At 70.7% G+C, this 457,160-nt stretch carries 396 protein-coding genes, 1 tRNA gene, 7 pseudogenes and 2 riboswitches (2 of these 406 only partly in view); of the genes and pseudogenes, 160 read left to right on the plus strand and 244 right to left on the minus strand.

The window, feature by feature from the left end; all coding sequences use genetic code 11:
* From ACIBK3_RS00285 to ACIBK3_RS00295, 3 genes are all read right to left on the minus strand, one after another.
* Nucleotides 1-313 carry the beginning of an enoyl-CoA hydratase/isomerase family protein gene (locus tag ACIBK3_RS00285; RefSeq protein ID WP_399360271.1) on the minus strand. Its footprint begins 500 nt before the window's first position, so only the first 313 of its 813 coding nucleotides appear in the window; it begins with the start codon at nucleotides 311-313; its stop codon lies off the left edge, out of view.
* Between the two features lie 117 nt (nucleotides 314-430).
* Nucleotides 431-652 carry a helix-turn-helix domain-containing protein gene (locus ACIBK3_RS00290; protein WP_004002281.1) on the minus strand — a complete coding sequence of 74 codons (222 nt, stop codon included), beginning with the start codon at nucleotides 650-652 and terminating at the stop codon, nucleotides 431-433.
* 362 nt (nucleotides 653-1,014) lie between these two features.
* Nucleotides 1,015-2,613 (minus strand): ABC-F family ATP-binding cassette domain-containing protein, encoded by a 1,599-nt coding sequence (locus ACIBK3_RS00295; RefSeq protein ID WP_399360273.1) that lies wholly within the window; start codon nucleotides 2,611-2,613, stop codon nucleotides 1,015-1,017.
* Nucleotides 2,614-2,849: 236 nt separating this feature from the next.
* On the opposite strand from ACIBK3_RS00295, the gene ACIBK3_RS00300 reads away from it, so the two are divergent.
* The gene (locus tag ACIBK3_RS00300) at nucleotides 2,850-3,272 is read left to right on the plus strand and encodes a VOC family protein (protein ID WP_399360275.1); all 423 of its coding nucleotides are present in this window, start codon (nucleotides 2,850-2,852) and stop codon (nucleotides 3,270-3,272) included.
* Nucleotides 3,273-3,320: 48 nt separating this feature from the next.
* On the opposite strand, the gene ACIBK3_RS00305 is transcribed toward ACIBK3_RS00300, so the two are convergent.
* The 3 genes from ACIBK3_RS00305 to ACIBK3_RS00315 form a co-directional block, all read right to left on the minus strand.
* Entirely contained in the window at nucleotides 3,321-4,742 is a 1,422-nt protein-coding gene (locus ACIBK3_RS00305) for a hypothetical protein (protein ID WP_399360277.1), read from the minus strand.
* Between the two features lie 179 nt (nucleotides 4,743-4,921).
* Nucleotides 4,922-6,049, minus strand: coding sequence for an alpha/beta hydrolase (locus ACIBK3_RS00310; protein ID WP_399360279.1), 1,128 nt, complete (start codon nucleotides 6,047-6,049; stop codon nucleotides 4,922-4,924).
* Between the two features lie 345 nt (nucleotides 6,050-6,394).
* Entirely contained in the window at nucleotides 6,395-7,147 is a 753-nt protein-coding gene (locus ACIBK3_RS00315) for a class II aldolase/adducin family protein (RefSeq protein WP_399360281.1), read from the minus strand.
* A gap of 197 nt (nucleotides 7,148-7,344) precedes the next feature.
* On the opposite strand from ACIBK3_RS00315, the gene ACIBK3_RS00320 reads away from it, so the two are divergent.
* The 10 genes from ACIBK3_RS00320 to cobI all read left to right on the plus strand — a co-directional run bounded on the left by ACIBK3_RS00320 (nucleotide 7,345) and on the right by cobI (nucleotide 21,110).
* Nucleotides 7,345-8,094 (plus strand): lysozyme, encoded by a 750-nt coding sequence (locus ACIBK3_RS00320; RefSeq protein WP_399360283.1) that lies wholly within the window; start codon nucleotides 7,345-7,347, stop codon nucleotides 8,092-8,094.
* Nucleotides 8,095-8,257: 163 nt separating this feature from the next.
* A complete protein-coding gene (locus tag ACIBK3_RS00325) occupies nucleotides 8,258-9,529 on the plus strand; it encodes an anion permease (protein ID WP_399360285.1) in 1,272 nt (423 codons plus the stop codon).
* Between the two features lie 12 nt (nucleotides 9,530-9,541).
* Entirely contained in the window at nucleotides 9,542-9,763 is a 222-nt protein-coding gene (locus tag ACIBK3_RS00330) for a hypothetical protein (RefSeq protein ID WP_399360287.1), read from the plus strand.
* A gap of 134 nt (nucleotides 9,764-9,897) precedes the next feature.
* A riboswitch (cobalamin riboswitch) is annotated at nucleotides 9,898-10,040 on the plus strand.
* 99 nt (nucleotides 10,041-10,139) lie between these two features.
* Nucleotides 10,140-11,081: a cobalamin biosynthesis protein gene (locus ACIBK3_RS00335; RefSeq protein ID WP_399360289.1), complete on the plus strand. Its 942-nt coding sequence runs from the start codon at nucleotides 10,140-10,142 to the stop codon at nucleotides 11,079-11,081.
* Nucleotides 11,078-12,586: a cobyric acid synthase gene (locus tag ACIBK3_RS00340; RefSeq protein WP_399360291.1), complete on the plus strand. Its 1,509-nt coding sequence runs from the start codon at nucleotides 11,078-11,080 to the stop codon at nucleotides 12,584-12,586. The genes ACIBK3_RS00335 and ACIBK3_RS00340 overlap by 4 nt, the downstream gene beginning before the upstream one ends.
* Complete coding sequence (cobN, locus tag ACIBK3_RS00345; protein WP_399360293.1) at nucleotides 12,583-16,239, plus strand: cobaltochelatase subunit CobN; 3,657 nt, start codon at nucleotides 12,583-12,585, stop codon at nucleotides 16,237-16,239. Before ACIBK3_RS00340 ends, cobN begins: the two co-directional genes overlap by 4 nt.
* Nucleotides 16,236-18,254 (plus strand): putative cobaltochelatase, encoded by a 2,019-nt coding sequence (locus tag ACIBK3_RS00350; protein WP_399360295.1) that lies wholly within the window; start codon nucleotides 16,236-16,238, stop codon nucleotides 18,252-18,254. The genes cobN and ACIBK3_RS00350 overlap by 4 nt, the downstream gene beginning before the upstream one ends.
* Nucleotides 18,254-18,853, plus strand: a complete 600-nt coding sequence (gene cobO, locus ACIBK3_RS00355; protein ID WP_399360297.1) for a cob(I)yrinic acid a,c-diamide adenosyltransferase — start codon at nucleotides 18,254-18,256, stop codon at nucleotides 18,851-18,853. Before ACIBK3_RS00350 ends, cobO begins: the two co-directional genes overlap by 1 nt.
* A complete protein-coding gene (locus tag ACIBK3_RS00360; RefSeq protein WP_399360300.1) occupies nucleotides 18,853-20,361 on the plus strand; it encodes a cobyrinate a,c-diamide synthase in 1,509 nt (502 codons plus the stop codon). The genes cobO and ACIBK3_RS00360 overlap by 1 nt, the downstream gene beginning before the upstream one ends.
* Complete coding sequence (gene cobI, locus ACIBK3_RS00365) at nucleotides 20,358-21,110, plus strand: precorrin-2 C(20)-methyltransferase (protein ID WP_399360302.1); 753 nt, start codon at nucleotides 20,358-20,360, stop codon at nucleotides 21,108-21,110. Before ACIBK3_RS00360 ends, cobI begins: the two co-directional genes overlap by 4 nt.
* Nucleotides 21,111-21,130: 20 nt before the next feature.
* On the opposite strand, the gene ACIBK3_RS00370 is transcribed toward cobI, so the two are convergent.
* Nucleotides 21,131-21,859 carry a ZIP family metal transporter gene (locus ACIBK3_RS00370; protein WP_399360304.1) on the minus strand — a complete coding sequence of 243 codons (729 nt, stop codon included), beginning with the start codon at nucleotides 21,857-21,859 and terminating at the stop codon, nucleotides 21,131-21,133.
* 82 nt (nucleotides 21,860-21,941) lie between these two features.
* Between ACIBK3_RS00370 and cobM the strand changes: the two genes are divergently transcribed.
* Genes cobM through cobC form a run of 6 tightly spaced genes read left to right on the plus strand, consistent with a single transcriptional unit; the run spans nucleotide 21,942 to nucleotide 28,289 of the window.
* On the plus strand, nucleotides 21,942-22,760 hold the full coding sequence (gene cobM / locus ACIBK3_RS00375) for a precorrin-4 C(11)-methyltransferase (protein ID WP_399360306.1): 819 nt from the start codon (nucleotides 21,942-21,944) through the stop codon (nucleotides 22,758-22,760).
* Nucleotides 22,757-23,998, plus strand: coding sequence for a precorrin-6y C5,15-methyltransferase (decarboxylating) subunit CbiE (gene cbiE / locus ACIBK3_RS00380; protein ID WP_399360308.1), 1,242 nt, complete (start codon nucleotides 22,757-22,759; stop codon nucleotides 23,996-23,998). Before cobM ends, cbiE begins: the two co-directional genes overlap by 4 nt.
* Nucleotides 23,995-25,710 carry a precorrin-3B C(17)-methyltransferase gene (gene cobJ, locus ACIBK3_RS00385; RefSeq protein WP_399360310.1) on the plus strand — a complete coding sequence of 572 codons (1,716 nt, stop codon included), beginning with the start codon at nucleotides 23,995-23,997 and terminating at the stop codon, nucleotides 25,708-25,710. Before cbiE ends, cobJ begins: the two co-directional genes overlap by 4 nt.
* 14 nt (nucleotides 25,711-25,724) lie before the next feature.
* Nucleotides 25,725-26,315, plus strand: a complete 591-nt coding sequence (locus tag ACIBK3_RS00390) for a precorrin-8X methylmutase (protein WP_399362022.1) — start codon at nucleotides 25,725-25,727, stop codon at nucleotides 26,313-26,315.
* The gene (locus tag ACIBK3_RS00395) at nucleotides 26,312-27,238 is read left to right on the plus strand and encodes a sirohydrochlorin chelatase (protein ID WP_030679256.1); all 927 of its coding nucleotides are present in this window, start codon (nucleotides 26,312-26,314) and stop codon (nucleotides 27,236-27,238) included. The genes ACIBK3_RS00390 and ACIBK3_RS00395 overlap by 4 nt, the downstream gene beginning before the upstream one ends.
* Nucleotides 27,228-28,289 carry an Rv2231c family pyridoxal phosphate-dependent protein CobC gene (gene cobC / locus ACIBK3_RS00400; RefSeq protein WP_399360312.1) on the plus strand — a complete coding sequence of 354 codons (1,062 nt, stop codon included), beginning with the start codon at nucleotides 27,228-27,230 and terminating at the stop codon, nucleotides 28,287-28,289. The genes ACIBK3_RS00395 and cobC overlap by 11 nt, the downstream gene beginning before the upstream one ends.
* On the opposite strand, the gene ACIBK3_RS00405 is transcribed toward cobC, so the two are convergent.
* The 5 genes from ACIBK3_RS00405 to ACIBK3_RS00425 form a co-directional block, all read right to left on the minus strand.
* Nucleotides 28,237-30,189, minus strand: coding sequence for a DUF2264 domain-containing protein (locus ACIBK3_RS00405; RefSeq protein ID WP_399360314.1), 1,953 nt, complete (start codon nucleotides 30,187-30,189; stop codon nucleotides 28,237-28,239). The genes cobC and ACIBK3_RS00405 overlap by 53 nt on opposite strands.
* Nucleotides 30,190-30,344: 155 nt before the next feature.
* Nucleotides 30,345-31,397: a LacI family DNA-binding transcriptional regulator gene (locus tag ACIBK3_RS00410; protein WP_399362024.1), complete on the minus strand. Its 1,053-nt coding sequence runs from the start codon at nucleotides 31,395-31,397 to the stop codon at nucleotides 30,345-30,347.
* A 61-nt stretch (nucleotides 31,398-31,458) separates the two neighbouring features.
* The gene (locus ACIBK3_RS00415) at nucleotides 31,459-33,111 is read right to left on the minus strand and encodes a sugar ABC transporter substrate-binding protein (protein ID WP_399360316.1); all 1,653 of its coding nucleotides are present in this window, start codon (nucleotides 33,109-33,111) and stop codon (nucleotides 31,459-31,461) included.
* 80 nt (nucleotides 33,112-33,191) lie between these two features.
* Nucleotides 33,192-34,079 carry a carbohydrate ABC transporter permease gene (locus ACIBK3_RS00420; protein ID WP_399360318.1) on the minus strand — a complete coding sequence of 296 codons (888 nt, stop codon included), beginning with the start codon at nucleotides 34,077-34,079 and terminating at the stop codon, nucleotides 33,192-33,194.
* The gene (locus ACIBK3_RS00425; protein WP_399360320.1) at nucleotides 34,076-34,930 is read right to left on the minus strand and encodes an ABC transporter permease; all 855 of its coding nucleotides are present in this window, start codon (nucleotides 34,928-34,930) and stop codon (nucleotides 34,076-34,078) included. The genes ACIBK3_RS00420 and ACIBK3_RS00425 overlap by 4 nt, the downstream gene beginning before the upstream one ends.
* 395 nt (nucleotides 34,931-35,325) lie before the next feature.
* On the opposite strand from ACIBK3_RS00425, the gene ACIBK3_RS00430 reads away from it, so the two are divergent.
* Both ACIBK3_RS00430 and ACIBK3_RS00435 read left to right on the plus strand, forming a co-directional pair.
* A complete protein-coding gene (locus ACIBK3_RS00430; protein WP_399360322.1) occupies nucleotides 35,326-42,405 on the plus strand; it encodes a DddA-like double-stranded DNA deaminase toxin in 7,080 nt (2,359 codons plus the stop codon).
* A gap of 35 nt (nucleotides 42,406-42,440) precedes the next feature.
* Complete coding sequence (locus ACIBK3_RS00435) at nucleotides 42,441-42,986, plus strand: Imm1 family immunity protein (protein ID WP_399360324.1); 546 nt, start codon at nucleotides 42,441-42,443, stop codon at nucleotides 42,984-42,986.
* 1 nt (nucleotide 42,987) lies between these two features.
* On the opposite strand, the gene ACIBK3_RS00440 is transcribed toward ACIBK3_RS00435, so the two are convergent.
* Genes ACIBK3_RS00440 through ACIBK3_RS00455 form a run of 4 tightly spaced genes read right to left on the minus strand, consistent with a single transcriptional unit; the run spans nucleotide 42,988 to nucleotide 46,591 of the window.
* Nucleotides 42,988-44,079, minus strand: a complete 1,092-nt coding sequence (locus ACIBK3_RS00440) for an amidohydrolase family protein (protein ID WP_399360326.1) — start codon at nucleotides 44,077-44,079, stop codon at nucleotides 42,988-42,990.
* A gap of 18 nt (nucleotides 44,080-44,097) precedes the next feature.
* Complete coding sequence (locus tag ACIBK3_RS00445; protein ID WP_399360328.1) at nucleotides 44,098-44,910, minus strand: amino acid ABC transporter ATP-binding protein; 813 nt, start codon at nucleotides 44,908-44,910, stop codon at nucleotides 44,098-44,100.
* On the minus strand, nucleotides 44,907-45,743 hold the full coding sequence (locus tag ACIBK3_RS00450; protein WP_399360330.1) for an amino acid ABC transporter permease: 837 nt from the start codon (nucleotides 45,741-45,743) through the stop codon (nucleotides 44,907-44,909). The genes ACIBK3_RS00445 and ACIBK3_RS00450 overlap by 4 nt, the downstream gene beginning before the upstream one ends.
* Nucleotides 45,740-46,591: a transporter substrate-binding domain-containing protein gene (locus ACIBK3_RS00455; RefSeq protein ID WP_399360332.1), complete on the minus strand. Its 852-nt coding sequence runs from the start codon at nucleotides 46,589-46,591 to the stop codon at nucleotides 45,740-45,742. Before ACIBK3_RS00455 ends, ACIBK3_RS00450 begins: the two co-directional genes overlap by 4 nt.
* Nucleotides 46,592-46,870: 279 nt before the next feature.
* Between ACIBK3_RS00455 and ACIBK3_RS00460 the strand changes: the two genes are divergently transcribed.
* Nucleotides 46,871-47,971, plus strand: coding sequence for a pyridoxal-phosphate-dependent aminotransferase family protein (locus ACIBK3_RS00460; RefSeq protein WP_399360334.1), 1,101 nt, complete (start codon nucleotides 46,871-46,873; stop codon nucleotides 47,969-47,971).
* Between the two features lie 215 nt (nucleotides 47,972-48,186).
* Here ACIBK3_RS00460 and ACIBK3_RS00465 read toward each other — a convergent pair whose 3' ends face one another.
* On the minus strand, nucleotides 48,187-49,065 hold the full coding sequence (locus ACIBK3_RS00465) for an alpha/beta fold hydrolase (protein ID WP_399360336.1): 879 nt from the start codon (nucleotides 49,063-49,065) through the stop codon (nucleotides 48,187-48,189).
* Nucleotides 49,066-49,177: 112 nt separating this feature from the next.
* Here ACIBK3_RS00465 and ACIBK3_RS00470 point away from each other — a divergent pair, with 112 nt between their 5' ends.
* The 5 genes from ACIBK3_RS00470 (at nucleotide 49,178) to thpD (ending at nucleotide 54,749) form a co-directional block, all read left to right on the plus strand.
* Nucleotides 49,178-51,115 carry a BTAD domain-containing putative transcriptional regulator gene (locus ACIBK3_RS00470; protein WP_399360338.1) on the plus strand — a complete coding sequence of 646 codons (1,938 nt, stop codon included), beginning with the start codon at nucleotides 49,178-49,180 and terminating at the stop codon, nucleotides 51,113-51,115.
* A gap of 373 nt (nucleotides 51,116-51,488) precedes the next feature.
* On the plus strand, nucleotides 51,489-52,016 hold the full coding sequence (gene ectA / locus ACIBK3_RS00475) for a diaminobutyrate acetyltransferase (RefSeq protein WP_399360340.1): 528 nt from the start codon (nucleotides 51,489-51,491) through the stop codon (nucleotides 52,014-52,016).
* Nucleotides 52,017-52,085: 69 nt separating this feature from the next.
* Nucleotides 52,086-53,357, plus strand: coding sequence for a diaminobutyrate--2-oxoglutarate transaminase (gene ectB / locus ACIBK3_RS00480; RefSeq protein WP_399360342.1), 1,272 nt, complete (start codon nucleotides 52,086-52,088; stop codon nucleotides 53,355-53,357).
* Nucleotides 53,358-53,419: 62 nt separating this feature from the next.
* On the plus strand, nucleotides 53,420-53,824 hold the full coding sequence (locus ACIBK3_RS00485; RefSeq protein WP_399360344.1) for an ectoine synthase: 405 nt from the start codon (nucleotides 53,420-53,422) through the stop codon (nucleotides 53,822-53,824).
* Nucleotides 53,825-53,831: 7 nt separating this feature from the next.
* Nucleotides 53,832-54,749, plus strand: coding sequence for an ectoine hydroxylase (thpD, locus tag ACIBK3_RS00490; protein ID WP_399360346.1), 918 nt, complete (start codon nucleotides 53,832-53,834; stop codon nucleotides 54,747-54,749).
* Between the two features lie 130 nt (nucleotides 54,750-54,879).
* Here the strand turns inward: thpD and ACIBK3_RS00495 are convergent, their stop codons facing one another.
* From ACIBK3_RS00495 to ACIBK3_RS00505, 3 genes are all read right to left on the minus strand, one after another.
* Complete coding sequence (locus tag ACIBK3_RS00495; RefSeq protein WP_399360348.1) at nucleotides 54,880-55,932, minus strand: aminotransferase class V-fold PLP-dependent enzyme; 1,053 nt, start codon at nucleotides 55,930-55,932, stop codon at nucleotides 54,880-54,882.
* 107 nt (nucleotides 55,933-56,039) lie between these two features.
* Nucleotides 56,040-56,756, minus strand: coding sequence for a DsbA family oxidoreductase (locus tag ACIBK3_RS00500; RefSeq protein WP_399360350.1), 717 nt, complete (start codon nucleotides 56,754-56,756; stop codon nucleotides 56,040-56,042).
* 153 nt (nucleotides 56,757-56,909) lie between these two features.
* Nucleotides 56,910-57,893: a GlxA family transcriptional regulator gene (locus ACIBK3_RS00505; protein WP_399360352.1), complete on the minus strand. Its 984-nt coding sequence runs from the start codon at nucleotides 57,891-57,893 to the stop codon at nucleotides 56,910-56,912.
* Nucleotides 57,894-57,963: 70 nt separating this feature from the next.
* On the opposite strand from ACIBK3_RS00505, the gene ACIBK3_RS00510 reads away from it, so the two are divergent.
* Nucleotides 57,964-59,409 carry an MFS transporter gene (locus ACIBK3_RS00510; protein ID WP_399360354.1) on the plus strand — a complete coding sequence of 482 codons (1,446 nt, stop codon included), beginning with the start codon at nucleotides 57,964-57,966 and terminating at the stop codon, nucleotides 59,407-59,409.
* On the opposite strand, the gene ACIBK3_RS00515 is transcribed toward ACIBK3_RS00510, so the two are convergent.
* Both ACIBK3_RS00515 and ACIBK3_RS00520 read right to left on the minus strand, forming a co-directional pair.
* Nucleotides 59,312-59,920 carry a DUF1349 domain-containing protein gene (locus tag ACIBK3_RS00515; protein ID WP_399360356.1) on the minus strand — a complete coding sequence of 203 codons (609 nt, stop codon included), beginning with the start codon at nucleotides 59,918-59,920 and terminating at the stop codon, nucleotides 59,312-59,314. The two genes, ACIBK3_RS00510 and ACIBK3_RS00515, sit on opposite strands and share 98 nt — an antisense overlap.
* A gap of 127 nt (nucleotides 59,921-60,047) precedes the next feature.
* On the minus strand, nucleotides 60,048-61,577 hold the full coding sequence (locus ACIBK3_RS00520; protein WP_399360358.1) for an aldehyde dehydrogenase (NADP(+)): 1,530 nt from the start codon (nucleotides 61,575-61,577) through the stop codon (nucleotides 60,048-60,050).
* Between the two features lie 154 nt (nucleotides 61,578-61,731).
* On the opposite strand from ACIBK3_RS00520, the gene ACIBK3_RS00525 reads away from it, so the two are divergent.
* The 3 genes from ACIBK3_RS00525 (at nucleotide 61,732) to ACIBK3_RS00535 (ending at nucleotide 64,529) form a co-directional block, all read left to right on the plus strand.
* The gene (locus ACIBK3_RS00525) at nucleotides 61,732-62,505 is read left to right on the plus strand and encodes an IclR family transcriptional regulator (RefSeq protein WP_399360360.1); all 774 of its coding nucleotides are present in this window, start codon (nucleotides 61,732-61,734) and stop codon (nucleotides 62,503-62,505) included.
* A gap of 4 nt (nucleotides 62,506-62,509) precedes the next feature.
* On the plus strand, nucleotides 62,510-62,980 hold the full coding sequence (locus ACIBK3_RS00530; RefSeq protein WP_399360362.1) for a GNAT family N-acetyltransferase: 471 nt from the start codon (nucleotides 62,510-62,512) through the stop codon (nucleotides 62,978-62,980).
* A 97-nt stretch (nucleotides 62,981-63,077) separates the two neighbouring features.
* Nucleotides 63,078-64,529 (plus strand): peptidoglycan D,D-transpeptidase FtsI family protein, encoded by a 1,452-nt coding sequence (locus tag ACIBK3_RS00535; RefSeq protein ID WP_399360364.1) that lies wholly within the window; start codon nucleotides 63,078-63,080, stop codon nucleotides 64,527-64,529.
* Between the two features lie 39 nt (nucleotides 64,530-64,568).
* On the opposite strand, the gene ACIBK3_RS00540 is transcribed toward ACIBK3_RS00535, so the two are convergent.
* Complete coding sequence (locus tag ACIBK3_RS00540; RefSeq protein ID WP_399360366.1) at nucleotides 64,569-66,026, minus strand: NCS2 family permease; 1,458 nt, start codon at nucleotides 66,024-66,026, stop codon at nucleotides 64,569-64,571.
* 293 nt (nucleotides 66,027-66,319) lie between these two features.
* On the opposite strand from ACIBK3_RS00540, the gene ACIBK3_RS00545 reads away from it, so the two are divergent.
* Together ACIBK3_RS00545 and ACIBK3_RS00550 are read left to right on the plus strand one after the other, a co-directional pair.
* Nucleotides 66,320-66,886 carry a SigE family RNA polymerase sigma factor gene (locus ACIBK3_RS00545; RefSeq protein WP_399360368.1) on the plus strand — a complete coding sequence of 189 codons (567 nt, stop codon included), beginning with the start codon at nucleotides 66,320-66,322 and terminating at the stop codon, nucleotides 66,884-66,886.
* Entirely contained in the window at nucleotides 66,883-67,728 is an 846-nt protein-coding gene (locus ACIBK3_RS00550) for a hypothetical protein (protein WP_399360369.1), read from the plus strand. Before ACIBK3_RS00545 ends, ACIBK3_RS00550 begins: the two co-directional genes overlap by 4 nt.
* A gap of 233 nt (nucleotides 67,729-67,961) precedes the next feature.
* Here ACIBK3_RS00550 and ACIBK3_RS00555 read toward each other — a convergent pair whose 3' ends face one another.
* On the minus strand, nucleotides 67,962-69,116 hold the full coding sequence (locus ACIBK3_RS00555; protein WP_399360371.1) for a right-handed parallel beta-helix repeat-containing protein: 1,155 nt from the start codon (nucleotides 69,114-69,116) through the stop codon (nucleotides 67,962-67,964).
* A 208-nt stretch (nucleotides 69,117-69,324) separates the two neighbouring features.
* Here ACIBK3_RS00555 and ACIBK3_RS00560 point away from each other — a divergent pair, with 208 nt between their 5' ends.
* Nucleotides 69,325-71,529, plus strand: coding sequence for a family 43 glycosylhydrolase (locus ACIBK3_RS00560; protein WP_399360373.1), 2,205 nt, complete (start codon nucleotides 69,325-69,327; stop codon nucleotides 71,527-71,529).
* On the opposite strand, the gene ACIBK3_RS00565 is transcribed toward ACIBK3_RS00560, so the two are convergent.
* From ACIBK3_RS00565 to ACIBK3_RS00665, 21 genes and pseudogenes are all read right to left on the minus strand, one after another.
* Complete coding sequence (locus ACIBK3_RS00565; protein WP_399360375.1) at nucleotides 71,522-72,319, minus strand: HAD family acid phosphatase; 798 nt, start codon at nucleotides 72,317-72,319, stop codon at nucleotides 71,522-71,524. The two genes, ACIBK3_RS00560 and ACIBK3_RS00565, sit on opposite strands and share 8 nt — an antisense overlap.
* Before the next feature lie 80 nt (nucleotides 72,320-72,399).
* The gene (locus ACIBK3_RS00570) at nucleotides 72,400-72,555 is read right to left on the minus strand and encodes a hypothetical protein (RefSeq protein ID WP_399360376.1); all 156 of its coding nucleotides are present in this window, start codon (nucleotides 72,553-72,555) and stop codon (nucleotides 72,400-72,402) included.
* Between the two features lie 93 nt (nucleotides 72,556-72,648).
* Entirely contained in the window at nucleotides 72,649-73,926 is a 1,278-nt protein-coding gene (locus ACIBK3_RS00575) for a dienelactone hydrolase family protein (RefSeq protein ID WP_399360378.1), read from the minus strand.
* Nucleotides 73,919-74,074, minus strand: a complete 156-nt coding sequence (locus tag ACIBK3_RS00580; protein WP_399360380.1) for a hypothetical protein — start codon at nucleotides 74,072-74,074, stop codon at nucleotides 73,919-73,921. Before ACIBK3_RS00580 ends, ACIBK3_RS00575 begins: the two co-directional genes overlap by 8 nt.
* Before the next feature lie 18 nt (nucleotides 74,075-74,092).
* Nucleotides 74,093-75,142, minus strand: coding sequence for a pectinesterase family protein (locus ACIBK3_RS00585; protein WP_399360382.1), 1,050 nt, complete (start codon nucleotides 75,140-75,142; stop codon nucleotides 74,093-74,095).
* Between the two features lies 1 nt (nucleotide 75,143).
* The gene (locus ACIBK3_RS00590; protein ID WP_399360384.1) at nucleotides 75,144-76,283 is read right to left on the minus strand and encodes a pectinesterase family protein; all 1,140 of its coding nucleotides are present in this window, start codon (nucleotides 76,281-76,283) and stop codon (nucleotides 75,144-75,146) included.
* Nucleotides 76,284-76,409: 126 nt separating this feature from the next.
* Nucleotides 76,410-77,723, minus strand: a complete 1,314-nt coding sequence (locus ACIBK3_RS00595; protein ID WP_399360386.1) for a polysaccharide lyase family 1 protein — start codon at nucleotides 77,721-77,723, stop codon at nucleotides 76,410-76,412.
* Between the two features lie 31 nt (nucleotides 77,724-77,754).
* Nucleotides 77,755-78,561, minus strand: a complete 807-nt coding sequence (locus ACIBK3_RS00600) for a rhamnogalacturonan acetylesterase (protein ID WP_399360388.1) — start codon at nucleotides 78,559-78,561, stop codon at nucleotides 77,755-77,757.
* Nucleotides 78,562-78,665: 104 nt separating this feature from the next.
* The gene (locus tag ACIBK3_RS00605; protein WP_399360390.1) at nucleotides 78,666-80,015 is read right to left on the minus strand and encodes an ABC transporter substrate-binding protein; all 1,350 of its coding nucleotides are present in this window, start codon (nucleotides 80,013-80,015) and stop codon (nucleotides 78,666-78,668) included.
* A gap of 70 nt (nucleotides 80,016-80,085) precedes the next feature.
* Nucleotides 80,086-82,140 (minus strand): annotated as a pseudogene (locus ACIBK3_RS00610) (pectinesterase family protein).
* A 50-nt stretch (nucleotides 82,141-82,190) separates the two neighbouring features.
* On the minus strand, nucleotides 82,191-83,690 hold the full coding sequence (locus ACIBK3_RS00615) for a family 43 glycosylhydrolase (RefSeq protein WP_399360392.1): 1,500 nt from the start codon (nucleotides 83,688-83,690) through the stop codon (nucleotides 82,191-82,193).
* Nucleotides 83,687-84,532, minus strand: a complete 846-nt coding sequence (locus ACIBK3_RS00620) for a PmoA family protein (protein WP_399360394.1) — start codon at nucleotides 84,530-84,532, stop codon at nucleotides 83,687-83,689. The genes ACIBK3_RS00615 and ACIBK3_RS00620 overlap by 4 nt, the downstream gene beginning before the upstream one ends.
* A complete protein-coding gene (locus tag ACIBK3_RS00625) occupies nucleotides 84,532-85,674 on the minus strand; it encodes a Gfo/Idh/MocA family protein (RefSeq protein ID WP_399362026.1) in 1,143 nt (380 codons plus the stop codon). The genes ACIBK3_RS00620 and ACIBK3_RS00625 overlap by 1 nt, the downstream gene beginning before the upstream one ends.
* Before the next feature lie 5 nt (nucleotides 85,675-85,679).
* A complete protein-coding gene (locus ACIBK3_RS00630; RefSeq protein ID WP_399360396.1) occupies nucleotides 85,680-86,975 on the minus strand; it encodes a polysaccharide lyase family 1 protein in 1,296 nt (431 codons plus the stop codon).
* Between the two features lie 2 nt (nucleotides 86,976-86,977).
* Entirely contained in the window at nucleotides 86,978-87,874 is an 897-nt protein-coding gene (locus ACIBK3_RS00635) for a carbohydrate ABC transporter permease (RefSeq protein ID WP_399360398.1), read from the minus strand.
* Entirely contained in the window at nucleotides 87,871-88,806 is a 936-nt protein-coding gene (locus ACIBK3_RS00640) for a carbohydrate ABC transporter permease (RefSeq protein ID WP_399360400.1), read from the minus strand. The genes ACIBK3_RS00635 and ACIBK3_RS00640 overlap by 4 nt, the downstream gene beginning before the upstream one ends.
* 235 nt (nucleotides 88,807-89,041) lie before the next feature.
* Nucleotides 89,042-90,796, minus strand: coding sequence for an L-arabinonate dehydratase (gene araD, locus ACIBK3_RS00645; protein WP_399360402.1), 1,755 nt, complete (start codon nucleotides 90,794-90,796; stop codon nucleotides 89,042-89,044).
* A complete protein-coding gene (locus tag ACIBK3_RS00650) occupies nucleotides 90,793-91,701 on the minus strand; it encodes a dihydrodipicolinate synthase family protein (protein ID WP_399360404.1) in 909 nt (302 codons plus the stop codon). The genes araD and ACIBK3_RS00650 overlap by 4 nt, the downstream gene beginning before the upstream one ends.
* Complete coding sequence (locus ACIBK3_RS00655; protein WP_399360406.1) at nucleotides 91,698-92,366, minus strand: GntR family transcriptional regulator; 669 nt, start codon at nucleotides 92,364-92,366, stop codon at nucleotides 91,698-91,700. Before ACIBK3_RS00655 ends, ACIBK3_RS00650 begins: the two co-directional genes overlap by 4 nt.
* Nucleotides 92,367-92,510: 144 nt before the next feature.
* Nucleotides 92,511-93,269, minus strand: a complete 759-nt coding sequence (locus ACIBK3_RS00660; protein WP_399360408.1) for an MBL fold metallo-hydrolase — start codon at nucleotides 93,267-93,269, stop codon at nucleotides 92,511-92,513.
* Between the two features lie 128 nt (nucleotides 93,270-93,397).
* A complete protein-coding gene (locus tag ACIBK3_RS00665) occupies nucleotides 93,398-93,988 on the minus strand; it encodes a TIGR03086 family metal-binding protein (protein WP_399360410.1) in 591 nt (196 codons plus the stop codon).
* 389 nt (nucleotides 93,989-94,377) lie between these two features.
* Here ACIBK3_RS00665 and ACIBK3_RS00670 point away from each other — a divergent pair, with 389 nt between their 5' ends.
* From ACIBK3_RS00670 to ACIBK3_RS00680, 3 genes are read left to right on the plus strand one after another with little or no spacing between them, the layout of a single operon-like run.
* Nucleotides 94,378-95,676, plus strand: coding sequence for an NtaA/DmoA family FMN-dependent monooxygenase (locus ACIBK3_RS00670; protein WP_399360412.1), 1,299 nt, complete (start codon nucleotides 94,378-94,380; stop codon nucleotides 95,674-95,676).
* 1 nt (nucleotide 95,677) lies between these two features.
* Nucleotides 95,678-96,988: an NtaA/DmoA family FMN-dependent monooxygenase gene (locus tag ACIBK3_RS00675; RefSeq protein ID WP_399360414.1), complete on the plus strand. Its 1,311-nt coding sequence runs from the start codon at nucleotides 95,678-95,680 to the stop codon at nucleotides 96,986-96,988.
* A 21-nt stretch (nucleotides 96,989-97,009) separates the two neighbouring features.
* Nucleotides 97,010-98,071, plus strand: coding sequence for an MsnO8 family LLM class oxidoreductase (locus ACIBK3_RS00680; protein ID WP_399360416.1), 1,062 nt, complete (start codon nucleotides 97,010-97,012; stop codon nucleotides 98,069-98,071).
* Here the strand turns inward: ACIBK3_RS00680 and ACIBK3_RS00685 are convergent.
* On the minus strand, nucleotides 98,002-98,232 hold the full coding sequence (locus tag ACIBK3_RS00685; RefSeq protein ID WP_399360418.1) for a hypothetical protein: 231 nt from the start codon (nucleotides 98,230-98,232) through the stop codon (nucleotides 98,002-98,004). The genes ACIBK3_RS00680 and ACIBK3_RS00685 overlap by 70 nt on opposite strands.
* A gap of 254 nt (nucleotides 98,233-98,486) precedes the next feature.
* Between ACIBK3_RS00685 and ACIBK3_RS00690 the strand changes: the two genes are divergently transcribed.
* Nucleotides 98,487-99,590 (plus strand): MFS transporter, encoded by a 1,104-nt coding sequence (locus tag ACIBK3_RS00690; RefSeq protein ID WP_399360420.1) that lies wholly within the window; start codon nucleotides 98,487-98,489, stop codon nucleotides 99,588-99,590.
* 314 nt (nucleotides 99,591-99,904) lie between these two features.
* On the opposite strand, the gene ACIBK3_RS00695 is transcribed toward ACIBK3_RS00690, so the two are convergent.
* The 5 genes from ACIBK3_RS00695 to ACIBK3_RS00715 form a co-directional block, all read right to left on the minus strand.
* The gene (locus ACIBK3_RS00695; protein WP_399360422.1) at nucleotides 99,905-101,161 is read right to left on the minus strand and encodes an MFS transporter; all 1,257 of its coding nucleotides are present in this window, start codon (nucleotides 101,159-101,161) and stop codon (nucleotides 99,905-99,907) included.
* A 130-nt stretch (nucleotides 101,162-101,291) separates the two neighbouring features.
* A complete protein-coding gene (locus tag ACIBK3_RS00700) occupies nucleotides 101,292-102,929 on the minus strand; it encodes an ABC transporter substrate-binding protein (RefSeq protein ID WP_399360424.1) in 1,638 nt (545 codons plus the stop codon).
* Between the two features lie 132 nt (nucleotides 102,930-103,061).
* Complete coding sequence (locus ACIBK3_RS00705) at nucleotides 103,062-104,375, minus strand: NtaA/DmoA family FMN-dependent monooxygenase (RefSeq protein ID WP_399360426.1); 1,314 nt, start codon at nucleotides 104,373-104,375, stop codon at nucleotides 103,062-103,064.
* Nucleotides 104,376-104,695: 320 nt separating this feature from the next.
* Nucleotides 104,696-105,859, minus strand: a complete 1,164-nt coding sequence (locus ACIBK3_RS00710) for a hypothetical protein (RefSeq protein ID WP_399360428.1) — start codon at nucleotides 105,857-105,859, stop codon at nucleotides 104,696-104,698.
* Between the two features lie 84 nt (nucleotides 105,860-105,943).
* Nucleotides 105,944-106,885 (minus strand): 5-dehydro-4-deoxyglucarate dehydratase, encoded by a 942-nt coding sequence (locus ACIBK3_RS00715; protein WP_399360430.1) that lies wholly within the window; start codon nucleotides 106,883-106,885, stop codon nucleotides 105,944-105,946.
* A gap of 244 nt (nucleotides 106,886-107,129) precedes the next feature.
* Here ACIBK3_RS00715 and ACIBK3_RS00720 point away from each other — a divergent pair, with 244 nt between their 5' ends.
* From ACIBK3_RS00720 to ACIBK3_RS00745, 6 genes are all read left to right on the plus strand, one after another.
* Nucleotides 107,130-107,939: an NAD-dependent epimerase/dehydratase family protein gene (locus ACIBK3_RS00720; protein ID WP_399360431.1), complete on the plus strand. Its 810-nt coding sequence runs from the start codon at nucleotides 107,130-107,132 to the stop codon at nucleotides 107,937-107,939.
* Nucleotides 107,940-108,227: 288 nt separating this feature from the next.
* Nucleotides 108,228-108,998: a DeoR/GlpR family DNA-binding transcription regulator gene (locus tag ACIBK3_RS00725; RefSeq protein WP_399360433.1), complete on the plus strand. Its 771-nt coding sequence runs from the start codon at nucleotides 108,228-108,230 to the stop codon at nucleotides 108,996-108,998.
* Between the two features lie 77 nt (nucleotides 108,999-109,075).
* A complete protein-coding gene (locus ACIBK3_RS00730; protein ID WP_399360435.1) occupies nucleotides 109,076-110,449 on the plus strand; it encodes an ABC transporter substrate-binding protein in 1,374 nt (457 codons plus the stop codon).
* Entirely contained in the window at nucleotides 110,446-111,384 is a 939-nt protein-coding gene (locus tag ACIBK3_RS00735) for a carbohydrate ABC transporter permease (RefSeq protein WP_399360437.1), read from the plus strand. The genes ACIBK3_RS00730 and ACIBK3_RS00735 overlap by 4 nt, the downstream gene beginning before the upstream one ends.
* Nucleotides 111,381-112,232, plus strand: a complete 852-nt coding sequence (locus ACIBK3_RS00740) for a carbohydrate ABC transporter permease (protein WP_399360439.1) — start codon at nucleotides 111,381-111,383, stop codon at nucleotides 112,230-112,232. The genes ACIBK3_RS00735 and ACIBK3_RS00740 overlap by 4 nt, the downstream gene beginning before the upstream one ends.
* Nucleotides 112,229-113,218, plus strand: a complete 990-nt coding sequence (locus ACIBK3_RS00745; RefSeq protein ID WP_399360441.1) for a zinc-dependent alcohol dehydrogenase family protein — start codon at nucleotides 112,229-112,231, stop codon at nucleotides 113,216-113,218. The genes ACIBK3_RS00740 and ACIBK3_RS00745 overlap by 4 nt, the downstream gene beginning before the upstream one ends.
* Nucleotides 113,219-113,308: 90 nt before the next feature.
* On the opposite strand, the gene ACIBK3_RS00750 is transcribed toward ACIBK3_RS00745, so the two are convergent.
* A complete protein-coding gene (locus ACIBK3_RS00750; RefSeq protein WP_399360443.1) occupies nucleotides 113,309-113,665 on the minus strand; it encodes a hypothetical protein in 357 nt (118 codons plus the stop codon).
* A gap of 90 nt (nucleotides 113,666-113,755) precedes the next feature.
* On the opposite strand from ACIBK3_RS00750, the gene ACIBK3_RS00755 reads away from it, so the two are divergent.
* Nucleotides 113,756-114,988, plus strand: a complete 1,233-nt coding sequence (locus ACIBK3_RS00755) for a TerD family protein (protein WP_399360445.1) — start codon at nucleotides 113,756-113,758, stop codon at nucleotides 114,986-114,988.
* 48 nt (nucleotides 114,989-115,036) lie between these two features.
* On the opposite strand, the gene ACIBK3_RS00760 is transcribed toward ACIBK3_RS00755, so the two are convergent.
* From ACIBK3_RS00760 to ACIBK3_RS00775, 4 genes and pseudogenes are all read right to left on the minus strand, one after another.
* Nucleotides 115,037-115,609 carry a TetR/AcrR family transcriptional regulator gene (locus ACIBK3_RS00760; protein ID WP_399360447.1) on the minus strand — a complete coding sequence of 191 codons (573 nt, stop codon included), beginning with the start codon at nucleotides 115,607-115,609 and terminating at the stop codon, nucleotides 115,037-115,039.
* Between the two features lie 149 nt (nucleotides 115,610-115,758).
* Entirely contained in the window at nucleotides 115,759-116,775 is a 1,017-nt protein-coding gene (locus ACIBK3_RS00765) for a 1-aminocyclopropane-1-carboxylate deaminase (protein WP_399360449.1), read from the minus strand.
* Nucleotides 116,776-116,788: 13 nt separating this feature from the next.
* Nucleotides 116,789-117,427, minus strand: coding sequence for a GntR family transcriptional regulator (locus ACIBK3_RS00770; protein WP_399360451.1), 639 nt, complete (start codon nucleotides 117,425-117,427; stop codon nucleotides 116,789-116,791).
* An 81-nt stretch (nucleotides 117,428-117,508) separates the two neighbouring features.
* Nucleotides 117,509-117,730: pseudogene (locus ACIBK3_RS00775) on the minus strand (TROVE domain-containing protein); the annotation flags it as partial.
* A 291-nt stretch (nucleotides 117,731-118,021) separates the two neighbouring features.
* Between ACIBK3_RS00775 and ACIBK3_RS00780 the strand changes: the two are divergent.
* From ACIBK3_RS00780 to ACIBK3_RS00790, 3 genes are read left to right on the plus strand one after another with little or no spacing between them, the layout of a single operon-like run.
* On the plus strand, nucleotides 118,022-119,314 hold the full coding sequence (locus tag ACIBK3_RS00780; protein ID WP_399360454.1) for an ABC transporter substrate-binding protein: 1,293 nt from the start codon (nucleotides 118,022-118,024) through the stop codon (nucleotides 119,312-119,314).
* Nucleotide 119,315: 1 nt separating this feature from the next.
* On the plus strand, nucleotides 119,316-120,335 hold the full coding sequence (locus ACIBK3_RS00785; RefSeq protein WP_399360455.1) for a carbohydrate ABC transporter permease: 1,020 nt from the start codon (nucleotides 119,316-119,318) through the stop codon (nucleotides 120,333-120,335).
* Nucleotides 120,325-121,197 carry a carbohydrate ABC transporter permease gene (locus ACIBK3_RS00790; RefSeq protein ID WP_399360457.1) on the plus strand — a complete coding sequence of 291 codons (873 nt, stop codon included), beginning with the start codon at nucleotides 120,325-120,327 and terminating at the stop codon, nucleotides 121,195-121,197. Before ACIBK3_RS00785 ends, ACIBK3_RS00790 begins: the two co-directional genes overlap by 11 nt.
* 439 nt (nucleotides 121,198-121,636) lie before the next feature.
* On the opposite strand, the gene ACIBK3_RS00795 is transcribed toward ACIBK3_RS00790, so the two are convergent.
* On the minus strand, nucleotides 121,637-124,597 hold the full coding sequence (locus ACIBK3_RS00795; RefSeq protein ID WP_399360459.1) for a glycoside hydrolase family 2 TIM barrel-domain containing protein: 2,961 nt from the start codon (nucleotides 124,595-124,597) through the stop codon (nucleotides 121,637-121,639).
* A 269-nt stretch (nucleotides 124,598-124,866) separates the two neighbouring features.
* Nucleotides 124,867-125,910: a LacI family DNA-binding transcriptional regulator gene (locus tag ACIBK3_RS00800; RefSeq protein WP_399360461.1), complete on the minus strand. Its 1,044-nt coding sequence runs from the start codon at nucleotides 125,908-125,910 to the stop codon at nucleotides 124,867-124,869.
* A 346-nt stretch (nucleotides 125,911-126,256) separates the two neighbouring features.
* Here ACIBK3_RS00800 and ACIBK3_RS00805 point away from each other — a divergent pair, with 346 nt between their 5' ends.
* Nucleotides 126,257-127,834 carry a GxGYxYP domain-containing protein gene (locus ACIBK3_RS00805; RefSeq protein ID WP_399360463.1) on the plus strand — a complete coding sequence of 526 codons (1,578 nt, stop codon included), beginning with the start codon at nucleotides 126,257-126,259 and terminating at the stop codon, nucleotides 127,832-127,834.
* 163 nt (nucleotides 127,835-127,997) lie between these two features.
* Entirely contained in the window at nucleotides 127,998-131,042 is a 3,045-nt protein-coding gene (locus ACIBK3_RS00810; RefSeq protein WP_399360465.1) for an alpha-mannosidase, read from the plus strand.
* 276 nt (nucleotides 131,043-131,318) lie between these two features.
* Here the strand turns inward: ACIBK3_RS00810 and ACIBK3_RS00815 are convergent, their stop codons facing one another.
* The 3 genes from ACIBK3_RS00815 to ACIBK3_RS00825 form a co-directional block, all read right to left on the minus strand.
* A complete protein-coding gene (locus ACIBK3_RS00815) occupies nucleotides 131,319-131,576 on the minus strand; it encodes an LAGLIDADG family homing endonuclease (protein WP_399360467.1) in 258 nt (85 codons plus the stop codon).
* 227 nt (nucleotides 131,577-131,803) lie between these two features.
* Nucleotides 131,804-133,258: an alkaline phosphatase PhoX gene (locus tag ACIBK3_RS00820; protein ID WP_399360469.1), complete on the minus strand. Its 1,455-nt coding sequence runs from the start codon at nucleotides 133,256-133,258 to the stop codon at nucleotides 131,804-131,806.
* Nucleotides 133,259-133,485: 227 nt separating this feature from the next.
* Entirely contained in the window at nucleotides 133,486-134,913 is a 1,428-nt protein-coding gene (locus tag ACIBK3_RS00825) for a hypothetical protein (protein ID WP_399360472.1), read from the minus strand.
* Between the two features lie 277 nt (nucleotides 134,914-135,190).
* Here ACIBK3_RS00825 and ACIBK3_RS00830 point away from each other — a divergent pair, with 277 nt between their 5' ends.
* On the plus strand, nucleotides 135,191-137,017 hold the full coding sequence (locus ACIBK3_RS00830; protein ID WP_399360474.1) for an endonuclease/exonuclease/phosphatase family protein: 1,827 nt from the start codon (nucleotides 135,191-135,193) through the stop codon (nucleotides 137,015-137,017).
* 19 nt (nucleotides 137,018-137,036) lie between these two features.
* Here ACIBK3_RS00830 and ACIBK3_RS00835 read toward each other — a convergent pair whose 3' ends face one another.
* From ACIBK3_RS00835 to ACIBK3_RS00845, 3 genes are all read right to left on the minus strand, one after another.
* Nucleotides 137,037-137,774 (minus strand): SRPBCC domain-containing protein, encoded by a 738-nt coding sequence (locus ACIBK3_RS00835; RefSeq protein ID WP_399360476.1) that lies wholly within the window; start codon nucleotides 137,772-137,774, stop codon nucleotides 137,037-137,039.
* A 26-nt stretch (nucleotides 137,775-137,800) separates the two neighbouring features.
* A complete protein-coding gene (locus tag ACIBK3_RS00840; protein ID WP_399360477.1) occupies nucleotides 137,801-138,415 on the minus strand; it encodes an ArsR/SmtB family transcription factor in 615 nt (204 codons plus the stop codon).
* An 85-nt stretch (nucleotides 138,416-138,500) separates the two neighbouring features.
* Nucleotides 138,501-139,205, minus strand: coding sequence for an antibiotic biosynthesis monooxygenase (locus tag ACIBK3_RS00845; RefSeq protein ID WP_399360479.1), 705 nt, complete (start codon nucleotides 139,203-139,205; stop codon nucleotides 138,501-138,503).
* A 124-nt stretch (nucleotides 139,206-139,329) separates the two neighbouring features.
* On the opposite strand from ACIBK3_RS00845, the gene ACIBK3_RS00850 reads away from it, so the two are divergent.
* Nucleotides 139,330-140,355 carry a YihY/virulence factor BrkB family protein gene (locus ACIBK3_RS00850; protein WP_399360481.1) on the plus strand — a complete coding sequence of 342 codons (1,026 nt, stop codon included), beginning with the start codon at nucleotides 139,330-139,332 and terminating at the stop codon, nucleotides 140,353-140,355.
* Between the two features lie 338 nt (nucleotides 140,356-140,693).
* On the plus strand, nucleotides 140,694-141,203 hold the full coding sequence (locus ACIBK3_RS00855) for a hypothetical protein (protein WP_399360483.1): 510 nt from the start codon (nucleotides 140,694-140,696) through the stop codon (nucleotides 141,201-141,203).
* A gap of 165 nt (nucleotides 141,204-141,368) precedes the next feature.
* Here the strand turns inward: ACIBK3_RS00855 and ACIBK3_RS00860 are convergent, their stop codons facing one another.
* The 4 genes from ACIBK3_RS00860 to ACIBK3_RS00875 all read right to left on the minus strand — a co-directional run bounded on the left by ACIBK3_RS00860 (nucleotide 141,369) and on the right by ACIBK3_RS00875 (nucleotide 143,185).
* Nucleotides 141,369-141,833, minus strand: a complete 465-nt coding sequence (locus tag ACIBK3_RS00860) for a DUF3618 domain-containing protein (RefSeq protein WP_399362028.1) — start codon at nucleotides 141,831-141,833, stop codon at nucleotides 141,369-141,371.
* Between the two features lie 5 nt (nucleotides 141,834-141,838).
* Nucleotides 141,839-142,258 carry a phage holin family protein gene (locus ACIBK3_RS00865; RefSeq protein ID WP_399360485.1) on the minus strand — a complete coding sequence of 140 codons (420 nt, stop codon included), beginning with the start codon at nucleotides 142,256-142,258 and terminating at the stop codon, nucleotides 141,839-141,841.
* Between the two features lie 73 nt (nucleotides 142,259-142,331).
* Nucleotides 142,332-143,042 carry a hypothetical protein gene (locus ACIBK3_RS00870; protein WP_399360487.1) on the minus strand — a complete coding sequence of 237 codons (711 nt, stop codon included), beginning with the start codon at nucleotides 143,040-143,042 and terminating at the stop codon, nucleotides 142,332-142,334.
* Nucleotides 143,039-143,185, minus strand: a complete 147-nt coding sequence (locus tag ACIBK3_RS00875; RefSeq protein ID WP_399360489.1) for a hypothetical protein — start codon at nucleotides 143,183-143,185, stop codon at nucleotides 143,039-143,041. The genes ACIBK3_RS00870 and ACIBK3_RS00875 overlap by 4 nt, the downstream gene beginning before the upstream one ends.
* 174 nt (nucleotides 143,186-143,359) lie before the next feature.
* Here ACIBK3_RS00875 and dapA point away from each other — a divergent pair, with 174 nt between their 5' ends.
* Nucleotides 143,360-144,250 (plus strand): 4-hydroxy-tetrahydrodipicolinate synthase, encoded by an 891-nt coding sequence (gene dapA / locus ACIBK3_RS00880; protein ID WP_399360491.1) that lies wholly within the window; start codon nucleotides 143,360-143,362, stop codon nucleotides 144,248-144,250.
* Here the strand turns inward: dapA and ACIBK3_RS00885 are convergent, their stop codons facing one another.
* The 5 genes from ACIBK3_RS00885 to ACIBK3_RS00905 all read right to left on the minus strand — a co-directional run bounded on the left by ACIBK3_RS00885 (nucleotide 144,251) and on the right by ACIBK3_RS00905 (nucleotide 148,190).
* Nucleotides 144,251-145,495, minus strand: a complete 1,245-nt coding sequence (locus ACIBK3_RS00885; RefSeq protein WP_399360493.1) for a WD40 repeat domain-containing protein — start codon at nucleotides 145,493-145,495, stop codon at nucleotides 144,251-144,253.
* Complete coding sequence (locus ACIBK3_RS00890; protein WP_399360495.1) at nucleotides 145,492-146,070, minus strand: SigE family RNA polymerase sigma factor; 579 nt, start codon at nucleotides 146,068-146,070, stop codon at nucleotides 145,492-145,494. Before ACIBK3_RS00890 ends, ACIBK3_RS00885 begins: the two co-directional genes overlap by 4 nt.
* Before the next feature lie 178 nt (nucleotides 146,071-146,248).
* Nucleotides 146,249-147,238 carry a 2,3,4,5-tetrahydropyridine-2,6-dicarboxylate N-succinyltransferase gene (gene dapD, locus ACIBK3_RS00895; RefSeq protein ID WP_399360497.1) on the minus strand — a complete coding sequence of 330 codons (990 nt, stop codon included), beginning with the start codon at nucleotides 147,236-147,238 and terminating at the stop codon, nucleotides 146,249-146,251.
* Between the two features lie 107 nt (nucleotides 147,239-147,345).
* The gene (locus ACIBK3_RS00900; protein WP_399360499.1) at nucleotides 147,346-147,897 is read right to left on the minus strand and encodes a TetR/AcrR family transcriptional regulator; all 552 of its coding nucleotides are present in this window, start codon (nucleotides 147,895-147,897) and stop codon (nucleotides 147,346-147,348) included.
* Nucleotides 147,897-148,190 carry a DMT family transporter gene (locus tag ACIBK3_RS00905; RefSeq protein WP_399360501.1) on the minus strand — a complete coding sequence of 98 codons (294 nt, stop codon included), beginning with the start codon at nucleotides 148,188-148,190 and terminating at the stop codon, nucleotides 147,897-147,899. Before ACIBK3_RS00905 ends, ACIBK3_RS00900 begins: the two co-directional genes overlap by 1 nt.
* Nucleotides 148,191-148,387: 197 nt before the next feature.
* On the opposite strand from ACIBK3_RS00905, the gene ACIBK3_RS00910 reads away from it, so the two are divergent.
* The gene (locus tag ACIBK3_RS00910; RefSeq protein WP_399360503.1) at nucleotides 148,388-149,230 is read left to right on the plus strand and encodes an AbfB domain-containing protein; all 843 of its coding nucleotides are present in this window, start codon (nucleotides 148,388-148,390) and stop codon (nucleotides 149,228-149,230) included.
* A gap of 110 nt (nucleotides 149,231-149,340) precedes the next feature.
* On the opposite strand, the gene ACIBK3_RS00915 is transcribed toward ACIBK3_RS00910, so the two are convergent.
* From ACIBK3_RS00915 to ACIBK3_RS00950, 8 genes are read right to left on the minus strand one after another with little or no spacing between them, the layout of a single operon-like run.
* The gene (locus ACIBK3_RS00915) at nucleotides 149,341-149,673 is read right to left on the minus strand and encodes a metal-sulfur cluster assembly factor (protein ID WP_037743875.1); all 333 of its coding nucleotides are present in this window, start codon (nucleotides 149,671-149,673) and stop codon (nucleotides 149,341-149,343) included.
* A complete protein-coding gene (gene sufU / locus ACIBK3_RS00920; RefSeq protein WP_399360505.1) occupies nucleotides 149,670-150,137 on the minus strand; it encodes a Fe-S cluster assembly sulfur transfer protein SufU in 468 nt (155 codons plus the stop codon). The genes ACIBK3_RS00915 and sufU overlap by 4 nt, the downstream gene beginning before the upstream one ends.
* 19 nt (nucleotides 150,138-150,156) lie before the next feature.
* A complete protein-coding gene (locus tag ACIBK3_RS00925) occupies nucleotides 150,157-151,413 on the minus strand; it encodes a cysteine desulfurase (RefSeq protein WP_399360507.1) in 1,257 nt (418 codons plus the stop codon).
* A complete protein-coding gene (gene sufC / locus ACIBK3_RS00930; RefSeq protein WP_399360509.1) occupies nucleotides 151,410-152,174 on the minus strand; it encodes a Fe-S cluster assembly ATPase SufC in 765 nt (254 codons plus the stop codon). The genes ACIBK3_RS00925 and sufC overlap by 4 nt, the downstream gene beginning before the upstream one ends.
* Before the next feature lie 7 nt (nucleotides 152,175-152,181).
* Nucleotides 152,182-152,511 (minus strand): bifunctional 3-phenylpropionate/cinnamic acid dioxygenase ferredoxin subunit, encoded by a 330-nt coding sequence (locus tag ACIBK3_RS00935; RefSeq protein WP_399360511.1) that lies wholly within the window; start codon nucleotides 152,509-152,511, stop codon nucleotides 152,182-152,184.
* The gene (gene sufD / locus ACIBK3_RS00940) at nucleotides 152,511-153,692 is read right to left on the minus strand and encodes a Fe-S cluster assembly protein SufD (protein ID WP_399360513.1); all 1,182 of its coding nucleotides are present in this window, start codon (nucleotides 153,690-153,692) and stop codon (nucleotides 152,511-152,513) included. Before sufD ends, ACIBK3_RS00935 begins: the two co-directional genes overlap by 1 nt.
* 57 nt (nucleotides 153,693-153,749) lie before the next feature.
* Entirely contained in the window at nucleotides 153,750-155,171 is a 1,422-nt protein-coding gene (gene sufB / locus ACIBK3_RS00945; protein WP_030677270.1) for a Fe-S cluster assembly protein SufB, read from the minus strand.
* A complete protein-coding gene (locus ACIBK3_RS00950) occupies nucleotides 155,168-155,944 on the minus strand; it encodes a helix-turn-helix transcriptional regulator (protein WP_399360515.1) in 777 nt (258 codons plus the stop codon). Before ACIBK3_RS00950 ends, sufB begins: the two co-directional genes overlap by 4 nt.
* Before the next feature lie 161 nt (nucleotides 155,945-156,105).
* On the opposite strand from ACIBK3_RS00950, the gene ACIBK3_RS00955 reads away from it, so the two are divergent.
* The 4 genes from ACIBK3_RS00955 (at nucleotide 156,106) to ACIBK3_RS00970 (ending at nucleotide 159,846) form a co-directional block, all read left to right on the plus strand.
* Complete coding sequence (locus ACIBK3_RS00955) at nucleotides 156,106-156,906, plus strand: aminoglycoside N(3)-acetyltransferase (RefSeq protein WP_399360517.1); 801 nt, start codon at nucleotides 156,106-156,108, stop codon at nucleotides 156,904-156,906.
* An 89-nt stretch (nucleotides 156,907-156,995) separates the two neighbouring features.
* Complete coding sequence (locus tag ACIBK3_RS00960) at nucleotides 156,996-157,919, plus strand: ABC transporter ATP-binding protein (protein WP_399360519.1); 924 nt, start codon at nucleotides 156,996-156,998, stop codon at nucleotides 157,917-157,919.
* Nucleotides 157,916-158,692: an ABC transporter permease gene (locus ACIBK3_RS00965; RefSeq protein ID WP_399360521.1), complete on the plus strand. Its 777-nt coding sequence runs from the start codon at nucleotides 157,916-157,918 to the stop codon at nucleotides 158,690-158,692. Before ACIBK3_RS00960 ends, ACIBK3_RS00965 begins: the two co-directional genes overlap by 4 nt.
* A gap of 146 nt (nucleotides 158,693-158,838) precedes the next feature.
* On the plus strand, nucleotides 158,839-159,846 hold the full coding sequence (locus tag ACIBK3_RS00970) for a heme A synthase (RefSeq protein ID WP_399360523.1): 1,008 nt from the start codon (nucleotides 158,839-158,841) through the stop codon (nucleotides 159,844-159,846).
* Between the two features lie 36 nt (nucleotides 159,847-159,882).
* Here ACIBK3_RS00970 and ACIBK3_RS00975 read toward each other — a convergent pair whose 3' ends face one another.
* The 3 genes from ACIBK3_RS00975 to ACIBK3_RS00985 form a co-directional block, all read right to left on the minus strand.
* Nucleotides 159,883-160,989, minus strand: a complete 1,107-nt coding sequence (locus tag ACIBK3_RS00975; RefSeq protein WP_399360525.1) for an amidohydrolase family protein — start codon at nucleotides 160,987-160,989, stop codon at nucleotides 159,883-159,885.
* 81 nt (nucleotides 160,990-161,070) lie between these two features.
* Entirely contained in the window at nucleotides 161,071-161,427 is a 357-nt protein-coding gene (locus tag ACIBK3_RS00980; RefSeq protein ID WP_399360527.1) for a hypothetical protein, read from the minus strand.
* 91 nt (nucleotides 161,428-161,518) lie between these two features.
* On the minus strand, nucleotides 161,519-162,472 hold the full coding sequence (locus ACIBK3_RS00985) for a heme o synthase (protein ID WP_399360529.1): 954 nt from the start codon (nucleotides 162,470-162,472) through the stop codon (nucleotides 161,519-161,521).
* Between the two features lie 369 nt (nucleotides 162,473-162,841).
* Between ACIBK3_RS00985 and tkt the strand changes: the two genes are divergently transcribed.
* The 5 genes from tkt to pgl are packed head-to-tail and all read left to right on the plus strand — an operon-like array spanning nucleotide 162,842 to nucleotide 169,534.
* The gene (gene tkt, locus ACIBK3_RS00990) at nucleotides 162,842-164,929 is read left to right on the plus strand and encodes a transketolase (protein ID WP_399360531.1); all 2,088 of its coding nucleotides are present in this window, start codon (nucleotides 162,842-162,844) and stop codon (nucleotides 164,927-164,929) included.
* A 34-nt stretch (nucleotides 164,930-164,963) separates the two neighbouring features.
* The gene (gene tal, locus ACIBK3_RS00995; RefSeq protein ID WP_399360533.1) at nucleotides 164,964-166,082 is read left to right on the plus strand and encodes a transaldolase; all 1,119 of its coding nucleotides are present in this window, start codon (nucleotides 164,964-164,966) and stop codon (nucleotides 166,080-166,082) included.
* A 13-nt stretch (nucleotides 166,083-166,095) separates the two neighbouring features.
* Entirely contained in the window at nucleotides 166,096-167,625 is a 1,530-nt protein-coding gene (gene zwf, locus ACIBK3_RS01000; RefSeq protein WP_399362030.1) for a glucose-6-phosphate dehydrogenase, read from the plus strand.
* The gene (gene opcA / locus ACIBK3_RS01005) at nucleotides 167,622-168,755 is read left to right on the plus strand and encodes a glucose-6-phosphate dehydrogenase assembly protein OpcA (RefSeq protein ID WP_399360535.1); all 1,134 of its coding nucleotides are present in this window, start codon (nucleotides 167,622-167,624) and stop codon (nucleotides 168,753-168,755) included. Before zwf ends, opcA begins: the two co-directional genes overlap by 4 nt.
* Complete coding sequence (gene pgl / locus ACIBK3_RS01010) at nucleotides 168,752-169,534, plus strand: 6-phosphogluconolactonase (RefSeq protein ID WP_399360537.1); 783 nt, start codon at nucleotides 168,752-168,754, stop codon at nucleotides 169,532-169,534. The genes opcA and pgl overlap by 4 nt, the downstream gene beginning before the upstream one ends.
* A 58-nt stretch (nucleotides 169,535-169,592) precedes the next feature.
* Here the strand turns inward: pgl and ACIBK3_RS01015 are convergent, their stop codons facing one another.
* The 5 genes from ACIBK3_RS01015 to ACIBK3_RS01035 all read right to left on the minus strand — a co-directional run bounded on the left by ACIBK3_RS01015 (nucleotide 169,593) and on the right by ACIBK3_RS01035 (nucleotide 176,210).
* Nucleotides 169,593-170,432 (minus strand): carbohydrate ABC transporter permease, encoded by an 840-nt coding sequence (locus ACIBK3_RS01015; protein WP_399360539.1) that lies wholly within the window; start codon nucleotides 170,430-170,432, stop codon nucleotides 169,593-169,595.
* Complete coding sequence (locus ACIBK3_RS01020) at nucleotides 170,429-171,790, minus strand: ABC transporter permease subunit (protein ID WP_399360541.1); 1,362 nt, start codon at nucleotides 171,788-171,790, stop codon at nucleotides 170,429-170,431. Before ACIBK3_RS01020 ends, ACIBK3_RS01015 begins: the two co-directional genes overlap by 4 nt.
* Before the next feature lie 6 nt (nucleotides 171,791-171,796).
* Nucleotides 171,797-173,122 carry an ABC transporter substrate-binding protein gene (locus ACIBK3_RS01025; RefSeq protein ID WP_399360543.1) on the minus strand — a complete coding sequence of 442 codons (1,326 nt, stop codon included), beginning with the start codon at nucleotides 173,120-173,122 and terminating at the stop codon, nucleotides 171,797-171,799.
* 40 nt (nucleotides 173,123-173,162) lie between these two features.
* Nucleotides 173,163-174,800: a glycoside hydrolase family 13 protein gene (locus ACIBK3_RS01030; RefSeq protein WP_399360545.1), complete on the minus strand. Its 1,638-nt coding sequence runs from the start codon at nucleotides 174,798-174,800 to the stop codon at nucleotides 173,163-173,165.
* A gap of 138 nt (nucleotides 174,801-174,938) precedes the next feature.
* Nucleotides 174,939-176,210 carry an ABC transporter substrate-binding protein gene (locus ACIBK3_RS01035; protein WP_399360547.1) on the minus strand — a complete coding sequence of 424 codons (1,272 nt, stop codon included), beginning with the start codon at nucleotides 176,208-176,210 and terminating at the stop codon, nucleotides 174,939-174,941.
* Nucleotides 176,211-176,332: 122 nt separating this feature from the next.
* On the opposite strand from ACIBK3_RS01035, the gene ACIBK3_RS01040 reads away from it, so the two are divergent.
* From ACIBK3_RS01040 to ACIBK3_RS01055, 4 genes and pseudogenes are all read left to right on the plus strand, one after another.
* On the plus strand, nucleotides 176,333-176,857 hold the full coding sequence (locus ACIBK3_RS01040; protein ID WP_399360549.1) for a PadR family transcriptional regulator: 525 nt from the start codon (nucleotides 176,333-176,335) through the stop codon (nucleotides 176,855-176,857).
* On the plus strand, nucleotides 176,854-177,603 hold the full coding sequence (locus tag ACIBK3_RS01045) for an ABC transporter ATP-binding protein (protein WP_399360551.1): 750 nt from the start codon (nucleotides 176,854-176,856) through the stop codon (nucleotides 177,601-177,603). The genes ACIBK3_RS01040 and ACIBK3_RS01045 overlap by 4 nt, the downstream gene beginning before the upstream one ends.
* A gap of 53 nt (nucleotides 177,604-177,656) precedes the next feature.
* The gene (locus ACIBK3_RS01050) at nucleotides 177,657-179,939 is read left to right on the plus strand and encodes an ABC transporter permease (protein WP_399360553.1); all 2,283 of its coding nucleotides are present in this window, start codon (nucleotides 177,657-177,659) and stop codon (nucleotides 179,937-179,939) included.
* A gap of 415 nt (nucleotides 179,940-180,354) precedes the next feature.
* Nucleotides 180,355-181,059: pseudogene (locus tag ACIBK3_RS01055) on the plus strand (RNA-guided endonuclease InsQ/TnpB family protein); the annotation flags it as partial.
* Nucleotides 181,060-181,164: 105 nt separating this feature from the next.
* Here the strand turns inward: ACIBK3_RS01055 and ACIBK3_RS01060 are convergent.
* From ACIBK3_RS01060 to ACIBK3_RS01115, 12 genes are all read right to left on the minus strand, one after another.
* A complete protein-coding gene (locus ACIBK3_RS01060) occupies nucleotides 181,165-182,430 on the minus strand; it encodes an MFS transporter (RefSeq protein ID WP_399360555.1) in 1,266 nt (421 codons plus the stop codon).
* 133 nt (nucleotides 182,431-182,563) lie between these two features.
* A complete protein-coding gene (locus tag ACIBK3_RS01065) occupies nucleotides 182,564-182,899 on the minus strand; it encodes an RNA polymerase-binding protein RbpA (RefSeq protein WP_078615979.1) in 336 nt (111 codons plus the stop codon).
* 213 nt (nucleotides 182,900-183,112) lie between these two features.
* Nucleotides 183,113-183,343, minus strand: coding sequence for a preprotein translocase subunit SecG (gene secG / locus ACIBK3_RS01070; protein WP_029181151.1), 231 nt, complete (start codon nucleotides 183,341-183,343; stop codon nucleotides 183,113-183,115).
* Nucleotides 183,344-183,444: 101 nt separating this feature from the next.
* A complete protein-coding gene (tpiA, locus tag ACIBK3_RS01075; RefSeq protein WP_399362032.1) occupies nucleotides 183,445-184,200 on the minus strand; it encodes a triose-phosphate isomerase in 756 nt (251 codons plus the stop codon).
* Between the two features lie 41 nt (nucleotides 184,201-184,241).
* Nucleotides 184,242-185,453, minus strand: coding sequence for a phosphoglycerate kinase (locus ACIBK3_RS01080; RefSeq protein WP_399360557.1), 1,212 nt, complete (start codon nucleotides 185,451-185,453; stop codon nucleotides 184,242-184,244).
* Between the two features lie 134 nt (nucleotides 185,454-185,587).
* Nucleotides 185,588-186,598, minus strand: coding sequence for a type I glyceraldehyde-3-phosphate dehydrogenase (gap, locus tag ACIBK3_RS01085; protein ID WP_030677318.1), 1,011 nt, complete (start codon nucleotides 186,596-186,598; stop codon nucleotides 185,588-185,590).
* A 273-nt stretch (nucleotides 186,599-186,871) separates the two neighbouring features.
* Nucleotides 186,872-189,820: a M14 family zinc carboxypeptidase gene (locus ACIBK3_RS01090; RefSeq protein ID WP_399360559.1), complete on the minus strand. Its 2,949-nt coding sequence runs from the start codon at nucleotides 189,818-189,820 to the stop codon at nucleotides 186,872-186,874.
* 169 nt (nucleotides 189,821-189,989) lie between these two features.
* Entirely contained in the window at nucleotides 189,990-190,979 is a 990-nt protein-coding gene (gene whiA, locus ACIBK3_RS01095) for a DNA-binding protein WhiA (RefSeq protein ID WP_399360561.1), read from the minus strand.
* The gene (yvcK, locus tag ACIBK3_RS01100; RefSeq protein WP_399360563.1) at nucleotides 190,970-192,037 is read right to left on the minus strand and encodes a uridine diphosphate-N-acetylglucosamine-binding protein YvcK; all 1,068 of its coding nucleotides are present in this window, start codon (nucleotides 192,035-192,037) and stop codon (nucleotides 190,970-190,972) included. Before yvcK ends, whiA begins: the two co-directional genes overlap by 10 nt.
* Nucleotides 192,034-192,993: an RNase adapter RapZ gene (gene rapZ, locus ACIBK3_RS01105; protein ID WP_399360565.1), complete on the minus strand. Its 960-nt coding sequence runs from the start codon at nucleotides 192,991-192,993 to the stop codon at nucleotides 192,034-192,036. The genes yvcK and rapZ overlap by 4 nt, the downstream gene beginning before the upstream one ends.
* Nucleotides 192,990-195,080: an excinuclease ABC subunit UvrC gene (uvrC, locus tag ACIBK3_RS01110; protein ID WP_399360566.1), complete on the minus strand. Its 2,091-nt coding sequence runs from the start codon at nucleotides 195,078-195,080 to the stop codon at nucleotides 192,990-192,992. Before uvrC ends, rapZ begins: the two co-directional genes overlap by 4 nt.
* 3 nt (nucleotides 195,081-195,083) lie before the next feature.
* Entirely contained in the window at nucleotides 195,084-195,269 is a 186-nt protein-coding gene (locus ACIBK3_RS01115; protein ID WP_399360568.1) for a hypothetical protein, read from the minus strand.
* A 180-nt stretch (nucleotides 195,270-195,449) separates the two neighbouring features.
* Here ACIBK3_RS01115 and ACIBK3_RS01120 point away from each other — a divergent pair, with 180 nt between their 5' ends.
* The 3 genes from ACIBK3_RS01120 to ACIBK3_RS01130 all read left to right on the plus strand — a co-directional run bounded on the left by ACIBK3_RS01120 (nucleotide 195,450) and on the right by ACIBK3_RS01130 (nucleotide 198,700).
* Nucleotides 195,450-196,406, plus strand: a complete 957-nt coding sequence (locus tag ACIBK3_RS01120; RefSeq protein ID WP_399360570.1) for a hypothetical protein — start codon at nucleotides 195,450-195,452, stop codon at nucleotides 196,404-196,406.
* Nucleotides 196,407-196,603: 197 nt separating this feature from the next.
* Nucleotides 196,604-197,701, plus strand: a complete 1,098-nt coding sequence (locus ACIBK3_RS01125) for a LacI family DNA-binding transcriptional regulator (RefSeq protein WP_399360572.1) — start codon at nucleotides 196,604-196,606, stop codon at nucleotides 197,699-197,701.
* A 90-nt stretch (nucleotides 197,702-197,791) separates the two neighbouring features.
* Entirely contained in the window at nucleotides 197,792-198,700 is a 909-nt protein-coding gene (locus ACIBK3_RS01130) for a carbohydrate kinase (RefSeq protein ID WP_399360574.1), read from the plus strand.
* A 145-nt stretch (nucleotides 198,701-198,845) separates the two neighbouring features.
* On the opposite strand, the gene uvrA is transcribed toward ACIBK3_RS01130, so the two are convergent.
* Nucleotides 198,846-201,896 (minus strand): excinuclease ABC subunit UvrA, encoded by a 3,051-nt coding sequence (uvrA, locus tag ACIBK3_RS01135; protein ID WP_399360576.1) that lies wholly within the window; start codon nucleotides 201,894-201,896, stop codon nucleotides 198,846-198,848.
* Nucleotides 201,897-202,119: 223 nt separating this feature from the next.
* Between uvrA and ACIBK3_RS01140 the strand changes: the two genes are divergently transcribed.
* Nucleotides 202,120-202,809, plus strand: coding sequence for a maleylpyruvate isomerase family mycothiol-dependent enzyme (locus tag ACIBK3_RS01140; RefSeq protein ID WP_399360578.1), 690 nt, complete (start codon nucleotides 202,120-202,122; stop codon nucleotides 202,807-202,809).
* 46 nt (nucleotides 202,810-202,855) lie between these two features.
* A complete protein-coding gene (locus ACIBK3_RS01145; RefSeq protein ID WP_399360580.1) occupies nucleotides 202,856-203,509 on the plus strand; it encodes an MBL fold metallo-hydrolase in 654 nt (217 codons plus the stop codon).
* 63 nt (nucleotides 203,510-203,572) lie between these two features.
* On the opposite strand, the gene ACIBK3_RS01150 is transcribed toward ACIBK3_RS01145, so the two are convergent.
* The 3 genes from ACIBK3_RS01150 to ACIBK3_RS01160 all read right to left on the minus strand — a co-directional run bounded on the left by ACIBK3_RS01150 (nucleotide 203,573) and on the right by ACIBK3_RS01160 (nucleotide 206,594).
* Nucleotides 203,573-204,331 (minus strand): hypothetical protein, encoded by a 759-nt coding sequence (locus ACIBK3_RS01150; protein ID WP_399360582.1) that lies wholly within the window; start codon nucleotides 204,329-204,331, stop codon nucleotides 203,573-203,575.
* 365 nt (nucleotides 204,332-204,696) lie between these two features.
* On the minus strand, nucleotides 204,697-205,812 hold the full coding sequence (locus tag ACIBK3_RS01155) for a site-specific integrase (protein ID WP_399360584.1): 1,116 nt from the start codon (nucleotides 205,810-205,812) through the stop codon (nucleotides 204,697-204,699).
* Between the two features lie 188 nt (nucleotides 205,813-206,000).
* Complete coding sequence (locus ACIBK3_RS01160; protein WP_399360586.1) at nucleotides 206,001-206,594, minus strand: hypothetical protein; 594 nt, start codon at nucleotides 206,592-206,594, stop codon at nucleotides 206,001-206,003.
* Between the two features lie 652 nt (nucleotides 206,595-207,246).
* Between ACIBK3_RS01160 and ACIBK3_RS01165 the strand changes: the two are divergent.
* Nucleotides 207,247-207,570: pseudogene (locus ACIBK3_RS01165) on the plus strand (transposase); the annotation flags it as partial.
* Nucleotides 207,571-207,770: 200 nt separating this feature from the next.
* Here the strand turns inward: ACIBK3_RS01165 and ACIBK3_RS01170 are convergent.
* The 4 genes from ACIBK3_RS01170 to ACIBK3_RS01185 form a co-directional block, all read right to left on the minus strand.
* Nucleotides 207,771-208,655: a helix-turn-helix transcriptional regulator gene (locus ACIBK3_RS01170; protein ID WP_399360588.1), complete on the minus strand. Its 885-nt coding sequence runs from the start codon at nucleotides 208,653-208,655 to the stop codon at nucleotides 207,771-207,773.
* 99 nt (nucleotides 208,656-208,754) lie between these two features.
* Entirely contained in the window at nucleotides 208,755-209,699 is a 945-nt protein-coding gene (locus tag ACIBK3_RS01175; protein ID WP_399360590.1) for an alpha/beta hydrolase, read from the minus strand.
* A gap of 61 nt (nucleotides 209,700-209,760) precedes the next feature.
* On the minus strand, nucleotides 209,761-210,228 hold the full coding sequence (locus ACIBK3_RS01180) for a cupin domain-containing protein (RefSeq protein ID WP_069764746.1): 468 nt from the start codon (nucleotides 210,226-210,228) through the stop codon (nucleotides 209,761-209,763).
* Between the two features lie 711 nt (nucleotides 210,229-210,939).
* A complete protein-coding gene (locus ACIBK3_RS01185) occupies nucleotides 210,940-211,824 on the minus strand; it encodes an alpha/beta fold hydrolase (RefSeq protein WP_399360591.1) in 885 nt (294 codons plus the stop codon).
* A gap of 89 nt (nucleotides 211,825-211,913) precedes the next feature.
* Between ACIBK3_RS01185 and ACIBK3_RS01190 the strand changes: the two genes are divergently transcribed.
* Nucleotides 211,914-212,396 (plus strand): MarR family winged helix-turn-helix transcriptional regulator, encoded by a 483-nt coding sequence (locus ACIBK3_RS01190; RefSeq protein ID WP_266395508.1) that lies wholly within the window; start codon nucleotides 211,914-211,916, stop codon nucleotides 212,394-212,396.
* 360 nt (nucleotides 212,397-212,756) lie between these two features.
* On the opposite strand, the gene ACIBK3_RS01195 is transcribed toward ACIBK3_RS01190, so the two are convergent.
* From ACIBK3_RS01195 to ACIBK3_RS01210, 4 genes are all read right to left on the minus strand, one after another.
* Nucleotides 212,757-212,978 carry a helix-turn-helix domain-containing protein gene (locus ACIBK3_RS01195; protein ID WP_399360594.1) on the minus strand — a complete coding sequence of 74 codons (222 nt, stop codon included), beginning with the start codon at nucleotides 212,976-212,978 and terminating at the stop codon, nucleotides 212,757-212,759.
* Nucleotides 212,979-213,148: 170 nt separating this feature from the next.
* Nucleotides 213,149-213,505: an ASCH domain-containing protein gene (locus ACIBK3_RS01200; RefSeq protein WP_399360596.1), complete on the minus strand. Its 357-nt coding sequence runs from the start codon at nucleotides 213,503-213,505 to the stop codon at nucleotides 213,149-213,151.
* Entirely contained in the window at nucleotides 213,502-213,885 is a 384-nt protein-coding gene (locus ACIBK3_RS01205; protein ID WP_399360598.1) for a hypothetical protein, read from the minus strand. The genes ACIBK3_RS01200 and ACIBK3_RS01205 overlap by 4 nt, the downstream gene beginning before the upstream one ends.
* Nucleotides 213,864-215,339, minus strand: a complete 1,476-nt coding sequence (locus ACIBK3_RS01210) for a recombinase family protein (protein ID WP_399360600.1) — start codon at nucleotides 215,337-215,339, stop codon at nucleotides 213,864-213,866. Before ACIBK3_RS01210 ends, ACIBK3_RS01205 begins: the two co-directional genes overlap by 22 nt.
* A 55-nt stretch (nucleotides 215,340-215,394) precedes the next feature.
* On the opposite strand from ACIBK3_RS01210, the pseudogene ACIBK3_RS01215 reads away from it, so the two are divergent.
* From ACIBK3_RS01215 to ACIBK3_RS01230, 4 genes and pseudogenes are all read left to right on the plus strand, one after another.
* Nucleotides 215,395-215,580: pseudogene (locus tag ACIBK3_RS01215) on the plus strand (MBL fold metallo-hydrolase); the annotation flags it as partial.
* Nucleotides 215,581-215,919: 339 nt separating this feature from the next.
* Nucleotides 215,920-216,804, plus strand: coding sequence for an ABC transporter substrate-binding protein (locus tag ACIBK3_RS01220; protein WP_399360602.1), 885 nt, complete (start codon nucleotides 215,920-215,922; stop codon nucleotides 216,802-216,804).
* Nucleotides 216,801-217,718: an amino acid ABC transporter permease gene (locus tag ACIBK3_RS01225; RefSeq protein ID WP_399360604.1), complete on the plus strand. Its 918-nt coding sequence runs from the start codon at nucleotides 216,801-216,803 to the stop codon at nucleotides 217,716-217,718. The genes ACIBK3_RS01220 and ACIBK3_RS01225 overlap by 4 nt, the downstream gene beginning before the upstream one ends.
* A 20-nt stretch (nucleotides 217,719-217,738) precedes the next feature.
* Entirely contained in the window at nucleotides 217,739-218,467 is a 729-nt protein-coding gene (locus ACIBK3_RS01230) for an amino acid ABC transporter ATP-binding protein (RefSeq protein ID WP_399362033.1), read from the plus strand.
* Nucleotides 218,468-218,500: 33 nt separating this feature from the next.
* Here ACIBK3_RS01230 and aroQ read toward each other — a convergent pair whose 3' ends face one another.
* A complete protein-coding gene (gene aroQ, locus ACIBK3_RS01235) occupies nucleotides 218,501-218,974 on the minus strand; it encodes a type II 3-dehydroquinate dehydratase (RefSeq protein WP_399360606.1) in 474 nt (157 codons plus the stop codon).
* A 103-nt stretch (nucleotides 218,975-219,077) separates the two neighbouring features.
* Between aroQ and ACIBK3_RS01240 the strand changes: the two genes are divergently transcribed.
* Nucleotides 219,078-220,124 (plus strand): S66 peptidase family protein, encoded by a 1,047-nt coding sequence (locus ACIBK3_RS01240; protein WP_399360608.1) that lies wholly within the window; start codon nucleotides 219,078-219,080, stop codon nucleotides 220,122-220,124.
* Between the two features lie 60 nt (nucleotides 220,125-220,184).
* On the plus strand, nucleotides 220,185-221,507 hold the full coding sequence (locus ACIBK3_RS01245) for an MFS transporter (protein ID WP_399360610.1): 1,323 nt from the start codon (nucleotides 220,185-220,187) through the stop codon (nucleotides 221,505-221,507).
* A gap of 149 nt (nucleotides 221,508-221,656) precedes the next feature.
* Here the strand turns inward: ACIBK3_RS01245 and ACIBK3_RS01250 are convergent, their stop codons facing one another.
* The 5 genes from ACIBK3_RS01250 to ACIBK3_RS01270 form a co-directional block, all read right to left on the minus strand.
* Nucleotides 221,657-222,655, minus strand: a complete 999-nt coding sequence (locus tag ACIBK3_RS01250) for a TerC/Alx family metal homeostasis membrane protein (RefSeq protein WP_399360612.1) — start codon at nucleotides 222,653-222,655, stop codon at nucleotides 221,657-221,659.
* Between the two features lie 225 nt (nucleotides 222,656-222,880).
* Nucleotides 222,881-224,986: a TerD family protein gene (locus ACIBK3_RS01255; RefSeq protein WP_399360614.1), complete on the minus strand. Its 2,106-nt coding sequence runs from the start codon at nucleotides 224,984-224,986 to the stop codon at nucleotides 222,881-222,883.
* A 57-nt stretch (nucleotides 224,987-225,043) separates the two neighbouring features.
* Nucleotides 225,044-225,610 carry a TerD family protein gene (locus tag ACIBK3_RS01260; protein WP_030677383.1) on the minus strand — a complete coding sequence of 189 codons (567 nt, stop codon included), beginning with the start codon at nucleotides 225,608-225,610 and terminating at the stop codon, nucleotides 225,044-225,046.
* Nucleotides 225,611-225,811: 201 nt separating this feature from the next.
* Entirely contained in the window at nucleotides 225,812-227,950 is a 2,139-nt protein-coding gene (uvrB, locus tag ACIBK3_RS01265) for an excinuclease ABC subunit UvrB (RefSeq protein WP_399360616.1), read from the minus strand.
* Nucleotides 227,951-228,390: 440 nt separating this feature from the next.
* Nucleotides 228,391-229,257: an MHYT domain-containing protein gene (locus ACIBK3_RS01270; protein ID WP_399360618.1), complete on the minus strand. Its 867-nt coding sequence runs from the start codon at nucleotides 229,255-229,257 to the stop codon at nucleotides 228,391-228,393.
* A 278-nt stretch (nucleotides 229,258-229,535) separates the two neighbouring features.
* Here ACIBK3_RS01270 and ACIBK3_RS01275 point away from each other — a divergent pair, with 278 nt between their 5' ends.
* Both ACIBK3_RS01275 and ACIBK3_RS01280 read left to right on the plus strand, forming a co-directional pair.
* Nucleotides 229,536-230,408, plus strand: coding sequence for a glycerophosphodiester phosphodiesterase (locus ACIBK3_RS01275; RefSeq protein WP_399360620.1), 873 nt, complete (start codon nucleotides 229,536-229,538; stop codon nucleotides 230,406-230,408).
* Between the two features lie 70 nt (nucleotides 230,409-230,478).
* Nucleotides 230,479-231,033, plus strand: coding sequence for a methylated-DNA--[protein]-cysteine S-methyltransferase (locus tag ACIBK3_RS01280; RefSeq protein WP_399360622.1), 555 nt, complete (start codon nucleotides 230,479-230,481; stop codon nucleotides 231,031-231,033).
* A 51-nt stretch (nucleotides 231,034-231,084) separates the two neighbouring features.
* Here the strand turns inward: ACIBK3_RS01280 and ACIBK3_RS01285 are convergent, their stop codons facing one another.
* Nucleotides 231,085-231,513, minus strand: a complete 429-nt coding sequence (locus ACIBK3_RS01285; RefSeq protein WP_399360624.1) for a VOC family protein — start codon at nucleotides 231,511-231,513, stop codon at nucleotides 231,085-231,087.
* A 111-nt stretch (nucleotides 231,514-231,624) separates the two neighbouring features.
* Between ACIBK3_RS01285 and ACIBK3_RS01290 the strand changes: the two genes are divergently transcribed.
* Together ACIBK3_RS01290 and ACIBK3_RS01295 are read left to right on the plus strand one after the other, a co-directional pair.
* Nucleotides 231,625-232,530: a pseudouridine-5'-phosphate glycosidase gene (locus ACIBK3_RS01290; protein WP_399362036.1), complete on the plus strand. Its 906-nt coding sequence runs from the start codon at nucleotides 231,625-231,627 to the stop codon at nucleotides 232,528-232,530.
* 86 nt (nucleotides 232,531-232,616) lie between these two features.
* Nucleotides 232,617-233,570 carry a carbohydrate kinase family protein gene (locus ACIBK3_RS01295; protein WP_399362038.1) on the plus strand — a complete coding sequence of 318 codons (954 nt, stop codon included), beginning with the start codon at nucleotides 232,617-232,619 and terminating at the stop codon, nucleotides 233,568-233,570.
* Nucleotides 233,571-233,876: 306 nt separating this feature from the next.
* Here ACIBK3_RS01295 and ACIBK3_RS01300 read toward each other — a convergent pair whose 3' ends face one another.
* Nucleotides 233,877-234,671: a methyltransferase gene (locus tag ACIBK3_RS01300; protein WP_399360626.1), complete on the minus strand. Its 795-nt coding sequence runs from the start codon at nucleotides 234,669-234,671 to the stop codon at nucleotides 233,877-233,879.
* A gap of 234 nt (nucleotides 234,672-234,905) precedes the next feature.
* On the opposite strand from ACIBK3_RS01300, the gene ACIBK3_RS01305 reads away from it, so the two are divergent.
* Nucleotides 234,906-236,033 (plus strand): magnesium and cobalt transport protein CorA, encoded by a 1,128-nt coding sequence (locus ACIBK3_RS01305; RefSeq protein ID WP_399360628.1) that lies wholly within the window; start codon nucleotides 234,906-234,908, stop codon nucleotides 236,031-236,033.
* Nucleotides 236,034-236,086: 53 nt separating this feature from the next.
* Here ACIBK3_RS01305 and ACIBK3_RS01310 read toward each other — a convergent pair whose 3' ends face one another.
* The 4 genes from ACIBK3_RS01310 to ACIBK3_RS01325 form a co-directional block, all read right to left on the minus strand.
* Nucleotides 236,087-236,518 carry a CBS domain-containing protein gene (locus tag ACIBK3_RS01310; RefSeq protein WP_399360630.1) on the minus strand — a complete coding sequence of 144 codons (432 nt, stop codon included), beginning with the start codon at nucleotides 236,516-236,518 and terminating at the stop codon, nucleotides 236,087-236,089.
* 148 nt (nucleotides 236,519-236,666) lie between these two features.
* Nucleotides 236,667-236,822 carry a hypothetical protein gene (locus tag ACIBK3_RS01315; RefSeq protein ID WP_399360632.1) on the minus strand — a complete coding sequence of 52 codons (156 nt, stop codon included), beginning with the start codon at nucleotides 236,820-236,822 and terminating at the stop codon, nucleotides 236,667-236,669.
* Nucleotides 236,823-236,880: 58 nt separating this feature from the next.
* Complete coding sequence (locus tag ACIBK3_RS01320; protein WP_399360634.1) at nucleotides 236,881-237,513, minus strand: uridine kinase; 633 nt, start codon at nucleotides 237,511-237,513, stop codon at nucleotides 236,881-236,883.
* A gap of 25 nt (nucleotides 237,514-237,538) precedes the next feature.
* Complete coding sequence (locus ACIBK3_RS01325; RefSeq protein WP_399360636.1) at nucleotides 237,539-237,934, minus strand: winged helix-turn-helix transcriptional regulator; 396 nt, start codon at nucleotides 237,932-237,934, stop codon at nucleotides 237,539-237,541.
* Nucleotides 237,935-238,254: 320 nt separating this feature from the next.
* On the opposite strand from ACIBK3_RS01325, the gene ACIBK3_RS01330 reads away from it, so the two are divergent.
* The 4 genes from ACIBK3_RS01330 (at nucleotide 238,255) to ACIBK3_RS01345 (ending at nucleotide 242,099) form a co-directional block, all read left to right on the plus strand.
* Nucleotides 238,255-238,848 (plus strand): NAD(P)-dependent oxidoreductase, encoded by a 594-nt coding sequence (locus ACIBK3_RS01330; protein WP_399360638.1) that lies wholly within the window; start codon nucleotides 238,255-238,257, stop codon nucleotides 238,846-238,848.
* Nucleotides 238,849-238,872: 24 nt separating this feature from the next.
* Nucleotides 238,873-239,568, plus strand: a complete 696-nt coding sequence (locus ACIBK3_RS01335; RefSeq protein ID WP_399360641.1) for a DUF2293 domain-containing protein — start codon at nucleotides 238,873-238,875, stop codon at nucleotides 239,566-239,568.
* 270 nt (nucleotides 239,569-239,838) lie between these two features.
* Nucleotides 239,839-240,318 (plus strand): DUF1772 domain-containing protein, encoded by a 480-nt coding sequence (locus tag ACIBK3_RS01340; protein ID WP_399362040.1) that lies wholly within the window; start codon nucleotides 239,839-239,841, stop codon nucleotides 240,316-240,318.
* A gap of 293 nt (nucleotides 240,319-240,611) precedes the next feature.
* Nucleotides 240,612-242,099, plus strand: a complete 1,488-nt coding sequence (locus ACIBK3_RS01345) for a glutamate synthase subunit beta (RefSeq protein ID WP_399360643.1) — start codon at nucleotides 240,612-240,614, stop codon at nucleotides 242,097-242,099.
* A 183-nt stretch (nucleotides 242,100-242,282) separates the two neighbouring features.
* On the opposite strand, the gene ACIBK3_RS01350 is transcribed toward ACIBK3_RS01345, so the two are convergent.
* A complete protein-coding gene (locus ACIBK3_RS01350; RefSeq protein WP_399362042.1) occupies nucleotides 242,283-242,753 on the minus strand; it encodes a carboxymuconolactone decarboxylase family protein in 471 nt (156 codons plus the stop codon).
* 200 nt (nucleotides 242,754-242,953) lie between these two features.
* Here ACIBK3_RS01350 and ACIBK3_RS01355 point away from each other — a divergent pair, with 200 nt between their 5' ends.
* Nucleotides 242,954-244,435, plus strand: coding sequence for a PLP-dependent aminotransferase family protein (locus tag ACIBK3_RS01355; RefSeq protein WP_399360645.1), 1,482 nt, complete (start codon nucleotides 242,954-242,956; stop codon nucleotides 244,433-244,435).
* Here ACIBK3_RS01355 and ACIBK3_RS01360 read toward each other — a convergent pair.
* From ACIBK3_RS01360 to ACIBK3_RS01370, 3 genes are all read right to left on the minus strand, one after another.
* A complete protein-coding gene (locus ACIBK3_RS01360; protein WP_399360647.1) occupies nucleotides 244,398-245,186 on the minus strand; it encodes an SAM-dependent methyltransferase in 789 nt (262 codons plus the stop codon). The genes ACIBK3_RS01355 and ACIBK3_RS01360 overlap by 38 nt on opposite strands.
* A gap of 138 nt (nucleotides 245,187-245,324) precedes the next feature.
* Nucleotides 245,325-245,579: a DUF397 domain-containing protein gene (locus ACIBK3_RS01365; RefSeq protein ID WP_399360649.1), complete on the minus strand. Its 255-nt coding sequence runs from the start codon at nucleotides 245,577-245,579 to the stop codon at nucleotides 245,325-245,327.
* Nucleotides 245,580-246,440 carry a helix-turn-helix transcriptional regulator gene (locus ACIBK3_RS01370; RefSeq protein ID WP_399360651.1) on the minus strand — a complete coding sequence of 287 codons (861 nt, stop codon included), beginning with the start codon at nucleotides 246,438-246,440 and terminating at the stop codon, nucleotides 245,580-245,582.
* A 277-nt stretch (nucleotides 246,441-246,717) separates the two neighbouring features.
* On the opposite strand from ACIBK3_RS01370, the pseudogene ACIBK3_RS01375 reads away from it, so the two are divergent.
* From ACIBK3_RS01375 to ACIBK3_RS01385, 3 genes and pseudogenes are all read left to right on the plus strand, one after another.
* Nucleotides 246,718-247,320: pseudogene (locus tag ACIBK3_RS01375) on the plus strand (ATP-binding protein); the annotation flags it as partial.
* Between the two features lie 491 nt (nucleotides 247,321-247,811).
* Nucleotides 247,812-248,183 carry a hypothetical protein gene (locus tag ACIBK3_RS01380; RefSeq protein ID WP_399362044.1) on the plus strand — a complete coding sequence of 124 codons (372 nt, stop codon included), beginning with the start codon at nucleotides 247,812-247,814 and terminating at the stop codon, nucleotides 248,181-248,183.
* 316 nt (nucleotides 248,184-248,499) lie between these two features.
* Nucleotides 248,500-250,623, plus strand: coding sequence for an ATP-binding cassette domain-containing protein (locus ACIBK3_RS01385; protein WP_399362046.1), 2,124 nt, complete (start codon nucleotides 248,500-248,502; stop codon nucleotides 250,621-250,623).
* A gap of 2 nt (nucleotides 250,624-250,625) precedes the next feature.
* Here the strand turns inward: ACIBK3_RS01385 and ACIBK3_RS01390 are convergent, their stop codons facing one another.
* From ACIBK3_RS01390 to ACIBK3_RS01410, 5 genes and pseudogenes are all read right to left on the minus strand, one after another.
* The gene (locus tag ACIBK3_RS01390) at nucleotides 250,626-250,811 is read right to left on the minus strand and encodes a hypothetical protein (protein ID WP_399360653.1); all 186 of its coding nucleotides are present in this window, start codon (nucleotides 250,809-250,811) and stop codon (nucleotides 250,626-250,628) included.
* A 157-nt stretch (nucleotides 250,812-250,968) separates the two neighbouring features.
* Nucleotides 250,969-251,091 (minus strand): annotated as a pseudogene (locus ACIBK3_RS01395) (DUF899 domain-containing protein); the annotation flags it as partial.
* Nucleotides 251,092-251,165: 74 nt separating this feature from the next.
* Nucleotides 251,166-252,599 (minus strand): amidohydrolase, encoded by a 1,434-nt coding sequence (locus tag ACIBK3_RS01400; RefSeq protein WP_399360655.1) that lies wholly within the window; start codon nucleotides 252,597-252,599, stop codon nucleotides 251,166-251,168.
* Nucleotides 252,600-252,672: 73 nt separating this feature from the next.
* Nucleotides 252,673-254,844: an FUSC family protein gene (locus ACIBK3_RS01405; protein WP_399360657.1), complete on the minus strand. Its 2,172-nt coding sequence runs from the start codon at nucleotides 254,842-254,844 to the stop codon at nucleotides 252,673-252,675.
* Between the two features lie 217 nt (nucleotides 254,845-255,061).
* Entirely contained in the window at nucleotides 255,062-255,892 is an 831-nt protein-coding gene (locus ACIBK3_RS01410; protein WP_399360659.1) for a nucleotidyltransferase domain-containing protein, read from the minus strand.
* 161 nt (nucleotides 255,893-256,053) lie between these two features.
* Between ACIBK3_RS01410 and ACIBK3_RS01415 the strand changes: the two genes are divergently transcribed.
* Together ACIBK3_RS01415 and ACIBK3_RS01420 are read left to right on the plus strand one after the other, a co-directional pair.
* Nucleotides 256,054-256,758 (plus strand): hypothetical protein, encoded by a 705-nt coding sequence (locus ACIBK3_RS01415; protein ID WP_399360661.1) that lies wholly within the window; start codon nucleotides 256,054-256,056, stop codon nucleotides 256,756-256,758.
* 64 nt (nucleotides 256,759-256,822) lie between these two features.
* A complete protein-coding gene (locus ACIBK3_RS01420; RefSeq protein WP_399360663.1) occupies nucleotides 256,823-257,767 on the plus strand; it encodes a GNAT family N-acetyltransferase in 945 nt (314 codons plus the stop codon).
* A gap of 46 nt (nucleotides 257,768-257,813) precedes the next feature.
* Here the strand turns inward: ACIBK3_RS01420 and ACIBK3_RS01425 are convergent, their stop codons facing one another.
* Together ACIBK3_RS01425 and ACIBK3_RS01430 are read right to left on the minus strand one after the other, a co-directional pair.
* Complete coding sequence (locus ACIBK3_RS01425) at nucleotides 257,814-258,542, minus strand: aspartate/glutamate racemase family protein (protein WP_399360665.1); 729 nt, start codon at nucleotides 258,540-258,542, stop codon at nucleotides 257,814-257,816.
* A 5-nt stretch (nucleotides 258,543-258,547) separates the two neighbouring features.
* Nucleotides 258,548-260,062, minus strand: coding sequence for an NCS1 family nucleobase:cation symporter-1 (locus ACIBK3_RS01430; RefSeq protein ID WP_399360667.1), 1,515 nt, complete (start codon nucleotides 260,060-260,062; stop codon nucleotides 258,548-258,550).
* Between the two features lie 294 nt (nucleotides 260,063-260,356).
* Between ACIBK3_RS01430 and ACIBK3_RS01435 the strand changes: the two genes are divergently transcribed.
* Nucleotides 260,357-261,049 (plus strand): GntR family transcriptional regulator, encoded by a 693-nt coding sequence (locus ACIBK3_RS01435; RefSeq protein ID WP_399360669.1) that lies wholly within the window; start codon nucleotides 260,357-260,359, stop codon nucleotides 261,047-261,049.
* Here ACIBK3_RS01435 and pip read toward each other — a convergent pair.
* Both pip and ACIBK3_RS01445 read right to left on the minus strand, forming a co-directional pair.
* A complete protein-coding gene (gene pip, locus ACIBK3_RS01440; protein WP_399360671.1) occupies nucleotides 261,046-262,008 on the minus strand; it encodes a prolyl aminopeptidase in 963 nt (320 codons plus the stop codon). The genes ACIBK3_RS01435 and pip overlap by 4 nt on opposite strands.
* A 37-nt stretch (nucleotides 262,009-262,045) precedes the next feature.
* On the minus strand, nucleotides 262,046-262,795 hold the full coding sequence (locus ACIBK3_RS01445) for a uracil-DNA glycosylase (RefSeq protein WP_399360673.1): 750 nt from the start codon (nucleotides 262,793-262,795) through the stop codon (nucleotides 262,046-262,048).
* 110 nt (nucleotides 262,796-262,905) lie between these two features.
* Between ACIBK3_RS01445 and ACIBK3_RS01450 the strand changes: the two genes are divergently transcribed.
* Complete coding sequence (locus tag ACIBK3_RS01450) at nucleotides 262,906-263,463, plus strand: RNA-binding S4 domain-containing protein (RefSeq protein WP_399360675.1); 558 nt, start codon at nucleotides 262,906-262,908, stop codon at nucleotides 263,461-263,463.
* Nucleotides 263,464-263,674: 211 nt separating this feature from the next.
* Here ACIBK3_RS01450 and ACIBK3_RS01455 read toward each other — a convergent pair whose 3' ends face one another.
* The 3 genes from ACIBK3_RS01455 to ACIBK3_RS01465 form a co-directional block, all read right to left on the minus strand.
* A complete protein-coding gene (locus ACIBK3_RS01455; protein WP_399360677.1) occupies nucleotides 263,675-264,169 on the minus strand; it encodes a DoxX family protein in 495 nt (164 codons plus the stop codon).
* A gap of 65 nt (nucleotides 264,170-264,234) precedes the next feature.
* Nucleotides 264,235-264,912 carry a class I SAM-dependent methyltransferase gene (locus ACIBK3_RS01460; RefSeq protein WP_399360679.1) on the minus strand — a complete coding sequence of 226 codons (678 nt, stop codon included), beginning with the start codon at nucleotides 264,910-264,912 and terminating at the stop codon, nucleotides 264,235-264,237.
* Between the two features lie 114 nt (nucleotides 264,913-265,026).
* A complete protein-coding gene (locus ACIBK3_RS01465; RefSeq protein ID WP_399360682.1) occupies nucleotides 265,027-265,926 on the minus strand; it encodes an acyltransferase domain-containing protein in 900 nt (299 codons plus the stop codon).
* A 77-nt stretch (nucleotides 265,927-266,003) separates the two neighbouring features.
* On the opposite strand from ACIBK3_RS01465, the gene ACIBK3_RS01470 reads away from it, so the two are divergent.
* Complete coding sequence (locus tag ACIBK3_RS01470; RefSeq protein WP_399360684.1) at nucleotides 266,004-266,270, plus strand: DUF6343 family protein; 267 nt, start codon at nucleotides 266,004-266,006, stop codon at nucleotides 266,268-266,270.
* Nucleotides 266,271-266,350: 80 nt separating this feature from the next.
* Here the strand turns inward: ACIBK3_RS01470 and ACIBK3_RS01475 are convergent, their stop codons facing one another.
* From ACIBK3_RS01475 to rpsA, 5 genes are all read right to left on the minus strand, one after another.
* On the minus strand, nucleotides 266,351-266,731 hold the full coding sequence (locus ACIBK3_RS01475; RefSeq protein ID WP_399360686.1) for a tetratricopeptide repeat protein: 381 nt from the start codon (nucleotides 266,729-266,731) through the stop codon (nucleotides 266,351-266,353).
* 50 nt (nucleotides 266,732-266,781) lie between these two features.
* Nucleotides 266,782-267,399: a dephospho-CoA kinase gene (coaE, locus tag ACIBK3_RS01480; protein WP_399360688.1), complete on the minus strand. Its 618-nt coding sequence runs from the start codon at nucleotides 267,397-267,399 to the stop codon at nucleotides 266,782-266,784.
* Between the two features lie 78 nt (nucleotides 267,400-267,477).
* Complete coding sequence (locus ACIBK3_RS01485; RefSeq protein ID WP_399360690.1) at nucleotides 267,478-268,416, minus strand: PAC2 family protein; 939 nt, start codon at nucleotides 268,414-268,416, stop codon at nucleotides 267,478-267,480.
* Between the two features lie 138 nt (nucleotides 268,417-268,554).
* Entirely contained in the window at nucleotides 268,555-270,162 is a 1,608-nt protein-coding gene (locus ACIBK3_RS01490) for a flavin monoamine oxidase family protein (RefSeq protein WP_399360692.1), read from the minus strand.
* A 179-nt stretch (nucleotides 270,163-270,341) separates the two neighbouring features.
* Nucleotides 270,342-271,850 (minus strand): 30S ribosomal protein S1, encoded by a 1,509-nt coding sequence (rpsA, locus tag ACIBK3_RS01495; RefSeq protein ID WP_399360693.1) that lies wholly within the window; start codon nucleotides 271,848-271,850, stop codon nucleotides 270,342-270,344.
* 427 nt (nucleotides 271,851-272,277) lie between these two features.
* Between rpsA and ACIBK3_RS01500 the strand changes: the two genes are divergently transcribed.
* On the plus strand, nucleotides 272,278-273,087 hold the full coding sequence (locus ACIBK3_RS01500; protein ID WP_399362049.1) for a class I SAM-dependent methyltransferase: 810 nt from the start codon (nucleotides 272,278-272,280) through the stop codon (nucleotides 273,085-273,087).
* 128 nt (nucleotides 273,088-273,215) lie between these two features.
* Nucleotides 273,216-275,777 (plus strand): ATP-dependent helicase HrpB, encoded by a 2,562-nt coding sequence (gene hrpB / locus ACIBK3_RS01505; protein WP_399360695.1) that lies wholly within the window; start codon nucleotides 273,216-273,218, stop codon nucleotides 275,775-275,777.
* On the opposite strand, the gene ACIBK3_RS01510 is transcribed toward hrpB, so the two are convergent.
* The 3 genes from ACIBK3_RS01510 to ACIBK3_RS01520 all read right to left on the minus strand — a co-directional run bounded on the left by ACIBK3_RS01510 (nucleotide 275,767) and on the right by ACIBK3_RS01520 (nucleotide 278,855).
* Nucleotides 275,767-276,762, minus strand: coding sequence for a DUF3068 domain-containing protein (locus tag ACIBK3_RS01510; RefSeq protein WP_399360697.1), 996 nt, complete (start codon nucleotides 276,760-276,762; stop codon nucleotides 275,767-275,769). The two genes, hrpB and ACIBK3_RS01510, sit on opposite strands and share 11 nt — an antisense overlap.
* Before the next feature lie 21 nt (nucleotides 276,763-276,783).
* A complete protein-coding gene (locus ACIBK3_RS01515; protein WP_399360699.1) occupies nucleotides 276,784-276,918 on the minus strand; it encodes an SPW_0924 family protein in 135 nt (44 codons plus the stop codon).
* A gap of 170 nt (nucleotides 276,919-277,088) precedes the next feature.
* Nucleotides 277,089-278,855 (minus strand): lytic transglycosylase domain-containing protein, encoded by a 1,767-nt coding sequence (locus ACIBK3_RS01520; RefSeq protein ID WP_399360702.1) that lies wholly within the window; start codon nucleotides 278,853-278,855, stop codon nucleotides 277,089-277,091.
* Between the two features lie 317 nt (nucleotides 278,856-279,172).
* On the opposite strand from ACIBK3_RS01520, the gene ACIBK3_RS01525 reads away from it, so the two are divergent.
* A complete protein-coding gene (locus ACIBK3_RS01525; RefSeq protein ID WP_399360704.1) occupies nucleotides 279,173-280,027 on the plus strand; it encodes a DUF4184 family protein in 855 nt (284 codons plus the stop codon).
* On the opposite strand, the gene ACIBK3_RS01530 is transcribed toward ACIBK3_RS01525, so the two are convergent.
* Complete coding sequence (locus tag ACIBK3_RS01530; RefSeq protein WP_399360706.1) at nucleotides 279,951-280,337, minus strand: hypothetical protein; 387 nt, start codon at nucleotides 280,335-280,337, stop codon at nucleotides 279,951-279,953. The genes ACIBK3_RS01525 and ACIBK3_RS01530 overlap by 77 nt on opposite strands.
* Before the next feature lie 403 nt (nucleotides 280,338-280,740).
* Nucleotides 280,741-283,467 (minus strand): DNA polymerase I, encoded by a 2,727-nt coding sequence (polA, locus tag ACIBK3_RS01535; RefSeq protein WP_399360708.1) that lies wholly within the window; start codon nucleotides 283,465-283,467, stop codon nucleotides 280,741-280,743.
* 498 nt (nucleotides 283,468-283,965) lie between these two features.
* On the opposite strand from polA, the gene ACIBK3_RS01540 reads away from it, so the two are divergent.
* From ACIBK3_RS01540 to ACIBK3_RS01570, 7 genes are all read left to right on the plus strand, one after another.
* Nucleotides 283,966-286,272 carry an FdhF/YdeP family oxidoreductase gene (locus tag ACIBK3_RS01540; protein ID WP_399360710.1) on the plus strand — a complete coding sequence of 769 codons (2,307 nt, stop codon included), beginning with the start codon at nucleotides 283,966-283,968 and terminating at the stop codon, nucleotides 286,270-286,272.
* Between the two features lie 47 nt (nucleotides 286,273-286,319).
* Nucleotides 286,320-286,808: a PaaI family thioesterase gene (locus tag ACIBK3_RS01545; RefSeq protein WP_399360712.1), complete on the plus strand. Its 489-nt coding sequence runs from the start codon at nucleotides 286,320-286,322 to the stop codon at nucleotides 286,806-286,808.
* Between the two features lie 672 nt (nucleotides 286,809-287,480).
* Complete coding sequence (locus ACIBK3_RS01550) at nucleotides 287,481-288,701, plus strand: branched-chain amino acid ABC transporter substrate-binding protein (protein WP_399360714.1); 1,221 nt, start codon at nucleotides 287,481-287,483, stop codon at nucleotides 288,699-288,701.
* Nucleotides 288,702-288,820: 119 nt separating this feature from the next.
* Nucleotides 288,821-289,753 carry a branched-chain amino acid ABC transporter permease gene (locus ACIBK3_RS01555; RefSeq protein ID WP_399360716.1) on the plus strand — a complete coding sequence of 311 codons (933 nt, stop codon included), beginning with the start codon at nucleotides 288,821-288,823 and terminating at the stop codon, nucleotides 289,751-289,753.
* 5 nt (nucleotides 289,754-289,758) lie between these two features.
* A complete protein-coding gene (locus tag ACIBK3_RS01560; RefSeq protein WP_399362051.1) occupies nucleotides 289,759-291,525 on the plus strand; it encodes a branched-chain amino acid ABC transporter permease in 1,767 nt (588 codons plus the stop codon).
* A 5-nt stretch (nucleotides 291,526-291,530) separates the two neighbouring features.
* Entirely contained in the window at nucleotides 291,531-292,403 is an 873-nt protein-coding gene (locus ACIBK3_RS01565; RefSeq protein WP_399360718.1) for an ABC transporter ATP-binding protein, read from the plus strand.
* Nucleotides 292,400-293,116, plus strand: a complete 717-nt coding sequence (locus tag ACIBK3_RS01570; RefSeq protein WP_399360720.1) for an ABC transporter ATP-binding protein — start codon at nucleotides 292,400-292,402, stop codon at nucleotides 293,114-293,116. The genes ACIBK3_RS01565 and ACIBK3_RS01570 overlap by 4 nt, the downstream gene beginning before the upstream one ends.
* 88 nt (nucleotides 293,117-293,204) lie before the next feature.
* On the opposite strand, the gene ACIBK3_RS01575 is transcribed toward ACIBK3_RS01570, so the two are convergent.
* Entirely contained in the window at nucleotides 293,205-293,861 is a 657-nt protein-coding gene (locus ACIBK3_RS01575) for a response regulator (protein WP_030683415.1), read from the minus strand.
* A 97-nt stretch (nucleotides 293,862-293,958) separates the two neighbouring features.
* On the opposite strand from ACIBK3_RS01575, the gene ACIBK3_RS01580 reads away from it, so the two are divergent.
* Nucleotides 293,959-294,042: transfer RNA gene (locus ACIBK3_RS01580), tRNA-Leu, on the plus strand.
* Nucleotides 294,043-294,124: 82 nt separating this feature from the next.
* Entirely contained in the window at nucleotides 294,125-294,913 is a 789-nt protein-coding gene (locus ACIBK3_RS01585; protein ID WP_399360722.1) for a helix-turn-helix domain-containing protein, read from the plus strand.
* A gap of 13 nt (nucleotides 294,914-294,926) precedes the next feature.
* Here ACIBK3_RS01585 and pyk read toward each other — a convergent pair whose 3' ends face one another.
* Entirely contained in the window at nucleotides 294,927-296,357 is a 1,431-nt protein-coding gene (pyk, locus tag ACIBK3_RS01590) for a pyruvate kinase (RefSeq protein ID WP_399360724.1), read from the minus strand.
* A 178-nt stretch (nucleotides 296,358-296,535) separates the two neighbouring features.
* A complete protein-coding gene (locus ACIBK3_RS01595) occupies nucleotides 296,536-297,249 on the minus strand; it encodes an SIMPL domain-containing protein (RefSeq protein WP_399360726.1) in 714 nt (237 codons plus the stop codon).
* Between the two features lie 163 nt (nucleotides 297,250-297,412).
* On the opposite strand from ACIBK3_RS01595, the gene ACIBK3_RS01600 reads away from it, so the two are divergent.
* Nucleotides 297,413-299,218 (plus strand): bifunctional metallophosphatase/5'-nucleotidase, encoded by a 1,806-nt coding sequence (locus ACIBK3_RS01600; RefSeq protein ID WP_399360728.1) that lies wholly within the window; start codon nucleotides 297,413-297,415, stop codon nucleotides 299,216-299,218.
* A 42-nt stretch (nucleotides 299,219-299,260) separates the two neighbouring features.
* On the opposite strand, the gene ACIBK3_RS01605 is transcribed toward ACIBK3_RS01600, so the two are convergent.
* On the minus strand, nucleotides 299,261-300,709 hold the full coding sequence (locus ACIBK3_RS01605; protein WP_399360730.1) for a lysine N(6)-hydroxylase/L-ornithine N(5)-oxygenase family protein: 1,449 nt from the start codon (nucleotides 300,707-300,709) through the stop codon (nucleotides 299,261-299,263).
* Nucleotides 300,706-302,088 (minus strand): pyridoxal phosphate-dependent decarboxylase family protein, encoded by a 1,383-nt coding sequence (locus tag ACIBK3_RS01610; protein WP_399360732.1) that lies wholly within the window; start codon nucleotides 302,086-302,088, stop codon nucleotides 300,706-300,708. Before ACIBK3_RS01610 ends, ACIBK3_RS01605 begins: the two co-directional genes overlap by 4 nt.
* Nucleotides 302,089-302,369: 281 nt before the next feature.
* On the opposite strand from ACIBK3_RS01610, the gene ACIBK3_RS01615 reads away from it, so the two are divergent.
* Nucleotides 302,370-303,560, plus strand: coding sequence for an alginate lyase family protein (locus ACIBK3_RS01615; protein ID WP_399360734.1), 1,191 nt, complete (start codon nucleotides 302,370-302,372; stop codon nucleotides 303,558-303,560).
* Between the two features lie 170 nt (nucleotides 303,561-303,730).
* Here the strand turns inward: ACIBK3_RS01615 and pepN are convergent, their stop codons facing one another.
* The 4 genes from pepN to ACIBK3_RS01635 form a co-directional block, all read right to left on the minus strand.
* Nucleotides 303,731-306,265, minus strand: coding sequence for an aminopeptidase N (gene pepN, locus ACIBK3_RS01620; protein ID WP_399360736.1), 2,535 nt, complete (start codon nucleotides 306,263-306,265; stop codon nucleotides 303,731-303,733).
* Nucleotides 306,266-306,321: 56 nt separating this feature from the next.
* The gene (locus ACIBK3_RS01625) at nucleotides 306,322-306,867 is read right to left on the minus strand and encodes a two-component system response regulator (protein ID WP_399360738.1); all 546 of its coding nucleotides are present in this window, start codon (nucleotides 306,865-306,867) and stop codon (nucleotides 306,322-306,324) included.
* Nucleotides 306,868-307,006: 139 nt separating this feature from the next.
* Nucleotides 307,007-307,351: a chorismate mutase gene (locus ACIBK3_RS01630; RefSeq protein ID WP_399360740.1), complete on the minus strand. Its 345-nt coding sequence runs from the start codon at nucleotides 307,349-307,351 to the stop codon at nucleotides 307,007-307,009.
* An 11-nt stretch (nucleotides 307,352-307,362) separates the two neighbouring features.
* Nucleotides 307,363-308,253, minus strand: coding sequence for a helix-turn-helix domain-containing protein (locus ACIBK3_RS01635; RefSeq protein WP_399360743.1), 891 nt, complete (start codon nucleotides 308,251-308,253; stop codon nucleotides 307,363-307,365).
* 99 nt (nucleotides 308,254-308,352) lie between these two features.
* On the opposite strand from ACIBK3_RS01635, the gene ACIBK3_RS01640 reads away from it, so the two are divergent.
* Together ACIBK3_RS01640 and ACIBK3_RS01645 are read left to right on the plus strand one after the other, a co-directional pair.
* Nucleotides 308,353-310,083, plus strand: a complete 1,731-nt coding sequence (locus ACIBK3_RS01640) for a beta-galactosidase (protein WP_399360745.1) — start codon at nucleotides 308,353-308,355, stop codon at nucleotides 310,081-310,083.
* Between the two features lie 82 nt (nucleotides 310,084-310,165).
* Complete coding sequence (locus ACIBK3_RS01645; RefSeq protein ID WP_399360747.1) at nucleotides 310,166-311,053, plus strand: hypothetical protein; 888 nt, start codon at nucleotides 310,166-310,168, stop codon at nucleotides 311,051-311,053.
* 38 nt (nucleotides 311,054-311,091) lie between these two features.
* On the opposite strand, the gene ACIBK3_RS01650 is transcribed toward ACIBK3_RS01645, so the two are convergent.
* Both ACIBK3_RS01650 and ACIBK3_RS01655 read right to left on the minus strand, forming a co-directional pair.
* Nucleotides 311,092-313,467: an FtsX-like permease family protein gene (locus ACIBK3_RS01650; protein WP_399360749.1), complete on the minus strand. Its 2,376-nt coding sequence runs from the start codon at nucleotides 313,465-313,467 to the stop codon at nucleotides 311,092-311,094.
* A complete protein-coding gene (locus ACIBK3_RS01655) occupies nucleotides 313,464-314,156 on the minus strand; it encodes an ABC transporter ATP-binding protein (protein WP_399360751.1) in 693 nt (230 codons plus the stop codon). The genes ACIBK3_RS01650 and ACIBK3_RS01655 overlap by 4 nt, the downstream gene beginning before the upstream one ends.
* Before the next feature lie 223 nt (nucleotides 314,157-314,379).
* Here ACIBK3_RS01655 and ACIBK3_RS01660 point away from each other — a divergent pair, with 223 nt between their 5' ends.
* Nucleotides 314,380-315,681 (plus strand): sensor histidine kinase, encoded by a 1,302-nt coding sequence (locus ACIBK3_RS01660; protein ID WP_399360753.1) that lies wholly within the window; start codon nucleotides 314,380-314,382, stop codon nucleotides 315,679-315,681.
* Nucleotides 315,666-316,367 (plus strand): response regulator, encoded by a 702-nt coding sequence (locus ACIBK3_RS01665; protein ID WP_399360754.1) that lies wholly within the window; start codon nucleotides 315,666-315,668, stop codon nucleotides 316,365-316,367. Before ACIBK3_RS01660 ends, ACIBK3_RS01665 begins: the two co-directional genes overlap by 16 nt.
* A 15-nt stretch (nucleotides 316,368-316,382) precedes the next feature.
* Here the strand turns inward: ACIBK3_RS01665 and ACIBK3_RS01670 are convergent, their stop codons facing one another.
* Together ACIBK3_RS01670 and ACIBK3_RS01675 are read right to left on the minus strand one after the other, a co-directional pair.
* Nucleotides 316,383-317,303: an SDR family oxidoreductase gene (locus tag ACIBK3_RS01670; protein ID WP_399360755.1), complete on the minus strand. Its 921-nt coding sequence runs from the start codon at nucleotides 317,301-317,303 to the stop codon at nucleotides 316,383-316,385.
* A gap of 22 nt (nucleotides 317,304-317,325) precedes the next feature.
* Complete coding sequence (locus ACIBK3_RS01675; protein ID WP_399360757.1) at nucleotides 317,326-318,105, minus strand: SDR family oxidoreductase; 780 nt, start codon at nucleotides 318,103-318,105, stop codon at nucleotides 317,326-317,328.
* A 54-nt stretch (nucleotides 318,106-318,159) separates the two neighbouring features.
* Between ACIBK3_RS01675 and ACIBK3_RS01680 the strand changes: the two genes are divergently transcribed.
* From ACIBK3_RS01680 to ACIBK3_RS01695, 4 genes are read left to right on the plus strand one after another with little or no spacing between them, the layout of a single operon-like run.
* Nucleotides 318,160-318,993, plus strand: a complete 834-nt coding sequence (locus tag ACIBK3_RS01680; protein ID WP_399360759.1) for an enoyl-CoA hydratase family protein — start codon at nucleotides 318,160-318,162, stop codon at nucleotides 318,991-318,993.
* A complete protein-coding gene (locus tag ACIBK3_RS01685) occupies nucleotides 318,990-319,838 on the plus strand; it encodes a CoA transferase subunit A (RefSeq protein ID WP_399360761.1) in 849 nt (282 codons plus the stop codon). The genes ACIBK3_RS01680 and ACIBK3_RS01685 overlap by 4 nt, the downstream gene beginning before the upstream one ends.
* Nucleotides 319,835-320,578 carry a CoA-transferase subunit beta gene (locus ACIBK3_RS01690; protein ID WP_399360763.1) on the plus strand — a complete coding sequence of 248 codons (744 nt, stop codon included), beginning with the start codon at nucleotides 319,835-319,837 and terminating at the stop codon, nucleotides 320,576-320,578. Before ACIBK3_RS01685 ends, ACIBK3_RS01690 begins: the two co-directional genes overlap by 4 nt.
* Complete coding sequence (locus ACIBK3_RS01695) at nucleotides 320,578-321,627, plus strand: NAD(P)H-dependent flavin oxidoreductase (protein ID WP_399360765.1); 1,050 nt, start codon at nucleotides 320,578-320,580, stop codon at nucleotides 321,625-321,627. The genes ACIBK3_RS01690 and ACIBK3_RS01695 overlap by 1 nt, the downstream gene beginning before the upstream one ends.
* 55 nt (nucleotides 321,628-321,682) lie before the next feature.
* Here the strand turns inward: ACIBK3_RS01695 and ACIBK3_RS01700 are convergent, their stop codons facing one another.
* From ACIBK3_RS01700 to ACIBK3_RS01710, 3 genes are read right to left on the minus strand one after another with little or no spacing between them, the layout of a single operon-like run.
* Nucleotides 321,683-322,840, minus strand: coding sequence for an acetyl-CoA C-acetyltransferase (locus tag ACIBK3_RS01700; protein WP_399360767.1), 1,158 nt, complete (start codon nucleotides 322,838-322,840; stop codon nucleotides 321,683-321,685).
* A 23-nt stretch (nucleotides 322,841-322,863) separates the two neighbouring features.
* A complete protein-coding gene (locus ACIBK3_RS01705) occupies nucleotides 322,864-323,499 on the minus strand; it encodes a TetR/AcrR family transcriptional regulator (RefSeq protein ID WP_399360769.1) in 636 nt (211 codons plus the stop codon).
* A 26-nt stretch (nucleotides 323,500-323,525) separates the two neighbouring features.
* On the minus strand, nucleotides 323,526-324,317 hold the full coding sequence (locus tag ACIBK3_RS01710) for an SDR family oxidoreductase (protein ID WP_399360771.1): 792 nt from the start codon (nucleotides 324,315-324,317) through the stop codon (nucleotides 323,526-323,528).
* 63 nt (nucleotides 324,318-324,380) lie between these two features.
* Here ACIBK3_RS01710 and ACIBK3_RS01715 point away from each other — a divergent pair, with 63 nt between their 5' ends.
* The 3 genes from ACIBK3_RS01715 to ACIBK3_RS01725 all read left to right on the plus strand — a co-directional run bounded on the left by ACIBK3_RS01715 (nucleotide 324,381) and on the right by ACIBK3_RS01725 (nucleotide 327,672).
* Entirely contained in the window at nucleotides 324,381-325,520 is a 1,140-nt protein-coding gene (locus tag ACIBK3_RS01715; protein WP_399362052.1) for an acyl-CoA dehydrogenase family protein, read from the plus strand.
* A complete protein-coding gene (locus ACIBK3_RS01720; protein ID WP_399360773.1) occupies nucleotides 325,520-326,614 on the plus strand; it encodes an acyl-CoA dehydrogenase family protein in 1,095 nt (364 codons plus the stop codon). The genes ACIBK3_RS01715 and ACIBK3_RS01720 overlap by 1 nt, the downstream gene beginning before the upstream one ends.
* A 131-nt stretch (nucleotides 326,615-326,745) precedes the next feature.
* Nucleotides 326,746-327,672, plus strand: coding sequence for a chitosanase (locus ACIBK3_RS01725; RefSeq protein WP_399360775.1), 927 nt, complete (start codon nucleotides 326,746-326,748; stop codon nucleotides 327,670-327,672).
* Between the two features lie 124 nt (nucleotides 327,673-327,796).
* On the opposite strand, the gene ACIBK3_RS01730 is transcribed toward ACIBK3_RS01725, so the two are convergent.
* From ACIBK3_RS01730 to ACIBK3_RS01740, 3 genes are all read right to left on the minus strand, one after another.
* Complete coding sequence (locus ACIBK3_RS01730; RefSeq protein ID WP_399360777.1) at nucleotides 327,797-329,260, minus strand: glutamate synthase subunit beta; 1,464 nt, start codon at nucleotides 329,258-329,260, stop codon at nucleotides 327,797-327,799.
* Nucleotides 329,253-333,857, minus strand: coding sequence for a glutamate synthase large subunit (gene gltB, locus ACIBK3_RS01735; protein WP_399362054.1), 4,605 nt, complete (start codon nucleotides 333,855-333,857; stop codon nucleotides 329,253-329,255). The genes ACIBK3_RS01730 and gltB overlap by 8 nt, the downstream gene beginning before the upstream one ends.
* 398 nt (nucleotides 333,858-334,255) lie before the next feature.
* A complete protein-coding gene (locus ACIBK3_RS01740; protein WP_399360779.1) occupies nucleotides 334,256-334,987 on the minus strand; it encodes a VIT1/CCC1 transporter family protein in 732 nt (243 codons plus the stop codon).
* Nucleotides 334,988-335,270: 283 nt separating this feature from the next.
* Here ACIBK3_RS01740 and ACIBK3_RS01745 point away from each other — a divergent pair, with 283 nt between their 5' ends.
* The 6 genes from ACIBK3_RS01745 (at nucleotide 335,271) to ACIBK3_RS01770 (ending at nucleotide 342,531) form a co-directional block, all read left to right on the plus strand.
* Entirely contained in the window at nucleotides 335,271-336,290 is a 1,020-nt protein-coding gene (locus ACIBK3_RS01745; RefSeq protein ID WP_399360781.1) for an ADP-ribosylglycohydrolase family protein, read from the plus strand.
* A complete protein-coding gene (locus ACIBK3_RS01750; protein ID WP_399360783.1) occupies nucleotides 336,287-337,723 on the plus strand; it encodes an ADP-ribosylglycohydrolase family protein in 1,437 nt (478 codons plus the stop codon). Before ACIBK3_RS01745 ends, ACIBK3_RS01750 begins: the two co-directional genes overlap by 4 nt.
* Nucleotides 337,724-337,785: 62 nt before the next feature.
* Nucleotides 337,786-338,967 carry an ADP-ribosylglycohydrolase family protein gene (locus ACIBK3_RS01755; protein ID WP_399360785.1) on the plus strand — a complete coding sequence of 394 codons (1,182 nt, stop codon included), beginning with the start codon at nucleotides 337,786-337,788 and terminating at the stop codon, nucleotides 338,965-338,967.
* The gene (locus ACIBK3_RS01760; RefSeq protein ID WP_399360787.1) at nucleotides 338,955-340,451 is read left to right on the plus strand and encodes an ADP-ribosylglycohydrolase family protein; all 1,497 of its coding nucleotides are present in this window, start codon (nucleotides 338,955-338,957) and stop codon (nucleotides 340,449-340,451) included. Before ACIBK3_RS01755 ends, ACIBK3_RS01760 begins: the two co-directional genes overlap by 13 nt.
* Nucleotides 340,448-341,656, plus strand: coding sequence for a CaiB/BaiF CoA transferase family protein (locus ACIBK3_RS01765; RefSeq protein ID WP_399360789.1), 1,209 nt, complete (start codon nucleotides 340,448-340,450; stop codon nucleotides 341,654-341,656). The genes ACIBK3_RS01760 and ACIBK3_RS01765 overlap by 4 nt, the downstream gene beginning before the upstream one ends.
* Nucleotides 341,653-342,531, plus strand: a complete 879-nt coding sequence (locus tag ACIBK3_RS01770; protein WP_399360791.1) for an HpcH/HpaI aldolase/citrate lyase family protein — start codon at nucleotides 341,653-341,655, stop codon at nucleotides 342,529-342,531. Before ACIBK3_RS01765 ends, ACIBK3_RS01770 begins: the two co-directional genes overlap by 4 nt.
* 89 nt (nucleotides 342,532-342,620) lie before the next feature.
* Here the strand turns inward: ACIBK3_RS01770 and lgt are convergent, their stop codons facing one another.
* The 11 genes from lgt to hisI form a co-directional block, all read right to left on the minus strand.
* Nucleotides 342,621-343,634 carry a prolipoprotein diacylglyceryl transferase gene (gene lgt / locus ACIBK3_RS01775; RefSeq protein WP_399360793.1) on the minus strand — a complete coding sequence of 338 codons (1,014 nt, stop codon included), beginning with the start codon at nucleotides 343,632-343,634 and terminating at the stop codon, nucleotides 342,621-342,623.
* A gap of 146 nt (nucleotides 343,635-343,780) precedes the next feature.
* Nucleotides 343,781-344,557 (minus strand): DsbA family protein, encoded by a 777-nt coding sequence (locus ACIBK3_RS01780; RefSeq protein WP_399360795.1) that lies wholly within the window; start codon nucleotides 344,555-344,557, stop codon nucleotides 343,781-343,783.
* Nucleotides 344,558-344,647: 90 nt separating this feature from the next.
* Nucleotides 344,648-345,466, minus strand: coding sequence for a tryptophan synthase subunit alpha (gene trpA, locus ACIBK3_RS01785; protein ID WP_399360797.1), 819 nt, complete (start codon nucleotides 345,464-345,466; stop codon nucleotides 344,648-344,650).
* A complete protein-coding gene (gene trpB / locus ACIBK3_RS01790; RefSeq protein WP_399360799.1) occupies nucleotides 345,463-346,749 on the minus strand; it encodes a tryptophan synthase subunit beta in 1,287 nt (428 codons plus the stop codon). The genes trpA and trpB overlap by 4 nt, the downstream gene beginning before the upstream one ends.
* 59 nt (nucleotides 346,750-346,808) lie before the next feature.
* The gene (trpM, locus tag ACIBK3_RS01795; RefSeq protein ID WP_399360801.1) at nucleotides 346,809-347,030 is read right to left on the minus strand and encodes a tryptophan biosynthesis modulator TrpM; all 222 of its coding nucleotides are present in this window, start codon (nucleotides 347,028-347,030) and stop codon (nucleotides 346,809-346,811) included.
* A 22-nt stretch (nucleotides 347,031-347,052) separates the two neighbouring features.
* Nucleotides 347,053-347,862, minus strand: coding sequence for an indole-3-glycerol phosphate synthase TrpC (trpC, locus tag ACIBK3_RS01800; RefSeq protein ID WP_399360803.1), 810 nt, complete (start codon nucleotides 347,860-347,862; stop codon nucleotides 347,053-347,055).
* Between the two features lie 176 nt (nucleotides 347,863-348,038).
* Nucleotides 348,039-348,479, minus strand: a complete 441-nt coding sequence (locus ACIBK3_RS01805; RefSeq protein WP_399360805.1) for a DUF2752 domain-containing protein — start codon at nucleotides 348,477-348,479, stop codon at nucleotides 348,039-348,041.
* A gap of 83 nt (nucleotides 348,480-348,562) precedes the next feature.
* Nucleotides 348,563-348,814: an HGxxPAAW family protein gene (locus tag ACIBK3_RS01810; RefSeq protein WP_399360807.1), complete on the minus strand. Its 252-nt coding sequence runs from the start codon at nucleotides 348,812-348,814 to the stop codon at nucleotides 348,563-348,565.
* A gap of 132 nt (nucleotides 348,815-348,946) precedes the next feature.
* Nucleotides 348,947-349,585 (minus strand): TIGR02234 family membrane protein, encoded by a 639-nt coding sequence (locus ACIBK3_RS01815; RefSeq protein WP_399360809.1) that lies wholly within the window; start codon nucleotides 349,583-349,585, stop codon nucleotides 348,947-348,949.
* Nucleotides 349,586-349,656: 71 nt separating this feature from the next.
* Nucleotides 349,657-351,135: an anthranilate synthase component I gene (locus ACIBK3_RS01820; RefSeq protein WP_399360811.1), complete on the minus strand. Its 1,479-nt coding sequence runs from the start codon at nucleotides 351,133-351,135 to the stop codon at nucleotides 349,657-349,659.
* Between the two features lie 11 nt (nucleotides 351,136-351,146).
* A complete protein-coding gene (hisI, locus tag ACIBK3_RS01825) occupies nucleotides 351,147-351,548 on the minus strand; it encodes a phosphoribosyl-AMP cyclohydrolase (protein ID WP_399360813.1) in 402 nt (133 codons plus the stop codon).
* An 84-nt stretch (nucleotides 351,549-351,632) separates the two neighbouring features.
* On the opposite strand from hisI, the gene ACIBK3_RS01830 reads away from it, so the two are divergent.
* A complete protein-coding gene (locus ACIBK3_RS01830) occupies nucleotides 351,633-352,268 on the plus strand; it encodes a TIGR03085 family metal-binding protein (RefSeq protein WP_399360815.1) in 636 nt (211 codons plus the stop codon).
* A 50-nt stretch (nucleotides 352,269-352,318) separates the two neighbouring features.
* Here the strand turns inward: ACIBK3_RS01830 and ACIBK3_RS01835 are convergent, their stop codons facing one another.
* From ACIBK3_RS01835 to hisD, 10 genes are all read right to left on the minus strand, one after another.
* Nucleotides 352,319-353,575, minus strand: coding sequence for an MFS transporter (locus tag ACIBK3_RS01835; protein WP_399360817.1), 1,257 nt, complete (start codon nucleotides 353,573-353,575; stop codon nucleotides 352,319-352,321).
* Nucleotides 353,576-353,587: 12 nt separating this feature from the next.
* A complete protein-coding gene (locus tag ACIBK3_RS01840; protein ID WP_399360819.1) occupies nucleotides 353,588-354,178 on the minus strand; it encodes an ArsR/SmtB family transcription factor in 591 nt (196 codons plus the stop codon).
* A gap of 122 nt (nucleotides 354,179-354,300) precedes the next feature.
* Entirely contained in the window at nucleotides 354,301-355,056 is a 756-nt protein-coding gene (gene hisF / locus ACIBK3_RS01845) for an imidazole glycerol phosphate synthase subunit HisF (protein WP_399360821.1), read from the minus strand.
* Entirely contained in the window at nucleotides 355,053-355,448 is a 396-nt protein-coding gene (locus ACIBK3_RS01850) for a RidA family protein (protein ID WP_399360823.1), read from the minus strand. The genes hisF and ACIBK3_RS01850 overlap by 4 nt, the downstream gene beginning before the upstream one ends.
* Nucleotides 355,445-356,197, minus strand: a complete 753-nt coding sequence (priA, locus tag ACIBK3_RS01855; protein WP_399360825.1) for a bifunctional 1-(5-phosphoribosyl)-5-((5-phosphoribosylamino)methylideneamino)imidazole-4-carboxamide isomerase/phosphoribosylanthranilate isomerase PriA — start codon at nucleotides 356,195-356,197, stop codon at nucleotides 355,445-355,447. The genes ACIBK3_RS01850 and priA overlap by 4 nt, the downstream gene beginning before the upstream one ends.
* Nucleotides 356,197-356,844, minus strand: a complete 648-nt coding sequence (gene hisH / locus ACIBK3_RS01860) for an imidazole glycerol phosphate synthase subunit HisH (protein ID WP_399360827.1) — start codon at nucleotides 356,842-356,844, stop codon at nucleotides 356,197-356,199. The genes priA and hisH overlap by 1 nt, the downstream gene beginning before the upstream one ends.
* Nucleotides 356,835-356,999: a hypothetical protein gene (locus ACIBK3_RS01865; protein ID WP_358795182.1), complete on the minus strand. Its 165-nt coding sequence runs from the start codon at nucleotides 356,997-356,999 to the stop codon at nucleotides 356,835-356,837. The genes hisH and ACIBK3_RS01865 overlap by 10 nt, the downstream gene beginning before the upstream one ends.
* Before the next feature lie 4 nt (nucleotides 357,000-357,003).
* On the minus strand, nucleotides 357,004-357,597 hold the full coding sequence (hisB, locus tag ACIBK3_RS01870; RefSeq protein ID WP_069763169.1) for an imidazoleglycerol-phosphate dehydratase HisB: 594 nt from the start codon (nucleotides 357,595-357,597) through the stop codon (nucleotides 357,004-357,006).
* Nucleotides 357,594-358,712, minus strand: a complete 1,119-nt coding sequence (locus tag ACIBK3_RS01875) for a histidinol-phosphate transaminase (RefSeq protein ID WP_399360829.1) — start codon at nucleotides 358,710-358,712, stop codon at nucleotides 357,594-357,596. The genes hisB and ACIBK3_RS01875 overlap by 4 nt, the downstream gene beginning before the upstream one ends.
* Nucleotides 358,709-360,034, minus strand: coding sequence for a histidinol dehydrogenase (gene hisD / locus ACIBK3_RS01880; RefSeq protein WP_399360832.1), 1,326 nt, complete (start codon nucleotides 360,032-360,034; stop codon nucleotides 358,709-358,711). The genes ACIBK3_RS01875 and hisD overlap by 4 nt, the downstream gene beginning before the upstream one ends.
* Nucleotides 360,035-360,203: 169 nt before the next feature.
* Here hisD and ACIBK3_RS01885 point away from each other — a divergent pair, with 169 nt between their 5' ends.
* From ACIBK3_RS01885 to ybaK, 4 genes are all read left to right on the plus strand, one after another.
* Nucleotides 360,204-361,781, plus strand: a complete 1,578-nt coding sequence (locus tag ACIBK3_RS01885) for an oxidoreductase (protein WP_399360834.1) — start codon at nucleotides 360,204-360,206, stop codon at nucleotides 361,779-361,781.
* 121 nt (nucleotides 361,782-361,902) lie between these two features.
* Nucleotides 361,903-362,964, plus strand: coding sequence for a hypothetical protein (locus ACIBK3_RS01890; protein WP_399360836.1), 1,062 nt, complete (start codon nucleotides 361,903-361,905; stop codon nucleotides 362,962-362,964).
* A gap of 11 nt (nucleotides 362,965-362,975) precedes the next feature.
* Nucleotides 362,976-363,716: an LON peptidase substrate-binding domain-containing protein gene (locus ACIBK3_RS01895; RefSeq protein ID WP_399360838.1), complete on the plus strand. Its 741-nt coding sequence runs from the start codon at nucleotides 362,976-362,978 to the stop codon at nucleotides 363,714-363,716.
* A gap of 53 nt (nucleotides 363,717-363,769) precedes the next feature.
* Nucleotides 363,770-364,273 (plus strand): Cys-tRNA(Pro) deacylase, encoded by a 504-nt coding sequence (gene ybaK, locus ACIBK3_RS01900; RefSeq protein ID WP_399360840.1) that lies wholly within the window; start codon nucleotides 363,770-363,772, stop codon nucleotides 364,271-364,273.
* Between the two features lie 611 nt (nucleotides 364,274-364,884).
* Here the strand turns inward: ybaK and ACIBK3_RS01905 are convergent.
* The 4 genes from ACIBK3_RS01905 to ACIBK3_RS01920 form a co-directional block, all read right to left on the minus strand.
* On the minus strand, nucleotides 364,885-365,607 hold the full coding sequence (locus tag ACIBK3_RS01905) for an AAA family ATPase (RefSeq protein ID WP_399360842.1): 723 nt from the start codon (nucleotides 365,605-365,607) through the stop codon (nucleotides 364,885-364,887).
* A gap of 34 nt (nucleotides 365,608-365,641) precedes the next feature.
* Nucleotides 365,642-366,463: an ABC transporter permease gene (locus tag ACIBK3_RS01910; protein WP_399360844.1), complete on the minus strand. Its 822-nt coding sequence runs from the start codon at nucleotides 366,461-366,463 to the stop codon at nucleotides 365,642-365,644.
* A 100-nt stretch (nucleotides 366,464-366,563) separates the two neighbouring features.
* Nucleotides 366,564-367,538 (minus strand): ABC transporter ATP-binding protein, encoded by a 975-nt coding sequence (locus tag ACIBK3_RS01915; protein WP_399362056.1) that lies wholly within the window; start codon nucleotides 367,536-367,538, stop codon nucleotides 366,564-366,566.
* A gap of 146 nt (nucleotides 367,539-367,684) precedes the next feature.
* The gene (locus tag ACIBK3_RS01920) at nucleotides 367,685-368,905 is read right to left on the minus strand and encodes an NYN domain-containing protein (protein WP_399360846.1); all 1,221 of its coding nucleotides are present in this window, start codon (nucleotides 368,903-368,905) and stop codon (nucleotides 367,685-367,687) included.
* A 221-nt stretch (nucleotides 368,906-369,126) separates the two neighbouring features.
* Between ACIBK3_RS01920 and ACIBK3_RS01925 the strand changes: the two genes are divergently transcribed.
* Nucleotides 369,127-369,291: a hypothetical protein gene (locus tag ACIBK3_RS01925; RefSeq protein ID WP_399360848.1), complete on the plus strand. Its 165-nt coding sequence runs from the start codon at nucleotides 369,127-369,129 to the stop codon at nucleotides 369,289-369,291.
* Nucleotides 369,292-369,430: 139 nt separating this feature from the next.
* Here the strand turns inward: ACIBK3_RS01925 and dnaE are convergent, their stop codons facing one another.
* Nucleotides 369,431-372,970 carry a DNA polymerase III subunit alpha gene (gene dnaE / locus ACIBK3_RS01930; RefSeq protein WP_399360850.1) on the minus strand — a complete coding sequence of 1,180 codons (3,540 nt, stop codon included), beginning with the start codon at nucleotides 372,968-372,970 and terminating at the stop codon, nucleotides 369,431-369,433.
* 260 nt (nucleotides 372,971-373,230) lie between these two features.
* On the opposite strand from dnaE, the gene ACIBK3_RS01935 reads away from it, so the two are divergent.
* From ACIBK3_RS01935 to ACIBK3_RS01950, 4 genes are all read left to right on the plus strand, one after another.
* Entirely contained in the window at nucleotides 373,231-374,568 is a 1,338-nt protein-coding gene (locus tag ACIBK3_RS01935) for a DUF2252 domain-containing protein (RefSeq protein WP_399360852.1), read from the plus strand.
* Between the two features lie 101 nt (nucleotides 374,569-374,669).
* Entirely contained in the window at nucleotides 374,670-375,377 is a 708-nt protein-coding gene (locus ACIBK3_RS01940) for a hypothetical protein (RefSeq protein WP_399360854.1), read from the plus strand.
* 111 nt (nucleotides 375,378-375,488) lie between these two features.
* Nucleotides 375,489-376,307, plus strand: a complete 819-nt coding sequence (locus ACIBK3_RS01945; RefSeq protein WP_399360856.1) for a thioredoxin domain-containing protein — start codon at nucleotides 375,489-375,491, stop codon at nucleotides 376,305-376,307.
* Nucleotides 376,308-376,418: 111 nt separating this feature from the next.
* On the plus strand, nucleotides 376,419-378,089 hold the full coding sequence (locus ACIBK3_RS01950; protein WP_399360858.1) for an alkaline phosphatase D family protein: 1,671 nt from the start codon (nucleotides 376,419-376,421) through the stop codon (nucleotides 378,087-378,089).
* 7 nt (nucleotides 378,090-378,096) lie between these two features.
* Here the strand turns inward: ACIBK3_RS01950 and ACIBK3_RS01955 are convergent, their stop codons facing one another.
* On the minus strand, nucleotides 378,097-378,666 hold the full coding sequence (locus ACIBK3_RS01955; protein ID WP_399360860.1) for a dienelactone hydrolase family protein: 570 nt from the start codon (nucleotides 378,664-378,666) through the stop codon (nucleotides 378,097-378,099).
* Between the two features lie 119 nt (nucleotides 378,667-378,785).
* Here ACIBK3_RS01955 and ACIBK3_RS01960 point away from each other — a divergent pair, with 119 nt between their 5' ends.
* Complete coding sequence (locus ACIBK3_RS01960) at nucleotides 378,786-379,904, plus strand: mechanosensitive ion channel family protein (protein ID WP_399360862.1); 1,119 nt, start codon at nucleotides 378,786-378,788, stop codon at nucleotides 379,902-379,904.
* Between the two features lie 109 nt (nucleotides 379,905-380,013).
* On the opposite strand, the gene ACIBK3_RS01965 is transcribed toward ACIBK3_RS01960, so the two are convergent.
* The 5 genes from ACIBK3_RS01965 to ACIBK3_RS01985 all read right to left on the minus strand — a co-directional run bounded on the left by ACIBK3_RS01965 (nucleotide 380,014) and on the right by ACIBK3_RS01985 (nucleotide 385,064).
* Nucleotides 380,014-381,600, minus strand: a complete 1,587-nt coding sequence (locus ACIBK3_RS01965) for a Na+/H+ antiporter (RefSeq protein WP_399362058.1) — start codon at nucleotides 381,598-381,600, stop codon at nucleotides 380,014-380,016.
* Nucleotides 381,601-381,812: 212 nt separating this feature from the next.
* Nucleotides 381,813-382,283, minus strand: coding sequence for a GNAT family N-acetyltransferase (locus ACIBK3_RS01970; RefSeq protein ID WP_399360865.1), 471 nt, complete (start codon nucleotides 382,281-382,283; stop codon nucleotides 381,813-381,815).
* Nucleotides 382,280-383,224: an RluA family pseudouridine synthase gene (locus tag ACIBK3_RS01975; protein ID WP_399360867.1), complete on the minus strand. Its 945-nt coding sequence runs from the start codon at nucleotides 383,222-383,224 to the stop codon at nucleotides 382,280-382,282. The genes ACIBK3_RS01970 and ACIBK3_RS01975 overlap by 4 nt, the downstream gene beginning before the upstream one ends.
* Nucleotides 383,225-383,275: 51 nt before the next feature.
* On the minus strand, nucleotides 383,276-383,887 hold the full coding sequence (gene lspA, locus ACIBK3_RS01980) for a signal peptidase II (RefSeq protein WP_399360869.1): 612 nt from the start codon (nucleotides 383,885-383,887) through the stop codon (nucleotides 383,276-383,278).
* Nucleotides 383,888-383,957: 70 nt separating this feature from the next.
* Nucleotides 383,958-385,064, minus strand: coding sequence for a TraR/DksA C4-type zinc finger protein (locus ACIBK3_RS01985; RefSeq protein ID WP_399362060.1), 1,107 nt, complete (start codon nucleotides 385,062-385,064; stop codon nucleotides 383,958-383,960).
* A 1,164-nt stretch (nucleotides 385,065-386,228) separates the two neighbouring features.
* On the opposite strand from ACIBK3_RS01985, the gene ileS reads away from it, so the two are divergent.
* Nucleotides 386,229-389,384: an isoleucine--tRNA ligase gene (gene ileS / locus ACIBK3_RS01990; RefSeq protein ID WP_399360871.1), complete on the plus strand. Its 3,156-nt coding sequence runs from the start codon at nucleotides 386,229-386,231 to the stop codon at nucleotides 389,382-389,384.
* 228 nt (nucleotides 389,385-389,612) lie between these two features.
* Here ileS and ACIBK3_RS01995 read toward each other — a convergent pair whose 3' ends face one another.
* From ACIBK3_RS01995 to rsmH, 16 genes are all read right to left on the minus strand, one after another.
* Nucleotides 389,613-390,803 (minus strand): DivIVA domain-containing protein, encoded by a 1,191-nt coding sequence (locus ACIBK3_RS01995; protein WP_399360873.1) that lies wholly within the window; start codon nucleotides 390,801-390,803, stop codon nucleotides 389,613-389,615.
* A gap of 64 nt (nucleotides 390,804-390,867) precedes the next feature.
* Nucleotides 390,868-391,158 (minus strand): YggT family protein, encoded by a 291-nt coding sequence (locus tag ACIBK3_RS02000; RefSeq protein ID WP_399360876.1) that lies wholly within the window; start codon nucleotides 391,156-391,158, stop codon nucleotides 390,868-390,870.
* A gap of 63 nt (nucleotides 391,159-391,221) precedes the next feature.
* On the minus strand, nucleotides 391,222-391,872 hold the full coding sequence (locus ACIBK3_RS02005; protein ID WP_399360878.1) for a cell division protein SepF: 651 nt from the start codon (nucleotides 391,870-391,872) through the stop codon (nucleotides 391,222-391,224).
* A gap of 128 nt (nucleotides 391,873-392,000) precedes the next feature.
* Nucleotides 392,001-392,720, minus strand: coding sequence for a YggS family pyridoxal phosphate-dependent enzyme (locus ACIBK3_RS02010; RefSeq protein WP_399360880.1), 720 nt, complete (start codon nucleotides 392,718-392,720; stop codon nucleotides 392,001-392,003).
* A 6-nt stretch (nucleotides 392,721-392,726) separates the two neighbouring features.
* Nucleotides 392,727-393,464, minus strand: a complete 738-nt coding sequence (pgeF, locus tag ACIBK3_RS02015) for a peptidoglycan editing factor PgeF (RefSeq protein WP_399360882.1) — start codon at nucleotides 393,462-393,464, stop codon at nucleotides 392,727-392,729.
* Nucleotides 393,461-394,657 (minus strand): cell division protein FtsZ, encoded by a 1,197-nt coding sequence (gene ftsZ / locus ACIBK3_RS02020; RefSeq protein WP_399360884.1) that lies wholly within the window; start codon nucleotides 394,655-394,657, stop codon nucleotides 393,461-393,463. The genes pgeF and ftsZ overlap by 4 nt, the downstream gene beginning before the upstream one ends.
* A 283-nt stretch (nucleotides 394,658-394,940) precedes the next feature.
* Nucleotides 394,941-395,735, minus strand: coding sequence for a cell division protein FtsQ/DivIB (locus ACIBK3_RS02025; RefSeq protein ID WP_399360886.1), 795 nt, complete (start codon nucleotides 395,733-395,735; stop codon nucleotides 394,941-394,943).
* 35 nt (nucleotides 395,736-395,770) lie between these two features.
* Complete coding sequence (gene murG, locus ACIBK3_RS02030) at nucleotides 395,771-396,868, minus strand: undecaprenyldiphospho-muramoylpentapeptide beta-N-acetylglucosaminyltransferase (protein ID WP_399360888.1); 1,098 nt, start codon at nucleotides 396,866-396,868, stop codon at nucleotides 395,771-395,773.
* A gap of 6 nt (nucleotides 396,869-396,874) precedes the next feature.
* Nucleotides 396,875-398,230, minus strand: a complete 1,356-nt coding sequence (gene ftsW, locus ACIBK3_RS02035) for a putative lipid II flippase FtsW (protein ID WP_399360891.1) — start codon at nucleotides 398,228-398,230, stop codon at nucleotides 396,875-396,877.
* A 67-nt stretch (nucleotides 398,231-398,297) separates the two neighbouring features.
* Nucleotides 398,298-399,716 carry a UDP-N-acetylmuramoyl-L-alanine--D-glutamate ligase gene (gene murD, locus ACIBK3_RS02040; protein WP_399360893.1) on the minus strand — a complete coding sequence of 473 codons (1,419 nt, stop codon included), beginning with the start codon at nucleotides 399,714-399,716 and terminating at the stop codon, nucleotides 398,298-398,300.
* Nucleotides 399,698-400,786: a phospho-N-acetylmuramoyl-pentapeptide-transferase gene (mraY, locus tag ACIBK3_RS02045; RefSeq protein WP_399362062.1), complete on the minus strand. Its 1,089-nt coding sequence runs from the start codon at nucleotides 400,784-400,786 to the stop codon at nucleotides 399,698-399,700. The genes murD and mraY overlap by 19 nt, the downstream gene beginning before the upstream one ends.
* Nucleotides 400,786-402,201, minus strand: a complete 1,416-nt coding sequence (gene murF, locus ACIBK3_RS02050) for a UDP-N-acetylmuramoyl-tripeptide--D-alanyl-D-alanine ligase (RefSeq protein WP_399360895.1) — start codon at nucleotides 402,199-402,201, stop codon at nucleotides 400,786-400,788. Before murF ends, mraY begins: the two co-directional genes overlap by 1 nt.
* A gap of 4 nt (nucleotides 402,202-402,205) precedes the next feature.
* Entirely contained in the window at nucleotides 402,206-403,735 is a 1,530-nt protein-coding gene (locus ACIBK3_RS02055; protein WP_399362064.1) for a UDP-N-acetylmuramoyl-L-alanyl-D-glutamate--2,6-diaminopimelate ligase, read from the minus strand.
* Nucleotides 403,736-403,921: 186 nt separating this feature from the next.
* The gene (locus ACIBK3_RS02060) at nucleotides 403,922-405,898 is read right to left on the minus strand and encodes a peptidoglycan D,D-transpeptidase FtsI family protein (RefSeq protein ID WP_399360897.1); all 1,977 of its coding nucleotides are present in this window, start codon (nucleotides 405,896-405,898) and stop codon (nucleotides 403,922-403,924) included.
* A 5-nt stretch (nucleotides 405,899-405,903) separates the two neighbouring features.
* Nucleotides 405,904-406,533 carry a septum formation initiator family protein gene (locus ACIBK3_RS02065; RefSeq protein WP_399360899.1) on the minus strand — a complete coding sequence of 210 codons (630 nt, stop codon included), beginning with the start codon at nucleotides 406,531-406,533 and terminating at the stop codon, nucleotides 405,904-405,906.
* Between the two features lie 52 nt (nucleotides 406,534-406,585).
* Nucleotides 406,586-407,545 carry a 16S rRNA (cytosine(1402)-N(4))-methyltransferase RsmH gene (rsmH, locus tag ACIBK3_RS02070; protein ID WP_399360901.1) on the minus strand — a complete coding sequence of 320 codons (960 nt, stop codon included), beginning with the start codon at nucleotides 407,543-407,545 and terminating at the stop codon, nucleotides 406,586-406,588.
* Between the two features lie 440 nt (nucleotides 407,546-407,985).
* Between rsmH and ACIBK3_RS02075 the strand changes: the two genes are divergently transcribed.
* The 4 genes from ACIBK3_RS02075 (at nucleotide 407,986) to ACIBK3_RS02090 (ending at nucleotide 413,581) form a co-directional block, all read left to right on the plus strand.
* Nucleotides 407,986-408,555 carry a beta-class carbonic anhydrase gene (locus tag ACIBK3_RS02075; protein ID WP_399360903.1) on the plus strand — a complete coding sequence of 190 codons (570 nt, stop codon included), beginning with the start codon at nucleotides 407,986-407,988 and terminating at the stop codon, nucleotides 408,553-408,555.
* Between the two features lie 237 nt (nucleotides 408,556-408,792).
* Nucleotides 408,793-409,830 (plus strand): AAA family ATPase, encoded by a 1,038-nt coding sequence (locus ACIBK3_RS02080; protein WP_399360905.1) that lies wholly within the window; start codon nucleotides 408,793-408,795, stop codon nucleotides 409,828-409,830.
* On the plus strand, nucleotides 409,830-411,194 hold the full coding sequence (locus ACIBK3_RS02085; RefSeq protein WP_399360907.1) for a DUF58 domain-containing protein: 1,365 nt from the start codon (nucleotides 409,830-409,832) through the stop codon (nucleotides 411,192-411,194). Before ACIBK3_RS02080 ends, ACIBK3_RS02085 begins: the two co-directional genes overlap by 1 nt.
* A complete protein-coding gene (locus ACIBK3_RS02090) occupies nucleotides 411,191-413,581 on the plus strand; it encodes a DUF3488 and DUF4129 domain-containing transglutaminase family protein (protein ID WP_399360909.1) in 2,391 nt (796 codons plus the stop codon). Before ACIBK3_RS02085 ends, ACIBK3_RS02090 begins: the two co-directional genes overlap by 4 nt.
* A 686-nt stretch (nucleotides 413,582-414,267) precedes the next feature.
* Here ACIBK3_RS02090 and ACIBK3_RS02095 read toward each other — a convergent pair.
* The 3 genes from ACIBK3_RS02095 to ACIBK3_RS02105 form a co-directional block, all read right to left on the minus strand.
* Nucleotides 414,268-414,657 (minus strand): DUF3040 domain-containing protein, encoded by a 390-nt coding sequence (locus tag ACIBK3_RS02095; protein WP_399360911.1) that lies wholly within the window; start codon nucleotides 414,655-414,657, stop codon nucleotides 414,268-414,270.
* Between the two features lie 289 nt (nucleotides 414,658-414,946).
* On the minus strand, nucleotides 414,947-415,774 hold the full coding sequence (locus ACIBK3_RS02100; protein ID WP_399360913.1) for a methyltransferase: 828 nt from the start codon (nucleotides 415,772-415,774) through the stop codon (nucleotides 414,947-414,949).
* 195 nt (nucleotides 415,775-415,969) lie between these two features.
* Nucleotides 415,970-416,536 (minus strand): SAV_6107 family HEPN domain-containing protein, encoded by a 567-nt coding sequence (locus tag ACIBK3_RS02105; protein WP_399360915.1) that lies wholly within the window; start codon nucleotides 416,534-416,536, stop codon nucleotides 415,970-415,972.
* A 193-nt stretch (nucleotides 416,537-416,729) separates the two neighbouring features.
* On the opposite strand from ACIBK3_RS02105, the gene ACIBK3_RS02110 reads away from it, so the two are divergent.
* The 4 genes from ACIBK3_RS02110 (at nucleotide 416,730) to ACIBK3_RS02125 (ending at nucleotide 422,267) form a co-directional block, all read left to right on the plus strand.
* Nucleotides 416,730-417,467 (plus strand): ATP-binding cassette domain-containing protein, encoded by a 738-nt coding sequence (locus ACIBK3_RS02110; RefSeq protein WP_399360917.1) that lies wholly within the window; start codon nucleotides 416,730-416,732, stop codon nucleotides 417,465-417,467.
* The gene (locus tag ACIBK3_RS02115; RefSeq protein ID WP_399360919.1) at nucleotides 417,439-419,523 is read left to right on the plus strand and encodes a YhgE/Pip family protein; all 2,085 of its coding nucleotides are present in this window, start codon (nucleotides 417,439-417,441) and stop codon (nucleotides 419,521-419,523) included. Before ACIBK3_RS02110 ends, ACIBK3_RS02115 begins: the two co-directional genes overlap by 29 nt.
* A 59-nt stretch (nucleotides 419,524-419,582) precedes the next feature.
* A complete protein-coding gene (locus ACIBK3_RS02120) occupies nucleotides 419,583-420,212 on the plus strand; it encodes a TetR/AcrR family transcriptional regulator (RefSeq protein WP_399360921.1) in 630 nt (209 codons plus the stop codon).
* A gap of 552 nt (nucleotides 420,213-420,764) precedes the next feature.
* Nucleotides 420,765-422,267, plus strand: a complete 1,503-nt coding sequence (locus tag ACIBK3_RS02125; RefSeq protein ID WP_399360923.1) for a phytoene desaturase family protein — start codon at nucleotides 420,765-420,767, stop codon at nucleotides 422,265-422,267.
* A 46-nt stretch (nucleotides 422,268-422,313) separates the two neighbouring features.
* Here the strand turns inward: ACIBK3_RS02125 and ACIBK3_RS02130 are convergent, their stop codons facing one another.
* The 6 genes from ACIBK3_RS02130 to ACIBK3_RS02155 form a co-directional block, all read right to left on the minus strand.
* Nucleotides 422,314-423,279, minus strand: a complete 966-nt coding sequence (locus tag ACIBK3_RS02130; RefSeq protein ID WP_399360925.1) for a hypothetical protein — start codon at nucleotides 423,277-423,279, stop codon at nucleotides 422,314-422,316.
* 56 nt (nucleotides 423,280-423,335) lie between these two features.
* Nucleotides 423,336-424,259 carry a methylenetetrahydrofolate reductase [NAD(P)H] gene (metF, locus tag ACIBK3_RS02135; protein ID WP_399360927.1) on the minus strand — a complete coding sequence of 308 codons (924 nt, stop codon included), beginning with the start codon at nucleotides 424,257-424,259 and terminating at the stop codon, nucleotides 423,336-423,338.
* A 149-nt stretch (nucleotides 424,260-424,408) separates the two neighbouring features.
* Nucleotides 424,409-425,095, minus strand: a complete 687-nt coding sequence (thiE, locus tag ACIBK3_RS02140) for a thiamine phosphate synthase (protein WP_399360929.1) — start codon at nucleotides 425,093-425,095, stop codon at nucleotides 424,409-424,411.
* Between the two features lie 166 nt (nucleotides 425,096-425,261).
* Complete coding sequence (locus tag ACIBK3_RS02145) at nucleotides 425,262-425,627, minus strand: Rv2175c family DNA-binding protein (RefSeq protein WP_399360931.1); 366 nt, start codon at nucleotides 425,625-425,627, stop codon at nucleotides 425,262-425,264.
* 64 nt (nucleotides 425,628-425,691) lie between these two features.
* Nucleotides 425,692-426,933 (minus strand): NAD(P)/FAD-dependent oxidoreductase, encoded by a 1,242-nt coding sequence (locus ACIBK3_RS02150; protein WP_399360933.1) that lies wholly within the window; start codon nucleotides 426,931-426,933, stop codon nucleotides 425,692-425,694.
* Nucleotides 426,934-426,965: 32 nt separating this feature from the next.
* Nucleotides 426,966-427,316: a hypothetical protein gene (locus tag ACIBK3_RS02155; RefSeq protein WP_399360935.1), complete on the minus strand. Its 351-nt coding sequence runs from the start codon at nucleotides 427,314-427,316 to the stop codon at nucleotides 426,966-426,968.
* A gap of 52 nt (nucleotides 427,317-427,368) precedes the next feature.
* Nucleotides 427,369-427,480: riboswitch (TPP riboswitch) on the plus strand.
* On the opposite strand from ACIBK3_RS02155, the gene thiO reads away from it, so the two are divergent.
* From thiO to ACIBK3_RS02180, 5 genes are all read left to right on the plus strand, one after another.
* Nucleotides 427,478-428,641 (plus strand): glycine oxidase ThiO, encoded by a 1,164-nt coding sequence (gene thiO, locus ACIBK3_RS02160; RefSeq protein WP_399360937.1) that lies wholly within the window; start codon nucleotides 427,478-427,480, stop codon nucleotides 428,639-428,641. It overlaps the preceding riboswitch by 3 nt.
* The gene (gene thiS / locus ACIBK3_RS02165; protein ID WP_399360939.1) at nucleotides 428,638-428,838 is read left to right on the plus strand and encodes a sulfur carrier protein ThiS; all 201 of its coding nucleotides are present in this window, start codon (nucleotides 428,638-428,640) and stop codon (nucleotides 428,836-428,838) included. The genes thiO and thiS overlap by 4 nt, the downstream gene beginning before the upstream one ends.
* Before the next feature lie 3 nt (nucleotides 428,839-428,841).
* Nucleotides 428,842-429,636: a thiazole synthase gene (locus ACIBK3_RS02170; protein ID WP_399360941.1), complete on the plus strand. Its 795-nt coding sequence runs from the start codon at nucleotides 428,842-428,844 to the stop codon at nucleotides 429,634-429,636.
* Between the two features lie 151 nt (nucleotides 429,637-429,787).
* Nucleotides 429,788-431,713 (plus strand): Stk1 family PASTA domain-containing Ser/Thr kinase, encoded by a 1,926-nt coding sequence (gene pknB, locus ACIBK3_RS02175; RefSeq protein ID WP_399360943.1) that lies wholly within the window; start codon nucleotides 429,788-429,790, stop codon nucleotides 431,711-431,713.
* 34 nt (nucleotides 431,714-431,747) lie between these two features.
* Nucleotides 431,748-432,626, plus strand: a complete 879-nt coding sequence (locus tag ACIBK3_RS02180; RefSeq protein WP_399360945.1) for a deoxyribonuclease IV — start codon at nucleotides 431,748-431,750, stop codon at nucleotides 432,624-432,626.
* A gap of 60 nt (nucleotides 432,627-432,686) precedes the next feature.
* On the opposite strand, the gene ACIBK3_RS02185 is transcribed toward ACIBK3_RS02180, so the two are convergent.
* Complete coding sequence (locus ACIBK3_RS02185) at nucleotides 432,687-433,319, minus strand: sulfite oxidase-like oxidoreductase (protein WP_399360947.1); 633 nt, start codon at nucleotides 433,317-433,319, stop codon at nucleotides 432,687-432,689.
* Nucleotides 433,320-433,494: 175 nt separating this feature from the next.
* Between ACIBK3_RS02185 and bfr the strand changes: the two genes are divergently transcribed.
* On the plus strand, nucleotides 433,495-433,974 hold the full coding sequence (gene bfr, locus ACIBK3_RS02190) for a bacterioferritin (RefSeq protein WP_399360949.1): 480 nt from the start codon (nucleotides 433,495-433,497) through the stop codon (nucleotides 433,972-433,974).
* On the opposite strand, the gene ACIBK3_RS02195 is transcribed toward bfr, so the two are convergent.
* Entirely contained in the window at nucleotides 433,971-434,213 is a 243-nt protein-coding gene (locus tag ACIBK3_RS02195) for a bacterioferritin-associated ferredoxin (protein WP_399360951.1), read from the minus strand. The two genes, bfr and ACIBK3_RS02195, sit on opposite strands and share 4 nt — an antisense overlap.
* Before the next feature lie 145 nt (nucleotides 434,214-434,358).
* Nucleotides 434,359-435,711 carry a class II 3-deoxy-7-phosphoheptulonate synthase gene (locus tag ACIBK3_RS02200; RefSeq protein WP_030671344.1) on the minus strand — a complete coding sequence of 451 codons (1,353 nt, stop codon included), beginning with the start codon at nucleotides 435,709-435,711 and terminating at the stop codon, nucleotides 434,359-434,361.
* Between the two features lie 96 nt (nucleotides 435,712-435,807).
* On the opposite strand from ACIBK3_RS02200, the gene ACIBK3_RS02205 reads away from it, so the two are divergent.
* Together ACIBK3_RS02205 and ACIBK3_RS02210 are read left to right on the plus strand one after the other, a co-directional pair.
* Nucleotides 435,808-435,864, plus strand: coding sequence for a trp operon leader peptide (locus ACIBK3_RS02205; RefSeq protein WP_073723848.1), 57 nt, complete (start codon nucleotides 435,808-435,810; stop codon nucleotides 435,862-435,864).
* A gap of 98 nt (nucleotides 435,865-435,962) precedes the next feature.
* The gene (locus ACIBK3_RS02210) at nucleotides 435,963-437,843 is read left to right on the plus strand and encodes an anthranilate synthase family protein (RefSeq protein ID WP_399360954.1); all 1,881 of its coding nucleotides are present in this window, start codon (nucleotides 435,963-435,965) and stop codon (nucleotides 437,841-437,843) included.
* A 66-nt stretch (nucleotides 437,844-437,909) separates the two neighbouring features.
* Here the strand turns inward: ACIBK3_RS02210 and ACIBK3_RS02215 are convergent, their stop codons facing one another.
* The 4 genes from ACIBK3_RS02215 to ACIBK3_RS02230 form a co-directional block, all read right to left on the minus strand.
* The gene (locus ACIBK3_RS02215; RefSeq protein ID WP_399360956.1) at nucleotides 437,910-438,938 is read right to left on the minus strand and encodes a 6-phosphofructokinase; all 1,029 of its coding nucleotides are present in this window, start codon (nucleotides 438,936-438,938) and stop codon (nucleotides 437,910-437,912) included.
* Between the two features lie 88 nt (nucleotides 438,939-439,026).
* Nucleotides 439,027-439,719, minus strand: coding sequence for a response regulator (locus ACIBK3_RS02220; RefSeq protein ID WP_399360958.1), 693 nt, complete (start codon nucleotides 439,717-439,719; stop codon nucleotides 439,027-439,029).
* The gene (gene macS / locus ACIBK3_RS02225; protein ID WP_399360960.1) at nucleotides 439,716-440,942 is read right to left on the minus strand and encodes a MacS family sensor histidine kinase; all 1,227 of its coding nucleotides are present in this window, start codon (nucleotides 440,940-440,942) and stop codon (nucleotides 439,716-439,718) included. Before macS ends, ACIBK3_RS02220 begins: the two co-directional genes overlap by 4 nt.
* Before the next feature lie 27 nt (nucleotides 440,943-440,969).
* Nucleotides 440,970-441,791 (minus strand): lysophospholipid acyltransferase family protein, encoded by an 822-nt coding sequence (locus ACIBK3_RS02230; protein WP_399362066.1) that lies wholly within the window; start codon nucleotides 441,789-441,791, stop codon nucleotides 440,970-440,972.
* 160 nt (nucleotides 441,792-441,951) lie between these two features.
* Here ACIBK3_RS02230 and ACIBK3_RS02235 point away from each other — a divergent pair, with 160 nt between their 5' ends.
* A complete protein-coding gene (locus tag ACIBK3_RS02235) occupies nucleotides 441,952-442,731 on the plus strand; it encodes an alpha/beta hydrolase (RefSeq protein ID WP_399362068.1) in 780 nt (259 codons plus the stop codon).
* Entirely contained in the window at nucleotides 442,724-443,350 is a 627-nt protein-coding gene (locus tag ACIBK3_RS02240) for a hypothetical protein (RefSeq protein ID WP_399360962.1), read from the plus strand. The genes ACIBK3_RS02235 and ACIBK3_RS02240 overlap by 8 nt, the downstream gene beginning before the upstream one ends.
* A gap of 56 nt (nucleotides 443,351-443,406) precedes the next feature.
* Here ACIBK3_RS02240 and ACIBK3_RS02245 read toward each other — a convergent pair whose 3' ends face one another.
* The 6 genes from ACIBK3_RS02245 to ACIBK3_RS02270 all read right to left on the minus strand — a co-directional run bounded on the left by ACIBK3_RS02245 (nucleotide 443,407) and on the right by ACIBK3_RS02270 (nucleotide 448,638).
* Nucleotides 443,407-444,153, minus strand: coding sequence for an endonuclease/exonuclease/phosphatase family protein (locus ACIBK3_RS02245; protein ID WP_399360964.1), 747 nt, complete (start codon nucleotides 444,151-444,153; stop codon nucleotides 443,407-443,409).
* A 187-nt stretch (nucleotides 444,154-444,340) separates the two neighbouring features.
* Nucleotides 444,341-445,294 (minus strand): ROK family glucokinase, encoded by a 954-nt coding sequence (locus tag ACIBK3_RS02250; RefSeq protein WP_399360966.1) that lies wholly within the window; start codon nucleotides 445,292-445,294, stop codon nucleotides 444,341-444,343.
* 147 nt (nucleotides 445,295-445,441) lie between these two features.
* Complete coding sequence (locus tag ACIBK3_RS02255; RefSeq protein ID WP_399360968.1) at nucleotides 445,442-445,930, minus strand: DUF5304 domain-containing protein; 489 nt, start codon at nucleotides 445,928-445,930, stop codon at nucleotides 445,442-445,444.
* Nucleotides 445,931-445,987: 57 nt separating this feature from the next.
* On the minus strand, nucleotides 445,988-447,157 hold the full coding sequence (locus tag ACIBK3_RS02260; protein ID WP_399360970.1) for an ArsA family ATPase: 1,170 nt from the start codon (nucleotides 447,155-447,157) through the stop codon (nucleotides 445,988-445,990).
* Nucleotides 447,158-447,272: 115 nt separating this feature from the next.
* Nucleotides 447,273-447,716 carry an SRPBCC family protein gene (locus ACIBK3_RS02265; RefSeq protein ID WP_398656914.1) on the minus strand — a complete coding sequence of 148 codons (444 nt, stop codon included), beginning with the start codon at nucleotides 447,714-447,716 and terminating at the stop codon, nucleotides 447,273-447,275.
* Between the two features lie 124 nt (nucleotides 447,717-447,840).
* A complete protein-coding gene (locus ACIBK3_RS02270) occupies nucleotides 447,841-448,638 on the minus strand; it encodes a metallophosphoesterase (RefSeq protein WP_399360973.1) in 798 nt (265 codons plus the stop codon).
* A 344-nt stretch (nucleotides 448,639-448,982) separates the two neighbouring features.
* On the opposite strand from ACIBK3_RS02270, the gene ACIBK3_RS02275 reads away from it, so the two are divergent.
* On the plus strand, nucleotides 448,983-450,779 hold the full coding sequence (locus ACIBK3_RS02275) for an AMP-dependent synthetase/ligase (protein WP_399360975.1): 1,797 nt from the start codon (nucleotides 448,983-448,985) through the stop codon (nucleotides 450,777-450,779).
* Nucleotides 450,780-450,798: 19 nt separating this feature from the next.
* Here ACIBK3_RS02275 and ACIBK3_RS02280 read toward each other — a convergent pair whose 3' ends face one another.
* Nucleotides 450,799-452,385 (minus strand): GMC oxidoreductase, encoded by a 1,587-nt coding sequence (locus ACIBK3_RS02280; protein ID WP_399362070.1) that lies wholly within the window; start codon nucleotides 452,383-452,385, stop codon nucleotides 450,799-450,801.
* Between the two features lie 127 nt (nucleotides 452,386-452,512).
* Nucleotides 452,513-453,655, minus strand: coding sequence for a glycosyltransferase family 4 protein (locus ACIBK3_RS02285; RefSeq protein WP_399360977.1), 1,143 nt, complete (start codon nucleotides 453,653-453,655; stop codon nucleotides 452,513-452,515).
* Between the two features lie 119 nt (nucleotides 453,656-453,774).
* On the opposite strand from ACIBK3_RS02285, the gene ACIBK3_RS02290 reads away from it, so the two are divergent.
* A complete protein-coding gene (locus ACIBK3_RS02290; RefSeq protein ID WP_399360979.1) occupies nucleotides 453,775-455,010 on the plus strand; it encodes a glycosyltransferase 87 family protein in 1,236 nt (411 codons plus the stop codon).
* 49 nt (nucleotides 455,011-455,059) lie between these two features.
* Here ACIBK3_RS02290 and ACIBK3_RS02295 read toward each other — a convergent pair whose 3' ends face one another.
* Together ACIBK3_RS02295 and ACIBK3_RS02300 are read right to left on the minus strand one after the other, a co-directional pair.
* On the minus strand, nucleotides 455,060-456,253 hold the full coding sequence (locus tag ACIBK3_RS02295) for a hypothetical protein (RefSeq protein ID WP_399360981.1): 1,194 nt from the start codon (nucleotides 456,251-456,253) through the stop codon (nucleotides 455,060-455,062).
* A gap of 32 nt (nucleotides 456,254-456,285) precedes the next feature.
* Nucleotides 456,286-457,160, minus strand: the 3' portion of a protein-coding gene (locus tag ACIBK3_RS02300; protein WP_399360983.1) for an NlpC/P60 family protein. Its footprint extends 148 nt past the window's final position; the window shows 875 of its 1,023 coding nt (coding positions 149-1,023); its start codon lies off the right edge, out of view — the gene reads right to left on this strand; the stop codon is at nucleotides 456,286-456,288.

Genomic DNA, 457,160 nt, shown 5'->3' on the forward strand with positions numbered 1-457,160 from the left:
CCAGCTCGGCGTCGGTGCCCCGTGCGAGGTCGATGAACGACGGTTCGCCGTCGAAGCCCTCGGGGGTGAACGCCTGCCGGTCGAGTCCGGCGGAGAAGGACTTGCCCTCGGCACGCAGCACCACGACCCGGACGGAGCCCGGCAGGAGCCGCCCGGCTTCGGCCAACGCCCGCCACAGAGCGGGATGTTGGGCGTTTCGCTTGGCCGGGTTGGTCAGCGTCACCGTGGCGATCGCGTCGTCGACGGTGAGCCGTACGCCGTCCTGGTCGAGTGCGGGAGCTTCGGGAGCTACGTCCTGGTCGGGCGAAGCCATGGGGCGCCTCCGATGAGTGCGGTCAACAGAGCGATGCTAAGTGACTGCACAGTAACCACCCGGCCGGTCAACCGACCGACCGGGTGGCCACCATCGAAGCCGATGGGCCGCCCGGGTTCAGGACGAAGCGGCCTTCTTGCCCCGCGTCGCCCCGCCACGCCCACGGAGCGTGACACCCGATTCGCTGAGCATCCGGTGTACGAAGCCATACGAGCGGCCGGTTTCCTCGGCCAGTGCTCGGATGCTCGCACCGGAGTCGTACTTCTTCTTCAGGTCTGCCGCGAGCTTGTCGCGCGCGGCGCCGGTTACCCGGCTGCCCTTCTTCAGAGTCTCGGCCACCCGTGCCTCCTCATGGGAAGTGCGCTCTGGTCTCCTCATGATCACCCCTCCGGGCCGACATGGCCACCCATTCGGCAAGGTCCGTGAGACAAGGTTTTGACGACAGGAGCGTGTCCCCACAAGCGGAATACGAAATTCCACGCGGTGTTGTTCGTACCGCCGAACGGGTAATTTCGCTAAGGGCCAGGTCAGAGACGTGCGACGGCCGAGCCCTCGTCGATGAAGGACTCGGCCGCGAAATTGATGTAGGACACACCTCGGTACGAGGAGATCTCACACAGATGGTGGATCACGGATCGGCCGAATGATCCATACGCAGTGGATCACCTCTTCGATCAAGCGGCGTTGACCGCTTCGACCGCTCAGGCCAGGGCCACCAGGTCCGCGTAGTCGGCGCCCCACAGGTCCTCGACGCCGTCGGGCAGCAGGATGATCCGCTCCGGCTGGAGCGCCTCGACGGCGCCCTCGTCGTGGGTGACCAGGACGACCGCGCCCTTGTAGGTGCGCAGCGCGCCGAGGATCTCCTCGCGGCTGGCCGGGTCGAGGTTGTTCGTCGGCTCGTCCAGGAGCAGCACGTTCGCCGAGGACACCACCAGGGTCGCCAGCGCCAGACGGGTCTTCTCGCCGCCGGAGAGGACTCCGGCCGGCTTGTCGACGTCGTCGCCGGAGAAAAGGAACGAGCCGAGCGTCTTGCGGACCTCGACCAGATCCAGGTCGGGGTTGGCGGAGCGCATGTTCTCCAGGACGGTGCGCGCCGGGTCGAGGGTCTCGTGCTCCTGGGCGTAGTACCCGAGCTTGAGGCCGTGGCCCTCGATGACCTGGCCGGTGTCGGGCTTCTCGACCCCGCCGAGCAGCCGCAGCAGGGTGGTCTTGCCGGCGCCGTTCAGGCCGAGGATGACGACCCGGGAGCCCTTGTCGATGGCCAGGTCGACGTCGGTGAAGATCTCCAGGGAGCCGTACGACTTCGACAGTCCCTCCGCCATCAGCGGGGTCTTGCCGCAGGGGGCGGGCTCCGGGAAGCGGAGCTTGGCGACCTTGTCGGACTGGCGGACCGCGTCCAGGCCGGCCAGCAGCCGGTCCGCGCGCCTGGCCATGTTCTGCGCGGCGACCGTCTTGGTGGCCTTGGCGCGCATCTTGTCGGCCTGCGAATGCAGGGCGGCGGCCTTCTTCTCGGCGTTCTGCCGCTCCCGCTTGCGGCGCTTCTCGTCGGCCTCACGCTGCTGCTGGTAGAGCTTCCAGCCCATGTTGTAGACGTCGATCTGGGCGCGGTTGGCGTCCAGGTAGAAGACCTTGTTGACGACCGTCTCGACCAGGTCGACGTCGTGGGAGATCACGATGAAGCCGCCGCGGTAGGTCTTGAGGTAGTCGCGCAGCCAGACGATCGAGTCGGCGTCGAGGTGGTTCGTGGGCTCGTCGAGCAGCAGCGTGTCCGCGTCGGAGAACAGGATGCGGGCCAGCTCGATACGGCGGCGCTGACCACCGGAGAGGGTGTGCAGCGGCTGCCCGAGCACCCGGTCGGGCAGGTTGAGCGCGGCGGCGATGGTGGCGGCCTCGGCCTCGGCGGAGTACCCGCCCTTGGTGAGGAACTCGGTCTCCTGGCGCTCGTACTGCCGCAGCGCCTTCTCGCGGGTGGCGCCCGATCCGTTGGCGATGCGCTGCTCGTTCTCACGCATCTTGCGGATCAGTACGTCGAGCCCGCGCGCGGAGAGGATGCGGTCGCGGGCGAGGACGTCGAGGTCGCCGGTGCGGGGGTCCTGGGGAAGGTAGCCGACCTCACCGGAGCGCGTGATGGTGCCGGCGGCGGGGACGCCCTCGCCGGCCAGGCACTTGGTGAGGGTGGTCTTGCCGGCGCCGTTGCGGCCGACCAGGCCGATGCGGTCGCCCTTGGTGACACGGAAGGTGGCGGACTCGATGAGGACGCGCGCACCGGCGCGCAGCTCGATACCGGAGGCGGAGATCACGGACAGACTCCAGAGCGGATGGGGGGCGGGATGGGCGGCTGAGGACGTTCCCGCCGTCTAGTGCGCGAGGAGAATGGCCATGGGGCCAGTCTAACGGGGCCGTGCAACCACTTTTCCTGTGTGCGGGAGTTCGGGTCCCGGGGTGTCCGGTCGGCGGGCCCGGGCCGTTGTCAGTGGTCGCTGCAAGACTGATGGCAGAGGGAATTCCGGCAGTCGATCACAAGGGAGTGATTCGCATGACAGGCGCGAGCGGCGGGCGTCCGAGCATCTACCCGACCCTGCTCTACAAGGACGCGAAGGCGGCGATCCGGCAGTTGACAGAGGCCTTCGGCTTCACGGAACTGTCGGTGTACGAGAGCGACGAGAACGGTGCCGACGTGGTGATGCACGCCGAACTGGTACAGGGCAACGGTGCGATCATGGTCGGCTCCAAGGGCCGCGGCGGCGTCTTCGACACGGCGATGAAGGACGCGGGCACCACGGGCGTGTACGTCGTGGTGGACGACGTCGACGCACACCACCGGCGTGCCGTGGAGCACGGCGCGGAGATCCTGATGCCCCCGACCGACCAGGACTACGGCTCACGGGACTACATGGCCCGGGACATCGAGGGCAATGTGTGGAGCTTCGGCACGTACACACCCGAAATAGCCGGCTAGTCAGGCCGGCCACGGACGGGCTGACGGCCGGACGGCTCGACTCCCGGCTCAACCCCCGGTGTGCACCTGGAAGGCGGCGCGGCGCACGGCCTTCGCCAGGGCCGGGTCGGGGTGCGCGGCGGCGAGCGCTACCAGCACCTGCACGGTGCGGGGGTGGCCGACGGCGCGCACCTCGTCGAGCAGCGCGGGGACGGTCGGCTGCAGCGCGGACTCCAGATGCCGGACCAGCATCGGGGCCTCGCCGTGGTCGGCGACGGCGGCGGCGGTGTCGACCCACAGCCAGGTGGCCTCTTCCCGGGTCAGGACCTCGTGGGCGTCCTCCGGGTCGATCCCGTCGTGCTCGGCCAGCCACAGCAGGGCGTACGGCCGCAGGGCGGGCTCGTCGGCCACGGAGCGGACGTCGGGCTCGGCGGGGGCGCCGACGACGCGCAGCGCCTCGAAGGCGAGTCCGCGCAGCAGGGCGTCCTCGCCGCGGGCGGCGCCGAGGAGCTCGGTGACAGCGTTGCCGACGGGGCGGGCGGCGAGCCAGGCGCGGTACTCGGCGCGGGCCGCGTTGGGGCGCAGCTGGGCGCAGCCGCGCAGCATGTCCTCGGCCGGCTGCTCGATGTTCCCGGCGGGGCTCTGCGCGGCGACGCAGATCTGCTCCAGCTTGACCCAGACCGCCCAGCTGCCGAGCGGGGTGAGCGTGGCCTGCCCGTCCCCGTAGGTGAGCGCGCCGACGGAGGCGAGGGCACGCAGGGCCCAATCGAGGAGAGGGGTGAGGGGGGTGAGCGAGGGGAGGGAGGCGTCGGCGGTCTGCGGCTCGGAGGGCTCGGCCGGCTCGGTCCGCGGGCCGTAGGGGATTTCACAGCGTTCCGTACGCAGCTCGGTGACGCGCTGCTGAAGGAGATCGAGGAGCTGCTCCACGGGAACGGGGCCGGCGGACAGTTGAAGGAAGGAGAGCACCTGGGGCATGGCGGAGACCACCTCGGCAACAGCGGCCGGCTCGTGGTCGGCGGGCTCCGGACGGGCGAGCGACCAGGCGTCGAAGAGGGCGACCCAACCGCGCAGTACGGCACTGTCGTCGCGGTTCCAGGCGCGCAGCCGCCAGCCGGGGCGAGCGCTGTCGCCGTGCACCTCGATGAGTCCGGCGAGCCGGGCGGTGTCCCAGTCGGCGCGCACCTGAGCCGGGGTCAACCCCAGATCGGCGGCCGCCTGTTCGGCGGTCTCGTCGGCGAGGGTGCCCTTGCCGCCAGGGCTCGCGCCGTTCCGGCCGGGGCGCAGAGCGGCGTCCGCCCAGCGGGCCACGCGGGCGGCGGCGGCGAGACCTGAGCGTGCCATTCTGGCCAGTTCCGCCGGCGCCGGTGTGCCCTCCGGGGGGCGGGGTGCCGGGCGGCTCGGGCGCCGCTGGTTCACAGCTCGGGGGGCGGCGGCCAGGGGTCGCGGGCGGACGAGTCGAAGCCTGGAGTCGCGCGGGATACGGGACGTCACGGGTGCAGTCTTCCGGTTGACGGTCCGAAAACCCAAACGGAATGTCACCCCGGGCTACGGGGATGGCCAACGCCGGGCCCTCACGGGGGGACAGAAGCCGAGATCAGGCCACTGGTACGGCGTTAAACGGAACCTGCGGCACCGGGGCGGGGCGGGGCGGCGACGGCGAGGTGGCGGGCTCACATGAGGGGAGTGAGGAAGCGGCGGAGTGCCTCTTCGTAGGACTTCGGGTCGGCGTTCCACATGGCCGCGTGGGGGGCGTTGCGGACCGTGTGGAGGGCTACGCGGTGGGGGTGGGCGGCGGCGAGACGGCGGGAGTGGTCCCAGGGGGCCACCCGGTCGTCCGGGCCGTGGAAGACCAGGGTCGGTGCCAGGGGAAGGTCGGGGGCGGCGGCGCGGTCGGTGTCGGCGGCGGGCATGCCGGTGCGGCCCTGGGCGGCGCGCACCGCCAGCGGCAGCAGGGCGCCCGGGGTGCGGCGGGCCGCGGCGAGGGCGCGCAGTGTCGTCTCCCAGCTGAGTACCGGGGAGTCGAGGACGAGCCCCGCGATCCGCTCGCGCAGTTCCGAGTTCGCGGCGGCGCGCAACGCCATGGTGGCGCCGGTGGACCAGCCGTGCAGGACCACCCGGCGGGCCCCGTCGGCGACGGCGTGGCGGATGGCGGCGTCCAGGTCGTGCCACTCGGTCTCGCCGAGGTGGTTCAGCCCGTCCGGCGAGCGGGGCGCGCCGAGGTCGCCGCGGTAGGCGAGGGCGAGCACCGGGAAGCGATTGCGGTGCAGGAACTCCATGATGTTCATGGCGTGTTCGCGGGTGGTGCCCAGGCCGTGCACCGCGATCACCCAGGTGTCCCGTACCCCCGGCACGAACCACGCGGGCAGAGCGCCGAGTTCGCCGGCGACGTCGACGTCGGCGTGGTCCAGTCCGAGGGCGCTGCCCGGGTTGCCGACGTAGAGGTTCGGGGTGAGCCAGACCTTGTCGCCGGGCTTGACAGTGCCGTGCGTGACGCGTTCCAGGCGGCGTACCACCGTGTCCGCGGAGTGGGACTCCGTGCCGAGGACGGGGCCGACGACCGCGTGCGAACCGTTGCCGCCGAGGCCGTAGGTGCCGGGGCGCAGCGCGGCCAGGTCGCGGGTGACGGTGATCCGGCCCGCGGCCGTGGCGTGCACGGTGAGCCTGGGTTCGGTGGGCAGGGGGCGTCCCGGCGGCGCCTTGAGCGCGGCGTCGCTGGCGAGACGGCCGGCGGCGACGCTCGCCGCGCCGGCGGCCAGGGCTGCGGTGACGGCGGCGGCCGTTGCTGTGACAGTGCGCACGGGTCCAGTGTCCCGGTGGACCCCGCGCCGGGCCAGCGGGAGGACGGCCCGGAGTGATGTTTCGGATTGGTAGGTACGAGGTGCGTGCCGCGGGGTGTGGTCCCCGGTGGCGTCATGGCAATCGGCACCGCCGGAACGTACGGGCGCTTCCCGGTCCTCGAAGGGCGGCCCTGGATGCCCCGATACCGGCCCGGCCACGGGCCGAGCCACGGGCCGAGCCACGGGCCGAGCCACGGGCCGAGTTGTCGGCAGGGCGCACGGCCCGGCGCCGCGCGATCACTTCGGCGGCCGGACCGGCAGTCGGCTGACGGGTCGAGGCAGGGACGCCGGGCGCGCTTCGAAGCCTCACCCCCGCTGCCCGTACCCCCGCAACCGCTCCCCCGCCTCCGCGAGCTGTGCCTCGGTCAGGAGTGTCGGTGACAGTCCCGGTACCGAGGAGGCGGTCAGCCACAGGCGGCACATCCACTCCAGCTGGGCCGTGCGGTCGTAGGCCTGGTCGAGGGTGGTGCCGTAGGTGAGGGTGCCGTGGTTCTGGAGGAGGCAGCCGGAGCGGTCGGCCAGGGCGTGGAGCATGTTCTCGGCCAACTCGTCGGTGCCGTACGTGGCATACGAGGCAACTCGGACGGGCCCGCCGAGCGCGCCGGCCATGTAGTGGATCACGGGGAGCTCGGGTACGAGGGTCGAGACGGCCGTGGCGTGCACGGCGTGGGTATGGACGACGGCACCGGCGTCGGTGGTGCGGTAGACCGCGAGATGCATGGGCAGTTCACTGGTCGGGGTCAGGGTGCCGAGCACCTGACGGCCGTCGAGGTCCACGCCGGTGATGTCCGTCGGGGTGAGCCGGTCGTAGGGCACGCCCGACGGTGTGACCAGTACGGTGCCCCCGACGCGCACCGAGACGTTGCCGGAGGTGCCGACGACCAGCCCCTCGGACACCGTGCGGCGGGCCGTCGCGACGAGCGTCTCCCAGGCGTGCGCCTCCTCGGGGCGCACGCCCCTCCCCCGCGGCTCCCGCACCACGTCTTCCGCGCCCTCTCGCGCACCTAGCACGCCCCGCGCATCCCACTGTTCCCGCTGTTCCCGCTGTTCCTCGGTCATGCGGCGATCCTTCCAGGACCGGCGTCAACTCAGCGCGAGGCGGGGGCACTTTAGGCCGGAATCCACTACTCCGAAAGGTCGCATACAGGCATATACAGCCTTCTTCGATCACTTGGCCGGAGATCGCCGACAATCCGATGATCTTCCAGTAATCTCGCGGAGATTTGTCGTGCACGTAGCCATTTCCGGGGGGACACATGGCCCGTGATCGCACATCGTTCCACTGTCGCCACCGCGTCGTCGCGGTGTCCGTGGCGGCGCTCACCGCAGGGGGGATCACACTCGCCGAGACGCCCGCCTCGGCGGCGGGCCTGCCGAAGGGGCACGACGTCTCTTCCCACCAGAAGAACGTCGACTGGCAGCAGAGCAAGGCCAGGGGAGCCAGGTTCGTCTACGTCAAGGCGACCGAGTCGCACACGTACCGCAGCCCGTATTTCGGTCAGCAGTACAACGGGGCGCGCAGCGCGGGCATCATCCGCGGGGCGTACCACTTCGCGCTCCCGGACAAGTCGTCGGGCAGAACGCAGGCGGCGTACTTCGTGCGCAACGGCGGCGCCTGGACCGCCGACGGCTGGACGCTGCCGCCCGCCCTGGACATCGAGTACAACCCGTACGACAAGAAGCACAAGTGCTACGGCTTGAGCAAGCCGAAGATGGTCAGCTGGATCAAGTCGTTCAGTGACGAGACGAAGCGCCTCACCGGCCGCCGCCCGGTGATCTACACCACCGCCCACTGGTGGAACACCTGCACCGGAGGCAGTCGCGCATTCGCCGCCAATCACGCGCTGTGGGTGGCCCGTTACAACGCGGCGGACGCGGGGGCGCTGCCCGGGGGGTGGTCGTTCTGGACGATCTGGCAGTACGACAACGGCGGCGGTCTGCCGGGTGACCAGAATCTCTTCAACGGGTCCCTCAGCCGGCTGAGGGCGTTCGCCAGAGGCGTATAGCCAAGGGGCGCCAGGGTCGCACGGGGCCACGGGGACCGGGCTGGGTTCGGCGGTGCGGAAATCAGCATCGCCGGACACCGTGCGGCCTGCTTCAGTTCATCTTCCGTTCATCCAGGTTACCTACGTTCGTCCGGCCAATGACCTCGAACGATTGCCTGGGTAAATGGAAAACTTCTCGCTGATCCTCGCGATCGTGGTGGTAACCGCGCTTGCGTTCGATTTCACGAACGGTTTCCACGACACCGCCAACGCGATGGCCACGACCATCTCGACCGGTGCGCTCAAGCCCAAGGTCGCGGTGGCCATGTCCGCCGTGCTGAACCTTGTGGGTGCCTTCCTCTCCGTGGAGGTCGCCAACACGATCTCCAAAGGTCTCGTCGACGAGACCGGCATACGTCCCGAGGTCATCTTCGCCGCCCTGGTCGGCGCGATCCTCTGGAACCTCGTGACCTGGCTGGTGGGCCTGCCCTCCAGTTCCTCGCACGCCCTGATGGGCGGTCTGATCGGGGCCACCATCGCCTCCGCCGGTATGAGCGCGGTCCATGGTGACGTGCTGGTCACCAAGGTCCTGCTCCCCGCGATCGCGGCACCGGTCGTCGCGGGCGTCGCCGCGATGCTCGCCACCCGCCTGTCCTACACGCTCGGCAAGAAGGCCGACGGCAAGGCGGCGGAGAAGGGCTACCGCGCGGGTCAGATCGCCTCGGCCGGCCTGGTCTCGCTCGCCCACGGCACGAACGACGCCCAGAAGACGATGGGCATCATCACCCTCGCCCTGGTCGCCGGCGGCGTCGTCGCCCCCGACTCCGACCCGCCCACCTGGGTCATCCTCTCCGCGGGTCTCGCCATCGCGCTCGGCACCTACCTCGGCGGCTGGCGCATCATCCGCACCATGGGCAAGGGCCTGACGGACCTTCAGCCGCAGCAGGGCTTCGCCGCCCAGACCAGCGCGGCCACGGTCATCCTGGCCTCCTCCCACCTCGGCTTCTCCCTCTCCACCACGCACTCCGTCTCCGGTTCGGTGATGGGCGCGGGCCTCGGCCGCAAGGGCGGGGTCGTGCGCTGGTCGACTGCCACCCGGATGTTCGTGGCGTGGGGTCTGACCCTGCCGGCCGCGGCCCTGGTCGGCGCGCTCGCCGAGTACGTGACCGGCATCGGGGACGTCGGCACCGCCCTGGTCGCCGTCTTCCTGATCGCCTCCAGCGCGGCCATCTGGAAGCTCTCCCGCCGGGAGGTCGTCGACCACACCAACGTCGTCACCGAGCCCGACGCCCGCGAGACCGCGGAGCCGGCCGGTGTGGTGACCGCCGCGATCGCCGCGGTCACCCCGCCCCCGGCGGGGTCCGTCGCCGAGGACCTCACGGCCACCATCCCGGCGCCCGCCGGAGCCGTCACCACCGCCGACCCCGCGGCCCCGCCGGCCGCGACCACCGTCTAAGGAAGCAACAGGATGAAGATCGACTGGGCGGCACTCGGCTCCGTCTTCGGCGTCAGCCTCGTGGTCACCGTGGCACTCGTGGCCCTGTTCACCCTCGGCATCATGGGCCTGTCCCGCCGGGAGCGGGCCGCGGCCCAGGGCGGCTCCGCCGCCCTCGCGGTCACCGGCGCCTACGCGTGCTTCGCCGCGTGCGCGGCGGCGGTGGCGTACGGGATCTCACTGATCGTCGCCTGACCTGCGGCACCCGGACAACGCGTGGGGTGCGGGACGGATCGCCGTCCCGCACCCCACGTGCGTTGTGACGGTTGTGACCGCTCGCGTGTGGGCCTCAGCACACTCTCCCTTCGCAGGTCAACGGCAAGTTGACGGCCCTTCCAACCCCGTGGTGGACTGCCGGGGCCATGTACGGCGGCAGGAGAGGAAGCCGGTGAGAATCCGGCGCGGTCCCGCCACTGTCACCGGGGTAGAAAGCCCCGGGAGCCAGGAACTCTCACCGCCGGTCTCGTCGAACCAGGGCGTGGACACCCTGAGTGAGGACATATCGCCATGCTCGGCTGCCGTTCGAGGTTGATCAGCTCCTCCCTGTCTGTGACAGCGGTCGGCTGAGTCCATGCGTGCCGATCGCGTTTTCGCGTACGGCGCCGTCGCCGGCCTCCTCGGTGACCTGCTCCTCGGCGATCCCCGCCGTGGACATCCGGTCGCCGTGTTCGGACGTGCCGCGGGTGCCGTGGAGCGGGTGCTGTGGCGTGACCACCGGGGGTGGGGCGCGCTGTACGCCGTTGTGTGCGCCGGTGGGGTCACGGCGCTCGGAGCTTTGACCGCTCGTTCCGTACGTACCTCCCCTGCCGCTTCCGTCGCGCTGACCGGCGCCGCCACCTGGGCCGTCGTCGGCGGGACTTCACTCGCGCGGGAGGCCAGGGCCATCGGGCGCGCGCTGGAGGCGGGGGACGTCGAGGGGGCGCGGGCGCGGCTGCCGCATCTGTGCGGGCGGGATCCGCAGGCGCTGGACGCCGACGGGATCGCGCGGGCCGTCGTGGAGTCCGTCGCCGAGAACACCTCCGACGCGGTGGTCGGGGCGCTGGTGTGGGGGGCCTTGGGCGGTGTGCCCGGGCTGCTCGGGTTCCGGGCCGTCAACACCCTGGACGCCATGGTCGGGCACAGGTCGCACAGGTACCGGCGGTTCGGGTGGGCCTCGGCACGGACGGACGACCTGGTGGGGTGGCCGGGGGCACGGCTGACCGCCGTACTGGCCATGCTGGCGGGTCCGAATCCGCGGGGAGCCGTACGCGCCTGGCGGACCGATGCCGGGAAGCATCCGAGTCCCAACGCCGGGCCTGTGGAGGCGTCGTTCGCCGGGGCGCTCGGGGTGCGGCTCGGCGGGACCCTGTCCTATGCGGGGCGGGTCGAGCATCGGCCCGTGCTCAACGGAGAGGGGCGTGCCGTGGTCGCGCACGACATCGAGCGGGCCGTGCGGCTGTCCCGGCACGTCGGTCTGCTGGCTCTCGGCGTCAGTGTCGCCGGGCGGTTTCTCACCAGGGGGCGTATCCGATGAGTGGTGGTCTTCTGGTCGCCGGTACCACCTCCGACGCCGGCAAGAGTGTCGTCACCGCGGGGATCTGCCGGTGGCTGGTGCGGCAGGGGGTGAAGGTCGCGCCCTTCAAGGCGCAGAACATGTCCCTCAATTCGTTCGTGACGAGGGAAGGGGCCGAGATCGGGCGGGCCCAGGCCATGCAGGCGCAGGCCTGCCGCATCGAGCCGACCGCGCTGATGAACCCCGTGCTGCTCAAGCCGGGCGGTGAGCAGAGCAGTCAGGTCGTGCTGCTCGGGAAGCCGGTCGGGGAGCTCAGTGCGCGCGGCTATCACGGCGGGCGGCAGCAGAAGCTGCTGGGGACCGTGCTCGACTGTCTCGCCGAGTTGCGGGGCACGTATGACGCGGTGATCTGTGAGGGGGCCGGTTCTCCCGCCGAGATCAATCTGCGGCGGACCGACATCGTCAACATGGGCATCGCCCGGAACGCCGGGCTGCCCGTCCTGGTGGTCGGCGACATCGACCGCGGGGGCGTCTTCGCCTCCTTCTTCGGGACCGTCGCACTGCTCTCGCCCGAGGATCAGGCCCTCGTCGCCGGGTTCCTCGTCAACAAGTTCCGCGGGGACGTCTCGCTGCTCGAACCCGGGCTCGACATGCTGCACGCGCTCACCGGGCGGCACACGTACGGCGTCCTGCCCTTCCGACACGGGCTCGGGATCGATGAGGAGGACGGGCTGCGGGTCTCCCTGCGGGGCACGGTCCGGGAGTCGAACGTGGCGCCGCCCGTCGGTGAGGACGTCCTGAGGATCGCCGTCTGCGCGGTCCCCCTGATGTCCAACTTCACCGACGTGGACGCGCTGGCCGCCGAGCCGGGTGTCGTCGTGCGGTTCGTGGACCGGGCGGAGGAGCTGGCGGACGCCGACCTCGTCGTCATCCCGGGGACTCGGGGAACGGTTCGTGCGCTGGAGTGGCTGCGGGAGCGCGGGCTGGCGGAGGCCATCGAACGCAGGGTCGCCGAAGACCGGCCCGTCCTCGGCATCTGCGGTGGCTTCCAGGTCCTCGGCGAGCACATCGAGGACGAGGTCGAGAGCCGGCGGGGCCATGTCGACGGGCTCGGTGTGCTGCCCGTGCGGGTGCGGTTCGCCCGCGAGAAGACCCTGACGAGGCCGGCCGGTGAGGCCCTCGGGGAGCGGGTCGAGGGGTACGAGATCCATCACGGGGTCGCCGAGATCAGCGGTGGGGAACCCTTCCTGGACGGCTGCCGGATCGGCCAGACCTGGGGCACCCACTGGCACGGTTCGCTGGAGTCGGACGGCTTCCGGCGGGCCTTCCTGCGCGAGGTGGCCCTCGCCGCGGGCCGCCGTTTCGTACCGGCGCCCGACACCTCATTCGCCGCGCTGCGCGAGGAGCAGCTCGACCGGCTCGGCGACCTGATCGAACAGCACGCGGACACGGACGCGCTGTGGCGGCTCATCGAGTCCGGCGCGCCGCAAGGACTGCCTTTCATTCCACCGGGAGCGCCCGCATGAGCACAGTGTTGTTGTTGTCGACCGCCGACACGGACCTGCTGGCGGCCCGGGCCGCTACCGGTGCCTCGTACCGGATCGGCAATCCGACCCGGGTGGATGTCACGGAGGAGCTGCCCTCTCTCGTCGAGGGCGCGGACATCGCCGTCGTACGCCTGCTCGGCGGCAAGCGGGCCTGGGAGGACGGGCTGGCCGCCCTGAAGGCGTCGGGGATCCCCACGGTGCTGCTCGGCGGGGAGACCGTGCCCGACGCGGAGTTGATGGCCGAGTCGTCCGTGCCCGCCGGTGTGGTGGCCGAGGCGCTCAGGTACCTCGTCGAGGGCGGCCCGGAGAACCTGACCGAGCTCGCGCGGTTCCTCTCCGACACGGTGCTGCTGACGGGCGAGGGGTTCGTCGAGCCGCAGAAGATGCCCGAGTTCGGCGTGCACGGGGAGCGTCCCTTCGTCGAGGGCCGCCCCACGGTCGGCGTGCTCTTCTACCGGGCTCATGAGCTCAGCGGCAACACCGCCTTCGTGGACACGCTGTGCGACGCCGTCGAGGCGCGGGGCGCCAACGCCCTTCCCGTGTACTGCGGTTCGCTCCGCGGCGCGGACGCGCGACTCTATGAGCTTCTGTCCAGGGCAGACACCCTCGTCGCCACCGTCCTCGCCGCAGGCGGCACCCACGCCTCACAGGCGTCGGCGGGCGGGGACGAGGAGGCCTGGGACATCGGTGCGCTCGCCGACCTCGACGTCCCTGTGCTGCAAGGTCTGTGCCTGACGTCCTCGAAGAGCGCCTGGGAGGGGTCCGACGCCGCCCTCTCCCCCATGGACGCGGCGATGCAGGTCGCGATCCCGGAGTTCGACGGGCGGCTGATCACCGTGCCGTTCTCGTTCAAGGAGCAGGGTCCCGACGATGTTCCGGTGTACGTCGCCGACCCGGAGCGGGCCGCGCGGGTCGCCGGGATCGCCGTACGGCACGCCCGGTTGAAGCACAAGCCGAACGGCGAGAAGAAGCTGGCGCTCGTCTTCACCGCCTATCCGACCAAGCACTCGCGCGTCGGCAACGCGGTCGGCCTGGACACGCCCGTGTCCGCGGTACGGGTGCTGGACGCGCTCCGGGACGCCGGATACGTCGTCGAGGGGCACCCCGACAACGGGGACGAGCTGATCCACCGGCTCATCAACGCCGGTGGCCACGACGTCGAGTGGCTCACCGAGGAGCAGCTGGCGGCGGCGCCCGCCCGGGTGCCGCTCGCCGACTACCGGGCCTGGTTCGACAAGCTCGACCCGGAGCTCAGGGACGGCATGCTGGAGGCGTGGGGCGAACCGCCGGGCTCCCTGTACGTCGACGGGGACGACATCGTGCTGGCCTCCCTGCAGTTCGGGAACGTCGTCGTGATGATCCAGCCGCCGCGCGGCTTCGGCGAGAACCCGATCGCGATCTACCACGACCCGGACATGCCGCCGTCCCACCACTACATGGCGGCGTACCGCTGGCTCGAGAACTCGTTCGGCGCCGACGCGATCGTGCACATGGGCAAGCACGGCACGATGGAGTGGCTCCCCGGCAAGGGCCTCGGGCTCAGCGGGGGCTGCGCTCCCGACGCCGTGCTCGGGGAACTCCCCCTGGTCTACCCGTTCATCGTCAACGACCCCGGCGAGGGCACCCAGGCCAAGCGGCGCGGGCACGCCACCGTCGTCGACCACCTGGTGCCGCCGATGGCCCGCGCCGACACCTACGGCGACCTGGCCAAGCTGGAGCAGCTGCTCGACGAGTACGCGCTCGTCTCCGACCTGGACCCCACCAAGGCCCCGGCGGTGCGGGCGCAGATCTGGACGCTGGTGAAGGCGGCCGAGCTGCACCACGACCTGCATGTCGACGACCAGCCGGACGACGAAGCGTTCGACGAGTTCGTGATGCACATCGACGGGTATCTGTGTGAGATCAAGGACGTGCAGATCCGGGACGGGCTGCACATCCTGGGCGGCGGTCCGGTCGGAGAGCCGCGGGTGAACCTGGTGCTCGCCGTGCTGCGGGCCTCGCAGGTGTGGGGCGGGCAGGCGAACGCCCTGCCGGGACTGCGGGCTTGCCTGGCGGCCCATTTCGGGCTCAGCGAGAAGGAGTTGCTCGCCGAGCCGGGGGCGCCGGTCAAGGTCCCGGTGGAGTTGACGGAGCTGGTGGACGGGCCCGCGCGCTCGGCCGCCGACGCCGTCGATCTGCTGGAGCAGCTGTGCCGGCGGATCGCGGAGGGCATGGAGACGCGGGGGTGGGTGGCGGCCGAGAGCCGCGCGCTCATCAGGGACGTGGTCGGCACCGAACTCCCCGAGGCGGTCGCGGTGCTGGAGTTCGCCTGCGACGAGGTCGTCCCTCGCCTGGAGAAGACCACCGACGAGATCGACCACATCCTCAAGGCGCTGGACGGCGGTTACGTCCCGGCCGGTCCGTCCGGTTCGCCGACGCGTGGTCTCGTCAACGTGCTCCCGACCGGCCGGAACTTCTACTCCGTCGACCCCAAGGCCATCCCCTCCAGGCTGAGCTGGGAGGTCGGGCAGTCGCTCGCCGACTCCCTCGTGCAGCGGTACCTCCAGGACACCGGGGAGTACCCGAAGTCCGTCGGCCTGACGGTGTGGGGGACGTCCGCGATGCGCACGCAGGGCGACGACATCGCCGAGATCCTGGCCCTGCTGGGCTGCCGTCCGGTGTGGGACGACGCCTCGCGCCGGGTGACCGGCTTCGAAGTGGTCCCGTCGGAGGAGCTCGGCCGGCCGCGCATCGATGTCACGGTCCGGATCTCCGGGTTCTTCCGGGACGCCTTCCCGCACGTCGTCGGGCTGATCGACGACGCGGTGCGGGCGGTGGCCGAGCTGGACGAGCCCGGCGACCGGAACTACGTGCGTGCCCACGCCGACGCGGACACCGCCGAGCACGGCGACCGGCGGCGCGCGACGGCCCGTGTCTTCGGCTCGAAGCCGGGGGCTTACGGGGCGGGGCTGCTGCCGCTGATCGACGCGCGGAACTGGCGGTCGGACGCGGACCTCGCCGAGGTGTACGCGGTGTGGGGCGGCTACGCCTACGGGCGCGGGCTCGACGGGCGGGCGGCGCGCGGGGACATGGAGACGGCGTTCAAACGGATCGCCGTCGCTGCGAAGAACGTCGACACACGCGAGCACGATCTCGTCGACGCCGACGACTACTTCCAGTACCACGGCGGCATGGTCGCCATGGTGCGGCACCTGACGGGCGCGAGCCCCGAGGCGTACGTGGGCGACTCGGCGACCCCGGACCAGGTCAAGACCCGCACGCTGGGCGAGGAGACCCACCGCGTCTTCCGCGCCCGGGTGGTCAACCCGCGCTGGATGGCGGCGATGCGGCGGCACGGCTACAAGGGCGCCTTCGAGATGGCGGCCACCGTGGACTACCTCTTCGGGTACGACGCCACGGCCGGCGTGGTCGACGACTGGATGTACGAGAAGCTCAGCGCCGAGTACGTCTTCGACGCGGAGAACCGTGACTTCATGAAGAAGTCCAACCCGTGGGCGCTGCGCGGTATCACGGAACGGCTGTTGGAGGCCGCCGACCGTGGCCTGTGGGCCGAGCCGGAAGCGGACACCCTGGAACGGCTGCGGGCCACCTACCTGGAGCTGGAAGGCGACTTGGAGGGCGACGACAAGTGAGTACCCCGTTCCCGTTCACGGCCGTGGTCGGCCAGGACGACCTGCGGCTCGCGCTGCTGCTGAACGCCGTGTCGCCGGCGGTCGGCGGTGTGCTGGTGCGCGGTGAGAAGGGCACCGCCAAGTCGACGGCCGTGCGCGCGCTGTCGGCGCTCATGCCCGAGGTGCCGGTCGTCCCCGGCTGCCGTTTCTCCTGCGACCCGGCCGCCCCCGACCCCGCCTGCCCGGACGGCCCGCACGAGCCCGGCGCGGGTATCGCGCGGGCCGCGCGGATGGTCGAGTTGCCGGTCGGCGCCTCCGAGGACCGGCTCGTGGGCGCGCTGGACATCGAACGTGCCCTGTCGGAGGGCGTGAAGGCCTTCGAGCCCGGCCTGCTCGCCGACGCGCACCGCGGGATCCTGTACGTCGACGAGGTCAACCTCCTCCACGACCACCTGGTCGACCTGCTGCTGGACGCGGCGGCGATGGGCGCTTCGTACGTCGAACGCGAGGGTGTCTCCGTACGGCACGCCTCGAAGTTCCTGCTCGTGGGGACGATGAACCCCGAAGAGGGCGAGCTGCGGCCGCAGTTGCTGGACCGGTTCGGGCTGACCGTGGAGGTCGCGGCCTCGCGGGAGCCCGACCAGCGGGTCGAGGTCGTACGACGGCGGCTCGCCTACGACGACGATCCAGACGGGTTCGCGGCGAGGTGGGCGGACGAGGAGGCCGCCGTACGGGCGCGGATCGTGGCGGCGCGGGAGCTGTTGCCGTCGGTGCGGCTGGGCGACGGGGCGCTGCGGCAGATCGCGGCGACGTGCGCGGCGTTCGAAGTGGACGGCATGCGGGCCGACATCGTGATGGCGCGGACGGCCACCGCGCTGGCGGCGTGGGCCGGGCGGACGGACGTGCTCGCCGAGGACGTACGGCAGGCGGCGCTGCTCGCGCTGCCGCACCGCAGGCGCCGTAATCCCTTTGACGCGCCGGGGCTGGACGAGGACAGGCTCGACGAGACGTTGGAGGAGTTCGGGGAAGGATCCGACGACGAGGATCCCGATCCCGACGGGCCCGGTGGGGGCGGTCAGCCGCCTTCGGACGGGCCCGACGAGGGGCAGGGGCCGGGTGAGGGGGCCGGTGACAGCGGTGCGCTGCCCGATGCCGGGGAGGGCGGCGAGCCGCAGGCTTCCGGTGGCGGCGCGGGCGAGCAGCAGCCGGCGCGGGCCGCCGAGCCCTTTCGTACCAAGGTGCTGAGTGTGCCGGGGCTCGGTGAGGGTGCCGCCGGGCGGCGTTCGCGGGCGCGGACCGAGCACGGGCGGACGACCGGTGCCCGGCGGCCCCAGGGGGCGCTGACCAAGCTGCACCTGGCGGCGACCGTGCAGGCGGCGGCGCCGCATCAGCGGGCGCGCGGGCGTTTGGGACGTGGGCTGGTGATACGCCGCGACGATCTGCGGCAGGCGACCCGGGAAGGGCGCGAGGGGAACCTCGTGCTGTTCGTGGTCGACGCCTCGGGGTCGATGGCGGCCCGGCAGCGGATGAGCGCGGTGAAGGGTGCCGTGCTGTCGCTGCTGCTCGATGCCTATCAGCGGCGCGACAAGGTGGGGCTGGTGACGTTCCGGGGGTCGGCCGCGGAGGTGGCCCTGCCGCCGACCTCGTCGGTGGACGCGGCGGCCGTGCGGCTGGAGTCGCTGCCGACCGGCGGGCGGACACCGCTCGCGGCCGGGCTGCTCAAGGCGCATGACGTGCTGCGGGTGGAGCGGCTGCGGGATCCCGCGCGGCGGGCGCTGGTCGTCGTGGTGACGGACGGACGGGCGACCGGCGGGCCGGAGCCGGTCGCTCTCGCCGGGCGTGCGGCGCGGCTGTTCGCAGCCGAGCAGGTCGCCTCCGTGGTCGTCGACTGCGAGTCGGGGCCGGTGCGGCTGGGGCTGGCCGGGCAGCTCGCGGGTGAGCTGGGCGGTACGGCGGTGACGTTGGACGAGTTGCGGGCGGACTCCATCGCCGGGCTGGTCAGGGATGTTCAGGGGACTTCGAGGAGGGCCGCGTAATGCCGCAGGGACAGCCGAGTGTCGTACCGGACGACGGGCTGACGACCCGCCAGCGCCGTAACCGGCCGCTCGTCGTCGTCCACACGGGCGTCGGCAAAGGCAAGTCGACCGCCGCGTTCGGGCTCGCGCTGCGGGCCTGGAACCAGGGGTGGCCCATCGGGGTGTTCCAGTTCGTCAAGTCGGCGAAGTGGAAGGTCGGCGAGGAACGGGCGCTGCGGGTGCTCGGGGACTCCGGCGAGGGCGGGACCGTCGCCTGGCACAAGATGGGCGAGGGGTGGTCCTGGGTCCAGCGGGATTCCCAGATGGACAACGAGGAGAAGGCCCGGGAGGGCTGGGAGCAGGTCAAGCGGGACCTGGCCGCCGAGACGTACCAGCTGTACGTGCTGGATGAGTTCGCGTACCCGCTGCACTGGGGCTGGGTCGACGTCGACGAGGTCGTCTCCGTGCTGCGGGACCGGCCCGGAACCCAGCATGTCGTGATCACGGGACGGAACGCGCCCGGGAAGCTGGTGGACTTCGCCGATCTCGTGACCGACATGTCCAAGGTCAAGCATCCGATGGACGCCGGGCAGAAGGGGCAGAGGGGTATCGAGTGGTGATGTCCTCGTCCGTCCCCCGGCTGGTCATCGCCGCGCCGTCGTCCGGCAGCGGCAAGACCACCGTGGCCACGGGGCTGATGGCCGCGTTCGCCGCGCGGGGGCTTGCCGTGTCCCCGCACAAGGTCGGACCGGACTACATCGACCCCGGCTATCACGCGCTCGCCACCGGGCGGGTGGGGCGGAACCTCGACGCGTATCTGTGCGGGCCGGAGTTGGTCGGGCCGTTGTTCCTGCACGGGGCGCGCGGGTGTGACATCGCCGTCGTCGAGGGTGTGATGGGGATGTACGACGGGGCCGCCGGGGAGGGTGAACTGGCGTCCACCGCGCACGTGGCGAAGCTGTTGCGGGCGCCGGTGGTGCTGGTCGTCGACGCGTCGTCGCAGTCCCGGTCTGTCGCGGCGCTGGTGCACGGGTTCGCCTCGTGGGATCCGGAGGTGCGGGTCGGGGGCGTGATCCTCAACAAGGTCGCGTCGGATCGGCATGAGGAGTTGCTGCGGGAGGCGTTGGACTCGGCCGGGGTGCCTGTGCTGGGCGTGTTGCGGCGGGTGGGGAAGGTTTCCACGCCGTCGCGGCATCTCGGGCTGGTGCCGGTCGCCGAGCGGCGTGCTTCGGCGGTGGAGGCTGTGGCGGCGATGGGTGCGCAGGTTGCCGCCGGGTGTGACCTTGAGGCGTTGCTCGGGCTGGCGCGGGGTGCGGGGGCGTTGTCGGGTGCGGCGTGGGATGCGGCTGAGGTCTTGGTTTCTTCGCCCCCTCCGCCCCTACCCGTCCCGACCCTGGGGGCTGCCGCCCCCAGACCCCCGCTGTCGGCCCTGAACGGGCCTCGTCCTCAAGCGCCGGACGGGCTGAATGACGCGGGCCTGCGTTCGAAGGAGCCGGACGGGCTGGATACAGCCGCCCCGGGTCCAAAGGTGCGAGTCGCCATAGCCGGTGGTCCCGCCTTCACCTTCTCCTACGCCGAGCACGCCGAGCTTCTCACCGCCGCCGGGGCGGAAGTCGTTTCCTTCGATCCGCTCCGGGATGAGCAACTACCCGACGGGACACAGGGGTTGGTCATCGGGGGCGGGTTCCCGGAGGTGTACGCGTCCGAGCTGTCCGCCAACGAGCCGCTGCGCAGGTCCATCGCGAGCCTCGCGGAGAGCGGTGGCCCGGTCGCCGCCGAGTGTGCCGGGCTGCTCTATCTCTGCCGGGAACTCGACGGGAAGCCCATGTGCGGCGTGCTCGACGGCGCCGCGCGGATGAGCGAGCGGCTCACGCTCGGGTACCGGGACGCCGTGGCCGTGAGCGACAGTGTGCTGGCCGTCGCGGGGACGCGGATGCGGGGACACGAGTTCCATCGGACCGTGGTGGAGCCCGGGGCGGGGGAGGTCGCCGCCTGGGGGGTGCGTACCCCTCACCGGCGGCTCGAAGGTTTCGTACAGCAGGGTGTGCACGCGAGTTATCTGCACACGCACTGGGCGTCCGAGCCCGGTGTCGCCCGTCGGTTCGTGGAGAGGTGCCGGACGTCATGAGCAGCAGCAGGTTGATCGGGGTCGGGGTCGGGCCCGGGGATCCGGAGCTGGTGACCGTCAAGGGCGTCAACGCGCTGCGGGCCGCCGACGTGGTCGTCGTACCGGTGATGGCTGCGTCTGACGGAAAAGATGGCGGTGAGCGGGGCCGGGCCGAGGCGACCGTGTTGCACTACGTGCCCGAGGACAAGGTCCTGCGGGTCGTGTTCGCGCTCAACGAGCGGTCCGACCGGGGGCGGAGGGAGGCCGCCTGGGACGCGGCGGGTGCGCGGGTCGCCGAGTTGCTGGGGCAGCGCGGGGTAGTTGCCTTCGCGACCATCGGTGATCCGAACGTGTACTCCACCTTCACCTATCTGGCGCAGACCATCGGCGAGCTGGTGCCGGGCGTCGTCGTGGAGACCGTGCCGGGGATCACCGCCATGCAGGATTTGGCGGCGCGCTCGGGGGCCGTGCTCACCGAGGGCACCGAGCCGTTGACGCTGGTGCCCGTGACCGCCGGGGCCGCCGTGCTCAAGGAGGCGCTGAACGGGCCCGGGACCGTCGTCGCCTACAAGTTCGGGCGGCAGGCGGCGGACGTCGTCGAGGCGCTGCGGGAGACCGGGCGGCTCGACGGCGCCGTATGGGGGTCGGCGCTGGGGCTGGAGTCCGAGTCCATCCGGCCGGCCGCCGAACTCGACGGTGCTCCCCTGCCGTATCTGTCCACGCTGATCGCGCCCGCGCGGCGCGACGGCGGCCGGGGCGGAAAGCTGTGAGCCCGTCACGAGGCGCCGGGTCAGCCGGCGACTCCCACCACCAGCCAGATGAACGCCACTCCCGCGATCGTGCACAGCAGGGTCGAGTGGGCGGGGTGGTCGTGGTGGGCCTCGGGAAGGATCTCGGCCGCCGCGAGGTAGAGGAGCGCGCCGCCGAAGAAGCCGAGGTAGCCGCCGAGCAGTTGCTCGGGGATGGTGAACAGCAGGGTGGAGGCGGCGCCCAGCACGGGGGCCGCCGCGTCCGCGAACAGCATCGTCAGGGCCCGGCGGCGGGCGTTCCCGTACAGGCTCGTGATCGTGTAGGTGTTGAAGCCGTCCGCGAAGTCGTGGGCGACGACGGCCAGCGCGACCGCGACGCCCATGCCGCCGCCCACCTCGAAGGCCGCGCCGATCGCCACGCCGTCCATGGCGCTGTGGCCGACCATCGCGGCGGCCGCCGTCAGACCCACCTGGGGCGCCCGGCCGTCACTCTCCTCCGCGCCGTGCGCGGCCTGCCGTACCGCGAGCAGGCGTTCCACCATGTGGGCGAGCAGGAAGCCCGCCACGAACAGGAGCAGGGCGGCGGGTACGCCGAAGACCTCGGCGCCTGCCGCCTCCAGCGACTCCGGCAGCAGGTCGAGGCCGACCACGCCGAGCATCAGGCCGCCGGCCAGGCCCAGCACGAGATGGCGGCGGTCGGTCACGCGCAGTGCCGTCCAGCCGCCGGCCAGCGTCATCAGGAACGCGCCGAGCGCGACGAGGACCGCCATGTGCTCTTGGTATCCGATCAAGCCCCGCTCACGCACATCCGACCCCCGCAGTACTGAACTTCCGTACGAGAGGACCGAACCCATGGCCGATGCCCCCACCGGCAAGGTGACCTTCGTCGGTGCCGGCCCCGGCGCCGCCGACCTGCTGACCTTCCGCGCCGCGCGGGCCATCGCCGAGGCCGATGTCGTGATCTGGGCGGCCAGCCTGGTCCAGGCGGAGGTCCTCGAACACGCCCGGGAGGGTGCCGAGATCCTCGACTCGGCGACCATGTCGCTCGAGGACGTGGTCGCCGTGTACGAGCGGGCCCGGGCCGATGGCCTGCGCGTGGCCCGGATCCACTCCGGTGACCCGGCCCTGTGGGGCGGTACGCAGGAGCAGCTCGACCGGTGCGCCCGGATCGGCATCGAGACGGAGGTCGTCCCCGGTGTGTCCGCGTTCTCCGCCGTGGCCGCGCTGGCGCAGCGCGAGCTGACCGTCCCGGAGGTCGCGCAGTCCGTGGTCCTGACCCGGCTCGGCGGCGGCAAGACGCCGATGCCGCCCGGCGAGGAGGTGCGGGAGTTCGCCAAGCACGGCACCACCATGGCGGTCTTCCTGTCGGCCGCCCGCAGCGGGCAGCTCGTGCGGGAGCTGCTGGAGGGCGGCTATCCGACGACCACCCCGGTCGTCGTCGCCTACCAGGCGACCTGGCCGGAGGAGCTGATCGTGAAGTGCACGATCGGCACGCTGGAGGAGACGGTCAAGGAGCACAAGCTCTGGAAGCACACCCTGTTCCTCGTGGGCCCGGCGCTCGACGCCGAGGGCACGCGCTCGCACCTCTACCACCCCGGTCACTTCCACGGCTACCGCAAGGCCGACCCCGAGGCCCGCAAGGCCCTGCGCTCCCGGGGTGCGAGCACGTGATCACAGTCGTCGGCACCGGGACGGGAGCGCCGCCGCCCGAGGATGTCCTCGCGGGGGCGGACCTGGTCGTGGGCGGGCGGCGGCATCTGGACGCCGTACGCCTGCCCGAGGCGGCCGAGCGGATCGTGCTCGGACCGCTGGCGCCCGCCCTCGACGCCATGGAGGAGTACGTCGACAAGGACGGTCGGGTCGTCGTGCTCGCCTCCGGCGACCCCGGGTTCTTCGGGATCGTGCGGGTGCTGGCGGAGCGGTTCGGTGCCGGGCGGCTCGAGGTGCGGGCCGGGGTCTCCTCCGTCGCCGCCGCCTTCGCGCGGGTCGGGCTGCCCTGGGACGACGCGGTGGTGGTGAGCGCGCACGGGCGGGAACTGCGGACCGCGGTCAACGTGTGCCGGGCCCGGCCGAAGGTCGCCGTGCTGACGGGGCCGGGGGCAGGGCCGGCGGAGCTGGGGGCCGCGCTGACGTCCTCCGCGCGGGTCCTGGTGGTCGCGTCGGCGCTGGGTTCCCGCGACGAACGCGTGGAGCGGGTGACCCCCGCCGAGGCCGCCGCCCGGGACTGGGGTTCGGCGGTGAGCGTGGTGCTGTGCCTGGACGAGGAGCGGGCGCCGGGTGCCGTACGGACGGTCGCCGGGGCGCCCGCGGGGCCCGCCGGATGGGCCCTGGACGAGGGCGACTTCGCCCACCGGGACTCGATGATCACCAAGTTCGAGGTACGGGCACTGGCGCTGGCCCGGCTCGGCCCGCGTCTCGGCGATCTGGTCTGGGACGTCGGCGCGGGCTCGGGCTCCGTGGCCGTGGAGTGCGCGCGGTTCGGCGCGGCCGTGACGGCGGTCGAGAAGACCGCCGACGGTGTCGAGCGGATCCGGGCGAACGCCGTCGCGCACGGGGTGGACGTACGGGTGGTGCACGGCGTGGCGCCGGACGCGCTCGCCGGACTCGACGATCCCGACGCGGTGTTCGTCGGCGGCGGTGGGCGCGAGTTGCCCGCCGTCGTCTCGGCGTGTGCGCGGCGGGCCCGGCGGGCCGTCGTGGTCGCGATGGCCGCGCTCGACCGGGTGCCGGCCGCGCGCGCGGCGCTCACCGGCGCCGGGTTCGACTGCGACGGCGTACTCCTGCAGTCCTCCCGGCTCGCACCGCTGCCGGGCGACGTGACCCGGCTCGCGGCGACCAATCCGGTTTTCCTGCTGTGGGGCGTACGGGCCCCGGCATCCTCTGCTGAAGACGAAGGAGTTGCCCTGTGATCGGCCTCATTTCCGCCACCTCGGCGGGCGCGGCTGCGCGGGACCGGCTGGCCGCGGCGTGGCCGGAGCGGACGCGTGTGTACGACGGTCCCGTGGGGGACGCCGTACGGGCCGCGTTCGCTCAGTGCGAGCAGCTCGTGTGCTTCCTGGCGACGGGGGCCGTGGTGCGGTTGGTCGCGCCGCTGCTGGGGGACAAGGCGAGCGACCCGGGTGTGGTGTGCGTCGACGAGGGCGGGCGGTTCGCCGTGTCGCTGGTGGGCGGGCACGGCGGCGGGGCGAACGAACTCGCTGACGAGGTCGGGGAGTTGCTGGGGGCCGAGCCCGTGGTGACGACGGCCACGGACGCGGTGGGGGTGCCGGGTCTTGACACGCTCGGTTTCCCGGTGGAGGGCGATGTCGCCGGGGTCACGCGGGCCCTGCTGGACGGCGCACCGGTCGCGCTGAAGACCGAGGTGAGCTGGCCGCTGCCCCCTCTTCGGGTCACCACCGAGGGGACGTACTCGATCCGGGTGACGGATCGTGCCGCCACGCCCGCCGACCGCGAGGTGCTCCTTCGGCCGCCCTCTCTCGTCGTCGGCGTCGGCGCCTCCAAGGGTGCCCCCGTCGACGAGGTGCTGGAGCTGGTCGAGGGCGCGTTGCGGGAGGCGGGGCTGTCCGCTCGGAGCGTCGCCGAGCTCGCGACCGTCGACGCGAAGGCCGGTGAGCCCGGGATCGTCGAAGCCGCCGAGCGGCTCGGGGTGCCGCTGGTGACCTACCCCGCCGAGGAGTTGGCCGCCGTCGACGTGCCCAACCCGTCCGACGCGCCCCTCGCGGCCGTCGGTACGCCGTCCGTCGCGGAGGCGGCCGCGCTCGTCCGCGGGGGTGAACTCCTCGTCCCGAAGCGGAAGTCGGCCGCGACTGTCGCCATGGCGACCTGTGCCGTCGTACGGCGTCCCGCGCGCGGGCGCCTCGCGGTGGTCGGGCTCGGGCCGGGCGCCCGGGACCTGCTCACCCCGCGCGCCAAGGCCGAACTGCGGCGCGCCTCCGTGCTCGTGGGGCTCGACCAGTACGTCGACCAGATCCGCGATCTGCTGCGGCCCGGCACCCGGATCCTGGAGTCGGGACTCGGGGCCGAGGAGGAGCGGGCGCGGACGGCCGTGACGGAGGCCCGCAAGGGGCAGGCCGTCGCGCTGATCGGGAGTGGGGACGCCGGCGTCTACGCCATGGCCTCCCCCGCGCTCGCCGAGGCCTCCGACGACATCGACGTGATCGGCGTACCCGGGGTGACCGCCGCTCTCGCGGCCGCCGCGATCCTCGGTGCCCCGCTCGGCCACGACCACGTGTCGATCAGCCTGTCCGACCTGCACACCCCGTGGGAGGTCATCGAGCGGCGGGTGCGGGCGGCGGCCGAGGCGGACATCGTCGTGACGTTCTACAACCCGCGCAGCCGGGGCCGGGACTGGCAGTTGCCGAAGGCGCTGGCGATCCTCGCCGGGCACCGGGAGCCGACGACGCCGGTCGGTGTCGTACGCAACGCGTCACGGCCGGACGAGTCCGCCAGGCTGACGACCCTGGCGGACCTGGACCCGGCGACGGTCGACATGATGACGGTCGTGACCGTGGGCAACACGGCGACCCGGCGGATCGCCGGACGCATGGTGACCCCGCGCGGCTACCGCTGGCAGGCCGCACCGAACAGCGGTTCCGCCGCGGGCCAGGAGGGCGCCGAATGAACGCTGCGCAGGGCGTGGACCGGGTGGTCCATCCGATCGAGCAGGAGTCCTTCCGGCGGCTGCGCGCCCGTCTGGACACCTCGCACTTCCCGCCGCTGACCCGGGCGGTCGTGGAGCGCGTGATCCACTCCGCGGCCGACCTCGACTACGCGAGCGATCTCGTCATGGACGAGGGCCGGTTGGAGAAGGCGCACGCCGCGCTGCACGCCGGGGCGCCGGTGGTCGTCGACGTCGAGATGGTCGCCGCCGGGATCACCCGGCGCGAGACCGTCTGCCGGCTCCGGGACGCCGAGGCCGGGCCCGGACTGACCCGTTCGGCCCATGCCATCCGGCTGGCGTACGAACAGGTCGGGCCCGGCGCCCTGTGGGTGATCGGCAACGCGCCCACCGCCCTGGAGGAGTTGCTGATCCTTGACGTCTCCCCCGCGCTCGTCATCGGTCTGCCCGTCGGCTTCGTCGGGGCGGCCGAGTCCAAGGCCGCGCTGCGCGAGAGCGGGCTGCCCGCTGTCAGCAACGTGTCCGAGAAGGGCGGTTCGGCGGTCGCCGCCGCCGCACTCAACGCCCTGCTGTACCACCCCCTTTCCCCGTCCGAGGAGACATCGTGACCACCCCGCCGCCCGCCCTGCTCATCGCCGGCCATGGCACCCGGGACGATGCCGGAGCCGAGGCGTTCCGCGACTTCGTCCGGGAGCTGGGCGCCCGCCACCCGGAACTGCCCGTCGCGGGCGGCTTCATCGAACTGTCCCCGCCACCGCTGGGGGACGCCGTCACCGAGCTGGTGGAGCGGGGGGTACGCCGGTTCGCCGCCGTCCCGCTGATGCTGGTGTCCGCCGGGCACGCCAAGGGTGACATCCCGGCCGCGCTGGCCCGCGAGAAGGAGCGGCACCCCCAGATCTCCTACAGCTACGGCCGTCCGCTGGGCCCGCATCCCGCGCTGCTGGCCGTGCTGGAGCGGCGGCTGGACGAGGCGCTCGGATCCTCCGCGCGTACCCCCGCGGACCGGGCCGACGTGACCGTGCTGCTGGTCGGGCGCGGCTCCACCGACCCGGACGCCAACGCCGAGGTGCACAAGGCGGCCCGGCTGCTGTGGGAGGGGCGCGGATACGCGGGCGTGGAGACGGCGTTCGTGTCGCTGGCGGCGCCGGACGTGCCGAGCGGCCTGGACCGGTGCGCGAAGCTCGGGGCGCGGCGGATCGTCGTGCTGCCCTACTTCCTGTTCACCGGGATCCTTCCGGACCGGGTGCGGCAGCAGACGGAGGGCTGGGCGGCGGCGCACCCGGAGGTCGAGGTGCGGTCGGCCGACGTGATCGGTCCGGAGCCGGAGCTGCTCGACCTGGTGATGGAGCGGTACGCGGAGGCCGTCCAGGGCGATCTGCGGATGAACTGCGACTCGTGCGTGTACCGGATCGCGCTGCCCGGGTTCGAGGACAAGGTCGGTCTGCCGCAGCAGCCGCACTTCCACCCGGACGACGAGGACCACCACGGGCACCACCACCACGGAGGACACGCACACTCCCATGCGCACTGAGGGGCACGACCTGCGGCACCACGGCGACGCCGAGGTGCGTGACGACGGCTCGGCGCTCGTCGATCTCGCCGTGAACGTCCGCGCGGACACGCCGCCGGCCTGGCTGCGGGAGCGGATCGCCGAGTCGCTGACCGGCCTCGCCGCCTACCCGGACGGACGGGCGGCGCGGGCGGCTGTGGCGGCGCGGCACGGGCTCCCGGTGGAGCGGGTGCTGCTGACGGCGGGCGCCGCGGAGGCGTTCGTGCTGCTCGCGCGCGGCCTGAAGGTACGCCGGCCGGTGGTCGTGCACCCGCAGTTCACCGAACCGGAGGCGGCCCTGCGGGACGCCGGGCACACGGTGGGCCGGGTGCTGTTGCGGGAGGAGGACAGTTTCCGGCTGGATCCGGCGGCCGTACCCAAGGACGCGGACCTGGTGGTGATCGGCAACCCTACGAACCCCACATCCGTCCTGCACCCGGCCGCCGCGATCGCCGAACTGGCCCGCCCCGGGCGGACGTTGGTCGTGGACGAGGCGTTCATGGACGCGGTACCCGGCGAGCGGGAGGCGCTGGCCGGGCGGAGGGACGTGCCCGGTCTTGTGGTGCTGCGCAGCCTGACCAAGACGTGGGGCCTGGCCGGGCTGCGCATCGGCTACGTGCTGGCGGCCCCGGAGACGATCGCGGAACTGGAACGCGCCCAGCCCCTGTGGCCGGTGTCCACCCCCGCCCTCGCGGCGGCCAGGGAGTGCGTCTCGCCGCGGGCGCTGGCGGAGGCCGCCCATGCCGCGCACCGCGTCGCCGCCGACCGGGCCCATCTCGTCGCGGGCCTGGAGGAGTTCGCCGCCGACGGGCTGCGGGTGGCCGGGCCGGCCGAGGGCCCCTTCGTCCTCGTACGACTGCCGAAGGCCGACGCCGTACGCGCGCACCTGCGCGACCTGGGTTTCGCGGTACGGCGCGGGGACACCTTCCCGGGGCTGGGTGAGGAGTGGCTGCGGCTGGCGGTGCGGGACCGGGTGACCGTCAACTCGTTCCTTCTGGCGCTGGACCGGGCGTTGGCTCTGACGCGTCGCTGAGCCCTGGCAGCACCCGCTCCCGGGTGCCGTCCGGGAAGCGGATCTGCACGGTTCCGTCCTCGGCGACCGACGCGGCCGCTCCCGTGCGCAGCGCGTCCGGGCCGGCGCCGAGCACCACGAGGGTGACCAACAGCCGCCCGGCGTCGCCCAGTTCGAGAACGGGGGTCGCCGAGTGGCGGCCGACGGCGTTGGCGTCGAGGGCCGTGACAACGCTGCTCTGGGCTGCGTCCCAGCCGTACAGGCCGGTGATCGCGCTGGTCAGGCCGTCCGCGCGGCGGGCCGATGCCCGGCCGGGGCCGGTCAGGGCGACCGGCGGCGCGGTGTCGTCGGCGACGGCCCAGCCGCCCTCGCGGACCGGGGTTCCGGGCGGGACGTCGAGGTGGTGCACACGCACCTCCCACGGGCCGTGGACCACGCTCACCGTCTCGACGCGGTGTCCCAGCGCCCGGTGCCAGGAGGCGGCACGGTTGCCCGAGGCGCCCAGCGGGTGGATGCGGCCACGCGGGGACGGCGTGCCGTCGGGGCCGAGCAGGGCGAGGTGGTTGTCCGGACCGGTGGCCGGGGCCTGTGCCGTCGGGTCGGGCGTTTCCGGGGCCGTCGCGCTGGAGTAGGCGAACCGGGTGTAGTGCGGGCTTTCCTCGGCGGTCGCCGGCGGGGGCGGGAACCGGTCGCTGCCGTGGTTGACGAGCCGTACGATCCCGTCGGCCGCGGTGGAGTGCAGGAGCCAGCCGGGCGCGGGAAGCGCGAGGCGGACGTCGGCCGTGTCGACGGGGGCGGGTTCCTCGGGTGCCGTCCACACCGGGTGGTCCGCGGGCAGCAGCAGCCCGAGGAAGGCCTTGCTCGCCCAGTACGGGGAGGCGGGGCCCGAGTAGGGCTGGGTGACGGGGCGGAAGGACCGGTACCAGCCGAGGCTGAGCAGCCCCCGCTCGTCGGGCACCCCGCGCTCGGCGAAGTGCTTCAGGGCGCCCGAGGCGAGGCGGCGGGTGCGGCCGGGCGGCAGCGGGGTGGCGTCGGCGAGGGCGCCCGCCCACAGCGGGGCGGTGGTCCCGAAGCGGTAGGTCAGGGAGCGGCCCTGGTGGACGGGGGCGCCGTCGGAGCCGAAGAAGTGCTGGTGGACGGCGAGGAACTCCCGCAGCCGGGTACGGTGCCTGGCCACCGTCTCCGGGTTGGCGCGCGGGCCCGCGATACGCGCCCACAGCACCGGGTACAGGTGCAGGGCCCACGCGTTGTAGTAGTCGAACTTGCGGCCGTCGCCGTCGGTGTACCAGCCGCCGCCCCGGTACCAGTCGTCCAGGCGGGCCAGCCCGGCGTCGATCTCGGCCCGGCGGTGCGGGGCGCCGACGGAGGCCAGGAACTCCTCCGCGATGACCTGGAACAGACGCCAGTTGGAGTCGTTGACGTCGGCGCCGACGAAACCGCCCAGCCAGTCGGTGACGTGCCCGCGTACGCGGTCGTCGAGGTGGTCCCACAGCCAGCGGCGCGACTCGTGCAGGGCGATCGCGATCGACGCGGCCTCGACCATGGGCTGGGCGCGGTCGGTGATGGGCGGCCAGCGTTCGTCGCCGTGCGGGTCGGTACCGGCGGCGAGTCCGGCCGCGTACCGCTCGATGAGAGCGGGGCCGACGCGGCCGTCCGAGCCCGCGATGCGGAAGGCGGCGAGCAGGAAGGAACGGGCGAAGCCCTCCAGTCCGTCCGACCAGGGCCCGGAGTGGCTGGCCGGTCCGGGCAGCCGGTACTGGGCGAGACCCCGGGTGGCGTACGGCAGCAGCCCGTCGAGGAGGCGGTCGGCCATCGCCTCCCAGTGGGCGCGGGTCCAGCCGGTGACGGGAGACGAGAGGTGGTCGGGGGGCGGGAGCAGATGCGTCGGGTCGCCGGGGAGCGACACGTGCGGCGCGGTCATACGGGGTTCGGTCCTCCATCAGTCGGGGGCGGGCATGGCGCCTAAAAGGGGCGCGGGGCTGCATCGATGTGCGGCTCCGCCGCGATGGGGGTCCCCCCGGGTTCGAGCGAAGCCGAGAACTTGGGGGAGCGACCAGCCACGAATCACCCGCAGGTTCAATGCGACCTTTCCGGCGGAGCCCCAACGCTCCGGCGTACGACGATGTGCGTGCCGAGCAGATGGTGGCTGCCGGCGGCGTGCTCGGGATCCCGCAGGGCGATGCGTACCGCGGCGCGCCCGAGTTCCTCGGCGGGGGTACGCACGGTGGTGAGCGGCGGGTTGAAGTCCTCCGCGAGCGGGATGTCGTTGTAGCCGACGACGGAGATGTCGTCGGGGACGGTGAGCCCCGCGTCGGCGATGGCGCGCAGCGCGCCCGCCGCGACCATGTCGTCGCCGGCGAACACGGCGGTGAACTCCCTTGTTTCCTTAAGGAGTTCGGCTGTCGCCCGCAGTCCGGCCGCACGGCCCAGCCCGCAGTCGACGACACGCGCGGCCTCGGCCGGCAAGCCATGCTCGGCGAGCGCCGCCCGGTACCCGGCGACGCGGGCGTCGAGCGCGGTGTTGCCGGGCAGCCCGCCGAGGAAGACGATCCGCCGATGACCGGCGGACAGCAGATGCCCGGTGATCGCCCGCGCCCCCGCCTCGTTGTCGAACTCGACGACCAGCGCGGGGATGTCGGGATCGGGCGCGGGCCGCCCGCACAGCACCAGTCGGGCGCCGGTGGCGTCGAGGGCCTGCGCGTAGTGGGCCACGCGCGAGCGATACGCGTCGTCCTCGACGACCCCGCCGACCAGGATCACCAGCCGCGCGCCCTCCTCCCGCATGAGCTGCACGAACTCCATCTCGCGCTGCGGGTCACCGCCGGTCGCGCCGACCACGCACAGCCAGCCCCGGTCGGCGGCCTCCGCCTCCACGCCCTCGGCGACCTGGGCGTAGAAGGGGCTGGTGACCTGGCGGACGACGACGGCGGCCATTTTGCGGCCGCCGCCGGCCAGGGCGCGGGCGTGCGCGTTGGCGACGTAGTCGAGGTCGCGGGCCGCGCGCAGCACCCTGGCCCGGGTCGCCGCGGGCACCGGGTGGTTGCCGCTCAGGGCGCGGGAGGCGGTGGCCATCGACACGCCCGCCCGCTCGGCGACCTCCCGGATCGTGACCCGCCGCTTGGACTCCATGTCGCTCCCCATCCCCCGCGTCTCCTGTTCCACCCGGCACCCGTCTTCCACCGGCACCCGGTCACGTGTTGGCGTCGTAGTCCTTCGCGAACTCCTCGGCCATTCTGTCGCCACCCCGGGAACGCCACTTCTTCACCGCTCCGTCCCACTCCGAGAGCGGGATGCGACCGGCGACGATGCCGGTGACAGTGTCCTCGAGCAGCGCCTTCAGTGTCGTGCCCTGGGCGTTCTTCGTGCGGGACTGCAGGCCGTAGGAGGCGTTGCGGATGGCGCGCGGCACGCTCTTGAGCTGCCAGGCGTGCAGCGCCCGGACGGCGTCGGGCATGCCCGGCACGAACAGCACCTGGGGGCCTTCGGCGAGGTACTTCAGCGGCAGGTTGGTGTTGTTCTCCACCTCGCCCAGCTTGGTGGGCTGCGGGGAGCCGTCCTTGCCGCGGGTGAAGTGGGTGCCCTCGACGCCGTAGTGGACGAGCTCCCACTCCTTGCTGCCGAAGGGGGCGGCCAGGTAGTCGAGGATGCGCAGCAGCAGCTCGACGCGTTCCTTCTTCGCCTTCTTCAGCACGGTGTAACCGAAGGAGCGGCGGGCGGCGACGATGCCGCCGGGCGTGCCGTCGACGCTGTACGGCAGCGCGGCGGCCGGGCTCATCTTGCCTTTCGACTCACGGTACTTGGGCAGGTAGGCGCCGAAGCCGTCCTGCATGGAGCCGACCGTGCCGTTGTAGTAGAGGGTGGTCAGGTCGATCTGCGAGATGGAGGTGGCGTCCGGGTGGTAGGAGCCCGCCTTGCGCAGTTCGGACTGGAAGGCGACAGCCGCCTTGAAGCGTTCGTCGGCCCAGCCCGGCTGGAAGACGCCGTCCTTGGTGACGGCCCACTCCTGGGGCGCGTTGTGGGCGGCGGAGTGCACGGCGTTGCCGAACATGGAGCCCTGGGCGGCGCCGAGCGCGTACGTCCGTCCGCTGGTCGCCCGCCTGGCGACGGCGGCGAAGTCGTCGGCGGTCCAGCCCTCCTTCATCCCCGCGCCTGCGAACATGTCCTGGTTGAGCCAGAGGGTGGAGCCGGGCAGCGGGCGTTCCAGGGGGATGCCGTAGATCCGGCCGCCGATGCGGCCCATGTCGCGCCAGGCGTGGGTGGGGATGTTCGCGAGGTTGGGGTAGTCGGCGACGGCCTCGCCGGACAGGTACGGCGTGAGGTCCTCGGCGCGGCGCTGCACGAACTCGGCCTCGCGGGGCAGCACGAACCCGGAGAAGAGGTTGATGATGTCCGGCAGGGCGTCGGGGTCGGCGGCCATCACGGTGGCCATCTTCTTCTGGTAGTCGGCCTGGGAGACGATCGTGTATTCGATCTTCACGCCGAGGGCCTTCTCCACCGCTGCCCAGAACCGGTTGGCGGAGGCGGGCTTGGGCGGGGTGCCGAAGGACACCGTCATGACCTTGACGGTGGAGCCGTCGCCGGGGGTGCGGGAGACGGACTTGACCAGGTCGGACGGGTAGGCGGTGTACCCGGCCTGGACACCGGCGTCGGTGGGGGCCAGGTCCGGCTTGGGGGCGGGGGTGGCGGGGCGGTAGGCGGGCCAGGGGGCGAGTTTCTTGCCGGCGTTGGAGACGTCGCTGTCGCCGGAACCGGTGGAGCAGGCGGTCAGCAGGGTGGGGGCACAGACGGCGGCGCCGACCGCGGCCGCGGAACGCAGCAGGGTGCGACGGGAGATGCTGGGCATGAGCGTTGACCTTTCTGAGCACGGCTCTTGACGGTTTGTCAGCTCTCGGTGAGCGGGTCAGCTCGCGGTGACGGACCGGGTCAGCTCTTGATGGCGCCGGTGAGCACGCCCTTGGTGAAGTACTTCTGCAGGAACGGGTAGACGAGCAGGATCGGCACGGTGGCGATCACCAGCACCGCCATCTGCACGGTCTGCGGGGCGGTGACCGTGCCCTCACCGGTCGTCGCGTCGGTGAGTCCGGATCCGGCCACCACGTAGGTCCGCAGCACCTGTTGGAGGGGCCAGTGGTCGCTCTCCAGGTAGAGCGAGGCGTAGAACCAGGAGTTCCAGTACGCCACCGCGTAGAACAGGCCGACCACGGCGAGCGCCGCCTTGGACAACGGCAGGACGATCGAGACCAGCACCCGCCAGTCCCCCGCCCCGTCCAGTCGGGCGGCCTCGTACAGCTCCTCCGGGATGCCCTGGAAGAAGCCGCGCAGGACGACGAGGTTGAACACGTTCACCAGGACGGGCAGCACCAGCGAGGCGTAGTTGTCCAGCAGGCCCAGCTCCTTGACCAGCAGGAAGCCGGGGATCATGCCGGGCGGGAAGAGGAACGTGAACAGGATCAGCAGCAGCGCTGGCCGGGCGCCGAAGACGCCGGGGCGGGACAGCGCGTAGGCGAGGGTCACCGTGCAGGCGAGGCTGAGCAGGGTGCCCACGATCGTGACGCCGGCGCTGACGCCGAGGGCGTGGGTGACGATGCCGCCGTCGAGGATGTCGCGGTAGGCGTCGAGGGTCGGCTCGGTCGGCCACAGCACCCAGCCCCCGTTGTCGACGACTTCGTCGGTGGAGGCCAGCGAGGTCGACACGATGACGAGGAACGGCACGCAGACCAGCAGGACGACGGCGACGAGCGCGAGGGCCTTGGCGGCCTGGGTGAGCGGCTTCGGCTTCTCCAGCCAGCCGGGCCGGGCGTGAGCACTCACTTGTAGACCCCCTGTTCGCCGAGACGGTGGGCGACCTTGTTGGCGGCGTAGACGAGGAGGGCGCCGATGACGCCCTTGAACAGGCCCGCGGCGGCGGCGAATCCGTAGTCGCCGCCGACGATGCCCTGGTAGTAGACGAAGGTGTCGATGATCTCGGAGGTCTCGGGGCCGACCGCGTCGCGCTGGAGCAGCATCTGCTCGAAGCCGACGGAGAGGATGTCGCCGAGCCGCATGATGAGCAGCAGCACGACCACGGGACGGATGGCGGGCAGGGTGACGTGCCAGAAGCGTCGCCAGGGGCCCGCGCCGTCGATCGCGGCGGCCTCGTACTGCTGCTCGTCGACCTGGGCCAGGGCGGCGAGGAAGATGATCGTGCCCCAGCCGGCGTCCTTCCAGATGACCTGGGCGACGACGAGCGGCTTGAAGGCGTCGGGGTTGCCGATGATGTCGACGGTGTGCAACCCCATGCCGTCCAGCGAGGAGTTGAGCAGTCCGGTGTCGCCGAGCACCTGCTGGAAGAGGGCGACGACGATCACCCACGAGATGAAGTGCGGCAGATACGCCACCGACTGCACGAACCGGCGCACCGAGCTCCGGGTGAGGCTGTGCAGGAGCAGGGCGAGGCCGAGCGGCACCGGGAAGTAGAAGACCAGCTGGAGGACGGCGATCCAGACGGTGTTGAGGACGGCGGCCCAGAACTCCCCGTCCTCGAACATCCGCTGGAAGTTGCCCAGGCCGACCCACGGGCTGCCCCAGAGGCCGTCGAAGGGGACGTACTCCTTGAAGGCGATGACGTTGCCGACCAGTGCGCCGTAGTGGAACAGCAGGAAGTAGGCGAGACCGGGCAGCATGAGCAGAAACAGGGCATTCCCGGCGCGCCACTGAAAGCGTTTTCGCTTCGGGTGCGCGCCACCCGTTCGTCGAGGAGTTACGTCAACCTCCTCTGTACCAGCGTGTTCCCGTAGTACAGCGGCCACGGGTCCCCCTCATGTCTTGGAGTTGGAGTGAGGGAAAGTTAAAACGCTTTCATTCCACCGTCAACAGTCCTGACACGCAACGCTGTTGGCAGCCGAGCCCTCTCCCCCGTCGCCGCGAGGAGGGGACGGCGTGCGGGGCCTCGTTCGCAGTCCGGAACTCGCCCCTTCACTTTTGGCATGTCATTGACAGGCCTTTAAGGGGTCTTGGTACACAGGTGTGCCCGCGATTCCTGTGCGACACCTGTGCCCCCGGGGACAAGGAGCCCTCCATGGCAGGCTTAGGCCACACCCGCGCCCGCACCCCTCTCCGCACCCGCATCCGCTTCCGCCGTGTCCGCCTGCGTGCCGCCCTCGTCGGCGCCGTGGCATCGGCGTTGATCATGAGTACCGCGCCGTCGACCCCCGCCCGCCCGGCCGAGGCGAGACCCGCTGCCGCCCCCGGTCCCGGTCCCGACACCAGCGACCCCCGCGAGGGCTGGCGTCCCGCCAGCGAGCGCGCCGAGGACGACGACCGCGGCTTCTGGGACAGCCTCTTCGGCGACGACGACCAGGACGACCAACGCGCCGACGACGACCGGAAACCGCCCCGGATCACCCTCGACCGCAGCCGCGGCGCCGCCTCCCTCACCCACCCGCGCCCCGCGGGCGAGGCGGGAGGCGTCCGCATCAGCGCGCCCCGCACCGTGCACGCCACCGGCGCCGACCTGGCCTGGACGGCGTACGAGGGCAAGGACCTGCGGGAGTACGAGGTCCACCGCTCCACGACGAAGGACTTCACCCCGACCGACGAGACCCTTCTCGCCCCGGTCGACCGTTCCACCCGCACCTTCGCCGACCGCACCGCGCCGCCCGCCGTCGAGGGGGACGGCCGCACCTACCACTACCGGATCGTCGTACGGACCAAGCAGGGCAAGTTGCTGGCCGGCCCGGCGCGCGCGGTCCGCCTGCCCGCCGTCGGCCGTCTCTCGCAGGGCGCGAAGCTGCTCGCCGCCCCCGGGTCCGAGACGTACTTCCTGCCGTTCACGCCCGCCCGGATGATCCCCGGCGAGAGCGCCACCGTCGAGGCCACCCTCACCAACACCACCTCCACGGTGTGGAAGAAGGGCGAGCGGGTCCTGTCGTACCGCTGGACGCTGGACGGCAAGGACGTCACCAACCTGCTCAACAAGGACGCCACCGGGCTGCCGAAGGACGTGGCACCCGGCGAAACCGTCACCTTCGACGCGCAGTTGAAGGCCCCGGTGCTCGTCGACCCGCTCGACAAGCGGCTGACGTTCGGCCTGGAGTGGGACCTGCGGGAGAAGGCCACCGGCAAGTGGCTCTCCGAGACGGACGGCGTGCCCGCGTCGAAGCACCAGGTGACGGCCGAGTACCCGACCTCCGACCAGCTCGGCCTGGAGGAGTTCTACTCGTACGCCGGAAAGAACACCGGCGCCGGTTCGGCACTGATGAGCAATCTTTACGCCGGCAACGCGGTGTGGTCGTACAACGCCTTCTCGAACCCGTCGCTCGGCTTCTCGACGTTCCTGCGGCTGGCCTACAACTCGCAGGACGCGTCCGGCACTCCGGCCGGTCCGGGCTGGTCGTTGCAGGCGTCGTCGCCCACGCGGCTGGGCACCCCCCTGGACTTCCACCCGTCCGCGCTGCTGCCAAAGCAGATCACGCTGACCGACGGCGACGGCACCAGCCATGTCTTCGGCAAGAACAAGAAGGGCGAGTGGGACTCCCCTGCCGGCGTCCACTTCCGGGTCAGGCAGCTGGAGAAGGACTGCCTGCTCAAGCCCCACCAGCGGGAGGCATGGGAGTTCCTGCGCCCGGACCGCACCCGGTTCCTCTTCGACTGCCAGGGCTATCCGAGCGCCCAGGTGGACAAGAACGGCAACCGGATGGAGTTCACGTACGAGGAGCGGCTGCTCGGGCACCCGTCCAAGCTGCTGAAGTACGTCACCGACGCCGAGGGCCGGCGCACACTCACCGTCGACTACTGGGAGAAGGGCGAGGCGTACACGTACGTCGACGAGGACGGGAAGGTCCGTGAGGGCAGGCATCTGCTGAACCCGTTCGTCATCGGCAAGGTCCGGTCCGTCACCGACATATCCGGGCGCCGGGTCGACTTCACGTTCACCGAGAAGGGCCTGCTCGCGCGGCTCACGGACGGCGCCGCCTCGGCGAACGACGATCTTCGGAAGGTCTTCAGGTTCGGCTACGGCAAGGAGTTCGACCACCCGGGCGTGAAGCTGGTCGAGGTCACCGACCCGCGCGGCAACGCGACGGAACTGGACTACGTCGGCCCGCACGACGACAAGGACCAGTTGCACTACCTGGGGTACACCAAGACGGTCACGGACCGGCTCGGCGGCCTGACCCGGTACCGCTACGAGGACGCCGACGACCACGACGGCAAGGCGATCTCGACCGTCGTCACCGACGCCGAGGGCAACCCGGCCACCCAGCTGATGGACGGCTACGGGCGCCCGGTGCGGCTCACCGACGCCAAGAAGCGCACCACCAGGCTCGGTTGGGACGCGGACAACAACGTCACGCGCCTGGAGGAGAACAACGGGGCCGCCCGCACATGGAAGTACGACCCCAAGACGGGCTATCCGCTGGAGTCGAAGGACGCCGAGAGCGTCAAGAACGACCGCCCCGCCGCCACCCTCACCTACGCGACCGGCGAGAACGGCTACATCGCCGACCTGGTGCGCCGGGTCTCCCCCGAGGGCCGCGCCTGGCAGTTCGGCTACGACGCCCGCGGCAACATGACCTCGGTCACCGACCCGAAGGGTGTGGCGAGCGAGCCCGCGGGTGACTACACCTCCACCAACGCCTACGACACCCGGGGCCGGCTCACCGCCGCGACCGACGCCAACGAGCACACCACGACGTTCGAGGACTACGACCCGTCCGGCTACCCCCGGGTCATCGTCGACGCGCTCGGCAACCGCACGGTGACGGCGTACGACGTGCGCGGCAACGTCACCGAGGTCGAGGAGGCCGACGGGGCGACGACCACGCAGACGTACGACGTGTTCGGGCGTCCGCTGGAGAACCGCAGGCCGAAGGACCAGAAGGCCGGTGCCTTCATCGTCACGCCCGCGCCGAAGTACGACGCGAACGACAACACCCTCGTGTTCACCGCCCCGAACGGGGTGGCGAGCACCAGCGAGTTCGACGCGGCCGACCAGCTCGTGAAGTCGACCCAGCCGGGGGACGAGGAGGGCTCACCGAAGCGGGTGTCGACCTTCACCTACGACAAGGTCGGCAACCAGCTCACCTCGACCGAACCGAAGGGCAACCTGACCGAGACGCCCGGCGACTTCACCTCGACGACGAAGTACGACGAGATCTACCAGCCCGTCGAGGCGGTCAACGCGGCCGGCAACCGGGCCACCGCCGTCTACAACGACGTCGGTGACCTGGTGAAGGTCGTCGACGCCCGCAAGAACGAGACCGAGGACCCCGACGACTACACCAGCACGTTCCGCTACGACCTCGACCACCGGCTGCTGGAGACCACCGACGCGGCCGGGAAGTCGACGACCAGCACCTACGACTGGGACGGCCTGACCACCGCGACCACCGACGCGGACGGCAACCGCACCGAACTGGTCCTGGACGCCCGTGCCGCCCTGGTCGAGGCGCGCGTCCCGCACGACAGGGACGGCGACGACACCGTCGTACGCACCACCCGCTTCGAGTACGACGAGGTCGGCAACCAGACCCGGGTCATCACCCCGCGCGGCGTCGAGACCGGCGACGACCCGCGGGACTTCGCCACCGAGACGGTCTACGACGAGCTGAACCGGGTCAAGGAGACGCTGAGTCCCTACGACCCGGACGACGCCCGCTACAACACACCGGACCGGACGACGTACGCGTACGACGCGCTGAGCCGCCTGAAGAAGGTCAGCGCACCGCCGTCCGAGGGCCAGAGCGTCCGCAACGAGACGGAGTACACCTACTTCGACACCGGCTGGATCCGGACGTCCACCGACGCCTACGACATCCGGAACACCTACGAGTACAACGACCTCGGCCAGCAGATCCAGAACACGCTGACCAGCGCGGGCGGTTCGGTGTCGCGGACCCTCGACTCGTCGTTCTACCCGAGCGGCGCCCTGAAGTCCCGCTCGGACAACGGGGTCCCGGTCGGCCTGCAGGTCGCGCTCGTCGACAACTCGGACATCAACAACACGGCGACCCAGGGAACCTGGGAGGAGACGGCCGCCGGAAGCTCGTACGGCTACAACGCACAGACCCACGCGGCAGGTTCGGGCGAGGACCGCTTCGTCTGGCAGCTGACGATTCCGCAGGAGGGCGACTACACGGTCTACGTCCGGTACCCGAAGGTCGACGGGGCGGCGAAAGACGCCACCTACGAGATCAAGCACCGGGGCGGCACGGAGACCAAGACCCTCGACCAGACCGAACTCCCGGGCGAGTGGCGGTCGTTGGGCAGGTACGCCTTCGGGGAGGACACCGGCCAGGCCGTCACCCTCACCGACAAGGCGACCGGCACGGTGGTCGCCGACGCGGTCCGGCTGGTCCGCGACAACTCCGGGGACACCGACAACGAGGCGAAGGACTTCTCCTACCGCTACGACGCCAACGGCAACCAGACCGAGATCATCGACCGCAGCCCCGGCGTCGAGACCGACCGCTACACCCTGGAGTACGACGAGCTCAACCAGCTCGGCAAGGTCGTGGAGCACGACGGGAACGCCGTGCGCAACACGACCGAGCTGACGTACGACGCCAACGGCAACACGCTCACGACCAAGCACGACCTGACGTGGAGCAAGCTGGACTACGACGTCCTGGACCGGGTGGAGCGGATCACCAACGCGGCCTCGCCGACGGCGGGCGACCGCCAGGTCACGTCGCTCGAGTACACGCCCCGGGGCGAACTGGCCGAGCAGACCAAGCCCAACGGCAACGTGCTGTCCATCGACTACTACCTCGACGGTGCGACGAAGAAGACCACTGAGAAGCAGTCGGACGGCACCCTCGTCGCCGAACACGCGCTGAAGTACAACGCCAACGGTCACAAGCTGGAAGACGTCCTGAAGCTGATGGACGCCGACGACCACGGCGACACCATCGACAACACCTACGCCTACACCTACGACCCGCAGGACCGCATCGCCAAGGTCGCCAAGACCGGCGACGACGAGGCGACGGAGGAGTACCGGCACGACGCGGCCGGCAACGTGGTCTGGCAGCAGGTGGACGACACCACCACCACCCACCGCTACGACCGCAACCGGCTCCTCACCTCCACCGCCGACGGCGCGTCCTCGACGTACAACTACGACCCGCTGGGCCGCCTCGACACCGTCTCCTTCGGCGGCGAGACGATCCAGAAGTACCGCTACGACGGCTTCGACCGCCCGGTCTCGATCACGGCGGGCAGCGGTGACGCGGCGAAGACGACGCGCATGACGTACGACGCCTTCGACCGCACGGTGAAGGAGACGGCGGGCAGCGGCGACGACGCGAAGACGACGCTGTTCACCTACCTGGGCATCACGTCGAATTCCCTGCGGGAGCAGGTGACGGACGAAGGTACGACGTCCTTCCAGTACGCCTCCTGGGGCCAGAAGCTGACCCAGATCAAGGACGAGGAGGATGAGGCCCCGGAGACGACGCAGTACACGTACCACCCGCACGGCGACGTCGAGGCGCTGACCGACAAGGACGGCAACACCAAGACGACGTACGGCTACACGGCGTACGGCAAGAACGACCCGGCGCAGTTCACGGGCGCGGACAAACCGGGAGCGGGCGGCGGCGAGTCGGAGGACCCGTACAACTCGTACCGCTTCAACGCGAAGCGCTACGACACGTCCTCGGGCACGTACGACATGGGCTTCCGGACCTACGACCCGGGCCTGAACCGCTTCCTGACCCGGGACATGTACGGCGGCGCACTGGCCGACATGGGCCTGACGACCGACCCCTACACCGGCAACCGGTACGCCTTCGCGGGCGGCAACCCGATCTCGTTCGTCGAGATCGACGGCCACCTGTTCGGCCTGTCCTGGTCCGACATCGGCCACGCCACGCTGGACGTCGTCGGTCTCATCCCGGCCGTGGGCGAGATCGCCGACCTGGCCAACTGCGGCTGGTACGCGGCCGAGGGCAACTACCTGGACGCGGGCCTGTCCTGCGCCTCGGCGATCCCGTTCGCGGGGTACGGGGCGACGGCGGCGAAGGCGGCCCGGTACGGCGACAAGGCCTTGGACGCGATCGACACGGCAAGCGACGCGGCACGCGCCGCGGACAAGGTGGCGGACGCGGGGCGGGCGGCGGAGGCGGGGCGTACGGCGGACAACGCGGCACCGCCGTCGGGCGGCACCCCGGACGCACCGGCCCCGGCCCGCAACCCGGCCCCGGCCGACCCCGCACCCGCGCCCGCTCCGGCCGCGCCGAAGGCCCCGGAAGCGCCCCCTGCCAGCGGCGCGGCGTGCAAGGTCGGCAACAGCTTCGTGCCGGGCACCAAGGTCCTGATGGCCGACGGCACGACGAAGGCGATCGAGGACGTCGAGATCGGCGACAAGGTCGCGGCGTCGGACGTGGAGACGGACGACGCCCAGACCCGCACGGTCACCCGCACGATCACTGGCGACGGCACCAAGCACCTGGTCACGATCACCGTCGACACGGACGGCCTGGCGGGCGGCAAGACGGCCGAGATCACCGCCACCGACGGCCACCCGTTCTGGCTGCCGGACGTGGGCCGCTGGGTGAAGGCCGGCGACCTGGAGCGCGGGCAGTGGCTGAGCACGGGGAGCGGCAGCTGGGTCCGGATCACGGCGGTCGAAACCCGCACCGCTGCGGCGACAGTCCACAATCTCAGCGTCGCGGGCGTGCACACCTACCACGTGCTCGCCGGGTCCACCCCGGTCCTGGTCCACAACTGTGGCTCGTTGGACGATGTCGCCGGCGGTCTGGGCTCGCGCGGTCCCGGTGACCCCACGAGAGGACAGGTCGTCAACATCACCGACAGCGGTGTGACCCGGGTAGGACAGCCCCTCCAGAGCGGCAGGAGCGGTGTCTCCGACGACATCAACGAGTTCCTGATGGGCTCCCCCGACATCGCGAACCCGAGGTCCGGACCCCATGCGTCGGCCACACACGTGGAGACGACGGTGGCGTGGTTCATGCGACAGCGGGGGGTGACGTCCGCAGATCTGGTGATCAACCATGCCGGCGGCCCGTGCACTGGTCCCTTCTCGTGCACCAACGCGGTCGGGGCCATCCTCCCGCAGGGCTCCACGCTGAATGTGTGGTTCCCGAACGGGGCGGGCGGAATGTCACACGTACCGTTGAGGGGCAGGGCCCGATGAGGGCCGCGTCCACACCACCAGGGAGTCGAGCCACCGTGATTCTGAGCGTTGCGTACGGCAGAACCTGGCACCACGCCGAGACCTGGGACGAGATGGCCCACCTCATCACGGAGGTCATGGAGAACCTGGAATCGGAGGGTCGGGTGGGCCAGTGGTACACACCGGGCCAGGACGCATGGTTCAGTCTGTCCGAGGAGCGGCACAGCGACAGTCGTCCGGTGACGGACAACTACCTGCGCGTCGCCGTCAACAGGTCCACGGGGTACGGAGCGTTGGTCTGGGGGGTCGTCGAGGACAGCCCCAGAAGGGGCGGCATCTACGATTCCGTCTGGGTGTCCGACAATCCTCAGCCCCCCGGTTTCGACCCCCGGGTCGTGTCGGATCCCGGCTACCCGCTGTTCCATGATCCGTGCAGCACACTGCCCACCCCGCGAGTGCGTGCAGCCGTTGAGGAGTTCTGCCGCACGGGCACCGGAGACAGACCGCAGTGCGTCCCATGGGTCCCCGGTCACCTTAACGGCCAACGTCTCGACAAGGCCCCCATGGTGGGGCTCGTAGAGAACGCCGACCCGTTCGCGTGACCTAACAGACGACCCGCCCGTTCAGCACCACCCGCAACGGGGCCCCCAGCACGCGTACATCGGTGCGGGGGTCCCGTTCGTACACCACCAGGTCCGCTGCCGCACCCTCCTCCAGGCCGGGGCGGCCCAGCCACTTCCGAGCGGTCCAGGTCGTCGCCGCGAGGGCCTTCACCGGAGGAATCCCGGCCCTCACCAGTTCCGCCACCTCCGCCGCCACCAGGCCGTGCGGCAGGGTGCCGCCGGCGTCCGTGCCGACGTACACCGGTATGCCGGCGTCGTAGGCGTTGCGCACCGTGTCGTAGCGGCGTTCGTGCAGGCGCCGCATGTGCGCCGACCAGCGGGGGAACTTGGACTCGCCGCCCTCGGCCAGTTTCGGGAACGTCGCGATGTTGACCAGCGTCGGAACGATCGCCACCCCCCGCGACGCGAACAGCGGGATCAGGTCCTCCGTCAGCCCCGTCGCGTGCTCGACGCAGTCGATGCCCGACTCCACCAGGTCGCGCAGTGACGACTCCGCGAAGCAGTGGGCCGTCACGCGGGCACCCAGGCGGTGTGCCTCCGCGATCGCGGCCTCGGCCGCCTTCCGGGGCCAGCTGGGCGTCAGGTCGCCCACCTCGCGGTCGATCCAGTCACCCACCAGCTTGACCCAGCCGTCGCCGCGCCGGGCCTCCTGGGCGACGTACGCCACCAGGTCCTCCGGTTCGATCTCGTGCGCGAAGCCACGGATGTAGCGGCGGGTGCGGGCGATGTGGCGGCCCGCGCGGATGATCTTCGGGAGGTCCTCGCGGTCGTCGATCCAGCGGGTGTCGGAGGGTGAACCAGCGTCGCGGATCAGGAGGGTGCCGGCCTCGCGGTCGGTCAGCGCCTGCTTCTCGGCCACCGCCTCGTCCACCGGGCCGTGCGGACCCAGGCCCACGTGACAGTGCGCGTCGACCAGGCCCGGCAGCGCCCAGCCCTCGACGGACCGGACGTCACGGGCTCCGATGGGGCGGTCGTAGGAGATTCGGCCATCGACGACCCACAGCTCGTCGCGGACGTCCTCGGGTCCGACGAGCACCCTGCCCTTCACGTGCAGCACCGCCTGATCGCTCATACCCCGCACCTTAGTGAGCTACCGCCCGGCCTCGCCCACCTGGTCGGACCTCTCCTCCTCCACCTCGGCCATCGCCGGGTCGAGGAGGCGGGAGAGGAAGTGGCGGGTGCGGTCGTGGCGGGGGTTGCCGATGACCTGCTCGGGGGTGCCGTCCTCGACGATCACGCCGCCGTCCATGAAGACGACCCGGTCGGCGACCTCACGCGCGAAGGTCATCTCGTGGGTGACGACCATCATCGTCATGCCCTCGTGCGCGAGCCTGCGCATGACCGCGAGGACGTCGCCCACCAGCTCCGGGTCGAGCGCGGACGTCGGCTCGTCGAACAGCATCACCTCGGGGCCCATGGCGAGCGCGCGGGCGATCGCGACGCGCTGCTGCTGGCCGCCGGAGAGCGAGGCGGGGTACGCGTCCGCCTTCTCGGCGAGACCGACCCGCTCCAGGTTCTCGGCGGCCACCTTCGCGGCCTCGGCCTTGCCGCGCCCGAGCACCCGCCGCTGCGGCAGCGTGAGGTTCTCGGTCACGGTCACGTGCGGGAACAGGTTGAACTGCTGGAAGACCATGCCGATACGGCGGCGTGCGGCGTCGATGTCGACGTCGGGGTCCGTCAACTCGGTGCCGCCGACGAAGACCTGACCCTTGGTGGGCTCCTCCAACAGGTTCACGCACCTGAGCAGGGTGGACTTGCCGGACCCGGACGGGCCGATCACGCACACGACCTCGCCCTGGCCGATCTCCAGGTCGATGCCGCGCAACACCTCGTTGTCGCCGAACGACTTGTGCAGGCCCCGGACCTGGATCTCCGGGTGCGCGCCAGGAGTGTTCTCGCTCATTTCACGGCCTCCTGGGCCTTCGCCTCCATGCGGCGCACGACGAAGCCGAGCGGGATCGTGATCAGCAGATAGCACAGGCCCGCGACCAGGATCGGCGTGGAGTTGGCGGTCGTACTGGCCAGGTCGCGGCCGTACTTGGACAGTTCGCGCTCCTCCAGGGTGACGCCGAGGAACAGCACCAGCGAGGAGTCCTTGAAGAGGAGGACGAGTTCGTTGGTCAGCGGCGGGAGGATGATCCGGAAGGCCTGCGGGATGATGACCGAGATCATCGCGCGGGCGGGTGAGAAGCCGAGGGAACGCGCCGCTTCCATCTGGCCCTTGGGCACCGCCTGGATGCCCGCGCGGATCGTCTCCGCCATGTACGCGGCGGCGACCAGACCGAGCGCGAGGGCGACCTTGCCGTAGGTGCCGCCGATGATCTCCGTGCCGGGGAAGGCGAGGGGGACGGCGACGCCGATGAAGATGAAGATCAACAGGGCGGGCAGGCCGCGGAAGATCTCGATGTAGATCCCGGCGAGCCAGCGGTAGGGCCCCACCGACGACAGCCGCATCAGCGCGATGACCATGCCGAGCGCCAGTCCGACGGCGAAGCCGGACACGGTGAACAGCACGGTGTTCTTCAGCGCCAGCGTGATGACGTCCGGGAACATCTGCTCGGCGATGTCGGCCTGCGCGAACTGGTTCTTCAGCCGCCCCCAGTCCGCCGAGACCGCGAAGGCGATCACGGCGGCGACGAACACGGCGTACTGCGCGCCGCGCGACAGGCGGCGCTTCTGACGCCGGGTCAACCCCTTCTTGCGCGGCTGGACTTCGGCCTTCGCGGTAACGGTCATGAGGCGGACGGCGAGGCCGCGGACGCGTCGTACGGGCCGATCCACTTCTCGTACAGCTTCTTGTACGTGCCGTCGGCCTTGGCGTCCGTGATCGCCTTGTTGATGGCGGCCAGCAGCTTGGTGTTGCCCTTCTTGACCGTGAAGCCGTACTGCTCACCGGTGTTGAGGTTGTCGACGACCTTGAAGGCGTCGGCGTTGGCCTTGGTCTTCAGCCAGCCCTGGACGACCGGGTAGTCGATGACGACCGCCTTGACCTGGCCGGTGCGCAGGCCGCTGAGGACGGCGTCGGAGGACTCGAAGGAGACCGGGTCGAAGCCCTTCTTCTGGACGTACTCCTCGCCGGTGGTCTGCGCCTGGGCGCCGAGCTTGACGCCCTTGGATTTGACGTCGGCGAGTGAGTTGACGCCGCTCCTCTTGTCGACCAGGACGGCCTGGGTGGCGTCGAAGTACGGGTCGGAGAAGTCGACGTTCTTCTTGCGTTCCTCGGTGATGGTCATGCCGGCCGCGGCCAGATCGCACTCACCGGAGTTCAGGAAGGCGCCGGTCTTGAAGTTCTCGAACGGCGTGTCACGGATCACCTGCTTGACGCCCAGGTTCTTGGCGACCAGGTCGATCAGTGAGACGTCGAAGCCCTGAACCTTGCCGTCGATCTCCGACTGGAAGGGCGGGTACGGCAGATGCGTGCAGGTGGTGAGCTGCCCGCCCCTGACGAGTTCGACCCCGCCGGCGGCGGTCTTCGAGCCGCTGCCGCCGTCGTCGGTGGAGGTGCAGGCGGTCACGAGCGCCAGCCCGGCCGTCGCGGTGATGGCGGCCAGGACGCGGGTCCGACGCCCGAGGAGCGTGTTCACGGCGGGCCTTCCTGTGGTGGATCTTGGGGAATTCCGAGTTCCGATTATAAGGAGAAGTTTGAGTGCCTCAAACCAATCCGATGGCTACGGGACTGTCCGACCTAAGAAGTCACCGACCCTCGGACGGTACGAGGAGGCCGGTTACCCTCGTCTCGTCTACCCAGCGAGTGAGACTCGTTACCCCGTGAGTGAAGCTCGTTGTCCGTACCCCGCGAGTGAAGCTCGTTGTCAGTACCCCGTGAGTGAAGCTCGTTGTCCGTGAGTGGAGAGAGCACCCCCGTGACGCACCCGTTCCTGGATCTGGCCCCGTTGACCGCGGCGCGCTTCGCGTCCGTCGAAGACCGTGTGGCGCGGCTGCTGCGCACCGAGCAGGACGTCGTGATCATGCAGGGCGAGGCGCTGCTGCCACTGGAGGGGGCGATCCGCGCGACCGCCGGTCCCGGCACGACGGCGTTGAACGTCATCACCGGCCCCTACGGGCAGACCTTCGGCGACTGGCTGCGGGACTGCGGCGCCACGGTGATCGACCTCGCGGTGCCCTTCCACACGGCGGTCACCGCCGACCAGATCCGGGAGGCCTTCACCGGGCACCCGGAGATCGACTTCGTGTCCCTGGTCCACGCGGAGGCCGCGACCGGCAACACCAACCCCGTCGCGGAGATCGGCGAGGTCGTACGGGAGCGGGGTGCCCTCTTCTACCTGGACGCCGTCGCGTCGGTCGGGGCCGAGCCGGTGCTGCCGGACGCGTGGGGCGTGGACCTGTGTGTGATCGGGGCGCAGAAGGCGATGGGCGGGCCGGCTGGTGTGTCGGCGGTGTCGGTGAGCGAGCGGGCGTGGGCCCGGATGGCGGCGAATCCCAGGGCGCCGCGACGGTCGTACCTCTCGCTGCTGGACTGGAAGGAACGGTGGCTCGACGGCGGCCGCACGGCACTGCCGCACGCACCGGCTCAGCTGGAGATGCTGGCGCTGGAGGCGTGCGTGGAGCGGATCGAGGCGGACGGCCTGGACGCGGTGATGGCCCGGCACCGCCGCGCGGCATCGGCGACCCGCGCGGGTGCCCGGGCGGTGGGCGGGGGCCTGGAGCCGTACGTGTACGAGGACCGGGAGGCGGCCCCGGTCGCGACGACGCTGAGGGCGCCGTCGGGTGTGGTGGCGTCGGAACTGGTGGCCCGGGCGCTGGAGTCGGATCCCGGGGCGCCGCTGGCGGCGGGCGGCGGCGCGCTGGCCAAGGAGATGATCCGGGTCAACCACTACGGGGTGGACGCGACACGGGGGGCTGTGCGGGCAAGCCTGTCGGCGCTGGGCGCCGCGCTGGCCGCGAAGGGGCTGCGGGTGGATGTGGAGGGGGCGTTGCGGGTGGCGGAGGAGGCGTGGCGGTAGGGAGCGGCCGAGGTCACCGGGGGCTGCGCCGCCGGGCGTCGGCCCGACCCTCGCGGGCCCTGGCCGGCCTCCCTACGGCCCTGGGCGGGTCGTTGTACCCCGTGCAGGCCGGGCGGCACCGCTTGGGTACCCAGCGCGAGAAAGAATGCTGATCGCCGAAAAGCCGGCGCTCGCCGACCGACCGCGGCCCAGCCGACGAGTCGAGAGCAGGAGGCTCAGCGGGCCAGCAGGGCCCGGATCGCGGCCGCGATCTCGTCGGGCGCCTCTTCGGCCATGAAGTGCCCGGCGCGGGTCAGCCGGTGGTCCAGGTCCGGCGCCCACGCCTTCCACACCCCGGCAGCGTCGTAGCCGAGCTGCGCGCCCCAGTCCTGCTGAACGACCGTCACGGGCATGGCCAGCTGCGACCCGGCGTCCAGGTCCGCTTGGTCGTGCATGACGTCGATGTCCGAGGAGGCCCGGTAGTCCGCGACGATCGACGTCACCGCCGCGGCGCTCGCGCGCAGGTATTCGGCACGTACATCCTCGGGCATGGTGGTCGGGTCGTTGGCCCAGGCGTCGAGGAACGAGCCGAAGAACGCGTCCGCGCTGCCTGCGATCATCGCCTCCGGCAGGCCCGGCGGCTGCGCCATCAGGAAGAGGTGGTAGCCGACCGCCGCCGAGGCGCCATGCAGGACGTTCCACATGTCGAGCGTCGGCACGACGTCGAGGATGCCCAGGTGCGTGATGGTCTCAGGGTGGTCCAACCCCGCCCGGAAGGCGACCAGGGCGCCTCGGTCGTGGCCGACGAGGGCAAAGCGCTCGTGGCCGAGCGCCGCCGCCAGGGTCACGACGTCGGCGGCCATGGTGCGCTTGGCGTACACATCGGGGTCGGTGGCCGCCGGCTTGTCGCTGGCGCCGTAGCCCCGCAGGTCAGGACAGATCACCGTGTGCTCGTCGGCGAGCCGCTCGGCGACGTGTCGCCACATCAGGTGGGTCTGGGGAAAACCGTGCAACAGCACGACCGGGCTGCCGCTGCCGCCGACAACCGCAGCCAGCTCCACACCGTCCGCACCGGGCAGGCGGATGTGATCGAAGCCGGGAATTGTGAGCGTCATGAGGGACCACCCTTTCGGGTCGGGGACTTGACCGGATCAGCTTGGGCGACGGCGATCAGCAGCCGATCAGTACGGTTGGGCGCAGCCGGCCCCTGGCACGGAGGATGGGGGCATGCGAATCGACGTGCTCGGTGCGGTGCGTGCCCTCCGCGACGACGGCAGTCCGGTTGACCTGGGCGGACCCCGCCATCGTGAGGTACTCGCCCGGCTCGTCGCCGCCGAGGGACGGATGGTCACCACCGACACCCTCGTCGATGACCTGTGGACCGATCCACCTGCCCGCGCCGTTGGCGCTTTGCGTACGTTCGTCGCCGCGCTGCGCCGCGCCCTCGAACCCGACCGACCGCCCCGCAATCCGCCGCGCGTGATCGTCACCGAAGGTCCCGGCTACGCACTGCGCCTGCCGCGTGAGGACGTGGACGTCCATCGGTTCCAGGACACCCTGGCCCGAGCCCGCCGCGACCCCGCCGCGGTGACCGACCTCGGCGAGGCACTCGCGGCCTGGCGCGGACCCGCCTACGCCGATGTGAGCGGCTCCGCATGGGCGCGGCGCCAGCGGACCCGGCTGGAGGAATTGAGGTTGGAGGGGGTGGAACTGCGCGCCCGCATCCTCCTCGACTCCGGGGAAGGGGCCGATCTCGTCGCCGAACTGGGTGCCCATGTCGCCGAACACCCGTGGCGCGAGCCGGCCTGGGAGCTGCTTGCCCGCGCGCTGTACCGCGCGGGCCGCCAGGCCGACGCGCTAGCCACCCTCCGCCGTGCCCGCGCGATGCTCGTTGACCAACTCGGACTCGACCCCGGTGGCGACCTTCAGCGCCTGGAGACGGACATCCTCAACGGGTCCGCGCCCTCCGAAGGAGCACGTACCGCGTGGACCGGCCCTGGTGTCCGGCTCGGCCCGCGCACCACCGTGGATCTGGCCCGCACCCTCGCACTGGCGGGTGGCGACGCCCTCGTCCGCTCGCGGCGCGACCGCCTCGCCGCCATCCGGGCGGCGGAACGCACGGGTGACCTCTCCCTGACCGCCCGGATCATCGGCGCCTACGACGTGCCCGCCATCTGGAGCCGGGCCGACGACCCCGAGCAGTCCCGCGCCGTCGTCGCGGCTGCCGAGCGCACGCTCACCGGGCTCGGCCCGGACGGCCCCGCCGACCTGCGCGCCCGCCTCCTGGCCACGGTCGCCGTCGAGAGCCGCAGCGCCGATCTGTCCGGGACCGAGCTGAAGCACGCGCAGCAGGCGGCGCGTCAGGCCGAGGAGCTGGCACGGGACCTGGCCGATCCCGCCCTGCTGGCCTTCGCCCTCAACGGGGTGTTCCTGCAGTCCTTCAGCAGCCCCGGGCTCGCGGCGGCACGGGACAGGACCGGCGCCGAGATCCTCGACTTGTCCACCCGGCACGGGCTGCCGAACTTCGCCGTACTCGGCCGACTCGTCCGCCTGCAATCCGCCTCGGCCCTCGGCGACCTCGACGCCGCGACCGCGCACGCCGATGCGGCCGACCAGCTCGCCGCCACCACCGAGGCGCCCCTCGTCTCCGTACTCACCGGGTGGTTCAGGGCCCGGGCCACGGCCGCCCGCAGCGCCGAACCCGGCGGACCGACCGCCGCCACGGCGGCAGCGCACTACCGCGCTGCCGAGGAGTCCCTCCGGGCGGCCGGAATGCCCGGGCTGCACCGCGGCCTGTTCCCGCTCGCTCTACTGGGACTGCGCCTGCTGCACGACCGCCCCGCGCCCACCGATCCGCACCTCGACTGGGGCCCGTACAGGCCCTGGACGCGACCCCTCGTGCTGCTCGCCCAGGACCGGGGCGAGCAGGCCCGTACCGCCCTCGCCGCGGTGCCCGAACCACCGCGTGACCACATGCAGGAGGCCATGTGGTGCCTGACCGCCCGCGCCGCCGTACGCCTCGGCGAGCGCGGAATCGCCGCGCACGCTGAGGCCGCCCTGCGTGATGCCTGTGCGGAACACGCCGGCGCCGCCAGCGGAATGCTGACCCTGGGCCCGGTGGCGCGGTACCTGGCAGAGGCGGAGGCATGCGCCGGAGCGGGGTAAGCGACCGCAATCCGCGAACGCCGAGCCAGTCCGCGCTGCGGACATTCTCCGGGAGCGAATCGACGGGGTAACCGGAGCATAATTCCCGGGTAATTATGGGAAACTATTAATGCATAGCTTCCCGTCTTCTTCTGCCCGCTTTTCCGCGACCTAAACGCAAAGATTCTGCGAACGCCAGGCAGGGAAATTCAGGCAGATCTCGTGTAGGTTACATGGCTGTGACGCGTTACACAGCGCGCCCATTTTGCCCTCATATCTCCGGGTCAAACCGGCACATTCGTCCGCACGTGCCTGCGCGATAACACAGTCGGCGTCCGGACGTAACCCCACTCGGCGATGCATTTTTCAATTTCCCTCGGTAAATTCATTTCGCATGACTGCCGCACAAGCAGACCTGCAAATCGACCGTCCGTCGGTGGCGGACGGCGCCGCGCTGTGGCGGATGGCCCGGGACTCGAAGGTCCTCGACCTGAACTCCTCGTACAGCTATCTGCTGTGGTGTCGCGACTTCGCCGCCACGTCGGCGGTCGCACGCGACGAGAGCTCCGAAGCGGGAGAGCCGATCGGCTTCGTCACCGGCTACGTCCGGCCCGAGCGCCCGGACACCCTGCTCATCTGGCAGGTGGCGGTGGACGAGGCGCACCGCGGGCGCGGGCTCGCCGCCGCGCTGCTGGACGGGCTGGTCGCGCGGACCGCCGCCGAGCGCGGGCTGACCACCGTCGAGACCACGATCACCCCGGGCAACGCCGCCTCGGAGCGCCTGTTCACGTCGTTCGCCGAGCGCCACGGCGCCCGGCTGGAGCGCGAGGTGCTGTTCGACGCCGGTCTGTTCCCCGACGGGCCGCACGACCCGGAAGTGCTCTACCGCATCGGGCCGTTGTCCCTCACGCCCGCCGCCTGACCACTCCCTGCGCCTGACCACCCCCTGCCCCTGCCTCTGCATCCCCCCACGCAACGAGGAGCGATTCGCGTGACCATCACCCAGCCCGACCTCAGCGTCTTCGAGACCCTCGAGTCCGAGGTGCGCAGCTACTGCCGCGGCTGGCCAGCCATCTTCGACCGTGCGCAGGGCAGCCGCATGTACGACGAGGACGGCCACGAGTACCTCGACTTCTTCGCCGGCGCCGGCTCACTGAACTACGGCCACAACAACCCCGTCCTGAAACGGGCGTTGATCGACTACCTGGAGCGGGACGGCGTCACGCACGGGCTCGACATGTCGACCACCGCCAAGCGGGCCTTCCTGGAGGCCTTCCAGAACCACGTGCTGCGCCCGCGCGACCTGCCGTACAAGGTCATGTTCCCGGGCCCGACCGGCACCAACGCCGTGGAGGCCGCGCTGAAACTGGCGCGGAAGGTGAAGGGACGCGAGGCGATCGTGTCCTTCACCAACGCCTTCCACGGCATGTCGCTGGGATCCCTGGCCGTGACCGGAAACGCCTTCAAGCGGGCCGGCGCCGGGATTCCGCTGGTGCACGGGACGCCGATGCCCTTCGACAACTACTTCGAGGGCACGGTCCCGGACTTCCTGTGGTTCGAGCGACTGCTCGAGGACCAGGGCTCCGGCCTCAACAAACCCGCCGCGGTGATCGTGGAGACCGTGCAGGGCGAGGGCGGCATCAACGTGGCCCGGCCGGAGTGGCTGCGCGCGCTGAAGGAACTGTGCGAGCGACAGGACATGTTGCTCATCGTCGACGACATCCAGATGGGCTGCGGGCGGACCGGTGCGTTCTTCTCCTTCGAGGAGGCGGGCATCACCCCGGACATCGTCACCGTGTCCAAGTCCATCAGCGGCTACGGCCTGCCCATGTCGCTGTGCCTGTTCACGCCGGAGCTGGACATCTGGGAGCCGGGCGAGCACAACGGCACCTTCCGCGGCAACAACCCCGCCTTCGTGACGGCCACCGCCACGCTGGAGGCGTACTGGGCGGACGGCTCCGCGATGGAGAAGCAGACCCGCAAGCGGGGTGAGCAGGTCGAGCAGGCGTTCATCGCCATCACGGAGGAGAACCTCGCCGACATCAAGGAGTACCGGGGTCGCGGGCTTGTGTGGGGCATGGAGTTCCACGACAAGGAGCGCGCCGGACGCATCGCGAAGCGCGCCTTCGAACTCGGGCTGCTCGTCGAGACGTCCGGGCCCGAGAGCGAGGTCGTCAAGCTCCTCCCGGCGCTCACCATCACACCGGAGGAACTGGACGCGGGGCTGAGCATCCTGGCCCGCGCCGTCCGCGAAACGGTCTGACCAGCAGACCGGCTGACCAGCTGACCGAATCAGCACATCCACCTAGGAGGCATCGCAGCACCGTGATCGTCCGTTCGTTCAAGGACATCGAAGGCACCGACCGGCACGTGAGGTCCGCGTCCGGCACGTGGGAGAGCAAACGCATCGTCCTCGCCAAGGAGCGGGTCGGCTTCTCGCTGCACGAGACGACCCTGTACGCGGGGACGGAGACGTCGATGTGGTACGCGAACCACATCGAGGCCGTCGTGTGCGTCGAGGGCGAGGCCGAGCTCACCGACGACGAGACCGGGCAGAAGTACACCATCACGCCCGGGACCATGTACCTGCTCGACGGCCACGAGCGGCACACGATGCGGATCAAGGAGGACTTCCGCTGCATCTGTGTCTTCAACCCGCCCGTGACCGGTCGGGAGGACCACGACGCGAACGGCGTCTACCCGCTGCTCACCGAACCCGAGGAGGTGTGACATCACCATGACCACCACCACGCCAAGCACCACGCCCAGCACGACCGTCACGGATCTCTACCCCAGCCGCGGCGCCACCGAGGTGGCTGTTCCGCGCCAGGACCCGGTCGTCTGGTCGCCGCCCGGCACCGCCGGACCGGTCTCCGACACCGACCTCCAGGCGTTCGAGCGCGACGGCTTCCTCGCCATCGACCAGCTCGTCGGCCCCGACGAGATCGGCGTGTATCAGAGTGAGCTGGAGCGGCTCGTCACGGACCCGGCGATCCGCGCCGACGAACGCTCCATCGTCGAGCCGAAGTCGCAGGAGATCCGGTCCGTCTTCGAGGTGCACCGGATCAGCGAGGTCTTCGCGCGGCTCGTGCGCGACGAGCGGGTCGTCGGCCGGGCCCGGCAGATCCTCGGCTCGGACGTGTACGTCCACCAGTCGCGGATCAACGTCAAGCCCGGTTTCGGCGCCACCGGCTTCTACTGGCACTCCGACTTCGAGACCTGGCACGCCGAGGACGGTCTGCCGAACATGCGGACCGTGTCCGTGTCGATCGCGCTCACCGAGAACTACGCCACGAACGGCGGCCTCATGATCATGCCGGGGTCGCACCGGACGTTCCTCGGGTGTGCGGGGGCCACGCCGAAGGACAACTACAAGAAGTCCCTTCAGATGCAGGACGCGGGCACGCCCTCCGACGAGGCGCTGACCAAGATGGCGTCCGAGTACGGCATCAAGTTGTTCACCGGCAAGGCCGGTTCGGCGACCTGGTTCGACTGCAACGCCATGCACGGCTCGGGCGACAACATCACGCCGTTCCCGCGCAGCAACGTGTTCATCGTGTTCAACAGCGTGGAGAACGAGGCGGTCGAGCCGTTCTCGGCTCCGGTACGCCGGCCGGAGTTCATCGGGGCAAGGGATTTCACTCCCGTCCGGTAAGTCGGGTACGGGAAAAGGGACTTCACAGCGGTGAAGTGAGCCCCGCGTTCCGAGGAACGGACGGTGCGGGCGGTGTCACAGGCGGGAGCGGCTTCACAGCCACGCCGGTGACGCCGCCCGCGCCGGTGGTTCAGGACGACAGGACATCCAGCAGTCGGTCGACGTCGGCCGGTGTGTTGTACAGGTGGAAGGAAGCTCGCAGGTTGCCCGCGCGGTTGGAGACCTCGATGCCGGCGGCGGCCAGGTCGGGCCGGCGGTGGCCGAGTGCGGGGACGGACACGATCGCCGAGCCGGGGGCTGGGACCGGTTCGTGGCCGAGAGTGGTGAGGCCCGTGCGGAAGCGGTCGGCGAGGGCGAGGTCGTGGGTGTGGATGGCGTCTGTGCCGAGTTCCTCGACGAGTTCGAGGGAGCGGCGCAGGCCGGCCCAGGTGAAGAGGGCGGGAGGCAAGTCGAAGCGGCGGGCGGAGTGGGCGAGTTCGGTCACCGGGCCGTAGCAGCTGTTCCACGGGTTCTCCCCCGCGACCCAGCCGGCCAGGATCGGCGTCAGCCCGCCGAAGTCCTCCGGTACGACGAGGAAGGCCGCCCCGTGCGGTCCGAGCAGCCACTTGTAGCCGACGCAGGCCGTGTAGTCATACGCGTCGCCCTGCGCCGGCAGCCATCCGGCGGACTGGGAGACGTCGACGTACGTACGCGCGCCGTGCTCCCGGGCCGCCTCCCGCAGCGCGGGCAGGTCGGCGATCCGCCCGTCGGCTGACTGCGCGGAACTGACGGCGACCAGGGCGGTGCCCGGGCGGACGGAGTCGGCGAGCCGCTCCAGCGGTACGGCCCGCACCTTGAGGTCACCGCGAGCGTGAAACGGATTCACCACGGAGGTGAAATCGTCCTCAGCGGTGAGGACTTCGGCGCCTGCGGGCAGCGAGGCGGCGACCAGCCCGGTGTAGGCGGCGACCGAGGACCCGGCCGCGACCCGGCCGGCGGGGACACCGGCCAGCCGGGCGAACAAGGCCCGGGCGGTCTCCACGTCGTCGTACAGCGCGTCCAGGGGCCTGCCCTCGGCCCTCATCTGCGCGGCCTCCTGCAGAGCGGTCACAGTTCGGGCGGGGAGCAGCCCGTTGCTCGCGGTGTTCAAATAGGTGTTCTTCGGGGCGAACTCGGTACGGACGAGGCTCTCGAAGGTCTCCATGGATCCACTCTGAGCCCCGGGCAGCCCTCAGTCCATCGCGAACTTCTACACGGCTGGGCCAAGAAACGCTTATACGTCCGCTCCGACCTGCGCAGCACCCGGCGAAGCTAGGCCTGCGGCACCGCGCATCCGTCCGGGCCGCAGGCCTGAGCGTCGCCCTCGTCGATCAGCTTGAGCGCAGGACGCTCGCCCCAGGCCTGCGTCAGCGCCTGGGCGAAGAGCTCGGTGGGCTGGGCGCCGGAGACGCCGTACTTGCGGTCGAGGACGAAGAAGGGCACCCCGTTCGCGCCGAGCTCGGCCGCCTCGCGCTCGTCGGCGCGGACGTCGTCGGCGTACGCGGTCGGGTCGGCGAGAACCGTGCGGGCGGCGTCGGCGTCCAGGCCGGCGGCGACGGCCAGCTCGACCAGGCGCTCGTCGCCCTCGGAGAAGACGGACCGCTCGTCGGCGAAGTTGGCCCGGTAGAGGATCTGGATCAGCTCGTCCTGCCTGCCCTGCTCCTTGGCGAAGTGCAGCAGGCGGTGCATGTCGAAGGTGTTGCCGTGGTCGCGGTCCCGGGTGCGGTACGCGAGGCCCTCTGCGGCGGCCTGCGCGCCCAGATTCTCCTCGCCTGCCTGGGCCTGCGCCTCGCTCATGCCGTACTTCTTGGTGAGCATGCTGATCACGGGCTGGACGTCGCCCTTGGCACGGCCCGGGTCCAGCTCGAACGAGCGGTGCACCACTTCGACCTGGTCGCGGTGCGGGAAGGCCTCCAGCGCCTTGTCGAAGCGTGCCTTTCCGACATAGCACCAGGGGCAGGCGATGTCCGTCCAGATTTCGACGCGCATGGTCTCGGCTCTCCAGGTCGTACGGGTAGGGAGTCTCCCTCCGCCGGCTGGATGAACATCCAAGCAGCTGGATTCATTCCCGGCCGCGGGTGGTGGACGGCCCCCTGGTCACCTGCGCGCCATGGGGGGTGCGGGGCCGACCGGCGGGCGGCTTCACGCGGCGGTGGCTGTACCGGTTCCCAGGCGGGTGAACTGGGTGCGGTAGGCGCTCGGGGTCAGGCCCGTGCGGCGGACCACGTGGGCGCGCAGGGAGTCGGCCGTGCCGAGGCCGCAGGCGCGGGCCACCTGGTCCATGGGGAGGGTGGTGGTTTCCAGGAGTTCCCTCGCCCGTTCGACGCGCTGGTGGAGCAGCCACTGGAGCGGGCTGACCCCGCTCTCGGCGTGGAAGCGGCGGGTGAGGGTGCGGACGGAGACTCCCGCGTGCCGCGCCAGGTCGGTGAGCGTGAGCGGCTTGTCGAGATTGCACATGGCCCAGCCGCGGGTGTCCGCGCAGGCGGTGCCGCGCTCGGGCGGCAGCGGGGTCTGGGTGAACTGGGTCTGGCCGCCCGGGCGCACGGGGGCGACCAGGGCGAGGCGGGCCACCTCGTTGGCGACGGCGGCGCCGTAGTCGGTGCGGATGATGTGCAGGCACAGGTCGATGCCGGCGGCGTAGCCGGACGCCGTCAGATACGGCCCGTCCTGGACGTACAGCACGTCCGCGCACAGGTCGATCCGCGGGTAGCGGCTGCGGAGTTTTTCGGCGTGCGTCCAGTACGTCGTGGCCTTGCGTCCATGGAGCAGGCCCGCCTCGGCCAGTTGGAAGGCTCCGGTGCACAGGGACGCGATCCGCTTGCCGTCGGCCGCCGCCGCCCGGACGGCGGCCACGATCGGCGGGTGCGGTTCGTACGGCGCCCCGGTGCCCGCGACGATCACCGTGTCCGCCTCCCGCACGGCGTCGAGACCGTGCCGTACGTACAGGTCGAGGCCGCCGGTGGTCGGCACCGGTCCCGGCTCGGCCGCGCAGATGACCACCTCGTAGCCCGGTCGCCCGTCCCGCTCGACCTTGCCGAAGAGCATCTCGGGGATGGCGAGGTTGAACATCGCGACGGGTGAGGGCGCGATGACCGCGACGCGGTGCGGGGCGACCGACTGGGGCATGGCCAGAACCTCCGGGCATATGGCATTCCGGCCACTACTGTACGTCGGTGGTGGTCCGCACCATGGAGTCATGTCCATGAAGCAGACCCTCCGGACCGGTCAAATCGCCTCTGCCGAGCGTGAGTCGGGGGCCAAGGGTTCCCCACCCGCGCTCACCCTCACCGCCGCCCTCCTCGGCTTCGCGCTGATCTGCCTCGACGCGTCCGTGGTGAACGTGGCGCTGCCCGCGATCGGCTCCTCCTTGGGCAGCGGCATGTCCGGTCTGCAGTGGGTGGTGGACGCCTACACGCTGGCGTTCGCCTCACTGATGCTGTCCACCGGCGCGTTCTCGGACCGGGCGGGGGCGAGCCGCGCGTACGGGCTCGGCACCGCGGTGTTCACGCTCGCCTCGGTGGCCTGCGGGCTGGCGCCGAACCTGCCGGTCCTGATCGGCGCGCGGGTGGTGCAGGGCGTGGCGGCGGCCGTCGTCCTTCCGGCCTCGCTGGCGCTGGTGCGGCAGGCGTACGCCGATCCGGCCGGGCGGGCCCGCGCGGTGGCCCTGTGGGCGGCCGGGGGTTCGGTGGCGGTGGCCCTGGGACCGGTGGCGGGCGGTGCGCTGACCACCGCGTGGGACTGGCGCGGGATCTTCTTCGTCAACCTGCCGATCGGGGCGGTGATCCTGGTCCTGCTGGTACGGGCCCCGCGCTCGGAGCGCCGGCCGGCGCCGCTGGATCTGCCCGGCCAGGTGATGGCCGTACTGGCCCTGACGGCGCTGGCGTTCGCGGTGATCGAGGGCGGGACGGCGGGCTGGGCGGCGGGAGCCGTGGCCGTCGTCGCCGGTGCCGCGTTCCTGCGGATCGAGGGGCGCCAGGCGCACCCGGTCGTGCCGCTCGCACTTTTCCGCGATCGGACCGTGACCGCGACGGTCGCGGCGGGAGCGGCGGTCAGCGTGGCCTTCTACAGCATGGTGTTCGTCTTCTCGCTCTTCTTCCAGCAGGTGCAGGGCCGTTCCGCCCTGGCCGCCGGGCTGATGTTCCTGCCCATGACCGGGCTGATCGCGGTGACGAACGTGGTGGCGGGCAAGCTCGCCGGCCGCCACGGCCCACGCCTGCCCATGCTGCTGGGGCAGGGGCTGGCCGTGGCGGGACTGCTCGGGCTGCTGTACGTCGACGCCGGCACGCCGACGGGTGTGGTGGCCGCGCTCCTGGTCCCCATGGCGCTGGGCTGCGCCCTGACGGTGCCGCCCCTGACCGCCGCGATGATGGACGCCGTGCCCGCCGAGCGGGCGGGACTCGCGGCCGGGATGCTCAACGCGGCACGTCAGGTGTCCGGCGGCCTGGGGATCGCCGTCTTCGGGGCCCTGGTCTCCGACGGCTTCGTCGAGGGGATGCGGCTGAGCCTGGTCGTCAGCGCGGTCCTGCTCGCGGTGACCTTCGCCCTCAGCTGCCGCCTCGCAGGTCGTCCGGCCAGGCAGGGCGGAACTCGAGGTGGTCGTACGTCACCACGCACCCCTCCCCCATCGGCGACTGCGTCATGAAGCCGACCAGGGCGGCGCCGGTCTCCTTCTCGTCGCCGAGCGTGAAGAGCCGGACGAAGGTCCAGCGCTCGCCGTCCCGGGAGGCGTGGAAGGCGAAGGCCCGCCCGGTCCGGCTCACCCGCAGCCACACCGAACTGCCGTCGACGGTGAAGGAGTTGGCGTCGTCCGAGTGTCCCCGGGTGACCACCGTGCACACGGTGGGCACGTCCGGGGAGTACTCCAGACACAACTTGGCCCAGGCCCGCTCCCCGACATGGACGTACAGGACTCCCGCGTCGAAGGCCCCGGCGAATCCCACCGTGACCCGGGCGATCAGCTGAAAGTCCCCTTCGGGCGCCCCGAGCAGGCGAGGCGCGTCGGAGGCGGGGTCGAGTGCTTCCCCGATGGGCGGAACGAACCGGTCCTGCCGGGGACCCGCCCATCCGGTGAGAACGCCGTCCTCATGGGACCAGTTGCCTTCCGGTCCGTACGTACGCAGGAGGAAGGGCAGTTCGGGAAGTTCGACGTCCATCAACCGATTCTCTCTGGCCCGGTGAAGCACTCAGGGGCGCGGGGCCGCATCACTGTGCGGCCCGGCCGCGTGGGCGCGACCAGCCACGACGAACGCGCGGCCCGCGGACTGCCCGCCCCCTACGGCACTATCGCTCAAGCCGCCCGTCGAACCGACGGGGCAGCCCCAGCGGGTTGTCATCCTTCAGCTCCGGCGGCAGCAGAGCCTCCGGCGCGTTCTGATAAGCGACCGGCCGCAGCCACCGCTCGATGGCCGTACCGCCCACAGAAGTGGACGTCGACGTCGTGGCCGGGTACGGCCCGCCGTGATGCTGAGCCGGCGCCACGGCAACCCCCGTGGGCCACCCGTTCACCAGCACACGCCCGGCGAGCGGGGTCAGCTCCTGAAGGATCTCGGCCCCTCGGCCCTCACCGGCCGCTTCCTCGGAAGAGAGCTGCACCGTCGCCGTCAGGTTCCCCGGCAGCCGCGACAGTACCGACTTCACCTCGGCGTCGTCCTCGTAGCGGGCCACGACGGTGACCGGCCCGAAGCACTCCTCCAGGAGCAGGTCGTACTCGCCCTCCCGCGCCAGCTTGTCGGCCGGCACCGTCAGGAAGCCCGGGCTGACCGTGTGCTCGCCGCCCGCGCCCGGCGTCACCGGGGAGTCCACGTCGGGCAGCTCGGTGCGCTTGGTGACCCCGGCGATGAAGTTGTCCCGCATGCGGTGGTCGAGCAGCACTCCGGCGTCGGTGTCGCTGACCGCGTCCGTGAGGGACTTGACCAGGCCGTCCCCGGCGGCGCCGGCCGGCACCAGCACCAGGCCGGGCTTCACGCAGAACTGTCCGACGCCCAGGGTCATGGACCCGGCGAGCCCGGTGCCGATCTCCGCGGCCCGCTCGGCGGCGGCGGCCTCGGTGACGACGACGGGGTTCAGCGAGCCCAGCTCGCCGTGGAACGGGATCGGCACCGGACGGGCCGCGGCCGCGTCGAACAGTGCCCGCCCGCCGCGGATGGAGCCGGTGAAGCCCGCCGCGGAGACCAGCGGGTGCTTGATCAGCTCGATGCCCGCCTCGAAGCCGTGGACGAGGCCGACGACTCCCTCGGGAATGCCGTGCGCGGCGGCGGCCCGGCGCAGCACGGACGCGACCAGCTCGGACAGGCCCGGGTGGTCGGGGTGGGCCTTGACGACGACCGGGCAGCCCGCGGCCAGCGCGCTGGCGGTGTCGCCGCCGGCGACCGAGAAGGCGAAGGGGAAGTTGGAGGCCGAGTAGACGGCGACGACGCCCAGCGGCACCTTGTAGCGGCGCAGGTCGGGAATGGGCGGGGTCGCGGTGTCGTCCGGGTGGTTGATGACGACGTCGAGGAAGGCGCCCTCGTCGACGATGTCCGCGAAGGCCCGCAGCTGGTAGCAGGTGCGGGCGAGTTCGCCGGTCAGCCGGACCGGACCGAGCGCGGTCTCGGCGTCGGCGGCCTCGACGAGGTGGTCCTTGGACGCCTCCAGCTCGGCGGCGGCGGTGCGCAGGAACGCCGAGCGCACCGTGCGGTCGGCGAGGGAGCCGCGTGCGGCGTGGGCGGCACGGACGGTGGCGTCCACCTCCTCGGCAGTGGCCTCCACCGCAACCTGTTCACGCTGCTTCCCGGTTCGGGGGTCGACACTCCAGACTGGTGCTGCTGCCACCGCGGGTCCCTCCAGGTATGTATTGCCGCTGTTTTGCCGCAGTATCTAGGTCATCCACCAGGGTCGTTCGATATGCTGAACGTTGTCTCTGATGATGAATATGCTGTTGGAGACTATATCTTCAGGTTCCCGTCGAACGAAGGGGTCACAGGCGATGTCGGCAGCCGAGACAGGCGGCGGGGCGCAGGTCAAGTCCGCGGTACGGACGGTTGAACTGCTCGAGTACTTCGCCGGTCGCCCCGGTATGCACTCCTTGGCGGCGGTCCAGGAGGCCGTCGGCTATCCCAAGTCCAGTCTGTACATGCTACTGCGCACGCTCGTGGAGCTGGGCTGGGTGGAGACGGACGCGACGGGCACACGGTACGGGATCGGCGTACGGGCACTCCTGGTGGGGACGTCCTACATCGACGGCGACGAGGTGGTCGCGGCGGCCCGGCCGACGCTGGACCGGCTGTCGGACGACACCACGGAGACCATCCACCTGGCCCGCCTGGACGGCACCAACGTGGTCTACCTCGCCACCCGCCAGTCGCAGCACTACCTGCGCCCCTTCACCCGGGTCGGCCGCCGGCTGCCCGCGCACTCGACCTCCCTCGGCAAGGCGCTGCTGAGCACGTACTCCGACGAGCAGGTGCGCAAGATGCTCCCGGAGACGCTGCCCGCGCTGACCGAGCACACGCTCACCGACCGGGAGAAGCTCATCGAGGAGCTGCACCAGGTCAGGGAGCAGGGCTTCGCCGTCGACCGCGAGGAGAACACGCTGGGGCTGCGCTGCTTCGGTGTGGCGATCCCGTACCGCACGCCCGCGCGCGACGCGATCAGCTGTTCCGTGCCGGTGGCCCGGCTGACTCCCGCCCACGAGCAGATGGTGAAGGACGCCCTGTTCGACGCCCGTGACCGACTCACGCTCGCCACTCGGAGGCTTTGAATCCATGCAGGTCGTACTGCGCGAGGTCCACGACAGCGATCTGCCGGTCTTCTTCCGGCAGATGAACGACCCGGAGGCCGTGCGCATGGCGGCCTTCACCGCGGAGGATCCCGCCGACCGGGACGCCTTCGAGGCCAAGTGGAGTCGCATCCGGTCCTCGGACGTCGTGGCGCGGACGGTCCTGGCCGACGGTGACGTGGTGGGCAGCGCTGCCGTGTACGGGGAGCCGGGCGAGCGTGAGGTGACGTACTGGGTGGACCGCGCCTACTGGGGGCGGGGCGTCGCCACGGCCGCGTTGCGCGGGCTGCTCGAGGAGGTGCCGGAGCGCCCGCTGTACGCCCGCGCCGCCGCCGACAACCAGGGCTCGCTGCGGGTCCTGGAGAAGTGCGGCTTCGAGATCACCGCACAGGCCCGGGGCTTCGCGAACGCGCGGGGCGAGGAGATCGACGAGGTCGTGCTCGCTCTCAAGGGGTGAGGGCGTCCCCCGGACGGCAAGCGTGTTCCTGAACGCCCGATGAGAAATCCGGCGGAAGGGAACGTTCCGCTCTTCCTCATTCGTCTTTCAGGGCGGCATGAACAAGACGATCAGGCGCGCCTCCGTCTTCACACTGCTGCTGGTGTTCGCCCTGCTGGTGCGGGCGACCTGGGTGCAGTTCTACGACGGCCAGGCGCTCGCGGACGACAAGGACAACCGGCGCAACGCGATCGAGACGTACGCGGAGCCGCTCGGGAACATCATCGTGGCCGGAAAGTCGATCACCGGTTCCGCGGCGACGAAGGGAAGCGACCTCAGGTACAAACGCACGTACACGGACGGTCCGCTGTACGCGGCGGTGACGGGCTACGCCTCGCAGGCGTACGCGCCCACCCAGCTGGAGGGCATCTACCAGGACCTCCTCAACGGCACGGACAGCCGGCTGAAAACCGTCATGGACACGGTGACCAACCAGCGGGCAGAGCCGGGCAACGTGGTGACGACGATCGACCCCGCCGTGCAGAAGGCGGCGTACGACGCGCTCGGCGACAAGAAGGGCGCGGCCGTCGCGATCGACCCGGGAACCGGCAGAATCCTCGCGGTCGTGTCGACGCCCTCGTACGACCCGACCTCGCTGACCGACGCCAACACCGCCGGGTCGGCCTGGACGAAGCTCACCGAGGACCCGGACAAACCGCTGACCAACCGGGCGCTGCGGCAGCCGCTGCCGCCGGGCTCGACGTTCAAGCTGGTGGTGGCGGCGGCCGCGCTGGAGGACGGGCTGTACTCGTCGGTGGACCAGAGGACGGCCAGCCCGAACCCGTACAAACTGCCACTGTCGAACAAGGAGCTGGCGAACGAGAATCCGTCGGCGCCCTGTGCGAACGCCACGATCCGGGTGGCGCTCGAGTACTCCTGCAACAACGTCTTCGCGAAGATGGCCGTCGACCTGGGACAGGACAAGGTCCGGGCGATGGCGGAGAAATTCGGCTTCAACGACGCTACGCAGGACGTGCCGGTGCGCGCGTACGAGAGCGTGTACCCGAAGGAGATGGACAAGGCGCAGACGGCCCTGACCGGCATCGGCCAGTTCGACGTCACCGCCACCCCGCTCCAGATGGCCATGGTGTCGGCGGCCATAGCCAACGGCGGCAAGCTGGTCTCGCCGCACATGGTGTCGGAGATCACCAACAGCGGTGACGACGTCCTGGAGAACTACGACGACCGGACGGAGAGTTCGGAGATCGTCAGTTCCTCGACCGCCGAGCAGTTGCAGTCGGCGATGCAGACGGTCGTCGCGGAGGGCACGGGCACCAACGCGCGGATCTCCGGCGTGACGGTGGGCGGCAAGACGGGCACGGCCCAGCACGGCGAGAACAACAGCCAGACGCCGTACGCCTGGTTCACGTCGTACGGCAGGACCGGCAGCGAGGAGGTCGCCGTGGCGGTGGTCGTGGAGCAGTCGAACGCGCAGCGGTCGGAGGTCAGCGGCAACGGGCTGGCGGCGCCGGTCGCGAAGGCCGTGATGCGGGCGGCACTCAAGAAGTAGGGGCCCGGGGACAGCTCCCGAAGGAACTGTCCCCGAACCTCACTTCGCGCCGAGGATCTGCTCGATCGGATCGATCGCGAAGTACACCAGGAACAGCGCGGCCGTCCCCCACAGCAGCCAGTGGATGTCCCTGGCCTTGCCCAGGACCGTCTTGATGACGACGTAGGAGACGAAGCCGGCGCCGATGCCGTTGGTGATGGAGTAGGTGAACGGCATCACGGCGACGGTGAGGAACGCCGGGATGGCGATCTCGTAGCGGTCCCAGTCGATGTGCTTGACCTGGGTCATCATCAGGAAGCCGACGGCGACCAGGGCCGGGGCCGCCGCCTGGAGCGGGACGATGGTGAGCAGCGGCGTCAGGAACAGGGCCAGCGCGAACAGGCCGCCGGTGACCAGGTTGGAGAAGCCGGTGCGGGAGCCCTCGCCGACGCCGGCCGCCGACTCGATGTAGGACGTGGCGGAGGAGGCCGAGGCCGCGCCGCCCGCGACCGCCGCGGCGCCGTCGATGAGCAGCACGCGGCCCAGGTTGGGGACCTTGCCCTCCTCGTCCAGCAGACCGGCCTCGGCGCTGATGCCGACGACCGTGCCCATGGTGTCGAAGAAGTCGGACAGGATCAGCGTGAAGACCAGCAGGACCACGGTGACGACGCCGACCCCGGGTGCGCTGAAGGCGCCGAACAGGCTGAAGTGACCGATCAGTCCGAAGTCGGGGGTGTCGACGACCTTGTCGGGCCACGCGGGGGTGGTCAGCCCCCAGGCCTTGATGTCGGCGATCGAGTTGATGATCATCGCGACGATCGTCATGGTGACGATGCTGATCAGGATGGCGCCCTTGACCTTGCGGGCGAGCAGTCCGATCGTCAGCAGCACGCCGAGGCAGAAGACGAGAATCGGCCACCCGGTGAGGGTGCCCGTGCCGCCGAGCTGGACCGGCACGGTGGTGTTCGCCGCGTCGGGGATCCGGCTGACGAAGCCGGCGTCGACGAAGCCGATGAAGGCGATGAACAGGCCGATACCGACGCTGATCGCCTGCTTGAGCGACTGCGGGATGGCCTGCATGACGGCCTCGCGCAGCCCGGTCACCACCAGCACGCAGATGAGCAGGCCCTCGAGGACGATCAGGCCCATCGCGTCGTCCCAGCTCATCAGCGGGGCGATCTGGAAGGCGACGACGGCGTTCAGCCCGAGGCCGGCGGCGAGCGCGAGGGGCAGGTTGCCGCCGACGCCCATGATGATCGTCATCACCGCGGCCACCAGGGCGGTGGCGGTGGTCAGTTGGACCGCGTCGAGCTGGTGGCCGAACTTGTCCTTGGCGCTGCCGAGGATGATGGGGTTCAGGACGAGGATGTAGGCCATCGTGAAGAAAGTGGCGAAGCCGCCGCGTATCTCCCGGCCGAAGGTGGATCCCCGCTCGGAGACCCTGAAGTACCGGTCGACGCCGTTCGCCGCCGGTGGCGGGCCGGTCGGCCGGTCGGCCACCTTCTGCGTCTCGGACATGGTTGTCGCTCCCTGGTGCCTGAATGATCGGTGTGCGGATGCTGGCTGGATTGTTCCCGCGTTGAACCCCTTTCAGGTTTTCCCCGTGTTACGGAATCAGGGTCGGCCCGAGGGGGTTCAGGGCCGGCCGAGGCGGGCCGACCACACGGTGTTCGAAGACCCGTCCGAACCAAGCGCACGAACGCTGCTACGCTTCCGGATCTCGTCCGGGCCCCTCCGGATGATCACATGTCAGTCACATGACACGCACAGGCGCCCCAGGGTGCCCGAGTCGCCGTGAGGAGAGGTCGCCCGTGGGCACAGCCGTCGACGACGCCGCCTCCGTGGAGTTCCATGCCTTCTTCGAGCGTCACTACGCCGAACTGTCCCGTCTGGCCCATCTGCTGACCGGTGAGGCGGACGCCGCCGACGACCTGGCGGCGGACGCGCTCCTCGCGCTGTGGCACCGCTGGGACCGGGTCCGCGCGGCCGACCATCCCGCGGCGTACGCGCGCGGCGTGGTCGCCAACCTCGCCCGCACCCGGATCCGCAGCGCGGTCCGCGAGCGGCGGCGGGTGGCGCTGTTCTGGTCGCAGCGCGAGGAGAGGACCGAGAACCCGGACGTGGCGGACGTGGTCGACGTGCAGGAGGCCTTGCGTAGACTCCCGTTCCGCAAACGCGCCTGTGTGGTCCTGCGGCACGCCTTCGACCTCTCGGAGAAGGAGACAGCGCTCACCCTGGGCGTCTCGGTCGGTACGGTGAAGAGCCAGACCTCCAAGGGAATGGCCGAATTGCAGCGGTTGCTCGGGACGCAGGCGGCTCCGCGGAAGGTGCATGCGGCGATGGCGCGTACCGGTGAGGCCGGAGGGAGGGACCGATGACCATGCGGCGGGACGTGCACGACGGGCTGCGCGCCCGGCTGCACGAGGCGGCCGGGGCCCACGAGCCCGACCGCTCGCGCATCCTGGCGCGGATCGAGCGCGGTATGACCGAGCAGGACCGCCCCGACCACCGGGCCACCCGCCCGCCGGTGTTCGGCTGGGTGCGGGTGGTCGGCGCCACGGCCGCGGTCGCCTGCCTGGTCGGTGTCGGCGGGTACGCGGTCGCCTCCGCGGTCAGGGACGAGACTCCCGCCGCCCAGCAGACGGTCGAGGTCTCGCAGACCCCCACCCCGTCGCCGGACGCGACGAGCCGCGCGCCCGTCCCGCCGGCGGATCCGACGCCGAGCACTGACCCGGAGACCGGCAGGCCGAGCACGTCGCCCACGCGGTCCCCGAGTGCCACCGTGACGGCGCCGCCGCCCGCCTTGGGCACCGAGGACGGTCCGCTGTGGTCGGACGGTTCGGTGGACGCGCACAGCAACGAATTCTGGGCGCAGAGCGACGTCACCCTCAGGACCGGTGAGAAACTCACCGCCCTCACGGTCGAGTTGAAGGTCAGGCAGACCGGCGGAGTCACCTCGACGGGCGCCTGGCGGTCCCCGCCCGAGGCCGACTTCACCACGACGGTCACCGAGCGGGACGGCTTCCTCGTCTACACCTGGGTGCTCAAGGAGGGCCGTGCGTTGTGGCCGGGCCAGTGGGTGTTCGCGGGCCAGTACAACCACCTCCGCGGCGGCCGGGACGCGAAGGACGACACCTACTCGATCACCGCCCGCACCGGTGCCGATGGGCTGGCCGTGGCGGGCGACTTCGCGGCGCATGACGGCGAGGGCGGCTCGTAGCAGACGGCAGGGCGAGTCGTGGAAAGTTTTCAGGAGGCGGCAACCTTTTCCGCCCCGGTGGCGACGAGGAAGTACGGGAGCCCGCTCGCACACGGGGATCGGGCCCTGAACCGAGACGCCGGTCGGCCGAAGCCCCCCTTGGGCCGACCGGAAGCACTGGTCGACCCCCTTCGACCGGTCACAGAAACGCCCCGCCGGTGACGACCGGCGGGGCGTTTCGTATACCCGTACGGTCACCTCATGGCCGTACCGATGGCGGTCGAGCCCGTCGTCAGGAAGGTCGTCGGGGGCAATGAACCGTCCGCGCCGCGGGCACCGTACGCGGTCGCGGCATCCGTCGACCTGAAGGCCGGGGTGCCGACACCGGGGTCCCAGGTGTTCGCCGCGGACACCGCCGACGCACTCAGCTCGGCCAGGCCGCCCTGGTTGCGCACCGCGAGATTCCTGGCGAGCCGGGCCTTCCCCGCGGCGAAGGAGAAACCGGCACCCCCGTTGGCGTACGCCGTGTTGCGGTTCAGCACGAGCGCTCCGGTGTTGGAGTTGTCGGTGAACCCGTTCGACGTGTTCTCCCAGGACGCGTTGTCGTTGACGACATGCGCGACCGTGGCCCCTCCGCCGCCCAGCTCGAACCCGTTCCCGTCGCCCTCGAACGCGGAGTCCCTCCACCGGTTCTTCCCGTTGCCGAAGGCCCACGTGTGCTCCACGGTGACCGGCGAGGAGAACTGCCACAGGTCGGCCCCGTCGTCCGAGTTGCCGTACAGCCGGGCCCCGGTGATCCGGTTGCCGGTGCCGGAACCGAAACTCACGGCGATGCCGTCGGCGTTCCGCCCGTGCCCGGAGGGGTCGTAGTTGCCGTGACTGTCCAGGTTCTGCACGAGATTGCCGGTCGTTCCGTCGCCGCGCAGGGTGAACCCGGTGTCGCCGTTGTTCGCGGTGACCAGGTTCCGGAAGACACCGCCCACGGAGGAGGTGGCGACGAAACCCTGCGCCGGGGAGTTCTGGAAGGTGAGGTTCTCGACGGTCCAGTAGTCGCCGTGGATCCCGGCGAGCCAGGAGCCGTCGGGCAGCCTGGAGCCGTCGATCCGCACCTTCTCGCTGCCGTACGCCCGCAGGGTGATCCGTGCCGAACGAGTGCCGTCCGCCGCGGACCTGAGGGTGGCCGCCGGAGTGTACGTGCCGCCGCGGACCTGGATGACCGTGCCGGCGACCGCGTTCCGGACGGCCGCCTCCAGCTGCGCGGTGGTGGACACGGTGACCGTCGTCGACGCCGCCTCGGCGCCGCCGCCCGTGAGGCCGAGGTGGACGCCGCCCGCTCCCGCGGCGACGGACACCGCCGCGGCGATCGAGAGGGTCCGTGTCCTGCGGTGCCGTCCGGTGCCACAACGCACGGGGCGCTTCCTTTCCTGGGGGATGCGGGGATGCTGCGGACTCCAGTCGCCGCCCGGGCCGGAAGAAGTTGCCGCGGCCGACGAAAAACGATCGAAAGTTTCGCCGGGCCGCATCCCGCTCTCACCGATTGACGCGCGGATTCCCACTGGTGACACTCCGATGCACAACACCCAACAGAAACCCCCACGCTCCGACAGGATTGCCCCCATGCGCCTACGAGCCGCGCTCCTCGCCTGTCTCGCCCTCCTGCTCTCCCTCCTCGCGATACCCCCCAGCACCGCCCAGTCAGGAGCCCCGCCCGTGAAGCAGTCCCCGTACGCCGGGTATCTCTTCGCCTACTTCACCGGCGAAGGCACCGCCGACGGCGAGCAGATCCGCTACGCCCTCAGCCGCGGCAACGACCCGCTGCACTGGCGTGAGCTCAACGCCGGCAAGCCGGTTCTGACGTCCACCATCGGGGAGAAGGGGTTGCGCGACCCGTTCGTGATCCGCTCCCCCAAGGGCGACAAGTTCTATCTGATCGCGACCGACCTGCGCATGTACCAGAACAGCAGCGGCAGTTGGGACGACGTCCAGCGGCACGGCAGCAAGTCGATCATGGTGTGGGAGTCCACGGACCTGGTCCACTGGACCGACCAGCGGCTGGTGAAGGTCTCCCCGGACAGCGCGGGCAACACCTGGGCCCCGGAGGCCTACTGGGACGACTCACTCGGTGAGTACGTCGTCTTCTGGGCGTCGAAGCTGTACGCCGACGACGACCCCGGCCACACCGGCTCGACGTACAACAAGATGATGTACGCCACGACCAAGGACTTCCGCACCTTCAGCGCGCCGAAGGTCTGGAACGACCCGGGCTACTCGGTCATCGACTCGACGGTGGTGAAGTACAAGGACACCTACTACCGCTACACCAAGGACGAGCGGGACCCCACTTCCAGCTCGCCCTGCGCCAAGTTCATCACCGGGGAGAAGTCGACGAGCCTGACGTCGACGACGTACGACTTCGTCGCGGACTGCATCGGCAGCGGCGCGATGGAGCGGGGCGAGGGCCCGACGGTGTTCAAGTCGAACACCGAGAAGAAGTGGTACCTCTTCATCGACGAGTACGGCGGCCGCGGCTACGTCCCCTTCGAGACGACCGACCTCGACTCGGGCAAGTGGACCCCGTCCGCGAACTACCAGCTGCCGGCCAGCCCCCGGCACGGCACCGTCCTGCCGGTGACGCAGAAGGAGTACGACCGGCTGCTCGCCGCCTATCCCTCCACTCCCACCTCGGTCATGGACGCGACGGCGAAGGGGCAGCAGGGCTACGCGATCGTCACCGACGCCGCGTCCAAGGTCGTGCTGCCGATGGAGCCCGGCGCGGACCTGCGCGGCCTCGCTCCGCGGATCCACGTGGGTGAGGGCGCGACCCTCAGCCCCCGGTCCGGTACCCGCCGGGACTTCCGCACGCCGCAGACGTACTCCGTGACGGCCGCGGACGGCACGAAACGCACCTGGACCATCGAGGCGGCGGTGACCCGAAGTCCGGTCCTGCCCGGTCTCAACGCCGACCCCGACGTGCACTACCTGAACGGCGAGTACTGGATCTATCCGACGACAGACGGCTTCCAGGGCTGGAGCGGTACGCGGTTCAAGGCGTACTCGTCGAAGGACCTGGTCCACTGGAAGGACCACGGGGTCATCCTCGACCTGGGTCCGGACGTGAGCTGGGCGGACAAGAACGCGTGGGCGCCGGCCATCGCCGAGCGGAACGGCAAGTACTACTTCTACTTCTGCGCCGAGCAGCAGATCGGCGTGGCCGTGGCCGACTCCCCCGCCGGCCCCTTCAAGGACGCGCTCGGCAAGCCCCTGGTGGCCAAGGGCGGTTCGCTGAGCGGCCAGATGATCGACCCGGCCGTCTTCACGGACGACGACGGGACCTCGTATCTCTACTGGGGCAACGGGCACGGGTACGTGGTGCCGCTGAACGACGACATGACCTCGTACGACGCCTCGAAGGTGAAGGACATCACCCCGGACAACTTCCGCGAGGGATCCTTCGTGATCAAGCGGAAGGGCACGTACTACTTCATGTGGTCCGAGGACGACACCCGCAGCGAGAACTACCACGTCGCCTACGCGAGTGGACCGTCCCCGCTCGGCCCGTGGACCAAGCGGGGGACGATCCTGTCCAAGCGTCCCGAGTACGGCATCCTCGGAACCGGCCACCACTCCGTGGTGAACGCGCCGGGCACGGACGACTGGTACATCGTCTATCACCGGTTCGCCCTGAACGGCCCCGGCCGGCCGGGCGGCGACGGCATGCACCGCGAAACGACCATCGACCGTATGGAGTTCGCGGGGGACGGCACGATCAAGCCGGTGGTGCCGACGCTGGGGTCGATCAGCCCCGTACGGAAGGTCAGCTGACGAAGTACGTCGGGTTCGGCAGCTTGTACGTCCGGTCGGCGTAACCGCCGTCGAGGTCGGAGTACTGGTCACCGAAGTTGGCGACGACGTCGTACCCGAGGTCCTTCTCGATGTGCCGGCGGGTGCCGGACTTGTACTGCACGGTGGTGCAGGTCCAGGTGCCGGGCGTGGCGCAACCGCTCAGGTACGACGGCGGGTTGGCCTTGTCCTTGAGGAACATGTGATCGGCGTCGAGGTTCACATCGGCGCCGATCTTCTTCAGGTTCTCGACGGCCGCCGAGCGCTGCGCCTCGCTGAGGCCCGAGTTGTAGAAGACCTCGACGCCCTTCGCCTCCGCGTACCGCACCAGCTCGGGGCTGCCGAAGACGGCCGGGCGGTCGGCCTTGTTGACGTAGTCGGCCCACGTGGTGCCGTTGTACGTGTAGTTGTAGCGCTTCTCGTAGTCGAGGCTGAGCAGCAGCGTGTCGTCGATGTCGAAGACGACCGCGGGCTTCTCACCCCTGTGATGGGCCTTGCGGGCCGCCTGGTCGATGTACTTCTTCGCGGCGCTGTCGATCCGCGCGAGGTCCTTGGCGTACGGGCTGTCCGGGGACGCCTGGTACACGCCGTTCGCGTCGGCCGTGGTGCCGTAGTAGGTGTCGATGTCCTTCACCAGGAGCCCGATGTTGTAGGGCTCGTGCGTGGAGTTCGCCGTGGACTGACCGGCGGTGGCCGCACCGGCGCCGTAGAGGGCACCGCCGGCGACGGCACAGGCGGCGGCGATGGCCGCGATACGCAGTGGCTTATGCATGACAGGTTTCTACGCGCGTCACCCCGGTGGGCGCGAGGCCCGTTGCCCGATCGATACCTCTCTCACAGGCAAAAAACGGGTCAAGCGCCCTGAGCGGGACGGTCCGTCGTCAGTTCATCGTCACGCCGATGGTGGTCGACCACGGTCGCGGCCTGGGCCTGGGTGGGGAGCAGAGCGAGGCCGGTGCCGAGGGCGAGGGCCGTGCCGAGGGTGGCGAGAGCCGTACGACGAGACATGGAGTGCGGGTCCATTACGTCGTGGGGGTGGGTGGTGGGGGTCAGTCGTGGGGGTGTGTTGTGGGGGTCAGTCGTGGGTGTGTGTTGTGGGGGTCAGAGGACGCGGTCCAGCCAGGTGAAGACCTCGTCCTGCATGCGGTCGACGAAGACGTGGCCGAGGTCGGGCCAGGTCTTCAGGTGCAACCGCTCCTCGGCGTGGCGCGAGCTCCAGACGGCGCGCAGCTTGTCGTGGGCCACCCGTACGCCGTCGGCGGGGAAGAGGGTGTCCAGCGCGCCGTTGAAGAAGAGCATCGGCCTGGGGGCGGCGATGCTCGCCACGTCGGGGATGTCGAGGTGCCGGGCGAGTCCGGGGTGGAGCATGTAGTACGACGACTGCCCGCGCAGGGTGTTGTTGCCGGGCACCATCATTTCCTTCAGCCCGGTCATCCAGCAGACGGAGGCGGCCGCCGCGATGTCGTCGGTCAGCGTGGCCGTCTGCCAGGCGCGGTAGGCGCCCATGGAGAACCCGACGGCGGCGACCCGGCGTGCGTCCACCCGGTCGAGGCCGGCCAGGAAGGTGGCGGCGCGGGCGTCCTCGCGGGCCATGAGTCCGGCGAGGGAGGAGCCCAGGTTGTAGAAGTTGGAGGCGAGGGCCTGCTGCTGGTCGTAGGTGACGGGCCCGCGGTCGCCCCAGCCGGGCGCGTCCAGGCACAGGACGACGTAGCCGCGCCGGGCGAGTTCGTCGCCCACGAAGCGTCCGCTGAAGTACTTGTCCGCCCAGCCCTGCGCGGAGGCGAGCCTGGTGTCGTCGTACCAGGGGCGGACGAGTTTCTCCTTGCCGATGTCGAACTTGGCCCCGTGGTCGTGGAGGAGCAGTACGGCCGGGAAGGGGCCGGGGCCGTCCGGGGTGAGCAGGGCCCCGCGGACGCGTTCGTAGCGGGTGAGGGAGAGGGTCACCAACTGCCGCGTGTATCCCTCGCCTTGGGGGCCTGCGGTGAACTGCGGCGCGTACGGCGTCCCGTGCTGCCGGTCGACGAGGAGGTGCTCCTCGACGGTGGAACGGGCGGCTCGGCGCCAGGCACGGAAGTCCCGGACTGGTGAGGTGCCCCAGGCGAGGGGGAAGGTCAGCTCGGCCTTCAACGCCGGGTGGAAGTCGGGGAGGTTGCCGCCCACGAGGTCTCCGGCCTCGGAGGAGCGTGCGGATTCGGAGGCGCCTGCGGATTCGGAGGCGCCTGCGGATTCGGAGGCGCCTGCGGATTCGGAGGCGCCTGCGGATTGGGAGTCTCCCGCGGCCGCGGAGCCTCCCGCCGCTTCGGCGCGTCCCGCGGTGCCGGTGAGGAACGCGGCTGCCGCGGCTGACGCGACGAAGGTCCGACGGCCCAACTCAGTCATACTGCCTCCCGGTTCCGGCGTGGCTGAGGACGTACTGCTCGACCGCCGACCGGGACGTGAGCGGCCGGTAGGCGTAGGCGTCGGCGGGGTCCCGGCCGACGGGGGAGCGCCCGGCGGCGGAGGCCGGAGCCGGGCGGAGCAGGCGCACGCCAGGAGAGCGATGACCTCAGGCACGGGGCCGCCAGTCGCCGAGGTAGGTGCGCTTGGTGTGCGACCTGGCTTCGGCGGCGGTCAGTTGAGGCCGGTTCTCCGGGACCGTGATCGCGGCTCCGGGACCGGTGTTGCGGTACTCCCTGAACCGCATGGTCTGCCAGGGGTACGCCTCCCGCATGTTGGTGTACGGCGTCACCGCGTCGATCCCCGGCCCGATCCGCGTCTCGCGCACGACGAGGGACGGCCAGGCGGTCGTCTCGTACGTGGGCACCCACGGCCGGGCCAGCTTGTACGCCCCGTCCTCGGCGCCGGAGGTGATCCGGCAGCGGAGGGCGAGGATGCCGTGCGGGTTGGCGCGGGCCGTGGACGGGGCGAAGACCATGCCCTTGGGCGTGAAGGTCACGTCCCGTCGCAGGGTGTGGAAGTGGCAGTCCTCGAAGACGGCGGTGGCCCGGCCGAAGACGAAGTCGACATCCCCCTCGATGTAGCAGCGGTGGAAGTACTGCCGGTCGAAGACGTCCAGCGCGGTCGTCTCGACGAAGAGGGTGTCCTGGTGGGCCAGCAGCCGCACGTTCTCGAAGTGGGTGCGGTCGCCGTAGGTGTACGCGGCCACCGCCTGGGTTCCGGTGATCTCGGGGTGGTCGGCGCGCAGCCAGTCGTTGGCGAGGGTGAGGTCGCGAACGGTCAGTCGGGGCGCCCCGGAGGTGAAGGTGGCCGAGCCGGCCGTGCCGTACGTTCCCGAACCGTCGGGCTTCTGGCTGCCGTTGGCGTTGTTGTAGACGATGACGGCGTCACGCGGGTCACGGGTGGCGCCGCGCAGGGTCAACTCGGCCGTCGCGGCGGGCACGTTGACGACTTCTCGATAAATCCCCGGGTGCACGACGATCGTCCAGCCGGGCCCGGTCACCGCGTCCACGGCCGCCTGTACGGAGTCGCCCGGGCGGACGTGCAGGACACGGCGGCCGGTGGCGGGAGATGAGCCGGTGGCCAGAGCCGGGCCGGCACCCGCACCGGTCGCCACGAGTCCGGCGGTGATGCCCGTGAGGAGGGTGCGCCTGCGCATCTCAGTGCGCCCCCTTCCAGGGGGTCCAGTCCCCCAGGTAGGCCGCCCGGGTCGCCGACTTCGCCTGTTCGGGCGTGAGTTGGGGGCGGCTCTCCGGGACCGTGATCCGAGCTCCCGGCCCGGTGTCGCGGTACTCGGCGAACCGTTGGTTCTGCCAGGGGAAGGTGTCCGACATGTTGGTGTAGGGCGCGGTCGCGTCGATGCCGGGGCCCATCCAGGTGTCGCGGACGGTCAGCATCGGGCGGGCGGTGGTGTCGGAGCTGGGCACCCAGGGGCGGGCCAGCTTGTAGAAGCCGTCGGGTGCCTCGCTGCTGATCCGGCCCCGGACGACCAGGTAGCCGCGCGGATTGGCGCCCGCCGTCGAGGGCGCGAAGACGAAGCCGTAGGGGGCGGCGGTCAGGTCGGTGCGGTTCAGGGTGCGGAAGTGGCAGTTCTCGTACACGGCGGTCGCCCGGCCGAAGACGAAGTCGACGTCGCCCTCGACGTAGCAGTGGGAGTAGTACTGGCGGGCGAAGGCGGTGAGCGCCGTCGAGTCGGCGTACAGGGTGTCCTGGTGGCCGAGGAAGCGGCAGTGGTGGAAGGCCGAACGGTCGCCCTGGACCTTGATGGCGACGGCCTGGGTGCCGCTGATGCCGGGGTGGTCGGCGCGCAGCCAGTCGTTGGCGAAGGTGATCCAGCGGGCGGTGAAGCCGTCGGCCTGCACGGTCGTGGTGGCCGACCCGGTGGTGCCGTAGGTGCCGCCGCCGGGCTTGGGGGTGCCGGCCGCGTTGTCGTACACGATCACGACGTCCCGGGGGTTCTCCGAGGCGCCGATCCAGGTCGCCTCGGTCCGGGTGACGTCGACGGCGACCGTCTCCCGGTACACGCCCGGGGCGAGGACCAGCGTCCGCCCGCTGCCGGTCGCGGCGGTCACCGCGGCCTGGACGGAGGTGAAGTCGCCGTGGCCGTGCGGGTCGACGTACAGGGTCTGGGGGGTGAGACGGGCGGCGGGTGACCCGTACCGGCCGAAGGGGCGCGGCCGGCCGGAAGCCTGGGCGGACGCCGGGGACCCGACGGCGAGCGCGGCACCGGCACCGAGACCGGCGCTCGCGAGCAGGAACCCCCTTCTGGACAACGGGAGTTGAGAGTGGGGCGAGGACATGCGGGTGCTCCTTGGGGGGTGCGGTTCGAGGGTGGTTCCTCGCGTGGGGGTGCGGGCCGGGGCGGTGGTTCCTCGCGTGGGGGGAGTGGGGGGCGGCCCACCGCCCCGGCCCGGGGCACAGCGGCGTCAGCGCAGTCGGCCGGCGCCCGCGCCGTGATCGACGATCGCCGGGACGTACTTCGTCCGGTCGACCTTGGTACGCAGGGTCGGCGTCCAGCCCGCGCCCGGCTGGAGGGTCTCGGCGGGGATCTCCGCGTTGTGCACGGCGATCAGGTCGACGGGCTTGCCGTTGACCTGGTTGCCGGCGGCGGTGACCGGCGCCTCGCTCCACTTCTTCAGCACCTTCGCCGCGCTGACCGAGGCGGGCAGCGTGAACGCGTTGTGCTCGGCGACGAGTCGGGACTCCTTGCCGATGCCGTAGCTGTAGGAGTAGCCGTCGCCGGCCACGAAGTGGTTGTTGTACGAGTCGACCTGCCCGAAGCGGACCCGGGGCGCGCGCTCGACCAGGTTCGAGAACAGGTTGTGGTGGAAGGTGACCTTGAGGTGGCCCCGGTCGCCCGCCGCCGTGGACTCGCTGTCGCTGTTGCCGATCAGGATCGTCTTGTCGTGCTCGGTGAAGACGTTCCAGGAGGCGGTGACGTAGTCGGCGCCGCGGACGATGTCCAGTTCGCCGTCGTGCTGCTGGTAGAGCATCCCGAAGTACGTCGGTGCCGCGCTGTCGGGGTGGCTGCCGTCGGTGAAGGTGTTGTGGTCCAGCCACACGTGCGTGGAGCCGTAGACGACGGCGGTGTCGTACTCGGAGTTCCAGTTGCCGTTCGTACCGTCGGTGGGGTCCCACTGCGGGAAGCAGTCGATCGGGCTCTCGAAGGCGAGGTTGCGGACGATCACGTTGTCCACGGCCTTGATCTGGAGGCTGGCGCCCTTGAAGCCGGCGTTCCCGCCGACGCCGATGATGGTGGTGTTGGCGGGGATGTTCGCCTTGATGGCCTGGTCCTGAGCGGCGGCCGAGGCCCGTCGCAGCCCCTCGGGACTGTCGTCGGGCTCGGCGCTCAGGTCGGTGTCCAGACCCCACTTCTCGGGTGAGTACTTCTCCAGGTAGGCGTCGAAGTCGTAGCCCGGCGCGGCGAACGCGTCGCAGCCCTCCGAGACGGCGTCGATCGTCCCCTTCACCTTGATGATCTTCGGTGCGCTGCCGCCGGCGGCGAGGGCGGCCTTGAACTCGGCCCAGGTGGTCACGGTGTAGACGTGCTCGGCGTCGGCGGCGGCACCGCCCGTGGTTCCCGTCCCGTACGAGGCCCAGCCGTCGTTCGCGGCGAGGGTCTGCCGGGTCACGTCGCGGGGGTGGGCCTGGGCGGCGGGGCCGACGGCCGTCAGGGCGAGGGCGGTGCAGCCCACCAGGGCGATTCTTGTGGCATGCCCATGCCATTTCTGTGTGTTCATGGTGCGGCTCTCTTTTCGGATCGACGGATGGTTACGCGGCGGCCTGCGGCCAGGTGATCCAGGACTCGGGAATCTCGTCGTGGAGCCGACGGACGTCCCGCGGGGACAGCACCCGCGTACGCAACAGTTCCTGAGCCACCAGCCGGGCCACCGCGATCGCGCCCGGCGGGTTGAAGTGCGTGTTGTCCTGCTCGGTCGCGGTCCAGTTGAAGTACGTCTTCGTCCTCTCGACCCCGAACTCCTGCCACAACGCGAGCGACAGGGCCTGGATGTCGAGCAGCGCGACACCTTCCTCCCGGGCGAGCGCGCGCATCGCCGCCGGATAGTCGCCGTGGGTCGGCACGGCGTTGCCGCTCGCGTCGAACTTCCTGCGCTCGACGGAGGTGGCGAGCACCGGCCGGGCGCCACGGGCCCGCGCGCCCTCGATGTACTGGCGCAGGTGGTCCTGGTACGTCGTCCAGGGCTCCGTGTAACGAGTGGGGTCTTCCGCCTTCTCGTCGTTGTGCCCGAACTGGACGAGAAGGAAGTCACCCGGCCGGATCGCGCCGAGAATGACGTCGAGCCGGCCCTCGTCGATGAAGCTCTTCGAACTCCGGCCGTTCACCGCGTGATTGGCGACGGGCCGGTCCGGCTGCAGAAAGAACGGAAGCGCCATGCCCCAGCCGGTTTCGGGGGCGGCGGCGGCGTACTTCTGGGCGGCGGTGGAGTCACCGGCGATATAGACCGTGCTGACCTTGCGACGCTTTCCCGACGTCGCGAACGCGGGTGCCGTCGAACCGACGGCGAGGGGAACAGCGGCAAGAGCCGCGATGGTGACCTGTCTGCGGGTGAGTGACACGACGGTGTGCCTTTCTCAAGGGTGTGGCGAGATAGGGGTGCCTTTCACATGGGGGGCGACCCCCGCGCCCCCAAAGGGGCGCGTGGGTGTGTTTGACCGGGCTCTCAGCCCTTCTGTTCCTTCCACTCCGCCTGCGCCTTGTTCAACTGGTCGGCAAGCGTGTCCAGGAAGTCCTTCGCGCTCATCTTCCCGAGCAGCACCTTCTGGAAGTTCGGCTCGTTGTCCGACTTGGAAATGGTCCCCCAGTCAGGCAGGTAGTACGGCAGCTGCACGATCGTCGTCGACCCGTCGCTCAACGCGTCCGCCGCGAGCTTCGTGGGCTCCGCCTTGGAGATCCACGCGTCCTTCGCCGCATCGGTGTTCGACGGCACCTGCCCCGCCGACTCGTTGAACTTCGAACTCTCCTCGTGCGAATTGGCGAACTCGATGAACTTCCAGGCAGCCTCCTTGTTCTTGGAGGCCTTGAACAGCCCGAGCCCGTCCACCGGGTTGGACACCTGGACGCGCTTGCCGCCCGGTCCCGTCGGCTGCGGAATACCGCGGAACTTGTCGACGCCGAGCGCCTTCACATGGTCCTGGTAGGAGCCCAGGTTGTGGTTCAGCATTCCGATCGTGCCGGAATCCCACTGGGCGACCATCTTGGTGAAGTCGTTGTTCAGGTCGGCGGCCGGTGTGACCTTCTTGTAGAGGGCCGCGTACTTCTCCAGCCCCGCCACGTTCTTCGGGTCGTTGACGGTGGTCTTCTCACCGCTCGCGTCCCAGAACGACGTGATGCCGGACTGCCCGTAACTCGCGTCCAGCGCCTGGGCGATGGAACCGGCACCGCCGCGGATGGTGTAGCCGAACTCGTTCTTGCCCGTGTTCGTGAGCTTGTCCGCGGCGTCGTAGAACTTTTCCCAGGTGGTCGGCGCGTCCAGGCCGGCCTTCTTGAACAGGTCGGTCCGGTAGTAGAGGACACCGTTGTTGGCGGAGGTCGGGATCGAGAAGAGCGTGTCGTCCCGGCCGCCGGCCGCCTTGAGCGACTTGACCATGTCCTCGTTGAGCTTGCCGTTCAGGGAGGACTTGGACAGCCGGCCGCCCAGCGGCTCGAGCACGTTCTGCGCGGCGATCGACGCGATCATCGAGGCGCCGACACCGCCGACGTCCGGCAGGCCACCGCCCTGGATGGCGGTGTCGACCTTCGACGCGTACTCGGTGGAGGCGATCCCGACGTACTCGACCTTGATGTCCGGGTTCGCCTTCTCGAAGTCGGCGATGATCTCCTTCCAGATGTCGGTGCGTACACCGCCGTTGTTGTCCCAGAAGACGATCTTGCCCTTGCCGCTGCCCTCGGCGCCCTTGTCACCGCCCGTACCGCTGCCGTCGTCACCGCAGGCGGTGGCGGTCAGGGCGAGGACGGAGCCCAGGGCGACGGCTATGGCAGCGCGCCTGCTTCTGCGGATGCTGATCTTCATTGGTCGGCTCTCTTCTTCTGGATCCTGCTGAGCTGTGAAGTTGTGGGGGGTCTGAGGTGTGGCACCGGACTCAGTGGGCGTACGGCGCCCAGTTGTCCGTGCCCTTGAGGTAGTCGGCGACGGTGTGCGATCTCGCCTCCGAAGCGCTCATCTGCGGCCGGTCCGCGGTCACGGCCGCGCCCGGCCCGGAGTTGCGGTACTCGGCGAACCGCGCCTCCTGCCACGAGAAGCCGCCCATGTCGGTCCACGGGGAGGACTTGATCGCGGCGGGCAGTGCGGTGTCCCGGATCAGCACCTGGGCGACGGCCTACGGTTCACCGCCCGGATGCCAGGGCCGGCCGAGGTGGAAGGACCCGGCGGGCGCGTCGCTGACGATCCTCGACCGGGTGATCAGGAACCCGTACGGGTTGCCCGTCCACGTCGAAGCCGCCGTGACGTACCCGTTGTTGGTGGCCGAGCCGCGGTTCAGCGCGCGGATGACGGACCGCTCGATGACGGTGGTCGCCCGTCCGTAGACGAAGTCGACATCGCCCTCGATGTACGAGTCGCGGATGTAGACCCGGCTGATCGCGTCCAGTTCGGGGCTGTCGGTCATCAGCGTGTCCTGGTTGCCCAGGAAGGCGGTGTCCTCGAAGACGATCCGGTCACCGGTCGTCTTCATGGCGAGGGCCTGCTCGCCCTTCAGCTCGACCGCGGCCTCGTCGAAGTCGTTGCTGAAGGTGAGGTTGCGGGCGGTGACGTCGTTCGCCGCGATCCGCACGGTCGCGCTCCCCGTCGAACCGCCGTACTCGGCGGGCGTGTCGTGGACGATGACGGTGTCGGACCGGTCGTGTCCGGTCCCCCGCAGCACGATGTCCGGCTTGGTCGCGGGGATGTAGACCTTCGCGCGGTACGTGCCCGGCGCGACGGCGATCGTCACCGTCTCGGAGTTCTGGTCCGGCACGGCGTCCACGGCGGCCTGCACGGTGGGGTAGGCGGCCGGGACGTGCAGGGTCACCCCGATCCGCTGCTGCGGCCCGGAGAACCGCCGGACCAGCGCCGGGACGGCGGCCGCCGGATCCAGCCGGTAGGCGTAGAAGTCCCGCGGGTCGAAGGCGGTGCCCCACTCGTCGTGCCGGCCGGTCGTGTTCTTCAGGATCGATCCGCGTTGCACCAGCTCCGCGGTGGCGTCGGCCTGGTAAGGGTGCTGGACGTCCTGGTAGTAGCTGTTCTCGATGACCATCTTGGTTCTGCCGCGCGACCAGTTGCCGTACGTCCACACCGGATCGCCGGGGTCGACCTGGGCGGTCAGGTAGTTGTTGTAGAGGTGCGCGTAGGCGGCGTTGTCGACCGAGGGGTTGCGCTGTTTGGTGTGCGCGAACCAGTTGTGGTCGATCGTGATCTGCGTCTTGACGTTGGTCGTCCAACCGAGGCCGAAGGTCTTGTTGTTGTTCTCGAACCGGTTGTACGAGACGGTCACGTAGTCGCTGTCCTTGCGGACGTCCAGCTGCCCGTCGCAGATGTTCGAGAAGCGGTTGTGGTCGACCCACACGTGGTGGACGGTGTCCATCTGGATGCCGTCGAAGTCGGTGTCCTTGCAGTCCCAGTTGCCCGCGATCGCCGAGTCCCGGATCGTCAGATTGCGGATGATCACGTTGTGGGTGCCGGGGTTCAGATGGAGTTCCCCGTGCACGATCTCACCGGTGTCGCCCACGCCGATGACGGTCTTGTCCGAGGCCACGACGATGTCCGAGCCGAACGGCTCGACGGCGATCGAGCCCGCCACCCGGATGACGTACGGCTCCTCGGCCGCCGCGTACCGCGCGAGCGCGGCCTGGTCGGTGACCGTCACGACCTTGCCGCCGGCACCGCCGGTGGTGCCGCCGTCGAGGGAGGCGAAACCGTGCGGCCGGTCGGTCCAGCGGTCCGCGGCCACGGTCGGGGGCTGCTCCGCGGTCACCGTCCGGGGCTGCTCCGCGGTCACCGTCCGGGGCTGCTCCGCGGCCACCGTCCGGGGCTGGAAGGCGGGCGCGGCCCTCGCCTCCCCGATCGCCCCGAGGGCGAGGGCGGCGACCAGGCCCACGACGGTGGCCAGGACTCTGCCGGTACCAAGGCTCGGCAAGCGCTTGCCATGGAGGTGCGTCATTGCGGCTCCCAAAGGCGTACGGGTGTCGTGCGGTGACGGGGGTCGACGGGTCAGAGAGGGGTGATCCGGAACGTCTCGAAGCTCGCCGCGCCGGCGTGGCCCGGTCCGGTGGGGGCGAGGGCGAACAGGCCGAGCAGAGCGCCCACCCAGCGCCAGGGCGTGGCGGCGAAGACGGGACCCGACGGCTTGAAGCCCTCGCCGACGTCGTGGAAGAAGCGGCAGCGTGCTCCCGCGCCGATCTCGATGCGGAGCCGGGCCCGGGCCTCGGGCGCGAGGCGCGGGTGGTCGGCGTCGCGTTCCTTCTCCGCGACGGCTTCGGCGAACCGGTGGACGAGGTGGACCGTGCCGTCGGCGCCGCGCTGGAGTCCGATCCAGCTGAAAGCGTCTCCGAGGACCGCGAGTCCGGCCCGCGCTCCCGGCTCCTCGCCGTGCAGGGTCAGGTCCACCTCGACGGCGGCCGGGGTGCCCGGCAGCCGCTGGGTGAGGACGTTCGGCAGTTTGCGCAGGTCGTGCGCGTCGGCCGAGCGGACGCAGGAGAGCCTGAGGCCGTCACCGGAGTGGTGGGTGGCCCAGCCGTCCTGGGGGTTGGCGGTCCACGACCACTGGCGGCCGAAGCGTCCGCCGGGGAAGTCGTCGTCGGTGGCGGGGGCGGCGGCCGGCTGCGGCGGGAGGTCGGGCTTGTCGTGTACGGCGACGGGGGCGCCGTCGTCGCCGAGCACCGGCCAGCCGTCCGCACCCCAGTACATCGGCTGGAGGTGGACTACACGCCCGTAGGCGCCGCGCTGCTGCAAGTGCAGGAACCAGTCCTCGCCGGACGGGGTGCGCACCCAACCGCCCTGGTGGGGGCCGTTGACGTCGGTGTCCTTCTGTTCCAGGACGATCTTCTCCTCGTACGGCCCGAAGAAACCGCGCGAGCGGAAGGCGCCCTGCCAGCCGGTCTCCACGCTCCCGGCGGGGGCGAAGATCCAGAACCAGCCGTCGTGCCGGTAGAGCTTGGGTCCTTCGAGGGTGAACCAGCCGGGAATGCGGTCCCCGTCGACGATCACCTTGCCCTCGTCGAGAAGTGACGTGCCGTCAGAGTGCATCCGGTGGCCGGTGAGGCGGTTCTTGATGCCGGAGCGGGACTTGGCCCAGGCGTGCACGAGGTAGGCCTCGCCGCTCTCGTCGTCCCACAGGGGGCACGGGTCGATCAGGCCCTTGCCCTCCTTCACCAGGTGCGGGCGGGTCCACGGGCCGCGGACGTCGGGCGCGTTGATCTGGAAGATGCCCTGGTCGGGATCGCCCCAGAAGATCCAGAAGCGGTCGTCGTGATGACGCAGGGAGGGGGCCCAGACTCCGCAGTCATGGCGGGGAGTTCGGAACTCGCTCGCCGGTTCCAGCCGTTCGAGGGCGTGGCCGATCAGGGTCCAGTTGACCAGGTCGCGGGAGTGCAGCAGCGGCAGGCCGGGGGCGCGGCCGAAGCTGGAGGCGGTGAGGTAGAAGTCGTCGCCGACGCGGATCACGTCCGGGTCGGACCAGTCGGCGTCGAGGACCGGATTGCGGTACGTCACTGGCTGACCGCCTTTCTGACCAGGGCCGCCGACGCGTCCCGGTCCAGGCGGCCGTCCGCGACCACGGTGACGATCCGCCGTACGACCGTGTCGCCGGGCGGGATCGGCAGCCGCTCGTCGTACGCCAGCGAGGAGCCGACGCCCGGGTACTCGGCGGTGCGCACGAACCAGGGGTCGCGGCGGGTCCGGTCGGTGGCGCCGGCGAAGACCAGGGTCCAGGTGGAACCGGCCAGGGCGAGCCAGTCGGCGCGGGTGCCGTGGACCTCGGCCTCGCCCTCGGTGCCGGCGGTGAAGACCTGCGGGGTCTCCCGCTCCTTGCGGGCCCGCCAGAAGAAGCCGCCGTAGGCCGCGCCGGGGCGCCCGTTGGTCGCCGGGCTGCCGATGGACAGCGGGTTCGGGGTGACGTTGGTGAGGGAGAAGGTGAAGTCCAACGCCCAGGCCGTGTCGGTGAGTTCGGTGGCCGCGACCGTGCGGCGCTCGCGCAGCAGCTCGGCTCCCGCGGCGACCCAGCGCAGCTCCTCCACGAAGCCGTCGGGGTCGCGCAGCTGGAACGTGGTGTGGCGCTGGGCGCCGTGGTTGTCGAGCTCGGTCGGGCCCTGGTCGCGGACGTAGGTGCGGCCGCCCCAGAAGTTGGTCCCCTCGACGTCGGGAACGGCGACACCGACGCCGAGGTGGTGGGTGTGGTCGGCGGGGCTGAGTTCGGTGACCGCCGTGCCGGCCAGGGTGGTGACGGGGTGCAGGTACGGGCGCGGGGAGAGCCGGGCGGGCAGCTCGGGCCGGGTGACGTACCGGCCGACCGGGCGGCCCGCGACGCGCAGCACCGGGGAGTCGTTCGTGGTCATCAGGTACTCACCTCTTTCGCCGGGGCCCAGGGGGCGCCCAGCTCCGAGTAGAGGGCGAGGGAGTCCGCGGCGGCCGCGACCAGTCCGTCGATGCCGGGCACCACCCGGCGCTGCTCGCCGGGGAGCAGCTGCCAGACGCCTTCCGGCAGCGGTTCCGGGTCGGGGGCCTCGCGGATCGCCTCGACGACCTTCATGAAGGAGCCGGTCGCCTCCGGCGTGACCACCAGTCCGGTGCCGTCGGTGAGGTGGTCGACGAGGTTCTCGAGCAGGTCGGTGCGGCCGTACTCGTACTCCTCGGGGCCGTGGTCGGCGCGCTGGAGCAGGACGCGGTCCTGCTTGTACCAGAAGGTGATCCGGCCGCGGCTGCCGTGGACGACGACGTACGGTTCGTCGGGGTCCTCCGCGCACAGGGTGGCGGCGACGGTCACCGGCAGGCCCTCCGCGGTGGTGACGCGGACGCACGAGGTGTCGTCGGACTCGATGTCGTTGGCGTGCACCAGCTCGGTCTCGATCGTGGTGACGTCCTCGGCACGCGGGGCGCCGGCCAGCGCGAGGGCGGTGGCGACGGCGTGCGCGAGGGGGTTGGTGAGCGCCCCGTCGATCACGTCGACCCCGTTCAGCCGCCGCTTGCCCGCCCAGGGGGCACGCCGGTAGTACGACTCGGGTCGGGCCCAGGCGCCGGCGCCGCCGATCCCGGCGATCTCACCGATGGCGCCCTCGTCGATCAACCGGCGGATCGCGGGCACCGCGTGCGAGCCCAGCGACTGGAAGCCGATCTGGCAGGCCACACCGGCCGCGGCGACCCCGTCGGCCATCCGGCGGTACTCGGCGTACGAGGGCGCGGGCGGCTTCTCCAGCAGCAGGTGCACGCCCTTGGCGGCGGCGGTCAACGCCAGGTCGGTGTGGGTGTGGATCGGGGTGCAGATCACCGCGATCCGGGCGCCGGTGGAGTCGAGGAGGGCGCCGAAGTCGGCGGACTGCTCGGGCGTGCCGAGGCCCTCGGGGATCTCGTCCGCGGTCAGCGGGCTCAGCTCGCAGATCCCCGCCAGCCTGACGATGCCCTTGTCCTGGAGCCTGCGGATGTTGTCGAGGTGCCAGCGGCCGTGGCCACGTGCGCCCGCGAGGACGATCGGAACGTTCATCTCGGTCACGGAATCCTCCCGGCGCCCGCGCCGCGTGCCACCTCTCGGTCGGCCGTGGCGGCGTTGTCGATCTTTGTGTGCAGGGTAGGTGTCCAGCCCACGTCCGCCGTGAGGTCGCGCTCACTGGCCGAGTTGTAGGCGTCGTAGATGGTCAGGAGATCCACCGGATAGCCGTTGAACACGTTGCCGCTCGTGTGCAGGGCGGTGCCGTTCCAGCTCTTGACCAGGTCGGCGGCCTCGACGTACCCGGGGGTGGTGAAGGCGTTGTTCTCGGCGCGGATCGCCGACTCGGTGGACACACCGATGGAGTAGCGGTAGTCGTGGACGTCCTCCGGGACGACGTACCGGTTGTTGTAGACGTGCACCTGGCCGAAGCGGACGCGCGGGGCGCGCTGCACGACGGACTCGAACTCGTTGTGGTGCAGGGTGACCCGGAGCTTGCCGCTGTCGCCGGTGGCCGTGTCGCTGTTGCCGATCAGCATCGCCTTGTCGTGGTCGGCGAACCGGCTCCAGGAGACGGTGACCAGGTCGGAACCGTTGGTGATGTCCAGCAGACCGTCGTGGCGCAGGTAGTTGCGGCCGAAGTAGGTGGGTTCCTTCTCGTCCGGATGGCCCTTGTCGGAGGCCGTGATGTGGTCGACCCAGACGTGGGTGGAGCCGCGCACCCAGAGGGTGTCGTACGCCGTCTTCCAGTCGCCGAGGCCGCCCTTGTTGGGCTGCCAGACCGGGAAGCAGTCGTAGGCGTCGCGCAGTTCGAGGTTGCGGACGATCACGTTGTCCGCGTCGGTGACCTGGAGGCTGCCGCCCTTGAGGACGGCCCTGGAGCCGAGGCCGACGATCGTGGTGTTGGAGCCGACGGGCAGGACGACCCGCTCGGCCTGCCTGGCCGCCGACGCCTGGCGGGCCTCCTCCTGCGGGCCGCTGGGTGGTGCCGAACCCCAGGTGCGGGGGTCGTAGGCGGCCAGGTACTTCTTCAGGCTGTAGCCGCCGGTGGCGTAGTCGGCGCAGTCCAGGCGATCGCCGTCGTCGTCGGTGTTGGCGTCGATGGTCCCGGCGATCTTGATGATCTTCGGGGTGTCGCTGCCGCCGTCGAGAGCGCGGACCAGGCCGGCCCGGTCGGTGACCGTGTACACGTGGGCGTCGTCGGCGGCCGCGCCTCCGGTGGTGCCGGTGCCGTAGGAGGCCCAGCCGTCGTTCGCGGGCAGGGTGTCGCGGCTGATGTCGCGGGTGCCGGCGCCCGCAGGCGTGCTCAGTACGGCCAACAGGCCGCCGGCCGCCGTGAGTTGCAGAACCCTTTTCATCATCACCCCTTCACCGCCCCCGCACTGAAGCCGGTGATCAGCCACTTCTGGATGAAGGCGAACACGATCACGACCGGGACGGCCGCGATGATGCCGCCCGCGGCGAGCGCGCCGAGGTCGACGCTGTCCGCGCTCATCAGGGTGTTCAGGCCGACCGGGATGGTCTGCTTGCTCTGGTTGTTGAGGAACATCAGGGCGAACAGGAAGTGGTTCCAGGAGTGCACGAAGGCGAAGGAACCGACGGCGATCAGACCGGGCCGCAGCAGCGGCAGCACGACGATCCGGAACGCGGTGAACCGGTTGCAGCCGTCGACCCAGGCCGCCTCCTCCAGCGAGTACGGCACGTTCTTGATGAAGTTGCTGATCAGGATGATCGACAGCGGCAGCTGGAAGACCGTCTCCGCGATGATGACGCTGCCCAGCGAGTTGATCATCTGCAGCTTGGCGAAGATCTCGAACAGCGGGACCAGCAGCAGCGCGCCCGGCACGAACTGGGAGCACAGCAGGGCCAGCATGAAGCCCTGCTTGATCTTGAAGTTGAACCGGGCCAGCGCGTAACCGCCGGCGAGCGCCACCAGGGTCGTCATCACCAGGGTGGCGACACCGACGAGCAGGCTGTTCTGGAAGTAGGTGCCGAAGGCACGGTCCGTCCAGACCTTCTCGAAGTGCTCGAAGGTCATCGGCCAGGGCACGAGCGAGGTCGAGCCGGCCGGGCGGAGCGCGAAGAGCAGGATCCAGTAGAACGGGATCACGGTGAAGACGAGGTAGATCGACAGGGGCAGATAGACCTGCCAGCGCGGGACCTCGTCCCAGTTGCGGCCGGCCTTGCGGGGCCGCGGGGGGTCGGGGAGCACCGGCGCGGGGGCGGGTGCCGGCTGGGTTGCCTCCTTGGTGATCACTTGGCCTCTTTTCCGAACTTGCTCAGCCGCAGATAGACCATCGAGCAGAAGAGCAGGATCACGAACGCGACCGTGGTCAGGGCGGACGCGTAGCCGAAGTTGTGGGCGTCGACGCTGGTGTTGGCGATGTAGAGCGGGAGGGTGGTGGTCTCCCCCGCCGGGCCGCCGCCGGTCAGTGTGTAGAGCAGGTCGACGTTGTTGAACTCCCACACCGCGCGCAGCAGCGTGGACAGGATGATCGCGTCCTTCAGATGGGGCAGCGTGATGTGCCAGAACTGCTTGATCCGGCTGGCCCCGTCGACCTCGGCGGCCTCGTACAGGTCCTTCGAGACGGACTGCAGGTCGGCGAGGATGAGGATCGCGAAGAAGGGGACACCGCGCCACAGGTCGGCGACGACCGCCGCCGGGAACACGGTGGAGGTGTCCGACAGCCAGCTGGTGCCGTAGCTGCCGATGCCCATGTCCGCGAGGTAACGGGTGATGCCCGTCTGGGAGTTGTAGAGCAGCACCCAGATCGCGGAGGTCAGCACGCCGGAGACGGCCCACGGGGAGAAGACCATCGCGCGGCCCAGCCCCCGCCCGACGAAGCTCTGGTTGACGATCAGCGCCAGCGCCAGACCGAACAGCAGCTGCAGCCCGACCTCGACGACGACCCACTTGGCGCTGAAGGTCAGCGTGTCCCAGAACACCGGGTCGTCGGTGAAGGCGTGGACGAAGTTGTCGAAGCCTGCGTAGCCGTTCCGCCACGGCTTGGTGGGGTTGTAGTTCTGCAGGCTGTAGTAGAAGACGCTGATCACCGGGTAGGCGATGAAGCCCAGCATGAGCAGGGCCGCCGGGGCGATCAGCAGGTACGGCAGTCTGCGCGGTGTGGCGGAGGCACGGCGCCGCCGGGGTGGCGCGGGCGGTTTCGCCACGGCTGCGGCTTGGGCCATGACTGTTCTCCGTTCTGGTACGGCGTCGTACCGGGTGCTTGCGTCGTGCGGGAAGCGCTTTCTCTCTGTGCGGCAAAGTGCCAGGTCGTGCGGGGGCTGCGGGGTTGTGCACGGTGGTGCGGGGCGTGCGCGGTGGTGCGGGGGCCGCGGTGGTGCGGGGGCCGCGGTGGGGCGGGGTGCGCGGTGGGGCGGGGTGCGCGGTCGTGCGGGCGTGCCGGTTTCGTGCTGCGGCCGATCAGCCGGCGTACGGGTCCTGCACCTTGCCCGGACGGGCCAGGAACTCGAAGTCGCAGCCGGTGTCGGCCTGCGTGATCTGCTCGTTGTAGAGCGCGCCGTAACCGCGCTCGTACCGCACGGGCGGCGGCGTCCACTGGGCCCGGCGCCGCTCCAACTCCTCGTCGTCCACGTGGAGTTGAAGGCTGCGCGCCTCGACGTCGAGGGTGATGCTGTCCCCGGTGCGGACCAGGGCGAGCGGTCCGCCGATGTACGACTCGGGGGCCACGTGCAGCACACAGGCGCCGTAACTCGTGCCGCTCATCCGGGCGTCGGAGATGCGGACCATGTCCCGCACGCCCTGCTTGAGCAGGTGGTCGGGGATGGGCAGCATCCCGTACTCCGGCATGCCCGGGCCGCCCTTGGGTCCGGCGTTGCGCAGCACCAGCACGCTCTCGGCGGTGATGTTCAGCGCCGGGTCGTTGATGGTGCGCTGCATCGTCCGGTAGTCGTCGAAGACGACCGCGGGCCCGGTGTGCTTGAGCAGGTGCGGCTCGGCGGCGATGTGCTTGATGACCGCGCCGTCCGGACAGAGGTTGCCGCGCAGGACGGCCACCCCGCCCTCGCTCGCCACGGGGTTGTCCCGGGGCCGGATGACGTCGTCGTTGTGCACCTGCGCGCCGGTGATCTGCTCACGCATCGTGTCGTACGAGACGGTCGGCCGGTCCAGGTGGAGCAGGTCCGGGATCCGGGAGAGGAACCCGGGCAGACCGCCCGCGAAGTGGAAGTCCTCCATCAGGTACGTCTGTCCGCCGGGCCGTACGTTGGCCAGCACCGGGACCGTGCGGGCGATGCGGTCGAAGTCGTCGAGCGTGAGCCTGACACCCGCCCGGCCCGCCATCGCGATCAGGTGGATCACCGCGTTGGTGGAGCCGCCCAGGCCGAGGACCGTGGTGACGGCGTCCTCGAAGGCGTCCGCGGTGAGGATGCTCGAGAGCTTCCGGTCCTTGTGGACGAGGTCGACGATCGTCAGGCCGGCCTTCGCGGCCATCCGGTCGTGCCCGGAGTCGACGGCCGGGATGCTGGAGGCACCCGGCACAGTCACCCCGAGGGCTTCCGCGGCGGCGGTCAGCGTGGACGCCGTACCCATCGTCATGCAGTGACCGGGCGAACGGGCCAGGCCGCTCTCCAGCTCGGTCATCTCGCAGTCACCGATGAGGCCGGCGCGCTTGTCGTCCCAGTACTTCCACATGTCGGTGCCGGAGCCGAGGACCTCGTTGCGCCAGTGGCCCGGCAGCATGGGCCCGGCGGGCACGAAGACGGCCGGCAGGTCGACGCTCGCGGCCCCCATCAGCAGGGCGGGCGTGGACTTGTCGCAGCCGCCCATCAGCACGGCCCCGTCGACCGGGTACGACCGCAGCAGTTCCTCGGTCTCCATCGCGAGCATGTTGCGGTAGAGCATCGGGGTCGGCTTCTGGAAGGTCTCGCTGAGCGTGGAGACCGGGAACTCGAGAGGGAAGCCCCCGGCCTGCCACACCCCGCGCTTCACGGCCTGCGCACGGTCGCGCAGGTGGACGTGGCAGGGGTTGATGTCCGACCAGGTGTTGAGGATCGCGATGACCGGCTTGCCCAGGTGCTCCTCGGGGAGGTAGCCGAGCTGGCGGGTACGGGCGCGGTGACTGAAGGAACGCAGGCCCTCGGTGCCGTACCACTGATGGCTTCTGAGCTCTTCGGGGCGCTTTCTGATCGGCTCGTTCGTCTCGTTCGTCTCGTTCACATCGACCATCCGGAGGCTATGGCGGCGACTTCGGCCCGCACGTCCTCGGACAGCAGACTGCTCGGCGGGCGGACGTCACGGCGGCACAGGCCGAGGGAGGCGAGGGCCTCCTTGACGACGGTGACGTTGTTCGCGGAGCCATTGGCCGCGCGGAGTTCCTCGAAGCGGCGGATCTGCTCCCAGACCTTCATGGCGGCCGGGTAGTCACCGGATCGAAGCGCTTCGATCATGTTCAGCGAGACGGACGGGGCGACGTTCACCAGTCCCGAGGTGAAGCCGGTGGCGCCCGCGGAGAAGTACGAGGGTGCGTACGGCTCGGCGAGACCGGCGACCCACACGAACCGGTCGAGGCCGGCGTCGCGGGCGAACGCCGCGAACCTGGCCGCGTCGGGGACCGCGTACTTCACGCCGATCACGTTGGGGCAGGCGTCGGCGAGTTCGGCGAGCCGGACGCCGTGCAGCTGCGCGTTGCGGATGTACGGGACGACGCCCAGCTCGGGCACCGCCTCGGCGATGGCCCGGTGGTAGTCGACCCAGCCGCTCTGCGAGACGTACGGGTGGACCGGCTGGTGCACCATGACCATCTGCGCCCCGAGGTCGCGGGCGTGCCGCGCGGAGGCGATCGCGGTGGGGATGTCATGGCCGACGCCGACCAGGACGACGGCCCGCTCCCCCGCCTCTTCGACGGTCAGCTCCGTGACGAGCTGCCGCTCCTGGGGTGTCAGGGCGTAGAACTCGCCGGTGTTGCCGTTCGGGGTCAGGGTCCTGACCCCGCCGTCGAGCAGACGACGCAGCAGGGCCCGGTGGGTGTCCCGGTCGACGGAGCCGTCCTCGGTGAAGGGTGTCACCGGGATCGCCACCACGTCGGCCAGGGCCGCCCGCTGGGTCTCGAACGTCGTTGTCATGCCTGACCGTCCTCTCCCTGGGCCTCGGACTCCGCTTGCGGGAAGGCCCGTTCGACGAAGGACGCGATGTGCGCGTGCAGGGCTCGTCCGGCTCCGTCGGCGTCACCGGCCAGGGCGAGCCGCAGGATCTCCCGGTGCTCACCGGCCTCGCGCTCCCAGGACGGCGAGGCCGCCCAGGCGACGGCGGAGACCAGGGCCGCCTGGTCGCGGACCTCGTCGAGCATCCGGCCGAGCAGCGGGTTGCCGCACGGCAGGTACAGGGCGCGGTGGAACTCCCGGTTGGCGAGGGAGCGTTCGGCGGTGTCCGTGGCGTCGTCGGCCCGGGTCAGCGCGTCGCGCGCGGCGTCGAGGGAGGCCCCTCGCCGCACCGCCCGCTTCAGCGCCTCGGGCTCCAGGAGCAGCCGCACGTCGTAGACCTCGCGCGCCATGTCCGCGTCCACCATGCGCACCGTGACGCCCTTGTACTGGTTCATCACGACGAGCCCGGTACCGGCCAGCGTCTTGAGCGCCTCGCGCACCGGGGTCTTGGACACCCCGAACTGTGCGGCGAGTTCGGTCTCGACGAGGGCCTGACCTGGCGTCAACTGCCCGGTGAGGATGCGGTGTTTGATCCCTTCCAGCACGTACTGCGTGCGGGAGGGGATCGGCGTGGGCACAGAGGTCATGCGCGCCTCTCGGATCTCGTGGATCGGATCTCACATATCGCGTCTCATATATGACGTACGAAGTACGACCCGTTGAAGGTAGGAGGGACACCGTGTTTCGTCAATGCTTCCGACAACGGAAGGTGGGGTTTCGGCAAAGAGCGCTCAGACGACGGTGGTCGCGCCCACGCGCGCGGCGGCCGTCTCCCCGCCGAAGACGGCGGCGGCCCGGGCGGTGGCCGCCACCGGGGTGAGCGTGGGCCCGACGTGTGTGACCAGCAGCCGCCGCACACCGGCCGCCCGGGCCGCCTCTCCGGCGTCCTCGGGGGTCAGATGAACCTGTTCGCCTTCGCGATGCGCATCGATGTCGGCCTCGCACAGGAACAGGTCGGCGTCCTCGGCGAGGGCGGTGAGCGCGGCGCAGGGCCCGCTGTCCCCGGAGTACGCGAGGACCCTCCCGCCGGTCTCGGCCCGCAGTCCGTAGGCCTCGACGTCGTGCCTGACCGCGCGGGCGGTGAGGGTGAGGTCACCGCGCCGGACGGTGTGGCCGTCGTACAGGGAGCGGAAGTCGAGGACGTCGCCGAGGAAGTCGGTCTCGGTCCGCCCGAAGAACCCGGCCAGGCGCTGGGCGCAGTCGGCCGGGGCGTAGACCGGGAGGGGGGCGGGCGGGGTGAGGCCACCGTAGGCGAGCGCGTACACGGCCGAGAGAAGATCGGCGATGTGATCGGCGTGCAGGTGCGAGATCCAGACCGCGCTCAGCCTCGCCGGATCCGTGTGCCGCTGCAACTCCGCGAAGCTCCCGGGGCCGGCGTCCACCCATACCTCGGCGCCTTGGCCGCGCACCAGATAACCGGAGCAGGGCTGGTCCGGCCCGGGGTGCGGGGAAGCGGTGCCGAGGACGGTGAGGGTGAGGGCGGGAGGCATCCGGAGAGCGTACGGTCGCGCCCGGCCGCACGCCTCCGGATTACGGCGTCGCCATCCGGCAACGGCCTCGTCACCTGACTAAGGGGTCCTTTCACTGTGCCCGCCCGGTCGCTCGGGTGAGAGGACCCCTAAGGCCTCGCCGACCAGCCCGGGTCCCGCCCGCTCAGTCCCACCGCCCGGTCCAGCAGCGGGGCGTCGGCCGGGACGGGGACGACGGGGCCGAAGATGGCGCTGCGGCTCGGGTCCTCGGCTGCCGCGAGCAGGAAGCCGTACGACGTCCGCAGTGCGTCCGGGTCGGGGGCGTACGGCCGGCCGGTGGCCCGGGCCAGGTCCCAGCCGTGGATGACCAGCTCGTCGGTCGCGACGGCGGCGGCCACCGCACCCGGCAGGTCGACGCCGCCCGCGCGGGTCATGCCGGTCCACGCGGCGGGGTCGCGCCAGGCGTCGGCGAGCTCGTCGAGCGCCTTGGGGAGTTCCTCGCGCCAGCCGGGCCCGATGTCCGGCACGGCGGCGGTCGGGCTGGTGTCCGTCGTGGCGCCCAGGTTCTTGCGGCCGGCGTCGCGGAAGGCGACGGCCAGGCCGACGAGGTGCCCGAGCAGGGCGCGCACCGCGTAGTCCGGGCAGGGCGTCGTGTCCGCGAGCTGCTCGTCGCTCACGCCGTCCGCGAGCCGCGCCACGATCCGGGCCTGCGGTCCGAGGTCGAGGGTCTTGTCAGTCATCCGGTAGTCCTTTCTGCTTCTCACACGTCCGTCACTGCTTCTCACACGTCCCGTCGTGAGATGGGACCGGCCGCGACAGCGAAACTCATCGAACGGACGGTGACAGCGGCGACCCGGCTCTTTTCGGGGCACCTGCCCCTGGCGGCCCTGGAAGCGGCGGAACCGAGAGCCCTGCCCCCTCGGCCCTCGCCTGCCGCCCGCGTGCCGCCGGCACCGAGGCCACCGCCACGGCGACCCGCTCGCCCGCAGGTGGGACGCCCTCGCGCGGGCCGGCCACCGGTGGCCCGGGATGGCCGCGGCAGCGCAATGCCGGGGGTACCCGGGCAGACATTCCGAGGTAACGGCCCGCTGCTTCTCTCGACAGGAGACCGTCGAGAGGAAGGCCAGGCATGGCAGGCAAGTTTCATCTGGGATGGTTCCTGAACTTCGTCGCGGACGAATGGAACGGGAACTGGGGCGACGGCGGACGGGACTTCACCGGTGACTTCTACGTCGAGATGGCCAGGGATCTGGAGCGGGCCAAGTTCGACTATGTGCTGATCGAGGACAAGCTGATGGTGTCGACGGCTTTCGGCGGCACGATGGAGCACGACCTCAAGCACGGGGTGAACCCCAAGCACGACCCGGTTCCGCTCGCCCTGCTGATGGGCAATGCCACAAGCCGGCTGGGTGTCATCCCGACGATGTCGACCAGCTTCTACCCCCCGTTCCTGCTGGCCCGGCTGTCCAGCACCATCGACCACATCACCAAGGGACGGTTCGGCTGGAACGTCGTGACGTCGGGCGAGGACCGGGCCGCGCAGAACTTCGGCCTCGACAAGCTCTACGAGCACGACGAGCGCTACGTCCGCGCCAGCGAGTACCTCGAGCTCGTCAGCAGGCTCTGGGAGTCGTGGGAGCCGGACGCGATCGTGCGCGACTACGCGACCGGTACGTACGCCGACCACACCAAGGTCCACACGATCGACTTCGAAGGCAAGTACTTCAGGTCGCGCGGGCCGCTGAACACCGCGCCGTCCCCGCAGCACCGCCCCTCGATCGCCCAGGCCGGCGCGTCACCGCCCGGACGCGAGCTCGCGGCGCAGCACGCCGACACGATCGTCGCCCCGTCGGACGGCGTCGAGGCGATGAAGGCGTACCGCGACGACATCCACGCCCGGATGCGCGCCAACGGCCGCGACCCCGCGCACTGCAAGGTCCTCTACATCGTCGCCCCGATCGTCGCCGACACGACTCAGGAGGCACTCGCGAAGCGGGAGCGGTGGTTCAACGACCCGCGCTACATCGAGTACATGCTGGCCGAGATCTCGTCCATCACCGAGATCGACTTCGCCCAGTTCGACCTCGACAAGCCGCTGCCGGAAGTGTGGACGAACGGCGAACGCGGCGCGCTGAACAGCTTTGTCTCCCGCGGCAAGGACAAGACGCTGCGCGAGCTGGTCACCGGCAGCGGCCTGAGCGGCAACGTCCAGTTCACCGGCACGCCCGCCGATGTCGCCGCGGAGATGGCCGCGGTGATGGACGAGGTCGGCGGCGACGGGTTCCTCATCACCAGCCCGGTGATGCGGCTCAACCGCCGCTACGTCACCGAGATCACCGACGGCCTGATACCCGAACTGCAGAAACTGGGCCGCACCCGGCAGGAGTACACGACCACCATGCTGCGCGATCACCTGCGGGAGTTCTGACATGGCCGGCAAGCAGTTCCACATGGGCTGGTTCATGAACTTCACGACGAACGAGTGGAACACGCCGTTCGGCAACGACGGCATGCCGTGGAACGGGAAGTTCTACATCGAGATGGCCCAGGCGATGGAGCGGGCCTGCTTCGACTACATCATGATCGAGGACACGCTCATGGTGTCCGAGGCGTACGGTGGCACCTCCGAGGCGTACCTGAAGTACGCCAGCATGGCGCCCAAGGGCGACCCGGCGCCGCTGGCCGCGATCATGTCGGCGGCCACCAGCAGGATGGGCGTGGTCGCGACGATGTCGACGACCTTCTACCCGCCCTTCATGCTCGCCCGGCTCTGCTCGACGCTGGACAGCATCGCCGAGGGGCGCTTCGGCTGGAACATCGTCACCTCGGGCGAGGACGGCTCGGCGCAGAACTTCGGCATGGACAAGCTCACCGAGCACGACCTGCGCTACGACAAGGCGGACGAGTACGTCGACCTGGTGTGCAAGCTCTGGGACTCGTGGGAGCCGGACGCGGTGGTCCGCGACCGGGAGACCAACACGTACGCGGACTTCAAGAAGGTCCGCCCGATCAATTTCTCGGGCAAGTACTACAAGTCCCGCGGTCCGCTGAACACGGTGCGCTCCCCGCAGGGCCGTCCTGTCTTCGTCCAGGCGGGCGGGTCGCCGCGCGGCAGGCAGTTCGCCGCCAAGTCCGCCGACTCGATCATCGCCGTGGCCAACGGGGTGGAGGGGATGAAGGCCTACCGGGACGACGTAAGGGCCCGGGCCGCGGCGCAAGGTCGCAATCCCGACGACATCAAGGTGCTGTTCGTGATCGGCCCCGTCCTCGGCGAGACCGAGGAGGAAGCGCGTGCGAAGAAGCAGCGCATGGACTCCGATCCCGACGCGATCATGCAGTCGCTGGCCGGCCTGTCGTCCGTCACCGACATCGACTTCTCCCAGTTCGACCTCGACAAGCCGCTCCCCCGTCTGGAGACCAACGGTGAGCGGGGCTCGCTGGACAAGTTCGCCCAGTGGGGCAGCAACAAGACGCTGCGCCAGCTCGTCATGGACAACGGCGGGACATCGGACAGCATCGAGCTGGTCGGCACGCCCGATCAGGTCGCCGAGCAGATGGGGGAGGCCAACGAGGCGATGGGCGGCGGAGACGGCTTCCTGATCAGCGCCCCGTACATGCGGGTCAGCAAGCAGTACATCACCGAGATCTGCGAAGGACTCATTCCCGCGCTGCAGCGTCGCGGGCTCACCCGCACGCAGTACACGACGTCGCACCTGCGCGACACCTTGCGCGAGTTCTGATTGCGTTACTCGATCCTGGACATGTCGCCCGTCCCGCCCGGCGGGACGGGCACGGACGCCTTCCGGCAGAGCGCGGCGCTGATCTCGGTCGCGGAGCGAGCGGGGTACGAACGGTACTGGGTCGCCGAGCACCACGGCATCGGCCACCGCAACGCGGGGTCGGCACCCGAGGTGCTGGTCGCGCACCTGGCCACGCTGACCTCGCGGATCCGCGTCGGCTCGGGGGCGGTGCTGATCGACAAGTACCGTCCCTACAAAGTGGCCGACACCTTCCGCGTGCTGCACTCCCTGTTCCCCGGCCGCATCGACCTGGGAGTGGGGCGGGGCAGCAGCCCGCCGCCGGTGGAGGCGGCCCTGGGTGGCGCGGACGACTACGACGACGACCCCATGTTCGCCCCGCTGGCCGCGGCGACCGCGCTGATGGCGTACCGGGAGCAGTTGGCCGAGCTGCTGGCGTGGCTCTCGCACGACTTCCCGCCGGAGCACCCCTATGCCGCGTATCCGCTCTCCCCGGGCGTCGCGGGCGGGCCACAGCCATGGCTGCTCGGGTCCAGTGCCGAGAGCGCCGTCCTGGCCGGTCAACTCGGCATGCGGTACTGCTTCGCCGCGTTCCTCAATCCGCGGGACGCGCCGTCGGTGCTGTCGGTCTACCGCGCGGCGTTCCGCCCGTCCTCCGACGGGGCGGTGCCGTACACGATGCTCGCCGTCAGCGCCGTCTGCGCGCCGACCGACGAAGAGGCCGACCTGCTGCGCGCGGGAGCCGAACTGCACGCCCGGCGTGTCGCGGACCGCGACCGGGCCGTCGACCTGCCACTGCCGACCCCCGCGCAGGCGCTCGCCCAGCTCGGCCACGTCCCGGCACCGGTGACCGCCGAACCGGGTCACTGGCCGCGCCACCTGTCCGGGTCACCGGAGCGGGTACACGAGCAGCTCGCGCTGATCTCCGCCGAGAGCGGGGCTCAGGAGCTGATGATCTGCGACTTCGTAGGCGATCACACCGCCCGCCTGCGGTCCTACGAACTGCTCGCCCGGCGGCCCGCTGAGCAGACGCGCGGGGTGCCGCACCGGTACGGGTCGTCGTAGCGGGTGCGGGACAGGCCCTGGGCCTGGAGTTCGGGAACCAGCCCGTCGGCGATCTCCGCGGTGGTGCGGCGGTCGAGAGGGGTGACGTTGAGGTACAGCCCCCCGCCACCGGCCTCCACCATGAGATGTTTCGCCGTGTGTCGGAAGCCGGCACTGGTCATTACGCCGGTGTCCGGCTCACTCCCACCGCGACGCGCCCGCGCAATACCTCCAGAACCGGAACGAATCGCCGGGGTCATGTCGGCGCGGTCTCCTGGCGCAGGCGGATCTCTGGGGCGTCGAACCGTCGGTGCACCCACTGCCCAACGTCGGGAGGTGGCCGGTGGGACTATCGACGGAGTACGCCGAACGTGGTGCCGTATGGACGCGTCGGGCGCGATGGTTTCTGCCCTTGATGGCGGCCGGCGGAGTGACGATGAGCCTCACCGCTCCGCTGGAGGTGTTGTTCGGCCGCGAGCTCTCGGGGAGCAGCGTGTACATCGGCGTCTTCATGCTGACCTCGGCCGTGGGCGTCATCCTCATCGACGTGTTCGGCACCAGGCTGGTCCCCGGCCTGGACGCCAGGGTCGCCCTCACCATCGGGCTGTCCCTGTTCGGCATGTCGTCCGTCGGGATGGGACTGGCGCACGACGACGTGCTGTTGATGTCGTCCCGGGTCGTGCAGGGCTTCGGCGGCGGGATGATGCTCGGCGCCGGCCTGCAGGCGGCCGTACGAGTGCGCCCGGCAGCCGGGGACACCGCCCGCGCCGTGGGGCGGTTCAACGCCGCGTTCCTCTTCGGCGGTGCGGTCGGATCGCCCGGCGGGCTGCTGCTCGCCGGGCTGATCAGCGGCGAAGCCGGCTATCGGATCGCGTTCGTCGTCACCGGGGGCTGCGCGCTGGCGGTCGCCGCCGCGCTCGCCTCCGCGCTGCCGAGCCTGGCACCGCCGCCCGGCATGCCCCGACCGCGGCTCGGCCTGCCCCGGTTCGGCAGGTCGACCGGCGGCGCCGCTCTCGTGCTCGCCATGAACGGTGAATTCCTCCGCGGCGGCGTGCTGTTCACCGCTCTCCCGCTCGCGGGCGCGGCACGCCAGTACTCCACCGTCACGATCGCGCTCGCGATCGCGCTCATGTCCGGTTCCGAGATCGCCGTCCTCACCGTGGCCTACCGCCTCATCCGGCGCGTCGGAGTCGTCACCGTGCTCATCACCGCGTTCGCGCTGGGCGCGGTATGCGCGACCGTGCTCGCCGTCACCTCCGATCTGACGGTCTACCTTGCGATGTCAGTGCTGTTCGGCGTCAGCCTCGCCGGGGCCACCGCGAGCCTTCCCGTGCTGGTGGTCGCGCAGGTCGGCGACTCCTCGGCCGGCCTGGCGAAATTCCGCATCTCGGCCGGCATCGGCGTCCTCGCCGGGACCGTCGGCTGCGCCGTGCTGGGCATGCGGATCGGGATGGCGGGGCTCTTCGGACTCATCGCCGTCGTCCTGCTGGCCAGTGTGCGGCTCGCCCACCACGTCGGGCGTCGTACGGCGATCGCGTGATGCGCGGGCATCGGCGACGCTGTCGCCGTCCGTGAGTGACGACATCGTCCGTTCCCTGCCGACCAGTTGACCCCGCGCCGTGGGGTTTCGACGCCGGCGTCGGCGAGGACGGTCCGCGATCCGTGCGGCAGCCGCCCGGACGCGCGGTGCCGATGACCCGAGGCTCTCCGCGGCGGGACGACGTGCGCCTGGGATTCCACGTCACCGACATGGCGCTCGATGGGGAGCGGTCCGCCGGACTCCCTGTGAGGAGCGGTCCGCCGGACTCCATCCAGATAACGGGCCGCCGGACTCGATCGGGACGGGCCCGACGGTCAAGCGTCCGGACTCACCGTCTCCGGAGTTGCCGTGGCCGGCCTGGCCTCCGTGGGCGGCCGCATCAGCTGCCGGTTGCCCAGCAGCGTTGTCGTGAGCGCCGCAAGCCCCACCAGGGCCGACACGAGCATCGCCGGCCGGGTACCGAGCAGGCTGGCCGAAACGCCGAGGATCACCATGCCGGACGGCAACGCGATGCCGATCGTGGTGCTCAGCAGGCCGAGCGCCGCGGTGCGTTCCTGCGGGTCGACGGCGCCCACCGACAGGGTCGCCTGCATCGTGCCGAAGAAGGCCTGACCGACCCCTGCCACGCCGAGAACGAGCAGGGCCACCGACACCGCCGGGGCGTAGGACAACAAACCCAGGCAGCACAGGCAGAGCGCCACGGCGAGCGCGTAGGCGGCGCCCGGCCGCCGGGCCGGCCGGACGACCAGCGCCGCCGCCGTCACCAGCTGGACCGTTCCGGCGGCCGAGCCGAGCACCCCGGCCATCGTCGCCCCCGCGCCCAGGCCTTTCGCGATGACCGGGACCAGGGGCAGGAACGCGAAGTAGCAGAGGTTGCAGATCACCGTCACCGCGAGGATCACCCTGAGCGCCGGCGAGCGCCGCAGCAGCTGCCAACCCGTCCGGACCGGCGCGGCGGCAGGCGCGGAGCCCGGCCCGCCCGTCGTGGGCGCGTCGGCCGGCATCCCACGGGTAGCGCGCCACAGCAGCGCGGCGGAGCAGGCCAGCAGGACGGTGGGAACAGCGAACGCGGCGCCGAGGCCGAACACTCCGATGGTGACGCCGCCGATCAGCGGGCCGAGCATCGTCGCGCTCGCCAGGCCCGCCATCTCCGCGCTGAGCGCACGATGGGAGCGCTTGGGCCCGGCGATGCGGAACAGCAGCTCTCGCTGCGCGGTCATGTTCACCATGCCGCCGAACCCGTAGAGGAGTTCGAACGGGTACACCATCCAGATCCGGTCGGCGCCGGTGCTCACGACCGCGATCATCACCGCCGAGATCGGCAGCAACGCGAGTTCGGTGAACAGCACCAGCCGGCGCGGGTCCACGTCGCGTCGCGTTCTGGACGCGACGTAGGCCCCGAGCACCATGGGCGAGAACATCGCGAACCCGGCAAGCTGGTTGGCGATCGGACGCCCGCCCAGGTGAGTCACCAGGTACGTTCCGAGAAAAAGCCCGTCCCACCGCGTCAGATGCCACATCCACGAGCTGATCAACACCTCGGGAAGGGATCCGCGCCGGTCTCCACGCATAGCAATGTCCACCCGGCCTACGTAAGGACACTGCCGTCACCTGGGAGAGTCCGTCCGATTGTCAGCCGATTGCGCTGGCGTTTCGAGGGGCGGTCCCCGGTCAGGTCCGCACGACCTGACCGGGGTGTGGTCAGACCCGCTTCAAGGCCTGTGGCCAGAAGATCGCCGGGTAGAAGGAGTTGTCCTCGATCCCGGTCACGTAGGCGTGCGCGACCGTGGAGTTCGGCGTGATGCACAGCGGGATCCAGACCGCCTCGTCGAGGATGATCTTGCTGCAGGCCGCATAGACCGCTTCCATCGTCCCGGTCGTCGGCTGCTTGATCGCCACATCCATCAGCTTGTCGAGTTTCGGGTTCGAGTACTGGAAGAAGTTCAGCGGCTTGGCACCGGTGCGCAGCAGGATCCGCAGGGTGGTGTCGAGGTGCAGCGCGTCCCCGCCGAGGAAGGAGACCAGGATGTCCGGGCGCTTGCCCGGCGGCTGGTTGGGCAGGTCGAACTCCTCCGACGTCGGCATCTCGCGGACGGTGACGTCGAGGCCCAGCGCGGCCAGCTGGGTCTGGACGAGCTCGGCCATCTGCTGCCGCGGCGCGCCGCCGTCGGCACCCCAGGCCAGATCGATCTTCTTCCCCTTCAGGCTCGGTGCCAGCGCCTTGAGCGGGGCGGTGTCCACCTCGGCCGGGAACGGCGCCAGCCTCGAGGAGAGCGTGCGCTCCGGGAACAGCCCCTTCTGGACAGTGGTGAGGCCGCTCCACGCCGTGTCGACGATCGTCTTGCGGTCCAGGGCGGTGAGCACGGCCCTGCGCAGTGCCTTGTCGGCGAAGACACCGGACGTCGGGTTCAGCCAGATCGCCTCCCCCACACCGCCGAAGGAGTTGACGACTCTGAACTGCGCGTTCTTCTCGTACTGCAGCACGTCCCGGACCGCGAAGCCCTTGGTCACCATGTCGAACGCACCCGCGTCGAGCTGCAGTTTCTGAGTCGCGATGCTCGGCGTGATCGCTATATGAATGGTCTTGAACGCGGGCTTCTCACCCCAGTAGCCCGGAAATGCCTCAAGCGTGTAATGGCTGCCCGGCACGAACTCCTTGAAGATGTACGGCCCGGTGCCCGCGTCATGCGTCTTCAGCCACCCCTGCGCGAGGTCGCCGCCGACGGCGTGCTTCGTCACCGCGGTGGGACTCGTCGCCAGCGGTTGCCACGGGCAGGCCAGGTAGTGCAGGAACGCGTTGTTCGGCGACTTCAGCGTCACCACGAACGTGGTGGGGTCGGGCGCCGCGGTCCTGGCCACTCCCGCGACCATGTAGGCGGGGCCCTGGGCGATCTTGGCGCGCCGCTCGAAGGTCTTCTGCCACGACTTCGCGTCCGCGGGGGTGCCGTCGTGGAACTTCACGTCGGGCTGCAGCTTGAAGGTGTACGTCAGCTGGTCCGGCGAGAGCGTCCATGACTTCGCCAGCCCCGGAAGGAACTCCGAGGTGCCCGGCTTGTAGCGGACAAGTCCCTCGTAGGCGGATTCCATGACCTGGACGCCTTCGCCCTCGTACATGATGTCCGGGTCGGGAACCTGCATGTCGGCCAGGAACGGAATGCGCAGGGTGAGCTTCGAACCGCCCGACCCACCGCCGCCGCTGCCCTCGGGTCCGCACGCGGCGATCAGCGACGCGAGGCTGATACCGCCGATGGCGAGACCGCCGGCCTTCAGGAATCCGCGGCGGTCCAATCCGGCCGGAAAGTCCGCCGATCTCTGCTGTCGGGGTTCCGTGATATCCACCAATGCCTCCTGCTCTGGGCCCACTGTCGACCTGAAAGCACGGCATTCGCTGGCGTGCCTCCACTCTTCCGAGCAGTAAAAGTGCGTCCGGTGACGCACTCGCGTCGCATCAGTACCTCTCGGATTGCGCCGTCAGAACTCGAGGAGGTTCTCGCGGAACGTGCTGTGGTTGTAGCCGTCCCTGATGAGGCCGCGCTTGCGCAGGGCGGGCGCCAGGCCGTCCGCGATCTCCGCGATGTTGCGTCGCGTGACGGTCGGCGACAACAGGAAGCCGTCGCCGCCGATCTCCTCCATCGCCTCGCCCATCTTCGACGCCACGGTGTCGGGTGAGCCGACGAACGCGAGGCCCGCGTGGGTGTCGACGGTGGCGATGGCCTCGCGCAGCGTCTTGCCGCGGGCGCCTTCGATGAACGTACGCAGGGTGCTCGTCTCGCCGTTGCCCCAGACGTCGGGGACCTCCTTGTCGAGATCGAACGTGGAGAAGTCGAATTCCCCGCCGGAGGTGTAGCTCAGCCCCCACAGCCCCCGCTCGATCGCCTGGTCGCTCCAGCGGGCGGCCCGCATGTCCTCCACGCGCGCCTGTGCGACGCGATCGGTGTCACCGAGTACCGGGTCGATGAGGAAGAGGATCTTCAGCGTGCTCGGGTCGCGACCGTAGTCCCTCAGGCGGCGGTGCATGTCCTGCCGGAACGCCTTCATCTGCTCGATGCTGGTGCCGTGCGCCAGCATCGACTCGGCGTACTTGGCGGCCAGGTCACGACCTGCGGGCGAGGCTCCGGCCTGCACGATGACCGGACGGCGCTGCGGCCCGGGGATGGTGTTGAGCGGTCCGCGGGTCTTGAAGTACTTCCCCTCGAAATCGACCGGGTGCACCTTCGTGTGGTCGGCGTAGCGCGGTGTCTCCTGGTCGACGAGGACGGCACCCTCCTCCCACGAGTCCCACAACGCCCCGACGGCCTCCATCCACTCCTTGGCCATCTCGTACCGCTCGCTGTGCTTCATCAGCGTGTCGTACCCGTACTGCTGCGCCGCGCGCGACGAGCTACCGGTGACCACGTTCAGTCCGACCCGCCCCTCGGTGAGGTGGTCGAGGGTGGTCATCGTCCGGGCCGCCATGAAGGGGTGGTAGAAGCTCGTCGACAAGGTCACCGCGATGCCGATGTGCTTCGTCCGCTGCGCCAGCAGCGGGATCAGCGGGACGGGGTCGCTCTTCGGCGCCAGCAGACCGTACTTGAGCGTCGTCTCCATCGAGCGCCCGTAGGCATCCTCGATCATGCTCGTGTCCTCGACCAGCAGATAGTCGAAGCGAGCCCGCTCCAGCGCCGCTGCCAGGTCGACGAAGAGGTCACCCTTCATCCAGTCGTGGCCGGTGTTACCCGCCCACGGGTCCATCGCCCACGTCTGAACGCTGAAGCCACTGCCCATGAACCAGCCCAAATGAAACATGCCCCCAATCTGGCTGGCCCGTGTTTCCGCCCACCGAGCCACGCGGTTGCGCCCGCATTGCGCCGCGACGCCTCCCGTCACCAGGCAGGACGTGTCCCGTCACCAGGCAGGACGTGTGCCGTCACCAGACAGGACGTGTCCCGTCGCCGGGCAGGACGACAACGCGGACACGTACGGGGCAGCCGTCCACGACGGGGCCGTGGGCGCAGATCGCCGAGGGTGCCGCCATCTCCGGGAGCCGTGCTGGTGGGACTCCTCGACCAGCGGGCCCTGTCGGCGGTCCTGGGTCTGGTGTGGCCGCTGGCCGCGCTGCCGCTGCCTCAGAAGCCGGCGAGCGCCTCCCGCACCGCCTCCAGGTCCCCGTCCGACGCCAACCCGGCGTGATACAGCCGCAGTTCCGTGGCCCCCAGCTCCCGGGCGTGCCCCGCGTCCGCCGCGAGCGTGCCGGGGCTGCCGCCCATGCCGGAGACGACACCGAAGTTGGCGGCGACCACGGCACCCGCCCGCCGCTGCTCCGCGAACGGTGTCAGCAGGCCGGGGCCGCCCGCGCACGGGACGACGACGCCGTCCGCGACCGCCAGGATGTGCGCGGGGTCGACGCCCGGGTTGGCGCCGACGTGGTAGGTCACGGGGTCGGCGTGCAACAGGACCTGGAAGCCCTCGGGAGCGGCGGCGCGGACCGCGGCGACGGCCTCCTCCTGGAGGGTGCGGGCCGTTTCGTCGCGCCACGCGCGCGTGGCGGCCGCGTTCGTCTCGCCGAGCAGCTTCTCGACCCCCGCCCAGCCCCCGTCGTCGGGCGCGCCCCGCCACAGCGGCTCCAGTGCCTCGCGTACGGCGGCCGCCAGCTCGTCGGCGTCCAGGCCCTGCCTGCCGTACCCCTCCCGGCAGGCCGGGCAGAAGCAGAGCGCCATGAGGTACATCCCGGCGTCGCCGAGCGCGACCCCGCCGGTCTTGTCGTGGGCGTGCAGGTGCTGGAGGCCGTACCAGCCGAGGGACTCCAGTTCGGTGCCGCGCGCGCCGGGGCGGACGGCGGCCTCGGCGGCCAGATCGACGAGGTACGCGCGCGTGGCGGGCTGTGCGACGCACGGGGCCCACGGGTAGCGGTCGCCGTAGGCGTTGACGACCGAGGTGTCCGGGTGCTCGGCGCCCAGGCGGGAGTTGTGCGCGAGGACGACCCAGGTGTGCACCTCGAGACCGGCGTCCACGAGCGCGGCGGCGGCCTCGCCGAAGGCGTCCCCGGGGGCCCAGTCGCCGGCCGCGTAAGGGCGCAGCTCCCGACCCGCCCAACGGTCGTCCGTGGGGTACAGCACGGACGCGTGCTCGGCGGTGACGACGCGGTGGCGGGGGTGGCGGGGGGTCAGGGCCCGGGTGGAGTGGTAGGCGGAGGCGAGGGTCACCTGCCGCACGCCGAGCGCGGCGATGCGTCCCGCGGCCTCCGGGTCCCCGTTGACATCCCAGGGGTAGACGAACGTCGACGCCTTCACTTGCCCTCCGCCTTCACGTGCTTGTTCTCCGGCTTCACGTGCTGCTCGTCCTCCGCGTTCACTTGCCGTCGCACGACTCGAGGTTCACTTGCCCTCGTCCAGCAGCGCGTACCCACGTTCGATGATCTGCGCGAGCTGCTTGACATGGTCCTCGCTCGGCTCGTGCAGCGGGGGCCGCACCTCCCCCACATCGAGCCCGCGAAGCCGTACGCCGGCCTTGACGAGGGCGACGGCGTAGCCGCGGCCCTGGGCGCGCAGTTCGACGAAGGGGCGGTAGAAGCCGTCGAGGAGGCGGTGGGCGGTGGTGTCGTCGCCGGTCTTGTGGGCCTCGTAGAAGGCCAGGGCGATCTCGGGGGCGAAGCAGAACACCGCGGACGAGTAGAGCGTGACGCCGAGGCCGCGGTAGGCGAGCTGGGTCTGTTCGGCGGTCGGCAGGCCGTTGAAGTAGAGGAAGTCGCCCGGGGCCTCGGTGCGGACGGCGCTGACGATCCGCTGCAACAGGTCGAGGTCGCCGAGGCCGTCCTTGAAGCCGATGATCCCGTCGGTGCGGGCCAGCTCCACGACGGTCTCGGGGGTGAACACGGCGTTGTCGCGCTGGTAGACGATGACGGGCAGATCGGTCGCCGCGGCCACCTCCCGGTAGTGCCGCAGCAGTCCCTCCTGGCCGGCGACGACGAGGTAGGGCGGCATGGCGAGCAGGCCGTCGGCCCCGGCCGCCTCGGCCAGGCGTGCGTACCGCACGGCGAGCGCGGTGCCGTATCCGGCGCCGGCGACGACCGGTACCCGGCCCGCCGTCTCCTCGACGGCCGCCCGGACGCAGTCCTCGAACTCCTCGGGCGCGAGCGCGTGGAACTCCCCCGTGCCGCAGCAGGCGAAGACGGCGGCGGCGCCGGCTTCCACCCCGCGGCGCACATGGGCGCGGTAGGCGTCGAGGTCGACGGAGCCGTCGGGGCCGTAGGCGGTGACGGGGAAGAACAGCGGCCCGCCGGGAATGCCGAGTCGAGCGGCGAGGGGGGCTGACGTCACGGGCTCTCCCTAGTTCAGGCGCTCATGTCACTGACTCGCTCATGTTTCTGACTTGCATCCATATTCATGAACGTCACCACCCTAAGGAGCCCCTTCGGGGCCGGTCAAGCGAACAATCCGCCATCAGGCGAGCGGATTTTCCCGGCCCACGCCACACTTGACGAAGAACGTCCACGATCCCTAGCGTGTCCACGCATGTGAATGGGATCCACGCATGCGGCCGCCGACTCAAGGAGACCCGAGGATGCCCGCTCCCCGCACCGTTCTGCTCACCGGCGCCGCCGGCGGGCTCGGCACCCTGATGCGGAACCTGCTCCCGGCCTTCGGTTACGAACTGCGCCTGCTCGACGTGCGCCCGATCGAGGGCGACCCGGACGCCGTCACCGCGGACCTCGCCGACCGGGACGCCCTGCGGGAGGCCGTGCGGGGCGTCGACGCGATCATCCATCTGGCGGGCATCTCCCTGGAGGCCCCCTTCGAGAAGATCCTCAAGGCCAACATCGAGGGCACGTACAACCTGTACGAGGCCGCCCGCGAGGAGGGCGTACGGCGCATCGTCTTCGCCTCCTCCAACCACGCGGTCGGCTTCACCCCGCGTCCTCAGGGCGAGGACCCCCTCATCCCCATCGACACCCCGCGCCGCCCGGACACCTTCTACGGCCTGTCCAAGTCCTTCGGCGAGGACCTGGCCCAGCTCTACTGGGACAAGCACGGCCTGGAGACCGTCTCCGTGCGCATCGGCTCCTGCTTCCCCCAGCCGACCAGCGTGCGCATGCTCTCGGTGTGGATGAGCCCCGCCGACGGCGCCCGCCTCTTCCACGCGGCCCTGACCGCCGAGGACGTCAAGCACACCGTCGTCTACGGCTCCTCCGCCAACACCCGGCTGTGGTGGGACCTGTCCACCGCGCGGGCCCTCGGCTACGAGCCGCAGGACGACTCCGAGGAGTTCGCCGAGAAGCTCATCGCCGAGCAGGGCGAGCTGGACCCGGAGAACGTGGCGCACGCCTACCTGGGCGGCCACTTCGTCAGCGACCCGCCGATCTGGCCGTACTGATACGGGCCGATCCGGCCATACCGATACGTACGCGAGCGCACTTGTGGGGCGGGCGGGCACCGAACGGGCCCGCCCGCCGCCGCATTCGGGCATCCGCGCTGCCCGATCTCACGCGTCCGCATACAGCCGCCCAGGTCCAAGACGGTCACACCCCGCCGTGAACGGGCACATGCGGGCAGCATCGGGCCGACAACAGGCCTGGTCAGTGTCGCTTCCCCCCTGTAGAACTTCCCCCATGGGCCGAACCGGGCCCGAACGGGCAAGGAAGCGCGGAGGCAGGTGTCGGCCATGCACATCAAGTCGGCAGAGGAACGCCAGCGGGAGATCGTACGGGTCGCCCGCGCCACCGGCTCGGTCGACGTCAGCGCCCTCGCCACCGAGCTGGGCGTGGCCAAGGAGACCGTACGGCGGGACCTGCGCGCCCTGGAGGACCACGGCCTGGTCCGCCGCACCCACGGCGGGGCCTATCCGGTGGAGAGCGCCGGCTTCGAGACGACGCTCGCCTTCCGCGCCACCAGCCACGTTCCCGAGAAGCGCCGGATCGCGGCCGCCGCGGCCGAGCTGCTCGGGGACGCCGAGACGGTCTTCGTCGACGAGGGCTTCACCCCGCAGCTCATCGCCGAGGCGCTGCCCAGGGACCGGCCGCTGACCGTGGTCACCGCGTCCCTGCCGGTCGCGGGCGCGCTCGCCGAGACCGAGAACACCTCCGTCCTGCTGCTGGGCGGCCGGGTCCGCTCCGGCACCCTCGCCACGGTCGACCACTGGACCACCAAGATGCTGTCCGGCTTCGTCGTCGACCTCGCCTACATCGGCGCCAACGGCATCTCCCGCGAACACGGCCTGACCACCCCCGACCCCGCGGTCAGCGAGGTCAAGGCACAGGCCGTGCGGGCCGCGCGCCGCACGGTGTTCGCGGGCGTCCACACCAAGTTCGGAGCGGTCAGCTTCTGCCGGTTCGCCGAGATCGGCGTCCTGGAGGCCATCGTCACGAGCACCCTCCTGCCCACGGCCGAGGCCCACCGCTACTCACTGCTGGGACCGCAGGTCATCCGCGTCTGAACAACCGCCGGACCAGCCAGACGGGCATACCTCACCCCGTGTTGCCCTTTATCTCCCCATACGTCCAGGAGCGATCCATGCGAACCCAGAGCCGACGACGGCCCCCGCGAGCCACGCTCGCCATGGCCGCCGCAGGGACGCTGCTCGCCCCGCTGCTCTCCGGCTGCTGGGTCGGAGCGGGCGGGGCCGGATCGGGCGGAAACTCGATCAACGTCCTCATGGTCAACAACCCGCAGATGGTCGAGCTGCAGAAGCTCACCGCCGCCCACTTCACCAAAGAGACCGGCATCAAGGTCAACTTCACCGTCCTGCCCGAGAACGACGTCCGCGACAAGATCAGCCAGGACTTCGCCAACCAGGCGGGCCAGTACGACGTGGCCACCCTGTCCAACTACGAGATCCCGATCTACGCCCGCAACGGCTGGCTGCACGAGATGAACACCTACGTCTCCAAGGACAAGGCGTACGACGAGCAGGACGTCCTCAAGCCGATGCGCCAGTCCCTGAGCGGCGACGACGGCAAGCTCTACGGGCAGCCCTTCTACGGCGAGTCGTCCTTCCTGATGTACCGCAAGGACGTCTTCGACAAGAAGGGCCTGACGATGCCCGCGCACCCGACCTGGACCCAGGTCGCCGACCTGGCCGCCAAGGTCGACGGGGCCGAACCGGGCATGAAGGGCATCTGTCTGCGCGGCCTGCCCGGCTGGGGCGAGGTGATGGCACCGCTCACCACCGTCGTGAACACCTTCGGCGGCACCTGGTTCGACAAGGACTGGAAGGCACGGCTCGACTCCCCCGGGTTCGAGAAGGCGACGAAGTTCTATGTCGACCTGGTCCGGGGACACGGCGAGTCCGGCGCCGCCCAGTCCGGCTTCGCCGAGTGCCTGAACAACATGACCCAGGGCAAGGTCGCCATGTGGTACGACGCCACCTCCGCCGCCGGATCCCTGGAGGCCGCCAACTCCCCCGTCAAGGGCAAGCTCGGCTACGCCCCCGCCCCGGTCGAGAAGACGAAGTCCGCCGGCTGGCTCTACACCTGGGCCTGGGGCATCCAGGACGCCTCCCGCAACCCCGACAAGGCGTGGAAGTTCGTCTCCTGGGCGTCCAGCAAGCAGTACGAGCAGCTGGTCGGCGACCAGATCGGCTGGTCCAACGTCCCGGCCGGCAAGCGCGCCTCGACGTACACGAACCCCGCCTACGTCAAGGAGGCCGCCGCCTTCCAGGAGATGACCAAGCAGGCCATCGAGGGCGCCCGCCCGAGCGACCCCGGCGTGCAGCCGCGCCCCGCGCCCGGCATCCAGTTCGTCGGCATCCCCGAGTTCACCGATCTCGGCACCAAGGTCTCCCAGGAGATCAGCGCGGCCATCGCCGGACGCCAGTCCGTCGAGTCGGCCCTGAAGAAGTCCCAGCAGCTCGCCGAGCGGATCTCCGAGGAGTACGAGGGACGATGACCGCGACGACAACAGCTCCCATCGCCGGTACCCCGGTGCGCACCGCACCGCAGCCGTCGGCCCGCCTGCGGGCCTGGGCCACCAGGGCCCCCCTGCTCCCCGCCCTGATCTTCATGATCGCGGTCACCCAGCTCCCGTTCGTGGCCACGCTGGTGATCTCCTTCTTCGACTGGAACGCCCTCTATCCCAAGGCCCGCCACTTCACCGGCTTCGACAACTACCAGCAGGTCCTGAGCGACGCCGACCTGCGCCACTCCGTGTGGACGACAGTCCTGCTGACGGTCGCGGTGGTGGTGGCCAGCCTGATCCTCGGCCTGGTCCTGGCGCTGCTCCTCGACCGTAGGTTCCGGGGCCGGGGCGTGGTCCGCACGCTCCTCATCGCCCCCTTCCTGGTGGTCCCGGTGGCCGCCGCCCTGCTCTGGAAGCATGTGCTCTACAACCCTGAATACGGCCTGTTCAATGGGCTGTTGCACTATGTGGGCGGCCCACAGCCCGACTGGATCTCCAGCACCCCGCTGCTCGCGGTCGAGGCGTCCCTGGTCTGGCAGTGGACCCCGTTCATGATGCTGATCCTGCTGGCCGGCCTGCAGAGCCGCGATCAGCAGCAGATGGAGGCCGCGCGGGTCGACGGCGCGAGCGACTGGCAGATCTTCCGGTATCTGACGCTCCCGCACCTGCGCCGCTACCTCGAACTCGGCGCCCTGCTCGGCTCGATCTACATCGTCCAGAACTTCGACGCCGTCTTCACGATCACCTCCGGCGGTCTGGGCACCGCCAACCTCCCCTACACCGTCTACCAGAGCTTCTACCAGGCCCACGAGAACGGCCTCGCCTCGGCCGCCGGCGTCCTGGTGGTCATCGGCTCGATCATCATCGCGACCTTCGCCCTGCGCGTGGTGTCGTCCCTGTTCCGAGAGGAGGCGGGCCGGGCATGAGCACCGTCGCCGTACGACCGCGCAGTGACCGCCGCAAGGGCGCGGGGCTCGGCCTGGTGGCCTGGCTCCTGGGCATCCTGTTCTTCCTGCCCATCGCCTGGATGGCGCTGACGTCCTTCCATTCCGAGCAGGACGCCGCCACCAACCCCCCCTCCTTCGGGGCGGCCCTGACGCTCGACGGGTACCGCGAGTTCTTCGGCACGGGCGGCGGCGCGAGCCCCTGGCCGGCGCTGATCAACTCCACCGTGGCGTCGGTGGCGTCGACGCTGTTCGTCCTTCTGCTGGCCTTCCCGGCGGCCTACGCGCTGTCGATCCGCCCGGTGAAGAAGTGGACCGACGTCCTGTTCTTCTTCCTGTCGACGAAGATGCTCCCTGCCGTGGCGGGCCTGCTGCCGATCTACCTGTTCGCGAAGAACACCGGGATGCTCGACAACATCTGGCTGCTGGTCATCCTCTACACCTCGATGAACCTGCCGATCGCGGTGTGGATGATGCAGTCCTTCCTCGCCGAGGTGCCGGTCGCGGTGATCGAGGCGGCGAAGGTGGACGGGGCCCGACTGCCGACGATCCTCGCGCGCGTCGTCGCCCCGATCGCCCTGCCCGGTATCGCCGCGACGGCCCTGATCTGCTTCATCTTCAGCTGGAACGAGCTGCTCTTCGCCCGTGTGCTGACCGGCGTGGTGGCCGAGACCGCCCCCGTCTTCCTGACCGGCTTCATCACCAGCCAGGGCCTGTTCCTGGCGAAGGTGTGCGCCGCGTCGCTCGTCATCTCCCTGCCGGTGCTCGCCGCGGGGTTCGCCGCCCAGGACAAACTGGTCCAGGGCCTGTCGCTTGGAGCCGTGAAATGAAGGCCGCCGTCATCGAGTCCGTGGGCCGTGCCGTCGTCACCGAGGTCCCGGACCCGACGCCGGGACCCCGCGAGGTCGTCGTCGAGGTCGCCGCCTGCGGCCTGTGCGGCACCGACCTGCACATCCTGCAGGGCGAGTTCGCACCCAAGCTGCCCATCGTCCCCGGGCACGAGTTCGCGGGCGAGGTCGTCGGGGTGGGCAACCAGGTCACGGAGGTCGCGGTCGGCGACCGGGTCGCGGTGGACCCGTCCCTGTACTGCTACGAGTGCCGCTACTGCCGTACCGGCCACAACAACCTCTGCGAGCGGTGGGCCGCGATCGGGGTCACCACGGCCGGGGGCGCGGCGCAGTTCGCGGTGGCCCCGGTGGCCAACTGCGTGAAGCTGCCCGAGCATGTGCGCACCCAGGACGCGGCCCTGGTGGAGCCGCTCTCCTGCGCGGTCCGCGGCTACGACGTCCTGCAGTCCCGCCTCGGCGCCCACGTCCTGATCTACGGCTCCGGCACGATGGGTCTGATGATGCTGGAGCTCGCCAAGCGGACGGGGGCGGCCAGTGTGGACATGGTGGACATCAACACCCAGCGCCTGGCCACGGCCCAGCAGCTCGGGGTGTCGTCCTCGGCGACCAGCGCCGACGAACTCGACCGACCGCAGGGCTGGGACGTCGTGGTCGACGCGACCGGAAACGCGGCCGCGATCCAGGACGGCCTGGGGCGGGTCGCGAAAGCCGGGACGTTCCTCCAGTTCGGCGTCGCCGACTACGCGACCCGCGTGACGATCGACCCGTACCGCATCTACAACCAGGAGATCACCATCACCGGCTCGATGGCGGTCCTGCACAGCTTCGAACGAGCGGCGGAACTGTTCGCGAACGGTGTCCTGGACCCGGAGGTCTTCATCAGCGACCGCATTCCGCTGGAGCAGTACCCGCAGGCACTGGAGCAGTTCGCGGCCGGGGTGGGCCGGAAGATCGTCGTGGTGCCGTAGCGGCTGATGCCGCAACAGCCGGTGCCGGGCCTGCCCGACGGTACGGCCGTCGGGCAGGCGGTCATATGCGTACGTCCGTCGGACGGGCTGTCATATCGGCAGCGCGCCGTACAGCGCGGCACCCGCGGCGGCGAAGACCGGACCGGCCCACCGGGGCAGGGAGCGGTCGCGCCGTCCCGCCACGTAGGCGAGGGCCGATGCCGCCGTCGCCGGCCACAGGAAGGCGAAAGCGGCGTCCGGAAGGGAGAACTCGCCACGGACGGCGGCGGCGACCGCGTATCCGGCGAACGCCGCCGACGCGACGACGGGGAAGTCCGTGCCGAAGGGGTTCCAGCCGGCGGACGCCCGCTCCCGGCGCCTGGTGAGCACGATCGACGCGATCACCGCGACACCGGCGACACCGGTCCACAGCGCCGCGGGGACGACCAGGACGGGGCTGGGGCTCATGGGATCCCTTCACTCTCGGAAACTGACCCGATTGGCCTTCGGTAAGGGAACGGTAAAACGCCCCCGCTCGTTCAACCGAGCATGACAGCTATGACCCCCGGCTCGAACATCCCTCTCCCCGCCGCCCGCGTGACGGTGGACGTCGCCGCCCCGGTGCGGCTCGACGTATCGGGCCTGCTGCTCACGGGCGACGGCAAGGTGCGCTCCGACGACGACTTCATCTTCTACAACCAGCCCTCGGGCCCGGGCGTGACGTACCGCTCCGGCGGCGGCACCGCCCCCGACGCGATCACGGTCGACACCGGCGCCGTCCCGCCGGGCATCGAGAAGATCGTCGTCACCGCGAGCCCGGACGCCGCCGGCCAGACCTTCCAGGGCATCGAACCGACGGCCACCATCCGCAACGCGGACGACAACAGCGTCCTGGCCACGTTCACACCCCCGCAGCTCGGCACCGAGACGGCCCTGGTGATCGTGGAGATCTACCTCCGCAACGGCGCCTGGAAGGCCCGCGCGGTCGGCCAGGGCTACGCCAACGGCCTGGCGGGCATCGCCACCGACTTCGGCGTCAGCGTGGAGGAGCCGGCCCCGGCCGCCGCCGCTCCCGCCGCCCGGCCGGTGGCTCCTCCCCAGCCGGCCGTGCAGCCCCCCGCGGCGCCGCCTGCCCCGCCGCTGGACCCGCGGGTCGCCGCACCCCCGGCGCCCGCCGCGCCCCCGGTCCCGCCCGCTCCCGTCCCGGGTGCCGGGAAGATCAACCTCGACAAGGGCCGGGTCAGCCTCCAGAAGAACCAGACCGTCTCCCTGGTCAAGGGCGGCCGCCCGCTGCTGTCCCAGGTCAAGATGGGCCTCGGCTGGGAGCCGGCGTACCGCGGCAAGGACATCGACCTCGACGCCTCGGTCATCGCCTACGGCCCGCAGCGCAACCACATCGACAGCTGCTACTTCGGCAAGCTGTCCATCGTCGGCGGCGCGATCAAGCACTCCGGCGACAATCTCACGGGTGAGGGCGGCGGTGACGACGAGGTGATCGTGGTCGACCTCGGCCGTCTCCCGCAGGAGGTCACCGGCCTGGTCTTCACGGTGAACTCGTTCTCCGGCCAGAAGTTCACCGAGGTCGCGAAGGCCTACTGCCGCCTCCTGGACGCCGCGACCGGCGAGGAACTCGTCCGCTTCGACCTCACCAGCGCCGAGGCTCAGACGGGCGTGCTGATGGCCAAGATGATCAAGCAGTTCTCCGGCGAGTGGGAGATGACGGCCATCGGCGACTTCGTCAAGGCCCGCACGGTCCGGAACATGGTCAAGCCGGGGGCCCAGGCGCTGTAGCCACCCGTACGGCTCCGGGGGCGCCCCGCGCCGGGGCGCCCGCCGCCCTCACGTCCCCGCTCGCAGCCCCTCCATCAGCAGCGACAGGTACCGCCGGATCGCCTTCCCCTGCGCGTCCGCCAGCTCCGCCGCCGCGGCGACCCCATGCGCGAGGCGCAGTACGTCCATCGGGTCGACGTCCCCGCGCAGTGTGCCCTCCCGCTGAGCAGCCTCCACCAGCCGGGTCGCCGCCGTCTTCATCGTCGTGGCGCACACCGTCGCCGCGGCCGAGTCGACGTCCGTCACCGCCGAGCTCAGCAGCGCCCTCAGCCCTCGGACCTGAATCATCCCCACGCCGAGTTCGTTCAGCCACTCCGCCAGCGCCTCGCCCGGCGGCAGCGACCCCGCGATCTCGTCCGCGTGCGCCGCGATGGCCTCGACGCGGTCGACGTACGCCGCCTCCAGCAACGCCTGACGCGTGGGGAAGTGCCGGTACAGCGTGCCGGTCCCGACCCCGGCCCGCTTGGCGATGTCGTCGAGGGACGCGCCTTCCCCGTGCTCGGCGAAGGCCTCCGCCGCCACCGTCAGCAACCGCTCGTAATTGCGCCGGGCGTCCGCGCGCATGGGCCTGACCCGCGCCATCCAGAAACTCCTCGCACCCCGGGGACCCTGCGCGCACCCTACGAGCAAGGGCCCCGTACGAACAGCGCCGGTGGGGCCCTCACATCTTCGTCGCCCCCGCCGCCAGGTCCTGCGGGAAGCTGGAAACCGGACCTCGACCTGGACTGGACCTAGAACAACGCGCTGTACGCGTTCAGCGCGGGCTGGCCGCCAAGGTGGGCGTACAGGACGGTGGCGTCCCGGTCGATCTCCCCGCGCCGGACCAGGTCGATCATCCCGGCCATCGACTTGCCCTCGTAGACGGGGTCGGTGACCATCCCCTCGGTCCGCGCGGCGAGCCGCATCGCCTCCAGGGTGACCTCGTCCGGGATGCCGTACGTCCCCGCGTGGTACCGCTCGTCCAGCTCCACGTCCGCCTCCGTCAACTCCTTCTGTACGCCGATGAGTTGCCCGGTACGCTGGGCGATCCGCGCGATCTGCTCCCGGGTGCGGGCGGGTGCCGCCGACGCGTCGACACCGAGCACGCGTCGTGGCCGCCCTCCCGCCTCCTCCAGCGCACGGAACCCGGCGACCATGCCTGCCTGGGTGGACCCGGTCACCGAGCACACCACCACGGTGTCGAAGAAGACCCCCGACTCCCGCTCCTGCTCGGCCACTTCGTACGCCCACCCGGCGAACCCGAGACCGCCGAGCGGATGGTCCGAGGCCCCGGCGGGAATGGCGTACGGCTTCCCGCCGCCCTCCTCGACCTCCCGCAGCGCCTGCTCCCAGCTCTCCTTGAACCCGATGCCGAAGCCGGCCCGCACCAGCCGGACGTCGGCTCCGGCGAGTCTGCTGATCAGGATGTTGCCGACCTTGTCGTACACGGAGTCCGGCCACTCGACCCAGCTCTCCTGCACCAGCACGCACTTGAGCCCGGCGCGGGCGGCGCAGGCGGCGACCTGGCGGGTGTGGTTCGACTGCACGCCGCCGATGGAGACGAGGGTGTCGCAGCCCTGGGCGAGGGCGTCGGCGACCAGGTACTCCAGCTTGCGGGTCTTGTTGCCGCCGTACGCGACACCGGAGTTGCAGTCCTCCCGCTTGGCCCACAGGGAGGCGCCGCCGAGGTGCTCCGTCAGCCGCTGGAGCGGGTGCACCGGCGAGGGGCCGAAGAGCAGCGGGTAACGCTCGTACGAGGAAAGGGACATGGGTCCTCCGGTGTCAGTCGCTGTCGGCGAGCTCGGCCAGCCCTCGCCAGATCTCCACCGTGACGTGGACCGCGCCGTCCACGTCACCGGCCGCGCACGCCCGGATGAGCTGGTCGTGCAGCCCGGCCGAACGGCAACTGCCGCCCTCACCGAAGCGCCGTCGCTCCAGCCGGCGGATGAGGGGGGTGTAGCGGGCGACGGTGGCGGCGGCCGCCCGGTTGCCGCTGACGCGGACGAGGACGTCGTGCAGGTCGTCGTCGGCCCGCAGGGCGGCGTCCACCTCTTTGGCCCGTACGGCCGCCGCGAACCGCTCGTTGGCCGCGCGCATCGCCTCGACGTCCGCGGCGAACAGCCGGGGCACCGCGACCCGGGTGACCAGTTCGTGCATGGCCCCCACCACGGCCGCCGCGTCCCGCACGTCGGCGGCCACGACGGGAGTCACCCGGGTGTAGCTCTGCGGCTTGCTCTCCAGCAGCCCCTCGTCGACGAGCCGCGCGAACGCCTCCCGCACCGGCGCCCGCGACAGCCCCAGCCGCTCGGCGAGCTCCGCGTCCCGCACCACGGCACCGGGGTCGATCTCCCCGGTCACGATGGCGTCCCTGATCGCTGTGTAGGCGCGGTCCCTGAGCAGGGTGCGCGGAACGGGTTCCATGAGCTGAAATGTTAGATGTCAATCTCCCGGAAGAGAAGAGGGGCCCGCCCCGAAGTGCGGGCCCCCGATCGTGGCAGCCGGTCAGGCAGCCCACGTCCAGTCGGCGTCCCGAGCGGCCTCGAGCAGCGCGACCATCCGGAAGGCCGCGTCCGACAGGCCTCTGAAGGTGTGCCGGTTACCCTGGCCCGACAGGCCGTGGCCCGCCCGGTAACCGGCCAGGTTCCAGGTGCAGACCGGCACGTTGACCGGAGCCTGCTCGGTCGGCCCGCCGTGACGACCGGCGGCGTACTGCTCATCGGGAACACGTCTTCCCCTGCGTCGTCCTCTCCTCGTCTGTCTGACCGTTGCTTTCTGACAACGCGTCGGTTACGTCCTCCTTGTTGACACTCACTTCGAGGCGCGCGCATACTCCTCGGCAACGTTCACGTGAACGTTCACGGACAGCATCCACGAAAGCACAGTGGGGCCCTGCGGCGGCCCTGCCGACCCCTCCCCGTCCTCACCTTCGCAGGGCCCGGCCACAGGCAACCGACCCCCCGATCGGCACCGCGTGGCCGAGGCGCGCCTGCCCCGGAACGAAGTGAGTGTTCGAACATGGAGCCATCTCTGTCGAGGAGACGTCTTCTCGCAGCTTCGCTGGGCGGCACGGGTGCCGCCCTGCTGGGTCTCACGGGCTGCGGCGCCTCCTCCGGTTCGGTGTCCGCCGGCACCGGCCACCTCAGCGTCTGGTACTGGTCGGGAGCATTGAGCACCCGGCTGCTGGCCGTCTCCCGCAAGGGGGTACCGGGGGTCCCCGGCCTGAAGGTGGAAGGCGCCGAGATAGGTGACACCTACGGCAAGCTGCTCACCGGCCTGGCAGCCCGCGCCTACGTCCCGGACATCACGGCCCTCAACTCCGACGTCGCCAGCTTCTTCCCGCACGAGGACCAGTTCCTCGATCTGAACAGCCTCGGCGCGGACAGCCTCAAGAGTCAGTACCTCGACTGGAAGTGGCAGGGCGGCATCGCCCCGTCCGGTCGGATGATCGCCTTCCCCATCGACTGCGGTCCTTCGGCGCTGTACTACCGCAAGGACATCTTCGACAAGGCCGGACTCCCCTCCGCCCCTGAGGAACTTGCGCAGGCCGCCTCCAGTTGGGAGGACTACTTCGCAGTCGGCAGGAAACTGAGGTCCGCGCAGTCCGGCACCTTCCTCGTCGGCAACATCGCGAGCGTTTTCCGCATGTCCCTGCTGCAGAGCCGGAAGCAGTTCGTCGACCAGGACAACCGCTTCATAGGAGACCAGGCACACGTCAAACGCTGCTGGGACCTGGCGGTGGAATCGCTCCGGCAGAAGCTCAGCGCCAAGATCAACGACGGGACACCCGACTCCAACGCGGCCTACGCGCAGGGACGTATCGCCTCCGCCTGCACCGCCGTCTGGTGGATGGGCGGGGTCAAGCAGACGGCCGCCAAGACGTCCGGTGCCTGGCGAGTGACCAGGATGCCCGGTGGGGCGGCCAACTACGGCGGCTCCTACCTCGCCATCACCAAGTACTGCAGGGACCCGAAGGGCGCTTTCGAGTTCGTCAAATGGCTGCTGGGGCCGGCCAACCAACTGGCGGCCTACCAGGAGATGGGTCTGTTCCCGACCACTCCCGTCGTCTACGACAAGCCGGCGATGCGGGAGCCCGACAAGTTCTTCGGCGGTCAGCGCCCCATCGACGTCTTCGGACCGGCCGCCCAGCAGGCGCCTGTCGTCTACTTCAGCCCCTACGAGGGCAACGCTTCCACCCCCGTCTACCAGGAGCTGACCAACGTGGAGCTGCTCGGAAAGAACCCCGACAAGGCGTGGCGGGATGCCATGGCCGCTGCGGAGAAGACCCTCTCGCAGAAGGGGGTGCGATGAGATGGCCCTTGCCGGAGCCACCGGTGCGCCCAGCACCAAGCCGAGTGTGACGGCGAGGAAGGAGCGCGGGTCCGCGACGGCCGGGCGGCTGGGCAGCCCGGTGCGGCGCAATCTGCCGGTCTATCTCGCCATCTCGCCGTTCTACGTGCTGTTCGCCGTGTTCGGCGTGTTCCCCGTCGTCTTCTCGCTCTACCTGTCCTTCCAGGACTGGGACGGCATCGGGACCATGCGCTTCGTCGGCTGGCAGCAGTACGACTGGCTGCTGCACGACAGCGTCTTCTGGAAGTCCATCCTCAACACCTTCGAGATCTGGTTCCTGTCCACGGTGCCGATGCTGTTCCTGGCGCTGGTCATCGCGTTCCTGCTGAACTCGCAGATCCGGTACAGCATGGCGTACCGGGTGGCCTACTTCATCCCCAACGTCACCTCGATGGTCGCGATGACCATCGTGTTCGGGTCGGTCTTCGCGCAGGCGGGGCTCGGCAACTCACTGCTGAAGGCCGTCGGCCTCGGCGAGTTCGGCTGGATGACGTCTGCCTGGGGCGTCAAAGTGTCCCTCGCCATCATGATCATATGGCGGTGGACCGGTTACAACGCCCTCATCTTCCTCGCCGGGCTGCAGGCCATTCCCGCCGAGCTCTACGAGGCCGCCCGGGTCGACGGGGCGAGCAGTCGGCAGACCCTCTTCCGGGTCATTCTCCCGCAGCTGCGGCCGGTGGTGCTCTTCACCGTCATCACCTCCAGCATCAACGGGCTGCAGATCTTCACCGAGTCCCAGGTGCTCTTCCAGTCCAGTAACGGCTACTCCACCGGAGGCCCGGGCCAGGAGGGCATGACGATCGTGCTCTACCTGTGGCAGAAGGCCTTCGGCGACCACCAGTTCGGCTACGGCGCGGCCATCGGATGGGCCCTGTTCGTCATCGTCGCGGTATTCGCCGCCATCAACTGGCGGCTGGTCGCCAGGTTCGGCGAGGACCGTCCGGCCACTTCGAGGCGCGGGAGGTTCAACCGTGCGCGCTGACACCAGAACGGCCGGCAGCGCCGGCGTCGCCATCGGCTCCGGCAGCAGGGTCAAGAGGCTCGCGGTTCACGCCGTGCTGCTGGCGGGCCTGCTCGTCTCCGTCTTCCCGTTCTACTGGCTGATCGTGATGGCCTCTCGCACCACCGGGGAGATCTTCCGGTACCCGCCCCTCCTCGTCCCCGGCAGCCACCTGCTGGAGAACATGCGGACGGTGCTGGACCGCGTCGCCTTCTTCTCATCCCTGGCCAACACCCTTGTGGTCGCGCTCGTCGGCACCGCCCTGGTGTTGTTCTTCGACTCGCTGGCCGCGTTCGCCTTCGCCAAGTACCAGTTTCCCGGCAAGAGGTTCCTGTTCGTCATCCTGCTCTCCACCTACATGATCCCGGCGCAACTGTCCTTGGTGCCGCAGTTCGTCACCATGGCCCATCTGGGATGGGTGGGTTCCCTCACGGCCCTGATCGTCCCGGGGGCGGCCAACGCCTTCGGTATCTTCTGGATGCGGCAGTACGCCGAGAACTCGCTGCCCGACGAACTGCTGGACGCCGGACGGATCGACGGCGCCGGGTTCTTCCGTCTGTACTGGACCATCGCGGTGCCGCTCTTCCGGCCCGCGCTGGCGTTCCTCGGCATCTTCACCTTCATCGGCGCGTGGAACGACTACATCTGGCCCCTCGTCGTCATGATCGACCCGGACCGGCTCACCCTTCAGGTGGCGTTGGCCCAGCTCAACACCGTCTACGGGCCTGACTACGCGGTCGTCATGGCCGGCGCGCTGATGAGCGTGGTTCCGCTGATCATCGTTTTCGTCATCGGTGCCCGGCACTTCCTGCGGGACCTGGCCGCCGGAGCCATGAAGATGTGAGTGGGCCCCGGACCGCCGCCGTCGGAGCCGCCGTGAGCCATGGCGGTGTTCATTGACTCGGGGAGGGCTCGTCCCGGCCCCGCCGAGCTTCGGCTCGGCGGGGCCGAGTGCTGCGAAGTGGCCGGCTGCTGCGGGGCGAGTCCTGGGCGCACCGGTGCCGATGCTCGCCCGCACCGCCTCCGCAGCCTCCGCCTCCTTCGCCTCCTTCGCCTCCTCCGCAGCCTCCGCCTCCTCCGCGACCGCCGCCTGCTGAACGGTGAGCGCCTCCACGGACCGAGACACCCGCACCAGCACCAGCCGGCCCGCGCCACCCGCGCCGTCTCGCCGGGATCACGACCGGCCACTTCGGCTGCCGCGGCATCGACCCACCCCGCACAACGACGTCGGTCTCCAAGACCACAACCAGGTCTTGGAGACCGACGTCGGGCGAGCCTGAGAATCAACCGACGGTGTCGACCCGCACGCCGGGGCTCAGCCGCAGCGACCAGGTGAACGGTGCCGCCTCCAGGCGGTGGGCGGGCAACACGCCAGGACCGCACGAAGCGGAGCCGAGACCGTACTGCGCGGCGTCCAGGTGGAGGAAGATCCGGTCGGAAGGAGCAAGGTCGGTCGTGTGCCGGGCCGACTCCAGGTCCCCCGTGGTCCAGCGGCGAGCGGTGAGGGAGAAGCGCGGGAGCCCCACTGACTCCATGCGCAGTGCGGGGCCGTCACCGCCGCTCAGCTCCGCCCATCTGACGTCCGCCCGGGCTCCGTTCTCCTGCGGCACCACGTACGGGGTCTGCAGAGCGTCCACTGTCGACGAGAAGCGGCCGACCCGCGCCGCCGACCGGCTGTCCGGGTACGCCTCGCCCGGCCCGAGGCCGAACCACCGGACCCGACCCAGCCGGCCCGGCACCGCCATGCGTACGCCGAGCCTGGGCAGACCACCGGGCCAGTCGCCCGCCGGCTCGACGCGGACGGTGAGTACCAGGCCCGATTCGTCGGCGGCCCACCGGTACTCGACCGTCATCCCGGACGCCTGGGCCGCCGCCGCCACCCGCGTACGCACCAGTATTCCGTCCGGACCGTCCGCCACCTCGTCCACGCGGTGCAGCAACCGGTCCAGACCCGCCCGGCGCCACCGCCGCACCGCCGAGTCGTCCGCCGGCCCCCACAAGGAGGCCGAGCGGTCGTTGTCGGTCGGTGCCCGCCACAGATCCAGCACCGGACCGTCGACGTCCATCGCCCCCAGACGGACCAGGCGCCCGGAGCGGCCGTCGAACTCGCCGGAACCGAGCACCAGACGGCCGTCGGAACGTCGCCGCGGAACAGCGGCGAGCCGCGGGCCGGCGCCGCTGCGTGACGGCTGTTCGGCCTCCGTCAGGGGCAACTGCGTCCAGGCGACCTCGTGGCCCGCCGGAGCCCAGGGCTGGTCCTCGGCCAGCACCGCGCTGATCGTGATCCAGCCCTCGCCGTCCACTGCCGGAAGGGCCGGCAGTTCGATCTCGGCGGTCTCACCCGCGGCGACGGGGGGCACCTGGAGGGGTTCGGCCAGTACCGGCTGTCCGTCCGAGGAGAGCGCCAGCTCGAAGCGGAGGTGGCAGAGGTCGCTGAAGTCGTACTGGTTGGTGATCCGTACCCGGCGACCGCGCCGGTCCTCGCGGCCCTCGGCGGCGTGGATGGTGACCGGCTCGACGGTCTTCTTCAGCTCCACGAGCCCGGGCGACGGCGTGCGGTCGGGGAAGAGCAGACCGTCGATGACGAACGTGCCGTCGTGGAACGGCTCACCGAAGTCGCCACCGTATGCGAAATACTCGCGCCCGTCCGGCGTCCGTCGCCGCAGCCCGTGGTCGATCCACTCCCACACGAAACCGCCCTGCAGTCGGGGATAGCGCTCGAAGAGCCGCTGGTACTCGGCCAGCCCGCCAGGACCGTTGCCCATCGCGTGGGCGTACTCGCACAGGATGAACGGCAGCGAGCGCCGCCTGGCATCCGCGTCGGGATCGTCCAACGGGGGCTCGGCGTGCCTGCCGATCGCCTCGACCTCGTCGTGCGGCAGGTACATCCGGCTGTACACGTCGCTGTGCCGGCACTCGTGATCGCCCTCGTCGTGCACGGGCCGCCCCGGATCACGCCCGCGCACCCACGCCGCCATCGCGTCCAGGTTGCGCCCGCTGCCGGACTCGTTGCCCAGCGACCACATCACGACGGACGGGTGGTTCTTGTCTCGCTCCACCGTGCGGCGTATCCGGTCCAGGCACGCTTCGGTCCATTCCGGGGCGTCGGCGGGGTTGCCGCGCCAATCGGCCGCGGAGAAGCCATGGGTCTCCAGATCGCACTCCACCACCACCCACAGGCCCAACTCGTCACATAGGTCCAGGAACCGCGGATGGGGCGGGTAGTGGCTGGTACGGACGGCGTTGATGTTGTGCCGCTTCATCAGGAGCACGTCTTCGCGGTCCACCTCGGCGGGCAGCGCGCGGCCGTGGTCCGGATGATGCTCGTGGCGGTTCACGCCACGCAGCAGCAGCGGGCGCCCGTTGACCCTGAGCTGCCCGTCCTCGACGGCAACGGTACGGAAGCCGATGCGCAACGTCACCCGCTCGGTGCCGGTGGCCAGGACCCCCTCGTAGAGGCGGGGCGTCTCCGCCGTCCACGGCGCCACGCCCTCCACCGTGATGCCGTGCCCCGCGGGCAGGTCGTCGACACCCAGCTCCGGGACGCTGAGCCGGGCCTCGGCGCCGTCCCGGGTCACAGCGTCCACGCGGAGCGCTCCGCGACCCGTCGAGGTGTCGTAGCCGGCGTGGACGAAGACGTCCTCGACGCCGCCCGGCGGACGCCGGATCAGCGTCACCTCGCGGAAGATGCCCGGCAGCCACCACATGTCCTGGTCCTCCAGGTAACTGCCGGAGGACCACTGGTGCACGCGCACCGCGAGGACGTTCCGTCCGGCCCGCAGATGCGGTCCGGCGGCGAACTCGACCGGCAGGCGGCTGCCACGGGTGACGCCCAGCTCCTGCCCGTTCAGCCAGACCCGGGCGCAGGAGTCCACCCCCTCGAACCGCACCACCGCCGGCTCCTTGGTCCATGACTCGTCCAGTTCGAAGACGAGCCGGTGGTCGCCGGTGGGATTCTCGTCGGGCACCCGCGGCGGGTCGAGCGGGAAGGGATAGCCGATGTTCGTGTAGACGGGGAACCCGTGCCCGTGCAGCGGCCAGTGGGAAGGCACCGGCAGCACGCTCCAGGAGCTGTCGTCGAAGTCGTCCGCCCAGAACCCGTCGGGGGCCAGGTCCGCGGCGGGGGCGAGGTGGAAGCGCCACCCGCCGCCGAGGCCGACGGTGGCCGCGTCGGTCCTCAGGGCGGCCCGCGCCGGCCTGGCTCCGTATCCGGGGGACGTGGCTTCGTAGTACGGCTTCGACATGAACGATTCCTGGTGTCGAGGGCGAGCGAAGGACGGGGAGTCCCGCCGGGCGGCCAAGGCGGTCATGACTCGGCACGTCCACGTGAACTCGGTGTCGGGGAGCGAGCGGGGACGGGGAGTAGCGCCGCGCGGACAGGGCGGCCACAGTTCGTGAACGTTCACGTGAACGATAACGAAGAATCTGCCGTGTACCCGACCGTGTGTCAACAGGGCAGACGGCAGGGATGAGGCCTGATACCGGCGTCAGGCGCGCGCGATCGGACCGGAGGTCACGCCGAAGCCCGCAGGACGAGCTCGGGCCGCACCCGTGCGTCGCCCTCCGCCGGAGGCTTCTCGTCTCCGCTCAGCTGGGCCGCCACCTGCTCGACCGCCAGCCGTCCCAGCTCTCTCTTGTCGATGCTCAGGGTGGTCAGAGGCGGTTCCACCAGCTCCCCCAGCGCGAGGCCGTCGAAGCCCAGGACCGCGACATCGTCCGGCACGCGCAGTCCCCGGCGACGGGCGGTCCGGATGGCGCCGACCGCGATCAGGTCGTTGAAGCCGACCACGGCCGTCACATCCGGATGCGCGTCCAGGAGGGCGTCCATCCCCCGCTCACCGGCACCCACATTGTGCCGGTCGCAGGAGACGACCCAGTCGGCCCCCACCGGCAGGCCGTACATCCCCGCCTGCGCCAGGAAGTGCTCCCGTCGGGCGCTGGGCCGGTCGTCCGGCGACCCGTCGAGCATGCCGATGCGGTGGTGCCCGGCGCCCGTCAGATGGGCGAACGCCTGCCGCATGCCGGCCTCCGCGTCGATGCCCACCGACCCGAAACGCGTCTGGTCCGCGCCGCGCTCCAGCAGCACCAGCGGCATCCCCGGCGCATGCCGGGCCAGTACGTCGTCGGGGCCGGCGCAGTGGCCGATGATCGCGTCGGCCTGCCGGGAGAGCACGTCGAGCGCCTCCCGCTCTTTCCCCTCGTCGTTGCGCGAGTCGCACACGATCACATGCCAGCCGCGCTCCCCGGCCACCTCCAGTACCGCGACAGCGACCTCGGCGAAGTACGGATTGCTCAGGTCCGAGATGATCAGACCGAGGGTGACCGAGTCCTGCCGCCGCATCCCTTGCGCGAACCGGCTCGGTCGGTACCCCAGGGTGCGTGTCGCCTGCAGGACCCGCTCCTTCGTCGCGGGATCGATCTCTCCCTTGTCGTTGATCGCGCGGGAAACGGTCTGCCGGGACACTCCGGCCAGCTTCGCCACGTCGTCGATCGTCGTCCGCCGCTTGGCGGCCCGGGGGGAACCGAGCTTTTGCCGCTCGTCATGCTTGCCCGGCACTGCGCTATACCCGCCCTCTGTGTGGGTCCTGTGGTGCAGGAACCTTAACCGGGCCGCCTCCCGCCGCGCCGTTGGTTTCCGGCCGGTCCGGGATGTTGACAACGCCCCGCGGTCCCCCGCAGCATACTGCCGTTCACTCTTTCCGTGAACGTTCACGTGAGCGTTATCGGGACTCCGGTGGCAGTCCGCTGCCGCAGCGGACCACCTCACCGCCTGGCGCATGAACGGGACCCCGGCTCCCACCGAGCGCTCAGGCACATCCCCGCCGGGCCTGTTTCCCGGTACGGCTGCCGGGCCTCCTGAGAGAAATCGGTGAGCACCTGTGATCAGTAGGAGAACCTTCGGCTTGACAGCGCTGGCCGCCGCCGCCCCGCTGGCCGTCCCGCGGAGCGCGGCCGCCGCGGTGCCCGGTGCGGGTGGCGCCGCCGACGCGAGCGCGGTGAGCGCCGCGCGCGGCATCGCCCTGCCCAAGGGCACGACCCTGCGCAGGCTCGACGTCATTCCGTCCGGCAACCTCACCAGCGACGCGGACCGGGTGCTGGTGGCCGCGCTCCAGGGCCTGGTCGCCAGGACCTCTTCGGAACACATCTTCATCGACGAGGGCGGACCGGGAGCCGTCTGGAAGGACTTCCTGCACACCGAGTACGGCGTCCTGCTCGACGACAGCCTCCCCACCTGGCCCGCCCTGCTGAAGCGCTTCCGGCAGAACCTCGCGGGCTACGTCCTCTACGACCTGGCCGGCAATCCGCCGTCCGTCAACGTGGCCTCGTCGCTGAGCGGGCCGTTGCGAGCCCTCCCCGTCGACGTCTCCCAGGAGGCCCAGGTCCGGGCCCTGGGCCTGGGACGCCAAGTCCTCGACGTCACCGGCCGGACGGAGAAGTGGGCCTATGACAGCCACAGCCGGCTGTTCTCGCGGACGACGGCCGCGGAGCTGAACCCGTCCATCCTCTACCACCAGCGCGACTACATAGCCATGACGGACGCGTTCACCTTCTACGACGGCGTGACCGACTGGCGTGCGCAGGTCCTCGGCGCCCTGAAGCCGGGTGCCGCACTGATGGGATACGGCAACAGCGAGTACGACATGGTCGCGCAGGCATCACAGTGCGGCGTCACGTCCATCCCGTCGGACCTGGCACCCAACCTCTCGGCGCTGAGCGCCGTCCACGGCAACGAGGGACTCACCCAGAAGCCACTGGCCGCTCCTGAGACCCGGAACAAGCACTATGTGTCGTTCGTCATCAGCGACGGCGACAACGTCGCCTGGAACTTGTGGGGACTTCAGCAGTACTTCAGCAACCCCGACCGCGGCCGCTTCGACATCGGCTACGGCATCAGCCCGTCCCTGGTCGATCTGGCTCCGGCGGCGATGCGCTGGTACTACGAGAACGCCTCACGCGGCGCGGGAAGCGATTGCTTCATCGCGGGGCCGAGCGGCTCCGGATACGTCTTCCCGGCCAAGATGCCGCCCGACGACCTCGCTCTCTTCACCGACCGGCTGAACGCGTACATGGCCGCCGGAGACATGCGTATCTCCGAGATCCTCGACGACCAGGACAGCTTCGACCGCACCGACGTGTGGTCGGCCTACCTCCGACAGCCGAACATCGACGCCCTGTTCTTCTTCGGATACGGCGACACCGACCGGATCAGCGGCCGGATCAGCTGGGTGAACGGCAAACCGGTGATCGCCCAGCGGGACGTGCTGTGGGCCGGTCTCACCGAGGAACAGGACCTGATCCGGAACATCAACTCCAGGCCGGCCGCACCGACCAGCGCCGACGGCTACACGCTCGTCCTGGTGCACTGCTGGACCAAGACCCTGTCCGACATCAGGACAGTGGTGGACGGGCTCGGTCCCGATGTCGAGGTGGTGACACCGCGGGCGTTCACCGACCTCATCGTCCGCAACCGCGCCCGCTGAGGACGGATCGACGCAGCGGGCCCCTTGTCCTCTCGCTCACCGCGTCTCGTCGTCCCCGACCGCGACCGCGACCGCGACCGCGAGATTCCACCGGATCCGTTCCACCGGCGTTCCACAGGTTCGGTCCCACAGGTTTGTCCCCCTCGAACGCAAGGAGTGTTTCATGCACGACGACCGGAAGCTGGTGGAGGACCGTCTCGACCGTGTGCTGCGGGAGCGGATCCGCCCCGCCGTCCACCGGCTGCGCGTACCGCTGGAGGTCGAGGTGTGGCACGCACCGGGAGAGCCGGTGCCGGTGACCGAGGGATTGGCCGCGCCGTACGGGCCCGCCCGGGTGGGTGACATCTGGGGCCGGCCGTGGGGCACCAGTTGGTTCCGGCTGACCGGGGCTGTGCCCAAGGAGTGGGCGGGCAGGCAGGTCGAGGCGGTGGTCGATCTCGGCTTCGGCTCCGACACCCCCGGCTTCTCCGCGGAGGGTCTGGTGTACCGGCCGGACGGCACGGCCGTGAAAGGGCTGCACCCGCGCAGCACCGCGGTGCGGATCGCCGCGCCGGCGGACGGCGGCGAGTCCGTGACCTTGTACGTCGAGGCCGCGGCCAATCCGCTGATCGCAGGTCCCGTGACGTTGCTCGGCGACCACGAGACCGCCCCGCCGGAGCCGCTCTACCGGCTGCGGCGGGCGGATCTCGCGGTCCTCGACCAGGTCGTCTGGGAACTGGCGCAGGATCTGGACGTGCTGGGCCAGCTCATGCGTGAACTACCGCTGGACACCACGCGCCGCTGGGACCTGCTGCGCGCGGTCGGACGCTCCCTGGACGCCCTCGATCTGGACGACATCGCGGGCAGCGCGGCCGCGGCACGGGAGCGGCTGGCTCCCGCGCTGACCGCCCCGGCCGCGGCGTCGGCCCACCGGGTGTCCGGGGTGGGCCACGCGCACATCGACTCCGCGTGGCTGTGGCCGCTGCGGGAGACGGTGCGGAAGGTGGCGCGTACCTGTACCAACGTGGCCGCGCTGATGGACGACCACCCGGAGTTCGTCTTCGCCATGTCGCAGGCACAGCAGCTCGCCTGGATGAAGGAGCACCGCCCGGAGATCTTCGCCCGGGTGAAGGAGAAGGTGGCGGCCGGACAGTTGGTACCGGTCGGCGGGATGTGGGTGGAGTCGGACACCAACATGCCCGGTGGGGAGGCGCTGGCTCGGCAGTTCACACACGGCAAGCGGTTCTTCCTCGAGGAATTCGGCATCGAGACCGAGGAGGTGTGGCTGCCCGACTCGTTCGGCTACACCGCCGCACTGCCCCAGCTGGTGAAGCTGTCCGGGTCGAAGTGGTTCCTGACCCAGAAGATCTCCTGGAGTCAGACCAACTCCTTCCCGCATCACACCTTCTGGTGGGAAGGGCTGGACGGCAGCCGGGTGTTCACGCATTTCCCACCGGTGGACACGTACAACTCCGAGTTCTCCGGGCAGGAGATGGCCCACCTGGTACGCAACTTCCGGGACAAGGGCTCGGCCAACCGCTCGCTGGTGCCGTTCGGTTACGGCGACGGCGGAGGCGGCCCGACCCGGGAGATGCTCGCCCGGGCGCGACGGCTGCGGGACCTGGAGGGCGCACCGCGGGTCGAGATCGAGAAGCCCGCGCAGTTCTTCGCCAAGGCCCAGGCGGAGTACCCGAACGCGCCGGTGTGGGTGGGCGAGCTGTATCTGGAGCTGCACCGTGGCACCTACACCTCGCAGGCGAAGATGAAGCAGGGCAACCGGCGCAGCGAGGCACTGCTCCGAGAGGCGGAGCTGTGGGCCGCGACGGCGGCCGTGCGGACCGGTTTCGCGTACCCGTACCGGACGTTGGACCGGATCTGGAAGACGGTGCTGCTGCACCAGTTCCACGACATCCTGCCGGGCTCGTCGATCGCCTGGGTGCACCGTGAGGCCCGCCGGACGTATGCCCGGGTGGCCGAGGAACTGGAGGCGGTGATCGATGCCGCGCAGCGGGCGCTGGCGGGGGGAGCCGGCCCGGACGCGGGCGGCACGGTAGTGTTCAACGCGGCCCCGCACGAGCGGGGCGGTGTCCCGGCCATGGGCGGCGCACCGGCGGCGCACCGGCCCGCCGGCCAGGCGGTTTCCGCCGCTGAGCGGCCGGGAGGCGGTTTCGTCCTCGACAACGGCCTGCTGCGGGTGACGGTGGACCAGCGCGGTCTGGTCACCTCGGTGTACGACGTCGCCGCCATGCGTGAGGCGGTCGCGCCGGGCAGCGCGGCCAACCTGCTCCAGGTCCACCCGGACCTGCCCAACGACTCGGACGCCTGGGACGTGGACGCGTTCTACCGCAACACCGTCACGGACCTGACAGAGGCCGACGAGATTCAGCTCACCCACAAGGACGATCCGACGCAGGCGGCTGTACGAGTGGTCCGTTCCTTCGGCTCCTCGCGCGTGGAGCAGTCGCTGGTGCTGCGGACCGGCGCCAAGCGGCTGGACATCGACACGGAGGTGGACTGGCACGAGCGGGAAAAGCTGCTCAAGGCCTCCTTCCCCGTGGACGTGCACGCGGACCGGTCGGCCGCCGAGACGCAGTTCGGGCACGTGTTCCGCCCCACGCACACCAACACCAGCTGGGACGCGGCCAAGTTCGAGATCTGCGCCCACCGCTTCCTGCACGTGGGCGAGCGGGACTGGGGGGCGGCGGTGGTGAACGACTCGACGTACGGGCACGACGTCACCCGCACGGTGCGCGAGGACGGCGGGACGACGACGACCGTACGGCTGTCCCTGCTGCGCGCGCCGCGCTTCCCCGACCCGGACACCGACCAGGGCGTACACCGGTTCCGGTACGCCTTCGTCCCTGGTGCGGGTGTCGCGGAGGCGGTGCGGGAGGGGTACCGGATCAACCTGCCGGAGCGTTCGGTGCCGGGTGCGGCGGTGGTGGCGCCACTGGTCGCGGTGGACTGCGACTCGGTGGTCGTGGAGTCGGTGAAGCTCGCCGACGACCAGTCGGGTGCGGTGGTCGTGCGGTTGTACGAGGCGCTGGGACAGCGGGCACGGCTCTGCCTGGCCGCCGGGTTCCCGGTTGCCTCGGCCGTGGCCGTCGACCTGCTGGAGCGCCCGTTGGCGGAGACCTCCGCGGCGTACGAGGTGGTCGGGGAGCAGCGGGTCGAACTCTCGCTGCGTCCCTTCCAGATCTTCACGCTGCGGCTGAACCCGCTGGTGTAGGTACGCGCGGACCGCCCCACGCTTCGGGGTGTGCCGACCAGGAGAGCATCCGGCGCGTCCGGTGGAACAGCGCGCTGTACGCGTTGACTCCACATGCCCTACGCGAGCCACGAGCTCCGCGAGCCGATCAGCCTTGTACCCGATTCGAAGCTTCAGCAGACCACTCAACCTCACGACGGCCGTCGCCCGACTCACCTCGACTTCATACAAGGTCCGCCGACTCACGAATTGATAGCCGGCACGGGAAAAACGACCTTCTGCGTTTACGCGCGGAGCTCACTCCCGGATCAGACTGGTCACCCCAAGCCTCAAGAGCATGTCAGACACTTGCTCGGCGAGTCGCCTGGATACAGTCGCGAATTCCACCGACCCCTGCAAGGTTCCGCGGGGATTGACTCGCAGTCGAACGCATCCATCCGTGTACACGACGTCATACCACCGTCGCCGAGCATGGCACCAACGAAGTAACCCAGTGATCTCGTGGCCCCTGGTTGGGCCCGTACCGCACCGGCCTGGTGTCCCACTGCTTGTCATAGGAGAGCACTGAACACCGCTGAGCTGCCACCTGTCCGATGGGTATCGCCGATCCGTCGACCCTTCAGACAAGACTCGTCTCGGTTATCCCGCCGAGGAATTGGCCTGCCAACACAGCCTCCCGCCCACAACCAGAACAGGTGTACCTCGTGGGCACGTTATTTTCTGGCAGCACGACGGGAGACCGCTTCATTGATGAGATCCCTCGAAAGTGGTCCCGCGCAAGGTTATCCGCGCTTCTGCCGCTTCCAGGGACCCGTGATCGCCAGCATGATGCCCGGCGTCTGGATGTTGGCGTACAGGGTGCGGCCGTCGGGCGAGAAGGTGACGCCGGTGAACTCGCTGTATTCCGGCTCTTCTTCGGTGCCGATGTTGAGTTCGTTGCGGGCGATGGGGTACGTGCGGCCGCTGTCGGTGGCGCCGAACAGGTGCTGGACGCCCTCGCCGTCCTCGGCGATGACCAGGCCGCCGTAGGGGGAGACGGTGATGTTGTCGGGGCCGTCGAAGGCGCCGTCCGCCGACGGGTCGGGGTTGACGCCGAGGAGGACCTTCAGGGTGAGGGTGCGGCGCTTGGGGTCGTAGAACCAGACCTGGCCGTCGTGCTGGACGGGGCTCTCCTCACGGGCGTACGAGGAGACGACGTACGCGCCGCCGTCGCCCCACCACATGCCCTCCAGCTTGCGGGCGCGGGTGACCTGGCCGTCGGTGAACTGCTTGCGGACGGAGACCGTCTTGGCGTCGCGGTCGGGAACGTCGACCCAGTCGACGCCGTACACCGTACCGATCCTGGTGGCGCGGGAGAGGTCGTCGACGAACTTGCCGCCCGAGTCGAAGCACTTGAAGGCCTGCAGGACACCCGCGTCGTCGGCGAGGGTACGCAGCTTGCCGCGGCCGTGGTGGAAGCCCTCCGGCGGGGTCCAGCGGAAGAGCAGGCCGTTGGGGCCGGAGGCGTCCTCCGTGAGGTAGGCGTGGCCGCGCTTGGGGTCGATGACGACCGCCTCGTGGGCGTACCGGCCGAACGCCTTGACGGGCTTGGGGTCCCGGTTGGCGCGGCGGTCCTCGGGGTCGACCTCGAAGATGTAGCCGTGGTCCTTGGTCATGCCGTTCTGGCCGGCCTTGTCCTCGGTCTCCTCGCCGGTGAGCCAGGTGCCCCAAGGGGTGGTGCCGCCCGCGCAGTTGGTGGAGGTGCCGGCGATGCCGACCCACTCGGCGACATGCTCGTGGCGGACCTCGACGACCGTGCAGCCACCGGAGGCGGCGGGGTCGTAGACGAGGCCCTCGGTCAGCGGCACCGGGTACTTCCAGCCGGCGCGCGGCCCCTTGAGCTCGTGGTTGTTGACCAGGAGGGTCGCGCCGCGCGGACCGCAGAAGGTGGCCGTGCCGTCGTGGTTGGACGGGGTGATCTCGCCGGACTCCAGTTTGGTCTTACCGCTGTAGGTGATGACGCGGTACTTGAACCCGGCGGGCAGCGCGAGCAGGCCCTTGGGGTCGGGGAGCAGGGGTCCGTACCCGACACCGCCGTGCGCGGCCGATTCCCCCGCGGCGGCCTCGGTCTCCGCGGCGGTCTCCGTGGACGCGAGGGCGTTGGGTGCGGTGGCGAGGGCTCCGACGCTGCCCGCCAGCGCGACACCGGCACCGGTGATCGCGGAGTTTCTGGCAAAGTCCCTGCGGGTGAGCGACATGGTGTCTCCTGTGACGGTGGATGTGCCGTGGAGGGTGGCGGACCTCGGTCCGCGCCACCGTCCCGCCCACGCCTGAACGCCGGTTGAACACCGGGCGACGTCACGGGACCCTCTTCCATGAACCCGTACGCACAGTCCCAAGAGAACCAAACGGGTTCGCCTCGCCCGGACAAAGCAACCCAGCGGCAGCAGGGGGCCGCACGCGCCGCGCTGGGCCCCCCTGCCCCTCAACCCCCTTGCTGAGACCGCGCCTTGAACGCGGCCTTCCTGGCCTCCTTGGCGATCCGCTTGTCCGGATGCAGCCGTCCCATCGCCTCCAGTACGTCCGCCGTGGCCGGGTGGTCGACCCGCCAGGCCGCCGCGAAGAAGCCGCCGTGCTGCTGGGCCAGGCCCGCCACGAGGTCCCTCAGCTCGTCGGAGTTGCCCTCGGCGGCCAGTTGGGCGGCGACCGTGTCGACGGTCAGCCAGAAGACCAGGTCCTCGGAGGGCGCGGGGACGTCCGGGGCGCCGCGCTCGGTGAGCCAGACGCGGGCCAGCCCGCCCAGTTCGGGGTCGTCGAGGACTTCCCGCAGGGCCGGTTCGGCCTCGGTGCCCACCAGGGACAGCGCCTGCTGGCACAGCAGTCGCCGCAGCGGGCCGCCCGCGTCCAGGCCGCGCGCCGCCGCCAGCAACTCCCGTGCCGCGGCGAGGGGTTCGCGGCGGGCCAGCCACTGTTCCGTCTCGGCCTGGGCCGCCGTCGGCGGGAAGGTCGCCGTGCCGTCGAGCAGGGCGTCGGCGCCCTTGTCCGCGAGGTCGCCGACCGCGGGCGCCTCGAAGCCGGCCTCCAGCAGTCGTGCCCGCAGTCCGTACAGGCCGAGCGGGGTCAGACTGACCATGCCGTAGCGGGCGACGTCGGTCTCGTCGAGGGGGGCCGGGGGCTCCGCCTCGGTGTCCGCCATCAGCGCCTCGTCGACGGGCTGGTACGCCACGAGTCCGGCCGGTTCCAGGAGGCGGAACTGGTCGTCCAGCCGCATCATCGCGTCGGAGACCTGCTCCAGCACGTCGTTGGTGGGCTCCCCCATGTCGCTGGGCACGATCATCGAGGCCGCCAGCGCCGGCAGCGGCACGGGACTGTCGCCGGTCCCGTCGCCGGAGGCGGTGAGCAGGTACAGGTTGGCGAGCACGCCCTCCAGGAACTCCGCCTCGGCCTCGGGGTCCCAGTCCAGGGCGGAGAAGTCGACCTCGCCGCCGGAGTCCATCGCGTCGACCAGGTCGTCCAGGTCCGGCACGCTCGCGTCGGCCAGGACGGTCTCCAGCGCCCCGAGCCATACGCTGAGCACGTCGTGCGGGGAGCCCTCGGTGAGCAGGGTCAGGTCCTCGCCGGTCGCGACGGTGCCGGCCTCCTCGTCGACGACCCCGACGAGCCCGGTGTCGACGGCGACCCGCCAGGCCTCGCTCGCGTAACCCGCCGCCTCGTCCCCGCTCAGCCCGAGGACCTCGGCCGCGGCGGGCAGCTGCTCGTCGACGAGCCCGCCCCCGGCGTCGACGCGGGTGTCCGGGCCGGCCCAGCGGGCGAGCCGCGCGGCCCGCGACAGCAGTGGCGTGGACAGCGCGTCCCGCGCCAGCTCCGCTTCGGGGTGCAGCCGTACCGGCGGCAAGGGGGAGCTGTCTGACATCGGCTGGTTCTCCTAGGGACGCGTCCTACCACTCAGCCACTCAGCCTAGACGGATTTCCACCCATGCCGCCCGGTTCATCTGCCGGCCGGCGCCCGTACATGGCCGAAACCTTGACAACTGACGTGACCTGGCAGGAGATTGACGCGCGTAGAAGTCTGCTGGACGCCTGTTCACTGTGTTTTCTACGCGCGTCGCCACCGCCCCACCGGTCGCGCTCCCGCCGTTCCACGCACCACCCTCGTCCCGGCGCCCACGTACGTCCCCGGAGGGATCCCGTTGCCGAGCAAGTCTTCCGCGCGTCTCGCCGCGCTCACCGTCGCCGCCGTCTGTTCCGCGGCCTCGACCGTCGTCCTCACCTCCCCCGCGCACGCCGACTCCGTGCGCATCCACGACATCCAGGGCAGCACCCGGATATCGCCGTACGCCGGCCGGCAGGTCACCGACGTGACCGGCATCGTCACCGGCGTGCGCACGTACGGCTCCTCCAAGGGCTTCTGGATGCAGGACCCGGACCCGGACGCCGACCCGGCCACCAGCGAAGGCGTCTTCGTCTTCACCGGCTCCACGCCGAAGGTCGCGGTCGGTGACGCGGTGACCGTCTCCGGCACGGTCTCGGAGTACGTCCCCGGCGGCACCTCCTCCGGCAGCCAGTCGCTGACCGAGATCACCAAGCCGACGGTCACCGTCGTCTCCAGCGGCAACGCGGTCCCGGCCGCCACCGTCGTCTCCGCGAGGTCGGTGCCGAGCGCCTACGCCCCGGCGGGCGACGCGGCCGCGAACGGCTCGGTCAACGCGCTGCCGCTGCGGCCGTCGACGTACGCCCTGGACTACTACGAGTCCCTGGAGGGCATGAACGTCCAGGTCGCCGACGCCCGCGTGGTCACCGCGACCGACCCGTACACCGAGCTGTGGGTCACGGTGAAGTCGTACGAGAACCGCGACCGCCGCGGTGGCACGGTCTACGGCTCCTACGATTCCCAGAACACGGGCCGGCTGCAGATCCAGTCGCTGGGCTCGACGGCCGCCTTCCCGGTCGCGAACGTCGGTGACACCCTCACCGGCACGACCACGGGCCCGCTGGACTACAACCAGTTCGGCGGCTACACCCTGGTCGCGAACCAGATCGGCACGCTGAGGAGCGCCGGTCTGGAGCGCGAGAGCACCGAGAAGCAGAAGAGGGGCGAGCTGGCGGTCGCGACGTACAACGTCGAGAACCTCGACCCGGCCGACGCCACCTTCGAGGAGCACGCCTCCGCGATCGTGAACAACCTGAAGTCGCCCGACATCGTGTCGCTGGAGGAGATCCAGGACAACAACGGCGCGCAGAACGACGGCACGGTCGCCGCCGACCGGACGGTGACCAAGCTGATCGACGCGATCGTCGCCGCGGGCGGCCCCAGGTACGAGTCCCGCTCCATCGACCCGGTGAACAACGCGGACGGCGGCGAACCGGGCGGCAACATCCGCCAGGTGTTCCTGTTCAACCCGGAGCGGGTGTCCTTCACGGACCGCGCGGGCGGCGACGCCACGACCGCCGTCGGCGTCACCACGGACCACGGCAAGGCCGCGCTGACCGTCTCCCCCGGCCGGATCGACCCGGCGAACGCCGCCTGGGCCAGCAGCCGCAAGCCGCTGGCCGGTGAGTTCGTCTTCCGCGGCCGGACGGTCTTCGTGATCGCCAACCACTTCAACTCCAAGGGCGGTGACCAGGGACTGACCGCGCAGTACCAGCCGCCGGTGCGCAGCTCCGAGACCCAGCGCCACCAGCAGGCGGCGCTGGTGAACGGGTTCGTCAAGGACATCCTGGCCAAGCAGAAGAACGCGGACGTCATCGCCCTCGGCGACATCAACGACTTCGAGTTCTCCGGCACCGTCAGGATCCTCGAGGGCGACGGCGAACTGTGGTCGGCGATCAAGTCGCTGCCGAAGAGCGAGCGGTACACCTACGACTACCAGGGCAACAGCCAGGTCCTGGACCAGATCCTGGTGAGTCCGTCGATCCGGCGCGGCTGCGACTTCGAGTACGACAGCGTGCACATCAACTCGGAGTTCCACGACCAGATCAGCGACCACGACCCGCAGGTGCTGCGGTTCCAGCCGTAACCCGTTCCGGCGAGGCGCCTCAGGGCCGGCTGAACACCCCGTCCATCCAGCCCTGCCAGGCGAGTTCGTTCGCCTTGGCGTCGGCGTCCGGGGCGAAGTCGTGGACGCTGACGCCGACCGGGGCACCCCAGTGGTTGCGCCCGAAGAAGCGGATGAGCGCGTGGTCGGTGCGCAGCCCGATGAAGTACGGGTCCCGGTAGTCGAGTACGGCGTCCAGCGCCCGCCCGTCGGGCCCCTGGGCGCGTACCCGCTCCCCCGCGGCGGTGCCGTCGGCCAGGCCCAGCGCGCGGCCGACGGCGGCGAAGGCGTCGGCGGCGGTGGACTTCTCCGGGCCGTTCAGCGTCGCGAACGCCACGGGCCGGGGCGCGAAGTGGGTCAGGTACTCGCGCAGGGTGTGCAGGTAGAAGTCGGTGTGCTTGCTCGCGCCGTCGTACTGGTTGTCCCAGTCGTCGGTGAAGATCCCGCTGTGCACGTAACGCACCCAGGCGCGGCGGCCGCCGTCGCGGGCCTCGATGGTGTGCTCGAGCTGGTTGAGGCTCTGGACGGAGAAGCCGACGTCCTCGCTGCGGATGGTGAGGTGGTGCGGCGGGTCCCAGGCGGTGACCGTGGACCCGAAGGCCGCCGCGCCGCCCACGCGGGGCTCCGGGGCCTCCATCGGCCACAGATAACCACCGGTGCCGTGGGTGACCGCCTCCCAGACCTCCTCCGGCGTGGCGTCGACCTCAAACTCGCGGACGATCTCGAATTCCTTGGACATGGCGGACTCCTGCTTACGGTGAGTGCTTACTCTGCGTCGATTTCCGGGGCGGGCTGCTGGTCCTTGACCGTGGGATGGACGGCCACGACGATCCGGTGGTCGCGGCCGCCCTCACTGTCCGGGGCGTCGTACTTGCGGATCAGCGCGCTCACGCCGGCCGTCAGCTCCTGGACGAACGCGGCCCGGTCGGCGGCCGAGGCGAAGCGCACCTCGCCGTCCAGCGCGAACGTCGCCAGTCGCTTGCGGGCCTTGGTGGCGCCGGTGATCAGCGAGCCGACGTCCCGCACCAGGCGGGCGCCGACCGCGAGCATCCAGCGCGCGGACAGCTGGTCCCGGAAGCGGTCCGGGTCCGGCTGCACGGAGGCGAGGGCGAGCGGCGAGATGACGTACGACGCGGCGGTCGCGCGCATCAGCCGCTCGGTGACGTTGCCCTTGCGGCGCTCCCCGGCCAGCTCGACCAGGCCGTGCCGCTCCAGCGCCTTGAGGTGGTAGTTCACCTTCTGCCGGGGCAGTCCGACCTTGCCGGCCAGCATGGCGGCCGACGCGGGTCCGGCGGCCAGCTCGGCGAGCAGCCGCCCCCTTATGGGGTCCAGTGAGACGGCTGCGGCCTCGGGGTCCTCGATCACGGTCACGTCCAGCATGGGACCACCGTCTCACCGAAAACTTTTTTTGTCCAGACGGTCGGAGTTGTCGGTTGCCGGCGGGTCGCCGGACTGTCGGCGGTGATCAGTCCGGTATCAGCCCGAGGGCATGCTCGTACCGGCTGACCGTGCTGCTCTTCAGCCCCGGCCAGCTCTGGACGCGCTGCCACAGGGCCGTGGCCGAGCCGATCCCGTCGCCGGGTGCGGCGAGGGCGTCGATGTGCGCCTGGGCGCTCTCCCACTCGGCGTAGTTGAGGACCCTGGTGCCGTCGGTGCTGAGGTGGAAGTGGCCGGAGATACCGCCGGGATGCTGGTTCGGCTCGCTCTCCAGCGCCTCGAAGACGGCGTCGACCCAGGCACGCTGCCGTTCGGCATCGGGCCCGTCGAACTCGACGTCGACGATCACCACGCATCCCGGCACCCGGGCGGGCCCGTCCTCGCGGACGCCACTGCGGTAGCGCCGGTACCGGCCCAGCCCCACCCGCTCGATCCCCGGCACCGCCGTGTCGATCTCGTCCACCCGCTCCTGCCGGTGGACTTTGACGAAGGCCTCGAACTCCTGCTCACTGGCCCACTGGGAGTGGTGCAGCAGGGTGGTGCCGTCATGCCCGGTGTACACGTGGTAGCCGAGCAGACCGGCGGTGGGCCAGGGCCGGCGCTCCCAGGTGCGGGCGATGGCCTCGACGGTCTGCCGTTGCCGCTCGGGCGTGCCCACCCGCCAGGTGCTGAAGAAGGGGGCGCCGACGTCGGGACGGGTGAGGTCGGGGTGGGTGTCGGTGCGGCGGGTCATGGTGGCCTCCGTCGATCGGTACGGGAACGGGAGCACGGTGTGTGCACCGACCACCCTTCAACCTCAACCGAGATTGAGGTCAACTCCCCGATTCGGGCGGCGAATTCGGGAGACTCGCCAGGTCATGGAGGAGAAGGCCGCGCAGGCCGGAAAGACCGTGAAGACCGAGAAAGCCCAGAAGGCCGACAAGGACAGCCCTTCGGCGTTGCCCGCGCCGTCGTGGTGGGCGGTGTTGCGGCGCACGTCGAAGGAGTTGCTCGACGACGAACTCTCCGACCGTGCGGCCGCGTTGACGTACTACAGCGTCCTGTCGCTGTTCCCGGCACTGCTGTTGCTGGTGTCCCTGCTGGGAGTGGTGGGACAGCGCGCGACGGACAAGATCCTCGACAACATCGGCGACCTCGCGCCGGGGCCCGCCCGGGACATCCTGCGGGACGCGGTGGTCCAGCTCGGCGACAGCGGCGGCACGGGCAGTGTGCTGGCCGTCCTCGGTCTGCTGTTCGCACTGTGGTCGGCCTCCGGGTACGTCGCCGCGTTCATCCGCACGTCCAACGCGGTGTACGACCTCCCGGAGGGCCGCCCGGTGTGGAAACTGACGCCATTGAGGCTGGCGTTGACCGTGGCACTGATGCTGATGCTGGCGGCGAGCGCGGTGATCGTGGTGTTCACGGGGCCGCTGGCGGAGCGGGCGGGCAGGACGATCGGGTTCGGCGCCGAGGCGATCGCGGTGTGGGGCGTCGCGAAGTGGCCGGTGCTGCTGCTGTTGGTGATCATCATGATCGGCCTGCTGTACTGGGCGGCCCCCAACGTCCGTGGCCGAGGCTTTCGCTGGATCAGCCCGGGCAGTGTCCTCGCCACCCTCATCTGGCTCGCAGCGTCGGCCGGCTTCGCCCTCTACGCCGCCAACTTCGGGACGTACAACAAGACATACGGCACCCTCGCCGGCGCGATCGTCTTCCTCGTCTGGCTCTGGCTGAGCAACCTGGCGATCCTGCTGGGCCTGGAGTTCGACGCGGAACTGGCCCGCGAACGCGCGATCATCCGAGAGGGCCTGCCCCCGACGGAAGAGCCGTACGTGGAACCCAGGGACACCCGCACGTGGCCGGCCCGGCTGCGGGCGGCGCGGGGGAAGCAGCCGAAGGTGTCCTAGGGGCCACCGCCCGGAGAGGTCAGCGACGCGGCCGGCGGGTGGCTGCCCCTTCAGCGGGGTGTGTCCGGGCGGTGTGGAGGGCGGTGCACGACACGACCGGCCGGCTGGGATTCCCTGTCGGTCCCGACGCGCTCCGCCTCGCCCAGGCGAAGTGATCAGCCGGCAGGCATGATGACGCCGCACTACGGCCGACCCCTCCAGCCGGCCGCCGAGCAGTTCCGGGGGGGGATCGAAGAAGTTATGCCGGCGCCGGCGCGTAGTGCCGCACGCAGCCGTATGATCCTGAGATACGTCTCATACCGGGACCACTGGTCCCCGACGTCTCACAAGGGGGCGTCATGTACAGCCGCCATCGCTTCATCGCCGTCTCCGCGAGCGCACTGCTCCTGGCCGGCACCGCGGCGTCGACCTCTGCCGCCACCGCATCCCCGGCACCGTCCACGAGTCTGGTGGTCAACGCCAGGATCGCCGCTCACTGCACCTTCGACCGGGTCGTCGTCGACGTCAAGGGCAAACTGCCGCCGACCACCGTCCAGCGTGTCAAGGAACTCCGCTACGACAGCTCGGGGAAGAAGGTCCCGCTGGCCGGGAAGCACTTCCTGGAGATCAAGCTCTCCCCAGCCGCCGCCCACAACGACGCGGGCAAGAACGTCTACAAGGGCCCGCGCCTGGTCAAGCCGGATCTGCCGAAGCTCAAGGGCTTCGCACTGACTGGTGACTTCGAGGGTGTCGTCACCTTCGGGGCCGCGTTCCACAGCAAGCCCTCCTACACGACGAAGCAACTGCACCACCCCGAACGCTTCGTCCTCGACGTCGCCCACCGCGACATCTGCCGTTCCTCGCACTGAGGTGCTCTGACAGGTGCTGAGGCCGCGCGTCGCCTCACACGATGCGCGGCACCGGGTGGAAATCGTCAGCAACCCGGCTTTGGTCCGGCCTCGCCACGGTCGTCCGGAGGAGGCGAGCGGCGCCGGCGTCACCCCTCAGGGCAACCCCGGCGCCGCTCTCCGCGGTCACCGCCCGTGACGCCGCCGCAGCACCTCCACCGCCACGACCGCGCCCACGCCCGCGGCCACCCCGGCGACCAGCACCGGCCGCGGATGCCGTCGGCCCGCCTCGACGGCGTTGCGGACCGGGTCGGGGAGGTTGCGTTCCACGGTGTGGGCCCTGTGCTGGAGGGTGTGCTCCACGGCGTGGGCCTTGTCCTGGACCGTATGGGCCTTGTCCTGGACCGTGTGACCGGCCTGCGCCGCGGTGCTGCGGAGCTGGACCGTCATCGCACCGGCCCTGTCGCGCAGGTCCGCGGCCCGTGCCCGGGCACGGCCCTTGACGTCGGCCTTTCCGGCCAGCTCCTCGACGGTGTCGCCGAGTTCGCCCCGGGTCCGCTCTATCTGGCGGCGCAGTTCGTCGGGCCCCTTGGCGCCGACCTCCTGCGGGGCCTCGCCGCCCGGCTCGTGCTCGTGTGCCGTCCCGTCCATGTCCGTCATCGGTGCGCCCTCTCCCTGATCTCGTCCACGTCGGCCTTCACGCTGTTCAGAGCTTCCTCGGGGGTGGGCGGGGTGGCCCGGCGCAGCTGGGCGCGGCCGGTCACCGCGAGCACCCCCGCCAGTGCGAACAGCACGCCCGTCACGATCAGTGCCGCCGCCCACACGGGCAGCACCAGCGAGAGCGCGGCGGCGACCGTGGCGGCCAGCGCGAGCAGCCCGGCGTAGCCGACGGCGCCCGCGGCTCCCAGCAGCCCGCCCCCGCGGCCCGCCCGGCGGCCCTTCTCGGCCAGTTCCTCCTTGGCGAGCGCGACTTCCTGTCGTACGAGCCGGGAGAGCTGTTCGGTGGCCTGTCCGACGAGCTCGCCCACCGAATGGTGTTCGTCGTGTGCCGGCCTTTGGGCCGTGGTCCCGGTCACGGTTCCGCCTCCTCTCGGTATCGGAACCTCCGGGTACCCTGACCTGCCCTCGATACCCCTGCGAGGGCGCGCCCTACCCCTGCGGCCCGGCCCCGCCGCCGCGCTCGCCGAGCCGGGCCAGCTGGGCCTGGAACCAGTCGAGCCGTGCCTGCAACAGGGCCGCCTCCGCGGCGAGTTCGGGCACCCCGAGGCCACCGGGGCCACCGGGGCCTTCGTGCGGGCCGATGTCGCCCGCGGGCAGGAGCGCCCCGCTCCCGGCCACCACCCGCAGGCCCTCTCCGGCCAGCCGGGCGAATCCGGCGAGCGAGACGGACGTACGGCCGCGCAGGCAGCCCGCGCAGGAGGGGGCCAGCGCCCGCCGGCCGGGGCGGCCCCAGCCGGCGTCGGCCAGGGCGGCGGCGGCCGCGCCGCAGGCGCAGGGGCCCACGGTCGCCGTGCGGACGCGCTGGCGGGCGTACCGGAAGCCGCGCTCGAAGCGGAGGTAACGGCCGAGCACGGACACCTCCAGCAGGACCGCCGTGCGATGCTCGGCCGTGCACAGCAGCGCCTCGGCCACCGTGCGGTCGTGCACACAATGGAAGCCGCAGTCGCAGCGGCGGTGCGGTGCCCGGTGCCGCAGGCCGTACACGCAGGACGCGTCGGCCAGGACTCCGTACGGCAGCGCGCCGCCCAGCGACACACCGGTGAACCCGGCCCGGGCGCCGTCCTGGGACACCACCGGGTGGGCGATCTTGTATCCGGTCGGCGGCTCCGTCGGGCGTTCCTCGGGGAGCCGCAGCCTCATCGGGCGGCCGGGACCTCTTCGGGTGCCTGCGGTTCCTTGATCTCTTCAGGAAGTTCGAGGCCGAGTTCGAGTTCGGGTTCTTCCACGGTGGCCTGCGGTCGCTCTTCCGCGACTCCGGTGGCGAGTGCCTTGCCGAGCTTCATTCCGCCTCCATGACCAGGGGCCGGTGACCGTCCTGGCCATGGTGACCCATGAGGGGCCGACTTGGACATAGGGCCTGCCGCCCGGACACGACGGGCTATTCTTCAGCATTCCTTACGCAGATGTCGTAGGAAAATTAAGTGGAGCTTCGCCGATGAGGTGCCGACACTGACCCCATGACGACACCTCGCCCTTTCGGCCGCGCCCTCTGCGCCATGATCACGCCCTTCACCGACGCCGGCGCGCTCGATCTCGACGGCGCTCAGGTGCTGGCCGACCGGCTGGTGAGGGGTGGCTGTGACGGGCTGGTCCTGTCCGGCACGACGGGCGAGTCGCCGACCACGACGGACGCCGAGAAGGCCGCGTTGATCACGGCCGTGCGCGAGGCGGTGGACGGGCGGGCCTCCATCGTCGCGGGGGTGGGCACCTTCGACACCCGGCACACCGTCGAGCTGGCCCTGGCGGCCGAAAAGGCCGGGGCGGACGGCCTGTTGGTGGTCAGTCCGTACTACAGCAGGCCTCCGCAGGACGCGTTGGAGGCTCACTTCCGGGAGATCGCCGACGCGTCCGGGCTGCCGATCGTCCTCTACGACATCCCGGCCCGCACCGGCACCCGCATCGAGCCCGACACCCTGATCCGCCTGGCCGGCCACCCGGGCATCGTGGCGGTGAAGGACTGCTCCTACGACTTCCTCGGCGCCCAAAGCGTGCTGTCGCGCACCGAGTTGGCGTACTACGCGGGCTGCGACGAGCACAACCTCGCCCTGTACGCGGTAGGCGGCGCGGGCTACGTCAGCACAGTCGCGAACGTGGTCCCGGGCCGACTCCGCGCGGTCCTGGACGCGTTCGACGAGGGAGACACGGCCCGCGCCGCCCTCCTCCAGCAACGCGCCACGCGGCTCATCGAGTTGACGATGGCGTCCGGCCTGCCCGGCGCGGTCACCGTCAAGGGGCTCCTCAACGCCCTGGGCCTGCCCGCGGGACCGGTCCGCGCACCGCTGCGGCCCGCCGGCCGTGAGACGGTCGACGGGCTGCTGGCGGCGTACGAGTCGCTCACCGCGAGCTGATCAGCGGCGGGCGAAGACGGGCTCCCATCCCTGCCGGTCGAGGTTCTTGTCCGGCTCACGGACCCCGCTCAGCGGTACGGCCTTGTCGCTGCCGAGGGTGACCAGCACGAGCCGGGGCCGATACGGCTCCTCCAGGCTCGTCACCCGCTCCCATGCGATGAGCCGCTTGTCGTCGGCCCAGGCGAGCAGCTCGGCTCCGCGGATCTTGGTGATCTCCTTGCCCGTACGGGGATCACGGATCGAGGAGTACGACCTGCCGGGGGTGCCGCCGACCTCCTTCGTCAGGCCGAGGGCGGCGAGCCTGCTGTTCGGGGACAGTCGCGCACCGACGTCCGAGCGCAGGTACCGCTCGTCCGCGGGGGCGGCGGCCTTGTCGCCCTTGAGGTCGTAGAACTGCTGCAGACCGTCCCGGCCGCCGAGGACCTGCGTGTACACCTGGTCACCGGTCCGGCTGAAGGCGAAGTCCTGGCGGGCGTTGATGTCACGCCCGGACGTGACCGGGCTCCATGAGGCTTTGCCGGAGGCCAGGTCGATGACGGAGAACCCGGTCCGGGTCGAGGGCCGCGCGGGCGCCCACATCCAGCGTTCGACGGTCTTCCCGTGTTCGAGGGTGGAGGCCGTCTGCTTGCGCCGCAGGTCGGGGTTCTCGCCGTACGTCGTCGCGACGAGCCTGTCGCCGCCGTACGAGAAGGCGACCGCGCCGACGCCGTATGCGACCGGGATCCACCGCTCGACCTCCCCCGTCGCCAGGTCGAGCAGGCCGATCCTGCGGGCGGGCAGCTGCCGCTCCAGGACGGCGGCAGTCTTCAGCCCGGGGGCCACAGCGACGTAGGACCAGCGGGTGTCCTTCCCGTACCGTCCGGTGTCCGGGTCGAGGAGCGTGTACGTGCGCTCGTAGACGGCACGGGTGTCGCTCTTCACGACGGTGTGCGCCGTGTAGTACGCGGCCAGCACCGCGTCCCCGGCCGCGATCAGGTCGCGCGGCGGCGACTGGTCCGGCTGGGCGTGGGTCCCGCCCCGCTGGACGATTCCGGCGGGACGTACGTCGTCCTTGCCGGAGTCCAGCAGCGGCACGGCCACCCCGACGGCGACCACGGCGGCCACGGCCGCGGCGACGGTCGCGAGCGTGCGGGTGCGGCGGCGCCGGCGCACCGACAGCACCCGGTCGGCGAACCCCGGTCGCGCCGGGGCCTGTTCGGCGGCCTGTTCGCGCATCGCGTCCCGCATGAGTTCCTCGACGTTCATGGGCGCACCTCCACGGGTGAGAAGTCACGGGACGGCCGCCCCTCGGCGTCCGCCTGGCCCAGGGCGGCCAGTTCGGGCGCGAGGGAGCGCAGCCGGGCGAGGGAGCGGTGGGTGGTGGACCGTACGGTGCCGACGGAGCAGCCCAGCAGCCGGGCTACGTCGGCCTCCGGCAGGTCCTCGAAGTAGCGCAGGACCAGCATGGTGCGCTGGCGGGCGGTGAGCCGGGACAGCGCCTCGCGCATGACGACCCGCAGTTCGGCCGCGGCTGCCGCGTCGGTGCCGCCCGCGGCCGCCCCGCCCGCATGTCCCGTCTCGGGCGGCTCGGCGACGGTTACCTCCCGGCCGCGCCATTTCAGCCGCCAGCGGCTGACCTGCTGGCGGTAGAGGATCCGTCGCACGTAGGCCTCGGGCTCCTCGATCCGCCGCCACTTGCCGGCCGCCCTGGCCAGCGCGTTCTGCAGCAGATCCTCACCGGCGTGCCGGTCTCCCCCGCACAGCAGCACCGCCGTCTTCAGCAGCGCCGACGATCTGTTGTCCACGAACTCCCGGAAACTCTCCAGCTCCGCGGCATCCATCGTCACCTTCTCTTCCCCGGCGGCATCTGTGCCCCGCCCCTGTGCCCCTGGTGACGCGTGCGGCGGCCCGTCGCTATGCCACCCTCCGGAAAGTTTTCCGGCTCGACGCGCCGGGGCCCGTACCGCACCGGTGTGCGCTACGGGCCCCGGCGACGCCGACCAGCCTGCGGTGACGTCCTCAGTTGTGGCTGTGCAGGACCTCGTTCAGGCCGCCCCACACCGCGTTGTTCGGGCGGGCCTCGACCGTTCCGGTGACCGAGTTGCGGCGGAAGAGGATGTTGGAGGCGCCGGACAGATCACGGGCCTTGACGATCTGCCCGTCGGGCATGGTCACGCGGGTCCCGGCGGTGATGTACAGCCCGGCCTCGACCACGCACTCGTCGCCCAGCGCGATACCGACGCCCGCCTCCGCGCCGATCAGGCAGCGCTCGCCGACGGAGATGATCACATTGCCGCCGCCGGACAGCGTGCCCATGGTCGAGGCACCGCCACCGATGTCGGAGCCGTCGCCGATCACGACACCCGCGGAGATCCGGCCCTCGACCATCGAGGTCCCGAGGGTGCCCGCGTTGAAGTTGACGAAGCCCTCGTGCATGACGGTGGTGCCCTCGGCGAGATGGGCGCCGAGCCGTACCCGGTCGGCGTCGGCGATCCGTACGCCCTTCGGGGCGACGTAGTCCGTCATCCTCGGGAACTTGTCGATGCTCGTCACCTGGAGGTGCAGCCCCTCGGCACGGGCGTTCAGCCGCACCTTCTCGATGTCGTCGACGGCGACCGGGCCGAGGGAGGTCCAGGCGACGTTGGCGAGGAAGCCGAAGATGCCGTCCAGGCTCTGCCCGTGCGGCTTGACCAGCCGGTGCGAGAGCAGGTGCAGCCGCAGGTACACGTCGTGCGCGTCGCCCGGCTTCTCGTCCAGCGAGGAGATGACCGTACGGACCGCGACCACCTCGACGCCCCGACGGGCGTCCGGCCCGACCGCCGCGGTCGCGCCGCCGCCGAGCAGCTGCGCGGTCTGCTCGGCGGTCAGCCGTTCCGTACCGGAGGGGCCGGGCTCCACCGCCAGTTCGGGAGCGGGGAACCAGGTGTCGAGAACAGTGCCGTCGGCGGCGATGGTGGCAAGCCCGGCGGCAACAGCGCCGGTGGAACGAGGAGCAGTCGTGTCGGTCATGAGGGCAACCTAACCGGCGGGCGGTCACGGAGGCCAACCAGGGAAGGGAGCGTCTCAGGTGCCGGGCGGTGTCCGGGATCTCCGGCGGCGCGGGCGGCCCGACCGGCTCACGCCGGTTGCCGACGGGCGACCACCCGCGCCAGCACCTCCCGCGCGTACTCCTCGTCGTACGGCGTGTCCGTCAGCAGTACCTGGAGGCAGATGCCGTCCATCAGCGCGACGAGCGCCCGTGCGGTGACCGGGTCGGTGTGGTGGCCGAGCCGGCCGGCGAGGTCGTCGGCCCATTCGGCGGCGACCGGGCGCAGGGCGGGGCGGCGCAGCGCCGCGAGGTAGAGCTCGTACTCCAGTTCCACGCCGGTACGGTCGCCGGCCAGCCACTCGCCCAGCAGCGCGGCGAGTTCGGCGGCCAGGTCGGCGCCGGGTCCGGCGGGACCGCAGCGCGCGGCGACCACCTTCGCGAAGCCCTCGTTCGCCTGTCGCAGCGCGGCCACCATCAGCTCGTCGAGCGTTGCGAAGTGGTACGTCGTGGAGCCGAGCGGCACATCGGCCTCGGCGGCGACGGTGCGGTGGCTCAGCCCGGCGAGGCCGGTGCGCCCGACGACCCGGATCGCCGCGTCGATGATCCGCTGCCGACGCTCGGGGTCGTACCGCCGGGCCATCAGTGCGCGCCGCCCAGGCTGAGCACCACCACACCGACGATGATCAGCGCGATACCGACGGCCTTGGCGAGGGTCATCCCGGCGATGGCCGCCGTGCCGAAACCGGACCAGATCGCGTACGCGGTGCCGACGGACACGGTCTTGAGCGTCTGCGCGAGCAGCACGAAGGAGACGAGGTAGCCGAGGAGGGTCAGCAGCGACGGCACCAGCCTGCTGAACCCGTCGCTGTACTTCATGGCCGTCGTCCCGGCGACCTCCGCGGAGATGGCGGCGGCGAGCAGCAGGTATCCCATGTGTACGAGCGTACATAACGGCCGCCGCTCAGTTTCCCCCGCACACCGGGGGGCTGAAACCGGCCACCCCGGGGGCTGGAAAACGCTCGCCTCAAACGGCTGCCGTGAACTCACCGGCTCCACTAGTGTTTCACCGTTCATCAACTTCCCCATCACGGCCGCAGCCGTCGCCCCGGGCGCCGCTGGAGGAACCGCGCATGCCAGTAAGAAAGTCCCGATCCCCCCAGAACGAGCCATGGGAGAGCGGTTGGGATCCGGACAACACCCGGGTACCGGGAACCCGTCGACTGTGGCTGGCCGGAGCGCTGGCCATCGCCACCGTCGTCACCTGTGTGACAGTGATCGCCCAGACGGACCAGCAGGCTGACACCACGTCAACCGCGAAGAACGGGAGGCAGACCGCGGATCCGACCGGCCCCGGCCTGATCTCCTACGCCAGCGCCTCGACCAGCGGCGCGGCGACACCGGGCAGTCCGAGTCCGGGCAGGAAGAGCGGTACGCCGTCGGCCCGCCCCACCGCCACGACCGCCCCGCAGCCGCACGGCTCGGCCTCCGCTCCCCCGGCCCGTGCCACCGAGTCCCCGGCGCCGCGCCCCAGTTCGTCGGCGGCCAAGCCCTCGTCTCCCTGGCGTTCGGTCCGCTCGGTCAACTACCCGGACCGCTACTGGCACCTCAGCGGCGGCCAGGTGAAGCTGGATCCGGTCCGCGGCTCGGAATCCCGCGAGGACTCCACCTTCGAACTGGTCCGGGGCCTCGCCGACGGCTCCTGCTACTCCTTCGCCACGAGCGACGGCAGCTACCTCCGCCACCGCGACTTCGTCCTGCGTGCGGACCGGAACGACGGCTCGTCCCTCTTCAAGCAGGACGCCACGTTCTGCGCCCGCACCTCGTCGGTGTCCGGTGCGATCATGCTGGAGTCCGTCAACTACCCGGGCCGCTTCCTGCGCCACGAGGACTTCACCATTCGCCTCGATCCGTACCAGTACAGCGGCCTGTATCAATCGGACTCGGCCTTCCGGCTGGTGGGCGGGCTGGCGTGAGCCGGCGGACCTGAGCTGACGGGCCCGAGCCGGCAGAAGGTCCTACGCCCCGTACACGACGAACGGCGACGCCCCCCGCGGGCGTCGCCGTTCGTTCCGATCAGTGGGGCTCAGACGTTGAACCCGAGCGCCCGAAGCTGCTCGCGCCCGTCGTCGGTGATCTTGTCGGGGCCCCACGGCGGCATCCAGACCCAGTTGATGCGCAGTTCGTTGACGAGGCCGTCCGTGGCGGACTTGGCCTGGTCCTCGATGACATCCGTCAGCGGACAGGCCGCCGAGGTCAGGGTCATGTCGATCGTGGCGATGTTCGCGTCGTCGATGTGGATGCCGTAGATCAGGCCGAGGTTGACGACGTCGATGCCCAGTTCGGGGTCGACGACGTCGTACAGGGCCTCGCGGAGTTCTTCCTCCGAGGCCGGCTTCATCTCAACGGTCTCGCTCATGCCGTCTTCCTTTCGGCGTCGGCTCCGCCCAGGGCCTGGGCCGTCGCGTCCTTCCACGCCATCCAGCTCAGGAGAGCGCACTTCACCCGTGCCGGGTACTTGGAGACACCGGCGAACGCGACCGCGTCCTCCAGCACCTCCTCCATCTCGTCGTCCGGCTCGATCCGGCCCTTGGACTGCATCAGCTCCAGGAAGGTCTCCTGGATCTTCTGCGCGTCGGCCAGGTCCTTGCCGACGAGGAGGTCGTTCAGCACGGAGGCCGAGGCCTGGCTGATCGAGCAGCCCTGCCCCTCGTAGGAGACGTCGCTGATCGTCGTGCCGTCGTACTTCACGCGCAGCGTGATCTCGTCGCCGCACGTCGGGTTGACGTGGTGCACCTCGGCGTCGCCATCCCTGAGACCACGCCCGTGCGGGTGCTTGTAGTGGTCCAGGATGACTTCCTGGTACATCGAATCCAGCTTCATCCGCTCGCTCGCCAACCCCTCAGCCGAAGAAGTTCCGTACGTGCTCCAGGCCGTCGACCAGAGCGTCGATCTCGGCCGGCGTGGAGTACAGATAGAACGACGCTCGCGTGGTCGCAGGAATTCCGTACCGCAGGCAGACCGGCCGTGCGCAGTGGTGACCCACCCGCACCGCGATGCCCTCCTCGTCGAGGACCTGGCCCACGTCGTGCGGATGGATGTCACCGAGGGTGAAGGAGATCGCCGCACCCCGGTCCTCGGCCGTTGTCGGGCCGATGATCCGCAGACCGGGGACCTCGCCGAGCTTCTTCACCGCGTAATCGGTGAGCGCGTGCTCATGGGCGAGGATCTTGTCCATGCCGATCGAGGACAGATAGTCGATCGCCGCGCCCAGTCCGACCGCCTGCGCGATCGGCGGGGTGCCCGCCTCGAACTTGTGGGGCGCCGGGGCGTACGTCGACGAGTGCATCGACACCGTCTCGATCATCTCGCCGCCGCCGAGGAACGGAGGCAGGTCCTCCAGCAGCTCCTGACGGCCCCACAGGACGCCGATGCCGGTCGGGCCGCACATCTTGTGGCCGGTGAAGGCCACGAAGTCGGCCTGCAGTGCCTGCACGTCCAGCGGCATGTGCGGAGCGGCCTGCGAGGCGTCGATGCACACCAGTGCGCCGACCTCCTGCGCGCGGCGCACTATCGCCTCGACCGGGTTGACCGTGCCCAGGATGTTGGACACCAGCACGAAGGAGACGATCTTCGTCTTCTCCGTGATGATCTCGTCGATGTTGGACAGGTCGAGCCGGCCGTCGTCCGTGAGACCGAACCACTTCAGCTTCGCGCCCGTACGCTGCGCCAGCAGCTGCCACGGCACGATGTTGGAGTGGTGCTCCATCTCCGTGATGACGATCTCGGTCTCGTGGTCCACGCGGTAGGGCTCGTCGGCCCAGCCGAGCATGTTGGCCACGAGGTTGAGCGACTCGGAGGCGTTCTTGGTGAAGATCACCTCGTCGCGGCTCGGCGCGTTGATGAAGGCGGCGACCTTGTCGCGCGCGCCCTCGTACAGCGCCGTGGCCTCCTCGGCGAGCACATGCACACCGCGGTGGACGTTGGCGTTGTAGCGCTCGTAGTACTCGCTCAGGGCGTCGAGCACCTGGCGCGGCTTCTGCGAGGTCGCCGCGTTGTCCAGGTACACGAGCTTCTTACCGTCGTGGACCTGGCGGTCCAGGATGGGGAAGTCCTTGCGGAGCGCCTCGGTGTCGAGAAGGCCCGGCAGCTGCGTCACGCTGATACTCCACCCTTCGTGTATGCCTCGTAGCCCTCTTCCTCCAGCTTGTCGGCCAGTTCGGCGCCGCCGGACTCGACGATCCGGCCCGCGGAGAAGACGTGGACGAAGTCGGGCTTGATGTAGCGCAGGATGCGCGTGTAGTGCGTGATCAGCAGGGTGCCGACCTCGCCGGTCTCGCGGACGCGGTTGACGCCCTCGGAGACGACCCGCAGGGCGTCGACGTCCAGACCGGAGTCCGTCTCGTCGAGGATGGCGACCTTCGGCTTCAGCAGCTCCAGCTGGAGGATCTCGTGGCGCTTCTTCTCACCGCCGGAGAAGCCCTCGTTGACGTTGCGCTCGGCGAAGGCCGGGTCCATGTGGAGACGCTCCATGGTCTCCTTGACCTCCTTCACCCAGGTGCGCAGCTTGGGGGCCTCGCCGCGGATGGCGGTGGCGGACGTACGGAGGAAGTTGGAGACCGAGACGCCGGGGACCTCGACCGGGTACTGCATCGCCAGGAACAGGCCCGCGCGGGCGCGCTCGTCGACGGACATCTCCAGGACGTCCTCGCCGTCGAGGGTGACGGTGCCGCCGGTGATCGTGTACTTCGGGTGCCCCGCGAGCGAGTAGGCGAGGGTCGACTTGCCGGAGCCGTTGGGGCCCATGATGGCGTGCGTCTCGCCCTGCTTCACGGTGAGGTCGACGCCCTTGAGGATCTCCTTCGTGGCGTTGTCGGCCTCGACGGTGACGTGCAGGTCTCGGATTTCAAGCGTTGCCATGGGTGTCTCAGGACTCCTGGGTGAGGGAGACGAGAACGTCGTCCCCTTCGATCTTGACGGGGTATACGGGGACGGGGCGCGTCGCGGGCAGGCCGGAAGGCTTGCCGGTGCGGAGGTCGAAGCTGGAGCCGTGCAGCCAGCACTCGATCTGGCAGTCCTCCACCTCGCCCTCGGAGAGCGAGACGTTCGCGTGGGAGCAGATGTCGTTGATGGCGAACACCTCCCCCTCGGTCCGGACGACCGAGACCGGCGTGCCGTCGAGTTCCACCCGCTTCGGGGTGTTCTCCTCCAGCTCGCTCAGCCCGCAGGCGCGCACGAAAGTCGACGGGGCAGTCATCAGACCGACGCCTCCAGCTCCTCGTCGATCTTCACGAGAAGCCGTTCCTCGATGTCGTCGACGCCGATCTGCTGGACCAGTTCGGCGAAGAAGCCGCGCACCACCAGACGGCGGGCCTCTTCGGCCGGGATGCCGCGGGCCATCAGGTAGAAGAGCTGCTCGTCGTCGAAGCGGCCGGTGGCGCTCGCGTGGCCGGCGCCGACGATCTCGCCGGTCTCGATCTCCAGGTTCGGCACCGAGTCGACCCGGGCGCCGTCGGTCAGAACCAGGTTGCGGTTCATCTCGTACGTGTCCGTGCCCTCGGCCTTGGCCTCGATGAGGACGTCGCCGATCCACACCGCGTGGGCGCCGTCGCCCTGGAGCGCACCCTTGTAGGCCACGTTCGACTTGCAGTGCGGGGTGTTGTGGTCGACCAGGAGGCGGTGCTCCTGGTGCTGGCCGGCGTCGGTGAAGTACAGGCCGAAGAGCTCGGCCTCGCCGCCGGTGCCGGCGTAGGACACGCGCGGGTGCAGGCGGACGAGGTCGCCGCCGAAGGTGACCACGAACGACTTGAAGGTGGCGTCCCGGCCGATCAGCGCGTTGTGCTGACCCACGTGCACGGCCTTGTCGTCCCAGTCCTGGACGGAGACGACGGTCAGCTTGGCGCCGTCACCGAGGACGTAGTCGACGTTGGCGGCGAGCACGGCGTCACCGGTGTGGTCGATGACGACGACGGCCTCGGCGAAGGCTCCCAGTTCGATCACCTGGTGGGCGTAGGCGGTCCCGCCCTCGCCGTGCACGGCGATCCGGATCGGCTCGGTGAGCACGGTCTCCTTGGGGACGGTGACCACGCCGGCCTTCTCGAACGCCGAGTACGCCTGGGCGGCGACGCGGTCCACCGGGGTGCCGGCCCTGCCGATCCGGGCGTCGTCACGGCCGACGGTCTCGATCACGACGCCCTCGGGGGCGTCGATGTCGACCTTCAGGCCGTCGCCGGTGGCGACCGCGGTGCCGTCGTGCAGCCCGCGCAGCCGCTCCAGCGGCGTGAACCGCCACTCCTCCTCGCGGCCGTGGGGGACCGGGAAGTCCGCCACGTCGAAGGACGGGGGCGCGCTCATGCGCGTGGCGACGGTCGACTCGGCGGCCACCGCGATCTGGCCGGCGGTGGTGGACCCCACCGGGATGTTCTGAGCCTCAGCCATGGCTGTCGGTCTGCTCGCTTTCTTACGTGAGTGACTTGATGGGACGGCGGCAGGGGCTTAGCCGACCGCGCCTTCCATCTGGAGCTCGATCAGCCGGTTGAGTTCCAGCGCGTACTCCATGGGCAGCTCCTTCGCGATGGGCTCGACGAAGCCGCGCACGATCATGGCCATCGCCTCGAACTCGCTCAGACCACGGCTCATCAGGTAGAAGAGCTGGTCCTCGGAGACCTTGGAGACGGTCGCCTCGTGGCCCATGGACACGTCGTCCTCGCGGACGTCCACGTAGGGGTACGTGTCGGAGCGGGAGATGGTGTCGACGAGCAGCGCGTCGCACAGCACGTTGGACTTGGAGCCGTGGGCGCCCTCGCCGATCTCGACGAGACCGCGGTAGGACGTACGGCCGCCACCACGCGCCACGGACTTCGACACGATGTTGGAGGACGTGTTCGGCGCCATGTGGACCATTTTGGAGCCGGCGTCCTGGTGCTGGCCCTCGCCCGCGAAGGCGATGGAGAGGGTCTCGCCCTTGGCGTGCTCTCCCATCAGGTAGACGGCCGGGTACTTCATCGTCACCTTGGAGCCGATGTTGCCGTCGATCCACTCCATGGTCGCGCCCTCGTACGCCACGGCGCGCTTGGTGACCAGGTTGTAGACGTTGTTCGACCAGTTCTGGATGGTCGTGTAACGGCAGCGGGCGTTCTTCTTGACGATGATCTCGACCACGGCGCTGTGCAGCGAGTCCGACTTGTAGATCGGGGCCGTACAACCCTCGACGTAGTGCACGTAGGCACCCTCGTCGACGATGATCAGGGTCCGCTCGAACTGGCCCATGTTCTCCGTGTTGATACGGAAGTAGGCCTGCAGCGGGATCTCGACGTGCACGCCCTTCGGCACGTAGATGAAGGAGCCGCCGGACCACACCGCGGTGTTCAGCGACGCGAACTTGTTGTCACCGACCGGGATGACGGTCCCGAAGTACTCCTTGAAGAGCTCCGGGTGCTCCTTCAGCGCGGTGTCGGTGTCCAGGAAGATGACGCCCTGCTCCTCCAGGTCCTCGCGGATCTGGTGGTAGACGACCTCGGACTCGTACTGGGCCGCGACACCGGCGACGAGGCGCTGCTTCTCAGCCTCGGGGATGCCGAGCTTGTCGTACGTGTTCTTGATGTCCTCGGGCAGGTCCTCCCAGGACTCCGCCTGCTTCTCCGTGGAGCGCACGAAGTACTTGATGTTGTCGAAGTCGATGCCCGACAGGTCCGAGCCCCAGTTCGGCATGGGCTTCTTCTCGAAGAGGCGCAGGCCCTTGAGGCGGAGCTTGGTCATCCACTCCGGCTCGTTCTTCTTCGCCGAGATGTCGCGGACGACGTCCTCGTTGATGCCGCGCTTGGCAGAGGCGCCGGCCGTGTCGGAGTCGGCCCAGCCGTACTCGTACTTGCCCAGGCCCTCGAGCTCGGGGTGGGCAGTCTCCGTGGGGAGAGTCATGCGGGGTTCCTCCCGGCCGTGCTTGCAGATGCGTTGCTTGCAGATGCGTTGTGGTCGTGCTGGTGCGGCTTGGAAATCTTGGGGATGAACGTCGTGCAGACGCCGTCGCCGTGCGCGATGGTCGCCAGTCGCTGGACGTGCGTGCCGAGCAGCTGGGAGAAGATCTCGGTCTCCGCCTCGCAGAGCTGCGGGAACTTTTCCGCGACGTGGGCCACCGGGCAGTGGTGCTGGCACAGCTGCTCGCCGACCGGTGCGCTGCGCGCCGTAGCAGCGTACCCGTCCGCACTCAGGGCCCTGGCCAGGGCTTCGGTGCGGTCCTCGGGGGCGGCGGCCTCGATCGCCCTGCGGTAGGCGGCGGCCTGCTCGGCGATCCTGGCGCGGGCGAAGGCGACGACCGCCTCGTCCCCGCCGAAACGCTCCTGGATCCAGCGCAGGGCGTCCGCGGCGAGCTGGTCGTAGGACTGGTCGAAGGCGTCCCGGCCGCAGTCGGTCAGCGCGAAGACCTTCGCGGGGCGACCGCGGCCGCGCGTGCCGTAGACCCGCTGCTCGCGTGCCTCCACGACGTCGTCGGCGACCAGTGCGTCCAGATGCCGGCGTACGGCCGCCGGGGTGAGCCCCAGGCGTCCGGCCAGCTCGGTCACGGTCGACGGCCCGTGGTCCAGGATGGACCGCGCGACCCGGTTGCGCGTCGAGCGATCCGAGCGCATACCGGCCGCGAGCTCCTCCTGAGGGGCCCCCATGGGGGTCTCCCGAGCCTCGTCGACGTTTTTCACAACGCCATTGTTGCGTAATTCCTCTGAGGCAGGCAAGCCGCGCCCTGACCGGCGGATGGTGCCCTGCATCACTTAGGTAAACCTAATCCGACCTGCGGGAACGATCACCGGCCGAACAAACCGGTGGCGCCGCCGGGCCTCGTCGGGGACACTCCCGAACCATGTCCACACCCCCTCCGACCGGCCCCCTTGTCACTCGGGCCGCTCTCGCCGAGCAGCTGCGAGAGCTCGGTGTCCGGCCCGGCGACATCCTGCTGGTGCACACCTCCCTGAGCTCCCTCGGATGGGTGAGCGGAGGAGCCGTCGCGGTGGTCCGGGCCCTGCTCGACGCGCTCGGCCGGCAGGGCACGCTGGTGGTCCCCACCCAGACCGGCGGCCTCTCCGACCCGGCCGTGTGGAGAAACCCTCCGGTGCCCGAGGAGTGGTGGGAGACGCTCCGGGCCACGATGCCCGCGTACGACCCCCTCGTCTCGCCCACTCTCGGCGTGGGCGTGCTCCCGGAGACCGTACGGACCTGGCCGGGCGCCCTGCGCAGCGCGCATCCGCAGACCTCGTTCGCGGCCGTCGGTCCGCGCGCGGCTCAGATCGTCGAGGGGCACGCGCCGGACTGCCGGCTGGGTGAGCGCAGCCCGCTGGCCCGGCTGGAGGAGCTCGGCGCCCGGGTGCTGCTGCTCGGCGCCGGTTACGACGCCTGCACCAGCTTCCACCTCGCCGAGTACCGCATACCGTCGCCGCTGGTGAAGGTGGGCCGGCCGGGCCCGGCGGGCTGGGAGGTGGTCACCGAGGTGTCGATCAGCTCGGACCGGTTCGACGAGCTGGGCCACGACTTCGAGCGGGACGTGCCCGTCGTCGTACGGGGGAAGGTGGGCGGGGCCGACGTACGGCTGTTCCCGGTGGCGGACGCGGTGGCGTACGCGCAGCGGTGGCTGGCGCTGCACCGGTCACGTCAGGACGAGATCTGAGGGTCCGGCCCCGCCCGGCGTGAGCGGCGGGGGTGAGATCCCGTACCCGCCGGTCTGGGCCGCCGTCGGCGAACCTAGACTCTGGACCCATGCGAAGTGAGCCCGTGGTCCAGATCCAGGCCCTGGTGAAGCGGTACGGCCGAAAGACCGCGGTGGACGGCCTCGACCTGGTGGCCCGGGCGGGTGTGACCGCCGTCCTCGGTCCCAACGGGGCGGGCAAGACGACCACGGTCGAGACCTGCGAGGGGTACCGCGAGCCCGACTCGGGCACGGTGCGCGTCCTGGGCCTCGACCCCGCGCGACAGGCCCGCGAACTGCACCCCAGGATCGGCGTGATGCTGCAGTCCGGGGGCGTGTACTCGGGCGCGCGAGCCGACGAGATGCTCCGGCACGTGGCCACACTGCATGCCCATCCGCTCGACGTGCCCGCGCTCATCGAGCGGCTCGGACTGGGCAGTTGCGGCCGGACCACGTACCGACGGCTGTCCGGTGGCCAGCAGCAGCGGCTCGCGCTCGCCATGGCGGTCGTCGGCCGCCCGGAGCTGGTGTTCCTGGACGAGCCGACCGCGGGCCTGGACCCGCAGGCCCGCCGCGCCACCTGGGACCTGATCCGCGACCTGCGCGCGGACGGAGTCTCGGTGATCCTCACCACTCACTACATGGACGAGGCCGAGCAGCTGGCCGACGACGTCGCGATCATCGACGCGGGCCGGGTCATAGCCCAGGGCACCCCCGAGGAGCTGTGCCGAGGCGGCGCCGAGAACACGCTCCGCTTCTCCGGCCGCCCGGGACTGGACGTGGGCTCCCTGCTCAAGGCGCTGCCCGCCGACTGCACGGCCGCGGAGCTGACCCCGGGCTCGTACCGGGTCGGCGGCAAGGTCGACCCGCAGCTGCTCGCGACGGTCACCTCCTGGTGCGCGCAGCACGGGGTGATGCCGGAGAAGATCTCGGTGGAACGGCACACACTCGAAGACGTCTTTTTGGAGCTGACCGGCAAGGAGTTGCGCTCATGACCGCCGCAGCCACGGGTACGTACGCCCCGAAGCCGGGTGCGGCGCCGCTGTCCCGCATGATCCGGGCGCAGGCGGCGCTGGAGACGAAGATGCTGCTGCGCAACGGTGAGCAGCTGCTGCTGACGGTCGTGATCCCGACGCTGCTGCTGCTCCTGTTCAGCTCGGTGGACATCGTGGACACGGGCGCCGGCGAGGCGGTGGACTTCCTCGCCCCCGGCGTCCTGGCGCTCGCCGTGATGTCCACGGCGTTCACCGGCCAGGCCATCGCGACGGGCTTCGAGCGCCGCTACGGCGTGCTGAAGCGGCTCGCCTCCTCTCCGTTGCCCCGCTGGGGCCTGATGACCGCGAAGACGCTCTCCGTGCTGGTCACCGAGGTCCTCCAGGTGATCCTGCTGACGGCGATCGCCTTCGCCCTGGGCTGGTCCCCGCACGGCAACCCCCTGGCCGTCCTGCTCCTGCTGGTGCTGGGCACGGCCGCGTTCTCCGGGCTCGGCCTGCTGATGGCGGGCACCCTGAAGGCGGAGGCGACCCTGGCCGCCGCCAACCTGGTGTTCCTGCTGCTGCTCGTGGGCGGCGGTGTGATCGTGCCGCTGGACAAGTTCCCGTCCGGCGCCCAGGACGTCCTCGCCCTGCTGCCGATCTCGGCCCTGTCGGACGGTCTGCGCGACGTACTCCAGCACGGTGCCGGCATGCCCTGGGGCGACCTGGGAATTCTGGCCGGCTGGGCGGTCGTGGGGCTGGCGGTCGCCGGGCGGTTCTTCCGCTGGGAGTAGGCGGAGCAGGCCGGCGACGGATCCTCGGGAGGACAGCCCTTCCGCTGCCGGCAGGTCTCCGACGGGACCCCCTGACGAGGGCCCTTCCGCTGCCGGCAGACCGCCGACGGACCCTCGTGAAAGCGTGCACAAGCGGGCCCCCTACGATGGAACGCGTGCCAAACGTGACCCGCGCCGACGCCGTAGCGGCCGTCCGCAACCCCCTCGCCTTCATCGCCGAACGCTGGACCCCGACTCCTCGGACGGTTCAGCGGGCGGCCCTCGCCGCGCTCGTGATGGCGGTGGTCATCGTGGTCACCGGCGGTGCGGTCCGGCTCACCGGGTCCGGGCTGGGCTGCCCGACCTGGCCCAAGTGCACCGACACCTCGCTGACCACCACCAGCGCGATGGGCTTCCACGGTGCCATCGAGTTCGGCAACCGCATGCTGACGTACGTGCTGTGCGCCGCGGTCGGCTGGGCGATCATCGCCGCACGTTCCCAGAAGCCCTACCGGCGCAGCCTGACCCGGCTGGGCTGGGCCCAGTTCTGGGTCGTGATGAGCAACGCGATCCTCGGCGGCATCGTGGTCCTGGTGGGCCTCAACCCGTACACGGTCGCGGCGCACTTCGTGGCCACGTCGGCCTTGATCACGATCGCCGCGGTGATGTGGCAGCGCACCCGGGAGAGCGACGGGCCGTCCCGTCCGCTGGTCGGCGCGGCCGTGCGGCAACTGGTGTGGTGCCTGCTCGCTGCGTCCGCGCTGCTGATCCTGGTGGGCACGGTGGTCACCGGCGCGGGACCGCACGCGGGCGACTCCAGCGAGGTCGAACGGATGCCGATCGACTGGGAGACCGTGGCGAAGGCGCACGCGGTGCTGGCCTGGATCGTGGTGTCCCTGACGTTCGCCCTGTGGTTCGTCCTCAAGGCGGTCGACTCCCCCAAGGCCCCTCTGGACCGCACCCGCGACCTCTTCCTGATCCTGCTCGCCCAGGGCGTCATCGGCTACGTCCAGTACTTCACGGAGCTTCCCGAGGCCCTGGTCGGCCTGCACATGCTCGGCTCGGCCCTGGTGTGGATCGCGGTCCTGCGCGTGCTGCTGGCCCTGCGGGAGCGGCCGGGGCCTCAGGCGGACATCCCGGGCCCGTCGAGCGAGGCGACGCTGACCCGGGCGTGAGTCCCCAGGGCCCTCGGAGCCGCTCCCAGCCGTAGGTCACGTCAGCCCGTACACCCGCCGAGCGTTCCCCGCCGCGATCAGCCCCGCCACCCGTTGGGCGTCCGCCAGGGACCACGCGCCCTCGGCGACCCACGTCCCGAGGACCCTGGACAGGGCCTCCCGGAACAGTCGCGCCCCCACGACATGCAGTTCGGGCAGGCCCTGGGCGCCGCTGGAGAAGAGGATCTTGCCGAAGGGGGCCAGCTCCAGGATCTCCGCGAGGACGGTCGCGGCCCGGGCGCCCGTGCGCACCAGGGCGGCGCCCGAGTCGGCGTACACGTGCGGGAAGACCCCGGCGAGATGGGCGGCCTGCCGGTGGTACGGGTAGCTGTGCAGCAGGACGAGGTCGGTGCCCAGGCCGGCCGTGGCCCGCACGAAGTCGGTCAGCAGGACGGGGTCGGCGCGGTCGATGCGCAGGCCTGGCTCGCCGAGCCCGGCGTGCAGTTGGAGGGGCCGGCCGGAGGCGACCGCGATCCACAGCAGGTGTCGCAGCAGCACCGGGTCGCTCAGCTCCCCGCCCACCCGGCGCCCGGCGAGCCAGCGCCCCGCCGCGCCCCGTACCTCCCCCGGCCCCGGCGGTTCCGGAGCGAGCGCCAGCCCGTGCCGTACGCCCGCCGCGGAGGAGAAGGCGACCGCGTCGGCGGCGGCCCCGTGCACCGACTCGGCGAGGTTGGCGAGGAAGGACTCGACCGTGCCGGAGGTGTCGGCCACCTGTTCGGCGAGAAGCTCCAGCCGTACGATCTCGCGGGCCTCGGCGCCCGCCGCGGAGGCCATCTCGCCGGGCCCGGTGAGGTCGCCGGGCAGCCCGGCGTCCACCAGATACGTCGTGATGCCGCTGCCGCGCAGCAGACGGCGGCCCGACTCCAGTACGCCGAGTTCACGGCGCCGGGCGAGATAACGGGCGGGCGCACAGTGCGGTTCCAGGCCGAGCAGCGGGGGGCACCAGCGGCGTACCGCGAAGCCGGTCTGGGTGTCGAAGAGCGTCGTGCCCGGCGCGGGCGGGCCCTCGGTGCGGGCCAGCTGGGCCTCGAAGGTGCCGAGGCCCAGCTCCGTTCTCAGTACGCCGTGGCAGTACTGGTCCACGAGGGACGGCGTTTCGATCATCCGGGCTCCCCGTGACTGGACCACGTCCCAGGACCGTGTTCTCCTACGGTCCCCCACGGGGCCTAACGGGTGAACCCGGCGTCAGGTGTTGCTCGGACCGCCCACCTGGATTCCGGCCATGCGCGTCCATTCGTACGGGCCTGTCCTCACCTTGGCCGCGAACTCCCCGTCGAACGCCTCGTGCACGGTGATCCCGGCCTTCTCGACGGCCTTCTCGGCGATGTCGTACGACGGGGCCACCAGGTCGCCCCAGCCGCCGTCCTCGCCGACGAGCACGATCCGCGCGCCGCGCTGTCCGAGGTAGGCCACCTGGCCCTCGGCGCCGCCGTGTGCCCTGGAGAAGGCGCCGATCTGCTTGGCCAGCCGGGCCACCCTGCGCGCGGCCCGTGCGGCCTGCTTGGCGTCGGTGCCCTCGTCAACCTGCTGCGTGTCTGCCATGGCCAGATGCTACCGACGGGTAGAGCGAACGGCGACGGGCGGGGTGCGTGGCCTTGACCACGCACCCCGCCCGTCGTACGTCACACCGGCGTCAGCGGAGGAAGGGATCCACCGCGACCGCCACGAACAGGAGCGAGACGTAGGTGATCGACCAGTGGAACAGCCGCATCTCCTTGAGCTTCGCGCCGGTCACCTCGGCCTTGGCCCGGTTCTGCAGACCGTGCGCCTCCCACAGCCAGAAGCCGCCGGCCAGCAGCGCGACCGTCGTGTAGAACCAGCCGGTGTAGCCCAGCGGGGTCAGCAGCAGCGACACCGCGACCATCACCCAGCTGTAGAGCACGATCTGCCGGGCGACCACCTTGTTGGAGGCGACGACCGGCAGCATCGGCACGCCCACGCGCGCGTAGTCCTCCCTGACCTTCATGGACAACGGCCAGTAGTGCGGCGGCGTCCAGAAGAACATGACGAGGAAGAGGATGACCGGCGCCCACGACATGGAGTTGGTGACGGACGACCAGCCGATGAGGACGGGCAGGCATCCGGCGATACCGCCCCACACGATGTTCTGCGAGGTGCGGCGCTTGAGGATCATCGTGTAGACGACCACGTAGAAGAGGAGCGCGCCGAGCGACAGCCAGGCCGACAGCCAGTTGACGGCCAGGCCGAACAGCAGCGTCGAGACGACCGCGAGGGAGATACCGAAGACCAGGCACTCGCGCGGGCTGACCATGCCGGTGACCAGCGGACGCTGCGAGGTGCGGTCCATCAGCGCGTCGATGTCGCGGTCGATGTACATGTTCAGCGCGTTGGCGCCGCCCGCGGAGAGGTAGCCGCCGACACAGGTGAGCAGGACCAGCTCGAGGTCGGGCACACCCTGCTGTGCCAGGAACATCACCGGGACGGTGGTGATCAGCAGCAGTTCGATGATCCGAGGCTTGGTCAGAGCTACGAACGCCTTGACACGGGCCCCGAACGGCCGGTGGCTCTGGCTCTGGCTCGCACCGAGCACCCCCGCTGGACGGGATTCGACGGCCGTCACGCACACCCCTACAGAGACATCCCAGCGAGCCCAGCCGTGTGAAGTCCCGGTAAAGCTCGCGCGTACCACGCCACTGTAGACGTTGCCCATACCCCGACATTCGCGGGGGTGGGGTCGTGTTGGTCAGCGCGCTGGGAAGAGCCCCACGGCACTCGATTGAGCACTCCGATGAGCGGCTCCGTATTCACCTGCCGAATGGGGAACGGGCCAGTCGGCAGGCGGATCCCGATGAGTCCCGGCAGTCTGGAATGACTCGAAAAAACGCATGTACGGACGGGGGTAGGCTCGACATCGGCCGGGGCGCCCAGTGCACCGGCATTGGACATGCGTGACGTTTCGACATGCGTGACATGTGGAGAGGAGCCCTGACCCAGGGTGAGCACCAAGCCGACCACCACAGACCTCGAGTGGACCGAGCTGGACCAGCGGGCCGTGGACACCGCCCGCGTCCTGGCCGCCGATGCCGTACAGAAGGTCGGCAACGGCCATCCCGGTACGGCGATGAGCCTGGCGCCTGCCGCATACACCCTCTTCCAGAAGGTGATGCGCCACGACCCCGCGGACCCCGACTGGGTCGGCCGCGACCGCTTCGTGCTGTCCGCGGGCCACTCGTCCCTGACCCTCTACACCCAGCTGTACCTGGCCGGTTTCGGTCTTGAGCTGGACGACCTGAAGGCGTTCCGGACGTGGGGTTCGAAGACCCCGGGTCACCCGGAGTACGGCCACACCACCGGCGTGGAGACCACCACCGGTCCGCTGGGCCAGGGTGTCGCCAACGCGGTGGGCATGGCGATGGCCGCCCGTTACGAGCGCGGCCTGTTCGACCCGGACGCCCCCGCCGGCGAGTCCCCCTTCGACCACTTCGTCTTCGCGATCGCCGGTGACGGCTGTCTCCAGGAGGGCATCTCCGCGGAGGCGTCCTCGCTGGCCGGCCATCAGAAGCTCGGCAACCTCGTCCTGCTGTGGGACGACAACCACATCTCCATCGAGGGCGACACGGAGACGGCCGTCTCCGAGGACACCGTCAAGCGGTACGAGGCGTACGGCTGGCACGTCCAGCGCGTGGCCCCGAAGCCGGACGGCGACCTCGACCCGCACGCCCTCTACAACGCGATCGAGGCGGCGAAGGCGGTCACCGACCGGCCGTCGTTCATCGCGATGCGCTCGATCATCGCCTGGCCGGCGCCGAACGCCCAGAACACCGAGGCCGCGCACGGCTCGGCGCTGGGCGACGACGAGGTCGCGGCCACCAAGCGCGTCCTCGGCTTCGACCCGGCCAAGACCTTCGAGGTCGCCGACGAGGTCCTCGCGCACACCCGGGCGCTGGGTGAGCGGGGCCGGCAGGCCAAGGCGGAGTGGGAGAAGTCGTTCCAGGAGTGGCGCAGCAACAAGCCGGAGCGCGCGGCCGAGTTCGACCGTGTCGCCGCCGGTGAACTGCCCACCGGCTGGGAGGAGAAGATCCCGGTCTTCGAGGCGGGCAAGGGCGTCGCCACGCGTGCCGCGTCCGGCAAGGTGCTGCAGGCGCTGGGCGCGGTCGTCCCGGAGCTGTGGGGCGGCTCGGCCGACCTGGCCGGCTCGAACAACACCACCATCGACAAGACGAGTTCGTTCCTGCCGGCGGACAACCCGCTGCCGGAGGCGAGCCCGTACGGCCGCACGATCCACTTCGGCATCCGCGAGCACTCCATGGCCGCGGAGATGAACGGCATCGCCCTGCACGGCAACACCCGTATCTACGGCGGCACGTTCCTGGTGTTCTCCGACTACATGCGCAACGCCGTGCGCCTGTCGGCCCTGATGCACCTGCCGGTGACGTACGTGTGGACGCACGACTCCATCGGCCTGGGCGAGGACGGCCCGACCCACCAGCCCGTCGAGCACCTGGCCTCGCTGCGCGCCATCCCGGGTCTGAACGTGGTCCGCCCGGCCGACGCCAACGAGACCGCGATCGCCTGGCGCGAGATCCTCAAGCGCTACACCAAGGTCTTCGGCAAGGGCGCCCCGCACGGTCTGGTGCTGACCCGCCAGGGCGTGCCGACGTACGAGCCCGACGAGAACGCGGCGAAGGGCGGTTACGTCCTGTTCGAGGCCTCCGCCGGGACTCCCGAGGTGATCCTGATCGCCACCGGTTCCGAGGTGCACGTCGCCGCTCAGGCGCGCGAGCAGCTCGAAGCCGACGGCGTGCCGACCCGAGTCGTGTCCATGCCGTCCGTGGAGTGGTTCGAGGAGCAGGACCAGGGGTACCGGGACAGCGTCCTGCCGCCGGCGGTGAAGGCACGCGTCGCGGTCGAGGCCGGTATCGGTCTCACCTGGCACAAGTACGTGGGCGACTGCGGTCGCATCGTTTCCCTGGAGCACTTCGGGGCTTCGGCCGACGGCAAGGTGCTCTTCCGCGAGTTCGGCTTCACTGCCGAGAACGTGGCTGCCAAGGCCCGGGAATCCATCGCCGCCGCCCAGCGCTGACGCTCATATACGACACGTAGGAGATGCAATTTCCATGACAGACGCACTCAAGCGCCTCTCCGAGGAAGGCGTGGCGATCTGGCTGGACGACCTGTCGCGCAAGCGGATCACGTCCGGCAACCTCGCCGAGCTGATCGACCAGCAGCACGTCGTGGGCGTCACCACGAACCCGTCCATCTTCCAGAAGGCGATCTCCGAAGGCGACGGCTACGACCTGCAGGTCTCCGACCTCGCCTTCCGCAAGGTCACCGTCGAAGAGGCGATCCGCATGATCACGACGGCGGACGTCCGTGACGCCGCCGACATCCTGCGCCCGGTCTTCGACGCCACCGGCGGCCAGGACGGCCGCGTGTCGATCGAGGTCGACCCGCGCCTGGCCCACAACACCAAGGCGACGGTCGCCGAGGCCAAGCAGCTCGCCTGGCTGGTGGACCGCCCCAACACCCTCATCAAGATCCCGGCCACCCGCGCCGGCATCCCGGCGATCACCGAGGTCATCGGCCTCGGCATCAGCGTCAACGTCACGCTGATCTTCTCGCTGGAGCGCTACCGCGAGGTCATGGACGCGTTCCTCGCGGGCCTGGAGAAGGCCAAGGAGCGCGGCCTGGACCTGTCGAAGATCCACTCCGTGGCGTCCTTCTTCGTGTCCCGCGTGGACACCGAGATCGACAAGCGGATCGACGCGCTCGGCACCGACGAGGCCAAGGCCGCCCGCGGCAAGGCCGGCGTCGCCAACGCGCGCCTGGCGTACCAGGCGTACGAGGAGGTCTTCTCCTCGGGCCGCTGGGACACGCTGGAGAGCGCCGGCGCCAACAAGCAGCGTCCGCTGTGGGCGTCGACCGGCGTCAAGGACCCGGCGTACAAGAAGACCATGTACGTCGAGGAACTGGTCGCGCCCAACACGGTGAACACCATGCCGGAGGCGACCCTGTTCGCCACCGAGGAGCAGGGCGAGATCCGCGGCGACGCCGTCTCGGGTACCTACGAGCAGGCGCGCGCCGACATCGACGCGCTCGAGAAGCTCGGGATCTCGTACGACGAGGTGGTCGAGCTCCTGGAGAAGGAGGGCGTCGAGAAGTTCGAGGCGTCCTGGAACGACCTGCTCAAGTCGACCGAGGCGGAGCTTCAGCGTCTCGCCCCCTCGGAGGGCTGATCCCTTGGCGCCTATCTCCGGTTCCGGAGCGAACCCGCTCCGTGACCCCGCCGACCGACGGCTCCCGCGTATCGCGGGGCCGTCGGGCCTGGTCATCTTCGGCGTCACGGGCGATTTGTCACGAAAGAAGCTCATGCCCGCCGTGTACGACCTCGCGAACCGGGGTCTGCTGCCGCCGGGCTTCTCGCTGGTCGGTTTCGCCCGGCGGGAGTGGCAGAACGAGGACTTCGCGCAGGAGGTCCACGACGCCGTCAAGGAGCACGCGCGGACGCCGTTCCGTGAGGAGGTCTGGCAGCAGCTCATCCAGGGGATGCGCTTCGTCCAGGGCACCTTCGACGACGACGACGCGTTCGAGCGGCTGCGCGGCACCATCGAGGAACTGGACAAGGCGCAGGGCACGGGCGGCAACTTCGCCTTCTACCTGTCCGTGCCGCCGTCCGCCTTCCCGGTGGTCATCCAGCAGCTCAAGAAGCACGGCCTGGCCGACCAGTCGGGCGGCTCCTGGCGGCGCGCGGTCATCGAGAAGCCCTTCGGCCACGACCTGAAGTCGGCCGAGGAGCTCAACACGACGGTCGAGGAGGTCTTCGCCCCCGACCAGGTCTTCCGCATCGACCACTACCTCGGCAAGGAGACCGTCCAGAACATCCTGGCGCTCCGCTTCGCCAACACGATGTTCGAGCCGATCTGGAACCGGTCCTTCGTGGACCACGTGCAGATCACCATGGCCGAGGACATCGGCATCGGCGGCCGCGCCGGGTACTACGACGGCATCGGCGCCGCCCGTGACGTCATCCAGAACCACCTGCTCCAGCTGATGGCGCTGACCGCCATGGAGGAGCCGTCCTCGTTCGACGCGGACGCGCTCGCCGCCGAGAAGACCAAGGTGCTCGGCGCGGTGAGACTGCCGAAGGACCTCGGCGCGGACACCGTCCGCGGGCAGTACGCGGCAGGCTGGCAGGGCGGCGAGAAGGTCATCGGCTACCTCGAAGAGGACGGCATCGACCGCAGGTCGAAGACCGACACGTACGCCGCGATCAAGGTGGAGATCGACAACCGCCGCTGGGCGGGCGTTCCCTTCTACCTGCGCACCGGCAAGCGGCTGGGCCGACGGGTCACCGAGATCGCGGTCGTCTTCCAGCGGGCCCCGCACTCCCCCTTCGACCACACGGCGACGGAGGAGCTCGGCAAGAACGCGATCGTCATCCGCGTCCAGCCCGACGAGGGTGTCACGGTCCGCTTCGGCTCCAAGGTGCCCGGCACCTCGATGGAGATCCGGGACGTCTCCATGGACTTCGCGTACGGCGAGTCGTTCACGGAGTCCAGCCCGGAGGCGTACGAGCGGCTCATCCTCGACGTGCTGCTCGGCGACTCGAACCTCTTCCCGCGCACGGAGGAGGTCGAGCTGTCCTGGAAGATCCTCGACCCGATCGAGGAGTACTGGGACAAGCACGGCACGCCCGCCCAGTACGCGTCGGGTACCTGGGGCCCCGTCGAGGCGGACGAGATGCTCGCACGAGACGGACGGAGCTGGCGCCGGCCATGAAGATAGACCTCACGGACACCACGGCCAGCAAGATCAACAAGGCGCTGGTGCAGGGCCGCCGGGCCATCGGCACACCGGCCGTCGGCATGGTGCTCACGCTGGTCATCGTCACGGACGAGGAGAACGCGTACGACGCCCTGAAGGCCGCCGACGACGCCTCGCACGAGCACCCCTCGCGCACGCTCGTGGTCGTCAAGCGCGTCTCGCGTTCGCCCCGCGACCGTACGCAGTCCCGGCTGGACGCCGAGGTGCGGGTCGGCGCGGACGCCGGCACCGGCGAGACGGTCGTCCTGCGGCTGTACGGCGATGTCGTCAGCCACGCCCAGTCGGTCGTCCTGCCGCTGCTGCTGCCGGACGCACCGGTGGTGGTCTGGTGGCCGGTCAACGCGCCGCTCGACCCGGCGAAGGACCCACTGGGCGCCCTCGCCCAGCGCCGGGTCACCGACACCTACGCCTCCGAGCAGCCGGTACGGGAACTCGGCGCCCGCGCCGACGCCTACACCCCCGGCGACACCGACCTGTCCTGGACCAGGATCACGCCCTGGCGTTCGATGCTGGCGGCGGCTCTGGACCAGGTGACCTGCCGGGTCGCGGCCGTCGAGGTGGAGGGCGAGGAGTTCAACCCGAGCTGCGAACTGCTGGCGATGTGGCTCGCGGACCGGCTGGACGTCCCGGTGAAGCGTTCGCTGTCGTCGGGCCCCGGCCTGACGGCGGTGCGCATGAACACCGACTGCGGCCCGATCGTCCTCGACCGCGCCGACGGCGCTCTCGCCACCCTCTCCATCCAGGGCCAGCCCGACCGCGCGGTGGCGCTCAAGCGCCGCGACACGGCCGAGCTGATCGCGGAGGAGCTGCGGCGGCTGGACCCGGACGACACGTACGCGTCCGCGCTGCGGTTCGGGGTGGAGCGGCTGAGCACCTCGGACGGGGCGCACCGGTCGAACGGGTCGCGGGGCAAGGGTGCCGAGGCGCCCGGTCCGGAGCGGACCGCCGACGCCGAGGAGCCGACGGCGCAAGCAGCCAAAGGAGAAGGGGCCGAAGCGGTCCCTACTCCCCTTGAAGCGGCTGCGAAAGCACCCGCGAAGGAAGCGGCGGCGCAGGCCCCGGTGAAGAAGGCGGCGGCGAAGTGAGCACTCCGCAGCTGGTCGTGCACCACGACAAGGAGCTGATGGCGCAGGCCGCCGCGGCCCGCCTGATCACGAAGGTCGTGGACGCGCAGGCCTCGCGCGGTGCGGCGTCCGTGGTCCTCACGGGCGGCCGCAACGGCAACGGTCTGCTCGCCGCTCTGGCCGCCGCGCCGGCCCGGGACGCCATCGACTGGGGCCGCCTCGACCTGTGGTGGGGCGACGAACGGTTCCTCCCCGAGGGCGACCCGGAGCGCAATGTCACGCAGGCTCGCGAGGCCCTGCTGGACTCGGTTCCGCTTGACCCGAAGCGCGTGCACGCCATGCCCGCGTCGGACGGCCCGTACGGCTCGGACGCGGACGCCGCGGCGGCGGGGTACGCCGAGGAGCTGGCCCGCGCCACCGGCCCGGAGAACCATGCTGCCGTCCCGACCTTCGACGTCCTGATGCTGGGCGTGGGCCCGGACACCCATGTGGCGTCCCTGTTCCCCGAGCTCCCGGCAGTCCGGGAGACCGAGCGCACGGTCGTCGGCGTCCACGGCGCCCCGAAGCCCCCGCCGACCCGTGTCACCCTCACCCTCCCGGCGATCCGCGCCGCCCGCGAGGTCTGGCTCCTGGCAGCCGGCGAGGACAAGGCCGAGGCCGTGGCGATCGGCCTCTCGGGCGCGGGCGAGATCCAGGCACCGGTGGCGGGCGCCCAGGGCAGACAGCGCACCCTGTGGCTGCTGGACTCCGCGGCGGCCTCGCAGCTGCCGCGGTCGCTGTATCCGCCGGCGTTGTCGTGAGCTGAGGGCGGCGGAGGCGTTGTCGTCTCCGCCGCCCTCAGCCGCGCGAGTCGGCGGCCTACTTCACCGACCCCGCCATCACCCCCTGCACGAAGTGCCGCTGGAAGGCGAAGAACACCGCCACCGGCACCACCAGGGACAGGAACGCCCCCGGCGCCAGCACGTCGATGTTGCTGCCGAACTGCCGTATCTGGGACTGGAGTTCCACGGTCAGCGGCTGGGCGGAGCCGTCCGCGAAGAGCAGGGCCACCAGCATGTCGTTCCACACCCACAGGAACTGGAAGATGGCGAGGCTCGCGATCGCCGGCCGGCCCACCGGCAGGACCAGCCGGGTGAAGATCCGCCACTCGCTGCCGCCGTCCATCCGGGCCGCCTCCAGCATCTCCTTCGGCATCTCGGCGAAGTAGTTCCGCAGCAGGAACACCGCGAACGGCAGCCCGTACGCCACGTGGAAGAGGACGACACCGGGGATCGTGCCGAACAGGCCCAGCCGGCCGAAGAGTTTGGCGACCGGGAGCAGTCCGATCTGCACCGGCACCACCAACAGCGCCACCACGACCAGGAAGACGTTCTCCCGCCCGGGGAAGTCCAGCCAGGCGAACGCGTATCCGGCGAGTGCCGCGAGAACCACGACCAGGACGGTCGTCGGCACCGATATCAGTACCGTGTTCCAGAACGCCCGGGTCATCCCGGAGTTCTTCAGCAGCGCGGAGTAGTTGTCGAAGGACAGCTGCCCGGGGCTGGCGAAGACGGTCCACCAGCCGCCTGTGGCGGTGTCCTCGGAGGACCGCAGCGAGGAGAGGAACAGACCTGCGAGCGGGGTCACCCAGACCAGGCCGATCACCACCAGGAAGGCCTGCACGGCACCGTTGCCCAGGCCGCGTCGCACCGCGTTCATCGCTGACTCCTTCGGAAACGGCGGAGGTTGAAGACCATGGCCGGGATCACCAGCAGCAGGAGCAGCACACCGAGCGCGCTGCCCAGACCCTGGTTGTTGCCGCCGCCGAACGACACCAGCCACATCTGTGTCGCGAGGACGGTCGCGTCCTCCTGTACCGGCCCGGGCGCGATGATGTAGACGAGGTCGAAGACCTTCATCACGTTGATCACCAGGGTCACGAAGACCACGGTGAGCACGGGTGCCAGCAGCGGCACCGTGATCCGCCGGAAGATCTGCCACTCGTTCGCCCCGTCCATCCGCGCCGCCTCCAGCGCGTCCCGGGGCAGCGCCGCGAGGCCGGCGCCGATCAGCACCATCGCGAAGCCGGTCCAGATCCACAGGTACGCCCCGATGATCGCCGGCGTGACGAGCGCGGGTCCGAGCCAGGAGACGCCTCCGTACGGCTGCGCGAAGTTCGAGGCGGGCAACCTCACCGTGTACGAGCCGGAGTCGAGGCCGGTGAAGCGGAAGGAGCCGTCGGAGGCCGTCGTCGTCCGCGCGACCGTCTTCCCGTCGCCGCCGACCGCCTCGACCTCGGCCTGAGGCAGCCCGCTCTCCCGCCGGTCGACCTTGCCCAGTTCCCCTCCCCCGCCAGGGGTGAAGTCCAGGTAGACCACCCCGCGCAGTTCGTCCGGCGCCGCCCTGCTTGCGGCGGCCGGGTACGCGGGCTCGGCCCCGGCGGGCAGCTCCTTCGGCGGGACGCCGACCAGGCCGAGCGTCACCGAGTCACCCGGGGAGACGGTCGCGGTCGTCCGGTACGAGCCGTCCGGCTCCCCCGTCAGTCCGTGGCCGTCGCGGGCCCGGGCCGTCGGGTACGGCGAGGTGCCCGTGAAGGCGTCGTGCACCGAGACGACGGCCGCGTTCAGCACGCCCTTGTCCGGGTCCTCGTCGTAGGCCAGCCGGAAGATGATGCCGGCGGCGAGGAAGGACACCGCCATCGGCATGAACAGCAGCAGCTTGAAGGCGGTCGCCCAGCGGACCTTCTCCACCAGCACGGCCAGGACCAGACCGAGTCCGGTCAGCAGGGCGGGCGCCACCACCACCCAGACGGCCGTGTTCCGGACGGCCGTGAGGGTCGCCGGGTCGCGGAACATCTCGGTGTAGTTCTCGCCGCCCACGAAGCGGGTGCCGGACGCGTCGAAGAAGCTGCGGCCGACGGAGAACAGGACCGGATAGACGACGAGCGCGCCGAGCAGCAGCAGGGCGGGGAACGCGAACAGGACGGCGATGATCCGTCCCCGCCGCCGCGTGCGCCGGGCACGGGCGGCGGGACCGACGGGCGCAGCGCCCGCCTCTTTCACAAGGGTCGCGGTCATGGCCGGTCAGCCCTTGTACGCCTTGGCGGCCGCGGCTTCCAGCTGCGCCGCGGTGCCCTTCGGGTCGGACGGGTCACGCAGGAAGTCCTGCAGCAGCTTCCACTCACCGGCGCCCTTGGTGCCGCCGAAGGCCGCCGGGGCCTGGTCGGACATGTCGAATCGGACCGAATCCCCGGCTTGGACAAGGGACTTGGCGGTGGCGCGCGTCACGTCGTCGCCGTACGAGGCGAGGTCGAGCTTCTTGTTCGGGGACAGGAAGCCGCCCGCCTGTGCCCACACGGCCGCGGCCTCGGGGGTGGCCAGGTACTCCAGGAGCCGCATGCCGGCCTTGGCGTTCTTGCCGTCCTTCAGCACCACGGCCGCGTCACCGCCGCTGACCACCGGGGCCTTGCCGCCGTCGACCGCGGGGAACGGGAAGAAGTTCGCGTCCTGGCCGATCGCCTTGCCGAACTGGTCCTTGGCGACACCCGCGACGAAGTCGCCCTCGTAGACCATGCCGGCCTCGGGCTTGGGCCCGAACACCTTCTCCACCGAGCCCGGGAAGTCGGTGTTGAGGGCCCCCTGCTGGCCGCCCGCCAGCAGTTGCTTGTCCTTGAAGAGTTTGCCGAGGGTCGTGAGCGCCTCGACCACCGAGGCGTCGGTCCACTTCAGCTTGTGGGCGGCGAGGGCGTCGTACTTCCCGGGTCCGGCCTGGGAGAGGTAGATGTTCTCGAACCAGTCGGTGAGGGTCCAGCCGTCCTGGCCGGCCACCGAGAAGGCGGCGAGACCGGAGTCGGAGACGGTGCGCCCGGCCTGCAGCATCGCGTCGTACGTGGCCGGCGGCTTGACCCCGGCCTGGTCGAGAGCGTCGGGGCTGTACCAGACCGTCGACTTGTGGGCGGCCTTGAAGTAGAGGCCGTAGAGGGTGCCGTCGACGCTGCCGTACTTCTTCCAGACCGGTGCGTAACCCGCGTCCACGGACTGCTCGGTGGCCTTCGACAGCGGCGTGAGCCAGTCCTGCTTCGCGAACTGCTGCAGGACTCCCACCTGCGGGACCATCACCACGTCGGGCGCGTTGCCGCCTTCGATCTTGCTGCCGACGACGGTGGAGACGTTGTCCCCGGTGGACACGAACTGCGTCTTGGCGCCGGTCTTCTCCCCGAACGCGTCCAGCACCTTCTGGAAGTTCTTCTGCTCGCTGCCGGACCAGACTCCGGCCACGGTGACCGTCTGACCGTCGAGGGCCTTGTCACCGCCGCCCGCCGAGACCGGGCCGCCGCCTCCGCAGGCGGTGACTCCGAGTCCCAGGGCGAGGGCGGTGCAGCTCGCGAGCAGGGTCGTACGTCGCATCATCGTTGATGTCCCTTCGAGGGGTGGGGAGTTGACGGGCGGATCAGAGATCGTTGATCCACCAGGCGGCCGTCGAACCGGGGAGCACCCCGGCCTGGCAGGGGCCGCTGGACAGCAGGGGGGTGCCGGGGACCGGCGCGGGCGTGGGCGCCGTACCGAAGTTGACGGCGCAGACGAAGTCGTCACCGTCCTCGCCGCGGGCGAAGCCGAGGACGCCCGGCGGGGTGTCCAGCCAGCGCAACGGGCCTTCGCCCAACTGGGGCAGTGCGCCACGTAGTTGGAGGCCGTCGCGGTACAGGTGCCAGAAGGAGCGGGTGTCGGCGAGGGCACGGTCGGTGGCGTACTCGGCGAAGTACTCGGGCTGCGGCAGCCAGGGCCTGGCGCTCTCGGCGCCGGAGGTGAAGCCGAACGGGGACGCCTGCCCGGACCACGGCAGCGGCACCCGGCAGCCGTCGCGGATGCGGGCCCGGCTGCCGGTGCGGTGGAAGATCGGGTCGGTGAGCACGTCGTCGGGCAGGTCGACGACCTCGGGCAGGCCCAGCTCCTCGCCCTGGTAGATGTATGCGGCTCCGGGCAGCGCCAGCATCAGCAGCGCGGCGGCGCGGGCGCGGGCGGCGCCGAGGCCGCTGCCCTCTGTCGCGGGTTCGCCGTAGCGGGTGACGGAGCGGACCTGGTCGTGGTTGTTCAGGACCCAGGTGACCGTGGAACCGGTGCCGGCGATGTCCTGCATGGCCTCGGAGATGACCTTGCGGAAGGCACCGGCGTCCCAGGGGGCGCTGAGCAGATCGAAGAAGAAGGCCTGGTGGAGCTCGTCCGGGCGGACGTACCGGGCGTGTTCGCGGGCGGTCGGGACCGAGACCTCTCCGACCAGGAGCCGCTCACGGCCGTCGCGCGACGCGTAGGCGTCGCAGACCGCACGCCAGTGCCGCCATACGTCGTGCACCTCGGGCTGGTTCCAGGCGAGCGGGTTGACCGAGTCGCGGGTGCGGGCGTCGGCCTCCGGGTCCGGGGAGTCGGGCAGGTCCGGGTGCTTGAAGAGACCGGCGGCCACGTCGATGCGGAAGCCGTCGACGCCCCGGTCGAGCCAGAAGCGGAGCGTCCGGTCGAACTCGTCGGCGACCTCGGGGTTGCGCCAGTTCCAGTCCGGCTGTTCGGGCGTGAACATGTGCAGGTACCACTGGCCGGGCCGGCCGTCCGCCTCGGTGACCCGGGTCCAGGCCGGGCCGCCGAACATGGCGTGCCAGTTGTTGGGCGGCTCACCGCCGTCCGGGCCGCGGCCGTCGGCGAAGTGGAAGCGGGCACGGGCCGCGCTGCCGGGTGTCGCGGCCAGCGCCTTACGGAACCACGGGTGTTCGCTGGAACAGTGGTTGGGGACGATGTCGAGCAGCACCTTGATCCCGAGCCGCCGGGCAGCCGCCATCAGCAGGCCGAACTCGGCGAGGTCACCGAAGGTCGGGTCGACGTCGCAGTAGTCGGCCACGTCGTAGCCGTGGTCGTGCTGCGGCGAGGGGTAGAAGGGGCTCAGCCAGATCCCGTCGACGCCGAGCTTCTTCAGGTACGGCAGTCCGGCTCTGACCCCGGCCAGATCGCCGATGCCGTCGCCGGTGCTGTCCAGGAAGCTGCGGACGTACACCTGGTAGATCACTGCGTCGCGCCACCAGCGGCGGTACTTGCTCGACATGCATGCATGTTAGGTAGGCGGGTCCTGGGGGTGTCAATGAATGGAACGGAAGCTACTACCCAGTTGCCTCGACAAAAGCACACCTAAAGGGGCATTCGGAAGGCAGATGAGATGTCGACGTTACTTAACAAGTAACTACTAGCGGTCGGACACAGCCGCTAGTTCTCCCGCCAGCCGCCGCACCGCCGCCGCCGGCGTCTCGCGCCCGGTCATCGCGTCGTGCACGACCGCCTGCACCACCAGGCTGACCTGGTCGTAGCGGGGGCTCTTCGGCCGCGGGGCGGCCCCGCGGATGCTCGCGCGCAGGGTCGGCAGGTACGGGAACTCCCGCACCAGTTCGGGATCTTCGTACAGCGCGGCGCGCACGGGCGGCAGCGCGCCCCGCGTGAGGACCTGGCGCTGGACGGACTCGCCGGTGAGGTACGCGATCAGACGCGCGGCCGAGTCGGGGTGCCGCGCGCGCGTGCTGACGGCCAGGTTGGAGCCGCCGAGGACGCTCCTGCCCGGCCCGTCGGGTCCGGGCAGTGGCACGGCGCCGATCTTCCCGGCGACCGGCGAACCCTTGGCCGACGCGACGACATAGGCGTACGGCCAGTTACGGAGGAAGAGCAGCCGTCCGTCCTGGAAAGCCTGCTTGGACTCCTCCTCCTTGTACGTCAGCGCCTGCTTCGGGATCCAGCCCTCGCGTACGCCCCGGGCGAGGAAGCCGATGCCCTGGCGAGCGGCGGCGGAGTTCACGGTGACCCGTTCGCCCTCGTCGCCGAGGATCGTGCCGCCCGCCGAGTAGACGGCCTCGGCGGCATTGACGGTGAGGCCCTCGTAGGGAAGGAACTGGCCGGCGTAGCCGTCGAGTCCGTACTTCGGGGCGATCGTCTTCGCGTCCCGCTCCAGTTCGGTCCAGGTGCGCGGCGGCCGGACGCCCTCCTTCGCCAGGATGTCCTTCCGGTACAGCAGCAGTCCCGCGTTGGTGACGTAGGGGACGGCGTACAGCTGTCCGTCGTAGGTCGCGGTGTCCACGACCGGCTTCAGGAAGGACTTCAGCGGGAAGCGGTCGCGCGGGAGCGGACGTATCCAGCCGGCGGCGGCGAACTCCGAGGTCCAGTTGACGTCGATGTTGAGGACGTCGAACCGGCTGCGGTCGCCGTCGCGCAGGTCTGTGGCCATCTGCGCGTGCGTCTCGTCGGCGGAGTCCGGGAGCTCGACGAGGGTGGCCCTCTCGTCGGGGTGGGTACGGTTCCAGCCCTCCAACAAGGGGCCGAGATAGCCGGTGAGGTCTCCCCCGGTGGCCACGGTGAGCGGCCCGCGGCCGCCCCCGGCCCCGTCCTCGGCGTGCGCGCCGGAGACGACGTACCCGGTCAGGACCACCGCGAGAACGAGAAGGCCCCTACCGGCGGCGTGTATCCACCGCATAGGTTCCTCCCTGTACACCTGGCGCCGGGCCCCTTCGCCCGGAGTCAGAGGCCATGTATACCTGTTAGGTATGCGCGATACTAGGGCCTGGAGCACATTACACAGACAGGAGGACTGCACGAGTGCGCCTGCCCCTCCTGGCTCTCCTCGCGCGCGGACCGGCCCACGGCTACGAGCTCAAGCAGGACCTTGAGCAACTGCTGGGGTCCGCGTACCCTCAGCCGAACGTCGGCCAGATCTACGTCACCCTCGGCCGCCTCGAGAAGACGGGACTGATCGAGGGCGAAGAGGTCGAGCAGTCGAGCCGGCCCAACAAGAAGATCTACCACCTCACCGATGCCGGGCGGGAAGAGCTGCGCGCCTGGTACGAGGAGACCGCCGACGAGCCGCGGGTGCGGGACGAGTTCTTCATGAAACTGGCCCTCGCACCGCAGACCGGTCTCGCCGACCGGATCGCCCTCATCAACAAACAGCGGCGCCAGTACCTCAACACCATGCGGACTCTGTCGAAACTGGCCGCCACCGAGAACCGGGACAACCGCGTCGCCCATCTGCTGATCGAGGGCGCGATGCTGCACCTGCAGGCCGACCTCGACTGGCTGGAGCGGTGTCAGGAAGAACTGGAAGAGCTGGAGGAGCCGGAGTGAGCGACCGTCCCGCTCCCGTGCTGCGCGCCGAGGGCCTGGTCAAGACGCACCACGGCGAGGGCACGCCGACCCATGCCGTGCGCGGGGTCGATCTGTCGGTACGGCAGGGTGAGTTCGTGGCGATCACCGGCCCGTCCGGAGCCGGCAAGTCGACACTGCTGCACCTGCTGGGCGGCCTGCAACGGCCGGACCGCGGGAGCCTGTGGCTGGACGGCGCGGGTACGGACGCGTGGAGCGAGGCCCGGTGGGCCGTGGAACGCCGCAAGCGCATCGGGTTCGTCTTCCAGTTCTTCAACCTGGTGTCCAACCTGCCCGTCGCCGACAACGTGGAGCTGCCGGCCCTGCTCGCCGGCGCCTCCCCCAGGCAGGCCCGCGCCGAACGGGAGGGACTGCTGGCCGAGCTGGGACTCGCGGGCAAGGAGCGGAGCATGCCCGGCGAGCTGTCCGGCGGTGAGCAGCAGCGGGTCGCGCTCGCCCGGGCCCTGGTCAACCATCCGCCACTGCTGCTGGCCGACGAGCCCGCGGGCAGCCTGGACAGCAGGGGAACCCGCGAGGTGATGCGGCTGCTGACCCGCTTCCACCAGCGCGGCCAGACCATCGTGCTGGTCACCCATGACGCCCGGCTGGCGAGCGCCGCGGACCGGGTGATCAGCTTCTATGACGGGCGGATCGCCGACGACGCGCACCTGGACGGCGCGCCGTCGCGCGGCACCGGCATATCCGGCGTGCTGGAGCTCAGGGACTGACATGCGGGTGTACGACGGCGCCGTCGCGTGGCGCGAGAGAAGAGGCTGAGCCCGTGCGAGCCACCTTGCGCTGGGCGCACTCCGATCTGCGCACGCACCGCGGCGAGGCGCTGTTCCTCGTGCTCGCCACCGCCGGCATCGTCGTCTCGCTGCTGCTGGCCACGGCGCTGTTCGGCTACGCCACCAACCCCTGGCAGCGGGTCTTCACCCAGGCTCGCGGCGCCCATGTCTGGCTGCACACCGGCCCGTCGGCGGACGCGCGCAAGCTGGCGGTGATGGACGGTGTGGAGTCGGTCTCCGGCCCCTACCCGACCGAGTCCGCCACCCTCGTCTCCCGGGGCGCCCGGGCCTCCGTCGAACTGCGCGGCACGCCCGGGCGGCCCCGCGTCGGCCGCCCGCTGGTCACCTCCGGTCACTGGCTGGAGCCCGGCACCCCCGACGGTGTCGTCCTGGAGAGCCGTCTCGCCCGCGCCCTGCTGGCCGAGCCGGGCGACACCCTCACCCTGCCGGGCACGGCCCGGAAACTGACCGTCCTGGGCATCGCCGACAGCGCCGAGCCGCGCTACCGGCCGGGCGAGCAGCCGGGGCTCGTCTGGACACTCCCGTCCGCCGTGCGCGACCCGGGCGGCCAGGTGACCGGGCTGCGCCTGACGGACCCCGACGACACGGACTACACCGTCCAGCGCGCCGTCACCGTCCTCGGCGCCGGGGCCGTCAGCGAGGTCTCCACCTGGCGGCAGGCGCGCGCCGAGGCCCAGGGCGACAACCGGCTGCTGGGGCAGGTGCTGGGCCTGTTCGGGCTCGGCGCGCTGGTCGCCGCCGGGCTCGCCGTGCACGGGGCGATCGCCACCCGGATCCGCGGCCACCTGCGGGACATCTCCGTCCTGAAGGCGATCGGGTTCACGCCGGGGCAGGTCGTCCGCGTCTTCCTGTTCCAGCACATCGCCTACGCCCTGCTCGGCGCCCTGGCCGCGGCGGCGCTCACCCAGGCGCTGGGCAGCCGCATTCCCGGACGCCTCGGGGACGCGGTCGGCGTGTGGCAGGGGCTGCCCGGGCACACGCCGGCGCTGTTCGCCCTCCCGGTGGCGGCGGTGCTGTTCATCGGCGCGACCACCGGTCTCGCGGCCTGGCAGGCGGGACGGGTACCGCCGGTCCCGGTGCCACGGCCCGCGGCGCCGGTCGGCGGGCGGCTCTCGGGTGTGGCGCGCCTGGCGCTCGGGCTGCGGCTGCCGCCCGCGCTGGTCCTCGGCTGCCACAAGGCGTTCACCCGGCGACCGCGGTCCCTGGCCACGGTGGCCCGGCTCGCGCTGCCGCTGCTGCTGATCGTGGTCGCGATGAGCGCCTGGACCACCATGGACCGCTTCCACAGCAGGCCCGAGCAGATCGGCGTCCCGGCCGCGCTCACCGTCCGCACGGACTCCGGTCTCGGCGAGGGGGACACCCGCGCCCTGCTGGAGCGCGACCCGCAGGTCGCCGCCGTCTACCCGGGCGTGGAGGTCGCGGCGCTGGTACCGGGCCAGACGGCCACCATCGCACTGCGCGGCCTCGGCACCCACCGGGAGCCGTACCCGTACGCCCTGGCGCAGGGCCGCCCGGCGCGCGGCCCCGACGAGGCGGTGGCCGGGCAGGGGCTGCTCGACCTGCTCGACGTGCGCGTGGGCGACTGGGTGCGGATGACGGTGGGCGACCAGCCGCAGATCCTGCACATCGTGGGCCGCAGTATCGAACCGGCGAACGCCGGCCGGGTCATCTCCACCTCTGTGGACACTCTCCGCGAGAACGACCCGGGTCTCGGCCCCGGCCTCTACCAGCTCCGGCTGCGCCCCGGCGCCGAGCCGCGGGAGGTCGCCGCGCGGCTGACCACCGCCGGGCGCGGTCACCTGGACGTGCACGCCGTGACGAACCCGGCCGAGGGGCTCTCGCCGCTGCGCGGTGTCGTGGTCGGACTGATCGCCGTCCTCGCCCTCATCGGACTGATCGAGCTGCTCACCGCGATCGGCGGAACCGTGCGCGAGGGCGAGCGGGATCTGCTGGCGCTCAAGGCCATCGGCCTGTCCCCGCGGCAGATCACCGCCGTCACCGTCACGTCCACCGGCTGCACAGTCCTGGCCGCCGTCGTCGTCGGTACGGCCCTGGGCGCGCCCCTGGCCCGCTGGCTGATCAACGCCCAGGGAAGGTCGAGCGGCATCGGTGCCGGGATCGCCCAGGGGCCGTCTCCGGCTCTGCTGGCCCTGTTCGGCGCGGCCGCGGTGCTGGGCGCGACCGTCCTCACCGCACTGCCGGCGTCCCGCGCGGCCCGGCGCCGACTCGCGGACACCCTGAGCGTGGTGGCCTAGGGGCTCTCTCTTGGCTCCGCGTCGACTCCCGCCTCCGCCTTCCAGGCGCACGCACCAGACCCCGCTCGACTCGGCCAAGAAACACTGCGCCTCACAGCCCGGCTGAACCGAACGACAGCACCTGGTGGACGCGATGGCGCAGCGCCCGCGACCGGGCGGTGGAACTCCGCCCTGGCGCGCCCCCGCACGCTCGCCCAACAGGCCCAGCAGCAACGATCTGATTCCTCCGTGGATACCCCCGCCTTCAGGCAGGGAAGGAAACGGACTCCTGCGAAGCAGGGCATGGGGCTGCGATTCGCCGCCAGGGCGGATCGCAGTGCCCTGACCAGCAGATTCGATCTTCACATGTGGACACACCAGTTTGTGAGCGTGACCGCGAATCATGCGAAGAGGGCGTTCAAGTACCGCTTCTGTCCGAGTGAACTACAACGCCACGTCGGCCATGCTGACCGCGTGGAAGAAGACCGAGGAACTGGCGTTTCTGGGCGATGTCTCCTCGGTGCCGTTGCAGCAGACGCTGCGGCACTTGCAGACGGCGTTCACCCACTTCTTCGCCAAGCGGGCCAAGTACCCGCGGTTCAAGTCGCGGAAGAAATCCCGGAAGTCCGAGTACACAACCAGCGGTTTCCGCTTCCGGGACGGCAGGCTGACCCTGGCGAAGATGGCGGACCCGCTGGACATCGTGCGGTCCCGGCCGCCGCCCGATGGTGCCAAGCCGTCCACCGTGACCGTGTCGCAGGACGCGGCGGGCCGATGGTTCGTGTCCCTGCTGTGCGAGGACCCGTCCGTCCAGCCCCTGCCCGCCACGTGGGCCGAGTTCCGCGGCCTGCTGGAGTACAAGGCCGCCTGGTACGGGCGGGAAGTGATCGCCGTGGACCGGTTCTTCCCCTCGTCCAAGCTGTGCTCCGCCTGCGGCACCCTGCAAGAGAAGATGCCGCTCAACGTCCGCGTCTGGACGTGCGGCTGCGGCACCACGCACGACCGCGACACCAACGCGGCACGCAACCTTCTGGCCGCCGGACCGGCGGTGTCGGCCTGTGGAGCCGGTGTAAGACCTCAACGGAGCACTCCGGACGGGCAGTCGGCGATGAAGCAGGAAACCCCACGGCGCGAGCCGTAGGAATCCCCCTCGTCCACGAGGGGAGGAAGCCAAGTCCGGAGTTCAGCCTTCTTTCTCGTACGTCTGCCTGTACCTGCGCCCCGCCGCCGTTCCCAACCTAGTTGATCAGTGCGGGGTGGAAGCTGTCGTGGCGTCGCCGGGCGCGACAAGAGATACGTTCGCCTTGAGCGCGGGTATCAGCGAAGCGACGGACAGGACGAAGAAGGCGGCCGCGAGCAGGGGCGGGCTGTTCAGCCCCCAGGCGGTGGCCACCGCGCCGCCGAGCAGCGCCCCGAGGGGGGCTCCCGCGACCGCCAGGGTGCGGAAGGCCGCGCTGACCCGGCCCAGCATCTCGGCGGGGGCGCGCTCCTGCATCAGCGTTCTGGTGTTGACGTTCCACACCATGCCCATGAACCCGAAGACGGCCATGGCCCCGGCCAGCGCGACCAGGCTGCGCACCGACCCCATGACCAGCAGCGCGCCGATCTGCACCGTCCCAGCGAGCAGCACGGCGCGCACCCGCCCGAGCCGGGCGACGAGCCGGCCGCTCGCCGCTCCCCCGGTCAGCCCGCCGATCGTGTACGCGGTCAGGGCCGCCGCGTATCCCGCCGTACCGGCGTCCAGCCAGCCGGTCACCAGGAGCACCATGCCGGCGATGAGGGCGCCCACGCCGATGTTGCACAGCGCGGTGGCGGCGCACAGTCCGCGCAGGGCCCTGTCCCGTCCCAGGGCGCGCAGTCCCTCGGCGATCTCGCGGCGCAGGGTGCTGCCGGCCGGTCTGGGTTTCCGCTCGGGCAGGGTGGTGCGCAGTGAGGCGACCAGGGCGGCGGCGACCAGGAAGGTGATCGCGTCCGCCGCGAAGGGCGTTGCGGCGCCGCCCCACAGCAGCAGCGGCACCAGGGGTGCGCCCAACAGGCCGCCCGCGATCTGCTGGCCGGTCATGAGCCGGGCGTTCGCACTGCCGAGCGCCGTGCGTTTCACCAGGGTGGGCAGCAGGGCGGTGGAGGCGTTGTCGAAGAGGGTCTGCAGGGTGGTCAGGGCGAAAGCCAGCGCGATCAGCAACCCGATCGAGGCGTGTCCGAGGGCGACGGCCACGGCGAAACAGGCGACCAGCAGCCCTCGTACCGCATCCACCGTCCACATCGCGCGCCGCTGGTCCACGCGGTCCGCGACGGCGCCGCCGAGCAGCCCGAAGACGAGCCAGGGCAGATAGCCGCAGGCGGTGACCGCGGCGACCAGCAGGGGCCGGTCCGTCAGCGTCGCGGCGAGCAGGGGCAGCGCGGAGTTCCGCAGCGCGTCACCGAAGCTGGAGAGCACGGCGGCGCTCCACAGCCGCCCGAATCCCCCCTGCCAGGCGGGCGCACGCCCGCCCACCGCGTCGACTGTCGCCACAACTCCCCCTCACGGTTCGTCCGATGCACAAACCGTAGAGGGCACCACTGACAATCGGTCCGCGGCCGGACGGCCGTCGGGTACGAAACAGCCCCGGCCGGGCATCCTCGGATACCCGGCCGGTTCTCAACTCCTAGATCTCGCCCCGCAGTTTGGCGAGCGCCTCGGCGAGGATCGCCTCGCCGTCCGCGTCGCTGCGCCGCTCCCGCACATAGGCGAGGTGCGTCTTGTAGGGCTCGGTGCGCGGCGGGTCCGGGGGGTTGTCCCGGTCCTGGCCTGCTGGAAAGCCGCAGCGCGGGCAGTCCCAGGTTTCGGGGACCTGCGCGTCGCTGGCGAAGCTGGGCACCGTTTCGTGCCCGTTGGAGCACCAGAAGGAGATGCGCAGCCGGGGCGCGGACTCGCCCCGCTCGGCCTCGCCCATCGGCCCCGCCCCGACCCGGCTTCCTCGGATCGCGTTGCCACTTGCCACGGTCGTAACTCCCTGCGTGATGGTGCCGCAAAGCGAGTCGGCGTTTCGCTTCGCTGCGAGCGCCTCAGTCTACGTAAGGCCCAACGCGCGTCCAGTGGTTGGAGTTACCACCCCCATACACAGACGCAAGCCCCATGATAGGCCGCGCTCAGCTGCGCGTACCGAACATGGGGCGTTACGTGCGGAATGGACGTCCCGCGTGTGCGGCGCTGATCAGTTGTTCACCTTCATCAGGATGCCGAGCACGACAATGCACGCGAACCACAGCAGACCGACCACGACGGTGATGCGGTCCAGGTTGCGCTCGGCGACCGAGGAGCCACCGACGGACGACTGCATGCCGCCACCGAACATGTCGGAGAGGCCGCCGCCCTTGCCCTTGTGCATCAGCACCAGCAGCATCATCAGCAGGCTGAAGACGATCAGGGCGATCGAGAACCCCATAACCACGGCTGGACCAACTTCCTCGGATTCTGATGGACTGCGGGGTCCAGCGAAGACTGCTGGACCCCGCAAGAGTACGACGTATCGCCGCTACCGCATACTCACTGGTCGCGGAACCGCACGATCTTGACGAACTCGTCGGCGTCCAGCGACGCGCCGCCGACCAGGGCGCCGTCGATGTCGGCCTTCGCCATGATCTCGGCGACGTTGCCGGCCTTCACGGAGCCGCCGTACTGGATGCGGACCTGGTCGGCCAGTTCCTGCGTGTACAGCTCGGCGACCTTGCCGCGGATGGCCGCGCAGACCTCCTGGGCGTCGTCGGCGCCGCACACCTTGCCGGTGCCGATGGCCCACACGGGCTCGTAGGCGATCACGATCGTCTCGGCCTGCTCGGCCGGGAGGTCCTTGAGACCGCCTTCGACCTGGGCGAGGGTGTGGGTGACGTGGTTGCCCGCCTCGCGGACGTCCAGTTCCTCGCCGACGCACAGGATCGGGGTCAGGCCGTGCTTGTAGGCGGCCTTGACCTTCGCGTTGATCAGCTCGTCGGTCTCGTTGTGGTACTGCCGGCGCTCGGAGTGGCCGATCGCCACGTACGTGCACTTCAGCTTGGCCAGCATCGAACCGGAGATCTCGCCGGTGTAGGCACCGCCGTCGTGCGCCGAGATGTCCTGGGCGCCGTACTTGATCTTGAGCTTGTCGCCGTCGACCAGGGTCTGCACGGAGCGCAGGTCGGTGAAGGGCGGCAGGACGGCGACCTCTACGGCGTCGTAGTCCTTGTCGGCGAGGGCGAATGCGAGCTTCTGGACGTGGGCGATGGCCTCGAGGTGGTTGAGGTTCATCTTCCAGTTGCCCGCCATCAGCGGCGTGCGCCCCGATGAGGTGGATGGAGCCATTGAGGTCAGTCCTCCAGTGCGGCGAGGCCGGGGAGCGTCTTGCCCTCGAGGTATTCGAGGGAGGCGCCGCCGCCGGTCGAGATGTGGCCGAATGCGTTCTCGTCGAAGCCCAGGATGCGGACGGCCGCGGCGGAGTCGCCGCCGCCGACGACCGTGAAGCCCGGGGAGTCGAGGAGGGCCTGGGCGACCGCCTTGGTGCCCTCGGCGTAGTCGGGGTGCTCGAAGACTCCCATGGGGCCGTTCCAGAAGACGGTGGCGGCGTCGGCGAGCTTCGAGGCGTACTGCTTGCGGGACTCAGGACCGATGTCCAGGCCCATCTGGTCGGCCGGGATCGCGTCCGCGGCGACGGCGGTGGGGTTCGCGGGGGCCTTGGTCTTCAGGTCGGGGAACTCGGGACCGACCAGCGCGTCGACGGGCAGCACCAGCTCCACGCCGGTCTTCTCGGCGCGCTCGACGTACTCCAGGACCGCCGGGATCTGGTCCTCCTGAAGGAGGGACTTGCCGATCTCGTAACCCTTGGCCTTGAGGAACGTGTAGGCCATGCCGCCGCCGATCAGGATGCGGTCGGCCTTGCCGAGCAGCTGGTCGATGACGGCGAGCTTGTCGGAGACCTTGGCGCCGCCGAGGGCGACGACGTAGGGGCGCTTGACGTCCTCGGTGAGCTTCTTCAGGACGGCGACCTCGGTGGCGATGAGGTAGCCGGCGGCGTGCGGCAGGCGGGCCGGGAGGTCGAACACGGAGGCGTGCTTGCGGTGGACGGCGCCGAAGCCGTCGCCCACGTACAGGTCGGCGAGCTCGGCGAGCCGGTCGGCGAAGGCGCCGCGCTCGGCGTCGTCCTTGCTGGTCTCACCGGCGTTGAAGCGCAGGTTCTCGATGACGGCGACCTGGCCGTCGGCCAGTCCCGCGACCGTCGACCTGGCGGACTCGCCGACCGTGTCGGTCGCGAAGGCCACGCCGGTGCCGAGGAGTTCACCGAGGCGGGAGGCGGCCGAGGCGAGCGAGAAGGCCGGGTCCGGGGCCCCCTTGGGGCGGCCCAGGTGCGAGGCGACGACCACCCGGGCGCCCGCCTCGGCGAGGGCCTTGACGGTGGGCAGCACGGCACGGATGCGGCCGTCGTCGGTGATGGTGCCGCTGTCCAGCGGCACGTTCAGGTCGGCGCGGACGAAGACCCGCTTGCCGCCCACGCCTTCGGCGAGAAGTTCGTCGATCGTCTTCATGGAGGGAACTCCTGGAGAGGGCTGGTGATGCTCGTGATCGTAAGAGGGCTGATCTGCACGTGAGTCAGGGCTCGGGCAGCGCGTTGCCGCGCGGCCCGAGCCCTGTCCTCACACCGAAGTGCCTGCTCTGTTGATCAGAGCTGGTTGCCGACGAAGACCGTCAGGTCGACGAGGCGGTTGGAGTAGCCCCACTCGTTGTCGTACCAGCCGAGGATCTTCACCGAGTTGCCCTCCTGGACCATGGTCAGGGAGGAGTCGAAGGTGCAGGAGGCCGGGTCGCCGACGATGTCCGAGGAGACGATCGGGTCCTCGGTGTAGGACAGGTAACCCTTCAGGTCGCCGTCGTCGGCGGCCTTCTTGAACGCGGCGTTGACCTCGTCCTTGGTGACCTCGCGCTGCAGCGTCACGACCAGGTCGGTGGCCGAGCCGGTCGGGACCGGGACGCGCATCGCGATGCCGTCCAGCTTGCCCTTGAGCTGCGGGAGGACCAGCGCGGTGGCCTTGGCGGCACCCGTGGTGGTCGGGATGATGTTCTCGGCGGCGGCACGGGCGCGGCGCAGGTCCGAATGCGGGAAGTCCAGGATGCGCTGGTCGTTCGTGTACGCGTGCACCGTCGTCATCAGACCCTTGACGATGCCGAAGTTCTCGTCGAGCACCTTCGCCATCGGCGCCACACAGTTGGTGGTGCAGGAGGCGTTGGAGATGACGTGGTGGTTCGCCGGGTCGTACTTGTCCTGGTTGACGCCCATCACGATGGTGATGTCCTCTTCCTTGGCCGGAGCCGAGATGAGGACCTTCTTCGCGCCGCCGGCGATGTGCTTCTCGGCGTCGGCCTTCTTCGTGAAGATGCCGGTCGACTCGATGACGATGTCGACGCCCAGCTCGCCCCACGGGATGTCGGCGGGGTTGCGCTCGGACAGCACCTTGATGGTGTGGCCGTCGACGGTGATCGTGTCGGCGGTGTGCGACACCTCGGCCTTGAGGCGGCCCAGGATGGTGTCGTACTTCAGCAGGTGAGCGGTGGTCGCGGTGTCACCCAGGTCGTTGACAGCCACGATCTCGATGTCTGCACCCTGCTCCAGCAGCGCGCGGAAGTAGTTACGACCGATGCGGCCAAAGCCGTTGATGCCTACGCGGATCGTCACGAAACCGATCTCCTCGTTGGTACGCCGGGTTCGAATCCGGCGAGCTGTATGGGATGTCCCCGACCGCCTACGACCCTACCTCCCTGCGGCTCGCGTGGTGACATCGAGATGCCTCATACACGGCGAGGCGGCCCGTACCCGCCAGTAGGGGTACGGACCGCCCGGGGCCGAAGGCCTGATCACCCGATTTCATTACGAGGAGTCACGCTTGGTTGACCGGGGATGTCGCCCTTCGCTCACCCTTCGCTCACTGAGTCTTCGATCACTCGTCGATCACCCGTCGAGCGCCGCGAGCGCCTTCTTCAGGAGAGCCGTCCGGTCGGCCGCCGAGGCGACGTGCTCCAGGCCGAAGCCCAGCAGCACGGTGTCGTCCGTGGTGATCGCTCCGTACGTCTGGAACAGGGTGCCGGTGCGCGTCCAGTCCTTGAGGACGGCAGGGCTGCCCGGGGGCGGTCCGGCGACCTTCCAGGCGCCCAGCGACGTCTCGAAGCCCTCGGTCTCGGTGGCCGTGCCGCCGACGACCAGCGAGGTGTCGTCCGCGAGGACTCCGTGGCCGCCGCTGCCGGGGTCAGTGACGTAGCTGATCGAGATCTCGACCGACTTGCCGGCGTAGGCGCTCAGGTCGAAGTTCACCTGCTGCCAGCCGTTGGAGGCGCCGGTCAGAGCGTTCCACGCACCGGTGGTGCCGGTGGCGGCGCATCCCGTGGCCGACACGGTCAGATAGTGCTCGAGCTGTGGGTGCTCACCCACGTAGTACCCGGCGGAGCAGTCCTCCGGCACGGTGGTGCGGGTCGCGCCACCCGCCTCGGGGAGCGTGGTCCAGTCCTCGGCACCGGTGGTGTGGGCCTCGACGATCGCGTGGTCGTAACCCGGCTCGGTGTCCCACAGCAGCCGGGTGCGCAGGCCGGGCTTGTCGGCCGCGCTCACACCCGTGAGGTCCACGGTGCGGGTGAGCCGCTTGTAGGCGTCGTCGGTGTGCACGGCGGCCGCCATGAAGGAGCCCGCGTAGGGCCCGTACGGGTTGACGGTGCCGGCGAACTGCCCAGCGCCCGCACTGGCGAACTGGGGGTACGTGTCGGCGGGCAGTTCGTCGGAGGTCACGCCGAAGGTTCCGGCCCGGTCCAGCGGGTTGCCGGCCGCGGCACCGAGTGCGCCCGTGAAGCCGGTGAGCTTGCCGGAGCCGGTGAAGCCGGTGGCCCCCGGGGTCGACGTACGGGAGTAGGCGCCCAGGTAGTACTGGCTGAAGTCGTTCGACGGGGTTCCGTCGGCGAGGGCCACGCTGCCGCCGGCCTGCTCCCCGGCCTCCAGCAGCTTGCCGCCCTCGTTGAGGAAGGCGCGCAGCTCCAGCTGGGTGGCGATGCCGGGGACGCTCGCCCCGGTGTAGTGGACGACGGTCTCGAAGTGGTTCAGCACGCCGAGCGCGTCGGGCGCGCCCTGGGCGGCGACGTCCCAGACGACCGCCTTGCGGCCGGCTGCCTTCAGCGCGTCGACGTAGGTCTGCGCCTGCGTGGCGGCAGCGCCCTCCTCCGCGACGACGAGGACGTCCGCGCGGGGCCGTTCGGCGATGGTGTAGGTGAAGTGCTCGCTGGAGACCTTCTTCCCGCTCTTCGTCCTGCCGGTGAACCACACCTCGACCTTGTCGCCCGGTTCGCCGCCCGGGACCTTGGCGCGGTACTCGTCGAAGTAGAGGTTGTCCTCACCGCCGTAGGTCTCGCCGCCCTTCCAGGGACGCAGTGTCCGGTCGTGCGTACGGCCGCTGACGCGGTACTTGAGCTCCTTGTCGCGCAGCGCCTTCCGTGCGACGACGGAGACCTCCTGGTCGGCGCCGCGCGAGTACGACGTCGAGAACGGGGCCGTGGTGAAGTCGGCGGCGCTGCGGCCGACCGAGGACTTCGGCTGGTCGGGGCGAGCGGCGCTCTCGGCGACGGAGAGCGCGAACGGGATGTTCTTCTGGAACTCCTGCTGGATCAACTTCTCGTCGTCCGGGAAGTTGAACACCGACTGGCAGTCGGCCGCGTTCCAGGCGTCATCGGGGTCGAGGTTCGACGCGGTCTCACATGTCGACATCTCGGGGGTGAACATCGCCGTGCCGTTGACGTTGGCCGCGTGGCCGTCCGCCTCGCCGTTGGTGGTGTACAGCTCCGAGGAGACCTGCGGGTGGTAGCCGGGGATCGCGGAGTTGTCGGGGGTGCCGGCGAGCGCCTTGTAGGCCACGTCGTCGGGCGTGTCGGTGGCCACCTGCCAGCCGACCCCGTAGAGGAGGAGTTCGGCGGCTGAGTGGTAGTTGATGCCGTACGTGAACCCGATCCGCTTCTCGAAGGCGTCCAGCGCCTTGGTCTCGGGCTCGGAGCCGGGGGCGGCGCCGCGGTAGGTCTGGCTGGTGGGGTTGGGGGACGAACCCTCGTCGTCGTAGCCCCACTTGTAGGGGAAGTTGCGGTTGAGGTCCACGCCGTCGCCGGTGCTGATGGCCCCGTCGCCGTTGACGTCCCGCAGGTTCTTGCGCCACAGGCGGGTGTCGGCGTTCTGGAAGGTGTAGTCGTAGCCGTCGGGGTTGGCCGACAGCACGAACCACAGCTCGGTCGAGTCGACGAGCTTCTTGATGCGCTTGTCCGTCTTGTAGTTGTCCACGTAGTGGTGCATCAGCCGGCGGGTCATCTCCGGCGTGATCCACTCGCGCGCGTGCTGGTTGGACATGTACAGGACAGAGGGCTTGGAGCCGTCCTTGGACTTCTTCGCGCCCTTGGTCAGCTTGAGCGCGAGGATGTCCTGGCCGCCCACCGTCCTGCCGATGGAGACGACCTTGGTGAGGTCGGGGTTCTTCCGCGCGGTCCTGAGGATCTCCTCCTTCAGGCCGCCGCTTCCGCTGTACGGGCGGAACACGCCTTCGGCCGCGGCCTCGACGCGGTTCTCGGCCTTGGCGGACAGTTTGTGCTCGGTGAGGTCGACGCCCTGGTCCTGGAGCTTGTCGGCCTGCTGGTCGGTGAGGTAGACCTCGACCGTGGCCTCGCCCTTCTCGGGCACCTGCGCACCGAGCTCGTGGCCGTCCTGACCGGCTGCCAGCAGCAGGGGTACCTGCTGCTGGGTCACCTCGGCCCGGAAGACCTTGACCTCGTCCGGGTCGGGAGAGCCGGGGCTTTCCGCGGCCTGCGCGAGCGGTGCGATACCCGCACCGGCCAGCACAAGCGCGCCAACAGCGAGGATCGGTCTCGCTTTTCGTCTCATGAACCCCCCTAGCGTGGGTCCGCCACAGCAGCGAACTGATGCCAGGCTCATGACAGTTCATGATCGAGTCAAGGCCGCCACAACGACACGCAAAAGCCGGTGCCGTTCACCCAAGTGGGCGTCGGCACCGGCATGCTGAGGGGCCTTCAGATGCTCCGGCCCATCCGGCTCATCCCACAAGGTTGTCGGCCAGCTCCTCGCTGAGGTTGGCGTCCGTGCCCGGGATGCCGAGGTCCAAGGCGCGCTTGTCGGCCATCGCCAGCAGTCGGCGGATACGGCCGGCCACCGCGTCCTTGGTCAGCGGCGGGTCGGCGAGCGCGCCCAGCTCCTCCAGGGAGGCCTGCTTGTGGTCCATGCGCAGCCGGCCGGCGGCGGCGAGGTGCTCGGGCACGTCGTCGCCGAGGATCTCCAGGGCGCGCTGCACCCGGGCGCCGGCGGCGACGGCCGCGCGCGCGGAACGGCGCAGGTTGGCGTCGTCGAAGTTGGCGAGACGGTTCGCCGTGGCGCGCACCTCGCGGCGCATCCGGCGCTCCTCCCAGGCCAGCACCGACTCGTGGGCGCCGAGGCGGGTCAGCAGGGCGCCGATCGCGTCACCGTCACGGACGACCACACGGTCGACCCCGCGCACCTCGCGGGCCTTCGCCGCGATCGACAGCCGCCGGGCGGCGCCGACCAGGGCGAGCGCCGCCTCGGGGCCCGGGCAGGTCACCTCCAGGGAGGAGGAACGGCCGGGCTCGGTGAGCGAGCCGTGCGCCAGGAAGGCCCCGCGCCAGGCCGCCTCCGCGTCGCAGGTGGCCCCCGAGACCACCTGCGGCGGCAGACCCCGGATCGGGCGGCCCCGGCCGTCCACCAGGCCGGTCTGGCGTGCCAGCTGGTCACCGCCGGCGACGACCCGGACCACGTAACGCGAGCCGCGGCGCAGTCCGCCGGGAGCCATCACGATCAGTTCGGAACTGTGGCCGAAGATCTCCAGGATGTCCCGCTTGAGACGGCGGGCCGCCATCGCGGTGTCCAGCTCCGCCTCGATCACGATGCGCCCGCTCACCAGGTGGAGGCCGCCGGCGAACCGCAGAAGGGCGGAGACCTCCGCCTTCCTGCAGCAGGTCCGGGTGACGGGGAGCCGGGAGATCTCGTCCTTCACCGCTGCCGTCATCGCCATGGGCCGATCCTTCCATGCATCCGAAAAATACGGTCGTACGCGGCGGCCAGCAGCTCCGGGTCATGCCTTGGGCTCCCGTCCGTCCGGGCCACCGGGGCCAGCTCGACCGCGGCACCGAGCCGCTTGGCGGCCTCGGTGAGCACATCGCGATCGGGCACGGCGGCCTCGTCGGCCAGCACCACGTCCAGGGCGAGTTTAGGGGCGTGTCGTCCCAAAACCTCCACATGACGCTGCGGGGAGAAGCCCTCGGTTTCTCCGGGTTGCGGCGCGAGGTTCAGGGAGAGTACCCGGCGGGCCTTCGTCTGCGTGAGCGCGTCCAGGAGCTCGGGTACCAGCAGGTGCGGGATGACCGAGGAGAACCAGGAGCCGGGGCCCAGGACCACCCAGTCCGCGTCGAGGACGGCCTCCACCGCCTCCGGGACCGCGGGCGGGTCGTGCGGAACGAGGTGCACCGACTGCACTTCGCCGGGGGTGAGGGCGACGGTGGCCTGCCCCCGTACGGTGTCGACCGCGTCGGGCCGGTCCGGGTCGTGGCCCTTGACGAGGGCCTGCAGCTCCAGCGGTACGGCGGACATGGGCAGCACCCGCCCGTGTGCGCCGAGCAGCCTGCCGACCAGGTCGAGGGCCTGGACATGGTCGCCCAGCTGCTCCCACAGGGCGACGATCAGCAGGTTGCCGACCGCGTGTTCGTGCAGATCGCCCTGGGACTGGAAGCGGTGCTGGATGACGCGGGCCCAGGTCTGGCCCCAGTCGTCGTCGCCGCACAGCGCGGCCAGGGCCTTGCGCAGGTCGCCGGGCGGCAGCACCCCCAGCTCGTCGCGCAGGCGCCCGCTGGAGCCGCCGTCGTCGGCCACGGTGACGACGGCGGTGAGGTCGCCGGTGATCCGGCGCAGTGCGGCGAGTGAGGCGGACAGGCCCATGCCGCCGCCGAGTGCGACCACCTTGGGCTGGGCGCCCCGGCGCCGCGGCCTGGCGCCGCGCGCCTCGACGGGCCTGCTCGCCCTGCCCTCCGGGACGGCCCGGCGCAGCCTGCTCAGCCGGGGAGTACGTGCCGTCATTCCCGTCCCATGTCCCGGTGCACGACCACCGTCTCGACGCCCTCGGCCGCGAGTCGCGCGGCGAGCTTCTCCGAAGTGGCGACCGAGCGGTGCTTGCCGCCCGTGCAGCCGATGGCGATCGTCACGTACCGCTTGCCCTCACGGCGGTAGCCGGCCGCGATGAGCCGGAGCAGTTCGGCGTAGCGGTCGAGGAACTCCTTGGCGCCGGGCTGGTTGAAGACGTACGCCGACACCTCCTCGTTGAGGCCGGTGAAGGGGCGCAGTTCCGGGACCCAGTGCGGGTTGGGGAGGAAGCGCATGTCCGCGACCAGGTCGGCGTCGACCGGGAGGCCGTACTTGAAGCCGAAGGACATGACGGTGGCCCGCAGCTCGGGCTCCTCCTCGCCTGCGAACTGGGCGTCCATCTTGGCGCGCAGTTCGTGCACGTTGAGGCTGGAGGTGTCGATCACCAGGTCGGCGTCGCCACGCAGCTCGCGCAGCAGTTCGCGCTCGGCGGCGATGCCGTCGACGATGCGGCCGTCGCCCTGGAGGGGGTGCGGACGGCGCACCGACTCGAAGCGGCGCACCAGTGCCTCGTCCGAGGACTCCAGGAAGACGATCCGCCGGGTGACGTTCCTGCCGTCGAGGTCGGCGAGGGACTCGCGGAGGTTGTCGAAGAAGCGGCGGCCGCGGACGTCGACGACGACCGCGATCCGTGCCACGTTGCCCTGGGAGCGGGCGCCGAGCTCGACCATGGTGGGGATCAGCGCGGGCGGCAGGTTGTCGACGACGAACCAGCCGAGGTCCTCCAGACACTTGGCGGCCGTCGAGCGCCCGGCCCCGGACATCCCGGAGATGATCACCAGCTCGGGGATGGCCGCGTCCGGGACCGCGGCCGTCTCGTTGGGCGTGCCCGTACTCACCTGTGCTCCGTCTCCGGCCTGGCCTTGTTGCCCGTCGTGCTCGTTCACATTCATGTCTCCTGCCCCCGTCGTTCGTCCGGGGCGCCCATCGTCACGGGCTCCCCACTGGAACCCATGGTGCCGGGTTCCTCTTCCATGATCTCTCCAGTCGCCGTGTTCACGGCCGGCGTGGCGGGAGCCGACTGGGCGAGGGCGACGGCGATCGTCTCGGCCGTCTTGCGGCCTATGCCGGGGACCTCGCAGATCTGGTCGATGGTGGCGGACCGAAGTTTCTTCAGCGAACCGAAATGTTTCAGCAGTGCCTGCTTGCGCGTGTCCCCGAGCCCCGGGACGTCGTCCAGCGGGCTCGACCGGAAACGCTTGGCCCTCTTGGCGCGCTGGTAGGTGATCGCGAAGCGGTGGGCCTCGTCACGGACGCGTTGCAGCAGGTAGAGGCCCTCGCTGGTGCGGGGCAGGACCACCGGGTCGTCCTCGTCGGGCAGCCAGACCTCCTCCAGGCGCTTGGCGAGGCCGCAGACGGCGATGTCGTCGATGCCGAGCTCGTCGAGGGCCTTCTTGGCGGCTGCCACCTGCGGCTGGCCACCGTCGACGACGACGAGCTGGGGCGGGTAGGCGAAGCGCTTGGGGCGTCCGTCGTCGTCCTTGAGTCCGTTGGTGAGACCGTCGGTGAGGTCACCGGTGGAGCCGTCGGCGGGACCTCCAGTGGGGCCGTCCTCGCCGTTGGTCCACTCGCCGGTCTTCTCCTTCTCGGCGAGGTAGCGCCGGAAGCGGCGAGTGATCACCTCGTGCATGGAGCGGACGTCGTCCTGGCCCTCGAAGCCCTTGATCTGGAAGCGGCGGTACTCGCTCTTGCGCTGCAGGCCGTCCTCGAAGACGACCATGGAGGCCACGACGTCGTCGCCCTGGAGGTGCGAGATGTCGTAGCACTCGATGCGCAGGGGGGCGCTGTCCAGGTCGAGGGCCTCGGCGATCTCCTCCAGGGCGCGTGAGCGCGTGGTGAGGTCGGAGGCGCGCTTCGTCTTGTGCAGGGCGAGCGCCTGGAGGGCGTTGCGCTGCACGGTCTCCATGAGGGCCTTCTTGTCGCCGCGCTGCGGTATGCGCAGCGAGACGTTCGACCCGCGGCGCTCGGTGAGCCACTCCTGGACGGGCTCCACCGGGTCGGGCAGGGCCGGGACGAGGACCTCCTTGGGGACCGCGTCGCCCTTCTCCTCGCCGTAGAGCTGCTGAAGGGCGTGTTCGACGAGGGCGCCGGTGGTGATCTCCTCGACCTTGTCGGTGACCCAGCCGCGCTGGCCGCGCACGCGACCGCCGCGGACATGGAAGATCTGCACGGCCGCTTCCAGCTCGTCCTCGGCGACCGCGATCAGATCGGCGTCGGTCGCGTCGGCGAGCACGACCGCGTTCTTCTCCATGGCCCTCTTCAGGGCCTCGATGTCGTCGCGCAGGCGAGCGGCCCGCTCGTACTCCATCTCCTCGGCCGCCTCCATCATCTGCTTCTCCAGGCGGCGCAGATAGGTGCCGGTGCGGCCGGCCACGAAGTCGCAGAACTCCTCGGCGAGTTCGCGGTGCTCCTCGGCGGAGACCCGCTCGACGCAGGGTGCGGAACACTTGCCGATGTAACCGAGCAGGCAGGGGCGGCCGGTGCGGGCGGCGTTCTTGAAGACGCCGGCCGAGCAGGTGCGCACGGGGAAGACGCGCAGGAGGAGGTCGACGGTGTCGCGGATCGCCCAGGCGTGTCCGTACGGCCCGAAGTAGCGCACGCCCTTCTTCTTCTGACCGCGCATCACCTGAACGCGGGGGAACTCCTCGTTCATCGTCACCGCGAGGTACGGGTAGCTCTTGTCGTCGCGGTACTTGACGTTGAAGCGGGGGTCGAACTCCTTGATCCAGGAGTACTCCAGCTGCAGCGCCTCGACTTCCGTGGACACCACCGTCCACTCCACGGACGCGGCCGTGGTGACCATGGTGCGGGTGCGGGGGTGCAGACCCGCCAGGTCCTGGAAGTAGTTCGCCAGGCGCTGGCGCAGGCTTTTCGCCTTTCCGACGTAGATCACCCGGCGGTGCTCGTCTCGGAACCTGTAGACCCCGGGAGAGTCCGGGATCTGTCCCGGCCGGGGGCGGTAGCTGGAGGGATCGGCCATGTCTCACACCCTACTGGCGGGGACGGACAGTGCGGCGTCCGCGAGTTCGTGGCTGCGCTGCGTGAACGAGAAGGTTCGTTCCGCGACGGGGCCGTCGCGGATTCCGGCCGGCCGTACCGCACCGGCGGTCCTCGCCCCGACGCACTCCAACGACCACGGCGCCTTCCGAGTGAGCTCGAAGTCGGCCATGAGCCCACCGGGGATCGACATCAGGTGTTGTCGGGACTTGGTCAACACGCTTCAATGCGGGGGAACTGCGGGCCCTGAACGACGGCGTACGGATGTGAAGACCCCCGTCGGCACAGCGGTACCGGCACTTCCACGCACGGTCTGACCAGCCGTCGTGCCCCTTCACAGAAAGGCCTCTGCATGCCGCACGCCACACAGCACGCGGACGTCGCCGGCGTCGTCACCGCGGAACTGGACTCGGCCCTGCGTGGCGGCCCCTTCCACGTCGCGCTGCGCGCCGCGATCGCCGCCCGCGGACTGCCGCTGCAACGGGTGCAGCACCACCTGTCACGCCACGGGGTGAAGGTCGGCGTCACCAGCCTGAGTTACTGGCAGCAAGGTGCCCGGCGCCCCCAGCGTCCGGAGTCGCTGCGGGCCGTCCGGGCACTCGAGGAGATCCTCCAGCTGCCGGAGGAGTCGCTGATCCGGCTGCTCGCCCGGCCCGACGAGGGCCCCGCCGCGCAGCGGCCCGCGGCCCGTTCCTACCGCTCGCTGGTGGCCGCCTCGGACGTGCTGGAGCAACTGCTGGCCGACCTGGATGTGCCGCTGGACGACGGGCTGCACACCCTCGGGCACCACGAACGGGTCCGCGTCGGGGCGCGCCGCGAGCTCGCGGCGCGGGAGTCGCACCACATCGTCCGCGCCCACCGGGACGGCGTCGACCGTTTCGTGGCCGTCCACCACGGCGACCCCGGGTGCACACCCGAGCGCATGACCGTACATGCCCTGGACAACTGCCGCACCGGACGGGTGCGTTCACACCGAGACACCGGTGTTCTGGTGGCCGAGCTGCTCTTCGACACCCGGCTGCGGGCCGGCGACACGTTCCTGTTCCGCTACGGCGTCGAGGACGGCACGGCGGGGGTGTCCCGGGAGTACGTCCGCGGCCTGGGGCCCGCGGGCGGGCAGTACGCGCTCCAGGTGCGGTTCGACGAGAAGGCCCTGCCCGTGCGCTGCCACCGGTTCACCCAGCACTCGGCGGCGGCACCACGCGGCGGCCGCCAGGAACTGGCGCTCACCAGGAGACACCACTCGGTGCACCTGGTCGAGCCGCGGGTGCGGTCGGGGATCGTGGGGATCGCCTGGGACTGGGAGTGAGCCGGGCGCCTGGACCGTGGGCGAGTGCCCTGGGCTGTGTGTGAATCTCCCGGACCCTGGTGAGCGCACTGCAACGTGACTCGGACGGTGCCTCGGACGGTGACTGGGCGTAAACGTTTGCGCAAGCGTTTACGTGCGCCGTCGAATCGGATACGTTCCCGTCCGGAAGGCCCGCCCGGGCCCGGGAGGAGAACTCGATGCCGACCATGGCCGATGTCGCACGCAGCGCCGGAGTGTCGGTGGCGACCGTCTCGCACGTCCTCAACGACACCCGGCCGGTGCTGCCCCACACCCGCCGGGCTGTACTGGACGCCATCGAGGAGCTCGGCTACACGCCCAACACTCTCGCCCGCTCCCTGGTGACCTCGCGCACGAGGTCCATCGGCCTCGCGGTGTCGGCGATCAGCAACCCGTACTTCACGGAGATCCTCCAGGGCGTCGAGGCCGGCGCCCTGGAGCACGGCTACAGCCTGCTCATCGCCGATCCGCACGACGATCCCGAGCACGAACGCAAGGTCGTCCAGCTGCTGCACGAGCGGCGGGTGGACGGCATGATCGTCGCGCCCTCCGCTCAGCCGCGCGAGTTGGTCTCCTACCTGAGCCGTCATGGCGTGCCGGCCGTGTTCCTGGACCGGGTGGTCGACTCCCCTGAGGACGGCACTCCGCGCTTCGACCAGGTCTGCGCCGACAGCGCCGAGCCGACAGCCGAACTGGTCACCCATCTCGCCGGTCTCGGCCACCGCCGGATCGCCCTGGTCGCGGGCCGGCCCGGGCTGAGCACGACCGGCGAGCGGATCACCGGCTACCGCCACGGCCTCTCCGCTGCCGGACTCCCCTTCGACGAACGTCTGGTGGTCCACGGCGACTCCCAGTCGACCGGCGGACAACGCGCCACGGCTGCCCTGCTCTCCCTCGCCGCGCCGCCCACCGCGCTCGTCACCGCCAACAACGCGATGACGCTCGGTGCCCTGCGCGCGCTGCGCGAGCGGGGCCTGTCCGTGCCCGGCGACATCGCGCTGTGCTGCTTCGACGACTTCGCGTGGGCCGACCTGTTCACCCCCCGGCTCACCGCGATCGCCCAGCCCAGCAAGGAGATCGGCACCCAGGCGGTCCGGGTGCTCCTGGAACGTCTCGCCGCACCGGAGCGGCCCGCCCGGACCGTACGGCTGGCCTGCACCTTCGTCCATCGCACGTCGTGCGGTTGCGTCGGTGAGCCGGAGCGGCAGGCGCAGCGCAGACGACCTCTGCGGGCCGGGGGAGCCGCACAGGCCCCGCAGTCCCCGCAGTCCCGGTAAGCCCTGCCCTCCGCGCAGCCCCAGCCCAGCCCCAGCCCTAAATCCAGCCCCAGCCCCAGCACCCTCGCAACCCGAGAGAGGAACCGTCTCGTGATCGTCGTCGCCGGTGAGGCCCTGATCGACCTGGTACCGCAGGGCACAGGCGCCCTGGCGAGTCTGCAGCCGGCGCTCGGCGGCGGCCCCTACAACACGGCCGTGGCCCTCGGCCGGCTCGGCTCCCCCACGGCCTTCTGCTCCCGCGTGTCCCAGGACGCCTTCGGGGAAGCCCTGCTCGACGGTCTGCGCCGGGCGGGGGTGGACGTGTCGGACGTACAGCGCGGCATTGAGCCGACCACCCTCGCCGTCGCCACGATCGACGCGCACGGGTCGGCCGCTTACTCCTTCTATGTCGACGGCACCGCCGACCGGTTGTTCACCGCGCCCGCGGGGCTGCCCGAGGGAACGCGGGCGGTGTCCTTCGGTACCTGCTCCCTGGTCCTGGAGCCCGGGGCGAGCGCGTATGAGGAGCTGATGCGGACAGCGGCCGCACAGGGTGTGTTCACCACGCTCGATCCGAACATCCGGGCCGGACTGATTCCCGACGCGGACGCCTACCGAGCCCGGTTCAAGAGCTGGCTGCCGTCGGTGTCGCTGCTCAAGCTCTCCGAGGAGGACGCCCTGTGGCTGGGCGGCACCCCGCGGGAGTGGCTGGCCTCCGGGCCCTCGGCCGTCGTCATCACCCAGGGCGGCGACGGACTGACCGCCTTCACCCGCGACGGTGCGGTGCACTCCGTGCCGGGTGAGAAGGTCGACGTCGTGGACACGATCGGCGCGGGCGACACCGTGAACGCGGCCCTGCTGCACGGTCTCCTGGCCCGGGACGCCCTGTCCCCGCAGGCCCTCGTCGCCCTGGGCCCCGGCGGCTGGACCCAGCTGCTCGGATTCGCTGCCCGGGCAGCGGCGATCACCTGCTCCCGAGCCGGGGCGGAGCCGCCGTACGCCCACGAGTTGGAGGGCTGAGAGGGCTGACAGGGCTGAGAGACGGCAGCGGAAACGGGCGGCGCCCCGCGGGGAGTTCCCGCGGGGCGCCGCTCAGACTGGTCCTGTCCGGACGTGCCGTGCACCGACCGGCGCTGACAGGGCGCCGGCCTCGTGTCCGCTCCGCTCAGGCCTTGGCGGCCCGCGTCGTCTTCTTCGCGGCCGTCTTGGTGGCCGCCGTCTTCGTGGCGGCGGTCTTCGTGGCGGCGGTCTTCTTGGCAACCGTGTTGTCGACCGTCTTGGTGGCGGTCTTCCTGGCGGTGGTCTTGGCAGCCACGGTGGTCTTCCTGGCGGTGGCCTTCTTGCGTGCCGCAGGTACGGACGCGTCGCTGATCCGGTCGGCTCCGAGGACCTCCCTCAGGAACTTGCCGGTGTGGCTGGCCGGAACCCCGGCGATCTGCTCCGGGGTGCCCTCGGCGACGACGAGACCGCCGCCGGCGCCGCCCTCGGGGCCCATGTCGACGACCCAGTCGGCCGTCTTGATGACGTCCAGGTTGTGCTCGATGACGATGACCGTGTTGCCCTTGTCGACCAGGCCGGAGAGGACCGTCAGCAGCTTGCTGATGTCCTCGAAGTGCAGACCGGTGGTCGGCTCGTCCAGGACGTAGACCGTGCGTCCGGTGGAGCGGCGCTGCAGCTCGCTGGCGAGCTTGACGCGCTGGGCCTCACCGCCGGACAGGGTGGTCGCGGACTGGCCGAGCCGGACGTAGCCGAGACCGACGTCCTTGAGGGTGTTGAGGTGGCGGGCGATCGAGGGGACGGCCTCGAAGAACTCCGTCGCCTCCTCGATCGGCATGTTCAGGACCTCGGCGATGGACTTGCCCTTGTAGTGGACCTCCAGGGTCTCCCGGTTGTACCGGGCGCCGTGGCAGACCTCGCACGGGACGTACACGTCCGGGAGGAAGTTCATCTCGATCTTGATGGTGCCGTCGCCCGCGCAGTTCTCGCAGCGGCCGCCCTTGACGTTGAAGGAGAAGCGGCCGGGCAGGTAGCCGCGGACCTTCGCCTCGGTCGTCTCCGCGAACAGCTTGCGGATGTGGTCGAAGACGCCGGTGTACGTCGCCGGGTTCGAGCGCGGGGTCCGGCCGATGGGCGACTGGTCGACGTGGACGACCTTGTCGACGAGGTCGTCGCCGTCCACGCGCGTGTGCCGCCCCGGTACGTTCCGGGCGCCGTTGAGCTCGCGCGCCAGGTGCGTGTACAGGATGTCGTTGACCAGCGTCGACTTGCCGGAGCCGGACACGCCGGTGACCGCGGTGAACACGCCGAGCGGGAAGGAGACGTCGATGTCCTGGAGGTTGTTCTCGCGGGCGCCGTGCACCGTGAGCTGCCGGGACGGGTCCAGCGGACGCCGGATGTCGGGCAGCGGGATGGACTTCTTGCCCGACAGGTACTGCCCGGTCTGCGACTCGGCGTTGGCCAGCAGTTCCTTCAGGTGGCCGCTGTGCACCACCTTGCCGCCGTGCTCACCCGCGCCGGGGCCGATGTCGACGATCCAGTCGGCGACCTTGATGGTGTCCTCGTCGTGCTCGACGACGATCAGCGTGTTGCCCATGTCGCGCAGCCGGACCAGGGTCTCGATGAGGCGGTGGTTGTCGCGCTGGTGCAGACCGATGGACGGTTCGTCGAGCACGTACAGCACGCCGACCAGACCGGAGCCGATCTGGGTCGCCAGGCGGATGCGCTGGGCCTCGCCGCCGGAGAGTGTGCCGGCCGCGCGGTTGAGCGAGAGGTAGTCGAGGCCGACGTCGACGAGGAACCGCAGCCGCTCGTTGACCTCCTTCAGGACTCGCTCGGCGATCTTCTTGTCGCGGGCGTTGAGCTTCAGCTCACCCAGGAAGTCCGCACAGTCGCTGATGGACATCGCGGAGACCTCGGCGATGGACTTCCCCATGACCGTGACCGCGAGGACGAGCGGCTTGAGGCGCGTGCCCTCACAGGTGGGGCAGGGCACCTCGCGCATATAGCCCTCGAAGCGCTCACGGCTGGCGTCGCTCTCGGCCTCGCCGTGCCGGCGCTTGACGAAGGGGACGGCACCTTCGAAGGGTGTCGTGTAGACCCGCTCGCGGCCGTACCGGTTGCGGTAGCGGACCTCGATCTGGGTCTTGTGGCCGTACAGCAGGGCCTTCCTGGCGCGCTGCGGCAGGCCCGCGAAGGGGATGTCCGTGCGGAAGCCGAGGGCGTCCGCGAGGGCGCCGATCAGGCGGCCGAAGTAGTCCTTGGTGTGGCCGTGCGACCAGGGGTGGATGGCACCCTCGTCGAGGGACTTGTCCTCGTCCGGCACGATCAGCTCGGGGTCGACCTCCATGCGCGTGCCGATGCCGCTGCACTCGGGGCAGGCGCCGAAGGGCGAGTTGAACGAGAAGGAGCGGGGCTCCAGTTCCTCGAAGGACAGGTCGTCGTACGGGCAGTACAGGTGCTCCGAGAACATGCGCTCGCGCTCGGGGTCGTCCTCGGGAAGGTCGACGAAGTCGAGCACGACCATGCCGCCGGACAGGCCGAGGGCGGTCTCGACGGAGTCGGTGAGGCGGCGCTTGGCGGAGTCCTTCACCGTGAGGCGGTCGACGACCACCTCGATGGTGTGCTTCTCCTGCTTCTTCAGCGTGGGCGGGGTGGAGAGCTGGACGGTTTCGCCGTCCACCCGGGCGCGGGAGTAGCCCTTGGTCTGGAGGTCGGCGAAGAGGTCGACGAACTCGCCCTTGCGCTCGCGCACCAGCGGCGACAGCACCTGGAAGCGGCTCCCCTCCGGCAGCTCCAGGACCCGGTCGACGATGGCCTGCGGCGACTGGCGCGAGATCGGGCGGCCGCACTCGGGACAGTGCGGCTTGCCGATGCGGGCGAAGAGCAGCCGCAGATAGTCGTAGACCTCGGTGATGGTGCCGACCGTCGAGCGCGGATTGCGCGAGGTCGACTTCTGGTCGATGGAGACCGCGGGCGACAGGCCCTCGATGAAGTCGACGTCCGGCTTGTCCATCTGGCCGAGGAACTGGCGGGCGTACGAGGAGAGGGACTCCACGTAGCGCCGCTGGCCCTCGGCGAAGATGGTGTCGAAGGCCAGGGAGGACTTGCCCGACCCGGACAGGCCCGTGAAGACGATGAGCGAGTCGCGAGGCAGGTCGAGCGAGACGTTCTTCAGGTTGTGCTCGCGCGCGCCACGGACGATGAGACGGTCGGCCACGCCGGTCCGCACCTTTCTTGAGAGAAGTGACAGGGGCGAGGCCCCCGTGTTTTCTCAGACTAGGGGGAGCCACTGACAACGCCGGTCGGATTCCCGGATGCATAACAATCCCGGGCTCTCCAGCATGCCCGACGCCACGCCCGACCCTATAGCACGCACATTCGATTTACGGCTCTCGTTCACCACCTTCACCCAAAGGTGTGGCGCGGCTAATGTCAGCCGCATGATGGATCACGCTCATGACCTGGCGTCTGTACGCGACGCGACCGAGCGGCTGCTCACCGCAGTCGCTCAACTGGACAACGCGTCGCTGGCCGAACCGTCACGACTCCCCGGCTGGACCCGGGGCCACGTCCTGGCCCACCTCTCCCGCAACGCCGACGCCCTCGTGAACGCCCTGGAGGGGCGTCCGATGTACGCCTCGCCCGAGGCCCGGGACGGCGACATCGAGCGGGACGCCCACCGTCCCCTCGACGTACAGCTCGCCGACCTGCGGAACAGCGCGGCCCGCTTCCAGGAGGCCGGGGCCGTTCCGGCGGACTGGTCGCGCACGGTCGAGCTGCGGGGCGGGGTCACCGACGCGGCGTCCCGGGTGCCGTTCCGGCGCTGGATCGAGATGGAGCTGCACCACGTGGACCTCGGCATCGGATACGAGCTGGAGGATCTTCCGGACGACTTCACCCAGCGCGAGATCGAGTTCCTCACCGAGCGGTTCACCGGCCACCCTGATGTACCCCCGACGCATCTGACGGACGGCACGCGCGCGTGGAGCACGGGTCGCCGGGAGACGAGCACGCCCGAAGTCACCGTCACCGGTCCCGCGCCCGAGCTGCTCGGCTGGCTCTGCGGCCGCCGCGACGGCTCCGGTCTGACCGTGACCGGCGGCCCGCTGCCGGCGCTCCCTCCGCTGTAGCACTCGGCCGGGCCCGGGGCCGCTCCCCCGCTATAGGCTGGCCGTCATGACGTACAGCGGACAGGTGACGGTCGGCGGCCCGGCGGACGTGCACGAGCTCAAGGACCTGATGATCACGAAGATCGCGGTCGGCCCGATGGACAACAACGCCTATCTGCTGCGCTGCCGGGCCACGGACGAGCAACTGCTGATCGACGCGGCCAACGACGCGCACACGCTGCTCGGCACGATCGGTGACGACGGCATCGCCTCCGTCGTCACCACGCACCAGCACGGCGACCACTGGCAGGCGCTCGCCGAGGTCGTCGCGGTCACCCGCGCGCGTACGTACGCCGGTCGGGCGGACGCCGAGGGCATCCCCGTACCGACGGACGTGCCGGTCGACGACGGCGACGTCATCCGCGTGGGGCGCGTGGAGCTCACCGCGCGCCATCTCGTCGGGCACACGCCGGGTTCGATCGCCCTCGTCTACGACGACCCGCACGGCCATCCCCATGCGTTCACCGGCGACTGCCTCTTCCCGGGCGGTCCTGGTCGGACAACACGTCCCGAAGAGTTCAACTCCCTGATGGGCGGCCTGGAGACCAAGCTCTTCGACGTACTGCCCGACGAGACGTGGATCTACCCCGGTCACGGCAACGACACCACCATCGGCACGGAGCGGCCCCACCTCGCAGAGTGGCGCGCACGAGGCTGGTAGCCGTCCAACGACCACCGCCTCGGACCGCCAGATGGTGCGGTAAGCCTATGCCGGGTGGAGACGTCAGTCGCTTGGTGGTGTTGCCTCCCTGTCGGCCTGGATGGTGCGCCGGGACAAGAGGTCCCACATGGAGCGGAATTGAGCACGCATGGTGGTTGGTGCGGCCGTGTTCCCCTGTTTGTTGCTGAGCTCAGCGGTGATGTACTCCTCGAACTTGGGAGACTTCACGACGTCGGTCACGATTGCTTGCACTAGGACGTCGTTGGCCTGCCGGGCCATGGAGAGGCCGCGATAGATGAGAAACGCCATGGGGAGGCAGAGGAGGGCCCACCACGGATCCATCACGCTGGCCGCCACGCAGTTCAGGGCGATAGCCGCTCCTCCGACATTGACCTTGAGATCGGCCTCTGCGGCTAGACGGTCGTAGTCGCCGTAGAGATCCTTATTTGCTGCGTACAGACGTGTACGTAGCTGCGGAAGATCCCGAAGGAGAGGGCTGAATCCCCTGGCCAAGTCCGCGGTTGTTGTCCCTTTGGACTGGCCGGTTCTGTCCGCAACATAGGCCGCAAGCGTGTCTACAGCTGGCTTGGTCAGCTCCGCCTCAGCGGCCATCATTTGCAAGAAGGCGTCGTTTCGGGGCCTGCCTGCTGCTCCGGTGGCATTTCGGATCCGGCGTCTCTCAGACCGCTTCTGCAGCCATCCAAAGTATCTTGAGCGGGCTTTCCGCAGGCCACGGCTAACGGTTGTGGCATGTACCTCAAGCACGCTGCCCAATAGGTAGGCGACGAAGGTGCTGGCCGCAAGGGCTGTCGGTTTTCCCATCCACCCCACGACGTCATACAGCAACTTCAGGGGGCGTGGGCTTTGGCCTTCGTGGGAATCTTGTTACCCACGAGGAGGAACAGCAACAGCAGGTACAGGTAGCCAGTCGCTAGTGGGGTGCGAAGTTCCCGGAGGCCGGGCAGCAGGGATGCGAGCACACGATCATGGTTGTCCTATGTGCGCCTCCAGAAGCTGAGGACACGCGGCGACCCTCCAGCGAGCCTTACCGCACGATCTGACGTCTGTGTTCGTCAGGCCCGGTTCGGACCCGTGCTCACCGCACGCAAAACTGACCATCGATCCTGAGCGGAGACGCTCAGCCAAGGTCGCGTTGTGGGTTTTGGCCTCACCTTGCCTGGACTCCGCTACAGCCCGATCCCCACAAGCGGGGAGTTCTTCACGCGGTCGACGTCATCCATGTACCGGGCGAGGACGCGGGAGCCGTCTACCCATCCGCCCGCGCGGGCGATCTCCAGCGGGTCGTGTCCGGCGGCCCGGGCGGCGGTGGCGAAGCCACGGCGCAGGGAGTGCCCGGACCAGTCGCCGGAAAAGCCGGCGGCGGCGGCCAGGCGCTCGATCACCTCGGCGGCGGCCTCCGCCGTCATCCGCCCGGCCGGGTCCCCGATGATGCGGCCGTGCCGGGTCATCGGCGGGGCGATGCGGTCCCACCGGTCGACGCGGACGAACAGCGGGCCATCCGTGCGCCCGGCGGCCGCGAGGGCGGCGAGGTAGGCGCGCAGGGCCCGTACGGGGCAGGTGGCCGCGTCGCTGCCGTACAGGATCGGGTTCGGGGTGTGCTTGCGGACCTTCTTCCGGTACAGCGTCACGTCGTAGCCGTGCTCCGCCTCCTTCACAGTGGCGACGTCCAGGGCGACCAGCTCGGAGACGCGGGCCGCCGTAGCGAATCCGAGCAGCACCAGGGCGGCGTTCCGCTTCCCGGCGAGGGTGGAACGGTCGACCCCGGCGAGCATGGCGCGGATCTGCGGGGGGAGAGCCGCGGTCGCCTGCCGCGCCTGTGCGGCCTCCTCCTTCGCCTCGGCAAGCCGGTCCTTGTAGGCGTTGAGGACGGCCCGGGCGCCGCGCATGTTCGGCTTGGGCCGCCCCTGCTCCTCGTGCCAGGACGTCACGGCGGACATGGCGCGCTCGATGGTCGACGGCCCGGCCGGTCGGTTCGTCCGGGGGCGGGGCATCACGGTCAGGTGGCGCACCCACTCCGCCATGGTCTCGGCCGACGCCGGGACAGTCGTCCGGCCCTCCGTCGCGCACCAGGCCGTGAACGCCTCACGGTCCGTGCCGTACGCGCGGCGGGTGGAGTCGGCGACGCTCGCCTCGATGGCGGCGACGGTCTCGGGCGAGAGGTGCCGGTCCCGGTCCGCGTGGACGACGACGGAGGCGCCGGCCGTCTCCTCGTCCACCAGCTCCGCGTCCACGGCGTCGGCGGCCGCCGTGATGACGGCCAACTGACGGGCCGTTCGGCCCATGTGGTCCTCCCTCAGTTCTGGCTCTAGAGAAGGAACATTGTCAAGAGCCAGAACCGCAATGGATCAAAACACACGGCAACAGACCGAAGCGGATCGCAACATCACCCCGGGGTCGTTTCCGTGCGTTCGAGGCCACGTCCCTTATGGGGTGCCGGTAAGAACCCTGTCACCAGCCGCAAACTCGCGTGTCAGGTGTCCGGGTCGGTGGCCGCTAGGCCAAGTGCCTGGATGACCTCTTGGGGGGAGGTCGCCAGCTGCGGCCGGTGGTCCAGGCGGGCTTGCTGGGCGGCGGTCAGATGGAAGACGTTGACGGTCCACTCCACTTTGACGATCAGCAGTGCGCCGACGCGCAGAACGGCATCCTTCGTCGAGTCGAGCGAGGCAAGCACCGGCCCCAGGTTCTGAAGCAGGGTCGCCGTGATGGTGGCGTCCTGGGCAAGGATCAGGCGGGAGTCAGCAACGTGTGCGGCCGTCAGGGCACCCTCGCGTACTGCCTCTGAGCGCATCGCTCGGCCGAGGCCGACCCAGATCCGGCGGAACCAGGACCCGATGACTGGGTCCTCACGGGCTTCGATGACCAGGCCGGCATTTTCCAGAAGGTCCTCGACGGCCGACTGGACGCCCGCGTGAGACGTCTCGTCCGAGAGATAGATCGTGACCGGGGCATAGCTGCTTTCGAGCTTTTCCCTGACGGCCTCGATCAGCTGACTCCTGCCCATCCGCCTGATGCGGTCATGACCCAGCAGATTCTCTGCGAGGGCCCGGAGCCTGACGCTCGGCATGTCGTTGAGGCCATCACCGCTGCGCCCCAGCTGGATGTGTCTGAAGGCGGGAGGGGGCGCAGACAGGGGAAAGGGAGCGTCCTGGAATTCCTGGCCGGAACCAATCCCTGAGGAGCTGTCTTCGGAGGGGCCCGAACTCATGTGACCTCGCATGCCAGTGCCGATTGCCAGTCGTCGGCAGGACCGTGGAGCGGCCTGTCGGAGTGCCCCACGGTACGGGCGACGTCGGGGCCTGAGGTCCCATCTGATGAAGTCTTGAGGATGCACGGATGCGTCAAGGGGGCTGGCGCCGACGTAGCCGCAGATTGCACGACGGACACGGATGGGAGGGCGATAGGCCGTACACCTCCGGCTAGTTGCGGCTGGTGACACGGTTCTTACCGGCACGTCGGCCGTGGGTTCAGGGTGACTGAGGTGCTTTCACCGGGAACCCCCGGCGTTTTCGGCAGGCAGGCATGAAAGTGCGGTGGGTCCGTTGCCGCTGATTCGGCAGGTCCTTCACCACTGGGCTCACTCGGCGCGCTGGCCGACACGGAGGACGCTCAGGTAACGGCGTGATGCCCGGTCGCCCATCCGCGTGCGGATGCGCTCGGCGATTGGGTCGAGCAGGGGCTCACGGACGTCGCGGTCGAGCTTCCGGTATGACGCCCAAGGCTCCCTGGTCGCGCGGGAGTTACTGTTCCGCCTCGCGCTGATGCACCCGGAGATCGCCATCGTCTGGGCCGACTCCGCCTACGCCAAGAACGGACTCATCCCCTGGGCGAAGAAGTACCTCGGCATCACCGTCAAGACAGTCCGCCGCCCGCCGGACACCAAGGGCTTCATCGTTCTGCCGCGCCGCTGGGCAGTTGAACGATCCTGGTCGTGGATCATGAGAGCCCGCCGCCACTGCCGCGACCACGAACGCCTCCCCGAGATGAGCGAAGCACTCATCACCTGGGTCTGCATCACGCTCATGAGCCGCCGCTTGACCCGCCAGAAGGCCCGCCCCGCCGAACGCCGCGACATCGCCCACGGCTACGTGCTGCCACAAGCCGCCTGACCAGCGCGGCAGATCCCGACGACCCTCTGTCACTCGGGCACGTTCACGCCTCAAGCGACAGCTCTCGTCGATCAGCTGCCAGGCGGGCCGTCCGCGCCAGCTCTGCGGCGCACTCCGTCGCAGCATCAAGCCGCTCACGCAACGATCCCCACCGGGCTCCCACTCGGTAACGGACAGGCAGCGCGCAGCGCGTCCAGTTTCTCCGCGTCGGTCGTCTCGGCCGCCGCCGTGTACGTGACGATCCTGAGGTCGGTGCCGGCGGCCAGCAGGACATCGAGGTCGAGCGCGATGTCTCCCATTCGGGGATGCTCGACGGTCTTGCGGTCGCCGACGTGGGTGCGGGCGCTGCCGTTGAACCACAGGCGGGCGAAGCGCGGGTTGCTGCGCAGCAGGCGGTCGACGAAGGCCGCCAGTCGCGCGTCCTCGGGATGGGCGGCCGCTGTCACGCGCAGGTCGGCGACGAGGTCCTCCTCCTCGACCTCGTCGCCCTCCCATGACCGAACGGGCCAGCCCGCGATCGGTTCCCGCCCTCGTCCGACCCTCGACCGGAACATCCCGTCGACGAGATTGCGCGCCTCCCAACCGTACGTGCGGGGATCGCCGACCGTGGCGGACCACATCGCGTTCCAGCCGATGAGCGTCCAGTCGGCCGCGAAGACCGCGGTGGGGTTCCCTCCCAACCGGCTCACCAGCCGCTGCACCCGCACGGGCACGTGACGGGAGACGTTCCCGGCGGAGGGCGGCGCGAGGTTGGCGCAGCGAAACAGGTGGTCACGCTCGGACGTGTCGAGGCGCAGCGCTCTGGCCAGCGCGGTGACCACCTGGGCCGAGGGGTGCCGAGCGCGGCCCTGTTCCAGCCGGACCACGTAGTCGACCGACAAGCCCGCCAGCCGGGCGAGTTCCTCCCGGCGCAGTCCGGGGATACGCCGGTCCCCGTCCGCCTCCAGCCCGGTGTCCCGCGGTGACACACGCTCACGCCAGCCCCGCAGCGCGACGCCGAAGTGGTTCGTCGTTGCCATGCAGCTCATCGTCGTCCAGATGTCCTGGACCGCAGGGTGCTTCCGCTGCCGTACAACGGAGTCTTTACTCGACCGTTCCTCGTGCCCGCCTGTGGTGGGTCACGACCTCGCCCCGGCCCGCAGGGCCTCACCGGACGTGTCGGTGGTGGCGCCGGTGGACCAGTGCGCGCGGGTGAACGCGGCGGCGGCGTCGAGTGCGGCATCGGCTTCGTCGAGCATCGGGGCGAATGCCTGGAAGACGTGCGGCACTTGGGGCCAGACCTGCAGTTCCACGTGGACGTCGTGCTCGGCGGCGCGGGCTGTCAGCCGTACGGCGTCGTCCAGCAGGATCTCGTGCGAGCCGACCTGGATGAGCAGGGGCGCCAGGCCGGTCAGGTCGGCGAAGACGGGGCTGGCCCGGGGCGCGGTGGGATCGGTGTCGCGCAGGTAGTCGCGGGCGCGTGTGCGCAGGCCTTCCGGGGTCAGCGCGGGATCGACGGCCGCTTTGCCGACCGCGCTGTCGCCGGACACGCTCAGGTCGGCCCACGGGGAGAAGACCGCGGCCGACGAGGGCTGGGGCAATCCCGCGTCCTTGGCGGCGAGCAGGGTCGCGACGGCGAGACCGCCGCCCGCCGATTCACCGACGAAAGCGATCGTGGAGCTGGGGATGCCATCGTCCAGCAGGGCGCGGTAGACGTCCAGGGCGTCGTCGACGGCGGCGGGGAAGGGGTGTTCGGGAGCCAGCCGGTAGTCGACACAGACGGCGCGTGCGGCGGTGCGGCGGGCGACATCGCCGGCCAGCCCAGCTGCGTCGGCCGCCGAACCAATGGCGTAGGCGCCGCCGTGCAGGTACAGCACGACGGTCGCCGGGTCGTTGTCCGGAGTCGCCACGGTGACGACGGGTACACCGCCCAACTCGCCTTCCTTGGTGGAGACGTCGGGGGGCAGCGGTATGGACGTCATCATGCCGTGGAAGACGGCACGCGCTTCGGCGACATCGCCTCCGAGGTCGAGCGGTCCGTGCCGCAGGAGTTCGTCGAGGGCCTGGCGCTGTTGCCGGGACATGGTGGTGCCTTTCGTCGTTCCGATGGGGGCGGTAGGGGGACCGCTGTGGACCCGCCGACGGTCAGCGCGGCGGCCCGACGATGATCTGGCCGTACATGTCGGCCGCTTCGGCCATGAGGTCCCGTGAGATCTCGAAGCCTTCGGGACGCGGGGTCGACAGGTCCCGTCCGGCGTGGCGGAACATGCCTTCGATGCCGGCGGGGGTGGCGATCATCAGCAGGTCGGCGGTGTCGGAGGTGATCCGGTAGCCGTGGGGGACGTTGCGGGGAAGGAACACGATGCCTCCCTCCGACAGTTCCATCTCCTGGTCGTCGCACCACAGGAGCGCACTGCCCTTGATCAGCATGAAGACCTCGTCCTCACGGGTGTGCGTGTGGTACGGCGGTGCCTCCCCCTTGCTGACGGAGAACCGTCCGACGGTCAACTGGCCGGCGGTGGCCGCACTGTCCAAAAGGACGGCGAACTGCCCGCCGTCCAGCCATTCGAGCTTCTGCTGCTCCTCGGGTTGTGCGAGGTAGGCCATGGTCATGACGGTGTCCGTTCTGCGCGATCGGAGCCGGCTTTCGAGGCGAACACGAGATGCGCGGCGAAAGCGCGGGAGCCATCGCCGCACGTCAAGCGCTGAACGTCAGATGCCCACGGTCGACGATCCCGCCGCGTCCCCCGCTGATCCGATCATCCCCTCGGCAGTACACCGGCCGCCAGCCGCACGGGTAGGAACGGCAGTACCACTCCCCCGTCCCGGCCGCTGCGCCACCGGCTCTCAGAAGCTGTGTCACATCCTCTTTCCGCAGGTCACGGTGTAATTGGATGGGTGGGTAACTGGCTTTCCGTTCGGTTCAGCGTCCACTGACGCTGAACCGAACGGACGTGGTCCTCACCATTCGTCCTCGTCAAACGGTTCTGGGTGCACATCGCACCGGACTCGGTCGACGGAGACGTCCTCGGTCTCGCCCCATGCCCACCGAATCCGGACCTTGCCCGGCGAGTAGTACCCAGTGCCGTCGTCTCCCCAGGGCGGTTCCGTCATTTCGATGAAGGTCACCCCGTAGTTGTTGTCCACCTTCAGGGGTTCGCCGGGACGACTTCACTGCCGTCGCGTCGGATCAACTTGGCCACGGCACCACCATTCACCTGATCGTGAAGCAGGGGGAAGGGGAAGAGTGGCTAGGGCGGCGTTCAGCGGCCCCACCTCGGGTCTTGCGGTGCCAGGGTGGATGTGATCGTGGGCCGGCCCGCGTTACTCCAGGTTGTCGAGTTTCTCGTAGAAGGACAGGAGGCCGTCTGCGAGCCTGTTGGGGGCTTCCATCGCCGCGTAGTGGCCGATCCCGTCGAGGGAGAGGGCGCTGACGTCCTCGGCGACCTGGCGCAGGGTCGCCGGGGTGAACTCTCCCGATCTGCCGCCGACGGCGAGCACGGGCGTGGTGAGTTTCCGGGATGCCAGTTGGCGGATTTCGTCGCCTTCGCGGAGCATCGATCGATACAGTCCGGCCGCGCCGTTGAACGCGGCGGGTCGTGCGTAGGAGCGGACGAGTTCGTCGATGTCGTCGTCGGTGAACGCGTCAGGGGCCACGCAGAGCGACGGGATCGCGTACTGCGCGAGGAATGCCCGTTCTCGGCCGGCGAGCAGCATTTCGGGGATGCCCGGGGCGGCGAGCACGCCGATGTGCCAGGCACCGCCGTGGGCGACGTCCGCGAGCCTTTCGACACCGAACCCGGGCAGCCCGGTCTCGATCGCTGCATAGCTTCGCACGAGGTCGGGGCGTGTGGCGGTGACGCGGAACGTGGTGGGACCGCTGATGTCCTGGCCCGTGAGGTGGACGGGGCCCGCGTCGAGCCGCGCGATCAGTTCGCTCAGGTCCTGGGCCGCGGTCACACTGTCGTGCGCTGTGGTCGCGGTGGCGGAGTCGCCGAAGCCGCGAAGGTCGGGGGCGAATACGCGGTGGTGCTCGCTGAGCAGGGGAATCAGCTTGCGGAAGACCCACCAGGTCTCGGGGAAGCCGTGGACCAGCATGACGGGAGAGCCGACGGTCCCGGCCGATATGTAGTGCAGTTCGGTCCCGTTCACGCTGACCTGGTGGTGTTCGACGCCCGGGATGGTGGCGCCGCCGGTCATGGGGTCCATCGTTCTCCTGGATTCGATCGACAACATAGTTGTCAATCTACGGGTCGACAACGTGATTGTCGACCTTCATTTCTCGTATGCTTCGTCGCATGGCACGTTCACCGGGCGCTGAACTCGCGCTGCTGCTTCTCGGCGGCTTCCAGTCGATGGTGGACGACGTGCACGGCGAACTGGCGCACCGCGGGCACCCGGGCGTGCGCGCATCGCATGAGTTCGCCCTGCGCGCCATCGACGAGGGAGCGGACACGGCCTCGGCGCTCGGCCGTCGGCTCTCGGTCTCCAAACAGGGCGCCGCCAGGACGATCGCCGCACTGGAGAGGCTCGGATACGTCGAACGGGAGCCCGACCCGAGCGACGGCCGCCTCAAACGGCTCCAGGTCACCGACCGCGGCCACGACATGATGACGCTCGGCGCCTCGCTCTTCGACGAGGTGCGCGAACGCTGGGCGGCGCATATGGGGCCCGAGCAACTTGAGGCTCTTGAAGCACACCTGGCCCGGCTTGTCGCGAGCCGGCCGTCGAGCGTCGAAGCCGCGGCACGGCTCAATGAAGATCTCGGCGAGGTCACCTGAGGACGCCCTCGCAGCCGTCACCACGTCCCCACTTCCACCGTCCAAGTGGTCCCAGCTCAAATCGCCCTACGATGCCACTTCGCGGATCTGTCAGCGATCACGGGGAGTCGCGGCGCAACGCCATCGCCGCAAGGACGGGCGGCATGGCGGCCTCCCACTCGCGAGCGAGGAGCCCGAGGTAGGTGGCCGGGACGGGGCCGGCGGACTGTCGGGGATGAGGTCGACGGCAGGCATGGGCGCCTCCGTGCTCGTGGGTTTCGTCCGGCCCTCAACCAGCGACGTGCGAGGCAGCGCGGTGGCCGGCCTCGGGGTGATGCAGCGCGCCCGGGCCCATAACCACGCAGGCGCGTTCGGCGACGGTCAGACGGTCGCCGTGGTGTCCCCAATTGGGGACGTCTCGGAGCGGCGGCGCTCCAGCTCGGTGCGGTGGATACGGACGCGGTGCCCGTTGGGGCCCAGGCGCTTCGCGCGCATGTCCGGATCGGCGGCGATCCAGCGGGAGACGGTGCCCACGTGGACTTGGAGGGCAGCGGCGAACTGCGCCCGGGTCAGCCACTCCGGGCCGTCGTCGGCGGTGCCCATACGGGCCTCCTTCGGTCGGTCAATGACGTACGCAACGGACCGCAATGAAGTGCAACGGACCGAAGCAGCGGGGCAGTGTGCCACAACGCGGCGACGTGCGCAGACGCACGAAAAAGGCCCCCGGCCGCGCCCCTCGTCGGAGGGGGCGGCCGGGGGCCTCTTCTCTGGGGTCAGTCGACCAGCTCAATACCGATGGCCAGGCACCCCAGCCTCTCCTTGTCCGGCGGGTAGATGCGCCGGATGTTGGCCAGTTGCTCCTCACGGGTCGCGTCGGGGTTCACCTGGGAGGGCCCTTCGGCGTCCAGGAGTTCCTCGAACGAGGCGTACTCGGCGACCCGCGTCACCCGCGTCAGGCATGACCGGTCGGTGTTCTTCACGGCGAACCGGATCAGATCACCGACCGCCAGGCCGTCGAACTTCGGGTACTTCACCCGGACTTCCCGGGTCTTGCGGCCGGCGGCCACGAGGTCGAAGTACTGGGGGTACAGGTTCAGCTCGATGACGCGGGCTGAGGTGGTGCGACTCATGTGGTCGGGCTCCCTGTGGGTACGGACATCAGCCGCGCCAGTTCCGCGGCCGAGTACGAGCGGAAGAAGTGCCGGGGGTGGGACAGCAGCAGTCCCGCCAAGTTCAGCAGGCGGTCCGCGAACTCCCCCACGGTGCCGGGCCACTTCCGGGTGTCGAGCATCCAGGGTTCGGCGCCTGCGGGCAACGCCGCCTCCCCGGAGCGGATGAGGCTCTTGGAGAGCTTGGCGCCCGTCTCGGCGACGACCATCGGGCAGAACAGCCGCGCGGGCAGTTGGCCCTGGGGCAGGCCGACCTCGGCCGGAACGACGACGTGGCCCCCGAGACACCGGGGGCCACGCCCGTACGGCAGCCGCGCGCTCAGTCGCCCGTCCGCGCCCACTGGAGCTCAACGGTGCTCTGGTCGAACCCGGGCCCCCGCCACGCCACCGGGCGCACCCGCAACCGAAGGCCCAGGCCGTCCAGGACCCGCCGCTGCTGCGGCACCTCGAGCGCTTCCCACGTCTCCGCCGACCGAGGCCCCACAAGGCCGTCGAAAGCGTCGAGGTCGAAGGCCGGCCGCAGCCGCCGGGCTTCGTTCTGCGCGTCCGTGATCTGCTTCGCCAGCTTCGCCGTGATACGCCGCAACTGCTCACGGGTGATGATCCCGTCCGCGTAGTCGTCCGCCGCCGCCTCCTGGCGCGCCTTCAGCCCCTCCGCCCGCTCCAGGGCCGCCAGGGCCGCCGAGTCGTCTCCGCGGAACACCTCGGCCGCCTCAGGCCGCGACAGCACACCCACAACCACCTGCCCCACGTACCGGTCGAGCGCTTCCTCATTCCGGCCGACGCAGCCTCCCGCGTCGCAGACGTACGTCGGCTGCTTCCTGCCCCGCTTCGCGTTCCCCTTCAGCGCAACCCGGAACACCGACCCGCACGGCCCGCACGTGGCGACCTCGCCCCACGTCAGCAGGTGCTTCCGCGCCCCCGGCAGCTCCCGCACCACCGCCCGCTCCGCGAACATGGTCCGCAGCTGCGCGTACTGCTCGTCCGTGATGAGCGCCGGCCATGCCGCCTTGTACTCCACACCCTGGTGCACGCGGAGACCCACGTTCGCCGGCCGCAGCGCGAGCTTCTTCACGCTGGTTTTGTTCCACAGCGACCCGTCCGCGTTCTGCCCGACAGCTCGCCGCTTCAGCCGCATCCCGGCACCGGGCGACGGCACACCACGCTCGTTCAGGTCAGCCGTGATGCCGATGAGACTGCCGCCAGCCAGCAGGCGGGTGACGATCTCCCGGACAATCCCGGCCTGTACCGGGTCCTCGACGTCATGGAATCCGCTCACCTGGCCTCGCGCGTCGTACTCGTACTGACGCCTCCACCCGTACGCCACGGCGCCGTTCGCCCGGCCCTCCTGGGCGCGCTCGAGGGCGCCCCGAGCCACCCGCTCACTCTTCACCTCGGACTCGGCGGTATCGGACTCGCCGAGGTTGGCGAGCTGCGACCGGTCCGACGCCTTCGCCATGTTGAACAGACCGCCCGACTCGAACGCGACCCAGCACCCCGCGTGCCGCAAGTCCTCGATCGCCTGTGCGCGCTCAACACGGCGCCGCCACACGCGCGACGGGTGGTAGCCCGCGACGATGACCCGGACACCGGGTTCGCGGGCGGCCTCGATGGCGTCGGCCATCAGCCGGTCGTACTCGGGGCGTTCCTCGCCCGAGTGGGCGGAGACGTCGTTCTCGATGTACTCGCCGCCGACCTCCCAGCCGTTCTCCTCGGAGAACGTTCGCAGGTCGCTCATCTGCCGATTGACGCCCCGTCGGCGGTCGCGGGGGTCCTCGGAGATCCGCGCGTACAAGAAGACGAGGGTACGGCGCGGGAGCGTCTTAGTGTTCGGGAGAGGACCCTAGGACTTCTCCGGCGGTGTGGGCAACACCCGCAAGAACCCGAAGGCGTTCGCCAGCCTGATCCACGACGTCGAGACGAAGATCTTCGACGTGCTCCCGGACGAGACCTGGGTCTACCCCGGACACGACAACGACACGACCCTGGGTGCTGAGCGCCCGCATCTGCCGGAGTGGCACGCGCGCGGGTGGTGAGCGCGGCGTTGAGCCGGCCGTAGGCGCGAGGCAGTGCGTGCGGGCCTCGGCCCGTAAAGCGCACGCCCCGCGCACGCGCCCCGTGTGAACCGTTCACACGCGCCGGTGTCACGCGCGCGCTCCCCGCGCACCTGGTCGCGCAGTCAACTGGAGGCAGCCCCGCGCAGGATGACGGCTCCTGCGCGGTACGGGCCGCCGGTCTTTCGATCCCCGCCCTCGACCGGCGGCCCCGGCGTGTCTCCTGCCACGTGTTCACAAGACCGCAACACGGTTCCCAGTATGCGGACAATTCCCGCTGTGACCTCGACAAACGGGATGGTCGGCTGTCAATCTCCCGCCATGCATCTTGCCCCGCGCGTGCTCCACCGCGCCGTCGCCGCCGCGACCATAGCCCTGCTCGCCACCGCCGTCGGCTGTGCTCCGCAGCCGGAGGAGAAGGCCACCGGCGCCGCCTCGGGTTCGGCCGGGGCCACCTGCGCCAAGGGCAAGCTGGCCACCAAGTCCTCCGGGAAGCTGACCGTCGCCACCGACGAGCCTGCGTATGAGCCGTGGTTCAAGGACGACAAGCCGGCCAACGGCGAGGGCTTCGAGTCGGCGGTCGCGTACGCCGTGGCGAAGCAGCTCGGCTACGACAAGAGCGCCGTCGTCTGGCAGAGCGTCCCCTTCAACAAGGCCTTCGCGCCCGGTGAGAAGACGTTCGACTTCGACATCAACCAGGTGTCGATCAGCGCGGAGCGCAAGAAGGCCGTCGACTTCTCGGCCGGCTACTACGACGTGCGCCAGGCGGTCATCGCGCTCAAGGGCACCAAGGCCGCGAAGGCGACGGGCATCGCGGACCTGAAGGGCCTCAAGCTGGGCGCCCAGGTCGGCACGACCAGCCTCGACTACATCGACGACGTGGTGAAGCCGACGCGGCAGGCCGCCGTGTACGCCAAGAACGACCAGGCCAAGTCCGCGCTGAAGAACGGCCAGGTCGACGCCATCGTCACCGACCTGCCGACCGCGTTCTACATCACCGCGGCCGAGGTGACGGACGCGAAGATCGTGGGCCAGTTCGAGAACCAGGGCGGTACTCCGGAGCAGTTCGGGCTCGTGCTCGACAAGGGCAGCGCGCTCACCTCGTGCGTGACGGACGCCGTGGACGCCCTGCGCAAGGACGGCACCCTGGCGAAGCTGGAGAAGCAGTGGCTGTCCGACGCCGTCGACGCCCCGGTGCTCAAGTGACGCTCGCCAAGGAGGAGTCCGGCCAGGAGGGCGCGGACGACAAGGGTGACGTGACGGCCGGCGGCGACGGATACACCCCGTCGCAGCGTCGGATCGAACGCGAGGCCTACCAACGCGCCCGCTCCCGCCGCGCCACGGCCATCGCCGCGCTCTCCACCCTGGCCACCGGTGCCGTCCTCTATCTGGTCGTCGTCAACGCGCCCGGCTGGCAGCGCACCAAGGAGACGTTCTTCAACGGGCAGTACGCGCGCGAGGCATTGCCCAAGGTCCTCGACGGGCTGTGGCTCAATGTCCGGCTGCTGCTGGTCTGCGGCGTCGCCGTGCTGGTCCTCGGGATGCTCATCGCCATCGCCCGCACCCTGCGCGGCCCGGTCTTCTTCCCCCTGCGGGTTCTCGCCGCCGCCTACACCGACTTCTTCCGGGGACTGCCGCTCATCATCAACCTGATGATCGTGGTCCTCGGTGTCCCCGCGCTGCGGCTGCAGGGCGTGACCGTCGACCCGGTGCTGCTGGGCGGCACGGCGCTCACGCTCACGTACTCGGCCTACGTCGCCGAGGTGTTCCGCGCCGGCATCGAGTCCGTGCATCCCTCCCAGCGCGCCGCGGCCCGCTCGCTCGGCCTCAACAACCGGCAGGCGCTGCGGTACGTCGTCCTGCCGCAGGCCGTGCGCCGTCAGGTGCCGCCCCTGCTGAACGACTTGGTGTCGCTGCAGAAGGACACCGGGCTCGTGTCGATCGGCGGCGCGATCGACGCCGTACGGGCCGCTGACATCATCGTGGGCCGCAGCCTCAACTACACGCCGTACATCGTCGCGGGCCTGGTCTTCGTGGCGTTGACGATCCCGATGACACGGTTCACGGACTGGGTGACGGCCCGGATGGACCGGCGCCGGGCCCAGGGAGGAACGCTGTGAGCGAGACACCCGTGCTGCGCATGCGGTCCGTCCGCAAGACCTTCGGCGACTCGGTCGTGCTGCGGGACGTCGATCTGGAGGTCGCCCCGCACACCGTGACCGCGCTGATCGGTGCGTCCGGGTCCGGCAAGTCCACGCTGCTCAGGTGCGCGAACCTCCTGGAGGAGATCGACGACGGCGCGATCTGGCTGGACGACGAGGAGATCACCCACCCGCGCGCGGACCAGGACGCGGTACGCCGCCGTATCGGCGTGGTCTTCCAGGCGTACAACCTCTTCCCGCACATGACGGTGCTGGACAACATCACGCTCGCTCCGCGCCGTGTGCACGGGGTCTCCCGCGCGGAGGCCGAGGCACGCGCGCGTGAGCTGCTGGAGCGGCTCGGGCTGGGCGGCAGGGCGGGCGAGTACCCGGACCGGCTCAGCGGCGGTCAGCAGCAGCGCGTGGCGATCGTGCGCGCCCTGGCCGCACGCCCCCGGCTGCTGCTGCTCGACGAGATCACGGCCGCGCTCGACCCGGAGCTCGTGGGTGAGGTCCTCGCCGTCGTCCGCGATCTGAAAGCCGACGGCATGACCATGGTGCTGGCCACGCACGAGATGGGCTTCGCCCGCGATGTCGCCGACCAGGTGTGCTTCCTGGACTCGGGGGTGGTGCTGGAGCGCGGCACCGCCGAGCAGATCTTCGGCGACCCGCGGCACGAACGGACGCAGCGCTTCCTGCGGCGGATCGTGGAGGCGGGGCGGTTGTGAGGAGCCGCTCACCGCGTCCGGGGACGTAAACGCTTACGCGTTCGCCTGCCCCGCCCCCGCCAGCGCAGCGACCCGCTCCACCCCGAACGCGTACCCCTGCACCCCGCAGCCGGCGATGACGCCGTCGGCGCGCAGCGAGACGTACGAGTGGTGCCTGAAGGACTCGCGCTGGTGGATGTTGGAGATGTGGACCTCCAGCACCGGAAGTCCGTCACAGGTGTTGAGCGCGTCCAGGATCGCGACCGAGGTGTGCGAGTAGGCGCCGGGGTTGATCACGATGCCGCAGTGGTGGAGCCGCGCCTCGTGGATCCAGTCGACCAACTCGCCCTCGTGGTTTGACTGCCGGAAGTCCACCGTGCCGCCGTGCGCGGCCGCCGTCTTGGCGCACAGGGCCTCGACGTCGGCGAGAGTGTCGGAGCCGTAGATCTCCGGCTGGCGCTGGCCGAGCAGGTTCAGGTTGGGGCCGTTGAGGATCATGATCGGGGCGTTGGCCAGGGTGCGGGGCACGGTTCCTCCGGTCCGTTCGGGGTGGGGCGATCCCTGGGGGACCGCTGCTCGGACCCGGTTTATCACGGTGCGCGCGCGGGGCGACGGCTCGTACGCTCGCGGGATGACGACACCCGTCTGTCCCGCCAAGCCCTCCCCCGGCGACCGCGTCGCCGTCGTCTCACCGTCCGCCGGCCTGCCCGGGCTTTTCCCGCGCCCCTACGAGCTCGGCCTTGAGCGGCTGCGCAAGGAGTACGGACTCGAACCCGTCGAGTACCCGGCGACCCGCACGATGGGCTCGACACCGCGGGAGCGGGCCGACGACCTCCACGCGGCCTTCGCCGACCCGGACATCAAGGCGGTCGTCGCGTCGATCGGCGGCGACGACCAGATCACCGTACTTCCCTTGCTGGACCGGGATTTGATCCGGGCGAACCCGAAGCCCTTCTTCGGGATGAGCGACGACACCAACCTGCTCGCGTACCTGTACAACACCGGGATCGTCGGCTGCTACGGCGCCGCCGTGATGGTCGAGCTGGGCCGTCCCGGTGCCATGCACCCGCAGACCGCCGAGTCCCTGCGGGCGGCGCTCTTCACCACGGGCGCTCACGAGTTGAAGCCGGCCGAGCACTGGACCGACGTCCACCGCGACTGGGCGGACCCCGCGACCTTCGACGGTGAACCGGAGACCCGCCCAGGCACCGGATGGACCTGGCTGAACGCCGACCGCGTGGTCGAGGGACGCAGTTGGGGCGGCTGCCTGGAGACCGTCGGCGGACTGCTGATGGCGGACCGGGAGATCTCCCACGACCTGTCGGTGTACGACGGCGGAGTGCTGTTCCTGGAGACCTCGGAGGAACTGCCGAGCGGCCGGGAGGTCTTCCGCACGCTGCGCGCCATGGGCGAGCGCGGGCTGCTCCAGCGCTTCTCCGCCCTCCTGATGGGCCGCCCGAAGGCCTGGTCCTTCGAACACCCCAACAGCCCTGCGGAGGCCGCGCGTTACGCCGCCGACCAGCGTGAGGCCGTACTGCGTGCCACGCGCGCGTACACTCCCGGCACCACGATCGTCTTCGACGTCGACTTCGGCCACACCGATCCACAACTCGTCCTCCCCTACGGCGGCACGGTGCGCGTCGACGGTCCCGCCCGGCGCATCACCGTCACCTACTGACGCGGGCCGCGACCCCGTGCGCCCCCGTAACCGGCGATCACCGTGGGTAGTTGAAGCAGCATGCACGACGTACGCTCCGTAAGGGCACCCTCCATGCTGCGGCTCGCGGCCGCCTCGCTCGCCGGGACGGCCGTCGAGTTCTACGACTTCTTCGTCTACGGGACCGCGGCGGCGCTGATCCTGGGGCCGCTGTTCTTCCCGACGTTCTCGCCGGCGGCGGGGACTCTGGCCGCCTTCGGGACCTTCGGCGTGGGGTTCGTCGCGCGCCCGCTCGGTTCGGTGCTGTTCGGGCACATCGGGGACCGGCACGGGCGTCGGCCGGTCCTGGTCGCCTCGCTGCTGTTGACGGGCACCTCCACGGTGGCGGTCGGCTGTGTCCCGACGTACGACACGATCGGCGTGACCGCGCCGGTGCTGCTGCTGGTGCTGCGTTTTCTGCAGGGGCTGGGGCTGGGCGGGGAATGGGGCGGGGCCGTGCTGCTGACCGCGGAGCACGCACCCGCCGAGCGGCGCGGCCTGTGGTCGAGCTTCCCGCAGGTGGGCCCTGCGCTGGGCTTCCTGCTCGCCAACGGTGTGGTGCTGGCGCTGTCGTCGACGCTGTCCGAGGCAGAGTTCGCCCAGTGGGGCTGGCGGGTTCCGTTCTGGGCGGCCGGGGTGCTGGCCGTGGTCGGGCTGTGGCTGCGGTCGTCGCTCACCGAGAGTCCCGGATTCCTCGACATCGACGACCACGCGCGCGTACCGCTCGTCGAGGTGGTGCGCGGCCACTGGCGACTCGTCCTGCTGACGGCCGGCGCACTCTCGGTCGGATACGCGATCTTCTACGCTGTCACGACCTGGTCCCTCTCCTACGCGACCGAACGCCTCGGCGTCAGCCGTGTCGTCACGCTGACCTGCATCATGGCCGCGGTGCTGGTGAAGGGCTCGCTCACGCCGGTGGCGGCGCTGCTCGGCGACCGGTACGGGCGGCGGCCGCTGTGCCTGGCCGGCTGCGCGGCGGCCGCCGTGTGGATGTTCCCGATGGTCGCGCTCCTCGCGACCGGTGAGCCGTTGCCGATGTTCCTGGGTTTCCTGGGAGCGATGCTCGCGTTCATCACGATGTTCGCCGTGATCGCCGCGTATCTGCCGGAGTTGTACGAGCCCCGGGTGCGCTGCACGGGCGCCGCGGTCGGCTACAACCTCGGCGGGGTGGTCGGCGGCGCGCTCACGCCGATCGTGGCGACGGCGCTGGTCGAGCAGGGCGGCCGGGTGCCGTGGGGCGTGGGGGCGTATCTGACGGGGATCGCCCTGCTGAGTCTGGGGTGCTTCGCGCTGCTGCCGGAGACACGGCCGGTACCGGCGACGTCACAACCGGCACAACCGGCACCCGAGCCGGCCACGGACTGAGCGCGAGCGCGTAAGCGATTGCGCACGCGTTTGCGCACTTGGACGAGATTGCCGGAGAGCCTGGCGGGTGACCGGGCCCGAACCAGGAGCGGTGCTCGGCAATGCGCCGCGCACCGCTCCCGGGGTGGCTGTTCGTACGTCCTACGTGGTCAAGCCTCGATGCTGTCCTTCGGAGCGTCGTCGCTGTGCGCCTGCGCCGCCTCGGCCGCCTGCTTCTTGGACGCCCTCAGGCTGGTGATCGTGGTGACGATCAGGACGGAGCAGATCACGCCGAGGGAGACCGGAATGCTGATCTCCGGCACATGGACCCCGGACTCGTGCAGTGCGTGCAGGACCAGCTTGACGCCGATGAAGCCCAGGATGATCGACAGACCGTAACTGAGGTGGACCAGTTTCCTCAGCAGGCCGCCGATGAGGAAGTACAGCTGCCGCAGGCCCATCAGAGCGAAGGCGTTGGCGGTGAAGACGATGTACGGGTCCTGGGTCAGGCCGAAGATCGCGGGAATCGAGTCGAGCGCGAAGAGCACGTCGGTGGTGCCGATCGCGAGCATGACGACCAGCATCGGGGTCATGACCCGCTTGCCGTTCTCCTGGATCCACAGCTTGGTGCCGTGGTACCGGTCGGCCACACCGAAGCGCTGCTCCACCGCTTTCAGCAGCTTGTTCTCCTCGAACTCCTCGTCCTCCTCGTCGGCCCGGGCCTCCTGGATGAGTTTCCAGGCGGTCCAGATCAGGAAGGCGCCGAAGAGATAGAACACCCACGAGAAACTGGCGAGGATGGCGGCACCCGCGGCGATGAAGATCGCCCGCAGGACCAGGGCTATGAGGACGCCGATGAGGAGCACCCGCTGCTGGTACTGCGAGGGCACCGCGAACTTCGCCATGATCAGGACGAAGACGAAGAGGTTGTCGACGCTCAGCGACTTCTCGGTGATGAAGCCCGCGAAGAACTCACCGGACGGCTGTCCGCCGCCGAAGATCAGCAGGCCGAGCCCGAAGAGACCGGCCAGGGCGATCCAGACGACGGTCCAGATTCCCGCTTCCTTTATGGACACGTCGTGCGGCTTGCGGCCGATGAAGAAGTCGACCGCGATGAGGGCGGCAAGGCCCACGATCGTCAGGACCCACAGGGTCAGGGAAACATTCACTGCGCCTCCGGCAATACGTAACGGCAAGAAACCAGCGTCGTCGCGCTGCCGGAGGTCTCTTCCACCCAGGGTGGGCCGACGCCCCGGGATCTTCCCAGATCCGTATTGACGGGTACGCCGCAGTCGACAGGGAGTACTCCCCTCCGTGAGGAAAACGATACCCAATCACCAAGTAAAGGTAAAGTGATTGGCAAAAGAAGGGTCAAAATCGCTGATCAGAAGGCTTTACGTGCGCTTGGTGCGGGCCCTCGCGACCTCGGACAGCACCCGTTGGAGCACCTGACTTCCGGGCGGGACGAGGGCCGGTTCGTACGTCCAGGCGTGTCCCACCCAGGGGTCGGCGAGGTGGTCGTCCGGCACCGGAGTGAGGCGCAGCAGGGAGCGCCACAGCGGGTCCAGCAACGGGCCGTAACCGGTGGCCTCCTCCCGGTCCGCGACCATCATCAGGTGGACGCCGACAGCGGGACCCTCGTCGGCGAGGTAGCGCAGCTGGTTCACGGCACGGTCGTCGAAGCCGTGCGGGAAGTCGTTGACGATCAGCAGTTGCTCGGCGGTGTCGAGGTCGGACGGGAGCGAATCGGCGACGCCGCCGCGTATCGCCATCTGCACCAGGTCGACGCGCTGGGTCAGCCGGGTCAGGGTGTCAGCGACGCCCGCCGCACCGATCGCGGGCGGCGTCGCGAGGACACCGGCCCGCACCAGCGGGACGAGTGCCTGCGCGCCGGCCCCCGCGGGGTCGATGACGTGCACGGTGAACTCGTCCGCGGGGTAGACCGCGAGCAGCCGGACCGCGTGCGCCACCGCGGTCTCCATCGCGAGGCGTCGCAGGTCGTAGGTGTCGGTGAACGAGCCGTCGGGCGATCCGGCGGCTCCGCTGTCGAGCCACAGGCCCCGTTCCAGGGGCAGCCGGACCAGCATCGGTATCCGCAGTTGGGCGGCCTCGGGGAGACGGAGGTCGCCGACGCGCAGCGCCATGGGGATCTCCATCGGCACGCGATAGGCGTGCCACACGGGGTTGTCCCAGCGCGCGTAGGCCGGCGGCAGTGCGGGCTCGACGACCCCGGCCTCGGCCGAGAGTTGGGCGAGGTCCCGGTCCAGGGCCGCCCTGGCCTGGTCGACGAGCTGGGCCTGCCTGGCACGGGCAGCCTCGCGCGCGGCGTCGCCATGCCCGCCGATCCGACTGCGCGGGTCGGACAGGACCTGGTCGAGCTCCTTCTCCATGCGCGCGTCGGCGAAGTCGACCGCGCTGCGGTAGGCGGCCGTGGTCCGGGCCAGGTCCTCGAACATGCCCCACACCTGGTTGTAGAGCCGCTCCTCCATCGACCAGCCGGTCGCGTCGCCCGCGACCGGCGTCGCGGGCCGCCCGGGCTGAGCCGCGGGCGCGGCCGGCGGGGGTGGTGGCGGGGCCGTGTTCTGCCGACGCGGGTGGCTGTAGTCGATCGGGCCGCCGGAGCTGGGGCCCGAGGGCTGGGGGGCAGAGGAGGGGTCGTGGGCCCGGGTGAGGGCTGACAGGTCGTCGGGGGCGTGCCCGTCGTAGGGGGAGGCGGGCTGTTGCGGTGTACCGGACGCCGGTGTTCCCGGTGGGCCGTAGGGAGAGTTGGGTTGCTGCGGCGTGCCGGAGGCCGGGCCGGCGTACGGCGGCGTCGGCTGTGGTGCTACGGGGCCGGGGGTGCCCTGGGGTGCCGGGTCGCCCTGGTCGGGGCCGGTTGTCGATGCGGTCGTCCGGCGGGAGCGGTCGGCGTCCGCCGGGCGGGGCAGGGCCTGGACCGAGCGGGCCAGGCCCTGGGCGACCGCTTCGTTGATGCCGCTCGCGAGGGGGTATGCCTGGGCCAGACCCTGGTCGGTGAGGAGTTCGGCGAGGCCGCCCGCGTATCCCTGGCCGACGGCCCGCACCTTCCAGGCGCCCTGCCGGCGGTAGAGCTCCAGGGCGACGACGGCCGACTCGGCGTCCAGACCCGTGATCGTGTAGCTGGCGATCTCGGTGCCGTCGAGGCCGGTGACCGCGACGAACGGAGCGGCGACGGCGCCGAAGCGGACGGGGCCCCCGGTGCCCGGTGCGGGCAGGGCGAGCAGCACGCTGACCCGGTGCACGGCTTCGGGCATGGCGCCGAGATCGACGGCAAGGCGATGGTCGGCGGCCGCCTGCCGGGAGACCTCCAGCCCCGGCAGCGTGGGGGCTCCCGGGTGGGCGACCCACTCCACGCCGGGCACCTTGCCGCGCTCGTCGCCGATCGTGGCTCCCGCCACGACCGGCGTACCGGCCGAGACCCGGATCTCCAGACGGACCTGGGAGAGCGGGTGGTTCTGCCCCCGCACCAACTCGGCCGTCATCGCCTTCGTCCCCCCTGCATGTCGTTGTGTCGTGTCGGGCGGGCGCCGCTCGGGGGCCTACAGGTGCGGCAGGATCGCCGGCATCAGGTCCTGGAAGGTGCGGCCGTTGGCCGGGGTGCCGAGGGCCGTCATCGTCCAGCCCGAGCCCGTGCGGTGCACCTTGGCCATGATCTGGGCCGTGTACGCGCCACCGCCCGCGAGCGTGTACCGGGCGAGTTCCTGGCCGTTGGTCTCGTCGACCAGGCGGCAGAACGCGTTCTGCACTTCCTGGAAGGTCTGGCCCGTGAACGAGTTCACGGTGAAGACGATCTGGTCGATGTGGACCGGCACCCGCGACAGGTCGACGAGGATCGACTCGTCGTCGCCGCCCTGACCGACACCGCCGACGAGGTTGTCGCCGGTGTGGCGCACCGACCCGTCGTCGCTCACCAGATGGCGGAAGAAGACGACGTCGAGCGGTTGCTTGTCCGCGAACAGGACCGCTGAGGCGTCCAGGTCGATCTCCCGGGTGCGGGAGCCGAAGAGGCCACGCCGGGGAGCCGCCTGCCAGCCGAGCCCCATGCGCACCGCGGTGAGGCTGCCCCCGTCGTTCTTCTGCAGGCTGATGGCCTGACCCTTGGTCAGATTCACGCCGCCGCCGGGCGCGCCGCCCTTGGATACGTCCACCACGCGCTGGTCCCCTCTCGTGTTCCCCTGTTGCCGCGGGATCCGCGGATGTCCAGAACCCTACGCAGGGCCGCTGACAGTGACGCACCCTTGTCCGCACTTTGTGTCGGTCTTGCAACACAGCCCGTACGCACAGCTGGCGCGGCCCCCGTGGGACGGTCAGGCCAGTCCGGCCTCCCTCATCTGGCGCAACTCCTTCTTCATTTCGTGGACCTCGTCGCGCAGTCGGGCGGCGATCTCGAACTGGAGGTCGGCGGCCGCGGCGCGCATGCGCTCGGTCATCTCCTCGATCTGCTCGGCGAGTTCGGCCGCGGGACGGTCGGTCGGGACCGTGGCCGTGGTCTTGCCCTTGGCGGCCTTCGCGCCCTTGGCCGCCTTGTTGCCGAGGGCGGGCACGGGGGCCTTGGCGCCCTTGCCGTCCTTCAGCTTGCGGTAGCCGGAGCCGAGCAGCTGCTCCGTGTCGACGTCCTCGCGGGCGATCTGGGCCACGATGTCGTTGATCTTCTTGCGGAGCGGCTGGGGGTCGAGGCCCCGCTCCGTGTTGTACGCGACCTGCTTCTCCCGGCGGCGGTTGGTCTCCTCGATGGCCTTCTCCATCGCCGGGGTGATCTTGTCGGCGTACATGTGGACCTGGCCGGAGACGTTGCGCGCCGCGCGGCCGATGGTCTGGATGAGGGAGGTGCCGGAGCGCAGGAAGCCCTCCTTGTCGGCGTCGAGGATCGCCACCAGGGAGACCTCGGGCAGGTCGAGGCCCTCCCGGAGGAGGTTGATGCCGACGAGGACGTCGAACTCGCCGGAGCGCAGCTCGCGCAGCAGCTCCACACGGCGCAAGGTGTCGACGTCGCTGTGCAGATAGCGCACCTGGATACCGAGTTCCAGGAAGTAGTCGGTGAGGTCCTCGGCCATCTTCTTGGTGAGCGTGGTGACCAGGACCCGCTCGTCCTTCTCGGTGCGCTTGCGGATCTCGTGCACCAGGTCGTCGATCTGGCCCTCGGTGGGCTTGACGACGACCTCCGGGTCGATGAGGCCGGTGGGGCGGATGATCTGCTCGACGACGCCGTCGCCGCGGGAGAGCTCGTACTTGCCGGGGGTGGCCGACAGGTAGACGGTCTGCCCGATGCGCTCTGTGAACTCCTCCCACTTCAGGGGGCGGTTGTCCAGGGCGGAGGGCAGGCGGAAGCCGTGGTCGACGAGGGTGCGTTTGCGGGAGGCGTCGCCCTCGTACATCGCGCCGATCTGCGGGACGGTGACATGGGACTCGTCGATGACGAGCAGGAAATCGTCAGGGAAGTAGTCCAGCAGGGTGTTCGGCGGTGAGCCGGGCAGGCGGCCGTCGAAGTGCATGGAGTAGTTCTCCACGCCGGAGCAGGAGCCGATCTGGCGGAGCATCTCGATGTCGTACGTCGTACGCATCCGCAGGCGCTGGGCCTCCAGGAGCTTGCCCTGCTTCTCCAGCTCGGCGAGGCGCTCCCCCAGTTCCTTCTCGATGTCGTTGACGGCCCGTTCCATGCGCTCGGGGCCCGCGACGTAGTGGGAGGCCGGGAAGATGTACAGCTGCTGGTCGTCGCTGATGATCTCGCCGGTGACCGGGTGGAGGGTGGACAGCGCCTCGATCTCGTCGCCGAACATCTCGATGCGGACGGCGAGCTCCTCGTAGACCGGGAAGATCTCGATGGTGTCGCCGCGCACGCGGAAGGTGCCACGGGTGAAGGCGAGGTCGTTGCGGGTGTACTGGATGTCGACGAAGCGGCGCAGCAACTGGTCCCGGTCGAGTTCGTCACCGACTCTGAGGGGAACCATCCGATCCACGTACTCCTGCGGCGTACCGAGGCCGTAGATGCAGGAGACCGAGGCGACCACCACGACGTCACGGCGGGTGAGCAGCGAGTTGGTCGCTGAGTGGCGCAGCCGCTCGACCTCCTCGTTGATCGACGAATCCTTCTCGATGTAGGTGTCCGACTGCGGGACGTACGCCTCGGGCTGGTAGTAGTCGTAGTACGAGACGAAGTATTCGACGGCGTTGTTCGGCAGCAGCTCGCGGAACTCGTTCGCCAGCTGCGCCGCCAGCGTCTTGTTCGGTGCCATCACCAGGGTGGGACGCTGGAGCTTCTCGATCATCCACGCGGTGGTGGCGGACTTGCCGGTGCCGGTCGCGCCGAGCAGTACGACGTCCTTCTCACCGGCCCTGATGCGTTGGGCCAGCTCGGCGATGGCCGCCGGCTGGTCACCGCTGGGCTGGTAGGAGCTGACGACCTCGAAAGGCGCCACCGTACGTTCGATGTGGGAAACGGGCCGCATGTCATCCACCGTACGACTCCCCACTGACAACGCGGCCCGATCAGCGGTTTTGGGGAGGGCGCGGGGCCTCTGGGGGTCGCTCGAGGCCGGATGAGTCTGCTCGGGCGGGTGAGGCGGGTCTTTGCGGTGCGGGTCCGGGGCGGCGGTGCGGGCCCGGGGCGGCGAGGCGGGTCCGGGGCGGCGAGCCGAGGCAGGTCCGAGCCCGATCCGGATGCGGCGAGGTGGGCGACCCGAAACGTGCTGCAGCGGGACAAGGCGGACCTGAGGGAGTCGAAGTGAGGCCGGACCGCCGGCAGCCGGAGTCTGGGCGGCCGCAGGCCACAAGCCGCAAGCCGGTTGGGAAGGATCGCAAGGCTTGCGAGGTTCGGCGCTGGAGCGCGGGACGGACTTCTGAGGCGGGGTGGCTTTTCCGGGGCCTCGGAAAAGGTGCGGGGGGTGCGTCAGTGGTTTTGAGGGGTGTGCGAGCTGTGTTCCGCGTGGCGGCGGGGGCGGAGGGTGGGGCGGCGGGAGGTGGCGTGGGAGACGAGTTCGCGCGCGGGGACCCCCGGCTTGTGCTCGGCGGGGGTCCAGGCGGGCTTGCCCATGACCATCAGCGGATCGAACAGCACGACGACCCCCGCGAGCAGCAGGAAGGCGAGCGGGCCGATCATCATGGGCGCCAGCAGGGAGGCGGGGGAGTCCCCCGAGGACGGAGACGCCGTGCTGTGGAGATGGACGCTGAGGGCGGCCATGCCCGTGTAGTGCATGCCGGTGACGGCGAGCCCCATGATCAGGCTCGCGCCCACGCTCCACAGGAACCCTCTGACCTGCCCCGCGGCCCACAGCGCGGCGGTGGCGGCGGCGACGGCTATGACCACGGAGACGGCCACGGTGACCGTGTTGTACTCCAGCTTGCCGTTGAAGCGCATGCCGGCCATGCCCAGGTAGTGCATGGAGGCGATCCCCAGGCCGGTGATGGCGCCTCCCGTCATCAGGGCCGTTCCGCGCGCCCCCTTGTAGCCGACGATGAAGATCCCGATGCCCACCATGACGATGGCGACGCCCAGGCTGGCGAAGGTGATGGCCTTGTCGTAGTGGATCGGCGCCTGCTTGACCTTGAAGCCCATCATCGCGATGAAGTGCATGGTCCATATGCCGGAGCCGATCGCGGCCGAGCCCAGGGCGAGCCAGCCCGGTCGCCAGGAGTTGCTGACGAGCATGGACCGGGTGGTGCAGCGCAGCCCCAGCGCGCCGCCCAGGCAGGCCATGAGGTAGGCCACCACCGGTGTGACGAGTCCGTAGCTGAATCCGTCGACCGTGCCTTGCATGCGCGGCTGCCCTTCCGCCTTCTTATGTCCCGGAATTTCCCATGTGCAACCCTTCCCAGGACCGCCCGGGCGGTCAGGGCTGAGGCAGAGAGTATGACTCCCACCGGAATGGTCGAACGATTCTCCAGCAAAGAAACACGTCCTTGCCCCACTTGTGCTGCAACAGTGCGCGGCCTTGGTGCAACGCCGTTCAAGTTGTGGTGATTCTGCGCCGCCCGCCGTTGACCCTCTGCTGTCACAGTTGAGCTGTCCGTGAGAGCTAGACGCGAGGAGTACGCATGTACGCGCGCGCAGTTGCCGCCACGACCACCGCGCTCCTGGGCACCACCGCCCTCCTGCTGCCGCCCTCCGACGTCCGGGCCGACGACGGGAGGCGTCCCACGGTCATCGCCCACCGGGGCGCCTCCGCGCAGGCCCCGGAGAACACCCTGGCCGCCGTCGACAAGGCGGCCGAGCTGGGCGTCACCTGGGTCGAGAACGACGTCCAGCGCACCCGGGACGGCGAGCTGGTCGTCCTGCACGACGACACCCTGCAGCGCACCACCGACGTCGAGGAGGTCTTCCCCGGGCGGGCACCCTGGAAGGTGAAGGACTTCACGGCGGCGGAGATCGCGCGGCTGGATGCCGGAAGCTGGTTCAGTCCCGCGTACGCGGGCGTTCGCGTGCCGACGCTCCGGCAGTTCGTTCACCGCGTAGAACGCCACCACCGGAAACTGCTCCTGGAGATCAAGGACCCGGAACTGTATCCGGGCGTCGAGAAGCAGACCCTCGAGCTCCTCAGCAACGAGGGCTGGCTCGACCGGCGACACCTCCGGGACCGACTGATCGTGCAGAGCTTCAGCGCGGACAGTGTGCGCACCGTCCACGAACTCGATCCCGGCGTCAAGACCGGTTTCCTCGGTACGCCGTCCGTGGCGGACCTGCCCGCGTACGCCGCCTTCACCGACCAGATCAACCCCTCGTACGGCTCTGTCTCCGCGGGGTACGTCTCCACCGTGCAGGCCTTCACAGGGCCGCACTGCAGGCCGCTGGAGGTCTTCACGTGGACCGTCGACGACGCGAACACCGCCCGCCGGGTCTCCGGCTACGGCGTCGACGGCATCATCACCAACCAGCCCGACGTGGTGCGCGACGCACTGCCGGCCGTCTGAGTCCCGTCGGGGCGGGGCCGCGTTCACCTCTCCCCGGGCGTTGTCAGTGGTGGGCCCTACGGTGGGTCACATGAACAGCGATGGGCAGTACGAGCAGCAGGTCGTGTGGACCGTCGTCGCCACCGACATCGGTCCGCTGCTGCTGGCCGCGACCGGCGACGGCCTGGTCAACGTCGTCTTCCACGCCACGGACGCGGTGCGCGACACTGCGCTCGGCCGGCTCCGGTCCCGCCTGGGCCGTGAGCCGGTCGAGGCACCCGACTCCCCGCTGCTGGCCGAGGCAATACGCCAGGTGAAGGCGTATTTCGCGGGTGAGCGGCACGCCTTCGAGCTGCCCCTGGACTGGTCGCTGATCTCCGGTTTCAACCGGCAGGTGCTGCGCGAGCTCGCCGCCGGCGTGCCGTACGGCTCGGTCGTCGGGTACGGCGATCTGGCCGGCCGGGTCGGCCAGCCAGGTGCCGCTCAGGCGGTCGGAGTGGCGATGGGCTCCAACCCGCTGCCGGTCGTCGTGCCCTGCCATCGAGTCGTCGAGAGCGACGGCGGCATCGGGGGCTTCGGCGGCGGCCTGGAGACCAAGCGGAGGCTGCTCGCTCTGGAGGGGGTCCTGCCCGAGCCGCTGTTCTGAGCCCTCGAACACCGCCTCCAGGGCCCGGGTGCGTGGCACCCCCCTCGCGCGCTAGTCGTAGTGCCGGGCCTCGAAGACGTTGCCGTCCGGGTCGCGGAAGTAGAAGCTGCGGCGGGCCATTCCGCGGGCGCCGAAGGAGTCGTGGGAGATGTCCGAGACGGGGACCGACTGTTCCTCCAGGCGGTCGCGCAGAGCCTGGAAGTCGTGGCCGGGCATGGCCAGGCAGACGTGGTTGACCGGGTGGCCGGCGCTCTCGGCTGCGCCGGGGACCATCGTCATGCGCTCCGCCGTGGAGAGCGGCATGAGGTCGAGGATGGTCTCGTCGTTGAGCCGTACGGAGGGGAACGGGGCCGACCCCGCGGCGAAGTCGGTGAGCCGCACGGATTCCATACCGACCGTCTTCTCGTAGAAGTCGGTCGAGGCCAGCGGGTCCCGCACCCAGAGGACGACATGGTCGAGACGTGTCGTGTTGTCCGTCATGCGGCCCAGGTTGGTGGCGTCTTCCACCACCCGCAAGTGTTTGACCGGACCTACCGCCCGCCAGAGATGCCAGTGATGAGGGAAGACCGACCGACAGGAGGCAGGCTCGTGGTGCTGGTGCTGTCCGAAGAAGTGCGGGACGCGATCGACGCGCGTCGACCCGTGGTGGCTCTGGAGTCCACGATCATCGCGCACGGGCTGCCGCGCCCGAGGAATCTCCAGGTGGCGCTGGAGCTGGAGGACGTCGTACGGCGGGAGGGTGCCGTCCCCGCCACGATCGCCGTACTGGACGGCAAGCCCCATGTCGGTCTGGACAAGCAGCAGTTGGAGCGGGTCGCGAACGAGGACGGCATCCGCAAGCTGGGCCATCGGGACCTGCCGCTCGCGGTGGCCTCCGGCGCGAGCGGCGCGACCACGGTGTCGGCGACCGCGCTGCTGGCGGCTCTGGCGGGTGTGCGGGTGTTCGCGACGGGCGGGCTCGGCGGGGTGCACCGGGAGTGGACGGTGACTCAGGACGAGTCGGCCGACCTCGGGCTGCTTGCGCGCACGCGGATCACCGTGGTGTGCGCGGGCGTGAAGTCCATCCTGGACGTGCCGGCGACGCTGCAGCGCCTGGAGACCCTGGGCGTCGCGGTGGCCGGATACGGCACGGACCGCTTCCCCGGCTTCTATCTGTCCGACTCGGGACACCCGGTGGAGTGGACACTGGACTCCCCAGGGCAGGTGGCGGACGCCATGAGGGCCCAGGACGCGCTCGACGGGCCCGGATCAGCCTTGATCGTCGCGAACCCCGTACCCGAGGCCGAGCAACTCGATCCCGAGCTGCACGCGCGCGTGCTCGCCGACGCGCTGCACGCGTGCGAGGCGGAGGGGATCTCCGGTCAGGCGGTCACCCCGTTCCTGCTCGACTACCTGGTCCGGCACACCGACGGAGCATCGCTGAGCGCCAATCTTTCGGCGGTGCGCGGCAACGTACGGCTGGCGGGGCGGATCGCGGCGGCCTGGGCCGGGGCGTGACCACGGAGCGGCCCGGGCCGAGTGCGGCCGACGCGGCGGATCGGGGGCGAGCGGAGAGGGGGCGAACCCGCGGATCAGACGGTGCGCTGCTCGTCGTCGGGGACGTCATCACGGACGTCGTCGCCCGGCACCGGGGGCCGCTCGCCGCGGGCACGGACACCGCCGCGACGATCCGGACGGTGCCGGGCGGGGCAGGGGCCAACGTGGCCTGCTGGGCCGCTCACAGCGGCCGCGTGGAAGTGCGGCTGCTGGGGCGGGTCGGCGCGGACTCGGCCGCCTGGCACGAGCGTGAGCTGGTCGCCTGTGGCGTACGGCCCCGGCTCGTCGTCGATCCACAGGCGTCGACAGGGACGGTGATCTGCCTCGTCGACACGGGAGCGGCGGCCGAGCGGACGTTCCTCACGGACAGTGGGGCGTCGTTGCGGCTGGCACCCGAAGACTGGTCGGACACGTTGCTCGACGGGATCGCGCGACTGCATCTGTCCGGCTACCTGCTGTTCTCCGAACCGAGCCGCGCGTTCCTGACGGTGGCACTGGAGGCGGCACGCGCGCGCGGGGTGCCGGTGAGCCTGGATCCGGCGTCGGCCGGGTTCCTGGCGGCATTGGGGGCGGACCGATTCCTGTCGCTCGTCCAGGGCGTGGACGTGCTGCTGCCCAGCCGGGACGAGGCGTGTCTGCTCACGGGGTTGACCGACTCGGCGGACGCGGCGGCCGAACTGAGCCGCCGTGTTCCCCTGGTGGTCGCCAAGCAGGGCGCCGAGGGTGCGCTGGTGGCCCGGTCCGGCACCGTGATCGCCCGCGTCCCCGCCGTACCGGCGACACCCCGGGACACCACCGGCGCCGGCGACGCCTTCACGGGCGCCTTCCTCGCAGCCCTGCTCACCGGTGCCCCACCCGCGGACGCGGCGGCGGAGGGGTGCCGGGCGGGGGCGTCGGCGGTGGAGCGGGTGGGGGGCCGTCCGCGAAGAGCCGGCTCTCGAACGCCGACGAAGGCACCTGCGGCCGGCGGAGGAGGGCCGGCGACGGCACACCGGGCGTGAGCGGCCCGGGTCGGTCCCGGGGGGGCCGGGGGCAGACCTGCGGCCGGCGGAGGAGGACCGGCGGCGGCACACCGGGCGTGAGCGGCCGCGGGGTCGGTCCCGGGGTCCCGGGGGCAGTCCGCGGCGGCTCACGCCCGCTCACGCCGACTGGGCGCGCGCAGGCCGGGCGTGCGTCGGCCGTCACCTGCGCGTCCGGCGTACCCGTCGGTCCCGCCCCCGGGACCGGTTCGCCTACCGCCGAAGGCCACGCCGCCACATCGCCGCCTGCCACCGGCACCTGACGACCCGCCTCACTCTCCCGCCCGCTTACGCCTTCCGACCCCACGCAGAGATCATCGGGGCCGTGGCGAGATCCATGCCGCCGGCGGCGACGTTCGCGAGGTGGCGGTCGATGTCCTGGTCCGTGGCGTAGCCCTCGGCGACCAGTTGGTCGCGGATCTGGCGGATCGTGGCGGACTCCAGGGCGGCGCCGGCGGGTGAGCTGACCGGGAAGTACGCGTCGGCCTCCACCCTGTGCAGACCGGCCTCACGGAGCAGACGGGGCAGCCTGCGCCCGTAGGAGAGGTCCGCGCCCCGCTCGGCGAGCAGGCGGCGGAAGCCCTTGCGCAGCCGGTTCGCGAGCTGCTGCTCGGGACCGTGCTCGTCGGGGCACAGCAGCGGCTGGAGGGCGGGGTCGGCGTCCTCGACCAGGAGGCGTCCGCCGGGGCGCAGGGCCTTGACCATGGACCGCAGCGCCCTGTCCCGGTCCGGCACATGAACGAGCACGAGCCGGGCGTGCACCAGGTCGAACCCCTCCCCCGGCGGCTCCTCGGCACCGACGTCGTGTACCCGCACCTCCACCGGAGGCCGGGCGGCCGCGGCGACCCGTGAGGTGTCGATGTCGGTGGCGAGGACCCGTCCGGTCGGGCCGACCTTCTTGGCCAGCCAGGACACGACGGAGGTGCCGCCGGCTCCGACCTCCCAGCAACGCCAGCCGGGTCCGATGCCGAATCCGTCCAGATGCCGGAAGGTCGTGGGGTCGAAGAGGGAGGCGAAGGCGTCGAAACGTTCTCCCGCCTCGGTCTGGCGGTTGTCGAGGAGATACCGGTCGGATCGCGTCATGCCGCGATCATCCCAGTTGCCTGGCTTGTCCGGAGGGGTCGACGCGACGGCCACGACGAGATGGAGGCGATGACCGACGCCTGCCCCGGCGGGCGACGAAGCCGTTGTCCACAGCCGGGAACCAAGCGGAACGCGCTGTTCCCACAGGCTTACCCGCCGCTCACGTCGAGCTGGCAAACTGACCGGCCAAGGCGCGGGAATACGGCGCGAGGGGGATCAGGCGAGGAGATCCAGATGTCGATGGCAGGGAATCTGCGGAAAGTCACCAGCTTCGGCAGGGCGGGCGGCCTGCGCAAGGTGGCTCGGCTGGCCCGGCGGCGTCCGCGCGTCGATCTGAGCCATCCGGCCCGGTCTCCCCTGGGCTCCTCGGTGGTCAACTGCGTGGCGTACAAGGAGGGTTCGCGGGTCCCGGCCGGCAGTGACGTGGTCGACGCGCTGGAGCGGGTGCGCAAGAGCCGTGACGGTTTCGTCTGGCTCGGCCTGCACGAGCCGACGGACCGGGAGTTCGCGGGCATCGCCGAGCTCTTCGACCTGCACCCGCTGGCGGTCGAGGACGCGGTCGAGGCCCATCAGCGCCCAAAGCTGGAGCGTTACGGCGAGACGCTCTTCGCGGTGTTCAAGACCGTCTGCTACGTCGAGCACGAGGAGCTCACAGCGACCAGCGAGGTGGTCGACACCGGCGAGATCATGGTGTTCGTCGGCCAGGACTTCGTCATCACGGTCCGCCATGGACGGCACGGCTCGCTGGGGCCGTTGCGTGAGGAGCTGGAGTCCGCTCCCCAGCAACTGGCCAAGGGCCCGGCCGCGGTGCTGCACGCGATCGCGGACCATGTGGTCGACGACTACCTGATCGTCACCGACGCGATGCAGGAGGACATCGACCAGGTCGAGACGGCGGTCTTCGCGGACAACGGCGCGCGGATCGACCCCGGACGCATCTATCAGCTCAAGCGCGAGCTCCTGGAGCTGAAGCGGGCCGTCGTTCCGCTCGGGCGTCCGCTCGAGGAGCTCGCCACCCGGCCGATCCGCGTGGTCGATCCGGAGATACAGGCCTACTTCCGCGATGTCTCCGACCATCTGCTGCGCGCCAAGGAGCAGATCGCCGCCTTCGACGAACTGCTGAACTCCATTCTCCAGGCGCACCTCGCACAGGTGACGGTCGCGCAGAACGAGGACATGCGGAAGATCACGGCCTGGGCCGCGGTGATCGCCGTACCGACCATGGTGTGCGGGGTGTACGGCATGAACTTCGACCACATGCCGGAGTTGCACTGGCGATACGGTTACGGCCTGATCATCGGGGTGATATCCGTGGCCTGCCTGGTGCTGTACCGCGGCTTCCGGCGCAACGGCTGGCTCTGACGGTTCCCGACTCGCGGCGCTGAAGACCGGGAGTCGGTGCCGGAGGCCGATGCTCAGTGGTGCTCGGGTGTCCGGGCGTAGACGCTCTCGGCCCAGCTCGCGATCTGGTCGTCGGCCAGGTGCCGGGCCAGGTCGGCCTCGCTGATCATGCCGACGAGGCGCTTGTTCTCGATGACGGGCAGCCTGCGGATCTGGTGCTCCTCCATCTCGTGCAGCACCTCGCTGACATCGGCGTCGGCGTCTATCCAGCGCGGGGTGCCGTGGGCCATCTCGCCCGCGGTGACCTTGGCCGGGTCGTGGCCCATGGCGACACAGCCGATGACGATGTCACGGTCGGTGAGTATCCCGCAGAGCCGTTCGTTCTCGTCGCTGATGGGCAGGGCCCCGACGTTCAGGTCGCGCATCAGCTGGGCGGCACGGTCCAGGGTTTCGTGGGCGGGGATCCACTGGGCGCCACGGTGCATGATGTCCGCTGCGGTGGTCATGGTTGCCTCCCGGTGCCGGGTGGCCGGCGCGGAGCGGGTCGCCCCGCATGTACCGGCGCCCTACATTCTCGCGGCGCCGCCGGGCCGACGCACCCGGAGCGCGCTCAGGCCGAGAAGCCCACGATCTTCCGCGGGACGACGCGGAAGATCACACGGACTCGTCGTCCTGCCCGGCGGGCGGGTCGACGCCGAGGTACCTGTGCGAGAGGTCGTACGGGAGCCGCTCGGCCTCGTCCGGAAGGATCTCGGCGGTGCCGCGGATCTCGACCGAGGTGCAGGGGTTGGCGAGATCGAAGACCGACACGCTGATACGGGGGCGCGGCGGAGGTTGCGTACCTTCTGGCGTCTGTCGGTGGAGGAGATCAGCCGTTCCACGCCGGGTGACGGGGATCGTCGGCACGTACCAGGACGTCGGCCGTGCCGGCCGGGTCGGTCTCGTCCTCGTAGCGCTCGAACGCGGGGAGGGTCCAGTGCTCGGACTCGGGGGTACGACGGCGCAGGGCACCCGGTGAGAGGAGGACATGGACGGTCAGGTCGAAGGGGAACCAGTGGCGAAGCAGGAGGGGGCCGTGCAGCAACAGGAAACCGCCTGGCGGGAGTTGGACGTAGGGGCTGCGGGTGGCGCGGTCGGTGGCCGGGTCCCACAGGTCGGGCAGGACGCGACCGTCGCCGCCCGGTTCGAGGGGACCGAACACCTCGCGCCACAGGGCGCCGGTGTCGAACCAGCCGTCGTAGTAGGCGTCCAGGTCCTGGTGGCCGTACTCCAGGCGGAGGGAGGCGGGACGCAGGAAGCCATGCGTCCCGACGACGAGCGAGGGCCGGCCGCGTATGCGCAGGGCCTCCGAGACGCGTTCGGCGAGGTCTCCAGGACGGGCGGCCGGGGCACCGTCGAAGGCGATGCGGGGCCAGGGGCTGCCGTCGGCCGGTTTCAGGTCGAGGAGTCGTTCGGCGAGGAGGTCGCCGAGCCGGTCCCAGGTGATCGCTTCGAGTCGCACACGGCCATGATGCGTCAGTCAGCGGTCAGGACGGGCCGCGATCATGGGCCCGGCGGGCGGCGACCAGGCGTGGCAGATGGCGTTCACTCCAGGTGCGGGCGGCGTCGAGGAGGGGGATCAGGGTGCGGCCGAGAGGGGTGAGGGCGTATTCGACCCGGGGCGGGTTCTCGTCGTACGCGGTACGGGTGAGCAGGCCGTCGCGTTCCATCGCCCGCAGGGTCTCGCTGAGGACCTTGGGGGTGACGGACCTGAGCGGGGCACGGAGTTCGGTGAAGCGTCGCGGGCCGCCCTCCAGACACCGGATCACCATGCCCGTCCATTTGTCACCCACACGGAAGGGCATCACCGAGGAGGGACAGACCGGATCGAACATGTCGGGGTCCAGGGGGCCGGGCCGGGGGCCGTCCGTGAGGTCGGTCATCGGTCGAGGGTAGCGCCGATACCGTTGAAGTAACCGGGCCTTCGACACCTAACGTCCAGGTCGAGCCGTGAAGACGGTCCTGGACAAGGAGGTCGGGCATGGGTGGCACGGGTCGCGTCGTCGTCTTCGGAGCCGGTGGGCGGGCCGGGCGCGCGGTGACGGCGGAGGCGGGCGGCCGGGGGCTCGGGGTGACAGCCGTGGTGCGGGACCCGGGGCGATACCCGGATCTCGGAACGACCGGCGTGACTGGCGTAACTGATGTGGCTGATGTGGCTGGCGTGACCGGTGCGGGTGTGACTGGTGTTTCAGGCGTGGCCGGGGTGACGGTTGTGCGGGGTGACGTCGTCGATCGCGCGTCGGTCGCCGAGGTCGCCGCCGGGGCGGTGGCGGCGGTGCACGCCGTCTCTCCGTTCAGTGGGCCCGAGCAGGGATTCGACGCGCTCGACCCGGACTTCTTCGTCAGGGCGGCGGACGCGCTGCTGGGCGGGCTCGCCGACGCGGGAGTGGGACGCCTCGTCGCCATCGGGCTGTTCGCGAACCTGCTCGGGTCGGACGGGCGGCCGGTGATGGACGACGCCGAGGCGTTCCCCCCGGAGATCCGGCCCTTCGCCCTGGCGCACACGGCAGGTCTGCGACGCCTGCGGGAGGCGGGTGACGGTCCGGTCGACTGGGTGATGCTCACACCGGGCGGTGGGCTGGAACAGCACGCTGCGCGTACCGGGCGCTACCGGTTCGGCGGCGAGCACGTGCCCGACAGTGCCGGTACGGCCGGGCCGCCCGGGTTGTCGTATGCCGATCTCGCGGTGGCTGTGGTCGACGAGATCGAGAGACCGACCCGGCATCGGGCACGGGTGTCGGTGTTCGTTCCCGGCGTGGCCGATGCCAGGACGGGAACGGACACTGTGCGGGAATGAAGCCTGTGCGGGAATGAAGCCTCTATGGCGCGCCTCGCAACTACCCCGTTCCAGAACGGACATCTTGTCATCCAGCCTGTGCGGAGACGGCATTGCGCGGAGTGCCGGGGTGGGCCGCTGTCGATGATCGTCGTCGAGGACGGGGGGCCTCGGTGCCTCGACTGTGTCGATCTGGGACACCTGGTGTTCCTGCCGCGTGGCGACACCGCGTTGACACGCCGGTCGCGGGAGGAGAGCGCGTTGTCGGCGGTGGTCGTGCGGTTCAACCGGCGCAAGGGGCGGTACGAGCGGCAGGGCGTCCTCGTCGAGGAGGCGGGGCTCGCGCGGGCCGAGGCGCGGTGTCTGGCCGATGCGGAGGCTCGGCGGCGACGCCGGGTGCGGGACGCCGCGCGGCGGGCGGCGGAGGATCTGCGGTTCACGGATGCCTTCGCGGCGGAGATACGGCGGCTGTTTCCCGGCTGCCCCGAGGCGCGGGCCCGGGACATCGCCGCGCATGCCTCGGTGCGGAGCAGTGGGCGGGTCGGGCGGAGTGCGGCGGGGCGCGCGTTGTCCGAGGGCGCGGTGACGTCGGCGGTCGTGGCGTCCGTACGGCATGTGGACACGCCCTACGACCAGTTGTTGATGAGTGGGGTGGCCCGGCAGGAGGCGCGGCGGCGGATCGCGGAAGCTGTGGGGACGGTGCTGAGGGGATGGCGGGAGGAGGGGGTGGAGGTGGAGTAGCCCACGTTGGTCAGGGTGGGCTACGCCCGTGAGGAGGGGGCGTGGGGTCCGGGTCCGAGTCCCGGTTCAGGTCCGGGTCCGCGTTCGGGTCCCGGTTCGGGTCCGGGTCCGGGTCCGGGTTCAGGTGAGCGTGGGTTGCCGGCCGGCTGGACGCTCGGTCATGGGAGTGCGGGGCTCGGCCATGGTGGGAGGTGCGTGTCCGGGGGTTCACTGGTGGGGACGGTGGATGCCGGGCTGGGGGCTCGGCTCGTTGTGGGAGTGGGTGGCAATGTGATCGAGGGGCCCTACTTTGTGCTGGCCGTGGTGGGTGTGGTGGGGACCGGGCTGGTGGCCGGGGCGTTCTGCGCCTTTTCGACCTTCGTGATGCGAGCGCTCGCCGCGCTGCCGCCCGCGCAGGGGGTCGCCGCGATGAACTCGATCAATGTGTACGCGGTGCGGCCGGCGTTCATGCTCGTGTTCACCGGGTCGGCCGTGGTGTGCGTGGTGATCGCGGTGGTGACGTTGATGGTGCGGCCGAACGACGGGACGGTCGAGCTGCTGGTGGGCAGCGCGCTGTATCTGTTCGGCGTGTTCGGACTGACCCTGGTGGCCAACGTGCCGCGCAACAACGCGCTGGGCAGGCTGGACCCCGGCACCCGGGAAGCGGCCACGTACTGGCCGACGTACGTGCGCGAGTGGTCCCGGTGGAACCACGTCCGCGGGGTCGCCTCGGCCGCGGCGACCGTGGCTTTCGTGCTGGCCCTGACCTGAGCGCGGGCCGACGGCCGCTGAGCGCGGTCCGCCCCAGCCTGCGAGAAAGCGCTGTCGGACGTCTTCACACGTGACCGATGGGACGTATCGTGGCCGAAAGAAGCACCACGCGAAGTACCGGAAGTAGTGCTGACATAAGTGCAGACATAAGTGCTGACATAAGTGCCGACATAGGTCCTGACAGAAGCACCGCAGCTGACAGAAGTGACCAAAAAGTGCCGGAACATGCCGCCCGATGACGCACGGCCACGTCGGACGCGCAAGCGTCGCACGCGTAAGCAAGGAAGACGTCCATGGCCGACCCCAAGGGATTCATGACCACGCCCCGCCAGGACTGGCCGCGTCGGCCGGTCGAGGAGCGGGTCCGGGACTGGGACGAGGTGTACGTCCCCGGGGCACTGCTGCCCATCATCAGCAAGCAGGCCGACCGCTGCATGGACTGCGGTGTCCCCTTCTGTCACGACGCCTGTCCGCTCGGCAATCTGATCCCCGAGTGGAACGACCTGGTCTCCCGGGAGGACTGGCGGGCGGCGGCCGACCGGCTGCACGCCACCAACAACTTCCCCGAGTTCACCGGGCGGTTGTGCCCGGCGCCCTGCGAGGCGGGGTGTGTGCTCGCGATCAACCAGCCGGCGGTCACCATCAAGAACGTCGAGGTGGCCGTCGCCGACCGTGCCTGGGAGCTCGGGTTCACGCCGCCGCGGCCGCCGGAGCGGTTGTCGGGGCGAACGGTCGCGGTGATCGGCTCGGGGCCCACCGGCCTTGCCGCGGCACAGCAGTTGACCCGGGCGGGGCACACGGTCGCGGTGTACGAGAAGGACGACCGTCTCGGCGGGCTGATGCGGTACGGCATCCCCGAGTTCAAGATGGAGAAGCACCATCTGGAGCGGCGAATCGAGCAGATGCGAGCGGAGGGGACGAAGTTCCGTACGTCAACCGCCGTCGGGCGGGACATCGACGCCACGGATCTGCGTTCGCGTTACGACGCCGTGGTGATCGCCACCGGAGCGACGGCCTGGCGTGAACTGGACGTGCCCGGGCGTGAGTTGACCGGCATCCACCAGGCGATGCAGTATCTGCCGCTCGCCAACCGGGTGCGCGAGGGCGACCTGGAGGTCTCGCCACTGTCCGCGGCCGGGAAACATGTCGTCATCGTCGGCGGCGGTGACACGGGCGCCGACTGTCTGGGAACGGCGGTGCGCGAAGGGGCTGCGTCCGTCACCCAGTTGGACATCTACGCCCAGCCCGGCGTTGAGCGCGACGAGGATGTCGAGCCGTGGCCGACGTATCCGAAGATCTACCGGATGTCGGCCGCGCACGAGGAGGCACGCGACCTGCGGACGGCGCCGGCGGCGAACGCGGACGCGCGGTTGTTCGCGGCGTCCACGCTCCGCTTCACCGGGGACAGCGGCGGGCGGGTGAGGTCACTGCATCTGGTCGAGGTGGACACACGGCGACAGCCGGTGTCGGACAGCGTACGCAGCCTGCCCGCCGACCTCGTGCTGCTCGCGCTCGGTTTCTCGGGCCCGGACAAGGAGGACGGGCTGATCGGGCAGTTGGGGCTGGAGTTGGAGCCGCGTGGAACGATCACGCGGGACGCGGGCTTCGCCACGAATGTGCCTGGCGTGTTCGCGGCGGGGGACGCGGCGCGAGGACAGTCGCTGATCGTATGGGCGATCGCGGAGGGGCGGGCGGTGGCGGCGGCCGTCGACCGCCATCTGACGGGCAGTTCGCACCTGCCGGCCCCGATAGGACCGTACGACCGGCCCATGGCCGTGTGATCCGACCGATCCATGGCCGAGTAGACCGACCCATGGCCGAGTAGACCGACCCATGACCGAGTAGACCGCACGACGGCCCGGTCCGGCCGCGAGTTCGGCACCGCCGGGACGCGCCCCCGCCGCGGCGAGGCGAAGGACGACGGCGGAAGAAGGAGCGGCCGCCGCACGGCAACCGGCCTTGGGCTAGCGGCGTTCGTCCGTCCCCGCCACCTTCGCCGTCGACAGTGCCACCCGGTTCCACGTGTTGATGGTGAGGATCAGGGCCAGCACGTGGGCCAGTTCCTCTTCGTCGAAGACAGCGGCCGCGTCGGCGTGGACGTCGTCGGGGACGCCGGCGTCGGCGACCCGGGTCACCGCTTCCGTGAGGGCGAGGGCCGCCTGCTCCTTCTCGGTGAAGAAGTGGCGGGCCTCGCGCCAGACGGCGACCATGTGGAGCCGGTCCTCGCTCTCGCCGGCCTTGCGGGCGTCGTTGGTGTGCATGTGCAGGCAGTACGCACAGTGGTTGAGGAGCGAGGCCCGGATCTGGATCAGTTCGACGAGTGCCGGGTCGAGGCCCTCCCGGGCGGCGGCGTCGAAGCCGATCAGGGCGCGGAAGACCTTCGGGGCGGACTTCGCGAAGTCCAGGCGGCGGCTCCGCTCAGCGGCCGGCTCCATGTGCGTCGTCGCCGGCGTCACGCGCGGTGTGTGCGCCGTCGTAGGCGCCGTGTGCGTCCCTGCAGGCGCCGTGTGCGTCGTCATGGGCGCCGTGCGCGCCATGTGCGCCGTGGGCGTCGTGCGCTCCGTAGGCGTCGTCGTGTACGTCGTCATGTGCATCAACCTACGATCCCGAAAGACCATCGGTAGGGTGCATTTCCATGGATGAATCGTGGGTCAATTCCGCGGAGCGGATCGGCGCGGACCTGCATCTGGAGCTGTCCGGTCCGCGGGTTGGACGCGCCGCGCTGATCCGGGCGCTGCGTGACGCCGTGCGCAGCGGACGGCTCGCCCCCGGGACCCGGCTGCCGCCGTACCGTTCGCTCGCCGCCGACCTCGGGGTCGCCCGCAACACGGTGGCCGACGCCTACGCGGAGCTCGTCGCGGAGGGCTGGCTGGCCGCCCGGCAGGGGTCGGGCACCCGGGTCGCGATGGGGGTACCGCCCACGCCCTTGAGGCAGTGGGGCAGCTCCGAGGCGCCGCGACACGCCGGACGAGTGCCTCGTACGGGACCCCCACGCGCGCGTGGACCGCGGCACGATCTGCGGCAGGGCACTCCGGACGCGTCGGCGTTCCCGCGCTCGGCCTGGCTCACCTCCTACCGGCGTGCCCTCCAGCAGGCGCCCAACGAGGTGTTCGGGCCGGGTGACCCGGCCGGGCGCGTCGAGTTGAGGGAGGCACTCACGGAGTACCTGGCACGCGCGCGTGGGGTGCACACCGAGCCGTGCCGGATCGTCGTCTGCTCCGGTTTCGCACATGCGCTGCGGCTGCTCTTCGGAGGGGGAGTGCTGCGCGGTCCGCTGGCCGTGGAGGCGTACGGGCTGGGCTTCCACCGGGAACTGCTGCGCGCCGCCGGCGTACGGACCGTGCCGCTCCCTCTCGACGAACACGGGGCCTGTGTCGACCGGCTGGGGCGCGAGCGGGCCGTACTGCTCACGCCCGCGCACCAGTTCCCGACCGGCGGGCCGCTGGCTGCCGGGCGGCGGTCCGCGGTCGTCGACTGGGCACGCGCGCGTGGGGCGGTTGTCCTGGAGGACGACTACGACGGGGAGTTCCGTTACGACCGCAAACCGGTCGGTGCCGTGCAGGGCCTCGATCCCGAACGTGTGATCTTCATGGGTTCGGTCAGCAAGAGTCTGTCGCCGGCGGTGCGGTTGGGCTGGATGGTGCTACCGGAGCGGTACGTCGACGATGTACTCGCGGCCAAGGGAGAGCGCGAGGCCTGGGCGAGCGTGCTGGACCAGTTGAGTCTCGCGGACTTCCTCTCCTCCGGGTCCTACGACCGTCATGTACGGCGCATGCGGCAGCGGTACCGCGGCCGCAGGAACCGGCTCGTCGCGGCGCTCGCCACGCACGCGCCGCATGTCGAGGTCAGCGGGGTGGCCGCCGGGCTGCACGCGGTGCTCAGGCTGCCGCCGGGCACCGAGCGGTCCACGGTCAAGGCCGCCGCCTGGCAGGGCGTCGCCCTGGACGGCCTCGCCGAGTTCCGGCACCCGGAGACCGACATGCCGGCGGGCGAGGGCCTGGTCGTGGGATACGCGACACCCCCGGAGCACGCCTACGGGGCCGCGCTGGACGCCCTGTGCGGGGTGCTCCCGCCACAGGTCACCGCTTGCGCCCCACAGCCCCGTAGCCCGGAATGACCCCTTCGTCCTGGCCGGGGACCGGCGCGCCCAGCTCGGGGTGCCACAACTGCGGGACCTCGACGCCGGGTTCGACGAGTTCCAGGCCGTCGAAGAAGCGGGCGAACTCATCGCGGGAGCGCAGCGCGAGGGTGACGCCGACCGCCTTGAGCTTGTCGGTGGCCGCCTGTGACTCCGCGGGCGTGAAGTCGGCCGTGGCGTGGCTGACCACCAGGTAGCTGCCGGAGGGCAGTTCGGACAGCAGCCGTCCGACCAGTTCGTGCGCCCCGTCCTCGTCGGAGATGAAGTGCAGCAGCGCGATGAGCGAGAGCGCGACGGGCCGGTCGAAGTCCAGGACCTTCCGGGCACCTTCGAGGATGGCGTCCGGGTCCCGCACGTCGGCCTGCAGGTACTCGGTGACTCCCTCGTCCGTGCCGTGCAGCAGGGCCTCGGCGTGAGCGAGGACGATCGGGTCGTTGTCGCAGTAGACGACCCGCGCGTCGGGGGCGACCTGCTGGGCGACCTGGTGGAGGTTGGGTTCGGTGGGGATGCCGGTGCCGATGTCCAGGAACTGGCGGATGCCGTGTTCGGCGAGCCAGCGTGTGGCCCGGTGCATGAACGCCCGGTTGACCCTGGCCATCACCGGCACCCTCGGGTCGAGGGCCAGCATCTGCCGGCCCATGGCCTCGTCGACCGGGTAGTTGTCCTTGCCGCCGAGGTACCAGTCGTACATCCGGGCGGGGTGGGGCTTGCTGGTGTCGATCTCAACCATTGATCCAGTACCCATCAATATCCATTAATTCAGCACCGACAGAAAGCAGTTGAGTGAAGGTCAGACAATACGAGAGTCGTCGGACGGACGAGAGTCAGACAGCAGGGGCCACGGCAGCAAGGGACACGACAGCAAGGATCACGACAGCAGGAAGTCAGCCTCCCCCGCCTTCGCTCCCTCGATGAACGCGGTCATCTCGTCCGTGGTGTAGATCAGCGCCGGTCCGTCCGGGTCGGTGGACTGGCGGACGGCGATCCGGCCGTCAGCGAGCTTCATCGCCTCCAGGCAGTTGCCGCCGTTGCCGCCGCTCCAGGGCTTGTGCCAGCCCTCGCTTCCCAACTCCCGCGCGGGCATGCCGTTGTAGACCCGTTTGCGCGGCCTGATGCGATCCATTCACAGCTCCTTGCGGAGATCCCGGAGGATCTCCTTCGTGCGATGTGCAGTAGCGGCCTGCGCCGCCATGCGGTCCATGACCTCGAGGTGGGTCGCCACCTCTTGCCGCGCGTCCAGGTAGACGGCGCCGGTCAGGTACTCGCTGTAGACCATGTCCGGGAGTTCCGGCACGGCGAATCGGAAGAGTACGAAGGGGCCGTACGTGCCCGGGTGCGGCCCGTTCGCGAACGGGGCGACCTGCAGGGTTACGTTGGGCAGCTTCGTCGAGTCGAGCAGTTTGTCGATCTGCGCACGCATCACCTCCGGGCCGCCGACGGGGCGGCGCAGCACGGTCTCGTCCATCACGACCCACAACCGGGGTGCTTCCTGACGGGTGAGCAGATCCTGGCGTTGCATGCGCAGGGCGACATGAGCGTCGATGTCGTCGGGGCTCGTCTGCCCGATGGCGCCGGACTTCAGGACGCCACGCGCGTAGTCCTCGGTCTGCAGCAGACCGGGCACGAAGTGCGGCTCGTACTGCCGGATGAGGGCGGCCGCCCCCTCCAGGCTGACGTGCATCGAGAACCAGCCGGGCAGAACGTCGTGGAACCGCTGCCACCAGCCGGGTCTGTTGGCCTCCTCGGCCAGTTGCACGAAGGCCTCGGCCTCGTGGTCGGTGATTCCGTAGGCCTTCAGCAGCAGTTGGAGGTACGGGATCTTGAGTGCGACCTCGGCCATCTCCATACGACGGACCGTGGCGGGGGCGACGCGGAGGATGCGGGCGGCCTCCTCGCGTTTGAGTCCCGCACGTTCCCGCAGGTCCAGAAGGCGCCGCCCGAGGACTACCTGACCGACCGTCGGCGCGGATCGCGGTTCACTCACCGTCCACCTCCACAAAGTCCCTGATCCGACGGCCGCGAGGGCTCCGGCCGGTCCACCGAAGCGGGCTGACTGGGCATGTCCGAACACGCTGACAGCCCTGCGGCGCCACGCGAAGACCTATTCGAAGGTCTGTACGGATACGTACGGATCTTCACTGATCTCAACTGGCGCCGCTCGACGTGCTGTTGCGAGCAGTGTGCCACGGCCCTTCACCGCGTCACACAGCACTCTGCATTTTTCAGAGTGATACTTGCCAAGTGTTCACGGCGGGGCGATAGTGGCAAGCGTGATTCCGTCCGCGCCCTTAGGAACAGACGCTGCCGCAGGCCGCCCCCTCGGTCTCGGTGCCGGTGGGGTTCCCCCGGCTCGAGCTCGTTCGAGAGTGGGGGAAGGGGTGCGCCCTGACACGGCCACCGCGGAGCGCCGGTTCCGTTTCGAGCTGGCAGCCCATCCGGGTTCTCCCGCGCAGGCCAGACGCCTCACACGGGCACGGCTGACCGGTTGGTCGGTCTGCGAGGACACCTGTGACTCGGCGGCCCTGGTGATCTCCGAGCTGGTCACCAACGCCATCGTGCACACCGCGAGCCGCCGTGTCGTCTGCGAGCTGCACGACGGTGAGGACCTGGTGCGGATAGCCGTACGGGACGAAGGATGCGCGCCGGGCGAGCCCCAGCCGTCGCCGCAGGGGCCCGAGGAGGAGCACGGGCGGGGGCTGATTCTCGTCGACGCCCTCTGCCACGCCTGGGGAGCCCACGAGCACGGCCCCGGCCTGCTGGTCTGGGCGGAACTGCCCCGCAAGGCCGACACCCCTCACGACGACAACGCCCTCCGCAACGACCTGGGCTGGGGGGCCCGCCCGAAACCGGGACCGTCCACCGGCTCGGCGAGCGCGACGGCGCGGACGCACGCCTCCGGCGCGGGAGCCGCGACACACCCCAGCACGAGCACCGGAATGCAGCCCGGCACGAGAACGGGGATACGCCCCGGCACGGGAACAACGGGGATACATCCCGGCACGGGAACGGTGATACACCCCGGCGCAGACACCGAGACGCGCTTCGGCGCAAGGACCGAGGCCCGGCCCCCTCACGGGACCGCGGCCTCGACCGGTTTCGGCGTAGAACCATGGCACGGCGCCACACCGGGTACCGGTACCGACACCAGTACCGACGCCGAGGGTGCGGCGGGGGCCCGGCATCGCGGGACGAGGCCTGGATGGGCGTAGACGGGGATCGGACGGGCACAGACCGGGGCCGGACGGGCACAGACCGGGGCCGGACGGGCGTAGACGGGGACCGGACGGGCGTAGGGGCCGGGTCCGGCGGCGGTCTGGTGCTGAGCCTGGACACTTTGGTCCGCCTCGGACGCGGGCTGCGTGCGCCGGGTGCAACCCGGCGGCTGTCCGTCCCCGAGGGCATGACCGCCCCGCTGGGCTACGACGCGGTGGCGGTGCCCGCACGGTTCGGTCCCCTGTTGATGCCGCGGCTGCCGCGGGTCGGGTGCGTCTACGCCGATGAGGCGCACTGGTGGTGGATCGTTCCGTCAGACTCCGACTACGCCCTGGAGTGGCCCGCCCCGGCGCAGTACGCCGGCGGAGCGGTCGTCCCGGACGCTCCGGACGTCCCGGATCTGATCCACCGGCCGGAGGGGACGATTCCCTACACCCCGCCGATACCGCTGTACCTGGCCCTGTGCCGGCTGACGGGGACGACGCCGACGTGGTCGAGGCCGGTCAGCGCGTAGGCCCCCACGACGCTCGGTGCGCCGCCGACGACCGCTCGGTGCGCCGCCCCGACACCGGCGCGTATCCCCGCCCCGTGACGCCACCCTCCACCGCCGACCATGGTGCCCGTGCATCCCCAGGAGCGCGCCCGCGCGCTCCGAGCGCCATGGCATGCGCCCTGCCCCCGAGGAGTCGGCCCCGCGATAGTGGCCGTTCGTCCGGGATCGGGGGAGGCCGACGGTGGGAAAGAGGCGCGACGCGGAGCGGGACGGCACCGGCGAACCAGAGGTGTCCGAGTCGGAGCGGCTGCTCTTCGGCGGCCCACTGCGCTACGACATGGGCTGGAACTCGCACGCGGACGCGTTCCTGGAGCTGAACTTCCGGGCCATGGTGGCCCGTCTCCCGTCGCTGCTCACAGCCAGTTTCCAGCTCGCCTGGCAGGCCGACCGCAGGGCCGCCCGCACCGTCCTGGCCGCCGAGGTGGGCCGGGGTCTGGCCCAGGCGGTGAGCCTCCTCGCCGTCAACAGCGTGCTGGGCCGGCTGATCGGCGGCGGCATCCTGGAGGACCGGTTGCGGGGCGCCGTGCCCGCCCTGGTCGTGATGGCCGCGGTGATGCTGGTCGGGGCGCTCCTGCGGGCCGCGTCGACGTATGCCACCGGGCGACTGGAACCAAAGGTGGAGCGGGTGGCGACCGAGCGCTATCTGGAGCGGGCGGCGGCCGTTGAGCTGGCCGCGATCGAGGACCACGCCTTCCACAAACTGCTGGACACCGCGCAGTACGGCGCCGCGTCCGCCCGACGGATGATCTCGTACGCGGCACGTGTGGTGAACGCGATGATCTCGCTGATCGCGGCGGCGGGTGTGCTGACCGTGCTGCACCCGGCACTGCTGCCGCTCCTGGTGACGATGACCCTGCCGAGCGCCTGGAGCGCGCTGACGACAGCGCGGCGCCGCTACGAGTCGTTCCACGCCTGGGTGCAGCACGCGCGCGCGGGGCGGCTGCTCGGTGCCCTGCTGATCGAGCCGGAGGCGGCCCCGGAGATCCGGGTGCACGGGGTGGGTCCGTTTCTGCTGCGGCACTTCCGCGCGATGTCGGAGACGGCGGAGGCGGAGCAGGCCCGGCTGGCCCGGCTGGCGGCCCGTACGGGGCTGATCGCGGCGGGCTGGACGGGCCTGGCGACGGTGGCGACGTACGCGACACTGGGCGGTCTGCTGCTCGCGGGCGCGATGGCGCTGTCGGTGGCGGGAACGGCCGTGATCGCCATCCGTACCGGTTCGCAGAGCCTCGACACGCTGGTGGTGGAGGTGAACGCGTTGCATGAGGAGGCACTGTTCGTCGGCGACCTCCAACGGCTGTACGTCGAGGCGGCCGAACGGGCGATCCCGGTGGGCGGGGCCACCCTGCCGGACGACCCGCGCGAGATCCGGTTCGAGAACGTCTCCTTCACCTACCCGGGTGACGCGACGCGCCCCGCGCTCGACGACGTGACGCTCACCGTCCCGCTCGGCAAGATCGTCGCGCTGGTCGGGGAGAACGGCTCCGGCAAGACGACGCTGGTGAAACTGCTGGCCGGGCTCTACGGGCCCGATCGGGGCCGGATCCTGTGGGACGGCGTCGACGCGGCCACCGCGGACCGGCAGCTGCTGGCCGAGCGGGTCGCGATGGTCGCCCAGGACTTCAAGCGGTGGCCTTTCACCGCCCGTGTGAACGTGGCGGTCGGCCGTTCCTCGGATCCGCTCACCGACGAGCGGATCACGGAGGCGGTCGCGGAGTCGGGGGCCGAGGAGGTGGTCGGGGATCTGCCGCGCGGTCTGGACACCCTGCTGGCCCGCAACTTCAGCGGCGGGCACGAGCTGTCCGGCGGCCAGTGGCAGCGGCTGGGGATCGCCCGGGCCGCGTACCGGCGCGGGCGGATCCTGATCGTGGACGAGCCGACGGCTGCCCTGGACGCCCGGGCCGAGCTGGAGGTCTTCGAGAAGATCCGCGCCCTGGCCGGTACGGGTCAGACGGTGATCCTCATCACCCATCGGCTGGCGTCCGTCCGCCACGCGGACCTGGTGCATGTCCTGGACCAGGGCCGGCTTGTGGAGTCCGGCACACCGGACGAACTGCTGGCGACGGGCGGGTTGTACGCGGAGCTGTACTCACTCCAGGCGGAGCAGTTCACGACGGGGGTTCAGGCCGGAGCTCGTACGGAGGTCGAGGCAGAGGCTCAGGACGGGGCTGCGACAGAGATCCGGGCCGGGGTTCAGGCCGGGGGCCGGACAGCCGTCGAGGCCGAGGTCCGGACAGAGGTCGAGGCCGGGGTCCGGACAGAGGTCGAGGCCGAGGTCCGGACAGAGGTCGAGGCCGGGGTTCAGGCCGAGGTCCGGACAGACGTTCAAGCGGAGGTTCCGAAGGGGATTCCCACGCGGGCACCCGCCCCGAGGGCGCAGGTGCCCGCCCCGAAGGGAGGCTGACCTCAGGCGACAGCGTCGGCCGCCGCCTCTCCACTGCGCACGATCACCAGGAACGTGTCCGTCGCGAGGTCCATCACGACCTCGGCCGGCAGTCCTTCAAGACGCCGCGCGTGCGCGAACTCCTCCGCCGGCCACGAGCCTCGCGGCCCACCTGCGGGAAAGCGTTCGAGCACTGTTCGCCCGTTCACCACCCTGCACCTCCAGAAAGCGTCGTACTTGTAGGAGTTAACGCCTTCCGGAGGCCGATCGCCTCGTTCAGTTGCGGGACTGAGACCTAGTCGACACGGATTCAGCGCGGAGTGTGAGGATTCGGTTACCCAACGGTCACTTTGGCTACTGGTCGTGTCATTCATCGTACTCATCGTGATACCGAATGCGCTCGCTGCCCGTCGGCGCGCAGAAGGCCGACGCGCGTCCCCTGGGTTCCTCCCAGTCCTCCTGGCGCCCCGGTGCGGCGGGACCGAGCAGACAGCCTCGGCGCCTGCCCCCCTTCCTCGGCACCTGCCTCCGCACCTCCCTCCCTCCGCACCTTCCTCCGCCCTTCAGGTGTCGTAGTCCTGGATGCGCCTGCCGTGGCCGCGGTCGGCGAGCGCGGGCAGCCGCTCCCCCAGCTCCGCGACCACCGCGGGGACGTCGATCGTCAGCAGCTCGCGGTCGCGCATCAGGATCCGCCCGTCGACGATCGTGGTCCGCACGTCGGAGGAGCGGGCGCTGTGCACCAGGGTCGCGGCGAGGTCGTGCACGGGCTGGGTGTGCGGGCCGGTGAGGTCGACGAGGACGACGTCGGCCTTCCGTCCCGCCGTGATGCTGCCGACGACGTCACCGAGTCCGACCGCCCGGGCACTTTGCGATGTGGCGTGGTGGAGGGCTTGGCGGGAGGTCAGCCAGCGCGGGTCGCCGGTCGTGGACTTCTGGATCAGGGCGGTGAGCGCCATGGACTCCCACACGTCGAGGGAGTTGTTGGAGGCGGCGCCGTCCGTGGCGAGTCCGACGGGGATGCCGATGTCGTGCAGGGCGCGGATCGGGGTGGTGGCGGGCCAGGCGAACTTGAGGTAGCCGCGGGGTGCGCTGGCGACGGCGGTACGGCCACTGGCGCCCGCCAGGACGGACAGGTCCCGCTCGATGATGCCGGTGCCGTGCGCGAGGAGGACGTCCGTGTCGAGGATCCCGGTGCGTTTGAGGATCTCGATCGGGGTGACGCCGTGCCGGGCGAGGCTGGTGTCGGTCTGATCGCGGTTCTCGGAGGCGTGGATGTGCACGGGAAGGCCGTGGGCATGGGCGAGTTCGGCGGTGGCGGCGAGGTCGGGGCCGTCCACGGTGTACGGGGCGTGCGGGGCGAGGGCGGTGGTGATGCGACCGCCGGCGCCGCCGCGGTGCCGGAGCGCGAACTCCAGGGACTTCTCCCGCCCTCCGGGCCCTTGCGAGGAGAAGTAGGCCTCCCCCAGGTGGGCGCGGATCCCGCACTCGGTGACGACAGCTGCCACCGCGTCCATGGCGAAGTAGTGGTCGGCGAAGCAGGTGACGCCGCCGCGGATCATCTCGGCGCAGGCGAGCCGCGCCCCCAACTCCACGTCCTTCTCGGTGAGGTTGGACTCCATGGGCCAGACGACGTCGTTGAACCACTCCTCGGTGGGCAGGTCCTCGGCGAGCCCGCGCAGGGCGACCATCGGGGCGTGGGTGTGGCAGTTGACCAGCCCCGGCAGGGCGACCTGGCCGCGCGCGTCCAGCCGTTCGGCAGCGGGGTGGTCCTCGACGGCCGCGGCGGTCGTCACGGACACGACGACTCCGTCCCGTACGACGATCGCGGCGTCCTCCTGGAACCCGATGCGCTCCTGCTCGTCGTGTACGAGGACGGTGCAGCCGGTGATGATGAGATCGGCGGCGCCTTCGGCCTGCGCTGCGGGGCTCTCTGCTCCGTGCTCTTCGACGTGCTCTTCGACGTGCTCTTCGGCGTTCTCTGCGGGAGAAGGCGTCATGGCGCCAACGTACGACGCCGTGTCCGGAGCGCGTAACCGGACCGCCCATCCGGACCGCGCATCCCGTTGGGGCTCACACGGCAAGGTGGATGTCGGGCGACCGCGGTCCGACCAGTTCCCGGTGCCCGGCGAGTTCGTCGAGCAGGGCGGCCAGGCGCTCGGCGTGCTCCGGCGTGAGCCGCCCCGTGTCGTCGAGTTGCACGGCACAGGCGGTGGTGGTGTCGACGAGCTGTTCCAGGGTGTCGGCCGCCTGGTCCGCGCCCTCGGCGTGCCGGGCGAGCGCGGGGAGTTCGGCGGCGGCGAGGGCGATGGCGGTTCGGGCCTCGGCGAGCGTGCGGTAGGCCTCCCGGCGGAGGGTCCAGCGGAGGGCACGGCTGTCGGCACCGGTGACGGATGCACCACGGGCGGCGGTGGCGCGGGTGTCGGCGGTGGTGGCGGCGCGCAGGACGTGAGGGCCGGATGCGCGCAGGACGTGAGGGCCGGATGCGCGCGGGTGAGAGCCGGATGCGGTCGGGAGACGGGGACCGGACCGCCGTAGGCCGCGGGCGTCGAGATCCCGCACGGTGGAGCCATCGAAGCGCCGCACGGTGCGGCGATCGAAGCCCCGCACGGTGCGGTCGTCGAAGCCCCGTGCGGCGTGGCCTTCAAAGCCCCGTACTGTCTGGCCGTCGAGTTCCCCCACGGCATGCGCGTCGGACTCCCGCAGGACGTGCGCGAGGTAGGCCTGCGCGGCGCTGCCCGCCGCCGCGAGCCGTGCCCGCACCCCGCCAGCCCGTTGTCCCGGCATCGGCAGATGCCCCACGACCAGCACGATCGCGCAGGCCAGCAGCGTCTCCCCGATCCGGCCGGCGGAGGCCTGCGGTTCCCCGCCCACCATGACCAGCGCGAGGACGAGCACGGTGACGACGGCGGTCTGCGCCGCGAAGTGCCGCGTGGCGACGGGGATCAGGGCTCCGCTGACGGCGACCAGCGCGATGAGCCCCTCCGGACGGGGCAGCACCGCGGCGAACCCGGCGAAGACGAGAGCCCCCAGGACTGTCCCGGCGGCGCGGCACAGGACGCGTGAGGCGAGCGGTCCCAGGTCGGGCTTGACGAGGAAGACCGCGGTGGCGGGCAGCCAGTACCAGTGCTCGTGCTCCCCGTACCAGCGCGCCTGGTGCAGGGCCTGGGCGACACCGACGCCGGCCCCGAAGCACAGGGCGACCCGCAGCCCGTACTCCCGTCCGCCGGCCCCGAACACCGTGCGGAGCAACGACCTGGGGGTACGCCTGCGCGTGTGCAGGTCGGCGCCCTTGGCCCGGTCGAAGGCCTCGGCGGCGTGCAGCAGGGCGTCGTCGAGGGCGCGCAGGCCGGGTGCCGAGCGAGAGGGCGCGGGCAGCGGCCCGGTGTGGGTGTTGTCGCGTACGGCGGCGGCGAGGCGCCGGGGGCCTTGGGAGGCCCGCCCGGAGACGTTCTCCCCGGCCCAGGCGAGCGCGGTCGCGGCCTCCGCGAGCGGCAGCGCGGCGGCGTACTGGGCGTGCAGCCGCCGTTCGGCCCCGGAACTGGCGTACCGGCGCAGGCGGGGCCCGGCGAGCGCGTCCTGGGCGTGGTCGAGGGCGGCGGTGAGCGCGGCGCGCCGGGCGGTGGCCTCCGGCGTGCCCGCGGCGTCGAGCAGCTCCGCCACGGCGTCGTAGACCGCGGCGATGGCCGCCCGCTCCCCGTCGAACCGGAAGTCCCCGGCGAGGGAGCCGGGCGTGGGCAGGACCAGCCGCAGTCCGAGCAGCCATCCGGCCCCCACGAGGAAGGCGAGCGCCCGCTGCCATCCCGGCTCGGGCAACGGCATCCCGGCCCCGATGGCGGAGGCGACCAGCAACTGCGTCCCGGCCCCGGAGGCCACGGGCCCCACGGCACTCACACCCCCGGCCACCAGCCCGACGAGGGTGAGCAGCACGGTCAGGACCACGGCGCCCACATGCGCCCCGGCGTACGTCCCGACGAGCAGTCCCACCGCCCCCGCGAGCGCGGGCACCCCGATCCTGCGCACTGAGGCCCGCCGGCTGCCGGGCCGGTCGTTGATCCCGGCCAGCATGGCCGCGATGGCCGCGACGACCCCCAGAGACGTACGCCCGGCCAGCACGGCCACGAGCAGCACCGGCCCGGCGGACAACGCCCCTCGCCCGACCGCGTTCCAGGGCACGGGCCCGCGCTGGGCACGCAGGGCATGGGCGAGCCAGGGCGGAGGCGTCAGAGCAGCGGGTCGCGACACGGGGCTCCTGTCGTCGGACGAGGCGGGGGTGAGCCTTCGGGCGACGGTGGCCGGGCTGTGGACTGCGGGCCGGATGGGTGCGGCCCGTGTGCTCTCCACGGTAGGTCTCGATCTTGGAGGGGATGGAACAGCGACGTTTCGACGGTGTGACGGTTGGCGGGAGACCGGACTTCCTTATGAACGCAATCCCCTGGACCTCTTTGCGCACATGGCTTCCCTACCCGCGCAATCCCTGGGCGGGATGCGTTCGGAGCCGCCCGCAGAGGTCCATTGCCTTCTCCAATGCCCTCGCCGCAGGAACCCGATCGCCGTTGCCGAGTTCCGCGATGATGTCGTCGACTCCCCGCAGCCCGGCCCGCTCCAGCAGCCTCTTCTCGTTCGTCACCCACTCCCCCCGCCCCGCCAGGACACCGTGACCCGCCTGCATGGCGGCCGTGGCGATGGCGCCGGCCACCTCCGTGATACGGCCCGCGGGGGCGTGGTGGGACGTGGCGTAGGTGAGGGTGGCGCGAGCCGTGTCGTGCCAGCGCTCGCTCGCCGTAAGACGGAGCTTGTGCGGATAGCCGTCCGGGCGCGGGAGTTCGCCTCGCAGTACCCGATTGACCGCCAGCTCCGCCACCACCAGGTAGCTCGGGATCCCCGCGAGATGGAACAGCAGCGGCTCCACCCGGAAACGGCCCTCCTCGGCCTCCGCGAGCTCGTGCTCGATCACGTCGAGATCGCGGTAGTGCACGTCCACGCGGCGGCCGTCGATGGTCAGCCACGCTCCCCCGTTGAACACCCCGCCGCCCCAGCCGCCGACCTCTGAGACCTCGCCCTCCCAGCCGAGGGCACGCAGGTGGGCGGGGTCGAAGGAGCCGCGGTAGTAGACGGCCAGGTCCCAGTCGCTGTCGGGTGTCTGGGTGCCCTGCACGCGGGAACCGCCGAGGGCCACGGCCCGGACGGTGGGGAGGGCGGCGAGGCGGTCGGCGGTGGTGTCGAGGAAGGCGGCGTCGGAGAGCGAGGAGAAGTGGGACAAGGAGTCGGGGGTTGGGTCGGAGGTCGGCATGGGCGCAGGGTAAAGAGGTGTGCCCCGTACTTCCACGGATTTACGTTGCCGGGGGCGCCTGCTGCGTCTGCGGGCAGCGGCTGCTTCGCTGACGCCGGCCTGATTGTCAGTGGTACGCGTTATCAATGAACTCGTCACGCAGTGTAACGACGGGGGTAGTGATGACGGCGTATGAGACGAGCGATGAGTCCACGTACGGCAGGGATCAGGAGGGCGACGCCGGTGGTCCACCGCCGCGTACCCACCTCTCGACAGCCGGACTCCGGGCCCGGGGCTGGTCGGCCGGGATGGTGCGGCAGTTGCTCGGTGAGCCCGATCTGCTGCGCGCCAACCCGTACTTCCGGTCGGCGCCGCAGATCCGGCTCTATCTCGTCGAGCGGGTCGAGGCGGCCGAGCGGGGCGAGGAGTTCCGGGCCGCCGCGGCGGCTGCCGCACGGCGGTCGACGGCGGCGAAGGCGGCCGACCGGCGCAGGCGGCGGGAGGTGCTGGCACGGATCGCGGCTGAGCCCGTCGATGTCCCACTGCTGGCACCGGACAAGCTGGCGGCTCTGGCGGTCGAGCACCGCGACCATCGGGACGCCGATCGGACGTACGAGCAAGGGGAGCATGTGCCGGTGCCGGATGGTGCCACGGTGCGGTATGCCGTACCCGACGCCCTCGACCGTTGGAAGGTCGCCTACCTCCGCCGTCGCCTGGCCCGCTACGACGAGCTGCTGGGCGGGCTGAACGGCGGTACTGGTCGCGCGGCGGCGGAGGAGTTGTTGCGGCGCAGGGTGTACGCGGCCATCGCCGAGGCGTACCCGGACCTTGCACAGGAGTGCGAACGGCAACTGTATGAACGGGAAGGGGGTCCGCCGGGGGGATGACATGCCCGGACGAAGCTTCGCGGACGCCGGGCCGACGGGCGGACGCGTCCTTACGCTCCGGCGCATGAAGGATGATCAAACCGCCCGCGTACACGAACGTCTGGCCGCCTGCCCCGAGTTGCTTCCCGTCGCCCTCGGCGAGGGCCGTCGCTTCAACCTCTGGGACCTTGCCTCACTCGCCGAGGGCGCCCTCGGCGAGTGCGCCGACCCGGACTCGCTCACCGTCTCGGGCGAACGACGGTTGCGGCTGAGGCTCGGGGCGTCCGGACGCGAGCACACGCACGGCGACGACTACCGCCGACGGTACTGGATCCGTACGCCGGGTGGCGGGAGCGGTCCCCTGGGAACACTGGCCGTCGGCACCTGGCCCGTGGGCACAAGCGCGCTGGGCGTGTCCTCGCTGTACGTCCATCCCGTCGCCCGGCGCCGCGGCATCGCCTCGCTCGCACTGGACACCGTGTACGAGGCCTGCCGTGCGGAAGGACTGCACGGGTTCCGTCTGGAGACCTACTGGAGCTGGCAGCGGACCGTCCGGTTCTACCTCGGCCGCGGGCTGTGGGTCACGTCGTGGAAGCACGCGCTGGGCCTCGGCCGGTTGTCGTATCTGCCTCCGTACGAAGTACGGCACAGCGAAGGTGAGTTCAGGTTTCTCGTAGCCGATCCCGAGGGGGACATGATCCCGCTTCTCGTGGCGGGCAGCGTCGGCGGGCGGCTCCGCCTGAGGGAGACCGAGCAGTACCGGCGCGCACGGAACGAACGCGATGCCGTGGGCCTGTACGCGCGATCGACTCTGGCACTCCATCTGGCCGTGCGGGGGCGGCCGTTGGTACGAGGGGAGGAGGAATGGGCCAAGGCACACCACTGGTGCGACATCGGCGAACCGGAAGGACTCGCGTACAAGATCGGCGTCTTCGAGGAGGTGGCGAGAGACGGTGGCTGGCGGGTGGAGAGTCCCTACGCCGACCTCGCGGCCCTCGGCGTACCGGACGCGGACATTCGGCTGCGGTGACACCCCCTTGCCCCGCCGCCCGGGAGGCCGGGCTGGGCCCGCCCGGTCACCCCGCGGGCGGAGCTGACCGTCCCCAGGTCCGTTTCTTCGGCAACGGCTTCGCGTAGCTCCCCGCCCGGCTCGTCGTCAGGCCCAGCTGGGCCAGGGACTCCGCGAGTTTCACCGCCGCGGCCACCCCGTCGACGACCGGAATGCCGAGCTTGTCGCCCACCGTCCGCTGCAGCCCTGTCATGCCGGCACAGCCGAGCACCAGGACCTCCGCACCGGCCGCGCACGCCCGCTCGGCCGCGGTCAGGAACGCCGCCTGGGTACGGGCCGCGTCCCCGAGGTCGAGGACGCTCAGCCCGGTACCGACGACGGCGGCGCAGTTGCGGCCCACGCCGGCCAGTTCCAGGCTGTCCTCGATCTGGCCGCAGGACCGCTCCAGCGTGGTGACGACGCCGTAGCGGCGTCCGAGCAGGCAGGCAAGGTGTGCGGCGGCCTCGGTGATGTCGACGACCGGGACGTCCACCAGCTCCCGGACGCCCTCACGCCCGTGCTCCCCGAAACCGGCCATGACCACGGCGTCGTACGGCGGGCCCTCGTACGTGCGCAGCAGGTCGATGACCGCCGCCGCCGAGAGGTAGCTGTCGAGCCAGCCCTCCGCGGACTCGGGTCCCCAGTCCGGGGTCAGCCCGGTCACGGTGGTGCCCGGGCCTGCCGCGGCCCGGGCACCTCGTACGATCTCCTCGGTCATCTCCTGCGTGGTGTTGCAGTTGGTGACGACGATCCGCACGTTCCTCAGGCCTCCATCGTCTTGGGCGTGCTCGGGGTGCTCGGAGTGCTCGCGGTCTTGTCTGACATGGCCACCACGTCGGCCGCACGGTCGGCGCGGCACAGCGCCGCGTACAGTCCGGCGGCCAGGGCCGTCCCGATGAACCAGGAGTACGGCGCGACGTCGCTGAAGGTCTTCACCAGAGCGAGCACCGCGGCCACCGCCGCCGACGGCAGGAACGCCCACAGCGCCTTGGGGTTGACGCCCTTGCGGTAGTGGTAGGGGGAACCGGGCTCGGCGTTGAACAGTTGATCCACGTCGACCCGGCCGCGCTTGACCCAGTAGTAGTCGACCATGATCACACCGAACAGTGGGCCGAGGAAGGCACCGAGGCCGCCGAGGAAGTAGTTGACGACGGTGGGGTTGGAGAAGAGGTTCCACGGGGTCACCAGCAGGGCGACGACGGTGCTGATCATGCCGCCGACCTTGAAGGTGATCTTCTGCGGCCAGACGTTGGCCAGGTCGTACGCCGGTGAGACGAAGTTGGCGACGATGTTGACGCCCATCGTGGCGATGGCGAACGTCAGCGCACCCAGCACCAGCACCCACGTGTTGCCGACCTCGGCGACGAGGTAGGCCGGGTCGGTGATCTCCTTGCCGAACACCTCGTAGGCGCCGGCGGTGACGATGACCGACACGATCACGAAGGCCGTCGAATTGACCGGCAGCCCCCAGAAGTTGCCTCGCCGGACCGTCTTGTAGCCGGGCGCGAAGCGGGAGAAGTCGCAGAAGTTGAGCATCAGCGTGCCGTAGGTGGCGAGGATCAGGCCCACCGCGCCGAACCACTGCCGCCACTGCTCGCCCACGGAGACCGGATGCGGGGTACTGGTGAGCGAGATGGTCCAGCCGGCCTTGGCCAGGATCCACACGGCCAGCGCGATCATCACGACCCAGATGGCCGGGCCGCAGAAGTCCTGGAACTTCCGGATGGACTCCATGCCCTGGCTCATGATCGCCGCCTGGACCAGCCACAGCGCCACGAACGACACCCAGCCGAGCGCGTCGAGCCCGAGGAACGAGTGGTGCGTCCAGGACTCCAGGCCGGGCCAGGCCGCCAGCAGCATCACGTTCACGGCCACGGAGGCGAGATAGGTCTGGATGCCGTACCACATGATCGCGATGACGGCCCTGATCAGGGCGGGGATGTTGGCACCCCAGACGCCGAAGGCGATCCGGCTGACGACCGGGAACGGGACGCCGGTGCGCTGCCCGATGCGGCCCATCATGTTCATCCCGATGTAGATGATCACGAAGCCGACGAGCAGGGACGTGAAGATCTGCCAGACGTTCATGCCGAGGAAGAGCAGACCGGCGGCGAACGTGTAGTTGCCGAGGTTGTGGACGTCGGACATCCACATGGCGAAGAGATCGAAGACCTTCCAGTTGCGCTTGCCCGCAGGCGCGAGGTCTTCGTTGGTGAGCCGGGGATCGGGGACGAACGCTGCTGTGCCAGTGGCTTCGGCAGGGTCGGCGAGGGACACGGGGCCTCCATGGGCGAGGGGACGGCGGAGGACTGTGCGGAGGACTGTGCGGAGGACTGTTTTGCGAATGGGTGACTGCTTGCGAGGGGGTGACTGCTTGCGAGGGACTGCTTGCCGGGGGGGAACCCTCGAGGTGGGAGAACGACTTGCGGTGGGAGAGCTGCCGGTCGGAGAACTACCTAGGGACGTTTGGTATACCAAACTTCCGACATGGTCCTCTCGTCAACCGTTCTGTCCGATGTCGCCGTCGTTAACGCTCCGTAAAACACCCCAGGAGTCGGCGAAGATGGGCGCATGAGCTCCATGACGAAGATCGAGCCCCTCGGCGCGGTGCGCGAGCGTGTGCTGGCCACCCTGCGTCAGGAGATCATCGCGGGCCGCCTCGGCCCCGGCGACCGGCTGGTCGAACGGGAGCTCGCCGAACGCTTCGGGGTCTCCCGGGTGCCCGTCCGTGAGGCGATCCGCGCTCTGGTCGCCGAAGGCTTCGTCCACTTCGAGACGCCGCGCCGCGCGGTCGTACGGCGTCTCGCCCCGGCCGACGTCAGGGAACTCTTCGAACTGCGCGAGGCGTTGGAGGTGTACGCGGCCGGGCTCGCCGCGGCCCGGGCGACGCCCCAGGATCTGGCCGAGGTCGAGGAACTCCTCGACCAGGCCACCACCGCGACCGAGGCGGAGGACGCGGAGGCGATCACCGACATCAACAGCCGGCTGCACGACCGCATCGTGGCCATGGCGGGCAACAGCCTGCTCATCGCCTCGCTCGAACCGGTCGCCGGCCGCCTGCGCTGGATGACCCGACGCAACCAGGAATGGCGCCAGCTCCTGGTGGAGCACCGTGAGTTGTACGAGGCGATCGCCTCCGGCGACCCGGAGCGGGCCCGCGCGCACGCGCTGACGCACGTACGGACCAACTACCGGTCGACGGTACGGCAGCTTTTCGGGGAAGCCAGGGAAACCGGGGAAACCGGGGAAGGGGAACTGCCTTAGCGCTGGGCGTACTTGTCGGTCGCCGCCACCAGCGCCTCGGCGACTCCGGGCGCCCCGGCGTCATGCCCGGCCTCGTCGACGACGGTGAGCTCACTGCCGGGCCAGGCGTGGTGGAGCCGCCAGGCGGTGCCGAGGAGGTTGCCGAGGTCGAGGCTGCCCTGAACGAGGGTGCCGGGAATGTCCTTGAGCAGGTGCGCGTCACGCAGGACGACCCCCGCGTCGTCGCCCTCGCCCAGGAAGTGGTCGTTGCCCCAGTAGTGCGTGACGGTCCGCGCGAAGCCCAGGCGGAACTCCGGGTCCTCGAACCGCTGCACGGAACGCGGCGGCGCCGGAATGGTCGCCGTCTCCCAGTCCGTCCAGGCCCGTGCCGCCCGCTCCCGCACCGCCTGATCGGGTGCCTCGAGAAGCCTGTTGTACGCCGCCGCGAGATTGCCGCCGCGCTCGTCCTCGGGCAGCTCGGCGAGGAACCGTGCGAAGGGCTCGGGGAAGATCTTCCCAAGACCTCTGGTCAACAGGGCGACTTCGGCGTTCGATCCGGTGGCGACGCAGGTGAGGACCAGCTCCGACACCACCGCACGACACGTCTGTGCGTACCGCAGCCCCAGCACCGACCCCCACGACCCTCCCCACACCAGCCACCGCTCGATCCCCAGGTGTTGGCGCAGCAGCTCCAGGTCGGCCATGAGATGAGCGGTCGTGTTCACGCTCATGTCGGTGTCGTGCGCACTCGCCCGCGGCGTCGAACGCCCGCACCCACGCTGGTCGAGCAGCACGATCCGGTACGCGGCCGGGTCGAAAAGCCGCCGGAAGTACGGGGTGCAGCCCGACCCCGGGCCGCCGTGCAACACGACCGTGGGCTTGCCGTGCGGATTGCCGCAGGTCTCCCAGTAGACGCGGTTGCCGTCGCCGACGTCGAGCATGCCGTGGTCGTACGGTTCGATCTCCGGGTGAAGAGGCACCCAGGGACCCTAACGTTCGTACGACGACGCCGTCGCCTCATTTACGGAGCCCCGCCGCCTGCGCCGCCGTACCCAGCACCTCCCGCAGCATCTCGGGGGTGAGCCTGCCGGTGAACGTGTTGCGCTGGCTGACGTGGAAGCAACCGAAGAGGTCGAGCCCGTCGAGCGGGACGTGCGCGCCGTGCGCGAAGGCGGGACGTGGCCGGGGCACCGCCCAGCCCGCCTCGGCGAACGCCGGCAGCGCGGCCTGCCAGCCGAAGGCGCCGAGGACGACCACCGACCGCAGGGTCGGCCGCAACAGGTTCAGCTCCTGGACGAGCCAGGGCCGGCAGGTGTCCCGTTCCTCGGGGGTTGGCTTGTTGGCGGGCGGGGCGCAGTGCACGGGTGAGGTGACCCGCACGCCGTACAGCTCCAGACCGTCGTCGGCCGTGACCGCGGTGGGCCGGGACGCGAGGCCCACGTCGTGCAGCGCCTGGTAGAGCACGTCGCCGGAGCGGTCGCCGGTGAACATCCGGCCGGTGCGGTTGCCGCCGTGCGCGGCCGGGGCGAGGCCGACGATCAGCAGCCGGGCGTCCGGCGGACCGAAGCCGGGCACCGGCCGGCCCCAGTACGTCCAGTCGGCGAAGGCCGCGCGCTTGGTACGGGCCACCTCCTCCCGCCAGCCGACCAGCCGAGGACAGGCCCGGCACCCGGCGATCCGCTCGTCCAGCCCGGCGAGTCCCACCTGTCCGCCAGGCTCACCTGACCTGCCTGACGCGCCGGATCCGGCACCGCCGCTGGAGTTCATCCCTCCACCGTACGAAAGAACCGGCATTCCCCGTTCCCCAGGTTCCGCCCTGTGCCCGGCCCGGGGAAACCCGCCCGATCCTCCCGGCGCTGAGTACTAAGGTCGGAGACATGGCTGAGGAACGTGCGGACGACAAGACGGGCGGGAGCGGGACCGGGAGCACCGGCCGGACCGGGAGCACCGGCGGGAGCGGGAGCATCCCGGCGTCCGAGCCCGTGGCCGCCGACCCGAAGGTCGAAGCCGCCGTGGCCGCCGCCGAAGCGGCCGGGCCGAAGGGCGGTGAGACCGTACGCCTCGACAGCTGGATCTGGGCGGTACGGCTGGTCAAGACACGTTCCATGGGAGCCACCGCCTGCCGGGGTGGCCATGTCCGGGTCAACGGCGAGCGCGTGAAGCCCGCCTACTCCGTGCGCGTCGGCGACGAGGTGCGACTGCGGCAGGAGAACTGGGAGCGGATCGTCGTTGTCAAGCGACTGATCCGTAAGCGGGTCGGCGCCCCGGTGGCCGTCCAGTGCTACGTCGACAACAGCCCGCCGCCCCCGCCCCGCGAGGCCGTGGCCCCGGCCGGCATCCGCGACCGCGGCACGGGCCGCCCCACCAAGCGCGACCGCCGCGAGCTGGAACGCCTGCGGGGACTGCTGGAAGACAGCCGTCCCGAGGGCCGCTGACCCCGGGCACCCGGGCACCCACGACAGACCAGCCAACGAACACGACCGTGACGCGACGGCGATGCCCGCGGCGACAGCGGCGATGACGGCACGGTGCTGACGGCGATGACGGTGCCATCCGGGCTCAGAGCCAGGCCCGGACACCACCGCCACCGCCGTCACCACCGCCGTACGGGCTTCGCACGGCCGCGGATCGAGGAGGTCACGCTCCTCACGCCTGCCGCGTCACCAGCCGCAGCAGCGCCAGCAGCCGCGTGTTGCTGTCCCGTCGCGCCCATGCGATGAGGGCGAGCGGCACGATCAGGATCAGCGGTGTCGCCGCGTTCTCCCCGTTGAAGTAGGTGAGCGTGACGACGAAGGCGCCCACCATCAGCCCGCTCAGCGCCATCGCCGCGATCGACTGCAGCACCGGGATCAGCAGGGCGATCCCGCCGGCGAGTTCCAGGGCCCCGATGGTGTACATCCCCGCGCTCCCCCAGCCCATCCTGTCGAAGCCCTCGACGGCCGAGGGGTGTGCGATCAGCTTGGGCAGTGCGCTCGCGATCACGTAGAAGAGGGCCAGCACCACCTGCAGGCCCCGCAGGGCGATCCGGGCACGGCGGCCACGGACGGTCGCGGACTCGGCGACGACGGTGTGGGAGGAATCGCCGGACGAAGCAGCGGAGGAGGCGGGGGCGGTGGTGACGGGGACGGTGGTCTCGGACATGAGATTCTCCTGGGGAAGCGGTCCATGCTGTTGTCGCAGGGGTAGACCGACCCACGCTCCGAAACTCATCGCCGTACGGCACGCACCCAGATCCGGTCCTCCGTCAGGTACTTGTCCACCTCCAGCCCTGCCTCCGCCAGTGCCTCCTCGAACTGTTCCGTCGTCAGCGGGCGGGCCAGGAAGGTCTGGGTCCAGGTCGCGTCCGGGAACTCGTACTCCGCGTGGACCGAGTTGACCCCGTCGCCCACCGGCTGCGACGACACGATCCGCACGGTGATTCCGCTGGGTTCGACCCGTTCGCGGGGCACGTTGGTGTGGTAGTCCTCTCCCTCACGTTGGATGAGCACACAGCCGTCCGGCGTGACATGCCTCGCGCAGGTGCGCAGCAGTTCCTGCCGCACCCGGACGTCTCCGGCGTGCACCAGGAAGGACGCGAGCAGCACCACGTCGAAGGTCTCCCCCAGGTCGAGGTCCTCGATGGGGCTGCATATCGTGCGCGCTCCGCGGACGCGCTCCAGCATCTCGGGGGACTCGTCCACCGCCGTGACCGTGAAGCCCCGCTCCAGCAGCGGGTGGGTCATGCGCCCTACGCCGCAGCCCAGTTCCAGGATGCGTGCGCCCGCGGGCACGGCTGCGGCGATGATGTCCGGCTCGGGTCCCAGCGGCAGCCGTGAGTACAGCTCGACCGCACAGCCGTCCGGGGTGATGGCCCCGGGCCCCGTCCCCTTGTGTCCTGCTCGCATGTTCAGCTCCATGCCCGTCCAACGGCCCACCCCCGCACGCCCGTTCCGCACTCGCACAGGTTCACCCGTGAGAGTGGCGAGTGACGAACGGCGGCCCGGCAGGCCCGTCACGACTCACCAGGGAAACCACCCATGCCCGATGTACCAGTGTCCGCCCGCCCGCAGATGATCACCCACGGCCCGTTCCACGGCCGTACGCCGCGGCAGTGTGTCGATCGGCAGGTCAGGGTTCCCGAACACGAATCGGACCGGTTCCGTGTCCGCGGGCTCCGTGTCCTCGCTGGCGATCCGGAAGCGCTCCTGGAACCGGACGATGCGGGAGTCCTCGGGCAGGTACCGCTTCAGCTGCGGGTCGAGCAGCCAGGAGTGACAGAGCGCGGCCCGGTACTTCTCCTCGGGGTAGTGCCGCGCGAAGAACTCGGCCGCCAGCGCCAGTGAGCGGTCGCAGGCGGCCGGTGACAGCGGACCGAGGAAGCCGGGGATGTGCAGGTTCAGACAGGGCGTGCCCGGCGCCGCGTCCAGCCCGGCGGAGGCCATCATCCGCCCCGTACGCTCCCCGTGCCGGGTCCGCTCGAACTGGAGCCGGCCCAGTTGGTACAGCTCGCCCCGGAAGTGGTGGGTGAGCCAGCGCGGGGCCTGCACGCCCGGCAGGCCGTGCCGCCTGCGGTGCAGGGCCATGTTCCGCCCGAGGTCGGCGAGGGTGCGCCGGGACACGTCGGCGGGGATGCCCCGCTCGCGGTGGTGGGCGCGGGTGTGGGGCAGCGCCGCCACGAAGACGTACGCGGGGAAGCAGCGCTGCAGGGGACCCGACGCCCAGTCGAGCTCGGGCAGGTCGATCCCGGCGCCGGTCTCTCCCATGTCCCGGACGAGTTCCCCGACCGACGCCTCGAGGAAGCGCAGCAGCTCCGGGTCGTCCGTGACTCTTCGGCCCATCCGGACGAGCTCGCTGATGTCCTCGTGCGGTACGGCCAGGTCCAGCAGCACCTCGGCCAGCTCATCGGCGTCCGGAAGCACGCGGTGACCCCCTGTTCCGACCTCGTTGGTGAGCGTCCGTTCCGAAGGGTACTTTGCAGACAGGAGTAGTGATCCGGATGCGCACAGGAAGTGAGCCGACGACCGCGCGCAGTGCCCTGCGGGCGCGGATGTGGCTGAGCGTGTGGGGTGTGGTCTGGACGATCTTCGGTACGGCCGCGTTCGCGCTGGCCGGGCGTACCGGGTGGGCGATCGCCTGCGGGGTTCTGTGGCTGGTGATCACCGTCGACCTGGCCCTGATCCTCCGGCACATCCACCAGGGCCCGCACTACCAGCCGGGCCCGGACGTCCCGCCGTACCGGCCCCCGGAGGACCGCCACCGCTGACGGACCGGCCGTCCGCTCTCATCGACACAGGCCCTCCGGGTCACCCCGGTCGGTCTCACCGCCCTGGCCCCACGCAGGCCTCACGACTCGAAGCGTGCCGCCTTCAGGAACTCCGGCTTCGGGTCGAGCGCCGCCGCCAGCCTGAAGTGGCGCCGGGCCTCGTCGGGCCGGCCCTGACGCTCGTAGGTCCGGGCGAGCGCGAAGTGCGCGAACGCGTTGTCCGGCTCGCGTTCCAGGACGATGGTGAACTCAAGCTCGGCGGGTCTCAGTTGCGCGGCGGCGAAGAAGGACCGCGCGCGCAGCAGCCTGGCCGCGGTGTTCTCGGGGTGCGCGGCGATCACCGAGTCGAGCAGCTTCACCGCGCCCCGCGGGTCCCGTGCGGCGAGCAACTGCTCGGCGGCACGGAAGTCGATGACATGCGTCTCCGGAGTACGTCCGGTCGATCCGCTGGTCTCGGGCACGGCAAAGTCCTTCCCTCACTGCAAGGATTCAACGCCCGGACCGGGAGCCGCTATTCCTGTGGAGTCTGCGACGCGTGTGCTCTGCGTACCAGGTCGGCCCATACCTCGCCCACCCGTTCCCGCAGGTCGTCCAGGGGTACCTGGTTGTCGATGACGATGTCCGCGATCTCCAGGCGCTTCTCGCGCGTCGCCTGGGCGGCCATCCGCGCCCGGGCGTCCTCCTCGGTCATGCCGCGCAGCCGGACGAGGCGGTCGAGCTGGGTCTCCGGGCTCGCGTCGACGACGACCACGACGTCGTACAGCGACGCGAGGCCGTTCTCCGTGAGCAGCGGGACGTCGTGGACGACGACGGCGTCCTCGGCGGCGGCTTGTTCCAGCTCGCGGGAACGGGCGCCCACCAGGGGGTGGACGATCGAGTTCAGGACGGCGAGCTTCTCGGGGTCGGCGAAGACGATCGCGCCGAGTCGGGGCCGGTCCAGGCTGCCGTCCGCGGCGAGCACGTCCGTCCCGAAGGCCTCGACGACCAAGGCCAGGCCGGGCGTCCCCGGCGCGACGACCTCGCGCGCGATACGGTCGGCGTCGATCAGCACGGCACCGCGCTCCACGAGCAGCCGTGACACCTCGCTCTTGCCGGCGCCGATCCCGCCTGTCAGACCCACCTTCAGCATGAGCCGAAGCTTAGGGCCTGCCACTGACATCGCACCCGCCGGGAGCCGAAGCTCCTGGCCGTCCAGCCGCCTTGCCGTCTAGCCGTCGCCCTCCCGCTCCGCCAGGAACTTCTCGAACTCGCGGCCGATCTCGTCCGCCGAGGGGATCTCCACGGGCTCGGCGAGCATGTTGCCGCGGGTCTCGGCGCCCGCGGCGGCGTCGTACTGGTGCTCGAGGCCCTGGACGAGGGCGACGAGTTCGTCGTCGCCCTCCTGGATCTGGCGGTCGATCTCGGTCTGCGTGCGGTGGGCATCCGTGCGCAGGGCGTGCGCGATGCCCGGGAGAACCAGGCCGGTCGCCCCCGTGATGGCCTCCAGGACGGTCAGCGCCGCGTCCGGATACGGGGAGCGGGCGATGTAGTGCGGCACGTGCGCGGCGACGCCCAGGACGTCGTGTCCGGCCTCCATGAGGCGGTACTCGACGAGGGACTCGGCACTGCCGGGCACCTGCGCCTCCTCGAAGGGGCTGCGATGGCCGGGGACGAGCCCCGTGCGGTTGCCGTGCGGGGTGAGGCCCACCGGGCGGGTGTGCGGGACACCCATGGGGATGCCGTGGAAACTCACCGACAGCCGGACGCCCAGCCGCTCCACGATCTGCTGGACGGCCGCGGCGAAGCGTTCCCACTCCACGTCCGGCTCGGGCCCTGACAGCAGCAGGAAGGGCGCCCCGGTGGCGTCCTGGACCAGCCGTACGTCGATGGTGGGCTCCTGGTAATCGGCCCAGCTGTCACGCTTGAACGTCAGCAGCGGGCGCCTGGCGCGGTAGTCCACGAGCCGATCGTGGTCGAAGCGGGCGACGACCTGGTGGGGCAGCGAGTCGAGGAGCCGGTCGACGATCTGGTCGCCGGTCTCGCCCGCGTCGATGTATCCGTCGAAGTGGTAGAGCATGACAAGGCCGGCCGATTCCTGTGCGAGCGCCATGTCGACGACAGCCAGGCCCTTCGGCTCCCATGCGTACAAACCCTGCGGATCAAGCACTGTGACCGCTCCTCCTCGTGTTCGTACTCCACAACGCGCTGCAGGACGTGGGCATTCCCGCCCACGTCCCTGATCAGGCCTCTTTTACCGGCCTTTCATACGCAGCGTTGTGGGCCCTCATCGCGCCGCGGCGGCGTCTCAGGAGGAGAGCACGCGCGCGTGGAGGGCCGTGACCGCCTTGCGGGCCGACGTGAACGCACCGTGCTGCCAGGCGTCGGTGTGGCTGAGCCAGTCGCCGGCGAACCAGACGCGTCCGGTGGGCTCGTTCAGCGGTTTGTAGCGGACGTCGTCGGGACCGCCGGGTGTGTTGTGCCACGCGGCCTCCAGGTGGGGTGTCTGGCGCCAGTGGTGGGAGAAGGAGGAGGCGAGTTCGGTGCGGTACTTCTCGCCGTAGATCTTCACTCCGGCGGCCACCGCCCGCTTCTCGCGCCCCTGGGGGGTGAGCTCGGCGTACGAGTCCGCGTCGTCGCCGTAGTTGTAGTAGCCGATGAGGACGCCGCGCTCGCCCTGATAGCCGTACGACGGATGCCAGATGTGGGTGACGTCCTGGTCGGTCTCGGTGATACCCCCGTAGATGCCGTGATCGAGCTCCCACCAGCGGGACTTGTACTCCAGGCCGATCTTGGCCGCGGACGACGGAGTGATCGCCTCCAGCGCGCTCTGTACGCCGGAGCCGAGGTTGTGCGGCACCTTGGCGAGGATGTTGGGCGGCAGTGCGGCGACGCAGTAGTCGGCCTCGACGACCTTCGTACGGCCGCCCTGGGTGTACGTGACCGAGACGCCGTGCCCGGTGTCGGTGATTCTCGAGACCACCGCGCCGGTCCGCACGCGACGGGCCCCGACGGCCCGGGTGAGCGCCTTGGGTATCTGGTCCATGCCGCCGACCGGCTGGAACATCAGCATGGCCTGGTCGAAGCCGAACTCGAAGGAGAAGTAGCGTCCGACGCCGCTGGCGAGGACCTCGGAGGCGGTGGGGACGTCCCCGAGCAGCACGCCGGGGGTCCCGGCGGCGGCGGGGACGGTGGTGTACCCGCGGCGTTCCCCGCCCGTGTACGTCAGCTTGTCGCCGAGTTCGCCCCAGTCCTCCAGGAAGTCGACGAGGCGCTCCTTGTCGTCGGCCGTCAACTCCCCGTCCAGAGCACCCTTGTTCGTGGCCTTGGCGAGCAACTCGGAGACGTAGCCGTAGACGTCGGCCTTCGCGGTGCGGTACCGCTCGGGCCTGGTCATGCCGGCGGACTCGTTGTAGAGGTACGCGTCCGCGTTGACGTTGGTGAACACCTCCAGGGGGACACCGAGTTCGCGGCAGTAGTCGAGGGTGACCATCCACTGGGGGATGCGCGCGGGACCGGCGTTCATGTAGTGCCCGTCGGCGAAGCGCGCGGTCTGCCTGGTGCCGTGGAGATCGGTCGTGGTGTCGCCGCCGCGCACGGTGAAGTTGCGTCCGCCGGTGCGGTCTCTGGCTTCCAGGACCGTACAGTCGTAGCCCGCCTTGCCGAGTTCGTAGGCGGTGGTGAGCCCGGCGATGCCGCCGCCGACGATGACGACCTTGGCGGCGGCTCGTCCCGTGAGCGTGAAGTCGCCGGCGCTGAGAGGCCGGAAGGACTGTTCGCGCTGGGCGGCCTGGGCGGTGGGTGCCAGGCCGAGGGCTCCCATGGTGGCGAACATGGCGCCGGCGCCACCGGTGAGCCCGACGTTGCGCAGGAACGAACGCCGACTGGTGCCGGGCTCGCTGTGCGTCTGTGCCATGTGTTCGGCTCCCTCTTCGATCATGAATGACCGGGGAAGCCTCCCAATGGCCGGTTACGGCCCATCAGTTGCTCGTGTAACCCACACGTTTCTGCAAAAGGGGCGACGGAGAACGCACTGAGGGCCCGCATCCCAGGGGATGCGGGCCCTCAGTTCAAGAGCTACAGCTCAGTGGGCGTTCAGCTCTGCCCACCCGCCAGCTTCTCGCGCAGCGCGGCAAGCGCCTCGTCCGACGCGAGGGCACCGGAGGTGTCCGCACCCTCGGAGGAGTACGAACCGCCGCCGCCACCACCGGAGGCGGCCGGAGCCGCACCCGCCGTGTCGCCACCCTCGGCGGCAGCCGCAGCGTCCGCCTCGCGGGACTTGATGACCTGCTGCTGGTGCTGCTCGAAGCGGGTCTGCGCCTCGGCGTACTGGCGCTCCCACTCCTCGCGCTGCTTCTCGTACCCCTCGAGCCAGTCGTTGGTCTCGGGGTCGAAGCCCTCGGGGTAGATGTAGTTGCCCTGGTCGTCGTACGACGCGGCCATGCCGTACAGCGTCGGGTCGAACTCGACCGAGGCCGGGTCGGAACCGAAGGACTCGTTGGCCTGCTTCAGGGACAGCGAGATCCGGCGACGCTCGAGGTCGATGTCGATGACCTTGACGAAGATCTCGTCGTTGACCTGGACGACCTGCTCCGGGATCTCCACGTGGCGCTCGGCCAGTTCGGAGATGTGGACCAGACCCTCGATGCCCTCGTCCACGCGGACGAACGCACCGAACGGAACCAGCTTCGTGACCTTGCCGGGCACGACCTGGCCGATCTGGTGGGTGCGGGCGAACTGCTGCCACGGGTCTTCCTGGGTCGCCTTCAGCGACAGGGAGACACGCTCGCGGTCCATGTCGACGTCGAGGACCTCGACCGTGACCTCCTGGCCGACCTCGACCACCTCGGAGGGGTGGTCGATGTGCTTCCAGGACAGCTCGGAGACGTGGACCAGACCGTCGACGCCACCCAGGTCCACGAAGGCACCGAAGTTGACGATCGAGGAGACCACACCGGAACGGACCTGACCCTTCTGGAGGGTCGTGAGGAACGTCTGGCGGACCTCGGACTGGGTCTGCTCCAGCCAGGCACGGCGGGACAGAACCACGTTGTTGCGGTTCTTGTCGAGCTCGATGATCTTGGCCTCGAGCTCCTTGCCCACGTAGGGCTGGAGGTCGCGAACGCGGCGCATCTCGACCAGGGAGGCCGGGAGGAAGCCACGGAGGCCGATGTCGAGGATGAGACCACCCTTGACGACCTCGATGACGGTACCGGTGACGATCCCGTCCTCTTCCTTGATCTTCTCGATGGTGCCCCAGGCACGCTCGTACTGGGCGCGCTTCTTCGAGAGGATCAGGCGGCCTTCCTTGTCCTCCTTCTGGAGAACAAGGGCCTCGATCTCGTCACCGACGGCGACGACCTCGTTCGGGTCGACGTCGTGCTTGATCGAGAGCTCGCGGCTCGGGATCACACCTTCGGTCTTGTAACCGATGTCGAGCAGGACCTCGTCCCGGTCGACCTTCACGATGACGCCGTCGACGATGTCGCCGTCGTTGAAGTACTTGATCGTCTCGTCGATCGCGGCGAGGAAGGCTTCCTCGTTACCGATGTCGTTGACCGCTACCTGCGGGGTGGTGGCGGTGGTCTCGGTGCTGCTCGTCATGTGGGAAAGGGCTCCGGTACGGACATTGAAGTCGTAGGTACTGCTTACGCCGGGAGCCCGTTTCGCTCTGCAGAAGCCGGACAGCCAAGGAAGCGCCCCACCAGAAAACTGGTGATGCGCCTCGACAACCGAGGGGACATACAACAGATGCGAGCGCAGCCTGCTACGTCTGAGGAGCGCAGGCCCGCAGCGCAACTTGTAGCATACGGGGGCAGCCAGGCAGGGTCAATGCGCGAAGGCGCACACCCGGGGCGGATCGCCGCATACCCGGCACAAAACCTGTCTCACGAGGCCACGCGGGGCGGATGACGTCCCACAGGTGCCGCGCCGTCGGCGGGTCCGGACGGCCTCAGGCCGCAGACGGAAGCAGCCGGAAGCCGACAGAAGCCGACAGAAGAGGCCGCAGATCAGTACGAGGGAGCCGATCATCCAAGAGCCCGAAACGACCGAGCCGGTAGCCACCCGGCGCGCGGCCGATGTCACGGAGAGTTCCCGGGCCAACCGGGGCTGGTGGGACCGCAACGCGGACGACTACCAGGTCGAGCACGGCACGTTCCTCGGGGACGACCGTTTCGTGTGGGGCCCCGAGGGTCTCGACGAGGTCGAGGCCGGGCTGCTCGGCCCGCCGGAGGAGCTCAAGGGCAGACAGGTCCTGGAGATCGGTGCCGGCGCGGCCCAGTGCGCGCGCTGGCTGGCCGCGCAGGGGGCTCGTCCGGTCGCCCTGGACATCTCCCACCGCCAGCTCCAGCACGCGCTGCGGATCGGCGGCGCCTTCCCCCTGGTGTGCGCCGACGCGGGCGCGCTGCCCTTCGCGGACGGTTCCTTCGACCTGGCGTGCTCGGCTTACGGGGCGCTGCCGTTCGTCGCCGACCCGGTGCGGGTCCTGAGGGAGATGCACCGGGTGCTGCGTCCCGGCGGCCGTTTCGTCTTCTCGGTGACGCACCCGATCCGCTGGGCCTTTCCGGACGAGCCCGGCCCGGAGGGGCTGTCGGTGGCCGCCTCGTACTTCGACCGCACGCCCTACGTCGAGCAGGACGAGGAGGGCCGCGCGGTCTACGTCGAGCACCACCGCACGATCGGCGACCGGGTACGCGACGTGGTGGCGGGAGGTTTCCGCCTCGTCGACCTGGTCGAGCCGGAGTGGCCGGCCTGGAACACGTCCGAGTGGGGCGGCTGGTCCCCGTTGCGCGGGAACCTCATCCCGGGCACGGCGATCTTCGTGTGCGAGCGGGACTGAGAAGGCCCCGTCTACGCGCGCGTAGCGGGACTGACAAAGCCCCACCTACGCGCGCGTGCGACGGAAAACGGATAAGTGAACGCACGCGCGCGTAGGGGGCTTTTCGCGGGCGTACGACACTAGGGGGCGTGATCCGTTACGACGCCCTGGACGCCCTTCCCGTACGCAGCGCGCTGCCCGCCCTGAGCGACGCCCTGGACGGACACGGCACCGCCGTCCTCGTCGCGCCGCCCGGCACCGGCAAGACGACCCTCGTGCCGCTCGCGCTGGCCGGGCTGCTGGGCGAGGGGCCGGCGCGGCGGGTGGTGGTGGCCGAGCCGCGGCGGATCGCGGCGCGGGCGGCGGCACGGCGGATGGCGTGGCTGCTGGGCGAGAAGGTCGGCGAGAGCGTCGGTTTCACCGTGCGCGGGGAGCGGGTGGTCGGACGCCGGGCGCGCGTGGAGGTCGTCACGACCGGTGTGCTGCTGCAACGGGTGCAGCGGGACCCGGAGCTGGCCGGTGTCGACGTGGTGGTGCTGGACGAGTGCCACGAGCGGCATCTGGACGCGGACACGGCGGCGGCGTTCCTGTGGGACGTGCGCGAGACGCTGCGGCCCGAGCTGCGGCTGGTGGCGGCGTCCGCGACGACCGACGCGGACGGCTGGGCACGGCTGCTGGGCGGGGCGCCGGTGGTCGAGGCGGCGGGGGTGTCGTATCCGGTGGAGGTGGTGTGGGCGCCGCCGGCGCGTACGGTACGGCCGCCGCACGGGATGCGGGTGGATCCGGCGCTGCTCGCGCATGTGGCGGCGGTGGTGCGGCGGGCGCTGGCCGAACGCTCCGGTGACGTGCTGTGCTTCCTGCCCGGCGTGGGCGAGATCGCGCGGGTCGCCGGGCAGCTGGGTGCTCTCGGGGCCTTCGGGGAGGTCGACGTGCTCCAGGTGCACGGGCGGGCGCCGGCGGCCGTGCAGGACGCGGTGCTGGCTCCCGCGCGGCGGCGCCGGGTGGTGCTGGCGACCTCGGTGGCCGAGTCGTCGTTGACGGTTCCCGGGGTGCGGGTGGTCGTCGACTCGGGGCTGGCGCGGGAGCCGCGGGTCGATCACGCGCGCGGGCTGAGCGCGTTGACGACGGTACGGGCGTCGCAGGCGGCCGGGCGGCAGCGGGCGGGCCGTGCCGGGCGGGAGGCGCCGGGGGCGGTGTACCGGTGCTGGGCGGAGGCGGAGGACGCCCGTCTGCCGCGTTTCCCCGCCCCGGAGATCAAGGTGGCCGACCTGACCGCGTTCGCGCTGCAGGCGGCCTGCTGGGGCGATCCGGACGCCTCCGGGCTGGCGCTGCTCGATCCGCCGCCGGGCGGTGCGATGGCGGCGGCGCGGTCGGTGCTTGCGGCGGTGGGGGCTGTGGACTCCGCCGGCCGGGCCACGGAGCGGGGTCTGCGGCTGGCCCGGCTGGGACTGCATCCCCGGCTGGGGCGGGCGCTGGCGGACTCGGCGCCGGTGGTGGGCGCCGAGCGGGCTGCCGAGGTGGTGGCTCTGCTGAGCGAGGAGCCGCCCCGGGAGTACGGGGATGACCTGGCGGCCGCTGTGCGGGCTGCTCGGCGTGGGAGCGACGCCTACGGGGGACGGTGGCGCGCGGAGGTGCGGCGGCTGCGGGCCGACGCGGCCGAGTTCGCGCGCCCGCCCGGTGCCGGCTCTCTTCCAGGGGCTGTCAACGGGCGGTCCGTGCGCACCACGGAGGAAAGCGTCGCCGGTCTCGTCGCCGCTCTCGCCTTCCCCGAGCGGATCGCGAAGCGGGTCACTGAGGCGGACGGCGGTTCCTATCTCATGGTCTCCGGTACGCGCGCCGAGATCGGTCAGGGCACCGGGTTGCGCGGTGCCGCCTGGATCGCGATCGCGGTGGCTGACCGGCCCGTGGGCACGGGGCACGCGCGCGTGCGGCTCGGAGCCGTCGTCGACGAGGAGACCGCCCGGGGCGCGGCCGGCCCGCTGGCCGAGGAGCGGGAGGAGGTCCACTGGGCCGACGGGGACGTGGTGGCGCGGCGCGTGGAGCGGCTGGGGGCCGTCGAGCTGGCGGTCCGGCCGCTCAGGAACGCGGACGCCGCTGTCGTACGGGAGGCGCTCGTCGAAGGACTGCGGCAGGAAGGGCTCGGGTTGCTGCGGTGGTCGCCCGAGGCCGTCGTCCTGCGGCAGCGGCTCGCCTTTCTGCGGCTGCACCGCGGGGAGCCGTGGCCCGATGTGTCGGACGATGCCCTGCACGCGCGCGTGGACGAATGGCTGGAGCCGGAGCTGGGCCGGGCACGGCGGCGCGCCGATCTCGCGCGGATCGATGCCGGGCAGGCGCTCACGCGGCTGCTGCCCTGGGCCTCCGGGGACGCCGCGCGGCTCGACGAGCTCGCCCCGGAGCGGATCGCCGTGCCGAGCGGGTCCCGGATCCGGATCGGCTACGACCGTCCCGAACAGCCCGTGCTGGCCGTGAAGTTGCAGGAGATGTTCGGCCTGCAGGAGTCGCCCCGGGTGGCCGGGGTGCCGCTGCTCGTCCATCTCCTGTCCCCCGCCGGGCGGCCGGCCGCCGTCACCGCCGATCTCGCCTCCTTCTGGAAGGACGGCTACAAGGGCGTGCGGGCGGAGCTGCGGGGCCGGTATCCGAAGCACCCGTGGCCCGAGGACCCGGCGTCCGCCGAGCCGACGCGGTACACCAACGCCCGGCTCAGGCGGTGACCGGTTCCGGTTCCGGTTTCTCGGCCGCGGCCGGGGCGCCCGGGTGGCGGCCGCGGGCCTCCAGGTACAGCGACAGCGCCAGGAGCAGGACGCCGAGGATCAGGAAGCCCCAGGGAAGGTACGAGGTCAGCAGCAGGACCAGGGTGCGGTTGGACTTGACCAGGTCGACGGTGTGCTCGATGTAGTCCTCGCGCATCTTCACGTGACCGGCGAACGCCGTCACCTTCTCCCGGCCGCCGAGCAGGCTGCCGCCGCGCAGCTCCTCGTTGTGGATCTCCTCGCCGTAGACGGGGGCGCCGGTCAGCGGTTCGACCCAGAACTTGCGGACCGTCGTGTACCAGCGGGTGGTCCCGGTCTTGGCGACCGACTCGGGGGTGATGCCGGCGACGGGCATGGCCTTGGGGAAAGCCACCTTGGTCCAGGGGATGGTCTGCTCGAAGTAGTAGACCTCGACGCCCCGGAAGTGCTGGGTGCCCTTGTAGTGGATGGGTGCCGTGACGCGGGCCTGCGCGTCGAAGTACTCGTAGTCCCGTTTCTCCGTCAGGAACGGCCACTTGAACTCGATGCCCTCCCGTTTGACCGGGTCACCGTCGACCGCCTCGCCGGTGGCGTGGACGGGTTCCTGGGTGTGGGCGTCGAAGATGTACCGCTCGGGGATCTTGGAGACCATCGTGCCGTCGGGCCCCTGCACATAGGACAGGCCGTCCCAGACGACGACGTCCCTGCCCGCTGTCTTCTCGATCTGCTCGGAGGCCTCCACGTTGCCCCTGAGGGTCTGCACGATGGTGACCTTGGGGACCTTCTTCGCCTTCATTCCGTCGTTGTAGTCCAGGAGGGTGGCGTCCTTCGCCTCCAGGACCATGTCCTGGTACTGGTTCGCCGGGATCTTCGCGAGGCGCGGGAAGGCGTACCAGCGCAGCAGCGGGGACAGCGCCGCGAAGAACACGGCGAGGGCGAGCAGGATCAGACTGGCCTTGCGGCGCATCTCGGTCTCCCTCCCGAGTCGTTACGGGTGTGCGGGCACCGTCGTCAGCAGCGGTTTCGGGGACGTGGTGCCCGTGGGCGCGCCCATGGCCGTGATCGTGAGGACCATGGCGAACGCGACGGCGAGACCGGTCGCGGCGGCGATCAGAGCACGCATGCCTGCCTCCGGCGAGCTGGAACTGATACATCGTCAGGTCCGGCACCGTAGCAACGGGCGGGTGAGATGAGAACACGTCGCACACACAACGGCGGCGCCCCTCCGAGGAGGAGCGCCGCCGTGGTCGTACGCAGGACCCTGGGCGAAGGACCGCGCGGGGATGCGCGGGACTATGCGCTGGGGCTCGCCGAACCGCTGCCCGACGGGGACGGACTCGGTGACGGCGTGTCGGCCGCCGCGACGGTCAACGGGACGTTGACCGAGGCACCGCCCGCGGTGGTGACACGGAGCATGTACGTACCGGCGGTGTCGTCGGCGTACAGCTTCGGCAGTTTCAGCAGGCCGTTCGCGTCCGTCTGCAGTCCCGTGAGGGTGCGTACGGTCTTGCCGTCCGCGTCCTTGAAGTAGGGGCCCTTGTCGTTCTCGGTCGGGTCCAGCGCCGACTTGATCAGGGTGGCGGTGACCGCGACCTTGTCGGCGACCTCGCCCTGGTAGGTGGCCTTCACCTCGACCTGGTCGGCGAACTCGCCGCCGGGGGTACAGGTCAGCGCGGTGTCGCTGGTGCGGGTGACGGCGTCGGCGGTGCGCTCGGTGACAGTGGCCGTGTAGTCGAGGCTCTTGACCGTGCGGCCGACGACGGTGACGCGGACCGTGAAGTCACCCGTCTTCTCACCCGCCTTCAGCGCGGGCGCGACGGCCACACCGGTGCTGTTGGTGACGATCGTGGCCACGCTCTCGCCGCCGGTGAAGGTGGTGTCGGTGGTGCCGACGATGGTGAAGCGGATCCGGACCCTGGCGACGGCCTCGCCGCTCTTGGTCTCGGCCCGGGCGCTGACCCTCTTGGCGAACGCGTCGCCCGCCTGCGCGGTGAGCTTGGCGGTGCCCGCGTCCTCCAGGTGGTCCACCGTGTCGGTGGAGGTCGGGGGGGTGGCGGGGGGCGTGCTCGGCGGGGTGGTGGACGGCGGGGTCGTCGCGGGCGGCTTGGGGATCTGAGGACTCTGGGGACTCGGGGAGCCGCCGCCGGGTTTGCCGGGCCTGTGCGGCCGTTCCGTGGCCGGGGACGTCGAGTTGGGACTCGTCGTTCCGGCGATGCCGTCGCTGCGGTTGCCGGGGAGGCTGCCCGTGCCGTCGGGGACCTCGTGGGTGCCCTTGCGGTAGTAGTCCAGCCACGTCAGGACCGTGTTCAGGTAGTCCTGCGAGTTGTTGTAGCTGAGGATCGCGCTGCTCAGGCCGGCGTTCGTGGACAGGTCCCAGCTGTTGCGGCACAGGTAGTGGCCGGCCGCGAGCGCTGCGTCGTAGACGTTGTTGGGGTCCTTCACGCCGTCGCTGTTGCCGTCGCGGCCCGCCCACGCCCAGGTCGACGGGATGAACTGCATGGGGCCGACGGCCTGGTCATAGCTGCTGTTGCCGTCGTAGGCCCCGTTGTCGGTGTCCTTGATCAGCGCGAAGCCGTTGCCGTCGAGCTGCGGGCCGAGGATCTTGGAGAGCGTGGTGCCGTTGGCGTCGACCTGGCCGCCGCGGGCCTGGCCCGACTCGACCCTGCCGATGGCGGCGAGGAGTTCCCAGGGCAGGTTGCAACCGGGCTTGGCCGACCGCAGTGCGGCCGCGGCCTTCTTGTAGGCGTCGAGGACGGTCGCGGGAATGCCCGCCTCCGTCTCGCCCTGGGCGGCGGCGGGCGGCCCGACGGTCGGCGAGGGGCTCGGGGTGTTGAGCGGCGGCAGGTCCGTGTAGTACGGCGAGTTGCCGGTCGCACCGCCCCCGTCGGCACCGGCACCGGCACCGGCTTCGGCTGCGGTGTCGGCGCCGCTGGTGACCGGTCTGTTCTCGTCGGCCGTCACCCCCGGAGCCTGAGAGGCGGACAGGGCCGCGACCGCGGCCGCGGCCACGGCGGTGGTTGCCGCCCCTTTGCGCAGCCTCCTGCCGAATTGCGCCGCCATAGAGTGAACTCCTCCCGTGGACGCCCGAGCGCCCGTGTGCCGGTAACCCTCGTCCGTTGTGACGGTCGACCCACCCCGGTGGTTGCCCCCGCGGCGGGCCCCGTTTTCTGTTCGCGTGTTCGACTCCGAGCTCCCTGGCCCGGCGACCCAGGCGACCCTATGACAACTTCCTTGACGGAGACACCCGTTCGTGCCCGATATTCACCGATTGGCCACGCGGGCTTGTGTCCTCGGTCGCCCTGCGTCCCGTCCCGCATATTGTGTTTCCCTGATCAACGGGCCTTTCGGTCCCGCCAACACCTGTTGTGGGAGCCTCGTTGCCGTTCACTTTGAGCCATGCGGCCGCCGTCCTGCCCGCCGTGCGCGCTGACGGGAGCGGCCGGGGCCCGCTGGTTCCGGCGGCGCTCGTGGCGGGTTCCTTCGCCCCCGACATGACCTATTTCGCGGCGAGTGCCGTGTCCGGGGGGATGGAGTTCGGCGCCGTGACCCACTCCTTCGCGGGCGTCTTCACGGTCGACGTGCTGATCGCCTGGGCGCTGGTCGGGCTGTGGCTGCTGGTGCGCGAACCGCTGGTGGCGCTGCTGCCGCCGGCCAGGCAGGTCCGGGTGGCGGCACTCCTGCGCTGCGGGACGCCACGCGCGCGCGTACGGCCGTCCTCCGTGCTGTGGTGGTACGTCTCCGCCGCGCTCGGCGCACTCACCCACGTCGTGTGGGACGCGTTCACCCACCTCGACCGGTGGGGGATGCGGCTGTTTCCCTTCCTGGGCCGGGAGGTGGCGGGCTCCCCCTTGTACTGGTACCTGCAGTACGGCGGTTCGGCGGTCGCCGCGGCCGTCATCGCGGTGTTCGTGGCGCACGCGCTGCGGCGGACACCGGGGACGGTCCCGGTGGTGGGGGTCGCGGTGCTGTCCGTACGGGACCGGTGGTGGGCCCTGGCCGTGATCGGCGGCTGTGCGACGGTCGCGGCGGTGCAGCGGGTGACCCAGTGGTGGGAGTACTGGGGTTCCACCGCGAAGCCCTGGGAACTGATTCCCCCGCTGTGCTTCGGAGCAGGCGCGGGGCTCGTCCTCGGCGTGCTGCTGTACGCCGCCGGGGTCAGGGCGTGGCGTCCCGCCCCGGTGGCCGACGGTACGGCGGCGGCTGGGGATCGGAGCGGCCGGGCCGCCCGATGACGGCGGTGAACACCGTGATCGCGGGCACCGGGCGGGACCGTGGCAGCAGGGTGAGCGCCCGGGCGAGGTAACCGCGGCCCCGCCCGGCCCACAGCCGCCACACGGACGCCTCGCGGCCGTGCCCTACGGCCTCCCGGTCCCGTTCGACGAACCGGTACCGCAGCGCTGCGACGGCGCGACGCAGGGTCTTCGCGAGACGGGCGACGATGCGGGTGGAGCCTTGGGCGAGTCCGGGTCCGGGAGCGGGTCCGGGTCCGCGTCCGGGAGTGTCGGAGCTGCGCGGGTCCGTTGCCGGACTCGGTGCGGTCATCCGGCGCAGGGCTGTCGCCAGGTCGGTGGGGACGCGGGCGGTGCTTGCGGCGGCCGCGACGGCCGGGATCGGTGGCGGCGGCGATGACGAGGCGGATGCGTTGTGCGCCTGTAGCTGTAGCTGTGCCTGCCTCCGCCTCTGGGCCCTCCGGCGGTGAAGCATGCGTATACCCATGCCCGCATCCTGGCGGGAAGCGATACCGGGGGGCGCCCCCGCGGGGGCCACACGGGTGACGGGGCGTGCGGGGGCTGCCTGCTTACGGGGCGGGGCCCGTGTCGCGGCCCGGAGGGCGGGGCCAGAGCCTACGTGCCGCTACCGGCCTCGCCCCGACAGCCACCCCCCGCCGCCTCAGCGGCACGACCGCACGCAAGCCACGGCCGTATCCCCGCCCGACCGCCGGAGGCTAGTGCGCTGCCGACTCCCAGTCCGGTCCCGAGCCCACCGAGACACCCAAGGGGATCCTGAGGTCGACCGCGTTGGACATTTCACGGCGGACCAGTTCCTCCGTGGCCGCGCGTTCGCCGGGGGCGATCTCCAGGACGACTTCGTCGTGGACCTGGAGGAGCATGCGGGACTTGAGGTCCGCCTCGCGCAGGGCCCGGTCCACGTTCAACATGGCGATCTTGACGATGTCCGCGGCCGTGCCCTGGATGGGCGCGTTGAGGGCCATCCGCTCGGCCGCCTCGCGGCGCTGGCGGTTGTCGCTGTTGAGGTCGGGCAGGTAGCGGCGGCGCCCGAAGAGCGTGGCCGTGTAGCCCGTCGCCCGCGCCTCGTCGACCGCGCGGCGCAGATAGTCCCGTACGCCGCCGAACCGCTCGAAGTAGGCGTCCATCAGGGCACGCGCCTCGGCCGCCTCGATGTTCAGCTGCTGGGACAGGCCGAAAGCCGACAGGCCGTACGCGAGGCCGTACGACATCGCCTTGATCTTCCGCCGCATCTCCGCGTCCACCGCGGTCGGCTCCACCGCGAACACCTGCGCGGCGGCCGTCGTGTGCAGGTCCTCGCCGGAGGTGAACGCCTCGATGAGACCGGCGTCCTCGGACAGGTGGGCCATCACGCGCAGTTCGATCTGGCTGTAGTCGGCCGTCATCAGCGACTCGAAGCCCTCGCCGACGACGAAGCCTCGGCGGATGGCCCGGCCCTCGTCCGTGCGGACCGGGATGTTCTGCAGGTTCGGATCGGTGGAGGAGAGCCGGCCGGTCGCGGCGACCGTCTGGTTGAACGTGGTGTGGATACGGCCGTCCGTCGCGACCGTCTTGATCAGGCCCTCGACGGTGACCCGCAGCTTGGCCTGCTCACGGTGCCGGAGCATTATCACCGGCAGTTCGTTGTCCGTCTGGGCGGCCAGCCAGGCGAGCGCGTCGGCGTCGGTGGTGTAGCCGGTCTTGGTGCGCTTGGTCTTGGGCAGGGCCAGCTCGCCGAAGAGGACCTCCTGAAGCTGCTTGGGCGAGCCGAGGTTGAACTCGTGCCCGGCCGCCGCGTGCGCCTCCTTCACGGCCTGCTGGACGGCGCCCGCGAACATCTGCTCCATGGCCTCCAGGTGGGGCCGGTCGGCGGCGATGCCGTGCCGCTCCATCCTGGCCAGCAGGGCGGAGGTGGGCAGTTCCATGTCACGCAGCAGCTCTGCCGCGCCGACCTCCTGGAGACGCGTCCCGAAGGCCTCGCCCAGGTCGAGGACGGCACGGGCCTGGATCATCAAGACCTCGGCCTCGGCACCGTCGTCCGCGCCGAAAGCCAGCTGACCGTCGGCCGCGGCGGCGGGTGCCAGCTCGCGGTGCAGGTACTCCATGGACAGCGCGTCCAGGTCGAAGGAACGGCGGCCCGGCTTGACCAGGTAGGCGGCGAGTGCCGTGTCCATGGTGACGCCGGCGATGCTCCAGCCGTGCTCGGCGAAGACCCGCATCGCGCCCTTGGCGTTGTGGAGGACCTTGGGCCGGCCGGCGTCGGCCAGCCAGGCGGCGAACGCCGTCTCGTCGGCCTCGTCCAGCTGGGACGGGTCGAACCAGGCGGCCGCTCCCCCGGCCGCGGCGAGCGCGATCTCGGCGACCGAGCCGGTGCCGAGCGCCCAGGTGTCGACCGTGGCCATACCGAGGACCTCACCGGCGTGCTCGGAGAGCCAGGGGGCCAGCTCGCCGGTGCCCAGCACGGTGCCGTCCAGCTCCACGCCGTCCGTGAGGACCGGGGTCGACTCGGCCTCCTCGGCGCCGGGGTCGACCGCGAAGAGCCGCTCCCGCAGCGAGGGGTTGCGGATCTCCAGGGTGTCCAGGACCATCGCGACGGTCTTGCGGTCGTACGCCGCCCGCTCCAGGTCGGCGACCGTCTTCGGCAGCTCCACCCGCCGCTCCAGCTCGGTCAGGCGCCGGTTGAGCTTGACGGACTCCAGGTGGTCGCGGAGGTTCTGCCCCGCTTTGCCCTTGACCTCATCGACCCGCTCCACCAGTTCCGCGAACGAGCCGAACTGGTTGATCCACTTCGCGGCCGTCTTCTCACCGACGCCCGGGATGCCCGGCAGGTTGTCGGACGGGTCGCCGCGCAGCGCCGCGAAGTCCGGGTACTGCGCCGGCGTCAAGCCGTACTTCTCGAACACCTTCTCCGGAGTGAACCGGGTCAGCTCGGAGACGCCCTTCGTCGGATACAGCACCGTCGTGTGCTCGCTGACCAGTTGGAAGGAGTCCCGGTCACCGGTGACGATCAGCACCTCGAAGCCCTCGGCCTCGGCCTGCGTGGCCAGGGTGGCGATGATGTCGTCCGCTTCGAAGCCGTCGACGGCGAAGCGCTGCGCGTGCATCGCGTCGAGCAGTTCGCCGATCAGTTCGACCTGGCCCTTGAACTCGTCCGGCGTCTTGGAACGGTTGGCCTTGTACTCCGTGAACTCCTCGGAGCGCCAGGTCTTGCGGGAGACGTCGAAGGCCACCGCGAAGTGCGTGGGCGCCTCGTCGCGCAGGGTGTTGGCCAGCATCGACGCGAAGCCGTAGATCGCGTTCGTCGGCTGGCCGGTCGCGGTCGTGAAGTTCTCCGCGGGCAGCGCGAAGAACGCGCGGTAGGCCAGCGAGTGCCCGTCCATGAGCATCAGGCGGGGACGCGCGCCGTCGGCGGTCTTGTCGGTCTTCTTCGATGCTGTTTCTGCCACGCCCCCGATCCTGCCACGCCCCACTGACAGTCGGGACCGCCCCAGAGCCCACACCCGGCCACCGGCCGGGAACCACCGAGGACCCACACCCCGCCACCGGACCGGAACCACCCACGATCCACACCCCACCACCGGCCCAGGACCGCCCGGGGCCAAGACCCCACCGACAGGTGGAACCACCCAGGACCCGCACCCCACCGACAGCCGGGACCGGCACCCCTGGACCACCCCCGGCGGGACCGCCCCCCGGCACGGCGTGAAGAAGATCGACGGCGGGAAGTCCTCCCGTGCGAACAGTGCCCCCGCCGTTCCCAGCCGTTCCCCCCTGCCCACCTGCCTCCACTGTCCCCCTCTGTCCCCCTTATCCCGCCCTGTCTCCCCCTGTCCCCCCTGCCCCGCCCGCCCACGATCGTTGTCACCGGCGCGTGCGAGGATCTCTGAGGTAGTGCACACGCGTAGGCGCAGCAGTGCGCACGCGTCAGCGAAGGAGAGCGCGCGATGGCAACGAAGCCGCCCAAAGCGGACCCGGTCCAGGACGCACCGCAGGTCGCGGAGCCGAAGCACGCGGCGGCGGGGATCCCGGCCATCGGGCACAGCCTGCGTATCGCACAGCAGCAGATGGGCGTGAAGCGCACCGCGCTGACCCTGCTGCGGGTGAACCAGAAGGACGGCTTCGACTGCCCGGGCTGCGCCTGGCCGGAGCCGGACCACCGGCACGCGGCGGAGTTCTGTGAGAACGGCGCGAAGGCGGTCGCCGAGGAGGCCACCCTGCGCCGGGTCACCCCGGAGTTCTTCGCCGCGCACTCCGTGGCCGACCTCGCCACCCGCAGCGGCTACTGGCTGGGCCAGCAGGGCCGGCTCACCCACCCCATGTACCTCCCCGAGGGGGGCGAGCACTACGAGCCGGTGACCTGGGAGCGCGCGTTCGACATCATCGCCGAGGAGATCCACGCCCTCTCCTCGCCCGACGAGGCCCTCTTCTACACCTCGGGACGCACCAGCAACGAGGCCGCGTTCCTCTACCAGCTCTTCGCTCGTGAACTCGGCACCAACAACCTGCCGGACTGTTCCAACATGTGCCACGAGTCGTCCGGCTCGGCCCTGTCCGAGACGATCGGCATCGGCAAGGGCAGCGTCCTGCTGGAGGACCTCTACAAGGCGGACCTGATCATCGTCGCCGGCCAGAACCCCGGCACCAACCACCCGCGCATGCTCTCCGCCCTGGAGAAGGCGAAGGCGAACGGCGCGAAGATCATCAGCGTGAACCCGCTGCCCGAGGCGGGCCTGGAACGCTTCAAGAACCCGCAGACCCCCAAGGGGCTCACTACCGGCGCCGCGCTCACCGACCTGTTCCTGCAGATCCGCATCGGCGGCGACCAGGCCCTGTTCCGCCTCCTCAACAAGCTGATCCTGGAGACCGACGGCGCGGTCGACGAGGAGTTCGTGAGCGAACACACCCACGGCTACGAGGAGTTCGCTGCCGCCGCCCGCGCGGCCGACTGGGACGAGACGCTCACCGCGACCGGCCTGTCCCAGCAGGAGATCGAGGAAGCCCTCGGGATGGTCCTCGCCTCGCAGCGCACCATCGTCTGCTGGGCGATGGGCCTCACCCAGCACAAGCACTCCGTGCCCACCATCCGCGAGGTCGTCAACTTCCTTCTCCTGCGCGGCAACATCGGCCGCCCCGGCGCGGGCGTGTGCCCCGTGCGCGGCCACTCGAACGTGCAGGGCGACCGCACGATGGGCATCTTCGAACGCCCCGCCCCCGCCTTCCTGGACGCCCTGGAGAGGGAGTTCGGCTTCGCGCCGCCCCGGGAGCACGGATACGACGTCGTGCGGGCCATCCGCGCCCTGCGCGACGGTGAGGCGAAGGTGTTCTTCGCGATGGGCGGCAACTTCGTCTCCGCCTCCCCCGACACCGAGGTCACCGAGGCCGCCATGCGCCGGGCCACACTGACCGTACACGTGTCGACCAAGCTCAACCGCTCGCACGCGATCACGGGCGCGCGTGCCCTGATCCTGCCGACCCTCGGCCGCACGGAACGTGATGTGCAAGTCGGCCCGAACGGGAAAGGCGCCGAGCAGTTCGTGACCGTCGAGGACTCCATGGGCATGGTGCACGCCTCCCGCGGCCGCCTGGAGCCGGCGAGCGCGCACCTGCTGTCCGAGCCGGCGATCGTGTGCCGGATGGCCCGCCGGGTGCTCGGCGAGGACAGCAAGGTGCCCTGGGAGGAGTTCGAGAAGGACTACGCCGCGATCCGTGACCGCATCGCCCGCGTGATCCCCGGCTTCGAGGACTTCAACGCGCGCGTCACTGGTTCCGCCGGCCGCCCTGGCGGCTTCGCCCTCCCGCACGCCCCCCGCGACGAGCGCCGCTTCCCGACCGCCACCGGCAAGGCCAACTTCACCGCCGCGCCGGTCGAGTACCCGAAGCTGCCCGAGGGCCGGCTGCTGCTGCAGACGCTGCGCTCGCACGACCAGTACAACACCACGATCTACGGCCTCGACGACCGCTACCGAGGCATCCGCAACGGGCGCCGGGTGGTGCTGGTGAACCCCGAGGACGCGCGGTCGCTCGGAGTGGCCGACGGGACGTACGTCGATCTCGTGAGCGAGTGGCGGGACGGCGTGGAGCGGCGGGCCGCGGGCTTCCGGGTCGTGCACTACCCGACCGCGCGCGGGTGTGCCGCCGCCTACTACCCCGAGACCAACGTCCTCGTGCCGCTCGACGCCACGGCGGACACCAGTAACACCCCGGCCAGCAAGTCGGTCGTCGTACGTCTGGAACAATCGACGACCGACTGAGCGTTTGCTCAGCCACCAGGTTGGCAAGACGAACGGAGCCGGGTCCCATGGGTGAGCAGCAGCACGTGAAGTTCCCGCAGGAGGTCATCGACGAGTACGCCGCCCTCGGCGTCGACCTGCAGGCCCTGTTCTCCGCAGGACACCTCGGGACCCGGATGGGCGTCCAGATCACTCAGGCGTCGCCGGAGCGCGTTGTCGGGACGATGCCCGTCGAAGGGAACACCCAGCCCTACGGACTGCTGCACGGCGGCGCCTCCGCGGTGCTCGCCGAGACCCTCGGGTCGGTGGGCGCGATGCTGCACGCGGGAAGCTCGAAACTCGCGGTCGGCGTCGACCTGAACTGCACCCATCACCGGGGAGCACGCTCGGGCCTGGTGACCGGCGTGGCCACACCGGTGCACCGGGGGCGGACCACGGCGACGTACGAGATCGTCATCAGCGACGAGGAGAGCCGACGGGTGTGCACCGCGCGGCTGACCTGCCTCCTGCGCGACGTCAACCCGGGAGACGGCGAACACGTACGCGCCGCCCGCTGACCTGCCGGCACCTTGTTCGGCCCCGCACGCCCACAACCACCCTCGCGGCGAGCACGGTCGCATCGGCCGTGGCTGCCGTACGGCTACGGCCCGGAACCGCCCTCGACCGCGCCCCACGAGCCCCCACACACTTGCCGATGCGATGACCGAGTCCCGCTACGCGGGATTCGTCACCGGCGAGACGACGGCGGCAAACACACTCACACCGTGCGGATATCCGTATCCGACTGCTGACGGATCCCCCTCGACGTCAACCCGCCTCCGCTCACGTAACGCTGTGTAACACGCGCGCAATACAGCACCGCAGTTTCATCTTCGGCGGCCCGCACTCCCACGATCTTTCCCCTCTCCTCCCCGCGGGCTGCGACACGGTCGAGTCATGACCCTCACCCACATACAACCGGAAGTGCAGATTCTCAACATGTGGACCAAGAGGAATTCCCGCCAAACCGGCCAAGAACCCTTTCCGTCGAAGTTCAAAACCACCACGGCATAACAAGAACGTCACAAGCCAGCCCACAGCGATGCCGCCACCGGTCAGACAGGTTTAGAGTCACGCCCAGTCACCGCGCCGCCGGGCGCGTCCGCAGCATGGCTTGGTATCACCCAGTACGGCCCGGCGAGTCACACAGCGACCCAACTGGGCCGCTGGCGCCAGGGAGAGGATTCACCTTGCGACACCGTTCTTTGGTCATACTCACCTCCGTGCTCACCACGGGAGCTCTCACGCTGACCGCCTGCGGTTCGCGCGACGACGACAAGGGTGGGGACAGCAGCAGCAAGACCGAGATCATCATTGGCGTCGACGCACCGCTGACCGGTCAGAACTCCGCCACCGGCCTCGGCATCCAGGGCGGCGTCCAGATCGCCGTCGACGACGCCAACAAGAAAAACCTCGTACCCGGCGTGACCTTCAAGGTCCAGGCGCTCGACGACAAGGCGATCCCCGCCAGCGGACAGCAGAACGCCACCCAGTTCGTGAACAACGACAAGGTGCTCGGCGTCGTCGGCCCGCTCAACTCCGGTGTCGCCACCCAGATGCAGCAGGTCTTCGCCACCGCCAACCTGGTCGAGATCTCGCCCTCCAACACCGCGCCCGAGCTCACCCAGGGCAAGAACTGGCAGACCACCAAGTCCCGCCCGTTCAAGACGTACTTCCGCACCGCCACCACCGACGCCCTGCAGGGCGGCTTCGCAGCCGACTACGCGGCCAAGACGCTGAAGAAGAAGAACGTCTTCATCGTCGACGACAAGCAGACCTACGGCGCGGGCCTGGCCAAGCTCTTCAAGGCCGGCTTCACCGGCGCGGGCGGCAAGGTCGCCGGCGAGGACCACGTCAACACCGGCGACACGGACTTCTCGGCCCTCGTCACCAAGATCAAGAACTCCAAGGCGGACCTGGTCTACTACGGCGGCCAGTACGACGAGTCGGAGAAGCTGACCAAGCAGCTCAAGGACGGCGGCGCCAAGATCCCGCTCTTCGGCGGCGACGGCATGTTCTCCGAGACCTACATCCAGACCGCCGGCAAGACCTCCGAGGGCGACCTCGCCACCTCCGTCGGCGCCCCCGTCGACTCCCTCCCCTCCGCCCAGGACTTCATCAAGAAGTACAAGGCAGCCGGCCTCAAGGGCGACTACGGCACCTACGGCGGCTACTCCTACGACGCCGCCACCGCCATCATCAAGGCGATCGCCAACGTCGTGAAGGACGGCAAGGTCCCCGACGACGCACGCGCCCAGATCGTCGCCGAAGTCCAGAAGTCGAACTTCGAGGGCATCGCCGGCCCCGTCTCCTTCGACCAGTACGGCGACACCACCAACAAGCAGCTGACCGTCTACCAGGTCACCGACGGCAAGTGGAAGGCCGTCAAGAGCGGCACCTTCAACGGCTGACCATTCCCAGCCGGAACCGCCGCTAGAACCACCCCGGGCCGCGCGGCCAGACCACCCGTCACCGCGCGGCCCGCTCCACGTCCTGTGCTCCCACTCCAAACCCACATGGAGGCCATGCGGTGAACACTCTGCCGCAGCAGCTGGCCAACGGGCTGTTCCTCGGCTCGATGTACGGGCTGATCGCCATCGGCTACACGATGGTGTACGGCATCGTCCAGCTCATCAACTTCGCCCATGGCGAGATCTTCATGACCGGCGGCTTCGGCGCGCTCACGGTCTACCTCTACGTCCTGCCCAACGGCACATCCATGTGGATAGCCCTCCCGGCGATGCTCATCGGAGGCGGACTCGTCTCCATCCTCATCGCCGTCGGCGCCGAACGCTTCGCCTACCGACCACTGCGCGGCGCACCACGCCTCGCACCACTCATCACCGCCATCGGCCTCTCCCTCGCACTCCAGCAGGCCGTCTTCAACTGGTACCCCGACGCCAAAACGGACCGCAACTTCCCGCAACTGGACTTCGGCCCCTGGCACATCGGCTCCCTCAGCATCCAAAGCGGCTCCGTCTTCGTCATCATCGCCGCCCCCATCTGCATGGCCGCCCTCGCCATCTTCGTCCGACTCTCCCGCACCGGCCGCGCCATGCAGGCCACCGCCCAAGACCCGGACACCGCCCAGCTCATGGGCATCGACACCAACCGCATCATCGTGATCGCGTTCGCCATCGGCGGCTTCTTCGCCGCCGTCGCCGCCGTCGCCTACGGCCTGCGCTACGGACAGATCAAATACGACATGGGCTTCCAGATGGGCCTCAAGGCATTCACCGCGGCCGTGCTCGGCGGCATCGGCAACATCTACGGCGCCATGATCGGCGGCCTGGTCCTCGGCCTCGCCGAAACCATGGCCACCTCCTACATCGACGGCATCCCCGGCATGCAGCAACTCGGCGGCGGCGGCTGGGCCTCCGTATGGGCCTTCGTCCTCCTCATCCTCGTCCTGCTGTTCAGACCACAAGGCCTCGTCGGCGAACGCGTCGCGGACAGGGCGTGAGCACCATGACAACCACCACCGCCAACGCCCCACGCGGCCTCATCGCCCTGCCCCACAGCGCCGCCCGCGCCCTCATCGCCCTCGGCGCCCTCGGCACCATCGCCAGCACCTTCATGTCCTGGACCTGGACCTCCGACTTCCCCGGAGACCTCACCTACTACGGCTCCCCCGCCGGACTCCAGATCCTCGACCTCATCGCCGGCGCACTCACCCTCCTCTACGCGCTCACCCGCTGGAACGTACGCGGCCTGCACTGGCTCAACCCCGCGACCGCCACCGCACCCGTCGTACTCGCGGCCACCTCCGCCTTCGCCGTCAGCTGGTTCAGCGCCATCGCCATCACCGTCGACCTGGGCGGCCTCGTCAACCTCGACCCCGGCGCCTACATCGCCGCCGTCGCCTCCCTCGTCGCCCTCCTCGGCGCCCTCGCACTCCCCAGCCCCGGCGACACCGCCAAAGCCTGGGTCAGCAAGCCCGACAACATCCCCGCCGCAGGCCAACTCCCCGGCTGGGCCGAACGCCTCATCATCACCGCCGCCACCGCCCTCGCCCTGATCGCCTTCGCCTACGGCATCGGCGTCGACCCCGACGCCAGCGAGACCTTCGTCGGCTACCTGCTCCTCGTCGTCTTCGGCGCCTGGGCACTCCTCGCCGCCGGCCTCTTCGACCGGTTCTCCGCACTCAACGCCCGGCACAAAGGTTTCGCCACCACCATGGCGTTCCTCGCCGCAGCGCTCTTCCCCTTCGTCGAGAACAACGAACACAACGCCAACCTCGGCGTGAACATCCTCGTCGTCGGAACCGTCGCCCTCGGCCTCAACATCGTCGTCGGCCTCACCGGACTCCTCGACCTCGGATACGTCGCCTTCCTCGGCGTCGGCGCCTACGCCGCCGCCCTCGTCTCCGGCTCCGAATTCTCCCGGTTCTCCGGCGTCCAGTTCCCGTTCTGGGCCGCCATGCTCACCGGCATGGCCGCATCGCTCGTCTTCGGCGTCCTCATCGGCGCCCCCACCCTGCGACTGCGCGGCGACTACCTCGCCATCGTCACCCTCGGCTTCGGAGAGATCTTCCGCATCACCGTCAACAACCTCGACGGCTCCTCCGGACCGAACCTGACCAACGGCCCCAACGGCATCTCGATGATCCCCGACATGAACATCTTCGGCTTCAACCTCGGGACCCCCCACGACATCGGATCCATCACCGTCGGCCGCTTCGCGAACTACTTCCTGCTGATGCTGATCATCACCGGCATCGTCGTCCTCGTCTTCAACCGAGCCGCGGACTCACGCATCGGCCGCTCCTGGATCGCCATCCGCGAAGACGAGACCGCCGCCACCGCCATGGGCATCAACGGCTTCCGCGTCAAACTCATCGCCTTCGCACTCGGCGCCTCCCTGGCCGGCCTCGCCGGCACCGTCAGCGCCCACGTCGGCTACAGCGTCAACCCCGCCCCCTACCAGTTCGCCGGCTCCGTACCCCCCAACTCAGCCTTCCTGCTGGCCGCAGTGGTACTCGGCGGCATGGGCACCGTCAACGGCCCCATCCTCGGCGCCACGCTGCTCTACCTCCTCCCCGAGAAGCTCGGCTTCCTCAAGGAGTACCAGCTCCTCGCCTTCGGCATCGCCCTCGTGATCCTCATGCGCTTCCGGCCCGAAGGCATCATCCCCAACCGGCGCCGCCAGCTCGAATTCCACGAGACCGACCACATCGACATCCCCGCACAAGGCCTTCCCGACAGCACCGTCGGCGTCACCAAGGCAGGGGCGTGACCCACATGACCACCACCACCGCACCCAGCCCCGTCCTCGAAGCCAGCGGCGTCACCATGCGCTTCGGCGGCCTCACCGCCGTACGCAATGTCGACCTCACCGTCAACAGCGGCGAAATCGTCGGCCTCATCGGCCCCAACGGAGCCGGCAAAACCACCTTCTTCAACTGCCTCACCGGCCTGTACGTGCCCACAGAAGGAACGGTCTCCTACAAAGGCACAGTGCTCCCGCCCAAACCCCACCTCGTCACCAGCGCCGGCATCGCACGCACCTTCCAGAACATCCGGCTCTTCGCCAACATGACCGTCCTGGAAAACGTCCTCGTCGGCCGCCACACCAGAACCAAAGAAGGTCTCTGGTCCGCACTCCTGCGCGGCCCCGGATTCCGCAAAGCAGAAGCCGCCTCCCACAAACGCGCCATGGAACTCCTCGAGTTCATCGGCCTCGCCCACAAGGCCGACCATCTCTCCCGCAACCTGCCCTACGGCGAACAGCGCAAGCTGGAAATCGCCCGGGCACTCGCCAGCGAACCGGGTCTCCTCCTCCTCGACGAACCCACAGCCGGCATGAACCCGCAAGAGACCCGCGCCACCGAAGAACTGGTCTTCGCCATCCGCGACCAGGGCATCGCCGTCCTCGTCATCGAGCACGACATGCGCTTCATCTTCAACCTGTGCGACCGCGTCGCCTGCCTCGTCCAAGGCGAGAAACTCGTCGAAGGAACCTCGGACGTCGTCCAGGGCGACGAACGCGTCGTCGCCGCCTACCTCGGCACCCCCTTCGAAGGCGCCCCCGGCGCCGACGAACTCGCCGAAGTCGAAGCCGCCGAGGCCTCCGGAGCGCAGAGCACCACCAGCACGGAAGGAAAAGCCCAGTGACCGCACTACTGGAGGTCGAGGACCTCAAGGTCGCCTACGGCAAGATCGAAGCCGTCAAGGGCATCTCCTTCAGCGTCGAAGCCGGCCAGATCGTCACCCTCATCGGCACCAACGGCGCCGGCAAGACCACAACCCTGCGCACCCTCTCCGGGCTCCTCAAGCCCACCAGCGGCCGCATCGTCTTCGACGGCAAACCCCTCAAGAGCATCCCCGCCCACAAGATCGTCTCCCTGGGCCTCGCCCACTCCCCCGAAGGCCGGCACATCTTCCCGCGCCTGACGATCACCGAGAACCTCCAGCTCGGCGCCTTCCTCCGCAAGGACAAAACAGGCATCGAAAAGGACATCCAGCGCGCCTACGACCTCTTCCCCATCCTCGGAGAACGCAGGAAACAGGCCGCAGGCACCCTCTCCGGCGGCGAACAGCAGATGCTCGCCATGGGCCGCGCCCTCATGTCCCAGCCGAAACTCCTCATGCTCGACGAACCCTCCATGGGCCTCTCGCCGATCATGATGCAGAAAATCATGGCAACGATCACCGAACTCAAGTCCCAGGGCACGACCATCCTCCTGGTCGAACAGAACGCCCAGGCGGCCCTCTCACTCGCCGACCGAGGACACGTCATGGAGATCGGCAGCATCGTCCTCTCCGGCACCGGACAGGACCTGCTCCACGACGAATCGGTGCGCAAGGCGTACCTCGGCGAGGACTGAACACGCCCCTGCCGTACGACGAGGCCCGCGCCCCTGGGAAAGGGGCGCGGGCCTCGTCGCACGTGCACGTATGGATACGGCCAGGGTGTCAGCCCTTGCCGTTCTTCTTCTCGTCCGCGTCCTGGATGACCGCCTCCGCCACCTGCTGCATCGACATCCGACGATCCATCGACGTCTTCTGAATCCACCGGAACGCGGCCGGCTCCGTCAGCCCGTACTCCGTCTGCAGGATCGACTTCGCCCGGTCCACCAGCTTCCGCGTCTCCAGCCGCTGCGAAAGATCCGCGACCTCGTTCTCCAGCTCCCGCAGCTCCGTGAACCGCGAGACGGCCATCTCGATCGCCGGAACGACATCACTCTTGCTGAACGGCTTCACCAGATACGCCATCGCACCGGCGTCCCTCGCCCGCTCCACCAGGTCACGCTGCGAGAACGCGGTCAGCATCAGCACCGGGGCGATCCGCTCCTCGGCGATCTTCTCCGCCGCCGAGATGCCGTCCAGCTTCGGCATCTTCACGTCCAGGATCACCAGGTCCGGCTTGTGCTCACGGGCGAGCTCGACGGCCTGCTCACCGTCACCGGCCTCGCCGACGACGCTGTAGCCCTCTTCCTCCAGCATCTCCTTGAGATCGAGCCGGATCAGGGCCTCGTCCTCGGCGATGACGACACGGGTCGTCAGCGGAGGCACGTGCGACTTGTCGTCGTCGGGCGCGTCTACGGGCTGGGGCGACTCGGGGGCGGTCACGGGGGCTCCTCGTTCAGGGCGGGGTACTGCTGACAAGAGCCTACCTAGCTGCAGCAACCGGTGGTGAACCGGTACACTTCCAACAGTTCCACGGCCTGCCCGGTTGGAGGAATCTGGTCAGACTCGCGGTGCTCAAACCACCGTGCCTTAGGGCATGTGGGTTCGAATCCCACACCGGGCACCTCTCAAAGCGGAGGCTCACGTTCTCGTGAACCTCCGCTTTTTGCTGCATGTCGTCACGATCAGTGACGCAGAGTGGCCGCATGATCTCTCACGGCACTGACGTTCGACAGAAGGCGCTCACCTTGCTGCGCGACGGCGAGAAGAACGCGGACGTCGCTCGCAGGTTCAACGTCCCACCAGGCACCATCTCCTACTGGAAGCACCTGGACCGGGCGAAGCGGGGCGAGAGCCCAGGAAGGCACGACCCCAAATGCCCCCGATGCGACGGGCGCGAGCTCGATGAGCCCGCGTACAGCTACCTGCTGGGCCTCTATCTCGGTGACGGCCACATCAGCCACTACTCCGAGCATCGGGTGCCGAACCTCATGATTACGTGCACCCAATCATGGCCCGGCCTGATGGACCACTGTGAGCAGGCCATGCGCGCAGTCTTCCCAGACAACTCCGTCTGCCGCGTCCGCCGGACCGGATGCAGCAACGTAAAGGTCTACTCGAAGCACCTGCACTGCCTGTTCCCTCAGCACGGCCCCGGCAAGAAGCACGAACGCCTCATCGTCCTCGAACCTTGGCAGCGAGCCATCGTTGACGCTCACCCCTGGGAATTCATCCGAGGGCTCGTCCACTCCGACGGATGCCGCATCACCAACTGGACCACTCGCCTCGTCGCCGGTGAACGCAAGCGCTACGAATATCCCCGCTACTTCTTCTCCAACAAGTCGGACGACATCAGGAAGCTCTTCACCGACGCCCTTGACCGCGTCGGCGTCGAATGGACCACCCTCGCTCGCGGCAGCGACCCGTTCAACATCTCCATCGCCCGCAAAGCCTCAGTCGCCCTCATGGACACCCACGTAGGCCCCAAACACTGACGCCCTGACCGACCTACCTGTCGTCCACCCCGATGTGATGCACCCGCACCAGGTTGGTCGAGCCGGGGACCCCTGGCGGGGAGCCGGCCGTGATGACCACGACGTCGCCCTGCTCGCAGCGGCCGTACTTGAGCAGGAGCTCGTCCATCTGGTTGATCATCTCGTCCGTGGAGTCGGCCTGGGGGCCGAGGAAGGTCTCCACGCCCCAGGTCAGGCTGAGCTGGGAGCGGGTCGCCGGTTCGGGGGTGAAGGCCAGGAGAGGGATCGGCGAGCGGTAGCGGGACAGGCGGCGGACTGTGTCGCCGGACTGGGTGAAGGCGACGAGGAACTTGGCGCCGAGGAAGTCGCCCATCTCGGCGGCCGCTCGGGCGACCGCGCCGCCCTGGGTGCGGGGTTTGTTGCTTTCGGTGAGCGGGGGGAGGCCCTTGGCCAGGAGGTCTTCCTCGGCCGCTTCGACGATTTTCGCCATCGTGCGGACCGTTTCGACCGGGTACTTTCCGACGCTGGTTTCGCCGGACAGCATCACGGCGTCCGTGCCGTCGATGACCGCGTTGGCGACGTCGCTGGCCTCGGCCCTGGTGGGGCGGGAGTTCTCGATCATGGAGTCGAGCATCTGGGTCGCCACGATGACGGGCTTGGCGTTGCGCTTGGCGAGTTTGATCGCGCGTTTTTGGACGAGGGGGACCTGTTCGAGGGGCATTTCGACGCCGAGGTCGCCGCGGGCGACCATGATGCCGTCGAAGGCGGCGACGATGTCGTCGATGGCGTCGACGGCCTGGGGTTTTTCGACTTTGGCGATGACGGGGAGCCTGCGTCCTTCTTCGTCCATGATGCGGTGGACGTCTTCGATGTCGCGGCCGCTGCGTACGAAGGAGAGGGCGATGACGTCGAAGCCCATGCGCAGCGCCCAGCGGAGGTCCGCTTCGTCTTTCTCCGAGAGTGCGGGGACGGACACCGCGACTCCGGGGAGGTTGAGGCCTTTGTGGTCGGAGATCACGCCGCCTTCGATGACGGTGGTGTGGACGCGGGGGCCGTCGACGGAGGTGACTTCGAGGGAGACCTTGCCGTCGTCGACGAGGATGCGTTCGCCGGGGGTGACGTCGGTGGCGAGGCCTTGGTGGGTGGTGCCGCAGCTGTGGCGGTCTCCTTGGGTGTTTTCTTCGACGGTGATGGTGAAGGTGTCGCCGCGTTCGAGGATTACGGGGCCTTCGGTGAAGCGGCCGAGGCGGATCTTCGGGCCTTGGAGGTCGGCGAGGAGGCCGACGCTGTGGCCGGTTTCGTCGGAGGCCTTGCGTACGCGGTGGTAGCGCTCCTCGTGTTCGGCGTGGGTGCCGTGGCTGAGGTTGAAGCGGGCGACGTCCATTCCGGCGTCGACCAGTGCTTTGAGCTGGTCGTACGAGTCGGTGGCGGGGCCCAGTGTGCAGACGATTTTTGCTCGGCGCATGTTTCGAGCCTATGACCTACTTGCCAGTAGGGAATTGGTCGGGGGTGACGACTCAACAATCTTTGCGTGAATGTCTATTGACAAGGGTTGAATTGTGCGTCGGGGTGCTCCGATGAGCATTCGGCGGACGTATTTGTTTTCGATTGCGTTTTCGTCGGCGTCCTCGGGTCTCTCGGGGTCACAGCTGTGGTGGGGCCATGGTGAACCGTGCGTTGACCTGGGCGTGGACGCGTTGGCGTTGGGGTTCGAGGTCGAGGGGGGCGGCGGTGTCTTCGGTGGCGCCGCGGGCCATGGAGCGCATGCGGCTGCCGGGGGCGGCGGGGTAGGCGGGTGGGGTGTTCTCGGCGCCGAGGTCGGCGAGTTCGACGAGGGCGGCGAGGGTGGTTCCGAGTGCTTCGGCGTATTCCCTGGCGCGCTGTACTGCTTCTCGTACGGCTTGTTGTCGGGCTTGGCGGTGGGCGGGTGAGTCGGGGCGCAGGGTCCACCAGGGGCCGTCGACGCGGGTGAGGTCGAGGTCGGCGAGGCGGGTGGTGAGTTCGCCGAGGGCGGTGAAGTCGGTGAGTTCGGCGGTGATGTGGACGTTGCCGTGGTAGGCGTGGACGCGTTCGCCGCGGCCTTCTTTGAGTTGTGGGGTGATGGAGAAGGCGCCGGTTTCGAGTCGTTCGACGGCGTCGCCGTAGGTCTTGATGAGGTTGAGTGCGGTGGTGTTGCGGCGGGTGAGGTCTTCGAGGGCGGTGCGGCGGTCTTTGCCGCGGGAGGCGACGGTGATGTGGAGGCGGGCGATTTCGGGGTCGACTTCGAGGTGGGCTTCGCCGCGGACGGCGATGCGGGGGGCGTCAGGGGTGCCGTAGGGGACGGCGGGGTGGGGGTCGTCCGGGGGTGGGGTGGTCATGGGTCCCACTGTGTCAGTTCGGGTTGCGTCTGACTGGTTGGGTTCCTGTCTGTCGGCGGTCTTGGTCGGTCATCAGATCGAAACGTGCGGGGTCTGTTGTTGTTCGGCGTGTACGGGTCAGAATCTACGCGCGTCGTTGACTGTTTCCGGAGGAGATCGAGACATGCCGTTGAACCGTCGGAAGTTCCTGAAGAAGTCTGCTGTGACCGGGGCGGGGGTCGCCTTGACCGGTGCGGTGGCGGCTCCGGCGGCGCAGGCCGCGGAGGGGAAGAAGGGGCACGGGCACGTGAAGCGGTACTCGCTGACGGTCATGGGCACGACCGACCTGCACGGTCACGTCTTCAACTGGGACTACTTCAAGGACGCGGAGTACGCGGACGCCCAGGGCAACGCTCAGGGTCTGGCGCGGATCTCGACGTTGGTGAATCAGGTCCGTGAGGAGAAGGGCCGGGGGAACACGTTGTTGTTGGACGCCGGCGACACGATTCAGGGCACGCCGTTGACGTACTACTACGCGAAGGTCGATCCGATCACCGCGAAGGGTGGTCCGGTGCATCCGATGGCGGCGGCGATGAACGCGATCGGGTATGACGCGGTGGCGTTGGGCAATCACGAGTTCAATTACGGGATCGAGACGCTGCGGAAGTTCGAGGAGCAGTGTGACTTTCCGTTGCTGGGTGCGAACGCGCTGGACGCGAAGACATTGAGGCCGGCGTTTCCGCCGTACTTCATGAAGACGTTCCGGGTGCCGGGGGCTCCGCCGGTGAAGGTGGCGGTGCTGGGTTTGACGAATCCGGGTATCGCGATCTGGGACAAGGCTTATGTGCAGGGGAAGTTGACGTTCCCGGGGTTGGAGGAGCAGGCGGCGAAGTGGGTGCCGAGGCTGCGGTCGATGGGTGCGGATGTGGTCGTGGTGTCGGCGCATTCGGGGTCGTCGGGTACGTCGTCGTACGGTGATCAGGTGCCGTATGTCGAGAATGCGGCGGCGCTGGTGGCGCGGCAGGTGCCGGGGATCGACGCGATTCTGGTCGGGCATGCGCATGTGGAGATCCCTCAGTTGCTGGTCACGAACGAGGTGTCGGGGAAGACGGTGGTGCTGTCGGAGCCGCTGGCGTATGCGGAGCGGTTGTCGCTGTTCGACTTCGAGTTGGTGTTCTCGAAGGGGTGTTGGTCGGTGGATTCGGTGACGGCGTCGGTGCGTAATTCGAATGCGGTCGCTGATGATCCGAGGATCACGCGGCTGCTGAAGGCTGACCATGACGTCGTGGTGGCGTATGTGAATCAGGTGGTCGGTACGGCGACGCAGACGCTGACGACCGTCGACGCCCGTTACAAGGATGCGCCGATCATCGATCTGATCACGAGGGTGCAGGAGGATGTGGTCAAGGCGGCGTTGGCGGGGACGGAGTATGCGTCGTTGCCGGTGATCGCGCAGGCGTCGCCGTTTTCGCGGACGTCGGAGATTCCGGCGGGTGAGGTGACGATCCGGGATCTGTCGAGTCTGTATGTGTATGACAACACGTTGGTCGCGAAGGTGATGACGGGGGCGCAGGTCCGGGCGTATCTGGAGTATTCGGCGGAGTATTTCGTGCAGACGGCTGCGGGTGCGGTGGTGGATGTGGAGAGGTTGACGAACGCGGGTGGTCGTCCGGATTACAACTTTGACTATGTGTCGGGGTTGTCGTACGAGATCGACATCGCCCAGGCGGCGGGGTCGCGGATCAGGAATCTCTCCTATGGGGGTGCCGTGCTGGACGATGCTCAGCAGTTCGTGCTGGCGGTGAACAACTACCGTGCCAATGGCGGGGGTGCGTTCCCGTTTGTGGCGTCCGCGAAGGAGTTGTGGTCGGAGTCGACGGAGATCCGGACGCGGATCGCGGAGTGGGTGACGGCGAAGGGTGTGCTGGATCCGAAGGAGTTCGCGTCGGTGGACTGGAGGCTGACGAGGAACGGGACGCCGGTTTTCTAGGGTTTCCCGGTATCGGGCTTCGCCGGCCTGTCTGCCCGGGCTTCATCGTCGGTCGACGAGGGGTGTGAGTGCCTGTGTCTGTGCCTGTGTCTGTGGCTGGCGGGCTGGCGGGATTTCGGGTTGTGGCTGGTGGAGGCCGAAGGTGGTGAAGGCTGTGCGGGCCGGCAGGGGGTAGGGGTTCTTGCCGGTCAGGGTGTTGAGGATGGTGGCGCTGCGCCAGGCGGCGAGGCCGAGGTCGGGGGTGCCGATGCCGTGGGTGTGGTGTTCGGCGTTCTGGACGTAGACGTGGCAGTCGGTGCCGGTGACGGAGGGGTCGAGGACGAGGCGGAACTGTTCGTCGACGCGGGGGCGTTCGCGGCTGTCGCGGCGGAGGTAGGGGTCGAGGCCGGCGAGGATGCGGTCGAGGGGGCGTTCGCGGTAGCCGGTGGCGAGGACGACGGCGTCGGTGGTGAGGCGGGTGCGGGTGTTCTGCTGGGTGTGTTCGAGGTGGAGTTCGATCTTGGTCGTCGCGATCCGGCCGGCGGTGCGGACGCGGACGCCTGGGGTGAGGACGGTGTCGGGCCAGCCGCCGTCGAGGGTACGGCGGTAGAGCTCGTCGTGGATGGCGCCGAGGGTGTCGGCGTCGATGCCTTTGTGGAGTTGCCACTGGGTGGTGACGAGGCGGTCGCGGACGTTTTCGGTGAGGGCGTGGAAGTAGCGGGTGTAGTCGGGGGTGAAGTGTTCGAGGCCGAGTTTTGAGTACTCCATGGGGGCGAAGGCTTCGGTGCGGCCGAGCCAGTGGAGTTTCTCGCGGCCGGCGGGGCGTCGGCGGAGCAGGTCGAGGAAGATTTCGGCGCCGGACTGTCCGGAGCCGATGACGGTGATGTGGCCGGCGGCGAGGAGTGTGTCGCGGTGGTCGAGGTAGTCGGCGGCGTGGATGACGGGGATGCCGGGTGCTTCGACGAGGGGTTTGAGGGGGTCGGGTACGTACGGTTCGGTGCCGATGCCGAGGACGACGTTTCGGGTGTAGGTCCGGCCGTGGGCTTCTGTTTCTTCGTCGGTGTCGAGTTGGGCGTGGTCGACTTCGAAGAGGTCGCGTCGGTGGTTCCAGCGGATGGCGTCGACCCGGTGGCCGAAGTGGAGTGCGGGGAGGTTTTCGGATACCCAGCGGCAGTAGGCGTCGTATTCGGCGCGCTGGATGTGGAAGCGCTCGGCGAAGTAGAAGGGGAAGAGGCGCTCGCGGGTTTTGAGGTAGTTGAGGAAGGTCCAGGGGCTGGCGGGGTCGGCGAGGGTGACCAGGTCGGCGAGGAAGGGGACCTGGATGGTGGCGCCGTCGATGAGCTGGCCGGGGTGCCAGTGGAAGGCGGGGCGTTGTTCGTAGAAGACGGTGTCGAGTTCGGCGAGGGGGTGGGCGAGGGCGGCGAGGGAGAGGTTGAAGGGGCCGATGCCGATGCCGACGAGGTCGCGGGGTGCGTCGGGTTCTGGGTGTCGGGGGTTGGGGGGCGGGGTCATCGGGGGGTGTTTCCTTCCGTGTGGGTGTCGACGAGTTGGAGGAGGCCGGTCAGGTCCTCGGGCCTCAGGTGGGGGTTGAGGAGGGTGGCCTTGAGCCAGAGCCGGCCGTCGAGGCGGGCCCGGCCGAGGACGGCGTGGCCTTCGAGGAGGAGTTGCCGGCGTACGGCGGCGACGGCGTCGTCGGTGGCGTCGCGGGGCCGGAACAGGACCGTGCTGATGGTGGGGTGGTCGTACAGGTCGAGGCCGGGGTGGTCGTGGATGAGGGCGGCGAGGGTGTGGGCGTGTGCGCAGACCTGGTCGACGAGGCTGCCGAGGCCGGTGCGGCCGAGGGTTTTGAGGGTGACGGCGATTTTGAGGATGTCGGGGCGGCGGCTGGTGCGCAGGGAGCGGCTGAGGAGGTCGGGCAGACCGGCTTGGGTGTCGTCGTCGGCGTTGAGGTAGTCGGCGCGCTGGTCGAGGGCGGTGAGGTCGCCGGGGTGGGTGACGGCGAGGAGGCCTGCGGCGATGGGTTGCCAGCCGAGTTTGTGCAGGTCGAGGGTGATGGTGTGGGCGGCGTCGAGGCCGGCGAGTTTGGGGCGGTGGCGGTCGCTGAAGAGGAGGCCTGCGCCGTAGGCGGCGTCGATGTGGAGGCGGGCGCCGTGTGCGTGGCAGCGGGCGGCGATTTCGGGGAGGGGGTCGATGAGTCCGGCGTCGGTGGTGCCGGCGGTGGCGGCGACGAGGAGGGGGCCGGGCAGGGTGGTGAGGGCTTCGTCGAGGGCGGCGGGGTCGAGGGTGCCGGCGGGGGCGGGGACGACGACGGGGTCGGGCAGTCCGAGGAGCCAGGCGGCGCGGGGCAGGGAGTGGTGGGCGTTGGCGCCGTGGAGGAGCCGGATGTCGGTGCCGTGGGTGGTGCGGGCTTTTTCGCGGGCGAGCAGGAGGGCGAGGTGGTTGGCTTCGGTGCCGCCGGTGGTGACGAGGGCGTCGGTGGCTCCGGCCTCGTGGGCGAGGGCTTGTGTGACCAGGGCTTCGAGTGCGGAGGCGGCCGGGGCCTGGTCCCAGGAGTCGAGGGAGGGGTTGAGGGCGGCGGCGGCGAGGTCGGCGGCGGTGGCGACGGCGAGGGGTGGGCAGTGCAGGTGGGCGGCGCAGTGGGGGTGGGCGGGGTCGGCGGATCCTTCGGCGAGGGTGTGGACGAGGCGTCGTAGGGCGTCGGGGTCGCCTTCGTCGGGCAGGACGTCGCCGATCGCGTCCCGTACTCGGGCGGTGATCGTGTGGGGGCCGCCTGCGGGCAGGGGGCCGCCGCGGGCGAGGGTGCCGTCGTGGAGCGCGTCGAGGACGGTGTGCAGCAAGGGGCGCAGGGCGTGGGGGCCTTCGGGGCCGGAGGCGAGGCTCGGTGTGCTCATGGGTGGGTTCTCCGGGCGCTGGGGCAGGGGGAGTTCCAGCTTTACGCGTATGTGTGCTCGCGTCCGGAGAGCCCAACGAGGGAGACCCGAAAGGGGGTACGAGGCGCTGGGTGGGACCTGGGTCACCCCGTTCGAGACCGACTGGGGGGCATCGTGCTACGGGTTCTCCGTGGACCCGCCGCACATGTCTCTTGACATGTACACAAGCCTTCCTTATGGTCCAGGCCAATCATTCCTCATTCGGAACTGCGTTCTCATTCGTGAACAGAAGAGGTCATCGGATGACACGAACCAGAACCGCCCTGCTGAGTGTTCTCGCCCTACTCGCCGGCCTGCTGAGCCTTCAGCTCACCGGCCCGGCCCCACGGGCAACGGCCGCACCGACAACCTTCACCCACCCCGGGGTGCTCGTGAGCCGGGCCCAACTCGACTACGCCCGGTCAAAGGTGCAGGCCGGCCAACAGCCGTGGAAGGCCGCGTACGACAACATGATGGCCAGCTCCTACGCTTCACTGTCGCGTACCGCCAAGCCGCGGGCCGTCGTGGAGTGCGGGTCGTCGTCCAACCCCAACCGCGGCTGCACCGACGAGCGTCAGGACGCCATCGCGGCCTACACCCAAGCGCTCGCGTGGTACTTCACCAGGGACGCCAGGTACGCCGAGAAGTCGATCGAGATCATGGACGCCTGGTCCGCGACCATCAAAGATCACACCAACAGCAACGCCCCGCTGCAGACCGGCTGGGCCGGATCGACCTGGCCGCGCGCCGCCGAGATCATCAAGTACACCTACGACGGCGGCTGGCCGGGCGCGGGCCGCTTCGCGACCATGCTTCGCACCGTCTACCTGCCCGAGGTGATCAACGGCGCAGCGACCAAGAACGGCAACTGGGAACTGGTCATGACCGAGGCGGCGATCGGTATCTCGGTCTTCATCGAGGACCGCGCCGGCTACGACAAGGCGGTCAGCACCTACCTCGCCCGGGTTCCCGCGTACATCTACCTGACCAGTGACGGCGCCCTGCCGAAGCCGCCGGCGGGCAGCAGCATCGACACCAGCGCCGAGATCATCAAGTACTGGCAGGGCCAGAGCACCTTCACCGACGGCCTCTCCCAGGAGACCTGCCGGGACTTCGGGCACACCGGCTGGGGCATCGCTTCCATAGCCGACATCGCGGAGACCAGCCGCATCCAGGGCCAGGACCTCTATCCGAGGATCCAGGACCGGCTGCGCTACGCGCTGGGCTTCCACACCTCCTACGAGAACGGCACCGCCGTACCTTCCTGGTTGTGCGGCGGCTCGGTCAACAAGGGCCTCGATCAGGTCACGGAGGTCGGGTTCAACGCCCTCCAGAACCGCCTCGGGATCAGCATGTCCAACACCCAGAAGTACACCCAGGAACACCGGCCCTCCGGCACGGACAACTACTTCAACGCCTGGACGACCCTCACGCACGCCAACAACCCCAGCTGAGGACCACCGCCGACCCGCCCGGCCCCGCAGGGGCAGAACCTCGGCAGGATCCCTGCCGGCCCCTGCGGGCTGGGCGGTACCGGGCTGATCCCTTCCCTGGCCTTGGCCTTGCCTGCCCCTGCCCCTGCCCCTGCCCCTGCCCCTGCCCCTGCCCCTGCCCCTGCCCCTGCCTAGCCTTCCCTGACCTTCAATGCCCGCCTCAGGTCGTCCAGTTGGTCGGCGATCTTGCGGCGCAGTGCGGGGATCGGGTCGCCGTCGCGCAGGCACTGTTCGCCCAGGTGCAGGGTGGCGGGGTCGACGGCGTGGGCGGGGAAGGCCCAGCGGCCGGCGGCGTCGGCCATGGCGGGGCCGCGGCGGGCGGCGACGGCGATGGCGTCCTGGAAGTAGCGGGGTACGTACTCGCGTACCAGGTCGGCCTGTTCGGGCTGCCAGAAGCCTCGGGCGGTGGCGGTGAAGAGGTAGTTGGAGAGGTCGTCGGTGGTGAACATCGATGCCCAGGCCTTGGCCTTGGTGTCGGCGTCGGGCAGGGCGGCACGGCAGCGGGCGGCGCCTTCCTGGCCGGCTGCGGACGGGTCGCGTTCGAGTTCGGCGGCGATGGCGTTCTCGTCGGTGGCGCCGAGGACGGCGAGGCGGGCCAGGACGCGCCAGCGCAGTTCGGGGTCGAGTTCGGGTCCGCCGGGCACGGTGCCGTCGGCGAGCCAGGCGGCGATGGTGTCGGGGTGGGCGGCGGCGTCGATGTGGTGGCGTACGGCGATCAGGCGCAGGCCGGGGTTGTCGCCGTCCTCGGTGCGGCGCAGGAGGTCGCGGCAGAGGGCGGTGAGGGTGGTCAGGGCGGCGGGCCGCTGGTCGGGGGTGAGGTAGCGGTCTGCGATCTGGGTGGCGGCGAAGGCGAGGACGCCCTGGACGAGGGCGAGGTCCGTCTCGTACGGCAGGTGGGTGCGGGCGGCGTCCAGGTAGGCGGTGGCGGGGAGGTGGCCGTCGCGGACGGCGTCCCTGAGGGCGTTCCAGACGACGGCGCGGGTGAGGGGTTCGGGCAGGCCGGACAGGGCGTTGGTGACGGTCGTGAAGGATTCGGGGTCGAAGCGGATCTTGGCGTAGGTGAGGTCGCCGTCGTTGAGGAGGAGCAGGGCGGGCCGCTTGCCGATGGGGTGGGGCTCACCGGGTCGGGTCTGGGGGATGTCGAGGTCGAGGCGTTCGCGCAGGACGAGGTGGCGTCCTTCGTCGGCGACGTCCTGGTCGTAGAGGCCGACGGCGATGCGGTGGGGGCGGCTGCCGGTGTGGTCGACGGTGAGGGTGCAGGTGCCGCCGTCGGGGGCGATGTGCGGGGTGAGGGTGTCGACGCCGGTGGTGCGCAGCCAGGCGTCGGCCCAGGCGTGGACGTCGCGGTCGGTGTGAGAGGCGAGGGAGTCGATGAAGTCGGCGAGGGTGGCGTTGGCGAAGCGGTGGCGGGCGAAGTGGGTGTTGATGCCGGCGAGGAAGTCCTTCTCGCCGAGCCAGGTCACCAGTTGCCTGAGTGCGGAGGCGCCCTTGGCGTAGGAGATGCCGTCGAAGTTGAGGAGGGCGGAGGCGGTGTCGTCGACGGCTTCGGGGGCGACGGGGTGGGTGGAGGGGCGCTGGTCGGCGTCGTATCCCCAGGCTTTGCGGGAGACGCCGAAGTCGGTCCAGGTGTCGGTGCCCCTCCACCTGGGGGGTTCCACCCCGGACCCCCCGGGGGTGACTTCGTTGAGGGTCTGGTAGCCCATGTACTCGGCGAAGGACTCGTTGAGCCAGATGTCGTCCCACCAGCGCAGGGTGACGAGATCGCCGAACCACATGTGGGCCATCTCGTGGGCGATGACCATGGCGCGGGTCTGGCGTTCGGTGTCGGTGACGGCGGAACGGTAGACGAACTCGTCGCGGAAGGTGACCAGGCCCGGGTTCTCCATGGCGCCGGCGTTGAACTCGGGGACGAAGGCCTGGTCGTAGGAGTCGAAGGGGTAGGGCTCGTCGAACTTCTCGTGGTAGCGGTCGTAGCACTGGCGGGTGATGTCGAGGAGTTCGTCGGCGTCCGCGTCGAGGTGGCGGGCCAGGGAGCGGCGGCAGTGGATGCCGAAGGGCAGGCCGCGGTGTTCGGTGCGTACGGAGTGCCAGGGGCCGGCGGCGACGGCGACGAGGTAGGTGGAGATGAGGGGGGTGGGGGCGGCCTGCCAGCGGCCGTCGCCGAGGTGGTCGGTGATGCTGTTGGCGAGGACGGTCCAGCCTTCGGGGGCGGTCACCGTCAGGTCGAAGACGGCTTTGAGGTCGGGCTGGTCGAAGGCGGCGAAGACGCGCTGGACGTCGTCCATGAAGAGTTGGGTGTAGACGTAGGTTTCGCCGTCGGTGGGGTCGGTGAAGCGGTGCATGCCTTCGCCGGTGCGGGAGTAGCGCATCTCGGCGTGGACGCGTAGTTCGTGTTCGCCGGGGGTGAGGTTCTTCAGCGGCAGCCGGTTCTCGTTCAGGGTGTCCGGGTCGAGGGGTTGTCCGTCGAGGGTGACGGTGCGCAGGGTGGCGGGCTTGACCTCGACGAAGGTGTCAGTGGTGTCCTGGTCCGCGCGTACGGTGAACCTGATGACGGTGCGGGAGTCGAAGGTGTCGTCCCCGGCGGTCAGATCGAGGTCGATCGTGTAGCGGTGGACGTCGAGGAGCCTGGCACGGGTCTGCGCTTCGTCGCGCGTCAGTACGGACATGCGGGTCATGCTGCCTGATGGCGTCGGCACGGCACAGGGGCGGATGGGTACGTGCCCTATGTCCGGTCCTGTTCGAGCTTGCCGTTGTGCGCCCCCTGCGCGCGCTGGAGTGGGACTCGGGTGTCCGGGTGGGGCAGGGCGGGGCGGGGTCCGCCGGATTCGGGGTGGTCCTTGACGAGGGCGTGCAGGGCGCGCACCTCGTGTTCGAGGGCGAGGTGGCGCTGGTGGGCGTCGAACAGGTAGCGGACCTTGGTGCGCAGTGCCCAGGGGTCGATGGGTTTCATGACGAGGTCGGCGACACCGAGGGCGAAGGCGGCGGAGGTGAGGTGGTGGTCCGGGCCGAAGCCGGTGAGGAGGATGACGGGAATGTGCTGGGTCTGTTCCACGCGGCGCATGTAGCGGACGACGTCGAGGCCGCTGACTCCGGGCATGCGTACGTCGAGCAGGAGGAGGCCGACCTGGCCGCGCAGGACCTGTTTGAGGGCTTCGTCGCCGCTGGTGGCGCGGCCCAGCAGGTAGCCCAGTGGGGCCAGGGCGCTCTCCAGCGCGTACAGGGTGTCCTGGTGGTCGTCGACGATGAGGATCCTGGCATCCGATGGCATGGTTCGACGTCCCTCCCTCGTGGACAGCCCAGCTTATGTCCGAAAAGCTGACGGGGAGTGCTCGCCAGCTGACAAGGAGTGCACATCGCAGCATGCCGCTGCGGGGCCGGTGTGTCACGTGTTCGGGCGTCGGGGGAGGTCAGTTCGCCAGGGGTGTCGAGCCGTTGATGGTGTCCTCGGCGATCCGCTCGTGGTGTCTGATCACTTCGGCGATGATGAAGTTGAGGAATTTCTCGGCGAAGGCCGGGTCGAGTTTGGCGTTCTCGGCGAGGGTGCGCAGGCGTTCGATCTGGCGGGCCTCGCGGCCGGGGTCGGCGGGCGGCAGCTGGTGCCGGGCCTTGAGGTGGCCGACCTGCTGGGTGCACTTGAAGCGTTCGGCGAGCATGTGGACGACGGCCGCGTCGATGTTGTCGATGCTGTCGCGCAGGCGGACGAGTTCCTCGCGGACGGCGGGGTCGACTTCTCCGGTGTTGCTGGTGGTCATGGGTGACCACATTACGGGGCGTGCGGGCGTTCGATCATGGGTGGATCGGCGGGGTCGGGGACCTGGTTGCTCCAGCCGCCGTGGACGGTGCGGCCCTGCTGGGCGCGGAAGCGGACGGGGGCCATGCCGACGCGGCGGGTGAACAGTCGGGAGAAGTACGCGGGGTCGTCGTAGCCGACGCGGCGGGCGACGGCGGCGACGGGCAGTTCGGTGGCGGCGAGGAGTTCCTTGGCGCGGCCGAGGCGGATGCCGAGGAGGTAGTCCTTGGGGCTGCAGCCGGCGCCGCGGCGGACGGCGGTGCGCAGTTCGGCGGGGGTCATGCCGTGCCGGGTGGCGTGGTCGGTGACGGACATGGGCAGGCACGCGTCGCGGGCGAGGGCCTTGAGGACCTGGTCGCCGTCGGGGGCGAGGTCGGCTCTGGCGCGGCGCAGGGCGACGAGGAGTTCGTGGACGGCGGCGCCGGTCTCGACTTCCAGGAGCGGGTTGTCGCGGCGGGCGGCGCGGGCGATGCGGGCGATGACGGCGCGCGGGCCGGTGGCGTCGGACAGGGGTACGACGGGCCGGCCGGGTTCGATGTAGCCGAGTTCGGTGTAGGTGGCGGTGGCGGGTCCGGAGAAGTCGACGAAGCCCTCGTCCCAGCCGGCGTCCGGGTCGGGTGCGTAGTGGTGGGGGACGCCGGGGGTGAGCCACAGCAGGGCGGGCGCGGTGACGGTGGTGCGGCGGCCGTCGGGGTTCAGGTACCAGCCGGTGCCGGTGGTGATCACGACGGCGACGTGGTGGTCGAGGGTGCGGGGGCCGACGGTGGGCAGGGCGCCGTACTGGAGGCCGACGCCGAGGCAGACGAGGCCGAGCCGGTGGTGGGCGGGGCCGGGCGTGAAGAACCGCATCCAGGTGTGGTACATCGGCGATTCTCCCTGCGTGTCCGGGCCGCCGCCTGAGTCCAAGCAGGGCCGATCTTTGTCCATGGACGGTGATCGCCGCCAGGGGTGAGGGTGGGGCGCATGAGTGAGTTCAGGGTGGGGGACGCGGACTTTCTGCTGGACGGGCGGCCGGTGCGGCTGCTGTCCGGGGCGCTGCACTACTTCCGGGTGCCCGAGGCGTTGTGGGGGCACCGGCTGGCGATGCTGCGGGCGATGGGCCTCAACTGTGTGGAGACGTACGTGCCGTGGAATCTGCACGAACCGCGTCCGGGCGGCTTCCGGGACGTGGAGGCGTTGGGGCGGTTCCTGGACGCGGCCTGGGAGGCGGGGCTGTGGGCGATCGTGCGGCCGGGGCCGTACATCTGCGCGGAGTGGGAGAACGGGGGTCTTCCGCACTGGTTGCCGGGGCGTCCGCGCACCAGCGACGAGCGTTTTCTGCGGCCCGTGGAGCGCTGGTTCCGGCGGTTGCTGGGGGAGGTCGTACCCCGGCAGATCGACCGGGGCGGGCCGGTGCTGATGGTGCAGGTCGAGAACGAGTACGGCAGTTACGGCTCGGACGCCCGCTATCTGGAGCACCTGGCCGGTCTGCTGCGCGCGGAGGGTGTCGCCGTACCGCTGGTCACCTCGGACGGTGCGGAGGACCACATGCTCACCGGCGGTTCGCTGCCCGGGGTGCTCGCCACGGTGAACTTCGGCTCCCACGCGCGCGGGGCGTTCGAGACGCTGCGCCGGCATCGCGGTACGGGGCCGCTGATGTGCATGGAGTTCTGGTGCGGCTGGTTCGATCACTGGGGCGGCGAGCACACCGTACGGGATGCGCGGGAGGCCGCGGCGGCGCTGCGGGAGATCCTTCAGTGCGGGGCCTCGGTGAACCTGTACATGGCGCACGGGGGGACGGCCTTCGGCGGCTGGGCGGGGGCCAACCGGGGCGGTGAGCTGCATGAGGGGCCGCTGGAGCCGGACGTGACGTCGTACGACTACGGTGCGCCGGTCGACGAGTTCGGTCACCCGACGGAGAAGTTCTGGCGTTTCCGCGAGGTCCTCGCCCAGTACGCCGACGGTCCGCTGCCCGCTCCCCCTGCCCCGCCGCCGGCGTTGGCCGCGCCGGCCGAGGTGGCCCTGACGGGCTGGGCGCCCCTGGCCGCCGTACTCGACGTCCTCGGCGGCCCGCAGGTCTCGGCTCCTGTGCCGCCGACCTTCGAGGAGCTGGACGTCGACCGGGGGGTGGTGCGCTACGAGGTGAGCGTGCCGGGGCCGCGGCGGCCCTATCCGCTGGCGGTGCGCGGGCTGCGGGATCTGGCGGTGGTGTACGTCGACGGGCGGCGGGCGGGGACGCTCACCGAGGTGGACGACCGCTTGGAGGAGCCTGTCGCCGGGCACGCGCGCGTGGAGCTGTGGGTGGAGTCCCTGGGGAGGGTCAACTACGGGCCGCGGACCGGGGAACCGAAGGGGATCACCGGGGGGCTGCTGCACGAGCGGCAGTATCTGCACGGGGTCCGCGCGCGGGGGCTGCGGCTGGACGCGCTGGACGACGTCGCGCCGGTCGCGTTCGGGGCGCTCGCCGGGGACGGCGGCCCGGGTCTGTACCGGGGGACGGTCACGGTCACCGGCGCCGGGGACGCCTGCCTGGAGCTGCCGGGCTGGACGCGCGGCTTCGTGTGGATCAACGGTTTCAACCTGGGCCGCTACTGGTCGGTGGGCCCGCAGAGGTCGTTGTACGTGCCGGGGCCGGTGCTGCGGGAGGGCGTGAACGACGTGTGGGTGCTGGAGTTCGAGGAGGCGGCGCTCGGGCCTCGTCTCAAAGCCCGGTGACGGGACCGGCACGGTCATGTCGGTCATCGCCGCGTCCCCGTAGAGTGGAATCGGGTTCAGGGCGTCTTGGGGGTACACGGGCGTGGCGAACGACGGACCGGTCGAGCACGGCTACCCGCACCTGGAGACGGTACGGGCCGCCATCACCGCGCTGTACAAGCGGTTGTCGTACGACACCGTCCAGACGTTCGCGGCCAGTGTGGCCCCCGTCGACGTGGCGTTCTGCGACACCGACGACCTGTATCTGGGGGCGCAGCGGGTGGCGCGTGAGCTGGTGCGGCACTACCGGCTGCCGGACGCCCGGATGGTGGTGAGTTTCCGCGAGATGACGCACGCGGCGAACGTCGAGCTCACCGCCGGGCCGGAGTACTTCATCGAGCTGAACGACCGGTTCCGCACCCACCGCCGGGACATCGGCGCGGCCCTCGCGCACGAGGTGATGCACGTCTATCTGCACCGTCTGGACCTCGCCTTCCCCGGCACCCGCGAGAACGAGATCCTCACCGACACGGCGACGACCTACCTGGGCGCGGGGTGGCTGCTCCTGGACGCTTACCGGGAGGACGCGGCGTCCTCGCAGAAGCTGGGGTACCTCACCCCGGAGGAGTTCGGGTACGTCCTCGCCAAGCGGGCCCTGGTCTTCGGTGAGGACCCCTCGGTGTGGTTCACCAGCCCGCAGGCCTACACGGCGTATGTGAAGGGCATGGCGCGGGCCCGGGAGGACGAACAGCAGCCTCCGCTGACGGCGGCCGGGTGGGCGGGCCGGCGCCGCTATGCCCGCGACCGCCGGCACGGGGCCGGCCCCGGTCCGCAGCCCGGCGTCCCGTACGCCTTCACCCCCGACGCGGGCGGCCGGCTGCGGGTGTCCTTCCCCTGCCCGACCTGTCATCAGCGGATCAGGGTGCCGGTGCGGGGCCGGGTCCGGGCGCGGTGCGCGCTGTGCCGGACGGTGCTGGAGTGCGACACCTGAGCGGACGGCACACGTCGGGCGGTGTGGGAGGCGGGCGCCTATTCCGTGCGCAGAGCGGTCGCCGTACGCGCCCGGGCCGCCCAGCCCGCCGGCAGCAGCGCGCCCAGCACGGCGATGGCGATGCCGGCCAGCCCCAGCAGCACCAGCCGCGGCATGTCGTACACGTCGAGGACCGACGGCGGCAGTTCGGTGCCGACGGCGTGCCCCATCACCGGGAGCACATAGGCGTGCAGTGCGAATCCGGCCGGGACGCCGACCAGTCCGCCGAGCAGGCCGATCCCGGTCACCGAGGCGAGGACGAGGCTCACGGTCTGCCGCGGTGTCATGCCCAGGGCCTTGCACACGCCCAGGTCGTGGACGCGTTCGCGGGTGTCGAGGACGACGGAGTTGAGCACGCCGAGGCCCGCCACGGACACCAGCATGAGGGTGAGCAGCACGGCCATCGCGTTCAGGACGAGAACGAGATTGCCCTGCTGGGAAGGGGAGTTGGCGATCGCGTCAGCGCCCAGAGGATGAACGGTCGCGTCCAGTTCCCGGGCGTACTCGCCGGCCGGGACGCCCGCTTCCACCTCGACGAGGAACACGGCGGGTTCCACGGTCGGGAAGTCGGCGAGGTTCGCGTGGATCTCCAGTTCGTCGTCCGAGGTGTCGAAGGCCTCGCCCACGATGCGCAGGTTCCGCGGCTGCCCCTGGTAGGTCACCTGGACCGTGTCGCCGATCTCGGTGCCGGTCTTGTCCAGGAAGCGGGAGGGGACGACCACCTGGCCACGACCGGTGATCCAGCGGCCGGAGATCATCTCGTAGCCGCCGGTACGGGAGTCGCCCTGGTAGAGGGTCGCCCGGACGGTGCCGGAGACGCCGCCGACGGTGACATCCGCCTGGGCCTTGCCGTAGGAGGAGGCCGTGCCGTCCTGCGCGGCGATGGCGGCACGCACGCGTGCCGGGTCGGCGGCCGCGCGCTGAGGCGTGCCCGCCGCGGGAGGGGGGCCGTGCGTGGCGTCCGGTCCGGCGCCGGTGACGACGCTGACCGCCGCCCGGTTCTCGGGGTCCTGTGCCTCGCCGACCGCGTTCAGGGACGAGGTCAGGCCCGTCGCGAAGGTGGCCGCGACGGTGCCGAAGGCCACCGCGAGGAGCATCGCGGCCGTACGGACCGGGTGGGCGAAGGGGGTGGCGAGTCCGTAGGTCATCGCGCGGGGCAGCGGCAGCCGGCCCGCCGCCCGGTGCGCCCACTGGCCGCGTCCGGTGCGGGGCGCGCGGCCGACCGCGATGGCCTCGACGGTGCGCAGCCGCCCGGCCCGCAGCGCGGGGACCAGTGCCGCGATCCCCACGACGAGCAGGGCGGCGGCCGGTACGACGACGTCCACCCACCAGGCCACCGTCAGCGAGGCGGTGCCGTACACCTGCTCGGTGTCGTCCAGGAGCGGTACGGCCAGCAGGTTGCCGAGGACGACTCCGAGTGCGATGCCCGCTCCGGCCGGGATCAGGGCCTGGGCCACGTAGGCGCGGACGACTTCGCGCGGGGTGAAGCCGATGGCCTTGAGGATGCCGATCCTGCGCAGGCTGGTGCCGACGGCGCCGCTGACCACACTGCCGACGATGATCACCGACATCGCGATGCCGAGGGCGCCGAACGCCATCAGGAAGGGGATGGTGGGCGCCGCGCCGGCGTCGGCGGAGCGCTTGGTCTCCAGATAGGACCGGGTGCCCAGGAGCGCCCCCTTCGGTACGGCGGCGCTGAGCTTCTCGCGGGCTGCGGCGAGCCGTCCGCCGGTGTCCGCGGAGTCGAAGCGGTAGAGCATCTGGGTGTCGACCGGGGTGTCCTTCGACGCGAGGGCTTTTACCTGTGCGGGAGTTGCCCAGGCGTCGGCCGTCCGGCTGGCCGAGACGGCGAAGCCGACGACGGTCAGGGTCGGGGCGTCGGCGGCGTCCGAGGTTCTGAGCGTGGCGCCGAGCGTGAAGGCGGGGCCGGCGAACTGCTGGGTGAGCACGATCTCGCCGGGCTTCGTCGCCCAGCGGCCGGCGGACAGGTCCAGGTCGTCCACGTCGGCGTGCGGGGCGGAACGCCCGGCCAGGGTGAGGGGCGGCTGCAGGTGACCGCCGCCCGCGTCCACCGCGTGGATCGTGGTGACGGGGTACGGTCCCGCGGTCGCGGTGACGCCGTCCAGCCGGCCGGTGGCGTCGAGTTGTTCCGTGCTCGTCTTCGCCGGGTCGTACTCCGCGGTGAGGTGGGCGCCGTTCTGCCGGGCGAAGGCGCGGTCGAAGGGCGCGTCCGCGGCGACCATCAGCGATCCGGCGACCACGGCCGAGGCCACGGCCATCATGACGGCCACGGCGATCACCAGGGTCTGCACCCGCCGCCGGCCCACTCCGGAGCGGACGACGCGGGCGAGGGCCCCGCCGCCGAAGCCGCTCATCGGACGGCCTCCACCGCGGTGTCGAGGGCGAGGTGACCGTCGACCAGGTGGATCGTGCGGCTCGCGCAGGCCCGGGCCAGCGCGAGGTCGTGGGTGACCAGCACGATGGTCTGGCCGCCGCGGTGCAGATCGACCAGCAGGTCCCGTACGTCCTGGCCGGACGCGGTGTCGAGGGCTCCGGTGGGCTCGTCGGCGAGCAGCAGGGCGGGCCGGTTGACCAGGGCGCGGGCGACCGCGACTCGCTGGCGTTCGCCGCCGGAGAGGCGGCCGGGGTAGGCGCGGGCGTGCCTGTGGATGCCGAGCACCTCCATGAGCTCGCCGGCGCGGGTGGCGGTCCGGCGCCGGGCGGTGCCGGACAGTTGGGCGGGGAGCTGGATGTTGTCGGTGACAGTGAGGTCGTCGAGCAGGTTGAAGAACTGGAAGACCATGCCGATCCGTTCACGGCGGAAGCGGGCCAGCGCGTGCTCGCTCAGCCGGTCGATCCGCTGTCCGTCGACGGTCACCGTGCCCTCGGTCGGCCGGTCCAGGCCGGCGACGAGGTTGAGCAGCGTGGACTTTCCGCTGCCGGAGGGGCCCGTGACGGCGAGGGCCTCGCCCTGTGCGACGGCGAGGTCGAGCGGTCCGAGCGCGGGTGCGCCGGCACCGTCGTAGCGCTTGACCACGCCCGCCAGTTCGATCACATGGGTCATGGGGATTGTCCGTCCTTACGGTCGCTCGTGCCCGGTCGGGTCCCGGCGAACGTAGGGCCGGGCGCTCGCCGGGCGCGTCGGCCGGGGCACCGACATGCGGCCGTCCCTGCGGAGGACGCGGTCGCCGGGTCATCCCCGCGGCGTACGCCCGTGGGACGGTGTGCCGGGCATCCTGGTCGTCCAGGCGGACGCGGCCGGGGCGCATCGGCCACACAATGAGCCGATGGAGACGGAGGAGCGGCCCGGCTGGCGCCGGCACCTGCGGGACGCGCTGCGGCCGGAGGCGAAGGGGGCCCCGCTGCCGCGGCGGGCGGTGCGGGCCGATGTGGTGCTGGCGGTCGTCCTGACCGTGGTGGCGCTGGTGGTGGCGGCGCGGTACCCCGGTGACGGGCCGGTGTTCGTCGTGCCGAGGGACGCGTACGGGGTGCCCATCCCTCCCACTCCCCCGGTGCCGGGTGAGCACGTCGCGGCGGAGCCGGCCTCCGCGCCGCCCTGGCCGCTGGTGCTGCTGTCGGCACTGCCGCTCGCGGCCCGGCGCCGGTATCCGCTGGCCGTGTTCGCGGTGGTGCTGGCCGCGGCGCTGGGCATCGGGGACCGGGCCACCTGGATCACTGTGCTGACCTGTGTCATCGGCGCCTACAGCGCGGTGAAGCACAGCCGGTACCGGGCGCCGGCGATGGCCTGCCTGGTCGTGGCCTCCGTGCTCGCCGGCCTCGCGTTCCGGCGGACGGATCCGGTGCTGCCGGGCTGGTCGAGTCCCGTGGTCGTCCTGCTGGTCGCCGGTGTGCTGGCCGGGACCGTCCGCCACTGGCAGCGGCGCCTGGCGGCCGGCCGGGACCGGTTCGCCGAGTTGCAGCAGGCGCAGGAGGAGGGCATGCGCCGGGCCGTCGAGGAGGAACGGGCCCGGATCGCCGCCGAGTTGCACGACGTGGTGACTCACAATGTGAGCGTGATGGTCATCCAGGCGGGCGCGGCCCGCAAGGTGATGGACGCGGCACCGGAGCGCTCCAAGGAGGCGCTGCTCGCGGTGGAGGCCGGCGGGCGGGCCGCGATGGCCGAACTGCGCCATGTGATGGGCTTGTTGGCGGCCCCGGACCTCGGCCGCGAGAATGGTCCGGCCGACGGGCTGGAGCCGCAGCCGGGTCTCGGACAGCTCGACGCGCTGATCGAGCGGGTGCGTGCCGCGGGGACTCCGGTCGGGGTCGCGGTGTCGCTGCCGCCGCAGCCGCTGCCGCCCGGCGTGGACCTGGCGGCGTACCGCGTGGTGCAGGAGGCACTGACCAACACGATCAAGCACGCGCCCGGCGCGAGGGCCGCCGTGACGATCGGGTACGCCGAGAACCGGCTGGAGATCGAGATCACCGACACCGGCACCACCCGCACCGCCGCGTCCGCCGACGGCAACGGCCGCGGACTGATCGGACTGCGCGAACGGCTCGCGGTCTACGACGGCAGGCTTACGGCCGGCCCGACCCTCACCGGCGGCTACCGCGTCACGGCCCGGGTCCCGTGGCGGACGACGTGAACCGGCCGGAGCTGCGCGCGGTCATCGCCGACGACCAGGCACTCGTACGGACCGGTTTCGGGATGATCCTGGCCGCGGACGGCATCGAGGTGACGGCCGAGGCCGCCGACGGGGCGGAGGCGGTGGCCGCGGTCCGGCGCACCCGGCCCGACGTGGTCCTCATGGACATCCGGATGCCCCACATGGACGGCATCGAGGCCACCCGGCGGATCCTCGCCGACAGCGACCCGGCCGGGCCGCGCGTCATCATCCTGACCACCTACGACCTCGACCACTACGTGTACGCCGCGCTCACCGCCGGGGCCAGCGGTTTCCTGCTCAAGGACGTCACCCCCGAGCACCTGGTGGCCGCCGTACGGCTCGTGCGGTCGGGCGACGCGCTTCTCGCCCCCACGATCACCCGACGCCTGATCGAACGCTTCGCCCACCGCGAGGAGGACCGGCCGGCCGCTCTCCACCGCGACCTGTCCGGCCTGACCCCGCGCGAACTGGAGGTGCTGCGGCTGCTCGCGACGGGCCTGAGCAACGCGGAGCTCGCGGACCGGCTGTTCCTCAGCCCGACCACGGTCAAGACCCACATCGGCCGCATCCTGTCGAAGCTGGACCTGCGGGACCGCGTCCAGGCGGTGGTCCTCGCCTATGAGACGGGACTGGTCGCGCCCGGGGATCCGACGGAACAGGACTGAAAGACGGAACAGGACTCACAAGGACGACTGCCCCGCCCCGTACACCGCCCCCGGGGCCTCCGCCCGCGCCAGCAGCTTCAGTGCCGTCTCCCCCGCCTCGACCGGGCTCCACCGTGCACCCTTGTCGGCGCTCGGGCCCGGCCGCCAGCCCTCCATGACCGTGATCCGGCCGCCCTCCGCCTCGAAGACGCGCCCGGTGACGCCGGCGCTCGCCCCCGAGCCCAGCCAGACCACCAGCGGCGAGACGTTCTCCGGGGCCATCGCGTCGAAGCCGGTGTCGGGGGCGGTCATGGTCTCGGCGAAGGTGCGTTCCGTCATCCGGGTGCGGGCCGCGGGCGCGATCGCGTTGACGTGGACGCCGTAGCGGCGCAGTTCGGCGGCCGCGACCAGGGTCAGAGCGATGATCCCGGCCTTCGCGGCGCTGTAGTTCCCCTGCCCCACCGAGCCCAGCAGGCCCGCGCCGCTGCTGGTGTTGACGATCCGCGCGGCAGGGGTCCGCCCGGCCTTCGTCTCCGCCCGCCAGTGCGCCGCGGCGTGCTTCAGCGGCAGGAAGTGGCCTTTGAGGTGGACGCGGAGGACCGCGTCCCACTCGTCCTCGTCGAGGTTGACGAGCATGCGGTCGCGCAGGAAGCCGGCGTTGTTGACGAGGGTGTCGAGACGGCCGTACGTCTCCACGGCGGTCCGGATCAGGGCGGCGGCGCCCTCACTCGTGGCGATGTCGCCGCCGTGGGCGACCGCCTCGCCGCCCGCCGCGCGGATCTGCGCGGCCACCCGTTCGGCGGGGCTGTCGGCGCCGGGGGTGCCGTCGAGGCCGACGCCGAGGTCGTTGACGACGAGCCGGGCGCCCTCGGCGGCGAACGCGAGGGCGTGGGCGCGGCCGAGTCCGCGGCCCGCGCCGGTGATCACGACGACCCGTCCGTCACAGAGTCCGCTCATGGCCTGCCTCCTTGTCGGCGGTTCAGTCGGTGGTTTTGTCGGTGGTTTTGTCGGCGGTCTCGTTGGTGGTCCTGTTCGCGGTCGCGGCGTCCAGGAACGCGGGCCGCTCGCCGCCGCCGTGGACGAGCAGGCCGGCTCCGGTGATGTAGGCGGCGGCGTCGGAGGCGAGGAAGACCGCCGCGGCGCCGACGTCGGACGGGTCCGCGAGGCGGCCGAGGGGGACGGTGCGGGCGACGGCGGCGATGCCGTCCTCGTCGCCGTAGTGGAGGTGGGAGGACTCCGTGCGGACCATGCCGACGACGAGGGTGTTGACGCGGACCTCGGGCGCCCATTCCACGGCCATCGAGCGGGCGAGGTTCTCCAGGCCCGCCTTGGCCGCCCCGTACGCGGCCGAGCCGGGCGAGGGGCGGCTGCCGCTGACACTGCCGATCATGACGATGGAACCCCGGGTCCGTTTCAGGTGCTCGTACGCGGCGAGCGAGGCGGTCAGCGGGGCGAGGAGATTGAGTTCGACGACCCGGGCGTGGCGTTCGGCGTCCGCGTCGGCGAGGAGCCGGTAGGGGGCGCCGCCCGCGTTGTTGACGAGGACGTCGAGGCGGGGCAGGGCGGCGAAGAAGTCCCGTACGGCGGGCGGGTCGCGCAGGTCGACGGAGACGAACTCGGTTCCCCCGACGGGCTCTTCGGGCGGTCTGCGCGCGCAGACCACGACCTCGGCGCCGGCCGCGACGAAGGCCCGCGCGATGCCGGCGCCGACGCCGCGGGTGCCGCCCGTGACGACCGCGACCTTCCCGTTCAGCTCCATTCGCCGCTACCCTTCACCTAACAAACGTTTGGTGGAAAGGTAGCTGATGCGCCCATGGGTGTCTCCACCTCGTCCCCGGAAAAGGGGATTTCCGTCTCGTCCCCGGCCGACGGGATCCGCGTCGTCACCGTCGACGTCCCGCCGGTGAACGCGCTGCCGGTGCGCGGCTGGTTCGCGCTCGCCGACGCCGTGCGCGCGGCCGGCCGGGACAGTGGGGTGCGCTGTGTGGTGCTGGCCGCCGAGGGGCGGGGGTTCAACGCGGGCGTGGACATCAAGGAGATCCAGACGCGGGGGCGGGGCGCGCTGGTCGGCGCCAACCGCGGCTGCTTCGAGGCCTTCGCGGCGGTGTACGAGTGCGAGGTGCCCGTGGTGGCGGCGGTGCAGGGCTTCTGTCTGGGCGGCGGGATCGGACTGGTGGGCAACGCGGACGCGATCGTCGCGAGCGAGGACGCCGTCTTCGGGCTGCCCGAGCTGGACCGGGGGGCACTGGGCGCCGCCACCCATCTGGCCCGGCTGGTCCCGCAGCATCTGATGCGCACCCTGTACTACACCTCGCGCACGGTCAGCGCGGCCGAGCTGCGGGCGCACGGGTCGGTGTGGCGGGTGGTGCCGCGCCCGGAACTGGAGTCAGCTGCCCTGGAGTTGGCCCGGGATATCGCCGCCAAGGACGGGGAGCTGATCCGGCTGGCCAAGGCCGCCCTCAACGGCATCGACCCGGTGGACGTGCGCCGCAGCTACCGCTTCGAACAGGGCTTCACCTTCGAGGCCAACCTGACCGGGGTGGCCGACCGGGTGCGCGACGACTTCGGCAAGGACGACTTCGACAGGAGCAACCTCGACAGGGACGACTTCCGCAGAGGCGACTTCGGCAAGGAGGCCACCGAGTGAGCGACAAGACCATGTCGGCCGAGGAGGCCGTCGGTCGCCTGGAGAGCGGCATGACCCTCGGCATCGGTGGCTGGGGTTCCCGGCGCAAGCCGATGGCGCTGGTCAGAGCGCTGCTCCGGTCCGACGTCACCGACCTCACGGTCATCTCGTACGGCGGTCCGGACGTCGGCATGCTGGCCGCGGCCGGCCGGATCCGCAAGCTGGTCACCGCGTTCGTCACCCTCGACTCCATCCCCCTGGAACCGCACTACCGGGCGGTCCGCGAGCGCGGCGCCCTCGACCTCATGGAGATCGACGAGGCGATGTTCCTGTGGGGGCTGCGGGCGGCGGCGAACCGGCTGCCGTTCCTGCCGGTGCGGGCCGGGATCGGTTCGGACGTGATGCGGGTCAACCCCGGCCTGCGGACGGTGACATCGCCGTACGAGGACGGGGAGACGTTCGTCGCGATGCCCGCGCTGCGGATGGACGCCGCACTGGTGCACGTCAGCCGCGCGGACCGGCGGGGCAACGGCCAGTACCTGGGCCCGGACCCGTACTTCGACGACCTGTTCTGCGAGGCCGCCGACACCGCGTACGTCTCCTGCGAGCGGATCGTGGACACGCCCGAACTGACCAAGGAGGCCGCCCCGCAAAGCCTGCTGATCAAACGGCACACGGTCACGGGGGTGGTTCAGGCCCCGAACGGCGCCCACTTCACGTCCTGCGCGCCCGACTACGGGCGGGACGAGGCGTTCCAGAAGCGGTACGCGAGCACGCCGTGGGATCAGTTCGCGGCGCGGTTCCTCGACGGGGACGAGCAGGCCTATCAGTCGGCTGTCAGGTCGGCCGCCGGGGAGACGACATGAGTGCCGTCAGCCGCGCCGAGTACTGCGTGATCGCGTGCGCCGAGGCCTGGCGGGACGCGGGTGAGATCCTCGCCAGCCCCATGGGCCTGATCCCGTCCGTCGGCGCCCGCCTGGCCCGTCACACCTTCGCACCGGACCTCCTGCTGACCGACGGCGAGGCGATGCTCGTCGCCCCGGACGGCACCGTCGAGGGCTGGCTGCCCTACCGCCAGCACCTCACCCTGGTCACCGGCGGTCGGCGGCACGTGATGATGGGTGCGAGCCAGATCGACCGGTACGGCAACCAGAACATCTCCTGCATCGGCGACTGGGCGAGGCCGAAACGGCAGTTGCTGGGGGTGCGGGGAGCCTCCGTCAACACCCTCAACAACCCGACCAGTTACTGGATCCCGCGGCATTCCCGGCGGGTCTTCGTCGAACGCGTCGACGTGGTGTGCGGGGTGGGGTACGACCGTGCCGCCGAGCATCCGGGGACGGCCCGCTTCCACCGCGTCCCCCGGGTCGTCTCCGACCTCGGCGTCTTCGACTTCGCCACCCCGGACCACTCGATGCGGCTGGCCTCGCTGCACCCGGGCGTCACCGTGGACCAGGTCAGGGAGGCGACCGGCTTCGAGCTGACCGTGCCGGACGAGGTGCCGTACACCCGTGAACCGACGGAGCGGGAGCTGGAGTTGATCCGCGAGGTGATCGATCCGGGGAGAACCCGGGCCCGTGAGGTGCCGGATCGGGAGGCAGGCTGATGGAGACCCCGCTCACCCGGCTGGCAGGCGTCCGCCACCCGCTCGTGCAGACCGGGATGGGCTGGGTCGCGGGCCCGCGCCTGGTCTCCGCGACGGCGAACGCCGGGGCGCTGGGCATCCTGGCCTCCGCGACGATGACCCTCGGCCAGTTGCGCGAGGCGATCCGCGAGGTGAGGTCCCGTACCAACGCGCCCTTCGGGGTCAACCTGCGGGCCGACGCGGCCGACGCCGGCGACCGGGTGCGGATCATGATCGAGGAGGGGGTGCGGGTGGCGTCCTTCGCCCTCGCGCCCTCCCCCGGCCTGATCGCCGAGCTCAAGGAGGCGGGCGTCGTCGTCATCCCGTCCGTCGGCGCCCGCCGGCACGCCGAGAAGGTCGCCGCGTGGGGCGCGGACGCGGTGATCGTGCAGGGCGGCGAGGGCGGCGGGCACACCGGGGACGTGGCGACGACCGTGCTGTTGCCGCAGGTGGTGGACGCGGTGGACATCCCGGTCGTGGCGGCGGGCGGCTTCTTCGACGGACGGGGCCTGGTCGCCGCGCTGGCCTACGGGGCGGCCGGCGTGGCCATGGGCACGCGGTTCCTGCTCACCTCGGACTCGACGGTCCCGGACGCGGTGAAGGCACGGTATCTGGCGGCGACGGTCAGGGACGTCACGGTGACACGGGCCGTGGACGGTCTGCCGCACCGCATGCTGCGCACGGAACTGGTCGACGTCCTGGAATCCTCCGGCCGTGCCCGAACCCTGCTGCACTCCGTCCGCCGGGCGGCCGGCTTCCGCCGGCTCTCCGGACTCACCTGGCGGCAACTGGTCCGCGACGGCCTCGCCATGAAGCACGGCAAGGACCTGACGTGGAGCCAGGTGCTGCTCGCCGCGAACACGCCGATGCTGCTCAGGTCGGCGATGGTGGACGGCCGTACGGATCTCGGAGTGATGGCCTCCGGGCAGGTCGCCGGGGTGATCGACGACCTGCCGTCGTGCGCGGAGCTGGTGGAACGGATCATGAAGGACGCGGAGGAGACGCGGGCACGGCTGAGCACCGCTCCCTGAGCGTCACAGCCGCGGACTCCGTTGCCGGAGCGCGGCCGACCCCTCGCCCCGCTCCTCACACCCTCTCGATGACCGTCACGTTCGCCTGCCCGCCGCCCTCGCACATCGTTTGCAGCCCGTACCGGCCGCCGGTCCGCTCCAGTTCGTGCAGCAGGGTGGTCATGAGTTTGACGCCGGTCGCTCCCAGCGGATGCCCGAGCGCGATCGCGCCGCCGTTGACGTTGACCTTGTCGGGGTCCGCGCCGGTCTCCTTAAGCCAGGCCAGGACGACCGGGGCGAAGGCCTCGTTGATCTCGACGAGGTCGATGTCGTCGAGGGTGAGCCCGGTCTTCTTCAGGGCGTGGGCGGTGGCCGGTATCGGGGCGGTCAGCATGCGGATGGGGTCCTCACCGCGTACGGAGAGGTGGTGCACGCGCGCGCGGGGCCGCAGCCCGTGTTCGCGCACGGCCCGCTCGGAGACCAGCAGCATGGCCGCCGCCCCGTCGGAGACCTGCGAGGAGCAGGCCGCGGTGACCGTGCCGCCGTCGATGACCGGCTTCAGCCCGGCCATCTTCTCCAGCGAGGTGTCCCGGCGCGGACCCTCGTCGACGGCGACCTGACCGTACGCCACGATCTCCCGCTCGAAGCGTCCCTCGTCGATGGCCCGCAGCGCCCGCCGGTGCGAGCGCAGCGCGAACTCCTCCTGGTCCTGCCTGCTGATGCCCCACTTCCCGGCGATCATCTCGGCGCCGACGAACTGGTTCACCGCCCGGTCCCCGTACCGCGCCCGCCAGCCCTCGCTGCCCGCGAACGGGCCCTGCGTGAAGCCGAGGGGCTCGGCGGCCTGCCGGGTCGCGAAGGCGATCGGGATCTGGGACATGTTCTGCACCCCGCCCGCGACCACCATGTCCTGCGTCCCGGACAGCACGGCCTGCGCGGCGAAGTGCACGGCCTGCTGCGAGGACCCGCACTGCCGGTCCACCGTCACGCCGGGCACCTCCTCGGGCAGCCCGGCCGCCAGCCAGCAGGTCCGCGCGATGTCCCCGGCCTGCGGCCCCACGGCGTCCAGACAGCCGAAGACGACGTCCTCGACGGCGGCCGGATCGACCCCGGCCCGCGCGACCAGCTCCTTCAGCACGTGCGCGCCGAGATCGGCCGGGTGGACGGCGCTCAGTCCTCCCCCGCGCCGCCCGACGGGCGTACGGACCGCTTCGACGATGTAGGCCTCGGCCATGACAACTCCCTCACAGGAAAGGGCTATTCGCGTACGGCGATCCCGTCCAGCACCATCGACAGGTACTGCCGGGCGATCTCCTCCGGGCTGTGCTGTCCGCCGGGCCGGTACCAGGACGCGGCGACCCACACCGTGTCGCGCACGAACCGGTAGGTGAGCCTCACGTCGAGGTCGGACCGGAACACCAAGGCTGCGACCCCGCGCTCCAGCGTGGACAGCCACGCCTTCTCGAACTTGCGCTGCGACTCGGCGAGGAACGCGAACCGTTCCTGCGCGACGAGCTGCTTGCTCTCCTTCTGGTAGATCGCGACGGCGGCGCGGTGCCGGTCGATCTCCCGGAACGACTCGGTGACCAGGGATTCGAGGGTCTCGCGGGGGCCGAGTTCGGCGCCCAGGACGGTGTCGTAGCCGTCCCAGAGCTCGTCGAGGAAGGTCCGCAGGATCTCCTCCAGCATCGATTCCTTGGAGTCGAAGTGGTAGTACAGGCTGCCCGCGAGCATGCCCGCGTGGTCCGCGATCCTGCGTACGGTGGTGGCGTTGTAGCCCTGCTCGGCGAAGACCTCGGCGGCGGTGTCGAGGAGTTCGCGCCGACGATCGCGAGCGGTGGCGGCCGCGGGGGGCTCGGTAGCGTTCACCTGGGGCTTCTTCTTCGTAGGCACGGATCCATTGTCGGCTGCTCCGGTCGTCAGGCGTGCTGGCTGCTGACGGAGACGGTCTCGCCCGTCATGTACGAGGAGTAGCCCGAGGCCAGGAACACGATCACGTTGGCCACCTCCCACGGCTCGGCGTACCGCCCGAAGGCCTCGCGCGCGGTCAGCTCCTCCAGCAGTTCGGGGGAAGTGACCTTCACCAGGTGCGGATGCATGGCAAGGCTCGGCGAGACGGCGTTCACCCGCACCCTGTACCCGGCCGCCTCGATCGCCGCGCACCGGGTCAGCGCCATCACGCCCGCCTTGGCGGCGGCGTAGTGCGCCTGCCCGGCCTGGGCGCGCCAGCCGACGACGGAGGCGTTGTTGACGATCACGCCGCCGTCCGGGCTCGCGCGAAACCATCGCAGCGCCGCGCGCGTGCACCGGAAGGTGCCGTTCAGCGTCACGTCCAGTACCCGGGTCCACTGCTCGTCGGTCATGTCGACGAGTTCCGAAGTCCCGCCCAGACCGGCGTTGTTGACCACGATGTCGAGGCGTCCGTGCTCGCGCACCGCCGTGTCGAACAGTGCCCGCACCTGGCCCTCGTCGGTGACGTCGCACGGCACCGCGCCGACCGCGTCGGTCCCGAACTCCCCGGCCAGCTCGGCCTCGTACTCCTTGAGCCGTCGCGCGTGCGCGTCGCTGATCAGCACGCGCGCGCCCTCCTCCAGGAAGCGGCGGGCGGTCGCCCCGCCGATCCCGGCGCCCGCGGCGGCCGTGACGACCGCGGTACGCCCGCTCAGCAGCCCGTGTCCGGGCACGTACGCCGGACTCTCGACGCCTGTCATAGGGCCACGCTAACCTACCAAACACTTGTTAGGGAAGGATCGCCGCCGATGGACCTGCCGCCGATGGACCTCGACTTCACGCCCGACGAGGAAGCGTTCCGCGCCGAGGCCCGCGCCTGGCTCGAGGCCCATGTGCCGTTCGCTCCGCTGCCCTCCCTGGAGACCGAGGAGGGCTTCGCGGCACACCGCGCGTGGGAGGCCGAACTCGCCGCGGACCGCTGGTCGGTGGTCAACTGGCCGGCCGAGTACGGCGGGCGGGACTCGGGCATCGTCCGCTGGCTGATCTTCGAGGAGGAGTACTACGCGGCGGGCGCGCCGGGCCGCGTCGGCCAGAACGGCGTCAGCCTGCTCGCGCCGACCCTCTTCGAGCACGGCACCGAGGAGCAGCGGGCGCGGGTGCTCCCGCCGATGGCCACCGGCGAGGTGGTCTGGGCGCAGGCCTGGTCGGAGCCGGAGGCGGGCTCGGACCTGGCGTCCCTCAGGTCGCGGGCCGTCCGCGCCGACGGCGGCTGGTTGCTGAGCGGGCAGAAGACGTGGTCCTCGCGGGCCGCGTTCGCCGACCGCGCGTTCGGCCTGTTCCGCAGTGACCTGGACGCGCCGAAACCCCACCAGGGGCTGACCTACCTGATGTTCGACCTGCGCGCGCCCGGGGTCACCGTCCGCCCCATCCCGCGCCTGGACGGCAAGCCCGCCTTCGCGGAGCTGTTCCTGGACGAGGTGTTCGTGCCGGACGAGGACGTGATCGGTGAGCCCGGCCAGGGCTGGCGGGTGGCGATGGCGACGGCCGGCAACGAGCGTGGGCTCACGCTGCGCTCCCCCGGCCGTTTCCTGGCGGGCGCCGACCGGCTGTTCGCGCTCTGGCGGGCGCAGGGCCGCCCGGCCGGTACCCGCGACCGCGTGGCCGACGCCCTGATCGGCGCCCGCGCCTACCAGCTCTTCACCTACGCCGCCGCCTCCCGCCACCTCGACGGAGCCTCGCTCGGCCCGGAATCCAGCCTGAACAAGGTGTTCTGGTCCGAGTACGACATCGCGCTCACCGAGACGGCCCTCGATCTCCTGGGCGAGGAGGGCGAGCTGGCGGACACGGAGTGGGCCGAGCGGTATGTCTTCGCGCTCGCCGGGCCCGTCTACGCCGGCACGAACGAGATCCAGCGCGACATCATCGCCGAGCGCCTGCTGGGCCTGCCGAAGGGACGCCGGTGATGCGGTTCCTTCTCTCCCCGGAGCTGCGGGCGTTCGCCGGCTCGCTGGACGCGATGCTGACGGCCGCCGGCACGCCGTCCGTCGTACGGGACTGGGGCCGCGGCGACCACACGAGCGGACGCGCCCTGTGGTCCCGTATCGCCGGGGCGGGAGTCTTCGCGCTGGCGGTACCGGAGGCCTACGAGGGGATGGGCCCGCGACCCGTCGAACTCGCCGTGGCCTTCGTCGAGTTGGGGCGGCACGCGGTACCGGGCCCGCTGGTGGAGACGGTCGCGGCGGCAACCCTGCTCACGGCACTGGCCGCACAGGACGACACGGGCCCGGCCGAACGCCTGCTGCCCGCACTGGCCTCGGGCACGTCGACGGCGACCGTCGCCCCGGCCCTGACCCCGGCCACGACCCCGGGGCCGTACGCGCTGGACGCGGACGTGGCGGACGTACGACTGGCTGTGTCGGCACCACCGAAGAACCCGGCGGACCCGATCGGCACGCCCGAGCCGGCCCGCGCCACCGAACCGCCCGGCGCCCCCGAGCCGGCCACCGCCACCGAGCTGCGCCTCGCGCCCCCGCCCGGCCTCCCGCGCCCCGGTCTCGACCCCGCCCGCCGCCTCTTCGTCCTCCCGCCCGGCGGCGAACTCCTCGCCACCGGCCCTCATGTCACCGCGGCCGCCGCCCGCGCCCTCACCACCGCCCGCCTGGTCACCGCGGCCCAGGCCCTCGGTGTCGGCCTCGCGCTCCTCGACCGCACCGTCGCCTACGTCAAGCAGCGCACCCAGTTCGGGGTGCCCATAGGCTCCTTCCAGGCCGTCAAGCACCAACTGGCCGACGCCACGCTGGCCCTGGAGTTCGCGCGGCCCCTCGTCCTCGGTGCGGCGGTGACGATGGCCGAGCGGGATGTCGCCGCCGCGAAGGTCACGGCGTGCGAGGCGGCGTACCGCACCGCACGGACCGCCCTCCAACTGCACGGCGCGATCGGCTACACCGCGGAGTACGACCTGTCCCTCTGGCTGACCAGGGCCCGCGCGCTGCGCACCGCCTGGGGCAGCCCCGACACGTGCCGGGCCGCCGTCCTCAGTGGTGGTGATCGCCGCTGACGGTCTCCCGGTGATCCTCCACCCCCGGCTTCCCGATCCGCGTTCCCGGTCCCGGACGTCGGCCACGCACGGATGGACACGGTCACGCGGATCAGCCAACGGTGCGGGCGGGCGACCGTACGCTGGGCGGCATGAAACGCGCCGGTCTGTTCCTGATCGCCGTCGTGCCCGTGGTGGTCGCGGGGAGCGTCTGCGTCTCCACAGCGCCGTCGGACGGCGGGAGGACGGAAGGGAGCGACAAGCCTGCGGCCGGCGCCCCGGCCACGCCCGCCCCCGCTTCCCCCACTCCGCCCAACTCCTCTCCTTCCGCCGCTTCGCCCACTTCCTCCGCTCCCCCCGCTCCGCCCCCGAGCCTGGCCGACCCCGGCAAGAAGGACCTGGCCCAGCAGTTGGTGGCGAGCGCCGAGAACTCCACCCTCGACTGGCGCGGCGCCTACGGCTACATCGAGGACATCGGCGACGGGCAGGGCTACACCGCCGGCATCATCGGATTCTGCACCGGCACCCACGACCTGCTCACCCTCGTGGAGACCTACACCGAGGACCACCCCGGCAACGGCCTGGCCCGCTACCTCCCCGCCCTGCGCGCGGTCGACGGCACGGACTCCCACGCGGGACTGGACCCCGGCTTCACCGCGGCCTGGAAGGCGGAGGCCGAACGTCCCGCGTTCCGCCGGGCCCAGGACGACAAACGCGACCGTGTCTACTTCGACCCGGCGGTGGGCCGCGCCCAGCGCGACGGTCTGGGTGTACTCGGCCAGTTCGTCTACTACGACGCGATGGTCTACCACGGCCCCGGCAGCACACCCACCAGCTTCGGCGGCATCCGCGCCGAGGCCATGAACCGGGCGGCCACCCCCGCGCGGGGCGGCTCCGAGAAGACGTACCTGGAGGCGTTCCTCGACGTCCGCCGCACCGCGATGACCACCATGCACCCCGGCACCGACACCAGCCGCGTCGACACCGCCCAGCGACGCTTCCTGAACGAGGGAAACCTGGACCTCACCACGCCGCTGGAGTGGGAGGTGTACGGGCAGACGTACAGGATCCCCGGATAGCTCGCGGAGATCAGCGGCTCGCGGACATGCGGCGGCGCCTGGCCGTTCGTCCGGTCGGGGACAAGGGCCAGGCGCCACCTGGTGTTCCGTACGCCTTTGTACGGGACGTTTTTCCGAGCAGCCGTCAGACCATCAGCGAGCGGTCCGTCGGCCGGATCGGTGCGTGCAGTTCGCTGCCGCCGGTCAGGAACCGGTCGACGCCCTGGGCGGCCGAGCGGCCCTCCGCGATCGCCCACACGATGAGGGACTGGCCGCGGCCGGCGTCACCGGCGACGAACACGCCCGGCACGTTGGTCTGGAACTCGGCGTCGCGGGCGATGTTGCCGCGCTCGTCGAGGTCCAGGCCGAACTGGTCGACCAGGCCGTTCTCGCGGTCGGTGCCGGTGAAGCCCATGGCCAGGGTGACCAGCTGGGCGGGGATCTTGCGCTCCGTGCCCGGCTTCTGGGTCAGCTTGCCCTCGACGAACTCCACCTCGGTGAGGTGCAGCCACTGGACGTTGCCGTCCTCGTCGCCCTCGAAGTGCGTCGTCGACACCGAGTAGACGCGCTCGCCGCCCTCCTCGTGCGCGGAGGTGACCTTGTAGAGCATCGGGAAGGTCGGCCAGGGCTGGGAGACCGGGTTCCGCTCGTCGTTCGGGCGGGGCATGATCTCCAGCTGCGTGACCGAGGCCGCGCCCTGGCGGTGGGCGGTGCCCACACAGTCGGCGCCGGTGTCGCCGCCGCCGATCACGATGACGTGCTTGCCCTCGGCCGTGATGGGGGGCGCCACGTAGTCGCCCTCCTGCACCTTGTTGGCCAGCGGCAGGTACTCCATGGCCTGGTGGATGCCCTTGAGCTCGCGGCCGGGAACCGGCAGGTCACGGGCGGTCGTGGCACCGGCGGCGATGACGATCGCGTCGTACCGCTTCTTCAGGTCGGACGCCTTGATGTCCTGGCCGATCTCGATGCCGGTACGGAAGCGGGTGCCCTCCGCGCGCATCTGTTCGATACGGCGGTTGATGTGCCGCTTCTCCATCTTGAACTCGGGGATGCCGTACCGCAGGAGGCCTCCGATGCGGTCCGCGCGCTCGTAGACGGCGACGGTGTGACCGGCCCGGGTCAGCTGCTGCGCCGCGGCGAGACCGGCGGGGCCGGACCCGATGACGGCGACCGTCTTGCCGGACAGCCGCTCCGGGATCTGCGGGGCGACGTCACCGGTCTCCCACGCCTTGTCGATGATCGAGACCTCGACGTTCTTGATGGTGACCGGCGGCTGGTTGATGCCCAGCACGCACGCCGACTCGCACGGGGCCGGGCAGAGCCGGCCGGTGAACTCCGGGAAGTTGTTCGTCGCGTGCAGACGCTCGGAGGCGGCCGCCCAGTCCTCGCGGTAGGCGTAGTCGTTCCACTCGGGGATCAGGTTCCCCAGCGGACAGCCGTTGTGGCAGAACGGGATACCGCAGTCCATGCAGCGGCTGGCCTGCTTGCTGATGATCGGCAGCAGGGAGCCGGGAACATAGACCTCGTTCCAGTCCTTGACGCGCTCCTCGACGGGACGGGTCCTGGCGACCTCACGACCGTGGTTCAGGAAGCCCTTCGGGTCAGCCATTGATCGCCGCCTCCATCATCTTCTCGGTGATCTCGGTCTCGGTGAGACCCGCTCGCTCGGCGGCGTCCTTGGCGGCGAGCACTGCCTTGTACGTACTGGGGATGATCTTGCTGAAGCGCTGCACGGCGTCGTCCCACTCGGCGAGCAGCTTCTCGGCGACCGTCGAGCCGGTCTCCTCGGCGTGGCGGCGCACCACGTCGTGCAGCCACTGCTTGTCGGTGTCGTCCAGCGCCTCGATCGCGCCGACGTTGCCGGCGTTGACGTTGTCGCGGTTCAGGTCGATGACGTACGCGATACCGCCGGACATACCGGCCGCGAAGTTACGGCCCGTCTCGCCGAGAACCACCGCGTGACCGCCGGTCATGTACTCGCAGCCGTGGTCGCCCACGCCCTCGGAGACGACCGTGGCACCGGAGTTGCGGACGCAGAACCGCTCACCGGTACGACCGCGCAGGAACAGCTCGCCGCCGGTCGCGCCGTACGCGATGGTGTTGCCCGCGATCGTGGAGAACTCGGCGAGATGGTCGGCGCCCCGGTCGGGACGGACGATGACCCGGCCGCCGGACAGGCCCTTGCCGACGTAGTCGTTGGCGTCGCCCTCCAGGCGCAGCGTGACACCGCGGGGCAGGAAGGCACCGAAGGACTGGCCGGCCGAGCCGGTGAAGGTGATGTCGATGGTGTCGTCGGGCAGGCCCGCGCCGCCGAACTTCTTCGTCACCTCGTGGCCGAGCATGGTGCCGACCGTGCGGTTGATGTTGCGGATCGCGACCTGGGCGCGCACCGGCTGGGCGTCGGTCGCGGAGTTCGCGGCCAGGGCGTCGCCGGCGAGCTTGATCAGCTCGTTGTCGAGGGCCTTCTCCAGGCCGTGGTCCTGCTTGATGACCTGGTGCAGCGGGGCGCCCTCGGGCAGCTCGGGCACGTAGAAGAGCGGGGACAGGTCCAGGCCCTGCGCCTTCCAGTGGTCGACGGCGCGCGTCACGTCGAGGGTCTCGGCGTGGCCGACGGCCTCCTCGATGGAGCGGAAGCCCAGCTCGGCGAGGATCTCGCGGACCTCTTCGGCGATGAACTGGAAGAAGTTCACGACGTACTCGGCCTTGCCGGTGAACCGGTCCCGCAGGACCGGGTTCTGGGTGGCGATGCCGACCGGGCAGGTGTCCAGGTGGCAGACGCGCATCATGACGCAGCCGGAGACGACGAGCGGCGCGGTCGCGAAACCGAACTCCTCGGCGCCCAGCAGCGCGGCGATGACGACGTCCCGGCCGGTCTTGAGCTGGCCGTCGGTCTGTACGACGATCCGGTCGCGCAGGCCGTTGAGCAGCAGGGTCTGCTGGGTCTCGGCGAGCCCGAGCTCCCAGGGACCGCCCGCGTGCTTCAGCGAGGTCAGCGGGGAGGCACCCGTACCGCCGTCGTGGCCGGAGATGAGCACCACGTCCGCGTGCGCCTTGGACACACCGGCCGCGACCGTGCCGACGCCGACCTCGGAGACCAGCTTCACGTGGATCCGCGCCTGCGGGTTCGCGTTCTTCAGGTCGTGGATCAGCTGGGCCAGGTCCTCGATCGAGTAGATGTCGTGGTGCGGCGGCGGGGAGATCAGACCGACACCCGGGGTGGAGTGCCGGGTCTTGGCGACCCACGGGTACACCTTGTGGCCGGGCAGCTGGCCGCCCTCGCCGGGCTTGGCGCCCTGGGCCATCTTGATCTGGATGTCGTCCGCGTTGACCAGGTACTCGGAGGTCACACCGAAGCGGCCGGAGGCGACCTGCTTGATGCTGGAGCGGCGCGCCGGGTCGTACAGGCGGTCCGCGTCCTCGCCGCCCTCACCGGTGTTGGACTTGCCGCCCAGCTGGTTCATGGCGATGGCGAGCGTCTCGTGGGCTTCCTTCGAGATGGAGCCGTACGACATGGCGCCCGTGGAGAACCGCTTGACGATCTCGCTGACCGGCTCGACCTCGTCGATCGGGATCGGCTGCCGGTCCGACGTGAAGCCGAACAGGCCGCGCAGCGTCATCAGACGCTCGGACTGCTCGTTCACCCGCTCGGTGTACTTCTTGAAGATGTCGTAGCGGCCGCTGCGCGTGGAGTGCTGGAGGCGGAAGACCGTCTCCGGGTCGAACAGGTGCGGCTCGCCCTCGCGGCGCCACTGGTACTCGCCGCCTATCTCCAGGGCGCGGTGGGCCGGCGCGATGCCGCTGGCCGGGTAGCCCTTGGCGTGGCGGGCGGCGACCTCCTTGGCGATGACGTCGATGCCGACGCCGCCGATCTTGGTGGCCGTGCCGCTGAAGTACTTGGTGACGAACTGCTCGTCCAGGCCGACCGCTTCGAAGACCTGGGCGCCCCGGTAGGAGGCGACCGTGGAGATGCCCATCTTGGACATGACCTTCAGGACGCCCTTGCCGAGGGCGTAGATCAGGTTGCGGATGGCCTGCTCGGGCTCGACGTCCGACAGGAAGGTGCCGGCGCGGACCAGGTCCTCGACGGACTCCATCGCCAGGTACGGGTTCACAGCGGCGGCGCCGAAGCCGATCAGCAGGGCGACGTGGTGGACCTCGCGGACGTCACCGGCCTCCACCAGCAGGCCCACCTGGGTGCGCTGCTTGGTGCGGATGAGGTGGTGGTGGACGGCCGCGGTGAGCAGCAGCGACGGGATCGGCGCGTGCTCGGCGTCGGAGTGGCGGTCCGACAGGACGATCAACCGGGCGCCGTTCTCTATGGCGGCGTCGGCCTCGGCGCAGATCTCGTCGATGCGGGCGGCGAGGGCGTCACCGCCCCCGGAGACCCGGTACAGACCGGACAGGGTCGCGGCCTTGAAGCCGGGCATGTCGCCGTCGGCGTTGATGTGGATGAGCTTGGCCAGCTCGTCGTTGTCGATGACCGGGAACGGCAGGGTCACGGTCCGGCAGGACGCGGCGGTCGGCTCCAGCAGGTTGCCCTGCGGGCCCAGCGACGAGCGCAGGGAGGTGACCAGTTCCTCGCGGATCGCGTCCAGCGGTGGGTTGGTGACCTGTGCGAACAGCTGGGTGAAGTAGTCGAACAGCAGCCGGGGGCGGGAGGACAGCGCGGCGATCGGCGAGTCCGTGCCCATCGAACCGATCGGCTCGGCACCGGCCTTGGCCATCGGCGCGAGGATGACGCGCAGCTCCTCCTCGGTGTAGCCGAAGGTCTGCTGGCGGCGGGTGACCGAGGCGTGCGTGTGCACGATGTGCTCACGCTCGGGCAGGTCGGACAGCTCGATCTCGCCGGCCTCCAGCCACTCCGCGTACGGCTTCTCGGCGGCGAGCTGGGCCTTGATCTCGTCGTCCTCGATGATGCGGTGCTCGGCGGTGTCGACGAGGAACATGCGGCCGGGCTGCAGGCGGCCCTTGCGGACGACCTTGGCGGGGTCGATGTCGAGGACGCCGACCTCGGAGCCGAGGACGACGAGGCCCTCGTCGGTGACCCAGTAGCGGCCGGGACGCAGGCCGTTGCGGTCGAGGACCGCGCCGACCTGGACGCCGTCGGTGAAGGTGACGCAGGCCGGGCCGTCCCAGGGCTCCATCATCGTGGCGTGGAACTCGTAGAAGGCGCGGCGGGCCGGGTCCATGGAGTCGTGGTTCTCCCACGCCTCCGGGATCATCATCAGCACGGAGTGCGGCAGCGAACGGCCGCCGAGGTGCAGGAGTTCGAGCACCTCGTCGAAGGACGCCGAGTCGGAGGCGTCCGGCGTACAGATCGGGAAGACCCGGTCGATCTTCTCCTGGTCGCCGAACAGATCGGAGACGATCTGCGACTCGCGGGCCGCCATCCAGTTGCGGTTGCCCTTGACGGTGTTGATCTCACCGTTGTGCGCGACGAAGCGGTACGGGTGGGCCAGCGGCCACGACGGGAAGGTGTTCGTGGAGAACCGGGAGTGCACGAGCGCGATCGCGGAGGCGAAGCGGCGGTCGGACAGGTCCGGGAAGAAGGGCTCCAGCTGACCGGTGGTCAGCATGCCCTTGTAGACGATGGTCCGCGCGGACAGCGACGGGAAGTAGACGCCGACCTCGCGCTCGGCGCGCTTGCGCAGCACGAAGGCCTTGCGGTCCAGGTCGATACCCGTGGCGGGCACCGCGGCGCCGTCGGCCACGAAGACCTGTCGGAAGGCGGGCATCGTGGAGCGGGCGGTGGCGCCGAGGAGTTCGGGGGCGACGGGCACCTCGCGCCAGCCGAGGACGGTCAGGCCCTCGTCGGCGGCGATCGTCTCGATCGTCGAGACGGCGTCCTCGATGCCGTCCTCCGGCAGGAAGGCGATACCGACGGCGTAGGCACCGGCCGCGGGCAGTGCGAAGTCGGTCACCTCGCGGAGGAAGGCGTCCGGCACCTGGGACAGGATGCCCGCGCCGTCACCCGAGTCGGGCTCGGAGCCGGTGGCGCCGCGGTGCTCCAGGTTACGCAGAACCGTGAGCGCCTGCTCGACCAGCGCGTGGCTCGCCTCGCCGGTGAGGGTGGCCACGAAGCCGACGCCACAGGCGTCGTGCTCGTTGCGGGGGTCGTACATACCCTGCGCAGCAGGGCGAGCATCCATGAACGACCACTTCTGGCCATTCGTGGAGTGCTGGGACGGCTGGCGCGGCGTACGCATCGGCTCTCCCGTCGTCGTCATCTGGCTGGAGGCACCTCCCAGGCCTTGAGGCTCTGGGGGAGCGGATTGCCGAGGGACGACGCTGGCCCTCTGCGTGAGTGCAAAATTTCGTGCAGGTTACATGATGGAGCGGTTCTCGGGAACCGGATAATCCGTTCCAACATGCGGACGCCACGAGGAGCGGCGGGGGTACCGCGCACGTGGCTTGAAGTATGTGGGACCGAACGGGACAGATCGGTGTCCGTCGGCCCGGAAGCGGGGCAGGCGCCGTCGCCACCCCGCAAATGCGCCGCAGGCTTCCTTACCCACAGCGCTTACGGCTCATGCCCGGTGGTTAACCGTTCGAAACCAGCGAGTAACGGCTACTTATGCGGCCAAGCGCATAACCTGCAGCCGATCTATCCTACGACCGTTCCGAACAAGCTGCCGAGGACGTACGTCACACCGGCCGCCGCACCCCCGAGAGCGAGCTGCCGCAGTCCGCTGAACCACCAGGACCGAGCGGTCACCTTGGCCACGACGGCACCGCATCCGAACAGCCCGAAGAGGGCGAGCAGCAGGGCCGGCCACAGAGCGGTGGCGCCGAGCAGGTACGGCAGGACGGGCAGCAGGGCTCCCAGCGCGAACGCCCCGAACGACGACACGGCGGCGACCAGCGGCGACGGCAGGTCCCCGGGGTCGATCCCGAGCTCCTCACGCGCGTGGATCTCCAGCGCCTGCTCGGGATCCCGGGACAGCTGCCGGGCCACCTCACGCGCCAGTTCCGGCTCCACCCCGCGCCCCTCATACAGGGCGGCCAGCTCAGCCTCCTCGTCCTGAGGGTGCTTTCTCAGCTCCCGCCGCTCCACGTCCAGCTCGGCCTCGACGAGCTCGCGCTGCGAGGCGACGGAGGTGTACTCGCCGGCCGCCATGGAGAAGGCGCCGGCGGCCAGCCCGGCGAGGCCGGTGATGACGATCGTCTGCTGACCGACCGAGCCGCCCGCGACGCCGGTCATCAGGGCCAGGTTGGAGACCAGACCGTCCATCGCGCCGAAGACCGCGGGGCGCAGCCACCCGCCGTTGACGTCGCGGTGGGTGTGGTTGTCGCGGTGCGCCTCATGCAGCGCGGCCTCGGTCTCGATGATCGCCATGCCGGTCCCCCAGGGATGCTCGAACTGCCTCTTTGGACTGATTCCACTTTTCGACAACCCACAACATACGCCTCGGCATTCCCGCCCGCCAGCAAGGAAAGGCTCGGCTAACCTGCGACTTTCCCTCTCCCCGCTCATCCGTAGAGGGGCTCGCACAGATGTCGACCGGGTGACACGAAGGCGCGGACGGCTGCACGGAACACCGCAACGGGGAGAGTTCCGCAAAGGGTTCCGCGCCCCAGGAAACGTCTTCGTGCGGCGCCCCCGAGAGGAGAAGCCGCGTATGGCATCGATCGCCTGCACTCCCTCCGCCCCGGCGCCCCGGAACGCCGCCGAACTCCGTGAGCGGGCCCGCGGCGCACTGCTCGGTCTGGCCGTCGGGGACGCCCTGGGCGCCCCGGCCGAGAACATGAAGCCCTCCGAGATCCGGGCTCGCTGGGGCCGCATCACCGGCTACGTCACCGACACACCCGCCGGCACGGACGACACCGAGTACGCGATCTTCTCCGGCCTCCTGCTGGCCCGCCACGGCTCCGCGCTCACCCCGGCCCATGTGGAGGCGGCCTGGCACGAGTGGATCGCCGACCGCGACGAGGGCCCCTTCCGGGGTGCCGGCTTCAGCGAACGCGGCACGCTGGAGAACCTCCGCCGGGGTCTGGCCGCCCCCATCTCGGCCCAGCACCGCCACGCCTGGAGCGACGGCCTCGCCATGCGCGCGGCCCCCTTCGGCGTCTTCGCGGCGGGCCGCCCGACCGAGGCCGCCCGCCTGGTCGCGATCGACGGATCGGTGAGCCACGACGGCGAGGGCATCTACGGCGGCCAGGCGGTCGCGGCCGGTGTGGCGGCGGCGATGGCGGGCGCCCCGACCGTCGCGGTGGTCGCTTCGGCCCTGGCGGTCGTCCCCGACGACTCCTGGACGGCCCGCTCCCTGCGCCGAGCGGCCGCGGTGGCCCACCGCGGCGAACGCGCGGTCCGCTCCGCCGTCGTCATCGGCGGCTACCCCTGGACCGACCTGGCCCCCGAAGCGGTCGCCCTCGCCTTCGGCGCCTACGCGGCAGCCGACGGCGACTTCGTCCAGGCGGTCCTGACAGCCGTCAACATGGGCCGCGACGCCGACACCACGGCAGCGGTGGCCGGCGCCCTGGCCGGCGCGACCGGCGGAGCCGCCACGATCCCGGCCGCCTGGGTCTCGGCCATCGGCCCGGCCCGCGGCAGCTGCCTCCCCTCCATGGCGGGCCACCACATCCTGGAGGTGGCGGACCTGCTGACGCAGTCCCCCACAGGATCGGCGGTGACCTCATGACGCCGCCGACGCCCCCGACGCCGTGGGACGACGGCATCACGGCCGTCACGACGCCGACGGAACCACCGGCACCGGAGTACCCGACGACGACCGAGCCGGCCGAACCGGAGACCACCACCACAGCGGAACCGCTCGACCCCGAACCCCCGACCACGGGAGAGCTGCTCGCCCCGGAGTCCACCTCCACGGCGGAGCCGCTGGAACCGCCGGTCGCCGACGGCGCGAACCCCCCACAGGGGCCACCCGCACCCGACGACGAAAGCAGCACGGGTGGTGCCGGTGGGAACACCGAGGCCGAGGCCGTTCACCCCGCACAAAAGCACCACCGCGTCGAAGGTCTCCTGCTCGGCCTGGCCGCGGGCGACGCAGCGGGGTGGCCCGCCGCCCGCCACCGAGCCGTAAGGATGCCCGACTGGACCCGCCGCCTCACCCGCGAACTGGACACCTTCGCCGAACAGAACGCGACGACCACCCTCCCCGTCCCCATCGCCCTGAACCAACCCCCGGAACCCCTCTACCTCGGCCCCTCGGACGACGCCGAGTGGGCGACCTTCGCCGCCGAAGCCCTCCTGCGCGCAGGCGACGACGCCGCCCTCGGCGACCTCAGCCGGGAACGCCGTACCCGCGCCGCCATCGACCTGACCTGGAACGCCGTAGCCAGCGAGGTCGCCGCCGCAGCGAACCGCGCCCCCGAGATCGAGTCCGCCGTCCTCCCCCTCCGCGCCCGCATCTCCGTCCGTGCCGGCCTCGGCAACCTCGCCACCGGCCTGCGCCCGCCGGCCACCGGCCACGACAACCCGCACTATTTCGACGACGCGGCCTGCGTACGGGCCTGCGTCCTCGCCGTGGCCCACCCCGGCGATCCCCGAGGCGCCGCCGACCTGGCCGAGTTCGACGCCCGCTACACCCAGGACGGCGACGGCGTGCACGGCGCCCGCGCGATGGCGGCGGCCGTGTCCCTCGCCCTCGCCGGAGCCGACGTACAGACATGCGCGACCGCCGCGCTCGCCGAGCTCCCCGAGTCCACCGAGATCGGCCGCAACGCCCGCCACGCCCTGCGGCTGGCCCACGACGCCGAGAGCGCCTTCGCCCTGGTCCCCCTCCTCGAGCACCAGATCGTCGACCACGTCTACAGCTACGGCATCGCGGCCGCCGAAACCGTCCCGGTCGCCCTCGCCCTGGCCACCGCGGCACGCGGCCGGATCGCGGAGGCGGTACCGGCGGCGGCCTGCCTCTCCCGGGTCGCCGACTCGGCCCCCGCCCTCGCGGGCGCACTCACCGGCGCGTTGGGCGGCGGAGGGGCGATCCCCGCCTCCTGGCGGGAGGCCTGCCGCACTCTCTCCGGCTGCGCGCTCCCCCGCCTCACCGGGACGGACCTGGTGGAACTCGCCGAACTCCTGGAAGCCGCGCAACCAGTCCCGCCAGGGGGATGATTCGGACTATGACCCCCAAAACCGAAGAAATCCGGAGAACGAGCCAGGGAACGAGCCGGGAAATGAGCCGAGGAACAGGCCGGGGAACGAGCCGGGAAGCGAATCTGGACGAGCGCATCACCGGCGCCCTGGTCGGCGCGGCCGTCGGCGACGCCCTGGGCGGCCCGGTCGAGGGCTACTCCCCCGAGCAGATCGCCGAACGCCACGGCGACCGCGTCCAGGGCATCGTCGGCCCCTGGAACGGCGACGCCTGGCGCACCGCCCGCCCCCTCGCGCCGTACCACAAGGGCGACGGGCACGTCACCGACGACACCCTGATGACCCACGCACTCGTGCGGGTCTACGCACAGGTCCACGACCACCTCGACGCGTACGCGATCGCCGACCACCTGGTCCCCGACCTGATGACGACCCCGCGCTGGATCCCGGAGCTGGAGGCCGAGGCACTCCCCCTCCATCGGATCTTCCTCGCGGAGAAGTGGCTGGTGACCCGCCTCCACTACGGCCACATCGACCCCCGCGAGGCCGGCGTCGGCAACATCGTCAACTGCGGCGCCGCGATGTACATGGCCCCGGTCGGCCTGGTCAACGCGGCCAACCCCCAGGCCGCCTACACCGAGGCCCTCGACATCGCGGGCGCCCACCAGTCGTCGTACGGCCGCGAGGCGGCGGCGGTCTTCGCGGCGGCGGTGGCGGCGGCGACCGCACCCGCCGCGACCCCCGACTCCGTCGTGTCCGCCTGCCTCTCCCTGGCGAAGGACGGCACCCGTCAGGCGATCGAGAAGGTCTGCGAAACGGCGTCCCGGCACACGGACTTCGAGTCGGCTCTCATCCCTCTCCGAGAAGCGGTCGCCCCCTACGACACCGTGGGTCCCGACTACCGCGCCCCCTCCCTCGGCGCCCGCCGCCCGTCCCGCCTGCACTCGATCGAGGAACTCCCGGTCGCTCTGGGCATGGCGCTCGTCGCCGACGGCGACTACCGCCACACCGTCCTCGGCGCGGTGAACTACGGCCGCGACTGCGACTCCATCGCGACGATGGCGGGCGCGATCGCCGGCGCCCTCGGCTCCCCGGTACCGGACGACTGGTCGAAGCAGGTGTCCGAGGCGAGCCGCCTGGACCTGTGGGAACCGGCGACGACCCTCGCGGCCGTGGCCCGGGAGATCTTCGAACGGGACGTGGACCGCCGCCGCGCCCATGAAGCGGCGTTCACGGAGATCGCAGGCCCACGATGCTCCGACTGACCTGGGTCCAGCCGGAGGACCTGCTCGGCCACGAACTCCGTCAGGCACGGCAGGACGGCCGGGAGCCCCAGGCGATCGCGGCGAGATGGAAAGCGGCCGGCGGCTCACCGGCCCCCCTGCGAGCGGGCGCATCACCGCAGCCGCCGTCGAGATACCTGCGCCGGCTCGCAGAGGACCTGCTGGACGAACTGGCGGACCTGCCGGGCAAGTTCACGGACAGCGAGCCCACGGACCTCGCGAAGATCAAGGCCAACTGTCCCGCTTGGCCCACTCCGGCCGCGGGCCATCGTGCCGAGGGGACGATGCGGGTCCCCCCGGTCGAGCGGAGCCGGGAACGGGAGGGCCCGGGCGCAGGCGCAGGCGGCGCCCCGTCGGCGCCGGGCTCCGCGACCCGCCCCCGGCCCGCCCCCACTCAGGCCCGTCTGGAAGCGGCCTGGCTGGGCCGAGCCGCAGGCTGCCTCCTGGGCAAACCCGTGGAGAAACTCCCCCTCACCGCCATCCGCCACCTGGCCGAAGCCACCGGCAACTGGCCCCTGAACACGTACTTCACAGCCCGAGGAGTCCCCGACGACCTCCTTGAGGCCCACCCCTGGAACCGTCGCTCGGCGACCACCTCCCTCGCCGAGAACATCGACGGCATGCCCGAGGACGACGACCTCAACTACCCCCTCCTCAACCTCCTCCTGCTCCAACGCCACGGCAAGAACTTCACCACCACGGACGTGGCGACCCTCTGGCTCGAGGAACTCCCCGCCGGCCGCACCTTCACCGCCGAACGCATCGCCTACCGCAACCTCCTCACCGGCCTGGAACCCCCGCACACGGCCCGCCACCGCAACCCCTTCCGCGAATGGATCGGCGCCCTGATCCGCGCCGACGTCCACGGCTGGACCAACCCCGGCGACCCGGCCGCCGCAGCCGAACAGGCCCACCGCGACGCCACCCTCACCCACACCGCCAACGGCGTCTACGCGGCCATGTTCACCGCGGCCACCATCGCCACCATCGCCACCGCCGACCACCCCACCGACATCCACATCGCGCTCCGCACCGGCCTCACCGTCGTCCCCCCGGCCTCCCGGCTCGCCCAGGCCATCCGTCACGCCCTCCAACTGGCCCGAACCCACGACAACTTCGACACGGTCGTCGACGAACTCCACGCCACCCACGGCCACACGCACCACTGGGTCCACGCCATCCCCAACACCGCCCTGATCGCCGCCGCCCTCAGCCACGCGAACGGCGACTTCACCGGCTCCATCTGCCGTGCCGTGTCCGGTGGTTGGGACACCGACTCCAACGGCGCCACGGCCGGCAGCATCGCCGCCCTCCTCGCCGGCTCACCGTCCGCCCTCCCCGACCGCTGGACGGCCCCGCTGAAGAACCGCCTGGCCACCACCATCGGCGACTTCGACGGCACCGGCTTCGACACCCTCGCCCGCCTCACGCACGACCTCGCCCACCTGGAGGCCCCCCTCCCATGACCCACCTGGACCGGAAGTTCCCCGCCCCGCTCACCGGCCTGCGCGTCCTCGACCTCGCCACCCTCTTCGCCGGCCCCCTCGCCGCCACCCTGCTCGGCGACTTCGGCGCGGAGGTCATCAAGGTCGAGCACCCGACGCGACCCGACCCGTCCCGAGGCCACGGCCCGTCGAAGAACGGCGTGGGCCTGTGGTGGAAGGTGCTGGGCCGCAACAAGCGCACGATCACACTGGACCTCTCCACCCCCGGCGGCCGCGACACCCTCCTCCGCCTGGCGGCCACCGCGGACGTCGTCGTCGAGAACTTCCGCCCCGGCACCCTGGAGAAGTGGGACCTCGGCTGGGAGGAACTGTCGGCCGCCAACCCCCGTCTCGTCCTCACCCGCGTCACCGGCTTCGGCCAGTTCGGGCCCTCCGCCCACCGTCCCGGCTTCGGCACGCTCGCCGAGGCGATGAGCGGCTTCGCCGCGATCACCGGCGAACCGGACGGGCCCCCGACGCTCCCGCCCTTCGGCCTCGCCGACTCCATCGCGGGCCTGGCGACGGCGTACGCGGTGATGACGGCCCTCGCCGCCCGCGACCGCACCGGCACGGGCCAGGTCGTCGACATGGCGCTCATCGAGCCGATCCTGACGGTCCTCGGCCCCCAGCCGACCTGGTACGACCAGCTCGGCTACGTGCAGGAACGCACCGGCAACCGTTCCGCCAACAACGCCCCGCGCAACACGTACCGCACGGCGGACGGCACCTGGGTCGCCGTCTCCACCTCCGCCCAGTCGATCGCCGAACGCGTGATGCACCTGGTCGGCCGCCCGGAACTGGTCGACGAACCGTGGTTCGCGACGGGCGCAGGCCGGGCCGCCCACGCCGACGTCCTCGACGAGGCGGTCGGCACCTGGATCGCCGCCCGCACCCGCACCGACGTCCTCGCGGCCTTCGAGAAGGCGGAAGCGGCCATCGCCCCGATCCAGGACGTACGGGAGGTGATGGCCGACCCGCAGTACCAGGCGCTGAACACGGTCACCACGCTCGACGACCCGGAGCTGGGCCCCCTGCGCATGCAGAACGTGCTCTTCCGCCTCTCCTCCACCCCCGGCGAGATCCGCTGGGCGGGCCGCCCGCACGGTGCGGACACGGAGGAGGTCCTCACCGAACTGGGCGTGACCGCGGCCGAACTGACCGCCCTGCGCAAGGCGGGCGCGGTATGACGCAGACCCCTCTGACCTGGCTGTACGCCCCCGGTGACCGCCCGCGCATCGTCACCAAGGCCCTCGCCGCCGGCGCCGACGTCGTGATCGTCGACCTGGAGGACGCCGTCGCCCCCGACCGCAAGGACTACGCCCGCGCGGCCACCGCCGACCTCCTCGCCGCGCCGCAGCCGGTCCCGGTCCATGTCCGTGTGAACGCCATCGGCAGCCCGGCCGCCGACGCGGACCTGAAGGCGGTGGCCGCGCTCCCGGGCGTCCGCGGCCTGCGCCTGCCCAAGGTGACCTCCCCCGAGCAGATCGTCCGCATCGCCGAGAACATCGTCCGGAACAGGGCCGAGACGATCGATCAGAGCATCCCGGAGGCCACGGACCCCGCCGACGGGACCGCGCCCCCGCTGTACGCCCTCCTGGAGACGGCCCTCGGCATCGAACGCGCCCACGCCGTGGCCCGCGCGCACAGCGCCCTGCGCGGCATCGCCCTCGGAGAGGCGGACCTCCGCGCCGACCTGGGCGTACGTGACGACGCGGGCCTCGACTGGTGCCGCTGTCGGGTCATCGTCGCCGCCCGGGCGGCGGGCCTTCCCCCACCGCCCCAGTCCGTCCACCCCGACACCCGTGACCTGAAGGGCCTCGCCGCATCCTGCGCCCACGGCCGCGCGCTGGGCTTCCTCGGCCGGGCCGCCATCCACCCCCGCCAACTCCCGATCATCGAGCGGGCCTACCTTCCCACGGAGCGGGAGATCGAGGAGGCGGAGACGATCATCAAAGCGGCCACGACAGAAAGGGGAGCTCAGGCGCTCCCGGACGGCACCTTCATCGACGCGGCGGTGGTGGCAACGGCCCACCGCACCCTGGCCCTTGCCCGCCGGAACTAAGGCCCCTTTGTCAGGCCCGTTCGTCCCGCCTCCACGCAACGAGGGCGCCCGGAGATCCCGTGGCGCCCTCATCGTCGTACGACCCGACGTCAGCTCTTCTTCGCAGACCCGGCCTCGTCCTTCACGTCGTCCCTCACCGTGTCGTCCTTCGCCACGTCGTCCTTCGCATCCGCGTCGGCCTCCGCGTCGGTCTTCGACTCGGTGTCACTCGGACCGTCGGCCTCATCCGAATCCTTGGCCTTGTCGGAGCCGTCGGCCTCATCCGACTCCTCGGTCTCACCGTCCACGACACCCGGCTCGACCACGGTCTCCCGCCCCGGCCGCTTCTTCGCCGACACCACCATGTACACGACCGCGAGCAGGAACACGACCAGCGCGGTCCAGTTGTTCAGCCGCAGGCCCAGGAGGTGGTGGGCGTCGTCGATGCGCATGTACTCGATCCAGAACCGGCCCACGCAGTACGACGCCACGTACAGCGCGAACGCCCGCCCGTGTCCGAGCGTGAAGCGGCGGTCCGCCCAGATCACCAGGGCCGCGACGCCGAGGCACCACAGCGACTCGTACAGGAACGTCGGGTGGTAGGTGCCCGGCACCCGGCCGTCCGTCGACGAGGTGATCTTCAGCGCCCAGGGGAGATCGGTGGCCTTGCCGTACAGCTCCTGGTTGAACCAGTTGCCCCAGCGGCCGATCGCCTGCGCGACGGCGATACCGGGGGCGAGGGCGTCGGCCCAGGCCGGCAGCGGGATGCCCCGGCGCCGACAGCCGATCCACGCGCCCACCGCGCCGAGCGCGATCGCGCCCCAGATACCGAGGCCGCCCTCCCAGATCTTGAAGGAGTCCACCCAGTCACGGCCCTCGCTGAAGTACAGCTCGTAGTCCGTGATCACGTGGTAGAGCCGGCCGCCGACCAGACCGAACGGCACGGCCCAGACCGCGATGTCGGCCACCGTGCCGGCCCGCCCGCCCCGGGCGAGCCAGCGCTTGTTGCCGAGCCAGACGGCTACGAAGACGCCGATGATGATGCAGAACGCGTAGCCGCGCAGCGGAATGGGGCCGAGGTGCAGCACCCCGCGCGACGGGCTGGGAATGAAGGCAAGTTCCATGGCAGGGTCGACGCTACCCTGCCGGGCCACGCGCACGGCAGGCAGCCCGGCAACGGGTCCATAACAGGCAGGTGTGAAACCCTCCGTACACTTACCCGCTGTCGGCCGTCCCCTGCCGCCACCTCTTGTCGGCTGCTCGTTGCCGGCTACCCCTGGTCCGCCTGCTGGACCAGCTGTTTCAGCTTCGCCGGGGTCATCGTCCGGTCCTGGTAGATGTTCTTGCCGTTGAGGAGCACGGTCGGCGTACCGCTGAAGCCGCCCTTGCGGAAGGCGGCCGCGGACTTGTCGACCCAGCTGTCGTGCGTGCCCTTCTCGACACACGTCCGGAACGCGGGTGTGTCGAGGCCCTTGACCTTGCCCGCCAGCTCGATCAGCTTGCTGTTCTCGGCGTAGGCGTCGTCGCTCTCGACGGGCTGGTTCTCGTAGAGCACGTCGTGGTAGGCGGTGAACTTGCCGGCGTCCTGGGCGCAGGCGGCGGCGTTGGCCGCGTTGCGGGAGCCGGTGCCGCGCAGGTTGCCGTCGATGATCGTGGCCAGGTGGTAGTCCACCTTCAGTGCCCCGGAGCCCGTCAGCTGGTGGACCACCGGCCGGTAGGCCGTCTCGAAGGCCTTGCAGGCCGGGCAGCGGAAGTCCTCCCAGACCGTGAGCGTCGACTTGGCGCTCTCTTTGCCGACCGGGATGGCGAGGCCGTCCTTGCCCTGCGCCCCCGAGGGCACCACCAGCGGGCCCGCGGACTTGCTGCCGTCGTCCTTGCCCGCGTTCGCCGCGACGACACCGATCACCGCCGCGAGCCCCAGGACGCAGACCACGCTCGCGCCCACGATCAGCACCCGGCGCCGCTTGTCCGCCGACCTCTGCTTCTCGCGCTCTTCCGCCAGCCGCTCCCGGGCGGTGCGCTTTCCGTCTCGATTCTTCTCGCTCACATCCCGCAGAACGAACCGGGGAGGCGCACCGCGCCTCCCCGGTCCCAGGTCCACCCCTTCGAGTGACCTGTGTGAAATTGTCCCGCCTTGTTACGCCTGTCCTCGCACGCCCTTCGCGAGTTCACCGGCGAGGGCGCGGACCGCCTCGACACCGGCCGCGTCGTCCGGCGCGTCCAGCATCCGCTTGACGAAGGCGGAGCCGACGATCACGCCGTCGGCGAAGCCGGCCACCTCGGCGGCCTGCCGGGCGTCGGAGACACCGAGCCCGACACAGACCGCCAGGTCGGTTCCGGTGGCCCGGGTGCGCTCGACCAGGTCCTGCGCCTGCGCGCCGACCGACTCGCGGGTGCCGGTGACGCCCATCAGCGAGGCGGCGTAGACGAAGCCGCTGCCCGCCGCGGTGATCTCGGCGAGCCGCGCGTCCTTGCTGCTGGGCGCCACGACGAACACGGTCGCGAGGCCGTGCTTCTCCGCGTGCTCCCTCCACAGCGCCGACTCCTGCACCGGCAGGTCGGGCAGGATGCAGCCCGCCCCGCCCGCTTCCGCCAGCTCGGCGGTGAAGCGCTCGACGCCGTAGCGGTCGATCGGGTTCCAGTACGTCATCACGAGCACCGGCTTCCCGGTCGCCGCGTGGGCCTCGCGGACCGTGCGCATGACGTCGGCGATCCTGACGCCGCCGCGCAGGGCGATGTCGTCGGCGGTCTGGATGACCGGGCCGTCGAGGACGGGGTCGCTGTGCGGCAGACCGACCTCGACGATGTCGGCGCCGCCGTCGAAGACGGCCTTGATCGCCTCGATGCCGCCGTCCACGGTCGGGAACCCGGCCGGGAGGTAGGCGATGAGGGCGGCACGCCCTTCCGCCCCGGCGGCGGCGAGGGTGTCGGTCAGCAGTCGGATGTTGCCGCTCACTTGGCGTCCCCCTCGATCTCGGCGGTGTCGGTGTCCGCGTCGGCCGCGACCTCGGCGTCGGTGTCGTAGAGCCCGAAGTAGCGGGCGGCCGTGTCCATGTCCTTGTCGCCGCGACCGGACAGGTTGATCACGATCAGCCCGTCCTTGCCGAGCTCCTTGCCGACCTCCAGGGCGCCGGCCAGCGCGTGTGCGCTCTCGATGGCCGGGATGATGCCCTCGGTGCGCGACAGCAGGCGCAGGGCCTGCATGGCCGCGTCGTCGGTGACCGCGCGGTACTCGCCGCGTCCGCTGTCCTTGAGGTAGGAGTGCTCAGGACCGATGCCCGGGTAGTCCAGACCGGCCGAGATGGAGTACGGCTCGGTGATCTGGCCCTCCTCGTCCTGAAGGACGTAGGAGCGCGAGCCGTGCAGGATGCCGGGCTCGCCCGCGGTGAGGGTGGCCGCGTGCTCTCCGGTCTCGACGCCGTGCCCGGCGGGCTCGCAGCCGATGAGGCGGACGTCCGCGTCGGGGATGAAGGCGTGGAAGAGGCCGATGGCGTTGGAGCCGCCGCCGACGCAGGCGATGGCCGCGTCGGGGAGGCGTCCGGCGCGCTCCAGGATCTGGCGGCGGGCCTCGACGCCGATCACCCGGTGGAAGTCGCGGACCATCGCCGGGAAGGGGTGCGGCCCGGCGACGGTCCCGAACAGGTAGTGGGTGTGGTCGACGTTGGCGACCCAGTCGCGGAACGCCTCGTTGATGGCGTCCTTCAGCGTGCGGCTGCCGGACTTCACGGCGATGACCTCGGCACCGAGCATGCGCATCCGGGCCACGTTCAGGGCCTGGCGCTGGGTGTCGATCTCGCCCATGTAGATGGTGCACTCGAGGCCGAACAGCGCACAGGCGGTGGCGGTGGCGACCCCGTGCTGGCCGGCGCCGGTCTCGGCGATCACGCGCGTCTTGCCCATGCGCCTGGTCAGCAGTGCCTGGCCGAGAACATTGTTGATCTTGTGCGAGCCGGTGTGGTTGAGGTCCTCGCGCTTGAGGAACACCCGTGCGCCACCGGCGTGTTCGGCGAACCGGGGCACCTCGGTGAGGGAGCTGGGCCGGCCGGTGTAGTGGACGAGCAGGTCGTCGAGCTCGCGGGCGAACTCGGGGTCGTGCTTGGCCTTGTCGTACTCGACGGCGACCTCGTCCACGGCGGCGACGAGGGCCTCCGGGATGAACTTGCCGCCGAACGCGCCGAAGTAGCCTTCGGCGCTGGGGACGTGACCCTCCGGGTCGGGGATGAAGAACTGGCTGGGCATGCTTGAACCTCACGGTGAGTGTTGGAAAAGACACCAATCGCCGTGGGGGCGGGGCTTTGTCAGTCGGCTGCGGGCCGACTGTGGTTGATCGCGCAGTTCCCCGCGCCCCTGAAGGGGCGCTGCCATCGCCGTCCGTTCACCTGGCCGGGCTCGTCTCCGATGACGTATCTCACCCGGCGTCCGTGCACCCGCCTTGCGGGCGCGCGGCAGCCACGGGGGCGGCAGCCGCGCGCGAGGCGGGCGTGCCGGTCCGTGGTTGTCGGGGTGATCGCAGGCGTCATCAGGGCCAAGCCTAGCGGGTGATCAGCCGCGCCCGTGCCGCAGCGCCGGGTGTTCGCCCGCCGCGACCAGGTCGGAGACCGCGGTCTTCGGGTCCTTGCCGGTGACCAGGGACTCGCCGACCAGGACCGCGTCGGCGCCGGCGTTGGCGTAGGCGATGAGGTCGTGCGGGCCGCGGACCCCGGACTCGGCGATCTTGACGAGGTGGGCGGGGATCTCGGGGGCGATGCGCTCGAAGGTGCCGCGGTCGACTTCGAGGGTCTTCAGGTTGCGCGCGTTGACGCCGATGACCTTCGCGCCGGCGTCCACCGCGCGCTCGACCTCGTCCTCGTCGTGCACCTCGACGAGCGGGGTCAGTCCGATGGACACCGCGCGCTCGATGAGGGACTCCAGGGCCGACTGTTCGAGGGCGGCGACGATCAGCAGCGCCAGGTCGGCGCCGTAGGCCCGGGCCTCCCAGAGCTGGTACGAGGTGACGATGAAGTCCTTGCGCAGGACGGGGATGTCCACCCGCGCGCGCACCGCCTCCAGGTCGGCCAGCGAGCCGCCGAAGCGGCGCTGTTCGGTGAGGACGGAGATGACGGCGGCGCCGCCCGCCTCGTAGTCCGCGGCCAGGCCGGCCGGGTCGGCGATCGCGGCCAGCGCGCCCTTGGACGGGCTGGAGCGCTTGACCTCGCAGATCACCTTGACGCCGTCGCCGCGCAGGGCGGCCAGGCCGTCCTTGGCGGCGGGTGCCTTCGCAGCGCGCTCCTTGAGCTCGTCGAGGCTCACGCGCGCCTGCCGCTCCGCGAGGTCGGCACGGACTCCGTCGATGATCTCGTCGAGCACACTCACGCGAGCGGCCCCCTTCCAGACGGTTGACTGTTCAGCGGTTCGGCTTCCGTCCCCGGTCCGCCCCACCGGGCGGGAGCGAGGAGAAAACCGATGGTCACTGCGATGGTATCCGGAGGAGGGCGTAGGCCTCGCATCCGGTTGACGCCGGTCCCACTACCTGGACCTCCGCCGGTTGATCAAGGGTGGAGCCAGCCACCGAACGGTAGGTTCCGGACAACCGTGAAGACCAGCAGCAACGCGACCAGCGTGCGCACCAGCGAAGGGGCGGGATCGATCCGCCACGGACGTCCACGCACCGCGTTCACCACCCAGACGGTCCACACCACGGCGAAGCCCAGATAGCCGACGACGGCCGCGGCGTTGGCGTGCAAGGCGGTGAGAAGGTCCCCGTGGATGAAGGCGTGCGCGCTGCGCAGGCCGCCGCAACCGGGGCAGTACAGGCCGGTGTAGCGCAGCAGCGGGCAGACGGGGTAGTGGCCGGGCTGGTTCGGGTCCACGACTCCCACGTACGCGAAGGCACCGGCGACCGCGGCGAGGATCCCGGCGGGTACGGCCAGCCGTCCCACGACCGTGGTGGGCGGCGTCATCCGCTGGCTGTCGGCGTTCACGTCACGCATTGTGCCCCGCGCGGCGCCCCCGCGCGCGAGGGGCGGCCCCGGGCATACGCGCCGGGCCGCCCCTCCACGAGTTCGTCCGCGTGTCAGCTCTCGGCGTTCACCGGTTCGCGCTTGTCCGTGGTGTGGTGCACCGGGTGGGCGTTCTTCGGCATGCCCAGTCCCATGGCGCTCATGATCCAGCCGACCACGCCTCCGAGGACCACGATCGCCATGCCGGCCCAGAAGCCCACCGGCTGGGCCATCACCATGAAGGCACCCGCCACGCAGAAACCGATGAAGACGATGATGACACCGGTCCAGGCGGCCGGGGTGTGACCGTGGCTGCTGCCCGCCATGACTGCTCCTCGTTGCTGTGTGTTGCTGTGCACGTGTCGTACGTGTCCGAGCCGGACGCTCGTGGTCCATTGTCCCGTACGCGCGCCTGGGTGGTGCCCGGGGGTCGCCCTTCCGGACACCTCGGGGCCGGGCTATGCCCCGGTCGGATCCTCGCCCCGGTCGAGGGCCTTCCACAGCTCCTCGGGCCGGTCGGGGTCGGTGGCGGCCGTGCGGCGGGGGCGGGGGGTGCCCGAGCGTTCGTAGCGGCCGGACATCGCGGGCCACAGGCGGCCGTAGCGCAGGGCGAGCAGTCCGGCGAGGAGGATCAGCAGGCCGCCCGCGGCGGCGGCGTACGGCCACGCGGTGTGGGTCAGCGAGTCCACGGCGGCCGAGGTGTCGCCGGAGGTCTTCGCGGCCTTCTCGTCGAGCGCGGAGCTGTCGGAGGTGCCGAGCAGGGCCGCGGCGATCGTGCCGGCCCCGGAGAGCGCGAGCAGGGCGGCGACGGCGAGGCGGCCGGCCCGGCGCACGGCGAAGACGGCGACGAGCGCGGCGAGGCCCACTATGGCGAGGGCCGCGGGAACGCCGGTGACGTCACTGCCCTTCGCGGTCAGCGGGAAGGCGCCGCCGGCCACCGTCGCGGTGCCCTCCGCCCACTGCTGACGGGTGGCCAGCAGCACCACGGCCGCGCCCAGCGCACCGCACAGCAGGGCTATGGCGAGGCTTCGGCGGCCGGACCGGGCGGGTCCTGCGGCTTCGGAACGGGGGTGAGGAACAGCAGTCACGTACTCCACTATCGCCCGAACCCCGGGCCAGTGGTGACCCGGGGTTGGTATGAGAAGTGTCCTACTGTGCCGAAAGCGCCCTACTTGCCAAGACGGTTGGCCGTGTGGACCGCGCGCAGGACGGCTGCCGCCTTGTTGCGGCATTCCTGGTCCTCGGCGACCGGGTCCGAGTCGGCGACGATGCCGGCGCCCGCCTGGACGTACGCGGTGCCGCCGCGCAGCAGGGCCGTACGGATGGCGATGGCGGTGTCGGAGTCGCCGGCGAAGTCCAGATAGCCCACGCAGCCGCCGTAGAGACCGCGGCGGGAGGGCTCCAGTTCGTCGATGATCTGCATCGCGCGCGGCTTCGGCGCGCCGGAGAGGGTGCCGGCCGGGAAGCAGGCCGTCAGGACGTCGAAGGCGGTACGGCCCGCCGCGATCTTGCCGGTGACCGTCGAGACGATGTGCATGACGTGCGAGTACCGCTCGATGGACATGAAGTCGACGACCTCGACCGAGCCCGGCTCGCAGACCCGGCCCAGGTCGTTGCGGCCCAGGTCGACCAGCATCAGGTGCTCGGCGCGCTCCTTGGGGTCGGCGAGGAGTTCGTCGGCGAGGGCCTGGTCCTCCTGCGGGGTGGCCCCGCGGTGCCGGGTACCGGCGATGGGGTGGACCATGGCCTGCCCGTCCTCGACCTTGACCAGGGCCTCGGGGGACGAGCCCACGACGTCGAAGCCGTCGAAGCGGAACAGGTACATGTACGGGGACGGGTTGGTCGCCCGAAGCACCCGGTACACGTCCAACGCGCTTGCCGTGCACGGTGTTTCGAAGCGCTGGGAGGGGACGACCTGGAAGGCCTCGCCCGCGCGGATGCGCTCCTTGATGTCCTCGACGGCCTCCTGGAAGTCGGGGCCGCCCCACAGGGCCGTGTACGCGGGCAGTTCGGAGGGCGGGAGGGCGGCGGCGGGCTGGGCCACCGCGCGCGCGAGGTCGGCCTCCATGGCGTCGAGGCGGGCCGTCGCGTCGGCGTACGCCTCGTCGACGCCCGTGTCGAGGTCGTTGTGGTTGATCGCGTTGGCGATCAGCAGGACGGAGCCCTCCCAGTGGTCCATCACCGCGAGGTCACTGGTCAGGAGCATGGTCAGCTCGGGCAGCCCCAGGTCGTCGCGCTCGCCGGGGCCGATCTTCTCCAGGCGGCGCACGATGTCGTAGCCGAGGTAGCCGACCATGCCGCCGGTGAAGGGGGGCAGGCCCTCCTGGTGCGGGGTGTGCAGGGCCTCGATGGTGGCGCGCAGGGCGGCGAGGGGGTCGCCGTCGACCGGGACGCCGACGGGCGGGGCGCCGAGCCAGTGGGCCTGACCGTCGCGGGCCGTCAGCGTGGCCGCCGAGCGGACGCCGACGAAGGAGTAGCGGGACCACGAGCGGCCGTTCTCCGCGGACTCCAGCAGGAAGGTGCCGGGGCGCTCGGCGGCGAGCTTGCGGTAGAGCGCGACCGGGGTGTCGCCGTCGGCGAGGAGTTTGCGGGTGACGGGGATGACCCGGCGGTCGGTGGCCAGCTTGCGGAACGTCTCGAGGTCCATGGCGGCTGACCTTACTGATCCGAGGCGGCCGCGCCGGAATCGGCGCCGCCCTCGACGGCCTTGAGGACATCCACGTCGAAGCAGGTGCGGGCGCCGGTGTGACAGGCGGCGCCCACCTGGTCGACCTTGACCAGCACGGTGTCGGCGTCGCAGTCGAGGGCGACGGACTTGACCCACTGGAAGTGGCCCGAGGTGTCGCCCTTGACCCAGTACTCCCGGCGGCTGCGCGACCAGTAGGTGCAGCGGCCGGTGGTGAGGGTGCGGTGCAGCGCCTCGTCGTCCATCCAGCCGAGCATCAGCACCTCACCGGTGTCGTACTGCTGGGCGATGGCGGGCAGGAGCCCGTCGGTGCTGCGCTTGAGGCGCGCGGCGATCTCGGAGTCCAGGTTGCTGGGCGCGGGCATGCTGGTCATGAGGGCCATTGTGCCGCGCGCCACTGACAGTCACCGGGGAGTGTCCACTGTGCGGACGTGCGCCCCGGCCGTAGGCTGGCTGCCATGTCGACTTTCGCCAAGCGTGAACGACTTCTCCTGGCCGATCTGTTGGAAGCCGAGGGTCCCGAGGCCCCGACCCTGTGCGAGGGCTGGACGACCCGTGACCTCGCCGCGCACGTGGTGGTGCGCGAACGCCGCCCGGACGCGGCCGGCGGCATACTGATCAAACAGCTCGCCTCCCGCCTGGACAAGGTGATGGAGGAGTTCGCGGCCAAGCCCTACGAGGAGCTGATCCAGCTGATCCGGACCGGCCCGCCGCGCTTCTCGCCCTTTTCCCTCAAGCAGATCGACGAGGCGTCGAACACCGTCGAGTTCTATATCCACACCGAGGACGTGCGCCGGTCCCGCCCCGACTGGACGCCCCGTGAGCTCGACCCGGTCTTCCAGGACGCCCTGTGGTCCCGGCTGGAGCGCACCGCCCGCCTCATGGGCCGCGGCGCCCCGACCGGCCTGGTGCTGCGCCGCCCGGACGGCCAGACGGCGGTCGCCCACCGCGGCACCCCGGTCGTGACGGTGACCGGCGAGCCCTCGGAGCTGCTGCTGTTCTCGTACGGCCGGCAGAGCGCGGCCCAGGTCGAGCTGGAGGGCGACAAGGAAGCGATCGCCCAGCTGCACGACACGAAGCAGCTCGGTATCTGACGACCCCGGCCCAGCCGGACCTGCCTCCGGCTCCCGCCGAGCCCGGCGGGTCAGCGGGGCAGTTCGGCGCGGCGCAGGTCCCTGGCGCCCAGGGCCACCGTTCCGCCGAGCCCGCAGACCAGCGCGCTGACGACGAAGACCGGGCCGGTGCCCCAGGCGCCGATGGCCGCGGCGGACAGCGGCATGCTGAGCGGGGCGAAGCCGAGGCTGACCAGACTCGCGACGGCGGTGACGCGGCCCAGGTAGGCGGGGTCCGACTGGGTCTGCAGCAGGGCGCCGCACAGGGCGCCGCTGAGCCCGGCCAGCAGTCCGACGAGCAGGGCCACCCCGACCGCCGCGGCGACGTTCGGGGCGTGTGCGAGCGCGCCGATCGCGGCGGAGCCAGCGATGCACGCGTACGCCGTGACGTGCCCGGCGTGCGGCACGCGGCCGCGCACGGTCAGCAGCAGGGAGGCGGCCCCCGCGCCGACGCCGAACCCGGCGAGCACCCAGCCCATCCCGGAGGCGCCCCAGCCGCGCTCGTCGGCGAGCAGGGCCAGACCCACGTTGAGCGGGCCGACGAAACCTAGGTCGCCGAGGGCGATGGCCAGCATCAGCGGGGCGAGGACACGGTGGTGGCGGATGTAGCGCAGGCCGGCCACCAGATCGCGCCAGGCCGTTCCCCCCGCGGTCGCCGCCTTGTCGTCGGCGGGCAGCTCCCGCATCCGTACGGAGACCAGCAGCGGCACCGAGACGGCGATCAGCAGTGCGGCGAGCCCGAAGGCGGCCGCCGCACCGCCCAGCGCCACGCCGAGCCCGCCGAGCGGGCCGCCGACGACGCTCGCGAAGCGGATGCCGAGCCCTCGCATGCCCTGCACGCGCGCGAGCTGGTCGCGGCTCGTCACGCGCGCGGGGAGGGCGCCCACGGCGGGCATGAACACGGCGTCGACGGTGCCGAAGACCACGGCGAGCACCGCCAGCGGCCACAGCCCTGGGCCGGTGGTGAACAGCAGGACGGCCACCGCGAGCACCGCGGCGCAGCGCACGGTGTCGCTGCCGATGACCACCCGGCGCGGCCCGAACCGGTCGGCGATCACTCCGCCGCCGAGCATCAGCAACGCGCGCGGTACGGCGCTCGCCGTCATCACCAGGCCCGCCTGCGCGGGCGTACCGGCCCTCACGGCGGCCCAGGACAGGGCGAGGTAGTAGACGTTGTCGCCGATCATCGAGGCGGTGTAGGCGGCGAGCCAGCGCAGGACGTTGCCGTCGCGGTGGGCGGGGTGCCCGGCGGTGTCCCGCTCGGATCGGACGGGCGCGGTGACGGTCACGGAGGCGGCCTCTCAGACGCGGAACGGGAATCCGTACAGGTGCAGCGCGACGTTCTCGCGCCCTTCCGTGTCGCCGGCCGCGTCGGCGGCCCGGCCCTTCTCCGTGTACTTCTTGAGCAGGGCGTGCACCTGATCGGACAGCTCGGAGAGTTCGGGCGCCGTCAGCCGCACCAGGTACTCCGAGTCCACGGACGCGCTGTTCCATTCGGCGCCCCAGTGAGGGCGCTCGTCGAGGTGGCGCCGGTAGAGCTCGCTGCGCTGCTCGTAGAAGAGCCGGGAGGCCGCCGTGTGCGCGGCCACTTTCTCCGGCGCGTCCTGGAAGTCCTCGTCGTGGATGCTGACGCCCTCCGAGGCGGGCTGCCACCAGCGCTCACGCCCGTCCTCGCTGCGCGGATCCGCCTCCTCGATGAGGCCGTGGTCGGCGAGCTTGCGCAGGTGGTAGCTGACCAGCGAGACGGCCTCGTCCACCTGCTCGGCGAGCTGGGACGCGGTCGCCGTGCGGGCGACGTACAGCAGCCGGTAGAGCTGTGCCCGCAGCGGATGCGCGAGTGCCTTGAGGGTTCCCAGATCGGTGATCCGGCGGTCTCTCTCTTTGCCCGTCATGGCTTCACCGTAGATAGGAAAGAAAAGTTGCACAACAGATTTTGCGCAACTTCCCTTTCCTGTAGTGACCAGGAGAAGCCCCGGCTGCCCTTCCGGGGCCGGGGCTCAAGCCCAGGAAGACGTCACCGCACCGGGTGCCCCGCCTCCCGCAGCGTCTGCTTCACCTGCCCGATCCGCAGATCGCCGAAGTGGAACACCGACGCCGCGAGCACCGCGTCCGCGCCCGCCGCGACGGCCGGCGGGAAATCGGCCAGCTTGCCCGCGCCGCCCGACGCGATCACCGGCACGGTCACATGCTTGCGGACCGCGGCGATCATCTCCAGGTCGTAGCCGTCCTTCGTGCCGTCCGCGTCCATCGAGTTGAGCAGGATCTCCCCGGCGCCCAGCTCGGCCGCCCGGTGGGCCCACTCGACGGCGTCGATGCCGGTGCCCTTGCGGCCGCCGTGGGTGGTCACCTCGAAGGAGCCCGCCGCGGTGCGGCGCGCGTCCACCGAGAGGACCAGCACCTGCCGGCCGAAGCGCTCGGCGATCTCGCGGATGAGGTCCGGACGCGCGATGGCGGCCGTGTTGACGCCCACCTTGTCCGCGCCGGCCCGCAGCAGCTTGTCGACGTCCTCGGCCGTACGGACGCCACCGCCGACCGTGAGCGGGATGAACACCTGCTCGGCGGTGCGGCGCACCACGTCGTACGTCGTCTCGCGGTTGCCCGACGAGGCGGTGATGTCCAGGAACGTCAGCTCGTCGGCGCCCTCGGCGTCGTACACCTTGGCCATCTCGACGGGATCGCCCGCGTCGCGCAGGTTCTGGAAGTTGACGCCCTTGACGACCCGGCCGTTGTCCACGTCCAGGCAGGGGATGACTCGTACGGCCAAGGTCATGCGGACACCCCTCGGAACGCCTCCACCTCGACCTCGACGACGAGACTGGGATCCACGAAGCCGGAGACGATGATCATGGACGCGGCGGGTCGGACGGTGTCGAACAGCTCCTTGTGAGCGCGTCCGACGTCCTCCACGTCCCGGGCGTGCGTGATGTACATGCGCGTGCGCACGACGTCGTCACGGCCCAGCCCCACCTGTTCCAGCGCCGCCAGGGCTACGTTGAAGGCGTTGACAGCCTGCTCGTACGGTCCGCCTCCGGCGATCTCGCCGTCCACTATGGACGTGCAGCCGGACACCAGCACCAGGCCGTTCGGCAGCTCCACCGCGCGGGAGTAGCCGAAGGCCTCCTCCCAGGGCGCACCGGTCGTTACACGCCGTACGTCACTCACCGGGCTACCGCCTCCAAGGCCTCTTCCAAGGTGAACGCCTTCGCGTACAGGGCCTTCCCGACAATGGAGCCCTCGACACCGAGGGGCACCAGTTCGGCGATGGCCCTCAGGTCGTCGAGGGACGACACGCCGCCCGAGGCCACGACCGGGCGATCCGTCGCCGCGCACACATTGCGCAGCAGCTCCAGGTTCGGCCCCTGCAGCGTGCCGTCCTTGGCGATGTCGGTCACCACGTACCGCGCGCAGCCCTCCTTGTCGAGGCGCTCCAGCGTCTCGTAGAGGTCGCCGCCGTCCCGGGTCCAGCCGCGCCCGCGCAGGGTCGTGCCGCGTACGTCGAGACCGACCGCGATCTTGTCGCCGTGCTCGGCGATGACCTTGGCGACCCACTCCGGGGACTCCAGGGCGGCCGTGCCGAGGTTGACCCGCGCGCAGCCGGTGGCCAGGGCGGCGGCGAGCGTGTCGTCGTCGCGGATGCCGCCGGACAGCTCCACCTTGATGTCCATCGCCCCGGTGACCTCGGCGACCAGGGCCCGGTTGTCGCCGGTGCCGAACGCGGCGTCCAGGTCGACCAGGTGCAGCCACTCGGCGCCCGACCGCTGCCAGGCCAGGGCGGCCTCCAGGGGGGAGCCGTACGAGGTCTCCGTGCCGGACTCGCCGTGCACGAGGCGGACGGCCTGGCCGTCACGGACGTCCACGGCGGGCAGGAGTTCGAGCCGTCCCGGGGGGTTCGACGACACCTTCGAAGACATCACAGGGTTCCGATCCAGTTGGTCAACAGCTGCGCTCCGGCGTCGCCGGACTTCTCGGGGTGGAACTGGGTGGCCCACAGGACGCCGTTCTCCACGGCGGCCACGAAGGGCTTGCCGTGCGTCGACCAGGTGACGAGCGGGGCGCGCATCGCGGGGTTCGTGGTCTGAAGGCTCCAGTCGTGGACGGCGTAGGAGTGCACGAAGTAGAAGCGCGCGTCCGAGTCCAGGCCCGCGAACAGCTCGGAGCCGGCCGGCGCGTCCACGGTGTTCCAGCCCATGTGGGGGACGATCTCGGCCTGGAGCGGCTCGACCGCGCCGGGCCACTCGTCGAGGCCCTCGGCCTCGACGCCGTGCTCGATGCCCCGAGCGAAGAGGATCTGCATGCCGACACAGATGCCCATGACCGGGCGTCCGCCGGACAGCCGGCGGTCGATGATCCAGTCGCCCCGGGCCTCGCGCAGGCCCTTCATGCAGGCGGCGAAGGCGCCGACGCCCGGCACCAGGAGGCCGTCCGCGTTCATGGCCTTGTCGAAGTCACGGGTGATCTCGACCTCGGCTCCCGCGCGCGCGAGGGCGCGCTCGGCGGACCTCACGTTGCCGAAGCCGTAGTCGAAGACGACCACTCGGCTGGGAGAGCTCAATTCCACACCTCCAGCCTCATGACGCCGGCGACCAGGCACATCGCGGCGCCGATGGAGAGCAGCACGATGAGGCTCTTCGGCATCTGCTGCTTGACGAAGGAGTAGATACCGCCGGCCAGGAAGAGGCCGACGACGATCAGGAGAGTCGACAGTCCGGTCATGGCTCTACAGCGCGCCCTTCGTGGAGGGGAGAATCCCGGCCGCGCGCGGATCACGCTCGGAGGCGTACCTGAGGGCCCGGGCCAGCGCCTTGAACTGGCACTCCACGATGTGGTGCGCGTTGCGCCCGTAGGGCACGTGCACGTGCAGCGCGATCTGGGCCTGGGCGACGAAGGACTCCAGGATGTGCCGGGTCATCGTCGTGTCGTACGCGCCGATCATCGGCGCCATGTTCTCGGGCTCGGTGTGCACGAGGTAGGGGCGTCCGGAGAGGTCGACGGTGACCTGGGCGAGGGACTCGTCCAGGGGGACCGTGCAGTTGCCGAAGCGGTAGATGCCCACCTTGTCGCCGAGCGCCTGCTTGAAGGCGGCACCCAGCGCGAGGGCGGAGTCCTCGATGGTGTGGTGGGAGTCGATGTGCAGATCGCCCTCGGTCTTCACGGTCAGGTCGAACAGACCGTGCCGGCCCAGCTGGTCGAGCATGTGGTCGTAGAAGCCGACACCCGTCGACACCTCGACCTTGCCGGACCCGTCGAGATCGATCTCGACGAGGACCGAGGTCTCCTTCGTCACCCGCTCCACGCGGCCTACGCGGCTCATGCGCTCTCCTTCTTCAACTCACGGACCGCGTCGAGGAACGCGTCGTTCTCTTCGGGGGTTCCGGCGGTCACCCGCAGCCAGCCGGGCACGCCGTTGTCCCGGACCAGGACGCCCCGGTCGAGGATCTTCCGCCACATCGCGTGGGCGTCGTCGAACCGGCCGAACTGCACGAAGTTGGCGTCCGAGGCGGTGACCTCGTAGCCGATCTCCAGGAGCTCGGCGACCAGGCGGTCCCGCTCCGACTTCAGCTGCTGGACGTACTTGAGCAGCGTCTCGGTGTGTTCCAGGGCGGCCAGGGCGGTCGCCTGCGTGACGGACGACAGGTGGTACGGCAGCCGTACGAGCTGGACCGCGTCCACCACCGCCGGGTGGGCGGCGAGATAGCCGAGGCGCAGACCGGCGGCGCCGAACGCCTTGGACATCGTCCGCGAGACCACGAGCTGCGGCCGGCCCTCGACGAGCGGCAGCAGCGAGCCGCCGTGGCTGAACTCGATGTAGGCCTCGTCGACCACGACGATCGCCCCGGCGGTCGCAGCCTTCGCGGCCTGCGCGGCCTCGTACAGCGCGAGGACCGTCTCCGGGGGGACCGCGGTGCCCGTGGGGTTGTTGGGCGTGGTGATGAAGACGACGTCCGGCCGGTACTCGGCGATGGCCTTCTCCGCGGCGGCGAGGTCGATCGTGAAGTCCTCGTTGCGAGGGCCGGAGATCCAGCCCGTGCCGGTGCCGCGCGCGATGAGGCCGTGCATCGAGTACGACGGTTCGAAGCCGATCGCCGTACGGCCCGGTCCGCCGAAGGTCTGCAGCAGCTGCTGGATGACCTCGTTGGAGCCGTTGGCGGCCCACACGTTGGCGAGACCGATGTCGTGACCGGAGGTGTCCGTCAGGTACTTGGCGAGCTGGGTGCGCAGCTCCACCGCGTCCCGGTCCGGGTAGCGGTTGAGGTTCCGGGCCGCCTCGCGGACCCGCTCGGCGATCCGCTCGACCAGCGGCTCGGGCAGCGGGTACGGGTTCTCGTTGGTGTTCAGCCGTACGGGGACGTCCAACTGGGGCGCGCCGTAGGGAGACTTGCCGCGCAGCTCGTCCCGTACGGGGAGATCGTCGATTCCGAAGCTCACTTGGTCGCCGGTACCTTCCACCCGAACCTCGCCTTGATCGCCGCGCCGTGCGCGGGCAGATCCTCCGCCTCCGCCAGCGTGACCACGTGGTGCGCGACCTCGGCCAGCGCGTCCTTCGTGTAGTCCACGATGTGGATGCCGCGCAGGAAGGACTGGACGGACAGGCCCGAGGAGTGGCAGGCGCAACCGCCGGTCGGCAGGACGTGGTTGGACCCGGCCGCGTAGTCGCCGAGCGACACGGGCGCCCAGGGGCCGATGAAGATCGCGCCGGCGTTCCTGACCCGGTCGGCGACCGCGGCGGCGTCGGCCGTCTGGATCTCCAGGTGTTCGGCGCCGTACGCGTCGACCACCCTGAGGCCCTCGTCGACGCCGTCGACCAGCACGATCGCGGACTGCCGGCCCCGCAGCGCGGGGACGATCCGGTCCTCGATGTGCCGGGTGGCCGCGACCTGCGGTTCCAACTCCTTCTCGACCGCGTCCGCGAGCGCGACGGAGTCGGTCACCAGCACGGCGGCGGCCAGCGGGTCGTGCTCGGCCTGGCTGATCAGGTCGGCGGCGACGTGCACCGGGTCGGCCGTGTCGTCGGCGAGGACCGCGATCTCGGTCGGGCCGGCCTCGGCGTCGATGCCGATCTTGCCGGTGAAGTAGCGCTTGGCGGCGGCGACCCAGATGTTGCCGGGGCCGGTGACCATGTTGGCGGGCGGGCAGGACTCGGTGCCGTACGCGAACATCGCGACGGCGGTCGCGCCGCCGGCCGCGTACACCTCGTCGACACCCAGCAGCGCGCACGCGGCGAGGATCGTCGGGTGCGGCAGCCCGTCGAACTCGGCCTGCGCCGGGGAGGCGAGGGCGATGGACTCGACGCCGGCCTCCTGCGCGGGCACCACATTCATGATCACGGAGGACGGGTAGACGGACCGGCCGCCGGGGGCGTACAGCCCGACCCGGTCGACCGGCAGCCACTTCTCGGTCACCGAGCCACCGGGCACGACCTGGGTCGTGTGGGTGGAGCGCCGTTGCTCGCGGTGGACCAGGCGGGCGCGGCGGATGGACTCCTCCAGGGCCGCGCGCACGGCCGGGTCGAGTTCCTCCAGCGCGCGGGTGAGGGCCTCGGCGGGCACTCGCACCTGGGCGAGCGTGACGCCGTCGAACTTCTCCGTGAAGTCGATCAGCGCCGCGTCGCCCCTGTGATGCACGGCCTCGCAGATCGGACGCACCTTCTCCAGGGCGGCCGAGACGTCGAAGTCGGCTCGGGGCAGCAGGTCGCGCAGGGCGGGACCCTCGGGGAGGGCGTCGCCGCGCAGATCGATTCGGGAGATCACGCGGTCAATTCTCTCAGACCGGGATCGGGCCCTGTTCGCGCGTATCAATGGCTGATACAGATCACGGCAGGAACTCGGAAGATCGCCTTCACGTTCAGTGTTCGGGGTGTCACTCAACGGGCATGAACAGGTGTGCGACCGATGGGCGGATGAGGGGGATGGAAGAGACGTGACCGAAGGGGCCGGCATCAGGGACGGGGACCTGCCGGGGGATCTGAGCGCCGCCGAGGCCGGCATGTGGCAGGCCTTCCGCGACGGCAGTGTGTACGACCTGAGCAGTGGCGACACCGTCGTCGACGATCCGCACGGCGGGCATCCCTGGGGTCCCGAGCGGACCGTGCGCGCGCGGATCGTGTGCTGGCTGCTCCTGGACGGCCCGCCCGCGCTGGCGGGCCGGGTGTCCTCGCTGAAGCTCGCGGGCGTGCAGATCAGCGGCAGCCTGGACCTCGCGGGCGGCACGGTGGTGCCGTACGTCGAGATGCGTGGCTGCCGCTTCGAGCGGGACGTCCTGCTGCCGGAGGCCCACTTCACGACCGTACGGCTGGTGGACTGCTCGGTGCCGCGCCTGGAGGCCGCCCGGGTGCACACGGAGGGTGATCTGCACCTGCCGCGCTGCCGCTTCCACCGCGGTGTCCGGCTGACCGACGCGCAGATAGGCACCGATCTGCTGATGAACCAGGCGATCGTCCACGGCGACCGCAGCGGCCGCTCGATCGCCGGGGACGGCATGACCGTCGGCCAGGACCTCCAGGCCGAGATGCTGGAGTCGCACGGCGAGCTGAGCCTGCGCAGCGCCAAGATCGGCGTCTCGCTGAGTCTGCGCGGCGCCCGGCTGACCAACCCGTACCAGCGGCTCGCCCTGAACGCCCCGCAGCTGACCGTGGAGCGCTCGCTGTACCTGACTCCGGCGGGCGTCGGCAACCTCCTGCTGAGCGGCACGACTCCCGCGCGCGGGACACGCGTCCAGCGGTTCGAGTGCCAGGGCGGGCTGCGCCTCGACGACGGGCGGTTCGGGGACGCGGTCGACCTGGAGCAGGCCCGGTTCACCTTCACCGAAGAGCAGGAACTGTCGCTGCGCCGCGTGCAGACGTCCGAGCTGCGCTTCCTCGGGGAGCGGCCGGCGCGGGGGGCGGTGGTGCTGTCGGGGGCCCGGGTCGTCAACCTGATGGACCGGGCGGACGCCTGGCCGGGCCCGGGCCGGCTGCACATGGGCGGCTTCAGCTACGAGAACCTGGTGCCGCGCGGCCCGTTCCCGCTGAACGAGCGGCTGGACTGGGTCGGCGCGGCGACCGCCGAGTACAACCCGGAGCCGTACGAACGGCTGGCCACCGTGCTGCGGGCCGGCGGCGAGGACGAGGACGCGCGCGAGGTGCTGCTCGCCAAGCAGCGCCGCCGCAGGGAGAGCCTGCCGATCGCCGCCAAGCTGTGGGGGTACGCCCAGGACTGGACGGTCGCCTACGGGTACCGGCCGGGCCGGGCCGCCGTATGGATGGCGGTGCTGTGGGCGGCGGGCACGGTCGCTTTCGCGCACGCCGCCCATCCGCCCCTGAAGAGCGGCGAGCATCCGCCGTGGAACCCCGCGCTGTTCGCCCTGGATCTGCTGCTGCCGGTCATCGACCTGGGCCAGGTCGGGTTCTGGCAGCTGAGCGGCGGCTGGCAGTGGCTGGCCGCCGTGATGATCCTGCTGGGCTGGGTCCTGGCGACGACGGTGGCGGCAGGGGCGACCCGCATGCTGCGGCGCAACTAGTGGAACCGCTGTGACAGGAGTTGTTGAACTTCACCCTTTTTACCGATCCTTGGCCTGTCGGCGTACAACTTTCCACGAGTTGCTCCTTCCCGCTGGCGCAGGGGTGACCTGCGGACTTTCAATGGTCGACACCATGGCTCTGCTGCCCCCCTTCATCCGTACGGCCAGGACGCACCTGATCCACACGCGCCCCGCCCCCGTACTGTCCGCCGGCACCGCGGACACCGCCGGCCCCCCCGACGGTGAGGTGCTCCTCGACGCGCCCGACGACCGGCTCGGCCGCGCGCTGGTCGCGGCTGCCCAGGGCGAGTTCGGCCCCGCCGCCGCGCTGCTCGCCGCCACCCGCGCCCACGCGGACTGGGAGATGCGCGATCGCTACGCGCGAAGACTCGCCGCCTTCGCCCGCTCCCGCGACGAGTGGTACGAGAACTGGCGTACGGCCGCCCCGCAGGACCCGGACGCCCTGCTGATCGGTGCCCAGCTCGCGGTGGAGCAGGCCTGGCCGTCACCGGCACGCGCGGAACTGCTGCGTGAGGTGAGCCCGCTGATCACGGCCGCCGCGCAAGGCGACCTGCGCGACCCGGTGCCGTGGCGGATCGCCCTGGACCACGCGCGCGGCTCGAACGCCGGGCACACGTACTTCGGGGAGCTGTGGGAGGCCGCGGTCCGCCGCGCCCCGCACCACTACGGCTGCCATGTGGCGGCCCTGCGCTACCTCGCCTCCTCCTGGCAGGGCTCCCACCTGGCCTGCTTCGACTTCGCCGAGCGGGCCGCGCAGGACGCCCCGGCCGACTCGCTCGTCCAGGCGTTGCCCGCCCGGGCGACCTTCTCCTGTCTGACCGGCGGTCGCAGCCGGGAGATACCGCGCGTGCGGCTGGACGCGGCCGCCGACCGCGCGATGGCGCTCTCCGCCCGGTTCCCGGCGGCCGATCCCTGGCCCGCCGAGGTCCGCAACAAGCTCATGTACGTCCTCGTACGACTGGAGCGGTGGACGGACGCCGAGGAACAGCTGCGGCTGATCGGGCCGTACGCCACCTCCTTTCCCTGGGACCGGTTCGCGGACGACCCCCTCGCCCGGTTCCTCGAGATCCGCGCCGAGATCCGTCACGAGGTCCGCCGCCGGACCGCCCCCGCCCATCCACGAAGTGAGCACCGCGGGCGTGCCCGCTCCGGAGACCATTAGGCTCTTGCGTCGTGACCACCGTGCGGCTCCCGCTCTTCCCCCTGAACTCGGTGTTGTTCCCGGGGCTCGTGCTGCCTCTGAACATCTTCGAGGAGCGCTATCGCGCCATGATGCGCGAGCTGCTGAAGACCCCTGAGGACGAATCGCGCCGGTTCGGCGTCGTGGCGATCCGCGACGGCCACGAGGTGGCGTCCACCGCGCCGGGCATGCCGGACCAGACGGCCGTGCTCGAGCGCGGTCCCGCGGCCGGCTTCGGCGACGACCCGGTCAAGGCGTTCCACGGCGTCGGCTGCATCGCGGACGCGGCGACCATCCGGGAAGGGGCCGACGGCACCTTCGAGGTCCTGGCGACCGGCACGACGAGGGTGCGCCTGCTGACCGTCGAGGCCTCGGGCCCGTTCCTGACGGCGGAGCTGGAGGAACTGCCGGAGGATCCGGGCGACGGGGCGGGCGCGCTCGCGCAGGGGGTGCTGCGGTCCTTCCGCCAGTACCAGAAGCGCCTCGCGGGCGCCCGCGAGAGGTCCTTGTCGACCGGGGCGGAACTGCCGGACGAACCGACCGTGGTCTCCTATCTGGTGGCCGCCGCGATGATGCTGGACACCCCGACGAAACAGCGTCTGCTCCAAGCCCCGGACACCGCGTCCCGGCTGCGCGACGAACTGAAACTCCTTCGCTCGGAGACCTCGATCATCCGTAACCTGCCGTCGTTGCCCGCGTCGGAACTGACCCGCGGGCCGACGAGTCTCAACTGACGCAGGATCTTCGGGACCTCTGGACCTTCAGGAACGGACGGGATCAGGCCGCGATGGCGAAGAAGGCGAAGAAACAGCAGCAGGCGGGGGGCACCCCGGCGACGGTGGCCCTGACGGCCGCGGGAGTGACGTACACGGTCCACTCCTACGAGCACGACCCCTCCCACCCGTCCTACGGCGAGGAGGCGGCCGAGGCGATGGGGGTCTCGCCGGAACGGGTGTTCAAGACGCTGGTGGCGGATGTCGACGGGGCGCTGACGGTCGCCGTCGTCCCGGTGGCGGGCCAGCTGGACCTCAAGGCGCTGGCGTCGGCGGTGGGCGGCAAACGCGCCACGATGGCCGACCCGGCCCTCGCCGAACGCACCACGGGCTATGTACGCGGCGGCATCTCCCCCCTCGGCCAGCGCAAGAAGCTCCCCACAGTCCTCGACGCCTCAGCCTCCGCCCACCCCACGATCTGCGTCTCCGCGGGCCGCCGCGGCCTGGAGCTCGAACTCTCCCCGGACGACTTGGCCAAGCTCACGGACGCGGTCGTGGCACCGGTCGGGCGGGCCTGACCTCTCTGCCGTTGGGGGGTGCCCCTTCGGGCGCCGGGTGGGCACAGCCGGTCGGACGCCGGGGGCCTGCCGCTCCTTCCGTCAAGCGGGCGCAGGCCGCCGGACCACCAGCCCACCCCTCGCCCGTCAAGCCGGCACAGACCGCCGGACACCACCAACCCGCCCCTTCGCCCGCCAAGCGGGCGCCGGCCCTCAATGCGAGCGCCCCCCGACCTCGGGCAGACGCGCCCCTCGGTCGGACTCGGCCCCCCAGTGTCCGGGGCCAGGTGATCCGCGGGCGGAACCGCGGCGGCCGCGAGCGTGCTGAGAGCGGGCCGCGGGGCCGTGGCCCGACCGTCGGACAGACGCGCCCCTCAACCGTCGGGCAGACGCGTCCCCGACCGCCCGCGCCCCGGCTCATCGCCCATACGTGACTCCCGGTTCATCAGCCTGCGTCCCCCCGGCGATCCCCCTCCCTCGGTCAGCAGAGGAGGCATGTCGAAGAAGACGCGGAAACGCGGGTGGCGGGTCAAGCACGGGCGGCGTTCCGACCACGGCAGTCTCGCCGCCTGGCCGGAGCCGATGTGGCCGGTCAGGAGCCAATACGGCCGGTCAGGAGCCGATGCGGCCGGTCAGGCCAGCGGTGCTCCGTACGGGTCCTTCGGGACGGGGCCCTCCTGATAGGGGCCCTGCTGCTCCGGATCCCGCGGCCCGAACAGTGCCGTCAGCCCCAGATGTACCACCAGCGCCGCCAGCGGCCACGCCAGCAGCGCGCCCTTGGCGCCCAGCTTCAACGGGGCGGAGAAGGTCACGCCCTTGCCCGCGGACTTCGCGTGAGCGATCACGTCCTGGGCGGGACCGAGCCACACCCCCAGCCGCCAGGCCAGCAGCGAGCCCAGCAGGCCGCCCACGCCCAGCGCCACCACCAGCGGCACTCCCCCGCGCCGTCGCACCAGGAAGACCACGAGGGCGCTCACGAAGCCGAAGGCCAGCCCCAGCAGAGTGAACGTTCCGTCGACGCCGACCGCCTGCTCGCCCTCGGTGTCCTTCAGGTAGACGACCCAGCTCTTGTCCACCACGTCGCCCATCAGCGGGACGTGCGGAGCCAGCCACCACCACAGCACGCCCAGCAGAACCCCGGCGACCGCCACCGCCACCAGGGTCACGGCGGCCTCCCGCGCTTCGGTCTTCATCCCGGGCCCATCCTGTCCGTACGAAACGTGCGCACCGTAGGACGCGTCAGGCGCGTCCGGCACGTCCGGCTCAGGAGCCGCGTACCCGGGAGGCGGCCCCTGCCACGCACTGTGGGCGGGCTGTTCGTGGGGCGGCGGAGGAGGAGTCAACGGTGCGGTCACCCCGATATCGTGCCAGGCGTGCCTGTGCGGCGCCTCACCGGACGGCCGCCCGACGGTACGCCCAGGTGGCGGCTGCCAGCGACACCACGCCGACCCCGGCGCAGACGGCGAGATCACCGAGCACGAAGGTCCAGTCGGGGTGCGGCCCGAAGGTGCGGGCGAAGGCTTCCACGCCGTACGTCGACGGCAGCAGGTCCCGTGTGAAGCGCACCGCCTCGGGCATCCGGTCCGCGGGCAGCACCCCCAGCAGCAGCGCCGCCGACATGCCGAGCTGGCCGAGCAGCGTGGCCAGTTCCGGACGCGGCGCCAGCAGCCCGAGCGCGGCCCCGAGCCCGGCGAGCGCGGCGCCCGCGAGCGGGATGACGGCGCCGAGGATCCACAGATGCGTCAGGGGAAGCCCGAACAGCACGGACCCGAACACCGCGGTCACCACGGTTCCCGGCACGGTGAAGGAGGCGTACGCGCCCGCCGCGCCCAGCACCACCGCGGCCGGCGGCACGGGCAGGGTGGCGTAGTGATCGAGCCCGCCGCTGCCCCGCAACTGCCCGAAGTACTGCGCGAGCAGGTTCAGCGCGACGAAGGCGACGACGAGCACCGACGAGCCGGCGACGACCGCCTGCGCCTCGCCGCCGCCGTCCACGACCCCACGCATCAGGATCATGATGCCGACCGACTGGAAGGTCGCCACGAACAGCAGCGGGATGCGCGCGACCCGCGCCCGGGACAACTGCGCCCGGTACACGGCCACCAGCGCGGGCCACAGCCGCGCGCGGGGGCCGAGTTCGGCCGCTTCCCGGGCCGGCTCCTCCGCGGCCAGGGCACTGCCCGGCACAACCTCGGCGGGTACGACACTCACCTCGTGCGGCTCCCCTCTGTCGGTTCTGTCGGTCTCACCGCGGCAGTCGTCCCGTTCGGTACGGATGCGGCGGTCCGGGTACTCAAGCCGTTCACGGTGTTCACGCCTTCACCAGCCCCTGCCGCGCCGCGCCGCCCAGGGCCAGGTACACGTCCTCCAGGCTGGGCGTGGTCAGCGTGAAGTCGTCCAGCGCGGCGAACGCGGCCCCGCCGGTGACGGTGGCGACGACCGCGCGGGCCTCGTCCGGGGCGAGCCTGAGCGTCCAGCGGCGTCCGGCCTCCACAGCCCGGTCGCGCAGCGCGGCCACCTCGGGGACGTGCAGCGGGGCCGTCTCGCGCCACACCAGGTCGACCCGCACCTCGCCCGCGACCTGCTCCTTGAGGCCGGCCGGGGTGTCGCAGGCGATCACCTGGCCCCGGTCGAGGACGGCGACCCGGTCGAGCACGGTCTCGGCCTCGATGACGTTGTGGGTGACGAGCAGCACGGTCGTGCCGTGCTCGGCCCGCCGCCGGTCCACGGCGCCCCACACCGCCCGCCGCGCCACCGGGTCCATGCCGGTGGTCGGCTCGTCGAGCACGAGCAACGGCCGTTGGCCCACCAGCGCGGCGGCGAAGCAGGCGAGGCGGCGCTGACCGCCGGACAGCTTCTTCAAGGGGCGTCCGGCCAGCGGCGTCAGACCGAGTTCGTCCAGTACGGCGTCCCGCTCGGCCCGCGCCCGCGCCGCCTCCAGCCCGCGCAGCCGACCGGTGGTCTCGGCGGCGAGGGAGACGGTGAGCTCGTCGAGGGCGGTGGACTCCTGGCCGAGGTAGGCGAGGATCCGGGCGGCCCGCTCCGGGTGGCGCACGATGTCGTGCCCGAGGATCTTCACGCTCCCGCTGTCGGGCCGCATCAGCCCGGTCAGCTGCCGGACGAGGGTGGTCTTCCCGGCGCCGTTCGGCCCGAGCAGCCCGAAGATCTCACCGCGCCCGATGTCCAGCCGTACGTCGTCGGTGGCCCTCACCTCGGGCGTCGCGGGAACGCCGCGCCGGCCCCGTACCGCGGGATAGGTCTTGGTCAGCCCGCGCACGGCGCACACGACATCACCACCGTGCCGAAGTGCCTGTGCCGCGCGCGTACTCACAAGGGACGAGCCTACGGGGTCGGCGGCCCGGGCCCTCTCCCGGGTGGGCCCATACCGGTACAACCGCCGGTAAAAACGCTGTCAGGCCCAGCGCGCCTGTCTCACTCGCCGACAGGCGCGTGCTCCGCCGCCGTCCGTACGTCGATCTCGCGCCAGAAACCGGCCCTGATCGCGTAGCGGTCGTGCTCGTCGATCTGGTCGTCCTTGTGCGCCAGCAGACCGAACCGGGCGGCGTAGCGCAGCAGCTCGCCGTCGATGCGGTGCGGGATGCGCGGGTACATGGCCGACAGTTTCTGCAGGTGGCTCTGGTCGCCCAGCCGCTCGATCCAGCGCCGGGCGAAGACCTGTCCCACCTCGAAGGGGTCCCCGCCGACCGTGGTGATGTCCTCCTCCCGGTCGGCCCACCGCTGCTCCGCCGTGGTCACCTGCGCCAGCGTCGGCATGGAGGCGGCCTCGGGGGGCTCCGAGGCGACGCCGGGCCGGTCGACCCAGCCCTTGTCGGAGGACCAGCGCAGGGTCGCCGTCGTGGGTGGCTGGGCGTGCTGGACCCCGGGAGCCCGCAGCGCGGCCAGGTCCTTGGGGGTGGGGACGCCCTTCGGCGCGGGCACGCGCTGCTCGCTGCCGTTCTCCGAGGCGGGGGCCGCCGTGGCGTGCTCGCCCTCGTCGGCGGGCCGCTCGGTCCGCGAGGAGAGCGCGGACTCGGGCAGCGGCGCCGACAGGATCGCGGCGATCTCTGGGCGCGGCACGGGCGCCGGCGCGCAGATCCCGCCGAGGTCCTTGGCGCGGACGGCCTTGGTGATCCATGTACGGTCCAGGACGCGCCGCTCGTCGGCCTCGGCGACCAGGTCCTCGGACTGGTTGTAGTCGCCGTCGGCGGCCTGCACGGCCCACAGGTGTACGGCGACCCCGTGCTCCTTGGCGGCCATCATGCCCGGCAGCAGATCCCCGTCGCCGGTGACCAGGACGACGTCGGAGCAGGCGCGGTTGCGGGCCAGCTCGGTCAGCTCGGCGTGCATCGCGGCGTCCACGCCCTTCTGCGCCCAGCGGCCGTCACTGCGGGTCAGGGCGCCGAGCCGGACGGTGACCCGGGGCATCACGCGAAGCCTGCGGTGTTCGGGCTGCGGGACGCGGTCGGGGGCGCCGTCGAACCAGTAGATGCGCAGCAGCGGCCGCTCGGTGTCGGACTCGGCGCGTTCGCGCAGCCCCTGGATGAGGGCGGTGTGATCCACGGTGATACGGGACCGTGAGGGCTCCCCGGCAAGGAGACTCGCGGCGGCCCCCAGCAGATACCCGGCGTCCACCAGGACGATGCAGCGGTCCACACGACTCACCCTCTTCCCGGGAGGTTTGCTTCGGGCTTGCTTCGAGTCTGCCCGACCACGCGGGGGTTAACGGCCCGAACTCGATCTTCGGCGTGGCGTTTCGGGGGTTCGCACGCCGACGAACCCTGTCACAGACGGTAATTATCCGACATGCGCCCTCTGTCAGCTTATGTGAATCTGATCCCGGCCCTGGCCCTTAGATCCCCACAGGAGGCAGCACCATGGCCAAGAACAAGAAGCAGGACCGTAAGCAGTCCCAGTCCCAGCGTGGTCAGCAGGTGACCCAGCCGTCGTCGATGGAGACGCAGGCCGAGGAGCGCGCCACCCAGATGACACCGGGTGACATGGCGCCCAAGGGACGCAAGAAGCGCTTCGGCCACAACTGACGTCTGAGTGACGGGTTGTTGAAGCCCGGGCTCAGCACCGAGGGGCGCATCCGCGTACGGATGCGCCCCTCGCGCACATCAAGTGTCCGGCCGTCGACGGGCGGAAGAGCCCGTCGACGGCCCGGGTAGAGCCCGCGGATCAGCCCGCCAGGCAGGACGGGCCCAGCAGCACCTTCAGGTCGCCGAACAGCGCCGGGTCGGGCTTCACCCGGTGCCGGTCCAGGCGCAGCACGGTCGTCTTGCGCGGCCCTTGGAGCTTGATCCGGACCTCGCTCTCGCCCTTGTGGTGACTGAGGATCTCGCCGAGCCGGCTGACCATGGGCGGGGTGACCCGGGTGGCCGGGATGGTGAGGATCACGGGCGCGTTGGTGCCCGCGTTCGACAGGTCGGGGACCTGGAGTTCCATGGCGACGAGCCGGGGTACGTCCTCGCGCTTGTCGAGGCGGCCCTTGACGAACACCACGGCGTCCTCGACGAGTTGGGTCGACACCAGTTGGTAGGTCGCCGGGAAGAACATGCACTCGATGGAACCGGCCAGGTCCTCCACGGTGGCGATGGCCCACGCGTTGCCCTGCTTGGTCATCTTGCGCTGCAGCCCGGAGATGATCCCGCCGATCGTCACCACCGCGCCGTCGGCGTGCTCGCCTCCGGTGAGCTGGGCGATGCCCGCGTCGGCCTTGTCGGACAGCACGTGCTCCAGGCCGAACAGGGGGTGGTCGGACACGTACAGACCGAGCATCTCCCGCTCCTGGGCGAGCAGATAGGTCTTGTCCCACTCCTCGGTGGTGAACTCCACGTCGAGGCCGAAGCCGGGCTCGCTGGTGTCCTCCTCGCCCATGCCGCCGAAGAGGTCGAACTGCCCCTCGGCCTCCTTGCGCTTGACCGCCACCACGTTGTCGATCATCGGCTCGTACTGCGCGGTGAGGCCCTTGCGGGTGTGCCCCATGCTGTCGAAGGCGCCGGCCTTGATCAGCGATTCCGTCGTCCGCTTGTTGCAGACCACCGCCTCGACCTTGTCGAGGTAGTCGGGGAAGGACGCGTACTTACCCTTGGCCTTGCGGCTGCGGATGATCGACTCGACCACGTTCGTGCCGACGTTGCGGACGGCGGAGAGGCCGAAGAGGATCACGTCGTCGCCCTGCGCGGCGAAGTTCGACTCGGACTCGTTGACGTTGGGCGGCAGCACCCTGATGCCCATGCGGCGGCACTCGTTGAGGTAGACCGCCGACTTGTCCTTGTCGTCCTTGACGGAGGTGAGAAGGGCGGCCATGTACTCGGCGGGGTAGTTCGCCTTCAGGTACGCCGTCCAGTACGAGACCAGTCCGTACGCGGCCGAGTGGGCCTTGTTGAACGCGTATCCGGCGAACGGGACCAGCACGTCCCACAGGGCCTGGATCGCCTCGTCGCTGTAGCCGTTCTTCTTGGCGCCGGCCTGGAAGATGGTGAAGTTCTTCGCCAGTTCCTCGGGCTTCTTCTTGCCCATCACGCGGCGGAGGATGTCGGCCTCGCCGAGCGAGTACCCGGCGATGATCTGGGCGGCCTTCTGGACCTGCTCCTGGTAGACGATCAGGCCGTAGGTGACCGCCAGCACCTCCTCGAGGGGCTCTTCGAGCTCCTTGTGGATCGGCGTGATCTCCTGGCGGCCGTTCTTGCGCTCCGCGTAGTTGATGTGCGAGTTCATGCCCATCGGACCCGGCCGGTAGAGGGCAGAGACGGCGGAGATGTCCTCGAAGTTGTCGGGCTGCATCTGGCGGAGCAGCGAGCGCATCGGCCCGCCGTCGAACTGGAAGACGCCGAGGGTGTCCCCGCGGCAGAGCAGTTCGAAGGTCTTCGGGTCGTCCAGCGGGAGGGAGAGCATCTCCAGGTCGATGCCCTTGTTGGCCTTCACCATCTTGATGGCGTCGTCCATGATCGTGAGGTTGCGCAGGCCCAGGAAGTCCATCTTCAGCAGGCCCAGCGACTCACACTGCGGGTAGTCCCACTGGGTGATCGTCACGCCGTCGGTGTGCCGCACCCAGATCGGGGCGTGGTCGACGATGGGCTCGCTGGACATGATCACGCCGGCCGCGTGCACACCCATCTGCCGCACCAGGCCCTCGACGCCCTTGGCCGTGTCGATGACCTTCTTGACGTCCGGCTCGTTCTCGTACATCGCCCGGATCTCGCCCGCCTCGCTGTAGCGCGGGTGCGAGGGGTCGGTGATGCCGTTGAGGTCGATGCCCTTGCCGAGGACGTCGGCGGGCATCGCCTTGGTGAGGCGGTCACCCATCGCGTACGGATAACCCAGCACGCGCGCGGAGTCCTTGATCGCGTTCTTGGCCTTGATCTTGCCGTACGTGCCGATCATGGCGACCTTGTCGGCGCCGTACTTCTCCGTCACATACCGGATCACCTCGACGCGCCGACGCTCGTCGAAGTCGATGTCGACATCGGGCATCGAGACGCGCTCGGGGTTGAGGAACCGCTCGAAGATCAGACCGTGCGGGATCGGGTCGAGGTCGGTGATGCCCATGGCGTAGGCGACGATCGAGCCGGCCGCGGAGCCTCGGCCGGGGCCGACCGCGATGCCGTTGTTCTTGGCCCACATGATGAAGTCGGCGACGACGAGGAAGTAGCCGGGGAACCCCATCTGGATGATGACGTCCATCTCGTACTCGGCCTGCTTCTGCCGGTCCTCGGGGATGCCGCCGGGGAAACGGCGCTCCATACCCCGGCGGACCTCCTCCTTGAACCAGGTGACCTCGGTGTAGCCCTCCGGGATGTCGAACTTCGGCATCAGGTCACGCTTCTCGAACATGCCCGTGGTGTCGATCTGCTCCGCCACCAGGAGGGTGTTGCGGCAGCCCTCCTGCCAGGCGTCCGAGGAGTCGATGGCGTACATCTCGTCCGTGGACTTCAGGTAGTAGCCGGTGCCGTCGAAGCGGAAGCGGTCCGGATCCGAGAGGTTCTTGCCGGTCTGGATGCACAGCAGCGCGTCGTGGGCGGTCGCCTCGTGCGCGTACGTGTAGTGCGAGTCGTTGGTGACCAGCGGGGGGATGCCGAGCTTCTTGCCGATGTCCAGCAGGCCGTCACGGACCCGGCGTTCGATCTCGATGCCGTGGTCCATCAGCTCGAGGAAGTAGCGGTCCTTGCCGAAGATGTCCTGGTAGTCGGCGGCGGCCTTCAGTGCCTCGTCGTACTGGCCCAGCCGCAGCCGGGTCTGGAGCTCTCCGGAGGGGCAGCCGGTGGACGCGATGAGTCCCTCGGACCACTGGGAGATGGTCTCCTTGTCCATCCGGGGCCACTTCTGCAGCCAGCCCTCGGCGTACGCGTCCGAGGACAGCCGGAACAGGTTGTGCAGGCCGGTCGCGTTCGCCGCCCAGATCGTCTTGTGGGTGTAACCACCCGAACCCGAGACGTCGTCCCGCTTCTGGTGCGGCTGACCCCACTGGATCTTGCGCTTGTTGCGCCGCGACTCGGGCGCCACATACGCCTCGATCCCGATGATCGGGGTGACGCCGGCCTTCTGCGCGGAGTGGAAGAAGTCGTACGCCCCGTGCAGGTTGCCGTGGTCGGACATCGCGATGTGCGTCATGCCCATCTCGTTGCACGCGTTGAACATGTCCTTCAGCCGCGCGGCACCGTCCAGCAGCGAGTACTGGGTGTGGACGTGCAGGTGCGTGAACGGCGGCTTTGACACGGCTGCGGCCTCCAGGGGAAACAATTGTCGACTGGTGTCCCACCGGCTGCGGACAGTCTGGGGGACAGCGTCGAAGTCTATGCCTCGGCACTGACACTCGGCGGGCTGCCCCGCGTACCTTCATGTGAAGAAAACGCGGCACCCCGCTCATCCCTTTCGCGCGAGGTCGCGGGCACTCCCCCGGACCGTCGCGCGTTGGTGTGGGCAAGAGGATCCGCCCCAAAAAGTCACGCACCATCTGCACCAGGAGGCACCCAGCGATGTCGGTCCCGCAGCTCAACGACGAGCACCGCGGCGAGGAGATCCTCGCCGTCTTCGACACCGCCTTCGGCCAGCTCCTGGCCGCCGACCCGGCCGCGTTCCGCGTGAAGTTCCGGAAGATGGCGGCCTCGGCCTTCGCGTTCTACCGGGGCACGGCGTGCCTCTTCTACCACGACCTCACCGCGAACGGATCCGGGGCGAAGCGGGGCGGACCGTATCTGGACGAGCGCACCTCGCGCGTGTGGATCCACGGCGACCTGCACGCCGAGAACTTCGGCACGTACATGGACGCCAACGGCCGGCTGATCTTCAACGTCAACGACTTCGACGAGGCGTACGTCGGCCCCTTCACCTGGGACCTCAAGCGCTTCTCCGCCTCCATCGCCCTCATCGGATACGCCAAGGCGCTCAGCGACGAGCAGATCACCGAGCTGGTGCAGGTGTACGCGGGCGCGTACCGCGAGCGGATCCACGCTCTCGCCACCGGCGCCAAGAGCGACGAGGTGCCCCCGTTCACCCTGGACACAGCGCAGGGCCCACTGCTGGACGCCCTGCGCGACGCCCGCTCACTGACCCGCTTCGGGCTGCTGGACTCGATGACGGAGATCCGTGACTTCGAGCGCCGCTTCGCCCCGGGCGGCGGCTCCATCGAGCTGGACGCGGCGACCCGCTACAAGGTCCTCGCGGCCTTCGACGGCTACCTGGAGACACTGCCGGAGACCTCGCTGGCCCGCCCGGACTCGTACCGCGTGAAGGACGTCGTGGGCCGCCGCGGCATCGGTATCGGCTCGGCCGGTCTGCCCTCGTACAACATCCTTCTCGAGGGCCACAGCGACGCCCTGGAGAACGACGTCGTGATCTACATCAAGCAGGCCCAGACCCCGGCCGTCTCCCGGCACATCACGGACTCGGCGATCCGGGACTACTTCCAGCACGAGGGCCACCGCACGGTGATCTCCCAGCGCGCCCTCCAGGCGCACGCCGACCCGTGGCTGGGCTGGACCGAGCTGGACGGCTCCGGCCAGCTGGTCGCCGAGGTGTCGCCGTACGCCGTGGACCTCGACTGGGGCGACATCGACGACCCGGAGGAGGTCGCGGCGGTCGTCGCCGACCTGGGCCGGGCCACCGCCACCATGCACGCGGCGGCGGACGACCAGTCCGGCGAGTCCCTGGTGCCGTTCTCCACCGAGCGGGCCATCGACGCGGCGATCGCCGCCGACGAGGAGGGTTTCGCGGGCCTGCTGGTCGACTTCGCGCACACCTACGGCGCACGCGCGCGTGCCGACCACCAGACCTTCGTGGACCTGTTCCGCAACGGACGGATTCCGGGTCTGTGACGATCCGCCGTCGGCAGGCGCCCTCGTGGTGGACGCTTTACGTCCTCACAGGGACTCTTTAGGGGTCCCTTACCGACCGGCGTGACACACTCTCCTTCGCTATGGACATATCCGGGACCCAGCTCAGAGCCGTACGCGCGGCACTGTTCACGGCACTCGTCGTGACGCTCAGCAGCGCGTCGCACGTGCTGCTGTCCCGGGTACCCCTGCCGCTCAACACGGTGGCCGTCATCGCGGCCGCCGTGTTCCTCGTCGCCTTCACCCTGGCCGGCCGCGAGCGCGGCTTCGGCCGGATCGCCGCCCTGCTGATCCCGCTGGAGCTGGCCGCCGACACGGTGTTCACCACGGGCCAGCAGGTCTGTTACGGCGCGGCCGGCGGCCCGGTCGCCGGCCCCCTGCGCTCCGTCGGCTTCGACGTGCTGTGCGGCGACGGCAGCGGGGTCGGAGCCCCGCTGACCCGGGTGACCGGCACGGACACCGACCGGCTCGCGGGGCTGCTCGCCCACGCCGGCCCGGCGACCGCCTGGCTGCTGCTCGGCACACACATCGCCATCGGCCTCCTCGCGGCCGCCTGGCTGCGCCGCGGCGAGCGGGCACTGGCCCAGCTGCTGCGGGCAGTGGCCGCGGCTACTTCGACAGCGGTCCGGCCGCTGCTGCTCGCGGTCGCCGCCGTCACCGTCCGGACGGCTCCCGCCGCACGCCGGGTGCGGCGCCCTGTCCGTCGTACCACCACCGCGCGCGAGCGGCTTCTCGTGCACTCCCTGGGACGACGTGGACCGCCGTGCTCTCGCGCGTTCGCCGGAGTCTGAGCGGGCCTCGGCCCCAGCCGGCACCGAACAGCAGCTGAGCACCAGTCAGTCCCCCTTACGTATTCCGCACACGACCCTGTCCTGTGCGCGTCCCCTACGGAGAACATCACCATGAGCACTCGGAACAGCCAGGCAGCGAAGACGGCCGCCCGGGAACGGCTGCGCCAGGAGCGCGAGCGGCAGGCCAAGCGCAACAAGATCAAGCGGCAGGTCGTCGTCGCCGGTTCGGTCGTCGGCGTACTGGCCATCGCGGGCGGCATAGGCTACGCCGTCGTCCAGAACAACAAGCCCAGCTACTGGGAGGGCCTGAAGGACGCCAAGGTCGTCGCCCCGGCCAACACCACGGGCGCCAAGGGCACCACGGTCGTCCTCGGCAAGGACACCGCCAAGAAGACCCTCAAGCTCTACGAGGACCCGCGCTGCCCGGTGTGCGCGCAGTTCGAACAGACCGTCGGGTCCACCGTGAAAAAGGACCTCGACGACGGCAAGTTCAAGATCCAGTACATCGGCGCCACGTTCATCGACAACAAGGACAACGGCCAGGGCTCCAAGAACGCGCTGAGCGCCCTGGGCGCGGCGCTGAACGTCGGCCCCGAGGCCTTCCTCGAGTACAAGACCGCGATGTACTCGACGAAGTGGCACCCGGACGAGACGACCGACAAGTTCAAGGACGACGCCTACCTCATCAAGGTCGCGAACACCGTGCCCGCGCTGAAGGACAACACCAAGTTCCAGAACGCGGTCAAGAACGGCACCTACGACGCCTGGGCACTGGCCATGTCGAAGACCTTCGACACCAACAAGGACGGCGTGAGCGGCACCCCGAGCTTCGTCATGGACGGCAAGAAGCTCACCGCCGACAGCCAGGGCAACCCGCCCATGACGGTGGCCGACTTCAACAGGGTGGTGGGTGCGGCGCTCAAGGGCTGACGATCCTCCGAGATTTCGGCCCCTCCGGGATTTCAGCCTCCGCGTGAAGAGCGGGCGAACTTTTCCCGGTTCGCCCGCTCTCGCCTGTACCGATCAGTAACCTGATCGGCCGTGACCAGTCGACACAGATCATCCGAGAGCACCGACTCCGCCAACGCCCTGTCCCCGCGCCGCCGTTCGGTCGTCAAGGCAGCGGCCGCCACCGCCGTGCTGGCCGGTCCGCTGACGGCCGCCCTGCCGGCGCGGGCCGCCGCCGACGCGCCCGCCTTCCTGCACGGCGTCGCCTCCGGGGACCCACTGCCCGACGGCATCCTGCTGTGGACCCGCGTGACGCCCACCGCCGAGGCGATACCCGGCTCCGGGCTCGGCCCGGACACCCCGGTGGACTGGATCGTCGCCAGGGACAAGGCGCTGACCGACATCGTCGCCAAGGGCACGGTCACCGCCACCGCCGCCTCCGACCACACGGTGAAGGCGGACGTGCGCGGCCTCGAGCCCGCGACCGACTACTGGTTCCGCTTCTCGGCCGGCGGCACCGACTCGCCGCCGGCCCGCACCCGTACCGCGCCGGCGGCGGACGCGAGCGTCTCCGGCCTGCGCTTCGGCGTGGTCTCCTGCGCCAACTGGGAGGCCGGCTACTTCTCCGCGTACCGCCATCTCGCGGCCCGCGGCGACCTGGACGCCTGGCTGCATCTGGGCGACTACATCTACGAGTACGGCACCGGCGCGTACGGCACCCGCGACACCGTCGTACGGCCGCACGCGCCGACCCACGAGATCCTCACGCTCGCCGACTACCGCATCCGGCACGGCCGTTACAAGAGCGACTCTGACCTGCGGGCCCTGCACGCCTCCGCTCCCGTGATCGCCATCTGGGACGACCACGAGTTCGCCAACGACGCCTGGTCGGGCGGGGCGGAGAACCACACCGACGGCGCCGAGGGCACCTGGTCGGCCCGTCAGGCCGCCGCCAAACAGGCCTACTTCGAGTGGATGCCGGTGCGCGCGGCGACAGCGGGAACGACCTACCGCCGCCTGCGCTTCGGCAAGCTCGCCGACCTTTCGCTGCTCGACCTGCGCTCCTTCCGCTCGCAGCAGGTCTCCGTCGGCAACGGCTCGGTCGACGACCCGGACCGGACGATCACCGGTCGCGCCCAGCTCGACTGGCTCAAGGCCGGGCTGAAAGCGTCCGACACCACCTGGCGGCTGGTCGGCAACTCGGTGATGATCTCGCCGTTCGCGATCGGCACGCTCACCGCGGACCTCCTGGGGCCGCTCGCCGAGCTGCTGGGCCTGCCGAAGGAGGGGCTCGCCCTCAACACCGACCAGTGGGACGGATACACGGACGACCGCCGGGAGCTGCTGGCCCACCTGCGCGCGAACGCCATCCGCAACACCGTGTTCCTGACCGGCGACATCCACATGGCGTGGGCCAACGACGTGCCGGTGGACGCCGGTACCTACCCGCTGTCCGCCTCGGCGGCCACGGAGTTCGTGGTCACCTCGGTGACCTCCGACAACCTCGACGACCTCGTCAAGGTGCCCGAGGGCACGATCTCCGCGGTCGCCGCGCCGGTCATCAAGGCCGCCAACCGGCACGTCCACTGGGTCGACACCGACCGCCACGGCTACGGCGTCCTGGACATCACCGCCGACCGCGCGCAGATGGACTACTACGTGCTGTCCGACCGCACCAAGCCGAACGCGACCTCCTCCTGGGCCCGTTCGTACCGCACGCGCTCCGGCACGCAGAAGGTGGAGCGGGCCTACGACCCCGTGTAGCCGCGGGTCACAGGCTGTCGAGGAAGCCGAGCGCCACCCGCCAGGTGGCCTCGGCCGCCTCCTCGTCCCAGTCCGGCAGGTCCGGGTCGGTGTAGAGGTGGCCGGCTCCGGCATACCGGTAGATCTCGACGTCGGCGCCCGTTCTGCCCATCTGGAGATACCAGGCGCTCAGCCAGTCGTCGGTCTCGAAGGGGTCCGGTTCGGCGACATGGAGTTGAACGGGCAGTCCGTCCGCGGTGGCGTTGGCCGCGATGTCCGAGGTGCCATGCAGAAGCAGCAGCCCGCGGGCCTTGGCGTCGCCCAGGGCGAGGGTCTGCGCGACGGAGGCGCCGAGCGAGAACCCGGCGTACACCAGCCCCCGCTCGGAATAGGGCGCGGCGGCCAGCACGGCTCGCTTGAGCAACTCTTCCTTGCCGATCTCCTCGTTGAAGGCCCGGCCGTCCTCGACCCTGTCGAAGGTGCGCCCCCCGAAGAGGTCCGGCGTCCACACCTCGTGCCCGGCGGCGCGCAACCGGTCCGCCGCCGCCCTCACGGCGGGCCTCGGGCCGTAGATCGAGTGGAAAAGCATGATGTTCATGAGGCCATGGTGCCAGCCGGGTACGACAACGCGGATCCCGGCGCGGGACAGCGGCCGTACCCACAACGGATCCGAAGTCACATGTTCATCAGTAGCCGGGGCCGGTTACGTTCGGAGGCATGGAGAATCTGCTCCGCCCACTGATCGTGGTCGGCGGGTCGGTCACGCTCACGCTTCTCATCGGCTGGGCCACCGACCTGCTGCTGCGCAAGGCCGACGAACGACACCACGAGACCCCCATGTGGGGTCTGCTGCGCCGTGGCCGCATTCCCTATCAGCTCGTGCTCTGCGCGGCGATGCTGAGAGGGACGTACGACGAGGCCAAGCTGCTGCAGCCGCACCAGGCCGCGATCGGACGGACCCTCACGCTGGTCCTCATCGGGGCCACCGCCTGGCTGGTGATCCGGATCGCCGCCGCGATAGTGGAGACGTCGTACAGCCGTTACGCGCGCGCCCACCGTGACCCGGCCCGGGTCCGGCGCGTGCGCACCCAGGTGACGCTGATCATGCGCGTGGTCTCCGCGACCGTCGGCGTCGTGGCCGTGGCCACGATGCTGCTGACGTTCCCGGCGTTCCGCGCGGCCGGTGCCTCGCTGCTGGCCTCGGCCGGCATCCTCGGCATCGTCGCCGGTGTCGCCGCGCAGTCGACGCTCAGCAACATGTTCGCGGGACTGCAGATCGCCTTCGGCGACATGGTGCGCATCGGCGACACGGTCGTGGTGGACGGCGAGTGGGGCACGGTCGAGGAGATCACGCTGACCTTCCTGACCGTACGGACCTGGGACGAGCGCCGGCTCACCATGCCCGTGTCGTACTTCACGTCCAAGCCGTTCGAGAACTGGTCGCGCGGCACCCCGCAGATGACCGGCATCGTGTACTGGCACGTCGACCACACGGCCCCGACGGACGCGATGCGCGAGAAGCTCCGCGACATCCTGCGCGAGTGCCCGGCCTGGGACGGCCGCGCCTACGGCCTCGACGTCACCGACACCACCCCGAACACCATGCAGGTACGGGCCCTGGTGACCGCCAAGGACGCGGACGACATCTGGACGGTACGGGTCACCGTCCGCGAGCGCATGATCCGCTGGCTGACCGAGGAGCACCCCTACGCCCTGCCCCGCGTCAACACGGCGGACGCGTTCCTGCCACGCAGCCGCGGCAACGGCGGCCCCTCACGGGACGGCTCGGCCCCCCGCCGCATGCAGCACGAGCCCCCGCGCACGGGCCCCCGCTGACCGGGGGCGGAGGCGACGTGCCGACGAACCGATAACCGCAAACGGGTGCGGCGCGGGTGGGAGACAAAAGTGCGACCCCACCACGGCGCCGCACCGGTTCAAGACCAACTCACCGCAGACTCCGCACATCAAGATGCCGCAGCACCCGGTCCACCACCTCCGGATCCGCCCCGGGTTCACTCCGCGCCGCCAGCACCTCGTGCCGCGCCGCACTCAGCATCTCCCCCTGGATCCGCCGTACCCGCTTGAGCCTGCGCACCCGCTGCTGATGTGCCTCCCGCCGCTCGTCCTCCGCCATGTCCGGACTGATCCGCACCCCGATGTCGAAGGCCCGCCGCAGCATCTGCTCGGACAGCTCCTCCGGCAGCTCCTCCACCGCCTCGATCTCCTTGAGCCGCTGCTTCGCCGCCTTCGCCGCCCGCACGGCCAACGCCTTCTCGAACTCCTTCTCCCGGTCCGTGTCGGCCCGCACCCCCAGCCGCTTCACCAGCCAGGGCAGCGTCAGCCCCTGAAGTACCAGCGTCGCCATGATCACGCCGAACGCGATGAACACGATCTCGTCCCGCCCGGGAAAGGCGGACCCGTCATCGGTCTTCAGGGGAATCGCCAGCGCCAACGCCACCGACGCGACTCCCCGCATCCCCGACCACCACATCACGACGGTCTCCCGCCAACTCGTCGGGATCTCCTCGTCGTAGTCCCTCTTCGCATGCAGTCGCCTGGTCAGCCAGGTCGCCGGCAGCAACCACAGCAACCGCACGAGAACGACCACGCCCACGATCGCCGCCGCCCACCCGAGCATCTCGTCCCACCGCCCGGACGCCGTCCGGATCGCGTTGTGCAGTTCCAGCCCGATCAGTCCGAACGCCACACCCGTCACCAGCGTGTCGACGATGTCCCAGAAGGTGTGCCCGGCCAGCCGGGTCAGCACGTCGTCGGCGTCGGTGGCGTACTCGGCGAGGAACAGCGCGGTGGTGAGTACGGCGAGCACCCCGGACCCGTGGAATTCCTCCGCCAGCACGTAGGAGGCGTACGGCACCAGGAGTGTGAGCCCGATCTGCAGGGTGGCGTCGTCGAGCAGGTCCATCAGCTTGTTGGCGCCCCAGCCCAGCGCCAGACCCACGGCCACCGCGACGACGGCGGAGAGCACCAGGTCGAGCCCGGCCTTCCACGGCGAGAACGTCCCGCTGACGGCCGCGGCGATCGCCACGTGGTACAGCACGATCGCCGTGACGTCGTTGAAGAGGCCCTCGCCCTCCAGGATGGACACGAGCCGGCGCGGCAGCCCGAGTTGTCCGGCGACGGCGGTCGCGGCGACCGGGTCGGGCGGCGCGACCAGCGCGCCGAGCGCCACGGCGGCGGCGACAGGCAGGCCGGGCACGATGGCGCCGGCGACGACGGCCACGCTTGCCATGGTGACGAACACCAGCGCCACGGCCAGCAGGAAGATCGGCCGTTTGTTGGCCGCGAACTGCCGCCAGGACGTGCGTCGTACGGCGGCGTAGAGCAGCGGCGGCAGCAGCGCGGGCAGGATGAGGTCCGGCGGGATGTTGACGTTCGGTACGAAGTCGAGGATCGCCAGGACGATCCCGAGGAGCGTCATCAGCACCGGCGCCGGCAGCCCGAACCGGTCCCCCACCGGGACGCTGATCACAGCCCCGAGCAACAGCACGAACAGCAGGGCCAACTGATCCACGGTCAGCGCTCCGGGCGTCTCGGTGTTCACACAGCAGATGTCAAGCCTGCCACGCCCCCGTGTTCACCGGCTCTTCCAGCACCCTGGCCCCAGAACCCTCACACGACCCCCGCTTACAGAACCCTGCCCGGTCCACGCTGACAGAGCCCATGCCCGGTTCCCGCTTACAGAATGGCGGTCGTCGCCCTGCCGGCGAACTCGCCCGGTTCCCGCTACAGAACCCGCCGCATCGCCCGATGCGGAATCCCCGCGTCCAGGAACTCCGGGCCGTACGCCACGTATCCCAGCCGCTCGTAGAACCCCAGGGCGTGTGTCTGCGCGTGCAGGTCCACCGCTGTCAGCCCAATCGCGCGTGCCGCGTCCTCGATGGCCCCGACGAGCGCCGCCCCGACCCCGAGTCCGCGCGCCGCCTTCGTCACCGCGAGCCGCCCCAGCGACCCCACCGACAGATCGCCGTCGGTCTTCGCGGCGGCCGCCTCGCCGCTCAGCAGCCGCCCGGTCCCGAGCGGCAGGCCGTCTTCCCGGACCGCCAGCACATGCACGGCGCCGGGGTCGTACGCGTCGTACTCGATGTCCTCGGGGACGCCCTGCTCGCCGACGAAGACCTCCTTGCGCACCGCGAAGCAGGCTTCCCGGTCGGCGGGGTCCTCGGCGACGCGCAGCACGTACGGCGCCGGGCTCACGCGTAGGTCTCCTCGCGCACCTGGTCCAGCGCCTGCTGGAGGTCGTCCGGGTAGTCACAGGCGAACTCCACCCACTGCCCGTCCCCAGGGTGCTCGAAGCCGAGCCGGACGGCGTGCAGCCACTGTCGGGTCAGCCGCAGCCGCTTGGCGAGCGTCGGGTCGGCGCCGTAGGTCAGGTCGCCGACGCAGGGGTGGCGGTGGGCGGCCATGTGGACGCGGATCTGGTGGGTGCGGCCGGTCTCCAGCTTCACGTCGAGCAGGGAGGCCGCGCGGAACGCCTCGATGAGGTCGTAGTGGGTGACGGAGGGCTTGCCGTCCGCGGTGACCGCCCACTTGTAGTCGTGCTGGGGGTGGCGGCCGATGGGGGCGTCGATGGTGCCGCTGGTCGGGTCGGGGTGGCCCTGCACCAGCGTGTGGTAGCGCTTGTCGACCGTGCGCTCCTTGAACTGGCGCTTGAGCGAGGTGTACGCGTACTCCGACTTGGCCACCACCATCAGGCCGGACGTGCCCACGTCCAGGCGGTGCACGATGCCCTGGCGCTCGGCGGCGCCCGACGTCGAGATGCGGTACCCGGCGGCGGCGAGCCCGCCGATGACGGTCGGGCCGGTCCAGCCGGGACTGGGGTGCGCGGCGACCCCGACCGGCTTGACGATCACGACCACGTCATCGTCGTCGTGCACGATCTCCATGCCCTCGACCGGCTCCGCGACGATCCGCACGGGCGCGGGCGCCTGCGGCATCTCGACCTCCAGCCAGGCTCCGCCGTGCACGCGCTCGGACTTCCCGACCACCGAGCCGTCGACCGAGACCTTCCCCGCCGCGGCGAGCTCGGCGGCCTTCGTACGGGAGAAGCCGAACATGCGGGAGATGGCGGCGTCGACACGCTCGCCCTCCAGACCGTCGGGCACGGGCAGGGTTCGGATCTCGGGAATGGTGCTCACTCGTCGAGTATGCCGGACGCCTCCGACATCGCCGTACGCCAGTGGGGGCGCTCAGTCCTTGTGGACGGTGCCGTCCGGGTCGAGACCCCTGAACGACAGCAGCACGATCAGGATGCCGCCGCAGACGATCGCCGAGTCGGCCAGGTTGAAGACCGCGAAGTGCTTGGGCGCGATGAAGTCCACGACCGCGCCCTCGAAGACGCCCGGCGAGCGGAAGATCCGGTCGGTCAGGTTGCCGAGCGCACCGCCGAGCAGCAGGCCGAGCGCGATCGCCCAGGGCGTGCTGTACAGCTTGCGGGCGAGCCGGGCGATCACCACGATCACCGTCGCCGCGATCACCGTGAAGATCACCGTGAAGGCCTCGCCGACCCCGAAGGCCGCGCCCGCGTTGCGGATGGCCTCGAACTTCAGCCAGTCCCCGATGAGCTCGATGGGCGCGTGGTGCTCCAGCTTGGCGACCACGATCATCTTGCTGATCAGGTCGAGGGCGTACGCGAAGACCGCGACCGCGAACAGCACGGCGATCCGCCGCCTGCCCCTGGGCCGCTCGCCGGCGCTCTCCTGCCCGTCCGGACCGGAAACCGGACTGGCCGACTGCTCCGGCTCGGCCCCCGCCCCGTCCGGGGTGTCCGGCGTACCGATGATGCGCTCCGCCTCTGCCACGTGAGTCCCTCGACATAGGTACCTGACTGAGGACGAGAGTACGGCACGCCCACCGGCACCCGGGTACTGGTCAGGACCGGCGCTCCTGCTTCTGCTTGCACTCCACGCACAGGGTTGCCCGCGGGAACGCCTGCATGCGTGCCTTGCCGATCGGGTTGCCGCAGTTCTCACACAGGCCGTAGGTGCCCGCGTCGAGCCGGTCCAGGGCGCGCTCGGTCTGGATGAGCATCTCGCGCGCGTTGGCCGCGAGGGCCATCTCGTGCTCACGCGTGATGTTCTTCGTGCCGGTGTCCGCCTGGTCGTCGCCGGCCCCGTCTCCGGAGTCCCGCATCAGACCCACGAGGGACTCCTCGGAGGCGGTGATCTCGTCCCGCAACCGGGTCGCCTCGGACTGCAGTTCGGCGCGGGCCGACTCGACCTCTTCCGGGGTCCAGGGGTCCTCGCCGGGGCGTACCGCGAGCTCGCCGGGCTCCGCTGCGGCGATGCGCGCCTTGGGTACGGCGGTCTGCGCCGCCGTGGCCGTGCCAGGGGTCTTCTTCGCAACCACCGTCGTGGCTCCCGTCTGCTCCGCGGCCTCAGCCGCGCCGGCTTTCTTCGCCATGCTCTTGTCGGCCGCAGTCATGTCGGCTGCGCTCTTCTCGGGTGCGCCCTCGGGGGAGGTGCTCCTTGTGGGGACGCCCTTCGGGGACGCACTTCCCGTGGTGCTCTTCGTGGAGGCGCTCTCCGGACGCGCACTCCGCGTCGCGGCGCGCTTCGAGGACGCACTCGCCGTGGAGGCGCTCTTCGTGGTCCCGCTCTTCGTGGAAGGGCCCTTCAAGGACGTCCTCTCGGTGGTGGCACCCTCAGTGGACACACTCGGGGACACATCCTTCGGGGACGTACGTCCGGCGGAGGCGCTCTTCGTGGACGCTCCCTTCGCAGGCGCTCCCTTCGTGGACGTGGCGGGCACAGGGGCCCGCTCCGCTGCGGCACTCCCCGAGGGGGCTCTCTTCCGAGCAGAGGTCTGCTTCGCAGCCGTCTTCCTCGCAGCCGCCTTTGTCGTGGCCACCACCGCCTTCTTCCCCGAGGCCTTCTCTGGCGGCGCCTTCTTGACGCCCGCCTTCCTGGCACCGGTCTGCTTGGCACCGGTCTGCTTGGCGCCCGCCTTCCTGGCCACCACTTTCTTCCCAGCTGTCATCTCGTTAGGCGCCGCCTCCTTGCCCGCCGGTGTCCCCGCCCCCTCTCCCCCGGCCGCCTTCGCCGAAGGAGCCGCCTTCGAAGCAGCCACCTTCTTCCCAGCCGCCTTCTTCGTGACGGCCTTCTTCGCAGCGGTTTCCTCGCCGGCCCCCTTTTCCACCGGCACCGCCTTCTTACCTACCGCCGCCTTCTTACCTGGCGCCGGCTTCTTGCCGACCGCCCCCCTCTTGCCCACGGTCCCCGCCCCGCCGCCCACCGCCTTCTTCTCAGCGCCCTGCTTGCCCCCCGCCCTCCCACCCGCCTTTCCGCCCGCCCCCGCGCTCTCACCGACCTCTTCCTTCGCCCCCGAACCGGTCTTCTTCCCGACGGCCTTCTTCGCCGCCGACCCCACCGCCTTCACCGCTTTGGCCGCTCTCTTGGCCGCGCCCCCCTGTGCGCTCTTCTTCCCGCCGACGTCCTTGGCCGCACCGCCGGAGGCACCCGTGGACCTGGACGCCGACTGCTGTGCGGCGGTCTTCTTCGCCACCATGGCCGCGGCCCCTTCACATATTGTGATCTTGCTCGCGAATCGTGCTGGGACGATAAATCGACTTGAGTCCCGCGGCAACGGGGCACACCGCCCGATTCGCCCGCCTCGCGGACGGCGCGCGGCAAACCTGCAAGCGTTGTGCCCAGCTCCCCGCCAGGTAATCCGCCAAGTAATTCGCCAGGTGATCCGCCGAACGGACCGTCCGAGGATCCGAACACCCGCACCTCGCCATTCGGGTCACTCCCGCCCGTGCCCGCCCCCTTCGGTCCGGCACCGGAAAACCGGTCGGCCGCTGTCCTCGCGGCGCCGTACACTGGGCGGAGCGAAAAGCGTGGATGGGGACGAGTAGCGGCGTACGCAGCCCAGAGCGACCCGGGGACGGTGGAAGCCCGGGGGTGAGCGCGACGTGAAGATCACCCCGGAGCCGCCGGAAGAAAGCCGCAGCCGAGCAGCAAGCGCGGCAGCAGCGAGTAGACCCGGCATCGCGACCCCAATGAGGGGGCTCACCGGTGCGCACCACGCGCCGGAGGGCCAAGGAGGGTGGTACCGCGGGAGCGCGCCGAAAGCGGCGCAGGAATGACACAGCTCTCGTCCCTCCGGACGGAAGGCAGAAAGTCCGCCGGAGGAAGCTCGCTGATGACAACGCCGACGTACCGCCAGGTGCCCGCACAGGTCGACCTGCCCGCGCTCGAGCACGCGGTGCTCGACTTCTGGCGCGAGCAGAAGATCTTCGCCAAGAGCCTGGAGCAGTCCGAGGGCCGCCCCGAGTGGGTGTTCTACGAGGGCCCGCCCACCGCCAACGGCATGCCGGGTGCCCACCACATCGAGGCGCGCGTCTTCAAGGACGTCTTCCCCCGCTTCCGCACCATGCGCGGCTACCACGTGGCCCGCAAGGCCGGCTGGGACTGCCACGGCCTCCCGGTCGAGATCGCCGTGGAGAAGGAACTCGGCTTCAACGGCAAGAAGGACATCGAGACGTACGGTATCGCCGCGTTCAACGCCAAGTGCCGCGAGTCGGTGACCCGCCACACCGACGCCTTCACCGAGCTCACCAACCGCATGGGCTACTGGGTCGACCTGGACGACGCGTACCGCACGATGGACCCCGAGTACGTGGAGTCCGTCTGGTGGTCGCTGAAGGAGATCTTCAACAAGGGTCTGCTGGTCCAGGACTACCGCGTGGCCCCGTGGTGCCCGCGCGACGAGACGGGTCTGTCGGACCACGAGCTGGCACAGGGCTACGAGACGATCGTCGACCCGTCCGTGTACGTCCGTTTCCCGCTCACCTCCGGTCCGCTCGCCGGCCAGGCGGCGCTCCTGGTGTGGACCACGACCCCCTGGACACTCGTCTCCAACACCGCCGTCGCCGCGCACCCCGACGTCACCTACGTCGTCGCTACGAAGGTCACAGACGGCGCAGACAGCGGGGAGAAGCTCGTCGTCGCCGAACCGCTCGTCGGCAAGGCTCTCGGCGAGGGCTGGGAGGTCACGGGCGAGACCTTCACCGGCGCCGAGATGGAGCGCTGGACCTATCAGCGTCCGTTCGAGCTCGTCGAGTTCCCGGAACCGGCCCACTACGTGGTCAACGCCGAGTACGTGACGACCGAGGACGGTACGGGTCTGGTCCACCAGGCCCCCGCCTTCGGTGAGGACGACCTCAAGGTCTGCCGTGCCTACGGCCTTCCCGTCGTGAACCCCGTCCGCCGGGACGGCACCTTCGAGGAGGACGTCCCGCTCGTAGGCGGCGTCTTCTTCAAGAAAGCCGACGAACAGCTCACCGAGGACCTCCAGCAGCGCGGCCTCCTCTTCAAGCACATCCCGTACGAGCACAGCTACCCGCACTGCTGGCGCTGCCACACCGCGCTCCTCTACTACGCGCAGCCGTCCTGGTACATCCGTACCACCGCCATCAAGGACCGCCTCCTCCAGGAGAACGAGAAGACCAACTGGTTCCCGGAGAACGTCAAGCACGGCCGCTTCGGCGACTGGCTGAACAACAACATCGACTGGGCGCTGTCCCGCAGCCGTTACTGGGGCACCCCGCTGCCGATCTGGCGCTGCGAGGACGACCACCTCACCGTCGTCGGCTCCCGCGCGGAGCTGACCGAACTGACGGGCACGGACCAGTCGAACCTGGACCCGCACCGCCCGTTCATCGACGAGGTCACCTTCGCCTGCCCGCAGTGCGAGAAGACGGCCACCCGCGTGCCGGAGGTCATCGACGCCTGGTACGACTCGGGTTCGATGCCGTTCGCGCAGTGGGGTTACCCGTACAAGAACAAGGAACTGTTCGAGTCCCGCTACCCGGCGCAGTTCATCAGCGAGGCCATCGACCAGACCCGTGGCTGGTTCTACACGCTGATGGCGGTCGGCACCCTGGTCTTCGACAAGACGTCGTACGAGAACGTGGTGTGCCTCGGCCACATCCTCGCCGAGGACGGCCGCAAGATGTCCAAGCACCTGGGCAACATCCTGCAGCCGATCCCTCTCATGGACCAGCACGGCGCCGACGCGGTCCGCTGGTTCATGGCGGCCGGCGGTTCCCCGTGGGCGGCCCGCCGCGTGGGCCACGGCACGATCCAGGAGGTCGTCCGCAAGACCCTCCTGACGTACTGGAACACGGTCGCCTTCCAGGCCCTGTACGCGCGCACGGCGAACTGGGCGCCCAGCGATGCGGACCCGGCCCCGGCCGACCGCCCGCTCCTGGACCGCTGGCTGTTGTCCGAACTGCACGCCCTGACCGACCAGGTCACCCAGTCCCTGGAGGCCTACGACACCCAGCGCGCCGGCAAGCTCCTCTCGGCGTTCGTCGACGACCTCTCCAACTGGTACGTACGCCGGTCCCGGCGCCGCTTCTGGCAGGGCGACAAGGCCGCGCTGCGCACGCTGCACGAGGTCGTGGAGACCGTCACCCGGCTGATGGCCCCGCTGACCCCGTTCATCACCGAGCGGGTCTGGCAGGACCTGGTCGTTCCGGTCACCCCGGGGGCACCGGAGTCGGTGCATCTGACGTCCTGGCCGGAGGCGGACCGCACGGCGATCGACCCCGAGCTGTCGAGGCAGATGCTCCTGGTCCGCCGCCTGGTGGAGCTGGGCCGGGCCACGCGCGCGGAGTCGGGCGTCAAGACCCGGCAGCCGCTGAAGCGGGCGCTGATCGCGGCGACGGGCTTCAACACCCTCAGCCCGGAACTGCACACGCAGATCACCGAGGAGCTGAACGTCGAGGTGCTGGCTTCGCTGAGCGAGGTCGGCGGCAGCCTCGTCGACACCACGGCGAAGGCCAACTTCCGCGCCTTGGGCAAGCGGTTCGGCAAGCGTGTCCAGGACGTGGCGAAGGCGGTCGCCGGCGCCGACGCGGCCGCGCTCTCCCTCGCCCTGCGCGAGGGCACGGCGTCGGTGGAGGTCGACGGCGAGACCATCACCCTCGCTCCGGACGAGGTGATCATCACGGAGACCCCCCGCGAGGGCTGGTCGGTGGCCTCCGACTCGGGTGCGACGGTCGCCCTCGACCTGGAGATCACGGAGGAGCTGCGGCAGGCGGGCCTGGCCCGTGACGCGATCCGACTGATCCAGGAGGCCCGCAAGAACAGCGGCCTGGACGTGGCCGACCGCATCGCGCTGCGCTGGACGTCCACGGACCCGGCGGTCATCGCGGCGCTCAGCGAGCACGCCGAGCTCATCGCCGACGAGGTCCTCGCCACGGACTTCGCCCAGGGCGAGGCGGACGACACGTTCGGCACCCCGTTCACGGACGAGGGCCTGTCCCTGACGTTCCGCCTGCGCAAGGCGTAACCCGCAAAGCGCGCAAGCACAGCCACGACGGCAGGCCCGGGCCCACCAGAAGATCTTGGTGGGCCCGGGCCTTCGGCGTTGCGTCCGCACGTACAGCTGACGCATTTGGCGGGTCGGATTCGAACCGGCGTCCTCCTGGCAGTCAGGCAAAAGGGGCGGGGCCCCGGATCGGAATCCGGGGCCCCGCCCCTTTGAACGCTGCCGACGCCTGAGGCGTACTAATGGCCGTCAGTTGTCGTCCTCGTCGATGAGGAACCCGCGCATCGGCGAGGGAGCCTGGCCCATGGGCGACGGGCCCTGCGGCCGTACCGGCGCCATCGGCTGGGTCATCGCCGGGGACATCTGCTGCTGGCCGCCGTAGGACGGGCCGGCCGGCGAAGGACCGCCGCCCATGCCCTGGTTGCCGCCGTACGACGGCGCGCTCGCACCGGCCGGGGCCATGGAAGGCGCCGGGGACGGCGGCAGCGACGCGGTCGCCGGAGTGCGCGGCGGGGCCAGCGAGTCGTCGGCCTGGGTCTCCAGCTGACGCAGCTGCGACTCCAGGTAGGACTTCAGCCGCGTGCGGTACTCGCGCTCGAAGCCGCGCAGATCCTCGACCTTGCGCTCCAGCGTGGCGCGGGCGGACTCCAGGGAGCCCATCGCGACGCGGTGCTTCTCCTGCGCGTCCCGCTCCAGGGCGTCGGCCTTGGCACGGGCGTCACGCTCGAGACCCTCGGCACGCGAACGCGCCTCGCCGACGATCTTGTTGGCCTCGGAACGAGCCTCGGCGATCGCCTGGTCGGCGGTCTGCTGGGCCAGCGAGAGGACACGGGCGGCGCTGTCGCCACCGGGGCCCTGACCGGGGCCGCCCATCGGACCGCCCATGGGGCCACCCATCGGGCCGCCCATCTGCTGCTGCATGGGGGGCTGACCACCCATGGGGCCCTGGCCCATCGGACCCTGGCCCATCGGACCCTGGCCCATCGGACCCTGACCCATCGGACCCTGACCCATCGGGCCCTGACCCATCGGGCCCTGACCCTGCTGGCCGCCCTGGCCTCCGCCGGAACCGGCGGGCAGCTGCGGGGCACCGCTCGGCAGCTGGGGCGGGCCACCCATGGGGCCACCCATCTGCTGCTGCGGCGGGCCAGATATGCCGGCGGGCACCGGAGCGCCGGGACCTCGCATGCCCTGCTGCGGCATACCCTGCTGCTGATCCTGGGGCGGTTCCGGAGGCTTGCGCATGTTCTGCTGGTTCTGGGCAGCAGCGCGCGTGGCCGCGGCCAGCTTGGCGCGCAGGTCCTCGTTCTCGCGGAGCAGGCGGGTCAGTTCGGCTTCGACCTCATCGAGGAAGGCATCGACCTCGTCCTCGTCATAGCCTTCTCGGAGGCGGACGGTCGTGAACTGCTTGTTCCGCACGTCCTCGGGGGTCAACGGCATTTCTTCACCTCAACGTAGTCGTCGGCGTTCGGCAAGACCAGATCGTTCACATCAACCCCACGGGTTAATCGGGGATCAACGCCACGACGCTGATGAGGACGTAAACGATGATCATCAGTACGAAGAAGGACAGATCGAGTGCCACACCCCCGAGGCGCAGCGGCGGGATGACCCGCCGCAGAAGCTTCAATGGTGGATCGGTGACAGTGTAGGTGGCCTCCAGAACGACCACCATCGCCTTGCCGGGTTGCCACGAGCGGGCAAACTGGAAGACGTAGTCCATGACGAGCCGGAAGATCAGTACGACAAGAAGGGCGTACAGCGCGAACGAGAGCACATCCTTGACCACGCCCATCTCCGCGCTTCCCTCTCCCCTGTCCGCTTCTGGTCGGTTTACCGCTTTGCACGGTAGTTCGTCTCAGCTCTGGTTGAAGAACCCGCCCTCTGCGATGCGGGCCTTGTCCTCCGCCGTGACATCGACGTTAGCAGGCGACAACAGGAACACCTTCTGTGTCACCCGCTCGATGCTGCCGTGAAGACCAAACACCAAACCGGCCGCAAAGTCGACAAGTCGCTTGGCGTCTGTGTCATCCATCTCAGTCAGATTCATGATCACCGGGGTGCCTTCACGGAAGTGTTCCCCGATGGTACGGGCCTCGTTGTAGGTCCGGGGGTGAAGTGTGGTGATCCGGTACGGCTCTCGTTCCGACACGACCTTGGGCATGATCACCGGTGCGTTCTTCTCCAGACTTGCGCGTTCTTGTGTGATGGATGCCACGGGCGCGATGCGCGCCGGACGCCCGGATTCCGCGGCGAGCGAAGCGGATCGGGGTACCGGGTCGCGCGGCACCGAGGGCTGCACTACTCGTACCGATTCATCCCTTTCAGGCTGAAGTGCCTGATGAGATTGGTGCGACTGGTGTGACGGCTCATGCCGTCGACGGTCCCGCTCAGGCTCCGGATCCAGTTCGGGTTCGAAGTCGTCATCGGGGTCAAACCCGCGGCCGTCGTACCCATCGTCCTCCACGAGGCCGAGGTAGACCGCCATCTTGCGCATCGCGCCGGCCATGCTCTGAGTCCTCCGCTCTGTGGTGGATCGACTGACGACTGCCAAGTGCCCGCGATCCACTAGGTCGTTATGCCCGCTTTCGGCGTTAATGACCATATTTTCTGCTGTGGTCCGACTTCCTGGCGACGTTACCCGAGCCTGGGGCGGACTCCGAGTACCGCAGTGCCGACGCGTACATGTGTCGCTCCGGCCGCCACGGCCTGTTCGAGGTCCGCACTCATCCCTGCCGAGACCATGTTCGCAGCCGGATGAGCTCGGCGCAGGTCAGTCGACAAAACCATCAACCGTTCGAACGCCGCCCGTTGGCGACCCGCGTACTCCCCGGTGAGCGGAGCGACGGTCATCAACCCGTCGAGCCGCAGGCCCGGAGACCCGGCGACAAGGTCGGCCAACTCCTCGATTCCACCAGGCGCTACGCCACCTCGCTCCCCTCGCTCGTTCTCCCCCGCGTCGAGGGCGACCTGGATCAGGCAGCCCACTTCACGCTCGGCCCGTACGGCCTCCTTGGAGAGGGCCGTCACCAGCTTGGAACGATCGACGGACTGCACGAGATCCGCGTAGCCGACCACGGATCGCACTTTGTTGGTCTGCAACTGGCCAACAAAGTGCCAAGTCAGGGGAAGATCCGCGCAGTCCGCGGCCTTCGGGGCCGCGTCCTGGTCGCGGTTCTCGGCGACATGGCGCACCCCGAGTCCGGACAGCGTCCGCACATCGCTCGCGGGATAGGTCTTGGTGACCACGATCAGGGTCACTTCCTCACGCTTGCGTCCCGCGGCCACGCACGCGGCGGTGATGCGCTCCTCGACTTTCGCCAGATTTGCGGCGAGTTCGCTCTTACGGTCCGCCATGCCCTGTCAGTCCAGCCACACATAGCCCGCGAGCCGGCCCGTGGTCCGGTCGCGACGGTACGAGAAGTGGTCCGCCGACTCCAGCGTGCACACCGGCGACTGCTCCCGGTCGCGCACCCCGAGGCGCTCGAGCTGTGCGTGCACTCCGGCGCTCACATCGACCGCGGGTGTGCCCCAGCTCGTCCGGGCGTGCGCCGCCGGTTCGACCGCGGCGACCTCGGCCCGCATCTGCTCCGGCACTTCGTAGCACCGGCCGCACACGGCGGGCCCGGTGCGGACGACGATCCGGGACGGGTCGGCGCCGAGCGCGGTCATGGCGTCGACGGCAGCGGGCACGATCCCCTTGACCAGGCCTGGCCGTCCCGCGTGAGCCGCGGCGACCACCCCGGCGACCGGGTCGGCCAGCAGGACCGGTACGCAGTCCGCGGTCAGGACGGCCAGCGCGAGAGAACGGGTCGCGGTCACCAGTCCGTCGACCTCCGGGATGTGCCCCGTGGTCCACGGACCGTCGACCTCGGCGACTTCGTTGCCGTGCACCTGGTTCATCCACACCACCCGGGCGGGGTCGAGGCCGAGGGACTTGGCCGCCAGTTCACGGTTGGTCCGTACGGCCTCGGGGTCGTCGCCGACCGCTCCGCCGAGGTTGAGCTCCTCGTACGGAACGGCGCTCACCCCGCCCCACCTGTCGGTGAAAGCGAAGTGCGCGCCGTTCACAGTGCTCGTTTCAGAGCGCTGTCCTATCACTTGAGGAAGTCCGGCACGTCCAGCTCCTCGGCCGCGCTGTCCGAGTAGGACCGGGACGGCGGGACCGGCGGGGAGACCGGGAGGTCGGCCACCGGCTCCGCAGCGGGCTCCGGCTCCTCCTTCGGCGTGACACTGCCGAGCGAGCCGAAGCTCGGACGGCTCTCGGTCTGCCGTACCGGAGTGGGCTCCTCGCGGCGGGCCGAGTTCGAGGACGAGCCCATGACGGTCTCCCGTCGGGTCGGCGGCTGCCCCCCGTCGAAGCCGGCCGCGATCACGGTGACCCGCACCTCGTCGCCGAGGGCGTCGTCGATGACCGCGCCGAAGATGATGTTGGCCTCGGGGTGGGCGGCCTCACTGACCAGCTGGGCGGCCTCGTTGATCTCGAACAGGCCGAGGTCGGAGCCGCCGGAGATGGAGAGCAGGACGCCCCGGGCGCCGTCGATGGACGCCTCGAGCAGCGGCGAGGAGATCGCCATCTCGGCCGCGGCCACCGCGCGGTCGTCGCCGCGGGCCGAGCCGATGCCCATGAGGGCCGAACCGGCTTCCGACATGACCGACTTGACGTCGGCGAAGTCGAGGTTGATCAGGCCGGGCGTGGTGATGAGGTCGGTGATGCCCTGAACACCGGAGAGCAGGACCTGGTCCGCCGACTTGAAGGCGTCGAGGACGGAGACCTGGCGGTCCGAGATGGACAGCAGCCGGTCGTTCGGGATGACGATGAGGGTGTCGACCTCTTCGCGGAGTTCGGCGATGCCGTCCTCGGCCTGGTTCGCGCGGCGCCGTCCCTCGAAGGTGAACGGGCGCGTGACGACGCCGATGGTGAGGGCGCCCAGTGAACGGGCGATGTTGGCCACGACCGGTGCGCCGCCGGTGCCGGTGCCGCCGCCTTCACCGGCCGTCACGAAGACCATGTCGGCCCCCTTGAGGACCTCCTCGATCTCCTCACGGTGGTCCTCCGCGGCCTTGCGGCCGACGGCCGGGTTGGCTCCGGCGCCGAGTCCACGGGTGAGTTCGCGGCCGACGTCGAGCTTGACGTCGGCGTCGCTCATCAACAGCGCCTGCGCGTCGGTGTTGATCGCGATGAACTCGACGCCCTTGAGACCGACTTCGATCATCCGGTTGATGGCATTGACACCACCGCCGCCGACACCGATGACCTTGATGACTGCGAGGTAGTTCTGCGGTGCTGCCACGTCGAAGGCCTCTCGCCTCGAATTACGTTGCCGCCGCCTCACGGGGGTGAACCCGCGGTCCGACGACAGATGCCGAATGGGACGGTCCGTAGCGCCGACCCGAACCCTAACCCTGAAGTTTAGGGTTACCAGTGTGTGTGTTCCCTGGAGTCTTCTGAACAGGACACTAAGTCGACAAGTGGCGCACGTTCAACGAACACGCCGAACCTCCCGTTTTTCTTTTCACCCTATGTGATCAGGCGTAGCGCTGCCCAACCAGGGTGCTGGCCTGCGCGGATGTGCGTCAACTCCCTGATGACGCGGGCGCCGTGGGAACGCTGACATCGAAGTGCCGGGCGTCCGGGGAGGCTTTCATGAGAGCCGTGAGCGTACGGGCCTTCGCGGCACCCTTCTCGCCGCTCCCCCACGCGACGGTACGACGATCGTTCAACTCCAGCGAGATGTCGTCGTAGGAACGCACCTTGACGGTACGGGTGTCGCGGGCGACGGCGGCCGGAAGAGCACGGGCGGCCCGGACCGCCTCGCGCACCAGTCGGTCCTCGCCGAAACGGCGCAGGCTCGGGGCGCGTGAACCCGGCCGGGAGAGGTTCAATTCCAGTGCGGGAACACCTTTCGGAGCCTCGGAAACCGTGGCGAATCGGACACCTTCGTCGTCCACTTCGACAAAGTTTCGGCCCTTTTGGACAAGCAGAACCGGAGTGCGCTCAGTGACTTTCAGCCCGATTTCGTGAGGCCAGGAACGCACGACCTCAACCATGTCAATTCGGGGCAATTTCCGAAGCAGCCGGGCCTCAATCGCATCGGTGTCGACGGAAATCAGTGGCGAGCCGGCCGGCACGTCGGCGGCCTCACGCACCTGCGCGGGCGTCAGGACCCGGGTGCCGGAGACGGAGACGCGTTCCACGCGCAGCCACTGCGAGCCGTACAACAGCCAGACGCAGCCCGCGCCGAGAAGTGCGAGCGCGACGGCCAGAATGATGATCGTACGAAGCGGGGGCGGGGTGAACCTCCGGGAGGGCGGCGGGCCGGACGACTCCTGCTGGCGTTCCCCGCGCTCGGCGGTCGTCGGTCCGGCCACGCTGACTGCCCCTCGTCTACCCAGGAATACGGTCCCTATCGGTGTGCACGGGAGGCGGCGATCGCCTCGTACACCATGCCGACGAGCAGGTCGTCGGCGTCCCGGCGGCCGAACTCGGCGGCGGCGCGGGACATCTCGTACAGCCGGTGCGGATCGGCGAGCACGGGCAGCACGTTCTGCTGTACCCACTGGGGGGTGAGTTCCGCGTCGTCGACCAGCAGTCCGCCGCCGGCCTTGACCACCGGCTGGGCGTTCAGCCGCTGTTCGCCGTTGCCGATGGGCAGCGGGACGTAGGCGGCCGGCAGCCCGACGGCGGAGAGTTCGGCGACGGTCATCGCGCCCGCGCGGCAGAGCATCATGTCGGCCGCGGCGTACGCGAGGTCCATCCGGTCCACGTACGGTACCGGGATGTACGGGGGCATCCCCGGCATCTGCTGCACCCGCGGCAGTTCGTTCTTCGGACCGACCGCGTGCAGGATCTGGATCCCGGCCTGCTGGAGGTAGGGCGCGACCTGCTGCACCACCTCGTTGAGCCGACGGGCGCCCTGCGAGCCGCCGGAGACCAGCAGTGTCGGCAGGTTGGGGTCGAGCCCGAAGGCGGCACGGGCCTGAGGGCGCATCGCGGCACGGTCGAGGGTGGCGATGGAGCGGCGCAGCGGGATGCCGATGTAACGCGCGTCCCGCAGCTTGCTGTCCGGGGTGGAGACGGCTACCCGGGCGGCGTACCGCGAGCCGATCTTGTTGGCGAGGCCGGGCCGGGCGTTGGCCTCGTGGATCACGATCGGCACGCCCAGGCGCTTGGCGGCGAGGTAGCCGGGCAGCGCCACATAGCCGCCGAAGCCGACGACGCAGTCCGCCTTGGTGCGCTCCAGGATCTGCTCGGCGGCCTTGATCGTGCCGCGCAGCCGGCCCGGGACGGTGATCAGCTCGGGAGTGGGCTTGCGTGGCAGCGGTACCGCGGGGATCAGCGCGAGTTCGTAGCCCCGCTCCGGTACGAGCCGGGTCTCCAGACCGCGCTCCGTGCCCAGGGCCGTGATTCCCACGGTCGGGTCCTGCCTGCGCAGGGCGTCCGCGAGGGCGAGCGCGGGCTCGATGTGGCCGGCGGTCCCCCCACCGGCGAGTACGACATGCACCGAAATTCACCGCTCTCCGGACGTGCGCGCCGACGAGGCACGCCGTCGCATCGTGTTCCATCTCCGAGGCTCCCGCACAGAGCCCCCCGCCCGCTTTCTACCAAAGCGGGGTTGCCGCAGAGAAAGCGCCGTCCGCGCGGCGGGATCGTCACGCGCGAAGGCGATCAGCAACCCGACGGCGAACATGGTCGGCAACAGGGCGGAACCCCCGTAGGAGAACAGCGGGAGCGGGACACCGGCGATCGGCAGCAGGCCGAGCACCGCACCCATGTTGATCACTGCCTGAGCGGTGATCCAGGTGGTCACGCCTCCCGCGGCATACCTCACGAAGGGGTCCTCCGTGCGTCCGGCCACGCGGATACCCGCATAGCCTAGAGCCGCGAACAGGGCGAGCACCGACAGCGTCCCCGCCAGGCCCAGTTCCTCACCGGTCACGGCAAAGATGAAGTCCGTGTGCGCTTCCGGGAGTTGGCCCCATTTCTCCACACTCGCGCCGAGCCCGGAACCGAAGAGCCCGCCGGAGGCCAGGGCGTAGATGCCGTGCACGGCCTGCCAGCAGTCGGCCGCTCCGGACTTCGGCTCGGTGGCACCGATGCACTGGAGCCGGGCCATGCGGTTGGGGCTGGTCTTGATCAGGATCACACCGAGGGTGGCGGCGATCGACAGCACGCCGACGAACAGCCGGGTCGGGGCGCCCGCCAGCCACAGCAGGCCGAACAGGATGGCGGTCAGGATGATCGCCGTCCCCATGTCGCCGCCGAGCATGATCAGCCCGAGCAGCAGGAAGGCGACCGGGACGAGCGGCACCAGCATGTGCTTCCACTGGGCGAGCAGCTTCTTGTCCTGCTTGCGGGCCAGCAGGTCGGCGCCCCACAGGACCAGGGCGAGCTTGCCGAACTCGCTGGGCTGGATCTGGAAGGAGCCGCCGAGGGAGATCCAGTTCTGGTTGCCGTTGACCGACATCCCTATCCCCGGAATCTGCACCAGGGCCATCAGGAACACCGCGCCGGCGAGGATCGGGTAGGCGAGCGCCCGGTGCAGCTTGACCGGCATCCGGGAGGCGGCCAGCAGCAGCACCCCGCCGATGACGGCGGCGAGGAGCTGCTTGCGGAAGAAGTAGGAGCCCGGCAGGGACATCTGCAGCGCGGTGATCTGGGAGGCCGAGTAAACCATCACCAGACCGAGCACCGTGATCAGCAGACTGCCGCCGAGGATCAGGTAGTACGCGGTCAGCGGCCGGTCCCAGGCGCGGCGGGCACGCGTGTACAGCCGCAGGAAGGGGTTCTCGCGCACCGGGCGGGGGGCGGCGGGCCGTCTGGCCGCTCGCTGCACGGGCGGACGTCCGGTACGGCTAACGGGCATCGGCTTCTCCGCTGTACGTCGGCCTCGACACGCGTCCCTCCCAGGGTCCGCCCGGCAGGCGGCCGGGTCAGGTTCCGAGTTCGCGAACCGCCTTGGCGAAGGCGTCACCGCGCTGGTTGTAGTTGGTGAACATGTCCATGGAGGCACAGGCCGGGGCCAGCAGCACCGTGTCGCCCGGCGCCGCGAGCCGCCGCGCCTCCTGGACCGCCTGGAGCATCGCCCCAGTGTCGGTCCGGTCGAGGTCGACGACGGGTACTTCCGGGGCGTGTCGCGCGAGGGCTTCCCGGATGAGGGCACGGTCGGCGCCGATCAGGACGGCACCGCGAAGTCGCTTTGCCGACTTGGCGACCAGTTCGTCGAAGGTCGCGCCCTTCGCCAGTCCGCCCGCGATCCACACGATCGACTCGTACGCCGCCAACGAGGCCTCGGCCGCGTGGGTGTTGGTGGCCTTGGAGTCGTCGACATAGGCGACCTGGTCCACATCGGCCACGTGCGCGATGCGGTGGGCGTCCGGCGTGAAGGCCCGCAGTCCGTCCCGTACGGCCGCGGCGGGCACCCCGAAGGCGCGCGCGAGGGCCGCCGCCGCAAGGGCGTTGGCGATGTTGTGCGGAGCCGGCGGGTTGACGTCGGAGACCTCGGCGAGTTCCTGGGCGTTCTTCTGCCGGTTCTCCACGAAGGCGCGGTCGACCAGGATGCCGTCCACGACGCCGAGTTGGGACGGGCCGGGCGTGCCGAGGGTGAAACCGACGGCCCGGCAGCCCTCCTCGACGTCGGCCTCGCGCACCAGGTCCTCGGTGGCCTTGTCGGCGACGTTGTAGACGCAGGCGACCCGATTGCCCTCGTAGATACGGCCCTTGTCCCTGGCGTACGCCTCCATGGAGCCGTGCCAGTCGAGGTGGTCCGGGGCCAGGTTGAGGACAGCGGCGGAGTGGGCGCGCAGGGAGGGCGCCCAGTGCAGCTGGTAGCTGGAGAGCTCCACGGCGAGGACGTCATAGTGCTCCTCGCCGAGCACCGCGTCCAGCAGGGAGACGCCGATGTTGCCGACGGCGGCCGTGCGCAGGCCCGCCGCCTTGAGGATGGAGGCGAGCATCTGCACGGTCGTGGTCTTGCCGTTGGTGCCGGTGACGGCCAGCCAGGGCGCAGCGTCCGGGCCGCGCAGCCGCCACGCCAGTTCGACGTCGCCCCAGATCGGAACCCCGGCTTCGCGGGCCGCCAGGAACAGCGGCTTGTCGGGCTTCCAGCCGGGCGCGGTGACGATGAGCTCGGTGCCCTCAGGCAGGGTCGCGCCGTCGCCGAGGCGCACGGTGACGCCCAGGGCCTCCAGTTCGGAGGCCTGGGCGCGGGCCCGCTCGTCGTCGCCGTCGTTGACGACCGTGACGAGGGCGCCGCGCTCGCGCAGCACCTTGGCCGCCGGGACTCCGGAGACGCCGAGCCCGGCTACGGTGACGCGCTTTCCCTGCCAGTCGGTCACTTGTCCGCCGCCCATCCCGCGTAGAAGAGACCCAGTCCGACAATCACACAGATGCCCTGGATGATCCAGAAGCGGACCACGACAAGGACTTCGGACCACCCCTTGAGTTCGAAGTGGTGCTGGAGTGGCGCCATGCGGAAGACGCGTTTTCCGGTGAGCCGGAACGAGCCGACCTGGATGACCACCGACATGGTGATCAGCACGAACAGGCCGCCCAGCAGGGCGATCAGCAGCTCGGTGCGGGAGCAGATCGCGAGACCGGCGAGCACACCGCCGAGCGCCAGCGAACCGGTGTCACCCATGAAGATCTTGGCGGGCGAGGTGTTCCACCACAGGAAGCCGAGGCAGGCGCCCATCAGCGCGGAGGCGACGACGGCGAGGTCGAGCGGATCACGCACCTCGTAACAGGCGCCCGGGTTGGTCAGGGTCTCGCCGTTGGCGCAGGACTCCTGGTACTGCCAGACACCGATGAAGGTGTAGGCGCCGAAGACGAGCACGGAGGCGCCGGTGGCCAAGCCGTCCAGACCGTCCGTCAGGTTCACGCCGTTCGACATGGCGAGGATCATGAACAGCGCCCAGACGACGAACAGCACCGGGCCGATCGTCCAGCCGAAGTCCGTGATGAACGACAGCTTCGTGGAGGCCGGCGTCTGTCCCCGGGAGTCCGCGAACTGGAGCGAGAGCACGGCGAAGGTGATGCCGACGATCAGCTGGCCGGCCATCTTCGCCTTGGCCCGCAGACCGAGCGAACGGCGCTTGACGATCTTGATGTAGTCGTCGAGGAAGCCGACCATGCCCATGCCGACCATGAGGGCGAGGACCAGCACGCCGGAGAAGGTCGGCGGCGGCGTCTTGGCCTCGCCGAGTCCGGTGAACACCTTGGACAGGAAGTACGCGATGACCGTCGCGAGGATGAAGGCGATACCGCCCATCGTCGGCGTACCGCGCTTGCTGCCGTGCGTGCGTGGTCCGTCGTCGCGGATGTACTGGCCGTAGCCCTTGCGCGCGAGGAGCTTGATCAGCAGCGGGGTGCCGATCAGGGTCAGGAAGAGGCCAATGACTCCTGCGAACAGGATCTGCTTCATCATCGGGCGGCAACCTCACCCTCGGCACCGGTCTCGACGAGCGCCTGCGCCACGCTCTCGAGCCCGACCGACCGGGACGCCTTCACGAGTACGACGTCTCCCGGGCGCAACTCGCTGCGCAACAGGTCGATCGCCGCCTGTGCGTCGGACACGTGCACCGACTCCTCACCCCACGAACCCTCGTTATATGCGCCCAGTTGCAGCCAGGACGCTTCCCTGCCCCCGACCGCGACGAGCTTGCCGACATTGAGCCGGACGGCGAGCCGTCCGACCGCGTCGTGCTCGGCGAGCGCCTCGTCCCCGAGCTCGGCCATCTTGCCGAGCACCGCCCAGGTCCGCCTCCCCTTGCCGATCGCCGCGAGCGCGCGCAGGGCGGCTCGCATGGACTCGGGGTTCGCGTTGTAGGCGTCGTTGACGACCGTCACGCCGTCCGGGCGCTCGGTGACCTCCATACGCCAGCGGGAGAGGGAGCCCGCCTCGGAGAGCGCGGTGGCGATCTCTTCCGCGGACATGCCCAGTTCGTGGGCGACGGCGGCCGCGGCGAGCGCGTTCGACACGTGGTGCTCACCGTACAGGCGCATGGTCACATCACTTGCACCGGAGGGTGTGTGAAGCCTGAAGGCGGGCTGTCCGCTGTCCGTGAGTCTCACGTTCTCGGCGCGTACGTCCGCTTCGCCGGACTCTCCGAAAAGGATCACCTTCGCCTTCGTACGGGATGCCATGGCCCGTACGAGCGGATCGTCGGCGTTGAGCACCGCGGTGCCGCCCTCGTCCGCCGGGGGGAGGCTCTCGACGAGCTCGCCTTTGGCCTGTGCGATCTGCTCCCGGCCCCCGAACTCCCCGATGTGCGCGCTGCCCACGTTGAGGACGAGGCCGATCTTCGGCGGGGTCAGTCCGGTGAGGTAGCGGATGTGGCCGATGCCGCGGGCGCCCATCTCCAGCACGAGGAACCCGGTCTCCTCGGTGGCCGACAGGGCGGTCAGCGGCAGCCCGATCTCGTTGTTGAGCGAGCCCGGCGTGAACACCGTGGGCGCCTTGCGCTGGAGCACCTGCGCGATCAGGTCCTTGGTGCTGGTCTTGCCCGCGGAACCGGTCAGGGCGACGAGGGTCGCGCCGAGCCGTCGTACGACATGACGGGCGAGGGCGCCGAGGGCCGTCTGGACGTCCTCCACGACGATGGCCGGCACGCCGACCGGGCGGGACGCCAGGACGGCCACGGCGCCCGCCTCGACGACCGCCCGCGCGAAGTCGTGGCCGTCCACATGCTCGCCGACGAAGGCGACGAAGAGGGTGCCGGGACCGGCCTCCCGGGAGTCCCGGACCACCGGTCCGGTGACCTGGACGGACGGATCCGGTATGTCGTGCGTCTGCCCGCCGACGACTGCTGCGATCTCGGCGAGAGAGAGGGCGATCACAAGTTCATCCCTGGGTCTGCTGGATAGCTTCGCGAAGCACCTGGCGGTCGTCGAAGGGACGCACCACCCCGGCGATGTCCTGGCCCTGCTCATGGCCCTTGCCCGCGACCAGCACGGTGTCCCCGGGCCGCGCGCGGGCGACGGCGGCGGCGATGGCGGCGGCCCGGTCCTCGAAGACCTGGACCTCGCCGCGCTCGTGGGCCGGTACGGACGCCGCGCCCTGAAGCATGGTGGCGAGGATCGCGAGGGGGTCCTCGGAGCGGGGGTTGTCGGAGGTCAGTACGGCCGTGTCGGCGAGCCGGGCGACCGCGGCGCCCATCGGCATCCGCTTGGTCCTGTCCCGGTCCCCGCCGCAGCCGAGCACGACGTGCAGCCGCCCCTCGGTGACCTTGCGCAGGGCGCGCAGCACCGATTCGACGGCGTCCGTCTTGTGGGCGTAGTCGACGACCGCGAGATACGGCTGCCCGGCGTCCACCCGCTCCAGTCGGCCCGGTACGCCCGGTACGGCGGCGACGCCGTCGGCGGCGGTCTGCGGGTCGAGGCCGGCGGCGGCGAGGGCGACGATCGCGGCGAGGGTGTTGGCCACGTTGAACGGCCCGGCGAGCGGCGACCTGGCGGTGATCCGCTCCTCCTTGGGGCCGATCACGGTGAACGTCGAGTCCATCGGCCCGACGTGGACGTCCTCGGCACGCCAGTCGGCGTCCGGGTGGCCCTCGGCGGAGAACGTGACGACGGGGACGGTGGCCTCCTTGGCCAGCCTGCGCCCGTACTCGTCATCGACGTTGACCACGCCGAGCCGGCTGCGTTTCGGCGTGAACAGCTGCGCCTTGGCCCGGAAGTAGTCCTCCATGTCGGAGTGGAACTCCATGTGTTCCGGGCTGAGGTTGGTGAAGACGCCGATGTCGAAGACGCAGCCGTCGACCCGGCCGAGGACCAGGGCGTGGCTGGAGACCTCCATGGCGACCGCCTCGACACCGCGTTCGCGCATGACCGCGAAAAGGGCCTGGAGATCGGTGGCTTCGGGGGTGGTCCGCTCGGACTTGATGCGTTCGTCGCCGATGCGCATCTCGACCGTGCCGATCAGTCCGGTGGACTTGGCCGTCCGCAGCCCGCCCTCGACGAGGTAGGCGGTGGTGGTCTTGCCGGAGGTGCCGGTGATGCCGATCTGGAGCAGGTCACGGCCGGGGTGGCCGTAGATGGTGGCCGCCAGTTCGCCCATCCGCGCGCGCGGGTCGTCGACGACCAGCACCGGCAGGCCGGTGACGGCGGCCCGTTCGGCGCCCGTCGGGTCGGTCAGCACGGCGACCGCGCCCAGGCCCGCGGCCTGCGTGACGAAGTCGGCGCCGTGCAGGCGGGCGCCCGGGAGGGCGGCGTACAGGTCACCGGGGCGGACGGCGCGCGAGTCATGGGTGATGCCCGTGACCTCGGCGGCGCCCTGCGGATCCGCCGGCGTTTCGGCACCCAGCTGATCGGCGAGTTCCGCGAGGGGTGTGGCGGAGGCCCGGACCGGCCGGGGCGGTCCCGGATAGGTCACGGGTGCGCCCTTCTGGGTGGTTTGGGACTGATCAGCGTGTGGCACGGCGGTGAGCGTACCGGGCGTACCCGCCCCGGAGCGAAGTGAGGGGTGGGGCGTGCCCTGGTTCCCGGAATCCGGGGTGATCGTTGTCACGAGGTGGTTCCTGGGTGCTCGGTACTGATCAGGGTGGAGGGTCCCTGCTGGTCAGGGTTTGTAGGTGACCGGCAGCTTGGCGGGCTTGGCACCGGTCGGCGGGACCTGCAGGCTCTTCAGCGCGAACTCCATGACCTGCTTGTAGACGGGTCCGCAGATCTGGCCGCCGAAGTAGCTGCCCGCGGTGGCGTTCTGGATGGCGCAGTAGACGGTGATCCGAGGCTGGTCGGCGGGCGCGAAGCCGGCGAACGACGAGGTGTAGCCCTTGTACTTGCCGGTGGCCGGATCCACGCGGTTGGCCGTACCCGTCTTGCCCGCCACCCGGTAACCCGGGATGCGCGCCTTGGTGCCGGTGCCCTCCTCGTCGTCCACGACGGACTCCAGCATCTGGGCGAGGGTCTTCGCCGTCTTGGCGCTGACGACCCTTGTCCGCTGGGGCTTCGCGGTCGGGGTGAAGCGTCCGTCCGGTCCCTTCGTGCCGCGCACGAGCGTGGGTTGGACGCGTACGCCGCCGTTGGCGATGGTCGAGTAGACGGAGGCGGCCTGCATCGCGGTCAGGGACACGCCCTGGCCGAAAGGAATCGTGTACTGCTGCGAGGTGGACCAGTCGGCGGGCGCCGCGAGGATGCCCTTCGTCTCGCCCGGGAAGCCGAGCCCGGTGTAACTGCCGAGGCCGAACTTGCGCAGGTACGAGTAGAGGACCTGGTTGGCCTGCTTCTGCGTCTTGCCGAGCTGGCCGGTGGCCAGGATCGTGCCGATGTTGCTGGACTTGGCGAGCACGCCGTTGAGCGTGAGGTACCAGGTCGCGTGGTCGATGTCGTCCTTGAACAGCCGGTCGCCGCGGTGCAGCCGGTTGGGCACGACGACATGCGTCTGCGGGGTCGCCACACCCTCCTGCAGCACCGCGGCCATCGACATGATCTTCGCGGTGGAACCGGGCTCGTAGGCGTCCTGGACGGCCGCGTTGCCCATGTTCACACCGCTGGCCTTCGACAGGTCGTTCGGGTCGAAGCCGGGCGAGTCGGCCATGGCGAGGACCTCGCCGGTCCGCGTGTCCTGCACGATCACATAGCCGCGGTCGGCCTTGGACGCCTTCACCTGGTCGGTGATCGCGTTCTGCGCGGCCCACTGGATGTCGCGGTCGATGGTGAGCTCGACGTCACTGCCGGGCACGGCGGGCGTCTCGGTGGAGCCCGCGGTCGGCACCTGCCGGCCCCCGGACTGGGCGTAGCGGATCTTGCCGTCCTTGCCGGCCAGCAGACCGTTCAGCTGCTGCTCGACCCCGCCGCCGCCCTTGCCCTCGGCGTTGACCCAGCCCAGTATCCCGGCGGCGAGGTCGCCGTTGGGGTACACCCGCTTGCTGGTGGGGACGGCGAGCACGCCCGCGAGGACGTTGGCCGTACCGGGGTCGGTGCCGGCCTTGGTGGCCAGCGCGGTCCTCAGGTCCTTGATCTGCTTCCATACCTGCGGGGTCTGGCGGTAGGCGAGGACGACGTACCGCAGCTTCCGGTCGGCGGGCCTGAGCTTCTTGACGAGCGAGTCCTGGTCCGTGCCGAGGATCGGGGCGAGCAGCGCGGCGGCCTGCTCGGGGCCGTTGTCGACCTTCAACTGCTCGCGGGTGAACAGCGTCGGGTCGGCCGTGATCGTGTACGCGTCCACGCTGGTCGCGAGGGCCACGCCGTCGCGGTCGGTGATCCCGCCGCGCTCGGCGGCCAGGGTGTAGCCGACGTACCGGTTCTGTTCGGCCTTGGCGGCGTACGTGCTCGCGTCGACGGCCTGCACCTGGAGCAGCCGTACGACGAACGCGATCAGCACGAGGGTCAGCGCGAGGCCGATCATGCGCAGCCGGGGGCGGGGGCTGCCCAGCCGGATGACTCGGGGGGCCGCGGCGCGGGGCGGCGCCGGGCGGCGGGCCGGACGGGCGCCGGGGCCCGGACCGCGCCGGCCGACGGGCCGGACGGGGCGGGCAGGGCGCTCGGGGCGTGCGGGCCGGGGCACGCGGCGGCGCGGCGGTTCCCTGTCGGACACTTCCGTCACCTGCCGGGGGTCGGGGTCGCGGTCTGGGCCTGGGGCTGGGTCCGGGCCGTGAAGGACCGGGAGGTCGGGGCGGTCGTGGAGGTCCAGGAGGTCGGGGTTGCCCCGGCGGGCCGGGCGGTTCGGGCCGGCGGGACGGACTCCGGGGCGGTGAGAGCGGCCGTCGGCGCCGGGACCGTGGCCTGCTTCGGGTGGGCCGCGGTGCCCAACGCCTCGGGGGCCAGGACGAGGGGGAAGCGCACGGAGGCCTGCTGGGCGCCGGAGGCGGGACTCGGTACGCCCTTGACAGTGCCGTCGGGGTCGAGGAAGGCCGGGTCGCCGCCGGGCACCATGCCGAGTTCCCGGGCGCGGCGCTGGAGGGCGTCGGGGGCCGAGTAGGCGTCGATGTCCCGCTGGAGCGCCTGTTCCTCGTCGGTGAGGTTCTTCGTCTCCTTCTTCAGGTCGCCGAGTTTGAACGACCCTTCCGAGACCGCCGAGTTCAGCACGAGCAGACCGATCAGGCCACCGCCGAGAAGAAGCACGACGAGGAGGACGAAGGGGGCGCGGGCGGCCTGGCCGGGGCCCGCGGTCATCGGGATGAGCCGCGCCAGACGGGCGGCCCTGCCCCTCAGTTGGGGTTTCCTGCGCACACGCCCTCCCCTGGGTCGGCTGTCCCCGCTGTCCCGGCTGTCCCCGGCTCGCTCACCCGACGTCCTCCCTGACGCGCTCGGCCCCGCGCAGCCGCGCCGGTGCCGCCCGGCGGTTCTCGGTGACCTCTTCCTCGGTGGGAAGTTCGGCACCGCGCGTGAGGAGCTTGAGCCGGGGCTGGTAGCGCTCGGGGACCACCGGCAGGCCGGGCGGCGCGGTGGTGGCGGCACCGGCCGCGAACACCTGTTTGACCAGCCGGTCCTCCAGCGAGTGGTACGACAGCACGGCGATCCGCCCGCCGACGTCGAGCGCCTTCACCGCGGCCGGGATCGCCCGCTCCAGGACGGAGAGTTCACCGTTGACCTCGATGCGCAGGGCCTGGAAGGTGCGCTTGGCCGGGTTGCCGCCGGTGCGTTTGGCGGCCTGCGGCAGCGAGTCCCGGATGAGCTCGACAAGCCGCGCGCTGCCCGCGAACGGCTCCTTCTGCCGCTCCCGCACGATCGCGGCCACGATCCGCTTGGCCTGCTTCTCCTCGCCGTACGCCCGCAGGATCCGCACCAGTTCACCCGGCGGGTAGGTGTTGAGGACCTCGGCGGCGCTGATGCCGGTCGTCTGGTCCATGCGCATGTCGAGCGGGGCGTCCCGGGCATAGGCGAAGCCGCGGTCGGCCTCGTCCAGTTGCATGGAGGAGACGCCGAGGTCGAAAAGGACGCCCTGGACCCGCGGGACGCCGAGCCTGCGCAGGACGTCCGGGAGTTCGTCGTAGACCGCGTGCACGAGGGTGGCGCGCTCCCCGTAGGGCGCGAGCCGCTCGCCGGACAGGCGCAGGGCCTCCTTGTCGCGGTCGAGGGCGACGAGCCGGGCCTCGGGGAACCGCGCCAGCAGGGCCTCGCTGTGGCCGCCGAGGCCGAGGGTGCAGTCGACGACCACCGCTCCGGGGGCCTGCAGGGCGGGGGCCAACAGGTCCAGGCACCGCTGGAGCATCACCGGGACGTGTCGACTCTGCTGGCTCAAGGGGCCCTCTCAGGTCCGGCACGGGCGGTACGCACCGCCGGGTCCCCGCCCTCCCCAGCGAGCTGGGGGACCCCGGTGAAGGGAAGGCCTGCCGGCGCCCAAAGCGTCAGCCGGCCGGGAGCGGGAGGAGGCCGAGCCGTACGTACGCGCCGCGTACGTGGGGAGATCTCCGGAAAATCGCCGGGATCTCCGGGGGAAATCAGTCCGCAGGGAGGCCTCGCCTCCCGCTTCGCGTCACTTTAGTCCACGGTGTCTCGCGGTCAATCAACCGGCCTGCGCGTCGCGGGACCCGGTGCGATCGATACGACGAAGCGTGAGGAAACACCCGTATGGCCGCGCTTACGCCACCTGTGTGGGTTAGCTCACAACAACGGTCGTCGGCGTTCTTTGTCCTTCCTCACACCAGGCCACACGCGACCGTGACCAGTACCGTCATGGGTATGACGACTTCCGCATCGCTTCCCACAGGCTCCGAAGCCGCCATAAGCACCGGCGGCTCTGTCACCGACCGTCTCGTCAAGGCGAACGAGCAGTATGCCGCCGCCTTCACCGATCCGGGCATGGACGCCCGTCCCGTGCTCCACGTCGCCGTGGTGGCCTGCATGGACGCCCGGCTCGACCTGCACGCCGCGCTCGGCCTGGAGCTCGGCGACTGTCACACCATCCGCAACGCCGGCGGGGTCGTCACCGACGACGTCATCCGGTCGCTCAGCATCAGCCAGCGCAAGCTCGACACGAGAAGTGTCGTGCTGATCCACCACACCGGCTGCGGTCTGGAGGCGATCACCGAGGACTTCCGCACTGAACTGGAGATGGAGGTCGGCCAGCGGCCGGCCTGGGCGGTGGAGTCGTTCCGGGACGTCGACCAGGACGTACGGCAGTCGATGCAGCGGGTGCGCACCTCGCCGTTCCTGCTCCACACCGACGACGTGCGCGGCTTCGTCTTCGACGTGAAGACCGGCCTGCTGCGCGAGATCGACCCCGGACAGCCCCCCGTCGACCCCGCGTAACCGTCCGCCACACCTGTCGTTTCGCTGTCGATTCCCGGCCCCGAGGTGCCCAAAAGACCGCAAGCCCCGACATATCGCGGGCAGTTGTCCACAGGCGAGTGACACGAATCGGTAACGGCAGCAAGAATGCGGGTGTGGCGTCACGCGGAACTCTTCACGCGTGGTGTCCGTGTTTCGAGGTGGGCCGGTCGCGCATCGAGTGCGTCGGCTCGGAAAGAACGGGCCGAGGAGGGCCGGGTGACGACCTATGACGATCGAGCGAGCCTCACTGATCTGACCGCCACTGTGGAGCGTGTCCGCAGTTCTGTGGAGGGTGTGATCGAGGGCAAGCCCGAGGTCGTACGGCTTTCGCTGACCGTACTGCTCGCCGAGGGCCATCTTCTGATCGAGGATGTCCCCGGCGTCGGCAAGACCATGCTCGCCAAGGCACTGGCGCGGTCCATCGACTGCTCCGTGCGCCGCATCCAGTTCACGCCCGACCTGCTGCCCTCGGACATCACCGGTGTGTCCATCTGGGACCAGCAGCGCCGGGACTTCGAGTTCAAGCCGGGCGCGATCTTCGCGCAGATCGTGATCGGCGACGAGATCAACCGCGCCTCGCCGAAGACCCAGTCGGCACTCCTGGAGTCCATGGAGGAGCGCCAGGTCACCATTGACGGGCAGACCTACGAACTGCCCAGCCCCTTCATGGTGGTGGCCACCCAGAACCCGGTCGAGATGGAGGGCACCTACCCGCTGCCGGAGGCTCAGCGCGACCGCTTCATGGCCCGCGTCTCCATCGGCTACCCGAGCGCGGAGGCCGAGCTGCAGATGCTCGACGTCCACGGCGGGGTCAACCCCCTGGACGACCTCCAGCCGGTGGCGCACGCGCACGACGTGGTGAAGCTGATCGACGCCGTCCGCGGCGTCCACGTCGCCGACCCGGTCCGCCGGTACGCGGTGGAACTGGTCGCCGCCACCCGCACCCACCCGGACCTCAGACTCGGGGCCTCCCCGCGCGCGACGCTGCATCTGCTGCGCGCGGCGAAGGCCTCCGCGGCTCTCAGCGGCCGGGAGTACGCGCTGCCGGACGATGTGCAGGCGCTCGCCGTCGCGGTCCTGGCCCACCGTCTGCTGCCGACCGCCCAGGCCCAGCTGAACCGCCGTACGGCCGAGCAGGTCGTGCAGGAGATCCTGCAGCGCACCCCGCTGCCCGCCGCACCCCAGCAGGGCGGCCTCGGCGTGGCCCGCGGCGCCACGGCGTTCGGCCAGCAGCCGCCGCCGCGGAGGCTGTGATGTCCACCGGGGCGAGTGGGCAGGCGGAGGAGGACCGCGGCGAGAAGGGCGGGTTGCGCACGGCGCTGGCCGGTCTGACCACCCGTGGCCGCTCCTTCTTCGCGGCCGGGATCGCCGCCGCCGTCTGCGCCTACGTCCTCGGCCAGAGCGATCTGCTGCGGGTCGGACTGCTGCTGGCCGCGCTGCCCCTGCTCTGCGCCGGCGTGCTCTTCCGTACCCGCTACCGGGTGGCCGGCAGCCGCCGGCTGTCCCCCGCGCGCGTGCCGGCCGGCAGTGAGGCCCGGGTCCATCTGCGGATGGACAACGTCTCGCGGCTGCCCACGGGCCTGCTGATGCTCCAGGACCGGGTGCCGTACGTCCTCGGCCCGCGTCCCCGCTTCGTACTGGACCGCGTGGAGCCGGGCGGCCGCCGCGAGGTGTCCTACCGGGTCCGCTCCGACCTGCGCGGCCGCTACCCGCTGGGCCCGTTGCAGCTGCGCCTGACCGACCCGTTCGGCATGTGCGAACTGACCAGGTCCTTCTCGACGTACGACACCCTGACGGTGATCCCGCGCGTGGAGCCGCTGCCGCCGGTGCGGCTCAGCGGCGAGGCGAAGGGGTACGGCGACGGACGCAACCGCTCGCTGGCGCTGGCCGGCGAGGACGACATCATCCCGCGCGGCTACCGCTACGGCGACGACCTGCGCCGGGTGCACTGGCGCTCCACCGCGCGCTACGGCGAGTTGATGGTCCGCCGCGAGGAGCAGCCGCAGCGCGCCCGCTGCACGGTCCTGCTGGACACCCGGGGCCTCGCCTTCCGGGGCGCGGGTCCCGACTCGGCCTTCGAGTGGGCTGTTTCGGGCGCCGCGTCGGTCCTTGTGCACATGCTCGAACGCGGCTTCTCGGTGCGGCTGTTGACGGACACCGGCAACTCGGTGCCCGGCGAGGGCGCCGACGGTTTCGCGGGCGCCAGCCAGGAGACGGCGGACGCGGCCGGGCTGATGATGGACACCCTCGCGGTGATCGACCACTCGGACGGCGCGGGCCTGTCCCGGGCCTACGACGTGCTGCGCGGCGGCAACGAGGGGCTGTTGGTGGCCTTCTTCGGCGACCTCGACGAGGAGCAGGCCGCGATCGCCGGGAAGATGCGGCAACGCAGTGGAGGAGCGGTCGCCTTCGTGCTGGACAGCGACGGCTGGACGCGGGAACCGGGCGATGTGGCCGGTCCGTTGGACAGGACCGAGGAGCGGCTGCGGATGCTTCGCGAGGCGGGCTGGACGGCGCTGAGCGTGCCCCGGAGCGCCTCGCTGAACGACCTGTGGCGCCAGGCGGAGCGTGAACGGACGGGCGTCGGTGCGCTCGGCAGCGGGGAGGCATGGTCATGAGCGGGCGGGCACGACTGGCGCTGTGCGCCTGGGCGGCCACGCTGATGTCCGCGTGCGCCCTGCTGCCGCTGGTCCGGCCGGCCACCTGGATCCTGCAGGCCGGCTTCCTGCTGGCGGTGCAGTCGGGCGTGGGTGCGGCGACCCGGCGGGTGCCGCTGGCCCGGCCGCTGACCCTGGCCGCGCAGGCCCTGGTCACGCTGCTCCTGCTGACCGTGACCTTCGCCCGGGAGCAGGCCTTCGTCGGGCTGGTACCCGGCCCTGACGCCTTCCGGCACTTCGCCGACCTGCTGCAGCTGGGCTCCGACGACATCGCGCGGTACGCGATCCCGGCGCCGCTGGAGTCCGACGGCATCCGGTTGATGCTCGTCGGCGGTGTGCTGATCATCGGGCTCGCGGTGGACACCCTGGCGGTGACCTTCCGCAGCGCGGCCCCGGCCGGTCTGCCGTTGCTCGCCCTGTACTCCGTCGCCGCGGGTCTGTCCGACGGCGGCAGCGACTGGCTCTGGTTCCTGGTCGCGGCGGCGGGCTATCTGCTGCTCCTCCTGGCCGAGGGGCGGGAGCGGCTGTCGCAGTGGGGCCGGGTCTTCGGCGGGGCCGCGCGCGTCCCGGGCGAGGAGTCCGGGGTGGTGGCCCCGGTCCGTACCGGGCGGCGCATCGGCGTGGTCGCCCTGGGCGTTGCCCTCGTGGTGCCGCTCGCCCTGCCCTCGATGAACGGCGGCCTGCTGGACGCCGCCGGGAAGGGCGTGGGTTCCGGCACCGGGGGCGGCGGCACGATCTCCGCGGTCAACCCGCTGGTGTCCCTGCGCGACAGTCTCAATGTGGACGAGGACCGAACGGTTCTCTCCCTGCGCCCCGACTCCGAAGCGGACGTCTCCAACCTCTACCTGCGGATCGTCTCCCTGGACGACTTCGACGGCACCACCTGGAAACCGTCCAAGCGGTCCATCACCGCCGTTCCCAAGGGCGATTTCCCGACCCCCGTCGGTCTCGCCCCCGACGTCCGGCGCGCGGAGAACCGGACCACCGTCTCGGCGGCGAACTGGTACGCCCAGGACTGGCTGCCGATGCCGTATCCGCCCAGCGGTGTCCGGATCGGCGGCAACTGGCGCTACGAGCCCGAGGGCATGACGCTCGTCGGGGACCACGGCCAGAACACCCGGGGTCTGACGTACGAGGTCAAGAGCCTGGACGTGCAGCCGACGGCCGAGCAGCTCGCCTCGGCGCCGAACCCGCCGCCGGCCCTGGTCCGCGAGTACACCCAGTTGCCCAAGTCACTGCCGGCGGTGGTGGGCGAGACGGCCCGCCAGGTCACCGCGAACGCGAGAAACCCGTACGAGCAGGCGGTCGCGCTCCAGGACTACTTCGCCGTGACCGGCGGCTTCCAGTACGACACCCAGGTGCAGGTCGGCAGCGGCTCGCAGGCGATCGCCCGCTTCCTGAAGGACAAGCAGGGCTTCTGCGTCCACTTCTCCTTCGCGATGGCGGCGATGGCCCGCTCCCTGGACATACCGGCCCGGGTCGCGGTGGGCTTCGCACCCGGTTCCCCACAGGCGGACGGGACCGTGTCGGTGGGGCTGAAGGACGCCCACGCCTGGCCCGAGCTGTACTTCGAGGGTGTGGGCTGGACCCGCTTCGAGCCGACCCCGAACCGGGGCACGGTGCCCTCGTACACCGTCCCGGACGCGTCCGGGAACACCCTGCCCGACCCGACGGAGCCTTCCCAGTCGGCGAGCACGGCGCCTTCCGCGTCGGCCTCGGCCGACGCGTCCTGCACCCCGCAGCAGCGGAGGCTGGACGGCTGCGCGAGCCAGTCCCCGCAGGCCGCGCTGAGCGCGAACGACGACGGCCCGAAGTGGTACGTGCTGCTGGCGTGGGTCCTCGGGGGCCTGGCCGCCCTGGCGATACCGCTGGCGCCCATGCTGTGGCGGATGCGGACAAGAGCGGTACGACTGGGCGGGCACGGTCGCGGCGAGGCCGCCGTGGCACCGGCCACTTTGGCGGTCTGGCAGGAGCTGACCGATGCGGCGTGGGACTTCGGCATCGCGCCGGACGACTCGCAGACCCCGCGCAGGGCGGCCGCCCGGATCATCCGGATCGGGCATCTCGATCCGACGGCGGCGGCTTCGGTGCACCGGGTGGCGGACGCCGTGGAGCAGGTCCTCTACGCGCCACGGCCACGCCCGACGGCGGGCCTCGCGGACGACGTCCGCCGGGCCGTCGCCGCGCTGGGGAGCACGGTCAGCGGAAGTACCCGGCTGCGCGCGGTCCTCGCCCCGCGTTCCACCGTGCGCGTGGTGTGGGCGCTGTCGGAGTGGTGGACCGGCCTGACGGCCCGCGCGGCAGCGGCCCGGCCGCACCTGCGCAAGCCGTCGGGGCAGGAGAGCTGAGGCGGGGCCGGGGAGCCGAGGACACCGCCGCGGCTCCCCGGCCCGCAGGACATGCGGGGCTGCCCTGCCTGCCGGACATGTGCGTGGCACCGGCCCGCAGGACATGCGGGGCTCCCCTGCCCGCAGGGCATGAGGGGACTCTTCCTGGGCCGCAGGACATGTGCGCGGCACCGGCGAGCAGGACACGCGGGAGCTCCCCTGCTCGCAGGACACGAGGCGACTTCCGGGCCGCAGAACATGTGCGCGGCACCGGCGAGCAGGACACGCGAGAGCTCCCCTGCCCGCAGAACACGAGGCGACTTCCGGGCCGCAGAACATGGGCGCGGCACCGGCGAGCAGGACATGCGAGAGCTCCCCACTCGCAGGACAGGCGGAGCCTTCCTCCCCGCAGGTGCAGGACATGTGGTCAGCATCGGCCCGCTTGACACGGGGCTTTCCCGCCCGCAGGACATGTCGGTAGCACCTGCCCGCAGGACCCAAGGGCCGGACCTTGCTGCCCGCAGGACCCCTGGGAGCCTCCGCTGCCCGCAGGGCACGACGGGCCTTGCTGCCAGGATCCGTGGGGGCTCCGCTGCCCGCAGGGCATGTGGGTGGCACCGGCCCGCAGGGCATACGTGAGGGGGTGACCACCGGGCGGGTGGTCACCCCCTCACATGTCTGCGAGAGCTGCTGGTCGAGCCGGTGAGCTAATGGCCCTGTTCGTCGCGGCGCCGCTGCCAGCGCTGCTCGATCCGGTCCATCATGGAGCGCCGCTGCCGTCCCTGCCGGCGGGCCTGAGGACCGGTGGCCGGTTGTTCACCGGGCTTGGGCGCCTTGCGCCAGCCAGTCACCGCGAGCACCGCACAACCCAGCATGACCAGGAAGCCCACCACACTGAGCCACACCTGCTTGGCGACCATGCCGGCCATGAGGAGCGCGATACCTACGAGGAAGCCCGCGACCGCCTGGTAGACCCGCCGCCGGGTGTACGTACGCAGCCCGCTTCCCTCGAGCGCCGACGCGAACTTGGGATCTTCGGCGTACAGCGCTCGCTCCATCTGCTCGAGCATTCGCTGCTCGTGCTCCGAGAGCGGCACGGAGTCCTCCTCATCGTGCAGTCGCCGGGGCGACTAGGGGGTCCCTTCAGGATAGGCAGGGAATCGCCCCCGTGAAACCCGCCCCTCTACGCCAATTGGCCAACCGGATTCCGCCATGAACACCCGGCTCGCTGAGGACTCCATTCCCCAGCAGCCGACCCGTCATGCCGGGCGGTCTCCCTCGATCATACGGCGCACCGCGCCCGATCGGGTGGCCTGTGGCGTACTCCATGCGCACGCAAGTCCCTGATCAGCGGCGCGCCCCCGCGGCCCCGCCCGCGGAATGCGCTCAGACCTCGCCGTCCCCGCGGGTCTCACCGAGCACATGAAGCTGTGTTGCCACGGAGTGGAAGGCAGGGAGCTCGGCCGCGGCCTCCTCCAGCTTCAGCAGGGCCTCCAGCGCACCGGGCTCGGTGTCGACCAGCACGCCGGGGACGAGGTCGGCGAAGACCCGCACCCCGTGCACGGCCGCGACCATGAGGCCCGCGCCCTCGACCAGCCCGGTGAGCTGCTCGGTGGTGAAGCGGTGCGGCACCGGGTCACCCTCGCCCCAGCGGCCGTTGGGATCGTCGAGGGCCTGCCTGGCCTCCTTGAAGTGGCCGGCGAGGGCGCGGGCGAGCACAGCACCGCCCAGTCCCGCCGCGAGCAGGCTGAGGACGCCCTCGGCGCGCAGGGCGGCCACCACGTTGCGGACGCCCTCGGCGGGGTCGTCCACGTACTCCAGGACGCCGTGGCACAGCACCGCGTCGTAGCCGCCGCGCTCGACCACCTCGAAGAGGCCGTGGGCATCGCCCTGGACGCCCTGGACCCGGTCGGCCACACCGGCCTCGGCGGCGCGGCGCTCCAGGGCGAACAGCGCGTTCGGGCTGGGGTCGACGACGGTGACGCGATGGCCGAGGCGGGCGACGGGCACCGCGAAGTTGCCGCTGCCGCCTCCGGTGTCGAGGACGTCCAGCGCCTGGCGTCCGGTGGCCTTGACCCGGCGGTCGAGGGCGTCCTGGAGGACTTCCCAGACCACCGCCGTACGGAGCGAGGCGCGGGGCCTGGAGGGGTCGGAGCGCAGCGACGCCGTCGGGGGGCGGTGAGGGGAGACGGGCGGGCGCATCGGGTCCGACACGGCAGTTGACTCCTCGGCGCGGCACCGCCTCTTGCGCGGCGGAGCGAACGGGGCGCCTCCCCGCCCCGAGGCGCGGGACGGGAGAGACTTCAGGCGTTTCCCACCCTATTGCCTCCGACGCCGCGGCCGGTCACCGCGGGGCCGGCCCCCGCGCACGTCTCACAGCGCGGCCCTCGCGGCGGTCAGCGCGCTGGGTCATCCCGCGTCCGGGAAGTCGCGGTCGGCTCGGTTCCGGTTCCGCGGCTGCTCCGTGTCCTGGCGTGGCTGCGGCAGGACCGGCTGGAGCACCAGCATCCGCTCGACGAGGCGCAGGAACATCGCCACGTCACGTATCAGGTCGTCGGCGTCCCGGCGGCTGGCCGCGCCCTGGATGCCCGCCTCGGCCCGGGCGCGGCGCCGGGCCCCGGAGGCGAACAGCGCGCTCCACTCGGCGAGCTCGGGCGCGATTTCGGGGAGCACTTCCCAGGCGCTCCGGATCTTGGCTCTGCGACGCGGTGAGGACTCCGGGCGCCCCCGGGCGGCGAGCACGGCGGCGGCGGTGCGCAGGGCGGCGAGGTGGGCCGTCGCGTAGCGCTCGTTCGGGGTTTCCAGGGCGGCGGCCTCGTCCAGTCCGGCACGGGCCTGGCCGAGCAGGTCGAGGGCGGCGGGCGGGGCCGTGGCCCGGCGCAGCACGGGGTGCACGTCGCTCGCCGGGCCGGTCAGTGAGGGGGCAGGGCCGGTGGCGCGGCGCCGACGGGCGGCGGCTGCGTGGTAGTTGGCCATGACGAACCTCCTGTCGTCTGCGTGACGGCATCGCCCCGATACGGGGTGCCGTATGAACCCATCGTGAGGTATGGCACTGACAATCCGTTCTGACCTGGCCTTTTGCTTCAAACGAGAGTTCGGGTTAGTTTTTGCACTGACCAGTCAGTTCAAATACCCACCGGAACCAACAGGATCGCGAACAGGGGGCACTGTGGGCGGCGTCCGCGTCACAGCAGCAGGCCTCGGGCTCAGGGGCCCGCGGGGATGGGCCTTCCAGGGCGTCGACGCCGACGCCGAGCCCGGGTCGCTGATCGCGGTCGCTGGCCCGTCCGGTTCCGGCCGCACGAGCCTGCTGCTCGCGCTCACCGGGCGGATGAAGGCCACCGAGGGGACGGCGATCGTGGGGACCGCGCGGCTGCCGAAGCAGATGGAGGCCGTGCGCCGCGTCAGCGCGCTCGCGCACGTCTCGGGAGTCGCCGACCTCGATCCGGCCCTGACCGTCGGCGAGCACCTGCACGAGCGGGCCCTGCTGCAGCGCCGGTACGGCGGGCCGGTACGGGAGTTGCTGCGCCCGCGCGCGGAGCGGGCGCACGAGACGAAGCTGCTCGTCGGCAGCGCGCTCGCCGCGGCCGGCCTCGACCTCGAGGCCCTGCCCAAGGGCTCCCGGACCGCTGTGCGCGATCTGGAGCGGGTCGAGGCGCTGCGGCTGTCGGTGGCCCTGGCGCTCGTCGGACGGCCGGGGCTGCTCGGCGTCGACGACACCGACCTGAAGCTGTCCGCGGCCGAACGGGCCGAGGTCTGGGGGCTGTTGACGTCGATCGCCGAGGCCGGCACCACCGTCCTCGCGGTGGGCGCCGAGGCACCCGAAGGCGCCGTCACGGTGTCCACCCGCAAGCCGGACGAGACGGAGGAGAAGGCCGATGCGCTCGCCGCGACTGGCCGCGCTTGAACTGCGCCGCTTCGGCAGGGGAAAGCTGCCGCGCGCCGCCTTGGTCGCCCTGCTGGTCCTGCCGCTGCTGTACGGCGCCCTGTACCTGTGGTCCTTCTGGGACCCCTACGGCCGCCTCGACCGCATCCCCGTCGCCCTGGTGAACGACGACAAGGGAGCGCGGACCGACGGGCAGCGGCTCACCGCGGGCGAGGACATCACCGAGGGCCTGCGCGACAGTGACACCTTCGAGTGGCACGAGGTGAGCGCCGCCGAGGCACGCGCGGGCGTGGAGGACGGCAGGTACTACCTGTCGCTGACCATGCCGGCCGACTTCAGCAGGCGCATCGCGTCCAGTTCGGGCGACTCCCCCGAGACGGGCGCGCTCCAGGTCCGCACCAACGACGCGAACAACTACATCGTCGGCCAGATCTCGCGGACGGTGTTCAGCGAGGTGCGCACGGCCGCGTCCACCAAGGCCTCGCGGTCCTTCCTGGACCGGATCTTCATCTCCTTCTCGGACATCCACGGCGAGACGGTGAAGGCCGCGAAGGGGGCCGACGACCTCGAAGGCGGCCTCGGCAAGGCGGAGAAGGGCTCCCAGGACCTCGCCGACGGGCTGACGGAGGCCAAGAAGGGCAGCGGCAGGCTGTCGAAGGGGCTGGCGACGCTCGACACGGGCGCGGGCGACCTGGAGGACGGCTCTCGGCGGGTCGCGCAGGGCACACAGGTCCTCGCCGACAAGGTCAACGGTGTCGCGGACAAGGTGGGCCCCTTCCTGGAGGACAACGAGAAGACCATCGGCGACACGGCCCGGCTGGTCGCCGACTCGTCCGGGGCGATCCGGCACAACCTCGACACTCTGGTGAGGACGGCCCCGACGGCCGCCAAAGGGGCGCACGCTGCCTCCGCCACGCTGAACGCCGTCCACACGGCACGCTGCGAGGACCCGGTCCTGCCGGACGCCGCCTGCGCCGACCTGAAGAAGGCCGCGCAAGCCGCCACCGACGTGGCGAAGGTCGCCGACGACCTCAACACCCTGATCGCGGACCAGAACGGCGACCTGAAGAAGCTCGACGCCGACCTCGGCACGCTCCAGAGGCAGGCCCGGGCGCTCGCCGACCGCGCCCCGCGTCTCTCCGAGGACCTCGACGACGCCGTGTCGAAGATCAACGAGCTGAACGAGGGCGCCGGGAAGGTCGCCGTCGGCGCCAGGCAGCTGCACAAGGGGCTCGGGACGGCCGGCACCGGCGCGTCGGAGCTGGACGCGGGCGTCGGTGACCTCAGGACGGGAGCCGACGACCTGAAGGGCGGCATGTACAAGCTCGTCGACGGCTCCGGGAAGCTTTCCGACGGTCTGCACGACGGCGCCGAGCGGATCCCCGACTACGACAAGAAGGACCGCGACCGGCGCACCGAGGTGATGGCGGACCCGGTCCGGCTCGCCTCCAGGGACCTGCACAAGGCGCCCAACTACGGCACCGGTTTCGCCCCGTACTTCATCCCGCTGTCCCTGTGGGTGGGCGCGATGGTGGCGTACATGCTGATCACGCCGCTGAACCGGCGGGCGCTGGCCGTGGGCGCGCCGGCCTGGCGGATCGCGCTGGCGGGCTGGCTGCCGGTGGTGGCGGTCGGGGTGCTGCAGACGGCGGCCCTGATGTCGGTGCTGCACTGGGCGGTCGGCCTGGAGATGGCGCGGGCGGCCGGCACGGTGGGTTTCCTGTTCCTGGTGACGGCGTGTTTCGCGGCGATCGTGCAGTGGCTGAACGCGCGCTTCGGAGCGGCGGGCCGGATCCTCGTCCTGGCACTGCTGATGCTGCAACTGACGTCCGCGGGCGGCACGTACCCCGTGCAGACCAGCCCCGGCTTCTTCAACGCGCTGCACCCCTTCCTGCCGATGAGCTACGTCGTCGAAGCCCTGCGCAGGCTGATCACGGGCGGTGGCCTCGGCCCGGTGTGGCAGGCGTGTGCCGTCCTGACGGCCTTCACCGTCGGCGCCCTCGCGCTCACCGCCGTATCGGCACGGCGCCGCCAGGTGTGGACCCTCGACCGGCTGCACCCGGAGCTGACCCTTTGAAGCGTTCTGTGAGCCGTTCGGTGACCTCTCAGGGCACGCTTCCTGTGACAATCAGGACCATGGAAAGCAGCAGCGCCACGCCGGGTGTCAGCACGCGCCGCGAGGCCACCCGGCAGAAGCTCTACGAGGCGGCCGTGACGCTCATCGCCGAGCAGGGGTTCTCCGCCACCACCGTGGACGAGATCGCCGAGCGGGCCGGGGTCGCCAAGGGCACGGTGTACTACAACTTCGCGAGCAAGTCGGTCCTCTTCGAAGAGCTGCTGCGGCACGGAGTGGGACTCCTCACCGCCTCCCTGCGGGAGGCGGCCGAACACACCGCGCGCGACGGCGGCAGCAGGGTGGACGCCCTGGACGCGATGATCCACGCCGGGCTCGTCTTCATCCAGCGCTACCCGTCCTTCACCCAGCTGTACGTGGCGGAGCTGTGGCGCACCAACCGGGCCTGGCAGTCCACCCTCATGGTGGTGCGGCAGCAGGCGGTGGCGGTCGTCGAGAGCGTGCTGCGCGAGGGCGTGGAGAACGGCGAGTTCTGCGACGAGATCGACGTCCAGCTCACCGCGGCCGCGCTGGTCGGCATGGTGCTGGTCGCCGCCCTGGACTGGCAGGCCTTCCAGCCGGAGCGCTCCCTGGACGACGTACACGCGGCACTGTCCCGGCTGCTCCAGGGCCGGGTGAGCGGGCGCCGCTGAGGCACCAGGAGATTCCGGACACACAAAAGCGCCGGTCCGGTGTGGCCGCGTCCCCCGCGGGCCACCTCGAACCGGCGCCTCCTTGTGCTCCCCCGTTTTCCCCGTGCCCCCCGGTGTTCCCCCGGTTTCCCCCGTCGGGCCCCCGTTCGGTCATCTCCGGGCTCCCCCGTGCCTCGCTCCCGCCGGCTCCGGCCGGCGGAAGGAGCGGATCCGGGGCCGCTCCGTTCCGGCGCCCCGTGTCGCCGGTTCCGGAGCCGCGCCCCTTTTCCGTGCCCCCACTCTCTCCTTCACGCAGGTCGGCGCCCATCCGCGCGCGTACTCAACTCACCCCCTAGGTACGGGTACTCAGGCCTGCGCACTCATGCCCAGGAGGCCTTGTCACCGACTGGTGACGATCGCCTCCGTGCCCCTACTCCCCCTGCCCTCGCCGGCGACCGGGCCGACGGCGTCAACGTGTTGCCGGAGTCCGCCCTGCCGCCGGCCCCCCACCCCATGACCGCTGGTCACAGGCCCGCGACCGGATTGTCGGTGGCGGCCGATAAAGTCGCCGGCATGGCACGGATTGCGGTGATCGGCGCCGGGACGGGCGCGATGGCGGCCGCCGCCCGGCTGGCCGTCGCGGGCCACCGGGTGACGGTGTACGAACGTACGGAGACGTACGGCGGAGCGGTGCGCCGCCTGGAGCGGGACGGCTTCTCCTTCGACACGGGCCCGGGGCTGCTCCCCCTGCCCGCGGTCTACCGCGACCTGTTCGTCAAGACCGGCAAGGAGCCGCTGGAGTCCTGCGTCGAGCTGGTCCAGGTCGACCCGTCGGCGCGGCACGTCTTCGCGGACGGCACTGAGGTGTCGCTGCCGAACGCCTCGCGCGCGGGCGCGGTCGCGGCCCTGGACGAGGCGCTCGGGTCGGGCGCCGGTCAGCGCTGGGGCGACTTCCTGGTCCGTGCCCGCGAGGCCTGGGACCGGACCCGCCGGCCGCTCCTGGAGGAACCCCTGTGGCCGAACTGGTCGGTGCTGGCCGACCGTGAGCCCTATCCGTCGGTCCCGCACAAGCGTCTGCTGCGCACCCGCAGGGCCACCACCCTCGCCGAGGTCGGCGCATGGGAGCTGCGCGACCCGCGCCTCGCGGCCCTCCTGGAGAGCCACGCCCTCGCGCACGGCCTGGACCCGCGGACCGCCCCGGCGAGCGCGGCCGTGCTGCCGTACCTGGAGCACGCCTTCGGCACCTGGTATCTCCGCGGCGGGATACGGGAGTTGGCGCGTGCCGTGTACGAGCGGTGCGTGGCCAGGAAGGTCGAGTTCGTCTTCGGCGCCGAGGTCACCGGCGTGCTGGAGAAGGGCGGCCGGGCGGCCGGGGTCGAGCTCGCGAACGGCACCGTGGCGGAGGCGGACTTCGTGATCGCCGGCGTCGCACCCGAGGTGCTCGGCCGCCTCACCCGGAACACCGCGGTGCGGGGCGGGGGCGGGGTCCCGCCGCAGCGTGGCCTGCCGAGCCGGATGACGGTGCTGCTGGCGCTGCGCGGAGGGCGCCCGGAGGGTACGGCGCATCGGACGGTGGTGCATGCGCAAGACCGGGAGGGCGAGTTGGAGTTCCTGTTCGGCACGGACCACCCGATGACCGGAGGCCCGACGGTCACCGTGCTGCGGCCCGACGACCCGGAGCTGGTCCCGGACGCGGAGCACGAGGCGATCACGCTCACCGCCGTGTTCCCGGCGGGCCACCCCGAGCCGGAAGTCGTCGGCCGGTACACCGACGCCATGCTCGCCGCCGCCGATCACGCGGTGCCGGACCTGCGCGACCGCCTGCTCTGGCGCGAGGTCCGCACCCCGGCCGACATCGCGGAGGCGACGGGCGCGGAGGGTGGAGCGGTTCCCGCCCCGGCCCTCGCCGCCGCAGGCGGAAGCCTGCTGCACCCGGCCAACACCACTGGCATACCGGGCCTGTTCACCGTCGGCGGCTGGTCACATCCGGGCGGCGGTCTCCCGCACGCGGGCATGTCGGGCGCACTCGTCGCCGGACTCATCGTGGAGGGACCGGAGTTCCGCGGCTCTCGGTGAACGCCCGGTCCTCGGTGAACGCCCGGCGGTACAGCCGGGCGCCGCTTCAGAACCGGTACTGCTCGTCGAACCCGTTGCCCTGGCCCTGGTTCTGGTCGTAGCCCTGCTGCCCGTACTGCTGCTGCTCCGGCGGGAGGTCGCTGTACGGGTCGTCGGTGCTGCGCTGCTGCGGCACCCACACCCCGCCGCCCGGTGTGTCGCCGTGGGTGCCGGTGCCGTACTGGTCCTGGCCGTAGCCCTGCTGCCCGTACTGCTGCTGGCCGCCGTAGGAGGCGTCGTAGCCGGCACCGCCGTAGGCCTGGGTACCGATGTACGGATCGGAGTAGGCGGCGTACTGCTGCTGCCCGGCCGCGTCGTAGCCGTACTGCTGCTGGTCGTAGCCGGTGTAGCCGTCGTAGGAGTACGACGGGTCGGCGGCCGCGGTCGCGTACTGGTCCTGGGTCTGCTGGCCCGCGGTGGCGTAGGACCCGTCGGCGGCCGCGTAACCGGAGTTGTAGACGCCGTAGGAACCGGTGTCGTCGGGCAGCGGCTGCGGCTCGTACACGGCGGTGGACTCGGCGGCCGTGGCGCCGACGGGGCGGGCGGGAGTGAACACGTCGTCACGGTCGTACTCGTCGTCGTGACCGTAGGCGCCGGTGTTCTGACGGTGGTCGGTGTCGTCGCCGTAGCCCGCGTCGCCCGCCTCGAGGTCGGTGACCTCCAGCGTCGGGTCCTGGTGGTCCGCCTTGCCGCGGCGCCGCTTGGTGCCGTCGGCGCCGGGGCGGCTGACCGCCCAGCCGGCCGCGAAGCCGCGCCGGAAGGAGAGCGTGACGTAGGTCTGGCCGACCGCGAAGGCGATCGCACCCAGACCGATGACGATCACCGAGGGGAGCAGCACGCCGAACACGACGCCGAGGAAACCGGCGAAAGCCAGCAGCCGCCAGCGCAGGCGTGCCTTGTACTGCAGCAACACCTCGCCGAGCAGCCACAACGCGACGACGCCGAACGCGATGTAGAGGACCGTCCAGCCCATGTACGCCCCTCTCCCAGTGGCCGCTACGCAGTGTGTCGTAAACCGGTGCGGCCGGTCTAGGCCTGCGGTGGATGGTGCAGGCCCAGGTTCTCGTAGATCTCCAGGGTCGCCGTGGAGTTGTTCAGCGTGATGAAGTGCAGACCGGGCACTCCCTCGGCCAGCAGCCGGGCACAGAACTCCGTGGCGAACTCGATACCAATGGAGCGTACCGCCGCCGGATCGTCTTTGACTGTGAGGATCCGCTCTTTCAGGGCGGGCGGGAAGGCCGCGTTGGTGAGGGACGGGATCCGCTCCACCGTCTTCACACTCGCGATCGGCATGACCTCCGGGATGATCGGGGTCTCGCAACCGGCGGCCGCGACCCGGTCGCGCAGCCGCAGGTAGTCCTCCGGCTGGAAGAACATCTGCGTGATCGCGTAGTCCGCGCCGGCCCGGCACTTGTCGACGAAGTGCCGCACGTCGGCGTCCCAGTCGTCCGAGCGCGGGTGCATCGCGGGGAAGGCCGCGACACCGACGCAGAAGTCACCGGATGCCTTGATGAGTTCGACGAGTTCGGCGGCGTAGGCGAGGCCGCGGGGGTGCGGCACCCACTCGCCCATCGGGTCGCCGGGCGGGTCGCCGCGCAGGGCCAGCATGTTGCGGATCCCGGCGTCGGCGTACTGGCCGATGATGTTGCGCAGGTCGGCCACCGAGTGGTCGACCGCGGTGAGATGGGCGATCGGGGTGAGCGTGGTGTTGGAGGCGATCGCCTCGGTCGCCTTGACCGTGCCGGCGCGGGTGGAACCGCCCGCGCCGTAGGTCACGGAGACGAAGTCGGGCGCCACGGCCTCGACCCGGCGCAGCGCGTTCCACAGATTCCGCTCACCCTTCGCGGTCTTCGGAGCGTAGAACTCGAACGAGTACGTCGTCTTGCCGGTTGCGAGCATGTCACGCACGGTGCGAGCGTGGTCCGACCTTGTGGATGCGGTGCCGAGGGCCATACCCGCAGGTTAGCCAGGGTGCGGCGGTCACCCAACCGGATCACGGATTTTTGCCTGATTTGTCCATATCCTGTCCACCTTTTGGACAGGTGGGAGGGCAGGTGGCCGGACAGGCTTTCCTGCCCGGCGGGGGCCGGCGGGCTCGCTCGCTACGCCTGCCGCAGCCGTTTCACGAACTGGGCCGTCGCCGCTCCCGGGTCGTCCGCCTCGGTGATCGCCCGGACGACCACCACCCGGCGGGCGCCCGCCTCCAGCACCTCGTCCAGGTTGCCGAGGTCGATGCCGCCGATGGCGAACCAGGGGCGGTCGGCGGCGAGGGAGGCGGTGTGGCGGACCAGGTCGAGGCCGGGGGCGGGACGGCCGGGCTTGGTCGGGGTGGGCCAGCAGGGACCGGTGCAGAAGTAGTCCACGCCCTCCTGGACGGCGGCCGCGGCGGCCTCGGTCTCGGAGTGCGTGGAGCGGCCGATGACGATCTCCTCGCCGAGGATCGCGCGGGCCGCCGGGACCGGGAGGTCGCCTTGGCCCAGGTGCAGGACGGCGGGCCCCCAGGGGTGGGCGGCGCGGGCCGCGTGCGCCACGTCGGCGCGGTCGTTCACCGCGAGCACCTTGCCGTGCTGATGGCACTTGTCGGCGAACAGGCCCAGCAGGCCCAGCTCCTCGTCCGCCTCCAGGCTCTTGTCACGCAGCTGGACGATGTCGACGCCGTTGCCCAGCACCGCGTCCAGGAACTCCGGGAGGTCGCCCTGGCGCTTGCGGGCGTCCGTGCACAGGTAGAGCCGGGCGTCGCCGAGCTGGGCACGGGCCTCGGTGTCGGGCGTGTCGGACCGGTCGGGCATGGGCGCGTCCCCCGATGTGGATGGCGATGTCGGTGGCGATGTCGTTGGCGTACAGGCCGTGGCGAACCGGTGCGGTCGGCCGCCGCGGGCCGTGGTGAACCGCGGCCGTGGCCCCGGCGGACCACGGCCCGTACACCGGAACGGTCTTCGGATCAGCCTGCTCGGATCAGACGGCGAGCGCCTGGGCCCGGCGCTTCACCTCCGTGCCACGATTCTCGTTCAGAGCCTGCGCGGGGGTGCCGGGCAGGCTCGGGTCGGGGGTGAAGAGCCACTCCAGCATCTCTTCGTCCGTGAAGCCGTCGTCCCGCAGGAGCGTCAGGGTCCCGGACAGGCCCTTGACGACCTTGTCCCCGTCGATGAAGGCGGCGGGGACGTGCAGCGCGCGGTTCTCACCACGGCGTACGGCGATGAGCTGGCCCTCCTTGACCAGCTGCCGCACGCGCGTCACCTCGACGCCGAGCATCTCGGCGATGTCGGGGAGGGTCAGCCACGCGGGGACGAGAGCATCGATCTTTGCGTCAATCTCGGTCACGGGACAAGCCTGCCATCCCGCACTGACAGTCGGAAGCCAGGACCGCCCGACCTGCCGTTTTCTCTTACGCTGTGGCGGCCTTCAAGGGCCGCGCCGGGTCGGTCAGCAGTTCGGGGTCCATCGGCGTGCCCGCCTCGATCAGCCGCCGCCCCTGCGCGAGGTCCCGGGGGCGCCCGACCGCCAGCAGGGCGACCAGGCGGCTCTCGCGCAGCCAGCACACCGTCCAGGCCGGGCCGGACGGTTCGCCGCGCCACAGGGTGGTGTCGGCCGACGCGTGGTGGCCGGCGTACTGGACGAAACGGCCGAACTGCTCGGACCAGAAGTACGGCACCGGGTCGTAGACGGCCGCGGGTTCGCCCAAGGCCTCGCCGATGATGTTCGCGGCCACCGTGCGCGGTCCCTGGAGGGCGTTGTCCCAGTGGTGGACGAGCAGGCGCTCGCCGTACCTTCCCGAGGGGAAGGAGGCACAGTCGCCGACCGCGTAGACGTCCGGTGCGGACGTGCGCAGACGGTCGTCGGCGACGACCTCGCCGTGGGTGCCGAGCCTGATGCCGGAGCCCGCCAGCCAGCCCGTGGCGGGCCGGGCGCCGATGCCGACGACCACGGCCCCGGCGGGCAGCCGCGAGCCGTCCTGCAGCAGCACGGCCCCGGGTTCCACCCGCTCCACGCGCGCGTGGGTGCGCAGTACGGCACCCGCGTCGGCGTACCAGGAGGCCATCGGGGCGGCCACCTCGGCGGGCAGCGCGCCGGCCAGCGGGCGGTCCGCGGCCTCGACGACCGTCACCGCGCAGCCCGCCTCGCGCGCCGCCGTGGCGAACTCGGCGCCGATCCAGCCCGCGCCGACGACCACGATGTCGTGCTGGCGGGCGAGCACCGGGCGCAGTCGCTCGGCGTCGTCCAGGGTGCGCAGCAGATGCACGCCGGGTACGCCTTCCGCGCCCGGCAGCGCGATGGGTTCGGCGCCGGTGGCGAGGACCAGGACGTCGTACGGGACGGGCCCGGCCTCGGTGTCCAGTTCGTGGTCGGCGAGGCGCACGCCCAGCACCTCGCGGCCCAGCCGCAGTTCGATGCCGAGGGACTCGAAGTCGACGTCGAATGCGGAGCCCTCGGCCTTGCCGAGCAGCACGGCCTTGGACAGCGGCGGCCGGTCGTAGGGCTGGTGGGGTTCCGCGCCGATCAGGATCACGGGGCCGGTGAAGCCCTGTTCCCGCAGGGCGACCGCGGTCTGCACCCCGGCCATGCCCGCGCCCACGACGACCACCCGCCGCCCGGATGCCCCGCCCTCTTGCTGCGTCTGCTCGCTCACCTGATCACCATAGACAACTGACGATCCGTCAGTCAGCCGTCGTGCGCCGTGACCTGCTCCACAACGCTCGTCCCGCTGCCGGGCTGCGACTCCCACTCCCAGCTCTCCTCCAGCCGTACGCGACCGTCGGCCAGTTCGACGACCGTCGACACGCAGTGCCCCGAGGACGTCGTCCCGTCCTGCTTGAGCTGTACGTACCGGAAGTCCAGCCGGTCGCCCTCCCGGGTACCCACCAGGTGTCCGCGTACGACGTCCCCGCCCGCGTAATCGGCCCAGATCTCGCCGTCCTTCTCGCGGTACGCGAACCTGGTGCGGGTGCCCACCTGACCGGGGGCCTGGTCGGCGACGGGGGCGAGGACGAGGCCGTCCAGCGAGCGGGGCATGAGGAAAGGCTCCCTTACAGAGGCGCGGAAACACGGGCTAGGGTGGCCAACGTAAAGCACTCGCGGGAGCCCGGACGCACCGGGCTGAGAGGGAGGCTGGCGGCCTCCGACCGTACGAACCTGATCCGGGTCATGCCGGCGAAGGGAGGGGCTGGACGCCCATGTCGTCCTCACGTACGTCAGACGTCCTCGTCATCGGGGGCGGGATCATCGGCCTGGTCACGGCCTGGCGGGCCGCACAGCGCGGGTTCGCCACCACCGTCGTGGACCCCGGGCCGGGTGGCGGGGCCGCCCAGGTGGCGGCCGGCATGCTGGCCGCCGTCACGGAACTGCACTACGGGGAGCAGACCCTGCTCGGCCTGAACCTGGAGTCGGCCCGCCGCTATCCGGCCTTCGCGGCCGAGCTGACCGACCTCACCGGCCAGGACCTCGGCTACCGCCGCAGCGGCACGCTCGCCGTCGCACTGGACGCCGACGACCGCGCCCATCTGCGTGAACTGCACGCGCTGCAACAACAGTCGGGGCTGGACTCCGAGTGGCTGTCCGGCCGGGAGTGCCGCCGCCTGGAGCCGATGCTCGCGCCGGGCGTGCGTGGGGGGCTCCGGGTCGACGGCGACCACCAGATCGACCCGCGGCGGCTCACCAAGGCCCTGCTGGCGGCGTGCGAGCGGGCCGGGGTGCTCTTCCACCGCTCATGGGCGGAGCGGCTGTCCGTCGTACGGGAGCGGGCGGCCGGTGTCGTCACCCGAGAGGGGGTCGCGCTGGGCGCCGAGCAGGTGGTACTCGCCGGGGGCAGCCTCAGCGGGCGGCTGGCGGGGGTGCCCGAGGACGTCCTGCCGCCCGTGCGGCCCGTGAAGGGGCAGGTGCTGCGGCTGACCGTGCCCGAGCGGTACGCGCCCTTCCTGAGCCGGACCGTGCGGGCCGTGGTGCGCGGCAGCCATGTCTACCTGGTGCCGCGCGAGAACGGCGAACTCGTGGTCGGCGCGACCAGCGAGGAGCTCGGCTGGGACACCACGGTGACCGCGGGCGGGGTGTACGAGCTGCTGCGCGACGCCCACGAACTGGTGCCCGGCATCACCGAGCTGCCGCTCACCGAGACCCGGGCCGGACTGCGTCCCGGCTCCCCCGACAACGCGCCGCTGCTCGGCCCGACCGCGCTGGACGGGCTGCTGCTGGCCACCGGGCACTACCGCAACGGCGTGCTGCTCACCCCGGTCACCGGCGACGCCCTGGCGCACGCCCTCGTCACCGGAGAACTCCCCGAGGAGGCCCGCCCGTTCACCGCCAGGCGCTTCGCCGCCACCCTCACGGAGCAGCCCGCATGAACATCTCGGTCAACGGCGAGCGGCGCCAGGTGGCTCCCGGTACGGCACTCGACGCCCTGGTGAAGTCCCTCACCCCGGCGCCCTCCGGAGTGGCTGCCGCCCTCAACGAAACCGTCGTCCCGCGCGCGCAGTGGCCGTCGACGTCCCTCTCCGAGGGTGACCGCGTCGAGGTCCTCACCGCCGTCCAAGGAGGCTGACCCATGGCCGACGATCCCTTCGTCATCGGTGACCTGTCCTTCGCGTCCCGTCTGATCATGGGTACGGGCGGTGCCCCCAGCCTGGAGGTGCTGGAGCGGGCGCTGGTCGCGTCGGGGACCGAGCTGACGACGGTCGCGATGCGCCGGGTCCGTCCGGACGTGCACGGTTCGGTGCTGTCGGTGCTGGCGAAGCTCGGCATCCGGGTGCTGCCGAACACCGCCGGCTGCTTCACCGCCGGCGAGGCCGTCCTCACCGCCCGCCTCGCCCGTGAGGCGCTCGGCACCGACGTCGTCAAGCTGGAGGTCATCGCCGACGAGCGGACCCTGCTGCCGGACCCGATCGAGCTGCTGGAGGCGGCGGAGACGCTGGTGGACGACGGGTTCACGGTGCTGCCGTACACGAACGACGACCCGGTGCTGGCGCGGAAGCTGGAGGATGCCGGCTGTGCGGCGATCATGCCGCTGGGTTCGCCGATCGGGTCCGGGCTCGGGATCCGCAATCCGCACAACTTCCAGCTGATCGTGGAGCACGCGCGCGTGCCGGTGATCCTGGACGCGGGGGCCGGTACCGCGTCGGATGTGACGCTGGCGATGGAGCTGGGGTGTGCCGGGGTCATGCTGGCGTCGGCGGTGACGCGGGCGCGGGAGCCGGAGCGGATGGCCGCCGCCATGCGGCACGCCGTCGAGGCGGGGCGGCTGGCCCGGCTGGCGGGGCGCATTCCCCGGCGGCACTTCGCGCAGGCGTCGTCTCCCGCGGAGGGTCTGGCCAGCCTGGATCCCGAACGACCCGCCTTCTGAACCCACGTTCGCCAGAGGTTCCACGGAAGCCGGACGCCGGTGCGACGGAAGCCGGACGCCGGTGCGACATCGGTCACAGGTCGGCTGCAGTCCCACCCCGATCAGGGCCGAACCCGCAGCGCTGTCAGCGGCGGCTCGTACACTCACCTGCGTGGATACGACCCTTCAGGACCCTCTGGTCGGGCAGGTGCTCGACGGCCGCTATCGCGTCGACGCGCGGATCGCGGTCGGCGGCATGGCCACGGTCTACCGGGCCCTGGACACGCGCCTGGACCGGGTGCTCGCGCTCAAGGTGATGCATCCGGCGCTGGCGGCTGACGGGACCTTCGTCGAGCGGTTCATCCGCGAGGCCAAGTCCGTCGCACGACTCGCCCACCCGAACGTCGTGCAGGTCTTCGACCAGGGCACCGACGGGTCGTACGTCTACCTCGCCATGGAGTACATCGCCGGCTGCACCCTGCGTGACGTGCTGCGCGACCGTGGGGCACTGCAGCCGAGGGCCGCGCTCGACATCCTCGAGCCGGTGCTGGCCGCGCTGGGCGCCGCGCACCGGGCCGGGTTCGTGCACCGGGACATGAAGCCGGAGAACGTCCTGATAGGGGACGACGGCCGGGTGAAGGTCGCCGACTTCGGGCTGGTGCGCTCCGTGGACACCGTCACCAGCACCACCGGGGCGGTGCTCGGCACCGTCTCGTACCTCGCGCCCGAGCAGATCGAGCAGCCGGGCGCCGCCGACCCCCGCGTCGACGTGTACGCGTGCGGGGTCGTCCTCCACGAGATGCTCACCGGCGAGAAGCCGCACGACGGGGATTCCCCGGCGATCGTGCTCTACAAGCACCTCCACGAGGACGTCCCGCCCCCGTCGGCGCTCGTGCCCGGGCTGGCGTACGAACTGGACGAACTGGTCGCCTCCGCGACCGCCCGCAACCCCGGTCTGCGGCCGTACGACGCGGTCGCGCTGCTCGCCCAGGCGCGGGAGGCCCGCTCCAGGCTCAGCGACGGCCAGTTGGACGCCGTGCCGCCGCAGGCCGTCTCCGTGGCGCACGACAATGGCGAGGACCGCACGAGCGTGCTCCCGCGCGCGCTGAACATCCCGCGCCTCATGCCGGTCAACGAGGACGAGCCCGGAATCCACCGCACGAGCCGGCTGGAGTCCGGGCCGCCGCTGCCCCCGCGCCGCCGTACCCGCCCGCCGGGCCGTGTCTACGCCCTCGTCGCCGCCGTGCTGCTGGTCCTCGGGGTGGGCGCGGGCGTCTGGTACATCAACTCCGGCCAGTTCACCAAGGTCCCTCCAGTGCTGGAGAAGACCGAGGCGCAGGCCCGGAGCCGGCTGGAGGCGGCCGGGCTGGAGGTCGGCAAGGTCGAGCACGAGTACAGCGACACCGTGAAGCGGGGCACCGTCGTCGGCACCGACCCGGAACCGGGCGCCCGTATCCGGGACAACGACTCCGTGAAGCTCGTCATCTCCGACGGGCCGGAGACCGTGAAGGTGCCCGACGTGCAGGACTACCGGCTGGACAAGGCCAGAACCGCGCTGAAGCAGGGCGGGCTGGAGCCGGGCATGGTCACCCGGGAGTTCAGCGACGAGGTGGAGAAGGGCTCCGTGATCTCCACGGACCCGGCGGGCGGCACCGAGCGGCGCGCGGGGTCGGCGGTAGCGATCGTCGTCAGCAAGGGCAGTCCGATCGACGTTCCGGACGTCACGGGCGAGTCCGTTCAGGACGCGACGGCGGACCTGGAGGACGCGGGCCTGAAGGTGGAGGTCTCCGACGAGGAGATCAACTCCTCCGACGTCGACAAGGGGCAGGTCGCCCGGCAGACTCCCGAGGACGGCAGCACCGCGGCCGAGGGCGACACGGTGACCCTGACCCTGTCCAAGGGCCCCGAGATGGTGGAGGTCCCGGACGTGGTCGGCGACAACGTCGACGACGCCAAGGCCGAGCTGGAGGACGCCGGGTTCGAGGTCGACGAGGACCGCGGGCTGCTCGGGCTGTTCGGGGACACCGTCAAGAAGCAGTCCGTGGAGGGCGGGGAGAGCGCGCCCAAGGGGTCGAAGATCACGATCACCATCCGCTGACCGGGCGTCTTCGGGCACGTGGCACCCTGAACCGGTGAACAGTCAGCACCCCGGCACCTCCCGCAGTCCCGTCGGCGGTCACGTCCCCGTGGCCGGCGGCCTGCACTCCGTAGGGCTGTCGTACGCCCATGACCTGAAGGCCGAGGCCGTGCAGGTCTTCGTCGCCAACCCGCGCGGCTGGGCCACGCCGGCCGGGAACCCGCGGCAGGACGAGGACTTCCGGGCGGTGTGCGCGGCCGAGTCGATCCCGGCGTACGTGCATGCCCCGTACCTGATCAACTTCGGCTCGCACACCGAGGCGACCGTGGAGAAGTCGGTGGAGTCGCTGCGCCACTCACTGCGGCGTGGGCGGGACATCGGGGCGCTGGGCGTGGTCGTGCACACCGGCAGCGCGACCGGCGGCCGGGACCGGTCGGTGGCGCTGAAGCAGGTGCGGCAGCACATGCTGCCGCTGCTGGACGAACTCACCCATGACGACGACCCGTTCCTGCTGCTGGAGTCGACGGCCGGGCAGGGCGCCTCACTGTGCTCGCGGACCTGGGACTTCGGGCCGTACTTCGAGGCGCTGGACGCCCATCCGAAGCTGGGCGTGTGCCTGGACACCTGCCACATCTTCGCGGCCGGACACGACCTGACCGGGCCGAGCGGCATGCACCAGACCCTCGATCTGCTGGTGGACACGGTCGGCGAGGGCAGGCTGAAGCTGATCCACGCCAACGACTCCCAGGACGTGGTCGGCGCGCACAAGGACCGGCACGAGAACATCGGCTCCGGCCACATAGGCGAGGATCCGTTCCGCGCCCTGATGACCCACCCCGCCACCGAGGGCGTACCGCTGGTCATCGAGACACCCGGCGGCAAGGAAGGACATGCGGCGGACGTGGAGCGGCTGAAGAAACTGCGGGACGGCTGACTCCGAAGACCGTGACACCGTGAGAGCGAAGACCGTGACACCGGAGGCAGTGACGCGGGTTCAGAGCTCGGGGCCCTCCCCGGGCTCCTCCTGGTAGGAGTAGCGCTGCTGCTTCCAGGGATCGCCGATGTTGTGGTAGCCGCGTTCCTCCCAGAAACCGCGGCGGTCGGCGGTCATGTACTCGACGCCACGGACCCATTTGGGGCCCTTCCAGGCGTACAGGTGGGGGACGACGAGGCGGAGCGGGAAGCCGTGCTCCGCGGTCAGCAGTTCGCCGTCCTTGTGGGTGGCGAAGATCGTGTGCTCGGACGCGAAGTCCTCAAGGCGCAGGTTGGAGCTGAAGCCGTACTCCGCCCACACCATCACATGGGTGACGGAGGGGGCGGGCGGCGCGGTCTCCAGGATGGTCCGGGCGGGGATGCCGCCCCACTCGGCGCCGAGCATGCTGAACTTCGTCACGCAGTGCAGGTCGCCCATGACCGTGGTGTACGGCAGGGCCGTGAACTCCTCGTGGTTCCAGCAGTGTTTCTCGCCGTCCGCGGTGGCTCCGAAGACCCGGAACTCCCAGCGTTCGGGCCGGAACTTGGGGACGGGACCGTAGTGCGTGACCGGCCAGCCACGCTGCACTCGCTGCCCCGGCGGAAGCTCGGAGTGTGCCGCTTCTCCTGACTCGCGTTCCACCGGCTGACCCATGACTCCATCCTGACAGACCGGGGACAGTGCACAGGACCAACCCCCACCCAAAACGGGCAATGAGGACTGAGTGTGCCCTTACTTACTAAGTGAAGACTTACTGGACGATCTTCGTTGCCGGTGCAATCATGCGGCGCAACCCGCCAGTTCCCCCAGGTCGGAAGGAGCCTCTGCGATGCAGGGCGACCCCGAGGTCATCGAATTCCTCAACGAGCAGCTGACCGCCGAGCTCACCGCGATCAACCAGTACTTCCTGCACGCGAAGATGCAGGAGAACTTCGGCTGGACCAAGCTCGCGAAGTACACGCGGTCCGAGTCGTTCGACGAGATGAAGCACGCGGAGCTGCTCACCGACCGGATCCTGTTCCTGGACGGGCTGCCGAACTACCAGCGTCTCTTCCATGTGCGCGTGGGGCAGACCGTCCAGGAGATGTTCGAGGCCGACCGGCAGGTCGAGGTGGAGGCGATCGACCGGCTCCGGCGCGGCATCAAGGTGATGCGGGAGAAGGGCGACATCACGTCGGCCACCATCTTCGAGTCGATCCTGGCGGACGAGGAGCACCACATCGACTACCTCGACACCCAGCTGGAACTTCTGGAGAAGCTCGGTGAGGCGCTCTACATCGCCCAGCTGATCGAGCAGCCGGAGAGCTAGGCGGCCTCTTCGAGTCCTTCGAGCCCTTCGAGTCCGGTCAGGATCGACATGCCCTGGTCGGCCGGCTCCCGCCGGGGGTTCGCGCCTCGGCCGAGGATCGCCTGGATCCGGCGGACGCAGGATCCGCAGTCCGTGCCGGCCTTGCAGGCGGAGGCGATCTGGCGGGGTGTGCAGGCGCCGTTCTCCGCGTGCTGCTGGACCTGCGCTTCGGTCACTCCGAAGCAGTTGCAGACGAACACGCGGATTCACCTCCCGCCGAGATCAATAAGGCTAACCTAACCTTACCCGTCACGCGGAAGCGGCAAAAGTGGAGTGGGGCGCGGATCGTATGTGATCCGCGCCCCACTTCGCGTTCCCGTAAGAGGTGAACCCGTCACCGGTCTGCTACTGGTCGCGGTACATCTCCGCGACCAGGAACGCCAGGTCGAGGGACTGGCTGCGGTTCAGGCGGGGGTCGCAGGCCGTCTCGTAGCGCTGGTGCAGGTCGTCGACGAAGATCTCGTCGCCGCCGCCCACGCACTCGGTGACGTCGTCGCCGGTGAGCTCCACGTGGATGCCGCCCGGGTGGGTGCCCAGACCCTTGTGGACCTCGAAGAAGCCCTTGACCTCGTCGAGCACGTCGTCGAAGCGGCGGGTCTTGTGACCGGAGGCCGCCTCGAAGGTGTTGCCGTGCATCGGGTCGGTCACCCAGGCCACGGTCGCGCCCGAGGCGGTGACCTTCTCGACCAGCTCGGGCAGCTTGTCGCGGACCTTGTCGGCGCCCATGCGGACGATGAAGGTCAGCCGGCCCGGCTCCCGGTCGGGGTCCAGGCGCTCGATGTACTGCAGCGCCTCCTCGGCCGTGGTCGTCGGGCCCAGCTTGATGCCGATCGGGTTGCGGATCCGCGAGGCGAACTCGATGTGCGCGTGGTCCAGCTGCCGGGTGCGCTCACCGATCCACACCATGTGCGCGGAGACGTCGTACAGCTGCCCGGTGCGGGAGTCGACCCTGGTCAGCGCCGACTCGTAGTCCAGCAGCAGCGCCTCGTGGGAGGAGTAGAACTCGACGGTCTTGAACTCCTCCGGGTCGGTCCCGCAGGCGTGCATGAAGTTGAGCGCCTGGTCGATCTCGCGGGCGAGCTGCTCGTATCGCTGGCCGGAGGGGGACGACCTCACGAAGTCCTGGTTCCAGGCGTGCACCTGGCGCAGGTCGGCGTAGCCGCCGGTGGTGAAGGCACGCACCAGGTTCAGCGTCGAGGCGGAGGCGTGGTACATCCGCTTCAGGCGCTCGGGGTCCGGGATGCGGGCCGCCTCGTTGAAGTCGAAGCCGTTGACGGAGTCGCCGCGGTACGTCGGCAGGGTCACGCCGTCGCGGGTCTCGGTGCCCTTGGAGCGCGGCTTGGAGTACTGGCCGGCGATCCGGCCCACCTTCACGACCGGCACGGAGGCCGCGTACGTGAGCACGGCGCCCATCTGGAGCAGGGTCTTGAGCTTCTGACGGATGTGGTCGGCGGACACCGCGTCGAAGGCCTCGGCACAGTCGCCGCCCTGGAGGAGGAACGCCTCTCCCTTGGCGACGGCCGCCATCCGGGCGCGCAGCTGGTCGCACTCGCCCGCGAAGACGAGCGGCGGATACGACTCGAGGTCCGCGATCACTGCGCGCAGAGCCTCGGTGTCGGGGTACTCGGGCTGCTGCGCCGCGGGCAGGTCTCGCCAGGTGTTGCCAGCACTCGCGCTGGTCTTAGCGTTCACGGTCACGCCCTCAACATTACGGGGTCGTGTCGACCGGTTTTCTCCCGGCTCGACAGGTGAGACGCGCTCCCGCTCAGGTGCGCGTGGGGTAAGGTGCGTCGCATGTTCGCGCATTCGACCCAGACCTGGTGGTGGACCGCTCATCCGGCGGCCCACTGACTGCGCGTACGCAAGACTTCGCGAAGGCCGCCCGAGGGGCGGCCTTCGGTGTTTTCCGGCTCCGGGGTCGTCTCTCCTTCACAGAAGGAACACGACCGATGAACCTGCGTGACCTGCTGCACGATCCCCGCCCGTTCGCCCTGCTGCGGCGCCGCGCCCCCGGGCACGACGAGAACACGGTCGAACTGCTGATCGGCCCCGTCACCACGCACGACCGGCTGGCCGACCTCCCCGACGAGGGTCTCGCGCTCGTCCCGTTCCGGCAGATCCGCGAACGTGGCTTCGACGTCCGCGACGACGGGACACCGCTCGCGGTGCTGACGCCCGAGGAGACGTACGCCCTGTCTCTCCAGGACACCCTCGCCCAGCTGCCCGCCCACGACGTACGGGTCCGGGACGGCGGCTTCGACGTGGACGACGAGGAGTACGCCGAGATCGTCGGGCGGGTGCTGCGGGAGGAGATCGGGCGGGGCGAGGGCGCGAACTTCGTGATCCGGCGGACGTACGAGGGCAGGATCCCGGGATTCTCCAGGGCCGACGCCCTCGCCCTGTTCCGGCGGCTCCTCGAAGGCGAGCGGGGCGCGTACTGGACGTTCGTGGTGCACACCGGGGACCGCACGCTGGTCGGCGCGAGCCCCGAGGTGCACGTCCGGATGTCCGGCGGGACCGTCGTCATGAACCCGATCAGCGGGACGTACCGCTATCCCGCCGAGGGGCCGACCCCCGAGCACCTGCTCGGCTTCCTCGCCGACGGCAAGGAGATCGAGGAACTGTCGATGGTCGTCGACGAGGAGCTCAAGATGATGTGCACGGTCGGCGACATGGGCGGGGTCGTGGTCGGACCCCGGCTCAAGGAGATGGCGCACCTCGCGCACACCGAGTACGAGCTGCGCGGCAGGTCCTCGCTGGACGTGCGGGAGGTCCTGAAGGAGACCATGTTCGCCGCCACGGTCACCGGCTCGCCCGTGCAGAACGCCTGCCGGGTCATCGAGCGGCACGAGGCCGGCGGGCGCGGCTACTACGCCGGCGCGCTGGCGCTGATCGGGCGGGACTCGGGCGGTGCCCAGACCCTGGACTCCCCCATCCTCATCCGTACCGCCGACATCGGCGCCGACGGACGGTTGCGGGTACCGGTCGGGGCGACACTGGTGCGCGGATCCGACCCCGCGGGCGAGGTAGCGGAGACCCACGCGAAGGCGGCGGGGGTGCTGGCCGCCCTGGGGGTACGTGCGGCACGGCCGCGCGCGGAGTCCGTACGGCCCCGGCTGGCCGACGATCCACGGGTACGGGCCGCGCTCGACGGGCGCCGGGCCTCGCTGGCCCCGTTTTGGCTGCGGATGCAGGAGCGGTCCGACGAACTGGCCGGGCACGCCCTGGTCGTCGACGGGGAGGACACCTTCACGGCGATGCTCGCGCACGTCCTGCGCTCCTCGGGGCTCACCGTCACCGTCCGCCGGTACGACGACCCCGGTCTGCGGGACGCGGTCCGCGCGCACGAGGGGCCGGTCGTCCTCGGTCCCGGCCCCGGCGACCCGTGCGACACCGCCGATCCCAAGATGCGGTCGCTGCGGGCGCTGACCGCCGAGGTGGTCCGGGACAACCGGCACGGCGTCCTCGGCGTCTGCCTCGGACACGAGCTGCTCGCGGCGGAGCTGGGCCTGGAGATCGTACGGAAGGAAGTGCCGTACCAGGGCGCGCAGACGGAGATCGATCTGTTCGGGCGGAGCGAGACCGTCGGCTTCTACAACAGCTTCGTGGCGCGCTGCGACGACGAGGCCGCAGCGGAGCTGGCCGCGCACGGTGTGGAGGTGAGCCGCAGCGACTGCGGCGAGGTGCACGCCCTGCGCGGGCCGGGGTTCGCGGGCGTGCAGTTCCATCCGGAGTCGGTGCTCACGCTGGACGGCGCGGTGATCGTGCGGGACCTGGTCGGTCAGCTGCGGGGCACCGGCACGGTCTCGGAGGGGCGGCCGGCCTTGTAGTCGAGTGGTGGAGGCTTGTGGGCCGCTATGTACGGCGTACGGCCCACAAGCTCACGCCGCCGGGGGTCAGCCGAAGAACACCCCGACCTCCTCGTACAGCCTCGGATCGACCGTCTTCAGCTGGGCCGTGGCCTCCGCGATCGGGACGCGGACGATGTCCGTGCCGCGCAGGGCGACCATCTGGCCGAAGTCGCCGTCCCGGACGGCGTCGATGGCGTGCAGACCGAAGCGGGTGGCGAGCCAGCGGTCGAAGGCGCTGGGGGTGCCGCCGCGCTGGACGTGCCCGAGGACCGTGGTGCGGGCCTCCTTGCCGGTGCGCCGCTCGATCTCCTTGGCCAGCCACTCGCCGACACCGGACAGCCGGACATGCCCGAACGAGTCCTGCGAGCCGTCCTTGAGGACCATGTCGCCGTCCTTGGGCATCGCGCCCTCGGCGACGACCACGATGGGTGCGTACGACGCCCGGAACCGGGAGGTCACCCAGGCGCACACCTGCTCGACGTCGAAGCGCTGCTCGGGGATGAGGATGACGTTGGCCCCGCCGGCCAGCCCGGAGTGGAGGGCGATCCAGCCCGCGTGCCGGCCCATCACCTCGCAGACCAGGACCCGCATGTGCGACTCGGCGGTGGTGTGCAGCCGGTCGATGGCCTCCGTGGCGATGTTGACGGCGGTGTCGAAGCCGAAGGTGTAGTCGGTGGCGGACAGGTCGTTGTCGATCGTCTTGGGCACGCCGACGCAGGGCACGCCGTGGTGGTCGGACAGCTCGGCGGCCACGCCCAGGGTGTCCTCGCCGCCGATCACGATCAGCGCCTCGACCTCCTGCTCGGCGAGGTTCTCCTGGATCCGGCGGATGCCGTCCTCCTGCTTGAGCGGGTTGGTGCGCGAGGAGCCGAGGATGGTGCCGCCGCGGGGCAGGATGCCACGCACCGCGGGGATGTCCAGGCGCACGGTGTAGTTCTCGAGGGGTCCTCGCCAGCCGTCCCGGAAGCCGACGAAGTCATAGCCGTACTCCTGTACGCCCTTGCGGACGATGCCCCGGATGACAGCGTTGAGCCCGGGGCAGTCGCCGCCTCCGGTCAGTACTCCGACGCGCATGGATGTGTCCCTTCGCCAGAGGTTGCCTGCTCATGGCCACGCTAATGGTGACGCAGGTCACTTCGGCATGGGCGGGACGGTCAATTTGTCACTCGTCGTCGAGTCCGCGCTCTATGGCGTACCGCACCAGCTCGACCCTGTTGTGCAACTGGAGCTTGCCGAGGGTGTTCTGGACGTGGTTCTGGACCGTGCGGTGGGAGATGACCAGGCGTTCGGCGATCTGCTTGTAGCTCAGGCCCTTGGCGACCAGACGCAGCACCTCGGTCTCCCGCTCGGTGAGCTGCGGGGCCCTGGGCTGGTCGGCGTCCGGGGCGGCGGGGCCGGGATCGGACGCCAGCCGCCGGTACTCGCCGAGGACCAGGCCGGCCAGGCCGGGCGTGAAGACCGGGTCCCCGACGGCCGTACGGCGGACCGCGTCGAGCAGTTCCTCCGTGGACGCCGACTTCAGCAGATAGCCGGTGGCGCCCGACTTCACGGCCTCCAGCACATCGGCGTGCTCCCCGCTCGCGGACAGCACCAGTACCCGCAACGCCGGGTTGGCGGCGACGAGTTCCTTGCAGACCTGGACGCCGGGCTTCGCGGGCAGGTTCAGGTCGAGCACGAGCACGTCCGGCGCGGCGGCCTTGGCCCGGCGTACGGCCTGGTCGCCGTCGCCGGCGGTGGCGACCACGTCGAAGCCCGAAGCGCCCAGATCACGGGCGACCGCGTCGCGCCACATGGGATGGTCGTCGACCACCATGACCTTGATCGGGCCCTGCCGCATCGCGTAGCTGTCCGTCATCGTCCCTCCGCCTTCCCCCGTGAGGACCGCGTCTGCTTCGGCACTTTCAGTTCGACCTCCGTGCCCTGCCCGGGCACCGAGATCAGGTCGGCGCTGCCGCCGAGTTCCCGCAACCGGCCCCGGATCGACAGGGCGACCCCGAGCCGGCCCTCACCCTCGGCCTGCGCGAGGCGGCCCTCGGGAATACCCGGCCCGTCGTCCCGGACGGTCACGATCACCTCGTCGGGCTCGTCCTCGACGAGAATCCAGGCGCGCGCCTGATCGCCCGCGTGCTTGCGTACGTTGTCCAGGGCGGCGCCGACCGCGGCGGCCAGCTCCCTCGCCGCGGCCGGGGGCAGCGGCACGGGGGCGCCTGGCTCGGCGAGGCTGACCCTCGCGGCGGCGTACGGGGCGAGCAGGGACCGCAGGTCGACCGGGCCGGTGACGTCGTCAGGTTCCTCGACGGCCCGCACGACGGCTCCCTCGGCCTCGTCCTCCGAGACCCGGGAGACCGGGACCAGGCCGCCGGAGACCAGGGTGCGCAGGGCGACCTCCTGCTCGCCTGCCATCCGGCCCAGCTCGGCCGCCTCGCCGCCGAGGACCGCGCCGCGCCGCTGCACCATCGCCAGCACCTGGAGCACGCCGTCGTGGATGTCCCGGGCCAACCGCTCCCGCTCCCGGGTCGTCGCCTCGATCTCCAGGGCGCGGGCGAGGGTGCGCTCGGAGGCGCGGGCGACCTCGACGACGTACCCGATGGCGATGGCGGCGACCCAGACCAGGATCACGTTGTGGACGGTGTCCCGGGCCGGGGCGCCGCGCTCGGCCAGGTTGGCGAGGGCGACCGCGGTGGAGGCGCCGGCCGCCCAGCGCCAGCCGCCCTTGAGCGCGAAGGCCAGCACGGAACCGGCGGTCCATATCGACGGCAGCGTCGGACCGCCCTCGACGATCCGCGCGGCGTCGTCGGCGACGCGGGTGAGCAGGATGCCGCTGATCGCGATCGTGAGGTCGGCGGCGAGGAAGCGCTTGGTGCAGGCCACCGCGTTCGCGACCCGGGGGAGAGTGGCCAGGGTCCACACGAAAAGCACGACGTAGTAGGCGATGGCCACACCGGGGCGGGAGTACTCGTCGTAGGCGGTGGCGAACAGGCCGACCGCGTACAGCATCGTGAGCACCCGGTACGCGGTCAGCGCACGCCACAGCGGCAGCTCGACCGACATACGCATGACCCGCTCGCGCTTGGCCAACTCCCCACCCCCAGGTCCGTCCCCACCCTAGGGCCCGGACCGCTCCTTCTCGCCCTGTTCCCGCTCGGCCTGTTCCCGCTCGGCCTGTTCCCGCTCCGCCTGCGCCGCCCCGGCTTGTTCCTTCTCCGTCTGCGCCGCCGCGGCCTTCGCCGCCTTCTCCGCTTCCTTCCCGGCCTTCGCCGCCTCCGCGATCTGCCGCTTGGCGGCGGTCGCGTACATGTCGACGTACTCCTGGCCGGAGAGCTTCATGATCTCGTACATGACCTCGTCGGTCAGGGCGCGCAGGACGAACCGGTCGTGCTCCATGCCCTGGTAGCGGCTGAAGTCCAGGGGCTTGCCGATCCGGATGCCCGGCCGCATCAGCTTCGGCATCACCTGGCCGGGCGGCTGGATCTTCTCCGTGTCGATCATGGCGACCGGGATGACCGGGGCGCCGCCGGCCAGCGCCAGACGCGCGAGGCCGCCGGGCTTGCCCCGGTACAGGCGGCCGTCGGGCGAACGCGTGCCCTCCGGATAGATGCCGAACAACTCACCGCGCTCCAGCACTTCCAGGCCGCTCTTGATGGCCGCCTCGCCCGCGCCGCGCGCGCCGGAGCGGTCCACCGGGAGCTGGCCCACCCCCTTGAAGAACGCGGCCGTCAGCCGGCCCTTCACACCGGGCGTGGTGAAGTACTCCGCCTTCGCGATGAACGTGACCTTGCGGTCCAGGACCGCGGGCAGGAAGAACGAGTCGGAGAACGACAGGTGATTGCTCGCCAGGATGGCGGGGCCCTCGGCCGGAATGTGCTCCATTCCCTCCACCCAGGGCCTGAAGGCGACCTTCAGCGGCCCTCCGATGGCGACCTTCATCGTGCCGTACAACACCCGAGTGCCTCCTGTGTCCGTCGATGAGACCTTAACCCGGAGCCCTCTCGAAGAGACCGACGGCCCTGGTCGGTGTCAGTGCGGTCGCGTACCGTGAAGCACACCTGGACTCGTTCACGTCCTTCTCATGAACAGGAGACCGAAGGTGCCGGTGCTGCCTGGAGCCGAGCCGTTCCGCCACGAGGGCGGGGAAGCGGGTGTCCTCCTCTGTCACGGCTTCACCGGTTCGCCCCAGTCACTGCGCCCCTGGGCGGAGTATCTGGCCGAGCGCGATCTGACCGTCTCACTGCCTCTGCTGCCCGGCCACGGCACCCGCTGGGAGGACATGCAGCTCACCGGCTGGCAGGACTGGTATGCCGAGGTGGACCGCGAACTGCGGGCCCTGCGCGAGCGGTGCACGCAGGTGTTCGTGGCCGGCCTGTCGATGGGCGGCACCCTCGCGCTGCGGCTGGCCGCCAAGCACGGGGAGGCGATCAGCGGTGTCGTGGTCGTCAACCCGGCGAACCGGATGCACGGCCTGGCCGCGTACGCGCTTCCGGTGGTCCACCACGTCGTCCGGACGACGAAGGGCATCGCCAGCGACATCGCCAAGGAAGGCAGCACCGAGCTGGGGTACGACCGGGTGCCGTTGCGCGCGGCGCACTCCCTGCGCACCTTCTTCCGCCTGGTCGACGGTGAGCTGCCGCAGGTCACCCAGCCGCTGCTGGTCCTGCGCAGCGCCCAGGACCATGTGGTGCCGCCGGTCGACTCCGCCCGCGTCCTGAGTCGGGTCTCGTCCACGGACGTAACTGAGGTCGTGCTGGAACAGAGCTACCACGTCGCGACGTTGGACCATGAGGCAGACCGGATCTGCGCGGAGAGCTACGCGTTCATCGCCCGGCTCGCCCCCAGCATCGGCAAGGAAGGGACGGCCGCCCGTGGCTGAGCACGACTCCGATCGCGAGGAGCGCGAGGACCGCGAGCCGGAAGAGCAGAACGTCCCGTTCGACGAGGACGCGGCATGGGCGGCCATCGTCGCCGGATACGGCGACGAGCCGCCGGACCCGCCGGGCGCCAAGCCCTTCAAGGCGGTCGAGGATCTGGCGCTGCTGGAGACCGAGACGAACGACGGGGGTTCCCAGGAGACCGGTCCCCAGGAGGCCGGGGACACCAAGCAGGCCACCAAGGAGCCCCGGGAGTCCGGGCAGGACAAGCCCGCGAAGCCGCTCGGCGGTTCCGTCTCCTTCGCGCCCGGGCTCGGCCCGCGGGACTACGGCACGCCGGAACCGGCCGAAGAGGACTTCGACGAGGACGACGAGGGGCACTTCGTCCCCCCGGAGCCGCCGCCGCTGCCCGCCGCCGACACCACCGCCAAGTTCGCCTGGCTGGGGGTGCTGGGCGGCCCCGTCCTGCTCCTGCTGGCGGTCCTGCTGGGCTGGGAGATGACCTGGTGGCTGACCACGGTCGCCATCGGCGGCTTCCTGGGCGGCTTCGCCACGCTGGTCATGCGGATGCGGTCGGACGACGAGGACGACGGGGATCCCGGGCGGGGAGCGGTCGTCTGACGCCGTAAACCGGGCGCCGGACGCGCCGGATCATGCTGTCCGGCGGCGGATGCGGTTCAGGCCGCGGGCACCCGCAGCGCGGCCAGAACGGGCAGGTGATCCGTCGCTCTGAGCAGGTCGGCCTCGGTCACCCCGGGGAGCGCCGACGGGACTCCGCAGCCGAGCACCTCGATGCCCTTCGTCGCGAAGATCGCGTCGATGCGGCGGTGGGGGGTGGTGCGGGTCCAGGTGTGTTCGCCGCCCCAGGGGGCGGTGGCCCGGCAGTCCTGGAGACCCTCGGCGAGGCGGTCGAAGGTGCGGCCGCCGGGGGCTTCGTTGAGGTCGCCGCCCGCGATCGCGTGGTCCACGCCCAGGCCGGCCAGGCGGTCGAGGAGCATGCCGCTCTGCTCGTACCGCTCGTCCTCCCGGAGCGAGAGGTGACAGCTCAGCACGCCGACGCGGGCGCCCCCGAACCGTACGACCGCGGTGGCGAAGCCGCGTCGGTGCTCGCCGGGGGTGAGGGGCAGCAGAACGTCCTCGGTGCGCTCGACGGTGGCCCGGAGCGAGCAGAGGATCGCCGGGCCGGCGGCGGTGCCGCCGCCGGTGAGGATCACGAGGTTCGCCGCACGGGCCAGGCGGGCGAGTTTCTTGCGCCAGCGGAAGAAGCGGGGGGCCTCTTGGATGAGGACGACGTCGGGGTCGCACCCCGTGATGACGCGGGCGAGGGCGTCTGTGTCGTCGCGCATGGAGCGGATGTTGTAGGTCAGCACGCGGATGAGGGCTGAACCGTCGGGGTCTGTGCGGGACTCTGGGAGCGGCGCCATGTGGATCAATTTACGCCCAAGAGCTCGGGGCGCGAGGCTGGTGCGCGACTGGCGGTGCGTTGTGGCTTGTCGCGCCCACGATGGATGTCCCCCCGCTCGAGCGAAGCCGAGAGTGGGGAAGAGCCGCGTGGTGATACAGCCCCGCGCCCCTGAGCAGGCACGGTTGCCGCGTCTCGAGAAGGTGACGTCACATGATCGGGTCGGGCTCTCTCGCCAGGTCCGCCGCGCCCACCAGGCCCGCCTTGTTGCCCAGCTGGGCCGCGATGACGTCGGCGACCGGGCGCCAGTTGCCGCCGACCAGCCAGCGCTTGTAGGACTTGCGGATCGGGTCCAGGACCAGTTCGCCCTCGTCCGAGAGGCCGCCGCCGACGATGAAGGCGGACGGGTCGAAGAGGGAGGCGAGGTCGGCGAGGCCGGCGCCGGCCCAGCGGGCGAGCTCGCGGTAGGAGTCGACGGCGACCGGGTCGCCCTGGCGGGCGGCCATGGAGATGTGCTTGCCCTCGATGCCGTCGGGGGTGCCGTCACCCAGGCCCAGGAGGATCTCCGCGTTCTCCGGGGTCGCGTTGGCGCGCTGCTTGGCGTACCGGACGAGGGCGCGGCCGGAGGCGTACTGCTCCCAGCAGCCCTGCGAGCCGCAGCCGCACAGCAGGCCGTCCGGGACCATCCGGATGTGGCCGAACTCGGCGGCCACGCCGAAGTGTCCGCGGCGCAGCTTGTTGCCGATGATGATGCCGCCGCCCAGGCCGGTGCCGAGGGTGATGCAGATGACGTTGCGGTGGCCCTTGCCGGCACCGAACTTGTACTCGCCCCACGCGGCCGCGTTGGCGTCGTTCTCGACGACCACCGGGAGGCCGACGCGGGCCTCGACCTTCTCCTTCAGCGGTTCCTGGCGCCAGTCGATGTTCGGCGCGAAGTAGACGGTGGAGCGCTGGCGGTTGACGTAGCCGGCGGCACCGATGCCCACGCCGACGATCTCGTGCCCGGCGCGCGCGCCGTCCACCGCGGAGGCGATGGCGTCCACGATGCCCTCGGCCGTGCCCGGGGTCGGCACCTTGTGGGTCGAAAGGATGTTGCCTTCCTCATCGACCACGCCGGCCGCGATCTTCGTGCCGCCGATGTCGACGCCGATGGTGAGTCCCATGAATCCCTCAGTTTCGGTCGAGCCCCGCTACGGCCCACGGTACCCGAGGCCCTACCGGTCGGGTTCCGTCGTCCAGTCGGCGGGCAGGGCAGGACCCGGCTCGGGAACTTCGGCGGCTGAAGGGATGCGGTGCGGCGTCGGTCGGCGTCAGTCGAGGTCGATGCGTTCGCCCGGGCCGGACTCGTCGCCGCGGTCGTCCCGGCGGCCGTCCAGGTCGCTCTCCCGGGTCGTCCAGCGTCGCTCCTGGGCCTGCACGGCCGACCGGTACGCGGCCAGGAGTTCGCTCCCCGCGTTCGCCAGATGATCGAAGAGGTCGGGGTTGCGCTCTATCACGGGTTCGACGGCGGCCTTGGCCTGCTGGACGACCTGCTTCACCACCTGCTGGGCGGCCGGTCCGGCGACCGCCCCGAGCAGCGGGGACTGGAAGCCGGACAGCTTGTCCGCGACCGTGTCCACGAGCTTGCGCAGTTCCTCGGCGGCCGACCCCGGAGGCGGGCCGTACTGGGTGCGGCGGCGGGCCTTCTCCGCCGCGAGGTCCTCGGCACAGGCCGTCGCCCAGGCGTCGGCGTCGGTCGCCCGTACCTCGTCCACGGCCTCACGCCCGTCCGCCTCGGGCGGGGGGAGCTCTTCGCTCATGACGGACTCCTGACTACGGTTCCTCGTTACGACGTTACCCGAACGGCCGTAGCGGGTTCACCGGGTCCGCGGCCAGAGATCCGGGTCCGGCGCGAACCGGACGCGCAGCTCGTCGTCGCGCAGGGCGGCCCCGGCGACGGTGCAGCGGCGCAGCGCGGACGGCAGCGGCACGATCCTGCGGAACCGGCCCACGCTGACGAGGAGTTCGTCGCCGCGCCGGATCAGGTCCAGCTCGTCGCGTATGGCGCCGGGCAGCGGGATGTGCCAGACCAGCACCCCGTCCTCGGCGAGCCGGTCGGCCACCGTCCACTCGACGGTGGAGGTCGTGCGGTTGACCCCGGGGACGGCGAGCGCGGCGAGGTCGTCGGTGCCGCGCGGGTCGCCGCCGAGGTGGGCGACGGTCCGCACGTCGTACGACGCCCGCCACTCGTCGAGCGTCTTGCGCTGCTGGGCGATCAGACCGACCGGCCAGGTGTCCCGCGCGGCCTCGGGCAGGACGCGGTTGGCCACCAGCACGTCCGGGCGCAGGCCGCGCAGGGCCAGGGCGAGGCCGGCGCCGCGGACGGCGTCGGCGCCGGCCGGGCCGGGTTCGGCGACCAGCCGTACGACGGTGTCGCGGTCGGCGAGGACCGCCTCGACGGCCGCGAGGTCGAGGTCCCAGCGGGCGGCGGTCTCGTACAGCCATTCCGCGGGCATCGGCACTCCGGCCAGCCGGCCGAGGACGGGGCGCAGGGCGCGGGCCGCCTGCCGCTCGGGCGGGAGCAGCCGGCGCAGGTAGCGGCGGAGTTCCTCGGGGAGCGCGAGCAGGGCGAGCGCCTGCGGGGTGGGCGGGAGGTCGACGACCACGAGGTCGTGGGCCTCGGCGAGGGCGGCGTCGCGCAGGGCGCGGAGCAGGGAGAGTTCCTCGGCGCCAGGGAGGGGGGTGACCTCCTCGGGGTCCAGGCGGGAGGCGCCGAGCAGGTCGAGGGCGGTGGCGGCGCGGGTCTGGAAGGCGGTGAGGTCCTCGCGGAAGCGTTCGACGGCGTCCGGGCGCCAGGCCGTGAGGTGCGGCGCGACCTGCCGCGGGGCCGGACCCGTCGCCGTACCCAGGGCCGCGCCGAGGGTGTCATTGCGGTCCGCACCGAGGAGGAGCGTGCGGGTGCCCTCGCGGGCGGCGGCGAGGGCGGTGGCGGCGGCGACGGTGGTACGGCCGCTGCCGCCGGGGCCCGTGATCAGGATGGTGCGCATGGGGGTGAACCGTAACGGAGGCGGGCGCAGGTGCGCGCACCACCAGAGACCCGGCACAGCGGTCGACGCCTGCCTGGACCCCTGCTCCTGTCCTGCCTCTCCCCCCGCTCCCGCCCTACTTCTCCCCCGACTCCACCCGCTTCTTCAGCCCCGCCAGGGCCCGGTCGATGATGACCTTCTCGGCCTTGCGCTTGATCATGCCGAGCATGGGGATCTTGACGTCGACGGTGAGGCGGTAGGTGACCTCGGTCGCCCCCGCGCCGGCCGGCTTCAGGAGGTAGGAACCGTCGAGGGACCGCAGCATCTGGGACTTGACCAGGGTCCAGGAGACCTCGTGGTCGCCGGTCCAGGTGTAGCCGAGGGTCTGGTCGTCCTTGATCGCGCCGGCGTCCATGACCAGACGGACCTGCTCGGCGCGGCCCTGCGCGTCCGTCTTGAGAACCTCCGCCTCCTTCACCTCTCCGGTCCAGTCCGGGTAGCGGGCGAAGTCGGCGATCACCGCCATGACGTCGGCCGGTGGCGCCTCGATCGTGATGCTCGAGCTGGTGTGTTCCGCCATCGCCGTGGCTCCTCCAGATACGGGCCGGTACTGAGGTCGTGGTGCGCACGTCTGTGCAGCGTGAAGGCTACCGCGCAGGCGACCGGCCGACTTCACCCCGTCCGCCCCGTTCGCCGGAAAGCGCTCACCACTCCAGCGCCCACGGCTTCCCGGTCCCGGCGAAGTGACCCACGTTCACGCATTCGGTCGCCCCGATCCGCATCCGCCGCGCCAACGGCTGGTGGACGTGGCCGAACAGCGCGTACCGGGGCCGCGTACGCCGGATCGCGTCCAGCAGCGCCCGGCTGCCCCGTTCGAAACGGCGGGCCACGGTGTCGTAGACCAGTTCCGGTACCTCCGGCGGGATGTGCGTGCACAGCACGTCGACCTCGCCGACCGCCTCGATCTTCGCGGCGTACTCCTCGTCGCTGACCTCGTACGGCGTGCTCATGGGCGTGCGCAGGCCGCCGCCGACGAAGCCGAAGACCCAGCCGCCGATCTCCACCCGCTGCCCGTCGAGCACCGTCGTGCCGGGGCCGGCGTACTGCGACCACAAAGGAGGCATGTCGACATTGCCGTAGGTGGCGTACGTCGGGTTCGGGAACGCGGCGAAGAGCTCGGCGTACTGCTTGCGTACCGCCTGCTCGATCACCGCCGCCCGGTCCCCGCCGACGCCCGCCCACAGCCGGGCCCCGAACTCGCGCGCCTCCTCGAAACGCCGGGCGGTGCGCAGTTCGACGATGCGGTGGGCGTTATCGACGCCGAAGAGGTCGGGGAAGATCCCGCGCGAGTGGTCGGCGTAGTCGAGGAAGAGGACCAGGTCGCCCAGACAGATCAGGGCGTCCGCGCCGTCGCCGGCTCTGGCCAGGTCGCGGGCGTTTCCGTGGACGTCGCTCACCACATGGACGCGCGTCCTGTCGTTACCGGGCGGTGTGGGTGCCATGTCGATCAAGGGTAAGCGTGTGCGGCATACGTGAACAGTGGCGGTCCGGCGCCCGGTTACTGGCCAGTCAGTTAGTGCGTGGACTACTGTGCGCGAAGAAACACCGATCCGTGTGAACACCCATCCGTGAACACCAATCTGTGTGACGCGGCGAACATCTCGCCGGGCCCCCTGTCGAAGAAGCAATACCGGCGGGTAACGTCCGGTCGGTCCAGTCGTGCTCAGGATGCCGGCCACAGGGTCCCCAAGGCCCGGGGTGAGGCCCTTGAGCACCTGCCCGAGCCTTGGACCGCACCGTCGCACAACACCGTCGTGGCGCCGGCGCCCTATGAGGAGCAGCAGTCTTGCGCGAGTTCAGCCTTCCGGCTTTGTACGAGGTCCCTGCGGACGGCAATCTCACCGACATCGTCCGTAGAAACGCCGCGCAGCACCCGGATGTCGCCGTCATCGCCCGCAAGGTGGGCGACCGGTGGCAGGACGTGACGGCCACCGCCTTCCTCGCGGAGGTGCACACCGCCGCGAAGGGGCTCATCGCCTCCGGCGTGCAGCCCGGCGACCGGGTCGGCCTGATGTCCCGTACCCGCTACGAGTGGACGCTGCTGGACTTCGCGATCTGGAGCGCGGGCGCGATCACCGTACCGGTGTACGAGACCAGTTCGCCGGAGCAGGTCCAGTGGATCCTCTCCGACTCGGGTGCCACCGCCTGCGTGGTCGAACTGGACAACCACGCGGCGGCCGTCGACTCGGTGCGCGACAACCTGCCCGCCCTCAAGCACATCTGGCAGATCGAGGCCGGCGGCCTGGAGGAACTGGGGCGTCTGGGGCAGGACGTCACCGACGAGGCCGTGGAGGAGCGCAGTTCGCTCGCCAAGGCCGACGACCCGGCGACCATCGTGTACACCTCCGGCACCACCGGCCGGCCCAAGGGCTGCGTGCTCACCCACCGCAGCTTCTTCGCCGAGTGCGGGAACATCGTGGAGCGACTGCGGCCGCTGTTCCGCACCGGCGAGTGCTCCGTTCTTCTCTTCCTGCCGCTCGCGCACGTCTTCGGCCGGCTCGTGCAGATCGCTCCGATGATGGCGCCGATCAAGCTGGGCACGGTGCCGGACATCAAGGACCTCACCAACGAGCTGGCCTCGTTCCGGCCGACGCTGATCCTGGGCGTGCCGCGCGTCTTCGAGAAGGTCTACAACTCGGCGCGGGCCAAGGCGCAGGCGGACGGCAAGGGCAAGATCTTCGACAAGGCCGCGGACACCGCGATCGCGTACAGCAGGGCGCTGGACACCCCGTCGGGCCCGTCGCTCGGCCTGAAGATCAAGCACCGGACGTTCGACAAGCTCGTCTACAGCAAGCTGCGCGCGGTGCTCGGCGGCAGGGGCGAGTACGCCATCTCCGGCGGCGCCCCGCTGGGCGAGCGACTGGGGCACTTCTTCCGCGGTATCGGCTTCACGGTCCTGGAGGGCTACGGCCTGACCGAGTCCTGTGCCGCGACGGCGTTCAACCCGTGGGACCGGCAGAAGATCGGCACGGTCGGCCAGCCGCTGCCCGGCTCGGTGATCCGGATCGCGGACGACGGCGAGGTGCTGCTGCACGGCGAGCACCTGTTCACGGGGTACTGGAACAACGAGGCCGCGACCGCGGAGGCGCTGGCCGACGGCTGGTTCCACACCGGTGACATCGGCACCCTCGACGAGGACGGCTACCTGAGGATCACCGGCCGCAAGAAGGAGATCATCGTCACGGCGGGCGGCAAGAACGTGGCCCCGGCCGTGATCGAGGACCGGATCCGGGCGCACGCGCTGGTCGCGGAGTGCATGGTGGTGGGCGACGGGCGGCCGTTCGTGGGTGCGCTGATCACCGTCGACGAGGAGTTCCTGGGCCGCTGGGCGGCCGAGCACGGCAAGCCGGCGGGTTCCACCGCGGCGTCGCTGCGTGATGACGCGGACCTGAACGCGGCGATCCAGGCCGCGATCGACGACGGCAACGCCGCGGTGTCGAAGGCGGAATCGGTGCGGAAGTTCCGCATTCTCTCCTCCCAGTTCACGGAGGACTCGGGCCACCTCACGCCGTCCCTGAAGCTCAAGCGCAACGTGGTGGCGAAGGACTACGCGGCCGAGATCGAGGCCATCTACCAGAAGTAGCCCGTCTCCTGACGGTGTGTCATGGCGCGGTGTCCTCGGCGAGGACCCGCGCCATGGTGCGTTCGGCGAGCGCGGTGATCGTCACGAACGGGTTCACCCCGATCGATCCGGGCACCAGCGAGCCGTCGGTGACGTACAGCTTCGAATACCCCTTCACCCGGCCGTAGTTGTCGGTCGCCTTGCCCAGCACGCAGCCACCCAGCGGGTGGTAGCAGAAGTCGTCGGCGAACACCTTGCTGGACGAGCCGAACAGGTCGTACCGGTAGATCGTCGAGTTGGCCGAGTTGATCCGGTCGAACAGCTTCTTGGCCATGTTCACCGAGACCGCGCTGTGGGCCGCCGTCCAGCCGAGCTTGACCCCGTCGCTGCCGGAGTCGTAGGTGAAGGACGCCCGCTGCGGGTTCTTTGTGATCGCCAGATAGAGGCTGACCCAGTGCTCCAGACCGATGGGCAGCGGGGCGATCTCCGCGAAGACGGGATTCGAGGCGTTGGCCCAGTCGTCGATGCCCATGACGGGCATGGTCGACTGGTTGGCGCCGACCGTGTCCCACACGTGGTTGGCCCGGCCGAGCATCACGTTGCCGTTGGTTCCCCAGCCGCTGCCGACGCTCGCGTTCAGGGCGGGCAGGGTGCCCGTCTCCCGGGCGCGGACGAGGAGTTCGGTGGTGCCGATGCTGCCGCCGCCGAGGAAGAGGTACGTGCAGCCGTACTGCTTGGTCTCGACGACCTTGCCGGTGAGGTCGATGCGGTCGGCGGTCAGGACGTACGTCCCGTCGGCGGCCCTGCTGATCGCGCGCACCTTCTCCAGGGTGTGGATGGTGACGTTCCCGGTGCCGAGCGCGGAGGCGAGGTACGTCTTGTCGAGGCTGCGCTTGCCGGCGTTGTTGCCGTAGATGACCTCCTGTCCCAGCGCCGACTTGGTCGCCGTGCCGGCCGCCTCGCGCTGCATGTGGCCGAAGTCGTAGACGTTCGGCACGAACGTCGTCTTCAAACCGGCCTGGTCGGCGGCCTTCCGGGAGGTACGGGTGAACTGGTACCACTCGGTCGACTCGAACCAGGCCGGGTCGATCGAGTTGACGCCGAGCATGGAGCGGGCGCGCGGGAAGTAGGTGCCGTACATCTCCGCGGTGTCGACGGTCGGGAACTGCTCGGCGAAGTACGACTGGAGCGGGGTCACCGCCATCCCGCCGTTGACCAGCGAACCGCCGCCGACGCCACGGCCGACGTACACGGACATGGCGTCGTAGTGCACGCGGTCGAGGACGCCGGGATACGGGGTGATGTCCCTGTTGACGAGGTCCAGCCACAGGAAGCTGGCCAGCGGGGCCTCGGTGCGGGTGCGGAACCACATGGACCGCTGGTCCGGGGCGGCGGTGGAACAGAACACCTTGCCGTCGGAGCCGGGTGTGTTCCACAGCCGGCCCATTTCGAGGACGAGGGTGCGGATGCCGGCCTGGCCGAGGCGGAGGGCGGCGACGGCCGCGCCGTAGCCGGAGCCGATGACGATGGCGGGGGCGGATTCGACCGCGTCGGGCTCGGCGGCGCGGGCCGACTGGAGGCCGACTCTGGTGAAGCCGAGGGTGGCGGCGCTCTGCAGAGCGACCATGCCCAGGATTTGACGTCTCGTCAGCTGACGCTGCATCAGTTTTGCTGTCATGTGCGCAGCATGTGCGGACTATCCGGTTCCGCCTAGAGGTACGGCAGGGATTGGCACGGACCTTTCAAGCCGCCGTTCACAGAAGCTCCTTGAGCTTCTCGGCCAGCAGGTCCCACCGCCACTTCTCCTCGACCCACGCCCGCCCCCGCTCCCCCATCCGGCGCCGCAGCCCGGCGTCCCCGAGGAGTACGAGGATCCGTTCGGCGGCCTGCTCCACGGACCCCCCGCGCACCACCCAGCCGGTCTCCCCGTCGAGCACCGCGTCCGGGGCGCCGCCGGAGTCGCCGGCGACGACGGGCAGCCCGGTCGCGGAGGCCTCCAGGTACACGATCCCGAGCCCCTCGACGTCGAGCCCGCCCCGCCGGGTCCGGCACGGCATCGCGAACACGTCCCCGGCGCCGTAGTGCGCGGGCAGCTCGGACCAGGGCACCGGACCGGTGAAGCGCACGGACCCGGCGACCCCCCTCTCGTACGCCAGCTTGCGCAGGTCCTTCTCGTAGGGCCCGCCCCCCACGATCAGCAGCACGGCGTCCGGCTCGGCGGCCAGGATCCGGGGCATGGCACGGATCAGCGTGTCCTGCCCCTTGCGCGGCACCAGCCGGGACACGCACACCACCACCGGCCGGTCGGTCAGCCCGAGCCGCGCCCGGATCTCGTCGCCTCCCGAACCCGGGTGGAAGGTCTTCTCGTCCACCCCCGGCGGCAGCTGCACCATCCGGGACACGGCCGAAGGCGTCAGCGCCGTCGCGATCCGCGAGCGCGTGTACTCGCCGAGGTAGGTGATCGTGTCCGTGGACTGACCGATCTGCCGGAGCAGTTGCCGGGCGGCGGGCAACTGGGCCCATCCGGCCTCGTGCCCGTGGGTGGTGGCCACCAGCCGCTCGGCACCCGCCTTCCTGAGGGCCGGCGCCATCAGAGCGAGCGGTGCCGCCGCCCCGAACCACACTGACGCGCAGCCGTGCTCCCGCAGCAGCCCGACGGCCCTCCGGGTCGCTCCGGGCGTCGGCAGCAGCATGGTCGTGGAGTCCCGTACGACGGTGAAGGGCTGCTCGGCGTCGAACGCGGCCGTGGCCTCGATCCCCTCCCGGGAGCGCTTCCAGGTGGAGGCGTAGACGACCAGCCGCTCGGGGTCGAGCCGCAGCGCCATGTTGTGCAGGAACGCCTGGATCCCCCCCGGCCGGGGCGGGAAGTCGTTCGTGACGACGAGAGTCTTGTGCATCGCCGCAGACCCTACCGAACCACCTGCTCACGGCGGCCGTCGGCCGCGTGTGTGGCACGCTCACCACAGGGCGGGACATCATGTTCCCGCAGAACGGGAATCGAACGGCAGGGGATCCGGTGGAGACGACGGGCGCGAGGCGGTCACTGACGTGCCTGCTGCTCACCTGGGGCGTGACCAGGCTGCTGCTGTTGCTCTTCGTGTTCAAGGTGTACGTCTTCCCCGGCCCGGACGTCACCAGCGACGTGTCGGTCATCTACCAGGGCTGGTACGACGTGCTGCGCACCGGCACCTTCCCGCTGGACGACGTCACCTGGCAGTACCCGCCCGCCGCCGCCCTCGCGATACTTTCCCCCGCGCTGCTGCCCGGCCTGGACTACGCCTCCGCGTTCTTCGTCCTGGCCTTCCTCGCCGACCTGGCCGTCCTCGCCCTGCTGGTGTACGCGGGCCTGCGCCCCGGCCGGCGGCTGCGCGGCGCGTGGGTGTGGGTGGCGGGCGTCCCGCTGCTCGGGCCGACCGTGTACGCCCGCTACGACGTGATGGTCGTCGCGGTCGCGGTCGCCGCCCTGCTCGCGGGCTCCCGGCACCCCCGGCTGATGGGCGCCCTCGCGGGCTTCGGGGCGATGCTGAAGGTGTGGCCGGCGATGCTGCTCCTGGGCGCCCGCGCGCGCGGCAGTTGGGCCGCGGCGGCGGTGACCGTCTCCGGGCTGGCCGCGGCGTTCGCCGTCACCATGCCCGGCGCCTTCGCCTTCGTGACCTTCCAGCGCGACCGGGGCACCGAGGTGGAGTCGCTCGGCTCCCTCGTCTTCCATGTGGCCCGGCACCACGGCTGGCCCGGTGAGGTGCTGCTGAACTACGGCTCGGTCGAGTTCCTCGGCCCGTGGGTGAACATCGTCAGCACGGCCGCGCTCGCACTGACCGGCATGGCCTTCGGCTGGCTGCTGCTGTGGCGGCTGCTGGCGACCCGGTTCGAGGCGCACACCATGGCCGACGCGGCCTTCGTGGCGGTGCTGATGTTCACCACCACCAGCCGGGTGATCAGCCCGCAGTACATGGTGTGGCTGGTCGGCCTCGCGGCGGTCTGCCTGGGCTTCCGGGCGAGCCGGATGGCGGTCCCGGCGGCCCTGGTGCTGGCGGCGTGCTTCCTGACGGTCCTGGAGTTCCCGCTCTGGTTCGCGCACGTCGTGGCGAGCGACCCGCTCGGCGTCACCCTCCTCACCGTCCGCAACGGCCTGCTGGTCCTCGCCTGCGTCGCCGCCGCCCGCGTCCTGTGGCGCGAGACGGTCCCGAGGCCGGAGCCGGCCCACGTGCCGGGTCAGGCCGCCCACGCCCAGGAGGCCCCGGCCTCCTCCTGAACCCGGACCGTCCGTCAGAAGAGCACCGGCACCGCCCCGTACCGCGGGCTCAGCCCAACTGAGCCACCAGATAGTCCCGCCACCGCGCGGTGAACTCCTCCGGTGTCGTGTCGAGGACCTTCTTCATGGCGTCCTCGACCGCTCCCGCCCGCTTCTGGTGCGTGCCCACGGTCCGGTAGAACTCGTCCAGGCGGACCTCGCCCCACCGCTCGGCGATCATCCGGCAGGCCATCCAGCCGCCCTCGTACGCCCTCGCCAGCTCGGTCGCGTCCCCGCTGAAGCCGAAGTCCTGGTCGGTCGGCAGCGCGGCCGGTGTGCTGCCCGCGTGCACGGCCTCCTGCAGCTCCGGCGCGGCCTGCGCGGGCGTACGGCCGCTGCCGCGATAGCCGGCCCAGTCCGCGTATCCCTCCGACAGCCACAGCGGGGTCGCCGGGGTGGTGTGGGCGCGGGTGGCGACATGGGTGGTCTCGTGGGTGAGCACGACCTGTTTGCCGAGCGCACCGAGGACGCCGTACGCGTCGGGGTTGACGATGATCCGGTCCGCGGGCGCCCGCGCCGGGGCGCCGGTCTCGCCGGTGGTGACGGCGGCGATCCCCCGGTACGCGGAGGCGGGTGAGCCGAGCAGTCCCGCCATGCCCGCCAAGGACTCCGGTACCAGGACCACGACGTGCCGGGACCAGTCGGTGCCCCACGCGTCCGACACGGCGGGCACGGCACGGTCCGCCAGGTCCGCGTAGGAGTGCAGTGCCTCACCGCTCTGCCCGACACCGAGGACCATGCTGTGCGTTCCGCGGACGACGATCACCTCGCCCTGGTCCCACAGCTGCTGGGGGGACTTCCTGGCAGGCTGCTCGGCGTCCACGTACCACCGGCCGCCCGCGTCCCGGGAAAGCGTCAGGGTGCGGCCGACGGCGACGGGGGCCCGGTCGTAGCCCTGGACGCGGTAGCTGAGCTGAGCGTCGGCGGTGGCGGTGTCGCCGGTGCGGTGCACGGCGGTCACGCGGTAGGACCAGGAGGCGAGCGGGACCGCACTGAGGTTCTCGAACCAGCTCAGGGCACCGGTCCGGACGAACGCCGCCCGGTCCCGGTCGAGCACCGCCCTCGCGCGCCGGTCGAGGATCCGTTGGAGGTCCGTCCGCGCGCTGTCGGGGGCGGGCTTGCCGCCGCAGCCCACCAATCCCACGAGCAGCAACAGGCACAGCGCCACGACTCCGTGCCCCGACGCCCGCCCTCGACCTGCCACGTTCCGATCGTACGGGGGGGCGCGGGCGGCGGTCAGACCCGCGTCACGGTCGCGCCCGGGATCATGTCCACCGGGTCGTAGCGCACCGGCGCCCCGGGGTAGGGCGCGTGGATCACCTGACCGTTGCCCATGTACATCGCGACATGGCTGGCGTCGCTGCGGTAGGTGACCAGATCACCGGGCTGCGCCTGGGAGAGCGGGACCTGCCGGCCGGCGAAGCGCTGCGCCTGCGAGGTGCGCGGCAGAAAGACGCCGGCCTGCGCGTACGACCACTGCATCAGGCCCGAACAGTCGAAGCCGGAGGGACCGTTGGCGCCCCAGATGTACGGCCTGCCGAGCGCGGAACGGGCCGCGGCGACGGCGGACGCCGCCCGGGCCGAGGGCGCCGCGGCGCTCCCGAAGACGGGCAGGCCGACGCGGCCGGAACGCGAGGCCCGGTCGTAGGCGGCCCGCTCGCCGGCGGGCAGGGAGTTGAGCAGCGCCCGGGCCTTGGCGAGTTTCTTCTCCACGGTCCGCTTGTGGGAGGCGACGGCCTTGCGGCTCTTCTCCAGCTCGCCGAGCGTGCGGGCCGTGGCGGACCGTTCCTGGGCGAGGTCACGCATGGCCGACTGGAGGTTCCTGAGCTCGCCGGCCTGCTGGAGGGTGATCCGGTCGAGGGCAGCGGCCTTGTCGAGGTAGTCGTCCGGGTCGTCGGAGAACAGCAGCGCGAGGGACGGGTCGAGGCCACCGGCGCGGTACTGGGCGCCGGCCAGCGAACCGAGCGCGTCCCGCATGGAGTTGATGCGCTCCTGCTGCCGGGCGATCCGGTTCTGGGCGCCGCTCACCTCCTCGCGCAGCGAGTCGGCGCGCTCGTCGGCCTTGTTGAAGGCCTCGGTGGCTTTCTCGGCCTCCTCGTAGAGACGGTCCA

The organism is Streptomyces sp. NPDC050287 (genome assembly GCF_044459385.1).
GTDB lineage: Bacteria > Actinomycetota > Actinomycetes > Streptomycetales > Streptomycetaceae > Streptomyces.

Coding starts and splice junctions, on each gene's coding strand:
- ACIBK3_RS01755 (WP_399360785.1), top strand. CDS start 337,786: ATGAGCCGAGGAACAGGCCGGGGAACGAGCCGGGAAGCGAATCTGGAC.
- ACIBK3_RS01690 (WP_399360763.1), top strand. CDS start 319,835: ATGAGTGCCGTCAGCCGCGCCGAGTACTGCGTGATCGCGTGCGCCGAG.
- ACIBK3_RS00335 (WP_399360289.1), top strand. CDS start 10,140: ATGCGTGCCGATCGCGTTTTCGCGTACGGCGCCGTCGCCGGCCTCCTC.
- ACIBK3_RS00530 (WP_399360362.1), top strand. CDS start 62,510: ATGCAGGTCGTACTGCGCGAGGTCCACGACAGCGATCTGCCGGTCTTC.
- ACIBK3_RS01300 (WP_399360626.1), bottom strand. CDS start 234,671: ATGACGCGATCCGACCGGTATCTCCTCGACAACCGCCAGACCGAGGCG.
- ACIBK3_RS01565 (WP_399360718.1), top strand. CDS start 291,531: ATGACCACCACCACCGCACCCAGCCCCGTCCTCGAAGCCAGCGGCGTC.
- pepN (WP_399360736.1), bottom strand. CDS start 306,265: ATGTCCGTACTGACGCGCGACGAAGCGCAGACCCGTGCCAGGCTCCTC.
- ACIBK3_RS01335 (WP_399360641.1), top strand. CDS start 238,873: ATGGCGCGCCTCGCAACTACCCCGTTCCAGAACGGACATCTTGTCATC.
- tpiA (WP_399362032.1), bottom strand. CDS start 184,200: ATGGCGGGCAACTGGAAGATGAACCTCAACCACCTCGAGGCCATCGCC.
- cobM (WP_399360306.1), top strand. CDS start 21,942: ATGGCCGATGCCCCCACCGGCAAGGTGACCTTCGTCGGTGCCGGCCCC.
- ACIBK3_RS00440 (WP_399360326.1), bottom strand. CDS start 44,079: ATGAGCGATCAGGCGGTGCTGCACGTGAAGGGCAGGGTGCTCGTCGGA.
- ACIBK3_RS02255 (WP_399360968.1), bottom strand. CDS start 445,930: ATGAGCGAAGAGCTCCCCCCGCCCGAGGCGGACGGGCGTGAGGCCGTG.
- ACIBK3_RS00845 (WP_399360479.1), bottom strand. CDS start 139,205: ATGACCCGCCGCACCGACACCCACCCCGACCTCACCCGTCCCGACGTC.
- bfr (WP_399360949.1), top strand. CDS start 433,495: ATGCAGGGCGACCCCGAGGTCATCGAATTCCTCAACGAGCAGCTGACC.
- ACIBK3_RS01635 (WP_399360743.1), bottom strand. CDS start 308,253: ATGTACCACACCTGGATGCGGTTCTTCACGCCCGGCCCCGCCCACCAC.
- sufB (WP_030677270.1), bottom strand. CDS start 155,171: ATGACTCTCCCCACGGAGACTGCCCACCCCGAGCTCGAGGGCCTGGGC.
- ACIBK3_RS02285 (WP_399360977.1), bottom strand. CDS start 453,655: ATGCACAAGACTCTCGTCGTCACGAACGACTTCCCGCCCCGGCCGGGG.
- hisB (WP_069763169.1), bottom strand. CDS start 357,597: ATGAGCCGCGTAGGCCGCGTGGAGCGGGTGACGAAGGAGACCTCGGTC.
- ACIBK3_RS00915 (WP_037743875.1), bottom strand. CDS start 149,673: ATGAGCGAGACCGTTGAGATGAAGCCGGCCTCGGAGGAAGAACTCCGC.
- ACIBK3_RS00785 (WP_399360455.1), top strand. CDS start 119,316: ATGGCCCTTGCCGGAGCCACCGGTGCGCCCAGCACCAAGCCGAGTGTG.
- ACIBK3_RS01445 (WP_399360673.1), bottom strand. CDS start 262,795: ATGAACTCCAGCGGCGGTGCCGGATCCGGCGCGTCAGGCAGGTCAGGT.
- sufU (WP_399360505.1), bottom strand. CDS start 150,137: ATGAAGCTGGATTCGATGTACCAGGAAGTCATCCTGGACCACTACAAG.
- ACIBK3_RS00325 (WP_399360285.1), top strand. CDS start 8,258: ATGGAAAACTTCTCGCTGATCCTCGCGATCGTGGTGGTAACCGCGCTT.
- ACIBK3_RS01140 (WP_399360578.1), top strand. CDS start 202,120: ATGATGGATCACGCTCATGACCTGGCGTCTGTACGCGACGCGACCGAG.
- ACIBK3_RS00470 (WP_399360338.1), top strand. CDS start 49,178: ATGCGAATCGACGTGCTCGGTGCGGTGCGTGCCCTCCGCGACGACGGC.
- ACIBK3_RS01660 (WP_399360753.1), top strand. CDS start 314,380: ATGGAGACGGAGGAGCGGCCCGGCTGGCGCCGGCACCTGCGGGACGCG.
- ACIBK3_RS00720 (WP_399360431.1), top strand. CDS start 107,130: ATGCCCGCTCCCCGCACCGTTCTGCTCACCGGCGCCGCCGGCGGGCTC.
- ACIBK3_RS01185 (WP_399360591.1), bottom strand. CDS start 211,824: ATGGACCCCATGACCGGCGGCGCCACCATCCCGGGCGTCGAACACCAC.
- ACIBK3_RS01960 (WP_399360862.1), top strand. CDS start 378,786: ATGGAGAATCTGCTCCGCCCACTGATCGTGGTCGGCGGGTCGGTCACG.
- ACIBK3_RS01190 (WP_266395508.1), top strand. CDS start 211,914: ATGGCACGTTCACCGGGCGCTGAACTCGCGCTGCTGCTTCTCGGCGGC.
- ACIBK3_RS01625 (WP_399360738.1), bottom strand. CDS start 306,867: ATGCCATCGGATGCCAGGATCCTCATCGTCGACGACCACCAGGACACC.
- ACIBK3_RS01610 (WP_399360732.1), bottom strand. CDS start 302,088: ATGAGCACACCGAGCCTCGCCTCCGGCCCCGAAGGCCCCCACGCCCTG.
- uvrC (WP_399360566.1), bottom strand. CDS start 195,080: ATGGCCGATCCCTCCAGCTACCGCCCCCGGCCGGGACAGATCCCGGAC.
- ACIBK3_RS00405 (WP_399360314.1), bottom strand. CDS start 30,189: ATGACCGCGCCGCACGTGTCGCTCCCCGGCGACCCGACGCATCTGCTC.
- dapA (WP_399360491.1), top strand. CDS start 143,360: ATGACGACACCTCGCCCTTTCGGCCGCGCCCTCTGCGCCATGATCACG.
- ACIBK3_RS00430 (WP_399360322.1), top strand. CDS start 35,326: ATGGCAGGCTTAGGCCACACCCGCGCCCGCACCCCTCTCCGCACCCGC.
- ACIBK3_RS01460 (WP_399360679.1), bottom strand. CDS start 264,912: ATGCGAGCAGGACACAAGGGGACGGGGCCCGGGGCCATCACCCCGGAC.
- ACIBK3_RS01515 (WP_399360699.1), bottom strand. CDS start 276,918: ATGCGTGCTCTGATCGCCGCCGCGACCGGTCTCGCCGTCGCGTTCGCC.
- ACIBK3_RS00525 (WP_399360360.1), top strand. CDS start 61,732: ATGTCGGCAGCCGAGACAGGCGGCGGGGCGCAGGTCAAGTCCGCGGTA.
- ACIBK3_RS00315 (WP_399360281.1), bottom strand. CDS start 7,147: ATGACCGAGGAACAGCGGGAACAGCGGGAACAGTGGGATGCGCGGGGC.
- ACIBK3_RS01985 (WP_399362060.1), bottom strand. CDS start 385,064: ATGACAGCTGGGAAGAAAGTGGTGGCCAGGAAGGCGGGCGCCAAGCAG.
- ACIBK3_RS00550 (WP_399360369.1), top strand. CDS start 66,883: ATGACCATGCGGCGGGACGTGCACGACGGGCTGCGCGCCCGGCTGCAC.
- ACIBK3_RS01115 (WP_399360568.1), bottom strand. CDS start 195,269: ATGGCCGACTTCGAGCTCACTCGGAAGGCGCCGTGGTCGTTGGAGTGC.
- ACIBK3_RS00680 (WP_399360416.1), top strand. CDS start 97,010: ATGTCGCCCGTCCCGCCCGGCGGGACGGGCACGGACGCCTTCCGGCAG.
- ACIBK3_RS00320 (WP_399360283.1), top strand. CDS start 7,345: ATGGCCCGTGATCGCACATCGTTCCACTGTCGCCACCGCGTCGTCGCG.
- ACIBK3_RS01715 (WP_399362052.1), top strand. CDS start 324,381: ATGGACCTCGACTTCACGCCCGACGAGGAAGCGTTCCGCGCCGAGGCC.
- ACIBK3_RS01280 (WP_399360622.1), top strand. CDS start 230,479: ATGAACAGCGATGGGCAGTACGAGCAGCAGGTCGTGTGGACCGTCGTC.
- ACIBK3_RS00820 (WP_399360469.1), bottom strand. CDS start 133,258: ATGTCGCTCACCCGCAGGGACTTTGCCAGAAACTCCGCGATCACCGGT.
- trpB (WP_399360799.1), bottom strand. CDS start 346,749: ATGCCCAGCCAGTTCTTCATCCCCGACCCGGAGGGTCACGTCCCCAGC.
- ACIBK3_RS01310 (WP_399360630.1), bottom strand. CDS start 236,518: ATGACCACCGCAGCGGACATCATGCACCGTGGCGCCCAGTGGATCCCC.
- ileS (WP_399360871.1), top strand. CDS start 386,229: ATGACAACGCCGACGTACCGCCAGGTGCCCGCACAGGTCGACCTGCCC.
- ACIBK3_RS00690 (WP_399360420.1), top strand. CDS start 98,487: ATGAGCCTCACCGCTCCGCTGGAGGTGTTGTTCGGCCGCGAGCTCTCG.
- sufC (WP_399360509.1), bottom strand. CDS start 152,174: ATGGCAACGCTTGAAATCCGAGACCTGCACGTCACCGTCGAGGCCGAC.
- ACIBK3_RS00695 (WP_399360422.1), bottom strand. CDS start 101,161: ATGCGTGGAGACCGGCGCGGATCCCTTCCCGAGGTGTTGATCAGCTCG.
- opcA (WP_399360535.1), top strand. CDS start 167,622: ATGAAGATAGACCTCACGGACACCACGGCCAGCAAGATCAACAAGGCG.
- ACIBK3_RS00595 (WP_399360386.1), bottom strand. CDS start 77,723: ATGAACACACAGAAATGGCATGGGCATGCCACAAGAATCGCCCTGGTG.
- thiS (WP_399360939.1), top strand. CDS start 428,638: ATGAACATCTCGGTCAACGGCGAGCGGCGCCAGGTGGCTCCCGGTACG.
- murD (WP_399360893.1), bottom strand. CDS start 399,716: ATGGGCGGCGGACAAGTGACCGACTGGCAGGGAAAGCGCGTCACCGTA.
- hisI (WP_399360813.1), bottom strand. CDS start 351,548: ATGACCAGCATGCCCGCGCCCAGCAACCTGGACTCCGAGATCGCCGCG.
- yvcK (WP_399360563.1), bottom strand. CDS start 192,037: ATGACGGCACGTACTCCCCGGCTGAGCAGGCTGCGCCGGGCCGTCCCG.
- ACIBK3_RS00935 (WP_399360511.1), bottom strand. CDS start 152,511: ATGACTGCCCCGTCGACTTTCGTGCGCGCCTGCGGGCTGAGCGAGCTG.
- ftsW (WP_399360891.1), bottom strand. CDS start 398,230: ATGCCCGTTAGCCGTACCGGACGTCCGCCCGTGCAGCGAGCGGCCAGA.
- ACIBK3_RS00415 (WP_399360316.1), bottom strand. CDS start 33,111: ATGCCCAGCATCTCCCGTCGCACCCTGCTGCGTTCCGCGGCCGCGGTC.
- ACIBK3_RS00725 (WP_399360433.1), top strand. CDS start 108,228: ATGCACATCAAGTCGGCAGAGGAACGCCAGCGGGAGATCGTACGGGTC.
- ACIBK3_RS01605 (WP_399360730.1), bottom strand. CDS start 300,709: ATGACCCCGCCCCCCAACCCCCGACACCCAGAACCCGACGCACCCCGC.
- ACIBK3_RS01805 (WP_399360805.1), bottom strand. CDS start 348,479: ATGCGTGACGTGAACGCCGACAGCCAGCGGATGACGCCGCCCACCACG.
- ACIBK3_RS02005 (WP_399360878.1), bottom strand. CDS start 391,872: ATGGCCGGCGCGATGCGCAAGATGGCGGTCTACCTCGGCCTCGTGGAG.
- ACIBK3_RS00370 (WP_399360304.1), bottom strand. CDS start 21,859: ATGGCGGTCCTCGTCGCGCTCGGCGCGTTCCTGATGACGCTGGCCGGC.
- ACIBK3_RS01120 (WP_399360570.1), top strand. CDS start 195,450: ATGCCGCACGCCACACAGCACGCGGACGTCGCCGGCGTCGTCACCGCG.
- ACIBK3_RS01595 (WP_399360726.1), bottom strand. CDS start 297,249: ATGACCACCCCACCCCCGGACGACCCCCACCCCGCCGTCCCCTACGGC.
- ACIBK3_RS00495 (WP_399360348.1), bottom strand. CDS start 55,932: ATGGAGACCTTCGAGAGCCTCGTCCGTACCGAGTTCGCCCCGAAGAAC.
- ACIBK3_RS00825 (WP_399360472.1), bottom strand. CDS start 134,913: ATGTCAGACAGCTCCCCCTTGCCGCCGGTACGGCTGCACCCCGAAGCG.
- rpsA (WP_399360693.1), bottom strand. CDS start 271,850: ATGACGAGCAGCACCGAGACCACCGCCACCACCCCGCAGGTAGCGGTC.
- hisF (WP_399360821.1), bottom strand. CDS start 355,056: ATGACCTTGGCCGTACGAGTCATCCCCTGCCTGGACGTGGACAACGGC.
- ACIBK3_RS02010 (WP_399360880.1), bottom strand. CDS start 392,720: ATGGCGGACCGTAAGAGCGAACTCGCCGCAAATCTGGCGAAAGTCGAG.
- ACIBK3_RS01020 (WP_399360541.1), bottom strand. CDS start 171,790: ATGACCGCGACCCTTGTGAAAGAGGCGGGCGCTGCGCCCGTCGGTCCC.
- cobC (WP_399360312.1), top strand. CDS start 27,228: ATGCGCACTGAGGGGCACGACCTGCGGCACCACGGCGACGCCGAGGTG.
- ACIBK3_RS00855 (WP_399360483.1), top strand. CDS start 140,694: ATGTACAGCCGCCATCGCTTCATCGCCGTCTCCGCGAGCGCACTGCTC.
- ACIBK3_RS00780 (WP_399360454.1), top strand. CDS start 118,022: ATGGAGCCATCTCTGTCGAGGAGACGTCTTCTCGCAGCTTCGCTGGGC.
- ACIBK3_RS01670 (WP_399360755.1), bottom strand. CDS start 317,303: ATGAGCGGACTCTGTGACGGACGGGTCGTCGTGATCACCGGCGCGGGC.
- ybaK (WP_399360840.1), top strand. CDS start 363,770: ATGGCGAAGAAGGCGAAGAAACAGCAGCAGGCGGGGGGCACCCCGGCG.
- ACIBK3_RS00650 (WP_399360404.1), bottom strand. CDS start 91,701: ATGACAACGACGTTCGAGACCCAGCGGGCGGCCCTGGCCGACGTGGTG.
- ACIBK3_RS01730 (WP_399360777.1), bottom strand. CDS start 329,260: ATGGCTGACCCGAAGGGCTTCCTGAACCACGGTCGTGAGGTCGCCAGG.
- ACIBK3_RS01125 (WP_399360572.1), top strand. CDS start 196,604: ATGCCGACCATGGCCGATGTCGCACGCAGCGCCGGAGTGTCGGTGGCG.
- ACIBK3_RS01195 (WP_399360594.1), bottom strand. CDS start 212,978: ATGGGCACCGCCGACGACGGCCCGGAGTGGCTGACCCGGGCGCAGTTC.
- ACIBK3_RS01585 (WP_399360722.1), top strand. CDS start 294,125: ATGATCTCTCACGGCACTGACGTTCGACAGAAGGCGCTCACCTTGCTG.
- ACIBK3_RS00505 (WP_399360352.1), bottom strand. CDS start 57,893: ATGCCCCAGTCGGTCGCCCCGCACCGCGTCGCGGTCATCGCGCCCTCA.
- ACIBK3_RS01080 (WP_399360557.1), bottom strand. CDS start 185,453: ATGAAGACGATCGACGAACTTCTCGCCGAAGGCGTGGGCGGCAAGCGG.
- ACIBK3_RS01680 (WP_399360759.1), top strand. CDS start 318,160: ATGGGTGTCTCCACCTCGTCCCCGGAAAAGGGGATTTCCGTCTCGTCC.
- ACIBK3_RS00815 (WP_399360467.1), bottom strand. CDS start 131,576: ATGACAAGCAGTGGGACACCAGGCCGGTGCGGTACGGGCCCAACCAGG.
- ACIBK3_RS00540 (WP_399360366.1), bottom strand. CDS start 66,026: ATGTCCGAGACGCAGAAGGTGGCCGACCGGCCGACCGGCCCGCCACCG.
- ACIBK3_RS00685 (WP_399360418.1), bottom strand. CDS start 98,232: ATGACCAGTGCCGGCTTCCGACACACGGCGAAACATCTCATGGTGGAG.
- secG (WP_029181151.1), bottom strand. CDS start 183,343: ATGGGGTTCTCGATCGCCCTGATCGTCTTCAGCCTGCTGATGATGCTG.
- ACIBK3_RS01365 (WP_399360649.1), bottom strand. CDS start 245,579: ATGGATCGCATCAGGCCGCGCAAACGGGTCTACAACGGCATGCCCGCG.
- ACIBK3_RS00510 (WP_399360354.1), top strand. CDS start 57,964: ATGTCCATGAAGCAGACCCTCCGGACCGGTCAAATCGCCTCTGCCGAG.
- ACIBK3_RS00740 (WP_399360439.1), top strand. CDS start 111,381: ATGAGCACCGTCGCCGTACGACCGCGCAGTGACCGCCGCAAGGGCGCG.
- ACIBK3_RS00630 (WP_399360396.1), bottom strand. CDS start 86,975: ATGAAAAGGGTTCTGCAACTCACGGCGGCCGGCGGCCTGTTGGCCGTA.
- ACIBK3_RS00330 (WP_399360287.1), top strand. CDS start 9,542: ATGAAGATCGACTGGGCGGCACTCGGCTCCGTCTTCGGCGTCAGCCTC.
- ACIBK3_RS01810 (WP_399360807.1), bottom strand. CDS start 348,814: ATGGCGGGCAGCAGCCACGGTCACACCCCGGCCGCCTGGACCGGTGTC.
- ACIBK3_RS00445 (WP_399360328.1), bottom strand. CDS start 44,910: ATGAGCGAGAACACTCCTGGCGCGCACCCGGAGATCCAGGTCCGGGGC.
- ACIBK3_RS01600 (WP_399360728.1), top strand. CDS start 297,413: ATGCCGTTGAACCGTCGGAAGTTCCTGAAGAAGTCTGCTGTGACCGGG.
- ACIBK3_RS00765 (WP_399360449.1), bottom strand. CDS start 116,775: ATGTCCCTTTCCTCGTACGAGCGTTACCCGCTGCTCTTCGGCCCCTCG.
- ACIBK3_RS02155 (WP_399360935.1), bottom strand. CDS start 427,316: ATGCCCCGCTCGCTGGACGGCCTCGTCCTCGCCCCCGTCGCCGACCAG.
- ACIBK3_RS02105 (WP_399360915.1), bottom strand. CDS start 416,536: ATGGCCAACTACCACGCAGCCGCCGCCCGTCGGCGCCGCGCCACCGGC.
- ACIBK3_RS01090 (WP_399360559.1), bottom strand. CDS start 189,820: ATGAGACGAAAAGCGAGACCGATCCTCGCTGTTGGCGCGCTTGTGCTG.
- ACIBK3_RS00640 (WP_399360400.1), bottom strand. CDS start 88,806: ATGGCCCAAGCCGCAGCCGTGGCGAAACCGCCCGCGCCACCCCGGCGG.
- ACIBK3_RS00890 (WP_399360495.1), bottom strand. CDS start 146,070: ATGGATGCCGCGGAGCTGGAGAGTTTCCGGGAGTTCGTGGACAACAGA.
- ACIBK3_RS01160 (WP_399360586.1), bottom strand. CDS start 206,594: ATGCCGAGCGTCAGGCTCCGGGCCCTCGCAGAGAATCTGCTGGGTCAT.
- ACIBK3_RS01545 (WP_399360712.1), top strand. CDS start 286,320: ATGGGTGAGCAGCAGCACGTGAAGTTCCCGCAGGAGGTCATCGACGAG.
- ACIBK3_RS00585 (WP_399360382.1), bottom strand. CDS start 75,142: ATGCGCAGGCGCACCCTCCTCACGGGCATCACCGCCGGACTCGTGGCG.
- ACIBK3_RS01270 (WP_399360618.1), bottom strand. CDS start 229,257: ATGCAAGGCACGGTCGACGGATTCAGCTACGGACTCGTCACACCGGTG.
- ACIBK3_RS01740 (WP_399360779.1), bottom strand. CDS start 334,987: ATGGCGATCATCGAGACCGAGGCCGCGCTGCATGAGGCGCACCGCGAC.
- thpD (WP_399360346.1), top strand. CDS start 53,832: ATGACCACCACCACGCCAAGCACCACGCCCAGCACGACCGTCACGGAT.
- ACIBK3_RS01145 (WP_399360580.1), top strand. CDS start 202,856: ATGACGTACAGCGGACAGGTGACGGTCGGCGGCCCGGCGGACGTGCAC.
- ACIBK3_RS02250 (WP_399360966.1), bottom strand. CDS start 445,294: ATGGGACTCACCATCGGCGTCGACATCGGCGGCACGAAGATCGCGGCC.
- ACIBK3_RS00960 (WP_399360519.1), top strand. CDS start 156,996: ATGCGAAGTGAGCCCGTGGTCCAGATCCAGGCCCTGGTGAAGCGGTAC.
- ACIBK3_RS02115 (WP_399360919.1), top strand. CDS start 417,439: ATGCGCTCGCCGCGACTGGCCGCGCTTGAACTGCGCCGCTTCGGCAGG.
- ACIBK3_RS01170 (WP_399360588.1), bottom strand. CDS start 208,655: ATGGCAACGACGAACCACTTCGGCGTCGCGCTGCGGGGCTGGCGTGAG.
- ACIBK3_RS01840 (WP_399360819.1), bottom strand. CDS start 354,178: ATGACGGGCAAAGAGAGAGACCGCCGGATCACCGATCTGGGAACCCTC.
- ACIBK3_RS00860 (WP_399362028.1), bottom strand. CDS start 141,833: ATGGACGGGACGGCACACGAGCACGAGCCGGGCGGCGAGGCCCCGCAG.
- ACIBK3_RS01675 (WP_399360757.1), bottom strand. CDS start 318,105: ATGGAGCTGAACGGGAAGGTCGCGGTCGTCACGGGCGGCACCCGCGGC.
- ACIBK3_RS00755 (WP_399360445.1), top strand. CDS start 113,756: ATGACCCCCGGCTCGAACATCCCTCTCCCCGCCGCCCGCGTGACGGTG.
- ACIBK3_RS00885 (WP_399360493.1), bottom strand. CDS start 145,495: ATGAACGTCGAGGAACTCATGCGGGACGCGATGCGCGAACAGGCCGCC.
- ACIBK3_RS01935 (WP_399360852.1), top strand. CDS start 373,231: ATGTCGGTCCCGCAGCTCAACGACGAGCACCGCGGCGAGGAGATCCTC.
- gltB (WP_399362054.1), bottom strand. CDS start 333,857: ATGCGTACGCCGCGCCAGCCGTCCCAGCACTCCACGAATGGCCAGAAG.
- ACIBK3_RS00750 (WP_399360443.1), bottom strand. CDS start 113,665: ATGAGCCCCAGCCCCGTCCTGGTCGTCCCCGCGGCGCTGTGGACCGGT.
- ACIBK3_RS01890 (WP_399360836.1), top strand. CDS start 361,903: ATGGTCGACACCATGGCTCTGCTGCCCCCCTTCATCCGTACGGCCAGG.
- cobO (WP_399360297.1), top strand. CDS start 18,254: ATGCCGCAGGGACAGCCGAGTGTCGTACCGGACGACGGGCTGACGACC.
- ACIBK3_RS01540 (WP_399360710.1), top strand. CDS start 283,966: ATGGCAACGAAGCCGCCCAAAGCGGACCCGGTCCAGGACGCACCGCAG.
- ACIBK3_RS00980 (WP_399360527.1), bottom strand. CDS start 161,427: ATGGCAGACACGCAGCAGGTTGACGAGGGCACCGACGCCAAGCAGGCC.
- ACIBK3_RS01025 (WP_399360543.1), bottom strand. CDS start 173,122: ATGATGCGACGTACGACCCTGCTCGCGAGCTGCACCGCCCTCGCCCTG.
- dapD (WP_399360497.1), bottom strand. CDS start 147,238: ATGACCGACACGACTGCTCCTCGTTCCACCGGCGCTGTTGCCGCCGGG.
- ACIBK3_RS01030 (WP_399360545.1), bottom strand. CDS start 174,800: ATGTCGAGCAAGTACCGCCGCTGGTGGCGCGACGCAGTGATCTACCAG.
- ACIBK3_RS02270 (WP_399360973.1), bottom strand. CDS start 448,638: ATGGCACCCACACCGCCCGGTAACGACAGGACGCGCGTCCATGTGGTG.
- ACIBK3_RS00360 (WP_399360300.1), top strand. CDS start 18,853: ATGTCCTCGTCCGTCCCCCGGCTGGTCATCGCCGCGCCGTCGTCCGGC.
- ACIBK3_RS01450 (WP_399360675.1), top strand. CDS start 262,906: ATGGCTGAGGAACGTGCGGACGACAAGACGGGCGGGAGCGGGACCGGG.
- ACIBK3_RS02230 (WP_399362066.1), bottom strand. CDS start 441,791: ATGAAGGTCGCCATCGGAGGGCCGCTGAAGGTCGCCTTCAGGCCCTGG.
- ACIBK3_RS01360 (WP_399360647.1), bottom strand. CDS start 245,186: ATGGTTGAGATCGACACCAGCAAGCCCCACCCCGCCCGGATGTACGAC.
- ACIBK3_RS02090 (WP_399360909.1), top strand. CDS start 411,191: ATGAGCGGGCGGGCACGACTGGCGCTGTGCGCCTGGGCGGCCACGCTG.
- rapZ (WP_399360565.1), bottom strand. CDS start 192,993: ATGAATGTGAACGAGCACGACGGGCAACAAGGCCAGGCCGGAGACGGA.
- ACIBK3_RS02215 (WP_399360956.1), bottom strand. CDS start 438,938: ATGCGCGTCGGAGTACTGACCGGAGGCGGCGACTGCCCCGGGCTCAAC.
- cobI (WP_399360302.1), top strand. CDS start 20,358: ATGAGCAGCAGCAGGTTGATCGGGGTCGGGGTCGGGCCCGGGGATCCG.
- ACIBK3_RS01245 (WP_399360610.1), top strand. CDS start 220,185: ATGCACGACGTACGCTCCGTAAGGGCACCCTCCATGCTGCGGCTCGCG.
- ACIBK3_RS02170 (WP_399360941.1), top strand. CDS start 428,842: ATGGCCGACGATCCCTTCGTCATCGGTGACCTGTCCTTCGCGTCCCGT.
- ACIBK3_RS02265 (WP_398656914.1), bottom strand. CDS start 447,716: ATGGCGGAACACACCAGCTCGAGCATCACGATCGAGGCGCCACCGGCC.
- ACIBK3_RS00660 (WP_399360408.1), bottom strand. CDS start 93,269: ATGCCTCCCGCCCTCACCCTCACCGTCCTCGGCACCGCTTCCCCGCAC.
- ACIBK3_RS01695 (WP_399360765.1), top strand. CDS start 320,578: ATGGAGACCCCGCTCACCCGGCTGGCAGGCGTCCGCCACCCGCTCGTG.
- ACIBK3_RS01745 (WP_399360781.1), top strand. CDS start 335,271: ATGGCATCGATCGCCTGCACTCCCTCCGCCCCGGCGCCCCGGAACGCC.
- pyk (WP_399360724.1), bottom strand. CDS start 296,357: ATGCGCCGAGCAAAAATCGTCTGCACACTGGGCCCCGCCACCGACTCG.
- ACIBK3_RS00810 (WP_399360465.1), top strand. CDS start 127,998: ATGCACGACGACCGGAAGCTGGTGGAGGACCGTCTCGACCGTGTGCTG.
- ACIBK3_RS01955 (WP_399360860.1), bottom strand. CDS start 378,666: ATGAACATCATGCTTTTCCACTCGATCTACGGCCCGAGGCCCGCCGTG.
- ACIBK3_RS01640 (WP_399360745.1), top strand. CDS start 308,353: ATGAGTGAGTTCAGGGTGGGGGACGCGGACTTTCTGCTGGACGGGCGG.
- ACIBK3_RS01400 (WP_399360655.1), bottom strand. CDS start 252,599: ATGACGCCTTCTCCCGCAGAGAACGCCGAAGAGCACGTCGAAGAGCAC.
- ACIBK3_RS02280 (WP_399362070.1), bottom strand. CDS start 452,385: ATGGTCGCTCTGCAGAGCGCCGCCACCCTCGGCTTCACCAGAGTCGGC.
- ACIBK3_RS01220 (WP_399360602.1), top strand. CDS start 215,920: ATGCATCTTGCCCCGCGCGTGCTCCACCGCGCCGTCGCCGCCGCGACC.
- ACIBK3_RS02085 (WP_399360907.1), top strand. CDS start 409,830: ATGTCCACCGGGGCGAGTGGGCAGGCGGAGGAGGACCGCGGCGAGAAG.
- ACIBK3_RS01305 (WP_399360628.1), top strand. CDS start 234,906: ATGTCGATGGCAGGGAATCTGCGGAAAGTCACCAGCTTCGGCAGGGCG.
- ACIBK3_RS02120 (WP_399360921.1), top strand. CDS start 419,583: ATGGAAAGCAGCAGCGCCACGCCGGGTGTCAGCACGCGCCGCGAGGCC.
- ACIBK3_RS01630 (WP_399360740.1), bottom strand. CDS start 307,351: ATGACCACCAGCAACACCGGAGAAGTCGACCCCGCCGTCCGCGAGGAA.
- metF (WP_399360927.1), bottom strand. CDS start 424,259: ATGGCCCTCGGCACCGCATCCACAAGGTCGGACCACGCTCGCACCGTG.
- uvrB (WP_399360616.1), bottom strand. CDS start 227,950: ATGCGGCCCGTTTCCCACATCGAACGTACGGTGGCGCCTTTCGAGGTC.
- ACIBK3_RS01415 (WP_399360661.1), top strand. CDS start 256,054: ATGACGGCGTATGAGACGAGCGATGAGTCCACGTACGGCAGGGATCAG.
- ACIBK3_RS00770 (WP_399360451.1), bottom strand. CDS start 117,427: ATGGAACCCGTTCCGCGCACCCTGCTCAGGGACCGCGCCTACACAGCG.
- ACIBK3_RS01325 (WP_399360636.1), bottom strand. CDS start 237,934: ATGACCGACCTCACGGACGGCCCCCGGCCCGGCCCCCTGGACCCCGAC.
- ACIBK3_RS00975 (WP_399360525.1), bottom strand. CDS start 160,989: ATGATCGAAACGCCGTCCCTCGTGGACCAGTACTGCCACGGCGTACTG.
- ACIBK3_RS01175 (WP_399360590.1), bottom strand. CDS start 209,699: ATGTCCCGGCAACAGCGCCAGGCCCTCGACGAACTCCTGCGGCACGGA.
- ACIBK3_RS01490 (WP_399360692.1), bottom strand. CDS start 270,162: ATGGCACAGACGCACAGCGAGCCCGGCACCAGTCGGCGTTCGTTCCTG.
- ACIBK3_RS01200 (WP_399360596.1), bottom strand. CDS start 213,505: ATGAGTCGCACCACCTCAGCCCGCGTCATCGAGCTGAACCTGTACCCC.
- ACIBK3_RS02125 (WP_399360923.1), top strand. CDS start 420,765: ATGGCACGGATTGCGGTGATCGGCGCCGGGACGGGCGCGATGGCGGCC.
- ACIBK3_RS01820 (WP_399360811.1), bottom strand. CDS start 351,135: ATGGACCTCGAGACGTTCCGCAAGCTGGCCACCGACCGCCGGGTCATC.
- trpM (WP_399360801.1), bottom strand. CDS start 347,030: ATGACGCCTGCGATCACCCCGACAACCACGGACCGGCACGCCCGCCTC.
- ACIBK3_RS01015 (WP_399360539.1), bottom strand. CDS start 170,432: ATGAACGCGGTGCGACGCGGCCTGGGCAACGGTGCCGTGCAGGCCTTC.
- tal (WP_399360533.1), top strand. CDS start 164,964: ATGACAGACGCACTCAAGCGCCTCTCCGAGGAAGGCGTGGCGATCTGG.
- ACIBK3_RS00665 (WP_399360410.1), bottom strand. CDS start 93,988: ATGACTGACAAGACCCTCGACCTCGGACCGCAGGCCCGGATCGTGGCG.
- ACIBK3_RS00970 (WP_399360523.1), top strand. CDS start 158,839: ATGGAACGCGTGCCAAACGTGACCCGCGCCGACGCCGTAGCGGCCGTC.
- ACIBK3_RS01710 (WP_399360771.1), bottom strand. CDS start 324,317: ATGACAGGCGTCGAGAGTCCGGCGTACGTGCCCGGACACGGGCTGCTG.
- ACIBK3_RS00450 (WP_399360330.1), bottom strand. CDS start 45,743: ATGACCGTTACCGCGAAGGCCGAAGTCCAGCCGCGCAAGAAGGGGTTG.
- ACIBK3_RS01385 (WP_399362046.1), top strand. CDS start 248,500: ATGGGCTGGAACTCGCACGCGGACGCGTTCCTGGAGCTGAACTTCCGG.
- ACIBK3_RS00735 (WP_399360437.1), top strand. CDS start 110,446: ATGACCGCGACGACAACAGCTCCCATCGCCGGTACCCCGGTGCGCACC.
- ACIBK3_RS02130 (WP_399360925.1), bottom strand. CDS start 423,279: ATGGGCTGGACGGTCCTCTACATCGCGTTCGGCGTCGTCGCGTTGTGG.
- ACIBK3_RS00590 (WP_399360384.1), bottom strand. CDS start 76,283: ATGTCCTCGCCCCACTCTCAACTCCCGTTGTCCAGAAGGGGGTTCCTG.
- ACIBK3_RS00760 (WP_399360447.1), bottom strand. CDS start 115,609: ATGGCGCGGGTCAGGCCCATGCGCGCGGACGCCCGGCGCAATTACGAG.
- ACIBK3_RS02260 (WP_399360970.1), bottom strand. CDS start 447,157: ATGCGCACCATCCTGATCACGGGCCCCGGCGGCAGCGGCCGTACCACC.
- thiE (WP_399360929.1), bottom strand. CDS start 425,095: ATGCCCGACCGGTCCGACACGCCCGACACCGAGGCCCGTGCCCAGCTC.
- ACIBK3_RS00900 (WP_399360499.1), bottom strand. CDS start 147,897: ATGGCCCGGCGGTACGACCCCGAGCGTCGGCAGCGGATCATCGACGCG.
- ACIBK3_RS01420 (WP_399360663.1), top strand. CDS start 256,823: ATGAAGGATGATCAAACCGCCCGCGTACACGAACGTCTGGCCGCCTGC.
- ACIBK3_RS00840 (WP_399360477.1), bottom strand. CDS start 138,415: ATGCTGGACGTGACCGTGATCGAGGACCCCGAGGCCGCAGCCGTCTCA.
- ACIBK3_RS01275 (WP_399360620.1), top strand. CDS start 229,536: ATGTACGCGCGCGCAGTTGCCGCCACGACCACCGCGCTCCTGGGCACC.
- ACIBK3_RS01995 (WP_399360873.1), bottom strand. CDS start 390,803: ATGCCGTTGACCCCCGAGGACGTGCGGAACAAGCAGTTCACGACCGTC.
- ACIBK3_RS01435 (WP_399360669.1), top strand. CDS start 260,357: ATGAGCTCCATGACGAAGATCGAGCCCCTCGGCGCGGTGCGCGAGCGT.
- ACIBK3_RS00625 (WP_399362026.1), bottom strand. CDS start 85,674: ATGAACGTTCCGATCGTCCTCGCGGGCGCACGTGGCCACGGCCGCTGG.
- ACIBK3_RS01830 (WP_399360815.1), top strand. CDS start 351,633: ATGTCGACTTTCGCCAAGCGTGAACGACTTCTCCTGGCCGATCTGTTG.
- ACIBK3_RS01770 (WP_399360791.1), top strand. CDS start 341,653: ATGACGCAGACCCCTCTGACCTGGCTGTACGCCCCCGGTGACCGCCCG.
- ACIBK3_RS00560 (WP_399360373.1), top strand. CDS start 69,325: ATGCGCCTACGAGCCGCGCTCCTCGCCTGTCTCGCCCTCCTGCTCTCC.
- ACIBK3_RS01765 (WP_399360789.1), top strand. CDS start 340,448: ATGACCCACCTGGACCGGAAGTTCCCCGCCCCGCTCACCGGCCTGCGC.
- lgt (WP_399360793.1), bottom strand. CDS start 343,634: ATGGAACTTGCCTTCATTCCCAGCCCGTCGCGCGGGGTGCTGCACCTC.
- ACIBK3_RS00655 (WP_399360406.1), bottom strand. CDS start 92,366: ATGACCTCTGTGCCCACGCCGATCCCCTCCCGCACGCAGTACGTGCTG.
- ACIBK3_RS01615 (WP_399360734.1), top strand. CDS start 302,370: ATGACACGAACCAGAACCGCCCTGCTGAGTGTTCTCGCCCTACTCGCC.
- ACIBK3_RS01470 (WP_399360684.1), top strand. CDS start 266,004: ATGCGCACAGGAAGTGAGCCGACGACCGCGCGCAGTGCCCTGCGGGCG.
- ACIBK3_RS00670 (WP_399360412.1), top strand. CDS start 94,378: ATGGCAGGCAAGTTTCATCTGGGATGGTTCCTGAACTTCGTCGCGGAC.
- ACIBK3_RS01725 (WP_399360775.1), top strand. CDS start 326,746: ATGAAACGCGCCGGTCTGTTCCTGATCGCCGTCGTGCCCGTGGTGGTC.
- ACIBK3_RS00875 (WP_399360489.1), bottom strand. CDS start 143,185: ATGAAGCTCGGCAAGGCACTCGCCACCGGAGTCGCGGAAGAGCGACCG.
- ACIBK3_RS00465 (WP_399360336.1), bottom strand. CDS start 49,065: ATGACGCTCACAATTCCCGGCTTCGATCACATCCGCCTGCCCGGTGCG.
- ACIBK3_RS02185 (WP_399360947.1), bottom strand. CDS start 433,319: ATGGGTCAGCCGGTGGAACGCGAGTCAGGAGAAGCGGCACACTCCGAG.
- ACIBK3_RS01510 (WP_399360697.1), bottom strand. CDS start 276,762: ATGCGCCGCAAGGCCAGTCTGATCCTGCTCGCCCTCGCCGTGTTCTTC.
- ACIBK3_RS00620 (WP_399360394.1), bottom strand. CDS start 84,532: ATGACCACGAACGACTCCCCGGTGCTGCGCGTCGCGGGCCGCCCGGTC.
- ACIBK3_RS01700 (WP_399360767.1), bottom strand. CDS start 322,840: ATGGCCGAGGCCTACATCGTCGAAGCGGTCCGTACGCCCGTCGGGCGG.
- ACIBK3_RS02245 (WP_399360964.1), bottom strand. CDS start 444,153: ATGGCGCCGCTCCCAGAGTCCCGCACAGACCCCGACGGTTCAGCCCTC.
- ACIBK3_RS01410 (WP_399360659.1), bottom strand. CDS start 255,892: ATGCCGACCTCCGACCCAACCCCCGACTCCTTGTCCCACTTCTCCTCG.
- mraY (WP_399362062.1), bottom strand. CDS start 400,786: ATGAAGCAGATCCTGTTCGCAGGAGTCATTGGCCTCTTCCTGACCCTG.
- ACIBK3_RS00705 (WP_399360426.1), bottom strand. CDS start 104,375: ATGTTTCATTTGGGCTGGTTCATGGGCAGTGGCTTCAGCGTTCAGACG.
- ACIBK3_RS01230 (WP_399362033.1), top strand. CDS start 217,739: ATGCGGTCCGTCCGCAAGACCTTCGGCGACTCGGTCGTGCTGCGGGAC.
- ACIBK3_RS00730 (WP_399360435.1), top strand. CDS start 109,076: ATGCGAACCCAGAGCCGACGACGGCCCCCGCGAGCCACGCTCGCCATG.
- sufD (WP_399360513.1), bottom strand. CDS start 153,692: ATGGCTGAGGCTCAGAACATCCCGGTGGGGTCCACCACCGCCGGCCAG.
- ACIBK3_RS00425 (WP_399360320.1), bottom strand. CDS start 34,930: ATGCTGCCCGGTCTCGCCTACTTCCTGCTGTTCCACTACGGCGCACTG.
- ACIBK3_RS00675 (WP_399360414.1), top strand. CDS start 95,678: ATGGCCGGCAAGCAGTTCCACATGGGCTGGTTCATGAACTTCACGACG.
- ACIBK3_RS01150 (WP_399360582.1), bottom strand. CDS start 204,331: ATGGGAAAACCGACAGCCCTTGCGGCCAGCACCTTCGTCGCCTACCTA.
- ACIBK3_RS01650 (WP_399360749.1), bottom strand. CDS start 313,467: ATGAGCGGCTTCGGCGGCGGGGCCCTCGCCCGCGTCGTCCGCTCCGGA.
- ACIBK3_RS01345 (WP_399360643.1), top strand. CDS start 240,612: ATGGCCGACCCCAAGGGATTCATGACCACGCCCCGCCAGGACTGGCCG.
- ACIBK3_RS01655 (WP_399360751.1), bottom strand. CDS start 314,156: ATGACCCATGTGATCGAACTGGCGGGCGTGGTCAAGCGCTACGACGGT.
- ACIBK3_RS00410 (WP_399362024.1), bottom strand. CDS start 31,397: ATGGAGTCCAAGCGGCGGGTCACGATCCGGGAGGTCGCCGAGCGGGCG.
- ACIBK3_RS00300 (WP_399360275.1), top strand. CDS start 2,850: ATGACAGGCGCGAGCGGCGGGCGTCCGAGCATCTACCCGACCCTGCTC.
- ACIBK3_RS01945 (WP_399360856.1), top strand. CDS start 375,489: ATGAGCACTCGGAACAGCCAGGCAGCGAAGACGGCCGCCCGGGAACGG.
- ACIBK3_RS01350 (WP_399362042.1), bottom strand. CDS start 242,753: ATGGAGCCGGCCGCTGAGCGGAGCCGCCGCCTGGACTTCGCGAAGTCC.
- ACIBK3_RS01355 (WP_399360645.1), top strand. CDS start 242,954: ATGGATGAATCGTGGGTCAATTCCGCGGAGCGGATCGGCGCGGACCTG.
- ACIBK3_RS01240 (WP_399360608.1), top strand. CDS start 219,078: ATGACGACACCCGTCTGTCCCGCCAAGCCCTCCCCCGGCGACCGCGTC.
- coaE (WP_399360688.1), bottom strand. CDS start 267,399: ATGCTGAAGGTGGGTCTGACAGGCGGGATCGGCGCCGGCAAGAGCGAG.
- thiO (WP_399360937.1), top strand. CDS start 427,478: ATGTCGTCCTCACGTACGTCAGACGTCCTCGTCATCGGGGGCGGGATC.
- ACIBK3_RS00870 (WP_399360487.1), bottom strand. CDS start 143,042: ATGAGGCTGCGGCTCCCCGAGGAACGCCCGACGGAGCCGCCGACCGGA.
- ACIBK3_RS00515 (WP_399360356.1), bottom strand. CDS start 59,920: ATGGACGTCGAACTTCCCGAACTGCCCTTCCTCCTGCGTACGTACGGA.
- ectA (WP_399360340.1), top strand. CDS start 51,489: ATGACTGCCGCACAAGCAGACCTGCAAATCGACCGTCCGTCGGTGGCG.
- ACIBK3_RS02000 (WP_399360876.1), bottom strand. CDS start 391,158: ATGGGCGTGGTCAAGGATGTGCTCTCGTTCGCGCTGTACGCCCTTCTT.
- ACIBK3_RS00850 (WP_399360481.1), top strand. CDS start 139,330: ATGGAGGAGAAGGCCGCGCAGGCCGGAAAGACCGTGAAGACCGAGAAA.
- ACIBK3_RS00795 (WP_399360459.1), bottom strand. CDS start 124,597: ATGTCGAAGCCGTACTACGAAGCCACGTCCCCCGGATACGGAGCCAGG.
- ACIBK3_RS01180 (WP_069764746.1), bottom strand. CDS start 210,228: ATGACCATGGCCTACCTCGCACAACCCGAGGAGCAGCAGAAGCTCGAA.
- ACIBK3_RS02220 (WP_399360958.1), bottom strand. CDS start 439,719: ATGACGGACAGCTACGCGATGCGGCAGGGCCCGATCAAGGTCATGGTG.
- priA (WP_399360825.1), bottom strand. CDS start 356,197: ATGTCTTCGAAGGTGTCGTCGAACCCCCCGGGACGGCTCGAACTCCTG.
- ACIBK3_RS01925 (WP_399360848.1), top strand. CDS start 369,127: ATGGCCAAGAACAAGAAGCAGGACCGTAAGCAGTCCCAGTCCCAGCGT.
- ACIBK3_RS00575 (WP_399360378.1), bottom strand. CDS start 73,926: ATGACTGAGTTGGGCCGTCGGACCTTCGTCGCGTCAGCCGCGGCAGCC.
- ACIBK3_RS01940 (WP_399360854.1), top strand. CDS start 374,670: ATGGACATATCCGGGACCCAGCTCAGAGCCGTACGCGCGGCACTGTTC.
- ACIBK3_RS00745 (WP_399360441.1), top strand. CDS start 112,229: ATGAAGGCCGCCGTCATCGAGTCCGTGGGCCGTGCCGTCGTCACCGAG.
- ACIBK3_RS00535 (WP_399360364.1), top strand. CDS start 63,078: ATGAACAAGACGATCAGGCGCGCCTCCGTCTTCACACTGCTGCTGGTG.
- ACIBK3_RS00955 (WP_399360517.1), top strand. CDS start 156,106: ATGTCCACACCCCCTCCGACCGGCCCCCTTGTCACTCGGGCCGCTCTC.
- ACIBK3_RS00905 (WP_399360501.1), bottom strand. CDS start 148,190: ATGGGATACCTGCTGCTCGCCGCCGCCATCTCCGCGGAGGTCGCCGGG.
- ACIBK3_RS00565 (WP_399360375.1), bottom strand. CDS start 72,319: ATGCATAAGCCACTGCGTATCGCGGCCATCGCCGCCGCCTGTGCCGTC.
- ACIBK3_RS01750 (WP_399360783.1), top strand. CDS start 336,287: ATGACGCCGCCGACGCCCCCGACGCCGTGGGACGACGGCATCACGGCC.
- ACIBK3_RS01155 (WP_399360584.1), bottom strand. CDS start 205,812: ATGGGCCGAACGGCCCGTCAGTTGGCCGTCATCACGGCGGCCGCCGAC.
- ACIBK3_RS01560 (WP_399362051.1), top strand. CDS start 289,759: ATGACAACCACCACCGCCAACGCCCCACGCGGCCTCATCGCCCTGCCC.
- ACIBK3_RS00340 (WP_399360291.1), top strand. CDS start 11,078: ATGAGTGGTGGTCTTCTGGTCGCCGGTACCACCTCCGACGCCGGCAAG.
- ACIBK3_RS00965 (WP_399360521.1), top strand. CDS start 157,916: ATGACCGCCGCAGCCACGGGTACGTACGCCCCGAAGCCGGGTGCGGCG.
- ACIBK3_RS01530 (WP_399360706.1), bottom strand. CDS start 280,337: ATGACCGCACCGAGTCCGGCAACGGACCCGCGCAGCTCCGACACTCCC.
- ACIBK3_RS02075 (WP_399360903.1), top strand. CDS start 407,986: ATGACGACTTCCGCATCGCTTCCCACAGGCTCCGAAGCCGCCATAAGC.
- ACIBK3_RS02210 (WP_399360954.1), top strand. CDS start 435,963: ATGAACCTGCGTGACCTGCTGCACGATCCCCGCCCGTTCGCCCTGCTG.
- ACIBK3_RS01255 (WP_399360614.1), bottom strand. CDS start 224,986: ATGACGGCCGAGTTGGTGCGGGGGCAGAACCACCCGCTCTCCCAGGTC.
- ACIBK3_RS01865 (WP_358795182.1), bottom strand. CDS start 356,999: ATGACCGGACTGTCGACTCTCCTGATCGTCGTCGGCCTCTTCCTGGCC.
- ACIBK3_RS00605 (WP_399360390.1), bottom strand. CDS start 80,015: ATGAAGATCAGCATCCGCAGAAGCAGGCGCGCTGCCATAGCCGTCGCC.
- ACIBK3_RS01035 (WP_399360547.1), bottom strand. CDS start 176,210: ATGCGGTGGATACACGCCGCCGGTAGGGGCCTTCTCGTTCTCGCGGTG.
- whiA (WP_399360561.1), bottom strand. CDS start 190,979: ATGGCGATGACGGCAGCGGTGAAGGACGAGATCTCCCGGCTCCCCGTC.
- ACIBK3_RS00500 (WP_399360350.1), bottom strand. CDS start 56,756: ATGCGCGTCGAAATCTGGACGGACATCGCCTGCCCCTGGTGCTATGTC.
- ACIBK3_RS01285 (WP_399360624.1), bottom strand. CDS start 231,513: ATGACGGACAACACGACACGTCTCGACCATGTCGTCCTCTGGGTGCGG.
- ACIBK3_RS01520 (WP_399360702.1), bottom strand. CDS start 278,855: ATGGCGGCGCAATTCGGCAGGAGGCTGCGCAAAGGGGCGGCAACCACC.
- ACIBK3_RS01720 (WP_399360773.1), top strand. CDS start 325,520: ATGCGGTTCCTTCTCTCCCCGGAGCTGCGGGCGTTCGCCGGCTCGCTG.
- ACIBK3_RS00835 (WP_399360476.1), bottom strand. CDS start 137,774: ATGTCCAAGGAATTCGAGATCGTCCGCGAGTTTGAGGTCGACGCCACG.
- ACIBK3_RS01760 (WP_399360787.1), top strand. CDS start 338,955: ATGCTCCGACTGACCTGGGTCCAGCCGGAGGACCTGCTCGGCCACGAA.
- ACIBK3_RS00570 (WP_399360376.1), bottom strand. CDS start 72,555: ATGTCTCGTCGTACGGCTCTCGCCACCCTCGGCACGGCCCTCGCCCTC.
- ACIBK3_RS01455 (WP_399360677.1), bottom strand. CDS start 264,169: ATGTCCGAGACCACCGTCCCCGTCACCACCGCCCCCGCCTCCTCCGCT.
- cobN (WP_399360293.1), top strand. CDS start 12,583: ATGAGCACAGTGTTGTTGTTGTCGACCGCCGACACGGACCTGCTGGCG.
- ACIBK3_RS00910 (WP_399360503.1), top strand. CDS start 148,388: ATGCCAGTAAGAAAGTCCCGATCCCCCCAGAACGAGCCATGGGAGAGC.